Below are 461,373 nucleotides of genomic sequence, written 5' to 3'. Positions count from 1 at the left end.
GGATGGGCTGGATATCGAGGAGGTTTATTTCTCGGACCCCGAACTGGAGGATGTCTTCATCGCCCTGCTCAACCGCCGGGAAAAGGGTTTGCCGGAGGCCGAGGAAAAACCCTCCGCCCCCTCCCCCGCAGGCGGCCGGGAGGCGGCCGGCAACGCCATCGAGGCCCGTGAGCTCGTCCGGGACTTTGGTGCCTTCCGGGCGGTGGACCGGGTCAGCTTCACTGTCGCCCAAGGGGAGATCTTCGGCCTGCTCGGGGCCAACGGCGCCGGCAAGACCACCGTCATCAAGATGCTCACGGGCATCCTGCCCCCGACCGCCGGCGAGGGGCTCGTGGCCGGGGCGGACATGCGCAGGGCCGGCAGGACCATCAAGGAGCGCATCGGCTACATGTCGCAGGCCTTTTCGCTCTACCAGGACCTGACCGTCATCGAAAACATCCGGCTCTACGCAGGGATCTACGGCCTCGGACGCGGCCTGGCCAGGGAGCGCGCCGCCTGGATCCTGCACCTCGCCGGGCTCGAAGGGCGCGAGCACGACCAAGCAGGCCAGCTCCCTATGGGTCTGCGCCAGCGCCTGGCCCTCGGCTGCGCCCTGGTGCACCGGCCCCGGATCCTCTTCCTGGACGAGCCGACGAGCGGGGTCGACCCGGTCGGGCGCCGCCGCTTCTGGGACCTCCTCTTCAGGCTCTCGCGCGAGGACCGGGTCACGATCCTCGTCACCACCCATTACATGAGAGAGGCGGAGCACTGCGACCACCTGGCCCTGATGTACGCAGGCCGGATCGTCGCCGATGCCGGTCCGGCCGAGATGAAACAGTCGGTCGAGGCCGAGGCGGGCAAACTGATCGAGGTCCTGACCCCGAAGCCCCTGGCGGCCATGGACCTTCTCGAAAAGGCGGGGTTCGAAGGCGTGGCCCTTTTCGGCAACGCCGTCCACCTCCTGAGCCCCGACCCGGCCGAGGGTGAGCGGCGGATCCGAGAGGCCCTGGATGCGGGCGGAGTCGCCCTCCAACGGGTCGAGACCCGCCCCCTCAGCATGGAGGATGTCTTCGTCCACCGGGTGCTCAGCCTCGAACGGGAGGAGCGGCGGACCCCATGAAATGGAAGCGCGTCTTCATCGTCGCCCAGAAGGAGTGGCGCGAGATCCTGCGCGACCGGCTCTTCTTCACCCTTGCCTTCGTGGTGCCGGGGGTCCTCATGCTGCTCTTCGGCTACGGGATCTCGCTCGATGTCGAGAACCTTCCCTTCGTGGTGGTCGACCACGACCGCACACGCCTGAGCCGCGATTACGCCTACCGGTTCATCGAATCGCGCTATTTCGATTTCAAGGGATACCTCGACGACGAGCGCGACGTCGACCCGCTCCTGAGCGACAACGTCATCCGCGCGGCCGTCATCATCCCCGAACACTTCGAAAAGAGGCTCCTGGCCGGGCGACCGGCCGCCGTGCAAACCCTCATCGACGGGACCTTTCCCTCCCGCGCCCAGACGACCAAGAGCTATATCACGGCCATCAACAACGCCGTCACGATGGAGCTGGTCTCCCGGCATCTGGCGGAAAGCTATGGAAAGGACATGGACCGGGCGCGGGAGATGCTCGAGCCGGTGGGGCTGCAGATCCGGTATCTATATAACCAGAGCGCCAAGAGCATCTGGTCCATCGCGCCCAGCCTCCTGATGGTCATCCTCATGATCGCGCCGCCTTTCCTGACCGCCATCGGCGTCGTGCGGGAGAAGGAAAACGGGTCCATCTACAATATCTACGCCTCTACGGTCAGCCGGGGGGAGTTTCTGATCGGCAAGCTGGCCCCCTATGTGCTCATCTCGACGCTCAACATGACGCTCCTCTGGGTCCTGGCGGTCCAACTCTACGGCGCGCCTTTCAAGGGGCAGATCGGGTTCTTCCTGCCCGCCTCCGTCCTCTATCTCCTGTGCACGACCGGGATCGGGCTCCTGATCTCCGTCTTCGTGAGGACCCAGATCGCCGCCATCATCGTGACCGTCATCCTGACCCTGGTGCCCGCCGTGCTTTATTCGGGGTTTCTGATCCCCATCGCCTCCCTCTCGGGCCAGGCTAAGGTCACAGCCCATCTGATCCCGGCCATGTACTACACCAACATCGCGGTAGGAAGCTTCCTGAAGGGCATCGGGCTGGAGATTTTGTGGTGGGACCTCCTGGTGCTGGCGGTCTACGCCCTGATCGTCTTTTCGACGGGTTTCTTCCTGTTCAGCAAGAGGCCGAAGGCATGAGCGGACACGTCAGGAGCATGCAATCCCCTGCAAGACTGTGGCTTCAGCGCGTCGCATCCCTGACCGTAAAAGAGCTGCGGCAACTCTTCCGCGACCCGATTCTCATGCTCTTCATCCTCTATGCCTTCACCCTGGACATTTATCTGGCCGGGTCGGGCGTCAGTCTGGAGCTGAAGCAAGCGCGCCTCTTTCTGCAGGATCACGACCGCTCAACGGCCTCCCGCGAGCTGATCCACCGCTTCCGCCCGCCCTATTTCCGCTTCATGGGGGAAACCCCGGGCGGACGGAGCGGAATCGCGCTCCTCGACCGGGGCGAGGCGATGCTGGTGCTCGACATCCCCGAGCACTTCGAAAAGCGTCTGCTCGCTGGACAGGCGGCCGAGGTTCTCCTGATGGTGGACACCACCAACTCCGTCCTCGGCTTCCTGGCCTCCTCCTACGCCGCGGAGATCGTCGGCGGCTACGGGATGGAAGTCGGCATGCGGCGCGCCGGGCTCGGGGAGGACGCCCTCGAACAGATGCCGCTCATAGACAACCAGCAGCGGGTCTGGTTCAACCCGAATCAAAACAACACCTGGTTCATGTCCCTGACCGAACTCCTCAACATCATCACCGTGCTGGTTGTGCTGCTCCCGGCGGCCGCCCTCGTACGCGAGAAGGAGCGGGGCACGATCGAGCAGCTCCTCGTCTCGCCCCTGAGCCCCTTTCAGATCGTGCTGCCCAAGATCGCGGCGATGTCGGCGGTGATCCTTGCCGGCACCGCCCTGTGCCTTTTCTCCATCCTCGGGGCGGTGTTTCATCTCCCCTTCAGGGGGAGCCTCCTCTTTTTCTTCGCCGTAACCGCTCTCTACGTCTTCACCACCGCCGGTCTCGGGGTCCTGGCCGCCACCTTCGCCCGGAACATGGCCCAGGTCGGCATGCTGACGGTGCTGATGGTGGCCCCGATGCTCTTCCTCTCCGGCAACTGGACCCCTCCCGAAGCGATGAACCGTGTGATGATGTTCTTCATGACCCTTTCCCCCTTGCACTATTTCATCGACGCGAGCTTCGGCATCCTCCTCAAGGGCGCCGGCCTGAAGCTCCTCTGGGACGACATCCTCGGCATGGCGCTCATCGGCGCCACGGTGTTCGGCATCGGCCTGTGGCGCTTCCGGCGGCAGTTTCATTGAAGGCTTTCAAGATGACCAGCGTTTCGGGCGGGAGAACCGCCTCGGCATCACCAAGATCCAGTTCGGATGAGCGGGAAGCCAGCAGAACCTCCTTTGGAGCACCAGCCGGGAGAGGGATCCTTCGCGCCTCCTCGCCAAGGTTGCAGAGCACGAGCACGTTCCCCCGTCTCACGCTCAACCATCCCTCCTGTTCACTGAAAGAAACGCTGGGCCGCACCCCGCCGCGCAGATCCGGCTCGGAGCGGCGCAGGGCGATCAGACTGCGATACCAGGCAAGAAGCTCGTCGTGCGGCGCCTTCGATATCTCCCCCCAGTCGAGCTTCGAACGGGCGAACGTCTCAAAATCCTGGGGATCGGGGACATCTTCCGGCGCCCACCCGAAGGCCGCGAACTCCCTGCGTCGACCCTCCCGCACGGCGCGCCCCAGTTCCCTGTCCTGAAGGTCTGTAAAATACTGAAAAGGCGTCGATGCTCCCCACTCCTCCCCCTGAAAAATCAGCGGGGTGAAGGGGGAGATCAATACAAGAGCCGCACCGATCTTGAGGCGCGCGGTGTCCACAAGCCGGCTCAGTCTCTCACCCATGGCGCGGTTCCCGACCTGGTCGTGGTTCTGGATGTAAGCGAGCAGGCGGTGCCCGGGAAACGATGCGAACGGTCTGCCGTGGCGCCGCATCCGGTAGCGGGAGTAGCGCCCGTCGTAGACGAAGCCCGATGTCAAGGCCTTTGCCAGGTCCCCCAGCCTGCCGAAGTCCGCGTAGTACCCCTCCTGCTCTCCGGTCAGCAGGACATGCAGCGCGTGGTGGAAATCGTCGCTCCATTGCGCGTGGATACCGTATCCGCCCGCCTCCCGGGAGCCGACCAGGCAAGGATCGTTGAGATTGCTTTCCGCGATCAGAAAAAGGTGCCGGCCTAAGCTGTTTTCGAGGACCGCGGCCTCCCGGGAGAATTCCTCCAGGATGTGCACCGCGGAGGTGTCGAGGATCGCATGCACGGCATCGAGCCGAAGCCCGTCGACATGATAGTCCTCGAACCACATGCGGGCGTTCCCCCAAAAAAACCGCCGCACCGCATCGCTCTGCGGTCCGTCGAAATTGACCGCCTTGCCCCACGGCACGCGGTGGCGCTCCGAGAGGTAGGGGCCGAAGGCTTCGAGGTGATTGCCCTCCGGACCGAAGTGGTTGTAAACGACGTCCAGGATGACACCGATCCCGGCCAGATGGCAGGCCTCGACAAGCCGCTTCAGCCCTTCAGGACCCCCGTATGCCTCTTGCGGCGCGTAGAGTGCGACGCCGTCGTACCCCCACCCCCGGCTTCCTGAAAAACTGCTGATCGGCATCAGTTCGATGTGGCTGATGCCGAGATCCTGCAGATAAGCGAGCCTTTGCACAACACCGTCGAAGGTCCCTTCAGGTGTAAAGGTACCCACGTGGAGTTCATAAATGATGGCGGAGCCGACCGGCGGCTCCCGCCACCCCTGGTCATGCCAGACGAAGCGGCTGTGGTCGAAGAAGCGCGAAAAGCCGTCGACACTGTGCGGTTGCCAGGGAGAGCGGGGATCCGGGAGGGGCGTCCCTCCATCCAAAGAGAAGGCGTAATCCGCGCCATGCACAGCCAGGGCGGTTTCCGCCTGCCACCAACCGTCAGGAAGCGCCTGCATCTCGACCGAGCGCCCTCCGATCACAAGGGCCACCTTGCGCGCCCTCGGCGCCCACACACTCACCGCCGCCATGATCCATATCCTTCCATCATGGGCACCTGCCCCCCCGCTGGTTTTACCTTGAACCAGACATCGTTGACACCTTATGATGACGAACCGGCCGCCTGGCAGGGATGGGAGCCTTCCTTGTCTGGACAAAACCTGTTTATGGACGGGGTCCGGCCCATGGTCAGATTGTCTTACTCACGGTATAAGAGGATCTTCTATGCTTTTTGCCGTAAATCTTCTTCCCGGGCAGGCACCGTCCATCCCGATCGGCAGCGGAGGATAGGAAAGAGATGCAAAAGGGCACATTCAAGAAGGTAAAACCGTCCAACACAAGGATGTACGGGCCGAAAGGCACCATCGTCTGCGGCTACCCGGCCGGGGAGCACGCCTTTCTGCTCGATTTTGCGAAGGCGGCAGGCCTCGATGAAGGGCCCGTCATTTTTGCCCGGACCGAGGATGCCTCGGTCCGTTTGAAGGATCTGCTCTCCTTTTCAGATGGTTCGGGGATGGGCCATTCGTCGGAGATGCCGAGGGCCCTGATCCTTTCAGGGTTGACGCAAAACGAACTCCACCGGATCATGTCCGCTTACCGAAACGCGGGGCTACCCAGCCAGCTTTGGGCCACCTTGACCCCGATCTCCGAGAACTGGCCCCTATGCGATCTTCTGCAGGAACTCCAAAGGGAAAGAGAGGCCATGCTGGCAAACCAATCGAGGATACCCTCACACAAAAGTTGAATCGCCTCGAAAAAGGCGGACTCCGTTTTTCCTTTTTTGATTTAAGACCAAGAACCGCGTGGTGTCAAGGCGACCGGGGCGCCGGTTCGAATACGCGGAGGGCTGTCTTCGATCTTTGCAAAACGTTCAGTACGGTAGCAGCACGTCACTTTTTGTTATACTCTGTCATCGATCGACAGTCTTGTAGCCTGGTTTCTGTCCGGAAATGCTCTTTCTAGCCGATCTCGACATCAATCCGCACCTTTGCTTGTGCGGCGAACTATAGGTCGTCTCCGCACAACCGCTTGATTTCCCTGATATTGGCAAAACAGGGACCCGCCCCGCAGGGGTGGGACTGAGCACCCGAAGGGTGTGAAAGAAAATCCTCATTTCCGGATTGGAAACTGAGTCGCGCTGGATGAGCATTTTCGGACGGACACTCGTCTATGAAATTTACCAGACAGCGCAGGGAGGCAATCATCCATCAGATTGTCTCCGAAGACAGCATAATTTGAATTTTTTACTTGCTCACCGCTCAAATATCTGTTACATAATCAATCAAATCACTTTTATCTTCCAAACTGCCGCAGAAAAAGCCTAGCCCATTTTGTTATGGGCACGGAAAGCTACGGGTCTCGAAGAGACAGCCGGGTTGCCTGCGTATGAGGGGTAGCTCGGTTTTTTTCGCGCCTGTTTCACCTCCCCTCAGAAATGCTTGCAGACACTGCTTTGCCCGAGAAAATGAGCCGATCACCCCGCAGATGATTTGGTCTTTGTATCGGAGGGACGACTATCAGCTTCTGACACCGCTCTTTGAACGAAGAGCTACGGCTATTCAGTAAAAGCCTAACCTGCCGCGAGGCCGGGGCGGAAAGTCACGGGTCTTGAAAGACCGCCGGACTGCCTGAATGCATCATTCAGGCGGTCTTTTTTTTTGCTGGGTCACGATCGTTTGAGATTTGGTGGAAAATTCAGGGACTAACAATCAAATAGCGTCAAAAAAGGGGGTAAACGATCTTGTGATTTCTCCTCTCATAAACGCAATTTTGAGTCTCACAGCCTTTGTGATTTTTTAAGTTCGAATGTCTTAAACAAAGAAACTTTGTTTCACCCATTTAAGATCAGGAGGGATATTATGAAACAGTGGTTCAAAGTGAAGCTTGCTTCAAGGATGTTCAGGGCAATTGTCACGGCTGCTGTTCTGTCGTGCTTTTTTGGTGCCAATGCCGCGGTATGGGCCGCGAACCCGGCGCCGGTGCAACTCTTTTACGTCCCCATACCGGAGGACCAGTTGTTGACGGCTCTCCAATCCATTCAATCCACTGACGACAAGCCGGTAAATCCGGTTCAAACTTACATCTCCATCGCCGCGATTGCCGACAACACGCGGATCTATTATGACCAGTGGGAAAACGGCTACGATCTGGACATCGCCAATCCCACCAACGTTTACAGCGCCGGAAACTTAGGCGGCACCCAGATCTGGGGGGACAACGATCCATCCAACGGCATACCGCCGGGGTTTGCAGACGATATCATCGATGCGGGAGACGTCATCATCCTGAACAACGCCGTCACTACGACCAACCTCACCGCGATCGACTTCGACGGACGTGACAAGATTGCAGCGACCAAGACAATCGCCATCAGCCGCGCCGGCTGGGCATCGGAAAGTCGAACCCTGCTCGCCGGAGCCAATGAGGTCTTTGACACGAGCAATTGGGGCACGGAGTACCGGGTGCCGGTGGGAGAAGACATCCCCACCAATCAGATGTACGACATGTTCCAGTACACGGGCATGACTATTATGGCCGGCCCCGGAGGCGCGACCGTGGAACTGGATATCGACGGCAACGGAAGCCCTGAGGCCGTTTTGACCCTTGCCGAAGGGGAAAGCCATCTGGTCGACGGCGGCATCGAGGTGGGAGGCAGGGTGGCATCAGATCGCGCTGTGCAGATCGATCTGATTACGGGTGATATAAACGGCAGTTACGAAGCCCGCTTCTTTCGACTTCTCCCTGTCGCCTTATGGTCCGGCAGTTCCTACACACCGGTTTCAACGCCCTCTAGCGCCTCGATTTACAGTGGCACCGATACAACCGTCTGGCTCTACAATCCTCACAGTCTCGATATCACCGTCCAGTACCAGCGACGATCCGGAGGCAGCCTGCATACCACCGCCCTCACCGTTCCGGCAGGCGGATACCTCAAGCAGATCATTCCCAACGGCAGCGGCGCCCATTTCTACACCGCATCCGGCGACAAATTTTACGCTCTGACAACGATCGATTCCACCGATTCCTCCAACGGAGAGAGCTGGAACGACTCGGGCAACCGGGTATGGGATTGGGGGTTCACGCTCGTGCCGGAGGATTCCCTCACTCCTCAGGTCTTGATTGGCCTGGGGATCGGCCGCGACCCCACTTCAAGCGAGAACCCGAATGAAAACGCCAGTCCGATCTGGGTAACACCGGTCGGAAACGGCAACGAGGCGGTCACCATTTACATCGACTTCGATGCCGACCCCCTGACGGGGCCGAACACGGATCCAAACGGCAACCGATACGACTCATCCGTCAACCTCAAGGAACTCCAGACAGCCAAGATATACGATTCCGACGGTGATCAGACCCGGACCCTCGTTTACACCTTCGAACCAGGGGTTAAGCTGGCGGCCGCCTGGGGTGAGGATCCGCTTACGGCCAGCGTCGGTCAGCCGGGCCTGGACATGGGTACGGGGATACCGCCCTTGCCGCTTTTCGATGTCAGCAAGAGCGCTGCCCTGGAGACCGACAATGACCAGGACGGTTTCATCAGCCCGGGCGATGTCCTGAAATACACCATCCTCATCACGAATATCAGCCGGGCGCCCGTTCCGGACATCCTGCTGATCGACAATCTGCCGCAGGACACAGCGTATATCGCCGACAGCACCTTTTTCAAGAACGCCTCAAACGTCACGAGTCAGATCCCCGATGACGGAGTTGGTACCGCATTTCCCCTGGATGAAGGCGGCCGGATTCTCGACGATGTCACAGCCCTTCCCGTCGGGGGCTCCTACGAAGTCACCTTCAAGGTGATCATTGACAGCTTCGAGAATCTGAACTCCGAAACCTCGGAAATCATCAACACCGGCCTGGCCAGCGCCGTCGGCACCAAGGTCAGGTTCGAGGCGAGGACCCCCCTGTTCGGGCGCCTCGGAAACTTCGTCTGGAGCGACACGAACGGCAACGGACTGCAGGACGTCGGCGAAGCAGGCGTGAACGGCCTCACCGTCCAACTGCTCGATGCGGGGGGGACCCCGATCGCCGCGGCCGTCACCGCCGATGACGGAGGTGGAGACCCCGGCTACTATGAATTCAAGGGCCTCTTGCCGGGCAACTATGTCGTGGCATTTACCACCCTGAACGGGTGCATCTTCACCACCAAGAACTCAGATGGTTTGGGTATCGATGGGCCTTTCAACTCGGACGCCAACATTGCAGATGGCCGAACCGACCCATTTTTCCTCGCAGCCGGCCAGAACAACCCCAACATCGATGCGGGGATTATCTGCCCGGCCCCCAGCCTGACTCTTGACAAGACCACCACCACCGCCAACTATGACGGTACAGGCGACATCATCTCTTACGCATACAAGCTCAGCAACAGCGGGAACGTGCCACTCCGGCCCCCCTATGCCGTCTCCGACAACAAGGCCACCGTCACCTGTCCGCAGACCCCCGATCCCCTCAACTCGGGCGAGTTTCTTACCTGTACTGCTCAATACGCCGTCTCTCAGGTCGACCTCGACATCGGCTCCGTCACGAATACAGCCACCGCGAGTGCCACTTACGGCGACAGCTCCGTCACCTCCAACCAAGACCAGGTTACCGTGTACGCCGCGCAGAACGGTGCTCTGACAATCGTCAAAACCGCCACCCCTGCAACCTATGACGCGGTCGGCGACATCATCCAATACAGCTTCCTCGTCACCAACACCGGCAACGTCACCCTCAGCAACATCTCCGTTGCGGACGACAAGGCCACCGACGAAAACTGCACGGTCACATCCCTCGCCCCGCTTGCATCCACCACCTGTACGGCCTCCTACGCCGTCACCCAGGCGGACCTCGATGCCGGCTCCCTCACCAACACCGCCACCGCTTCGGGCTCGGAACCCAACGGCGACCCCGTCAATTCCCCGCCTGACAGCGAAACCGTCACCGCCGCGCAGAACGGTGCCCTGACGATCGTCAAAACCGCCACCCCTGCAACCTATGACGCGGTCGGCGACATCATCCAATACAGCTTCCTCGTCACCAACACCGGCAACGTCACCCTCAGCAGCATCTCCGTTGCGGACGACAAGGCCACCGACGAAAACTGCACGGTCACATCCCTCGCCCCGCTTGCATCCACCACCTGTACGGCCTCCTACGCCGTCACCCAGGCGGACCTCGATGCCGGCTCCCTCACCAACACCGCCACCGCTTCGGGCTCGGAACCCAACGGCGACCCCGTCAATTCCCCGCCTGACAGCGAAACCGTCACCGCCGCGCAGAACGGTGCCCTGACGATCGTCAAAACCGCCACCCCTGCAACCTATGACGCGGTCGGCGACATCATCCAATACAGCTTCCTCGTCACCAACACCGGCAACGTCACCCTCAGCAGCATCTCCGTTGCGGACGACAAGGCCACCGACGAAAACTGCACGGTCACATCCCTCGCCCCGCTTGCATCCACCACCTGTACGGCCTCCTACGCCGTCACCCAGGCGGACCTCGATGCCGGCTCCCTCACCAACACCGCCACCGCTTCGGGCTCGGAACCCAACGGCGACCCCGTCACTTCCCCGCCTGACAGCGAAACCGTCACCGCCGCGCAGAACGGTGCCCTGACAATCGTCAAAACCGCCACCCCTGCAACCTATGACGCGGTCGGCGACGTCATCCAATACAGCTTCCTCGTCACCAACACCGGCAACGTCACCCTCAGCAACATCTCCGTTGCGGACGACAAGGCCACCGACGAAAACTGCACGGTCACATCCCTCGCCCCGCTTGCATCCACCACCTGTACGGCCTCCTACGCCGTCACCCAGGCGGACCTCGATGCCGGCTCCCTCACCAACACCGCCACCGCTTCGGGCTCGGAACCCAACGGCGACCCCGTCACTTCCCCGCCTGACAGCGAAACCGTCACCGCCGCGCAGAACGGTGCCCTGACGATCGTCAAAACCGCCACCCCTGCAACCTATGACGCGGTCGGCGACATCATCCAATACAGCTTCCTCGTCACCAACACCGGCAACGTCACCCTCAGCAACATCTCCGTTGCGGACGACAAGGCCACCGACGAAAACTGCACGGTCACATCCCTCGCCCCGCTTGCATCCACCACCTGTACGGCCTCCTACGCCGTCACCCAGGCGGACCTCGATGCCGGCTCCCTCACCAACACCGCCACCGCTTCGGGCTCGGAACCCAACGGCGACCCCGTCACTTCCCCGCCTGACAGCGAAACCGTCACCGCCGCGCAGAATACGGCGATCGAACTGCAGAAAATGGGTGATTACATCGACAACGACCCCCTCGGCGTATACAATGCCGGCGACGAAATCTCCTATGTCTTCAGAGTGACCAACAAAGGAAATGTGACACTGACCAACATCACCATCAGCGATGCCATCCCCGAAGTGACCGTCTCCGGGGGCCCCATCGATTCCCTTGATCCGGGTCAGACCGACACCGCAACTTTTACCGGATCCTACACTCTGACGCAGAACGACATCGACGCCGGGAAATTCACAAACACCGCAACGGCCTTTGGCACCCCGCCAAGCGGCCCCAACATCAGCGACGATGACGATGACACGCAACCCATGACAACCAGCCCGGCGCTTGATCTCGTCAAGACAGCCGACCCCATGGAATATGAATCGATTGACCAAGTGATCGTCTACAGCTTCGAAGTGACCAACATCGGCAACGTCACCATCAACGGCCCCATCACCATCGACGATGACAAGGCAACCGACGAGTTCTGCCCCACCGGTGACCTGGTTCCGGGCGGTTCCATCACCTGCTCGGCGACCTACACCATCACCCAGGATGATCTCGATGCAGGTACGGTCACCAACGTGGCGACCGCCTCAGGGCTTTACAACGGGCAAACCGTCACCTCCAACGAGGACACGGTGAGCATCATCGCAGCCATAGGGGTGTGCTGCCTGCCTGATGGACAGTGCGTCATTGTCACGGAACAGGAGTGCACCCAACAGGATGGCATCTTCGACGGCACGCTTCGGTCGTGCGAAGGGGTAAACTGTTTCATTACTCAGGGACTGGGGGCATGCTGCCTGCCTGACGGCACGTGTGTCGACTGGCTCCACGAGGCCGAGTGCATTGACCGGGGCGGCGAATTCATGGGCGTTGGCGTCGAGTGCACACAGGGGCTCTGCCCCCGGCCCGCCATGCCTGTACCGACGATTTCGGCCTGGGGGCTCATGGTGCTCTCCATGTTGACAGGAGGACTAGCTGTTCTGGCCCTGCGCCGGAGATCCAAAAAGAGCTGAAACATGTTTTGTAGATACCGGTAAAACGCAAATGAGGCCCTAGAGGCCTCATTTGCGTTTTACCAGCTTCACCTGCCCGACTTTATCAACCGACAGCAAGACCGCGCCGAGCGGCATCGTACCTGGCGCAAACCCCATTCCATTCAAAAAAGATGGCGAGCGCTCCTATGCCTTTAAACAGCAGGGCACCCCGCGCCCAAAATGGGTGAATCCTGACAAAAGGGCCCCTTCCTGGAAGATACGCCGCCCATCCTGCTGGACCACCTCACCGGCGAAAAGCGGGCCGCCAACATTCCTGGACTCGTGGACATTGCCTTCGACAGGGAAATGCCGAGTATCGTCAACCAGACGGCGGAGAATGTTCATCGAGGAGCGGCTGCCGAGTTCACTCGAAGGTTTGAAGGCGGCTTCGAAAAGCGGAAAGAGCGGAATCTCGAGGTGTAAAGAGCCTCCCCCAGGCTAGTCGATGGCGGCAATGTCGTATTTGCGGAGCTTGCGGTAGAGCGTCGCCTCGCCGATCTGCAGCAGTTCCGCGGCCTTTCGGCGGTTGTTCATGCTCTTTTCGAGTGCATTCTCGATCGCCGCCCTTTCATAATCGCTGAAGGCGTCACCCATCACCAAGGGTTGAAGGCTGTTGTCATCCGCACGAGCCCCCCCCTCCGTCAAGGCCAGATCCTGGGGCCGGACCTCCGGGTACCTCCCGAGCGCTACGGCGCGCCGAACGCTATTTTCCAATTCCCGAACATTCCCACGCCATTCCTGCTGTGCGAGAAGGTCGAGGGCATCCTTCGAGATGGACTTGACCGGGGAGAGGGCCGTCTTGAAACGCTCAAGGAAGTAGTTTGCCAGCAGCGGGATATCCTCCCTCCGTTCGCGGAGCGGCGGGACATGTATGTTCACGACATTGAGGCGATAGAGGAGGTCATCCCGGAAGCGGCCGAGTGCCGCCTCCTCGCTCAGATCCCGGTTCGTCGCGGCGATGATCCTGACGTCCACTTTACAGCTGCAGCTGCTCCCTATCGGTCGGACCTGACGCTCCTGGATGGTGCGCAGGAGCTTTGTCTGCAGATTCAAGGCCAGCTCCCCGATTTCGTCGAGAAAGAGCGTACCGCCGTCGGCGGAGCGCATCAACCCGTCGGAGGCCTTGTGGGCACCGGTGAATGCCCCCTTGACATGGCCGAAGAGTTCGCTCTCGATGACGGTCTCCCCGATAGCCGCGCAATCCACAGGCACGAAAACGCCGCCCGCCCGTTGGCTGTGATGATGGATGGCCTTCGCCACAAGCTCCTTGCCTGTGCCGGTCTCGCCCTCGATAAGCACGGTGGCGTCCGTCGGACCCACGCGGACGATCAGACTTTTGAGTTTCAGGATGGGGGCGGATTGCCCGACCAGAGGGCCAAATTTGAAGAGGGAAACCGTTTCTCTCTTCAGTTTCCGTCGCTCCTCTTCGGCCGCAGCGGACTGGGCGATTCGCGCCACCCTCTGCTGCAATTCCACCGGTCGCACCGGTTTCTCGAGAAAATCGACGGCGCCGCCCTTCATAGCCTTCACCGCCTCCCTGACGCCGCCCACCCCTGTCAGGATAATGACCGCGGTCTCCGGGTGCAGGAAGCGGATCTCCTTGAGAAGCGCGAGGCCGTCCATGTCCGGTAGGTTCAGGTCGACGATCGCTGCATCGAAGCTGTGCGAGGCCAACATCCGCATGGCCTTCCGCGCGGTGTCACAGGCCGCCACTCTGTAGGGCTCGGAGATGAAAATCTCTTTCAGAAGCGCAAGCACAACCCGCTCGTCGTCGACAAGAAGGAGAGAAAATCCGGGGGGCTTTTTGCCAGTCGATTGATTCATCCTTTACTCCACTACAAACGCTTGCTCCCGTATATTCGAAAAAACCTCGCCGTCAAGCTCCGGACGATGGACAGGCTGAAGGGCAGCCCGGTAACATCGACACGGGGCAGCGGCACAGTGCAAGGCACTGGAGCAAACAGCGTTTTGGATCGTATCGAGAAGATGTTCCAGGATGAACACCCCAGCTTAATGGCATCCTGAAACCCCTGCGGTTGCACGGACTCGCAGCGGCAGGGAGGCGGAAAACATATCGATCGACGCAGGGCGTCAAGGCGGGGCGTTCAATTTATGAACCAATTTTAGTACAAAATGAGCGTTTTGTCAAGTCTGATAAAGGACCCTCTTCTTATCTCAACAGGACCTTGCAGGTGGGGCAAAAGGCGAGGGGCAGGCGATCGAGGGCCTCGAGGTCCATCGAGAAATGCATCAGGCATTGGTCGTCGAAGCAGTGGACGAGGTCGAAGAGGTGGGCAGCCTCATGCAGGGAGACCTTGAGGAGCCGGTCGAGTATCTGCGGGCCGGGGGGCTTTTTGGGGTGCAGGTCCTGGCCCAGGCGGTAGAGGGAAACGAGGGCGCAGAGACCCCCTTCGCGCGCCTCCCCGAAGACATGCGTAAAGACCGGGACAAAGAGGTCCACGTTGAGGACCGCCACGATCTTGGTGTGCCCGGGGGGTGGCTCCGCTTCGAGGGCATGGAGAATAGCCGCCGCGTTGTACTGCATGCGGTTCCGATCGAGCGCGTAGTGCGGTTCGGCCAAGGGCGCCAGAACCCCGGCCTCCAGGCCGAGGACGGTCTTCACATGCGCGGCGACCGCGTTGCATGCCATCACCGGCACCCTGCCAACCGGCAGCACTCCAATCGATCCGATCACGACATCCGTCCCAGTTCATGACGTTCAGTCAGCCGGCGCAGGCCCGAATTCATGCACGCCGTTTCAGGCCGTAGCGGTTGATCATCTTGTGCAGGGTCACGCGGTTGATCCCCAGAACGTTCGCGGCGTGGGTGATGTTCCAGTTCTCCTCCTCGAGGATCTCCTCGACGTGACGCTTTTCCATCTCGCGGAGGTCCCGGGGCCGGTCCGGGCGGGTACGGGTACCGCCGAGGAAGGCAAAATCCTGCGCGTCCAGGGTGCGGGACTTGCTGAGCACGACGGCCCGCTCGATGGCGTTTTCGAGCTCCCGGACATTGCCGGGCCAGGGGTACTGTTTCAGGCATTCGAGCGCTTCGCCCGTCACATGATCCACCTGCTTGGTGGTCTCGTGGCTGTACTTTCGCAGGAAGTGGCGGACGAGGAGCGGGATGTCGTCCTTCCGCTTGCGCAGGGGCGGGATCTCGAGGCGGATCACGTTGATGCGGTAGAAAAAATCCTCCCGGAAGCGACCCTCGGCCACCTCCTTTTCGAGGTCGCGGAGGGTCGAGGAGATCAGGCGGAAATCGACGTCGATCGGGTGTCGCTCACCGATCCGGAGGATCTTCTTCTCCTCGAGGACCCGCAGCAGGTCCACCTGCATCTTGGCGCTGATCTCGCCGATCTCGTCGAGGAAGAGGGTCCCGCCCGAGATCACCTCGAGAAAACCCTTGCGGTTCTTGTCCGCGCCGGTGAAAGCGCCCTTCTGGTGCCCGAAAAGCTCGCTCTCGAGGAGGCTTTCCGGCATCGCCCCGCAGTTGATGGCGATGAAGGGGCTGTTGGCCCGAAGACTCTTGGCGTGGATGGCCTTGGCCACCAGCTCCTTCCCGGTGCCGGTCTCCCCGGTGATGAGGACGGAGGAGTCGCTCTGGGCCACCTCGGGGATCAGGTCGAAGATGGCCTGCATCGGCTCGGACTGCCCGATGATGTTGTCGAAGCGGGTCTTTTCGTCCAGCAGCCCCTTGACATAGCGGTACTTCCCGAGGAGCTCCCGCTGGCCTGCGATCTTCTCTAGGACGAGCGTCATCTGGTCGGGGCGGAAGGGTTTCAGGAGGTAGTCGCTCGCGCCCATCTTCATGGCATCCACCGCCGAGGTGATCGAGCCGTAGGCCGTTATGATCACGACCGAGGTGTCCGGATACTCCTGCTTGACCCGCTCGAGCAGTTCGAGGCCGCTCATCTTGGGCATCTTGATGTCGACGAAGAGGACGTCGAAGGGGACCTTCTCGAGCTTTTCGAGGGCCTCGAAACCCGAGGCGGCGGTCTCGACCACGTGGCTGAACTTCTTGAACCACTGGTAGAGGGATTCCCGGACGATCTGCTCATCGTCGACCACCATGATCTTCAGCTTTTCCTGCATGTCACTCCCCCTCTTCGGGATACAGAACCGGAAAGCTCAACCTCACGCGGGTCCCCCGGCCCTTCTCGCTCTCCACCCCGATCCGCCCGCCATGCCCCTTGACGACGCCGAAGACAATGGAAAGCCCGAGCCCGGTCCCCTTCCCCTCCGGCTTGGTGGTGAAAAACGGGTCGAAGATCTTGGAGAGGGCATCCTTGCCGATGCCGCAGCCGGTGTCCTCGATCACCACCTCGGCCCACTCCCGCCCCTCGAAGGCGACGGAACTCGATCGGATGGTGATGGCGCCCCCTTCGGGGGTCGCCTCGATGGCGTTGAAGATCACGTTCAGGAAACACTGCTGGAGCTGGTTCGGGTCGCCGCGGACGATCAGCGGGTACTCGGAAAGGGAGAGCTCCAGCGTGAGATCCTGGAGCTGCATGTGGTGCTTCGTCAACGTGATGACCGACTGGAGGGTCTCGTTGAGATCGACCTCCTTGCGCTCCATCGTCGATTCCCTGGCGAAAGACAGGAGCCCGGAAACGATCCGCCCGCAGCGCTCGAGTTCGCTGCACATGAGACCCAGGTATTCCTTGAATTGCACCAGGTCCGTCTTTTCGGGGAGGGGGTTCTCCTCCAGGATGGTGCGCATCAGGTGCCCGAAGGTGAGCATCCCCTGGATGGGGTTGTTGATCTCGTGGGCGCAGCTCGCCGAAAGCTTGCCGAGGGTCAGGATGCGATCCTCCTGGACGAGCTTGCCGAGGTTCGTCTTCAGCTCCTCGAGGCGCATCTCCCAGCGCGACGGGAGTTCCTCGGTGATGTCGCGGCGGATCTCGATCACGCGGACGACCTTCCCCTCCTCGTCCTTGACCGGATAGGTCTCGAGGGCGGCGTAGGCGCGCCGGCCGTCCCCACCGGTCCGCTCGTGGATCACATGCGCCCGCTCGCCGGTCCGCATCGTCTCCAACATCGGGCAGGCCATCTCCGGCTGCCACTCCGAGCAGGGCGAGTTGAAGCCGTAAATCGTCTCGTAGCAGTGTTTCCCGACCGCCTCCTTCAGCGACCGCCCGACCGCGCGCAGGTAGGCCTGGTTGGCATCCAGGATCGTGAAATCCGGGTCGAGCAGGATGATGGCCTCGTGCGTTTGGTGGAAGAGGAGATCGGACATGCTCCGTTCGAGGAGCACTTGCCGGTCGGCGTCCTGGCAGATCTCGCCGGAGAGCAACCGCTCCTTCAGGAAGCGGAAGAGGTCGTGATCGATCACCCACAGGCCCTGCGGACGGCGCCGCACAAGGTCGAGAAAGATCTGCGGGTCGCGGGTAAGATCGACGATCCCGTCGAGGTCCGCCGCCGCGAGGATGGAGGCGTAGTCCCGGACCGTCGGGATGCCCATCTCTTCAGCCAGGCGGAGGCCCTCCGCGGAGGGATCGACGTCGCACACGGCGCGGATCTCCATCTTCAGGTTGGGGATGGACAGGTTGCGGATGGCTTCCAGGAAGGAGCGACAGGTTTGCCCTCCGCCCACGATTGCGAGGCGGAGGGCGGGTCCAGAAGGTCCCGCAGGTCGTACGGCAGGCGCTTTCATAGGCAGGCATGTCCCCGATCCAGAACGTTTCTTGTCCTCCTGACACCATAAACCATTTGAAGGCCGCCTTCAACCTCACCGTGGAAAAGACCGGGCGCGCACCCGGGGGAGGAGCCGGTTGCAAGGCAGGCCGAGCCGCCGCCGGATGCTCCGGGATACGCGCCCGAGGGGACGTTCGTTAGGAGAAGGCTCAGATCTGGTCGATCATCGCCATGATCTGGCCATCGTCGAAGCCTTTCAGGCGGATAGCGCCGCTCCGGCAGGAAGAAACGCACAGCCCGCAGCCCTTGCAGAGGGCTGGATTCACCTCCGCCGGGCCCTTTTCCGAGAAATGGGGGGCGTTGAACGGGCAAACCGTCACGCACACCCCGCACTGGCTGCACATGCCCGGCGCCACCTCGGCGACGGTACCGCTCACCGAGACCTTGCCCGCCGCCAGATACCCGGTCGCCCGGGCGGCGGCCGCCAGGGCCTGCGAGATGCTCTCGTCGAGCGTCTTCGGGTAGTGGGCCAGGCCGCAGAGGAAGACCCCCTCCGTCGAAAAGTCGACGGGCCGGAGCTTCGCGTGGGCCTCGATGAAAAAGCCGTCCCGGCTCGTCGGGATCTTGAAGAACTGCGAGAGGGTCGTGCCGTCCGGCGGCACGATCGCCGTCGCGAGGACGAGGAGGTCCGAGCGCAGCCGCACCGCGCGCTGCAGGATCGGGTCCATCACCGTGACGTCGACCCCCTCGGGCCCGGCGCTCACTCGGGGTTTGTCGTCCGGCTCGTAGCGGATGAAGATCACGCCCGCCGCACGCGCCTGGTGGTAAAGTTCCTCCCGCTCCCCGTAGGTCCGCAGGTCCCGGTAAAGAACCGTGACGCTCATCTCGGGGTTCAGCCGCTTCAGCTCGAGGGCGCTCACCATCGAGTGGGTGCAGCAGACCCGGCTGCAGTAAGGCCGCTCCGGCTCGCGCGAGCCGACGCACTGGATGAAGACCGCTGAACCGAGACCTGCCAGGGACGGGTCGTGATCGAGGAAGCGCCGGTCGAGTTCGAGGTGGGTCATGATCCGCGGATCCGTGCCGTAGGCGTATTCCTGCGGCCGGTGCTCCACGGCGCCGGTGGCGATGACCGCGACCCCGTGATGGATCTCCGTTGGGCCGGAGCCATTGCCATCGATTTTGGAGACGAAGTTCCCGACGAAACCGTCCACTCCGGTCAATTCCGCTGCGAGATGGAGATGGATGTGGGGGTGGTCCTCCACCTCCGCAATCAGGCCCTTCAGGTAGGCCTGGATGTCCTCGCCCTTCCAGGTCCTCGAGAGGCCGTTCGCCTGGCCGCCGAGGCGCGGGGAGCGCTCCAGGAGGTGGACCTCGTAGCCCTGGTCCGCCATGTTCTTCGCAGCGACCATCCCCGCCACGCCGCCGCCGATCACAAGGGCCGCCGGGTCGACGCCGAGCTCCTCCTCGCGCAGGGATTCGAGGAGGCCGGCCTTCGCCACCGCCATGCGGACGAGGTCCTTGGCCTTCTCGGTCGCAGCGCGCGGATCGTTGCTGTGAACCCAGCTGTCCTGGTTCCGGATGTTAGCCATCTCGAAGAGGTACTTGTTGAGCCCCGCGTTCTGGAGCGTCTCCTGAAAGAGCGGTTCGTGGGTCTTAGGGGTGCAGGCAGCCACCACCACGCGGTTGATCCCCTGCTTCCGGATCACCTCGGCCATCTTGACCTGGGTGTCCTGGCTGCAGGTGTAGAGGTTGTCCTCCGCGTAGACCACGTAGGGGAGCGTTTTGGCGTACTCCCGGACGGAGGGGACGTCCACCACCCCGCCGATGTTGATCCCGCACTGGCAGACGAAGACGCCGATCCGCGGGGGCTCGCCCACGACGGGGCGCTCGGCCGGGAGGATCTTTTCCTGCGTGCAGCTCCACCGGGCGGCGCAGAGCGAACTGCCGGCGGCCGCCGCGGCGGCCGAGGCCTCGGTGACGGACTGCGGGATGTCCTTCGGCCCCTGGAGAGAACCGCAGACGTAGACGCCGGGGACGGAGGTCGCCACGGGCGCGAAGCTCGTCGTAGCGGCGAAACGGTTCGGCCCGAGGTCGACGCCGAGGCGTTCGGTCAGCTGCACCGTCTCCTCGGGGACCTGGAAGCCGGTCGAAAGGACCACCAAGTCAAAGACCTCGCTTTCGAGGTTCCCGGCCTCGTCCGCGTAGCGGATAACGAGGTCGCCGTTTCCCGCCGGCTCGACGCTGTGGACGCGGGAGCGGATGAAGCGGACCCCGTGCTCGTTGCGGGCGCGGTCGAAGTACTCCTCGAACTCCTTCCCGTGCGTGCGCATGTCCATGTAGAAGATCGCCGTGTCGAGCGTCCCGTGGGCATGCTGTTTGGCGATGACCGCCTCCTTGATGGCATACATGCAGCAGACCGAAGAGCAGTAGGGCTTCCCGCCGTTATGGCTACGGGACCCCACACACTGGAGCCAGGCGATCTTGCGCGGCTCCTCGCGGTCGTAGGGGCGCATCAGGTGCCCGCTGAAAGGCCCCGAGGCGCTCAGGATACGTTCGAACTCGAGGCTCGTGACGATATTGGGCGACTCCCCGTAGCTGTAGGGCTTCAGGTTCGAGGGGTCCATGACCTCGCTGCCCGTCGCCAGGACCACGGCACCGACCGTGACCTCGGTCCGGCGCGGTTGGTCGTCATACTGGACCGCCTCGGCGAGGCAGACCTTCTGGCACATCCCGCAGCCGATGCACAGCTCCCGGTCGATGATGTAGGCGAGCGGAACCGCCTGCGCATATTGGATGTAGGTGGCAGTCCGACGGCCTAGGCCGCAATCGAACTCGTTCACGGCGGTCACGGGGCAGACGGCGCTGCACTGCCCGCAGCCCGTGCACTTCGCAGGGTCGATAAAGCGGGGGTTGTTCTTCAGCATGGCCCGGAAACGACCCGGTTCACCTTCCAGGCTCTCGACTTCCGTGTTCGTAACCAGATGGATATTTAGATGCCGGCCGACCTCGACCAGTTTCGGTGAGATAATTCACATCGCACAGTCGTTGGTCGGAAAGGTCTTGTCCAACTGGGCCATCATCCCGCCGATGCTCGGCGAGCGGTCGACCAGGTGGACGTAATATCCGGCGTTCGCGAGATCCAGAGCCGCCTGCATACCGGCGATACCGGCACCGACGACCATCACCGAACCTTCAACACCGTCTTGGTTCCCTGGAAACATGGCATTCCTCACTTGTCTTGCGGTTTATGCAGTCGCCGCGAACCGGGGGGTCGTTCCGTCGTACCCCGCCAGTTGGGCAGCGTGGGACCTTTCGAGATCGTTCAGCCTGACCGAGGCCGCGTGAATGGGAAGCCCGGTTTCGAGGGCGATGTCCCGCAGGCTCAGGGGTCCCTCCGCGAGCGCCTCCAGAATGAGCGCCTTCTGGAACTCCTCCTCGATGGTCTGCCGGAGCATCCGCTCGTAGGCAGCCTCGTCGTAGCGCTCGCCGTAGACGTTCCCGCGCTCGGTGATCTGGATCTCCATCCCGGTGAGCCAGCGGAGCCGCGGGGTCGAAAGCGCCCGCAGCGCCGCATCGAGCGTGCCGGCGGCCGCCTCTGTGTCGAGTGGGCCGAGGCTCTGGATGGTTTCGGTGTAATCCCGTACATACTGCGCAAAGAGTTGGCCCTCGGCCGCGCTCACCCAGCGGAGGCGGACCCGCTCCGCGCCGAGACCCGCCGTCTCGAGGAGGGTCTCGACCATCTTCATCTCGCGTGCCGCGTAGACATTACCAGACTGGTAATGGCATTCCCCGATGTGTCACCCGGACACGAAGACGCCGTCGAAGCCGCTTCTGAGGCCCTTGATGACGTGGAGGGGGTCCACCCTGCCGGAGCACATCACGCGGACGGTCCGGAGGGACGACGGGTATTGGATCCGCGAGACCCCGGCAAGATCGGCCCCCGCATAGGCGCACCAGTTGCAGAGAAACGCGAGGATTTTTGGTTCAAAGGTCTGTGGCATAATAGCTTCTCCTCCCGACAAATCAGGCATCTGTTCTGAGAAAGGTCTTGACCAGCCGCTCCCAGCCGAGTTCGGGGAAGTGGCCGAAAAGGTCCTTCACCGGCTCGCCGCCCGTCGCGGCCAGACGTTCGTATTCCGGGCCCATGAGTTCGAGCAGTTTTTTCACTTCTTCGTCGAGCCAGCGCCGGCTCTCCTCCCCCTTCCGAACCCGCGTCGGATCCACATAGGAGGTCAGCGGTTCGAGGATCAGCAGCCAGCCCTTGTCGTAGGGGTCGTCCACAACGAGTTCGGGGTGTTCGAGCGCCTCGCGGTTCACCATGAAGACCTTGCCGGTCGCCGGGCCCAGGAAGGCCGCGCCCTTTCCGTCGCGCCGGACCCGCCACGCACTGCGGTCCTGGCGGAGGGTCGCCCCCTCTGGAGGCAGTTCGATCCGGTCGGCCGGGCCGAGGACCTTGCCCGCGAAGTCGTCGACCCCGACGCGCAGGCGTCCGCCCTTCTCGACGCGCATCCAGGTGTGCCCCACGTGGTAGTAATAGTCATCCGCGACCTTGTAGCCCGAAACGGCGACAACCTGGCGGGCGGCCTTCAGGCGGCGCTTGACCGCGAGGGCGCTGTCGCCCCCCGCTTCGACAGCCGCCAAAATCTGGCGGTCGCGGAAATGGACCATGTCGATCGCCTTCTGGGGGCAGCTGGCTGCGCAGACCCCGCACCCCTTGCAGAGGGCCGAGAGGTTCTGCGCCCGGTAGCCCTTGCCGGGGACCTTCTCGAGCTGGATGGCGCCGAAGGGGCAGGCGGAGGCGCAGTAGCCACAGCCGATGCACTTGTCACGGTTGACCGCGGAGACGAGCGGCTCGACCTCGACCTCCCTTTTGACCAGGAGGGTCGCCGCCCGCGAGGCGGCGGCGCGGGCCTGGGCGATGCTCTCTTCGATCGGCTTCGGGTAGTGGGCAACGCCGCAGGCGAAGAGGCCGTCGGAGGAAAACTCGACGGGCCGGAGCTTCGCATGGGCCTCGAGGAAGAACCCGTCGTCGTTCAGAGGAACCTTGTAGAGCTGCGAGAGGCGGTCCTGCCCGGATGGGATGATGGCTGTGAAGAGGTTCAGGTAGTCGACGGTGAGCGACAGGGGCACACCGAGGACGTGGTCCCGGACGCGGATGTGGAGCTTGTCCCCGTCCACCGTGACCTCGGGCTTTTCGCCGCGGTCATAGCGGATGAAGATGACGCCCGCCTCGCGGGCCTTCCGATAGAGGGCCTCACGCTGGCCGTAGGTCCGCATGTCGCGGTAGAGGATATAGACGTCCAGGTCGGGGCGCCGCTCTTTGAGTTCGAGCGCCTGCTGGACGGAGGCCGTACAGCAGACCTTGGAGCAGTAGGGCCGGTCACCCTCGCGCGACCCAACGCACTGGATGAAAGCCACCGCTTCGGCTTCGGCCAGGGCGGCGGGTTCCGCGTCGAAGCGCGCCATCAGGTCGTGCCAGCAGGTGACCCGGTCGCTCTGCCCGTAGGCGTATTCGTCGGGGCGGAGATAATCCCCGCCGGTCGCGAAGACGGCCGCCCCGTGGGAGATCTCGCGGGGGGCCCCAGCGGCGGTGGCGACCGTGGTGGCGAAGTTTCCGACAAAACCCGAGGCGGACTGGATCTCCGTTTCGAGGAGGACCTCGATCCGCGGATGGGATGCGACGCGTTCGATCAGTCGCGCGGTATAAGCGGGGATGTCCTCCCCCTTCCAGGTCCGGCCGAGGCGGAGGCCGTAGCCGCCGAGGCGGGGGGACTTTTCGACGAGATAGACCGTGAACCCCTGGTCGGCCAGGTCGAGGGCGGCGTTCAAGCCCGCCACCCCGCCGCCGACGACGAGCGCCGACTGCTGCATGGCGAGGCGGATCCGCTCGATCGGCTCGAGGAGCGCCACCTTCGAGACCGCCATCCGGACGAGGTCCTTGGCCTTGTCCGTCGCCGCCTCGTGCTCCTTCTGATGCACCCAGGCATCCTGGTCGCGGATGTTGGCGAACTCGAACAGGTACGGATTCAATCCGGCCTCCCGGATGGTCTCCCGGAAGAGCGGTTCGTGCGTCCGCGGGGTGCAGGCGGCCACCACCACGCGGTTCAGGCGGTGCTCGGCGATCGTGTCGCGGATGATCTTCTGGGTGTCTTCGCTGCAGGTGAAGAGGTTGTCGCCCGCGTAGGCGACGTGGGGCAGGCCGGCAGCGTAGTCGCGGACGGCGGGGACGTCCACGACGCTCCCGATGTTGATCCCGCAATGGCACACGAAGACGCCGATCCGCGGGGGGTCGTCGGCGACGGGTGTTTCGGGCGGATAGGTCTTCTCGTGGATGAGGGTGTTCCGCGCGCCCGCCAGGAGGGAAGCGGCCGCAGAGGACGCGGCCGAAGCGCTGATCACAGACTGCGGGATATCGGCCGGTCCGCCGAGTGCACCGCAGACGAAGACCCCGGGCCGGCTCGTCTCCATCGGGCCGAGGCAGCCGGTCTGGACGAAACCGTCCGCATCGAGGGCCACGCCGAGACACTCGGCCATAGCCCGGGCCTCGGCGCCGATCTCGAGACCGACCGAGAGGACGACCAGGTCGAAGCGCTCGCTCAGGCGGGTGCCGCTCTCATCGACATAGGTCAGGAGGAGGTCGTCCGAGCCAGGGCCGGCCGTCTCCACGGTATGGATCCGCGACCGGATGAAGCGGACGCCGGCCTCGTTCCGCGCCCGTTCGTAATAGCGGTCGAAATCTTTGCCGTGGGTGCGCATATCCATGAAGAAGATCGCCGCGTCGAGCGCGCCGCCGGCGTGCTCCTTGGCGATGACGGCCTCCTTCACGGCGTACATACAGCAGACGCCGGAGCAGTAGGGGTGCGCCTTGTGGGTCGTGTCGCGGGAGCCGACGCACTGAAGCCATGCGATCTTCTCGGGGGTCTTCCCGTCGGAGGGACGTGTGAGGTGCCCGCGGAAGGGCCCGGTAGCGCTCAGGATGCGCTCGAAGGCCATACTGGTCACGACATTCGGGAAGCGGCCGTAGCCGTATTCCTTATAGAGGATCGGGTCCAGGGCCTGCGAGCCGGCCGATAGGAGCACCGCGCCGACCTCGACCCGGTGGGTCTTCGGCGTCTGCTCGAAATCGATCGCCCCGGCGGGGCAGAATTTCTCGCAGGCGCGGCAGGTCCCCTTCTCGAAATAGATGCAGTGGTCCTTGTCGATCGCGTACTTGAGGGGGACCGCCTGGGGGTATTGGACATAAATCGCCTTGCGTTTGGCGAGGCCCTCGTTGTAAGGGTCGTTCACCTTGCGGGGGCATTTCTCGGCGCAGACGCCGCAGGCGATGCACTTTTCGGTGTCGACGTAGCGGGGGGATTCGTGGAGGACCGCAGTGAAGTGCCCAGGGTCCCCTTCGAGCGCCTCGACTTCCGTCAGGGTATGCAGCGCGATGTTCAGATGCCGGCCGACCTCGACCAGTTTGGGTGAGAGAATTCACATCGCGCAGTCGTTGGTCGGGAAGGTCTTGTCGAGGGCACTCATCAGCCCCCCGATCGCAGGCCCCTTCTCGATCAGGTGAACGAAGTATCCGGAGTCTGCCAGGTCGAGAGAGGCCTGGATACCGGCGATTCCCCCGCCCACCACCATCACGGATCCTATAGAAACGGGATTCTCAGTCATTGAAGACTCCTTCATTTTCTCGGATTCAAGGCTTTCTGCAACAGTTCCCGGCCGGTCCGCCGGGACTCTTATTCTTTTAAAGACTCATTTTGAGACTCATTATTTTCCTGTTTTCTTTTTCCAACGCTTTCTGCAGCACCCCCCCGGTGGGGGGATTGCTGCCCCCCGACGGAATCGTTTTCCCGGCGCTCAGACGCCGGTCGGGCGGCGTATGGAGGTCGTTCGGGCGGCGTCAGCGGTAAGCAGCCTAAGCCGAATACGAGAATGGCTCTGCACGCCGCCTTGTCCCGCCGGATCGCGGCGCGCACACGCCGAGCAGGATGAAACACCAGCGGCTGGTGCATCACCCGGCGTGCGCGCCCGGATCGGCGGTCCGCAGGAAGGTTCGCACCAAAGGATCCCAGCCGAGTTCGGGAAAGTGGCCGAAGATATCGGGAACCACCTCTCCGCCCGTGGCCGAGAGTTTTTCATAGCCCGGGCCCATCATCGCCACCAGTTCGCGGGCGTCGTGCTCCATCCAGAGGGCAGCCTCCGCGCCGGAATAGAGGCTCTGCGTCTCCTGCTTCAGGTGATAAGGCTCCATCTGGAAAAGCCAGCCGTCGCCGTAAGGATCCTCGGAGACGGTCGCGGGCACTTCGACCACCTTCGGATTCACAGCCAGGATCCGGCCCGTCAACGGGCAGAGGACCGGGGCTCGGTGATCGCCGCGGGTCAGCACCCAGCCGGCGCGGGTCCGCTCGAGATCCGAGCCCGGCGCCGGCAACTCCACCCCGTCGATCGGCCCGAGGAGCTTGCCGACGAAACCATCCACGCCGACACGCACGCAGCCGCCGTGGATGACGTGCACCCAAGTGTGGCCAAAGTGGTAGTAGTAGCCGTCGGCGACCGGGTATCCGGTGACGTTCCGGCAGGCAGGACGCTCGATCGGGCGCGGCTCGCAGGCCTTTTCACCAGCAATCGCGCGGTGCGTCGGGCAGGCGTGGCAGGCGTAGTTGGAGGCGCACAGCGGCGGGGCGTCCTTATGCCCGATCAAGGCATAGATGCAAGGCCGGATGACCGGCTCGATGGCGGCCAGGACAGCATCCTGCGCCTTCGGGGGCCCTTCCAGCATAGCCGCGCGCATACTCCGGTCGAACTCGCAATGGTAGCAGTCGTAGTCGTTGTCGCACAGGTGCATGCCAATGATCCCGGCCTTCATCCAAACACACTCATGGTTGGGAAACGGGAAGACAAGCGGCGGCCTCTCCGCCCTGCCCGTTCCCGGCCTCTGTTCGGTGCGTCGGGCAGCGATGGATTGCCGGAGCGGCTCGTAGCCGAACGCGAGTTCGACCGGGCAGCTGTCGCAGTCGTAGTCCCGCGGACAGGCCTCCGGTGCGCCGCTCTTCTGATTGAGGAAATACACGCAGGGTTTCCGATGCCCGAGATACCGGGTGCGCATGGCGGCTGCCCAGCCGAGCGGCCGGGTTTGGCCCCTGCGCGGGTTCTGGGCGTCCATGGCGGCGCGCATGGCCCTGTCGAACGGGCAGTTGAAGCAGTCGTAGCCGCGGTCGCAGCTGCGGAAGTTGACGACCCCTGCCTTCATCCAGACACACTGGTCAGCCAGCACCTTGAACCCTGGAAGATCTCCGCCTTCTCTGTGGTTTGACATATTCTCGTTCATCGATCAGCCTCCTTCGGGAAGGTTTTCTTCAGGGCAGGAGCGCCTCTGACCGCCGGCAGTCCAACGCGTTCACGCTCCACTCCTGTCTTCGAGCCCTGTGTTCATACCCCTGGCTCTCTTGCCTTTTAGGACATGCAAGGAAAAGGCCAGATACAGCAAATCTAAAGCAAAATATTGATATCGTTTATATTTTTATTCGAATTAATCCGCGGCGAGCGCCGCGGTCGCACTGAAAATGTAGCATATAACTACACTCAGTCGCACTTTTCAGGGGAAAAACGGACCAGACGCTAGTAGGGCAAGTCATGTAGAGTTGTGATTATTTTAGCTACAACCGGTGTAGCCATTTTTTGGTATGGGCGTTAAATCGAAGCAGGAAGGCGATCAGACTCGGAAAATCTCAGGGATCGGGGAGGAAGGCGCGTCCATCGAAGCGAAAAGAGGAAACCTTTCGCTCAAAAAGCATAGCATCTCCTCTCAGTGAAGCCTTTCGTCGTGAGAGTGGAATTGCCGCGGATTCCCGGCAAGGGTTCAACGCGCCAGGCGGGAATCCGCGGGGAAAGGGGTTATGGATCAGGGTTGCGATTCTTCCTTTCCCAGTTCTTCCATGCGCCTGGTAATGGCATCCAGTTCGGCCTTGACCATGCGCGCCTGCTCCTTCAGCATGACCACCTCATCCTGGCTGCTCATCGGGTAAGGGGCGCCGTACGGAGGGGCATAGCGGCCGTAGGCTGGCGGAGCGTACCCGCCGCCGTAAACTCCAGCAGTCCGGCCGTAGCCGCGGCCGTAGCCACGCCCCCAGCCGGCACCCGCCCCCGCGCGATAGCCCCCGCCCCGGCCGAAGCCGTAACCGGCGCCATAGCCCGGACCATAGCCGTAACCCGCCGCAGCAGAATTACAGTAACCACGTCCACCGCCCGTCATGGGGCCTTCGCCCCTCGGGCCTGTTCCATCGAATCCCGGCATAATCAATGCCTCCTTTCTTGAAGATCAATCGTGATGCACCGTAGAGAAGATCTCTGGATGTTCGGGCGGAGGGTCTCACCCTGCGGCGCTCACCACCCCAGCCGGCGGAAGCCACGGCGTCTGCCAAAGCCACGACCGAACCCGAAGGCACCGCCGAACCATCCTCCGCGGGCCGCGGGCACAAGGGCCGGAAACGCCCCGTAGCCGTATCCGCCCGCGCCATACCCGGGTGGAAAACCACCATAAGGTCTGTTGACCCGAGCTGCGGGGTTGCAGTATCCGCGACCCCATCCCGTCATCGGCCCCATTCCTGCGGGACCCGTTCCATCAAAAGCCGGCATACCGTCCACCTCCTTTCATGTCATGCTGCGTCCGCCATCAGGAAAAAGGCCTTGAATCGCAGGGCGGAACAACGCTTCCTGAGCCGTTCGGGCGCCAACATCGCGCAGCGCCAACCCAGGGCCGCCCTCCTATCCTTATACTGAGCCACGGAGCACGTTTCCCCGTGCGGACATTTTATGAGCTTACGCTCATAACATATATCCTCTATCTCTTTTGTCAATGATTTTTTTGGTCAGAGGCTCATAATTGGAAAGCAGTCGGCCATGCGAGCGGCGCTCCGCCGCTCGCATGGCCGATCGGGTGCAGACGGAGCGAATGGGAGGGGCGGGCTGTAAACACCGCCTATAAGCGGGGATGTTGAAGGCTTTCAGGAGGTGCGGTGTCGCAGCCGTCCGTCGGGCGGTGCGGCTGCGACGCCCTTTTATCGAGAAATGATGGGCCTGCCCGCAAGAACCGGTTCACAGGCCTCCCTGAATCGACCTAGGCGATCTTCTTGCCGGCGTCCGGTCCGGGGGACACCGAAAAGATCTCGGTGATCTTCATCACCACCGCCCCCTTGGACTTGAGGGGAAGGCCCAGCTTCTTTCCCTCCTCCTCGGTCCAGGCCTGGGTGTCCTTGAAGATCGGGCCGTCGGTCAGGATGGTGGCGGAGCCTTTGAACTGGTAGCCGGCGAAGCCCTCCCAAATAGAGATGGCGCAGAGCGGGTTCTCCTTGATATTGTTGAATGTTTTCGTCATGAAGACAGCCGAGGCGAGGATCGTCTCGTCATCCAGAAGCTTCATGAAGTTGATCGGCACCACGTTGGGGACCCCTTTCCTGTCCGCGGTCGCCAACTGCTTGAGCCCTACGCGGTTGAACATCTCCTGCATTTCCTTCGTCATTTTTGCCATGATTGTCGCTCCTTTCTCTTCCATTTCTTGCGGTTTGAGGTTCCGTTTCCCCGAGGAAACGGCCATTGTTTCCACCCTGTGGAAATCTCCATGGGGGGAGTGCTCTGCGGGAGGCTGCAGGCAGCCCGCCCCGCCCTCTGTCGAACGGCATAACGCCTTACTCAGGCCGTGCCGCGCTTCTTGACCAGCGTGCGCTTGTCGGTCACCTGATCCGACTCATCGACAATCTCGCTTCCGAGGATCTCTTCGAGGACGTCCTCGAGGCTCACGACCCCGGAAACCCCGCCGTATTCGTCCAGCACGACGAACAGATGCTGACGCAGCTGAAGGAACTCCGTCAAGACCTTGTTCAGCGGCGCCGTTTCGATGACGAAATGCACCGGGTGCATCAGGTCCTCGAGGCGCGCGTCCTTCCGGTCGGCGGCGAAGGCCATGAAAAGCTCCTTGGTGAGGACAACCCCTACGATGTCTTCGGAACCCTGATCGTAGACCGGAAACCGGCTGTGCTCCCAGCGCTTCTCCTGCCGGCAGATTTCTTCCACCGTCAAATGTGCGCACAGCGAAAACACGACCGTGCGGGGCGTCATGACGTTTTTCACCTGTTTGTCGTGCAGGGTCAGGATCCGCTCGATGGTCGCCTCCTGGTACCCTTTGATCGCGCCGCCCTGCCGACTCAGCCGAGCCAGGATCCGGATCTCGTCGGCGGTTACGATATCGGCGGCCTTCCCTCTGGAAACCCAGCGGGTCAGAAGCCCGCTCATCCAGATAAACGGCGCCATGACAATCACCATCGATCGGATGATGTACCCGCAAACGGCGCCGATCGACCTTCCATAAACCACGCCGATCGTCTTTGGCAGGATCTCCGAAAGGGCCAGGACGAGGATGGTGAAGACCGCCGAAAACCACCCGAGGTGATCCTGCCCGAAGACGGCGGCTACCGCGGAACCCGCGAAGGCCGCCCCTGCCGTGTGCGCGATGGTGTTGACCGAAAGGATGGCCGCAATGGGCGCGTCCGGTTCGGCCCGAAGGCCCCGGAACACCCGCCAGTGCCGGCTGCCGGCCTGGACCTTGGCCTCGATAAAGCGTCGGGGGACCGAAAGGAGGACCGCTTCGAAGACCGAGCAACCGCCTGAGACGACCAATACGAAAAAAATGATCCATACAAGTTCAAACATCCGATCTCGTCTCTCCTTTCATCTCACCGCGCCGCCAACCGCCGACCCTTGCGCCCTGAAGGCGGCGAAGAGGCGTTCGGGGGTCATGGGCAGCGTGTCGATCTTGAGCCCGGTCGCATGGAGGATCGCGTTCCGGACCGCCGGCGCAACCGAGACGATCGGCGGTTCCCCGAGGGCCTTGTTCCCGTAGGGCGCCGTCGGCTCGTCCGTTTGAACGAAGACCGCGCCGACAGGCGGGGCGTCGACGGCGGTCGGGATCTTGTAATCCTCGAGGTTCGGGTTCAGGGTACGGCCGGTCTTTCGGTCGAAAAGGAGCTGTTCGTACAGGGCGTAGCCAAGGCCCATCTGGACGCCGCCCTGCACCTGCCCTTCGGCCATCAGCGGGTTGACGATCCGTCCCGAGTCGTGGACGTTGTATAGTTCCAGGATGCCCACCTTGCCGGTTTCCGTGTCCACCTCGACCTCGACGAATGTGCAGCCGAACGCGAGCGCATTGGTCTTCACGTTGCAGCTCACATCGGCGGCAATGGGCGAGGCCGTGGCCAGGTTGTAGTAGCTGTCCAGGGCAACCTCCGAGACCGGCACCAGCCGGGCGCCGCTCCGACGCCGCTCGACCACCCATCCATCGACGATGTCCAGTTCGGAGGCGGCAGCGCCCGTCAGGGCCTGCGCGCGGTCGAGGATCGCGGCCTTCACGGCCTCCGCCGCCCTTTTTACGGCCATCCCCGAGACGTAGGTCTGACGCGATGCGTAGGCGCCCGGATCGTAGGGCGTCCTCTCGGTATCCTGCTCCCAGGGGATGTGCACCGTCTCGATGGGGATGCCGAGGACGTCCGCGGCGATCTGGGAAAGCGCCGTGTCGCTCCCCTGCCCGATCTCGGCAGCTCCGATCTGGAGGTCGACGGAGCCGTCCTGCTTCAGGACGATCCGCGCGCCGCCAAGCTCCAGTCCGGCGGGGTAGATCCCCGTACCGTAGCAGAAGCAGGCCATCCCGACCCCGCGCCGCCTCGGACCGGTGCTCCGGCCGGCGCGGCGCTTCGCATCCCATGCGATCAGCCCCTTCCCTTTGCGGATGCACTCGAGAAGGCCGCGCGTGTGCATCGTGACTTCGGTGGGCGGATCGACGAAGCCCTCCGTGTAAAGATTCCTTTCGCGAAGGGCCACCGGATCCATGCCCAGTGCGAGCGCGATGTCATCCATGTGGGATTCGACCGCAAAAATGACCTGCGGGGCACCGTAGCCGCGCATCGCCCCGGCGGCCGGTGTGTTGGTGTAAAGCGTTGCGGCCTCGAAGCGCACCGCCTCGGCGGCATACATCTGGCGAAAGAGGGTGCCGCTTTTGGAGACGATGGCATGCCCATGGGAGGCATAGCCCCCGTTCATGGATCCTGCCTCGAGGACGCGGGCGGTCAGGGTCCCGTCGGCCTTCCCCCCGGTCTCGAGCGTAAGCTCCATGGCATGGCGCACGCGGGTGCCGACGAAGGTCTCCTCGCGCGGGAGCACGAGTTTGACGGGTCGGCCGCCGACAACCGTCGACAGGAAGGCCGCCAGGGGCTCCACAACCGCGTCCTGTTTGCCACCGAAACCACCGCCGACAAAGGGCCTTACCACCCGAACCCCGCCCCAGGGAATGCCCAGCGCCTGACCGACGATCCGGCGACAGATATGCGGGATCTGCGTCGAGGAGTAAACCACGATGCAGCCCTGCGGGTCGACGGCGGCCACCGCGCCGTGATTCTCCAGCGCGCAGGGGTGGACGACCTGGGTCACGAACCTGCCCTTGACGACCCAATCGGCCCCCTTCAGGGCTGCGTCGACATCGCCGATTCCGTAACCGCTCTCCTGGAGAAGATTCCCGGTCCCTTCGTGGACCTCAGCTGCCCCCGGCTGCCGGGCCGCCGCCAGATCCAGGACCGGCGGCCACTCCTCGTATTCCACGTCGATCTCGTCGAGCGCCCGTTCGGCCGTCGCTTCATCGACCGCCACGACGGCCGCGATCTCGTCCCCGTAAAACCGGATGCGCTGCGTCAGGAGGCGCCTGTCGGCGATATCGCGCCGCGCCGGGTCCAAGCTGAAAGGATGGCCCGCCGTCGGGAAGGTGTGCCGGGGGACATCTCGGTAGGTGACAATAGCCCGGACGCCCGGAATTGCAGCCGCAAGGCCGGCATCGATCCGCCGCACCCACCCGTTGGCGATGCGGCTCCGCAACACCCGAGCATACAGCATCCCCGCCAGCAGGATATCATCCACATATCTTGCCCGGCCTGTCACCTTCGCCCGGGCGTCCACCCGCTCGACGCTCACCCCCACAAAAGCCATTCACCGCTCTCCCGTCCTGTTTACTTCGATAAGCCGCATCGCTCCAACGGAATCAATGGTACCACCCCACCGCATGAAAAAAAAGAGGACAACCCATAACCTTTTCCGAACTCTTTCACATCTTCTCCACAATTTGCACCTAAAATAAATCAATAGGGTCGGACCAAGCTACCGACTTGATATTACAAGCGATTACCCTTAAAAAGTACCGTATTTGGCGCTTAGACCGATCATTTCGGGCCAAGAAAGAGGCCTGTAAGATTTCAAGGTGCTGGAAAATGGAAATCAGTCTGAAAATCTGTTTGGTCTGAACGTTCTAAAAAACGGTAGAACCTTAAACGCTTCATTTGGCGAGCTAAATGATCAATCTAAGTTTAAAAAACGGCATTTTCTTGGTTTCTTATTACATGATATCAATATCTTATCTTGGTCCGACCCCTAAGAGCTAAGAGTAGGAGAACGATATGAAGAGGTTTATTCTGATGTTTTTGATGCTGCCCCTGAGTTCCATCTCATGCGCCGCTTCAATCGGGCACCATGGTGCTCACGTGGACATCGTGCCACCACTCCCTGTGACGGTCGTATTGTCAGGCCCGTACTTTTTCGCTGGTCTGTATTATCCATACTACTATTATTATCATGAAAACTGCTATTATTACTATCATCACAACCGATGGTACTATTCAAGATATAAACATCCAAAACGTGAGCATTGGAAGGCGCTTCCAAATCATTACTATCCACGTCAAGTCAAATATGTCCACCATGAACACAGGCATTATTATACGAAAGATTATCATGATTCACATCGGGACAAGCACGAAAGAAAACATGAAAATAGTTATAAAAAAGACCGCAGAGATCACAATAGACACTACAAGGATAAAAACAGCAGGGAGAAAGACAATTTCGAAAACCACAAACATGTGAATAGGGATAGTAAACATAGCGACAAACATAGGAATACGAATAAATATACGAATGAAAATCGGTCAAACCATAGAGGTAATCCCAATACCAACACCAGCAATCGAAAAGAACAGGGAATCTACAAATCCGACAACAAAAACCCTCAGCAGGACAGAAACCGGCACTACAATTCCGCTCGAACCGATGCCTTGATCCAGCAAAGCGGCAGAAAACGATAGAGCGACGCGAGCAATCTGAACAGCCATCAAAGGGAAGAGGAGGCAGTCCGGAGGCAGTCAGCGTAATAAAGGCTTGACAAAGCTGGCCGGTATCGTTTATTAGTGGGGTAAATGATAGTTATGGGAATCTAACAACGAGGCCGATATGATAGAAGCCCAGACCAGAGAAAACGCGGCGGACAAGCCTTTGACTTCCGTCATGGAAGATTATCTGGAGGCGATTTTCGACCTTAGCCAGGACAAGAAGGTCATCCGCGTAAAGGACATCGCCAGGCGGATGGACGTCAAAATGCCCACAGTCACAAGCATGCTGAAGACATTGAACGAGCGGGGCATGGTCCACTACGAGAAATACGAGTATATTGAGTTGACCCGGGAGGGATTCGAGGTCGGAAGCGAGATGCGGCGAAGGCATGAGCTTCTGCGGGAGTTTTTGACCGAGATTCTGCGGGTCGAACCGGCCACCGCCGATGAGGACGCCTGCAAAATGGAACATGCCCTCAGCCCCGCAACCCTCGACAGTCTGACCGATTTCATCGAGTTCATCCGCACATGCCCGCGGACGGGTGAGAGCTGGCTGAACTACTTCGAGGAATACCGTCTGCACGGCCGCAGACCGGAAAAATGCCAGGCCCGCAGCACCTCGTTTTCCTGTGAGTTCAAGCATCAGATCGACCCTGCCGAGGTCGGACGCGGCACCGACGATGCCGAATGATGACGGGGCGGGGATTCAAACCACTTCTGTGAAAGAGACTCGCTCCGAACAGAACATATAGACCGTCTAGTGAAAATCATTCGCGCGACGGCCATTTTTTTGGGCCTATTATTAGCAATCTAAAACATCACAATGGAACTCTAAGAAGATGGAGACAGATCCTAAAGACCTGGTTGTCGCGCTCAGTACAAGTGTCAAAGAACTCCAGCAGGGCCTCGATCTGCATTGCTGCCTGGTCACTTCGCTGCTGGAAGGAAAGCTGGATGAGCGGCATTTCCAATCACTCGTGGACCGGTGCCCCAAACGATCGCGGGAACGCCGACTCGAAAAAGCCCTCCGGGAGGCCATCGATGTCCTGGAGGAAAGCAGAAAGTCTTTCAAGTCGAAGGCACTGGAGGTGCTGCGAAAGCGGCTGACGGAGGCGCTGATCGATCCCGATTAGCAGCCACCGTCTGTGACAGGTTTAAGCGCATCAATCGGGCCGGCAGCCAGTTCGCACGGGATCTATTCTAAATGCCCCGAGCGACGAAACACTCACCCGGTGAATTTTCCCCAAAAAAAGTGCTTGACAAAGAGACGCAGAAAGATAAAGTAGAGTTCATATATATAGTTTTGTAGCCCTAACTTTAGAAAAGATGTCTTACGGCCTTCGGTCTAGCTTATTGGGCGCGAAGGAAGTGAAGGCGCGGCTCGAGACGCATCATGCGTATCGGACTGCGCCTTTTGTTTTTCTGGATTCAGGAGAAGGAGGAACCACCATCATGATGACGCTCGATGAGATAAGGCCGGGGGGCGAATGCCGCATCAGAAAGCTGGCGGCCGGGAACAAGTTGGGGCAAAGGCTTTTGGACATGGGGGTCTATCCCGGGCTGCGGGTCAAAGTGATCCGCAACACCCCCCTGGAAGACCCCATGGAAGTGGAACTGGGCGGGTATTTCATCAGCCTCCGTCACGAGGAGGCCCGATCCATCGAGGTGGAACAGTCGTGAGAACGCCCGGGAAACGCCTCGTTGTGCTCGCCGGACAACCGAACTGCGGCAAGTCCACCCTCTTCAATGCACTGACCGGCGCGAGCCAGCATGTCGCCAATTATCCTGGTGTCACCGTAGACAAGATGTCCGGCTGGTACAGGCACAACGGTGCCCGGGTAGAGGTAGTGGACCTGCCCGGCACCTACAGCCTGACGTCCTTTTCTCCAGAGGAGCGAATATCGCGGGATTTTATCCTCCATGAAAGGCCGGCGGTCGTGGTCAACGTCATGGATGCCACCAACCTGAAGCGATGCCTCTATCTCACCTTCCAGCTGATAGAGATGAATATTCCACTCGTCCTGAATCTTAACATGATGGATATCGCCGAAAAGCGCGGGGTTGAGATCGATGCCGCGCGCCTCGCCGGGAGGCTCGGGGTCCGCGTCGTCCCCACATCCATGAAATCCGGCCGGGGAAAAGCCGCGCTGATCGATGCGATCGCCGCCGTTTCAGAGAAGACCGAATCACAAAGAGGGGCGCGCATCGACTATGGCGAGATGGAGCCCAGCCTGCGTGAAATCCGGGAAAGTCTCGCCTCGGAAACCTCTCTAGGGAAAGAATACCCCCTCCGATGGCTGGCGATCAAGCTCATGGAAGGCGACAGCGAAGTCCAACGCCTGATCGAGAAAAATCATCCGGCGCCGACGGCCTTTCTGGAATCCGTAGCGCAGAAGCGGGCAGATTTCACCGCACGCTCCGACGAAATGCCAGAAATACATATTGCCAACCGGCGCTATCAGACGGCCGAGGACATCGCCGGAACATCCATCAAAATGCGGTCTACAACCACCCGCCCCCTATCCGACAGCATCGACCGGTTCTTGTGCCACAAACTTCTGGGGCCAGTGATCCTCGTCGGTGTTATCTGGCTTCTCTACTACCTGTCGATCGTCCAGGGATACCGCCTGACGGGCTTGACCTGGCCGCTCCTGGCAAAGCTCCGGGATCTGGCCGAGGCCGTCACGCCGGCGGCAGGCTTCATCGAGATCCCGTTGGTGCAGTCCTTTACTCTCTGGTTCGTGGATAGCATCAACGCTCTCCTGAACTACATCCCCATCTTTTTCATCCTCTTCGGCCTGATCGCCATTCTGGAGGACAGCGGATACATGCCCCGCATGGCCTTTATCATGGACCGGCTGTTCAGCCGCTTCGGTCTCCATGGCCAGTCCACTCTGCCCATGGTCCTAGGTGGCATCTACGTGGGCGGCTGCGCCGTGCCGGGCGTCATGGCCTGCAAGGGGATTCCCGACGAGCGCTCCCGTTTCGCAACCATCCTGATCATCCCGCTCCTCAACTGCCTCGCAAAGGTGCCGCTCTACGTGTTGCTGATCAACCTCTACTTCGCAGCCCACGCCGCCTGGGCCATGTTCTTCATCTCGACGATCAGCCTCCTGCTGGTGCTGCCCATCGCAAAGATACTGACGCTGACCGTCCTGAGGAACAAGGAAACGGTGCCTTTCGTGATGGAGATGCCGCCCTATCACCTGCCCACACTTCGCGCCGTTCTGGGGCGCGCGGTGGAGCGGGTCTGGCTGTTTCTTCGGAAAATCGGCACGATCGTCGCGGCCGTCGCCGTGGTCCTGTTCGTGCTCCTGCAATTTCCCGGGCTGAACGCGGAGAGAATGGAGCACTACCGAGACCAAAAGGCAGGCGCTCTGGAGGCCTTCTTCATGGAGGTTAGCGGCACACCCTACGCCAAAGGCCTGAGCGACGAAAATAGCGTCATGGATCTCCTCTTTTATTGGGAAGCTTACAAGAACGCGCGGATGAAGGCTTCCGGCAAAGCGGCGATGGAAACCCTCGACAAGGAATTCACGCTCCAAAACCCTGTGTATTTCCTGATTGTGCAGCCGGGAGGAGACAGGTTTGCTCGGCAGGTGAACCGGGCGTTCAAGAAACTTTATCAGACGCGCAAAGGGCTTTTGCAGGCCATGCGCAGAGAACGGATAGACAACAGCCTTCTAGGCCAACTGGGGAAGTGGCTGGAACCCGTCACACGCGCCGCCGGTTTCAACTGGCGTGTCAACGTCGCGCTCCTGAGTGCGCTTGCGGCCAAGGAGAGCAGCGTCGCCACCCTGGGCGCACTCTATGAGCAAGAAGAGAGCGGCGAGACCCTCGAGCGGCGAATGGCGAGAGAGGAAGGAGATCTGACCTCCCTCCACGCGCTCGCCTTGATGCTCTTCATGGTGCTCTATCCGCCCTGCCTTGCCGCCAGCATCGCCGTCAAGGTCCAAGCCGGCGGCGTCAAATGGATGTTGTTTTCCATGATCTATCCGATAGCGCTCGCGCTGGGGGTCGCCACCCTGGTTTATTCAGGAGGGAAGGCCCTCGGACTTTCGGGTTTTCAGGCCATGTTCGCGTTTTACGGGCTGGCCTTGGCTCTTACGGTCGTTATGGGTCTTTTCAAAAACCAAACCGAATTCACTTAAGGAAAGAAAGGAGGATCGTTTTTATGGCGGCACGAAAAATCATCATCATCATCATGGCAATCCTTGGACTGGGGATCTCTATGGGGAGCAGGGTATCTGCGCACACGGCGCTCTGCTCCTGCTACGACAACGGGGACGGCTCCATTACCTGCGAGGGGGGCTTTTCCGACGGCTCGACCGCCCGCGGCGTCGAGATCCGGGTGGTCGGCAAAGACGGGAAACTGCTCATCGGGGGCAAGATGGACGATTTCAGCGAGTTCACCTTCGACAAACCGACCGTCCCTTACACCATCGAATTCGATGCCGGACCGGGGCATATTGTCACCATCGATGGAGAAAAAATCTGAAGATCCTATTCGAGGAAGAATTTTCCGACCGGTCCCGCCGCCCGGGGAAGTCTTTCCATATCGAAACCGTCGAGAGTTCAAAAGGAATATGAGGAGTAAAGGGATTCTTTTCAAATCAAACGCATTCACAGGAAAGGAAAAATTCAAATGAAGAAACGGAACCTATTGATCGCTTTAACCGGCTGGATATGCATTGCGTTCGCTGCGCCTGCAGCGGCCCATTTCCAGATGATCTATACCCCTGAATCGGCCCTCGAGGAAGCGACCGCCGTTAATCTCAAGCTGGTCTTTACCCACCCCTTCGAGGCGGGACACACCATGGACATGGGCAAACCCGAGCAATTCTTTACAGTCCGCAAGGGCAAGAAACAAGACCTGCTCCATCAGCTCAAACCGATCACCTGGAAAAGCCTTACAAACAGCGGTAAGGCATACGAGGCCACGTGTGAACTGCGGGGCATGGGAGACCACGTCTTCTGTCTGATTCCATCACCTTACCTTGAAGAAAAGGAAGATTGCTACATTCAGCAGATCACCAAACTCATCGTCAACACGAGCGGGTTCCCGACAGACTGGGATGCAGATATCGGTCTTGCAGCGGAGATCGTTCCGCTCGACAAGCCCTATGCGCTGTGGACTGGGAACGTTTTCAGGGGCGTCGTCAAGGGAGACGGCAAACCCGTGCCGTATGCACAAATCGAGGTTGAGTATCTGAATCATAAACCGCAAATGGACCAAAACGCCTTTGCGCAGCAGGCTGAGGTCAAGGCGCCCCAGGATGCCTTTGTGACCATGACGATCAAGGCCGACGCCAATGGCCTGTTTACCTTCGGAATCCCGAGGGAGGGGTGGTGGGGGTTTTGCGCCCTGGGCGTCGGCCCCGCGAAAACCTTGAACAGCAAGGAGCTTTCCCAAGACGCCGTTATCTGGGTGCAGGCCAGAGATATGCAATGACGGTAGAACACCGTCCGAATGCGAATGTGATGCCGGACATCTTATCCGGCATTCCATACCAACGATAAATCCCATCACAACCAGCTTACAGGGAGGAAAGAGTTGAAAAAAGTATTGTTGACAATGGGTTTCATGCTCGTGTTGTTATGCTGCACTTTAGCGGCGATTCCGTCATCCGCGGCGGAATTGTCCAATGAGGAACTGATGCAGGAACTGGAGGCCATGAAGAAAAGGGTGCAACAACTCGAAGAACAACTTCAGCCCACCGCCGCAGCAGATGTAAAACAACAGGAGACTGGTCGGGCAGCCCCCGCTGAAAGCGAAGGTCTGCCGGAGAGAATTCGCAGAATCGAGGAACAGCTGAAAGAAAAGACGCTTCCAGGCAAATGGGCGGAAAGGGTTACCTTGAGCGGGTTGATCGAGGCCGAGGCCGGTTATGGAAAGGTGAATTACTCGGATCCGGCCGTGGCCGATGAAGATGTGAGCGACATTATCCTTTCAACCGTAGAATTGGGTATCGATGTAGATATCGCGAAGCATGTCAGCGGACACGTCCTTTTTCTCTGGGAAGAAGATGCAACGGAACCGGTGGATATGGACGAGGGCTATATCACCCTTGATGGAGAGGATGTGGTGCCCCTCTATCTCAAAGCAGGAAAAATGTACGTACCCTTTGGATACTATGAAACCCATTTCATCAGCGACCCCTTGACGCTCGAGATCGGCGAAACGAGGGAAAGTGCTGTCAGCGCTGGATTTACCAATGATCTCTTTGAATTGTCCGTAGCCGTGTTCAATGGAGATGTGGATAAGATCGGCGATGACAATCACGTCGACACGTTTGTCGGGAGCGTTGCCTACACCCTTCCCGAAGAGATCATTCCCGATTTTGGGCTGGTCGCCGGCGCTGCCTACATCAGCAACATCGCGGACAGCGATGGGCTCGAAGGCGAGACATCGGGGCAAATCGAAGATTATGTCGGCGGTCTGGGGGCTTTCGTGAGTCTCGCATTTCGGGAGAGGATCTTCCTCGAATGCGAATACTTGGGCGCTCTGGAACATTTTGAGGCGGGAGAACTGAGCTTCGACGGGGGCCTTGCCGCAAAACCGCAGGCATGGAATATCGAGTTCGCTCTGGTCCCCATCGCCGACGTGACCGTGGCCGTCAAGTACGAAGGGAGCAAAGACCTGGCGGCGTTCCAGCCCGAAAAGCAATACGGCGCGGCTATCACCTACAACCTCTTCGCCAACACGGCGCTCTCTCTCGAATACCTGCGCGGCGAGTTCGATAACGGCGACCGAAGAGATCTCCTCACCACCCAGCTCGCCATCGCATTCTAAGGGGTCGGACCAAGCTAATTGGCTGATATTACGAATTAATGCCCTAAAAAAACGCTTTATTTGAAGCTTAGAATGGCCATTTCGGCCCAAAAAAGAGACCAGTAAGTTTAAAAATTCCCAGGTGTCCCAAACGGGTCCGAACGAACCAACTTCCAGCCGGGGATGAATATTTTTTAGCGGGCTTCGGCTGCTCAGTGCCAAGGGCGGTGCTGAGCAGCCGAAGCTTTGAAAAAAATCCTCAACTCCGGATTCCCTCTGTGTCAATGTGGGTGAGACACGCCCCCCTTGAAAATTTAGTGTAGGGCGGGTAAGGTTTTAAGCCATGAAGAAGCTAACGCAAATTGCATTGAAAAGGTCCAGGGTTGAGGAAATGGGCCCTGTGGGTGACCCGGTCGCCCTAGGGGCGACCGGGTCACCCACAGGGCTTGAAGCGGTCGAGCCTCCAGACCCCGAGGTTGTCGCGAGAAAACGGCGCCGCAATTTTACTGCCAAATACAAGCTGCGTATGCTTGCAGAGGTCGACAAGTGCTCTGAACCCGGAGAAGTGGCCTCCCTGCTTCGCCGTGAAGGGCTTTACTCTTCGAATCTGACCTGTTGGCGGCGCCAGCGGGAAGAGGGGATGCTGCACGCACTTCAACCGAAGAAACGCGGCCGCAAAGAGATCGAGAAAAATCCGTTGGCACCACGCGTTGCGCAGCTCGAAAAGGAGAATCGGAAACTCAAAGAGAAGCTGCACAAAGCTGAAACCATCATCGAAGTTCAAAAAAAAATTTCAGAGATCCTGGGGATCCCTCAAGACCAGGACAAGGGCAGCGGAAGGATCTCATGATTGTGGCACAGAATCTCCATCGGACAGTGGGGATAAAATCCGCCTGCAGCGCATTGAGCGTTTCTCGTGCCACTTTTTACCGTCACACCTCGAACAACGACACTCCCATGGAAAAGATCTGCTCGCCTGCTCCGCCTTTGGCCTTGATGCCCGCAGAAAAGCAGGCCGTGATCGACGTGTTGCATTCGGAGCGTTTTCAGGACATGGCACCACATCAGATCTATACCAATCTTCTTGATGATGGGCAATACTTGTGCTCTGTAAGCACCATGTACCGATTCATCAGGGAAATACACGGTGATGTCAAAGAGCGTCGTCGTCAGGTGCAACGACCACATTACGAAAAACCTGAATTACTGGCTACAGGTCCGAATCAGGTCTACTCCTGGGATATTACTAAACTCAAAACATCGCAAAAATGGACTTATCTTTACCTGTATGTCATCATAGATATTTTCAGCCGCTATGTCGTTGGTTGGTTGGTAGCCCCCCATGAAAGTAGTGAATTGGCCAAACACCTGATCGAGGAAACCTGCATCAAACAGAACATCGAACCTGGAACACTGACGCTGCACGCTGATCGCGGCTCCAGCATGAAATCTAAGGCCGTCGCTCAACTTCTGGCTGATTTGGGCGTTACCAAGACCCACAGCCGGCCGTACGTCAGCAACGATAACCCCTATTCAGAATCCCAGTTCAAGACACTGAAATACTGCCCGCAATTTCCAGGCACATTCGGTTCTATCGAGGATGCCACGGCGTTTTGCCGGTTCTTCTTTAACTGGTACAACAAGCACCACCATCATTCCGGGATCGCCATGATGACACCGCAAAGCCTTCACTACGGCCATGCCCAGACCATTCAGAAACAACGCCAAGAAGTCCTCTTTGAGGCCTTCCAGCGTTTTCCCAAAAGGTTCAAGGGCATCGTACCACAACCTACCCCCTTACCCGATGCCGTATGGATCAACAAACCGTCGGCGAGCGATGCGGGGGTACAGTAATTTATCGCATGGCGTGTCTCATTTTCATTGACACATTCCGTTGGGAACTTCTTCATGCTGGACATTCATCTCCGAACGAAGCTCCGCAGCAATGGATCTTGCAAACATCACGTCTTAGCCTGAACATGACCATTTTCCGATGGGAACTGGCTTGCTCGGGCCTGCCTAAACACCCAAGAATCTTAAACGCGTCTTTTTTAGGCCAAAATGATCCCTCTAAGCTTAGAATTCGGCTCTTTTAACGCTCAATATCTTTTAATATCATTATATTACCTTGGTCCGACCCGCCGAAAACTGCACGTTCGGCGGTGGCCAAGGCGCCTTCGAGGTAACCCCCATGTTCGGGGGCGGTTTCCGTACCCGCGAAGTGGATGGTGCCGCCCCAGACAGCGGTTCGGCCCACCGGTGGATGATAAACAGGGTGTTCGGTCATCGGGGGCTGATCATATGGTGTAGCAGTAAAACGTTCACGGGCCCAATCACGGTAGAAAAAGGCGGCTGGCTCCAAAGCAGCCATGCCGTACAAGGAAGCAAGCTGGACTAAAATGGCCTCGATCAGGACATCCTGCCGGGTCCGCTGTACGGCCGGGATGCCGACAAACCCGGTCAGGCCGTAAGGTCCGCACCCGTCGTTGGACGCGTCGTGGATCTCGCCCAGCGGCCCGCGCTCGCTGAAGGCCTCACCCGAAAGGCCGGCCTCGCGCCAGAAAGGCTTTTCGTAAAGAGCGCAGAATTTCGCCTGACCCGCCATCCATGTGCCCACTTTCAGCATGGCCTGAGACAGCTCATGGGAAAGCTCCGGTTCGAATAGAATGGTAGCCGCAGCGAGCCGTGGCGGCAGGGCAAGAATCACCTTACCGGCCTCGAGCTGCACCCTCGGCTCCTGATCCAGATCGCCGACGCTTACCACAGCACCATTCTGCGTTTTCTCGATGCGACAGACGGGGTGATTCAGGCGGATGGCAACTTCTGGAATCCGCTCGCAGAGTTTCCGGATCAGAGCCATCATGCCCCCCACAAGGCGGAAGGAAGGCGGCTCCATGGCATAGCCTCTGACGGTCTGAACTATGCCGTTGAAGCGCTCGAAACGACCCAAGCCACGATCATACTGGGGGTAGCCCTCAAGGCCCAGGTCTTGGATGAGATACGCCATTCTGGGATGGATTTCAGGCCAATACCATGAAGGCCCCAGATCGGAGAAAAACCCCTCATGTTCAGGGCTAAGGATCCTGCCGCCAACCCGCGGACGAGCTTCAAGGATTACAAAAGACTCTTGCATCCCGGCAAGGAGGCTCGCGGCGTAAATTCCGCTCAGGCCTCCACCGACGATGATGGTGTCAACAGTTTCCGTATGCATCGGACCCACATGATTCATGTTTCAAGCAGTCCAGGGACATCGTTACCGGCACATCCAGCGCTCACGACCACAGGGAAACACAGCGCCGCCTGCCGCGTTAGAGGCGTACGCATCCGTCTCACCCTCCGGTCGACGTTCGAAACAGCCTCATCTATGGTGCCGAGGATCTGGTTAACCACGGACGCTTGTCGTTTCCGACCAACTGCGAGGTTTTCTCGACGATCCAGTCAAACGGGAGATCGGCGTATGGGGGGAACTTCTCGATGTACTCGATCCATGCCTCGCCTTTGAGATTTACGCTGGAAAGTGTGGCATGGTTTTTTCCGTCGAATTCAACCAATGGCAGGTCGTTCTTCTCTGACAGAGATTTGTCGAAGGTCGGGGCAAGGTCGATCCAGCGACCGTTTAACAAGAATTGCGTATAACCATGTCGAGGCAGCACATTGCTTTTCGTCAGTTCCAATATATGCTGAGGCATAAGGTGATTTTTGATCTTCGCGAACGCCAGCCGCGACGGAATGCCGGCAGCTCTTCCCATCGCCGCGAGAAGCACAGCCTTCTGGACGCAATAGCCCTTTTTCCACGCAAGGATGCGAGAAGCCTTGAAATCCTCCAAGAAAACAGATATCATGTAGGGGCTGTAGCGGATTTCGTCCCTCACGAAATAAAAGAGCCGAATGGCCTTTTCGGTAGCGTCTTTACAGTTGGATATCAGATCTTTCGTCGTTCGTTGAACATCCGGGTGGTCGAAATCAAGGGCGATTGTAGGCCTTAAGAGTGCCGCAAAATCATCGGCAAGCTCATTTGGTTCGCTCTTATCCATCAGCGTTTTCCCCTTTTCCTTGTGCAGTTTCTCCACTATTCGATATCTCAATCGACCAGCATCAAGCAATAAAGATTCTGTGTTTCCGCCTTTTCCCTCAAAGGTTTAATGAAAAACCCGTTGTTCCGAGCGGTTTGGTAGACGTCGATCCCGCACGCCTCCATGGCCGGTCTTGCACGATCCCGGAAACGGCAGGGCGCTCCTTTCAGCTTCTCACATGCCTCGCACAGGTGGCACGGGCCCTCGAGCAAAACAAGTGTCTGATAATAACCATCCTTGAACATTTCACCTTCCAACGTCACCAATTCATCCAGGTACCTCCGCGTCGTTTTGATCCTGCTTTGCCCCGCTTCATGCGCAGCTTCTCTGTGAAACAGGATCACTCGCCTGTACTGATCGAGGACCGTACGCATCTGGTCATGGGTCGGCGTATCCGGAGGACATGAGTACCGCATTCCGTAGCCAGGACACCCAAACTGGCATTTCATCCTCACCCAGGGGGCGGTTACGACGCTGCCGGGATGAATCACCTTTGCATCGGTCGCTCCGGCACTTATGGCTTTCCTGCAATAGGGTCTAAGATCGTCGTCATCCACGGGCTTGTCCTCCTGCGGAAAAGGAATGGGGTCTCACGTTGGACCGGACATGAGCGACTCTATCCTCTTAACCCGAAAATGGCAAGACCGGACCCGAACAGGTCGCGGCAATTAATCCTTCAGTCATGGTCCCTTTTCTGATAAAAATCCTGGAGTATCCGCTTTTCACCTTAATTTCTGTTCTATTATCCGGGCTCTTATCCGGGAAAGGATCTGCAAATGGACGGTTATGATATCGCATTTGTGGGCCACGTCTCATACGACGAGATCGTTCCCTTCGAAGGTCAAGTCCGCTTTGCCACCGGCGGCTCAGCCTTCTTCAGCGCCATCGCGGCAGCCCCGGCCGGGAAACGCATCGCCCTGATCACCAAGATGCACGAAGCCGACCGACATCTTCTCGACCCTGTGAAAAAGGCCGGAATCGACATCTTCCGCATTCCAGCACCACAGACCACGGCGATGCGGGTCGTCCACCCGACGCCGAACGTCGATGAGCGGGAGATGATCCAACCGCGCAGCGCCGGCTTCATCGCCGTCGACGAAATGCCCGCGATCGAAACGCACTGGATGCACTTTGCCGGATTGACCGATCAGGATTTCGCTTTCGACCTGCTTGAGCATGCTCGCGAGAGAGGTTGCGGTGTGTCGGTCGATATGCAGAGCTTTGTGCGCCAAGTCGATCCGGTAACGCGGAGGATTTCCTTCAAGGATGCGCCCAGGAAAATGGACATCCTGAGCCTGGTCGAAAGGCTCAAGGTCGACATGGTTGAAGCGCAACTGCTGACCGGAACGGACGATCCCGAAGAGGCCGGGGCCCGATTCGAAGAGTGGGGATGCGCCGAAACCGTTATCACCCGCTCCGAGGGTGTCCTGGTGCGCCATCGCGGCAAAAGCTACTTCGAAGGGTTTTCAAACCGTAACACGACCGGGCGCACCGGGCGCGGAGACACGGTCTTCGGCGCCTACCTTTCCCGGAGGCTGGACCACGACGTAGCCGAATCCCTCAAGTTCGCAGCAGCCCTGACATCCATCAAAATGGAGCGCCCGGGGCCCTTCATGGGCACTTTGGAAGAGGTCACAGCAAGGATCAAAGGGGTCGGACCAAGCTAAACATTTGAATAGACTTGATTAAACTATCGAATCAGACCCTTTTATTTGCTTAAACGCGCTATTTGAACCAGAAAAAACCCAATCTAAGCGATAAGGAATCGGCTCGCCAAATAGCGAGAAAGACGTTTAATCCCAGATTATTAGATCGTTTATTTAATGTATAAATTTCAGTAACGGGCCATGGGGATAAGGATCAGGCCGTGAGATCAAAGTTGCCATAAGCGGGGTAGAGCCCACGCCAGATTGGTTGGAAAATTTATCCGGCAAGTAAGTCTATGTCTCGAAAAGTGCAAATTGCTTAAACCGAGCATTTCGACTTTAAAAACCCACTTCTAAGGCCGAAAAATGCGCTTCTTAGACATGATAAGAATGCGATTTCAAACAGATAGATTGGTCCGACCCCTCTGGGAGATTGGTCCGACCCCTCTGGGCGAAGAGTGCGGCGCCTACTGCACCGGCGATCTGGGTGTCCCAAGTGGTTTGCATCCGCTCGAGGCCGATCATCGGCATCAGACGGTCCATAACGCCCCTGTTCTTGGCCATGCCGCCGGTGACCGCAAAGCCCGGCGCTATGCCCACACGTTCGAGCAGGGAATAGATCCGCTCGGCCATCGCGCGGCAGTATGCCGCCAACACCTCGTTGATCGTCCAACCTTTGCGCAACAAGCTGATGGCTTCCGATTTGGCATACACAACACAAGTATTGGAGACGGCTTTCGGTTCCTTTTCCACCTGGAACGAACGGTCCCCTACTTCGGCGATCGGCACCCCGAGGAGGTCGGCAATGACCTCCATCCCCCGCCCTGTACCGGCAGCGCATTTGTCGTTCATGAGGAAGTTCGTGACTTTTCCCTTTTCATCGCACCTGATAGCCTTTATGTCCTGACCACCGACATCCAAAACGGTCCGCACCTCGGGCCCGTAAATGAAGTTGGCGCCACGGGCGTGGCAGGCGATCTCGGTGAGGGTACGATCCACAAAAGACATGCTGACACGGCCGTACCCCGTGCCGACGGTATAATCTATCCGGCCTTCCGGCATATCCCCGACAGCCTCCAGGGCTAACCTCAACGCCTTGGCGCCGCTGTCGGGGCTGTTGGAACCCGTCCGTGTGTTGCTGTATGCCAGGATGGTCTCATCCGCCATGATCACGGCCTGCGAACTCACCGAGCCTACGTCGACGCCAACGGTAATGTACCGGGCCTTTTTCCAGTCAACGTCCGGATTCCTCCAGGTAGATTCCGTCCATCTCCAAAATTCCTGCTTCTTTTCCTCGGAAACCTCCGTTTCCTTACGGGAACCACAGCCATCGACTATGCTCCGGACTTCTTCGGACGCCGCCAAGGCGGCACTTACACCGGCTCCATGCTCGGATTGGGGCGGGATCTTCTCCCTCATGGAGCCACAGCCATCCACTCTTCCCCTTTCTTCTTCGTAGACAGCCAGAGCAACACCCACAGCGGCGCCATACTCGGGTTCGGGCGGGATCAGGATCTTGTCGATCTCCAACTCGCGCACCATAGCATCGACGAAACCCGGGTTGCGCCCCAGACCGCCGAGCAACACGATGTCCTCGTTGACACCCACCCGCCGAATCATGGAAACGACCCGGCTCGCCACGGCATCGTGGATGGCCCTGCTGATATCGGCTTTGGCGGCTTTCGCGTGGATGAGCCCGACCACCTCGGACTCTGCAAAAATCGCGCACTGCGCACTCATGGAGATCTTCTTCTCCGATTTCCTGCAAAGGGCCCCCATCTCCTCGGCCGTCACTTCCAGCGCCCGCGCCATGGCATCGATAAAGGAGCCGGCCCCTGCAGCGCACTTTTCGTTGATTGCGAAGTCTAAGACATTTCCGTTTTCATCGATCTTGGCTACCCTGCCTGCCTCGGCCCCCACATCCGCAACGGTCCTGGCACTCGGGAAAAAGTAGTTCGCCGCTTTGGCCATGGCCTTGATGTCATTGATTTTTTTCTCGGCCATTTCAACAACGTCCTTCCCCGAACCGGTCGCGCCGATTCGCTCGACGTCCCTTCCTGCGATGCCGGCAGCCTTGACGGCCGTCTCGAACGCTTCTCGAACCGCTTTGCCCTGGTCGAATCCCGTCGGCACCTGGGCCTTGGCAAGGATCTTACCATCATCCAGAATCACCGTTTTCGTATTCTTGGCGCCGCAATCGATTCCTGCAGTAATCATGAGCAAATTCTCCCCAACCGTCCTTCCTCACATTCGCGCCGCTGCCCGTAGCGCCGCGGGTACACCGTTCAAGTTAAAACTGAATTACGAGGCTGCCTGGTTTCCATCCGGAAATGAGAATTTCCTTCACCAGATTCTACCGCTCGGCCTTCACTTCGGAGGCAAGGCCACATAGGCGTCCTCCGGAATTTTGAAGACTACACGCCGCCCGAGGCCATCCTTCGTCCCCCCGGCACATCCACCCCTACCCGCTTCCTGCAGGGGATGATCCGCGGTCTCCCGGTCTGCCTGTCAGTAGACCCCGACAAGCCCCCTGCCCGATGACAGACCTTTGTAACCCGCGAGCACGTGGATCCGGATGACTGGCGCGGGCCAGAACCTGGGACCCAGAGCCTCCGACAGGCGCAGCAGTTCATCCGTGACGACCTCCAGCCCGATCTGATCCGCCCACGCCAAGGGGCCTTTGGGAAACCCAGCCCCCAGGGTCATGGCCAAGTCGATATCCCCGGACGTCGCGAGCCCCTCGTCAAGGCAGCGGATCCCTTCGGCGAGTATGGCCGAGCGCAGACGGGTCCTGACCAGGTCGAGGTCCTTGGCGTCCAGGCTGCGCGAGGCGGGCGCAAGATCGGAGGTCATTTCCGGGGGCGTCTGCGTGTGATCGTAGAAGCCCTTGCCTGACTTGGCCCCATAACGCTGCCTCGAGCGAATCTCCTCGAAGAGCGGGGGCAGCTCGAACCGCTTGCCGTAGTACATCTCGAGCGTCCGATTGGACGCGTGGATCACGTCCCAGCCCACCATGTCCCCAAGGGTCGCGGGCCCCATCGGCAGCCCGATCTCCCTTGCGCACGCATCCAGTTCCCGGATGCCCGCCACGTCCTGAAGCAGCCACATGGCCTCGTTCATGAAGGCCCCCAGGATCCGGTTGACGAGGAACCCCGGGCACTCCTTGATCCGGACGACCTTCTTGCCCGCCGAGGACAAGAAGGCGCTGATCAGCTCCACGACCTCCGGGGAGGTATCCATCCCGGGGACCAATTCGACGAGCGGCATGACATGGGGAGGGTTGAAAAAATGCGTTCCCAGGAACCGGCCCGGCACCGAGAGGGCTGCCGCTATCGCAGAAATGGGGATGGCGCTCGTATTGCTGCAGATCACCGCCTCTGGGCCGACATGCTTTTCAAGCCGTGAGAGCAGCCCCTGCTTGAGCGCAAGGTCCTCGCTCACAGCCTCGATGACCACATCCATCCCTTCGAGCCGGTCCAGCCCGCTCCCGGCCTGAAAGTTTTCACGCCATGCAGCAGCCTGCTCTTCGCTCAGCCTCCCCTTCCCGATCTCGGTTCGCCAGCTCTTCTCGAGCCTCGCCCGGCCCTTTTGTGCAAGGCTCTCGTCGGCTTCGACCAACACCACTCTGAAGCCCTTCCCCAGGAAGTGACGCACCAGGCCGCCTCCCATGATCCCACCACCGATAATGCCAATTTTCTCGATCACTTTCAGCTCCCGCTTTTCGATACGCATGATTCAGGCCGAAGCCTGTCCAAATCCTCAGGACAGAAAACAACCCTGAAGAGCCGTTGCATCGTCCTGGCGCTCTCACCGCAGCCAACCACCTCACGACCTCGTGCGACCTTATCCCCGAAAGCACTTCCCGGGCTGATCAACCCTCTGAAACAGAAGGGAATTGCGGGCGTCGCCTGCTCAGGAAGGCCGCAATGCCCTCTTCGAGGTCCGCGCCCCCTGCAAGCCTCGAAGACAGCCTGCTCTCAAGGGCAAGGCCCTCCTGCAACGAGCCGTCGAGGCCTCTGGTGACCGCGGTTACAACCGCCTCAACGGCTCCACGGGAAAGCCTCGCAATGTGCTCGGCAGTCCTCAGGGCCTCCGACATCAGTTTTTCCCTGGGCAGGACTGCCCTCAGAAGGCCCCAGCGGTGTGCGTCCTCAGCCGAAAAAAGATCCCCCGTCAAGATGGCGTTCAACGCCCTTTGGCGGCCGATGACCCGCGCGAGGCGCTGGGTGCCGCCGAACGAAGGGATGGTCCCCAGCCTGACTTCCGGCAATCCGAAAGAGGAAGACGGGGTCGCCATGAGTATGTGAAAGGTCAGGGCGAGTTCCAATCCCCCGCCGAGGCACGGTCCGTCTATCGCGCACACAAGGGCCGCGGGTGCCGTCTCGAGTTCGGTCAAGAGATCCTGGACCACCGAGGTCGTGCCACGCGTGGCGTAATCCGTCCTAAGCAGCTGGAGTTCATTGATATTCATTCCGAAGCAAAAGCGGTCCGGTTCGCCGTGGAGGAGTACGGCCCCGATCCGCGGGTTGTGCGCTTCCTGGATGATTTCCCTGATCAGATTTCTGTATATTTCAATCGATATCGACGAATCCCCATCTGCCCGAAATCCTATGACGCAAACCCCATGAAGATGTTCTTTCGTCCAGCCTGCAATGGTCATCTCGATTGTCCTTTCCCTCCGTCCGCACAGCGAAGCCCGACGCCGCCGGCCCTCAACGTCCGACTATGCCCTGAAATCGCATCTCACAAGCAGAGCATATCCCATACCGCCACCTGCACACAGGCTCGCCAGTCCGATATCCGCCTTCCGTCGGATCAACTCGTGCAGCATCGTAACGACCAGCCTGGCTCCCGTCGCCCCCACCGGATGCCCCAGGGAGATGCCGCTCCCGTTGACATTGACCTTGCTTCTGTCCAGCTTCAGCACCTTTTCGCAGGCTAGATAATAGGAGGCGAAAGCCTCGTTGATCTCGATCAGATCCAGATCCTGCGCCTCCAGGTCCGAAAGCCTCATGACCTCCTGGATGGCCGGCACAGGAGCCACACCCGTATAGCGCGGTTCTGCAGCCTTGACGGACCACGGGCCGATCTTTGCCAGCGGCGTCAAACCGTGTTTTTCGCAGCCCTCCTTTGTCGCGAGCACGATGGCGGATGCCCCGTCGTTGATGCCGCTCGCGTTGCCGGCGGTGACCGTCCCCTCCCGCGAGAAAGCCGGGGGCAAGGTCCTGAGCTTATCGAACGTCGCATCCTTTCTGGGGTGCTCATCCTCCGTCACAAGCATCTCTCCGGATTTAGCCCGCACGGCAATCGGAACGATCTCGCTTCCAAAGCGGCCCTCCGATCGGGCCGCCACCGCCCTGGCGTGCGAAAGGGCCGCGAATTCATCCTGTTCATCCCTCGAGATGCCGTATTCGCCGGCAAGAAAATCCGCTGCGACGCCCATCCCCCCCATGACGGGATCCTCCTGCATCCCCCACCACAGGAGGTCCGTCGCCTGGGCGTGGCGAAGACGCTGCCCCCATCTCATGCTCGGGATGACATACGGCGCGTTGCTCATGGATTCCACACCGCCCACCAACGCAGTCTCGGCCTCGCCGAGAACGAGGGCCGATGCCCCGCTGATCAGCGCCTGCATGGCGCTGGCGCAGGCGCAGTGCACACTGAAGGCGGGCCTATCGGCGGGAATGCCGCTCCTGATAGCCACCCCTCTGGCGATGTTCGGGTTCAGCGGAGACAGCGTGTTCCCCAAAATGACTTTGCCCACCTTTTCCCCTTGCAGGTTAGCCCTCTCGAGTGCAGCCTTGACAACCGGAACAGCCAGGTCGATCGGAGCGACGGCGCGCAACGCACCTCCGAAGTCTCCGATCGGCGAACGTACGGCCGAGATGATGAACACCTCCTTTTTCATAGTTCCCCCCTCTTGTTTGATCCGCGCGATAGAACGTATAAAACGGGTCGGACAAGGCTAACCATATGAAAGGAATAGTAAAAACACATAAATTCTACCCTTTTATCCCTTTAAATCCGCTATTTCTACCAAAAAAACTTGCTCTAAGGACTGGATAGTCCTCATTGTAGACTCCTCGATAAGGCGGAACATTCAGGACGTTTGGTTCGCGGAGGCAATATCGGCCGTTACAAAATAGGGGTGCAGATCAAACCTTGCGAACAAATTTCATGCAAACGACGGTCATGTCCAGGCAGGGATGGCCGGAATTTTTCAGCAGATGGAGACCCTTTATGGCAGGGAAAACCAAACCTCGAAAACCGCAATCCCATCACCTGCTCAAAGTCGCCTTTTATACCCCAAAAAGGGCATTCTAAAACGGAAAATCGCTTGGTTTTAGAGATATAATATCGTAATTTCAAACATATAGATTTGTCCGACGCTCATAGCTAGTCTCCATCCGGAAATGATTTCCCGGTACAACCCAGTTTCCAATCCGGAAATGAGGATTTTTTGCCAATATCAAGGAAATCAAGCGTTTGCGCGGAGGCGACCTGGTGGTCGCCGCACAAGCAAATGTGCAGATTGACGCCGAGATTGGCAAAAAAGACCATTTCCGGATGGAAACTAGCTAGTGTCCATCCGGAAATGATTTTCCTATAGAACCCAGTTTCCAATCCGGAAATGAGGATTTTTGGCCAATATCAAGGAAATCAAGCGTTTGCGCGGAGGCGACCTGTGGGTCGCCGCACAAGCAAACGTGCAGATTGACGCCGAGATTGGCAAAAAAGACCATTTCCGGATGGAAACTAGCTAGAGTGTGGGGAATTTCTCCCAGAACTCTCTTTCCCGGCTCTGCCACTCTTTCCCGAATTTCCGTTCCCAGAGCGATGCCAGTCTATCGAACCAGCGCCACCAGGTGCTCTTTCCCTTCGCCTTCGCCTCGAGGATATCTTCGAGAAAGATCGGCAGTTCCGGCATCACGTCCTTCGGCAGGTAGGATGCCGCGCCCAGCCGATAAGAATGAATGATGTGATCCGGGGCCAGGGCATGAGCTGTCAGCATCACGGGAATCACATCGTTTTTATTGGCAATATCAATAAGTTCATATCCGTTCACGCCCATGATGTCCAGAATGGCCAGATCGAAAGGTTCGCTTTCGAGCAACTGCTTCGCATCCTGGAAATTTTCCGCCGTCACGATGCGGCAATCGGAAAGCAGTTCCGTCAAGGCATCGAGCACGTCCGGCTCGTCGTCAACGATCAGGATCCTCTTGTTTGCCAGCAGGCTTCTTCCACTCATCACCGTAACCGTCCCTATCGATCGATGTTTCGAGGAAATCTCTCGATGCAGTTCACTGTCTCGGCGATGAACCGCCGACAAGGAACACCGACAGGCGGGTAAACCGCACGTCATCGCCCGCAAGGCCACCTGCTCCCTGGCCGGAAAGGCTTTTTTTTCAGCAGCGCCCCGCCATCATCCGTCCACTATGACCTTCCGCCCCGCACCCTTCCAGTATTTTTCACGCAGTGCGCGCTTGAAAATCTTCCCCGAGCCGGTCTTGGGCAGCTCGTCGAGGAATTCGACCGACCTGGGCTTCTTGTAGCCCGCCAGCCGCTCCTTGCAGAAGTCGATGATCTCCTGTTCAGCCGCCTGGTGCCCGCCCTTCAGGGCGATGACCGCCTTGATCTCTTCGCCCCACGTGGAGTTCGGGACGCCGATGACCGCCGCTTCCAGCACCGCCGGGTGGCTGTAGAGCACCTCCTCGATTTCGCGCGGGTACACGTTTTCCCCGCCCGTGATGATCATGTCCCGCTTGCGGTCCACGATATATAGAAAGGCGTCTTCATCCAGATAGCCCATGTCGCCCGTATGCACCCATCCGTCCCGGATGGTCTCCCGCGTGAGTTCCGGCTTCTCCCAATACCCCTTCATGATCCATGCGTGCCGTGCCAGGATCTGCCCCACCTCGTTGGGACCGAGATCCTTGCCCTCGTCGTCGACGATGCGGACGTCGGCATCGATAGCCGGCTGCCCGCAGGAGGCCAGACGACGGATCTCCGTCTCGCCGCCATAGGGGTCATGGTGCTCCCGGCAGAAGCAGCAGATCAAGGGGCCCGTCTCCGTCTGCCCGAACCCCTGGACGAAAACCCGGCCGAAGCGTTCGATGCCCCGCTTGAGCAGCGCCACGGGCATGGGCATCCCGGCGTAAAAGATCGTCCTGAGGCTCGAGGTGTCATACCGTTCGTGATCCGGCAGATCGAGGATCATGCCGATCTGGGTGGGCACGAGTTCGGTGGTGGTGATCTTCTCCCGCTGGATGATCTCCAGGAAATTCCGGGGGTCGAACCGCTCGACCAGGTAGTTCGTGCACCCGCGGTGAAACACCGGGAAAAGGAACGAACGGGGGCCGATGTGGAAGAGCATCATTCCCTCCAGGTGCTTTTCGACGCGCCGTATGGGAACCTCGATCGCCATGCTCCTCGAACACTCCCACTGCCCCTGGTGGGTGATCATCGCCCCATTCGGGCGCCCCGTCGTGCCGCTGGTGTAAATGATGTAAACGGTGTCATCGGGCCGGATATCCACGTCCGGCTCCGCCGTCGAACTCGCGGCGAGCACGTCTTCATAGTTGTCCATGCCTTCCGGGGCGGCATCGATGCAGAAGCAGTGCTGAACAGGGATCCGGCCGCGTATCTCATCGATGGCCTGCAGGAAGGGCGCCTGCACGATGAGCGCCCTCGCCCCCGAGTCGTTGAACTGGTATGCGAGTTCCTCGCCCTTCAGACGCCAATTGATGGGGACCGTGATGAAGCCGCCCTTCTCTGCAACGCCGAAGACCTCCATGTATTCGGGCCGGGTGTAGGAGAGGACGGCGACCCGGTCCCCCTTCCGCAGCCCCCTCTCCCGGAGCGCGTTGTAGAGGCGGTTCACCCGCTCGTTGAAGTTGTGGAAGGTGATACGGTGCGTATCGGACATGTAAGCGATCTTCTGCGGAAAGAATTTCGCGTTACGCCTGATGATCTCTCCAAGGTACATATTCTCCTCCCCCGTCACAAGGCGCCGAGCCTCGTCAGCATCAAAGAGATTTGAGGAAAAAAGGTGATGATCATGAGCCCCACGACAAAGAGCACGATGAACGGAGCCGTGCTCCTGGCTACGGACACGATGTCGCGCTTGGTGATCGTCGACGCCACGAAGAGGTTCAGACCGAGCGGCGGCGTGAGAAACCCGATCTCACAGTTGACGATCATGATGATGCCGAAATGCAGCGGGTCGATGTTGAACTTGGCGAGGACGGGGATCAGGATCGGCCCGATGATCAGCATGGCGGAGACCAGGTCGATGAAGCAGCCGAGAAAGAGCAAAAAGATGTTGCACAGGACGAGGAAGATCCAGCGCTGCTCGATGGCCTCCCCCAGAAACTCCGCGGCCTGGACCGGCACGTGCATGAAGCTCAGGTACCAGGATAGGGTCGACGCGGCCGAGATGATGAAGATCAGCGCCGAGCCGACCAGGACGGAGTTCAGGGTGACTTTTCCGAGATCCCTGAACCGGAGTGAACGCTGGATGAAGAGTTCGATGACCAGCGCGTAGATGACGGCGACCGCGGCGGCCTCCGTGGGCGTGAAGGCACCCGAGTAGATCCCGCCGAGCACCACGACGGGCAGGCTCAGCCCCCAGATCCCTTCTTTCAGGACCTGCAGCATCTCCCTGCCGCCGACCCGACCGGTCCCCTTCCAGCCGTTCCTGCGCGCAAGATAGTAGCTGTAGCAGATCAGCATGAAGCCGATCATCAGACCCGGCACCACGCCGGCGATGAACTGCTGTGTGATGGACACGTTCATGACCATCGCCCAAATGATCATGGGCACGGACGGGGGGATCAGGATACCCAGCGAACCGGCGGAGGTAATCAGCCCGGTCGAGAAATTGGTCGAGTATCCTTCCTTGATCATGGCGGGGATGAGAAGACCGCCGACGGCGATCACCGTGGCGGTGGACGACCCCGAGATCGCCGCGAAGAAAACGCAGCCCAGGACCCCCGACACCGCCAGCCCTCCGTGCGCCCAGCCGAGCAGCGCCTTACCCACATTGATCAGCCGTTTTGCGAGGACCCCCTCGCTCATGATGTTCCCTGCAAAGACAAAGAAGAGAACCGCCAACAGAAGCGTCGTGTCGATCCCGCTGAACATCACCTGCGGCAGCGCGACCAGGGGAATCTGCGCTGCGAACTTGATCAGAAGGATCGCACCGAGCCCCACGACCACCGCAATCGGCACGCCGCAAAGAAGCATCACTATCATGAAGATGATGACTATCGTGTGCAGCATGGCCTTCCCCCTGACTCTGCCGAGGTCCTTTTTCGTTTCACGATGGTGAGAGCTGCAGGTCCGCCTTCGAACAAAACTTCCGTACTTCGCGCACAACATAGGATGCCGAGCGAACGGCCATGAAAAATCCCCCGATCGGCATAGGCAGGTAAATCCAAAACTTGGGTATCCTCGTCGCCGCCGTCAGCTGGCCGCTGGCGGCGACCTTGAGGACGAGGGTCATCCCGAAATAGACGATGGCAGAAGAAAAGGCAAATACCGCCATGAACACAAACGCGTTCATGAGCGGCTTCAGACGATCCGGCAGAAATAAGTTGATCACCTCCGTCTTGATATGTGCACCGTAGCGAAGACCTATGTCGGCACCGAAAAACGCGATGAAGCAGATCTGGTAGCGCAGGACCTCCTCCCCCCAGGTGAGGGATGTCCCGAAGACATAGCGCATCACCACCTGGACGAAGGCCAGGACTGACATCTCGAGAAGCGCGAAACACAGGATGAATTCCTCTGCCCTATTGAAGGCGCTGGCTATCATTTTCATCGATCCTGCCTCCGGTCTAAACAGGTCTTCCAGGAAGAACGGTCCGGCCTGCCCTCTGCCTATGGCTGAGCCCTGGTCTCCTTGATGATTTCAAGGGCTCGATCGTAAAGTTCCGGGCCAATCGTTTTTCTCCACTTGTCATGGACCGGGACCATCTTCTCCCGGAATGCTCCCAGCTCCTCCTCGGTGAGGACATGGACCTCGCCTCCCTTTTCCTTCCATTTGTCGATGCCGTGAAACGTCCCTTCCAACGTATAGGACAGATTGAGCTTTGCGCTCTGATAGGCGCCCTCCTGTACGACCCGCTTCAGGTCGTCAGGCAGGCGGTCGAAGAGGCCCTTGTTGACGATCGTCATGATACCCGAGTTGGGCCAGCCGTTCGACACGGTGAGGTACTTCGTCGTCTCGTAGAATTTGATCATCTCGAGGGCGATGACGGGAAGATCGAGCCCATCGATCACGCGCTGCTGCGTGGCGGAGAAGACCTCGGGCCACGGCATGGTGATGGGATCGACCCCCAGGGCCTTGTAGGCGTCGATGTAGACCGGCGCCTCGGTGCACCGGAGCTTCATCCCTTTCATGTCTTCGGGAGAGTGAATGAGGTGCTTCGAGTTGGCCCAGTCCCTGAAGCCGTTGCTGGACCACGCCAGGCAGTACATGCCGTGCTTGGTGAACTCCTGCATGATCTGGAATCCGACCTCACCCGACCACACGCGCTCCAGTTCCTCGAAATTCTGATAAAAGAACGGCAACGAAAACAGCCCCATCTGTGGGACGAAATTCGCCAGGGTCTCCGAGGTGATGGAGGCCATTTCCTGGGTGCCCAACCCCACCGCCTCGGCCTGTCCGATCTCGCCGCCCAATTGGCCCAGAGGGTGGACGGAGACCTGGATGCGGCCGTTGGATTTCTTTTCCACGTAATCCTTGAAGAAAAGCGCCGCCTTGTTCTGGGGGTGCGGCGGCGGAGCGACATGGCCGAAACGGATCTTGAAGACCTCATCGGCGCCGAAAGAGAAAGGGGCTCCGACGACGAGCACGAACGCGACAACCAGGCTCAAAACGACCAGCTTCTTCATCTTCCCACCTCCTGTGGAATCAGGGAATTGAGGTTTGCGGCCCCGGGCGATCGCCACCCACCCGCGGCCCGCTCCAATCGCCGGGAAACACCGGCTACCCGATGCCGCTCCGCTCCTTCAGCGGGCGGCGGCGCCTGTTCCCCGGAAAACCTTCGCCCGCCGGAAGCATGGTTTCCTCCGACGTCGCTCTCATGTCATGGGAGCCCCTTTCCGCTTCAATTCATGCGCGATAATGAGTCGTTGCATCTCGGACGAACCCGCCGCCACTGTCAGCACCTTGGCATCGCGGAAGTATCTTTCGACCGCACGGTCCTTCATGTACCCCGCACCCCCGTGGATCTGAACCGCGTCCCCGGCAATCCTGACCGCAGCCTCGCTCGCGAAGAGTTTGGCCGACGAAGCCGAGAGACGAGCTTCCTCCCCGCGGTCCAGAAGGCCCGCGGCGTGGTAGACAAGCAGTCTTGCGGCCTGCAGATCCACCGCCATGTCCGCGATCATCCCCTGGATCATCTGAAAGGAATCGATCGTCCTGCCAAACTGTTTCCTGCGGCCTGCATACCAGAGCGCGCTTTCGAGGGAGGCCTGGGCGAGGCCGAGGGCGATCGAGGCCCAGCTCACCCGCTCCGGGTCCATCCCCGCCAGGAGCTGACGATACCCCTCCCCCTCGCCGCCTCCCAGAAGGTCCTCGCGGGGCACACGGCAGTTTTTGAAGCGAATCCTGCCCGTGGGCGACCCGCGCATCCCCATCTTGTCGAAGGGTTTGCCGGTGCCAAAGCCGGGCGCCCGCTTTTCCACAACGAAGGCGGAAATGCTCGCGGGCCCCTTCGCGGCCGAGGTCTTCGCAAAAACCAGGTAGATGTCCGCGAAGGGGACGTTGGTAATGAGCGTTTTGGCGCCGTTCAGGGTGTAGAAGGCACCGGATTCGGCGGCCTTCGTCCGTAGCGAAAGGATGTCGGAGCCCGCGGCGGCCTCGGCGAGGGCCATAGCCCCCCACTTTTGCCCCGCGGCAAGGAACGGGAGCCAGCGTCTCCTCTGGTCCTCGGTGCCCGAGAGAAAGACGTTGTGGGCGCAAAGCATCGCATGCGGAAAGAGCGCCACCGGAACGGAGGCCGACACCCGCGCGAACTCCTCGCCAATCAGCACCACGGAGAGGTAGTCCCTGAAGGTGCCCCCGTACAGGGGCGGAACGCCCGCCCCTGCAAAGCCGTTTTCGGCCAGGCGCTCGAACAGGCGCCGCGGAAACTCCTGGAGCACATCCATGCGGCGGGCGACGGGCGCGATCTCCCGCTCCGCGAACGCCCGCGCCTCCCGGCGCAGCTGCGCCTGCTCATCACTGATTAGGGGCCTCAGCTGATCATGGATGTGTTGCATCATTCCCACCGACGGGGAGGCGCGGTTCAGAGCGCCCGCCCGGTGTCGAAGGCCTTCAGGTTGACGTCGCGATGTTTCTGCGGCACGAGCTTCGAGAGAGCCCCCTTCCACTCGGCCTCCGTGAACTCCAGGTGATTCGACAACACCCCGAGCAGGACCGTGCTCACCACGAGCGGGTTCTTCAATCGGTTGGCGATGCCGAGAGCGTCCACCTCGATGGGATCGATGCCGTTCTCCCGCATGATCGCGGGCACATCGTCGGGGTAGCGGTCCATCCCCGAGGTCACGCGCGGCGGGTAGACGCGCTGGAGGTTCAGGATCAGCTTCCCGCCGGGCCTCAGGAAATGCGCGAACCTGAGCCCTTCCATCTGTTCGAAGGCAAGGACGATATCCGCCTCTCCGCGCGCAATGACCGGGGAGTGGACGCTCGTCCCGTAGCGGACGTGGCTCGGCACGGTGCCGCCGCGCTGGGACTGCCCGTGGGCCTCATTCTTCTTGACGTCGAAGCCTCTGGCCATGGCCACCTCCGAAAGGGCGTTGCTCGCCAGAATGACGCCCTGTCCCCCCACTCCTACAATCAGGATATTCCTGGTTTTATCAGGCATTTTCGCGTCCTCCTTCCGCTTGGATGGCTTCGGTCGGGCAAACTTGGGCACACAGTCCACAGCCCACACAGACGAAGGGATCGATGGCCACCTTGTTCTTGCCCTTCTCGGTCTTTCCACCGGACAGGACCAGGCCGGGGCAGTAAATGGTGAGGCATTTGCCGCAGCCCGTGCACAGATCATCCTCGACATGGTAGGCGGGGGACTTGATCTTCTGCGGGAACATCCGGCAGGCGCCTTTGGCGATGATGACCGAGACGCCCTGGTAACCGATGGCGTCTTTCACAGCCTGCGAGGTGTTCTTGAGATCGTAAGGATCCACTTCGTGAATGTCCTCTGCCCCGAGGGCCCGGATAATGGCCGGGATCCTCGCTGCGGTGTGCCGGTCCCCCTTCAGGGTCACGCCGGTGCCCGCGTGCTCCTGGCCGCCGGTCATGGCGGTCGTGCTGTTGTCGGTGAGGACGAGCGTCATATTGCTCTCGTTATAGATGGAGTTCAGGAGTGCCGGCATGCCCGCGTGCAGGAAGGTCGAATCCCCGATGTAGGCCAGGATGGCCTTGTCGGCCGGGTCCTGGAGGGCCTTGCAGAACCCGTGGGCGACGCTGATCCCCGAACCCATGGCGAAGGCGCACGAGAGCATGTTGTGGGGCGCGGCAATCCCCAGCGAATAGCAGCCGATGTCGCCGAGGATGACGACGTCCTTCTCCTTGATCTTCTTCTGAGCCTGCCGGATGGCGTAGTAGGCTGCGAGATGGGGGCAGCCCGCGCAGAGCGTCGGGAAGCGTATGATGACGCCCGGGAGGGGCTGCCGGCGCTCGGGTACCTCTTTTCCAAACGTCTGCATCACGTCCTCGAGGCGCTCGCTGAGGATCTCGACCGACAGGGCGCCGACATCGGGCCTCAGTTCGCGCCCCCGCACCGGGATCCCGAGGGCCTTGATCCGGTCCTCCAGGAAGGGCTCCAGCTCCTCGATCACATAGAGTTCTTCGACCTGCCCGGCGAACTCCCTGATGAGCGCCTCCGGGAGGGGGTAGGTGAGCCCCAGCTTCAAGAACGAGGCCTCGGGCAGCATTTCCTTCAGGTATTGGTACGGGGTGCCGCTCGTGATGAACCCGACGCGCCGGTCACCCCACTCGATCCGGTTGAGGGGCGTCTCACTGGCAAACGCCGCGAGGCGCTTCAGACGGTCGTGCGCATTGGCGTGCATGACCGAGGGGTGCACGCCGCCCTGTGGGCGGAACTTGGGCGAGGTCTTGTCGAAGGGCGGTTTGCGGCCGTCGGTCCGCTCCGCAAGCTCCACGACGCCCATCGAGTGGGAGACCCCATTGGTGGTCCGGTAGAACACCGGCGTGTCGAACCGCTCGCTGATCTCGAAGGCCGACCGCATGAAATCCTTCGCCTCCTGGCTGTCACTGGGCTCTAGCATCGGGATGTGAAAAAGATCCGCGTAGATCCGGGTGTCCTGCTCGGTGGGCGAACTGACCGCCCCGACGTCGTCGGAGCAAATGAGCACCAGGGGGCCGTTGACCCCCATGAAGGCGATGGGATAGAAGGGGTCGGAGGCCACGTTCAGGCCGGCGTGTTTCATGACCACGATGGTCTTCGCGCCCCCCAGGGAACTGCCGATGGCCACATCCATGGCGACCTTCTCGTTGACAGACCACTCGCAATAGATGTCCTTGTATTGCCGGATGGTCTGAAGGATCTCCGTGCTAGGCGTCCCCGGGTAGCCGACCGCAACCTGCAGGCCGGCTTCGTAAGCGCCTCGGGCAATGGCCTCGTTGCCCAGCATGATTTCTTTCATAGCGGTTCCTCCAACATTTTCAGTTTGTTTCGGTTAGACAGCGCCTGCACCGGATCTGACTTTCAGCAGCGGCCGTTCTCCCGGCAGGGGGACCGAACGATCATCAGCGTCAAAGGCCGAGTTCCTTGACAGCCCTCCCGCGCAGTTTGAAACGTTGCACCTTCCCCGAGGTCGTCATGGGAAAGTCATCGGTGAACAAGACGTGCTTCGGTATCTTGAACTTCGCAAGGCGGCCTTCACAGAACGCGATCAACTCGCCCGCGCTCACCTCCTCACCGGGCTTCAGTTCGACGAAGGCCGCCCCGGCCTCGCCCAGGTCGGGGTCAGGGACCCCCAGCACGCACACCTGCTTCACCTTCGGGTGCGTGAAGAGCACCTCCTCCACCTCTTCCGGGGCGACGTTGAGCCCCCCCGGCATGTAGATGTCCTTGAGCCTCCCGGTGATGCGGATGTTTCCGGAAGGATCGATCGAGGCCAGATCCCCGGTGTGGAACCAGCCGTCCCGGTCGATGAGCTCGGCGCTCTTCTCCGGCTCCTTGTAGTAGCCTTTCATCACCAGGGGGCCCCGGGTGCACAGTTCGCCCTCCATTCCGGTCCGGAGTGGCTCGCCGGTCGAGGTGTCGACGACTCGCACCTCGTAATCCGGCCAGAGGGGCCGGCCCACCGTCTCCGCCAGGATTTCCGGGGGGTCGTCCGGCCGGGTCATGGAGGTCCCGACGCTGTTCTCCGTCATGCCGAAACCGTTGACGAGGGCGCTGATGCCCATTCGCTGCTTGATTTCCTGGATGAGCGAGACGGGGGCCGGGGCGGCGGCGATAAGACCGGCGCGCAGGGACGAAAGGTCGAACGTCTCGAAGTCCTGATGCCGAAGCATCCGGATGTACATAGTTGGACTTCCGGCGAAAAATGTGCATCGCTCGTCCTGGATAAGCCTCAAGCACTGCTTCGGGCTGAAATTTTCGACCAGGATGGAAGCCGCGCCGCAGAAGGCGGGTGTCAGGATGCCCTGCGAGTTGCCGAAATTGTGGCTGAAGGGAGGCGCGACCAGCAGACGATCCTGCTCCGTGAAGCCGCCGATGCCGTTGATGAAGCCAAGGTTGAAGCGGATGTACTGGGCATGGGTCGTCATCACCCCCTTCGGCTTACCGGTCGTCCCGGACGTGAAAGGCAGATGGGCGATGTCGTCGGCTGCCACCTCGAACTGAATTCTTTTGAGGCCTGCCAGGTCCGGCGCGGTTTCAGCCTCGATGAGCCCGTCCAGGTCGAAGGCGCAGAGAAGCTCCGACCTTCCCTCAACGATGATGTTCCTGAGGAAGGGAAGCCGCCCGCACTGGAGTTCCCCTGGAATCGAGCGCTCGAATTCCGGGCAGAGGGAGCCCAGCATCTTGACGTAATCGAGTTCCTGGAAGCGATCCATCATGATGAGGGTGGTCGAATCCGAATGCAGCAAAATGTGCTCGAGTTCCTGGAGTGAGTAGCGGGGGTTCACCGGAACGACGACCGCCCCGATCTTGTCGATGGCGAACTCCGCCACCGCCCACTCGGGCCGGTTGGTGAACAGCACCGAGACCTTGTCCCCCTTTTGAACCCCGAGCCGGAGAAGGGCACAGGCGAAGCGGTCGACGCGCTCCCGCAGCTCCCGGTAGCGGGTCCTGCCGCCGGGCCAGACGACGGCCTCGTTTTCGGGCCAGATCTCCGCCGCCCGGTCGATGAGTTCCCCTAGTGTTCGAATATCCGTTATCATGATCGCGCTCGCTCCGATGTCAGGTGGATTTTTCGAACCGCTTGAACCGCCCGCCTCCCGCTCGAGTGCGGGGCATCGTCGGTCGGCCCCCTTTCGCGCACGACGTGCGGGCCTTCGGGTGCCCCAGAGGGACGCGGGGGCCTTTGTCGGCGGCCTCCAGGGTGGATCTTCCCTGCCATTCGTGTGAGGAATGCTTCATCGCAGGTCCGGGACCCGGGTAAAGATCCGTTTCAACGTTGACGCACGATGTTTACGAGGGGTTCCCCGGCCATGAAGCGCTTCAAGTTGTCGCAAAAGACCTGAGCGGTCCTCGCGATGTAGCGGTCGGTGCCCGTGGCGTTGTGGGCGGTGATGAAGAGGTTGTCCAGGTCCCAGAGTTCGTCGTCCTGGTCCAGGACCGCTTCCTTGGTCGGATCGCCCCAAAAGACGTCGATGGCCGCCCCGGCGATCCAGCGCTCTTTCAACGCGGCGGTGAAGGCCGCCTTGTCCAGAATCTCACCCCGCGCCACGTTGACCAGGTAGGCCGTAGGCTTCATCCGTTTGAGCTGCGCTGCGGAGATCATCCCCTCCGTTTCAGGGGTGAGGGGCAGTGTGATCACGACGAAGTCCGATTCCGACAGCACCTGGTCGAGCTCGCCGGGCTTGACGATCCGATCGGCATACTCGAACTCCGGGACGAGGCTGTCGACACCCGTAACCCGCATACCGAACCCCAGTTTCGCCTTTTTCGCCACTTCCTTGCCGAGATGCCCCAGGCCCAGGACAGCCAGGTTGCGGTCGTGCAGTTCCCGCATCTGGCCGAGCATACGGTCCATCTTGTGCATCCCCTGATTCTCGAGGGAAGCCTTGAATTTCTTGACGAAGAAAAGCAGGTAACCCATGACCACCTCCGCCACCGGGATGGAAACGGAGCCGGCGGACGTCGTCAGGAGGACGTCCTTCGGGATCAACCCGGTGGCCAGGATGTGCTCGTAGCCCGTCATCAGGATGTGAAACCACTTGAGGTCCTCGATCCTGGGAAGGGCGTGGGGATAGGCGTTGAAGGACGCCACGACATCGACCTTTTCGATCCCGGCCGGCACCTGGCTCGCGTCCGATTCCTGAAGGACCGGGTAAGGAATGATGTTCAGGGCGGGGAACTCTTTCTGGATAAGGCCTACGTATTCCTGGACCATGAAACCCAGCCCGCCGACGAGAACGGTGAGATCGCGACGCTTGTTCATGACACGTGCCTCCCTGCGTTTCGGTGTGTTTTACGGTTATCCAATATATCGAAATAATTGGCTAATCCTTTCTCGACCAGCTCCTTCGAAAGGAACCTCGGATCCCCGTGATCGCCTTCGAGGATGAAGCCGGGCAAGCCGCTCCTTTCCTGGACGATGCGCTTGATCTCAGGGATGGCCATCGAGAACATCTTGCAGCTGCGGTCATTGTGGTAGACGGCGCCGTCGAGGTGGTAGCGCTCCTGGAGGCCGAGAATGAGTTCGACCCGGCGGTTCAGATTCCAGTCGAAATAGTGGACGTACTCGTTCGTCCAACTGCGGAACGGATCTTCGGAGTCCAGACGGAAGTCCGCCCAGGGGAGGGTATAGACGGTGGAAACGAGGCACGCATCGTACGAGAGAAAGAGGTCGGAAAGCCACTTCAACTCGTGCCACAGGGGAAGACTGTCCCAGTAGAGACGGTACTTCTCCCTCGGGACCGCTCCGACTCCCGCCTGCACGCGCTCCAACACCTCTTGCTTCAGGGCCCGGTAGAATTCGAGGGCCACCCTGGAGCCCCTCTGGGCCACGATGGGGGCCATGCTGAAAAACTGGTCGAAGACCGAAAGGGGAGCAGGCACCGCGCGAGCCGCATCCAGGATCTCCGCCCAGAGGGCCGTCGTTTCGTTGGCGGTCGCGATCACCTCCGCAAGCCGCGCTCTTTTCAGGCGGTTCCCGGATATCCCTTCGAGGAAATCGACGAGATCGTGGAGTTGCGCCTCCACATAGGCCCTTGCGTGCTCATCGGGGAACTTGCCCCCGGTGTAAGGCACATCGATCAGATAAAGCGGGACATCATAGAACTCGCTCATCCTCTCGAACCACTTCGTCAACGTCCCGCACTGCGAGTTGGTCGTAAGAAAGAAGTCGGGTCGCGGAAGGCCTCCGACCGGGCTCTTCCCCGTGAGCGCGGAGCCGAGATCACACATGGCGTAGCTGCAGATCCCGGGCGTGTACCCCAGCGCCTGAGGCCTTTCACTGATCTCGGCGGTCATCTTCCTCGCCTGGATGAAGACGGCGTGGTTTTCGGGATAGATGGGGACGATATCCATGGCATAGAACAATTCCGTGGGGGCGAACACGTTGACGAAGCCCACTTTCTTCCCCTCTGCCGACGCATTCCTGGCATCCTCGTAATACCGATCATTGAGATTCTTCAAGAGCTTGAGCGTCTGCATGGCGGTGTTAGACCCCTCCGCTTTTCCGTTCGAGAATCATTTCTCCGAAGGCCTCCAGCCGCGTCTCGAGCTGGGCGCTGGAGCCCAGCGTGTGATCCACTTCGACAAACAACGACGGAATGTCCATTTCGTCCAGGAGGGTTTTCACCATGGGGTAGTCCAGCTGGAGGACCTCGCAGTTCTTGGGGCACAGATACACGACCCCGTCGATCGCGGCGCGGACGATCCTGCGCCTCAAAGACTCCCTGAAACGTCCTTCCCGGTAGTGATAGCAGCTCATCGGATCCTTCCGGAAATGTCTGGCGACGAGGTTTTCCACCGGGTCGCCCACTTCGTCGACGTCTTCATTGTAATACCGCGTTCCGTTGTAGAGGTTGTCCTCGACCGCCATCATGCCTGCCTTATCCAGGCAGCGGTAAACTTCGGTTACATCGCAGACGCTCCCGAAGAGAAATACACGGATGGATTTCGGACCGGGTGCCGCCTCTTCGGCCGCTCCAACCGGAAGCGCCTCGAGCAACGCTTCCAACCTGTCGCTGTGCTCCACCTTGGGCATGCGGGCCGATGCCCGGACCACCGTCATGAAGTCCGTGTTGGAGAGGGCCGTGGAAGGCGACGATTGCCTCCGGTGGAGGGATCTGAGAAGCGCTCTGTTGCGATTGAAAATTTTTATGCTTTCGAGGAGCGCTTCATCTGGAACAGCCTCCCCGAGGAAATCGGCCAAGGCCCCTTTCATCCTCAAGAGTTCCTGCTCGAGGAAAGCCCTTGCACCCGCACCATCCGCAGCCTTGGGGAGCCATAGGGTGTAGTTGAAAAGGCCCGGGAAATTCGTCTCCCAGACATGCGAGAAGGCCCGCATGGCATCGCAGCTGTATGGAATGACCAAACCGTCGAGAAAATCCAGTTCCCCCTGCAGCGCCGCCTCCAGCGGACTGACGTTGAACGGGCAGGAGAAGGTCGGCAGAGAGGCATAGGCCCGGTCGACACTGCCCACGGTGCCCGGAACGGCAAAAGGCAGTACGCCGAAGGCATGCAGCAGTTCCTCGGGAACGTCGGGGAAAAGGAATCCGATGACCTTCAGGGAGGGGGGGCCGGCGGCCTTGAGTTCTTTTACCCTGCGAAAGGGATCCTCCTGAACGAACCGGAAAGGCGCTATCAGATCTTCGAATGCCATCGTTCCACATCCTCTGACCGAGCCCGGAGGCTCAATACCGTTTATAGCTGTGAAGGATGATCAGGATCCTGCTCTTTCTTTCACCGAGGCTCCTGCCCGTATGCGGGATCTGGGCGTCGAAGTAGGCGGAGTCCCCCTGGCTCAACTCGTACTTCTCCGTGCCGTAAAGAAATTCGATCCTGCCCTCGAGTACATAGAAGAACTCCTCGCCATCGTGCTGCAGAAACTCTCCAGCCTCGAAATCGGGGGTGAGGATGTAAGGCTGCATGTTCTTGCCCCGCTTCCCGGAGGCGAGCGGCTCGAAGCGGTAGCCATGCTTGAGGGTCCCTAAGGCGCCAGCCGCGTCCTTTGCGTTGTGGTCTTCCTTGCGGCCTATGACGATGCTCGGGCTGTTCTCCAGGTCTTCGCCCCCACCTGCCAGGAGATAGGAAACATCGATGTCGAGACCCTGCGCGATGCGGGTCAAGGTCGAGATGGGCGGTGCGCTGGTGGCCTTCTCGATGCGGGAAAGATACCCTTCGGTCAAACCGGTCTTGCCTGCAAGGGCCTTCAAGGTGATGTTCTTGTTGGCCCTGATGCGCTTGATCTTTTCGATGATGGTCTTCTCGTCCAAGGCACGCCCCGTTGTTTCCTAAAATACAAGTTTCATTTTTATAGACTTTACGATTAGGCAAAAACTGAAGTCAAGAAAAAATTGTATTTGCAGAATTTTTTAGATGTGATTAACTATTTTACTATATATCCCAATATATTATATTTCAGATCCTTGATTAGATTTATCACCAATTTATGATTCTAATTCATTTTGTAACCTATTAGGCAATTTACAATATTTTTGAATTGCCATTTAGAAAACATTCCAATGGGGGTCGGACCAAGCTAACCAACTGAATAAATTGGCACAATCCCTCTAATTTGAGGGATTTTTTTGCTTAGACGCTCAATTTTCAGTAGAAAATGGCTGTTCTAAGCGTGGGGAAGCTCGGAAGGGTCTTCAAAATGGCAGGGAAATTTAGAGCCTTTTGTTCGTTCCAAAAAGCGAAACAAACTGCTACACTTTAATAGAGGATGGAAATCAGACAATGCGGACGAAGCTCATGTAGCGATAATAGACTCCAGGCAAGATTTACGGAAAATCAATCCAGGTGCTGAACTAAAGCTCGAAAGGTGCAAAATCGCTTAAAGTAGCTATCTGGCCTCCAAAACCCCCTTTCTAAAGCAGGAAAATACCATTGTTAAACAAGAAAACAATGCAAATTCCATCAGATAGATTGTTCCGACCCCAATGACTATATCCAGTATTTGAATTTTTCCCAAAATTCTTTGTCGCTGCAGCGCCATTCGGGGCCGAATCTCTTGTCGTAATAATCCCCCCATTTCTCCAGCCAGCCGGACCAGAAATGTCTGCCCTCATTTTTGGCCTGAAGCACTTCCTCGAGAAAAGACGCGATTTCCGAGATCTCTTCCTTCGGTAGATAGGAGGCGGCACCCCCTTTGAAAGATTTCTTGATATTTTCTGGACTGAGCGCGTGGGCAGTCAGCATCACCGCCACCATATTTCTACTATTAGCGATCTTCAACAGTTCGTAACCGTCGACACCCATGATATCCAGGACAACGATATCGAACCGTTCGTTCTCCAATAGTTCTTTCGCCGCCTGAAACGAGTCCGCTTTCGCTACGGTGCACATTGTCAGAAGCTCTTCCAAAGCTTCCAAAACATCCAGCTCATCGTCGACAATGAGAATTCGTTTTCCTGGAAGCAACTTCTCCATTCGTTTTCCTCCAACCGTCATAGGGCACGGGAATACACGATCTTGCAGCACGAGCCAAGGGGTGCAGAATAAACGCCCCACCTCTGAAACCTAGATTTTTCTGTCACGATCGGCCCAATACTTCTGCCTGATCTCCTTCTTCAGAATCTTTCCGGCCGGGTTTTTCGGCAGATCCGCCACGATCTCCACCGACTTGGGGGCCTTGTATCCAGCCAGTCGCCCCTTGCAAAACGTAATGAGGTCCGCACCGCTGGCCTGCGCTCCGGCCTTCAAAACTACCACCGCGTGCACCTTTTCGACCCAGTACGGGTCCGGGATCCCGACCACCGCCGCCTCCAGGACATCTCCGTGCTGATGGAGAACTTCCTCCACCTCCCGCGGGAAGACGTTTTCCCCACCGGTAACGATCATATCCTTTTTCCGGTCGACGATGTAGACGTAACCGTTTTCATCGTAGCATCCCAAGTCCCCTGCGGACACCCAGCCATCCACCACCGTCTGCCGGGTGTCCTCTGGTTTGCGCCAGTATTCTACCATTGTGGCCTTACTCTTGACAACGATCTCTCCCACTTCTCCCGGCTCACAATCCTCCCTTTCGGCGTTGATAATCCGCACATGCACACCGATATGCGGAAAACCCGCGGAGGCAAGGATCTTCTGCTCTTCGACCGACTTGTGCAGCACATGATGCTGACGCTTCGAGAGGACAAGGACATTCGGGCCGTTTTCGGTTGCACCATAGAACTGCATAAAGACGGGGCCCCATTTTTCCATTCCCTTCTTCAGCAGTTCCACCGGCATCGGCGAGGCGGCATAAAACATCCTCTTGAGGTGGCCCAGGTCGTAGCTGTCCACATCGGGAAGGGCCAGAAATGCCGCGAGATGAGTCGGAACGATATGGATATCGGTTGCCTTTTCGTCCTGCAGCACCCGCATCGTAGCAGTTGGATCGAACGATATTTGGGGCATAAGAACGTTGCTGCCCGCCACAAAAAAGTAGCCCCACAGATTCTTGGTCCCGCCTACATGGAAAAGGGGCATGATCTGCACGTGCCTGTCACCGGTTTCAAGGCTCAGGGCAGTGGCAAACCGTCTTGTGTCATCCATGCTCCGGGCCTGCGTGTATAGGGCGCCGCGCGGCACTCCGGTGGTCCCGCTGGTGTAGAAAAGGAACAGAGGATCGCTCTCTTCGGCATAGACAGCGGGTTCCCGCTCTTCCCGGCCGGCCGTCCAAGCCCGGTATTCGCAAACCCCCTCCGGCGCATCGCCGAAAGCGACGATGTGTTTCACCCCAGGGAGCCGCTGCTTCAATGAAAGCGCCGTTTCGAGTAATTGCGGGCCCACAAAGAGCACCTTGCATTCGGAGTAATTGATGACGTAATCCAACTCATCTTTTTTCAGCCTTGGGTTGAAAGGCGAGATGATAAACCCGCCTTTCATAGCTGCTCCATAGACATCCAGATATTCGAGGCAATTCCAGCTGAGAACCCCCAATACATCTCCCTTTTCGATGCCTATGGACCGCAAAGCCTCAATCAGCCGGTTCACCGAGGCATTGAACTGCGAGAAGGTCACCGTGTCCTCTCCGCACTTGAATGCCTCCTCATTCGCATAAAGCAGCGCATTGCGATAAACGATGTCCGCATAGGTGCCGATGTCATACCGTGACAATTCTTTCAGTAAAAGATTTTTCGACATGATTCTCCTTTACATTGCTCGATTACATGACTCTATACAAACGCTTCTAAGAAAGACAGGAGCACCGCCTTAACCTCTTGCAGTATCACCCTCAATGCTTCATAAAGTGCGGCAATACGGTCGCTATGGTCGGAAAAAACAGGATCAGGATCATGGCTGTCATGTCGATCAAAACGAACGGAACAACGGACCGGTAAATGTCCAGCATAGTCGTCTTTTCCGGTACGACACCTTTCATTACGAAGAGGCACAGCCCGAGCGGCGGGGTTTTCATACCGATCTCCATGTTGATGAGAGTCAGCAACCCGAACCAGATGGGATCGAAGCCGAGCGTCTTGACGATCGGGGTGAATATCGGAAAAGTCACCATCATGATCGAGACCGGCTCCATGAAGGTCCCGAGAATGATCATAAGCATCTGCATCACGGCGATGATCGCCAAGTGGGGAAAAGGAAAGCTGACCACCAGTTCCACGAGCCCGCGGCTTGCACCCGTAAACGCAAGGATCTGGCTGAAGGCCGTCGAGCCGGTCAGGATCATGAGCATCATGACCGTGATCCTGAGGGTGGAATCCAGCGATCTGCGCATCACCCCCCATTTGAGTTTTCCGTAGACGGCCACAACGGCGGCGGTCGTCATGACCCCCATTGCCGCCGATTCGGTCGGCGTGGCCAGGCCCGCAAAGATCAGACCGGTGACCACAAAGATGATGACACCGAAAGGCAGGACATGGGTCGCTAGGGATTTGAACTTCTCGGACCAGGAAACAGCTTTTGGGACATAGTCGGGAGCGAGATTCGGCTGCAGCTTGCACCGCAAAACGATATAGGCCACGTACATGCACGCCAGCAAAAGCCCTGGCACAACGCCTGCGAGGAGCATCTTGCCGATCGAAACCTGCATAAGCGATCCCAGCACCACGGCCAGTGCGCTCGGGGGTATGATCATGGCCAGGGCTCCGCTCATGCATGAACCAATCGCGATGGTTTTGTGGTACCCTCTCTTCTCCATCTCGGGGAGCAGCAGGGAGCCGAGCATAGCCGACGTGCCCATGCTCGAACCGCTCAGGGTCGAGAAAAGGGTCCCGCCCCCGACACTCAGCAGGCACAGACGGCCCGGGATCCGTCCCATCCATTTATCGAGGCTGTCCAGCGCACGTATAAAGACCCCGGAATGAAACAGCAACTCCCCCATCAATACGAAAAGCGGCACTGGCAGAAGGACGAAGCTGCTGATCGATGAAAAAATCGATCGTATGAACTGCTCCAGGCCATGCCCGCCACCCCACAAAAAATAGATCCCTACGACATCCACGATCGTGAAGGCGAGAAACACAGGAAGACCGGCGGCCAGAAGGATCAGAAAAGATCCAACGATGAGCACCAGGATAACATACCATTCCGCCATCAGTTCACCTCCTTCAGCCGCCGTAGATGCTGCAAGCCTTGTCTCGCAAACTGCCCCAGAAGCAAGAGATATCCCAGGCTGATCAGACCCAGAAAATAGAATTCATACACATTCATGGTCTTGGTGATCAAAACCCTGTTGAGGTAAGAATTCCATGCGGCGGCCCCGCTGAACCAGACGACGATCCCCGAAACAAAAACACCGGTGAGTGAAGAAAACACCCCCAAGCAGCCCTGCAGCTTGAGGTTCATACGTTCGACAAGAATGTCCACGCCGACGTGTCCCCCCTTCTTCAGGAGCCAGGGCGCAGCCAGGAAGGTCATGGTAAAAAGGATGTATTCACACACCTCAACCGTCCAGATCAGTGGTTTCATGAAAAAATATCGCATGAAAATCTCCACAGATATAACCAGGACGGCACCCACGAGGAGCACCCCTCCCAGCAGCGCCATGAAGTCGATGATCGAATCAAAAACCCTTTTTTTCTGCATACGCTAGACCCCTGTGCAGGAATGGGGTTTCCACCGCAAGCAACGTCACGATCGACACCCCTGTCACCGGTTCCTTCAGCGCGAAAGCCGCTGAAATCGGGAATGGCACACACCCTTTCGCAAACAACCGCCTCTCGGCATTCGCCTTCTAACGTTCAAGGTTGCTCCGCGCGCGAAGAGGGGCGCAGACAGCGTGAATGGATCACGGGCGCCCCCCCGATGCTTTGCGCGACAAGGGCGAGTCTGCATAGGCGGCAAGGCGACACTACGCCCGCTAATCCCAAGGGAACACCTCTTTGGGAATCGCCTTTCTCGAGGTCAATTCCCTCAATTTGGGGCCATATTCGGGGGCTGCCTCGATGACATATTCCCAGGTCTTGTCATAGGCGATGGCCCGGAATTTCTGGGCTTCCTCCGGCGGCAGAATCAGCGTTTCCATGCCCGCCGCCTTCCGGACCTTCTCTTCCGTCTGTTCGATCATGGTGTTGCGCATCGTGCCGATGTACTCCATATCCTGCATCACATCCATGATCAGGTCCTGGACATCCGGAGGGATCTTCTTCCACTTGTCGAGATTGATCATCGTGGCAGGCTCCATCTGAAAGACCCCCGGCTCGATCGCATACTTGGTCACCTCCTGCAGGCCCCAACTGATAACGCCCACATTGGGCCACATGAAGCCATCCACGACGCCGCGCTCCATGCCCGTGTAGATCTCGGTCGGCGGGATGCTGACCGGCGTAGCGCCCAATGCCTTGATGAACGGAATATAGAGGGGTTGGACCCTGATTTTCAGCCCCTTGATGTCATCCACCTTTTCGATCTTCTTGTTGACGAACAGCTTGAACGGGAGAAAGCTCTGCAGGCGACCGAGGTACTTCGCGTTCGCACGCTTTTCGAAGATCTCGCACCAGAGGTCGTAGGCCCCGGTCTTGCGCTCTTCCCATTCAGCCAACTCCGTTAACCCCTTTGCCCAAGCCTCCGGCATGATCGGCTTCAGGTATCCGAACGGATAATAGAGGATCATGTCGATGGTGCCCGCCTTCAAGGCGTGGATCTGGTCGAAACTCTGTATGACCTCCGGTCCTCCCACCCAATCGATGCGCAGCTTGCCCTCGGCCCTTTTGTTGATTTTGTCCACCAGGATTGGAACAGGGTCGTTATTGAGGTGATTTTTGGGAAAACCTGTTACGGCCTTGAGTACAATCGTCTCGCTTTTCGATTCGATGGCGGTAAACCCCAGGAACAGGGTTATGCAGGCGATGATCAAAAAGACTTTCTTCATGTTGCCCTCCATTCTTTCTGTCATGTATTCATAGAAAACAGATCTTCCGATCCGATAATGAAGACAGTCTGACAACCGAATCCTATATCTTCCCGCTTCCCACCCCCTTTCGAAGCTCCGGCAGGCACCCTGTCGCAGAGCTTGTCCTGCCACCCCCACAGACGGCTCCCACCCTTCAGCGAAAGCCGCCGCTCAGCACCCTTTAACAGAAAACATCGACACGACATAACGCTAAAAGACCCTGCCTTCATCGATCCAGGAGGGAAACCACTTGTAATAGTCAAGGGGAAAGGCCTTGCCGAGGCCTTCATAGCTGGCCTTCGCCAGCGCGATGCCTTTCTTGTCGCGGACCAGCCGTACGTCGCCTTTGCCTTCCAGGTCGACGAGCACCTGGTCGAGATCCTTGTCATCCACATCGAAAAAGGCCTTGATGTCATCCCGGCTCATGTGCAGGCCGGGATTGGCCCGGTAATCCTCTCCCAGAACCTTCAGGAGGCTTTCCTCATCGATCGATCGGGCCTTTTCGGGCTCGGTCGCGGCCGGGACAGGCACACCGAGTTCTGCATGAATCACCCTTCGGCACATCTTCAGATCCTCGGCCATCTGCTTCATGGCGGCGCGCTGGATCACCATCCTGCAGGCCTCCATAGTCCCGCCCGCGATGTTCTCCACCTTCGAGACACCGTAGATGGCCGAGAGCGGGTAGAAGGGCGTCAACCCGTCCCCTCCCATGACCTGGATGGCGTCGAGGCTCGCGCCCACCGCCCCTTCGCAGTTGTAGACCTTGGCCACATTGGACTCGAGGGTGATATCCCAGCCGAGGTCCCACAGGTAGGCCGTGTAATAGGTGAGCAACCGGGAGATCTTCACCCGGCTCACCATGTCGGCTATCTTGAACTGGTTGTTGGTAAAGCTGATGGTGGGCCGGCCGAACTGGACCCGCCGTTCGGCGTAGGGGACCGTATTACGGAGGAGTTCGCCCATCCAGGCCGCGGTCTGCGCGCAGATCAGCGTGCGCTCGAAATTGAGGCCGGCCGTCATGATGGACCAGCCCTGCCCCTCCTCGCCAAGGACCTGGTCCATGGGGACGGGGACGTCTTTGAAATCGAGCGCCCCGTTCTGGATGTTTTCGAAGCCTATGATCTCGTTGATTTTTTCGACCGTAAAGCCGGGTGAACCCTTTTCGACGACAAACGCCGTCAGGTGTCGGTACCGTTTTCTGTCCTCGGGTTTGTCGCTTGTCAGCGCGTAAACCATGTAGCGTTGGGCCACGCCTGCGGAGACGATGTAGCGCTTTTTCCCATTGAGGAGATAGACATCCCCCCCGCGTCGAGCCGTCATTTCAATGGCTGCTGCGTCGGTGCCCGCGACGGGCTCCGTAATCACGATGGCCCCCATCTCCCCCTGTGCGATGCGGGGGAGGAAACGCTTTTTCTGTTCTTCCGAACCGAATTCAATGACCTGGCGGAGTCCGCCAAGCATGTTCCCGATGAAGACGCGGCCCGGTCCGGGCATGCGGCTGAATGCCTCCGCGGCGATGCAGGCCCCCGTAGCGCCAAGCCCGAGCCCGCCGTATTCCTTGGGCACGCCGGCGCCGGTGTACCCCCTTTCTCCGATCTTCTCGAAGATGTCCCACGGAAACTCCCGCTTCCACCGGGACTCTGCGTCCCGCGGCATGAGTTCCCGCACAAAGGCGTGGACCTCCGCCGCAAACGCCTTCTGCTCGTCCGTCCACCATGGATAGAAATCCATCCTTTACCTCCTATTGTTTGCGGTTCCGCAGGGCCATCACCACCTTCTCGGGGGTCAGCGGCTGCTCTTTGAACCAGATGCCCGTTGCATGATGCACCGCCGTAAAGACAGACGGCGGGGTGCTGACGATGGCCCCTTCGGAGGCCTCTTTGGCGCCGAACGGGCCGGACGGGTCATCCGTCAGGATGTCGATGACCTCGATCCGCGGGATGTCTGGGGCGAGCGGCATCTTGTAGTCGGCCAAGTTCGGGTTGAGGGTCCTTCCGTGGTCCATCCGGAACTCCTCGTAGAGCGCCTGCCCCATGCCCTGGATCGCGGCGCCCTGGTTCTGCGCCTCCACGTTGACGGGGTTCAACGGCCTGCCGCAGTCGTGCGCGATCACCATGTCCGTGCAGCGGATGAAGCCGGTCTCGAGGTCCACATCCAGTTCGGTCAACTGGGACGTAAAGCTGTAGGATGTGCCGCAGTTGCCGATCCCTTTTTCGAAGTCGAGGACGTCGATGCCGTAATCGGAATACCCCTTCCCGATGATGACCGCCCCCGAGCCCGAATAGCAGGCGATCTTCGCGAGCTGATCGAACGGCATGGTCTTTTCGGGGGATCCGGCTACGCTGACCATCCGATTTTTGAAAACGATGTCCTCGGGGTTCGCCTCCCACTCCCGCGCGGCGAAGCGGGCCAATTGATCCTTGATGTCGATCGCCGCGCGGCGGGCCGCCTCGCCGGCGAGCACCGTGACCCGGCTCCCGTAACTCCCCGCATCGCAGGGTGTCACGGCCGTATCGACGCGTTTGATATCGACATCTTCCATCCCGACACCGAGTTCCTCGGCCACGATCTGGCAGAGCACCGTGTCGGAGCCCTGCCCGCAGTCCGTCGCTCCCGTGAGGTAGTCGATCGTCCCGTCCTCGCAGAGCCGCAGGACGGCCGCGCAGGATTGGTGGCCGCGCTGCCGGGCGCCGCCGAGATAGGACGTGGCGGACAGGCCCGTGCCATGGATGACCGGCCCGCTCCCCTTCCGCTGGTCTCTGGTCTTCCAGGCCTCGCTCTCGGCCAGGGTCTGGATCCCTTCCACCAAGCCGCAGGACTTGACGGTGACCTTGTTGACCGTCTCGTGGGGCGCCGTGATGGCGTTTTTGAGCCGCACGGCCACAGGGTCGATGCCGAGTTTCTCCGCCATCATCTCCATCTGGAGCTCCGCGGCGAACCGGGTGTGCGTAACGCCGTGACCGCGCATGGCGGCGCCGATCGGGTTATTGGTGTAAATGCGATAGGCATCGTGTTTAAAGTTGGGGAGTTTATAGGGAAGGGTGCTCATGGACCCGGTCAGGTACATGGTGAGCGGGCCGATGGCGGTGTGGGCCCCGCCGTCGGCGATGACCCGGCTGTGCATGGCTGTGATGGTGCCGTCCTTTTTCATCCCCGTCTTGTTGTAGACGATCATGTTGTGACGCCGCCGGCAGGTCATGAGGACCTCTTCCATGGTGTAGACGAACTTCACCGGTTTGCCGGTCCGCTTCGAAAAAAGGACCGAGCAGAAGTCGCCTGCCAGGGAATCATTCTTCGTTCCGCCAAAGCCCCCGCCGATGAAAGGCTGGATCACCCTCACCTTGCTGAGCGGGAGGTTGAAGCAGGCCGCCAGGTGCCGATAGACGAAATAAGGGCTCTGTTTGGCCGCCCAGATGGTGATGCCCGATGAGTCGTACACCGCCACGGCGGCGGGCGGCTCCAGGTAACCGGTGATGACCCGGCCGGTTTCGAAACGGTCCTCCTGGACGAGATCGGCTTCACGGAAACCCTTTTCGACGTCGCCGAAGTCCATGTGAAAATCCCAGCTGACATTGTTTTTCACATGGTCATAAAGCTGCGGAGCCCCGTCCTCCATAGCCTTTTCCGGATCGAACACACCGGGAAGGGGTTCGTACTCCACCTGGATCAACTGGGCCGCTTCCTCCGCCGTGTCTTCATCCACGGCCGCGACCGCCGCCACCGCCTCCCCGAGATAGCGCACGCGTTCGGCTGCGAGCGGCTCCTCCTCACGGGTTTTAGGCATCCAACCCCATTTCCATCCCTTGAAATCCTTCCCCGTCAAAACGTCCTTGACGCCCGGGAGCCGCTCGGCACGGCTCGTGTCGATGTTCAGGATTTTCGCGTGGGCGTGCGGACTTCTGACGATCTTGCACCAGAGCATACCGGGCATCTCATAGTCCGCGGCGTATCTGGCCTCCCCCGTGACCTTGGCGAGGGCGTCCACCCTGGGGATCCGTTTTCCGATCACAGAAAATTCTTGCATGATTTATCTCCCCCCTTTCATGAGCTCGGCGGCCGCCTGGATGGATTCGATGACCTTGGTATACCCCGTGCACCGGCAAAAATTCCCGGCGATACCTTCTCTGATCTCCCCTGGAGAAGGTGAAGCATTACGATCCAGAAGGGATTTCGCGGACATGATCATCCCGGAGGTGCAAAACCCGCACTGCATTCCGGAGTGCTCCACGAAAGACTCCTGCAGCGGATGCAGTTTGTCGCCTTCCTTCAGGCCTTCGATGGTCGTAATTTCCTGACCATCCGCCTCCACCGCCGGCACGAGGCAGCTGTTGACGGCCCGGCCGCCCATGATGACCGTGCAGGCGCCGCATTCACCCAGACCGCAGCCCTCTTTGGCGCCGGTCAACTTGAGCTCTTCACGAATGAGCTCGAGGAGGGTGCGGTGGGGCGCAACCCTCAACGTTTGTGATTCGCCGTTGATGACGAATTGGATTTCTTTCAGTTCCATCGTTCGCTCTCCCTTTGTCGGTTTGGGTTCCATCCGGAAACGGTTTGGCGGATCACTCAGGGTCCAGAACTGGCGCTCTGGATGCATGAATGCCGGAGTCTGACAGCCGCCTTTAGACAAGCGCCCGGTTCTATCGGTCGCGCCCAAAAGATGGTTTACGACCCCATTGGAAACGCATGGTGTCCGATTGATCGATTTCTGTGTGTGGCGAAGACAACAATCTCCTGCCTCAGTCCTGATTTGATAACACCTGTTTCAGCGCCCGCCGGACCAGGACCTCCACCATCAAGCGGCGGTACTCGGCGGATGCCCGGTGGTCGTCGATCGGTTTCGATTCATCGGCGGCGAGCTTGGCCGCCTCGGCGATCACCTCATCGCCCACCGGCTGACCCTCGAGGAACGTTTCACACTGGCCAGCCCGGATCGGTGTCGAGGCGACTGCGCCCAGGCCCACTCGGACTTTCGAGAACATGCCGGAGCGGGTTCCCGCCAGGGCCGCTACGCCCACAACCGCTAAGTCCATGCGGCTGCGGGGTGAGAGCTTGATGTAGACACCCCGTCCTTCAGCCGGGGGAACCTGTATCTCCTTGACGAGTTCATCCGGATTGAGGACTGTCTTTCCCGGGCCGGTAAAAAATCGGTTCAGCTCGACGACCCGTTCACCCCGCGGGCTGACGCACAGAAGCCGCGCCTCCAGACAAAGCAGCGCTGGAGCAGAGTCCGCGGAGGGAACAGCATTGCAGAGGTTGCCTACGATGGTCCCACGGTTGCGGATCTGGTGGGACGCGATGCTGAATGCAGCCTGATGCAGCATAGAAAAACGTTTTTTCACTGCTTCGGAATCCGCAACAGCATTGATGGAGGCAAGGGCTCCGATCCGCAAACCCCCGTCCTTTTCAGCACTGACATAATCGAGACCGCTCACACCCTTTAGATCAATCAGGATTTTAGGGGTCGGATCGGTTCTCCGTTTGATTTTCGGTATCACGTCCGTCCCGCCTGCATAGACCCGGGACGTTCCGCCAGGATTTTCCTGCATGAAACCCAGTGCTTCTTCGAATCCCTCGGGTTTGAGGTAGTCGAATTGCGGCAGTCGTCTGTAAAAAAGTGTCATAATCCTGCTCCTCCCTTATCGACTTGAAATTCCCAAAGTCTTTTCCTGAAATTTGAAAAGGCAATCCTCGAATACTCCCAGACCCCGGTTCAGCCTCCGCCGAGCGGGGTCAAACAGATATCGAGCCAATCACCCTCCTCGAGAACCGTTCCCAGTCCCTTCGGATAGAAAAGAATGTTCTTGCCACGGAGTGTCAACTCTATGTCGGGTCTGAGTCTTACCCCTTCGGTATCGATCAGAATAAACCGACTCTCTCTTTCGACCCGGCGCAGAAGCTCAGCGACGGTATCCGCCCCACCATCGAACTCCACGTCACCGAACCCCGCCCCGCGGCGAAGAAAGTTGGTTGTAAGTCTTATCTTCTTGGACATGTCGATCCTTCTTCCATGCCTGCATCTCTCTTTATGCCTAAGAATTTTTAGTTTTGATCGTGATACGACCGGCCGCACGGTCGGTCCACCGACCATATAAAAACGGCGTTTGATGCCACCGGAAGCAGTCTCCGACCAAGCGCTGCACACGTTATCAAATCGCCAGACCGATCGAGGAGGGTAAGTCTTCGATCATTCCTTCAGGTTGTTAGGCCGCGGAGAAAGATTTCGACGTATGTATCAGCCAACTCCGGTGCTGCTTCCTGTCGGGAATAGTCGAACCAGTAAAAGATCCAGCTGCACATTCCAAGGGCGCCGAATGTCGCGAAGGTCATGTTCAAATCTTTGGCTTTTCCTGCTGCCTTCATTTCCAGCAGGGCATTCCGGATCAAATCGAAGCCCCTTCTCCAGATCCGGTTGATCCTGGCCCGATGCGTCTTCGCAAGATTCTGAGTCTCATGAACGAGAAGTCGCACGGAAGGATCCGGGGTCATGGCATGCAGGATGTACTGACGCATGAAGAACGCCACCCGTTCCGCCGGGTCCGGGAATTTTTCCGCCTCTTCGAGCAGAGGAATGAACATCCTTTCCATCTGACGTTCGTGAATCTGGAAAAGAAGCTCCTCTTTGCTGCTGAAATAATGGTAAAGACCGGCCTTGCTCAATCCCAGGGCCTTGGCGACGCGTGACAAGGGGGTCTGTTCATAGCCATCCGTCAGGAACAATTCCAGTGCCTTGTCGCATATTTCGTCCCGTTTATCCAATTTAATACCCCATCCCCATTGCTGATATTTCGTTACGTCCCCAACACGGCCTTTTGATATGATTTTTAAAAATGAACCAAGATATCCGACCGGCCGCACGGTTGATACTACTCGTCTCATATCCCGTCTGTCAAGAAAAAAGTTTCGAGGGGTCGGACCAAGCTAACGATTTAAATTAACTTGTAAAACACGGATTTTTGGACCATTTTATTTTCTTAAACGCACTATTTGCACCAGAAAAAATCTATTCTAGCGTCCATCCGGAAAAGACCATCCGGCGCGGCAAAGTTTCCAATCCGGAAATGAGGATTTTTCTTCACCGCTTCGCCGCTCAGTCCCACCGCTACGCGGCGGGTCCCGGTTTGGCCAATATCAAGGAAATCAAGGGTTTGTGCGGAGGCGACCTGCAGGTTGCCGCACAAGCAAACGGGCAGATTGGCACCGAGATTGGTCAAAAAGACCATTTCCGGATGGAAACTATTCCAAGCAATCAGGAGTCGAGAAGGAACACTCTCGAGAAAGTAGGATAGCCTGCCGCCGTTCGTTCATCCAACTCACATTTCGCTTGTTGCTGCTGCAAATTTTGTTGATTTTTAAAAATGGCTGAATACGAGCGGATACCGCAGTAAAATGCAGAAAAGGGGCGGATAATCGGCTCATTCGGCTTTGGTTAGGCTGGACGTAGGTTATTGTGTTTGGCATAGTACGGTCCCCAAGAAGACTTCGGAGGACATGATGCCAGACGTTATCTTGAAATCCGTCCAAACACAGGGCGTCGGCTTTGCACCCATACTGCGATGCTATTTCAACAGGTGTCGTATTCGGCAGATCATTGACGAACATGTTTTTCTTGACCCCAGACGGAAGGTCCTCTCGCATGGCGAGGCTTGCATCGCCATGATCTCGGGCATTCTTTTTCAGGTCCTTCAGCTTTATCGGCTTTGCAGCTTCGCCACCGATACCACTGTGCTGGATGTGATCTTGCCACATGTCGCTCCCCATGAGTATTTCGATGATCGCCTGGCCGACACCCTGGATGCCCTTTATGATTACGGCATCGGCAATCTGGAAATGCTCCTCACCAGACAAATGATCTCCGAATTTAACATCAAGAACGACATCTGCCACAACGACACCACATCGGCGTCAGTTTATGGGGAGTACAACACAAAAACCTCTGAAGGCGTCCATATCACCTTTGGCCACAGCAAGAAGCATCGTGAGGACCTCAAACAACTCATTTGGTCTTTGTCCGTCAGTTCCGACTCCGCATTTCCGCTGTTTCAGCAGGCCTACAACGGCAATACGGCCGATGTGACCACCTATGTCGAACAGTGGACCCGCCTCGTGGATCTGTTGGACCGCTGCAATTTCCTTTATGTCGGCGATTCGAAACTCGTCACCAAAGAAAACATGGCTCACATCCATGACCATGAAGGATATTTCATCGCGCCCGCGCCCATGTACGAATCCTACAAAAACGCCTTTCTATCTGCCCTGGACAGCCACACCCAGGAACAGCTCGTCCCCTACAAAGACCAAATAAACCGTGGCTTCGAAACCCCCTTTTCCTTTTCCCATAACCATAAAGAGTATGTCCTGCACATGATCATCCTCTATGATCAGGGGTTGGCTTCCCGAAAACGACACGCCCTTCACAACCGGGTCCAAAAAACCCGGAAAGCTTTTGCTGCGTTAACGCCCAAGCTCAATGCCTATCACCTCAAGACCAAGGAATCCATTGAGCATGCCTGCAACGCCATTTTGAACATATATCAAGCCGCTGAGTTCTTCAGCTATACCATCTCCAACAACCCTGCCGTCTCTTACAAAAACAAGACATCGGGCCGTCCTGCAAAAGGACAAGAACACCAGAAGGTCAAAATCGTCGTTGATCATTTCAGCGTAGATCTTCACTTTCATGAGGCAGCCTTTGAAGAGGCCCTGTATCGGTGCGGCTATTACCCCTTGGTCACCAACAAGTCGCAAGAAGACTTGCCCATTGAAACTGCCATGATGGCCCATAAAGACCAATACAAATCAGAGCATATCAACCGCAGGGCCAAAAGCGGCTTCAAGCTGGAACCCGTTTACATCCATACCCCCAAACGGATCGAAGCCTATCTCCTCCTTTTTAAAATTGCCTTGCAACTCATTATCCTTATTGAAAGAACAGCCAGAAACAACGTCCAAGCCCGCGACAAAGGGTTGGACAATTTTATGCCCAACAGAAAAGACGTTCGCAACCCAAGAGCTGAATACATGCTCAAGGTATTTGAATTTGTGGTGTGCGGGCTAATGACCCTCCCCGATGGGAAATCTTGCGGGTTTGTTTCGCAATTAACACCCCTGCAAATGGACATCCTGAAAATTCTAGAGGTCCCCGACCGCTTTTTTTCCTATGAGTATCTTTTTGACACGGGTTAGACAAACCATGAACCGATTTTCCCAGAAACCGGGCGGCTAAAGTCACAAAACAAAAAAAAATATAAAAATCTCATTTTTCAAAGAGCGAAATGTAAGTTCTAACACAGAAAATTTCGATTTTTTCGCAGAATAACCATTCAATTTCAATCATATAGCTTGGTCCGACCCCAATAAGGCCTGGAGGGCGGCCTGTGCCTTCCTTTCGCCGTGTACCAGTTTGACGGCCCGTGGTTCGACGGCTCTTGCCCACTCGAGCAATTCCTGCTGATCTGCATGGCCAGAGTAGCCGCCGAGTTGATGAACGGAAGCCAGGATGGGGACGGGCGTTTCGCCCAGCAAAACCTCACGGTTGCCTCCGTGGCGGGATTCGAGGATGTCCCTTCCCAGGGTTCCGGCGGCCTGATAGCCGACGTAGAGGATATCGGTGGTCGGATCGGGCAGATGTTTCTTCAGATGATCGATGATTCGGCCGCCCGTGCACATGCCACTGCCAGCAATGATGATAGCCGGACCCTCGAGTTCGATCAGCCTTCGGTGGTCTTCATGGCTCTCTACGCCGTAGAGGCGCTCGAAGTTGAGCGGATGCTCACCCCGCTCCAGAAGGCCCTTGGCCTCATCGTTCCAATACTCCGAAAGCGCGGCATGGATCCGGGTTATCTTGAGGCCAAGCGGCGAATCGATGAACACTGGAACCCGGCTGCCGTCTATGGAAAAGGGACCTGCAGAATCCGAGAAAAGGCGGTCCATTTCATAGATCAGTTCCTGGGTGCGGCCAAGGGCGAAGGCCGGGATCAATACTTTGCCGCTGTCGGACAAGGCTCTCTGAAGAATGGCCTTTAACTGCTCCAGGCGGCGGGTTCGATCCTCGTGGCGGCGGTCGCCGTAAGTCGATTCCAGAACCAGAAGATCGCAGGGCGCGGGGATATCCGGGTCAGGCAGGATCGGTGTGCCGCTCGATCCGAGGTCCCCTGAAAAAACGACGCTTTCGCCATCCGGGAGATCAAAGCGGATCCAGCACGAGCCGAGGATGTGGCCAGCGCGCCCCAACGTGAAGCGAATGCCTTTGCGCAGATCGAACGTCTCCTGGTATTCAAACCCCCAGGAAAGGTCATCCAAGTCTTCGAGCAGCCGTTCTTTCTGCGGGCGCGAAAGCTTCGTGAAGCCCAATGCGTCCTCCAGCATCGGCTCCAGCAGCGCCTTCGTGGCGTGGGTGCAAAGGATCTCTCCCCGGAACCCGCGGTGGATCAGTTCGATGACCCGCCCGATGTGATCGATATGTGCGTGCGTGAGAAATAAGAAAGGAATATCCGCCGGGTGCACAGGCCACTGATCGATGGGCACAACCGTATCGGAACCCTGGGTCAGACCACAGTCGACAAGAATGTTGATCCCCCTGACCTGGAGCAGGTGGCAAGACCCCGTGACCGTTTTCTCGCCGCCGAGATGAGTGATTTCTATCTTTTTCATGTTGTTATTCTCTCACATATATGAAAAAAGAACAGCGAAAAAAAGGACATAAAGGAAGGGGCAGACTCCGAAATCTGTCCCCTTCCTTATCACCGGACAATCATGTAGAATGCACTGCAACGGTTGGCAAGAACATCTCAGACGGCACCCTCGCCCGCCCCTTCGGAAGACGGGTGGCTCAGCGGGACGATTTCATCCACCAGTTGATAGTCTGGAACTTGGTTGAGAGGGAAATCCTTGAAAATCGCCCTTTCCAAGCAACCGCACCATCCGCTTCGATCCACCCGGCAATCCCCTCCATCCTCTTGGAGCCCAAGAGAAACACCGATCGCAGCCCTCTTCGTGCTCCTCTGGAGCACCGGTTTTATTGGCGCCAAGTTCGGCTTACCCTATGCCGAACCATACACCTTCCTCCTCATAAGGTTCTGGCTGGTAGCCGCCATTCTCTTGGTGCTCTCTGTCGCCACCCGGGCCCCCTGGCCTCGGACCGCCCGCGAAGTAATTCATCTCCTGGTGACCGGGCTTCTCATTCACGCAGTTTTTCTGAGCGGCGTCTTCTCATGCATTTACAACGGTGTCCCTGCTGGCATCACCGCTCTCATCGTGGGCATGCAGCCCGTGCTGACCGCAATCGCCGTCGGTCCCTTGCTGGGTGAAAAAGTGAGCATACGTCAATGGACGGGCCTTGCACTCGGCATACTGGGCGTAGCCCTGGTCATGCAGGACAAAGTGCTGCTCACCCCAAACCTCAGCCAAGGTTTCGTCTGGAGCGGCGCAGCGCTGCTGGGAATCACGGCTGGGACCCTCTATCAGAAAAAATTCTGCAGCATGACCGATCTTCGAACCGGCACTGTGATCCAATATACGGGAGCAGGCATCGCCCTTGCGGTGGCTGCCCCCCTATTTGAATCGATGGAAGTCGCTTGGACCGGGGAGTTTATTTTTGCGCTGCTATGGCTCAGTCTGGTTCTCTCGGTCGGCGCGATATTTCTTCTGTATACACTCATCCGGAGAGGAAAGGCCTCTTCCGTGGCAGGCCTTTTCTACCTGGTCCCACCATGCACTGCCCTGATCGCCTTTTTTGTGTTCGGAGAAACGCTTAACCCGATTTCGCTCTGCGGTATGGCTATTGCCGTCGTAGGCGTAGCGCTGGTCATCCTAGAGCCCGGGAGGGGTCGGACCAAGTTAAGTAGTTGAATCAATTGACACAATATCTTTAATCAAACGGTTTTATTTGCTTAAAAGCACCATTTCCATCAGAAAAGGCCTGTTCTAAGCCGTGGAGAATCACCACCGGCAACTCCCGAAACAGCTAGGTTGTGTCCGCCCGGAAATGATTTCCCGGTACAACTCAGTTTCCAATCCGGAAACGAGGATTTTTTTGCCAATATCAAGGAATTCAAGCGTTTGCTTGTGCGGCGACTTGGTGGTCGCCGCACGAGCAAACGTGCAGATTGACGCCGAGTTTGCCCAAAAGGACCATTTCCGGATTAGGGGCTGGGTTGATCTGAAGCCATACGTTTATTCAAGGCATCAAAATCCGGGATTCCGCCATGGCGATCAAGATTGGACAATACGGACAAAGCTCATAGCATGGCGATAAAGTCCAAGCGAAATCTGCGGGAGAACTTATTCTGCAAGCAAAACCGGAGATCGGAAAGCGCAAGTTGCTTAAAGGGGTCATTTGGCCATTAAAAACCCGCTTCTAAAGCAGAAAAATGCAGTTTTTAAACGTGATAAAAAAGCAATTTCATATAGATAGTTTGGTCCGACCCCATTAAGCGGGTCCGACCCCATTAAGCGTACTGGGTGGCGAGTATGTCGGCGACGGAATCGTCGAAGAGTTCGCGCTTCTGGATGCGGTCGAAGGTGGCCATGAGGTCCGGGGCGCGGACACGGTGCTTGCGCTCTCCCTGATAGTCCTCGACGATCCGGCCGCGGTGCATCATGACGATGCGGTCGGGAAGATCGACGGCCTGCTGCATGGAGTGCGTCACCATGAGGGCGGTCAGGTTCTGTTCGTCGATGATTTGCTTGGTCAACTCCGCCACCTTCGCGGCGCTCTTCGGGTCCAGGGCCGCCGTATGCTCATCCAGGAGCAGGAGCTTCGGGCGCGTCCAGGTGGCCATGAGCAGGGTCAGGGCCTGACGCTGCCCGCCCGAAAGGGTCCCGATCGGGTTGTCCAGTCGGTCTTCGAGCCCCATCTTCAGGGTACGGACCCGGTCGGCCACCGCATCGCGGAAGGTGCGGGTGACAGCCCGGCGCAACGGACGGTGCACTCCGCGCTTTAGGGCGATGGCGATATTTTCCGCGATGGTCATGTCCGCCGCCGTCCCGGCGAAGGGGTTCTGGAAAACGCGGCCAATGAAGGCGGCCCGCCGGTATTCCGGCCAGCGGGTCATATTATGGCCGTCCAGCAGGACCTGACCAGCGTCGAGATCGAAGGTGCCGGCGACGGCGTTGAGGAGGGTGCTCTTCCCGGAGCCGTTCGTACCTATGATGGCGGCAAAGCTCCCGGCCTCGAGATGGAGGCTCACATCCTGGAGTGCCTTGACCTCATTGGGGGTATTGGGAAAGAAGGTCTTCGATACCCCCTTGATCTCAAGCATGACGAAGCCCTCCTGAAATCTTCCTGCCGAGAGACCTGAACCATCCCGGGGCCACCAGCGCGGCGAAAACGAAAAAGGCCGTGACCAGCTTGAGGTCGTTCGGGTTGAGGCCCCAGCGAAGCGCGATCGCGATGAGGAGTCTGAACAGGATCGTGCCGAGGATCACGCCGGTGATGGTCAGCCCGATCCCGGCCCGCCCCACGAGCGCTTCACCAATGATGATGCTCGCCAGCCCCCAGACCATCATCCCGATACCCATCTGAACATCGGCAAAGCCTTGGTACTGGGCCAGCAGCGAACCGGAGAGCGCCACCAGACCGTTGGCCATCGCCAGGCTCACCACCACCATCGTCTGGTTGTTGACCCCCTGCGCCCGGACCATCTGCGGATTGCCGCCCGCGGCGCGCAGGGCGGTGCCGTAATGGGTGAGGAGAAAGCGGTACAGCACCATTCCGATCAACAGACAAATGACCGCACTGCTCCCAAAGACGGCCAGATCGCCCGCAGGCACGTGCCATCCGGCAAGATTCACCCGCAATGCGCCGGCGCCAAGGCCTCCCAGGATACGTTCGGCCCCGGTAGACACCGTCTCCACATCCAGGAGGGGGATGTTGCTACGCCCCATGACGCGCAGGTTGATGGAATAGAGGGCCGTCATCACGAGGATGCCGGAGAGGATCTCCTGGATCTTGAACCGGGCGTGCAGGAGCCCCGTAACCGCCCCTGCCGCAGATCCGGCGACGAGGGATGCCAGCGCCGCCAGCCATGGAGACCAGCCCTGAACGATGAGGACGGCCGAGATGGAGGCCCCCAGGGTGATGGAGCCGTCCACCGTGATGTCGGTGAACCGGATCATCCGGAAACTGATGAGCATTCCAAGCGAGAGCAGCGCGAGGATGAGCCCCATCGTAAAGGCGCCGATCACTAGGCTCATGACAACACCTCCGGGTTTTCGAGGGGTCCGAACCAGCAGGCCCCGCGGATGAGGGCGCTTTCCCCCAGGCCGACCGCCGGGCGGACGTCATCGATGAGATGCATCACCGCCAGAGGAGGCGGGCCGCTGAAGCATTTCCGGATAGTCGGCTCGAGGGCGATCCGGCCGTTCTGCAACGGCTGATAGGGGAAAACCGCGGCATGGACGTGGACAGCGGCATCCGGGTTCGAAGGCAAAGGCGCAAGCAGACCCCCGCCGTGAGCGGCATCTCCCTTGCAAACGACACCGGCCAGAAGGGCCAGTTGGTGCGCGTGGGAGCGCTCGCCGGAGAAGGTCAGCCACTCGCGGATTTCGGGAAAGTCGATCTCGCGCTCCGCATCGAGCTCTCCGGGGGATCGGATGAGGGCCGCGCCCACCAGGCCCTCGATCTCCCCTAGGGCGACGAACCCCGACGCCTTCCCGCCTGTGCGGTCCAGAATATGCCCTATCAGGGCCGAGACCGTCCAGAAAGGCGCTTTGACACCAGGGGCAAAACGGATGAGACGCCCCATCGCGCCGCTGAAACCGAGGCACTGGATGCATTGCATCTCGGGGACGTAGTCCCCTTCCGAGATGAGATAATCCGGGTGCCCTTGCTCATCCGGAGGCTGGTAGACAACGTTTCCGGCGACCGCCAAGAACTCCCCGAGCTGGCTTCGGGCCGACTCGAAATCTGCGGCCGAACTGCCGATCCCCAGCGCGCAGACGTCCTCCGAGAAGAGGAACCTTTTGCAGCCCGCCGGCTCCACCCTCCGCCAGGGGCGCCAGCCTGCCGCCTGGAAGAGCGTCAGGGAGGCACCCTCCTCCAGCGTGAAATCCTGGAGGCCGGCATCCTCCGCCGCTTCGATAGCGACCGCCGTTTCCGAAGCCGGCATGTCCTCCGGGGGACCGTCCGCGAGCAGAACCTGAAACCCGGCCGTTCGCAGGACCTGCTCGACGAAAGCGGCGGGGTGGACGATCCGGAAGCTGCCGTGGACCGTGTTCAACGCCTTGTAGATCTGGAGCAGGGACCGAATGCCGGCCGAGCTCAGGAACGCGAGTCCCGAGGCGTCGACAATCATGTGGTGGCAGCCGTTCCGGATATGCCCGAGGAGGGTGTCGGTAAAATAGTCCGCCCAGGATGCGTCGAGCTTTCCTTCGGCCGTGACAAGCAGGTATTTGCCCCGTGTTTCATGCCGCAGATTCATTGGACCTCCCCCTGATCAATCGGCCGGAGAGTAAAGAGTGGCCTTGCGCATCGTTTCATCGCTGAGCTTGAGCCCGAACCGGCGGACCAGGTCGGGGTTGACGACCAACTCCTCCGAACGGGCATTGCTAAAGGGGATGCCTTTCGGGTCTTCGCCGCGCAGGATGCGTACGGCGATTTCGGCCGCTTCCAGCCCGGCGTCGTAATAATCCCGGGCAAGGGCAAGCACCCCCCCCTTCTTCATCTGGTCGGTGTCGAACACATAGACGGGTAGATTCCTTTCAGAGGCCTTGCGGGCGATCAGCGCGAAACCGGGCCGGGTCAGGTTGTCCGGGATCTGCACCAGGGCCTGGACATCCTTGCCGCACAGATCGATGGCACACTGCGCCACTTCGGTGCTGCTCGTCACAGGGACGGCAACCAGTTCGATGCCCTCCTTCCGAAGGGCCTCCGCAAAACGATCCTTGTAAAGCACGCTGTTGATCTCCGCAGGCGTGAAAAGCGTTCCAGCGCGTCGGATCCCAGGCAGACTCTCCCTGACGATCCGGGCCATCCCCTCGAAGGGAGAACGGGTGGTGATTCCGGTCACATTCGGGAGATGATCCGTCTCGATCTTCCCCGCCCCGGCGGCGACGCCGTCACCCACCCCCGTGAAAACGATCATCGTCTCATCCCCTGCCTGACGCAGCGCAGCCTGAAGGGTCGGCGTCGACACCACCATGAGGAGGTCGACACGGTCCGCTTTGACGGCGGTCATGATGCTCGAAAGGGTCGACATATCCCCCTGGGCGTTGAACTCGCGCAGCGTATAGTCCCGGTTTTCGACGAGGCCGGCCTTCTTGAGCCCGTCGAGGAGCCCATTGCGGCAGTGCTCCGATGAGTACGTTTCACAGTAAAGGACGAGGCGGAGATTGAAGGGCGTCCTGGCCCTGGCCTTGGCCCTCGATGCCGCTTCCTCCGCCGGTTCGACGCGCGTGTGGGCCGCGGTGGGCATGACGGGCAGACGGGAGGGAGGCACACCGGCCAGGACCTTCGCAGCCAGCCGCCCGGACTGCCGGCCCCACTCGAAATAACTGTCCCCGACACCGCCGCTCGCCCCCTCCGCGATCAGCGCCATGTCGGTGACGTAGATCGGGACACCGGCCGCCTGGGCCACTTTCAGGATCGCCTTGAACCCCGTGGTGACGAGGTTGTCCGCTGAAAGGACAATCGCCCGGGCGCCGCGGTCGATGACAGCCTGAGTGGCCATCGGGAGTTCGGAGACCGTGGACGCCGTAGCCTCGAGGATGGGCACATGCTGCTCTTCGCAGGCCTTCCTGAGCCGCTTCACGGAGATCAGGGCATTCATCTGGGAGGGGTCGTAGATGATTGCCACAGCACCAAGGCCCGGATCGTGCTTTCTCGCCATCTCGAGCACCTGATCCAGCGGGGGATCGTCGTGGACGCCGCATACGTTCTCGGGACGGCCGTCCTTGAAGAGGCCGAGCTCATTCGGGTCGCTCGCCGCGGTGAAAACGAGGGGGCATTCGAAACGCTTCTGAACGGCGGCGATGAGGACAGGGGAAGAAACGGTGACGATCAGCTCGGGTTTTTCCATCCGCACCCTGTCCAGGATCTGGGGCAGCTGGGACATATCGCCCTGCGCGCAGTAGGGCCTCATCCGGAAATCGATGCCGTCGCGCAGACCCATCTCGGACAAAGCGGCCTTCACGCCTTGGATGGCCTGGTCCAGGGCGGGGTTCTCCACGAGATTGACCAGCGCGACCGTCGCCGGGGCCTCTCCGCTCGAGCGGACATGGAAAAACCGGTCGGCCCGCTCGAGGAGTTCGACCGGGACGGTGAGGCCGGCCTCCCGCGCCGCCGCCAGATCGAGGGCCAGTTCGTTCTTTTCGCACGCAGCGAAGGGGATGCCGGCGGGGGACTCCCCCAGGAGGACCCGCGCGGTCAGGGCGGCGATCTCCCCGCCGTAATCGGAGGGGCCGGGCGCGCAGGACAGGACGGCCCCCGTCCCCATGAGGGAAACGTCCTCGGCGATGACGGGGATGCCCTTCGCGCGGCAGGCCTTCGTGATGGCCGGCATGGCGTTGACGATCGTGTTGTCGCCCATGGCGAATACGAGATCGACATTTTTCGCCAGGAGCCCGCGCATCCCCTCGGGGACTTCGCTGGCGCTGTTGACCGCGACGGTCACGAGTTCGATCCGGCTGCCGTCCAGGATAAGCTTCAGGTTCCCGACCTCCTTGACCGAATTGGGCTCCGAGGGGTTGTAGAGCGCACCGATGCGCCCGGCCTCGGGAAACAGCCTGCGCGCCCACACGAACAGTTCTTCGGCGGGCATCAACTGAACGATCCCGGTCACGTTGGGCAGATGGTCATCGAAGCTTTTTCCAGCGCCGCCCTCCAGCGGTGCGGAAACGATGCCGAAAACGATGTTCGTGTCCCTGGTCTGGGCGATGGCGCTGCTGAGACAGGCCGTGGTCATGACGACAAGCACATCGGGCCGCTGCCGAAGGAGGTCGGCCATCGTCTGATTCAGGAGGGACATGTCGCCGTTGGCGTGCTGGGCCGCAAAGGTCAGGTTTTCTCCTTCCACGAAGCCCAGGTTCCGCATGCCGTCCTTGAAGCCGTTGATGGCCATGTCGAAAATGGGGGCGGGAACGAAGGTGCTCAGACCGACGCGGTACGACTTGCCGGGCTCCGGACCGGCCGGTTTTTCTTCGGCGCCTCCGCCCCGCTCTTCCAGAAGCGCTTGAACAGACGGCGCGAGGGACCACCGCCCGCCCAGTCTTGCCAGGACTTCCCGATTGAGGCGAAGCATATCCGGGACGACATTCTCGATGCGGAAGGTCGATGGGCTTTTCCCTTCGAAGATGTCCGCCGCGATGTCGCCCGTGTACCGGCCCACGGTGAAGTAGTCGGCGCCGAGCCCGAACAGCGCCCCCTTTTCGGCATCCGTCGGATCGTTGGTGAAGACGGGAATGCCCGCCTGATCGGCGAGGCTGATGATGAGCCGGATGGATGCGTTGGCCACGGTATCCCCGCCGACCCAAACGGCGTCCGGCTTCTTGGCCATCAACGACCGGGCGGCCTCGGAGACCTCGGAGGTGTTGGCTGCAATTGCTTCGATGAGATCGATCCCAAGGTCTTGGCAAATGTCACGGGCCTGAACGAGGCAGGCCTCGGAACACTGCTCGCCCGGGTTCCAGACCACGCCGAGGCGTTCGAGGCCCGGGTTCATGTCATGGGCGATCTGAATGGCCCGCCGGACGGGCTGGAACGTCCCGACCCCGGCCATGTAAGGCGGGTGCTGCTGCGGCTCCGGACCCCCGATGCCGACGCCGGCGCCGTAAGGGTCCGTCACGGCGCCGAACACATGGGTCTTCTTCCGCGCGAGGTTGGCTTTGGAGAAGGTCTGCAGAGCGACAGTGCTCGAGGTGACAACGAGTTCGTAGGGTCCGTTGGCGATATCCCGGGCGATGGCGTTGGCCGTGCTGAAATCCCCCTGCGGATTGAAGAGACGGATATTCCGGTTGCCAGGCGCGCAGAAGCCCCTCTCCTCCAGGCGGGAAAGGACCCCGGCGACGTGCTCGTCCAGGAGCGGCGTCGAAGCGATCTGCATGATGGCAAGCGCAGGGTACTTCAGCGCCCGGCGGCTCCCATCCTGTCCGCGCTGCTCACGGTCCGAAACAAGGAGGATGAAAGAAGCCGCCGCAATGAGGACAACGACGAGCCATAGCTGCTTGATCGCGTTTTTCATGCTTATCCCGTACGTTCGCTGGGTAGCGCCAGCCATCCGGCATGGGCGGGCTGCCATTCTGCTCTTGTCTTATTCTGCAATCACCTATAACTGTCAAGGGGGATGATGCGGTTTTGGGGCTCGTTGCTGCAGCAAGGGCCACGATTCCCGCCTTCCGAAGGGTCAATCATCCGGCTCACGCAAAGGATCGTCCGAGATGAACCACTCCCAGACACCCTCCTTCCACTGTTCGATCTCATCCCGGCAGGACGAGGCCGGGGCCTCCCATCCGCAGGACCTGCAGACCACCCTGGCCGCGGCTCAGCGGCCGACGATCTCCGCAGCGGCCCCGCAGCGGCGGCACGTCAGTTTGGGCTCTTCTTCCATGTATTCGACACTCCCTTGATCAGGTCTTCGATCAGAACCATGAATCGGTCCGTTCACTGACCTGGTTTATCATGCATTCTTTATGATTAATTTCTCATTGTTTACCGCCTTGCCCGGCGCGCTCGAGGGCCTCAGGGCCTCTCCCCGCGCCGCTTGAATATGTCCGCCAGCGGCATCGAAAAGGCGACCTCGGGCTGAAAGCGCAGATAGGCGGGAACGGGGTACCGGATCCCTTTTTCATGCGTCTTTTCAAGCCCCTCCACCAACTCCGCCAGCCGGGCGGCATGGATTGCCATCACCATTTCGTGGTCCTGGCAGGCGGCCCAAACACGGTCGCCGTTTCCCGGCACCACGACCTTCGCATCCTGGTCGAGCCAGGCACCGATGACTCCTTCCGTGCACGACGCCGCCCTGCCCGAAAAGGACCCCTGGATGGGTTCGCCGGTCAGAAACGTGCACCCATGGATGAGGCGCATCATCTGCGCAGGGTTGACGTAGACGAGAACGACGTCGGGCGGCATCACAGTCTTCTCGAGCGGAGAATACAGGACGAGGGGATCGTGATCCGTCTCGAGCAGGCGAAACCCCTGGAACATTCGGACGGCGGCCTCATCGTCCGCCGCATAGTTCATGCGGGTGAAAAAATCGATGGGCCCGGCCGGATCGCTGACTCTCTCCCACCCATACGTGTGCGCGGCGATCGCGCAGCCGACGTCTTCGCGTGCAAACGCGACCGTCCATCCATAGAGCCTTGCCATGGCGGCCCCCTGGCACGGGGCCATCTTCACTCCGAGATCGCGTAGCGGCCTGCGGGCCTTCTGAGGAATCTGACCCTCTTTTGCCAAGAAGCTCACCGCTATGGGCATGGTGGACGGATTGATCCGCTCCCTGAGCTTCCGCCCCATCTCTATCCACTCTTTCATCGCTTCCCCGCTCCTTTCATTCGTAGAGAGTCCTGAACACAAGCCGCCGCCCCACGTCCTTCCCGGACATCCGCGGCCGCACCTTTTTCTCCGGACCGGCCTGCGCCCGAGCCATCATCGCCGGATCGGACTTCCGGCAAATCCTGCATCGGCGACTCCGTGTTGAAAAACGGTCGTTCATTCCCCATTTCATTTCTTTTCGGAAACGTTGCCGCGCCGGATGCTTTTCCAGAGCGATAATATAGTGTTTCCATCCGGAAATGAGGATTGGAAACCGGGTTCTACCGGGAAATCATTTCCGAATGGATACTATATAATATATTCTCTTGAAGGAGAACTCGACGATCAAACAGATGCAAACGCCATGCGAATCCAAATGGAACAGGGGAGTTTTTATGGAATCGAAAATCGCCAAGGCCATCGGCCTCAAGTACAACCCGGTCGCCGTGCTTTTGGCCGACCAGAAACCCGAAAAGGCTTTGCAGTTCAAGAAGGGAAAATGGGGGTGCGTGATGTTCATGTTCGCCAACGCCGCCAGAGACAAAACAGCCGCGTTCGACAAGGAAACATACGGCTGCTGGGGCGGGGGCGTGGGGCTCGGGTTCGGGAACGCGTACCTGCAATTTCCCGGTGGGGTCGAGTGCTTCACCTATTTCCTGTCTTCCGGTAATATCCATTCGGACAAGGGCAAGCAGGTCGCCCGTGCGCTGGAAGCCTCTGCGGGGAAGGCATTCACGGAGGACTTCCTCGAGGGCGAAGGGTATGTGAAGACCCCTGAGTTGGTGGAGCAATTCTTGGATGATCTGCCCATGCGGAAGATCGGTTCGAAATATCTGCTCTTCAAACCTCTCCCGGAAACCGATCCCACGGTCGAAACGGCCGAGACCGTGGTCTTCGTCGCCAACCCGGATCAGATCTCGGCCTTGGTGATCCTGGCCAACTACGCGAGGGAAGGCATCGAAAACGTCGCCATCCCCTGGGCCGCCGGGTGCCAGACCATCGGCATCCTGCCGTTCAAGGAGGCCGAGTCCGCCAGCCCCCGGGCCGTCATAGGACTAACCGACATATCGGCCAGAAAATATGTCCGCAAGCTTCTGGGTGCGGAGTACCTCTCGTTCGCGATGCCGTGGAAAATGTTCCTCGAGATGGAGGACAACGTGGAAGGCAGCTTCCTGGAACGGGCGACCTGGCGGTCCCTTCAGCAGCCCGAAAGCTGAGCCCCGCCGCTTCGAACAGGCGGGAGCGAACGCTTTTGCCCGAGCACCCGCGGCCATCCGGACGCTTGCCTCCGGCCTCGGAATGCTTTATATCTTTCTGATTCCAACTCAAGGACGGGACGATGATCACTTTTCTGGACTACGGCGCAGGAAACGTGCGCAGTGTGATAAACGCCATCGAGAAACTGGGGGAAAGCGTCCGGATCGTTCGGAGCGGCGAAGACCTGCTCGCTGCAGAGCGCCTGATATTTCCGGGCGTTGGGCATTTTGCCAACATGATCCGGACGCTGGAGGAAAAGGGCCTCATCGAACCCTTGCGGGCCTACCTCCGCGCCGGACGGCCTTTCCTCGGCATATGCCTCGGGCTGCAGGCCTTGTTCGAGGGGAGCGAAGAGGCACCCGGGGTGCCGGGGCTCGGCATCATCGCCGGGAGGGTTCGGCGCTTTCATGTCGACCTGGCGGTCCCCCACATCGGCTGGAACGGGTTCAGGGCCCTGCAGCCTTCGGCGATTCTAAGCGGCCTGCGCGGCGACGAAAAATTCTATTTCGTCCACTCATACCACGTCGTGCCCCGGGACGAATCGGTGGTTCTGACCCGCACCGATTACGGGATCCCTTTTGTCAGCAGCATCCAGCAGGGGAACATCATCGCTACCCAGTTTCACCCTGAAAAGAGCGGAGAGGACGGCCTCTGGATCCTGAGAAACTTCCTCGAATCCGCGCGCCCTGCGCTCCCCGAGCTTTCCACGCGATCGGCGAGTACGCAACTCGCCAAACGGATCATCGCCTGCCTGGATGTACGCAGCGACGACCGCGGAGACCTCGTGGTCACCAAGGGGGACCGATACGACGTCCGCGAAAAGGGCACGGTGCGGAACCTCGGAAAGCCCGTCGAACTGGCGCGGCGCTATTACGAGGATGGCGCCGACGAGATCACCTTCCTCAACATCACGGGTTTCCGGGATTTCCCGCTCGAAGACATGCCGATGCTGGAGGTGCTCAGACAGACATCCCTGAACGTCTTCGTACCGCTCACCATCGGGGGAGGGATTCGGGACTACACCGATGAGAACGGCCGCCGCTACTCATCCCTCGAAGTGGCCTCCGAGTATTTTCGCTCGGGCGCCGACAAGGTTTCCATCGGCAGCGACGCGGTTCTGATCGTCGAGGCCTATTTGAAAGCAAGGCGCAAAACGGGCCGGAGCGCCATCGAAGAGATCGCCCGCGTCTATGGCAGCCAGGCCGTCGTCATCTCGATCGACCCTCGGCGCGTCTATGTCCGGTCGCCCGAAGACGTGCAACACCACGTCATCGAAACCGCAACCCCCGGTCCGGGCGGCGAGCGCTACTGCTGGTACCAGTGCACTATCAAAGGCGGCCGCGAAGGCCGGGATGTCGATGCGGTGACCCTCGCGCGCGCGGCCGAAGAGTTAGGCGCGGGGGAGATCCTCCTGAACTGCATCGACCGGGACGGCACCCACCTCGGGTTCGACATCGAACTCATCAACGCCGTCAAGGGCGCCGTAACCATCCCCGTGATCGCCTCGAGCGGCGCCGGCAGCGCCGAGCACTTCCTGGAGGTCTTCACCCGCACAAAGGTCGAATCGGCCTTGGCCGCCGGCATCTTCCACCGTGAGGACGTCCCCATTGCCGCCGTCAAGCGCCACCTCCAAGGCAAAGTCGAAATCCGTGGGGTCGGACCAAGGTAAGTCACTATTTTTGTTGATATAACACACTTTAACTGGCCATTTTTTTAGCTTAAACGCGCCATTTTCGCCCCAAAAATGCGGTTTAAGCTGTGAGGCGACCGAGATATATAATATTCTGCCAAAAATCGCGACAGACAGTCCTTCATCGAAACGGTGAAACAGCGCTCACAAGGAGCAGGAGCCAAAAATTTGGGGTTCATGTTCCTTTCATGGTTTGCGAGGTAGTATCCATCCGGGAATGATTTCCCTATAGAACCCAGTTTCCAATCCGGAAATGAGGATTATTCGCCAATAGCAAGGAAATCAATTGCTTGCGCGGAGGCGACCTGTAGGTCGCCACACAAGCAAACGTGCAGATTGACGCCGAGATTGGCCAAAAAGACCATTTCCGGATGGAAACGAGGTATGGAATCGAAAGGGTTTACTCACTGTCGCTTTTGGTTTATAGAAATACTTGATCTTGATGATAAGATCGCAATCGGCATTTGACGATCTGATCAGGTAAACCGCCGCGGCTCATTTACTTGCATCCGCGATGCACTACCGGATACGTGGTCAGGCTTTCCTGCGGCGGTCCGCCTTCGTAACACTCTCATCCCTGAACTGCGCTGAAGTGTTGGGGAACAGTTCCGAATCAGCGCATCAAACTGCATAAGCCCCCCGATTTGGATGCCATTTTGGTGCACACCAAAGTATCCCATGTCATCTTTCCTTTGGCCTGGCTGGGCTTTGGGCTTTTTAACCCCCCCGAATTGTTGGTTTCCATTTCACCAAATACCGGAGAATCTTGCGTGAGTTGCAGTCCGTTTCATAACAGCGTCGATCCGGAAACGAGTATCCGACACGACAAAGTTCTCAGTCAGGAAATCAGGATTTTTCTTCACACGCTGCGCGTACTCAGTCCCAGCGCTGCGCGGCGGATCCCGGTTTGGCCAATATCCAGGAAATTAAGCGCTTGCAAGGTGACGATTGTAGGTCTCCGCATAAGCAGACGTGCAAATAAACACAGAGATTGGCTAAGAAAACCATTTACCGAGAACAAAAATCAATTACAGCTGATTAGCGAACATGCGGACAGACAAACAGGGAAACGTTTATCGAAAGAACCTGAGATATGGAAACATCGAGAAATCCAGAGCACTGAGCTATCAACGATCTGCTCTCGCATAAATCGTTTCTATGAAAAGAGTATGCTGAATAATATCCGCGGCAAGCAGGCACTATGTGCATTTGACTCCGCACAACCCTAAAAATGGAGTTGAGAATTGCCCAGGGCAAATCGCCACTACATTCCAGGTCATGCATGGCATCTCACTCATAGGTGCCATAAGAAAAAATATCTGCTTAAGTTTGCCAGGGATCGACAGGGATGGATCCATTGGCTTTTCGAAGCCAAAAAGCGCTATGGATTGGTCATCCTGAATTACACGGCAACGTCCAACCACGTTCACCTACTTATCTATGACCAGACCGGCGGCAGCACCATTCCAAAAAGTATTCAGTTGGTCGCAGGACGTACGGCTCAGGAGTATAACCAAAGGAAGAACACAAATGGCGCCTTTTGGGAAGACCGCTACCATGCAACTGCAGTACAGACAGATAGTCATTTACTCCAATGTATGATTTATATCGATTTGAATATGGTCAGGGCAGGTGTCGTTAAACATCCCCGTGAATGGATTCACGGAGGCTACAGAGAAATCCAGGACAATCCAAAGCGGTATAGATTGATCGACCGCGAAGTATTAATGCGTTTGCTAGGCATTATAAATAGCGATCAATTAACCCTGTCACACCGAAGATGGGTTGAGAAAGCGCTTCAGACCACATACAATGTTCGGGAAGAAAGATGGACAGAGAGCGTCGCTGTCGGAAATCTTTCCTTCATTGAAGACATAAAGGGAAAACTGGGTGAGAGGGGGATCGGCAGGAGAATCGTGGATAGGGGAGAAAGCTGTGAACTCAGAGAATGCCAGTTTTCTTATAATAAGCATTCTGACCCCGAAAGCCCGCTTTTAAGGTTTGAAAACACGATATTTTGGGATGATAGGTATATAATTTCACCTAGATAGTGTCCATCCGGAAATGATTTCCCTATAGAACCCAGTTTCCAATCCGGAAATGAGGATTTTTGGCCAATATCAAGGAAATCAAGCGTTTGCGCGGAGGCGACCTGTAGGTCGCCGCACAAGCAAACGTGCAGATTGACACCGAGATTGGCCAAAAAGACCATTTCCGGATGGAATCTAGATTGCTTTTTGCATCCGGCGGATTCCAGTCAACTCAGGGTCATTACCAGCCAAATGAAAAAAAATTCAATGCGAAAAAAACGATTTTTGAACATCAACAACTAATCATTTTCAATATACAAATTATGATAAACCTAATTTTACAATTTCTTCTAAAGTTTTTTCCGCCACTTTCTTATTCTTAATAAAATATCGCTGCAATCGATCAATAAGCTGTCTCTGCTTTTCCTTATCGCCTACATAATATTCGTGTGATAATATTTTCTTTACCCAATCTAAATTAGCTGCAACTTCATCGGGAATACGTTCACCATCGTGGCGAACAGCGTCATTTGGACATACGTTGTGGCAAATACCGCATCGGATGCACTTATCATCATCTATAGACGCTACATTCTCAATTATTGAAATTGCTCCAGCAACGCATGCATCCACGCAAATCTGACAGCCATCACACAATTCTTTACTTACCCAAGGCATTTGATACTTTCTCCGCTCCCTTCATCTTTCAGCCACAGCCAGGACACAGCAAAACGACCTGCTGAACTCCTCGACGCAAAATCTTTTTTAGAACGATCTCAATTCTTGTATTTGATCACAGGGGGTGCATTTTTCCCTGACGTCCTAAGCTAAATTTTGCTAGGGTGCCTTCCCAGGAGGGAACAGCACCTTGGCAGAGACCCTGTATCAAATTCGCGGCCGTCAGATCAGAGAGGAAGACCTCTCGTTTATCCGCGATACCATCTCCCGGCATTGGGAACGCGGTCGAACCGCCATTTCCCGAGTGCTGTGTGAGCACTGGGACTGGCGGCAGCCGAACGGGCAACTCAAAGGGATGGCCTGCCGTGCGCTGCTGCTCAAGCTCGAAGAAAAGCAGGTTGTTAATCTCCCCCCGCCTTTGTCCACAACGAATCATCGGAAGCCCCGTAAGGCTGTTCGACGCAGCTATAACTACGACACCTCGGAGATTCACGGAACGGTCTCCGAGTTTGGCTCTTTGAAAATCGACATGGTCCGGCGCACCCCGGATGAAGGCCTGTGGGATCACCTGGTCGATAATTACCATTACCTGGGGCGTCCCCGAATCGTCGGTGCATACTTGAAGTACCTGGCCTACCTGGATGGACACCTGGTGGCTTGCCTCGGTTGGGGCTCAGCGGCCTGGAAGGTGGAGTGCCGCGACCGGTTCATCGGTTGGCAGCCCCGTACCAGGGAAGCGAACCTCTACAAGGTCGTCAATAACGTCCGGTTCCTGATTCCGGGCTGGGTTTCGGTGGAACACTTGGCCTCGAAGCTTCTGAGCGCCAACATCCGGATGCTTCCCGGGGACTGGCAGGCGTTTTACCGCCATCCCGTTGCCTTGCTCGAAACCTTCGTGGACACCACCCGGTTCCAGGGCACCTGCTACCGGGCGGCCAACTGGGTCTATGCAGGACTGACCAAGGGGCGTGGACGCTACGACCGCTATAACCGCTGCATGGAACCGGTCAAGGCGGTCTACCTCTACCCGCTTGGCAAGCGTTTCCGCGAGGCGCTCCATGGCTGAAACGCCTCTTTTTCCCGAAGGGATCGCCTTGACCGAAGAGGGGCTGCAGGATGTCCCGCGCTCCGTGCTCATCTATATCAATCTCGCCCTTGTGGAGGAAAACCGCGAACTCCGAAAACGGATCGAACACCTCGAAGCGCGTCTGAACAAGGATTCCTCCAACTCGGATCGGCCGCCGTCCTCGGATCCGCCCTTCAAAAAGAAAAAATCCGGGAAGAAAAAGAAAGACACCGATCGACGGAAACTGAGCCATCCGGGGCACCGGCAGGAGATGCTCCCGCCGAAGGAAACCCGAGTCATCCTTCCGGAAATCTGCACCTGCGGCAACCGCGAGTTCCCCGAAACCGAACCGTATTATACGCACCAAGTCATCGAACTGCCGCCGATCGAACTCGAGGTCATCCACTTCGAGCTACACCGAGGCAGGTGCCCGGTCTGCGGCAAGATGCAAAAGGCCACCGTCCCCAAAGAACACCGGACAGGCTACGGTCCCAGGCTTTCGGCCATGATCGCCGAGATGGCGGGCACCGGAGGCAGACAGTCGCTCAACGATTCAAACCTTCTGCGCTTCGGTGCTTGGGTTCCATATCAGCCTGAGCGCCATCCAGAAGATCATCGATCGGGCCTCGGCCGCGATCCAACCCCACTATGAAACGATCGGCCAGGCAGCCAGGCAGGCGCCGGTCAACCACATCGACGAGACCAGCCACCGCCTCAACGGCTTCCTGCAATGGCTGTGGGTCATGGCGGGGCCAGCAGTGGCTTTCTTCATGATCCATTCCAACCGTTCGAAGGAAGCCTTCGAAGCCCTGATCAAGGACTGGACCGGCATCCTGGTCTCGGACGGATACGGCGTGTACCGCAAATGGGTCGGACTGCGGCAGACCTGCCTTGCTCATCTGATCCGCAAGGCCAAGGAACTCTCCGAAAGGAAAGACCCGGACATAAAATGTTTCGGTCTGTGGGCAACCCATGAACTCCAACGACTATGCCATATGGCCAACGCTCCCCCCTCCGTCGGAGAGTGGCAGGCCTTTTATGCTCGTTTGATCCGCTTGATCACCCTTCATGAGAAGCGCAAGGATGATGCCGGCAGATTTGCACGCCGTCTTCGCAGGGAGATCGAAAGCCTTTGGACGTTCCTCTCGGAGCAGGGGGTGGATCCCACGAACAATCATGCCGAGCGGATGCTTCGATTCGCCGTGCTGTGGCGCAAATCCAGCCAGGGTACGTCCAGTGAAAAAGGCAACCGCTGGGTGGAGCGTATCCTCTCACTCAGGCAGACCTGCCGGCTTCGGGAAAAGACAACCTTCCCCGTCCTTGTCGATGCCTTGCGCGCCTACTTCCGGGGTCAGGAACCCGACCTCGCCTGGATAGCTCAACCCACCGCCTGATCCAGATCCTGTGATCGCTTACCAATTCTTTAAATATGCCCATCGCACACAGCAAACCCTGCGATGGAAGACCGCGGACCAGCAGATCTCAGATCGAACGGGTCAATTCTTCCAGCAAGGCAGCTGCACAAATACGCGAAGATCGCTTTCCGTACAGTGGAACCTGATTGATACGAGGAACAAAACGCCCCATGATGAACAAATGATGAACAAATCACAGAGAACTCAAATCACGCAGCATCACTTTGCTTAGAGGAGTCTTTCAGGCACCCAAATGACCATCCTAAGACTGAAAAACACCACGTCTAAAGATAATAGCAGTTTAATTTCAAGCACTTAACTTGGTCCGACCCCCAACTATTTGCTGAACTCTTCGACCATTTCCTGGACGGCCTTGAACACGGCTTCCCCGTCAACGCCTTTTGCGTTCGCGTTCTTGATGTAGGTATCGAACACCGGTTTTACGGCCTCTTTGAACTTCGCAGATTCCTCATCGGACAGTTCGATAAACTCATGACCGAGCTTCTCCACAAACTCGCGCCCCGATTCGTCGCTGTCCTCCCAGGCGTTGGCCGTAATGTCGACGTATTTCTTGCTCACATCCGTAATGATCTGCTGCAGGTCGGGCGGGAGGCTGTTCCATTTCTTGAGATTCATGGCCACGAAAAAGCCCTGGGTATAGGCGCTGCTGTAAGTGAGCGTCGTATATTTGAGGACCTCGCCCTGTTTGAAGCCTTCGAGGGCCTCCATGGGCACCAGCGTCCCGTCCACAATGTTTTTCCTGAGGGCGTCATAGGTCTCGCCCTGGGACATAGCCACCGGAGCCGCCCCATAAGCCCTGACGATCAACTGGCTCGTCCCTGTCGAACGGATCTTCAGGCCCTGTACATCCTCGAGCTTGCGGACGGGTTTGTTTACGGTGTGAAGCAGCCCGGGCCCATGAGCGAACAGATAGCAAATATGGACATCGTTCATTTCCTTCGGCTGAAATTTATTGTACAGCTCGTTGATCACCTTTGTGGCGATAAAGGCGTTGCGGTAGCCAAGCGGGTTGTCCACCGCCTCCATGACAGGAAAGCGCCCCGGAGAGTAAGCCAAGACGGAGGTCCCGAAATCCGAAATACCCTTCACCACCCCGTCGTAGATCTGCGGGGCAGGCGTGAGTGACCCCCCTGTGAAAATCTTTATCTTTATCCTACCGCCGGAAAGCTCTTCGATCTCTTTCGCCCAGGCTTCGGGCACCTTGGTCTGGATGTGGGTTGGGGGGAAAAACGTGCTGTAGGTGAAATTATAAGTTTCCGCCTGTGCCTGCTGAACGACCATCCCCATGGACGCAGCGACTGCGCCGCATACCAAACATGCCACTGCCAACCAGAATCCTTTCCTCATGCCGACTCTCCTTTCGATTTTGAAGTTCATTCTTGCTGACGTCTGTTTTTTCCACGAAAAAAATGCCTTAAAGGCCATTGAATTCAAAACGGCCCTATTCGGTTTAAAAAATCAATAGGCCAGTAAGCTTGGCAAGAACAGAGCGATTTGAGGGAAAAAAATCATAATGACGATATAAGTGATCAAGGTCAGGACGAACGGAAACGTGCCCTTGAATATGACCTCCAACGGCACCCCCCTGGCAATCCCGCTCACGACATAAACATTGATGCCCACAGGCGGTGTAATGACACCCAACTCCGTTACGAGCACAATCACCACGCCGAACCAGATCGGATCGTAGCCGAGGGCGACCGCAACCGGATAAAAGATGGGGATGGTCAAAAGAATCATTCCTAGGGCATCCATAAAACATCCGCCGATCAGGAAAAAAAACATAACGACTATCATAATCGCCCATGGAGGCAGCGGAAGTTCCACAACCCAGCCCGACAGCGTACTCGGGATCGTCGTCACCGCCAGAAAGTGGCCGAATACAGTAGCCCCCGCAACGATCATGAAGATCATGCAAGTGGTGCGGGTCGAAGAGTAAAGGGCATCCCGAAAACCCTCCAGCGAGAGTTGTTTTCTGATAAGGGGAATGACAAGTCCGCCGAAGGCCCCTACCGCGCCCGCTTCCGTCGGCGTGAATATACCCAGGAAGAGCCCGCTCATGACCAGCACAAACAAGATGATGACCTCGACCAGGCCGGTCAAGGACTTGATCCTTGTTTTCAGACTCTGCTTTTCGACCAGCGGTGCGATCTCCGGCCTCAGCGAAACCCAGATATAGATGGTCAGGATAAAGAGGATGGAAAGCAGTATCCCGGGAAGGATCCCCGCCATGAAGAGTTTTCCGATCGATTGTTCAGTCTGGATCCCGTAGACAATGAAGATTACACTGGGTGGAATCAGAATTCCGAGGCTCCCGCCGGAGGCCACGACCCCCGTAGCCAGTTCATCACGGTATTTCAGACGTTTCATCTCCGGAAGAGCGACGGATGCCATGGTCGCCGCCGTCGCGTTCGTAGAGCCGCAGATGGCGGAAAAGCCTGCGCAGGCTCCTATGGTCGCCATAGCCAGGCCGCCCTTGTAATGACCGACCCATCTATAAGCGGCATCGTAGAGTTTGCGGCTGATGCCGGAGCAGAAAAGGATTTGCCCCATGAATACGAACAGCGGCACAACCGTCAAATCATATGAACTATATACCGTATAAAAATCTTTCACAGTGATGTTCAGGGCCGCGGTGGGACTTACCAGGTACCCGAAACCCAGCAACCCCACAAGGGCCATACAGAAAGCGACCGGGAGGCGTGAAAACAGGAGAATGACGAGTAGTAAGACGCCAAGGAGCCCGACATGCACTGGATTCATCTTTTCGCCTTTTTCCAGAGGTCTATAAGGTTATGCAGAATGGCAAGACACAGGCCGAAAAAGCAAAGTCCAATCAAGTAAATAAGAGGATAAAACGGTATGTGCAGGATTGGCGTGATCTCCCCCGCCGCCTTCATATCAAGACCCAACTCGACAGACTGCCACACCAGCAAAAGAAAAAAGAGAATACCTAGAAGGTGTGTCACGGTTTCGATGACGAGCTGTTTGCCCACCGAGAGACTCTTGACCAGGATATCCACCGCCACATGTCCCTGCTCCAGCATCGTATAGGGCATTGCAAACGCAGCCACAACAGCCCCCAAAATGCTCACGATTTCATAAGTCCCAGAGATTGGACGGCTGAAGAGGTATCTCATAGAGATGTCGAGGCAGGTCAGCAGCATGATGACCACGAGAGCCAAAGAAGCGATTAAATTGAATAGGCTACTAAACCCTGAAGCTTTCCTGACAACATTGAATCTATTTTTTTCCATAAAGCCTGCTCGCCGCTACTTACCATAAACAAAAAAACTCACCAACCCGAAAACCAGCCATTCGATTCGATGGACCTTCCAATCCTGATACGCGATTTCCGACCGCAAAAGCCCCATTTGGGAAATCTCTATTTTCGCCCGCAAAATAATCGGCAGGTCCCTTCGCTGTAAACAGCACCAATTCGGATCTCGGCGAAACCTGCCTATCCGATTGGAATATATGGGACAAGTGTTTCAAGCTTCATAATGAACACCAAGCAATGCGCAACGCAGATCTTCGCATCCGGAAAAACCTACACGGCGGCGACAACCGACGAAGGTTTCAAAGGAACTCATATTGAGAAAAATAGTAATACGCTTTATTGGGACAAAGGACACCAGTAAAGATATCCTGTGCTTTTCAAGATGGAAATGAGAAGGACCTGAAGGTTAGAAAACAGTAGAACCTTAACGTGTATAGTTCGTCTGATGTATAAGAAGGCAGACGTAACCGCAGACTTCCGACCGTGCCGTAAACCTTATAGCTATTCGCATATCGGGAGGATTCTCGTCCGGACACCAGAGATGCCCTCCCTCTTGCAGAAGAAATAGGAGGCTGGTTTGAAACCAGGGACTCTTTTATAAAAGGATATAATCGGAAAGCAGCTAAAATTACATCTTCCGCTAGCTTTCTAGAATACGCTGCCTTCTATTGTCAAGCTTTTTGTGGGGTCGGACCAAGGTAACTATCTCGATAAATGGAAATAAAATCGTAAACCGGACCATTTCCTTACCTTAAAAGCGTCATTTCCACCAGAAAAAACCTGCTCTAAGAAATCGAATATTGCCGCTGGAAAACGACTCGAAAAGATAGAAAAACCTAAGATCCCGCAAAATCGGCATTCATTCAAGCCATCAAAATCTGCTTTAGCGCAATGGAAATCCAGCAAGCTTGCTCGGGAATCCACGAAACAAGCCACGCTGTCGGCAGATGCTCATTTGCATAAACTGGTGTCCATCCGAAAAAGAACATCCGGCGCGGCAAAGTTTCCAATCCGGAAATGAGGATTTTTCTTCACACCCTTCGGGTGCTCAGTCCCACCGCTTCGTGGCGGGTCCCGGTTTGGCCAATATCAAGGAAATCAAGCGGTTGTGCGGAGGCGACCTGTGGGTCGCCGCACAAACAAACGTGCAGATTGACGCCGAGATTGGCCAAAAAGACCATTTCCGGATGGAAACTGGCCGTTTGGGGTGTTTAGAATAGTGTTTTGGGCATATAAATGCCCATCCTAAGGCTGAAAAAAGCGATATTTAATGAATATAGTTGTTTAATTGCAAATACTTAGTTTGGTCCGACCCCTACTATTTAGATTTGACGACCAGGATGGCGGTTCCCTCGAGGGCCCGCAGAAGTTTGACGCTGACATCGCCCATGACGAACTCCTCGGCCTTGGTCATACGCTTGCGTCCGATGACGACCATGTCATACTTCGCTTTCCGGAACTGATCGATGATCCCGTCGGAAATCGTCGGATAGGGTTCGCTGACCATCTCGATCCGGATATGATCCGGGGTGAACCCGCTTTCGATCAAGCGATCCCGGGCCTTCTCGAGCACGTCCTGGTAGCGCGCCGACATCTCTTCGGTGAACTTCTTTCCCATCAATTCTTCACTGGCCGAGGGCTTGCGGAAAAGATGCATCAGAACGACATTCCAGTCTTCCGGACAGAAAGGGAGATTCGCCAGGTAGTCGACAACCGCCCGGGAACTCACAGAATCACTGAGAGGAACAAGTACAGTCGTTGTCAAAGGATACCTCCTCTCACTCGAATACCGAATAAAGACAGCGGTTGAGATCTTCTATAATCTCTTCGGTAAATTCGTAATAGACATTGGCAGATTTTGAAAAATGCATCAGAATATCATTCAGCGGCTTGGGGATCTCCGGGTAGAGTTTTTTGAGATTCACCAGCCGTCTTTTGTGGATGATCGAAAAATCGCCTGGTTCGAGACGCTCGGCCACGTCTCCATATGAAGACTTTTGCTGCATGATCAGATGCATGTCGTGAAGACCCTTCCCAATCGCGTTCATCAGGATACTTCCCAAGCCGAAAAGATCCAGTGCGAAAGGATTCTCCGTCGCTTCGAAATCGTAATCGAAATCGATCCAGACGTATCTCCCGGTTTCCTTCTCTACGATGATATGGTCATTGCGGATATCTCCATGCCTGAACCCGTTGATATGCAGGAACCGGATGGCCTCGAACGCCTTGACGACATGCTTGAGGATCGTCGGGAGATATCTTTCCATGTACTCCCGATACGGCATGGTGAATTCATCCAGATAAAGCAGAAAATTGGTCCCGTTGACGATATCCAGGATCCGCAGCACGTTTCCCTTCTCGTCCAGGCTCGAAATCCCGTGCATAAAATAGGGGTGATCTCTAACGAGATCGAGGATCTGGGCCTCCTTGGCGGGGTTCCTGAAGCAGTTGACTTTCACTTCCCCATAGGAAGCCACAAAGGTCTCCAGAAAGGAAAGCTTGATGATCTTCTTCTCCCCCGTCTCGGCATCTACCACGCGCTTGACCCAGAATTTAGGGTCATCCATCCCGAAGCGGCGTTCCCTCTCATGGCCAGTCACAAGATATTGCTTTCCGCCCACTTCGATGATGTCGCCGTGGTCGATCACAAAAATCGGGGTGGTATCCCTGAAGACCTTTCCCGCCATGGCTAGAGCCCTTCCAAGGCCCTTAAAGGCAGGCTTTCCAGGGCCATTTTCACCCTTTCGAGGAAGTTCCTCAGCCCATTGTTTTCGATGACCACACCCAACTGCTCAGCCAGAACGCACAGGGTCTCGATATCGGCCTCGTGATACTCCCACGGTTCAGCGTGATAAACGCGGATAACTCCGATAACAGCCCCGTGATACTTGATCGGCACGGAGAGCATGCTGACGATGCCCTCCTTGGCGGCGGCCTCGGGATACTGAACCCTGAGGTCCTTCTGCATATCCCGGATCAGGACCGGCTCCCCGGTGCATGTCACACAGGATTCCTTGTTCAGCACGAGGGGCCCCTTGTTCAGGTACTCGTCGCTGATCCCGTAAGTGCTGACGTGAACCAGCTGATTCTCCCGGTCGTCCACCAGGAAGATGCTGCAGCCTCGCGCTCCGAAGGTCCGGCTGGTCCCTTCGCTCAGATGGTTCATCAGCAGCGCCAGATCTTCATAAATCGAGATGGCATGGCTGATGGCCTTGAACTCCCTCAGATAAAACTTCCTCTCTGGTTTTCGGTCCATGGCTTTCTCCCTCCAAACGGCATTTCTACGGTCAAAGCTCCCCTCCCAAACGGGGGAAGGTCTGGGGCGTGCTACAGGGCGCGCCGCTGCTCATCATAACCGATCGACACCTTGTAATGCAAACAAACCCGCAACGGACAGGCCTTCTCCCGCCGCTCAACGGCCTGCCTCACCCGTGCCGCAGAAATAGTACGTCGTCCCCACCAGCCCCCCGAAGGCATTGAGTCCCCTGTTCCGCAAGGCCAGGCCGGCATTCGAAACATGATGAAACATAACTTCGCCGTCCAGGGCCCAATTCCGGCTCAGCATAAAATGCAGCCCCGCACTGGCCTGTGGGGTGAACTCGACCGCCTGCCCGATATCGAACTGGTTCCCGTCATGGTAAGCGTCGTTCAGCACCACCCCCACACCAGCCTGGAAATAGGGAACGTAGCGCGCATCGGGCTGAACGAAGTTATAGCGCAGGAGCCCGGTAAAGCCGCCCATGGCGCTGCCTGCCCCCTTGTAGATGTGTGAGTAGGTGAGTTCGACGATCCCCTCCAGATTCCCCCGCAGGAGCCACCTCTCAGGCCCGGGTTCGGTCAGCATCTTCGATAAGCGCAGATTGGTCTGCCAATAATCCATCACCGACGACCGCTTCGCCAGCATGGTCGGTGAGAAAAGAAGACCGGATGCAAGCTGCAGCGCGACCTGCCCCTTTCTAAAAGGCGGATCGAACGCCACATCGCCGGCACACAGTTCCATAGCGCAGGCATGCCCCGCTCCAGCCATCAGGGGCAGCAAGAGAACGATCGCCATCCAAGCCTTCTTCCGATTGTTCCACACTCGCATCTCCTGAAACCTTTCCCTCCTTACTGTATTTTTCCCACTGTTTCAGATACATTCCCATTCAACATCCCATGCGGCCGCCTACGCGGATCTGATTTTCAATGCCTCCCCAACCATTTCTTTTGACTTTATCCAAGGCGTTGCGCTAGTTTCCCCTTGGGAAAGGGCTTCTCGCACCGTCTCCGGAGCCGGTCCATCTGCGGGTGCCGGGGGCATCCTTATCGTGCGGCATCCCCCTAAGCGGCCGCTTTTACCCCAATGAAACATGAAACGGGATCTGTCCCAAAGCAGTTGAAAGATGTGCCCGCGCGGCCTGCAAAAGGATTGCTCCTCACCTGATGCAGGGCGCGTGCGCGCTGCGATGCCTTTCCCGGATGATCCCGCGCAGGGTCACCCAGAGCAACAGGAGATTTCATACTCCGTGTGCCAACGCACGATGCTGCGTTATTTCCCGGCCGGACAACGCTGTGAGCAACCTTCTCCGGCGCAGGCGCCGAGCAATGGAGGGCGGTTATGCCGATGGCCATCCGCAAAGCACTGATCGTCTATTTCTCACCCGCCGGCACCACACGCCGCATGGCCCGCGCGATCGAATGCGCCCTCCGGGCCGCTGGGACGCCGGCCGTCATGATCGACCTCGGACGGGACGACGACATTCCCTTCGTCATGTCCCAGATGGGCGCGGCCAAGGACAACATCTGCATCTATGTCGGCTCACCCGTGTACGCCTCTTACGCAGCACCGCCCGTGACGGCTTTCCTTTCCGGGCTGCCCCTGTCGCGCAGCGGATTTTCCGTCCCCTTCGTCACCTGGGGCGGCGTCAACAGCGGACGCGCCCTCTACGACATGGCCCGTGCGCTTCAGGAAAAAGGTTATCCCGTGCTTGGGGCAGGTAAGTTCCTGGCGGAACACTCCCTCATGTGGACACTCGACGAACCCTTGGGGAAAGGCCGCCCTGACCGGGAGGACGCCCTCCTTGCCGAAAAGCTGGTCACCTCCGTCGACGCGAAAATGAGGACGTCCGAACCAGCAACGATCACCGCAGGCTCTCTCGCCCCTGATCCGCAGACACCCCCGGAACCTGATCCCGAAGGATTTACGCGTGCGAAGGCCCATTTCCCTGCGAAGATCCTCGATCAGGAACGTTGCACCCTCTGCAGCCTCTGTGCGGACCAGTGCCCCGTCCAGGCGATCCGCCTCACACCTTACCCGGAAATAGGCACGGAGTGCATCTTCTGCTTCAACTGCGTGAGATGCTGTCCCGAAGGCGCCATCCGGGCGGACCTTGCCCCTCTGCACACGCGGATCCGCAAACTGAGGGAGGGGTTCGGGGAACCGGCTGAAAGCAACATCAACCTCTAGCGGCCGGCTCCTGATCCGCCCCATAAAGCTTCCTCCGTACCCGGACGTAAAGGCACCCGGATCGGCCGCCCCCCAGCCTCAGAGATGCTTCTCCTCCCCCTTACAGTCAAATCGCTGATAAACAGGAACTGCTCCCGTGCGTCGATCGGATAGGCCCTGATCCGATGGCGCGTTCCCCATAAATTCTCCGAAGTCACCACGATGATCGGATGATCCAGATTCGCATACGGGCTTGTGAGGGCTACGTCATGGAGCCTCTGGCGCATCAACGACCCGTCGTGATCGCTGTCCAGATAAAAATCCGCCGTACATTGCAGGTCCCGCTTCCCGTCATTGTGGTTGCGGATAGCGCTTTGCCACATCCTGGTGTGCGGGATATGGACGACCGTATCATCGGGGGTCAGGAGCCGCACCGACCTGGCGCTCACCGATTTCACCTCCCCGTAATCACCATCGATCTCGACCCAATCACCTACACGATACGGCCGTTCGTAAACAACCAGCAAGCCGCCGATAATGCCGCTCATGTAATCCTTGAAGGCGAAACCGATGGCAAGGCCTGTCGCCGCGAGGATGGCAACCAGGTTTTGGAACGAGGGTTCAATGATCAAGGGAACGATCAGAACCACCGCAAGCGCGAATATCATCAAACGGACAATCGTGACCACCGGCAGCACCTGCAACCGGAACCTGGCCGGGAGCCGTTCTGCAATCCATGGGAATAGACGGTCGGCGATCTTGATCGCGGCCCATGCCGCAACGGCGATCAGGACAATCGGCAGGAGCTTGACATGACTCAATTCACGAAAGACATCGGCGATCTCTGGATTGGGGGACATTCTGTTCTCCTAAAACGCTCCGGCGAGGTATCCCTCGCCTCTCAAGGCATCATCCACCGCAGGATATCCAAGCGCACCCACCTGCCATGAACCGTCCGGACCGGCTTCCACCACCCCGCAGCCGACCAGTGTCGCAAGCCCTGCCATGATATCCGTGCCGGAGAGCGGCAGGATCCTCTGCAGCATCCGCCCGTCGAGCCTGCCGTGCAGCAAGAGGGCGTGGAGAATCAGGTGGAGCGGAACCTGACGTCCGGCAGGCAAGGAAGGCAACGTGACGCGGGACCATGGCTTGACCCAGATAGTGGCGCCCCTGTCGACAGCGGCCGCCTTTTGCGCCTTTTCCTCCACCTCGGCTTCGTAAGCAAACCGCAGGCTGAACCGCCAAATCGCCAGCGCAACACCAGGCAATCCGCGGCTGTACGAGGCAACATGCCGCAGAAAATCCGTCACTTCCACAGGCGCCCCCCGCTGTTCAGCCCCTTGTTCGGAATCCCCGCGCGCACTCTCTGGGCCGTTCTCGGGAGGGGGCCTCAATACATATCTCCCGCTGTCAGCCTGCCTGAAGGAAAAACCTCTTTGGAAAGCACCCGCCGCAGCCTCCCCGAACCACCTCTGCAACCGCTCCCCATCGAACGCGTCGAGTGTGTAGACCGGCTTCAGGACCCGGTCGATACCCAACGAACGGCTCAAAAAGGCCCATGCCCAGCTGTCGCAACCCACAATGCAAGGCCGCCCCGTCGCCACAAGGATTTCGAAAAGGCGACGAAGAAAACCGAAACCCATATAGTGGCGTATATAGAAGGACTCGAGCTCGGGGATGGCCAGAGGCACATCAGCGGTGCGGAGCAGGCTTTCGAGGAATGCCTCCCCACCGGCCAAGATCTCCTCACCCTTCAATGGCGGCGGCACCGCCCATCCCTCTTCCTCCGCCATGGCACGAATCGCCGAGGCGATACCGTCGCCAGACGTCCGCAGTACCGCAAAGCCGTTCACCGCCGCGGCCCCGCCATTGGACACCGTCCCGTGAATGCGCTTCAGGGCGGCCGCAACCTCAGTGCGATCGCCCCCCGGCATGACATCCTTCATGAGACCATCCGGGAGAGTGCAGAGATCTTTTTCAGCCACCGCCTCCTCGGCGCCATTGGAAGACCCCCGCAGTCGGTCCCAAAGCCCGAGCAGACCTTTGCGCACCGCCTCGGCGGCCGGCCTTGCCGGCCGTCTGAACTCTTCGAGGCGAACGAGCGTCCAGAGGCCATTCCGATCCGCCTCAGCGCGTGTGGATGGATCCATCCTCTCCGCCATATCCCTGCCCCCATTTTCATCGTTTACTCGGGCAAAGGCTTTTCCGGCCGCCTGCCTACAAACCTTTACACCGTCAGTAGGGCCCGGTCGCAGAAAGAAGCTGGCCCCTCAACTCAACGGACCGGGCAAGACCTTTCTCCCTAGGTCTGCTAATGGGCCTTTACAGCGCGGGCGCCACCCCTCTACACCGGCAATCGTTAAGATCCGGTCGAAAAGGAAGTCGGAAATGATTTCCCGGTAGAACTCAGTTTCCAATCCGGAAATGCAGATTGACGCCGAGATTGGCCAAAAAGACCATTTCCGGATGGAAACTACTTTATACTTGGTAGCAAGATGGCGGGACAGAATCAACCTGTTTTTGTCCCGTGGGCGAAGGGAACCAATGTCTGAAAAACGGTTTACAACACCAGAGTCCTTATCCCCTGCTTCGAATGCATCATTGCCGAGGACAGACTCATGATCCGCGATTGCGCACCCCTAATCGGCGATGGTCGCGGACTGCAAAAGAGGTTCACAACGGGAAGGGCGATATAGTATGTTGTCCAATATTGGATCTGAAAAAAGGAGGCAGTTCACAACCAGCCTTTTCTTTGCGGTAGCCGCTGTTTGCGAGCCCCGGGCGTTCTTTGCGCGGAATGCTCCTGCAGAATGTCTGCAGGGGCCGTTTCCGGGGCGCCGGTTGTGGTTGATCTGTGCCCGGAAACCTGCGATCGGCAAGACTAAAGGAGGGACGGCGCTATGAGTCGAGTGGCAGTGATCATCACCGACCTGTTCGAGGATTCCGAATACACGGAACCCGTCAAGGCATTTCAGGAAGCGGGCCATGCGGTCGTTTGCGTGGGGTTGAAGGAGGGGCAGACGGTAAAAGGAAAAAAGGCAGGGACCCCCGCCACGGTCGATAAGGCGGTCACGGATGTCTCGGTGTCGGACTTCGACGCCCTGCTGATACCGGGCGGCTACTCCCCGGATAAGCTGCGCGTGGATGAGCACGCGGTGGGTTTCGTGCGGGATTTCGTCCAAAGCGGAAAACCGGTCTTCTCCATCTGCCACGCCCCCCAGATCCTCATCACAGCCGATGTCATCCGCGGCCGGAAGTTGACCGGGTGGAAATCCATCATCCAGGACATCAAGAACGCTGGCGCCGAGTTCATCGATCAGGAGGTCGTGATCGATGGGAATCTGATCAGCAGCCGCCAGCCCGGGGACCTGCCACCATTCATCAAGGCGTGCCTCGCCGCGCTCTCAAGCTGAAGGGTTCGGCTCCACCCGAACCATCCAAGAGTGTCGCACGGTCAACCGAACCTTTCGGCCGGCAGGGCGCAAGCTCAGGCAGCCAGCGGCAGCGGCACGGAAAGCCATTTCCGGAAGGCGGCCGCGTCCGGCAGGAAAAATAGGCCGAAAATGCCGCTGCCGGAAAGCTTCCTATGGTTGGAGACGTCAAAGGCCGTCTTGGTGCAAGAGGGACTGCAGAAGGATCCTGGCTGGCTTCCATCCGGGAAGGATCTTTTTGGCCAATCTCGGCATCGATTTGGATGTTTGTCTGTGCGGCAGCCTACAGGTCACCTACGCGCAAGCGCTTGATTCCCTTGATATTGACAGACCGGGATCCGCCGTGAAGCGGCGGGACTGAGCACGCGAAGCGTGTGAAAAGAAATCCTCATTTCCGGATTGCAAACCGGGTTGTGATGGATAACGCATTTCCGGATGGAGACGAGATAGCTGTGAACTCAGAGCATGCCGGTTTCCTTATAATGTTTATTTTGGCGGTGAAAAGCTGGTTCTAAGCTTGAAAAACAGCATCTTTTAGAGGCATAACGACACAATTTCAAACAGATAGCTTGGTCCGACCCCGACACACGATGGATTCGGCGGCGAGGATGCCGCTTGCAGAGGCCTGAAGGAGCCCCCGGGTGATTCCGGCGCCGTCTCCGACGGCAAAGAGGTTCTCCACGCCGGTTTCCAGTTCGGGGGAAAGCGCGATCCGGTTGGAATAGAATTTGACCTCGACCCCGTAAAGCAGGGTGTGTCGTGAATAAACGCCGGGGGCCAGACGATCCAGGGCCTGGAGCATCTCGATAATGCTCAGCATATGGCGGTAGGGGAAGACGAAGCTCAGGTCCCCGGGAGTCGCCTTCGCAAGCGTCGGACGCGTCAGGCACCGCTCCAACCGCGAGGCCGTCGTGCGCCTCCCCGCGGAAAAGTCCCCCAGCCGCTGGACGATGGGTCCGCCGCCCAGCAGATTGGCAAGCCTCGCGATGTATAGCCCGTAGGCGATCGGATCGTTGAACGGCTCCGTAAAACGGCTGCTCACGAGTATTGCAAAGTTGGTGTTCCCGCTTTTTTTTTCGGCGTGGCTATGGCCGTTGACCGTGGTGATCCCCTCATAGCGCTCGGTCACAACCTCCCCATAGGGGTTCATGCAGAAGGTCCGCACCTTCTCGTCAAAGGTCCGGGAATAGTAGATCAGCTTCGCCTCATAGGCGATGTCCGTCACCTCCTTCAGGACCGCCGCAGGGAGTTCCACCCTAACCCCGATATCGACGGGCGCCGAACTCGTCCTGATCCCCAGCCTGTCTATCTGCCCCTTCATCCATCCGGCGCCGGAGCGCCCCGGAGCGGCGATCACGAACCGCCCCTCGATAAAGCGGCCGTCGGCCAGTTTCACCCCCGTTACACGCCCACCCTCACAAACCAGATCCGCGACGCGGGTACCGGTCCAGGTCTCTACACGCCCTTCCAGATCGCGCCGGAAGGCGTCTAGGATCCGGACGCAGTTCTCGGTTCCCATGTGGCGGATCCGGGTCGGGATCAGATCGAGATCCGCCAGGCGCGCGCGTTCCTGAAGCGCCTCCATCTGAGGGGTCCACTCCCCGAAGATGCGCTGAGGCGCCCCGTGAGCGGCATAAAGTCCGTCGGCAGCCTCGAGTAGCCGGCGCAGTTCTCCTTCCTCGACAAAATCGCCGAGGACCCCGCCGACATCCGTCGAGAGGGTCAGTTTTCCGTCGCTGTAAGCGCCCGCACCGCCCCAGCCGCAGATGCGGTCCCGCGCGTCGTCCCGCCGGCGCTCGGAAAGGTCCTTACCCTGTTCAAGCAGCAAGACCTTTTCGACGCCCGACCGGGCCAGCGTCAGCGCCGCAAAAATCCCCGCCGGCCCCCCTCCTGCGATGATCACGTCGTATTTCATGGGCTCAAAAGACCTTTCCGGCGGCCTTCCGCCGTGCACTCCGTCCAGGAAGGGGCCGTCTCCGAGGAGCCGGCGCGGAAAAAAGCGCTACCACCCGATGGCGAGGTTGCGCCGCTGGTTCTCCGCCATGACCCGTCGAAAGCGTTCGGCAATCCGGAGCACTTCTTCCAACGAATCCTGCTCGGGAGCAGAGACCGACGGGGACCAACACCCTTCTACCCATTCCATGAAGACAATCGTCGCGTCCAGGACCTTGTCCATCGCATCCCGCCGGTCGATCAGCCCATCGACGTTGAAATCCGCTCGATCCGAAAGCCGCTGCCACTCGCGCGTATACCACTCCGCGAAGAGCTGCACTTCCCGGTCCGCACGCTCCTGAAGATCCAGGACATCGACGATGCCGTCCTCGTTGAAGTCTGCGCCGCATTCAGCACCGTAAACGGATACCGTCAAATCGTCCATGCACAGAAGCGGTGGGACCTCCCCGGGGCCCTTGCCGCAGATCTGAAACCGCGTCGACGGGTACGCAGCAGGATCGATCTCTGAAACCGTCATGAACTTCAAGACACCGTCCCGATAAAAAAGGACGCCGCCGTCAGGCCTCAGGGTGATCTGAAAGAGGTGCCATGCGTCGTCGGGACAAGTCTCCCAGAAGACGCCATGTACCGTAGCGTAAAGAATGCCTTGGGACGGCGGGGAGGTCAGGGTCACCGAAGCCAGAAAGGATGGAAGAGATTCGCTCCCGCCGGCCTCCTCCAGTCGATCGGCACCGGTGAACCCCGCGGCCAGCTGGACCCCGTCGGGTAGATCCTGCGAAGCCTTGAGCCGAAAGGCCGCCGACAAACCGCCTGCCGTCTCGAAAGTCATCGATGTGAGCACCCCCTCGAGGCCCTCGCCGCCCACCCCAACCGCCAGGGCGCCGTCGCTTTCGTAACCCGGGAGGCAAAGCCCCACGCCTTCCATACTCGTTCGGAGCCATTTCCCAGATTCGATGCCGGCCTCCCAACCCTCCGAGAGGAGCGGTTCAGCCGCGGCCGCACCGTGAAACCAAACCGCCGCAACCAGGGCAACGATCGTGCCGATCCATCTTTTCATCATCCTCACCTCGTCTGTTGTATGATCTTATTCTAAGCATCGCGATAGACCCACGTCAACTGCAACGGAGTTGCAAAGCGGGCGATCGTCCTTTAAACTTGTGTCCTGAGGAAACAAGATAGATCCATCGAATGACCGCCCGCACAAAAGGCCGACAAACCTCGGTACACCTATCCCGGAAGGAAAGAAAAATGCCCGAAAACACGCTTGACGTCATGAGGGCCGACGTCCGCCGCATCTTCGAGGCCGCCGTCGAGGCCGTTGACCCCTATGCCGCCGTCCGAAGCCACTGCACCCTCGACCAGGGGCGGCTCAGCGTGCGATCCGCCGCGGGAACCCCCTTCACCCTGGACCTCGGGCGTTTCCGACGGATCTTCCTCGTCGGCGGCGGCAAGGCGACCGCCCCCATGGCCAAGGCGATGGAGGATCTCTTCGGCGACCGCATCACCCGGGGAACCATCGTGGTCAAATACGGCTTCGCGGAGGCCCTGCGCGCCACCCGCATCATCGAGGCGGATCACCCCGTCCCCGATCGGAACGGCGTCGAAGGGGCGAGGGCCATTCTGGATCTGCTGCATGAGGCCGGGGAAGACGATCTCGTCGTTTCCCTGATTTCGGGGGGAGGCTCGGCGCTCCTCCCGCAGCCCGCCGAAGGGATCCGGATCGAGGAGAAACAGCGAATCACGCGCGGTCTGCTCGCCTGCGGCGCAAGCATCGACGAGATCAACGCCGTCCGGAAGCACATTTCGGTGCTGAAGGGCGGGCAGATGGCCCGCGCCGCCTATCCGGCCGCCACCCTGAACCTGATGCTCTCGGACGTCGTGGGCGACCGGATCGACGTCATCGCATCCGGCCCCTTTACCCCGGATCCGTCAACCTTCGGCGAGGTGGCTGCGATCCTTGAAAAATACGCCTTGGAAGACATCCCCGATTCCATTCGCCGTCACCTCCAGGCCGGGGCGGAGGGACGTATCTCTGAAACGCCCAAGCCAGGCGACCCGGTTTTCGAAAGGGTCCGTCACGTCATCGTGGGAAGCAATATTCTGGCGCTCGAGGCGGCTGAAAAGGAGGCGAAGGCGCTCGGTTACGGAACGCTGATCCTGTCATCCATGGTGGAGGGGGAAACGCGCGATATCGCGCGGATGCATGCGGCCATCGCCAAGGAATGTCTCAGGTCGGGGCATCCGGCCCGCCCGCCGCTCTGCGTCGTCTCCGGCGGGGAAACCACCGTCACGATCCGGGGCAATGGACTCGGAGGCAGAAACCAAGAGTTCAGTCTGGCGGCGGCGCTCGACCTCGAGGGCGAGCCCCCGCGCGTGGTCATCCTGAGCGGCGGGACGGACGGGAACGACGGTCCGACGGATGCCGCCGGGGCCGTCGTCGACCCCCTGACCGTTTCGCGGGGCCGCACGGCCGGCCTCGACGCGGTCCGGGCGCTGAGGGAAAACGACGCCTACCCGTACTTCCAGAAGACGGGGGACCTGCTCATGACGGGTCCGACACGCACCAACGTGATGGATGTGCGCCTCATCCTCGTCCGGTAAGCGCGGCCGATACGGCCGGGCCGTATCAGGAGTGCTTCTGCTGCCAGCGTTTTACAAGGTAGGGCTTCGTCATCTCGAAGGTCAGGCAGTCTTCTTCGATGGCCTCTTCGGCCTGTTTGATGTTCATGCTGCGGGTCTTTTTCACGAACGAAAGCGTCCGCCCGTAGTAGAGCGGAATCAGCGATTCCATCATCTCGTCGCGGTCTTGGACCGCGTCCCGGTAGGCCACGGCCGTATCGAAAAGGATGCGCGCCCAGAGATCCGTCGGCACATCGAAGACATTCTCCTTCATCTCCTTGATCTCCAGGAGCTTTTTGTACACATCAGGGGTCAGGAGCGTTTTCCACAAACCGTCGAAATCGTCGAAACCCTTCCGGAACTGCCGAAAGAGATTCGCGCTGTCGACCGACACCTTGGGCGGCATCTCCGTTTCACCGAGGCCGAAGCCGTAGATGGCGGTCGGCCGGCTGTATTTCACCTTGAGCCAAAGATTCTCGAAGTGTCCCATCAGCGAAAAGACGGTCCCGACGACCTGGCGGAACATCGGTCCGAGGTGCGCCCCCGGGTCCTTGGTGCGGTGGATCTTGGGCCGGCCCATGAAGGACTGGCAGATCTGAACCTTTTGCATGATGGCTACCGTGGTCATCCAGATATCGATCCCGAAGTGCGCCACGGCCTCGTCCCAAATGCTGCAGTCCGCATAGGCCTTGGCCAGTTCGCCGCTGAACCCGAAATCACCCCCGATCGGCTGGCGCACCCGCCGTCCATAGAGAGAGCGGGTCAGGGGATAGGCGATGCCGTTCGTGATAGTCCCGTCGTACTTGTGCCGGATGTAGAGCGGCGCCACATAAGAGAATCCGTTGTAAAGCGGCTCGCCGAGGTGCCTGATCCACTCCGGGGTGATGCTCTTCAGATCGGCGTCCACCACCACCACGGCCTTCGCCTCGAGCGCCACCACCTTTTCGAACAGATTCCTGAAGTTGTTGCCCTTGCCCATGACCCCCGGCGGCGTCGACAGGTAGATCTTGGGCGTTTCGGTCGGCGTACCCAGGAAGACCGACCTGGTCTCGTCAGGCGAATCGTTGTCGCAGTTGATGATGACCGCACTCTTGTCGCCGAAATATTTCTTGAGGCCCTGGTCCGCCTGTGTGATCGGATACGCTATGGAGTCCGCCTCTTTGTAGGACGGGATGCAGACCACCATCTCGGCCTTTTCGATGCTCTGCGGATTGACCTCCCTTTCAAAGCCTTCCGTCATGTGTTTCTCCCTCCTTCGTCTCTCCCAAAATCGCCGAGACCGTCTCGTTCCAGCCCTCAGGACCCTTCCGGCCGCTGATGGTCAGATTGGGAATATGTTTCTTCAAATAGCTGTAATCCCGCGCCGATCGGATCAGGACGGGATAATCGACCTTTTCGAGCATGGAAAAATCGTTCGGGCTGTCTCCCAAGGCAATGGACAGGACAGGACCGCTGCGCCGCCGGTAGTGGGCCATCAGCATCCTCACCGCTCTTCCCTTGTCGTTCGAGCCCTGGAGATGATAAAACCGCCCGCCCGACAGGATCTGCAGTCCGCGGGCACGGGCAGCCTCGTCGAGCACCCGGCTTCCGGCTCCGTCTGCGGTCGGAAACACGAACGGCTCATCATACTCGCGCCGGGCGGCGAGGCGCGCGCCATCGAGACCCAGGCCCGTCAACTCCGCAATCTCCGCGGCGCTCATATCGGAAAAACCCCTGAGGGGCAATCCGGTTTCTTTGCGAATCTCCTCGAGCGCCTGCACCAGCCGGGAGTATGGCTCGCCCAGGCGCCAGACCCAAAGGCCGTCCTCGGCCAGGGCATCCTCAGGCGGAGGATCACCGCCGTCGAAAAAGACCGCGCCGCCGTTCTCCACGACGAACGGATCCGATAGGCCCAGCGCCTGGCGCAGCGGCTGCATCTCAGCCCGGGTCTTGCTCGAGACGAGAACGACCGGCACCCCCTGATGCCGGCAAAGCCGAAGGGCGGGCCGGGCCGCTTCCCACGCGTAGGTGTCGTGATCCAGGAGGGTTCCGTCCAGATCAGTAAAAACGATATAATGGCCTTTCATTCCACCCGAAGGATCCATGGTGCATCCACCGCAGCGCCTCAGTCTGCAAACCGCTGTTTTTCCTGCTCCACCACCTCGATGATCTGATAGAAGATGTCGGGCAGTTTGTTGTGGACCCGCTCCCACGAGACCGTCTGCGGCATGTCGAAACCGCCCTTTTCCGTCCGCCGCTCCACGGCGAGGACGGCATCCGCCAGACCCTGCTGCAGGAACGGGGCAAATTCGTCATGGGTGTGCAGAAAACGCAGAAAACGTTCGGTCATCCGGTAGGGAGCCGTCAGCATCTCGCCCGCACGGACGATGCTATGCCGAAAGACGTCCTTGATGAGTTCCTCTTCCGCATCGCGGTCGTACTTCAGATTGCTGAACCCGGCATCGTCCGAATACTTCTTGACATGCTCTTCGGCTACGGCCTGGTAGGTCACGGCCAAGTCCCGGAAGAAGGTATCCGAGATCTCCAGACCCTCTTCGATGACCAGCGCGTTCATGAGGGTCGCCACGATATCGATGGCCATCCGGTTCAGCCCCTTTCCGGGATCGGTGTTCGAACTCTCCTGGTGCTTGTGATCGAAAGGCCGGTCGCTGAACATGACCTGGGCCGCCGAAGAGGCCTTGCGATACACCTCGATCAGCGTGAAGATCTCGACCCCCCAGTTGGTGGCAAAGCGCATCCGTTTGAGCAGATCGGCGTGAAAGGCCACCTCGCCTGAAAGCTGGTACTTGAAAGCCAGAAGGAAATCGATCAGCCGGAGCATCTTTTCTTCCCGGCTTTCCGTGAACTTGCGTTTGAGCGCCAGGAGCAACGGGTCGAGGAGCAGCCGCTTGACCCGACCGTAGATCTGCTTGTTCATCAATCTGGCATAGTAGGCCTTCGAAAAATCGTAGTTGAGGGCAACCACCGGGTAGAGCAGACGGTCGAGCTGAATCCGCCGGAAGGTCCGGATGTCGGCATCGATCAGCCCGATAGAGTGCGCTCCCAGGGCCAGAGCGATCCCGAAGCTCAGGAACATGTTCTTGCCCTTTCCGGGTTCGCTGATATCGAAGCCGGCCTCGTTCAGACGCGCGTATATCCTGATGAAACCTGGGCCGTCGTTCCACTGGATCAGGGCGTTGCGGATGCCTGCCTCCTGGATGAGCCGGCGCAGCTGAAAGGCCTCCTCCTCGTCGGCGCGGTCGAGTCCAAAGATGATGGTCGAGAGGTAGACCACACTTCGAAGCTGGTTCAAGATATTTCTGAATACCGGCAAGTTGTCGGGGTCCGTAAATTCGGAGGCGAGACAAGGGATGATGAGGACGGTCTTCTTCCAGCGCGAGTGAAGCCGCAGTTGAGTCTTCAGGTGGTTCCGGTCTATCTGCAGGATGTGGAAGGTGGTAATCTGCCCGCTGTGTTGGGAGAAATCGCTCATCGCTCTCTCCTTGCACCCCCGACTCCGCCTGGAGGACGTGAAGGGCGAAGACGGACCCCGAGAAAAAGAGCCATCCAGCCGATGCGCGGCTTTGCGGCAAAGCAGGCCGTCCGCCCGCAGGCACCAGGGGCCGTATTCGATAAGAATGATCTGTCCTATCCCGGTTTCTCGATGGAACCTAGCGAATTTACCCTTCGATGTCAATGCCGTTGAGGATGATACCCGACCCGACGCGGCGCCACTCGAGCCATCTCCCGTCCGCCCTGCCGCATTCGGCCGCCGTGGAGCCGCCCAGGCCGGATGAACGGTTTTGGGGATTCCGGGTACACACCGGCTTGCAGAGCGCCACAAAAAGCTGTACGTTTATATGGATGTGCAGAAGCGATCTTCCATCGACCATGAGCTTTCAAAAGAGGAAACCATGATTCCAAGCTATGAAAAATGCCTGGAAGCCTGGGACCGGTACAGTATGCTCGACAACATCCGGGCCCATAGCCTCCTGGTCGCCAGAATCGCCCTCCTGCTGGCGAAAAACCTGCGGGCCCGGGGGTTTCCGGTATCGGTCGCCAAGACCACCGCGGGCGCCCTCATGCACGATATCGCCAAGACCCGCTCCATCCAGTCGGGCGAGGACCATTCCGAACTGGGGCGGCGGATCTGCCTCACCCACCATTTCGACGAGATCGCCGACATTGTGGCCGAACACGTCAGGTTGCGGAGTTTCGATCTGAACGGTGTGTATTCCGAAAAGGAACTGGTCTACTATGCCGACAAGCGGGTCAACCACGACCGGGTTGTCAGCCTCGAGGAAAGGCTCGAATACATCATCTCCCGCTACGGCGCAGACGATCCGGACAGATGCTCCGCCATCCGTTCAAATTTCGGCCGCTGCCGATCGATCGAGTGGAAGATATTCAGTAAACTCGACTTCGGCCCGGAGGCCCTCGAGCACCAGGTGCTGAAGGGCCCCGGGGAACCGGTCTTCACTGAACCCTAGAGGTCCGTCCATGTCCATCCGACTGATAGCGAAAGACCTGTACCGTTTGAAAAACGAGGTTGAACAGCTGGAAAAGGAATTGGAGCACGCCCCGAGCGACCGGCAGGATGCCCTTGCAGACACCCTGCGCAGGACGCGCGCAGACCTCGACCGGCTGCAGCGTATGCTGGACGGCGCGAAGAACCCTCCAGACTATCGGCAGCCCCGATGAACAGCGCAGATCGCCCGGCATACCGGATACCGATCGAAGGACGTTGGCATCAACCCGCAACTTGCCGGAACGCTCCATGAAGATCGACCGCATACCGCCTCGAACACCCCGCCCTCGTCTGAAGGACATCCTCGGTCACTTCCTTCTTCCGGCGCTCCTTTTCATCGCTTGTGCAGCTGCCTCGCCTCCCTCCTGGGGGGCCACGGCCGCCATCGAGACGATCCCTTCCCGGGAGGCCTACCCGGCAGGCGGCGCCTATCCGCTTCACCTCACCGTCACCGTGGACGAATCGTGGTTCCTTCACGGGTCTGAAGAGGCAGAGGGGATGCTCGCCACCCGGCTGGCCTTTTCCGGGTCAGACGCCGTCCGGATCTCCGGCGTGCGGTTTCCGCCGCCCAAAAAGGTTCGCTTCCCCTATCTCGACGAGCCGATCGAGGTCTACGACGGCACCTTCACCGTGGCAGCGACCATCGAGGTCCCGGGCGAGGCAAAACCCGGCCGGCACCGGATCGATGGCGTCTTTTCCTACCAGGCCTGTTCGGCCGCGACCTGCCGCCCGCCCGAGGAGATCCGTTTCCCCTGCGAGATCGAAGTCCTCCCGCCCGAGGCCGGCCGCGGCGAGCCGATGCGGGTCGGGTTGGCCCCCTCTGCGCGCGACGCGGGCGCCGGGGTCCGAGAGGACCGGTGGAGCGGCTTCTGGTGGACCATCCTCGGCATCTTTCTGGGCGGCCTCGCCCTCAACCTGACGCCCTGCATCTACCCCCTGATCCCCATCACGGTCTCCTACTTCGGAGGGAAAGGCGGCACCCTGGGCGGGCACCCGCTCCTGCACGGCGCCTTCTATATCATCGGGCTCGCCGTCACCAACGCCGCCCTCGGAGCCGCAGCCAGCCTCTCAGGGGGGCTCCTCGGCGCGATCCTCCAGAACGCCTATGTCCTCAGTGGAATCGCACTGGTGCTGGTCCTGCTCGCGCTGAGCTTCTTCGGCCTCTGGGACCTGCGCCTGCCCCAGCAGCTCACCCGCCTGGCCGCGAAAAACTACAGCGGCTATTTCGGCACGCTCTTCATGGGGCTGACGCTCGGCATCGTGGCCGCGCCTTGCCTCGGGCCTTTCATCCTCGGGCTTCTGACGGTCGTGGGGCAGAAGGGGGACCCCCTCCTCGGGGTCCTCTATTTCATCGCCCTCAGCATCGGAATGGGCCTGCCGCTGACGGTCCTCGGGATCTTTTCGGGCGGACTGAACCGGCTGCCCCTGTCAGGGGACTGGATGGTCTGGGTGCGCAAACTGCTCGGCTGGGTTTTGATCGGCATGGCCGCCTATATGGTCCTCCCGCTGATACCGGCCGGCCAAGGCAGGACCGTGATCGGCGCGGCTCTCCTGCTCGCGGCGGCGCTTCACCTGGGCTGGATCGACCGCAGCGGCAAAGGGGCCCGGGCCTTCGGCATTACCAAAAAGGCCGTCGGCCTCATCGGCATCGGTGCCGCCCTGTTCTATCTCTACAGCGGTTTTCAGATCCGCGCCGGCGTCCCATGGGCCCCATACGAACCGGCCCTTCTCGAAGAGGCTGCGTCCGCCGGCAAACCGGCCATCCTCGACTTCTACGCCGACTGGTGTACGCCCTGCCGTCAGATGGACACTGCGGTCTTCAAGGACCCGGAGATCGTCCGGCTCGCGGAGCGGTTCATCCCGTTGAAAATCGACCTGACCAGACGGCATCCCCGGCAGGACGAACTGCAGCGGACCTACGGTCTGAAAGGGGTCCCCACCATCATCTTCATCGATCGGAATGGAAAGGAATTGGAGGGGCTGCGGATCGAATCCTACATGGACAAGGCCGCGGTGCTGGAGCGGATGAAACGGGCCCTGGGACCAACCTCCTGAGGGTCGGGCCGACCCTTCGGGCCGGGACCTCCGTGCAGAAAGACGAAAGCCCGGGCGGCCCCGCCTTCAGAGCCCTTCGATGAACTCCTCCACCTCCCGATTGAACGCCCCGGGCGCCTCGACCATCAGCATGTGCCCCGCCTCGGGGATGACCCGGACCGAGACCTGTTTCAAGAGCCTTCCCAGTTCCTCGGAAAGCTTCAGAGGGGTCAGGCGATCCGCCTCGCCGCACAGGACGAGCGCGGGGCATGCAAGGCGGCCCAAGCTCTCCCGGCAGTCGAACCGGTCGCAGGCCGCGAAGTCGCCCAACACGACGGGCATCCCCGAATTCTTCATCATTCGCACCCCTTCGCGGAGCAGTGCGTCGAGGGCTCCCGGCGCGTAGGCATAGGTCACGATGGCCTCGACCGTCTCCTCGAAACGGGCCTCCAAACCCTTCAAAAAATCCGGGGCAACGCGCAGCCGGGCCCCGGTGCCGGCCAGGATCAGGCCGTTTATCTTCATGACTCCCCGCAGGGCCGCCTCGAGCGCGATGGCCCCTCCCATGGAATGCCCCATCAGAACGACTCCGGCATCGAAGACGGGGCCGACCACCGTCTCGAGCCATGCGGCATACGCCCCGATATCGTTATGCGAGGGCCCCGCGGTGCCGCCGTGCCCCGGAAGATCCACCGCAACCGCGTTCAGGGTCCGCCCGAGCGGGCCGGTCTGATTGAGCCAGTGCGCCCCTCGCCCGCCGGCGCCGTGCACCATGAGAAGCGTCGGCCGCTCCGCAAAGAACCGGTCCGACCCCGCCTCGAAACCCACACCCATCCGCGCGAGGGCGGCGTAAGGTGAACGGGCCTCATCCATTGCTGCTCCTTTTTCCTCCATCTTCAGCTCCTTTCAGGCGGGCCTTTCCCGCGGGAGACGCTCCATCAGAACGGTCTTGCGGACCTTCCCGAGTGATGTGCGGGGGAAATCCTCGAAAAACGCAACCCTCTTCGGGATCTTGTAGCGGGCCAGTCGGCCGTCGAGGTACGCGAAAACCTCCTCCTCCGTCAGGCTTTCACCCCGGCGCACGACAATGCAGGCATGGCCCGCTTCGCCCCACTCGCCGTCGGGAACCCCGAGCACGGCGGCATCCTCGATCCCGGGATGCGCCTTCAATTCCCGTTCGATCTCGGCGGGATAGACATTCTCGCCGCCGGAGATGAACATGTCCTTGGCACGATCGACCAGATAGAAATAGCCGTCTGCGTCCTGGTAAGCCAGATCGCCCGTGTGAAGCCACCCGTTGCGGATGGTCGACTCGGTCTGGACCGGATCCTGCCAGTACTCCTTCATCATGACGGAGCCCCGCACGACGATCTCCCCGATCTCACCGGGGCCGACCTCCCTCCCTTCGCGATCGAACAGCGCCACCTCTGCGTGGAAGACCGGACGGCCGACCGTGCCCGGCTTCCGGAGGGAATCCTCCTCGGAGGCCCACAAAAGGATCGACGTCTCGGTCTGCCCCATGATCTGACGCGCGCAGAATCCCGCCTCCTTGCAGGCCGTCAGGAGTTCCGGGGTCACCTTTTCGCCGCCGACGGCACAAACCCGCAGAGAGGACAACCGGTGCTCCGTCCTGGGGCCGACCTTCAGGAGGGCGCGATACACCGTCGGGACCCCGAGAAATTTCGTCACGCGGTGGAAGGCGATATCCACATAGGTCTTAAGGGGATCGAAACGCGGATGGATCACCATGCTCGCCCCCTTGTAGAGGATCGGCGAGGCCTGGATGAAGAGCCCCCCAGAATGGAACATGGGCAGGATGACGAGCATGACGTCGTCGAAATGGAGTTTGAAGAAGATGTCCGCGTTGAGGCAATTGAAAAAGGTCTTGCGGTAGGAGAGCACAGCACCTTTCGGCCGGCCCGTCGTACCGGATGTGTACATGATCACCTGCGGCTCCTCCGGGTCGGCCGGGGCGAGCGACCGGGTCAGGAAAGGGCGACAGCCTTTGAACTCGCCCCGCTCCTTCAGATAATCGAGACAGCCGGCTGGCGGCGCCTCCCTCGACACGCAGGCGAGCAGCATCGGGGGGCGTGCCCGGGCAAGGTCCTCGATGCCGATTCTCGCCGCTGACCGTTTGCCGAAGACAAACAGGCGGGGCCTGGCATTGGCGAGCAGGTAGCGCAGCTCATGGACCGTCAGCCTGAAATTGAGCGGAACGAAGATGGCCCCCAGGCGGGCACATGCCAGATAGAGTTCCAGGAACTCGAGACCGTTGTGCAGCATCACCGCAACGCGGTCGCCCTTCTCGATCCCCACCGATTGCAACCAGCACCCGCACTGGCTCACCCTTTCATGAAGATCTGCATAGCTGACCGACGCCCCCTCAAAGAAGACGGCCGTCTTCCGGGGATGCAGTTCGCTCCACCGCTGCACCCACCAGGCGATATTCATCGATTCGATCATAAGGAGTGTCCATCCGGAAATGCGATTTCCCAACACGGCCAGGTTTCCCATGCAAAAAGGGCCTTTTTGGCCAATACCCGTGTCAATCTGCCTGTTTATCTATGCGGCGACCCACCGGTCGCCTTCGTACAAACGCCTGTTTTCGTCGATATCGGCAATAAATCCTCACTTCCGGATTGAAAATCAGAGAGTTCCTTTGGATCACCCAAGAAACTCGCGGTCCGGTGGCACACGTCTGAAAGGAAGAGGACAACCGAAGTCACAGCCACTCTGCGCGCGCCGGGTCCCCCCCAAAAAAACCGCAGCGCATCGAGATCGTCGACAGGAGACGAGTCGGCATGGAGCGGCAGGCTCGAGGCAGGGGGCTTCAGACTGCCCGCTCCAAGGCAGAACAAAGCGGATATGAGAAAGCCCAATCCCTTGGCGCAGGTTCATGCCCGATCGGGTAAGGATCAATCTGGACTGGAAACCAATCCGGCACCGCAGGGTGCCGCCGCAGAAAAGCTCCGTCAGACGGCCGCCCACCGGACGAGGGCACTCCCCCAGGTCAGTCCGCCGCCGAAGACCGGCAGACACACCAGGTCTCCATTCTTGACGCTGCCGTCGCGCACCGCCTCGTCGAAGGCAATGGCGCACGAGGCCGAAGAGATGTTCCCGTATTTATGGAGCGTTACATAAAATCGTTCCATCGGAACATCCAGGAATTTGGCGATGGACTGAAACATCCGCAGGTTGGCCTGGTGGGGAATGAACCAGGCGACGTCCTCTACCTTCAAACCATTGAAGTCGAGCGCCTCCCGGATCGAGTCGATGAAGTGGCGCACCGCCACCCGGAAGCTCGCGTTCGCCTCGATCATATTGAGCGTGTGGAGGCCCTTGTCGACGCTTTCATGGGAAATGGGCGTCGTCTTGGAACCGCCGCCCGGCATAAGGAGATCCCGGCCATTGACCCCGTCCGTGTGGATGTGCGTCGAGAGGATCTCGGGCCCGGAATCGCCGGTTGTCAGCACGGCCGCGCCCGCACCGTCGCCCCAGAGGATGCAGGTCGAGCGGTCCTTCCAGTTGAGCGTGCGGCTCATGACCTCGGCCCCGACGACCAGGATGGTCCGGTAGGTCCCGTTCTTGAGGTATTGTTCGGCCACATTCAGACTGAAGATGAAGCCCGAGCACGCAGCCGTCACATCGAAGGAGGCCGCCTGAGGGGCGTCCAGGTGGGCCTGCAGCCAGTTGGCCGCCGAGGGGCAGCAGGTGTCCGGGGTGATCGTCCCCACGATGATGAGGTCCAGGTCCCGGGCGGTCAGCCCCGCCATCTCGAGTGCGCGGATAGAGGCCTGATAGGCCAGATCGGATGTTGCGACATCGGGATCGGCGATCCTGCGTTCACTGACTCCGGTCCGTTTGACGATCCACTCATCGGTCGTGTCGAGGCCCATGGCCTGGAGGTCGAAATTCGTCAACACCTTGGGCGGGACGTAGGACCCGGTCCCGAGAATCCGTATGTTTCCCATGCGTTGTCAGTTCTCCCCCTTGATCCCGAGGGCCTTTTCCTTGTTCGCGACCAGCAGCCTCGTCCGTATCACGGTGTCCGGTATGAGGCTCATGGAGTCGATCCCGCACTCCACCAGGAACTCAGCGAATTCCGGGAAATCACTCGGCGCCTGGCCGCAGATCCCAATCTTGCGCTTCTTCTCCTTAGCCACCTTGATGACCTGGGCGATCAGGCGCTTGACGGCCTCGTTGCGCTCGTCGTACAGGTGCGAGACCAGAGAGGAATCGCGGTCGAGCCCCAGGGTGAGCTGGGTCAGATCGTTGGATCCGATCGAGAAACCGTCGAAGATCTCGGCGAACTGGTCCGCGCAGATCACGTTGCTAGGGATCTCGCACATGACGTAGATCTCGAGGCCGTCCTCCCCCTGTACCATCCCGAACCGCTTCATGAGATCGACCACCCGCCGGCCCTCTTCGGGTGTGCGGCAGAAGGGCACCATGACCTTGATGTTCTTGAGCCCGACCTCGCTGCGGGCCTTGTGCAGGGCCAGGCACTCGAGCTCGAACGCGCGCATGAAGTTCTTGTCGTAGTAACGCGAGGCCCCGCGCCAGCCGATCATGGGGTTGCTTTCCTGCGGCTCGTAAAGGTAGCCGCCCAGAAGATTTTCATACTCGTTCGTCTTGAAATCGGAAAGTCGCACAATGACATCGTTCGGGTAGAAACCGGCGGCGATGCGGCTGACGCCTTCAGCCAGTTTATCGATGAAAAACAGACGTTTGTCATCATAAACCGAGGTGATCTGGTCGATCTTGTAGACCACCCCCGCGATCTTCTGGTCCGACTGCGCCTTCTCTTTGAGTTCCGCATAATCCAGCAGGGCAAGCGGATGGATCCCGATATGCGAGTTGATGATGAACTCCTCCCGCGCCAATCCGACCCCGTCGTTTGGGATCATTCCCTGGGAAAAGGCCTTTTCAGGGATGCCGACGTTCATCATCAGCTTGGTCCGGGTTTTGGGCACGTCTTCGAGATCGATCTTTTCCACCTCGTACTTCAGGAGTCCCTTGAAGACGTCCCCTGTCTCTCCTTCGCAGCACGAGACCGTCACCTCGGTGCCGGGTTTGATCACCTCATCCCCTTTCCCGGTCCCGATCACGCAGGGGATGCCGAGCTCCCGCGAAACGATGGCGGCGTGGCACGTCCGCCCCCCCTTGTTGGTCACGATGGCAGCGGCGATCTTCATGATCGGCTCCCAGTCCGGGTCGGTCATGCTCGTCACCAGGACCTGGCCCTTCTTGAACTTGCCCATATCCGTGGTCGAGTGGATGACGTTGGCCTCCCCCTGGCCGATCTTGGTCCCCACTGCCGTTCCGCTCACCAGCAGCTCGCCTTCCTCCAGCAGAAGGTAATTTTCATAGGTCTTCAGGTCCTTCCGGCTGTGGATGGTCTCGGGGCGCGCCTGCACGATGAACAACTTTCCCGTTCCCACGTTGACACCGTCGCCGTCCTTCGCCCACTCGATATCCATCGGCTTGAAGTAGCCCGATTCCTTCGAATAATGCTCTTCGATGATGCAGGCCCAATGCGCCAACTGCAGAATCTCGTCGTCCTCGAGGACGTAGCGGTGCCGTTCGGGCAGGGTGATCGGGACGTTCTTGACCGTGGCATCGTCCTCCATGGAGTAGACCATCTTGATGTCGCGGTCGCCCACCTTACGGCTGACGATGGCGCGCTTCCCTTCTTTGAGCGTCGGTTTGAAAACGTAGTATTCATCGGGGTTGACGACGCCCTGCACCACGTTTTCACCGAGCCCGTAGGCCGCCGTGATGAACACCGCATCCTTGAACCCGGTCTCGGTGTCGATTGAAAAGATGACGCCGGAGTAGGCGGAATCGCTGCGGACCATCTTCTGGACCGCTATCGACAGGGAAACATCGAACTGGCCGAAGCCCTTGTCATGACGGTAGCTGATCGCCCGGTTGGTGAAAAGGCTGGCGAAGCACTTGCGGCAGGCATCCAGAACGCTCATCTTGCCCCGGATATTGAGGTAGGTATCCTGCTGGCCGGCGAAAGAGGCGTCCGGCAGATCCTCCGCCGTGGCCGAGGACCGGATGGCCACATCGACCGCATCCTGCCCCTTCAGAGAGAACTCCTCCGCCAGCTTGTCGTAATTGGTGTAGATCGCCTGCGTGAGGTCGGGGGGAAACTCCGCGTGCACGATGGTCTCCCGGACCTCCCGGCCCTTACGCATGAGGCCTTCGATGTTGGCCGTATCCAGATTCTTGAGGATCTTCTTGATCTCGTCCTCGATGCCGGCATACTTGAGAAAATAACGATAGGCATAGGCCGTTATGGCAAAACCGTTCGGAACCTGGATCCCGCGACTGTGCAGTTTCTGGTACATCTCCCCAAGGGATGCATTCTTGCCCCCGACCAGGGGGACATCCCGTATGCCGATCTCGTTGAACCAGAGGATGAATTTTTTCTCGTTATCTTTTGGCATCGCCTCTCTCCTCTTCCCGAGCAATCTGGTTTCTCATCCGGAAACGGCCTTTTCCTTCGCCGGCTTCGCCCTTCAGCCCCAACCCTTCGGGGCGGACCGCGCCCTGGCCGACCTCGGCGCCGATCTGCACGTTTACCTGAGAGACGACCTGCAGGTCGCCTCCGCACACCCCATCCAGCCTTTTCCACCCCCCGTCCCGATCGGAGCCCTTCCTGAAAACAGAAAAAAAGAGACCTGCACGACCGAACGGAAGATCACCGCTGTCGAACCGGGCGTAAGACCGGTTCCAAAAATCGGTTCCTATGTTCATGAAAGGCGGGCAGTAAGCACAAACAGGCATCCGCTCCAGCCGATGCCCGTCCAGCAACGACATCCGGGCACAGTCCCGCCCTCCGCACCGCCGAACGGCGGTGACCCAGCCCGTGCGACCACGATTTAGACCTACCATCAATGGAATATGTTGTCAATTCACAAAATTTGGTTTACAACCCGCCTGTAGACCGTTTTTCCCCCGCTTCGCGGCGCATGACGGCGCCCGATCGGTGGAGATCGCTGCAGACCCGTAGCCCTTTAAGTTATTGTTCGTCAGGGATTTTTTCGATGCCTTCCGCACAAGACAGATCCATCTACCTGGACCACAACGCCACCACGCCCATCGCACCCGAGGTGCGCGAGGCGATGCTCCCCTTCCTCGGGGAGGCCTTCGGCAACCCATCGAGCGGTTATCCCCTCGGCCGGCAGGCCAAGGAGGCCCTGGAGGAGGCGCGGGCCGATGTCGCCCGCCTTCTCGGCTGCAAGCCGCAGGAGATCGTTTTCACCTCCGGCGGGAGCGAGGCGAACAACATGGCCCTCAAAGGGCGCGTGGACTTTCGCCGCCCGGCTGCCTTTCATCTGGTGACGACGGCCGTCGAGCACCCGGCGATACTCAACCCGGCGCTTTACCTCGGCGAACTCGGCGCCCGGGTCACGGTATTGCCGGTCGATGGACGCGGACGGGTCGACCCGGAGGCGGTCCGGCGCGCCCTCGGGCGGGAAACCGGCCTAATCAGCGTCATGCTCGCCAACAACGAGACCGGTACGCTCCAACCGATCCCCGAGATCGCGGCGATCGCGGCGGAACAGGGCACCCCGGTCCACACCGACGCCGCCCAGGCGGTGGGAAAGATCCCCGTCGACGTGAACGTCCTGGGCGTCGCGTTCCTGAGCCTCGCGGGGCACAAGCTCTATGCCCCCAAAGGCGTGGGGGTCCTTTACATCCGCGAAGGCTGCGAGCTGACGCCTCTCATCCACGGAGCGGCGCAGGAATCCGGGCGGCGCGCCGGCACGGAAAACGTCCTCCTCGCCGTGGGTCTGGGCGCGGCCTGCCGGCTGGCGGCCGGGACCCTCACGGCCGAGCGCCGGCGGATCGAACACCTCAGGGACACCCTGCAGGAACTGCTCTTTGCAGGCATCGACGGGCTCATCCTGAACGGGGATCCCCGCGAGCGTCTTCCGAACACACTCAACGTGTCGGTGCCCGGTCTGCAGGGTGGACGGATCCTCGAAGCCCTTCCCGGCATCATGGCCAGCACCGGCGCCGCCTGCCACGACCGCAGCGTGGCGCTTTCCCATGTCCTTTCCGCGATGGGCATCGAACCGGCAACGGGCATGGGCGCCCTGCGCCTGTCCCTCGGCCGGTCCAACACCCTGGATCAGATCACCGAGGCAGCCGGGCTCATCATCGACCAGGTCAAAAGGATGGATCATGAACGACTTTGAAACGGACAAACCTGCCCTGCTGATCATCGATATGGTCAAGGACAATTTCATCGAGGGGAGGCATCTGCCCATCACGCCTTTGGCGAAGGCCATCATCCCGTCCATCAACGCCCTGAGCGCCGCCTTCCGGGAGGCCGGGTGGCCGGTGGTCTTCGCGACCGATGCCTTCCATGCGGAGGACTTCATCTTCAAGGGGCGTATGAGCCCCCACTCCCTGGCGGGCACCGAAGGCGCCGAGGTCGTGGACGAACTGGACCGCCGTCCGGAGGATTACTGGCTGCCGAAGCCCCGTTTTTCGGCCTTTTTCAAGACGGGGCTGGAAGACTGGCTGAGGAAGCGGGGCGTCACCCTATGCGCCGTAGGAGGCATCGCCACCAACTTCTGCGTCCTCACGACCGTCATGGACGCCCTGTGCCACGACTTCAAGGCCGTCCTGCTCGAAGACTGCGCGGCGGCGGCCGCCGCGGAGACGCACCGGCAGGCCCTCGGCCTCTACCGCCGCAACCCCCTTCAACCGCTCTTCCAGGTCATGCGCGCCGCCGTGTTTCTGGAAGCACTCAGACGGTCGTGAGCCCGGCATGAACCAGCAGCCTCCTTCCCCACCACCCGAGAGCGATCCGATGGCGGCCTTCTTCGAGGGCCTGGAGGACCTGGCCGTCCAGCAGGCACGGCGGCTGATCAACCTGTCCCTTTACAGCAAGGCGCTCCTGTCCATGCTGCCCGTAGCCCTGATCGCCACGGACAAGGACGGCCTCGTCAGGATGAGCAACAAGGCCGCCCAGGACATCCTCGGATTCCGGGAAGAGGAGATCACCGGACGGCCGGCGGCGGAGATCTTCGGGCCCCGGAGCGAGATCGCGCGAAGGCTCCGCCAGGCGCTCGAAGACGCCAAGCCAGCCCACTTGGCCTCGCGAAGCCTCAAGCTCCGCTCGGGGAAAACCCTGGTGGGGAACCTCTACCTGCAGCCTTTCAGGGACGACGAAAACACCCTGCGCGGCCTGCTGGTGACCGTCGAAGACCTGTCCTACGTGCACTTCCTTCACGATGCCTTCAAACGCTACGTCCCGCCCTCGGTCTCGGAGATGATCGCCCGGAACCCGCAGGAGTTGAAGCTCGGGGGGGAGGAAAAGCACCTCTCGGTCCTGTTCGCCGACATAGAAGATTTCACCCGCTACAGCGAATCACACACCCCGAACGAGATGGTGACCCTGCTGAGCGAGTATTTCACGCTCATGACCGACCAGGTCTTCGCCTTTGAAGGGACGCTCAAGGAGTATGTCGGGGATGAACTGATGGCGATCTTCGGGGCGCCGGTCGAGCAGGCCGACCACCCGCTGCGGGCCTGCCGCACCGCCATCGCCATGCAGAAGGCCCTGAGCGACCTGCGGCGCCGCTGGCGGGCCATCGGCCGGCCGGCCATCCGGGCGCGCATCGGCGTCAATACGGGGCCGATGCTGGTCGGCAACCTCGGATCGCCGTACCGTTTCTCCTACGGCGTCTTGGGCGATCAGGTCAACCTGGCCTCGCGGCTCGAGGGGCTTTGCGCCGTCTACGGAACGCCCATCCTGATCGGAGAGCGGACCGCACTGGAGGTCGCCGACGTCTTCCTCTTACGCGAAATCGATTGGGTCCGGGTCAAGGGCCGTGTGCAGTCGGTGCGGATCTACGAGCTTCTCGGCGAAAAAGACGGGCCCCGGCCCGGCCCCGCGCGTGAGGCCGCCCTGGCGTTTTACGCCGAAGCCCTCGAGGCCTACCGGAACCGCAGCTGGGACCACTCCCTCCACTGTTTCGAGCAGGCCGCCGCAGCCGACCCCGAAGACGGCCCGTCCCGCGTCATGGCCGGACGCTGCAGGCAGTTCCTCGGCGCGCCCCCGCCCGAGGATTGGGAGGGGGTCTTCGAGCACACCCGGAAATGAGAGGCCGTTTCGGCCGCCTTCGCGCCCCTTCCGCACCTCAGGACACCGCCTTGAACTTCTCCTTGACGGCGCCGCAGACCGGGCAGTTGACCGGCGGTGCATCCTCGGCGATGTAGCCGCAGACCTGGCAGACGAAATAAGGGGTCTCCCGCTCGGCCAGCATATCGTTCATCGCCCGCTTGTAGAGTTCGGCGTGCTCGCTTTCGACGTCGCGGGACTGTGAAAACGCCTTTTCGACCGCGGCGACCCCCTCGTTCATCGCATCCTGGATCAACTGGGGATATTCGTCCACATTCGCGCGGATCTCGTTTTCGAACGCGGCCTGGAGGTTCTCCTCGGTGGACCCGATCTTCCCGCGCATCAGGCACAGGTACCGCTGTGCGTGGACCCCTTCCGCCTCGCTGACCGCCCTGAAAAGGCGCGCGATCTGTGCATACCCTTCGACCTCCGCCTTCTGCGCGAAGGCGAGATTGCGGGCCGAGGCCTTCGATTCGGCCGCAAAGGCATAACCCAGGTTCTTTTCGGTCTTTTCACCCATGTGTTCTCTCCTCACATATTGATGTAGCGATGGGCGTAGCGCCGCACGGGGTGCCCGTCGAGCACGTGAAAGCGCCGCATCTTCCGCAGGGTCTCGGCGGAGAAGATCCCGATCGGCAGGTAGAGAATCGTCTTCCCCAGCCGCGCGGCCAGGCTCCGGCAGCGGCCGGAGGGCGGGTCGGCCGCCACGTAGACCACATGCCGCTCCAAGCTGTAGTCGAGGGCGGCCATCAGCAGCCGCTCCGGCTTGTTGCGCGCCTGATGGAAAAAGGGGTCCTTCCAGATGTCGAGGACCCGCATGGGCGGGTAGGTCAGCATGAAACCCCCGTGCTGGCAGAGCGAGATCCCCGGGCCCTTCATCACCTCCCCGGCCGGCGTGCTGTAGAAGGCCATATCCGACTCTTGATCGTGTTCTCCCAGCCAGGTCACGCACCAGGGGTAGGCCTCACTCCCATCCCCGCCCGAAAGATCCGGGTCGAAGATCACCACCACAGACCCCACCCGACCCCTCAAGGGCCGTTCCTCCCGCACGTAAATCCTGCCTGTAGTCCATCTGCGGACGGTCTCCCGCACATCCAGGCCGTCCCGCATCGAGCCTGTAAACGGTTCGATGCGGACATTGTCTTCCGTCTTCACCTCGAGGGCCTTCTTCTTGAGATACTGACCGTATCCCTCGATGACCAGATCCTCCGGCGGATAGGAGCAAATGGCCTCACCCCTGAAGGTCCGCCGCCACTCTCCGGGGGACGCCTCCCGCGGCCTGCGCCTGACGGGGACCGGCACGAGCCTTCGGCGCATCTGTTTGAGGCGGCGATGGAAGCGGATCCGCCTCTGATCCAGAAAGAGGTCTTCGCCCGACAGGCGCAGAACCGGGAGATCCGGCTGCTCGGACTGCCATGGATAGTCGCTGCCGACCTCCCAGAGTTCATAGGCGAAATTATCGTCGACCGCCCCACGCGCCGCCACCAGCAGCTGGTACAAATTCGGCACGAGCCTCCCGGTCAGAAGCGCGTAATTGCGGGCGAATCGGTTCAACACCCGCAGCTGCTGCGCCGAAAGCCGCTCCCGCGCATGCTGCCAGTGCCGCTCGCCGGCCAGGCGGATCATGCGGCTCTGAACCTCCAGCCGATCGATCTCCTCCGCTTGGTCCCCGGATCGCGTCTTTTCATACTCCGCAGCGAGAAAAGGGATCTCGGAGAGGATCTCCCGACTGGAATCCCGATGCAGATGCGCCAGCGTCACCCCGTTCCGATGGGTCCTTCCGATAACACAGGCCTGGGGCTCCTCGAGCTCGCGCCTGATCCCCGGCAGATGCGCAAGCCCCCCCACGAAAAGCACCCGTCTGCCTCCTGCATTCAACCTTTGCAGATGGTAGGCCATGGTCTTTTCCCGCAGGAGGTCCTCCTGGGAAGCGGCAGCGGCCGCCTCGCACCGCAGCCAGGCCTCGCAGTATGCCGGGTGCCCGATCCTTCTCAGGGCATAAGAATCCGGGAAGGGCGTGAAATCATAGGGGTAGTCGGCCGTGTCCCGATCGATGAAGCGGACGGGCAACCCCTCCGCGAGCGCCAGACGGAGCGCCTCCACCTGTCCGTCGGTCGGCTCGAGGACGAGATAGGTCAACATCCCGTCCTCCTCCTCGTAGCTCACGACGGAAAGAAGCGGCAGGCGTACCACGCCGCGCAGGAGGGGTTCCATCAAGGTCTCGGGGTATTCCACGGCGACCACCTCGGGCCGGAACTCCCGAAACTGCCGGCGCACCTCCTGCGCGAATTCGAGTGCGTTGTGCAGGATGGGGACGAAGCGGATATTCTCCCAATCGAGGCTAGAGGTCCTCTCGCGCACCATGCAGCAACTCCATGAACAGCCGGGCCGCGTTGACGTCCAGGATCATGGCGGCGGCCTCCTGCAGAAAGACCGGCAGGCGCTCGGAGCGCGCCCCGCCCCCGCCCCCTTCACCCGCAGCCAGACGTTTGAGGGCGTAGCGGGCGATGTTGATCCCGTCCCGGACGGAGTAACGTTCGTCCGCCTCGTGGGCCGCCTGCAGAAAGGTCAGCACATATTCGATCACCTCGTCGTCGGAGAAGGGCAGATTGCTCTTCAGGATCCGGCGCTCCTCGTCACGGTCGGGGAAATCGATGTAGATCTGCGGCTGCAGCCGCGAGTGGATGTACTCGGGCAGCTCGAAGGTCGAGGCATCCTCGTTCATGGTGGTGCAGAACCGGAAGTCCGGGTGCGCCTTGATCTTGATCCCGGCCACGATGGATTCCACATACCGGCGGGCATCCAACAGGGGAGCCAGGGAGGCCCAGCTCTTTTCGCTCATGCGGTTGCCTTCGTCGATGATCGCGACCCCCCCCTTTATCACGGCGCTCACCACACTGCTCGCCATGTAACGAATCCGGCCCTGCTCGGCGATGACGGGGGTGACGACAAGATCCTCCGGACGCGTGTCCATCGTCGCCTGAAAGAGATAGACCGGGCGTTGCAGGATCCTGCCGGCGTGGTAGGCCAGGGTGGTCTTCCCGACGCCGGGTTTGCCGATCAGTCTGGGGTTCAGCGGCAGATCCTCGTCCCCCAGGACAAGCCAGGCCGCCAGCACCTGGGTGACCAGCTCCGGCTGGCCCACCCAGCGCAGCGGCACATCGTCGGGGGCGGCAAGGTGGATCTCCACCCCGTCCAGCGTTATCGTTTCAGCCATTCCATTCCTCCAGAGAGCGGATGTTCGAATATGGAAAAGATTCTAATGACGGGGCATCCAAAATGCAAACCCCTAATTTCCCCGAGGCACACGGGTGCAGCGGCAAAGGGTTTCTTTACACATTGTAAAAAGACCCAACAGGCCCGCGCTGCCCGAGCACCACCGGGAGGCGCCCATGCCCGAGAAAAACCGGGTATACCTGGACGCCCCGGCCTCATGATCGTTTGGCATATATGTTGCTTTGTGCTAAACTGGGTTTCATTCGGAAATCGAGGGCGGAAGGCCGGAAGGCCCCGACTCATGAAGCGCCTTTTCGGCGCAGGATGCGTCCCGGTTTCTTCAGCGGCTGCACCGCTCAGCCCCGCCCCTTCGGGATGGGTGCTGGATTGAACAAGATCGGGTAGATCGATGGCTTGCGCGGAGAAAACCCCGTAGGTCGCCGCCCGAGCAAACAGGCAGATCGACGCCGATATGGGCTGAAAAGACCATTCCCGGATGAAAACCAAAACGCATCGGAGCAGGAGGGACAGGCATGCTTGTCAAGGATTGGATGAGCCGCAACGTGATCACGATCGATGTCAACGACAACATGCAGGAGGCCACCAAGCGGATGAAGCAGCATGACATCGGTATGCTGCCGGTCATAAAACGCGGGAAGATCGTGGGCATCGTAACGGACAGGGACCTCAAACGGGCCTCCGCCTCCGATGCCACCACGCTCGAGGTGCACGAACTGCTCTATCTGATATCTCGGATCAAGGTAGCCGATATCATGACAAAAGACCCCATTCTGGTCCCCTTTGACCACACGGTCGAGGAAACCGCCGAGGTCCTTCTTCAGCACCGGATCTCCGGCGCCCCCGTGGTCGATCGAGAAGGCGATCTCGTGGGGGCCATCACGAAAGGGGACATCTTCCGTTGCCTCATCTCCCTGACGGGCGTCGGGCACCGGGGGATCCAGTTCGGCTTCCAGGTGGAGGACAAGCCCGGTTCCATCAAGACCGTGGCGGACATCATCCGCAAATACGGAGGCCGAATGGTCAGCATTCTGACCACTTACGAACGGGCGCCCAAAGGCTTCCGTCAAGTATTCATCCGGATGTACGGCGTGGACCGCTCCAGGCTGTCTGAACTGAAGGAAGAGCTTCGGCTGAAAGCCACTCTGCTCTACATGGTGGACCATCGGGAAAACATCCGGGAAATCTACGGAGAACCTGCCTGAAAGCGGAATCGTATACAGCAGGCAGACCCTCTGTTCTCATGACACAGGAGGCGGACAATGGCTGACCCCCCCAAGAAACCCCTGTTGCTGGCAATCGACGGTTCGGAGCATGCCTTTCAGACCGTCAAGTACATCAGCGAAATCCCTTCCATGCGCAGCATGCCGGTCGTGCTCTTCAGCGTGTTCAACAGGATACCCGACCAGTACTGGGACCTGGAGCGTCAGCCGCACGTCGGCCGCCGCATCGCGGAGGTGCATGCCTGGGCCGTCGAGGAGGAAAAAAGGCTGCGGTCCGCTATGGAAAAGGCTCGCAAGCATCTCCTGAAGGCCGGTTTTTCACCGCAGTCGGTACGCGTCGTGATCCAGGCGCGGGAATCCGGGGTTGCGAGAGACATCCTCAAACAGGCCGCGAAGGGATGCCACGCCGTGCTCGTCGGCCGGAAAGGCATGACCCACCTGAGGCGCATCGTCCTCGGAAGCGTCTCCACCAAGCTCCTCGAAGGCATGCATTTCACGCCGTTGATCCTGGTCGGCAAGGGGGCTCGTCCGGGGAAGGTCCTGATCGCGGTGGACGGGTCCGAAGGATCGCTCCGCGCTGTGGACTTTGCCGCTGCGACGCTCGACGGCCACCCCATGGAAATCACCCTGACCCATGTCGTCAGGGCCTCGACCCGGGAATCGATCGGGGAGGCCGAGATCAGGATCGGCCAGTTTTTCGAAGAGGCCAGAGAGCACCTTATGGCAGCGGGGATACGCCCCACCCAGATCAGCACCCAGATCGTCACGAACGTCCCTTCGCGGTCGGCCGCCATTTTGGAAGAGGCCCGAAAAGGAGGGTACGGCACCATCATCGCCGGACGAAGGGGTCTCAGCAAGGTGCAGGAGTTTTTCATGGGTCGGGTCACGAACAAGCTGATCCAGATGGGGGAGGGGCTGGCTATATGGGTCATCAACTAGTTTCCATCCGGAAATGGTCTTTTTTGCCACTCTCGGCGTCAATCGGCACGTTTGCTTGTGCGGCGACCTACAGGTCGCCTCCGCACAAACGCTTGATTGCCTTGATATTGGCAAAAAATCCTCATTTCCGGATTGGAAACTAGGTTTTACCGGGAAATCATTTCCGTCCGGATGGACACTCAACTAGGCCGGAAATGGTCTTTTTCGGCAATCCCGACGTCAATCGGCACGTTTGCTTGATTGCCTTGATATTGGCCAAACCGGGACCCGCCGCGTAGCGGTGGGACTGAGCGGCGAAGCGGTGAAGGAAAATCCTCATTTCCGGATTGGAAACCGGGGCGTGCCGGTGAACGATCGCTTTCTGGATCGAAACCCAGGTTCGAGCCGAGAAGGGCCAACCGGGAACCCCTCAGGGGTCAGACTGAACTGGCGAAGCCGATGAAGACCGATACTCATGTCCGTGCAGGAAACCTCTGGTGATATACGTTTCGGCCCCGGAGGGGATAGCGGCTCCTTTCCGATCCGAAGCCGGCCCCTGTCAGGACGTTGTCCAGCATCTCTACACTTTTCCGGAGGCCGGTAGTGAGTATTTACAACCTTGGAAAGATCTTCATGCCGTCGACGGTGGCGCTTGTCGGGGCCACGGAGAAAACCGGGTCCATCGGTGAAGCGCTCCTGCGAAACCTGCTGCAGACGCCCTTCGAGGGCACCGTCTTCCCCATCAACCCGAGGTATCGGGAACTGATGGGGATCCGATGTCATGCAACCGTCGGGGAAATCGGTCAACCCGTCGATCTGGCGGTCATCGCCGTACCCATCGGGAAAGTGGTCGAAGTCATCGATGACTGCGCCGCGGCCGGGGTCGGCGGTGCAGTCGTGATCTCCGCCGGCGGGAAAGAGACCGGGGAGCGGGGACGCTCGATCGAAAAGGCCATCCGGGAACGCGCCGACGCAGCCGGGATCCGGGTCATCGGCCCCAACTGCATGGGCATCGTATCCGCGTCCGTGAAACTCAACGCCACCTTCGCCCGCCGTGCGCCGCTCAGCGGCCGGCTCGCCTTCATCTCCCAGAGCGGGGCCATGTGCGCGGCCATTCTGGACCTTTCCGAACGCGAGAGGATCGGTTTTCGCTACTTCGTCAGCATCGGCTCCATGCTGGATGTAGATTTCGGGGATCTTGTCGACTACCTCGGACATGACCCGGATGTCAGCGCCATCGTGCTCTACGTCGAGAGCCTCACCTGTCTGCGCAAGTTCATGAGCGCAGCGCGGGCCGTCTCGCGCGTCAAGCCCATCGTGGTGCTCAAGGCCGGCCGCTCGGCGGCCGGCGCCGCGGCGGCATCCTCCCACACGGGAGCGATGGCGGGCGAGGATGCGGTGTATGACGCCGCCTTCAAGCGGGCCGGCATGCTGCGGGTCGAGACCATGGATGAACTCTTCGATTGCGCTGAACTCTTCGCCAAGCAGCACAACCCGCGCGGCAACAGACTGTGCATCCTCACGAACGGGGGCGGCCCGGGGGTCATGGCGGCCGATGCCCTGGCCTCCCACGGCCTCGAACCGGCCCCCCTCGAACCCGAAACGCTGAACGCCCTCGACGGGATGCTGCCGCCTTTCTGGAGCAGGCGCAACCCCATCGACATCCTGGGGGACGCCGTCCCCGAGCGATGGAAGGCGGCCGCCGAGATCTGTCTCTCGGCCAAAGAGATGGACGCGCTCATGACCGTCTATGTACCCCAGGGATTGAACCCTACGGCCGAAGTCGCCTCCGCCCTCGTGTCGGCCTTCCGGAACAAGGACCCGGACATGCCGCTCTTTTCGGTGTGGATGGGGGGTGAGGGGGCCGACCCGGGCCGAGAGGCGATGAATCGGTCCGCATTTCCCACCTATGACTCGCCCGAGCGCGCGATCACAGCCTTCATGTATGCGGTGTCCTACGCCCGCAACCTCGAAATGCTCCAGGAGATCCCGCCCAAATTCGATCGCTCGCTCCACTTCGATCGGCCCGCGGTCGAGTCGATGGTCGAAGCGGCCATCGAGGGTGGAGGCGGGATGCTCGACGAACCGCAGTCCAAAAAGATCCTGAACGCCTACGGGATCCCTGTCAACCCCACGGAAACCGCCCATAACGCCGACGAAGCGGCGGCCTCGAGCGCCCGCCTCGGCTTCCCGGTGGTGATGAAGATCCTGTCGCCTGATATTGTCCACAAGTCCGACGCGGGCGGTGTCGAACTGAATCTGAGGACGCCTCGGGAGGCCCGGGAGGCCTTCGAGCGGATCGTCGCGGCGGCCCGTGCCTACAAGGCGGATGCGCGCATCGACGGCGTCACCCTGCAGCCGATGCTCTCCGGTCCCATGCACGAGTTGATCCTGGGAAGCAAGATGGACCCCGATTTCGGGCCGGTGATCCTCTTCGGCGCCGGCGGCGTCCTCACGGAGTTCTGGAAAGACCGCGCATTGGCCCTGCCTCCGCTGAACCGGCTGCTCGCAAAGCGCCTGATGGAAGAGACGCGGATCTATCACATCCTCGAGGGCTATCGGAATATGCCCCGTGCGGATATCGGCCTGCTGGAAGAGATCCTGGTGCGTCTGGCCCAACTCGTCACCGACTTTCCGGAGATATCCGAACTGGACATCAACCCTTTCATGATCGGCGCCCACCGCGGTCTGGCGGTCGATGCACGCATCCGGATCGCCCCCGCCGCCGCAACGTCCCCCGGGCATCTGGTGATCAGCCCCTACCCGAACGAGTATGAGGCCAACATCAGCGCCAAAGACGGCAGGCGTTTCCTCGTCCGCCCCATCAAACCGGAGGACGCGCCGCTCCTGGTAGAACTCTTCTCGGCGCTCTCTCCCCGCAGCATCTACTTCCGATTTTTCAGCCCTCTGAAATCCCTGCCGACGAAGATGCTGGCCAGGCTGACCCAGATCGACTACGACCGAGACATGGCCCTGGTGGTCATCGATACCGAAGCGGAGCATGAGCGGATCCTTGCGGTGGCCCGCCTCATGAGCACCCCGCGGACAGAGGAGGCCGAATTTGCGGTGGCCGTGGGGGATCCCTGGCAGGGGCAGGGGATGGGCGCCGCGCTGATGGAGCGGCTGATCGGCATTGCAAAGGAAAAGGGGATGAAAAGGATCACCGGACAGGTGCTGTCAGAAAACACCCAGATGCTGGCCTTGGGGCGCCGGCTCGGTTTTGAAATCAAGAAGGCCGTCGAAAACGGATTGTATGCCCTCAGCTTGAATTTGAAATGATCCATGCACCGACGGTCTGATGCAGCTGGAAGATAGGCCGGACAACCCTCCACCTGTCCCGAAATCATAGGCCGGTTCCTTCCGGCCCACCCTGGAAGCTCGTCTTCCGGACGGGCGGTGCCGGCCCAGGCTCACCATTCCTGCGGTCGAGAGAAACACCTTTTTTCTGCGAAGGGGTATCACCCTGCAGGATCGAGCTTGCAGAACCAATCGGGTTGAATGCAGACGCGGCTGGAAAACCGGAAATCTCCCGGGAAAACGCGGCGGATCCGCCATTCGAGGCCAAGGGACCGTATCCGGAGGCAGAAGCGGTGAAAAGGATATTCACGATTCTCGTTGCTGACCGCAACCCGCATATCAGGGACTTCTTGAAGCGTGAATTGATCAACGACGGGTTCAAGGTGCATCTGGCCAAGTCAGCTGCGGAGGTGTTGGACTGCGCATTCGGACCCGAACGGCTCGATCTTCTGATTCTGGATCCGGACCTGCCTGACCTGAAAGAAAAGCAGCTCTACGAAAAGCTCGACAGCCGCATCCCCGTCCTGCCGGTTGTCATTCACGGGTTTCTTCCCCTCGACGATCAATGGTCCGAAGTCCTCGACACCCTGGGCTTTGTCGAAAAAATGGGGAATAGCATTGAACCGCTGAAAACTCTCATCTATAATCTGCTCCCGAACGCCAGCCAGCCACCGGAAACCCCTTCCACCGAAGAAAAACGGTCGGGACTATAGGAAGACGACATCACGATGGAGCGAAAAAACGAAGGCCGGAGCGGCTATTACCGGTCCCTATCCCGAAATATGCTGCTGGGCGTACTGATCGTCTCCCTGACGCCGATGTTCCTGGTCAGCGGCTTCATCCTCTACCGTTTCCATCAATCCTACCAGGAAAAGGTCAATGCCCATCTGACCACCCTGGTCCGGAAACACAAGCAGAACATCGACGCGTTTCTCACCGAAAAACTCGCGGAAATCAGGTTCCTGGCCCAAAATTTCACGCTGGAGGAATTCGAGGATCAGTCCTTTCTGGAAGATCAACTGGCGGCCCTTCAGAACACCTTCGGTCCGATGTTCGTAGACCTCGGCGTCATCGACGCCCAGGGCGTCCAGCGGGCCTATGCTGGTCCTTTCAGATTGACGAAGGCGCTTTACTCCACGGCGGACTGGTTCGAAGGGGTCATGCGGGAAGAATTCTTCATCAGCGACGTGTTTCTGGGCCTGCGTCTCCTCCCCCATTTCATCGTCGCCGTCAAGGAAAATGACAACGGGCGGCCCTGGATCCTCAGGGCCACCATCGATTTTGTCGCCTTCAACAACCTGGTCGAAAAGATCCGGATCGGAGAAACGGGATTCGCCTTCATCCTGAACCGCGAAGGGGAGTATCAGACCAAACCCTTCCTGGACGTGAGTCTGGAAAAAGGCCCCTACCTCGAACTCCTCGCACGACAGCAGTCGCTCGACCAGGAGGTCCAGATCGTCAAGACCCGGGACGAGGCCGGGGAGCAGGCGATCTACGTCTCCGTCTTTCTCAAGAACGGTGACTGGTGGCTCGTTTACCGCCAGAAGACTGCGGATGCCTTCGCCGATTTCAACAATGCCTTCAAAGGCAGTTTGGTTTTCATCCTCCTCAGTGGGCTTCTGATCGTCACCACCGCCGTCGTCGTCTCGAGGCGGATGGTCAGCAGGATCTACCGCTCCGACCAGGAAAAGCGGATGATGAACGAGCAGGTCGTGGAAACCGGCAAACTGGCATCGGTGGGGGAGCTCGCGGCAGGGATCGCGCACGAGATCAACAACCCCGTGGCGATCATGGTGGAGGAAGCGGGCTGGATCGGGGATCTGCTCGAGGAAGAGGAATTCAAGGACGGTGAAAACCTGCAGGAGTTCAAAAGGGCCCTGGAGCAGATCCGCACGCAGGGAAGACGGTGCAAGGAAATCACCCACAAACTCCTGAGTTTTGCCCGCAAGACAGACCCCAGGATCCAGGAAGTGCCGATCAACGAACTGCTCGAAGAGTTGGTCGCCCTCTCGAAGCAGCGCGCCAAGTTCAGCAACATTGAAATACAGACCGCCTTCCAGGAGAATCTCCCGCTTCTCAGGGTATCCCAGTCAGAGCTGCAGCAGGTATTTCTGAACCTGATCAACAATGCAATCGACGCCATGGAAAAGCGCGGAGGTCTCCTCAAGATCGCCACCGAGCAGTTCGATCACACCATCGAGGTGGAGATCACCGACACCGGGCCCGGCATCCCCCAGGCCAATCTCGGCCGGATCTTCAATCCCTTTTTCACCACCAAACCTGTCGGGAAGGGAACAGGACTCGGACTCGCCATCTGTTACGGGATCATCAAGAAGCTTGGAGGAGAGATCGAGGTGCGCAGCGAACTGGACGTCGGCACCACCTTCAAGGTCCTCCTGCCCTTCGCACCCGGGAAGACCGCCGAAATGGATATCGCCCCGGAAGGAAAACCGCCCGGTGACGGATCGCTATGACCTTCGGACAGACCCAGAAAGGAGAACACCATGAGTTTGGCCCATATCATGCTTGTCGATGATGAAGTGCCCTTCGTGGAAACCATGACGAAGAGGCTTACAAAACGCGATCTGGAGGTCGATTCGGCCTTCAGCGGGGATGAGGCGCTCAAGCTTCTCGAAAAAAAGCCGCAGACGGAGGTCCTCATCCTGGACGTCAAGATGCCGGGAATGGACGGCATCGATACCCTGCGGGAGATCAAACGCCGGCACCCCCTGGTCGAGGTCATCATGCTGACCGGCCACGCGACGGTGGAAACGGCCATCGAGGGCATGAAGCTCGGCGCCTATGACTACCTCATGAAGCCGTGCGACATGGATCTGCTGCTCAAGAAGGTCCAGGAGGCCACAGCCAAGAAGCGCGGGCATGAAGAAAAGATCGTCGAAGCCAGGATGAAGGAGATCACTGCGCGGCGGATCTAGGTTCCGGACCGGAAATGGTTTTACCGACCTCGGCGCCATTCCCGGCCCCTCGCTGCGGGTTCGGCCTGCAACGGACCGATCCCGCGCAATCCTCGGATCGGCGCGGGATCGGCAAGAGCTTCAGCTTCCGTGTCGGGAACTTTCCCCCGCAAGGGTCCTTTCCGGTTCGACGAGTTCAGGTCCGGAGCCAAAGACGCCTTTTCTTCTTCGCCCTGAAAACCCCTTACCGACCGCGGAGAAGAAGGCCCACCCTCGGCTTCGAAAACCGGAACCCGCCGCCCTGATTCAGGATAGGCGATCGCCGATTTATCTTGAAAACCCACTCGTTTCAGATCTGTATTCTGAAACAGGCTTTTCCCAGGAGAGATTTATGGCGACGAACGAACATGCGGAGGACGGTCGGATCCGCCTACTGCTCGTAGATGACGAGGCAGGTTACGTTAACGTGCTGGCCAATCGCCTCGGCAAACGAAAGATCGCGGTCACCAAGGCCTTGAGCGGTTCGGAGGCCATCCAGGCCCTGCGCGGCCAGGATTTCGACGTGGCGGTGCTGGACCTGAAGATGGAAGACATGGATGGACTCGATGTCCTGAGGATCTTCAAGAAAATGGATCCAGACCTCGCCGTCATCATGCTGACGGGTCATGGTTCGGCGGAGGCCGCCAGGGAAGGGATCGACCTGGGGGCCTTCGACTACCTCACGAAACCCTGCGAACTGGACGAACTCCTTGAAAAAATCAGAGAGGCCTACGCGGCCCGATCGAATCCGCTCCGACCGAACCCTGTAGAAAAAGGTTGAAAATCAGCCTCGAGGCCGACGACTCGGCCACGTGAGGGGCCGGCCGCCGCACACGGCCTCTGTACAGACAACGGCTCCCCGCCGCCGATCTCCCCCCCACCCTTCCTTCCCCCTGAAACCATCCAGCACATTTCTGCTGCTCGGGACCTGTCCTGCGGCCAAGCCTCGGCCCCTTTCTGGACATCGACCGGATCCTTTCCGCTTTTACACCTTGTAAAAAATGCCGACAAAGATCCGGTCGTCCCATCGGAACGCCCTACCGCCCTCTGCCTCGACCTTTCAATCCTTTCAGCCTTTTGGACCCTTCCCGACAGACGCACTCTTTTGGCATAAAGATTGCCAGACCACGAATGGGGGCCGAACTGCAGACGATTTTCGGAGCCCTGTGAACACCGAAACCGGCAGCGGGCTTCCCGGCACCTGGCGCATCCGCGTCAGACCGTCCGCGTAGGGCGGATCCCTTTCGATGGGGTCAGGAAAGAAAAACGGCGGACACAAAAGCTTTTCCCCCCCCTGCCCCACCCCCGGGACCCCCAATCGGGAAGGCGATCAGCCAGGGGAAGCGACGCTGAACGTGGGCGGGTGCCTTCGGACCCTGCAATTCAACCTGGACCGAAGACGCAGGCTGGACGAACCTCAAGAGAGATACCGCTGTCAAACCATAAGGAGGATCCTATGTCACATGTCAAAGCGAGTGTGGACCCAAACCCCGATCAGAGCTTCTGGGCCAGCCGCCCGGGATACAAACCGATCCTGCTTCTGTTTGCGCTGATCGTTTTCCTCGGTCTGTTCTTCCTGCCTCCGCCCCGAAGCATGGTCGACCTCATGGGAATCGAAAATCCCCCGGGCTACAAACTGCCGGCCGACTGCCTGAGCATCACGGAAGCCATCAACAAGAAGCTCAGCCCGGCCGCCTTCACCGCGGCCAAAAAGGCTGTGGTAAAGGCCCCTGCCGCCGGTGAACCCGGGAAGGCCGGGGATGAAGAAGCCCACAAGGAAAAAGGGCTGATGACACCAGAGCAGACCGCGCAAATATTGAAGGTCATGCTGCTGATCTTTTTCGTCTGTGTCTTTCTCTGGGCTACGGAGGCCCTGTCGCTGGGGGCCACCGACCTTCTCGTAGCCGTTCTGCTCTACCTGTTTGCCATCCTTCCCATCAACGAAATCTCAAAGGCCTACATGTCCGATGCGGTCTTCTTCATCTTCGGCATCCTCGTCGTCGCGGTCGGCGTCGCCAAGACCGGGCTCGACAAGCGCATCGGGCTGATCATCCTGAGCCGCATCAAGAGCGCCAAGGCCTTCGCCTTCATCTTTATGCCCACGATCGCAGTCTGCGCCAGTTTCCTGTCGGAGCACGCCCTGGTCGCCCTTCTGATCCCCGTTCTGATGGGCGTCTACAAGGTGACCTGCAGAATGTACGGCGTGGAAAAGGATCGCGCCCTGGCCGTGTTTCTTCTCCTGGGGATCTGCTTCGCCGCCAACCACGGAGGGCCCGGGTCTCCCGCGGCAGGCGGCCGAAACGCCATCATGGCCGGGTACCTGATGGACTTCGGGAAGGGCATCAGCTTCCTCGAGTGGATGAAATACGGCATGCCCTTCGTACCCGTCTGCGGCGTGATGATCGGCGCATACATGTACATCGTTTGCAAGGGGCGCTTCAAGGTCAAGGACATCAACCCGGCTGAGGTCGTCAAGGCCGAGGCCGCCCGCATGCCCAAGTTCGGCGGTCAAGAGGCCATCATGGCGGTGATCCTCGTCTGTCTGGTCGCCGCGTGGATCATCCTGGGGGAACACGCCGGACTCGGCGGCCCCACGATGTACGCCGTCATCGCCCTCTTCCTTGCGCGCATCATCACCTGGGACGACATCCAGGAGGGCGTCGCGCTCGACGTGGTGGGTCTGTACGCGGCCGCCACCGCCATGGGGGCCGGCCTCAAGTTCACCGGCGCCGGCCTCTGGCTGGCGAACACCTTCGTGGACTTCCTGCCGAAGGTCCTGGCCCAGGGGGACATGCTCGCCATCGGGGTCAGCGTCCTGACCGGCACGATGACGAACTTCATGTCCGACGGTGCTACCGTGGCGGCCCTTGGCCCCATCGTGCTGCCCATGAGCGCCCTGGCGGGCGTGCATGTCTGGAAGCTCGGACTGGCCTGCGCGTTTTCGTCTTCCTTCGCCAACTTCCTCGTGGTGGGAACCCCGAACAATGCCATCGCCTTCGGCATGGGCAAGGACCCCGAAACCGGGGAGCGCCTTCTCAGCGTCTTCGATTTCGTCAAGTACGGCCTCCCGGTCACGATCATCGCCTGGCTGGTGCTCTGGTTCTGGTCGATCCTGGGGTATTGGAAATTCCTGGACTGGCCTGTCCTGCAGTAGTCAACCAAGCGGCGGCCGCGAGGGGACCTCGCGGACCGCCCGCCCCTTCAGGGAAGCCACGATGAAAAGCAGATTGTACGTCAGTCTCCAGAAAAAGATCATCGCCGTAACGCTGTTCGTCTCGTTCGCGCCCCTGGTCCTCCTGGGAGCGACCATCTACCACCAGTTCGCACGGCTGTACCGCGACAAGATCGCCGAACAGATACGCTACCGCGCCACCGCACAGGCCGAGGCCGTCGACCTCTTTCTGAAGGAGCGGACGGCGATCCTCGCCGCCATGGCCGACACCCATCACTTCCAGGAGATGATCGATCAAAAGGTCCTGGTCAATATCTTCCAGGTCATGAACCAGCGTGCCGGTGCCTTCGTCGACCTGGGGGTCATCGACAACGCCGGAACCCACCGCACCTATATCGGCCCTTACAACCTGGAAGGGTTGAACTATTACCAACAGCCCTGGTTCGGCGAGGTCATGCGCAAGGGGATCTACATCAGCGACGTCTATCTGGGGTACCGCCAACTGCCCCACTTCATCATCGCCGTGCGCCGCCAGGAAGAGCAGAACAGCTGGATCCTCAGGGCCACGATCGACCCGGACGTTTTCGGGGGCATCGTCCGGGCCGCCCAGGTCGGCAAAACCGGGGATGCCTTTATCCTGAACCGGGACGGCCTCTATCAGACGCAGCCCCGTCTCGAAGGCAAGACCCTGGGCCAATCAGGGATCGAGCAGGCCAAATTCGGCGGGGGCACCACCTTTTTCGAGGAGATGGATGCGGAAGGGAAAAAAACCCTTTATGCGGGCCGATGGCTCAAAAAGGATCAATGGCTCCTCGTCATCACCCAGGAGGTCGCCGAAGAGATGGGGGGGCTTTTCGCCACCCGTAATGTCGAGATCCTCATCATCCTGTGCGGCATCCTCGCCATCGTCGTCACGACCATCTTCACCACCCACATGAGCATCAAACGGCTGAAAGATGCGGACAAACGGATGAACGAGTTGAACGCGCAGCTGGTGCAATCGGACAAACTGGCCGCGCTCGGCAAGATGGCCGCCGGGGTGGCCCATGAAATCAACAATCCTCTGGCCGTCATCCTGCAGAAGACCGGATGGATGGAAGACCTGCTGGAGGAGGAATCCTTCAAGGACAGCCCCAATGCAGAAGAATTCCGGAATTCCATCCGCAAGATCGAGGAGCACGTAGAGCGGGCCCGCAAGGTCGTCCACAATATGCTCGGTTATGCCCGGCGGATGGAGCCACGGCTGGAGGACGTGGACGTCAACGAGACCCTGCGCCAGACGATCGCCCTGCTGGACAACTACGCCCGGATCAACAATATAGCGATCGCGACGGATTTTTCGCCGAATCTGCCGATCATCGCGAGCGATCAATCTCAGCTGCAGCAGGTCTTTCTGAACCTCATCTCGAACGCGATCGACGCCATCGGCAAGGAGGGGCACATCGAGGTCAAGAGTCGCCAACTCGGCTCCGAAATCCATGTCAAGGTGATCGACAACGGACCGGGGATGCCGGCGGAGATCCAGAAACGGGTCTTCGACCCCTTCTTCACCACGAAGGACACCGGAAAAGGGACGGGGCTCGGGCTCTGGGTCAGCTACGGAATCGTCGAAAAACTCGGAGGAACCATCAAGCTCCAAAGCACGGTCGGAAAAGGCAGTATGTTCACAGTGCGGCTGCCGGTGGTCCTGCCGGGAAAAAAATAGCCGGAAATGATTTCCCGGCAGAACTCCGTTTCCAATCCGGAAATGAGGATTTTTCTTCACCGCTTCGCCGCTCAGTCCCACCGCTTCGCGGCGGGTCCCGGTTTGGCCAATATCAAGGAAATCAAGCGGTTGCGCGGAGGCGACCTGGTGGTCGCCGCACAAGCAAACGTGCAGATTGACGCCGAGATTGGCCCGGAAATGATTTCCCGGTACAACCCAGTTTCCGATCCGGAAATGAGGATTTTTGGCCAATATCAAGGCAATCAAGCGTTTGTGCGGAGGCGACCTGGTGGTCGCCGCACAAGCAAACGTGCAGATTGACGCCGAGATTGGCCAAAAAGACCATTTCCGGATGGAAACTAGTTAAACACCGAGCCGCGATAGTGCCGATGCGGCAGGGCGGTGGCATATTTTGCTTTTGTTTTTGCGGCCTCAGGCCCTACACTGGTTTCCATCCGGAAATGACGATCCAGCACGATCCAGTTTCCAATCCGGAAATGATCGTCCAGCAGGACCGGGTTTGCAGTCCGGAAATGATGGTCCAACGCAGGCAAGGTCCGATCCAGGGGTGTGTCGACGCCCTCCCGCGGCCGGGAACCTCTGCCCGGGCCGCGCACGGACACAGGTTGCAGGGGTCGCCCGGGTTTCATCGATCACATGTTCTTTGCAACGGTATTGCTCTAGCCTAAGGAGGTCATTATGGACAGTTTCAGAGTGCTGGTAGTGGACGACGAAACCGATTTTCTGGAAACCCTGGTCAACCGTCTGAACAAGCGCCAGATCGATACGACCGGTGTCCAGAGCGGCGAGGAAGCGCTCGAGGCCATGAAAAAAAAGCTCTTCGACGTGGTGATCCTCGACATCAAGATGCCGGGCGGCATGGACGGGATCCAGGCCCTGCGGGAAATGAGAAAGATCCAGCCCCTGGCCGAGGTCATCCTTCTCACCGGACACGGTTCGGTCGAAACGAGCATCGAGGGGATGAAACTCGGGGCCTTCGATTACCTGCTGAAGCCGGTCAAACTGGAAGAGCTGATGGTCAAGATGGCGCAGGCCTTCGAGAAGAAAGACGCCCACGAGCAGAAGATCCGATCGGCCAGGATCAAGGAATTGATCCGTTTTCCCGGAAGGGTCCTTGAACAGGAAAAAGAAAAATAGCACCGCCCCAGGATTGACACCTCTCCTTCCAACCCCCGACAAAAGCCGCGGCCGGCAACCCTCGCCCTTGCCGATCCGCGGTTTTTGTACCGCCTTGCCTCTTCAGCAAGAGCCGGGACGCATCCGTTCCTCCCGGCCCCAGGCGTGAAGCCCCCGGAGACGATCGAGGGAATCGCCCCTCCCCGGCCGGACAGCCTTGTGCCCCCGCACAGCCAAACCTGCAGAAAAACGGCTTCGTCGCCTCGAAAGACCCTTCATGGCCGGCAATGGGATTCTCGAAAAGGCGGAAATGAGACCGCCCTTCATCCGGCTGACAAGGCCTCGAGAGCGGCAACCCGGGTGCATCCCTATTTTCGGACTGAAACCTGCCTGTGCTTGATGAGGGTTTCCGGACGGACCCATCCCAGCTTCTCTGAAATCTCCCGCGAGGCGTCTTTCAGGTCGCCGACCAGCGCCTTTCGATCTTTCCCCAGGATGGCCTCAACGGACCCGATCAGCGCGACGGCTGCGACGGCCCGCCCCGTATGGTCCAGGATGGGAACCGCCAGGGCCCCGGCCCCCGAATCGACCTCCGAATCGCTCCAGCTGTACCCCTCCTTTCGGATGGCGGCCAGTTCGCGCTCCAGTTCTTCCACATCCGTAATGGTGTTCCGGTTCATCTTCGGAAGGCCTCTGGAGCGTATCAGATCGTCCAGGAAGGTCCGGTCCCTGTTGGCCAGAAGCGCCTTCCCGGGAGCCCCGGCGTGCAGTGGAAGCCTGGCGCCCCGCTTCATCGTCAGCTTGACCGGCCGCGTGCTTTCGATCGTGTCCACACAAAGCAGATCGAACCCTTCGGTCAGCGTCAGGACAACCGTTTCCTGCGTGCGCCGGGCGATAGAAGCCAGATAGGGCCGGGCGATCTCCAGCAGGGAGACGTTTTCCGCCGCCAGGATACCCAGTTTGAAGATCCTGAACCCGAGGCGGAATCTGCCGCTGTCGTCTTTGCTGAGGATGTCGTTGCGGAGGAAAACCTTCAGATAATTGTACGTCGTGCTCAACGGGATGCCGAGGCTGATCGAGATCTCCTGGGCGGAGAGTTCAAGGGTCTGCGCATCGAAGAGGCAGAGAATCCGAATCGCCTTCTCGAGTGATCCGAACACCTTGTCCGTTTCCCCAGTCATGTGCAGACCTCAATACCGCTTCTTCAGCATCCGATGGAGGATTTTGCCCGTGGTGGTCCTCGGCATCTCTTCCTCCCGGATGAAGTCGACGCTTTTGGGCCGCTTGTATCCTGCGATCCGGCCCCGGGTGAAATCCATGAGTTCCTGCGCCAGGGCCGGGCCCGGCTGATGGCCCTCCTGCAGCACGACGACCGCCTTGATGGCCTCGCCCCACTTCTCGTCGGGCACGCCGATCACGGCGACCTCCCTCACCGCGGGATGCCCCTTGAGGGCGATCTCCACCTCGGAGGGGTAGACGTTTTCGCCCCCCGTGATGATCATGTTCGCCTTGCGGTCGACCAGGGTGTAGTAGCCGTCCTCGTCCCGCCTGGCCATGTCCCCGGCGGAGAACCAGTCGCCCTCGAAGGCCTCCTTGGTCTTTTCCGGCTCCTTCAGGTATTCCTTGAAGACGCAGGGCACCCGGTAAAACAGCTCGCCGACCTCCCCGTCCGGGATCTCGTTCCTCTCCTCATCGAGCAGCCTGATACGGTCGCTTCCGAAGATCTCCCGGCCGATCGAGCCGAGTTTCCGGAACTGGTCCTCGGGCCGGAGGAGGGTCCCCAACCCGCCTTCCGTGCTCCCGTAAGCCTCCCAGAGTTCCGCGTTCCGAAAATAATCCATGATGGCGAGCTTCAGGTCTTTCGTAGCCGGCGCGGAAGAAATGAGCAACTGTCGGATCGACGAGACATCCTTCGCCTTGCGCGTCTCCTCCGGCAGACTCAGAATCATCTGGTAATGGGTAGGCACCAGCGAGGTATAGGTGATCCGGTATCGGGCGATCGTCGTCAGGAGGTCTTCCGGATCGAAGCTCGCCCTGTTGTAGATGAATACGGGTGCGGTCACGAGGGTATAGGGAAAGGAGTACTGGATCGAATTGACATGGCACATGGGCATGACGAGCATCACCTTGTCGGTCGGCCGCACCCCCATGTTGATGTCGCTCAGGAGATAGTGGGCGATGTGACTCTCATGGGTGCGCACCACGCCCTTCGGCCGCCCGGTCGTCCCGGAGGTGTACATGACGTTCCAGACATCGTCCCCATAGACGCGCTGGGCGGGCTCCTCCGGCGATGCGCCGGCAAGGAGCGCCTCGTAGCCAATATACCCTTCAGGCACAGGGCCCTCACCGAGATAGATAAAGGCCCCTTCCGGCACCTGCAGCCGGTCCCGGATGCCGTCGATCAGCTCGACGAAAGGCGCTTCGACCACCAGCCCCCCGCACTCCGCATGGTTGACGATGGTTTCGATCTCGGGCGCAGCCAGGCGGAACATGAGCGGCACCACCACCTGCCCGCCCTTGGCGCACCCGGCGTAGATGTCCATCCATTCCCCGCGGTTGTAGGCGATGACGCCGAAGGTATCCCCGTACCCGACGCCCAGATCCTTCAAACCGTTCGAAAAGCGGCAGGCCCGGGCATTCCATGCCGAAAACGTGAACTCCCTGGATTTGTCCTGCCATCCCAGTCTGTCGGGACAGTTGATCGCGTTCATCTTGAGGATATCGCCTACATGGATCCATCTGCTTCGGCTCATGTGTAGAGCCCCCTTTCCTGGATGCCCGAAAAGGATTCTTCTGAATGGACGGGCCGCCGCACCGCGGATAACGGACAAGCAGGCGGCATCCGCCGCCCTTCCGGCTGCCTGACGCCCCGGCGGTTCAACGCCGCAGGTATCGGTCCTCCATGGCCTTGACAAGGTTCGCCATCGTCGCGTAGCACGGCGTAGGAACGCCGGTCTCCCTCCCGTACTCGACGACCTTCCCACCCAGGAAATCGATCTCGGTCCGGGTCTTGTTGGCGATGTCGACGCACATGGAATCCTTGTGCACCCCCACCTTTTCGAGATACCCCAAGGCCTGGGTCAGATAGTCCTCCCCGAGGTCGTAGCCCTTGGCCTTGGCGACGGCCAGGACCTCTTTGAAGCAGGCGTCGGCGATCTCGCGCGTGGGGGGAAAATCGAGGGCCTCTTGGATGGTGCGGTCCGTCACGGCGCAGATGGAGGCCATGGTGCACTTCATGATCATTTTCTTCCAGACGAAGCGCTTGATGTCGTCGACGCACTCCGTATCGAGTCCGCCGGCGGAAAGGCGCTCCGCCAAGCGCAGACCGAAGCCTCGGTTTTCGGGGACGAGGGCCCCCAGGTGGTTGGGGCGGTTGAAAAAGGCCGTTTCGACCGCAGTAGGACCCTTCAGGGCGACCCCGAAATTGAGAGACATCCGGAAGGCCGCCTCGGGGCCGAAGACCTCCGCGATGAGGTCCTCGGTCCCGAGGCCGTTGTGCGTGCTGACGATCTTGGTCCCCTCCTGGAACACACTCTTCAACTCCTCCAGAACCTGCGGGAGATGAAAGGTCTTGGTCGCCACGAAGATGCAGTTCGGGCGGTGCTCCCTGCACATTTCGATCCGATTGAAAAAGCGGCGGACGGGAACCTGGTAATCGAGCTGCCCCGTGATGCGGATGCCGCCCTTGCGAAGTTCCTCCTCCAATCCCGGCCTCGGATCCACGAGGATCGTATCCGGATCCCGGCTGAGCAGGGCCGCCGCCAGAACGGCACCCGTAGCCCCAATACCCACAACGGCGATTCTAAGGTCATCCATACGTATTACCCCCTTTCGTCAACCTATCTTGAACGCTTCCTTTGCACCGGAGTACTTCTCCCTGAGAACCGTTTTGAGGAGTTTGCCGGTCGGGTTCCGCGGTACCTGGTCGAAGGCCACCTTTCGCGGCACCTTATAGGTGGCCAGCCTCGACTTGCAGAAGGTGACGATATCCTCCTCGTTCAGCGCACTGCCCTCTTTCAACTGGACGACCGCCATGACGATCTCGACGAACCGCTTGTCCGGATACCCGATCACCGCCGCATCGACGATGTCCGGATGCTGGTGCAGGACCTCTTCGATCTCTACGGGGTAGATGTTTTCCCCACCGCTGGTGATCATGTCTTTTTTACGGTCGACGATATAGTAATACCCCTCGTCGTCCATCCGGGCAAGGTCCCCCGTATAGAAATAGCCGTCCCGGATGCTCTCTCGCGTCAGATCCGCATTCCGGTAATATTCCTTCATGAGGCGCGGCGTCCTGATCGCGATTTCCCCCACCCGACCCGGAGCTACATCCCTCCCTTCGCCGTCGACGATGCGGCCCTCGACCCCGAAGTTCGGCCTCCCGATGGATCCCGGCTTGCGCAAAATATCGGCGTAATAAATGCACCAGGTCGCTCCTCCCCCTGCCTCCGTCGCCCCGTAGGTGTGAATGACGTTGCACGGAAGAAGATCCATCAGCCGGCTGAAGATGTGGGGCGGCACGGGCTGCGCGCCCGTCGTCACATACTTCCACGAGGAGAGGTTATACCGGCGCACATCGATCTTCCCGCTCTCGATCCGATCGATCAGGTCGACGCACATGGGGACCACCGCCAGGACGGCATTCGCCTTTTCTTCTTCGATGGCCTCGAGCATCCATTCGGGGTCCCGGTATTCGCGTATCAGGGTGCCGGTGGCGCCCACCGCAAAATAGGAAAACCACATGAAAAGGCTGCCCGAGTGATAGAGCGGCAGCACGATCAGGTAGTTGTCATCCACCGTCAGGGGGAGGCTCAAGCCGTTCCCGACGGCGGTCGCCTGCATGCTTCCATGGGTATGGACCACCGGTTTGGCGTTTCCGGTCGTGCCGGAGGTGAACATGACCGCGAGGTGATCTTCATCCTGCATGGCGACGATACACTCTTCCGTATCCCCGGAATTCTCGATGTCGGAGAACGGGGTCATACCGTCCGGGCATGTCTGTCCCCCGGCGATGAAGCTTCGGACGGTCTTGAGCCGCTCTCGCACATGGATGACCCGGTCGAGGAATTCAGGGCCGAACAGAAAGGCCGACGGCTCGGCGATGTCGCCTGCATAGACGATATCCGATTCGATGAATCGAAAGTTCAACGGGACGACAACGGCCCCGATCTTGATGATGCCGAAGTAGGTCGTCAGCCATTCCATCGAATTGTTGAACAGGTGCAGAACCCGGTCTCCTTTCCGGATCCCCAAATTCTTCTCGAGGAAATTTCCGACCTTGTTGACCTCGGCGTTGAAATCTTCCCAGGTCAGGACCCGCCGCCTGCTCCTGACAGGTTGCCTTTCAATGAGAGCGACCTTTCTTTTGTACTTGACGGCGTTCATGCGCAGGTAATCGGCAAGATTCATCTTCACCTCCATCGCTCCCTTCGGAAAAGATCCAAGGGCACCGACGTTTTCGGGATACCGAGCGGGTCATTGTCTCACCGGGTAGCACCTCCCCGGATGCGGTGTTTCCATCTGGCAGTGAATACGCAGCACGAACAGGTCTTCCACCCGGAAAGGATGCCGCTTCTTCACCGGCTGCCCCGCTCTGCGTCACCCCTTCGGGGCGGTCCCGGTCACTGCCTTTCCCCGACAAAAAGGGGCATCTGACTTACCTGCTCCAAGGCTGTATTTCTTACATTGCTATAACCTATTCTTATAATGTAGGAGCATAAGGCGGCTCTCAGATGAAGTCAAGAAAAAATGCCCGATGGCGACAAGCCCCCTGAAAAAACGAAAAACGCTTCCGGTTTTCGCCTTCCGACAGCTTTGCCGGCGGACGTAAAGAGGTCAAAAGATCCACCCGTTTGCGGCAGAGCGCCGACCCCATCGAGTCTCTTCTCCCCTCGGTCGGCTGAGACCTGAAGCCCTTTACAGACTGTAAAAATGTCCGACAGCCGGGCGCCTCCGAACGTCTCACTCCTCTGCCACAGCAGAATCGATCTATCCATATTTCAACATGTTAATGCCCATTTGCCGACTTCCTCCCTTTGGCATGGACATTGCCTTCAAGAACTGACGGAGAGCAACCTTGTATTCAGGGAGAAATCATGTCTCGTCAGCCCAAACCCCCAAACGGCGCCAACCATCACTACGCCACTCTCAGAAGGATTCTCCTCGCCAGCACGATCGTCGGGCCTCTGATACCCTTTGTCCTTGTCCTGGCAATCGGCTACACCTATTTCAAGAACGCTACAGAGACGAGCACCGTCCTGCACATGAAGCGCATCGCGCTCGACCACGGACAGATGATCGACTCCTTCCTTCGGGAACGGAAGGCGGACCTGACCTCTATCGCGGACATCCACTCGTTCGAATCGCTGCGCCGTCCCGAATTCCTTCAGACCACCCTCATGCTGCTGCAAAAGACCTCCAATGCCTTTCTGGATCTGGGCGTCTTCGATCAGGATGGGCTGCACGTCGCCTATGTCGGCCCCTATCAACTCACTGGAAGAAACTACAGCGATGCCGACTGGTTCAAGGCCGTCCTGAAAAACGGCTTTTATATCAGCGACGTCTTTCTCGGCTACCGGCGCATCCCCCACTTCATCATCGCCTTGACCCGCAAAGAAGGCGACCGCAGCTGGGTCCTGAGGGCCACGATCGACACCGATCTCTTCAACCAGCTGGTCAAGAAGGTGAAGATCGGACAGACCGGTGAGGCGTATCTTTTGAACTCGCAAGGGTACTTTCAAACAGAGCGGAGAGGTGAAAGTCGGCTCATGGAAAAGGACCCTGAAACCCTGATCTATCCTTCCCCCGAAAGCGGGGTCAGAACCTTTGTCGAAAAGGACACCGGCGGCATTCCCTACCTTTTCGCCACCACCTGGCTGACGGAGAAGAAGTGGCTTCTCGTCGTTCGCCAGGAAAAGCGGGATGCCTTCGCAGCCCTGCGCCGAGCGAGCCTTCTCATCCTTCTGACGAGCCTTCTCGGCGGCGCTGTCATCATCCTCTCAGCCTTCATCCTGACGAACCGAATCATTCGCCGGATGGAGGAGATGGATTCGGAAAGGGAGCAGTTGGGTGAACAGCTCGTCCGCGCTGCCCGCCTGGCCGAACTTGGAGAGATGGCTGCCGGCTTCGCCCATGAAATCAACAACCCCCTCCAGATCATCAAGGCCGAGAAGTCGCTGATCGACAGCATTCTATCCGACATGAAGGAAAATGGCGCGGTGATGCCATCCGAAGACCTGACGGAAATCGAGGATTCGATGCGGCAGATCAATACCCAGATAGACCGCTGCGCCCAAATCACCCAGGCCATCCTGAAATTCGGCCGCAAGAGCGAGCCTGTCATACAGGATATCGATTTACTGAGGTTCATCCCGGAAATCATGGGGATGGTCTCCAAAAAAGCAGCGGTGCACGGGATCAGCGTTCAGGAGAAGATCAGCTCTGACACTCAGCCGATCCACGCCGATCCGGCCCAACTGCAACAGGTCCTCCTGAACCTTCTGAACAATGCCATGGATGCCGTCCTCGCCCGGCACGGGACCGAAGGAGGAGAGCTGCTCATCGGCACGGAGCCCGCCGTTGACGGACAGGTCAAACTCTTCGTCAAAGACAACGGGTGCGGCATCAGCCCTGAAAACCTGAAAAAGATCTTCAGCCCCTTCTTCACCACCAAGCCGGTCGGGAAGGGCACCGGCCTGGGGCTTTCGGTCTGCTACGGGATCGTGGACCGCATGGGGGGGACGATGGAGGTCAACAGCGCGGAAGGCGTGGGGACCGTCTTTACCCTCCGTCTGCCCGCAGCCTCCTGGAATCCGGCCGAAGTCCCGGGTGCAGAAGGGGTTGTGAACGTGCGGGGGGCCGCCAGATGAAGCAGATGACATCATCCTCTGCTCTCCTCTGAGTGTCGTGGCATGCCGGGACGGCCGCCACGAGTGTTTTACCCGCGCCTGAAGCAGCCAATACGGGCCGGATGGGCCTGCAACCTTGAACAGCTTTCAACGACAGGGGGAAGCGGAATGGAGAGCATGAAGATGATGCTGGTGGATGACGAGGAACGCTTCCTTGCCACCACCCAGAAATTGCTGGCAAGAAAGGGCTATGACGTGATCACCGCCGGGAGCGGCGCCGAGGCCCTCGAAAAGCTCAGGACGGAGAACGTCCATGTCGTCGTTCTCGATGTCAAGATGCCCGGTTTGGACGGAATCGCCACGCTGAAGCAGATCAAGAACCAGTTTCCGATGGTGGAGGTCATCATGCTGACCGGTCATGCCACCGTCGACAGTGCGGTCGAGGGCCTCAAATCCGGCGCGACCGACTACCTCATGAAACCAACCGACATCGACGATCTGATCGCCAAGGCGGAAGACGCCTTTCACAACCGGCAGAAACTCGAAGGAAAGATCCGCGTTGCGCAGGCCCGAAGCACCATGAAATCCGCCCGTCAGATCCTGGAAGGTTCGGAGTGATGCCGGCCCACAAAAGACACCGGCAGGGGAGTCGACCGATGAAGACAGAGGAGCGCGAAGCAAAAACCGCCGGGAGACTCAGGTGGACCCGGGAGACCGAACGCCGTTTCTTTTTCTATGCCACCATCGGCATGTTCATGCTCTACGGAGCGACGAAACTGTTCGGTTGACCGTGAGTTCTTATCCGAAAGGGGTTGTCCGATCCGGCGTTTTGCGATCCGGAAAAGGTGCCCCTTTTGATTGAGCCAGTGGGAAGCTGGCGGGCAGGGCGGGCCTCGGATCGAAGGAAAATATTCTGTTGCCCGGATTGGAACCCCTGGACCCCGGGGTTCCCCTCTCGGCGGGAAAAACGGGCCGTGCCGTGCGCGCGCTCCGCCGGCCGAAGCGATCCGACCCTCACGTTTAGACCTTCACGCAATGCAGATCAGGAGGGACACATGACAGACAAACGAGAAAAGCCCTCAGGGTATGACAAGTACATCAACTGGAAGCTGTTCATCCTCCCGGTGGGGATCTTGCTGCTTCTGCTCGCGATGCCCACACCGAAAAGCATGCTGGATGTCGGGGTGGAATACGCCTTCGGCCCGAAGTACGTCCAGGAATTCTTCGCCGAGGAGCTGTTCGGGGAGCAGACCGAGAACCTCCAGCAATGGCAGGTCCAGATGGTCCGGATGATGGAGGCCAGCCTCCAGAAATCCGCCTACGGACACGCCGCCTTTCTCAAGAGGAACGAAAAGTGGTGCAAGGAAAACGACATAATCTGCACCAAATCCCACTTGGAACAAATTATGTCGTTTGCCGAGCAGCTCACGCCGGAATCCTTCCGTAGCCTCATGGACCGGGCCTACCTGCTGCGCGCCGAAGATCTGACCCTCGATCGCCTCACGGAAAAGGAGCAGACCCAGGCCCTCAAGGCCGGCTTTCAGGTGAAGGCGGCCGTGGCCATCGTCGCCTTCGTAGTCCTCTGCTTTGTCACGGAGGCGATGCCGCTTCCCATGGTGGCCTTTTCCATCGGGATCATCGCCATGATAACCGGGATCGTCAACCGGAAGACCGTCGCTTCACTTTACTGGTCGGATGCGACCTGGTTCATCATGGGGAGTCTCATGTTCGCCACCGCCTTCGTAAAGACAGGCGTCGACAAACGGATCGCCATGATGATGTTCGGCAGGCTCAAAAACCCCGACATCAAATGGGTGACGCTCATCATCGTCCTGATCATCGCTCCTCTGACCATGTTCATGTCGGACCATGCCCTGGCGGCGATGTTCCTGCCGATCGGCATCCTCATCTACACCACCTCCGCCTCAGCGGCCGGCAAAGAGGACCCCGAACTCGCCAAGATGCTGATGATCACCATCGCCATGGCCTGCAACCTGGGCGGATCGCTGGCCCCCTCCGGTGCGGCGCGCAACATCATCATGATGAGCTATGCCGAAGACATGTTCGGCCTGTCCATGGGCTTCGGCCAGTGGTGCGTCTATTGTATCCCGTTTCTTGTTTTCCTCATCCCCATCACCTGGTTCGTCATCAACTGGCGCTTCAAACCGGCCATCTCGAATCTGGGAGAAGCCTTTGCAGTGGTGAAGGAACAGACGTCCAAGGTGGGTGGCGGCAAATGGACGCGGGATCAGAAGCTGGCCCTGATCATCTTTCTCGCCATGCTCTTCTGCTGGATCACCGAAAAGAATCTCCTGCAGCAGTGGACCGGCATCCGCTTCGGCATCGGTGTGCTGGCGGTCATGGGGGCGATCGCCTACATCCTTTCCGGGGTCGTCAACTGGCGTGACTACCAGACCAAGGTCGACTGGGGTGTTGTGTGGCTCTATGCCGGTGCTATCATCTTCGGCAAGGTGCTGGTAGACACCGGCGGCGCCTTCTGGATCGCCAGGAGTCTGCTGGCGCTGGCCGAACCCCTGGGTGTCAGCCAGGGGCTCGGACTCCTTTTGACCGGCAACCTCATCACGGCCCTGCTCACGCAGATCATGGCCGACGGCCCGGCCTGCGCGGCGGTCGGCCCGGTAACCCTGGCCATGGCCGGCATCGCCCATCCGGGAACCGCCATGATCCCCTTCATGGCCATGGGCACCGCCATCGCATCGTCCTTCGCATATTGTCTGGTGATCGGCACACCGCCCAACGCCATCGTGTACGCCAGCGGCTACCTGACCGCAAAAGACTATCTGCGGGTCGGCCTTATCCTCTGGGTCACGAACATGCTCGGGTTGGCGCTCATGGCCTCCACCTACTGGAACTGGATGGGATGGCCGGGGCTGAAAACCTTCTAGGCGTTTGCCGGTCTTGCACCCAAACGCCCCATGGAGAAATCTATTTCGTTGGACTCGATTCTCCCATCGAAAAGCGTATTTCGAACGGCTGCCGGGGTCGGGAAGATGATCCCGGCAGCCGGCCGGAGCCCAAGTGCCGGCCCACTGCCGATCCACAAAACGAGGCGAGGCAAGCGATGAATATGACGCAAACCCTGTCAAGCACAGAGCGGGACCGCCCATTCTTCGTTCCCGGACGGAGTTTTTTGAAAATGGTCATCGGGCTTCTGATCAATCCGGGCCGCTTCTACGAAGAGCGCAAAGAGGAGAAGGGATATTGCAGGGCGCTCCTATTTCTGCTGACGGTATCGATCCTCTTCACGGCGGCCGGCACGCTGCTGATGCCTCAGAAAAAGGGTTTTTTTGCGGTGGTCTTCTTCCTGAACGCCTTTCTGATGCCGTTCCTGACTGCCGGCATCCTCTACCTGGTAACCCGTCTTATCTGCCGGCGCCTGTATTCGTTCGAGGCCCTTTTCCGTATCATCGCCTACGCAAATGTCACCCTCCTGATCTCCTGGCTCCCGGGCATCGCCTGGGTGGGGGGAATCTGGAAGTTTTATCTGATCGGCGTCGGCCTGAGCCGAACCGGCGGCATCAAGACACGGGTTGTATTCGCTTGCCTGGCAACAGCCGCGATTCTGCTCCTCTTGCTGATTCAGCTGCTGAAGCCGATCATCTCGGCCTGATCCGGAACAGGGCGGGAGCGGGCACCCTCTGCCGGAACGCTCCGGCGCTGCAGGGCCCAGAAATCCGCCGGATCTCCATATTCCGGGAGATTGAAGCCGTAATGCACCTTCGATGAGGATCCGACGCTCAAAAAGGAGGCAGGACATATGAACGATTCGATCAAAGTTCTCATGGTGGACGATGAAGAACAATTCCGGGCCACGACCCGAAAACTCCTGACCCGCAAAGGATTCGACACCCTCCTGGCCGGATCGGGCGAGGAAGCCCTCGAGCAGCTCGAAAAGCAGCCGGACGTCGTCATCCTGGACATCAAGATGCCCGGGATGGATGGGCATGAGACGCTCAGAGAGATCCGCAAGCGCACCCCCGATACCCCGGTCATCATGCTGACAGGGCACGGCGATCTCCCCTCCGCCAAGGAGGCCCAGAGATCCGGAGCCTTCGATTACCTCTCGAAGCCCTGCGACATCGACCTCCTGGCAGCGAAGATCTCCGATGCCTTCAAGACCCGGCAGAAAGGGGCGCGCCCGTCCGAACGGAAGATCCGGGAGGCCATGATCCCCTTCGAGGAGTATGCATCCATCTCTTCCGATCAGACCATTCAGGAGGCGATCCGCGCGCTGAAGGACACGTTCGCATCGAGGATGAGCACCAGCCGCCTCATGGAAACGGGCCACCGTTCGCTCTTGGTCCTCGGTGCCAACGGCGAGGTCCAGGGGGTGATGACGATCAAGGATCTCCTCGAGGCCATCATGCCCGCCTACCTGAGCGCCCCCAAACCATCCATGGCGGACAGCATCCAGTACTCACCCATGTTCTGGTCCGGCATGTTCACCCTCGAGGTGCGGAAACTGGCCTCGAAAAGGGTCGGCGAGGTGATGTCTCCAAGGCCTTCCACGATCGACGCGGATTCCAATCTCATGGAGGCCGCTTTCCTGATGGTCACCCAGAACGAGCGGCGTCTTCTGGTCTTGCAGGGCACGCGGCCGGTCGGCGTAATCCGGGAGCAGGACCTTTTCTTCGAGATGGCTCGGATCCGGCAAGCCTGAGAAAATCGCGGCTGTGCAGGGGCCTCGAGCGCTTCAACGTCTCTCCGGCGCTCCAGTCCTTAAAAAGACGCCGTCCGCTTGGCCGCCGCGCGCCTGCAGGCCCCATCCCATACGATGCGGGATGCATCGAGATCCTCGATCGAGAACACCTCGAGGGTGAGCACCCCTTCGAACCGATCCGTAAGACGGGCAGCGATGGGATCGAGGGCCTCGGCAGGCACTCCGGCCAAGCTCGTGTGGTCCTGTCCGGGCTGGAAACCGCGGTCCGCCGGCGGCGGAAAATCGCGGAGCCCGTGGAGATGGATCACGCGCGTCCTATCGAGCCAGACGTTCAGGTGATCCAGGGGGTCTATCCGCTGAAGCCACAGGTGCCCGATATCCACGCACCGGCTGACCGGCAAGGCATCGAGCACCGGGCCGAGGACCCCGGGGTCCCACCGCTCGATATTTTCGATCGCCAGACGCTCCGGCTCCTCGAGCCAACCGGCGACGATCCCGGCCGCGCGCTCCGCCCTTCTCCGCCATCGATCGATCTCTCCGGGCGACGGACCGTCGAGCAGGGCATCCCCGTTCAGGTGCGCAACGTATGCCCATGGATCGAGATCCCGCGTCAATTCGATCACCTGCCGAGCCCGTTCGATCGAACCGTCGGGGCAGGTTCCGTCCTCCGCCACGCAGAGGTCCTGGGGCAGATGCACGGTGTAGGTATGGCCGCAACGCTCCGCCAACCCCGCCAGACGGCGGACGGCGGCCCGGTCGGGCAGGTTGTTCCCGTAGCCCTTGACATCGAAAAGGACGAGTTCGATATCCTCCACCCCGCCGGCAAGCCGCGCGACATTCCCTGCAAGATCCTCTGACGGATAGATCCAGGAGGTGGTTCCTATCCTCATAGCCGCAAACCCTCCTTACAACCCGAATCGGCCGAAAAAGGCCCACCGGATCATAAACCGTTTACCAAACGGCCTCCTTTTGTGCTAGATGGTATCCATCCGGAAATGATTCCCCGGTAGAACTCAATTTCCAATCCGGAAATGAGGATTTTTCTTCAGCGCTCCGCGGCGGGTCCCGGTTTGGTCAATATCAAGGAAATCAAGCGTTTGCGCGGAGGCGACCTGGTGGTCGCCGCACAAGCAAACGTGCAGATTGACGCCGAGATTGGCCAAAAAGACCATTTCCGGATGGAAACTAGTTAGTGTCCATCCGGAAATGATTTTCCTATAGAACCCGGTTTCCAATCCGGAAATGAGGATTTTTGGCCAATATCAAGGAAATCAAGCGTTTGCGCGGAGGCGACCTGGTGGTCGCCGCACAAGCAAACGTGCAGATTGACGCCGAGATTGGCCAAAAAGACCATTTCCGGATGGAAACTAGATGGATAAATCATTTCCGAATGCACACAAGGCAGTTTCGAAGGATACCTCATGCAGGAGCACAGCTCGGGAGGAAAAACCATGGCATCCGACACAACAAATCTCGCATCCTTTTTTCATCCCCGCAACGTCGCCGTCATCGGCGCCTCGGCCGACCCGGCCAATCTCGGGCGAAACATCATCAAAAATCTGCTCAATTTCGGATACCAGGGGGAGATCCTGCCGGTCAACATCCAAAAAGGGGTCCTTTTCGGCCAGCGCATCTATGGCTCCGTGGAAGACATCGACCACCCCATCGACCTGGCGGTGATCCTCACCCCGGCAAAGACCATCCCGGGGATCATGGAGGCCTGCGGGCGCAAAGGGATCCGCCGGATCGCCATCGAATCGGGCGGATTTTCCGAGATGGGAACGGAAGGGGAGCCCCTCGAAAAGGCCTGCTTGTCCGTCGCCCACCGCTATGGCATCCGTTTCATCGGCCCGAACGGGATCGGCGTCACCAACCTCGAAAACGGACTGGTGCTCCCCTTCTGGCCGCTGCGCGAGGACCTGAAGCTCGGGAAGGTCTCCATCCTCGCCCAGAGCGGCGGCGTCGGGTTGAGCTACCTCGGCTTTCTGGCTGAGGAAAACATCGGGCTGAACAAGTTCGTCTCGATGGGAAACAAGCTGAACGTCGACGAAAACGATCTGCTCGAGGTCCTGATCGAGGACGAGGGGACGGAGATCATCCTGCTCTACCTGGAAGGGTTCAAGGACGGACGCCGATTCCTGGAAATCGCCTCACGCTCCCCCAAGCCCATCCTCGTCCACAAATCCAACCGGTTTCAGGAAAGCGCCCGCATCGCCCACTCGCACACCGCCGCCCTCTTCGCGAACGACCGCCTGGTGGATCAAACCCTGGAGCAGGTCGGTTGTGTCCGCGTCAACACCATGGTGGACGCCCTCGATTACGTAAAGAGCCTCACTCTTCCACCCCTCAGGGGGAACCGCCTGGCGGTCGTGTCGCGCTCAGGCGGGCACGCCGTCATCGCCGCCGATGCCTGTGCCCATTACGGCTTCGCTCTGCCCCCGTTTCCGCGCGATTTCCTCGCCAGGATCGAAACGAGCTTTCGCGCGAAGGTCATCCGCCTCCAGAACCCGCTCGATCTGGGGGACCTGTTCGACCTGGCGGTCTATGAAAACATCGTCGAAGAGATGCTCAAGCGGGGCGACGTGGATGGGGTGCTCCTCGTACATGGCTACCGGCGTGGGCTGGACCACGAAGACAGCCGGAAGTTGCTACTCCGCGTGGAGGAGTTGATCGACACATACCGAAAACCCGTTGCGGTCGCCATCTTCACCGAGGCGGTGGAAGTCGACTTTCTAAGACGGCATACCGGTGTTCCCATCTTCACCGCCCCGGAAAACGCCATGCGCGCCTTTTACCTCTCGCACCAGTGGGGTGTCCGCAAAAAGGCCGTGCAGACGTTCAGCCCCCTTGCAGAGATCCGTTCCAAGACACCGCCGGCAAGCCTTCCCCGGATGTCTGGGCGTACCCATCTTCTCTTGAGCGAGGCCACGGCCTTTATCGAGGACTACGGCTTCCCGGTTCCGAAACACCGGCTGGCACGCTCAGCCGATGAAGCGGCGTCGGCCTGGCGGGCCATCGGCGGGCCGGTCGCCCTGAAGGTCAACCGCCCCCATATCTCGCATAAAACCGATGCAGGCGCGGTGATCCTGGGCATCGATTCGAGCGATGCCGCAGGGGAGGCCTTCGAACAGCTCGCCCGCAAACTTGCGCCCGAAACCCTGGAGGTCCAGATCCAGGCCATGGCGGCAGGCGGGCGCGAGGTGATCCTCGGCGGCAAACAGGATGAGGTCTTCGGGCCGGTGGTCCTCTTCGGTCTGGGGGGCATCTTCGTGGAAGCGCTCGAGGACGTGGCTTGGCGGGCGGCGCCCCTCGAACGGGAAGATGCCCGGTCCATGATCCACCAGATCCGCGGCCGGAAAATCCTCGAGGGCATCCGTGGCGAGGAGCCTTACGATATCGAGGCGCTGGAAGACCTGCTGGTTCGGCTTTCGCGGATGCTCGTAGACCACCCCGATATCCTCGAGATCGACATCAACCCGGTGCGCGTCCAACGCAAGGGGCATGGGGCGGCGGCGCTCGACGCGCGCATACTGGTTCGAGGAGATGACAGCGCCGGAGCGGAGTGAGGCCGACCCGACCGCTACGGCTCGAAGCGCTCCAAAACGATCGACGCGTTCTGCCCGCCGAAACCGAAGCTGTTGTTCAAACTCCTCGTGACGGAGGCTTTGACCGCCACCCGAGGGGTGTAGTTCAGATCGCATTCCGGATCCGGATGATCCAGGTTGATGGTCGGGTGGATCCAACCCCGCTCGATCGTCAGCGCAGTCGCGATGGCTTCGACCCCTCCGGCGGCGCCGATCATGTGGCCCGTGATCGACTTGGTGGAATTGATGGAGATTCGGTAGGCATGTTTTCCGAGGGCCTCTTTGATCGCGCGGGTCTCCGCGGGGTCGTTCAGCAGCGTGGAGGTCCCGTGGGCGTTGATGTAATCGATCTCCTCCGGCCTGCGGCCGGCCCTCCTCAAGGCGTCCTCCATCGCCTTGGCCTGCATGCGGGCGCTCGGCTCGGGCGCCGCGATGTGGTAGGCATCCGAGGTCGCACCATACCCTGTCATTTCGCAGTAGATGCGGGCGCCGCGTGCCAGGGCATGGGCCCGCTCCTCCAGGATGACGATCCCGGCCCCCTCCCCCATGACAAAACCGTCACGATTCTTGTCAAACGGCCGGGAGGCCTTTTCGGGTTCGTCGTTCCGCCGGCTCATGGCGTTCATGGCGGAAAATCCCCCGAAAACGAACGGCGTAATGCAGGCATCCGCCCCGCCCGTCACCATCACGGTCTCTTCCCCGAGAACGATCTGTTTGTAGGAGGCGATCATGGCATGATTCGAAGACGCGCAGGCCGTCGAGACCGTCGACGCGATGCCCTGGATCCCGTATTTCATCGTGACGGTCACCGGGACGGAACAGATCTGCACATGGGGGAGGGCGAAAGGGGAGACCCGCTTGGGTCCATGGTGCTTCAGGAAACTCTTGTGCCACCGCTCACACAGGTCCATATTCTGGGCCCCGACACCCAGGATGGCGCCGACGCGGTGCGACGCGACACCCTCCAGCGTAAAGTCGAACTCACCCTTTTCCCCTTCGCGGGGCAGCAAGGTGAAACCGGCATCCTCGAGCGCGAGACGCGCCCCGGCCAGGGCGAATTCAGAGGTACGCCCCAGATAGCGGAAACTCTTGGTGCGGGGGATAAAATCGCCGAGATCGAAAGGCAGGACAGGGCATGCGATCCGCGAGTTATACTGATCCATCTCGCAGTCTTCGAAGGCGACTTGCCGCGCCCCTGACTTTCCCGAGACCAAGGCCTCCCAGAAGGCCTCCTTGCCGATGCCGACCGGCGTTATCGGCCCAAGCCCCGTAACAACCACTCGCTTGAAAGCCATATACTTACCTTGAAAAGGGGCGATGCAATCAGGTGCCATGCCGCGCAGGCCCGCTTCGCCAGGCGGCGGAACGGGCTCCAAGCCGCAGCGATTTTCCTCAGGCCTGTCTCCGCGCCAGATTGACGATGAGATCCACGGCTGAATCCATCGACATGCGGCCCGTATTGATCGTCAGATCATAGGAAAGCGGATCGTTGTGGCGTTCCGGCTCGGCGTAGAAATTGAGGAAGCGGCTGCGGATATCATCCGCTCTACGGATAGCCTTCTCGGCATCCTCTTCTTTGATGCCGTACTGGGTGACCAGAAAACGGATGCGCGAGGGGAGATCCCCCACCAGAAGCACATGTGTGGTCCCCTTGTGCTTCTCCAGGATGAATTGGCCACCGCGCCCAACCAGCACCACGTTCCCCTTCTCATAGAAATCGAGGATCGTCGCCTTGACCGCGTCGACATAGCTCTTCTCGTCGACATAGCCGTAGTTTTCGGCGCAAAGCCTCTCGACGTAGCTGGTCGAAACAATCTTATCCAGAAATTTCATCAACTTGTCGGTACCACGCTTTTCGAACGACTTGATCTGGTCATGCGATACCTGCGCCTTGATGGCGATCTCCTTGATCATATCCTCGTGAACATAACGATATTCCAGTTCGTTGGCGACCCTCTCCGCCAAGGTTCTTCCGCCTGCACCGAACTGCCGCGAAATCGTGACAACCGCCATACCCTCTTCCTCCTTGTTGGTTTCCGAAGTGGAAACTGAACACCGACAGAAGACCGTTTCCGAACAGACGCCGGCCGAGCGGACACCCGGAATGCCCGGCAGGCCGGATCTCAAGCCATGACCAACCTATCACATCCAAACACTTTTTGTTAGATCAAAAAAAAGCCGGCCCCGAGCGCAACAGCCTTTTGGAAGAGCGCAGGCGGAGCCTTGCCGAGGCCGGGACACCGGCATCAGGCCGCTTCATCGGCCATGAAAATGTTGCCCGGCGCCAGGATCCCCTTCGGGTCGAAGCTGCGCTTGAGCGCCTTCATGGCGGCGATCACCCCGGGCGGATACTGGAGCGCGAGGTGCTCCCGCTTCATCTTCCCGACCCCGTGCTCCCCCGTGATGGTCCCGCCCAAGGCGACCGCCTTGCGCGCCATCAGCCAGTCCACCTCTTCGGCCGCCCGCTTTTCCGCCGGATCGCGGGCGATGAAATTGAAGTGCGGATGCCCCTCTCCAATATGGGCGAACCGTACGACCGGCATCGACCCGAGACGCCCCCGAATCTCCTCGAAATAGGCGAACAGCTCCGGCAAACGGCGATACGGGACAGCCCAATCCGTCGAGATCTTACAGCCCCCTGTCCGGATCGCCTGGATGCTGAGCGCATTCATGCTCTCCGGTACAAAATGCCGCAGCTTCATGACGTGTTCCTTTTGGGCATCCGTCCAGGCGACCCTGGTCTCCTCCACAAGCGGCGTATGCCGCTCGACCAGGCGCGACCAGGCATCGAGCCGGGGCTCGTAGCCCTCGTCCGCCGCGTATTCCTGCTCAAAGTAGACCAGGGTTTGGGCGGATGACGGGATATTGAGGCCTTCCGCCCTGCCACGGATGATCTGCAAACAGCCTTCGTCCAGAAACTCCAGGCTCCGCGGATCGCAGGCCGGATCCTCCCGGGCATCGATCACGAAATCCAGTGCGCGGGTCATGTCGGGGAAGAAGACCAGGACCAGCATGAAGGCCCGGGGCAGTTCGGTCAGGGCAACCTCGATCCGCGTTACAACCCCGAGAGTGCCCTCGGACCCGACAAAGAGGTGCGCCGGATTGTAAAAGGCGCCGTAACCGGCGCAGATCTTCCCGCCCTCGGCGCTACGCGCCGTGAGCAGATGCCCCGACCCATCCACAACCTGCAGCGCCCTGACCCATTCGATCGTAGCCCCATACTTGAGGGAACGGGAACCCGAGGCGTTGGTGGCCACATTTCCGCCCAGCGTGCACTCGGCCGCACTGGTCGGGTCCGGGGGGTAGAAGAGGCCCTCTGCGGCAGCCGCGCTCTTGAACTCGGCCAGGACGACACCGGGTTCGACCAGTGCGCGCCGCCGGCGCCGATCGATATCCAGGATCCGATTGAACCGCTCGAGCGAAAGGGCAACGCCCCCGGGCGCCATCGAGGCTCCGGTCAGCGACGACCGAAGCCCCTGGCAGGTAACGGACATCCCCTTGTCCGAGTACATCCGCAGGAATTCCTGGATGTCGGCGGTGTTCTCCGGTCTGAACACCGCCTCGAAGCCGCCCTGCAACCCCAGGGCGTCGTGGCAGTAACCCTGGACGATATCGGGGTCGGTTACCCACCTGCCCGAATGCGCGAAAAGCTCCAATGGAGAAGACCCGCCGCTCAGAAGAGATAAGGCGCCCACTGCCGGGCGGTATCGGCGATATACCCGGCAGGGACCTTTTTCATGATCTGGTTGTGGCCTGGCAGCAGCACATCGACCTCCAGTTGCGCCAGCCGCATCAGCGACTCCCTGAGCTGCGGCCCGCTCGCGCCGTGAAGATCGAAGCGGCCGATGGCGTAGTCGGCATAAACCACGTCGCCGGGGATCAGGATCCTGCCCGACCGGTTATAGAGGGCAATGGAGCCGGCCGAGTGCCCCGGGATATGCAGAATCTCCCACGCCATCCCCCCGAGTTGGACGCTCTCCCCGTCTTCGAGCTTGCGGTCCACCTTGAAGGTAAGGGCCTCCGGCGTCAGACCGTACTGCATCTCACACAGGTTGCGAAACATGTCCATCCCATAGACGGTCCGGGGATCGCCCTGCTCCAACGGTTCGGCCTCCGCCCGGTGAATCCAGAGTTCGACATCGCCCAGGGCATCGAGCAATTCACGCAGACAACCGATATGATCGAGATGCGTATGGGTCAGGATGATCCGCTTCACCCTGGCCGGATCCAGTCCCAGCCGGCGGATCGCATCCAGTTTGTAGGCCCCTTTTCCAAATAGACCCGCATCCACCAGCGACAGGTCAGAGGCCTCCGGCCCGCCGATCACATACATATGGGCATCCGGGATCATCTCGTCACGCCCCGGGATGAAATAAACTCCTTCACACACTGCTTTCATGGTCTTCTCCTCATCATGAATTTCAACTCACCATACCCTATTGCCCTGCGCGATTCAAGCAAGAGTACCGGCCGGGCAGGGCTCCGGCCTCGATCCTGCAGAACGGATCAGTCTCCGATCGCCCGGACCATCAGATGGGCGTTCTGCCCCTCGGGATAAAACCCCTTCTTCAACGCGAGCGGGATAAACTCGAAGGACTCGAACAGCCTCAATGCCGGCACGTTTTCTTCGGCGGTGTGCAGCACCACGCTCTGTGCGCCCAGCGCTCGGGCCTCTGCCAGGGCTTTGGACAAGAGCATCCGGCCGGTTCCCCCGCCCTGGAACCGTGGCACCACGGCGATCGCGAGGATCTCCGCGACAGGATGAAGCCGCCCGTTTGCGTCGAGCGGACCGATCATGACAAAACCGGCCCGGGTGCCGCCCACGAAGGCAACAAGCGTGATGCCGAGGCGATGCTCGAACCATTGGGCAAGGATCTCCCCGTATGGGCCATAAGGGGAGAACACGCAGCGGCTCAAGGCCTCGATAAACGAGGCGTCCGCCTCCGATGCCGGACGGACGACGGGCTCAGCGGTCCGCCGCCCCGTTCGCGGACCCCGGCCCGCCAGGGCCGTAAAAACCCCTCTCCCGGCCCCGGTCAGCCCCTTGAGCAGACGACTGCGGCGCAACCGCTCGAAGCGTTTCATGTCACCGTATTTTCCGAAGCGCCCCCGTCGGCTCACCGTTCGCCGCACCCTTTCCCCCCGCCCCGGTTTCGTCAGGCGGCTTGACTTAGAGTCTTTCACGAATTAGTTTCCATCCGGAAATGGTCTTTTTGGCCAATCTCGGCGTCAGTCTGCACGTTTGCTTGTGCGGCGACCACCAGGTCGCCTCCGCGCAAGCGCTTGATTTCCTTGATATTGGCCAAACCGGGACCCGCCGCGTAGCGGTGGGACTGAGCGGCGAAGCGGTGAAGAAAAATCCTCATTTCCGGATTGGAAACCGGGTTGTACCGGGAAATCATTTCCGGATGGAGACGAATTAGTTTTCAATCCTGAAATGAGGATTGTAGGCTTGCGCGCGAAGGATAAGCATTATAGAATCGAACCATCCAATACATGCCCCCGGGAGGCGGGCCGGCCGATCAGGACCGCAGGGCGGGTCTCCCGCCGCCGCCCCGAGAGCAGCAGGTAATACGCCATTGCAGACCGAAATCGTCCATCTCACCGAACTGGGCCGCAGGCTGGGTCACCGGTTCAAACGGAAAGAACTCCTCTTCCAGGCCCTTTGCCACGCGTCCTATATCAACGAACAGGGCACTCTGGATCTGGCAGACAACGAGCGGCTCGAGTTCCTGGGCGACGCCGTCCTCGACCTCGCGGTCAGCGATCTGCTGATGCAGCGTTTTCAGGAGGCGACGGAGGGGGATCTCTCCAAATACCGGGCGATGATCGTCGACGAATCAGGGCTGTGTGAGATCGCCCAACGGCTGGGACTCGGCGACTACATCCTCCTCGGCAAAGGGGAGGCCCAAAGCGACGGCCGCACCAAACCTTCCATCCTCGCCAACACCGTCGAGGCCATTGTGGGCGCCCTCTATCTCGACGCCGGCTTCGTGAAAGCCAGAAAGATCATCGACACCCTGTTCGCACCCCTGATCGAAAAGGTTCAGAATCGGGACCGGATCCACGACTACAAAAGCCTTCTGCAGGAATACACCCAGAAGGTCTTCCGGTCGCTTCCCCAGTACCGTCTGATCGAAGAGATCGGCCCCCCGCACGACAAGACCTTCAAAATCGCCCTATGGCTGAGCGGCACCATGTTAGCCGAGGGGACCGGCAAAAGCAAGAAAGAGGCGGAGCAGGCTGCCGCAAGGGAGGCCTTCCGATGTCTCGAATCGGTCTGAAACCTTTCATCGTCCCCGTCTTTCTGCCGCATCAGGGCTGCCCCCATCGCTGCATCTTCTGCGACCAGCATCGCATCACCGACCGTGACGAACGTCCCCTGCGGGGGGCCGAGGTCGGCCGGATCCTGGAGCAGGCGCTCGGCGCCCGGCCATCCGGCGGTGCGGAGGTCGCCTTTTACGGCGGGACCTTTACGCGGCTCCCCGTCGAAAGGATGGAGGAGCTTCTGCTGGCGGTGCAACCTTACCGGGAAAAAGGCGCCGTCGCCCGCATCCGCGTTTCGACCCGCCCCGACGCCCTGGATCCCCCGCGTCTGGAAACCCTTCGCCGCTTCGGCGTCACGACCGTCGAACTCGGCGCGCAATCCATGGACGCGGAGGTCCTCCGCCTCGCCGGCAGGGAACACAGCCCCGAGGCCACCCGCGAGGGGGTCGCCGCCTTGCGCGGCATGGGGTTCAAAGTCGGGATCCAGTTGATGCCGGGGCTCCCCGGGGACACCATCGACACCTTCCGGGCAACCATCCAGACCACCGTCGAACTCCGCCCCGACATGGTCCGGCTCTACCCTGCGATCGTCATCGACGGGACCGTTATGGCGGAATGGTACCGGCAAGGCCGCTACCGCCCACTGACCGTGGAAGAGGCCGTCCACCAGTGCGCCGAGGCCTGCCGAAGCCTCGAAGGATGCGGCATCCCCGTCATTCGGCTCGGTCTGATGCCTTCCCCGGCGCTCTGCAAGTCGGGCCGCATCCTGGCCGGCCCCTGGCACCCGGCCTTCGGCTCCCTGGTGCGCGCCGCCATCTATCGCGGGGACCTGCAGCCCCAGCTGCGCCGGATCCCTTCGGGCCGCACCATCAGGCTCATGGCCCCGCAAAGGGACATCCCGCTCCTTCGCGGGCACCGGAATCAGGGACTTGCCTGGGTCGAAGCGACGACCGGCAGCCGGGTCGCGGCGGTCCTCCCGGACGACAGCCTTTTGCCGGGGCATATCCGGGCGGTCGAGACATGAGTTTCCTCTCGGGATTCATCGCCATCGCAGGTCCGCCGAACGTCGGGAAGTCCACCCTTCTCAACCGCATCCTCGGCCGGAAGATCTCTATCGTATCGCCCAAGCCCCAGACCACCCGCAACCGCATCACGGCGGTCCTGAACGGCGACGATTTCCAGGTCGTTTTCATCGACACTCCGGGTATCCACAAAACCAGGACCGCTTTGCACCGCAGCATGGTGGAATCGGCGATGGCAGCCCTTCAGGAAGTCGACCTGGTGCTGCTCCTGATCGATGCCAACCGGCCGAACGACCCCGAGATCGCGCCGATCCTCCGCCAACTGCAGGCCTCCCGCAAGCCCGCCCTCCTCGTTATCAACAAGATGGACCTGGGGCCTCCCGAGCGCGCCCTGCCCATCATCGAACAGCTCCGCTCGGCCTACCCTTTCGAGGCCTTTGTGCCGATTTCGGCCCTGCGGGGAGACGGGGTGGAAACCCTCCTGAAGGAGATCGAGACCCGCCTGGAGCCGGGGCCGCAGTTCTTTCCCCCGGACATCTCGACCGATCAGACCGAGTCCTTTTTCACGGCCGAGATCATCCGCGAAAAAATCTACCTGCGCACCCGCGGAGACATCCCCTATGCGTGCGCGGTGACGGTCGACCGGATCGAGGAAAGGCCAACCGGGGACCTTCTCGAGATCGATGCCCGAATCCACGTCGAAACCGAAAACCAGAAGGGCATCCTCATCGGCAAGCACGGAAAAATGATTCAGACCATCGGGCGCGCAGCGAGGCTGGAGTTGGAGAAGCGATTCGGGATCCGGGTCTTCCTCTCCCTCAATGTGCGGGTAGAGAAAAACTGGAACAAGGACACCCGGGCCCTCCGACGCTTGGGGTATTGAAGAATTTTTGGAAAAAATGGGCAGGGTTCTTTCTTTTCTATCCTGTCTTTTCTCTGCTGCGCTTCCTACTTTTTTGTAAGGATGCCCGCGGTCTCGAGGAGCCTGACCACACTCACGGCCGCCTCCTCCGGGGTCTGCCGTTCCGAACGCACCACCAGCTCCGGGGCCTCGGGGGGTTCATAAGGAGATGAAATCCCGGTAAAATTCTGTATTTTCCCCTCGCGAGCCTTTGCGTAAATCCCTTTCGGATCGCGTGCGGCGCAAACCTTCAGCGGGCAGTCGACGAAGATCTCGAAAAACCGCCCCGGATCGACCAGTGCCCGCACCCGTTCACGATCGGACTGGAACGGAGAGATGAAGGCCGTCACGGCGATGATCCCCGCATCCACGAAGAGCCTCACCATCTCGCCGATGCGGCGGATGTTTTCGCTCCGGTCCTCTTCGGAAAATCCCAGATCTGCGCACAGGCCATGGCGGACATTGTCCCCGTCAAAGACATAGGTAGAGCAGCCCATATGATGCAGGACCTGTTCGAGGCGATGCGCGATGGTCGATTTCCCCGAGGCGGAAAGGCCCGTGAACCAGACCACCGCACCCTGATGCCCGTGCAGACGCTCCCGGTCTTTCCGGCTCACCAGTCCTTTGAACCAGGTCACGTTGTTTCTCTCTGCAATCGTGCTCTCTGTCATCCCCTCTGCGCACCTCCATGGATCGAGATCGGAACGGCCTATTGATAATGCAATTCACCCGTCTCCGCAAGGCGAAAAAGGAAGCGGGCTCAGCGTTGTCCCGTCTCTGCACCGTTTTTTTATCTTGACACCGAACCCCATATCCCGCATACTTACATTAAAAAGTTATCTTTATCAATGAGTTAGGCCAACATTTTCAGCTTTTTGAAGCACCCCTCCCGGATCCCCCCTTGCCGATTACGGCAGCGATTGGATCCCGGGCGGCTCCACCGAAGAACACCCCTGCTGCCAAGGGTTTCCCGATATCGAAAAGACCATCCGCCCCGGAAGGCTGCCGGGCCTGCTTTCCAACTTTTTGAAATGCGCATTCGGAACCACCATCCGGTTGAATGAAGTTTTAGTCCCAGGCGCGGTAAACTCGGCACAAAGACCATTGGATCATCCCCCATAGAGGACCCCCCATGGCCATCGAGGAGAAGAAGGTCGTCTGCCCTTTTTGCCGCAAGCCGTTCCGGGCCGCCCCCAGGATCAGCCTGCTGGGTTTTCAGAAATATCTCTGCCCGAGCTGTGCCCGAGCCATCCTTCATCCCCTCTTTCAGCGTCGCTATTATTGGATCGCATTGGCTGCTCTCGCGGCGGTCGCCCTCTTCTCTCTGGCCGGCTACAGCGCCCGGCCCTGGGGCGACAAGCTGCTCACCCTGGCAGTCATCAGCACGATCTACGTGATGGAGCGGGTCTCCTATCTCCTATTTCCATTTGCCGCATGGGCCCTCCTGCGCCTGCTGGGCCTGATCTACCCCTGGGCCCTTTCAGCCGCACGAACGATACTCTGGTACACCGGAATGGCTGCGCTCGCAGGCATCTTCATCGCCATCCTGGGCGGTGTGGCCAGCCTCGTATGGCGCGGCATCATCCTGGAGCCGTTTCTGGCATCGGTCTTCCTTTCCATGTGTTTCCTGGCTGTCCTGATGCGGGATCGAACGATCCGGGCGCACCTCCCGAAAAGGTGAGTCCGGAAAGAATTCTTCGAAGCACGATGCCGAGCACATCCCCCCATTCCGGGCCCGGGCGGAAAAGGGGACGCTTCGAACCTTCTTCTCCAGGCCCGCGGCCCGGGCAGGGGTTTCGAACAAGAAGGATCCCCGGCCGTACCATCCGGGCCGAGCGAGGGGAGGAGCGCAGCACCGGTCTATATCATCCACAAGAGGATCGATGCGCATGACACAAGGGGAGCCCGATGAACGATTCCAGATCGGCCGGCAAGATCTATGATTTTCTCAAAACCGTTCCGCCGTTCCATCTCATGCCCGACCCGGAGATTCGAGACCTCTCCCGCACCCTCACCCTGGAGCACTTTCATCGCGACCAGGTCATTCTCAGCCCAAGCGCCTCCCCTACCCGATTCCTCTATCTGATCCGCTCCGGCGAGGTTCAGCTCATCCCCCCCGGAGGCCCGAAGGGAAGCGAAGGGACGGTGGTCGACATGCGGGGAGAGGGGGAATTTTTCGGCTTTTTCAGCCTCCTCGGCAACCGGCCGAGCCCTTTCACAATCGTCGCCGAAAAGGATACCCTCTGTTTTCTCCTCGACAAGAACTCCTTCCTTCGGCTCCTCGACACCTATCCCGACGTCCTCCTCTACTTCACCATGGGCCCCAGCAAGGGGTTCAAAACCGCTGTCCCGGGCCGCTCGGCGGAGGAAACCGGCCCCTCGCCCTCCGGGCCGGAGCCGGATGTCCTTTTCTTTACCGCCCGCGTGCGCGACATCATGCATCCCCATGTGGCAACCTGCCCCGAAACCGAATCCGTCGTGGCGGCAGCCCGCCTCATGACGACGCGCGGCGTCGGCTCCCTGATCGTCGTCGACCCGGGGCAAAAACCCATCGGAATCCTGACGGATGGAGACCTTCGGCGCAAGGTGATCGCTTCCGGTCAGCTGAAGGATGTCCCCGTCCAAGGGATCATGAGCCACCCCCTCTCGGCGGTTGCGCCCGATGCCTTTCTCTTCGACGCCATCCTCGTCATGATCCACAAACGGATCAAATACCTGCCCGTCCTTCGAGGCCAGGACCTGGCGGGGATCCTCTCCGAACGGGACCTGATGATCTCCCAGGGCAACAACCCCGTGGCGATCATCCGCCGGATCGAGCAGGCGCCCGACCTCGAGGAGTTGATCCTCATCCGCAAAGAAATCACACATACCCTGCAGGTGATGCTCGAACGCGGGGGACAGGCGCGGGAGATCTGCCAGCTCATCACCCAGCTGAACGACCACCTTACGGTCCGGATCATCGAGTTGTCTCTGGCGGACCTGGCCCGGCAGGGACAGCGGCCACCGCCTATGCCCTTCGTCTGGGTCTCGCTCGGAAGCGAAGGCCGCCAGGAGCAGACCCTCTCGACCGACCAGGACAACGCCCTGATCTTCGGAGATTCCGACGCCGAAACGGAATCCCGCGCAAAGGAATATTTTCTAACTTTGGCCGAGCAGGTGGTCTCCGGCCTCGAGCGCTGTGGTTTCCCGCGCTGCAACGGCGACATGATGGCCTCGAACCCGCAGTGGTGCCAACCGCTGCGGGTGTGGAAGGACTATTACCGGAAGTGGATCTTCCAGCGGGACCTTTCGGCGCAGGACATCCTGATCTCTTCCATCTTCTTCGATTTCCGGACCATCTACGGGCCGGAGCACCTCCTGAACGAACTGATCGCCTCTGTCCGGGCGGCCATCCCTGAAAGCAAGGTCTTCCTGCCCCACATGGCCCTGCGCTCCCTGGAGTTGCGGACACCCCTCAGTTTTTTCAACCGCTTCGTGGTGGAGCGATCCGGCCAGTACAAGAACCGGTTGAACATCAAACGGCACGGCCTGATGCCGCTGATCGACGCCGTCCGCATCCTGGCCCTGGAACAGGGGATATTCCGGACCAACACGCTCGACCGTATCGCGGACCTTCAGGAAAAGGAGATCTTCGCCCCAGGGGACGGGAACAACCTGCGGGAGGCCTTCAACCTGATGATGCTCCTGCGGCTCCAGCACAACCTGGACCAGCTGAAAAAGGGCGAAGAACTCGACAATTACATCGAGCCTTCGGAGCTCGGCACGATCCAGCGCTCCAACCTGAAGATGGCCTTCAAGGCCATCGACCGTCTCCAGAGCCAGATCGAGATCCGGTACGGTCTCACGACCCTGAGAAAACGGTGAAAGTCCTCTCCGACAACCGGGACACCCAGGACGCACGGCATGGAAACCCCCTATTGGGCCGATGACTACCGCAGCAAGCTCACCTCCCCCGAAGAAGCCCTTCGTGCCATCCGGCATGGCCAGCGGGTCTTTATCGGATCGTCCTGCGGCGAGCCGCAGTGTCTGGTCCGCGAGCTGGCCCAAAAGGCCCACCTGTTCGGGGACATCGAGATCGTGCGCCTCCTCAGCATGGAGAGTTCGCCGCTGACCCGGATCGCTGCCCGAAGCGGCGGGGACTGCTTCAACCTGCGCTCTTTCTATCTCGGATCGGGAAAGACCCGGACCCTTCAACGCAACCGGCGCTTCATCACGCCCATCAATCTTTCGGCCGTGCCGCGCCTTCTCCGGAGCCGGCAGATCCCGATCCACGCAGCCCTGATCCAGGTCTCGCCCCCGGACGACTTCGGCTGGATGAGCCTCGGCATCTCCGTCGACATCACCCTTGCGGCGGCCGAGGCGGCCTCCCTGGTCATCGCCCAGGTCAACCCCCGGATGCCCCGCGTCCTGGGCCACAGCTTCATCCATGTGAACCAGGTCGACCGTATCGTCGAATGCGAGGAGGAACTCCTGACCATCGCCGACCCCCCCGGCCTCGAGGCCGCCCGGCAGATCGCCGGACACGCGGTCAAGCTCATCGAAAACGGCTCCACCATCCACATCGGCCTCGGCGCAGCCCCCCAAGCAACCCTGGCAGCCCTCTCCGACCGGAAGGATCTGGGTGTCCACACCCGTTTCCTGACCGACGGCATCATGAAACTGGTCGGTCTGGGCGTGATCACGAACCGCCGCAAGGGCTTCAATGACGGCAAACTGGTGGCGAGCGCGGCCATCGGCTCCAAAGACCTCTACGCCTTTATCAACGACAACCCGTGCATCGAGTTCCGGCCGTCCGACTACGTGAACCGGCCATCGATCATCGCACGCCACAACCGGATGGTAGCCCTCAACGTGGCCACCGCCATGGACCTCACAGGCCAGGTCGCAGTGGACGCCATGCCTTACAACAACCTTTCCGGCGTAACCGACATCATGGACTTCATCCGGGGGGCGGCGGAGGCCCCCGACGGGAAATCCATCCTGATGCTCCCCTCGACGACCCTGGACGGCAAACAGAGCCGCATCCTCCCCACCCTGGAGGATACGGCCGTCGTCGTGCCGCGGGGCGACGTCCAGTTCGTGGTGACGGAATACGGGGTCGTCAATCTTTTCGGCAAGAGCCTCCAGGAGCGGGCCGTGGCCATCATCAGCATCGCGCACCCGGATTTCCGCGAGGATCTCTTTTACCAGGCTCGGCAAAAGGGGCTGCTCGCGCCCGAGCAGACCCTGAGCGCCTCCATCTTCGGCGTCTACCCCGTCAAACTGGAAGAGGTCCTCGAAATCGCAGCAGAACGCGTCCTGATCCGGCCCACGAAACCCTCCGACGAGCGGCTCATCCAGGAGCATTTCTACAACATGGACAAAGAGGATCTCGTGTTCCGCTTCATGCACGAAAAGCCCCTCTTCCCGCGGCGGGACGTCGCCGAGATGTACCATGTCGACTATATCAAAAACCTGACCCTCGCGGCGGTGACAGGCGAACTCGGATTCGAGACCATCATCGCCATCGGCGGCTCCTTCTTCCATCCGGCCCGCAACGAGGCGGAGATCGCCTTTTCCGTCCTCAAGGACTGGCAGGGAAAAGGGATCGGGACGATCCTCATCCGCAAGCTGGCCGACGCCGCCCGCGAAAGCGGCATCGGCGGTCTGAGCGCGTACACGATGCCCCAGAACCAGAAGATGATCAAGCTGTTCCATTCACTGCCTTACAAGGTCCACACCTTTTTCGACGAGGGGACGCTGTGCCTGAGCTGCCGGTTCGACGAGCCGGCGGAGGCATGAGACCCGGGGTCCGCGGGCCCTGATGGAGAGCCGGCGGAGGGGAACGTGCAGATGCAGAACAAAGAGTTGTGGCCATTTGTCTTCTTCCTGGGCATCCTCTTTTTCAACTGGCCGCTGGTAGCCCTGGTCAGGGTGCCCCTGCCCTACTACCTCTATACGCTCTGGGCGCTCTTCATCCTGATCGTGGGTCTTCTCATCAACCGGACGAACGGCAAGGGGAAAGGCTGAAATGTTCAAGGGCTGGTTCGTCTCCATGATCGTCATGGGCAATCTGACGGTCCTTTTCCTCATCGCCTACTACGCGGAGCGGCGAGAGCGCAAGGGGAAAAGCCTGGTTGCAAACCCATACGTCTATTCCCTTTCCCTGGCGGTTTACTGCACCTCCTGGACCTTTTACGGCAGTGTGGGCGAGGCGGCCACCTCAGGGCTGTCCTTTCTGCCGGTCTACCTCGGTCCCACCCTGATATCGTGCCTCTGGGGGGTTTTCCTGATCAAGATCATCGTGATCGCGAAACGACATCGCATCACGACGATCTCGGATTTTCTGAGTTCCCGGTACGGAAACTCGCTCTTCCTCTCCGTCCTGGTGACCCTGGTATCGCTGGTCGGCATCACGCCCTACCTCGGGCTCCAGATGAAGGCCATCCTGAACGCCTTCACGATCCTCGCCGGGGAATCACGGGGCATCACGGCCACCGGGTGGGTGATCACCCTCGTCCTCGGCGTCTTCGCGGTCATCTTCGGGGCCCGCCGTCTGGATTCCTCCGAGCGCCACGGCGGCCTCGTCTTTGCCATCGCCTTCGAATCCCTGGTCAAGCTGGTCGCCTTTCTGAGCGTGGGCGTCTTCGTCACGTACGGCCTCTTCGATGGTTTCGGGGACATCTTCACCCGCATCCAGGCATCGGACCAGGGCCACCTGATGATGCTCGGCGAAGGGTCCACCGTCAGCTTTCTGGAGTGGGCCTCCCTCCTCTTTCTCTCCATGATGGCCGTCCTCTTCCTGCCCCGCCAGTTCCAGGTGGCAGTGGTGGAAAACGCCGATCCTTCCCACGTCTTCAAGGCCATGTGGCTTTTCCCCCTCTACCTCCTGCTCATGAATCTCTTCGTCCTGCCGATCGCCTATGGCGGGATCCTCCTCGGAAAACACCAGGCGGAGGCCGACACCTTCGTCCTGACCATCCCCCTGACGCAGGGCAGCCCCGCGCTGGCCCTCCTGGTCCTGATCGGAGGCTTTTCCGCCGCCAGCGGGATGATTATCGTGGAATCCCTGGCACTGAGCACCATGGTCATGAACAGCCTCGTCATGCCGGCCATCTTCCGCTTCAGGCAGATCAGGGGGTTTCCTGCGCTGATCCTGAACATCAAGCGCTTCATCATTATCGGATGCGTCTTCCTCGGATATTTTTTCGCGATCTTCATCGGCCGCTTTTACACCCTGGTGCAGATCGGCCTCAAGTCCTTCGAGGCCGTCACGATCTTCGCCCCGGCCTTCATCCTGGGCCTATACTGGAAGAAGGGGAACAAAAAGGGGGCGATCGGCGGCATCCTGGCAGGGTTCATCGTGTGGTTCTACACGCTCCTGACACCGGCCCTCATCCGGGCGCACGTGCTCCCAGCCGAATGGAACGCCGAGGCCCTGCTGCAGAATGCATTTCTGAGCCCGCGGGCCCTCTTCGGGCTCGAAGGGCTGGACAAATGGAGCCATTCCCTCTTCTGGGGCCTCCTCTTCAATGTCGTCACCTATGTCGGGGTATCCCTCGCAACCTCCAAGCGCGAGGAAGAAGAGCGCCAGGCCCTGCTCTTCGTGGAACCCTACGATCCGGCGCTGGTCTCCCCAAAAAGCGTTTACAGTATCGAACAGATCGAGGCGACCCTGGAGCAGTACATCGGCCGGCAGGAGGCCTCCGATGTCATCGCCCGCTTCATGGCCCGGCATGGGATCGACCTCAAATCGATCAACCGGAACGACCTGATCCGTCTGCGGGACGAGGCCAAACGGATCCTCTCCGGCGCGCTCGGTTCCTCCATGGCTGCGATCCTTTTCGAAGACAAATCGACGCTCACCGAAAAGGAGCGGGACGAACTCTCGAGCTCCATCAGGATGATGACCGACACCCTGCGCCTGTCACGGCACGAACTGTCCGAGGCCAACCGAAACCTGGCCTACCTCAAGGCCTTCAGCGAAAATATCATCGAGAGCGCCCCCTTCGGGATCGTGGCGGTGGATGCGCACCTGCATGTCACCTATTGGAACCGGGAGATGGAAACCCTCGCGGGCATCTCCAAGGCCGCCGCCATCAACCAGCCGGTCCAGCCCTTGATCCCCTGGATCCCGGATGAGGCCTGGACCCTGGGCAGGCAGCAGGAAAGGACGGTCGAAACCCCCTCCCTGCAGCATATCAAGATCAACATCAGCCCGTTCAAGGACCCTTCCGGCGGGCTCGTCGCCATCCTGGAGAACATCACGCAAAAGAAGATCATGGAGAAGCAACTGCTCCAAACCTCCAAACTCGCAAGCCTCGGAAAGCTGACGGCCGGCATCTCCCACGAGATCGGCAACCCGCTCGCCTCGATCAGTTCCCTTGTGCAAGAACTCCAATCCCTGGAACTGCGCAGCGATCAGGACGTGGCTTTCACGCGGGAGTCACTGAACAACATCAACGGGCACCTGGCGCGCATCTCCAAGATCGTACGGAGCCTCGGTGATTTCGCGAGGATTTCCTCTTCGGAAAAGGTGCCGACGGACATCTCGGGACTGGTGGAGCAGACCGTCAACCTGCTGAAATACGACAAGCGGTCGCGGAAGGTCGCTTTCATCACCCGGATGGACAGGATCCCCCCCCTTCGGGTCAACCCGGACCAGATCCAGCAGGTCTTCCTGAACCTCATGCTCAATGCGGTCGACGCCATGCCGGAGGGCGGCAGACTCGAGATCTCGATCGAGGACAAGGGCCGATGGATCGACATCCGCTTCGAGGATACCGGAAGCGGGATCGACGAAGCTCAGATCGACCGCATCTTCGACCCCTTCTTTTCCACCAAGCCCATGGGCAAGGGCACGGGTCTCGGGCTGAGCATCTGCTACGGAATCATCAAGGAGCACAACGGGAGCATCAGCGTCAAAAGCAGCAAAGGGAGCGGAACCACCTTTGAAATCAGGCTGCCAAAAGAGGAGGCATCGCATGGCTGAAAAAATACTCATCGTCGAAGACGAAGATACCCTCAGGGAATCCCTCACCCGGGTCTTTGAGCGGGAAGGCTACGAAGTCGTCCCCGTGAGCAGCGCCGAGCCGGCTATGGAGCTTTTCGAGGAAAGCTCCTTCGACCTGATCCTCACGGATATCATCCTGCCGGGGATGACAGGGATCGAGTTGGTCAAACGCGTGAAGGAGGCCGCGCCTGAGCAGCCCTGCATCGTCATGACCGCATACGCCTCTCTGGAGACGGCGGTCGAGACCCTCCGGGCGGGGGCCTATGACTATATCGTCAAACCGATCATCCACGAAGAGATCAAGCAGACCGTCCGCAATGCCCTCAAGCTGAGGGCCCTCCAGGAGGAAAACGCCCGGCTCAGGGAAGAAGTCGCCGGCTATTACGACACGCAGCATCTGATCGGCGTCCACCCCGCCATCGTGGCCGTCCTGGAGCGGATCCGGAAGGTGGCCGAGGCCAGAAGCCCCGTGCTGATCATTGGCGAGGTGGGCACCGGCAAGAAGCTGGTCGCCCGGATGATCCATGAGGCCGGATCACGGATAGGCCTGCCGTTCATGGAGGTGCACTGCGAAGCCCTGTCTTCCTCCGAACAGGAAGAAACCTTGTTCGGGGGCCGGGGAAACCCGGGCCCCGGCGGGGAAGCCCACGCCCGTGGCGTCTTCGAGAAGGCCCGCGGCGGGACCGTCTATCTGAACCGCGTCGAGGCCCTTGACCCGCACGTCCAGCAGCGTCTTCTGAGTACTCTGTCGGACGGACGGATCCGCCGCTCTGCCGGTGAAGCCATCACCGCGCCCCTCGAGGCGCTCATCGTCTCCGGCACGGAAAGGGATCTCGGACCGGCTGTCGCAAACGGCCGGTTCCTCGACCCCCTTTACCAGCGGCTGCGGATCGCTGAACTGAACCTGCCGCCGCTGCGCGAACGGGGGGGGGACATCGAGGGTCTGACCGACTTTTTTCTCGCCCGGTACAACCGCGCCTTCGGAAAGGCCGTCAAGGGCCTCGCCCCCGAGGCCTGGATGCGTTTGAAGCCCTATGACTGGCCCGGCAATGTGCTGGAGCTGCGAAACCTTCTCGAGCGAGCTGTGCTTCTCACAAGGAGCGACTGGCTCCAGACGGCGGATTTTCCGCCCCTCTCCTGACCATGCTGACAGAAGACGTCATCCAGTTTCTTTCGGGGATCCCTCCCTTCCAGTTCCTGGACCGCGGGGAAATGGAGCGGGTGGCCAGGGACGTCTCCCTGGAATTCTATCCGGTCAACACGCTCATCCTGAAACAGAACGGACCTCCGAGCGACGCCTTGCGGGTCATCAAGAAGGGGGGGGTCAAGGTCATCATCGAGGGGGACGAAGGGGAAGAGATCGTCACGGAGTACAAGGGCGAAGGGGACAATTTCGGGTTCCTGTCCATGATCGGAAAGGACCGCCAACGCACGACGGTCAAGGCCATCGAGGACACCCTGTGCTACCTCCTGACCAGGGAGCGGGTCCAGCGCCTCCTCGAATCGAGCCCGGCCTTCGCCGAGTATTTTCTGTCGTATCTCTCCCGCTACGTCGATCGGACCTCGCAGGAGATGCGCCGCAGGAGCCAGCTGCAAAGCGCGGGAGACCGGCTTCTCTTCACCACACCGGTGGGGGATATCGCCATGGGCCTGATCACGGTGCCCGGTTCGACCTCGATCCAAGAGGCCGCCCGGACCATGGCCAGGCACAGGATCAGCTCCCTCGTCATCCTGAACGAGCACAACCTGGCCACCGGCATCGTAACGGACCGCGATCTGCGCGAGAAGGTGGTCGCCACCGGGAGAAGCGTCCTCGAGCCCATCCGGAACATCGGCCACCTCGCCCTGATTCGTGCCGACGGCAAGGGATCGTGCTTCGAGGCCCTCATGAAGATGATCCAGTACAACATCCACCACCTCCTGGTGGTGGAGGAAGGGGAGATCAAGGGGATCATCACCAATCACGACCTCATGCTGCTCCAAGGAACCTCCCCCGTCTCTTTCGCCAAGGACATCCTTCTGCAGGACAGCGTGGAGGGCCTGGTCCCCCTCGTTCGCAAGATCTTCAACGTCATCGGCCTGCTCCTCAAAGAGGGCAGCCATTACGCCCAGCTGTCGACCATCATCTCCGAGATCTATGACCGGCTCTTCCGGAAGGTTCTCGAACTGACCGAAAAGGAAATGGGGCCGCCGCCGCTTCCCTACTGCTGGGTGGTCCTCGGGAGTGAAGGCCGCCGGGAGCAGATCTTCAAGACGGATCAGGACAACGCCCTCATCTATTCCGACCCGGGCACCCCCGGAGAGGAGATCGATGCAGCGGGCTATTTCTCCACCTTCAGCAACCGGGTCAAGGAGAACCTCCTAGCCCTCGACGTTCCCGCCTGTCCGCAGGGCTTCATGGCGGCGAACCCCCGCTGGTGCCAGCCGATCCGGACCTGGAAAGCCATTTTCACCCAATGGATCACGGAGCCTTCGGAGGAAGACCTGGCAAAAGCCCTGATCTTCTTCGACGCCCGCCCGCTCTCCGGAAAGTTCATGCTGTTTCAGGGGATCAGAAGCCACATCACACCCTGGATCATGGAAGAAGGCCGCGCCTTTCTGGAGGCGCTCGCCCGGCTCGCCACCCGAACACCCCCGCCGGCCGGCTTCGTCGGGAACGAGATCTTCGAAAAGAACGGGGAACAGAAGACGGAGATCGATCTGAAGCAGCGCGGGATCCTCCCGATCGTCGACCTGGTGCGGCTGTTTTCCCTCTCCCACGGCCTGCCGGAAACCGCCACCCTCGCCAGGATCAAGGCCCTCCGAGCCAAGGATCCGGCCTTTGCACCGATCGAAGGCGAACTCCTCCATACCTTCGAATACATGATGCTGACCCTCATCCACCACCAGTACGAACCAATCCGCATGGGGATGCCCCCCGACACCCTGCTGCAGCCGTCGGCCTTGAGCACCCTCGAGAAGAAAACCCTCCGGGAGGGCTTCCGCCTGATCGAGTCCTTGCAGCAGCATGCGCGCACGCGATTTGGTCTGGAGCCTGGCTGATGCCTGAACGGATTCTCATCGTCGAAGACGAGACGGCCCTGTGCGAATCGCTTCAGCGCGTCTTCGCACGCGAGGGCTATGACGTCATAACCGCATCCAATGCCGAAGCGGGTCTGCTCCTCTATGAAGCGGGGGGACACGATCTGATCCTGTGCGACATCCTCCTGCCGGGCATGAACGGCATCGAATTCCTCGAGGCGGTCAGGAAGCGCTTCCCCGAACAGATCGTGATCGTGATGACGGCCTACGCCTCGATCGAGACAGCGGTCGGCGCGCTCCGGGCGGGCGCCTACGACTACATCCTCAAACCGGTGATCCACGACGAGATCAAGCGCCTGGTCCGGGTGGCCCTCAATCAGCGGTCCCTTCTAACGGAGAACCAGCTGCTCCGCAAACAGATCGAGGAGCGGCACGATTTCCGGAATATCCTCGGCGATAGCAGGGCGATCCAGGGCCTCATCGAACAGGTCAAACGGGTTGCGGATTCAAAAAGCAACATCCTGGTGCTGGGGGAGACCGGGACCGGCAAAGAGCTCTTTACCCGCGCCATCCATCACAACAGCCCGCGCAGGGGCAAACCCTTCATTCCCATCAACTGCAGCGCCATTCCTGATCATCTGCTGGAATCGGAGCTCTTCGGATATGTCAAAGGGGCCTTCACCGGTGCGACCCAGACCAAACGCGGGCTCTTCGAAGAGGCCGATGAGGGAACCGTCTTCCTGGACGAAATCGCCGACCTGAGCCCGCACCTCCAGGCGAAGCTCCTGCGCGTGATCGACGACCATGAGATCCGGCCCCTCGGCTCCACCCAGAGCCGCAAGGTGGACCTCCGTTTCATCGCCGCCACCAATCGGGATGTCATCCAGGCCGTAAAGGAGGGAAATCTGCGCGAGGATCTGTTCTATCGGCTGAACGTCGTCACGCTGCACCTGCCGCCGCTCAGGGAGCGTAAAGAGGATATCCCCGTCCTGACGGCGCAGTTCATGGGCAGGTTCGCCCAGGAGCTCGGGAAGCGGGTCCGTGACCTGGACCAGGCCGCCGCGCGCCTCCTGATGGAATATCCCTGGCCCGGGAATGTGCGGGAACTCCAGAACATCATCGAACGGGCCGTCCTGATCACCGACGGCCCGTTGATCCGCCCCGAACACCTTCCGGAAGGGATGAAAACCGGCGGGACATTCACCGACCAGTCGCTGCTGGAAGGGCTTTCCATCGAGGCTTACACGAAGGCCTTCATCCGGCGGTACCAGGGCACCCTGAACGAACAGCAACTGGCCGATCGCCTCGGCATCACCCGCAAGGCCCTCTGGGAAAAACGCAAGCGGTGGAACCTCCTCCGCTAGTCCTTCTTCGGACCATCGCCCCAGAGGGGGTCTCCGAAGCGCTCGATAAGCCAATCCTCGGGCGAGAGATTTTTTTTGATCTCGTCTTCTTCGAAGGAGTATCGGTAATCGCTGCAGTAATCGACGATCGTCCGGTAGGCGGCAATGATCCGGCGCGTCATCTCCTGGCACTTCTCCGCGTCATCCCCGGACCGGTCGGGGTGCCACTTTTCAAGGAGCATCCGGTAGTGGGATTTGATCTGTTTCAGGGTCGCCCTCTCCGGCAACTCCAGAACCTCCCTTGAATCGGTGATTTCACGATACCGTTTCATCGACCGCACCCGCCTGCAAACAGCCTTTCGAATGGATACCCCGCCTTCTATACTTTTGTCTTCGGCTTGTCAATCAACCACCGGCCAAGGTCAGGCCATTTCTTCGCCGGTTACTTTTTTTCCTCAAACGCCGGCGCGTTTGCTACGAAAAGTAACGCCCTCTCAGAAACGGCTGGCCGGCCTTCGTTGCTCCCCCCGTTCATTGCCTCCCATTTCTCCAGCAAGCCACGGCTCGCGGGACCTTCTTCGTTCTCCGGCTTGCGCAGCCCACCGGCCCTTCATTCATCCCCGATCTTCCTGTCACTGCCTGCCCGTCAGAGTGGCCCGTTACTTTATGTAACGCGGTCGCCCTGTTCCGCGCGTCGAAGGCGGCACTTACGCCGGCCTGAAACCGCCCTCTTTCTGATCATTTATCAACCATAACAGCCTGTTGCAAACCAGGGCCACGCCTCCTGGCCGGGCGGCACAAGTATTGCTCAGGAAATCGGTCATGGACAGGGAAGACCTCATCGGCTTTTTTGCGCGCTCTCCGCTTTTCCAGGACCTGGAGGCAGAGGTTTTGCGGGGCCTGGCCGATTGCGTGCAGATGGAAGCCTATCCCCGAAGCAGCGTCATCCATGCATCGGGGGGACCGGCCATCGATCGGCTGCGAATCATCAAAGAGGGTGCGGTCAAGATCACCGTCCCCTTCGGCCGCAACGACGATGCCTTGGTCGACTACCGGGGCACAGGTGAAATCATCGGATTCCTCTCGCTCCTGACCGGCGGAAGGCCGCGCGGCGAGGCGGTTGCGCTCGAGGACACGACCTGTTACGTCCTCGACCGGACGACCGTCTTGAACCTTCTGAAGAGCCAGCCGGCCTTCGCCCGAGAATTTTTCTCGGATTTCTACAACCGCTATGTCCATAAACCCCACCGGGAAATCGGGAAAAAAAGGCTCCTCTATGGAGGCGGCGAAAGGCTCCTTTTCAACACGCCGGTCGGGGAACTGGTCAAACGGGACCTGATGACCGCATCGGAGGATATCTCCATCCGCGAAGCCGCCCAGATCATGTCGACCCACCGGATCGGCTCCCTCGTCCTGCTGAACGCCCTGGGCCTCCCGGCCGGAATCGTCACCAACAAGGATTTCCGCGACCGCGTCGTGTCGCGGAACCGGGACGTCGCGCAGCCCGTCAAGCGCATCCAGAGCGTTTCCCTCGTCAAGGCCGAAGCGGCCGAGCATTGCATCGAGGCCCTTTTCAAGATGCTCCATTACAACATCCGTCACCTGCTGGTGGTCGAAGGCGGCCGGCTCAAAGGCATCGTGACCGCCCAGGATCTGCTGCGGCTCCAGGGGGCCTCTCCGATCGCCCTCGTGCAGGAACTCGAAAACCAGCCTTCCATCGACGGCCTGTTGGACCCCGCAGGCAGAATCCAATCCATGGTGAGCGTGTTTCTCCGGGAAGGGGTCAAGACCAACCACATCCTCAGGATCATGAACGAGCTGTATGACCGGCTCATCCGACAGGCGGTCCATCTGGCGGAACAGCGGCTCGGACGCCCTCCCCTCCCTTACTGCTTTCTGTCCCTCGGCTGCGCGGGGCGAAAGGAGCAGGTCTTCATGCTCCCCCAGCACAATGCCCTGATCTTCGCCGATCCCCCCTCGGCAGATGCGGCGCAATCCGCAGCCCGTTACTTCGATATGCTTTCCACCTCCATCGTCGGCACCCTGGAACGACTCGGCTTTCCCGCCGCCGGAGAGGGCGACCCCGCCCCTGAAGCCTGCCGCTGCCTCTCTTCGGCCGCCTGGAAAAGCACCTTTTCCGAATGGATCAAACGGGCCGATCGCCGTTCCATCGAGGCCTCTCTCCCGGTCTTCGACTTCCGAGCGCGGTTCGGCACTGAAGCCCTTGCCGAAGACCTGAGGAACGCGGTTTTCGAAAGGATCGCCCGAAGCGGGACCTTTCTGAACATCATGGCCCTCACCATCGTCAAGACGTCGCCTCCCATCAGCGCCTTCAAGAGGTTCATCCTCGAAAAGGAAGGCGGACACAAAGGATGCTTCGATCTCAAGCAAAGGGGACTGAGACCGCTTGTCGATATCGTCCGCCTGTACGCCCTGAAGGAAGGGATCCGGGAGACCTCCACCTGCGAACGGCTGAACGTCCTGCGGGAGAGGTCCCCTCATCTGCGGGAGCATTGCCAGGAATTGGAGTACGCCTTCGAGATCATGAGCGGTCTCCGGCTCCGCATCCAGCGCGAGCAGCTCTCCACGGGCGGAGGCACCGCGTCCTTTTTTCTCGATCCGAATCACCTCAACCGGCTCGAAAAGCAGGCCCTGCGGGCCATTTTCATGTTCATCGCCAAGCTCCAGTTTCTCGTGCAGGAAAAGCACCAACCGATAAAGATCTGAACAGCGGAAAGGGTCTGCTTTGATCAACCTTTTCAGGAAAAAGGCCCGCAGGGGATCCGAAACCGGCAGAGGGGACAGGATGGATCTTCCGGCCCGGGAGGCCTCCTACGTGATCCTCGATACGGAGCTGACAGGCCTCGACCGGAAGCGGGATTCCGTCCTTTCGATCGGTGCCCTCAAGATGATCGAAGGGCGCATCGAGATGGGGCGGACTTTCTATCGACTGGTCAAACCCGGCAGCGAGATGAAGCGGGAGTCCATCGTGATCCATGAGATCACCCCGTCCGAGGTGCTGGAAAAACCGGTCATCGACGACATCATCACCGAGTTTCTGGCGTTTTGCGGAGACGCCGTGCTGGTGGGGCACTACATCACCATCGACCTCGGGTTCATCAACCGTGAACTCAAACGCGTTCTCGGGAAATCGATCAGCAACCCGGCGCTCGACACACTGACCCTGGTGGACTGGATCCGCTGGAACACCCCCGGCCAGGGGAACGAGGCCTTCAACCCGAAGAACTATCAGCTCTATGAGGTCGCCAAGGATCTGGGCATCCCGGTGCACGGAGCGCACAACGCCCTGATGGACGCCTTCATGACCGCCCAGGTCTTTCAGCGGTTGCTGCCGCGGCTGGCACGCCAAGGCATCCGGACACTCGGTGAACTCTTGAGGATCGGGAACCCCTCACGGAAGCTCAACCAGCCGGGCATGGTGATCTGAGCGCCCCGAAACGGCCGGCGGAAGGAACCTGCGCCTGCTCCGGCAGGCGACAACCTGAGGTTTTGTAAAGGAGGTGATCGAAGGAGAGGAGGAGCGGAAGGACGCCCACGGACACGGACCCCACCGGGCCCGAAAGCGTCCGAATAACCCACAGGGAAAAGAGGAGGAGCTATGGAAACGAAGCAGAATTTTGCGGCCTACTGGCGGATGAATCTGACCTACGTCGTCATCCTGCTGTCCATCTGGTTTCTGGTTTCCTATGTCTGCGGGATCCTGCTCGCCGATGTGTTGAGCCACATCTATATCGGCGGGTTCAGGTTGGGATTCTGGTTTGCCAATCAGGGATCCGAGGTCATTTTCGTCATTCTGATCTTTGTATACGTCAACCTGATGAACAAACTCGACAAGCGGTTCGACGTCGAAGAGAAATAGCCGTGTAACCCCATCGGCTCCTGCCAACCCCGAAGATGAAAGGATAAAGCTATGGGTATCTTAGCGTGGACCTGGATCATTGTCGGGTTGTCCTTTTCCTTGTACATCAGCATCGCAATATGGGCCAAAGCGAAGACCACGGGGGACTTCTATGTGGCCGAGCGCCGCGTTCCGCCGGTCCTGAACGGCATGGCGACCGGAGCGGACTGGATGTCCGCGGCCTCGTTCATCTCCATGGCGGGTCTGATTTCCTTCATGGGGCGCGACGGCGCCATGTACCTGATGGGCTGGACGGGCGGCTACGTGCTTCTCGCCATGCTCCTCGCCCCCTACCTGCGCAAGTACGGGAAGTTCACCGTTCCCATGTTCGTGGGCGAGCGCTACTACTCGAATGCCGCCCGTGTGGTGGCCGTCCTCTGCGCGATCTTCGTCTCCTTCACCTACGTGGCGGGCCAGATGCGCGGCGTCGGCATCGTCTTCTCGCGCTTCCTGGAGGTCAGCATCAACACGGGGGTCGTCATCGGCATGGCGATTGTCTTCTTCTACGCCGTCCTCGGCGGCATGAAGGGCATCACCTACACGCAGGTCGCCCAGTACTGCGTCCTGATCGTCGCCTACATGCTGCCGGCGATTTTCATCTCCATCATGCTGACCGGCAATCCGATTCCACAGCTCGGGTACGGGAGTTCGCTCAGTGAAGGGGGGCAGCAGCTGTTGGGAACCACCGGAGGCTACCTCCTCGACAAGCTCGATCTGCTGCAGCAGGACCTCGGGTTCAAGGCCTACACCGGCGCGGGGGCCAAGAGCATGATCGACGTCTTTATGATCACCTTCGCCCTGATGGTGGGTACAGCCGGGCTGCCCCACATCATCATCCGCTTCTTCACCACCCCGACCATCCGGGGGGCACGCGCCTCGGCCGGTTGGGCCCTCTTCTTCATCGCCCTCCTGTACACCACAGCCCCGGCCGTCGCCTCCTTCGCCCGCTTCAACCTGCTCCTGAGCGTCAACAATAAGGCCTACGAGCAGGCCCCCCAGTGGATCAAGAACTGGTCCAAGACCGGGCTGATCGCCTGGAAGGACAAGAACGGCGACGGCAAGATCCAGTTCGCCCCCGGGGATGCCTTCGCGGGAAAGGTCGCCTTCGCCAAGACACCGGACGGCCAGATCGAGATCGGCCCTTACGGCGAGCAGGTGGTCTCGACCCCGCAGACCCCCACCGAAAAAAGCCGCAACGAACTCTATGTGGACCAGGACATCATGGTGCTCGCCAATCCGGAGATCGCCAAACTCCCGAACTGGGTGGTGGCTCTGGTGGCTGCCGGCGGGCTTGCGGCAGCCCTCTCGACCGCCGCCGGGCTCCTTCTGGTCATCGCCGCGGCCCTCTCGCATGACCTGATCAAGAGCATCCTCATCCCGTCCACCACGGAAAAAATGGAACTCATCTACGCGCGCATCGGCGCGGGCCTGGCGGTCCTGATCGCGGGTTACTTCGGCATCCACCCACCCGGGTTCGTGGCGCAGGTGGTCGCCTTCGCCTTCGGGCTGGCGGCTTCGTCCTTCTTCCCCCTCATCATCATGGGGATCTTCTGGAAGCGGGCCACCAAGGAAGGCGCCATCGCCGGCATGATCTGCGGAATCCTCTTTACCGCGGGCTACATCATCTATTTCAAATTCATCAACCCAGGCATCAACAACGCCGCCCACTGGCTCTGGGGCATCTCGCCGGAAGGGATCGGAACCATCGGCATGCTCATCAACTTCATCGTCATGTTCCTGGTCTCCAAGATCACGAAGGAGCCCCCGCAGGAGGTGCAGCAGATGGTGGAGAGCCTGCGCTACCCGAGAACCATCTGAGTTTCCGGCCGGAAATGGTCTTTTCAGCCGATCTCGGCGTCAATCTGCACGCTCGCTTGTGCGGCGACCATGAAGGTCGCCTCCGCGCGATCGCTTGATTTCCTTGATCTCGGCTGAAAATCCTCATTTCCGGCTCGAAAACTCCCTTGGGATATCAACCTTTGTTGTCCATAAACGTAAGCGCGGATAAGTTCGCAATCGGAGGGCTTCGAGGCGACCTCACCGCTCGCAGGCAAGATCATTGCATGTGCCTCATCAAGAGAAAATCCGGGCGCAGGTCCAGATCTCGATCGAACCTGTTGGTACAGATTTTGAGGCACATGGGAATTCTCCCTATTTCATCCTTTTCGATGCACCCGGACCAGACTTCGGCATTGGAAGACCGCGGGAGTCTGTCCGGGCCTTCGACACCCCTTTATGAACAGGAGGCTATCCCGATGGTCGATGAAAGCATCAAGGTCTTGATGTCCGAAGAGCGGACCTTCCCGCCGCCGGAGACATTCAGCAAAACAGCCCATATCCGGAGCATGGCCGAATACGAGGCGCTCTACAAACGTTCGACGGAGGACCCTGAGGGATTCTGGGGCGAAATGGCTGAAACCCATCTGAGCTGGTACCAGAAATGGGACAAAGTCTGGGACTGGGATTTTCACAAACCCTCTATCAAATTCTTCGTGAACGGCAAGCTGAACGCCTCCTATAACTGCCTCGACCGCCACCTCGACGGCCCCACCCGCAACAAGGCGGCGATCATCTGGGAGGCGGACGACGGCTCCTACCGGACCTACACCTACCAGCAGCTCGCCTACGAGGTGAACCGCTTCGCCAACGTGCTCAAAAAGCACGGGATCAAGAAGGGCGACCGAGTCACCATTTATCTCCCGATGATCCCGGAGCTGGTCATCGCCATGCTGGGGTGCGCGCGGATCGGCGCCATCCACAGCATCGTCTTCGGCGGCTTCAGCCCGCAGTCTCTCCAGGACCGGATCCAGGACTGCCAGTCGAGCATGGTGGTCACCGCCGACAACGGGGTGCGCGGCGGCAGGCTCGTCCCTCTCAAGGCCAATGCCGACGAGGCCCTTAAGGTCTGTCCTTTTGTCACCCGGATGATCGTCGTCAACCGGGCGGGCGAAGCGGCCATGGACCCCGAGCGGGATGTCTGGTGGCACGACGAGATGGCCTCCCCGGAGGTGGCCAACTTCTGCGAACCGCAGGTGATGGACGCGGAGGACCCGCTTTTCATCCTTTACACCTCCGGATCGACCGGAAAGCCGAAGGGTGTCCTCCACACGACAGGCGGCTATCTGCTCTACACTACCCTGACCTTCAAGTGGATCTTCGATTACCACGACGAGCACATCCACTTCTGTACGGCTGACATCGGCTGGGTGACCGGGCACAGCTACATCGTCTACGGGCCCCTCGCAGCCGGCGCCACCAGCCTCATGTTCGAAGGCATCCCCACCTACCCGAACGCCGGGCGGTTCTGGGAGATCGTGGACAAACACAAGGCCAATATCATCTACACCGCCCCCACCGCCATCCGGGCCCTCATGCGTGAAGGAACCTCCTGGGTGACCCGCCACGATCTCTCGTCCCTGCGTCTGCTGGGAACCGTGGGGGAACCGATCAACCCCGAGGCCTGGATGTGGTATTATGAGCATGTGGGAAAGAGCAGGCTGCCCATCGTCGACACCTGGTGGCAGACGGAGACGGGAGGCATTCTGATCACGCCGCTCCCCGGGGCCATGACCCTCAAACCCGGCTCGGCTTGCCGGCCGTTCCCCGGCGTCTTTCCGAAGGTCGTGAAAGAGGACGGAACCCCGGCCGGAAAAAATGAAGGCGGCTACCTGATCATCGAAAAACCCTGGCCCGGGATGCTCCGGGGAACCTACGGCGACCCGGAGAACAAGCGGATCAAGGAGGTCTATTTTTCGCGTCTGCCCGGTGTTTACCTGACCGGGGACGGCGCGCGGGTGGATGAGGACGGGGATTACTGGCTCATGGGGCGGATCGACGACGTCATCAACATCTCCGGACACCGCCTCGGAACCGCAGAGGTGGAATCAGCCCTCGTCAGCCATGAAGCCGTGGCCGAATCCGCCGTGGTGGGCTTCCCCCACGACGTCAAGGGCGAGGGGATCTATGTCTTCGTGACCCTGAAGGAGGGCTTCCAGCCGAGCGACGAACTGAAGAAGACCCTGATCCAGCATGTCCGCAAGGTGATCGGCCCCATCGCATCCCCGGACAAACTGCAGTTCGCCCCTGGGCTCCCCAAGACGCGCAGCGGCAAGATCATGCGCCGCATCCTGCGCAAAATCGCCCAAGGGCAACTGGATGAACTCGGGGACACGTCCACCCTGGCCGACCCGTCGGTCGTCGACAACCTGGTCAAGGAGCGCCTCTAACGGCCTGCCTCTGATGACCCTGCCGCGCACCTGAAGCGGCGGGCGGTGGAGGGCATCGCCTCCATGCCCGCCGCGCTTGAACGTCCACCCCTTTGGATCGCTTGGGAGGCCTTATGGGTGACAGATTCCTTCTCGGAAAAGAACAGGTCCTGCTGATCCTGATCGACCTCCAGGAGAAACTCGCCGCCGCCATGAAGGAGAAGGTGAAGGAGGCGGTGGTCGGCAACTGCCTCCACCTGTTGGAGGCCGCCCGAGTGTTGAACATCCCGGTGATTTTAACCGAACAACACCCCAAAGGCCTGGGACCCACCTTGCAGGAGATCCAGGCCGCTCTGCCGGCCTACGAACCGTTCGAAAAAGCGGCCTTCGACTGCTGTCGGGAGATCGGGTTCATCGAAAAGGTGGCGGCGGCGGGCAAACCCGCCATGCTCCTGGCAGGGATGGAGACGCATATCTGCATCCTCCAGACCGCCCTTGGCCTGATCCGTGCAGGGTACGTCGTCCAGGTCGTGCGGGATGCGGTCTGCAGCCGCACCAAAAATAACTTCAGGATAGGGATCGAGGAGATGCGGGATGCCGGGGCCGTCATCACCGCCACCGAAACCGTTTGCTTCAAACTCCTCGTCAAGGCAGGCACCGAATCTTTCAAGATCATCTCGAAGCGGCTGAAATAGCGCCGATTGAAAAAACCTTTTAGTGATCGTCCGGAAACAATGCTCCAGCACGCGCAAGTCCCCCGTCCGGAAATGAGGATTTTTTGGCCCATACCAGGAAAATCAGACGGCTGTGTAGAAGCGACCTGCAGGCCGGTGCACAAGCCCATGTGCAGATTGACGCTGAGATAGGCCAGACCGGAACCCGCCCCGGAGGGCTGGGACTGAGCAGCCGAAGGCTGTGAAGAAACCGGGACCCGCCGCGCAGCGGTGGGACTGAGCAGCCGAAGGCTGTGAAGAAAATGACCATCTCCGGATGGAAACTGCGTTTTTTGCCCCCCAGACAGGCTGCATGCGGAACAAAACAACTTCAAGCGGAGGGATTATGAACTATCGAGAAGCGTACACGGAATCGATCGAAAAACCTGCGTCCTTCTGGGGAAAGGCCGCCGAAGCGGTCGTCTGGGATCGAAAATGGGACACAGTCCTGGACGACTCGAGGCTGCCGTTCTGTCAATGGTTCAAGGGAGGGCGTCTCAACACCTGCTTCAACGCCGTCGACCGGCACGTGCAGGAGGGGAGGGGAAGACAGCCGGCCTTGATCTACGACAGCCCGGTGACAGACACGGTCGCGGTCGTGACATACCAGGAACTCCTCGACCGCGTCACCCGAATCGCCGGGTTTCTGAAAGGCCTCGGGGTCGAAAAGGGGGATACGATCATCGTCTACATGCCTATGATCCCCGAGGCGGTCCTCTCCATGCTGGCCTGCGCCCGGCTGGGCGCCATCCACTCCGTCGTCTTCGGCGGGTTCGCCGCCCGGGAGCTGGCCGTACGTATCGACGACGCGCGGCCCAAGGTCATCCTCTCCGCCTCCTGCGGCATCGAAGTGAAGCGGGTGATCCCCTATAAACCCCTTCTGGACGAGGCGATCCGAATCGCGGTCCACAAGCCCGAACACTGCGTCATCTTCCAGCGCCCCATGGTCGAGGCATCCCTCGCCCCCGGCCGCGACCACGACTGGGCGGCCCTCGAGGCGCATGCCCAGCCCGCCGGTTGCGTCTCCGTCGAGGCGACCGACCCGCTTTACATCCTCTACACCTCGGGGACCACCGGACGTCCAAAAGGGGTCGTCCGAGACAGCGCCGGGCATGCCGTCGCCCTCACGTGGAGCATGAAACACATCTACAATATCGGGCCAGGCGACGTCTATTGGGCGGCATCCGACGTCGGCTGGGTCGTCGGCCACTCGTATATCGTTTACGCGCCCCTTTTCATGGGGGCCACCACCATCGTCTACGAGGGAAAGCCGGTCGGAACGCCGGACCCCGGCGCCTTCTGGCGCGTGATCTCCCAGCACCGGGTCAAGACGCTTTTCACCGCCCCCACCGCCATCCGCGCCATCAAACGCGAGGACGCCCAGGGGGCCTTCCTCAAACCCTACGACCTCAGCCGGTTCGAGGCCCTTTTCCTCGCCGGAGAGCGGACCGACCCCGACACCTATCATTGGGCCAGCCGCCTGCTCGACAGGCCGGTCATCGACCACTGGTGGCAAACCGAGACCGGCTGGGCGATCGCGGGCAACTTCCTGGGGCTCGAGACCTTTCCCATCAAGCCCGGATCGGCCACCAAACCGATGCCCGGCTACAATCTGAAGATCCTGGACCCTGCGACGGCAAAGGAACTCGGCCCCAATGAAAACGGGATGATCGCGGTGAAGCTGCCCCTTCCCCCGAGCAACCTGCCGACCCTCTGGAAGGATGACGAACGGTTCCTGAACTCCTACATGAAGCCTTACCCCGGGTATTATCTCACCGGCGACGGGGGTTATGTCGACGAGGACGGGTACGTCTTCGTCATGGGACGGGTGGACGACGTGCTGAACGTGGCCGGACACCGGCTTTCCACCGGCGGAATGGAAGAGGTCCTCTCGAAGCACCCGGACGTGGCGGAGTGCGCCGTGGTGGGCGCGGCCGACGACCTGAAGGGGCAGGTCCCCGTCGGCATGATCGTCCTGAAGAGCGGGGTCACCCGACCGCACGAGGAGATCGTCGCCGAGGTCGTCCGGATGGTCCGTGAGGAGATCGGCGCGGTGGCTTCCTTCAAGAAGGCGGTGGTGGTCAAACGTCTTCCGAAGACCCGCTCCGGCAAGATCCTGCGGGGGACGATGCGCAAGATTGCCGACGGGGAAACGGTCGCGGTCCCCTCGACCATCGACGACCCCGTCATCCTGGAGGAAATCCGGGACTCCTTCGTGACCATCGGCTACGGGCCGCACCTCAAGAAAGAGGGGTAACCACAGCCCGGAGATTGGGTGTTTTTCGACCCGGCGGCCGAAGGGGACGCCGCGTCGATAACCGTTCCAGAGATCAGAACGACGTCGGACAAGGGCGACGTCCGAGGCGGAATGCCGCCGAACCTCGAGCGAGGAGGCCGCGCGCCGCGCTGCCGAAGCGTCCGGCTAAAACACTGGAGGTGGCAGAGGCTGGAGGGCTTGGTCGGAACGAACCATTTCAAACCGGGGCTTCACCCCGTCAGGCCATGAAAAAAACGGGTTTCCTCTATGACAAGCGCTTCCTGCTCCACCGCACGGGCCCCTTCCACCCGGAGGCCCCGGAGCGCCTGGAGGTGATCCACAGGGCGGCGGTGGGAAACGGGCTGCTCGGGCGGCTCGTGCCGATCGGCGCCATTCCGGCCGATCCGCACCGGGTGGAGGCCGTCCACAGCATCGCCCACATCCGCCGCTTCGAGGAAATCTGCCTGATGGGACGTTCCGATATGGACCACCCCGACAACCAGATCTGCGAGGAGACCTTCGCCACCGCCATCCTCGCCGTCGGCGGAGTGCTCGAGGCGGTCCGGCTTGTTATGGAGGGGGAGATCGAAAACGCCTTCTGCGCGGTCCGCCCTCCAGGCCATCATGCGGATACGGACCGTGCGATGGGCTTCTGTTTCCTGAACAATATCGCCGTCGCCGCCCGGTATCTGCAGACCGAGTGGGGCCTCCAGCGGATCGGCATCGTCGATTTCGACGTCCACCATGGAAACGGAACACAGCACATCTTCGAAAAGGACCCAGGCGTCTTCTTCTATTCCATCCACGAACACCCGACCTTCGCCTATCCTGGCACCGGCCGGGAGTTCGAGAGGGGGACCGGGCCGGGCCTCGGGTTCACCCTGAACTCGCCGATCCTGCCCGGAGAAGGGGATGCGGAATACCGGCGTGCCTTCGAAAGGGATCTCATCCCGGCCTTCGACCGCTACCGGCCGGAGTTCGTCCTCGTCTCCGCGGGCTTCGACGCCCATGCGGAGGACGACATGTCGAACATCCAGCTGTCGACCAGCGGCTTTTCGTGGATGATGGAGAGGATCACGGACTTGGCCGAGCGGCACGCCAACGGCCGGCTGGTCTCGGTTCTCGAGGGCGGGTACTGTCTGGAACGCCTGCCGGAGCTGATCCGGAACCACCTCGAGATCCTTCTTGGGGTTCACCGATCCACCCGTTGAGACGCATCCGGAAACTGGATGGTTATACCGTATAAATGTTTAAATCTATTTGATAAATATCTTTATGAGCCAAAATGTGGACGCTGCTGGACCCTTACACAGCGCCCCGCCCTCTGAGCAAAAGGGAGAGCTTATGTTCATCGAACGGTCCATGACCCGCAGGGTCGTCACCATCGGCCCGGAAGCCGGCCTGCTGGAGGCCCGGGAAACGATGAAGACGCAGGGGATCCCCTCGCTTCCCGTGGTCGGGGAGGGCGGGGTACTGGTCGGCATCGTGACGGACCGCGACCTTCGGAGCGCCCTGCCCTCCGGGTTGCTGTCGCCGGAGGAAGTCCAAGGACAACAGGAGCGGCTTGCAGCGGTGCGGGTGAAGGATCTCATGACCAAAGACCCCGTCACCGTCGCCCCCGTTCACACGCTCCAGGATGCGCTGATCCTCATTCTGAGGGCCCACGTAGGCACCCTCCCGGTGGTGGACGAAAAACGCAGGGTCGTCGGGATCATCTCCCTCAGAGACATGCTGCAGGCCTTCGAGGAGGTCTTGGGACTCAGCGAGCCCGGGACGCTTCTCTGCGTCCTGGCCGACGACCGCCCCGGTCAGATGAAACGGATCGTAGACGCCGTCACCGAAGAAGGCATACGCCTCGGCAGCGTCCTGGTGGCGCGGGATTGGGAGCGAGGCCAACGCGCCTTCTTTCCCTATATCTTCACCAACAACACCATCCGCATCAAGAGGCGGCTCGAGGCCCTCGGCTTTGCACTCCTGAACCCGCTCGACTGGTATCTCGCGCCGTTCCGCGCCAAACCGTGACGCAGCCCTCAGCACCCGCACCGCTTCAGATAGGCCATGATCCCCTCGGCCGCCCTTCGCCCGTCCGCGATCGCCCGCACCACCAGGGACTGCCCCTGGCGCATGTCCCCAGCCACGAAGAGCCCGTCGACCGAGGTCATGTGATGCGCATCGGCACACACATTCCCCCGTGCGTCTCGTGCAACGCCCAGTTCTTCCAGCATACGGTTCTCCCGGGGTCCGAGGAACCCCATGGCCAGGAAGACGAGGTCCGCCTCGACCTCGAAGTCCGTGCCGGGGACCTCCCGGGGGACGGGCGGTCGACCCTCATCCACGCTCTCCCAGACAACCTCGGCGCACTGCAGACCGGTCAGCACCCCGTCCCGCCCCGTAAAGGCCCGGGTCGTCACCGACCAGCGTCGCCCGCAGCCTTCCTTGTGGGCATGGCTTTCGCGCAAGATATTGGGCCACATCGGCCAGGGCGTGGATGCCGGGCGTTCACGCGGGGGCTTGGGCAGTATCTCGAACTGAAGCACCTCCCGGGCCCCCTGACGGATCGCGGTCCCTACGCAGTCCGAGCCCGTGTCCCCGCCGCCGATCACCACCACGCGCTTGCCCTCGGCCCGGATGCCGCCCGCAGAGGGCGGAAGTTCGCCCGAGACGCGCCGGTTCTGCTCCGTCAAATAATCCATGGCAAAATGGATCCCCTGCAGACCACGACCGGGGACCTTCAGGTCCCTCGGGGCGCGGGCCCCGCAGGCGAGGCAGACCGCACGGTGGCGGTCCCGCAGATAATGGTAGGAGAGATCCTCGCCGACCCGGACACCGGGCTCGAAGACGACCCCCTCTTTTTCCATCAGGGCGATGCGGCGGTCCACAACCCATTTTTCAAGCTTGAAGTCCGGGATGCCGTAGCGCAGGAGCCCCCCCGGGCGCCGGGCGCTGTCGAAGACCGTGACCGCGTAGCCGCTCTGATTGAGCGTGTCGGCGACTGCCAGGCCCGCCGGGCCGGCGCCGATCACCGCCACCCGCTCCCGGTGGCGGACCGGCGGGCGCAGCGGATGAATCCAGTCGGCCTCGAAGCCCTTTTCGATCACCGTGAGTTCGATCTGCCGGATGGTGACCGGGTCCCAACCGATCCCCGCCACACAGGCGGCCTCGCAGGGCGCCGGGCACACGCGGCCCGTAAACTCCGGGAAATTGTTCGTCGCGAGGAGAAGTTCGAGCGCCTCATGGTACATTCCCCGGTAGACCCAATCGTTCCACTCCGGGATGATATTCCCGAGCGGGCACCCGAAGGCATGGCAGAAGGGGGTGCCGCAGTCCATGCAGCGCGCGGCCTGGCGCTGCACCTCCGCGTGCGAGAGCTGCTGCTCGACCGCCCGGTGATCCCTCAACCGCTCCGCCACCGGGCGGTAGCCCGGCTCCCGGCGCGGATACTCCAGAAAACCCGTCACCTTACCCATGCTGCACCTCCTCGCGCTCCGTCGCCTCGTCCTCCTTGGTCATCTTCCCGAGCACCCGACGGTACTCCATCGGAAAGACCTTGACGAAGAACGGCAGGCTCGCATCCCAGTCGCCCAAAATGGCCGCGGCCTTGGCGCTCCCGGTGGCCCGGGCGTGGTTTTCGATCATCGTTTTGAGTTCCCGGACATCCTCCGGTTCAGCGACCAGTTCGAGGTCCACCATGTCGAGGTTGCAGCGGTGGTCGAGGCGCCGCTCGGGGTCATAGACATAGGCGATCCCGCCGCTCATGCCCGCCCCGAAGTTGATGCCGGTCTCCCCCAGGATCACCACGCGGCCGCCGGTCATATATTCGCAGCCGTGGTCCCCCACCCCCTCGACCACCGCCAGGGCGCCGCTGTTGCGGATAGCGAACCGCTCCCCGGCCCGGCCGTGGATGAAGACCTCGCCGCCGGTGGCCCCGTAGAGGATGACGTTCCCGGCGACGATGTTGCGCGAGGGGTCGAAACCCGCACCCGGGTGAGGTTTGACGATGATCCGGCCCCCTGACAAACCCTTGCCCAGGTAGTCGTTCGCCTCCCCCTCGAGGATCAGGGTGAGACCCCGCGCCCCGAACGCCCCGAAGCTCTGTCCCGCGGCGCCCCTGAAGCGGCAGACGATGGTGTCCTCCGGCAGACCGGCGTTGCCGCAGCGCCGGGCGATCTCCCCGGAGAGCATCGCGCCGACGGTCCGGTTGACATTCCGGATGGGGAGGCTCACCTCCACCTTCTGCCCCTGCTCCAGGGCGGGTGCGCACTCCGCGATCAGCCTGCGGTCGAGGACGTCCTCGATGGGGTGCTTCTGGGCCTCGACGCACCGGTAGACGGTCGCACCGTCATCGGGCGGGCGGTAGAAGATCCGCGAAAAGTCGAGCCCGCGCGCCTTCCAGAACCCCATGGCCCGGTTCATGTCGAGGAGATCGGACCGTCCGATCATCTCTTCCATGGTGCGGAACCCGAGCCGGGCCATGTATTCCCGGACCTCTTCGGCCAGGAACGCGAAGTAGCGGATCAGGTGCTCCGGCCGGCCTCCGAAGCGGCGCCGCAGGACCGGGTCCTGGGTGGCGATCCCCACCGGGCAGGTGTTGTTGTGGCACTTGCGCATCATCACGCAGCCCATCACCACCAGGGCGATGGTCGCAAACCCATACTCCTCCGCCCCCAGGAGGGCGGCGACCACCACATCCCGGCCCGTTTTCATCTGGCCGTCCGTCTGGACGCGGATCCTCCCGCGCAGGCCGTTCAAAACCAGGGTCTGCTGGGTATCCGCAAGCCCGAGCTCCCAGGGAGCGCCCGCGTGCCGGATGGAGGAAAGGGGGGAGGCCCCCGTCCCGCCGTCGTACCCGCTGATGAGGACCATGTCGGCGTGGGCCTTGGCCACCCCGGCCGCAACGGTCCCGACCCCGATCTCGCTGACGAGCTTGACGGAGATCCGCGCCCGCGGGTTCACGTTTTTCAGGTCGAAGATGAGTTGGGAGAGGTCCTCGATCGAATAGATGTCGTGATGGGGCGGCGGCGAGATCAGGGTCACGCCGGGCGTCGAATAGCGCACCCGCGCGATCTCCGCGTTCACCTTGTGCCCGGGCAGCTGTCCGCCTTCGCCCGGCTTGGCGCCCTGGGCCACCTTGATCTGGATCTCCCTGGCGTTCACGAGGTACTCGGCGGTGACCCCGAAGCGCCCGCTCGCCACCTGTTTGACCGCGCTCGAGCGGCTGTCGCCGTTCGGCAGCGGCTGGTAACGCGCCGGGTCCTCCCCCCCCTCGCCGCTGTTGCTCATGGCCCCGATCCGGTTCATGGCGACGGCGATCGCCTCGTGCGCCTCGCGGCTGATCGACCCGAACGACATCGCCCCGGTGACGAACCGCTTGACGATCGCCTCGACCGGCTCCACCTCCGCGATGGGCACCGGCTCCCGCGTCTCCCCGAAGCGGAACATCCCCCGCAGCGTGCAGACCTGTTCGTTCTGTTCATTGATGAGGGCGGCGTATTCCCGATAAAGGCCCGGGTCGTTTTCCCGGACGGCCCGCTGCAGAGCGGCGATGGCCCCGGGCGCAAGAAGATGCCGCTCACCGTCGAGCCTCAGTTTGTAGAATCCGCCGGACGGGAGAATCGGGACGACCCTGTCTGCGGCGCAGGCCGCGCGGTGCCGGGCGTTCGCCTCCTCGGCGATCTCGTCGAGGCCGATGCCGCCGACGCGCGAGGCCGTGCCGGTGAAGTACCGGTCCGCCACAGCAGCATCGACCCCTACGGCCTCGAAGACCTGGGCGCTCCGGTAGCTGCGCAGGACCGCGATCCCCATCTTGGACATGATCTTGAGCAGCCCTTTGCAGAGCGCCTTGATGTAATTCTCGAGGGCCACCGATACTCCAACGGGCGACTCCAACTGCCCGCTCAGGGAGAGGTCCGCCACGGTCTCAAAGGCGAGATAGGGATTGACCGCCGTAGCCCCATAGCCCAGGAGCAGCGCCATGTGCATGACCTCACGCGCCTCGCCCGTTTCGAGGATCAGCCCGGCGCCGGTCCGGAGCCCCTTTTCGACCAGACAGCGGTTGATCGCCGAGGTCGCGAGAAGCGCCGGGATGGGGGCCTCGTCGCTGCAAAGGCCCCTGTCGCTCAGGATCAGCAGGGACGATCCGCGCCGGATCGCCTCCGCGCACCGGTCGCAGAGGGCATCCAACGCCATTTCGAGGACCTTGCCCGTGCCACCGGCAGGGAAACCGATCGGGATCGTGGCGGCCTGGAACCGGTCCACCTTGAGGTCCCGGATGCGCTGGAGGTCCTCGTTCGCCAGGATCGGGTGCTGGAGCTTGATCAGGTGGGCGTTCTGCGGGACCTCCTGCAGGATGTTCCCCGGGTTGCCGATGAAGGTCATGAGCGACATGACCAGCTCCTCCCGGACCGGATCGATGGCCGGGTTGGTCACCTGGGCGAAGAGCTGCTTGAAGTAATTGTAGAGGAGTTGGGGTTTTTCCGAAAAGACCGCCAGCGGCGAATCGGCCCCCATGGAACCCACCGGCTCCTGGCCCTTGGCGGCCATGAAGGCCATGACGGTGTGGATATCCTCCCGGGTGTAGCCGAAGCGCTTCTGGCGGTAGAAAAGGGTTTCCCGGTCCGGTTTCATCGGTAAGACCGTCCCGTAGAATCCACGAACCGCGATCCGGTTTTCCTCGACCCACCGCCGGTAGGGCTGGGCGCGCGCCGCCAGGGTCTTGATCTCGCCGTTCATGAGGACCCGCTTCTTCGCGAAATCCGCCAGGATCATCTGCCCGGGCCTGAGGGCCCCTTTCTCGGCGATCTCCCGCGGATCGAGGTCGAGGACCCCCGTCTCGGAGGCGAAGACCATGAACCCGTCCCGGGTGATGGTGTAGCGCGCAGGCCTCAAGCCATTGCGGTCGAGCATGGCCCCCACCTGCGCGCCGTCGCTGAAGGCCACGGCCGCCGGGCCGTCCCAGGGCTCCATGAGGCCGGCGTGGTACTCGAAAAATCCCTTCTGGTCCGGCCCCAGCGGGTATTTCGTCCCCCAGGCCTCGGGGATCAGCATCAACATGGCATGCGGCAGGGAACGCCCGCACTTGTAGAGGAACTCCAGGGCGTTGTCCAGACAGGCCGAGTCGCTGCCGCGCGGGTCGATCACGGGCAGGAGCCGCTTGATGTCATTCCCGAAAAGAGGAGAGCGCAGGGACGATTCGCGCGAGCGCCAGAGGTTCCGATTGCCCCTCAGGGTGTTGATCTCGCCGTTATGTGCCAGGTGGCGGAAGGGCTGCGCCAACTCCCAGGAGGGGAACGTGTTCGTGCTGTAGCGTTGATGGATCACCGCGAGGGCGCTCACCAGGTCTTCCTCCAGGAGATCCGGATAGAAAAGCGGCAGCTGCGGGCCTGTCAAAAGGCCCTTGTAAACGATCGTCCGGCAGGAAAAGCTCGGCACATAGAAGACCGCCTCGTCTCCGGGCCACTCCAAAGCCGCCCGCTCCGCCTCCCTCCGGACGAGATACAGGCGCCGGTCCAGGACCGCCGGGTCAGCCGCGGCGTCTCCCGCGGCGAAGCACTGCATGATGCAGGGCTGCTGCGCCCTCGCCTGTCCGGCGATGGCGCCGCTGTCGACAGGGACCGCGCGCCAGCCCAGACAGCGCAGGCCCTCATGCACGACCTTGCGCTCCACCATCTGCATCAGCCGCCCCCTGATGTCCGCCGCCTGGGGCAGAAAAAACATCCCGACCCCGTAGCTCCCGGCCTGCGGCAGCTCGATGCCGAGGTCGCCGCACCGCTGCCGGAAAAAACCGTCCGGCAGCTGGAACAGGATCCCTGCACCGTCCCCCGTGGTCAAATCTCCGCCGATGGCGCCCCGATGCTCGAGGTTCTTCAGGACACGGATCCCCTTCTCGACGATCCCGTGGTCGGGGCGGCCGTCGATGTTCACAACAAAACCCACGCCGCAGCTGTCATGCTCGCAGGCGGGGTCGTACAACCCCTGCGGTGGCGGAAAACCACCGAATATTCGTCCGTTCGTCACGTCTTTATTATCCTCTCATCTCTTGCTGGTTCATGCGGTCTGCTTCAGGACCGGCGCCATTCCGGATGGTTACAAGCCTTCCAGATGCAGCCGCCATGAAGGGCGTCCGGTCTTCCACGCCCGTCTTTCACACCGAAAAACGCCGGTTCAACCCGCCGGCGCGAGGAAAGTGAAACGATCCGACCGGATTGGATGGTCTTATCCTGTCTCCACCCGGACACGACTCAGTATCCATCCGGAAATGATTTCCCGGTATAACCCGTTTCCAATCCGGAAATGAGGATTTTTGGCCAATGTCAAGGAAATCGAGCGTTTGCGCGGAGGCGACCTGTGGGTCGCCGCACAAGCAAACGAGCAGATTGACGCCGAGATTGGCCAAAAAGACCATTTCCGGTAGAACCCAGTTTCCAATCCGGAAATGAGGATTTTTGGCCAATATCAAGGAAATCAAGCGTTTGCGCGGAGGCGACCTGTGGGTCGCCGCACAAGCAAACGAGCAGATTGACGCCGAGATTGGCCAAAAAGACCATTTCCGGTAGAACCCAGTTTCCAATCCGGAAATGAGGATTTTTGGCCAATATCAAGGAAATCAAGCGTTTGCGCGGAGGCGACCTGTGGGTCGCCGCACAAGCAAACGAGCAGATTGACGCCGAGATTGGCCAAAAAGACCATTTCCGGTAGAACCCAGTTTCCAATCCGGAAATGAGGATTTTTGGCCAATATCAAGGAAATCAAGCGTTTGCGCGGAGGCGACCTGTGGGTCGCCGCACAAGCAAACGAGCAGATTGACGCCGAGATTGGCCAAAAAGACCATTTCCGGATGGAAACGACTTAGTTTCGAGACTCCTCCACCCGTTCTGCGGGATTCCATTTCAGATTCATTTCTGGATCAATTGTTAGCAACAATAATGCCATCAGAGCGCCAAAATTTATCTCTCTTTATTACAAACACTTAAAAGGCATCCACATGAACTTCTTGCAAAAAGGAAAACATTTTTGTATGAGCTTTACGATAATGAATACAAAAATGTTTTATAATTCGTATCCATCCGGAAGTAATTTCCCGGTGCAACGCAGTTTCCAATCCGCCGGCCAGCCGGCGGCGCCTCGAGCGCCGTCCTCAAAAACGCGGGTGTCTGAACGAAAGGCTTGATCGGTTGATTCGGGTATAATATACTATGAAATTTCGATCCGTCCAGAGACGATTGGTCAGGAATCCACAAAAATTATCCGGTGCTTTCGATGCAATGGAAAAACAGAACCTACTGCGGTGACGTCGGCCAGGAGCAGGCCGGCGGCGCCGTCGTCCTTATGGGTTGGGTGGACGCCGTCCGCGACCACGGGAATCTTCTCTTCATCCATCTGAGAGACATCCGCGGGATCGTGCAGGTCGTGTTCAACCCGCAGACCGGAGCGGATCTCTATCTCGAGGCCACCCGCCTCAAAGAGGAATACGTCGTCGAGATTGAAGGGGTGGTCCATCTCCGGGAGCCCGGCACCGAGAACCCGAACCTCGCGACCGGCCGGGTGGAAGTGTTCGCCACGCGGCTCGAGCTCTTTGCCCGGTCCAAAAATCTGCCCTTTCAGATCTCCGAAAAGGCCATGGTCTTCGGGGAGGAGCTGAAATCCTCCCCTGAGAGCGTAGACGAAGAGCTGCGGCTGCAGTACCGCTACCTCGACCTGCGCCGCCCGTCGGTCCAGGCCCGCTTCATTCAGCGCTACCGGATCGTCCGGTGCATCCGGGAGTTTCTGGACGAGCGCGGCTTCGTCGAGATCGAGACCCCGTTTCTGACCCGCAGCACTCCGGAAGGCGCCCGGGACTTTCTGGTCCCGAGCCGCACCCACCAGGGAAAGTTCTATGCCCTGCCCCAGTCTCCGCAACTCTTCAAGCAGCTCCTGATGGTCGGCGGGCTGGACCGTTATTTTCAGATCGCGCGCTGCTTCCGGGACGAAGACCTCCGGCCCAACCGCCAGCCCGAATTCACCCAGCTCGACCTCGAGGCCTCGTTCATCGACGAGGAGTTCATCTACGAGATGCTCGAGGAGTTGACCTGCCGGATCTTCGCCGTCGGGGGGATCGAGGTCCCGAGGCCCTTCCCCCGCATGACTTACGCGGAGGCGATGTCGCGGTACGGGAGCGACCGGCCGGATCTCCGCTTCGACATGGCCTTCGAGGACCTGACCGATCTCTTCGAAGGAACGGGCTACGCCATCTTCCGGCGCATCCGGGACGAAGGGGGCCTCATCAAGGGCTTCTGCGTGAAAGGCGCCGCGGATCTCCTGAGCAAGAACATCCTTCAGAACGAATACGCCCTGAAGCTCGTCCCCGCCTTCGGGGGCAAAGGGATGACCTGGATGAAGGTCGCCGGCGGTCGCCTCGAATCCAACATCGTCCAGTTTTTCAGTCCCGAGGAGCAGGCCGGGCTGGTCGCGCGCTTCCAGGCCGGTGACGGCGACGTGTTGATGCTCATCGCCGACACGGACCGCGACCTGGCCCACAAGGTCCTCGCCGCCCTGAGGCTCCACGTCGCCCAGCGGCTCGACCTCATCCCTCAGAACCGCTTCCGCCCCCTCTGGGTAACGGACTTCCCGCTCTTCGAGCTGAAGGAGGGGCGGCTCAGCTCCCAGCACCACCCGTTCACCATGCCCGACCGGACCGGTTTCGATCCCCGCGATGTGCAGGCCTGCCTGCGGCTCAACTCGCGGGCCTACGATCTCGTCATGAACGGCGAAGAGCTGGGGGGCGGCAGCATCCGCATCCACGACATGGCAGTGCAGCGGAAGATCTTCGAAGCCCTCGAACTGAGTCCCGAAGAGGCCGAAGGCAAATTCGGCTTCTTCCTGAACGCCCTCGAGTTCGGCGCACCGCCCCACGCAGGGCTCGCACTCGGCCTCGACCGGGTAATCGCCATGATCCTGATGGAGCCCAACATCCGGGAGATCATCGCCTTCCCGAAGAACCGCAGCGCCTTCTGCCCCCTCACCCGCGCCCCGGCGGGCGTCGACCCCCTGCAACTGGAGGAGCTCGGCATCGGCATTGCGGCCGCCGGCGGCGCCGGCAAGGATTCCGCCGCAAGGCCATCGAAGAGGGCTGTCCGCAGCGAACGGATCAGCGCGGCGAAGGTCAGGCACGTAGCCCGGCTCGCACGGCTCAGGGTCGACGACGCGGAGGTCCGGGCCTTTCAGAAGGACCTGAATGCGGTCCTCGAGCACTTCGAGACCCTTCAGGCGCTCGACACCCGCGACGTTGCGCCGATGAGCCACGTCCTCGATCTCAGGAACGTCTGGAGGGAGGACACCCCGCGCGAAGGCAAGGAGATCGAGCCGCTCCTCGAAAATGCGCCTATGCGCGAAGCGGACTATTTCAAGGTCCCGAAGATCCTGGAAGGGTAGCCGATGGAACTATGCGATCGCAGCGCGGCCGAACTGGCCCGAATGCTGAGGGCGGGCGAAACGACCTCGGTCGAGATCACCCGCTCCGTGCTTCAGAGAATCGACGAGCGTGAAGCGGAGCTGAACGCCTATATCACCGTCGAGCGCGAAGGCGCTCTCCGGCAGGCGCAGAAGGCGGACGAGCGCCTGCGGAGCGGCGGACGAACTCCCCCTTTGAACGGCATCCCGGTGGCGATCAAGGACATCCTCTGCACGCGCGGCATCCGCACCACCTGCGCCTCGAAGATCCTCCATAACTTCAAGGCCACCTATGACGCCACCGCCGTCCGCAGGGTCATGGACGAGGGCGCCGTTCTCATCGGCAAGACCAACCTGGACGAGTTCGGGATGGGCTCCTCGACTGAAAACAGCTTCTTCGGGGCGACCCGCAATCCGGTCGACCCGCGCTTCGTGGCCGGCGGGTCGAGCGGCGGGTCAGCCGCCGCAGTGGCCGCCGGAGAGGCCGTCCTCGCCCTCGGGACCGACACGGGGGGCTCCATCCGCCTGCCCTCGGCCTTCTGCGGCTGCGTCGGGATCAAGCCCACCTACGGCCGCGTCTCCCGCTTCGGCGTCATCGCCTATGCCTCCTCCCTCGATCAGGTGGGGGCGCTCGGGCGCTCGGTCGAAGACACGGCCCTCCTCCTGAACGCGATCGGCGGACACGACCCGCAGGACACCACCAGCGCCGCGCTCCCCGCGCCCGATTTCACGGCGGGGCTTGGACGAGGCGTAGACGGACTTCGGATCGGCCTGCCGCGCGAATATTTCGTCGAGGGGCTCGATCCGCGCATCCGGGAAAGCGTCCTAGGGGCCGCCGCCCTGCTAGAGAAAAACGGGGCCCGCATCGTGGATGTCTCCCTCCCCCACGCCCGCTACGCCATCAGCGCCTATTATCTCATCGCAACGGCGGAGGCGAGCAGCAACCTCGCCCGCTACGACGGTGTCAAGTACGGCTTCCGCTCGGAAGAGGAAACGGACCTTCTCGGGATGTACGCGGCCACCCGCAGCCAGGGGTTCGGGAGCGAGGTCAAGCGGCGGATCATGCTCGGCACCTACGTCCTTTCAGCCGGCTACTACGACGCCTATTACCGCAAGGCCCAGGAGGCGCGCACCCTCATCAAACAGGACTTCGATACCGCCTTCCGGGAGGTCGACTGCATGCTCGCACCGGTCTCGCCGTGTCTGCCTTTCAAACTGGGTGAAAAGCTGGACGACCCTCTCCAGATGTACCTGGTGGACATCTACACGGTGTCGCTCAATCTCTCGGGCCTGCCCGGGATGAGCATCCCCTGCGGGCGGGTGGAAGGCCTCCCCGTCGGGCTGCAGATCATCGGCAAGGCCTTCGACGAAGCGAGCATCCTCCGCGTCGGACACGCCTGCGAAACGCTCTTGGGACGGATCTGATCATGGAATTCGAGACCATCATCTGTTTTGAAACGCACGTCGAACTGAAGACGGAGACGAAGCTCTTCTGCGACTGCCCGGTCCGGTACGACGCGGCCCCGAACCACTGCAGCTGCCCGGTCTGCACAGGCCAGCCGGGGGCGCTCCCGGTCCTGAACCGGCGGGCAGTGGAATACGCGATCCGCGCCGGCGTCGCCCTGGGCTGCGAGATCAACCGGTGTTCACGGTTCGCCCGCAAGAACTACTTCTACCCGGATCTGCCCAAAGGCTATCAGATCTCCCAATACGAAAAGCCCTTCTGTGAAAACGGGGTCCTCGAGATCGTCGGGGACGACGGCGAACCCTATGCCGTGGGGATCAAACGCATCCACCTGGAAGAGGACGCCGGGAAGCTGGTCCATTCGTCGGATTCCTTCGAAGCGGCGGATTTCAGCCTGGTGGATTACAACCGATCGAGCATCCCGCTCCTCGAGATCGTCGCAGACCATGAGCGCAACCCCCTCCGCTCGATCCCGGAGGCCCGCCAGTACCTCGAAAAGCTGCGCCAGGTCCTGCGCTATATCGGCATCAGCGACTGCAGCATGGAAAAGGGGCAGCTGCGCTGCGACGTGAACGTCTCCCTGCGGAAAAAGGGGCAGCCGGACTTCGGCAACCGCACGGAGGTCAAGAACATGTCCTCCTTTCGCTTCATCGCCGACGCGCTCCAGTACGAGATCCGGCGGCAGGCGGAGATCCTGCGCTCGGGCGGCGCCGTCGACCAGGAGACCCGGCTCTTCGACGAGCAGAAGGGGATCACCCTCCCCATGCGCAGCAAGGAGGACGCGCCGGACTACCGCTACTTCCCGGATCCGGATCTCGTCGAAGTGGAGATCGAAGACGTGTTCCTCGAGGCCGTCCGACGAGCCATGCCGGAGCTCCCCGACCGGAAGATCGAACGGGTGATCGCGCAGTACGGGATCCCCCGCAAGGACGCGCTGATCCTGACCCGCGAGCGGGCCGTCTGCGACTACTTCGAGCGTTCCGCGGCCCGCTGCATGGACTGCAGGCGCCTCGGGGCCTGGCTGATCAAGGAACTCTTCAAACTCCTGAACGACGCCTCCCTCTCCATCGAGGCCTGTCCGGTGCCGGACGCGTCTTTTGCCGAACTCATCGACCTGATCGCGGAGGGTACGATCACGGACGCCATAGGCCGCACGGTCCTCGAGGAGATGTTCGCGACCTCCCGAAGCGCCGGGGACATCATCGCCGCCCGCAACCTCAAACCGATTCAGGACGAAGAAACCCTCTCGGATTATCTGAACGAGGTTCTGAGGGAAAACCCGGACATCGTGGACCAGGTCCTGCGCGGCAACCGCAAACCCATGGACTTCCTCATCGGGCAGGTCATGCGCAAGACACGGGGAAAGGCGGACGCCCGGAAGGTCAAGCGCCTCCTGGAAGAGAAATTCGCGCCCTGAGGGCCTTCGGCGCCGCTCCGGAGCGCCATCCCGCCCGACCCGACCGACGGTCTCCATCAAAAAGGCCTCACCGGTCCTATCGACCGGTGAGGCCTTTTTGGGGTGAGGACTCACGCCTCAGGGGAAAAAGAGAAGGCCCAGGCGTGGGGCTACAGCTTGGCGAGATAGCGGTCCAGTTCGAAGGCGCTGACATGCGTCCGGTACATATCCCATTCGATCTTCTTGTTTTCGATAAACTTATTGAAGACATGCTCCCCGAGGACCTTCTTGACGAGCGGGCTTTTCTCCGCCTCGAGCGTAGCGGCGTAAAGGTTTCCCGGTAGATCGGTGATCCCGTGGGCCTTGCGCTCGGCCGGGTTCATCTCGAAGATGTCCTCTTCGATCGGATCGGGCAGCTCATATTTGTTCTCGATCCCCTCGAGCCCCGCGCCCAGCATCACAGCAAAGGCCAGGTAAGGATTGCACGATGGATCCGGAGACCGGAACTCGATCCGGGTGGCCGCCTCTTTGCCCGGTTTGTACATGGGGACCCGGATCATGGCCGAGCGGTTCCGCCGCGCCCAGGCGACGTAGACCGGCGCCTCGTAGCCCGGAACCAGTCGTTTGTAGGAGTTGACCCACTGGTTGGTGACGACCGTGATTTCCGGGGCATGACGCATAATCCCGGCGATGTAATGTTTAGCCACGTCCGAGAGGTTGTACCGGTCGCTCGGATCATAAAAGGCATTCCGCTCCCCTTTGAAAAGCGACTGGTGCACGTGCATGCCGCTCCCGTTCTGGCCGAAGATAGGCTTGGGCATGAAGGTCGCGTAGACCCCGTTTTTGTGCGCGATCTCCTTGACGACCAGACGATAGGTCATGGTCTTGTCGGCCATGCGCAGGCCCTCGTCATATCTCAGATCGATTTCGTGCTGGCTCGGAGCCACCTCGTGATGGCTGTATTCCACCTGGATGCCCATATCCTGCAGGGCGAAAATCGTCTCGCGCCGGAGATTGCTTCCCATATCGATCGGACGGGAATCGAAATACCCTCCTCTGTCGAGGCACTCCGTACCGCAGTTGTCCTGAAAGTAAAAATACTCGAGCTCTGGACCCACATAAAAGGTGTAGCCTTTTTCGGCGACCTTCTTGAGGAGGCGTTTCAGGACGAAGCGCGGATCGCCTTCATAAGGGGTTCCATCCGGATTCATCACATCACAGAACATTCGGGCCACCGGGCGATCGCCGCTCCGCCAGGGCACCAGTTGGAACGTGGTCACATCCGGCTTCGCGATCATGTCGCTTTCCTGGATGCGGGCGAAACCCTCGATCGACGAACCGTCGAAGCCCATTCCTTCGCTCAGGCCTTCTTCCAATTCGGAGGGAGTGACGGCGAAACTCTTCAAAACCCCCAGGACATCCGTGAACCAGAACTGAATAAAGCTGATATTCTTCTCTTTCACGATCCTTTTGACATCTTCTTCCGTCTGACAAATCATTTGTTTTCCTCCTCTTGATTGATGATGCCGATTCAAATGGTTTATAATGGTCATTCAAACAATTAAACGTCGTCAGGTGTCCTATAGATGTAGCAAACACAATGCCAAAAAGAACAAACTGAAAAAAATATCGCTATTTCAATAAGATATACATACAAATCTCAGATCTGGCCATCTTTATTATCTGCATTATTGTAGAGAGAACCCCAAGTATACAACAATTTTGTAGATTTATGAGAGAAGGTTCAAAGGGGGAGATATTTCCAGAAAGGGACAGAACCGCAACAATTCCGTCGCAAAGGTTCTCCGGTCTCGATAGAGGATGGTCTCGAGCCCTCGGCCGCGAGCCCGCTCGATGTTTCCCGGGTTGTCATCCACAAAGAGGATTTCGGATGGGGGCGTGCAGAGGCGCTGCACAACCTGCTCGAATAAGGCCGGATCCCGTTTGCTTCGGCCCTCGACAAAGCTGTTGAAGACGGCCTCGAAGTGCTCGAAGAAGTGATCGCGGCCGTCGAGCCACATCAGCCAGTCGGTCTGGTCGCTCAGGATCGCCAACCGTACGCCGGCCTCTTTCAATCCCTTGACCTGCGCCATCATCCAGGGCCGCAGGACGAAACGATCCAGGATCTCCTGACGTAGATGGGCGTCGGACCCCTGGATACCCGTCTCCCGGCGAAGGTGCTCCCAGTAGGTTTGCTCCGAGGCCTGCCCCGTCACATATCCGCTCGCATGCACCCACTCGGAGGCCGTCTGAAAGAAGGCCTCGGGATCCAATCCATTCTTCCGCGCGATCGCCATCAGCCCTTCCCGGAAACCTTCTTCGGCCAGAACGCCGCCGTAATCGAAGAGAACGACATCCACCCGGCATCTTTTCTGCACGTTAAAAAACCTCGACTTTCCGCAGCCACAAGGGGCGTATCCAAATTGTTGCCACCATTTTTTCGGAGGATAGCCGATCGACCGGAGAAATGAAAGCATCAAAACCGCCTTGACGGGGCTCGACCGGGCAAGCTAGTATCCATCTGGATAAGAGCATCCGGCAAAACCCGGTTTCCAATCCGGGAAAAGGGCTTTTCGGCCGACCCCTGCTTCGAACGCCGCTTATCTTCAGTGAGGACACCTTGTGCCGGGACATCACACAACCCGAAACATCGAGCCGCTATCGTTGGAATCCCTGATCTCCGCCATCCGCGACGTCCGCCATCCGGGCCTCACCGAAGGAAGCGCCGCCATTCCGGGCCTGGCGGAGGACCTTGCCCGTCAACTGGCGGTGATCACCTACAAATCCGGATCCCCGGTTGCCTGGGTCATGTTTCTAGGGGGAACCGGCACCGGCAAGTCGACCCTCTTCAACCTCTTCTGCGGAGCGCTGTTGAGTGTGACCGGCGTTGAACGACCCAAGACCTTCGGCCCGATCGCCTATGCCCATGCCTACACGAACCTCGGGAAGGACTTCCCCTTTCCGGACATAAACCCCGACGAGCCCTCCCCCGAGGAAGGCCTGCGCCAGCCCATGGCGGGCGCCCCGGGACATCTGTCGATCATCGGCCACCGCCGCGAAACCCTCTCCCATCTCGTGGTCGTGGACACCCCCGACGTCGACAGTGTGGAGGAAAGCAACCGCCTCATCACCCGGGATCTCTACCTCCTGGCCGATGCGGTCATTTTCGTCGCCAGTCCGGAGAAGTATGCCGACGAGGTGCCGCTCGATGCCCTGTTCGAGGCCTTCCAGGACGGGAAGGTGGCCGCCTACCTTCTGAACAAGGTCCGCAGCGGCCTTGGTGTGGAAGATATCCTGAAGGTCCTCGAGAGCCGGGGAATCACATGCGATCGGCGGCTGATCCAGGTCCTGCCGGCGGCACCCGGCGGCACGGCCGCCGAACTCGGCGGCCTGGAGGATGTGAGCCGCGCCCTAACGGCGCTGCATGCGACGCTCGACCCGGCCTCATCCGGCGAACGCCTGCGCCGGCAGCAAGGCCGCCGCGTGGAGCGCAGCCGCCGGGCGGCCCAGTGGCTGCTCGGCCTGCTCCAGGCAGAGGACGCCGCCGCCAAGGAATGGCAGGGTGCACTCCAGCAGTGCGCCCTGGAAACAGCGGACCTCCTCATGGAAGGGGAGCAAAAGCGTTTCAAGGCGCAGAGCGATGAGTACATCCGCATCGAGATCCGCAAACTCTTCAACCGCTATGACCCGCTGGCAAAGCCCCGACGGCTGATCCAGGAAACGGTCCTCTTTCCCCTGCGCCTTCTAGGCCTCCGGAAGGACGGGGGCGAGGCACGCCACAAGCAGGCCCTAGCGAAGCTGCGCAAATACTCCGACAGCTCCCCGCTTGCCGCCGCCCTGGCCCAGATGAACCGCCGCGTGCTGGAAGAGTTTGCCCCGCCTGGTGCCGGGGCCCCCCTCGCCGCCGCCCTGCGCCGCCCGGACCTGCCCCTGACCGAAGCCGAGATCGAAGCCCGCATCCTGCAAGGTCAGGAAACCCTGCTTGCCTGGATAGACGAGCGGTTCCGGTATCTGGCCGAACATCTTTCGACCCGCAAGAAGTGGGGCATCTACAGTGCCTCGATCGTCTGGGGGGCGCTCCTCCTGGCGGTCGAGATCGTCATCGGCGGGGGCTTCACCATGGTGGATGCGGTCCTCGACTCCGCCCTCGCGCCCTTTCTGACCAAAGGAACGACAGAACTCTTCGCCTACCAGGAGATACAAAAGATCGCCCGTGAACTGGCAAACCGGTATCGGAGCGAACTCCTCGCCGTCATCGACGAGCAGCGGATGCGCTACGAGCAATGCCTCGCCGCACTCCTGACGCCTCCCGAAACGGTCCAGCTCCTCGGAAAATGGCTGAAACAACGACCCCGCGCCGACGCGAAGGGCCGTCCAGACCGATCGTGAGCGCCTGACATGCGAGACCCCGGCTTGAATGTGCGCAAGGAACTCGATCGCATCCAGCGACTCCTTGAAAAAGAGACCCTCTTCTCCATTGCGCCCGGCGAGCGCCAGTCGTTGAAGGCCCGTTCCAAGGCCCTCCAGGCGAAGTTGGACCGGATCGAAGGGCATTTTCTGACCGTCGGCCTCATCGGCGGCACAGGCGTCGGCAAATCCTCCCTCCTCAACGCCCTCGCCGGGTCCGACATCGCAACGAGCAGCCACCGCAGGCCGCACACCGACCGGGTGCTGATCTACCGCCACATCCACGCGGACCCGCTGCCCCTGGCCGAGCTCCGCCAGCTGCCCTGGAAGGAGATCACCCACGAGGCCGACGCCATGAAGGCGCTTCTGCTCTGCGACCTGCCGGATTTCGACAGCCTGGCCGGTGAAAACCGCCGCTATGTCATCGATTTTCTCGAATACCTCGACCTCCTGGTATGGGTCGCCTCACCCGAAAAATACGCTGACGGCCGGTTTTACGCCTTTCTGGAAGAGATGCCCAAGGCCCGCGAATATTTCACCTTCGTCCTGAACAAGGTGGACCAGCTTCTCGAACCCGGCGAGGGCGGAGCCACGGACCGTCTTGCATCGGTCCTGAACGGCTTTAAAGAGCAGATTCTCCAACACGGGGTCAAGGACCCGCTCCTCTTCGCGGTCTCGGCGGAGGACGCCCGGAGCGGCGGCGAACCGGCCGTCTGGAACCAGTTCGATTTCTTCCGCCGCCACCTGATCGATCAGCAGCGCGTCAAGACCATCACCGCCATCAAGGCCGCCAATCTGGGCGCTGAGGTCCAGCAGCTGCTGACGCCCTTTGAAACCGAACGGCTGATTCTCGAGGAGACCGCCAGGGTGATCTTGGACGCCCTTGAATGGGTGGAGGCAAAACGCTCCGATTGGACCGCGACGGGGCGCGAGGCCCTCGCCGCGTGGCTGATCAGCGAAGAAACCCCGCTGGCTGAAGAACCGCCAGAGGAGCTTTCGGGCCTCGTCGGCCCCAGTTACGGGATCGGCCTCCTCCTGCAGACGCTGCGGCGCGGGGGCGACCGACCCTCCAGCGGCCAAGCCCGGCACAGCGTCCTCCTTCCGCCTGAAGGGACGGCGGCCATCCTGAGGAGGCCTTTTCAATGGCTCGAGGAAAAACTCCATAGCCGCTTTCTGCGTGAAAATCTCCCGCAAACCCTTTGGGAAGATGTCCGCTCCACGCTCGATCTCGAAGGCGCATTCGAACAGTTGGGAGCAGACCTCGCCTCCACCGGTGAAAGGGCTGCGTCACAGACCCTGCAGCCGTCTTTCCGAATCTTCCGGGCCGGGCAGATCCTGACCTTCGCAACCCTCACTTTGTGCCTATTCATCGCCCTGACGGGGGCCGGCGCCTGGCGGACGTTCCTTCAGGACCCGGGCCTCGGCGGCGCGCTCGGGCTCATCGCGGCGGCGATCGAAGCCGTCTTCAGCCCCAAAGGACTCGCAGCCCTCCTGAGCTACACGCTGATCAACCTTTTCCTTTCCATCCGATTCTATCGCCGTTACAATAAAAAACGGCGGGACGAACGGCTCAAGCAGCGCATCCGGCTGGCGGAAACCCTCGGGGCCGTTTGGGCCGAGCGCCTGGAACAGCTCGCCGGCCGGTTGAAACTCCTGGAAAACGAAACCCGCGAACACATCGACGCACTCGAAAGCGTGCTGTCCGATACCCGCGGAAAGAAAGGCCCCTGAACAAAGGAGGAAAGACATGCATCCAATCCCGGTCAAGTTCGGTGAATGGTTCGAAAAAGGCTTCAACCTCTACAAGGAAAACATCGTACCGCTCATCCTGGCCTCCCTGATCGGCCTGGTACTGGGTACGGCGACGCTGGGCATCCTGGCTGGGCCGATGCTGGCTGGGCTCTTTCTGATGGCACTCGCCTTTCACGATCGGCGTGAGCCGCGCCCGGAAGTGGGGGAGATCTTTCGGGGCTTCAATTTTTTCCTGAACGCGCTCCTTTTCGTCGGACTGTGGGGCATCGCCATGCTGATCCTTGCCGTCATCGTCGGACTGATCCCGTGCATCGGTCAGCTTGCCGCCCTTTTCGGCATCTATGCGATGCAGACCTTTCTCATGTTCGGGCTGCTCCTCATCGTCGACCGGGGAATGGAGTTCTGGCCCGCCTCTGTGGAAAGCTATCAGGCGGTCAAGACCAATTTCTGGCAGTTCCTCGGGCTCATGATCGTAACCGGCATCATCGGCAGCCTCGGTGCGATCGCCTGCGGCCTTGGCCTGGCGGTCACCGCACCTATCCAGATCTGCGTCCTGACCGTGGCCTATCGGGATATCTTCAAGGAAGGTGAAGCGGAAACCGCCGAGGTGATCGAGATCGTCGAGACGGGTCCGGCGCCCGAACAGGAACCCCCTCGCGAAGGAATGGTTTGAGGCCATCGGGCAGCGGTCTGTCGGCCCATTTCGGCCTCAGGCCCTTACGCCCGGGAACCGGATAGGAGGTTGGGATTGCGAACATCGAACCTGGAAGGGCCGCTCCTCGCCTGGGAGTGGATGTTCAGCCGCTTGGACCGTTTCATTGTGGTCCACCGGCCGGCATCCTACTGGGATGTCCTCGGCAAGCACCTGCCCCTCGCCCTCCTTGGAGGGGTTCCTCTTGTCCTGGCTCGATTCGTGCCGATTACGGAGCTGCCCGGCGTGCCCTGCCTGTTTCTGAAATGGACGGGATTCCCCTGCCCCTTCTGCGGCTATACCCGTTCCTTCTGGGCCATGGCACAGGGAGATTGGGTCTTCGCCCTCAGCAACGCACCACTCGCCTGTCTGCTGTATGGAGCGGCAATCCTTCTTTTACTCTGCAACGGGGGGGCGCTTCTTTCCAGACGCATCCTCAGACGGGGGCCTCTTCTGCGGATCCCCGGACGGTTCACCGGTCGTCTTATCCTGATCGGCGCCCTGCTGGTTCTCTCCCAATGGGCCTATCGGCTTGCCGGATCCCTGACCTGAAGCGGATCGCCCTTCCGCCTCCACCCCGCTCCGAACCAGACGCTCCCGCTCCCATGCCGAAGGGCCCGTCGATGCCCGGCTCCGGAGCGCACACAGGCGCTTCAGGCACACGGGGCAATCCGTGTCGACGCAGGGATCCATGTGGACCAGGATGCTCGCCCGCCCTGAAAAATGCTCCTGAAGCAGCTCCTCCAGGTCCTTCGCCTCGCGGTGCGCCTCTTCGAGAGACAGATCCCTCGGCAGGATCAGATGAAGGTCGATATGGATCAGGCTCCCGGAACGCCAGGCGCGCAATTGATGCACGTCGATCCACAGCTCCTTGCGATGGCCGTCGAGGACGGCCGAAATCCTGTCCAGAAGCCTCGGCTCGGAGGCGTCCATCAGGGCCGCGAAGGATTGCCGCACCAGGCCGCCTCCGGAGATCAGGATGTTCAATCCCACCAGACAGGCGACCGCGCCATCGAGCCAGAGGAGGCCCGTGTATCGGACCAGCAGCAGCCCGGGAAGCACGGCGGCCGAGGTGTAGACATCGGTCAGGATGTGTTTCCCGTCGGCGATGAGGGTCAGCGAACCGGTTTTTCTCCCGTGTTTGAGGAGCAGAGCACCGAGGAGCAGATTGACGACCGCCGCCCCGGCCAGGAGCAGGAGCCCACTTTCGAGGCACGGCAGCTCCCGGGGTTCGAGGATATGCGATACACCGGTCACAAAGATCCCCACCGCGGCGATGACGATCAGGGCCCCCTCGAAACCCGCCGAAAAATACTCGATCTTGCCGTGGCCGTAAGGGTGGGAGGCGTCCGGCGGCTTCTGGGCGAGGATGACACTGCCGAGGGCGAAGGCGCTCGCCACCACGTTGATGATGGATTCGAGTGCGTCCGACAGGATGGCCGACGACCCGGTCAGGTGGTAGGCATAGAATTTGACGGCCATGAGGAGCGCGCCCACGGTGAGGGCGAGGCTGATCACCGTGAGCCGCGTACGCTCCTCCCGGCTCGTCGTGGCTGATGAACTGTTCGGCATGGTTCGAAACCCCCGGCCTTACGGGGCTGTTTTCCGCAGCTCTTTTTCGATCGCGCCCATCAGGGTCTCGGGAGTCGGAGCACGAAGATGTTTACCGTTGACGAAGACCGCGGGAATTCCTCTCACCCCGGCCGCCCGGCCCTCCGCCATGTCCCTCTGAAGAACCCCTTGGAACGTAGGATTTTTCCGGTCGCTCTGAAAACGCTCCATGTCCAGGCCCATCTCTTCCGCGGTCCGGGTGATCACCTCTTCGCTCATCGTGTTGTGCGACGCCATCAACCCCTTGTGAAAGGGTTCGAACTTCCCTTGAGCGTGGGCCGCCAAAGCGGCGAGCCCAGCTGAAACCGCGAACCGGTGGCTCGAAAGCGGCAGATTCTTGTGTACGATCCTGACATCCTTCGGGTATTTCTCCTGCACCTGCTGGAGGAGCGGCTCCAGTCGCGCACAATAGGGGCACTGGTAATCGCTGAAGACCGCCACCGTCACCGACCCATCCGCGGCCCCGAGGATCGGCAGACCGGAAGGATCGAACGTATAGACCTTCTCGAGCGCCACCCGCAGCAGCCGTCCTGAGGTCCGGCTCGTAAGGATCAGCATCGCTTCTGCGTCCGAATACGCAATCCGGTCAAACCCGCTCTCCACTGGGATCCGCGCGACGGCGGCCCATGTTTTCATGTCGAGAACACGGACCTCACCGGGGATCAGAAAGAAGATCCACGCCCCATCCTGCGACACCGCAAGATCGAGCGGCTCCAGTTCAAGCTTCCGATCGTCCCGAACCTCCCACTCGAGGCCGGCAGCCCCAGCCGGAAAAAACGGGGCTGACAGCACCAACATCGACAGCCCTGCCAGAATGAAACGATGCATCGATTGCCTCCTCATCACAATCCAAACCGGTCTCATCTTCATTGGAGCACGATCGGACGTGTCCATTCCCAACGCTCATCCCCTCCCGGATTTCCTCTTGCGGGACACGGCTTCGAGAACACTCCGCAGTTTCCTTCCGGACATAGCCTTTTCAAGCGCCTGCTTCGATCCACGCGGCCAGTGCAGGACGCTCGACCGTCTCCCATTCAGGGGAAATCCGCAGCAGGACAAAGCGCTCGAAAAGCGCATCCAGCGCCTTGGCACACCGCTCCAGCAGGAGGATCTTTTCGAAAAACAGCCCGTCCGGATCGTCGTTGCGGTCCATCACGACCTTCGGCCCCTTGTAGCCCTTGATGTTGAACCAGCAGGAGTCCAGAAGGAACGTCCACCGCTCGTCGCCCGCTGCCAGTTTGATCATGGCCTGGACCACCTGCTTCTGCCGGGTCAAGGCGTACCGCGCCTCTCGGAGGGCGGGCCTCTCGCCTGAACACGTTACGGTTTCGACCCCCTCGTTCCCTTCGGACTGGAGCACCACCTTGCCCTCGATGGCGAATTCCACCGCGCCCAACTCCCCTCCATCGATCACGCCCCCCTCGGCTTCACTCCGAAACCACAGCCACAGCAGAAACTCCCGGCCCAGGAACTCCGTTTTTTTCGCCTGCTCCAAGACATTCATACGGCTACCTCCCCCCGGCGAATAGACAAGGCGTCAAGGCGTCGAGCGCCCCCTGCGAACGTTTCTCCCGTTCGAGGATCCTCGCAGCGAGGGCATAGGGGTAAACGGCCTGGAGGGTCAAACCGAAGGTCTGGTAGAAAAGGGCTGCAAAATCGTCGCACAGGGCCGCGTTGACGGCGCCGAAAAAAACCATGCCGTCCGTGAGCCGCCAGACCATGTCGTAGACGTTGGTCCGGGGGATCAACCGGTGCAGCAGGCTCCGCCGCACTGTTTCCTTGACTTCGATCCGGCGTTCGCGGGGCAGGAAGGCGATCTCCTCCGCGGCCTTGACCTTCTCTTCCGCCTCCCGGCAAAACTGCTTCAGGGCGCTGGCCGGCACCCGGCGGACATCCACCCGGAGAGAAAGCGCAAGATAGGGTTCCTTCAGATATTCGAGACCGCCCATGGCGCTGTCGAACAGGTCCATGATGTTGACCCATCCCATCGATTTTTCCTGATCCGAATCCTCGGCAAACGGCCGAAAGGCGTACCGGCCGATCCTTTCAGGCAGCGATTCCATGACCTCCCTGGGAAGCGTCCCCTCGACCCAATAACGGGTAAAGCTGGCCGAGCCCTGTATGAACCCCATACAATCTCCTTTCGATGATCCAGTCAATGGTTCCCGCAGCACCGTCGAGCTGCTTCGACGGGCCCGCGGTCATTCATCTTCAGCCTTTCCGATGACCTGCCTGACCCTGTCCATGAGCGGCCCCTCGTCCCGCCACAGAAAGCAGCTGTTGCGCAGTTGTTTCAGGGCGGGGACCTCTTCTAAGGACGTCGGCAGCGGCCTTCGTTCCCGCGACCGATCCGTCCAATATCCGTGGAGCGCCGCAGGCCCCATGGCGATCATGAGGTGGGTCAGATGGCTGCATCCCCTGACACCCCCCATCAACCGGAGGACCTCCCGGCTGTAGCCCCCGGAAATCGCGACCCCTTTCAACCGTCTGACCGAATCGATCATCTGCCTGCAGAGTTCATTCGGCACCCCGGGCATCTCCGCTTCGATGTCCATAATCGTCAAAGGCCAACCTTCAACGATCATCCGTACGATCATCCAGTGGATCACCCCCTCGGGCGCCTGGACGCCGTCAAAATAGTATCCCGGTTGGAACCGGTCATCCCGCAGCGATCCCTCGACGAGCGTGCGGCCTTCCCCAAGCGGGTAACTCACGAACTCGAGCCGCCGCTGATGAACGGCCTTCCCCCGAATGAGGTCTTTTAACGTCCCCATATGACCCTCTATCTTCGCCATACGCATACCGATGCGGTTGACGAGCTGTGGCGCAGTCTGCGCGGCGGTGCCTTTCAGGCAAAAAAAGCCGGCGGCATGAACCCTGCTGTGGATAAAGCCTAAGAAAGGCCCTGCCGCCGATCCGAAGCCCCCCACGTTAACAGGCTTTCCATACCGAGTCAACGGCTCAGCGCCGACTACCGCCGGGGCCCTTCCGCAGCCGTGAGAGAACGACCGCCTTTCGCGCAGGGCCGAACAGATGGGCCGCGAAAATCCGCGATCGATGCGCCTCCGAATCTACCGGCTTGCCATCCACCGACCGGTGCCCTTATGATAGGTGACCGCCCTACCGACTCACGACGCATCCAGAGGTCCCCACAGCTTGAGCCTAGTCCTTCACAGATGGTCAGAGCCCGGTGGTTACCGGGAGGTCCTGAAGATCGCGATTCCCATGATCCTGAGCACGGGTGCATGGTCGATCCAGCATTTCGTGGACCGGATGTTTCTGTCCTGGTATTCCCCCGAGGCCATCGCCGCAGCCATGCCGGCCGGCATGCTCAATTTCACCATCATGAGCATCTTTATCGGGACGGTGAGCTATGTGAGCACCTTCGTCGCGCAGTACCATGGCGCGGGCCGGCACCGGCAGATCGGCCCGGTCCTGTGGCAGGGAATGTACATCTCGCTTTTCGGCGGGGTCTGCCTGCTTTGCCTGATCCCCCTTGCGGGGCCCATCTTCGCCCTCGTGGGGCATGATGCACCCGTACAGAAGAACGAGGTCGATTACTTCGCCACCCTCTCCATCGGCGGTTTCCCGGCCATAGCATCCCACGCGATCTCCGGATTTTTTTCCGGTGTCGCACGCCCCTGGCCGATCATGTGGGTGACAATGGCCTCGACGGCCTTGAACCTGATTCTGGACTACCTCCTCATCTTCGGCAAGGCCGGCCTGCCCGAAATGGGGATGCGCGGGGCCGCTGTCGCCACCGTTCTGGCGGCCGTGTTCTCTCTGGCCGTCTTGCTCCTCCTGGCATGGCGCCCGGCGAACGACATCCGCTACCATACCCTGAGGGGCTGGCGCCCCGACACGGCGCTGATGCGACGGCTGCTGGGGTTCGGTCTTCCTTCCGGGATGCAGTTCTTCCTCGATATGTCCGCTTTCACCGGCTTTATCCTGCTCGTGGGGAGGCTCGGCACCCTGCCCTTGGCCGCCACAAATATTGCATTCAATATCAACACCCTCGCCTTCATGCCCATGATCGGCTGTGGGATCACGGTATCCGTGCTCGTCGGACAATACCTCGGCAAGAACATCCCCGAACTGGCCGAAAAGGCCACCTGGTCCGCGTTTCACATTACCTTCACCTATATGGCGTCCGTGGCGATCGCCTATGTCCTGATCCCGGAGGTTTTCGTCGCCCCCTTTGCACCGAAGGACGATCCGCAGGCATTCGAAGCCATCTTTCACCTGGCCGTGATCCTGCTCCGGTTCGTTGCCCTCTATTCCATCTTCGACACGCTGAACATCGTCTTCGCTTCCGCCATCAAGGGGGCGGGAGACACCCGTTTCGTCATGCTGATCATCGCCGCTTTTTCGGGTCTCCTCCTTCTGGGGCCCGCCTACGTCATGATCGTCGTTCTGGGGCAGGGCATCATGGCGGCATGGATTCTGGCCTCACTGTACGTGACATCCCTGGGCATCGTCTTTCTGCTGCGCTTTTTACAGGGCAAATGGAAAGCGATGCGGGTCATCGAACCGGATAGAATCATGCCGGTCCCCGAGGTGCTCCCCATCCGGGAACGATAGCTGGTTTCCATCCGGAAATGGTCTTTTTTGCCAATCTCGGCGTCAATCTGCGCATTTGCTTGTGCGGCGACCACCAGGTCGCCTCCGCACAAACGCTGGATTTTTTTGATATCGGCAAACCGGAACCCGCCGCGAAGCGGTGGGACTGAGCACGCGAAGCGTGTGGAGAAAAAATCCTCCTTTCCGGATTGGAAACTCGGTTGTACCGGGAAATCATTTCCGGATGGAAACTAGCTGAGAACGTACGGGATTCCAAGACACTCACCAGGGTCCCGGACAAGGCGACAATCTCCAGGAACCCGGCCAGGGCGTGCCGTGCATTTCCGGATTGACACCCAATGGTTTTTATCCGAAAACGGTTCAACGAATGGAGGCCCCTCGATGGACAACGACAAACAGCAGATTCCAAGCGCCGGGCAACTCGCGTCGATGGCCGAAGCCCTGATCCACAGCCGCAGCACCATGACGCTCGCTACGGCCGGAAACAGGGGCGCGTGGGTGGCTCCTGTCTATTACGCCTGTCGGAGCGGCTCCTTTTACTTCTTCTCGAGCCCGGACTCCCGGCATATCCAGGAATCCGCTCCGGACCGGGAGGCCGCGGCGGCCATTTTTGCGGAGTCGGATTCCTGGCGCGGGATCCGCGGGCTTCAGATGTCCGGGCGAATCGTCCACATCCGCGCAGGCATCGAAGCCCTCAAGGGGCTGCAGACCTATATGAGCAGGTTCGCGTTTACGAAAGAGTTTTTCACACCCGGCAAACAGCTCGACCTGGATGCGTTCTCGGAGCGCTTCCGCGTCCGGTTCTACGCGTTCAAACCGGACCTGATCTTTTATCTCGACAACAGCATCGCTTTCGGGTTCAGGGAAAAGATCACCCTCTGAAGCCACGCCCGTCGAGAAAAAATCATCGCATCCAGGCCCACTTCCTGAGAGGAAAGAAAACGGTTTCGTCCCACCCTTGTCCTGCCAACCGGCCTGCCCTCAAACGCAAGATCCCCGCCCCCTGTTTCCAGGCGGGCGGGGACCTCAGCGGTTCGGTTCTGCTCCAGACGCCCCGTCAGGCGTCCCTTTGCAGGCGGTTGTCGGTCGACAATCAGCCTACGGTTCGGGTCATCGCACGATCGGCGCGGCCTCGGGCGGCACCTCCGTAGCGCCGGTCGCATTCGGGAAATCCTTGGCCACATAAGCCTTCTCGTTTTTCTCGATCAGGTGATGCGCCTCTTCCATAAAGTTGTTGAACCGTATCTTGCACTCGTAAAATCCATGCCACCAGGCGTAATCCGGGGCCATCATGGCCGCGCCGAAACGGGCCCTGCGGCCTTCGTGGTGCCACAGCTCGTAGAAATCCACCTCCAGCCGCTCATCGAAGTAGCGTGCCTTGTCCAGTAACTGCTTCTCGTAGAGGTCGTCGAACACCTTTTTGGCGGGCTCGTAGTAGACCGTGTTGTACTCCTCGACCACCCGGTCGAACTTTGAGAAATGACCCTCGACCCAACTCCTGGCGTGGCACTGCTTGCAAACGTCCTTCATCTTGTCCCGTTCGACCTGGTGATTGGTCGCGGCCGGAAACGCCTTGAAATCCTGGGGCCGAACGGTCAGCGGCGCCTGGGTCTCCCATGCCAGCCGCTCGGTCACGTCGTGCGAGGTGAGCACCGTCCCGGAGCCCGACATGTGGCAGCCGGCGCAGGTGGGCGCCCGGTAGTCCACCCCGGCCGACCAGGTGCCGGCGGCGGCATTCCAGTTGTAGGTGTCGCCGAAGGCGGTGTAGATATCCCCGTGCTTGGATTCCATGAAGATCTCGATCTGCGGATGGTCCGGTCCGAGGTGGCATTGCCCGCAGGCCTCTGGTTTACGCGCCTCCATGACCGAGAAACGGTGGCGGGTGTGGCAGCTCGTGCAGCTCCCGCGGCTCCCGTCCAGGTTGATCCGCCCGACCCCGACATTGGGCCATGTTTCGGGGTCGAGATCCCCGTCCTTCACCTTGAGCACCGTCCCGTGACAGGTGTAACACCCGCTCAGCCGCTCGAAATCGCTGTTCATGCCCTTCTGAAGCCAGGCGTCGATCTTCCAGATGATCTCGATGGTATTGGCGTGCTTGCTGATGCTGTACTGCCTCGTCTCGTCGGGGTGGCACCGTGAACAGTCTTTGGGCGTCACGGCCGCGGCGACCGGAACCTTGTATTCAGGCGTCCCGTAAGGGACATCGGACCGCTGGTACTGTTTGCCATGCTCCCGGCTGACGTCCGGGTCGAAGGACTCCGCCTGGTGGCAGTCCAGGCAGGTGATGTTGGCCGCCGCATGCCGGCTCGCCGCCCAGTCCGCAAAGATACCGGGATGCTCCCGCTTGTGGCATTCGATGCAGGCAACCGCCTCCTTCGGCATGCTCCGCTCGATCCTGAACGCCTTGGCCTTCGGGACGTTGACAGCCTCATCCTGGGTGATCCCCGTCCGCGGCGCCATCACCAGGAACATCGCCGCCGCACCGAAGAGCGTCGCAACCCATCGAAATCGCTTCATCATGAAACCCTCCCTTCCGCCTGCGTTGATGAGGTCATCGCTCCAGGCCCCCCGCCCCGGAAGCGGACCTTTGCACCGCTCCCCGACAGGGTTCAGAAACGATCACAGACCTCTGTACCCCTCTTCAAACTGCTTGTACGCATAGACCGGGCTGGGGTTGTGCACCAGGTCGCGGTGGCAATCCACACACCGCTTTTCATATCCCGGCCGCGCATGGAGAACCGAGCGATGGGCCAGCATGGCGCCGCGTTTTTCCGGAATGTACAAGATATTGCGGTGGCATTTGAGGCACTGGATATTCTTGAAGGACGCGTAGGCCTTTTCCCGATTCAAGGCGTGGTCGTATTCATCCTGGGTGAAGTGAACAATGATATCCTTGATGCCATGGGCCGTCTTGGCGTAGAAGAAGTCAAAGGTCTGGTGAGGGGCCGGCAGGTGGCAGTCCATGCAGTCGGCCACAAAACCCTGGCCGTTGTTGACATGGGTGGATGTTTTCCAGGTGTTGTAAGCGAAGCGGATTTCGTGGCACATGGCGCAGAACTGCGGAGTCGAGGTGCGCACCATGGTGAAATAGGAGATACTGAACAGCGGAAAGGCGACGAGGATGCCTACAGCGACATAGATGGCCGGTTTCAGGATCCTCTTCCAGAAAGGTGCCGTCATCTCATCCCCCTTCTCACACGCTGGGCAGGCCGGAAGCCGGTCATCTCATGGAAAGCGGGTCGACTGGCGATGATATCTCACTATCAGATATCCTTCCCGGGCTGTCAAACGATATTTTGCGAAAGGAGGGGACAATCCAAACAGATCGGGACGCTCCAATCCTGAAGCCTCCTCAAGGATTCACTTGCGGACCGGCGCCGCATCCCTTCGACTCGACGCCTCCCGGGATGAGCATGCGCCGGCAACCTTTTACTAACCCATCACGGCGCTGCGAAAGGCGTCGAATCCAATGCGATCGACCATCTTGCCGATACGTTCGCCTTTATTGGCGTTTGCCCGATAATAGGTCAGGACCTTGTCGATGCGCTTCAGGGCGTCTTCCGTGCTGAGACCTTCTTCGAGGACATCGGCAAGGCGCGGTTTACCGGTCCCGCAGCCGCCGACCATCAACGTCCAGCCGCTCTTCTTCCCGACGAGGCTCACGTCCTTGATGCAGTTTTCCGCGCATTGGTTATTGCAGCCGCTCACGCCCATCTTCGTTTTGCTTGGAAATTCCATACCATGGTAGATCTCGTCGAGCTTCATGCCGACGGCGAGGCTGTCCTGCTGGGCCAGCTTGCAGAAAGTGGTCCCAGGGCAGACCTTGACGCTCCGCACGCAGAGTCCCACCGCGGCACCCGGCGCCATTCCGAGTTCCGCCCAGACCTTGTCGATGTCCTCCTCCTTGATCCCCACCATGGCGATCCGGGCTGCACTGGTCACCTTGAGGGCGGCGCAGTTGAATTTTTCGGCTGCATCCGCCAGCTTCCGAAGGGTCTCGGGCGTCACTACACCGCAGGGCATATGGGGCGCAATCGCATATGTTTCTTTGTCTCTTTGGAGAATCGCTCCCTTTTCACCGTCTTTCAGCATGTTATCCCTCCTTGTCGATGGCATCGAAAAAAATCGAATAAAGGATGCCCGGTCCGGCCGCATCATGGCGCCTCGATCGAACATCCCGACACGCAATTCCTTTTTAGGCAGTTGGGTGCGCAGCAGGCCATCTTTCAGAAAGCCCAGCCCCAATATTCCGCCTTCCGCGCACTCCAGGATAAGGTAACCCTGTCCCGCCGGCAAATCCACGGGAATCCACTCCCCTGCCACCAGTCTCGCCAACGCTTCGCGCTCCACCACCACCCGCGCGCGGGTGGCCAGATGGCCGAAGAGTTGGATCAACCGGGTCGTCGGTTTCACAAACGCACCAACCTGCTGGAAGGCCTTCAATCCAGCCTGCTCGATCTTCAAACGCACCGCCCCAGCAATCACTGCCGAGCGCTGCAGCAAAAACCAGCTCCTTCGGCTCCCCAATAAGAGGAATCCGTCAAACGCCGCCTCCGGAATGCCGAATCGTTCATCCAGGAACCCGAGCAGCCTTCGGCGCACGTCAGGGCCTGCCAATGCGGGCCATGAAGAATCCCACGGAATCGACCCGATGGGGATAGAATCGGGCGGCCCTGACCAATTGTCGATCGTAGCGTTCATCTTCCCATTCTTGTATGCCGGGTTCCAGAGGGATATTCAAATCGATCGGAAGCAGACGGGCTTCGCGGTTCTCCAGAAGATACTGGACCACCGCTTCGTTTTCAAGGGGATTATAGGTGCACGTTGCATAAAGCATGTGCCCCCCGTCCGACAGCAGGTCAAAGGCCCGCACAATGATCTTTCGCTGGAGGTCCGTCATCCAGATCTTGCCGGCCGAACTGCGTGCCCTCGAGTGCTCTCTCCTTCTTCTGAACCGTCCCTCGCCGGAGCAGGGCACGTCCGCAAGAATACGGTCGAAGCGCTGACGCAGGGGGAATTCCTGGGCCTGATACCCCGTCACCACCGCATTCGCCACCCCAAGGCGGGCCAGGGTATGGCCCAACGGGACCTGGCGGGTAGCATAGAGTTCATTGGCGACGATCAGGCCCCTGTTATCCATCAACTGCGCCAGGTGGGCGGTCTTCCCTCCCGGGGCGGCGCACAGATCGAGCACGCGATGCCCCGCCGCCGGCCGCAGCACCAGCGCAGCCAGGCAGGAGGTCAATGCCTGGGGATGGATATGCCCCATGTAATAGGCCAGGAGGTTGCCCGGGGCGTCGAGGCCCTGCGCCTCGTAAAGTCCGGATGCCTCATCGAATGAGGGCCGCAACCTCACCCCTTCCCGCTCGAGGGCGGCACGCACCGCACCCGGGGAGGCCTTCAACTGATTCACCCGCAGGTGCACGGGAAGCGGATCGAACAGGCTTTCTTCGAAGGCGGCATAATCGGGAACGATATCCTGGTAGCGCTCAAACACCCTGGGCATGAAGAAGCGTCCTTCACTTTCTATTTGGGACCGTTTGTTAGCATTCTAGCGCCCAAGATTCTAAACTTGAATCCTAAAACACCCTTCTTGCCCAAAAATCTCGCCCTGCCGATTTCAAGGCAAAGCGTGTCTCGTGTTCAAAATTCTCTGAACCCGGGGTCGACGCCAACGCCGCCCGGCAGCCAGAGCAAACCCGGGGTCGACTGACTTGTCGTTGCACCGGACACCGGGTTCTGTTATGGTGTCCGGTACATCTGACAGGGCGCACATTGCCGAGCGTATGCCAGGGTGTCTTCCGGATCCCGCTTTCACCCGGGAATCCACCCTCAAACACCGAGGGCGAGAATGCAGCCGAATGGGAACGAGCGTTCCGGACAAAACAGCCCCGATCGGATGAACATTCCATTCCGCAATCCATGATTGCCCCACAAGGAGGACTGGCCGTATGGTCGTGTTGAAAACGTCTCTAGGAGACATCCAGATCGAACTCTTTTCCGAGCAGGCGCCCATCAGCGTGCAGAACTTTCTCACCTACGTCAAGACGGGTTTTTACAACGGCACCATCTTTCACCGCGTCATACCCGGATTCATGATCCAGGGCGGGGGCATGAACCCCAAGATGCAGCAGAAGCCCACGCGGCCGCCCATCAAGAATGAGGCGGACAACGGCCTGAAGAACACCCGCGGGACCCTCGCCATGGCCAGGACGCAGATCAAAGACAGCGCCACCGCGCAGTTCTTCATCAACGTGGCCGACAACGACTTCCTGGATCACGGGGAGAGGGATTTCGGCTATGCGGTTTTCGCCAAGATCATCGAGGGGATGGACGTGGTGGACAAGATCGCGGCGGTGCCTACCGGATCGAGCGGGATGCATCAGGACGTCCCGCTGAAGCCTGTCGTGATCGAATCGGCAAAGGAAACCCCTGCCCCCAAGGCATAGAACGCCACAGACGGGGGAGGCAGTCGCATCCACCAGGGATCGACCGCAGAGGACTGCCTCTCGCGCCCGGAAGGAACAGGCCGCCCCGGGGCCCGGACACGCCGCAATGCAGGCCGGCGCCTGTACTGCGGCTATTTTTTCAGGATCACGGGCTTCAATTCATAGCGGCCAGATCGGACCTGTTCCCAGAAGTCCTTCTGGTCTTTCTGCCAAAGGGGGCCGAACGAGGCGTTGAAGACCCCCTCCAAACGCTCGAAGACCCGGCGCCACATCGGCTCGTAGCCCAGGCTCAAGACATCCTCGAGGAAATGGTTGATTTCAGCCAGGTTTTCTTTAGGGATATAGGCTCGGGCCCCCAGTTCGATGGATCGTTTCAGACTTTCGGCGTTCAAGGCGTGCGCGGTGAGCATCACCACCGGGAAATGCAGCTGCACCGCCGCATTCAGAAGGTCGAAGCCCCGGACGCCCATGATGTCGAGGATCACGACGTCGTAGGTCCACGAACGGATCAGATCGTAGCCGCTCTGAAAATCCCTGGCCGTATCCAGCACGAGCCCCTGATAGTCCTCCAACTCCTCTTCGAGGGCCTCGAGCACGTCGGGTTCATCATCTACAGCGAGAATCCGTCTGTTGTCGAGAATACGCTTTCTTCGATTCACTGTCCTACCCATGCGAAGGGCGCCCCGTCATCCAACGTCTGCCCTGCGCTTTCCTTCGCTCCGCACCTCCCGCCGCAAGAGTTTTCCCACCTTGGACTTGGGCAGCATGTCCCGGAACTCGATATACTGGGGGACTTTGTAATCCACCATTTTTTCCCGGCAGAACTTGATCAGATCGTAGCCGGTGATGCCTTTGACGTCTTCCTTGAGGACCACAAAGGCCTTGATCCGCTCGCCCACCTTCTTGTCCGGCACCCCCACGACGCAGGCCCCGATCACGGCAGGATGTTCCTGGAGCACCGCCTCGATCTCCGAGGCCGAGACCCGGTACCCTTTGTGCTTGATGGTATCCACCGTGCGGTCCACGAAATAGAGGTTGCCATCCGCGTCCATCTTCATGATGTCGCCCGTTCGATACCACAGGCGCCCCTCCCGCTCGATGAAGGACTCCGCCGTCTCTTCCGGCTTGTTCAGGTAAGCTTTCACCATGTGCTCCGAATGGACGAGGAGTTCGCCCGGCTCCCCCGTCGGCACCCCTTCGAGCGTGGCGGGATCGACCAGGCGTACGCTTTTGCTTGGAACGACCCGCCCGACGCTTCCCGGCGGATTTTCCACGTCGGTCGGACACATCGTGATCCCGCCGCAGGTCTCGGTGGACCCGTACCCTTGATAGATCGGTTTGCCGAACCGCTCCCGCCAGCGCTTCCCCACCTCCAGAGGAAGCACATCGCCCGCGCTGTACCAGTAACCCACCGAACCGAGATCGTACTGATCGAGGCGGTTGTGCTCCAGGATCATGCGATACAGGGCCGGAACGCCGATCATGGTCCGGGCCTTGAAGCGCTGGATCGCATCGAACGTGGCATCCAGATTGACCTTCGGCTGAAGCATCAGGCATCCGCCGACCAGCAAGGTCGCCAGACTGCAGGTCTGCCCCAGGATGTGGAAGAGGGGCGCATTGCCCAGGATCACATTTTCCTCCGGATGGAAAAGCGGCTCGCTGACGGTGATCTGCTCGAGCGCCGAAGTGAGGAAAAGATCGTGCGACATCGGCACACCCTTAGGGTGTTTGGTCGTGCCCCCCGTATAAAGGATCTCGGCTGTATCTGAACCCGAGCGCGGCGGGGTTGCCGCGCCGGCGCCTTTCGCCGGACTGCCGGTGAGCATGCGCCTGAAGGCATACACGTGGGGCCCCTGCGCCGTCTTTCCCTTCGGAACGACGTCGAACAGGTAGCCGAACGAGCGCTTCCACCATGGAAGCAGATCCGCCATCTTCGCGACGATGACGCGCTCGATGCCCGTCTCGGGCATGATGCGGGTGACATAGCCGAAGTTGGTGTCGGCGCAGATGACGGTCCCGGTCCCGCTGTCGTTGGCGATATAGCGAAGATCGTAGGGGGTGTAGATCGGCGTGATCGGCACAGCCACCGCACCGGCGCGTTGAATACCGAGCCAGGCCACCACCCATTGGATGGAATTGGGCAGATAGATCATGACGCGGTCCCCCGGCGTCAGACCGAGGCCCAGCAGGCCGGCGGCGAACCGCTCGGCCATCTCCCGCACCCTGGCGTAGCTGTAACGCGTCCCCAGGTAAATCACGGCGGTGTTCCGCCCCCGCCTCTCGGCTGCAGAGGCAAACGCCGTGAAGATATTCCGCCCGGCCTTCTCTCCCATATGATCAAACCCCGAAATAGGCGGCCTTGACTTCCGGATTGTCCATCAACTCCGCGCCGGTCCCTGCCATGCTGAGCATGCCGTTTTCAATCACATAGCCCCTGTCGATCAACGGCAGAATCGGTCGCGCGAACTGTTCGCTCAAAACGATGGTGATCCCCGATTCCCGGTTCAGGCTAACAATGCCGTCCATCAGGATGCGCTGCATCATCGGGCTCAATCCGAGGAGCGGCTCATCGAGAAGCAGCAGGACAGGGCGCACCACCAAGGCCATACCTACCGCCAGCATCTGCTGCTCCCCGCCGCTCAGAAAGCCGGCCTTGCGGGTCTTCAGGTGCACCAGAGCGGGAAAGAGCTTGAAGACGTAGTCCATCGTCTCCTGTATCTCGGACTTTTTCCGCAGATAGCCGGCGATCCTCATGTTTTCGACAATCGTGCTCTCGGGGAAAACCGGGTGCCGCTCGCGGGAGAGGACGATGCCCTTTTTAACCCGCTCGCTCGGTGGCATTTCGGTGATGTCCTCCCCGTTGAAGGAAATATGGCCGTAGACGGTGATCCGTTCCCCGCCCCGGCGCTTCTCCTTGATCCGCATATCGATGATCAGGCCGGAGAGCGTGTTCATCAGGGTAGTCTTGCCGGCGCTGTTCGAACCGATCACGCCCACAACCTCACCCTTTTCGACATCCATGCCGAAATCGTTCAATGCCAATGCATTCTCGAAAAACACCATCAGATTGCGGACTGTCAGCATCATCCACCCTCGTCAGTCCTCGGAACCCAGATAGGCCCGCTTGACCTCGTCGTTTTCCATCACCGCCGCCGGAGGCCCATCGGCGATCTTCATCCCGAAGTTGAGCACCATGACCCGGTCACTGATCTTGAAAAGTTCTTTCAGACGATGCTCGATCATGATGATCGTGCGACCCTCGCCGCGGAGCTTCTCGATGATCGGCACGATGCTCCCGACCTCGGCGAGGCTCAGCCCGGAGAAAAGCTCGTCGAGGATGATCAGATCGGGCTGGAGCGCGATCGCCTTGGCCAGTTCGAGCCGCTTCAGATAGCCCTGCGGCAGGACGCTGGCGACCTTATAGGCGACGTGCGAATCCCGCTCGAAGCCCACCTCCTCCAGAAGATCGAGCGCCACCGCCTCGCGTGCGCCGAACTTCCCGCCAGCCAATGCTTTGACCCTCGGCGAGTACAGCGGGATGATCATGTTCTTGAAAGCCGGTAGACGATAAAAAGGCCGCACCATCTGAAAGGTCCTCGCCAGCCCGAGCCGCACAATGCGGTGAGGCCGCCAGTGGGTGATATCCAGCCCCTTGTACAGGACCTTGCCCGCGCCGGCGCGCACAAAGCCGCTGATGCAGTTGACCAGTGTGGTCTTCCCGGAACCGTTCGGGCCGATCACCCCCAGGAGTTCCCCTTCCATCAGATCGAAACTCACCGCATTGAGGGCCAGAACGCCCCCGAACGTCTTGGTCAGGCCTCTGACCTGCAAAATGGGTGTCGCGCTCATTGGTCCACCTCCACCCATCGCTCGAACTGCTGGTACTTGCGCTGAATAAAGGGAAACAGCCCCTCAGGGAGCGCCACGATGAAAACGACCAGGAACACCCCGTACAGGATGATTCGAAGTCCTCCAAAACCGCGCAGGATCTCCGAGAGCGGCACCAGGATGCACGCCCCCAGCGTCGCCCCCGCAAGGCTTCCGGGTCCGCCCACCACAGCGGCTGCGATCGGCAGGATGGAGTAGTCGAGGGCGAAGACGGGCATCCCGACAAACATGTAGACGTGGGTCGTGAAGGCTCCTGCGAAAGCCCCGATGCACCCCGCTATGAAGAGGGCCTGGATCTTGAACCAGGTGACGTCGATGCCGGCATTCATGACCGACCGGTCGTTGTCGTTGATCCCTTTCAGGACCAGTCCGAAATCGGAATCCATCAGCCGGCGGAACCCGAAAAGGGCCGCCAATAGAACCAGAACAACACCATAAACCTCCACCCACACGCTCGGCAATGGGGTCAATCCGCTCAATCCCTCGGTTCCGCCGAAGACCTTCGTGGCCTCGATGACCCTCACCAGCATGAGCGGGATGATCAGCGTCACCATGGCGAAATAGATGCCCCGCAGACGCAGGACGGGCAGCAGAAGGAGCGTGCAGATCAACCCGCCGAGGAGGGTGCCCGCAGGGATCGTGATGAACGGAGACAAGTCGAAGGCGTGGTTCAACACCCCGGAGGCGTAGGCCCCCATCCCGAAAAAGAGCGCCTGCCCGAGGGAAACCATCCCGCTCTGGGCCAGGATATCCCAACTGATAGCCAACAATGCAAAAACCGCCACCGAAATGAGGACCTTCTGCCAGTAAACGCCAAGGACCAGGGGCAAAACAATAAAACCGAGGATGGGTAACAGTCGGGGGAATGCCAGGTAGAGCATCTCCCGCCAGGAGGAAAGTGCAAAGACATCTCCCGAACGCGCTTTGATCCCCCGATCGATTCTTTCCCTGCGCAATTTCAAGATAGGCTGTCCTTTCTCCGGTTACGCAGGAGCGGCTCCTGCAGCTTGACACGAGGCGGAGAGACACCCAGGATCCTATGGTCGAGGTTTCCGCCGAGGGGTATGCACAGAACGTGACAGGGCGAAGGGAAAGCCGCGGCAACTGCTCGATCTCCGGTTGTCTCCATCCGGAAATGATTTCCCGGTACAACCCGGTTTCCAATCCGGAAATGATTTCCCTATAGAACCCAGTTTCCAATCCGGAAATGAGGATTTTTGGCCAATATCAAGGAAATCAAGCGTTTGCGCGGAGGCGACCTGTGGGTCGCCGCACAAGCAAACGTGCAGATTGACGCCGAGATTGGCAAAAAAGACCATTTCCGGATGGAAACTAGGTTGCAACGCGTACCTCTGATCCTGGTCGGTGGTTCCCATCCCTTCAGGGTAGGCCTCGAACTCACAGAGGGTTGGATGGGCGTCATTCAAACAAAAAGCGCGGTCTTTTTCAATAAAAACCTGATCGGCGACACCAGGGAAATAAAAAAACTGCAGAAGCACCTCGTGCTGTGCATTGACGCACAAAATGCTAGGCAATGGCGCAGAAACCCAGCCGCCTTTGCCATTGATCTGCAAATCCCTTGAATGACGAGCCCTTACCGCGATCAAACCACGGGTGGCTCGTTCTCCGTACAGGATAACCGGCCTGATAACACGCCGAGGCACCGGTTTCACGCCTCCGAAACAAGAAACCGTGCCTGCACACCAAGGCGCACCGGCGGGGGTCTATACCGCCTAGGTTATACAATAGACTGATATCATAGGAATTTTATGTCAAGTCCATGTGTGGCACAGACCTTGCTTCGCTATAAAGGCGACGCCAACTCAACGCACACCCTGAAGGAACATGGCGTCTACCTTCCTCTTAGTTCCTTCCTCCGGCCCGCAACATGGGTCTTCCTCCTCCGCTCCGGCCGCACCCTAACAGGGTGCGGCCGGAGTCCTTCCTTTATGTTGCGCTCACCCATCACGCAAAAGCATCCTCCTGCTGGTCAGAACGGCCGTTCACCCGGCGCACCGCCCAGCCTGGAAACGCCTTCTATTCGACCAGCCTCAAGGGACCCAAATCCGTATGTAGCGGCAGTCTGGAAAATGCAGGTATACACAATGCCAACTCCCGGTCCCGATCTGAAGTGGAATACTGACCATTTCGTTGACATTCACGCTATATGGCGGTTTTACTTCTACCCCGCCGTCCACGCGTGCTTCTCTGAAATCAAAATGACCGTTACGGACAGGGATCCTGATGACGACTTCCTTCTGGATATCCCTTTCATCAGGCGTATCCCTGACAGGTTGTGCATATCCATTCGCGGTCAGCCCCAGAAAAAGGCAAAACACCGTCATTCCGAACAGTCTTTTCATCATCCACCTCCTCACAGCTGAAAGGTCCATCCCGCCGATTGGCTCCACCATCCCCGGACCACACCTCAGCAGGCCATTCTTTCATCGCACATGACCGTTCACCCCCTTCCCAACGCCCATTCTCACAAGTATCCATCCAGAGATGATTCTGCGGCACGACCAAGTTTCCAATCAAGAGATGAGGGTTTTTCTTCACCGCTGCGCCCCCGCGTCCACAGGTGCCCTATCCCCTTCAGAACGTAAGCGTCATCCGGACAAACCAGAGCCGCTCGGGGTAGATCGTGGGGTTGGTCGCGTCGGGGTCGTAATATCTGAACGATTCGTCAAAACAGTTCTTCACGCCCATGCTCACGATGCCCCTTCTCTTCGGAAACCGGTAGTGAAGAGCAACATCCATGACCCAGAATGTTTCGCGTTCCTCATGAGCAGGCGCGAATTTCGGATCGCCGAATGTGCCGGTCTGATCGACATGCGTGAGGATAAGCTCGGAGCCGAAACCGGAAGGGTGAAAGAAGTGAATTCCGAAAGGGAGCTGACGCATCTCCAGTGCGGTGAAATATCCCCCTCCGGGGTATTCGGGATCGGTCGTGCGCTTGTCGTAGCGCAGCTCCGCCGTCGCCGAAAACCTCTTGTGCGGGGCCCAGTAAAGATAACCCCGGAGGACTTCTTCCTCCCAATCCGCATCCCCGACAGAAGGCGGCTGGCAGAGCGTCCGGAAATCCTGGTAGGCATAGGCAATCTTTCGTTTCGAGGCCTCGATGCCGGAGAAGAGCCGCTTTGCCAGACGCTGGTCGATCGCCAGGCCGAAGCGCCAGGAATCTGCACCGTTCGCATCATCGAAGAACTGATTGAACCCTGCGATCTGCGTCGGCTCCACCGTCTGATTCGCTATCAGGGTTCTTTTGAGCGTCCTGAAGGCCGCCGCCCGCAGGGTCGTATCCGTAAAAGGCCGGTAAATCACACCCAATTTCGGGTTGAGCTGCGTCTTGCTATCCAGTTCGCCCTTATAGTGATCCGCGCTCGCCCCAAAGGTCCACGCGATATTGTGAGGGTAGCGCAGGGTAGCGTAGGAGTAGATATTATCATGATGAAGGTCGGCCTCCTCCACTCTGGTGCAGCCCCAGGGAGGAAACGAGGGCGATTCGAAGCCGGTGGCCATCGCCAGCCGGCTCTTGCCAGTGAAGCGGCCTAGGCCGCTCACGAGGCTGAAAGTCGATTTCCTGTAGAGATGCTGCACCTCGCCGATGACCCCCCGGTTGTCACCCGACGACTGGCTGAAAAAATCCAGGCCGGGCATAACCGGCTCCCTGAACCCCAGATCCCAATCCAGATTCTGAAAGATCAGGGACGCGATCAGATCCGAACCCGGTTTCAGCGTGCGACGCAGGCCGAACCGCAGAAAAAGCCCGTCCTCGCCCTGTCGCAGATTTTCGAGATAAGTCTCCGGGTCGAACCCGAGCGTAAGGTCGCCGGAATGCGTATTCCTGATACGCCATTCCATCTGAACGTTCGTGTCGGGTGACAGGCTGGTCTGAAGAAAAACGTTCGTCACGTTTTCGATGAAATCGTTGTTGGGTCGAAACCCGCTGGTTTGGTAATGGTATTGGCCCACGCTGTAGGAGAGCCCGTCAGAAATACCTGACTGGATAAGCTCACTGCCCCAGCCTTCATTCCCGGCTGCGACCCCGCTTGCCTGAAGGGCAAGGCGGTTCCGGGCGAACAGTGGGTTGAACTCGTTATAGCCGCCGTCCGACGGACCGGCCCCTTCCAGCACGTAGAGATCGCTTTCAGCCAGCCGCGGCGAAACGGGGGTTACGTTCAGAGGCTGGAGCAGTTGCGACTGAAGCCATTCGCTCACCCGTGCGATTTCATGGCTGGGAAGTCCAACATAGGAGTCGGCCAGAAACCGGTGGGCGGAATAATCGGCAGGGTCGGCGTGGACCGACCGCCACCCTTCCACCAGCCCCAGTTGTTCAAAACCGAGGTCCCCATAGATGCGGGCAAGTCCTGCACTGCGCGCCGCCAGATCCTGATCGAGCAGCAGTCTCGACCGATAGACCGCTCGATGGTCATTTAGATCGATGGATCGCTGCAGATCATCCATCGCCTCCACGGGCCGGTTGAGGCTCTGTTTACGAATCGCATCGTAAAACCAGGGGGTCGGATCGAGCGGATCCAGCATTTTTGCCGCGCGTAGCTGCTCGGCCGCCAGCCTGTCCCGTTTTTCGTCGTAATAGGCCTTTGCAAGATAGCTCCTGAAAAGCGCATTACCTGGATCCAATCCGACCGCAATCTCGATTTCCTGCCTTCCGCCGTCGAGGTCACCTCCCCGTATCTTCGCCAGGCCCAGGCCCATTCTCGGAAGCGGATCGGCCGGATCGAGCTTCATGGCCTGCTCGAAGGCCTCCGTCGCCTTCGCCAAGGCCGTCTCATTCAAATAGACGAACCCGAGGATCGCCTGATGCCGCGCCGGATCCGGACACAGAGCGATCGACCTTTCCGCTGCGTCCAGAGCACCTCCGTGATCGCCGGTCATGAGCCTCAACTCTGCAAGACGCGCCCAGACCAAGCCGCTCGACGGGGTTGTCTGTGCGGCCTTTTCCGCGCTCTTCAATGCCCCCTCGATGTCGAATCGAGCCTGCTCCACATAGGATGCAGCCAACAACACCGTGGCCGACTGCGGATCGGCTTCGAGCGCCCTCTCGACCCAACGAACGGCGGCATCGTGATCGTTCTGTACGACGGCTATCAGCGCCCGCAAGGCCAGGGCCGGCGCGAACCCGGGATTCCGGCCGAGCGCGTCCGTCAGGTCCTGGAGTGCTTCGTCCACGCGCCCGACCTCCAGAGCGAGCGAGGCGCGCCAAGCCAGAAGATCCGGCCGGTAACCCTCGGGTGGAACCCGATAAAGGCCGGAGAGTAAGCTTCCCGCGTCGTCTCCCCGCGCCGTGTCATGGATAGGCGGCATCCAGACCGAGAGCGACCCGGGACTTTGTCCAGGCCTTTTCAGCCCGAATTCGTCAAGGATCGGGGGATAATAAAGGGACCATTGCACCGCATCGCGGGGATGCACCAGGACCCGTCTGATGGGCGCCTTCCCAGCGGGCGCCGCCGCCGATTGGTTGCTCCCGAGATCGAGCCCTCCCACCGGATTGGTCAATCGGACTTTGCCGGCGTAAACCGTCACCAGGGCCTCATGGGCTGTGACCTGAACCAGAAACTCCGTTCCTTCGACCCCGCCATTTACAAAAGGGGTGAAGAACGTCAAGCTGCGGGGGATTCGGCTGAAGAAATACACCACCCCGCTGATCAGATCGATGATCGACGCCTCCTCCTTTTCAAGGGCCATCAGCGTAAGGGTGGTCTGCTGATCGAGGCGCAAGACCGTCTCGTTCGGTAGCAGCAAGGCCGCCCGGCTGTGCCGGTCGACCCTGATCATGTCGCCCGGGCAGCAAAGATCGTTCATGACGACCGGAGACCATGCGGCATCACCTTGCATGAGGATCTCGACGCGGCCCTGTACCGACACGACCCTGCCCGACACCCCGGCACAGCGCTCCCGTGACTCCCCGCCTGCCCAGGTTGCCTGCCCCAGGATCAGGGAAAGCCACAAAACCGTTGTCATGAAGGGGCGGCATCTCGAACATCGCATCGGGTCCCTCCTTATCCAGCCGGTAATGCCTATCAGGGACTGACCTGTTCTTTTCCGGAAAGACAGGATCCAATCATTTCCGGATGGGGACTATTTGCGATCCAGAGAGATACTCCCTTCCCAATCTACAGCCGGCGGCGAAGCCATGTATCCCCGCACGATTTCCATATAGAATCGACTGGGACCATCTTCACCACCAATGCTCCTGCACTCCCCGAACAGCCTCAAAGCCTTTTCCCAGGACTGCCTTCGAAAGGCCTCCAATCCGCGCGAAAAAACGGCGCACAGACTGAGGAGCCTGTCATCGGCATCCTCCTTCCGGCCGAGCAGTTCGTAGATCCGGACTGCATGGGACTTTCCGGCCAGGACAAAACAGCCCACCTCTCGCGCCAGGACCCCTTCGACCTGGCCTACCACCTCTTCGGAGGCGAGCGTACGCGTCAGAAGGAATTTATTCAGCCCCTCTATCCGGGACGCCGTATTGACAATATCACCAACCGGACGGTAGGCATAGTGACCTCTGGCACCGACATTGCCGAGATAAATATAGCCGCCGTGAAGGCCGATCCGGGTCGGCATGGCCATCCCCCCTGGGGAGCCGCCGAACGACGCCACCGCTTCGCTGATTTCGAGCGCCGCCATGCAGGCCTTTTCACAGAGGTCGGCCTCCGGCCGAGCAGTGGTCCAGATAGCGAGCATCCCGTCTCCGATCACCTCCGCCACAAACCCGCCATAACGCCTCACGGGCTCGAAAAGGGCATCGAAATAACGGTTCATGAGCCGGTTGAGCGACTGAGGATCCATGGACTCCGAAAGGCAGGTGTAGCTTTCGGCGTCCGTAAACAGGCATATCCCATAAACGACCCGGCCGGATATCTCGTCCATGGACAAGTCCTTCAGCAAGCCGTCCACGACACCGTTCGGCAGATAGTATCCGAACGCCTCCCGTATCTTCCGCCTCTCTTTGTGCACCGCCCCATATTTCCAGAGAATACTGGCGAAAAAAGCGACCGGCAGCTGGAAGCCGAGAGGAAGGATCAGCGGCCACCAAGCCGCTGCCTGATCGAAGCGGTGCAACGCAAAAAGAAAGTAGGCGCCGCCGAAAAACAGCGCAGCAACTGCAGCGGAAAACGCAGGCAACAGAAAACAGAGCAACCCCAGTGCCGCCCCGGTGCAGCCGATCACGGCCAGGCGCAGCATCGCCGGCAAGGGCTCGACGCAATGGTCCTGCAGCAGGTTTGCGAAGGCCGTGGCTGCGATTTCGACCCCGCTCACATCTGCGCCGCTCGCCAGCGAGAAGACCGTATCGAAACCATCCTTTCGTTGAGGGCGAAGACTCTCGCTCATGCCGACGAAAAAGGCCATTCGCCCCCCCGCCGGGATGAAATTCCCAAGGTCGGCGCCCGGCTGGATCATCTTGTGAAAGGAGAGGGTTTGAAAGGCCCCCGCCGGGCCGAAATGATTGAGGTAGCAGTTCGGGCCCCTCCCGTACATCCGGATGAGCGACCTCAGCCTCTGCAGGCGGCCAGGGTCCAGAGCTGCGGCCGAGTATCGATGCGATTCCTCCTCCAACGAATCCAGCAACTTACGGGATAGAGCCGGCCTCTGCAAAAAGAGCCTCTTGATCTCCCCGATCCGGTCGGCAAAGCCCTCAGCGTCCTGCGGCCAAGCAGGAGCGGCGCTCCATTTCGCCGCCTCGTCCGGACAGAAATGGCCCAGAAGTTCCAGGAATTCCGCGTTGACATCCAGAGCGAACACCTGGAAAGCCACTGTCGGCAACGTCGGCACATCACCAGCAGACTCCTTCAGGGTCCAGAACTGGTTCAAGCGGAGAGGTAGTCTCGGCAGCGGAAACGGTGCGAGGGCCGCTGCCGAATGGACCAGGGATTCGCTTGGAGATACCAGCGTTTCGAGGTTCGCGAAGCCGATCTCCTTTCCTTCCGCATTTCTGATCGTTACGGACTGCTGACGGATGGACTGGCACAGCACCACATTGCGACCCTTATCCATGGCTGCGGCAAACCCCCTGTCCTCGTCCGGCCGGCACTCCTCGAAAAGGATGTCGAACACGATCACAGCTGCCCCCAGGGCATTGAGCTTTTCCACCAGCAGGGCATGAAGCGGGCGCGGCCACAGGTAAGGTTTATCCGGGAGGCCCATGGCGTGCGCCGAGGCCCGGTCAAGGGCAACGACACAGACTTGGGGAGGAGGACGCTTATGCCCTCTGAGTCTGAAAAGCAGGCCCAGCCCGATATCTTCCTCCACCTGAAGCGACCAGGGAAAGACAAGGATGCCGGCTGCACCGACTAACAGGGCCGCGAGGAGTGCCTTCTTGATGGCCAAGGGCTGCCCCCTGTCCTGATGGGTGGTATTGAACCGGTTGTGAGTTGGCTCTGTTTAGTGAATTCTGTTCAGGAAACCAGGTGGATGAAGGACCTTCCAAGAAAACATTTGGTTGCCGGTTGGTGTGTTTCGACCCGCTTTCCCGCACGGCAGTCCGGGGTCATAGATAGTTTCCATCCGGAAATGGTCTTTTTGGCCAATCTCGGCGTCGATCTGCACGTTTGCTTGTGCGGCGACCTACAGGTCGCCTCCGCACAAACGCTTGATTTCCTTGATATTGGCCAAAAATCCTCATTTCCGGATTGGAAACTGGGTTCTACCGCGAAATCATTTCCGGATTGGAAACCGGGTTGTACCGGGAAATCATTTCCGGATGGAAACTAGCTAAATAGGGAAGAAAAATCGCTGCGTGATTCCAAAAATCGGATAAAAACAAGTGCCTATATGATTAGCTTAAAAGTATTCCGCCTCATAAACGGCCTCGAAGCGTCTTTCTTCTTCAAGGCCGAAGCCAACCGGATTGGAGACCTGCTCGTACTGGACAATCATTTCCGGATGGACACCAACTGCCGGGAATGCCCGGGTTAACCCCGCCGGTCGATCGTCAACCCAAGGGCGCCATGTAGAGGTGAATATCGTCCACCCAAACCGTTCCCGCGCCTTCGATGACCACGTTCAAACGGATATTGTCGGGATTCTGGCCTGCCTGAAGCAAAAAAGGGGTTTCAACCGTGACCCAGCCGTTCGTTCCGCTCAGCGACGATTGAAGACTCCTCGAAAAATACTCGCCGCCATCCGGGAAATGACACCACATCTCGAGGTATGTCCGCCCCTCGAGGTCTTCTGTGCTGAGCTTCGCCTGATATACGACGCGGGCCTCCTCCACATCCATATCCCCGATTTCATAAAGCCGGACCAATCGCGGACCCTGGGCGTCGATGCGGATCGACCCGTTACCGTCACTGCTCTTGGCGGTGTCCAGACTGATGTCGTCCCGGCTGATCATACCTTCCAGTCGATCGACCGGAAATTGCTTGAGTTCCGCCGCCCTATCCGAAGAACCCGAACAGCCATACAACCATGTCAAAAAGACCGCCGCCGCAAGCACACAGAGAATTCTGCCCGAAGCCATCCCGCTCCCCCCTGTCCCAACGCCTGTTTCACTGCAAGACCCTGGCGCTGCCGTCGGGCCTCCGCAGAACCGTCACCCGGTCGCCCTTCGCAAACGGCACATCGGCGGCCTGGACGATCGAGACCACCTCACCATTGTCCAGCTTCACCGTAATCTCCAGACCGTTCTGCCGAGTAGCGCCTTCCTCGGCGGCCCCACCGGCCAAGGCCCCGGCAACCGTTCCGGCGGCCCTGGCAAGGGTCTGTCCGGTTCCGCCCCCGATGGTGCTTCCAATCCCGTAGCCCAGGATGCCCCCGGCGATGGCCCCGATGCCGGAATGCGTGCCCTCGATCTGTACGCCCCTGACCATGACCACGGTGCCCTCATGGGCTACCTGGACCTGCTTCGCTTCATCCCGGGAGTATACGTTGCTGGATAGGCTCGGGGCGCACCCCGCCGTCACCAGGGCCATCATGATACCCATGCAGGCAGTCGCCGCTAAACGGATCATTTTCATCTCATACCCTCCTCAGGAAGTTCCAGCCAGGCGGTGAAAGCAGGATCGACCGGATTGCACAACGGCCTCTCCGATCGGCCTAAGGGCCTGTCCAACCCGCATCGTCCTTGATCGAGGCCGTTTGGGCCGCGTTCATCTGCACATCGTCAGCCATTGAATGTTTGGATGAATGATGATTCTAGGGCGTGAGAAGGGGTTTCCAACCCAACAAAGAGGATTCTCCGGGCAGATCCGAACGGATGGCCGGTAAGGGTTATACCCCATCGCCCCCTCTTTCGGGATGGAACCCCTGTCGCCGAAACACAGCCGCTGTCCCAGAGAAGCATCAGGGCGGCCAGTTTGGATCTAAAGATACCAAAAACCGGGCCGCCCTGCAATCAACAATTCGTCTCAGAAACGCCGCCGTTATTAGAATGCCTGAATCCGGTGGGTGTTCCAGGATACGGGGTCATGACAAACCTCGGAGATTGGAGGCCGTGCTGAATCCATTTCGTCCGTGTCGAAAACGGGCAACAGCGATCCACTGACCGCCACAACCTTCGAGCGACTCGGACAACCGTTGACATAAACAGTGACCATCGCAAAACCCTCCGGGAACCCTTCGACGATTGCCGAGTGGAATGCCCGATCGGTAAAAGGATTTTCGGGGTCAGGGAACAACCACTTCGCATAGCCGCTGGCCATATTCCGCAGTTGGACCAGCGGGTAGTTGGTCGGCGACCCTCGGAAATCCCCTCCCGACGCCTCCGTCAGGCCGGTGCCCCTGAAGCCTGTTCCCGTTACAAACAAGGGCTCCCCCAGTTGAAGCGGTGATTCGACGGTCTCGATGCAAGGCTGGATGGCCATCTTTCGGTGGGATTCGAAATCCAGCGTCTCCGACGTCCCCAGAAGACTGCCTTTACGAAGAGATCCCCCGCAAAGCATCACATCTCCATTGAGGAGAAGGGCCGCCGCTAAACCGCTCCGGCGATCGATCGACTCGCCCACCCGAGCCCAGGCCCCTGTACCGGGTAAAAACATCTCCACCATCGCCACCGGCCCTCTGGCGCTCTCCCCACCCAGGACCACAGCCCTGCCGTCACGCAATATCAGGGAGACATGCCCGCTACGCGCAACGGAAAGTTCACCCACTCCTGACCAGACACCCGTAGTCGGATCGAACCGTTCGGCCGCCGCTACGAAGCCGCCTGCATCGCAGCCCCCGGTAACCAGCACACTCCCGTCCGGCAGGAGGACCGCGCTGTGGTCGGTACGCGGAAAGATCAACTGCCCTGTCTCAAACCAGGAGCAGGTCGCCGGGTCATAGAGTTCGGCGGTCCCGGTCGGGCCAAAGGGGCCAGTGCCGCCCGCAGCCAGCACCCTGCCATCTCGAAGGAGCGTCACCGTATGCCGGCAGCGCGGATGACTCATCTCCCCTGACGGCATCCATTTCATCATATACGGATCGAATGTCTCTGTTTCGCGGAGCATGCCCCCTTTGCCCAGGCCGCCGGTGACGAGGATGCCACCTTCAGAAAGCGCCGTACCCGCAAAATCCATCCTCGCCATCGACATGTCCCCAACCGGATGCCAGGATTTCGTCAAGGGATCGAACAGCTCCGATCCTTCCGTTGGACCTTTCACAGCGCGCCCACCGCAAACAAGAACGGCCCCGCCCGGGAGCAGAAAGGCGCTGTGGGACGTTCGACCAAGGCCCATCGGAGCCACTGTATGCCAATGTCCGATCAAAGGGTTGAAGATTTCGACGCTTCTCAGCGGTTGCCCCAGGTGGTCTTCGCCCCCCGCTGCGAGCACTTGCCCCTGTGGGAGGAGCGTTGCCGTGTGATACGCCCTCGCCCTCTGCAGACTCATGGCCCTTCGCGCCTCGACCCGTTTCTCCGGTGCATAGATCTCGGCCGATGCCAGGACATCCGCTCCCCGCACACCCCCCACCGCCAGAACGGTCCCGTCGGGAAGCAACGTCGCCGTATGAAGCTTGCGATTCACATTCATAGGACCGGCTTTATGCCATCGAAGCGTCAACGGATCGAAGCACTCCGAATCCGGATATCCTTCTCTGCTGCACCCCCCCGCCGCCAGAACGGTCCCGTCCGGAAGGAGGGTCAACGAAAATTGCAGGCGCGGATGCACCGTGGGGGCGTTGCTGCCGATCCATCGATCGGCTCGGGGCATGTAGAACTGAGGCTGAAGCAGATACCCGGCGCCGCCGCTCCCACCCACCAACATAACCAACCCGCCGAAATCGGGGAGTTGGACGGCGCACCCCTCCACAAGGGGAACGTCCTCCAGGGGTGCAGAAGGGGTCCATGTCTCCGAAATCGGATCGAAAAGGTCGCCGCTCTCAGTCGAATGTTCCCGTTCGGTTGTCGCGCCCCCGAAGATGAACACCCGGCCGTCCTGCAGGAGCGTCGCCGTATGCGATCCCCGCTGAATCGTCAGATCGGCCGCTCGACTCCATGTACCCGTCGTGGGATCGAAGATCTCCGCCTTCGCTACAGGATACATGGAATCGATTCTGCCGCCGGCTATGAGAACCCGGCCGTCCCTCAGGAGCGTCGCCGTATGCTCCATCCTGGGCTGCTCGAGAGAACCGGCATCGCTCCAGGTTCCCGTGATCGGGTCGTAAACCTCGGCCGATTTGAGCGTTGCCCCGTAATCCGCGGCCTTCCATCCGCCTACGACCAGGACCCGGCCATCAGGCAGCAAGGTCGCCGTGTGGTGAGACCGCTGCGTCTTCATAGCCCCGGTCCGCTCCCATGTGCCGGTTGAAGGGTCATAAATCTCCACGCTCTTGACAACCCCGCCGTACTCCTCGTAGTCCAGCATCCCTCCAGCCACCATGACCGTCCCGTCGGGCAGAAGGGTCGCCGTGTGGGCGAAACGACTCTCATGCATGGAACCTACGGACTTCCACGCCCCGGCTGCGTAGATCAGACCGGGTGAAAATACAAGGAAAGCGAACACCGCAGCGCCCGTCAGAACACGGCATAACCCTCTGGACAGGTATAAGCCAATTGCTGATTTCATGCAGATCCTCCCTGTTGCAATGCTCGATAATCGTTACAAGAGCCTATTTGTAAAACGGCCGGCTTCAACCCTTTGGCACAAGCCGGAGCACAGACCTCCAGGCGGTCTGCCTCCTTTGGCGGCGAGTTCCTGCCAAGTACTTTCGGCGCAGAAAAGCAAGCGGCATGCCATAGTGTGGGAGTTGTCTTTATTACCCGGAAAGCGCCGAGGAAAGCATCTTCCCCAACTTAGAGAATATGGGAAAGACGACGATCTCTGCCCTTTTTTCTGAGCATTCCCGCCCTGCACGGTAGGCACCGATCCCAAACTTCCGATGCTCTTGAGCCGTTTCACCCTCTCACTTCCTGCCGCCCGCCGTGTGTCTGACTGCCGGCGCGGGATGGGGTCGACAGCCCTTGCTTTACAGGACTGACCCGATCGGATAGAATCGTCCTGCAATCGCACCATCGCGGCGCAGGGCATACCCGGAGCCTTTTCGAATTCAGGGGGGGGTACGACGGATTGCAGTGGCCGCCTGGAGCGGTCCCATCGCCGACCCCATGGGAAGACCGAGACTTCGCCGGCTGTTGCCTGCAGGCCGTGCCGGCATGATCACACGAGGAAAAGAGACAACGGACGTAGTGACGATGAGTTATGCCGGAGAAATGCGCAAGCTGGTCGGATCCCGGAGAATGTTTGTCCCCGGCGTGCGGGCGATCATTGTGAACGGAACCGGAGATATCCTGTTTCAACGCCGTAAAGACAACGGCCTGTGGGGGGTCCCCGGCGGCTCGGTAGAACTGGACGAAACCCCCCTCGCTGCGCTCCGGCGTGAAGTGGAGGAAGAGACCGCTCTGGAGGTAGTCAGCGCCGAGCCCATGGCTCTTTATTGCGGTCCACAACAGAAGTTCGCCTATCCGAACCGGGACGAGGTCCAGTGCTTCGCCCTGGCCTTCATCGTACGAGAGTGGCGCGGCACCCCGCGTGCCGATGGAATCGAAGGCTCCAGCCTGCGTTTCTTCCCGGTCCAGGATCCGCCCCGAGATATCGTGCCGGTCCATCGGTCGACCATCGAGGATTATCTGCGGTATGAGGGGCGCTTTCTCCTCTCCCAATGAAGAGGGCGGCCGGATCCTCGGTACACCCACAGGCAGCATCACTCCGCGGAGGGTGGGGGCGATTCGGAAAACGACGGTCTGCTGGATATAAGCTTGACAGATACTTGAAAAAGCAGGTAAAAAGTTAAAGCAGCGCCTGGCATGGGCCTTTTCATCGAAACAAAACGCCGCGCTCCGGCTCCAATGGTGCGGCCATGAGCGGGTCATAGCCTTTCCCGGGTAAGCCCTGGAAAACGCGCCCCTCAGAAAATGATCTTACGGGCAGGCAGAACCGCCCTTTCCCGGAAGCCTCGCTCCCTCGGAAACCGCAATTCCCGATGGCAATGAATGCCCTCGGAGACCTGAAGAGAGATGGGCGACTTGCAAGCCTCTTTCATCATGCTGCTGGCAATCATCGTTGCCCCCGGTACCTGGATGTTCGCCTCCTGCGACATAAAAATACCCATCTCCAAGGAAACCGTCCAGGGACTCGCCCATTCCTGGACTCCTGCGCCGGGAAAGGGGGATTGGACACCCTGTCCTCTGTGCCCCTTCAACCGTTGGGAGGCGGATGGTGCTTCCATCGCTTCGCTGCACCACCCCGGCCGCGCCGACAGGGTTTAAGCCGGCACAGCGACACCGTCCCGCTCCATTTCATCGACCTGGAGGTTTTATGAAAACAGGGATCACCCCATACCGATTGTCAGTGACACTTCTCACTCTTCTGTGCGTCGTACTCTTCCCCATGACAGCCCTGACCGCCACCCTGTCCTGCAAGGATCCCCTTCCCTCCTGGAACCCGGGGCCCGTCAAGGAGAAGATCCTGGCCTTCGTTCGAGACGTCGGTCGGCCTGAAAGCCCCGATTACGTCCCGGTGGAACAACGGATTGCCGTTTTTGACAACGACGGCACCCTCTGGGCAGAAAAACCCGTCCCCTTCCAATCCGCTTTCAGCTTCGAGCGCATTCACGCCCTCGCCGAAATCGACACCGAACTCGCCGAACAGCAACCTTACAAGTCCGTGATCGATGGCGACCCAACCGCCCTGCAGGCATTGCATCCAGCCGAACTCGAGCAAACCCTCATGATCAGTTACGCCGGCACCACGATCGAATCCTTCGACGAGGCTGTTCGCACCTGGTTGGAAAAGGCGCGGCACCCGCGCTACCAGCGTCCCTATACGGACCTTGTCTATCAGCCGATGCTGGAACTGCTTGACTTCCTGCGCGCCAATGACTTCAGGATCTTTATCGTTTCGGGAAGCGGCACCGATTTCATGAGATCTTTTTCAGAGGCCCTGTATGGCATTCCCGTCGAACGCGTCATCGGCAGCAGTCTGGTCTACGAACTCGAAAAAACGGCGGGTGGACAACGGATCATCAAAACAGACAAGCTCAATTCGTACAATGTCGGTGAAGAAAAGGTGCTCAACATAGCACTGCACATAGGAAGGAGGCCCATCATAGCGTTCGGAAACTCCAACGGAGATACGGCCATGCTCGAATACACGGATAAAGGCAAAGGAGCCGGGCTTTGTCTGCTGCTCCACCATGACGACGAAACCCGGGAATACCGCTACACCCAAGGTGCGGAAGAAGCCCTTCAGTCAGCCCGGGAACACGGCTGGCAGATCGTCAGGATAGCTAAGGATTTCAAGTATATTTTTCCTTTCGAGTTATCCCGGAATCGCTAGTGTCCACTCGGACCGGGTGGACGCCCTCTGAACGAAGGCGGTTTTGCCGAGCGGCTAGCCGCTGCGTCTGACGGGTTGATATGGATCGTACAGGATCCCGGTTGGTCGGCTTGACACCTCTAACGGGGAAAGGAGAAGGAGCCATGCATCTAAAAGACAGAAAAATCGGTTGGTTAATCGCAGTCCTGGTCTATGTGCTGGTGGCAGGGTTCAGTGCTCCGGCGGCGGCGGAAACCGTTGAAGAAACCGGTTTGGTGGACAAATCCGTTGTCACGCTCAGGTCCTTCATGGCTGACACACAGATGGAATGGATGCAAACGCATCTCAAGGAGGCCAAAGCGGTCCTGATCATCCCGAGCCTGGTCAAACTGGGGTTTGTGCTCGGCGGGTCCGGCGGGAGCGGCGTCCTCCTCGTCCGCAACGAAAAATCCAACAGTTGGAGCCAGCCGGCCTTTTACATGATCGGCAGCGTCACCTTCGGCCTCCAGATCGGCGGTGAAGCGGCGGAGGTCATCATGCTGATCCAGAACCAGAAGGCGCTCGACCGGTTTTACGCCACAGAATTCAAGCTGGGCGGAGATGTTTCGATCGCGGCGGGGCCTGTCGGCGCCGGCGCCAAATCCAACATCACGGCGGATGTCGTTTCGTTCGCCAAATCCAAAGGGCTTTACGCCGGTCTGAACCTCGAGGGATCGGTCATCAAGGTCAACGACAGCTCCAATCGTGCCTATTACGGCCAAGAGGTACGCCCCATCGATATCCTGGTGCGCCATGCCGTCTCCAATCCCGGATCGGCCGAACTGCGCCAGGAGTTGGCCAGGGTTGCGCGGTAAGCGGCTTCCATTTGCCTACGCCCCTTCAGGCCGCCTTCGTCGTCGAGCTGCACCTCCGCTTATGCTGCAATCGACGGATCGCCTTGCCGCGAAGGCCTGATCCTGTTGATTCCGAGGAGGCCGAAACCCGCCCGCGCAGAGCAACCTCAACCGGAGCGACAACCGTTCGGCATTCCAACCGCGTTGACGCTGTCAGAAGACAACACCAGCAGGCACCCTTTATCGGATCGGAACTCAGCCATCCTTCCGATCCGAAGTCGAGGCAGTCCCATGGATCAAGCCTTTAGCGAATTCCACAAATTCGGCGACCTGCTGATGGTTCACGGAAAGGATATCGTCACCGCCCTGGCGATCCTGGTCCTCGGCCTCATCGCAACCCAATGGTTGATCAGACACGCTCGTCAGGGACTTCGGAAAGCGATCGGCAAACCGCAACTGGTCGACATCCTGATGCTCAGCCTCAATGTCTTTTTGATCATGCTGGTAGCAGCCTTTACCCTCCTCTATATCGGCGTACCCGCGCTCATTATCCGAAGGATCCTCGTGGTGGTGCTTCTGGGAGGAATCGGCCTCATCGTGCTCTTCAGGCCATATCTGCCAACGCTTCCTTACAAGGTGGGCAACACGGTCGAGATGGGCGGACTTCTGGGAAAAGTGGAAGCCACGACCTTTCTCCACACACGGCTGAGGACCTTCGACGGCAGGACGCTCTTTATCCCCAACCGGATGGTTTTCAACGATATCGTTTCGAACTACCATTTTACCCCGACGAGGCAGATCCGACTCTATGTAACCATCGGCTACCGGGAGGATCTCCTGAAGGCCAAGGCCCTTCTGATACGCGTCCTGAAAGAGGACCCCCGTGTTCAGGAAAAGCCCGCCCCCACGGTCTATGTCATTTCCCTGGCCGAAAACGGGGTATACTTGTCAGCCCGCGGCTGGGTGGAAAACCAGAAGTTCTTCAAGGCCCGCTGTGAACTGTACGAGCGGGTCAAGCTCCTGTTCGATCAGGAAGGAATCGGCTTTGCACACCCGCAGCGGGATGTGCACCTCTACGGGCGTTCAGTCCGCTGCATGGAACAGGACGGGCTGTGCCCGGAAAAACTGGACAACGAGCGTATGTGATGGAGCCAGCGACTGCTGTGGGAGAAATAGGGTACACGCTTCAGGAATTGATCGATATCGATCAGCTCGACCGGCTGATGGAGCTTTTCAACAGAGCCACCGACCTGGCCATCGCTGTCATCGATGTGAAAGGAAAGGTTCTGGTGGCAAAGGGTTGGCAAAAGATCTGTACGGATTTTCACCGGGTGAATCCACAGACCAATGAACGATGCGTGGAAAGCGATCTCTATATCAATCGCTGCATCAGCCAGGAAGCGTATGTCGAATATCAATGCAAAAACGGTCTGGTCGACATGGCGGCCCCCATCGTCATTGCAGGAAGCCATCTGGCAACCATTTATTACGGCCAGTTCTTTGTCGAAGGGGAGGAGCCATCCCGGGATTTCTTCGAAGCACAGGCAGAAACGTTCGAATTCGATGTCGATCGATACCTGGAGGCACTGGACCTCGTTCCGGTGATCAGCCGCGAAAAGGCGCACCGGGTCATGGATTATTACGTCGCGCTGGTCCATTTCATCGCCGAAACAGGCCTTGCCCGGTACAGGCAGATGGAGGCCGAAAAGGCCCTGCGTAAGAGCGAAGCGAGATTTCGCATCTTTGCCGACTTTACATGGGACTGGGAAAGCTGGACAGGGCCCGATGGGCGATGCGTCTATGTAACGCCGTCTGTAAAGCGGATCACCGGTTACAATGCCGAAGATTTCACTCACGATCCGAAACTGATGACAAGCATCGTGCACCCCGAAGACCGGCCCGTGCTCGCGGAACACTTCCGGAAAGAACTCGTGGAGCATAAGGCCGGAAACATCGATTTCAGGATCATTACCTGTGGGGGGGAAGAACGCTGGATCAACCACTATTGTCAACCGGTCTACGACCAGGACGGCACCTGGTTGGGTGTGCGCGCCAGCAACCGCGATATCAGTGAGCGCAAGCATGTGGAAAGGGAACTGAGAAGAAGCGAAACCCGGTACAGGGCCATCGTTGAAGACCAGACCGAACTGATCTGCCGTTTCAGCCTCGACGGGGCCCTGACCTACGTCAACGAGGCCTACTGCCGATACTTCGAGAAGGAGCATGGGGAGTTGATCGGCAAAACCTTTCAGCCCATGATCCCTGAGGACGAGCGTGACCTGGTCTCCGCGACGCTGCGCTCTCTGACGCCGCAAAACCCTCTGATCACCCATGAATACCGCGTCGTTACACCCCGTGGGGATATCCGCTGGCAAAGGTGGACGAACCGCCTGATCCTCGATCAGCAGGGCCACCCCTATGAACTGCAGGCCGTGGGGCGGGATATCACCGACCGGAAACTGGCAGAGGCAGCGCTGAAGGAACATAGTGAAAAAACCAAGCTGTTCGCTTACTCCGTCTCACACGACCTGAAAAGCCCCGCCATAGCCATCCACGGCCTCACGAAGCTGCTTCGCGACAAATACGGGAAGGTCCTCGATGAAAAAGGCGTCGAATACTGCGACAAGGTCTTGCAGGCGTCGGAGCATCTCGTCTCTTTGGTCCAGAAGATCAATATGTATATCTCGGCAAAGGAAATCCCTTTACATATCGAAAACTGCCGACTGAAAGATGTGGTGCGTTTTGTACGCGATAATTTCGAGATTCAATTCAATCTGCGCAACATTCGATTCGTCGAGCCGCCCGACCTGCCTTCCATTCGTGCAGACCGCACCGCTTTGCTCAGGATCATCAGCAATATCGTGGACAACGCCTTGAAATACGGTGGGTCCAAACTGAACACGATTACCCTGTCAACCTGTGAAAATGACGACCTTCACATCATCGCCGTGGAGGACGACGGCGTAGGCATGTCCGGTAGCACATCCGATGCCCTCTTCGAGATCTTCACACGTACAAAGACGTCCAACGGAATCGAAGGCACCGGCCTTGGATTGGCCATCATCAAGGAACTTGCCGAAAAGCACGGCGGCACAGCCTGGATGGAGGTCAATGCAAAAGGCGGCGTCACTGTCTCAGTCTCCATCTCGAAACACCTGGCATAATACAAGAGATCCCGATCCGTGCGGATCGTGCTGGACATTGACCGATCTCCCCATAAATGTCCGGTCCGCTTTTCCCGGGCCGTCGACCTGCCGGGTGCGGCGTCCAGCGGGCTGTTTCAGGAGGCACCCGAGTTTTTTGTCCTCTCCAGGATGGGCCATCACCCGCACATGCCCCGTTATGAGGCAGCAGGCATAGCCCCTGCAGCCATATTCAACTTTACAACGGTCGAGGTTTTCCAGATAATGCCGAAAACCCCGAGCCGAGATGGCTACGGGTTACCCGTCCTGCTCCGCTTATCGGCTCGATGGGGAAATCCCTTTGTAACGATTCGCGAAATTCCTGCATAGGCGCTGGCCTCAGCCAGAGACCAGCGCCTATGCAAGCTATTTAGTTTCCAATCCGGAAATGGTCTTTTTGGCCAATCTCGGCGTCAATCTGCACGTTTGCTTGTGCGGCGACCACCAGGTCGCCTCCGCGCAAACGCTTGATTTCCTTGATATTGGCCAAAAATCCTCATTTCCGGATTGGAAACTGGGTTGTACCGGGAAATCATTTCCGGATGGAAGCTATTTACTTGACTCATTTTCTTTCAGAGAAATCGATCGCTTTTCAGACGGGAGGAAGCACCGATGACCATCAGAATCATGCCCTGCCTCGACATGCAGAATGGACGCGTCGTCAAGGGCGTTCAATTCGTCGACATCCGGGACGCCGGGGACCCCGTTGCGTGCTGCGTAGCATACTGCAATGCCGGGGCGGACGAACTGGCCCTTCTGGACATCACGGCAACGATCGAAGGCCGGGCGACCATGCTGGACGTCGTCGAAAAGGTGGCGCGCGCCGCTACGATCCCCTTTACCGTCGGCGGGGGCATCAGCGACGTGGCTTCCGCTGAGGCCGTAATCCGCGCCGGGGCTGACAAGATTTCGACCAGCAGCGCGGCCTTTCGCAAACCCGAGGTCATTCGGGACATGGTCAAGGCGTTCGGGACCGAGCGGGTAACCGTAGCCATCGACGCAGCGGCCAGCGACCGTTTGCCCTCCGGATACGAGGTTTATATCGACGGGGGCCGCACTCCAACCGGAGCCGATGCCGTGGAGTGGGCCGAACAGGTCGCGGACTACGGCGTGAATACGATCCTACCCACCAGCAAGAGCACCGACGGCATGAAAACGGGCTTCGATCTGCCCCTGATCCGGAAAATCAAGGAGGCCACCAAAGTGGACGTCGTCGCCTCGGGGGGAGCCGGCACGCTCGAGCATTTCTACGACGCAGTGCAGGCGGGTGCGGACATCCTGCTGGCCGCTTCTGTTTTTCACTTTAATATCATTGGAATACAGGAACTCAAAGCCTACCTGCGGGAGCGGGGTGTGGATGTAAGGACATAGGAGTAAAATCTTTCACCTGTGCCAAGCCGCGCGCATAGGCTTCGTGCCAGCCTTCTTTCACAGGCATCGTCCGATAAAGGTCCTGCCGTTCCGCCTCTAACAGTCGTCTGGGACGGCCCATGAAATCAGCCGCGCAATAGATCCGTCGATTCGCTGCCTTGGACAGGTCTTGAAGCCAGTCCAGTCCTTCCGTTGATCGCAGCAGGTGGTGATCCAGGATAAGGGTTCGAACCCTTTTCGCCAGGCGCTTGGCGTTCTGCCAGGCGCGGGCGCGGTCCCCGGGAAGCAGTCCCTGCTGATAGAGCGGCGGACCGGCCGCCAGGACAATATCCGGCGACCACTCGAGAATGGCGTCCACAGTGGCATCGTCGAGGAGTTGGATATCGGAGCCATGCACAAAGGTGCAGCCGCCCAAGGCCACCCGGGTCATCATGACGTGTCCGAAAGCCAGACCGTCGAGGCCGTGCGGCATCGCCCGTGAAAAACGCAGCGGACCATCCTCCACTTCCTCTGCGATTTGCCAACCTTTCGATAAAAGGCCCATCAGGTCATGGGCACGGGATTGGCTCTTTTCGGACTGGCCTTCGGGCGACTTGGCCCACGCACGCAGTGCCTTGAAGCGGGGCGGCAAATGGGCGAAAGAAAGCTGGTAGGGGTTGGCCTCAGCCAGGGGGATATGATCCCCGTGATAGTGGCTGAAAACCACATCGGTGGCCTCCTCCAAAGCCGCAACGATTCTTCCGCGGGCGAAGGCACCCGCAGCGATCTGCACCGGATGGGGCAAGAGGCGGTGGCGCCAGGCACCCAAGGCGACCCCGGGGTCGATCACAATCACCCGACCTCGCAACGCGATCCGGCAACAGAGGCCCCGCATTCCCAGAGACTCCGCCGTGAGGATCTGGAGCCTCATCCCAGCCGCCGCCTAGTCCATATAACCGCCAGGATCATCCAAACCCTCCGCCCTGCCGCTGAAAATCGCTGCGGATCGGCGGCAACACGCTGATCTCACGCGGCCGGTGGGGGAATTGCAGCACATTCAAACGCTGCTCACATGCCGATTCCATCGATTTTGGCCCCGCACTCCGGACACTTGCCGCCCTGCAGCCGATTTTCAATGAGGCTCATGCCGTAACGCTCGATGAGCGGCGTTTTACAGGCGTAGCAGATGGTGTTTTCCCTTCCCTCGCCTGGGATATTGCCTTCATACACATAGCGTAAACCCTCCTCCAAACCGATATCGTGGGCTCGACGCAGAGTATCGACAGGAGTACGCGTATGGTCCATTAACTTATAAGTCGGGAAAAACTGAGTGACATGCCATGGGATATCTACACCGACGCTTTTGATAAAACGAGCGATGTCATGCAGTTCCTGACTCCCGTCATTCAGATCCGGAATAATCAGCGTTGTCACCTCCACCCAAACTCCCATTTCTTTCATCAATTCGATTGTTCTTAAAACAGGCTCGAGGCGGGCCCCACAGATATCCTTATAGAATTTTTCGCTAAAGGCTTTTATATCAATATTAATGGCATCCAGATAAGGCCCAATCAGACGGGCTGCTTCAGGGCTCATGAAGCCATTGCTTACAAAGACATTCTTTATGCCGTCCCTTCGCGCCAGCATCGCGGTGTCCAGTGCAAATTCAAAAAAGATGGTAGGTTCCGTATAGGTGTAGGCAATGGTTTCACATTGCGCCGCTTTTGCGGAAGCTACGATGTCTTCGGGTGTACGATCCTGGCCGACGATTTCACCGCCATGATCGTGCGGATATTGGGAAATGTCATAATTCTGGCAAAATTTGCAGCGAAAGTTGCATCCCACGGTTGCGATGGAAAATGCCTTCGAGCCAGGCATGAAGTGGAAAAGGGGCTTTTTTTCGATTGGATCGACGTTCTCCGCAATGATTTTGCCATAGACAAGGCTGTAGAGATCTCCGCCACGGTTCTCCCGCACGCCGCAAATCCCTCTTTTACCTTCATGAATTTTGCACCCATGATTGCATAAAGTGCAACGCACCCGATTTTCAGCTACAGGCTCATAGAGCAGGGCTTTCTTCATGATGTGAATCCAATCCTTTAATTTTGAATATCCTGATCGAAACATCCACTTATCATGCTCATAACACCATCAATAACAGACATAATACAACAGATCAATGCTTTCTTGTACAAATTCACGCTCGCAAAAAGCATACCCAGTTTCCATCCGGAAATGGTCTTTTTTGCCAATCTCAGCGTCAATCTGCACGTTTGCTTGTGCGGCGACCACCAGGTCGCCTCCGCGCAAACGCTTGATTTCCTTGATATTGGCCAAAAATCCTCATTTCCGGATTGGAAACTGGGTTCTATAGGAAAATCATTTCCGGATGGACACTAGCTTGTAGGGTTATGGGTCGATCAAACCTCCGCTACGTTCACCATCAGGCCATGGATATTGCACAGTATGCGGTAGCATAAACTATCTTGAAGTCTTCGATTCAATTGATTTGGAAACGAATGTTAGGGTTTGAATAAACAAAAGGCCATGCCGCTGGGGCCAGGTTGATGGCTCGACTTCTATCTTTGTTGACGTCATAAGCCCGAGCGATATAATAGGAAGTTCAGGGGTGTTACGGTGAAGCCTTTCATGGCCAATCTCGGCGCCAATTTGCGCGTTTGCTTGTGCGACGACCTGCAGTTCGACGTACAAGCAAACGCTTGATTTCCTGAATATTAGTCAAACCGGAACCCCTCGAACAAGAATGAAACTGCGCAGCCGAAGCTGCGAAGGAACATCCTCATTTCCGGATGGAGACCGAGCATAATATAGGATATGGCTTTACGGGCTTGATGGAGCAATAGATATGCCACCACCAAAAACAAGCGGGAAAGGCGGGAAGAATTGCAGCAGAAACACTGTCCCTTCAATCTTTTCCTTCTGGATTGCCCGATCCGTGTAACGTTACCGTGGCTGGCAAGGACTTTTTTATGAATACGTTATAAGGTGAAACTATCAACGTTCGAAGCCTGTCAACGTCCGAAAGAACTTTTTTAACAATCTGAAAATAAACAACTTACCCGCTTAAATCGATCAATCGTCGATTGAACGCCGGAGCGAATATAAATTGCAGTCGACCAGGAAATTTCTTTCCGGACCTATAACAGGCAACCTTATCCTCGATTCGATATTCGATTTTGCGTATTCAAATCCGCTCCGCGCCTAGCTGTGGAGCGGATTCGAATACGCAAGACGATAGGTTTAGACAAGCATCCGGAGATGCCAGCAAAAAGTAACGTTACTATGGCCAACCGAAGCGTTACCTGCGAATATGTACCCCTGCCGATTTCTGATAATAGACCCGTCAAAATCTGTCTGTTTCCAATCCGGAAATGAGGATTTTTGGCCAATCTCGGCGTCAATCTGCACGTTTGCTTGTGCGGCGACCCACAGGTCGCCTCCGCGCAAACGCTTGATTTCCTTGATATTGGCCAAAAATCCTCATTTCCGGATTGGAAACTGGGTTCTATAAGGAAATCATTTCCGGATGGATACTGTCTTGTTTCTCGGCAAAAGTCGTCTTTTTGGCCACTCTTGACGTCAATCTGTATGTTTGCCCGTATGGCGACCTAGCGATCAAACCGCGCAAGCGATTGATTTCATTGATATATATCAGACAGAGTCCCGCCTCGGAGCGGTGAAGAATAAACCTCCTTTCAGGATCGAAAGCTTGATTGTGCGCATAACCATTTCCGGATGGAAACGACCTGTATTCTGAGCCTCATCCCCGGAAGGCATGCCTCATTGGCCAAAAACATTCCGTCCTCCAGGCGGGACTTCTGCTGCTTTCGCAAACGATTATCGCGGTGAAAACCTATAATCACAACTATTTGAAACCTTGCAGCGAGGGGCAGGGCAATCGTACACATTTTCCTGGCCTATTTTCGGATACGCCAAAAACATGCAAAGGCATGACAATTGCTTCTTTTATCAGAGGGGAGTATTCTTGTTGGAACTGATGCAGGTCAAGGAGGGGACGTCATGACGAATGAACTGGGAAAATGGGTATGCGCGCATTGTGGCTATACGGCTGATGGACGATTTGAAGGGGATATCTGTCCAAAGTGCGGATTGACCTATTGGAAGTGTTCTCACTGCGGATTCACGTTAACGGCCCCGGCACCTCCCGATGTTTGCCCGGAATGCGGTGAAAAATGTAGTTTTATAAACATCACATGTTACACACCGGATTGCGGAGGACCCGGAAATATCGATCAGCGCCTGTAGATCTGAGAGGTTCCGATAAACAGCCCTTTTCGATGAAGGTCCATTGTCTTCTATTTTGTAGAAATAATGCCCTTTTGGATCGGCGTTTCCAAGTTTTCGAAAAGGTTCCTGTCAAAGATCATACATCGAAATGAGGACTTCAAATGGACCGAAAAAACGATATCTTGGTTCCTATGGATGTTCCCGAGATTTTGAAATCCACCTATATTGAAAATTACAATAGGATTACAAAATCAACCGGCCGATTGATGCTTTTTGCAGGCGATCAAAAAGTGGAACATTTGAATGACGATTTTTACGGATCCGAAATTCACATCGATGACGCTGATCCGGAGCATCTTTTTAGAATTGCAAGCTTAAGCAAAATAGGGGTTTTCGCCACGCAGCTCGGCTTGATCGCCCGATACGGAATGAGTTATCCAAATATTCCTTATCTGGTAAAACTGAATTCCAAGAGCAATCTTGTAAAAACATCTCAAGCGGATCCATTCAGTCATCTGTGGTTGGATGTTCAAAGGGTTATCGACTTTCGCAACCATACTAAATTGAATATTTTGGCAGTAGGTTATACGCTTTATCTAGGAAGCGAGTTCGAGGCGGAAATGCTGCATCAGGCGGCTCAAATCATCTATGATGCGCACCAGCATGGATTGATAACAGTGTTGTGGGTCTATCCCCGCGGAAAAGCCGTAGCGGATGAAAAAGATCCCCATCTGATTGCTGGTGCCACGGGAGTGGCAGCCTGTCTTGGCAGTGATTTTGTCAAAGTGAACTATCCTAAACAGATGAACAAGGATTCAAAGGAATTATTCAAAGAGGCCGTTTTGGCTGCAGGCCGCACAAAGGTCGTTTGTGCCGGGGGTTCAAGCACGGATGTAAAATCATTTCTTCAACGCCTCCATGACCAGATCTTCGTCAGCGGCGCTTCAGGCAATGCAACGGGCAGAAATATCCACCAGAAATCCCTTCAAGATGCCATCAGAATGTGCAACGCCATTTATGCCATAACCGTTACCGGTGACAATGTCGAAGCGGCGATGGAGATTTATCGTTCAGGCGGTTAATCTTCCATTGCTCGTTCGAAACATATGCTCAGTTGTCAGCCGGTAACAGTCTTTCTGGCCGGTCCTGGTATCGGTCATCACCTTTGTTCGCGCTGCAGCGCCAGGCTGCCACCTGGTTTCCATCCGGAAATGGTCTTTTTTGCCAATCTCGGCGTCAATCTGCACGTTTGCTTGTGCGGCGACCTACAGGTCGCCTCGGTGCAACCGCTTGATTTCATTGATATTGGCCAAACCGGGACCCGCCGCGTAGCGGTGGGACTGAGCGGCGAAGCGGTGAAGAAAAATCCTCATTTCCTGATTGGAAACTGAGTTGTACCGGAAAATCATTTCCGGATGGACACCACCTAACACCTGATTTCCTTGATATTGGCAAAAACTCCTCATTTCCGGATGGATACTATCTTGGGGACAAACCCGAACATGATCAAGCGTCTGTCGCAAGCGGGGATTTGCCAGGGATCGATGTGACCGTTATCCGGGCAGGTGAAAAGCTCGATCGCGTCACGGTTGGCCATTATCCTTGAAATTTCGGGCTGGTTCTGCCAGGATGCCCTCGGTGTTCGAATAGAGTGCCAAGGCGGTTTGAAAGGATGCCCTCATATTTTTGGAAAGGAGACTCATTCCGTTCATGATGCGACGATTTTCATCTCTCACAATCCTCTTTTGTCTGGCTGCGATTTTTTTCTCGGGTTGCAGCACCGTTCCATCCAACGGCATTACACAGGTAGCCACGATCGATGCCTTGTTGACCGGCGTCTATGAAGGGCACATGTCTCTTCAAGAACTCCGTTCGTATGGGAATTTCGGCCTCGGGACCTTCGAGGGGCTGGACGGCGAAATGGTCTTTATCGACGGCACGTTCTACAAGGTCCGAGCGGACGGCAAGGTATACACGCCAGCCCTTTCCGAGCGAACGCCTTTCGCCTGCGTAACGGCCTTCGACCCCGACCACAGGGAGACGATCACGGAGCAGACGGACCTCGCGGCACTGGAAAAAAGGATCGATGCCCTGGTCCCCGAGCCGAATCGGTTTTGCGCATTCAAGGTCCGCGGGACATTTGACCACGTCAAGGCGCGGAGCGTCCCTGCACAGCAAAAGCCTTACCCGCCGCTGGTCGAGGTAACCCGAAACCAGCCCGTCTTCAATCTTTCGAACGTTCAGGGTACCTTGATCGGATTTCGGTCACCTCCCTTCGTGAAGGGTGTAAATGTCCCTGGTTACCATGTGCATTTTCTGGTCGAAGATCATTCAGGAGGGGGCCATGTCCTTGATTTTGTGATGCGCGAAGGGACTCTGGAGGCCGACACCGTGCATGACTGGCTCAACATTTATCTGCCGACAGAAAACCCCTCCTTTGCACGCGCCGACCTGACGGTGGACCGCACGGGGGAAACACAGGCAGTCGAAAAGTAGGACACGCAAAGGAGCGGACGCCGACATCATTTTTTGGGAAGACCGATTTGCGCCGGAAGAGTGGTGACCGGGACGGTCACCGTAAAGGTGGTTCCCTTGCCTTCGGCGCTTTTCACCTCGATGCGTCCGCCGTGCTTGGCGATAATGCCTTGGGAAACGCTCAGGCCGAGGCCTGTGCCTTTGCCCTTGGCCTTGGTGGTAAAAAAGGGATCGAAGATCAACCCGAGGATGTGCTCCGGGATGCCGCTGCCGTGGTCTTTCACCTTCACAGCGAGGTAATTCGGGTCTTGCGCAACGCCGACGGAGACGTCCACCTTCCCCCCTTTCTGGGATGCGTCGATCGCGTTCAGGATCAGATTCAGAAAAACCTGCCGGAGCTGCTGACTGTCACCGTGAACGAGCGGAAGGTTTTCCGGGGTCTGGAGCGAGATCTTGATACCGCTCAATTTCACCCGGTTGCTCGCGAGATGGACGGTATCGGCCAGGAGCTGCCGCAGATCCAACGGCTCCAGCTGCGATCCGCTTTCGCGGGCGAAATCGAGCAGGTTGGCGATGATGTTTTTCGACCGGTCGGCCTCCTTCACGACGTCCTGCAGCATGTCCTTCCGCTCCTCCTCGCTCAGTGAGTCATAGTCCTCGAGAAGCATGTGCGCGGTCAGGGTGATGTTGTTGAGGGGGTTGTTGAGTTCATGGGCCACGCCGGCCGTGAGCGTCCCGACCGCTCGCATCTTGTGGGATTGGATGAGGACGGCCTCACGACTTTCCAACTCCTGGATCATCTGGTTGATGGCGATGGCCAGATCGGTGAATTCGTCCCTAAACCGTCGGACCGGCATGATGGGGGTGAAATTTCCGGATGCAATCCGCCGGGCATAATCCGAAAACCGGTTGATGTTCCCCAGAATCCGGCTCCCCAGAAGGTAGGCGTTCAGGACGATAAAGATCAACAGAAAGATCAGCGAGTAGATGTGGATATTGCGGGAGCGCTGGATGGCCTGTTCCAGCGCAGCCTTCTCACGCTTGATGAGTTCGTCCGCAGAGGACACCATACGCTGACCGTGCTTCCGCAACTCACGCTCGATTTCCTTTTTGCGCTCAAACTCATCCTGATCGATCAACTGGTGCTGCTCCAGATCCGCCAAGCTCTCGAGCAGATCCTCGTAGCGCTCGATATCCCGCCCGATCCGTTCGTGGCCGGCCGCCCCCAGGATGCGCCCCAATTCCTCCGCGTTCAGGGTCAGAATGTCATGGGCATGATAGACATTCTCCAAGGCATCGCTCAGGTTCGTCCCGTAGAGGAAATAGTTCTTTTCGAAGCGCCGCGCCTGCTGGATTTCGATCGCATAGTCGTTGACGATCTCCAGGAACCGGAGCTTTTCCTCCATCTGGTACATGGCGACGACCAGGGCGGTGGCAATCCCCATGGCAAAGAAAAAAACGAGCAGGAAGCAGACATAGATCTGAAACCGCAGGCTGATCCGTCTGCGCGACAGCAAAGCCTGCCGCGCCGTCTCGGCAGCTTCGATCCGGCCGTACCTGCCTTCGAGGGTGGCTCCAGAGCGGGGCTGCTCTTGTTTGCCCCCCGCTCCACCACCCAACCCCGTCGTGATGCCTTCGCGCATGTTCTCCATGGTCAGACCGCTTCCCCTGATTCAACCTTCAGAGGGGTTCCCAGCGCCTCGGCGGCCTTGGCGATGACCTTGCGGAGGTCATTCGGTTGAAACGGCTTGGCGATGAAGTCGAAGGCGCCCTTGTCCATGGCCTCACGCGCCAGAGACATCATCGCATACCCGGTGATCATGATCACCTTGGTGCGCGGCGATTTGGCGGCCACGCGCTCCAGGACCTGGATCCCGTCGATCTCGTCCATCCGGATGTCGGTCACTACGATGTCGAATTCCTGTTCATCGATGCGGGCCAATGCCAAACGCGGGTCCTCGAAGACCTCCACATCGCAGCCGATCTTGGCCAGGGCCGGTTTGAGCCTTTTGCCCACAATGGGCTCGTCGTCCAAGAGCAGTACATGCAATTGCGCATCCATTTTCGGCTCCTTTCCGTGATGCTAGCCCGGTTCCGGGACTGTTCACAACCTGTTTCCGCTCTTCATTCTCAGCGGAAACTCTCCGCCGCCTGGCGAAAGATGTCGTTGACAATGTGGACCTCTACGTACTCGACCCCGGCGATCTTGCCGGCCATCTCCTTGATCGCTTCAGATTTCCGGCGCTTTTCGCGCTTCATGGCGCGCACCTCGACGACCAGCGTCCCGCCGTCGGCGCTGACCTTGAGTTCGGGAAAACGCTCGAAAAGCGCCGTCCGGACACGCGCGGCCAGCTCCAGATCCGCCAGACACTTCTGCGACCAGCTCATGGGCCGGAATTTGCGGTAGGAAACCGTATCGCAGATGGTCTGCACCGCCTCGTCCAGGTCGATGTTGCTCAAACCGATCACCAGATCATACAGCCCGGGATCCGTTTCATCCATCCCGAAGGCGTTCCGGGACCAGCGGCGCCGAAGCTGCTTCCGCTGCTCGAGCCGCTTCATGGCCTTTTCGGGCGGAATCCGCTCGTTTGCGGACAGCGCGGCCGCCTCCTTCTCCGCATCCCCAAGGACACGCACCTTGAGGGCATGGGAAACCCCGACCACATACAGATGAGCCGCCAGGCCGTGGCAGACCGCGTTGTCGTCGAGGAGTCTTTCGAGGGCAGACTGTTGAATGACCGCCAGAGACTGCCGCCAGCGCCGTGTACGCATCCCGAAAAGGGAGGGATTCTCTGCGAGCGCCCGTTTCAATTCAGCTTCCGGGATATGGTTCCGGGCAGCCACCTCCCCAAGGATCTCCCGGTCGAGCAATCTGTAATCCAACCTTGCAGCCACCTTTTCGGCAACCGCGCGACCGCTTTCATAAAGATCCGCAGAAATGATGATCACGGACATAAGCTTTACCCTTTCTGCCAGAGGTTCACGGTATAAGTTCAGACCCTTTGCTCCGCCCTGCCTTCAACCTCCTCGATCGATATCGCCGAGGGGGATCGGAGCCACCGGAACGGATCCCCGGCGGACCGTCACGACGCCCCGTAAAAGAGGTAGATCGCCGCAACCATCACGACCAGGAAGACCACGCTGACCAACAGGCCCGCCTTCATGAAATCGACGCTCCGGTAATGCCCCGGGCCCATGTAGAGCGCATTCACCTGGTGAGTGGGCAGAATGAACGAGTTGCTGGTGGCCAGCCCGACCACCAGGGCGGCCATACGCGGATCGGCGTTTGCAGCGATAGCCATATTGACGACGAGGGGCACCAGCAGCACGGTGGCGCCGACGTTCGAGATCACGAGCGTAAAGACCGTCGACAGCAATCCAATCACCGCGAGCAGCACGATCGGCTGGACCGTACCGATCGCCCCCAACACCGTGTGCGCAATCCAGGCGGCGGTGCCTGTTTTTTCGGTGGCGATCCCCAGTGGAATCAAGCCGGCCAGGAGGAAGATCGTCCGCCAATCCACCGCCTGGTACGCCTCATCGATGCTCAGCACCCGTGTGAGGATCATACCGAGCGCGCCGGTCATGAGGCAAACCGACAACTGGATCTTGAAAACCAGGATCATGACCAGCGCCAGCAGAAGCCAGAATCCCGCGAAGAACGCCTTTTCGGGTCTGAGGAGTTCCACATCGATCGGCGTGGTGAAAAGCAGGCTGCGCTCCGCCTGCAACTCCTGGAGGCGTTTCCAGGTCCCCTGGATCAAAATCGCGTCGCCCACCTGGAGCGGCATATCGCTGATCTCGGCCCGATAGCTTTCGCCATGCCGGAAGATGGCGAGCGGCACCACCTGGAAATGGTCCCGCAGGTTGATCTGCCGAAGCGTCCTGCCGATCCAGGGCGAACGGGGTCCAACCACCGCCTCGACCGTACCGGCGAGATGCTCCGCCGCCTCCTCCTTGAAGAACTCGAGCGATTCCTTGTGCGCCATCCCCAGCTGTTCGGCCATCCGCTCGACGTCTTCCTCCCGACCGACAACCAGGATATCCGAGCCGGAGCGGATCATCGCGTCCGCGGACGGCGACAGGACCTTGAAATCCGGCTGCTCGGTCAAAGCCACCACGTTGACCAGATAGCGCCGGCGCAGATCCCTGACCGTGATGGGATCCCGGTAATGAGTGAAATCATCGGGTGTCAGCAGTTCGTGGAGTTCTCCAAGCTGCTCGCGGTAGCTTTCGACGCTCGACCCCACTGGAGCCGCCGTGTCGACGTCCGCCTCTCCCTGAGGGAGGATAAAACGGCCGAAGAGGATGAAGCAGGCGATGCCGCTCGCCACGAGCAGCACTCCGACCGGTGTGACGTCGAAAAGCCCGAAGGGTTTGAGATTGAAAGGCGTCAGGAGATCGTTCAAGAGGATCAGAGGACTCGAACCTACCAGGGTGATCGTCCCCCCCAGGATCGCCGAAAAGCCGATGGGCATAAGGAGCTTGCTGATCGGGACCTTCAGGGACCGGCTTACCCGTTGGACCGCCGGCAGAAAAAGCGCCGCCGCCCCGATATTCTGCATGAAACTCGAGATGCCCGCGATGGTGACCGAGATGAAGATGACGATCCGCGACGGGCTTTTCCCGGCCAACCGCACGATGGGGGATACCAGTTGATTGATCATGCCGGTCTTGTCGAGGCCCGCCCCGATGATGATCACCGCTATGATGGAGACCACCGCATTGCTGCTCAAACCTGTAAAAGCCTCTTTGGGGGTGACGAGGTGAAGCAGCGGCAGGACGACCATCATCAGGATCGCCACCACATCCACACGCACCCACTCCACAATGAAGAGGAAGACCGCCACCGCAATCATCAGCATGACAAGGATCATATCGAGCGTCAAAGGTTCCATTCCGCGTCTTCCCTCCTAGGATTCAATCAGCGTCCAGTTCGTTTACGTCTTACCGGCCGGCTGGGCTCCTGCGGACTTATCGGCCACCGCCAGAAGCGGACACTCCAGGTTCCCGGCCACCCGGATGATCCAATGCGCCCGCCGCCCGGGCCCGCTCTCGGGCAGCGCTGCGCTGCTGCCCCACAGGATCGTTTGAAACGGAGGCCTTTCGGCCAGAAACTTCAGAAGTTCCTGGGCCGCATCGCCGACCCTCAAAGCGACACCGGCCGAGATCCCGTCCTTCAGAAACTCCGATGCGAAGGCGCCCAGGATCGACCCCATCTCCTCCTCGATGCGCCGGATGCGGTGCCGGTTGGAGCCCAGCAGGGAGCCTCCAGCAAAGGCCATCTCCGCTATCATGAGAAAGGTGACCTCCGCATCCATGCGTAGGGCAAGCTCTCGGGCATAGACAACCGCAGCCTGATGGACCTTCCGGTTTTCGAATATGACCAGAATCCGATGGAGCATGCCCCTGCATTCCCCTTTCTCTCTAGACTCTCCCTTCGCTCGATCGAAAGGGAAGCAAGCAGCGTACCACATAGAGAAGCTATAATTTAAGATATCGATTTAGCTGATAAAACATTAAAAAAAAGGGGCGATGGAAGGGAAAGAAACGTTGCGGATTGCAACATCCTATCCAAAAACAGGATCTAGAGGCAATCGCAGAAGGAAAGGAAAGATATGTTGCAGAACCGAGCATGTCTGTTGCAGAAGCGATCCATCCATCGGTCCTCAACCGAAAACCCCTGCCATTCTTCCGCACCGAGCGGGGTTCACTGCAGCGGGATGTTCAGTCGATGCCGTATTTCTTCATCTTGCGCCAGAGAGAAGCCCGATCGATCCCGAGGATGAGAGCGGCCTTGCTGCGAACCCCGCCCGTCAGTTGGAGGATATGCCGAATGTAGCCCTCCTCCAGTTCTTCGAGGTTCATGAGCGAGCCTCCGGGGCGCTCATACGGGTGCAGTTCGAGTTCGGCCAGGTCCGGCGGCAAATCCCGGGCGAGGATGCGATCCCCGCGGCAAAGGGCCACCGCCCGCTCGATGATGTTCTCAAGTTCCCTCACATTTCCGGGGTAGTGATAATTTTCCAACAGATCCATGGCTTCTCGGGAGATAGCCTTGACGGTCTTTCCCATACGCCGCCTGGATCGGTCCAGCATGTGATAAGCCAGCAGCGGGATATCCTGGCGGCGTTCACGGAGGCTCGGCAACACCAGATTGACCACATTGAGGCGAAAGTAGAGATCCTGCCGGAAAGAGCCTTCGGCTGCCTCGGTCTTCAGATCCTTCGCCGTCGCGGCCAGGACCCGGACGTCGAGCGGGATCGGCCTTGTGCCGCCCACGCGCAGCACCTCCCGCTCCTGGATGACACGCAGGAGCTTTACCTGCATATCGAGGGGCATGTCCCCGACCTCGTCCAGAAAGAGCACCCCGCCGTTGGCCGCCTCGAGAAGGCCGGGTCTGAGCGTGGTTGCGCCGGTATAGGCATCCTTCTCATGGCCGAACAGTTCGTTCGCGATCAATTCAGGGCTGAAGGCTGCACAGTTGAAAGCCACAAACGGCCCCTGCGCACGGGGGCTCAGGGCGTGGATAGCCCGGGCAGCCAACTCCTTCCCCGTGCCCGATTCGCCGGTGATGAGGACATTGCAATCGGTCGGCGCAATCTGGCGGATCACCTCCGCAACCTGCATCATTCTGGGGCTTTCGCCGATCATGACGGCATTGGAGCCGCCCCCCGCCTGCATGGGCGTGCCGCCTGCCGCCCCCCGTTCCCTCAAGGCCTTTTGCTCGAGCGCTTCACGGACGACGGCCCGCAACTGGTCCGGCGTAAACGGCTTCGCCAGATAATAATACGCCCCGCGCTTCGTCGCCTCGACTGCGCCGTCCAGCGAAGCATATCCGGTCATGAGGATCACTTCGATGCCGAGGGCGGCCCGCTGGACCTCTTCGAGAAGGCTCAGACCATCCATATGCGGCATCCTGAGATCCGTGATCAGAAGGTCGAAAGAGGCCTTCTTGAACTCTTCACAGGCCCGCACCGGATTACTGAACGTGCTGACCTCGTAGCCGCTTTTCTCCAAGAGGCGTCTCAGGTTCTTCAGTGTCACGGGATCATCGTCTACGACTAGAATGCGCATGGAAGAGAACTGAAAAAGCAAAAAACAGGTTTATTTTTCCGATCTAGTCTCCATCCGGAAATGATTTCCCGGTACAACCCGGTTTCCAATCCGGAAATGAGGATTTTTTGCCAATATCAAGGAAATCAAGCGTTTGCGCGGAGGCGACCTGTGGGTCGCCGCACAAGCAAACGTGCAGATTGACGCCGAGATTGGCAAAAAAGACCATTTCCGGATGGAAACGATCTATATTTCGAGCGGCGCGCCCGGAGCTATTCTCCAGGATATGCCGACACGGGTCAACCGCAAAAAAGGCCGCTCATGGGGTTCTTTTTTTGGCCTTTCGTAATGAACCGTTCATTTTCTGTCAGGAACATGTTATGTTTCTGTGTATGAATCCGTTGCGTCTGGAAAAAATCCTGCGAGATGCTCTGGAAGAGGACTTGGGGTGGGGCGATATCACGACGGAGGCCGTCGTCCCTCCCGACGCGGAGGCGCGCGCTGTGATCGTCAGCCGTGAAGACGGCATCATCGCCGGTCTCGACGTTGCCAAGGCCGTCTTCCGGATTCTGGACCCCTCGACGCTTGTGGAACCGCTGGTGCCGGAAGGCAGCCCCATCTCCAGGGCCGCCCCGCTCTGCAACATTCAGGGACGCGCCCACGTCATCCTTTCCGGAGAGCGGGTTGCCCTCAACCTGACGCAGCGGATGTCCGGCATCGCCACCGCCGCGCGCAAAATGGCCGCGATTGCCGAACCTTACAACGTCAAAGTGACGGATACCCGAAAGACGACCCCTGGTCTGCGGATGCTCGAAAAATACGCCGTCCGAATCGGAGGCGGGTACAACCATCGCATGGCCCTGGATGATGCGGTCCTCATCAAAGACAACCATCTCGTTGCTGCCGGCGGGGTTCTGGAGGCAGTCCGAAGGGCGCGGAGGCGTGTCGGCCCTCTTGTCAAGATAGAGGTCGAAACGGAGTCCCTCGCACAGGTCGAAGATGCCCTGCGTGCCGGTGCGGACGTCATCATGCTGGACAACATGGAGCCGGACCTCATGCGGGAAGCGGTCAGGCTGATCGGCGGACGCGCCCTGGTGGAGGCCTCGGGTCGAATCAGGCTCGACAATATTCACCAGATCGTCACAACGGGCATCGATTTTCTGTCCATGGGGTGGCTCACCCATTCCGCTCCTCCCCTGGACCTGAGCCTTGAGTTTTGCCAGGGGCGCGAACCGCGGGGAGAGGCTCCCTAGCCCGATCAACGCATGCCGTCAGAGAGGTTTTCTGCTGCCCAAGGCCTTCCGCAGCCGCTCCTGCAGCAAACCAGAACCGCCTCCTCCAGATCCCTTTCCGACGGGTGAGGTAATCTCTCCCCCGGTTTGGTGAACCTGCAGGCAGCGATGGAAAACCCGACTGCAGAGCACCGGCTTGACGGCAACCTCGCCGGAAAAAGATCCCTATACACTAAACGAGCCGCCCGAAGCGCGAGAAATCATCATGCAAGAACACCATCCCGAAACACCCGGAAAAATCTCCGACGCCCCTATGAACGGCAGGGAGATCGAAGCGCGGATCGCAGAGGCCAAGGAGGCGCTCGGAAGCCGGGTCCTCATCCTCTGCCACCATTACCAGCCGGACATCATCGCCCGATTCGCCGATCACATGGGGGACTCGCTCCATCTCTCACGGCTTGCCGCCTCGCGCAAGGAAGCCCGCTATATCGTCTTCTGCGGCGTCTATTTCATGGCCGAAACGGCTGACATCCTTTCCGCTCCGGAACAGGAGGTCTACATGCCCGACCCGGGCGCCGGATGCCCGATGGCCGATATGGCCAGGCTCGACCAGGTCGAACGGTGCTGGCGCGAGCTGACCGAACGTGTGGGGGAGACGATCCTTCCCATCACCTATGTCAATTCATCCGCGGAGATCAAGCAGTTCTGCGGCCGCCACAAAGGGGTCGTATGCACCTCCGGCAACGCCGCCAAGGTCATGGACTGGGCCTTTGAACAAGCGCCCCGCGTGCTCTTTCTCCCCGACCAGAACCTTGGCCGCAACACCGCCCTTGCCAAAGGCATCCCCAAGGAGGAAATCGCCCTCTGGGACCGGCGGAAGGCGGAACTCCAGGGCGATCCGGACCGAGCGAGGGTCATCCTCTGGGATGGGTTCTGTCCCGTGCATGTACGTTTCACACCAGAGCAGGTCATAGGGTTACGGACCCAACATCCCGGCATCCGCATCATCGTGCACCCCGAGTGCACCGAAACGGTGGTCCGGCTCGCGGACGGCAGCGGCTCCACGGAATATCTCATCCGCGAGGTGCGGGAAGCGGAGAGCGGTTCGGTGTTTGCGGTCGGAACGGAGCTGCGGCTGGTCAAGCGGCTCGCCTCGACCCTGCCGGATCGCACGGTTTACCCTCTGGACGAGGAGCATTCCATCTGCATCGACATGAGCCGGAGCACACCCGAGCGCCTCCTGGTAGTCCTCGAGGGGCTGCTCCAGGGTCAGGCGCCGGGAAGAATCCAGGTCTCGGCCGAAACCGCGGAATGGAGCCGGGTGGCATTGGAGCGCATGCTGGCGATCTCATGAAGCAGAGGCCGTGCCGGCCCGTTGCGCCTTTCGGATTCCGGACAAACCCCGTGGTTTCAATGAGGGAACCTCCCCGGCCATGGGGTCATCACAGACCACTGATCCACTCATCTTTTCATCTCTGGAGTAACCCGTCATGACATCGGTCGAAGCCATGCTGCACACTGATTTTCTGGTCATCGGATCAGGGCTTGCCGGCCTCAGGGCAGCCATCGAATTGAGCGAACGGGGCAAATCCTGCATCCTGATCAGCAAGTCACGACTCCCCCATTCCAACACCTACTACGCCCAGGGGGGGATAGCCGCCGTCGATCCGGAGCGGGTCGCGAAGGGCGATGACAGCTATGAATCCCATATGGAGGACACCCTTCGGGCCGGGGACGGTCTTTGCATCCCCTCGATCGTCCAACGCTTCGTCCAAAAGGCCTTCCCGGAAGGCGTAAAATTTCTGATCGACCACGGCGTGCCCTTCTCGAAAGCGGATACCGGCGACCGCTATGTCCTCCATCAGGAAGGAGGCCATGGACGGCCCAGGGTCTATTGCAAGGACGATTATACCGGGCAGGCCATCGAAGAGCATCTGGTCGAAATCGTCAGGAAACAGCCGCTCATCACGGTTCTTGAATACCATGCAGCGGTCAGCCTCATCACCCGGAACCGGATCTCCGATGTAAAGGTGGTCAAAGACCGGTGCCTTGGCGCCTGGGTCCTGGACAGGAAGACGCGGCGGGTCAAGACCATCGAGGCGGACGTGACCTTTCTCGCAACGGGCGGCGCCGGCAGGGCGTTTCTCTATACCAGCAACCCTGAAAACGCCACCGGCGATGGGATTGCCATGGCCTTCCGGGCAGGGGCCCGCGTCGCCAACATGGAGTTCTTCCAGTTCCATCCCACGGTGCTCTATGAAGTGAATCCCGAAAACCCCGCCGAGAGGCGTTTCCTCCTGACCGAGGCCCTGCGGGGGGAAGCCATGGGCGGGATACTCACCCTCGACAGGGATTCGACCGAGGACTTCGTTCTGGCGTATGACCCACGCGGGTCCCATGCGACCCGGGACATCGTCGCCAGGGCCATCGACACCGAGATGAAAAAAAACCATCGGCCCCACGTCTGGCTCAATGTCACAGCCCAACTAACCGGCAAATCGGAGGAATACATCCGGCAATCCTTCCCGAAAATCTACGCCCATTGTTTGAAAAAGGGGGTCGACCTGACTGTCGAGCCCATCCCGGTCGTGCCCGCGGCCCATTATACCTGCGGCGGGGTGATCGTGGGCGCGGACGGCCAGACGGATATCGACGGCCTCTATGCCATCGGCGAGGTCGCCTGCACCGGCCTCATGGGAGCCAATCGCCTTGCCAGCAACTCTTTGACGGAGTGCGCGCTCTACGGAAAAATCGCCGTCGATGCCGCCCTCGACAGAGCGCCCTCTCTGCGGGATCCGGACCTGATGCCGCCGCCGTGGCAGGGCAGCACGGTCCACCCTGAAATCAACCCCGCGATGCTCAACCGCTTCTGGGATACGACCCGGGCAACCATGCTGGATTACTGCGCCATCGATCGGAACGAAAACCGCCTGCGCGTCGCCATGGACATCCTGAACGGCCTCGTACAGATCACCAATGACATCTATTGGCATTTTTACCCCACGCTCGAGATCATCGAACTTAGGAACCTGTCACTGGTCGCCCGGCTGATCGTCGAATCGGCCCTCCACCGAAAAGAAAGCCGGGGCGGCCATTTCCGCTCCGACTACCCCGAAAGGAATGACCACCTCTTCGAAGGCGCCACCATCATTCATCAAACCACCGGGATTCGCCTCCTCAAATGCCGGCATGCCTGACGGCTGAAACGAAAACAGGGGACCCAACGAGGGCGAAAACCGGTCTGTTTTTGTGTGCAAAAACAGACCGGTTTTCGCCCTTCTGTTTTCACTCCTTTTCCACAGACAATATCAGAAAAACTATTTTCACTTGAAATATTCAGTGTTATTAGCTATAGTTGTTCAATCAACCCGCGGATCCCCGCCCCCCGGCAGGGAAAATCCACGCTGTGGGTCAACACGCAAAGGAGGTTCCATTTTGGCCAGCATTGCAGGCATTGTTTCACAACACGGCCGGATAGAGACCGATTCCGCCAAGGATATGGCTCACATCATCGAGAACATGCATCATCGAGGCCCCGAAAACATGATCGTCCGCTCCCTGACGGACGCAAGGGGAGCGTTGGGAGCGAATGAAATCAATCTGTCGCCCGAAAGAACCTACTGCACCTCCCTCGAGGAAACCCCTTATGTCCTTTTTGACGGAAAATTGTTCAATGCGCGGGAGAACGGGAAGACGGACATCCAGCTCTTCATGGAGCTTTACGAGAAACACGGGCTGAATTGTTTCAGCTACATGGATGGCAGCTTCGTCTGCGCCATCGTCGAAAAAGACGACGAGGTCATTCTGGCCCGGGACGCTGTAGGCGCCAGGCCCCTTTTCTATGGCTGGGACAACGATGTCTTTTATTTCAGCAGCGAGATGAAAGGCCTCAAAGACCATGTCCAGTTCAATGTCCACGAACTCGAACCGGGCTGTACCTACAGCTCGAAAAAAGGCATCAAACCTTTTCACCCTTTCGCTCCCGAAATCCCGGACCACGGGGGAGACATGCAAAGGGCGGCGCAGATCCTCAGGCAACTCCTGATCGACGCCGTCAAGAGGCGCATGGATGACGTCAAGGCCATCGCTCTCAGCGGCGGGCTGGACAGCTCCATCATAGCGGCGATCGCAAAAGAGCTGGATCCTTCCATCACGCTGGTGACGGGAACCGTCGAGAGCGCGCCGGGACCCGACCTCGAAAACGCCAAACTCATGGCCGATTTTCTTGGCATGTCGCACCATATCTATGAAATCACGGACGAAGATATCGAAGGGTTCATCCCCAAGGCCGTCTGGTACCTGGAGAGCTTCGACGAAGACTGCATCTCGGGGATTCTCTCGAACTATTTCGTCTCCAAAATGGTGAAGGAATACAGCAATGCAGTCCTTGTCGGAGAAGGCGCCGATGAACTCTTCGGCGGGTACCGGATGGTCCTCAAGAACCCCCGCGTCAAAAGCGCGGAGCAGCGGGAACGCCTGGCTCAAAAGCTGCTGGACATCGCTTACAACACGGCCCTCAGGCGTCTTGACCGGAGTTGGATGGCCAATTCGGTCATCTACAAAACCCCATTCCTCGATACCCGTGTCGTAGCCTTCGCCAAGACGATCCCCATGGCGTGGAAGATCTACGGCGAAAAACAAGTGGAGAAATACGTCCTCCGGGAAGCCTTCAGAGACATGCTGCCTGAGCGTATCGCCAACCGCGAAAAACTGCGCTTTGCCATGGGCACAGGCATGGACGACGTCATGGATGAGATCGTCTCGCGAAAGATCGACCCGGATGAGCTGAAAAAGCGGCCCAAAGCCGCTTACGGACTCCCCTTCGCGTCCTTCAAGGAGCTGTACTATTACGATGAATTTCTGAAACTCTTTCCGCCCTCCTACGAAAAGCAGACGGTCCGCTGGGATCCTTTCAAATAGAAGCCCGTCCATGCAGCACCGAAAAGAAGAGCAATCTTGAGTCTGCCCTCCTTTTGCCGGTGCTGCACGCGCGAAAAAGCAAACAGAGAGAAAAAGGGGACGGATCTATCTTTTGCTGGCAAGAGATAGATCCGTCCCCTTTTTCCTGTCACCTTGGTTGAAACGCTGAGAGGGTTGTTGTCAATCAATCCAGCTGATCAAAAGTGATCAGATCGTATTCAAAAAGATATTCATCAGGTGTCCACATCCTATCACCCAAATTTCCACCCTTTTGAAAATAGGTTTTGATTGGAGGAGATTGGAGATTGATGGAGTTCTATGGGCTCCCTCCTTTTTCAATCGTTGGCAATTGTGCATCCGGCCTCCTCTTTTCCTCCCTGTTTCAATGTTTCTTTGAACAGGTAGCTTTCGCAATTGCAGCTGATGATGGCGCTTTGTGGGTAACCCTGCCCAACAGGCCGGCTGTCTTGGAACATCCCGGCAACCGGGATGCTCCGTCTATTCGGGCTTGGCCGTTGTTTATGCTTATGGACAGGGCACACAGTGAATCGTGATGCACTCATCCAAAATGACATTTTTGCAAGACCACAATCTTCCAAAAATGTTTTTGTTTCCGCCACTGATGACGATGTTTCCGAAGGGTGCAAAGACAGACCCGTACCCATCCGAAGCTTCCCGCATCTGGAAGATCCCATGCGTCTCAAGATACACATCTGCGCCAGCCCCGCCGGTCGGATAGACCCCCATGTTCGTCCCGAAATACATGTCACGTCACCTACCACATAGATGTTGATCGGGCCCCAGTCAAATCGAGATAGAGCTTCAGAGAATTCAGAATTTTGATTCATGTAAAGTAGTAGTCGCCTGAGGAAAGATAGAGTTTGTTCAGGGTTCCAAGCTCAAGCGCACCGTAACTTCCAGGAGGCAGTGTCGTTGTCTTACCGTTCGATTTGATCACCGGGAGTCCCCCTGCCGCAAAATTCGTCTCAGGAGGACAAGGAAATCAAGCGCTTGCGCGGAGGCGACCTGTAGGTCGCCGCACAAGCAAACGTGCAGATTGACGCCGAGATTGGCCAAAAAGACCATTTCCGGATGGAAACTAGATAGTCTCCATCCGGAAATGATTTCCCGGTACAACCCAGTTTCCAATCCGGAAATGAGGATTTTTTGCCAATATCAAGGAAATCAAGCGTTTGCGCGGAGGCGACCTGGTGGTCGCCGCACAAGCAAATGTGCAGATTGACGCCGAGATTGGCAAAAAAGACCATTTCCGGATGGAAACTAAATATAATGGGTAGAAAACGAAGATTATTTGTTCTTTATAATTTAAGTAAATCTTCTTTTATAGCAATTTTTGTCAGGTTAGCTACAGATTTGACGGCGAGTTTCTGCATGATATTATATTTATGCGTTTCGACCGTTTTTTGGCTGATGCAGAGCTTCTCGGCGATTTCTTTCGGACGCAATCCATCGGCCAGAAGCATGAATACCTCTCTTTCACGTTGACTTAATCTCGTAATCTCCGGATTTTGATTGTTGCTACCACCATTCAAGATTTCGAAATCTGTCAACCTTTTCTGAAGGATGGTCATCACTTCGGCGCTATAGAAGGTTCCATTGACTGCTGCAGCTTTGAGAGCCAGAAGGATATCCGAGAGGGGACCGCTTTTCAAAAGATAACCGGAAATCCCTGCTCTCACGAGAGCAGTTACGTAGATCCGCTCGACATGCATGGAGAAAATGATTATTTTAACATCCTGATCAAATTCTTTGATGACACGAGTGACGTCGATCCCGTTCATTTCGGGCATGGAGATATCCATGATGATGAAATCAGGTTTGAGCGTCTTGACCATTGAAATGGCTTCAGAACCATCCTTCGCTATCCCAACAATTTCGAAGTCTTCAGATGATTCCAGAATTTTCCTAAGCCCTTCCAAGACCACCTCATGATCATCTACTAAGACAACTTTGCCGCTTTTCATCGCTCATGCCATCTTTGAAGTGGTTTCGCCAAGTGTGGAGTTCACCATCCCATCAATATGGTTTTCTGTTGTCAAAGTAAGCGGGGATGTTTGCGGAGAGAATTGTTCCCTTTCCGGGCTTGGAATCTATTTTAAGTTTACCGCCCAATTGCTTTATCCTTTCATGCATAATGACAATGCCCAACGCAGATCCTGCTGAGTTATCCTTGGGAAGGATTTTTAATGGATCAAACCCGATGCCGTTGTCCTCAACATACAAGTGGGCAAAAGTGTCTTTTTTCTTGATGGTAACCCAGATGTCTGTGGCCTTGGCATGTTTTAAAATGTTATTAAGCGACTCTTGAACGATTCTGTATATAACAATAGCTGTCTTGCCATCGATTTGGTTAATTTCATTTTGAGCAAATAATTTGCAGCGCATGTTTGTTTTCAATACGATTTCATCAAGTAGACCTTGAATGGATGAAATCAAACCTAGAGTTTTTACGTGGTCAGCGCGCAAATAATGCGATATATCTCTTGTTGCTGAAATAAGCTCATCAATTTGAGAGCAAATATTATTACATTGCAATTTTATTGCATTATCAATGCTATTTAAATCATTTAGCATGTTTTGAAAATTAATTTTGAGTACAGCCAAAAGCTGTCCGAATTGATCATGTAGTGCATTGCTTATATCTTGGCGATCTCGTTCAAGAAGTGTCACAAAATTGTCAACCGATTTAGGATGCAATTCCTTCCCTGCTGAAGGGACATCCGAGTGATTTTTTCTGCGCTGCCGGCATTTGCTGCGTAAACGGGATCTTTTTATATGGGAAATATACGACTTAGCCATTTGGGTATAGCGTTTTTCAGTATCGCGATCAATGCGCGGCAACGCGGGAAGTCTGAATGACACACAAGCGGTTAGGAAGGGATCTTTTTCCTTTTGAAAAACGAATCCTTCAATGTGAAGCGGAATCGATTCCGCATTGTTTGATTTAAAGGGAGCTATAAAGGCAAATGGTTTCCCAGTTTTCATAAGTTCCGCTAAACATTTGCAGAGTTGGGCCGTTGCGTCTGCATCCAGAAATTTTTCAAGGGGTTGTCCGAGTAAACTGAGAGCTTGTTTCTTGAAATGCAGGCATGCATTTGTATTGCACAATGAAGCGCGGTGATCTTTAGCCAGCGCCACGAAACCACTTGAGCAAAAGAAATAGAAGGTATAGAGATCCTCGAACTTCATGCAGATGGATGGGATACAGAGAGTGTTTCCGACCCAGTGAAACATTTCTCTCAGGGCCCTTGGCTGGGGCTTTTGGGCATGGAAGCAACCGCGTGACATACATGCTTTTTTCAAATCTGACATAAAATTCCTCACTGCAGCCTGGAACTCCGGTCAGGTGTTCTTTAGATCCACCTTGATTTTCAGCAGGAAATGGTCTTTTTAACCAATCGCAGCGTCAATCTGGGCGTTTGTTCGAGGGGTCACCACCAGGTCGCCTCCGCGCAAGCGCTTGATTTCCTCGCTATTGGCCAAAATCCCCATTTCCGGATTTGAAACTTTGTCGTAACTGACGCTTTTTTCCGGATGGACACACCATAATCCTTATCAGGTTGTCCGTCGGAGGATGTCTGACGTCTGAAATGTCGGCTTGCCTTGCTTTTGCGATAGTTGAACAAGGCAAATCTTCATGCTTCATGTATGAAAGTGTATATGTAGAGGGAAACTGTATTTTTGCTGGGCAACCGTTTTTGAAGGAGCATTCACTCTGAGGAGAAGGAGCGGGAGGCGACGGGCTTGCGACAGGGGAAGTGCCCCTGATGCCCGTATAGAGAGAACACGCGCAAAAAGCTCCTGGATGTACAGTTAACCAAATACAGGTCGCTCTTATCCATCCTGATATCGGAATCCTCCCCGAAACGCCAATCTTTTTGTCGAAAAAGCATGCATCAGTCTGGTGTGACAGTGGTTTAGGGAGAGGGACCCTCTAAAATTTACAGGGAAGAGTGAGGCCTGGAATGTTTTGAACTTACAGTCCGTCCTTTTGATGTTCGGAGGTTTGTGCGCTTAGTGTTGGAATGCCAGCCAGAGAGAGATTCACCTTGGGCATCGTAGAACCCTAGCCGCTTTGAGAGGGAATGTCAAAAAAATAATGAAAAACATGCCTATGATCATGGAAAGAGCGTCATCCCTTAATCTCTCGTCTCGCGACGGGTCATCTGTCAACATGTGCATCGAGTGAACCTGGATGCCATGGACCCATCCGATCATGCTTATCCAGCGCGACTCAGTTTCCAGTCCGGAAATGAGGATTTTTGGCCAATAGCGAGGAAATCGAGCGCTTGCGCGGAGGCGACCTGGTGGTCGCCGCACAAGCGAACCTACAGATTGACGCCGAGATTGGCCAAAAATCCTCATTTCCGGACTGGAAACTATTTCGGGATGGAAACTAGAATGTGGGCAGGTCTTGGTAGAGAAAGTGGATTGGAAATCTGGCCTGAGTTTCGAGCGGTTCGAGGGGAAACTCGGCTAACGCCGCTGCTGCAGCTTCGGTGTACTTGCGGACGCTGGCACTGTTCGAAAGCCCCAACCAAAAGGCCATGAGCCTTGGTGAGATGCCCGTTTTGAGGAGATGGATGGCTGTTGTTCGCCTCAAAATCTCAGGAGTAACTCGTCTATGTGCAAGACAAGGGAGCCGCGGGATCGCTGCAGCTACTGCCTTCCGCAAACGGTCCTCAACGCCGGATCGAGTCAGCGACTGCCCTTTGCGGTTCGGAAAAAGTGCGGCCTCGGTTTCTAGGCGTGCCATGCCTAACCATCCGAGAATGTGATGCCGGGTCATCGACCACAAAGGGACCCTCCGCTCCTTCAGTCCTCCGCTGTGCAGCCGTATGCTCCCTGAGCCGTTCAAGTAGATGTCCGATCGGTGCAGCGATACGATTTCTGACACACGGGCACCGCAGTTATACAGGGTTGCGAGCATGGCGCGGTCTCTCATGCCTGACCATGTGGATAAATCCGGTGCATGAATAATGGCCAATACCTCTTCGGGTGAAAGATATTGCATATTTGGCTTATTCAGGCGTTTGATTGGGATGATCTTTAATTCATTCAGTATGGTATGTGCTTTAGGGTCGTGTATGGCCGCAAATGCCATAAAAGAGCGTATGGCAGCCAACCGGATATTGATCGTCTTGGGAACATTGTGGCGTTCGGTTTCGAGATACTTCAAAAATTCTCTGACAATGCGTGCGCTCATATCACCCGCAGTCAAATCGGAAGCGTCTTTGGAATAATGTTTGCGCATGAATTCTAAGAATATTCTCAGCGTATCGCGATAAGCAAGAAGCGTTTTAGGACGTAGATCGGATTGAGCAGCAGAATCTGAATCCAGATAATCCTGCAAAATCTTATTGAAAATTGAAACCTCCTTTGACTTTTTCATAAGGTCACTCCACTGGTTGGTGTCCATCCGGAAGAGAGCGTCCGACACGACAAAGTTTCCAATCCGGAAATGAGGATTTTTGGCCAATGTCCAGGAAATCAAACGCTTGCATTGAAACGAGCTGCAGGTCGCCCCAAAAGCAAAGGTACAGCTTGACGGCGAGATCGGCCAAAAGGAGCCTTGCCGGACTCAAAGAGATTATTCGGTAGGCCAGCCGGGACGCACACCGTAGGGATGCGACTGTGCAGCGAAGGGATGGTCAATGAAAAATCTGTTTCTGTTAGGCGATGCAAACGTGGTCAGCGAGTGAATGGAAACGACGATTGAAATTACCACCCAAGTTAACTTTAATGGTTCCGCAACTCAGCATAATCTTTCACTCATCATAATCAAGTGCCTGAGTGCAGACGAAACATTTCGGACAAATAAAAAAATTGTGTAAGATAAATATTATTAATTGACAAATGCCTCCATATATGAAATAAAATTTACACTATGTAGCTATTACAAAATGATCTATTATCACTTAAATAAATTACATCATCAGCATAATTATTGTAATTACTATTATGTACATATAGGAAATCATTAATATTGGATGTATTGGTTATGACAGTTTTTTGCATATGTAATTTTTGTAAATCGGATCAGCTCAGCGGAAAGTTTATGCCTATTTGGAAATGGTTTACGAATTTCATTGCGTTATAAATCCACGAGTCCTTCTGGATTGGTCCCTTTATGGAGGTAATGCGAGATGGCTCTTCATATAGAAACGAAAAACGGCAATGAGTGTATCCGCAGATCACTTATAGCGGTTTGTGTGTTTGCGTGTCTATGCGCTTGCTTGCCAACTCCTTTAACGGCGTCTGAGGAAAGCCGATCAGTTACTATCGCGCGGGTCTTGGCATCTGCGGATGATGCTGTCGAATTTGTCGACAGTGGCTATGTCGCCACCAACAAGAGATATACCTACGCTGGAAAAAATTATTTTTTAGCCTATCGATTTGACGGGATCCAAGTGCCGCGGAATGCGATCATCGAGTCTGCACAGCTATTTCAGTATGCCTCCGGTTACGAAACGCGTTCGATCATTCTTCGGTACACAGGGGATGCGGCTGACGATTCGATGTGGTTTGACACCACACCCTATGGCCTCAGCAGTCGAAAACGTACAAGCGCTGAGGTGATCGATACCCCTGAAGCCTGGAACCACTACGACTTCAGTGCCAGCGCTGATCTGGCGGCCATTGTCCAGGAAATCATCAGCAGACCCGGGTGGGTGCAGGGAGGCGCCCTTTCTATATTCGTTGAGGACTACGGCAGTGAATCTATCCGGAAGGTCGACCAGATCGATAACAGCCCGGCCCATGCAGCGCGGCTCGTGATTCAGTATCTATATGATTTGCATGACCCTTCCAATGACACAGTGCCGCCGAACGTCACAGTCCTTTCGCCCCCAGCTGACATGAAAATATCTGAAGCGCAGATTGATATTCAAGGCAAGGCCTCAGACAATATTCTTGTGACCAGGGTCGAATGCGAGACACACTCAGGATACAAAGCAACCGCAACTGGTACAAGCGAATGGTCCATCCAGAAGGTTCCATTGGTCGATGGCCCAAATACGATTACCCTGCGGGCTTATGACGCGGCCGGTAACTACGGAGTGGCATCCAGGCATATCACGTATATTCCGCCGGATGGGCTCTTGCGGGAAGTCTTTCTCTCGGTGGATGCCGGCGAGAACGATGCGTTCGAAAAGACATACAACGGCGTAGTTGTGCCCAGCAACAGTGTGATTCTGGTTGGGAAAGATCAAGTCGCCGCTTTCCGCTTCCTCAATCTCCCCGTTCCTGCAAATGCGGTGATCGAAAAGGCTCGGCTGCTGATGGTGTGTGCTTCCGGCGAAAAGAACGCTGTGAGCCTCAGATATGTCGCTGAGCGCTCTGCCTATTCCGAACCTTTCAGGGTGCGGCAGGCGGACCTCAGCTCAAGGCTATTTACCGGCGAGGAGGTGTTGGACGACAATCCAGCCTGGGAATCAGGCGAGTACAACGAAAGCCCGGACTTGCGGCAGTTGCTCCAGAGGGTTATCGAACTGCCGGGCTGGAAAGAGGGCAATGCCGTGACGTTCTTTATCTGCGACAACGGCAGTTCTTCCTACCGGAGTCTTCGATCCTTCGAAGGGGACCCTGCCCGACCGTCTGGTCTCTATGTCCAATACCGCCTTCCGGGTGAAAATTCGGTAATGGCCTCTGCAGAGCCGCAAGTTGTGATTCCGGGAGAAGCCGTCCATTTCAACGCGATTTCTTTCTATTCGGATCCGGTCGTATCCCTAACCTGGGATTTTGGAGACGGAATCTCCTCGTACGAAGTCGAACCGGTGCACCGTTATCAAACGGAAGGCACTTATACTGCAAGTGTAGTGGTTCTGTTTGCGGACGGTGGGCTTTCCTCGGACACCGTGGATGTTGTTGTGATGCAGGAACCGGCCTACGAGGGTTTTGCCGAAGGATTTGGCGCTGCGACGACCGGGGGGTGGGGGTACCCGGTGCATACAGTGAACAGTGCTTCTGAACTGGATGCCATCCTTAGTGACGTATGTTCGGCGGGGGGTAATGCATCCATCAAGCTTTTGGGCGATTGGAGCTACTCTTCTGATATTCATTTGATTGAGCTGCAGAACGTCACTCTCGACGGGTTGGGATCCGGAGTGATTTTTTCTAACATGACGTTGTATGCTATAGGCTCTGACAACCTTATTCTCAAAGGATTGCGTATCAGAAAATCCAAATTCGGTTACGATTGTATCCAGGTGAATTCATGCCGCAACGTGATCATAGATCATTGTTCCATGGCTGATGCTGGGGACGGGAGTCTAGACATTTCAGGTTTTAGCTACGGCGCGAGTAAGGATATAACCGTTTCGTGGTGTGTTCTTGCGAACACTTGGAAGCAGAGCCTCATCAAATACAATGGGACAACCAATGTCACGCTTCATCACAATCTATTCTACAACAGCGGTGCGCGGATTCCTTCTTTGAATGAAGGGGTCTTTGATCTTCGCAACAATATCATGTATCAGTGGGGGAGCTATGGGACGATATTGGCTGGAGGTGCACGAGCCAATATCGTCAACAATGTTTATCGGCTTGCTCCAAGCAGTAGGAGGGGACATACCGCGATCTGGTATCTTGATGACCAGTCTGCGGCCTGGATTGACGGCAATGTGTTGCCTTCAACGGAGACCGACGTCTCCCGGTTGCCTGTGTCCTTGGATGTTCCCCCTGTCGCCACTCAAGCAGCGGATGTGGCGTTTTCAGCCGTGCTGGATCAAGCGGGAGTTCTGCCGCGTGACCCATATGATGAAGAGATTGTGACCAATATCAGAAGCGGCATTTTTCCGCCTCTTCCCCATTTTTTCGACTGAGGATTTTTGAGGGGCCCGCCATTGTTCGGAAGGCACAGCACTTATGTGGCTATTATGATGGTGTCTGGATTCGTGGCGACCGGAGCGGGGCCGTCCCTCTTGGCATGATCGAGTGTGTCTAGACGGGGATTGGTTTTAATTTGTTTCCATCCGGAAATGGTCTTTTTGGCCAATCTCGACGTCAATCTGCACGTTTGCTTGTGCGGCGACCCACAGGTCGCCTCCGCGCAAACGCTTGATTTTCTTGATATTGACCAAAAATCCTCATTTCCGGATTGGAAACTGGGTAGTGCCGGGAAATCATTTCCGGATGGACACTAATTTAGAATTTTCGGGGTTGGCTTTTGTGGCGCATGCCTCGATAAGGGTTATGATGCCGGTCCGTTGATCCGCTGAAAGACGGCCGAAATGGATCCCCATACGGCGTATTTCCAGCAGCCACGATGCAAATACCTCCTCCGGGTGGCGCTGATCGTAAATGATTTCGCAAGGAGCCTGTCGAACGATGAAGTGACCTCCAATCATAAAAATGTCGACAAGATCAAAGATGATATCTATTGGTTGGCGCTCATCTAATACGACATATTGGACGGTCATGCCATCGGTACTTATATCTTTTATAAGTCCGAGTATCTTGCTGGTATGAGTGAAGGCATAGGTATCTTTTTTGAGTAAGAACAATTGAGATGTATTTTCATGAACAAATCGCATATCGTCTTTTTCTCTCATCTCCTCCCCCGCTGCCTTTTCTATAATACCATATATGTATAGAGCATTATTTAGTGAATTGCATCGAAAGATTATATTTTGATTTTCATTGAGCATATCAATAAAAAAGATTTTTTGTTTTGCCTAATTAATTGGCTCTTCATGTCTATATATGGAATTGGTGAAAGATGTGCACAATTATAGATTTATAAGTATTATTCATCTGTATAACCGAAATTGTATGGATATAATAAGATTTATAATACCGAATTCTGTGTTGACGAACTGTTTTGTCTATTCTATATTCCGGACTCTCGCCGGAAGATCTGTGCAATATCACATTGGTTGGTTCCGCCCGGCCACGACCCCGGGAATGTTTGCAACGTCAAGACAGGAGGGGAACACGATGTGAGAAATCGATGATTCGGCCGTTCGAAAAAGGCAAACCATTCCGATAAGGATGGGACGCAAAGCCACCGGCCGCAGAACAACGCTTTTGGGCGATTTTGGGTTCGCGTCGGGCACGCGCGGGTGCCTCTTTAGAGGATTCGCCGCTGGTAGCCCGAAGGTTGTTATGTTTCCCTCGTTCGCAGAGAGAAGCGGTTCCGGCAGCGGGGTTGCTCGGACGAAATGCTTTGGTAGGACATCCTCATGATGTATCCCATCATTTCGTCTGTATCCAGGGAATAAACCATCAGGAGGTGTATAGGTATGTCTTACCGCAACAGATCCGAACGTATTTTTTTTGCAATCTTTTTATTTATCACCATTTTCTTCTCGACCGGACTGGTGCTTGCCGGGGAGCTTCCTTCTGCTGGAGGAGACGATGAATTTATCATCTCCCTCCAGCCCAGCCCCCAACTGAAGGATTTCGATCTTCGAGGGATCGCGGAAAGGGCCGGCGGCCGCCTCAAAGCGAGCATGCCCAACCGGCCCCATCTGGTTCTTGTCCAGAAGCGATCTGGTGTTTTGCAGGAAAGATTTGTACAGGCACTGACCCGTTCTTCGAATAGGATTCGCGTGGAACCAAACGCGAAGATCTCCATCCCGGACCAGGCACCGGATGCTGTCCTGGATGTGGATGCAATCGGCGGCGCGGCGGCAACGGCCTCGATTCCAAACGATCCCTGCCTCACCTGGGGATACGGCAATATCGAAGCGGACTTGGTGCCTTACTGGAGTGGGGATGGTGCGGTGGTCGCGGTCATCGATACCGGTGTCGATTATCGGCATCCTGAACTCATCGGAAGGGTGATCCCCGGTTACGATTTTCACAACGGCGATCAGGATCCCATGGATGACCATGGCCACGGTACCCACGTCAGCGGGATCATCGCGGCAGCGGCTGACAATGGCGAAGGAAGCGCCGGTGTGATGGATAGCATCAGGATCCTTGCGCATAAGGCGCTCGGAAGCGATGGGTCCGGATCGACCTGGAATGTGATTCAAGCTATTTACGATGCAGCTGACCGACCTGAAGTGCGTGTGATCAATCTGAGCCTGGGCACGTACCTGGGGACCGTGATTTTCCACGATGCAATCGATTATGCTGTTGCCAAGGGGAAGTTGCTGGTGGCGGCGGCAGGAAACAGCGACAGTACTGCAGCCAATTTTCCTGCCTTTTGGTCGCTCTATTCCGATGGGGTGATGGCGGTGGCTGCCAACGATGAGCGGGACTGTAAGGCCAGCTTTTCCAATTATGGCGAGTTTGTGACGATCTCTGCCCCTGGGGTGAGCATCTTTTCGACCTTGCCGGGTGGGATGTATGGATCCTGGAGCGGGACATCCATGGCGACACCGTTCGTCGCAGCGGCTGCTGCCCGTCTCTTTGCGCAGAATCCCAATCTCCGGTACAACGAAGCGGCCGAGATCCTCGAGGGGTTTTCCGACCGATTGAGTTTTGACGGTTCTTGTTGGCCGACCCTCTATCCCGATTTTGGAAATCTGAACCTTTTCGAAGCGCTCGCCGTGTGTCCCGGCAACCCCTTGGATCAGACTCCGCCTTTAGTCGAGATTCTCGCTCCCACGTCCGAGCCTGAATGGGAAAGTGCGGAAAACGGTGTGTCGGTGTCCGGGAGGGCATCGGATGACTCTGGAATCGCTTATGTCACTTGGGAAAATGATCGCGGCGGTTCAGGGGCAGCCGACGGTGGGACGAATTGGTCCACCCAGGACGTTCCCCTGCAGGAAGGCGAAAACCGCATCACGGTAACCGCCTGGGACACTTCGAACAACCAGGGGGAGGCGGTCATCCGGATCACCTATGAGCCCGATCCTTCCGCCTCAAGGACTGTCGAAGTTCAGGTGACGGACCGATATCTGGATTCCCTGGAAAAGACATACAACGGCATGACCTTACCGACTTACGGAAGGCAATATGTTGGGGCTGGCTACATCGATGCTTTTCATTTCGGGCAGGTCCCGATCCCTGCGGGCGCTGCTGTTCTATCGGCCGAATTGCGGCTTCACTGCTGGGGATACGGTGACCGCCATGTCGATCTTCTCTACCAGGGAGAGGCCGCGGATGATGCAGCGGCCTTTTCAACGGCTTCCAGAGATTTGAGTGGGCGGCCGAAGACGCTCGCCGCCGTGTCCGATCGGCCGTCTGCATGGATGAACGGGGCATTCAACGAGAGTCCGGATCTGCAGAGCATCGTCCAGGAAATTGTGCGGCGTCCGGGCTGGCGCGAAGGCTCCGGGATGAACTTCTTCATCTCCGACAGGGGCAGTGACGCTTACAGGCGAGTGACTGCGTTCGAACAGGATCCGGCGTTGGCCGCCGTTCTGAGCGTAACCTATCGTCTGGAGGCCCCGTCCGAAGATTGTCTGCCTCCCGAAATTTACATCACGGATCCGGTTGTAATGGGGACATTGGTAACCCATCAGCCACAGATCGATGTTTCGGGGACCGCCTCGGACAATGTAGGGGTCACGCGGGTGCACTGGTCGACGGATAAGGGCGTCGCAGGCGCTGCAGAGGGGACGGCGCAGTGGTTCATCAGCGGCATTCCTCTGCAAGAAGGTTCGAATACCATTGTCGTGTCTGCGGATGATGCCGCAGGAAACGAAACCCCCAAGCTGATCGAGGTGGTTTGGGAGCCGGTGCCTGAAGGAGAACCCCAGACGATTCATTTGGTGATTGAAACAGGTTCTGACGATGCAGGAGAGAAAACCTATAACGGCGTTGTCTCGACGAGCGGGAAGACCATGTACATGGGACAGGGGTGGATCACTGGTTTCCGGTTTGGCTCAGTTCCCGTACCCTTTGGAGCAGTCATCCACAGCGCGGTCTTACAGATCCCCTGCCGTCTCTATGGGAGCAATCCCATCAGTCTCAGGTATACCGGCGAGATCAGCGCATCCGCCGGACCGTTCACGAGCGCCCCATACGGGTTGAGCGCTCGGACGAAGACCGCGGCGGAGGTAAGGGATCAGCCGGACGCCTGGAAGGAGAATACGTACAATGTTAGCCCGGACCTTTCTTCGATTGTTCAGGAAATCGTGAACACGTCGGGCTGGCGGAGTGGCAATACGCTGGCGATTATTGCGGAGGATGCCGGGAGTGCACGTTATCGAATGATCCCCTGCTTCGAACTCGATTCATTTCGTACGGTGGTTCTCACTGTAACGTTTATTCCTTGAGCAGCAGGAGGGTCTTTCCCCGTACTGCCCTGCTGGAGGCAGTACGGGGAGGTGATCAGCGGCTCGGGTGCTACTGTCCGTCACATTTCCGGCAGCCTTTCAATCAGTCTGCCGGCGTTTTGTGCATGACCTATGGCAGGACCAGTTTCTTGTCGGTGAAGATGCAGTAACCGCCGACATTGCCGGTCTTCAGGTCGATCGGGTAAATGATTCCCAGCAAGAACTCGGCTCCGGTTGTGTATCCGGCGGCGTTGAGGGCTCCCACTACATCGTTCTGCGTGTCGAAGCGGTCGAGGCTGATGAAATCCAGGGATGAGTGCAGTTGGTCTGAGCCGGTATTTCCACTGGTTACGCCTCCTGCGATCAGTGCGGCGTCCGGGGTGAAAATCGCGAGTCTCTCAACCGTTTCTTCACTGAAATTGACCCCCTTGACCTGCAGAGTCCCATCCGAGTTCAAAATGAAATCCGTAATGCACGCACATTCGATCCCCGGGCGGATATAGCAGATCTCGGTCGACTGGTTGAGGGAGATGCGCAGCGTGGAAACCTCAAGAAATGAAAGACCGAACCACTGCGTGGTGTGCGGCGGCTGGCTCTTCCCGCGCAGGCCGATGGTGCCGTTCGGAACGTAGACGAAACAGAGGCAGAAATGGCCGTCACCGGCATAGTAGAAGGCCACAGGCTCTCCATAGACGCCCTTCGGGTTTTTGTTGTCTCCGCCGTAAGTCCCGTCCGAGCCTTCTACATAGAGGACCACGTCAGTTGCCATGGTTGGGTTCACATTGCCATATTCCGAGAAGGTAACGAATTCCTTCACCCTCACTTCCGTGTTGTTTTCAAAAAAGACGTTGTATTCCCCTGATGGGTAGAAAATGATGCGTCTGAAGGTGTAAACACCGGATTGCAGATAGACTTTGCCTTTGAAACCGACCAGCAGGTCGCGATAAGCCCCCGGAGGGACGACCTGACTTCCGGCCGACGGAATTACAACGTCCACGATACCTGGAATGATGGTCCCCGGAAACGCGGGAAAAGCCGGAAGGTCCTTGATGCCGGTATCGTTCAACGAGTTGTTACCCATGTCGCTTTCGAGAAGGTCGGGACCGATCCTGCCGGCAGTTGCCACATCCGCATAGGATCCTGTGGCTGCATCGTAAATAATGTGACTGACAGCCGCGAAATTTCCCAAGCGGATATTGGGTGCAATGACGGCTACATCGGCCAAGGTTGGCGCACCGACCGGGATACGGCATCGAGCCTTGCCGCCGATCTCGGCGTAATTGCGGCTGCCGAGATCGGTCCTGCGGCCTGCGCCTGTGTAAGCGTTTACGTCGGCAGCACCCTTGATGATCAGTTGATCGTCCACCAGGATCACGAAATCATCGAGTTTATACTCCGCTGCCTCCCCGTTGGAGGGTATGAAACCGAAGAGGACAGTAACCGCCAGGACGGCAAACAACCCCCTGAAGACAATTTGCCGTACCACCTTCAGTATATCTGCCGATCTTACTTGCATGAGACACATAATTCTCCTCCCTGATATCGCATCGATAATGGATTTAGGTTAAAACGTTCTATGAAAACGCGGCCTTAGCGAAGAAAAAGAATCACCTCCTTTCTCCGTGAAGGGATTTTGGCAATCACCCCTGAAAAGGCGGTCAGAGGTACCCGTTTGCTCAGCATCTGGGCCGGAGGCCGCAGACCATATTAGTAGACATAGCTAGTTTCCATCCGGAAATGGTCTTTTTGGCCAATCTCGGCGTCAATCTGCACGTTTGCTTGTGCGGCGACCTACAGGTCGCCTCCGCGCAAACGCTTGATTTCCTTTATATTGGCAAAAATTCCTCATTTCCGGATTGGAAACCGGGTGTACCTGAAAATCATTTACGGATGGACACGAGCTATAGGTGAGGTATGTTTGGCAAAGTGGAGAAGTTTGCATTATAATTATTTGATGTGGATTGTACGTGAAACGTTGATTTTCGGGCAGGATGGTCATTTATACATCAAATAACCGTATTGATATAAACATCGATTGGCAATTGTCGCAATTTATTTTGGATATAAAACAGCAAATGTAAAAATTGTGATTCAAATAGAATTTGTTATCAAGTTTCCATCATAAAATACTGGTTCGAAACATAGTCGTGCAAGTCAGTCATTTTCGGACACTATCTAGTTTCCATCCGGAAATGGTCTTTTTGGCCAATCTCGGCGTCAATCTGCACGTTTGCTTGTGCGGCGACCACCAGGTCGCCTCCGCACAAACGCTTGATTTCCTTGATATTGGCCAAAAATCCTCATTTCCGGATTGGAAACTGGGTTGTACGGCAAATCATTTCCGGATAGACACTATCTAGTTTCCATCCGGAAATGGTCTTTTTGGCCAATCTCGGCGTCAATCTGCACGTTTGCTTGTGCGGCGACCTACAGGTCGCCTCCGCGCAAACGCTTGATTTCCTTTATATTGGCAAAAATTCCTCATTTCCGGATTGGAAACGGCTTGTACCGGGAAATCATTTCCGGATAGACACTATCTAGACCAAGCTTTGGATTCAAAAAAAATCCGATGCCAAAGCTCCAAAGTAACCATGGAGTTTATTAAGGTACTTGAGCACGAATAATATGACGATTTGCCCGAGAAATATCTTTCAAGCAGGATTTTTAGCCTATTTTTGTCAAAATAATTACGATCCAGAGTTTTCTGATCAAAAAGTATTTCACAAATATATCCTTTGATTTGAGATAAATACCATTCATCCTTGGGTATGGAAAAACCTTTTTTCTGTCTATATAATGCCTCATGTGGCATTAATTCAGCGAATGCCTTTTTCATTAAATATTTGGATTCTTGACCATTGAGACGATATTTGGTTGGTATTGTTTGAATGAATAATAGTAAGTCTTTATCCAGGTATGGAGAAGAAGGTTTAATCTTATTGACTGCGCAAGTTCTCTCGACCTTTGGTATGAGGTCATCATGTAAATAAAAGTAAATATCATAAAATAAATATTGTTCGAGTTCTGGACGATCACGGACTTTTTGCATTTTTGCGATAATATTTCTGTATGGACTAAATCCTTTATTAACTTCCATAAAATCGTATGAATATAAATATCGCTTCAACAACAAACTTATCATGTTGTTTTTATAAAATTTTTCTTCAAAAGGGATCGATGTAAAATACAATTTTCTTTTGATTTTATCTAAGTAGTTATCGGCGGAAATTGATATCGGTATATTTTCGAAAATATGCTTTAATCCAGCTTTTCTTATTAATTTTTTGAAGCAATTATCGCTGTCTATAGCAAGTTGAAAATTTTTGTGTTGATCACTTCCTAGCATCAGTTGATCCGGGCCATCGCCTGTTAATACAGTATTGCTATAATCTGAAGCAGCCTTTGCTGCAAAATATGATGGAAAAATCGATGAATCTTTGAATGGAGAATCAAGATCGTACGTCATTTTTTCAAAAAGAGGGAGGATGTCTCCGGGTCGAATGACTTTTGAAGTCCAATCGATGCAGTGTTTTTTAGCGATAATTTCAGCGTATGGAATTTCATTGAAAGAAGGTTCTTCGAAACCGATAGTGATTGCCTTGAATGGTATGTCAAATTTCTCGCTTAAAAGGGAACAAATTCCACTTGAGTCGATGCCACCACTCAAATATGCAGAAATATGCGTGTGATTCTTGATTCTCTTTTGAATTGCTTTTTGTAGTAATTCCATAAATGTGTGTATATAATATTCTTCAGGATGATATCCTTCTATATTATAGTTGAATGACCAATAATTGTGTTTCTTTATTTTATTGAATTCTATTTGGATTGTTGAACCCGGTTCAACTTGCATGATATTTTTAAACATTGTTTCCGGATGTGGTACATATCCGAAAGTGAAAAAATCATTGACTCCTGCAAAATTTATTTCTGGTAGAAACAATTTCGATGCAAGTATAAATTTTATCTCTGATGCGAATATAAAGTAATCGTTATTAATATAATAAAAAATCGGTTTTGTTCCGAGCATATCTGTTGACAATAGGAGTAGGTGGTTATCTATATCACAAATAAGGTTTCTGAATTCTCCGTCCAAGTGTAATGCATATTGTATATTAAATTTTTTATACAAATCTTGTATAAAATTTGAATGCGTATAATTTATTGGTGAGTTATTATTAGTTGCTTTATAATTTCTCAAATAGTCTGTGTTAAATATGTTACCTTCTATGATTGAAAAGATCGGTTGTTTTTCGTTTATCTGATTTTCGGTTGGTATGCCCGTCGATTGCAAATTGTTTTGAGGAAAACAAATCGCAAATTCTTTTTTCAAATAATATGACGGTTTAGGGGGTGATTTTTGTATTAATGACTGTAACATTGAATCGAGAATGATATTTTTTTGTGAAAAAGATAATTGCGAATGTATATCTATAAATCCACAAAAGTAGCTCATATAATGCCTATATGTAAAATATACATGTAATTATAATATATAATTACATGTATTTTAGCAAAATGTTTTTTAGGAAATTGCTCAATCGTAATATTTTGAATACTGATTGAGTTTTGGGGTGTAAATGGCCATGTATGCACAATTCATGTGAGCATATTATAGTTTGTTGTCATCCGCGAAAGCTATATTCAGCACGAGGCGGTTTACAATTTGGAAATTAGGATATTTTCTTTATACCAAGGAATGAATTCTTTGCGCTGATGCAATTTATTGCTCGCTCCACAAATAGACGTATTGATTGACGCCGAGATTGGCCAAAAAGACCATTTCCGGATGGAAACTAGTTAGGTTGCGGTAAGGGAACTTAATCTGTAATGAGAGATGTGAGGATCAGTTGGTGAAGAAGCTTCTGTGAGTGCATAAAGGCGTTGGTCGATAGTACTAAAGGCTTTTGCATCCTCCTCCAGCTTCCTGGCCATGGCATCGATGATGCAGCAGCGTAGCGCTACGTCGTGATAGTCCACCCTTTCTTGCAGGTTGAGGGTCTTTTGTATGGTTTTGACCATCCGGGGCGGCAAAAATGGGCGGATCTTCCGAGTTATTGGGTATTTTTGTGTGATCGGTTTGGAACCATTGCTTCGCATATTCCGGATGGTTGCTTCCAGAAGGATTGGTGGAAAGATGTGGCGACAATGGGCTGAGTTGAGGGTATCTCCCATGAATTGCGATACGTCTCTGCGCTTCAGGTATGTCCGTCCGAGATCTATGGCTGGATACCTGGCGAATGGCACCGCCGGTGAAAGTGCGCTTACAGCGGCGCGGAAGAGCTTTTTTTCCGTCCGGAGGCGATCCGGCAGGCGTCTGACAAAATGGATTATTCGGCGAGATATGAATGGCGTCATGATTTCGACATAGGCCTGCTTTAATTCGTTCAGCGGAGAAAGCCAAACCGGGAAGAGGTAGTCTGTGTACAAACGGTCCCGCCACATTTCCATGCTTTCAACAGGCCTGCGGGTCAAGTGCTGTGGCCAGGTCTGTGGGTATTGTGCGGCTATGTCCATTCTCCTGAAATCCTCATAGTCGGCAAGCATGGTTGCCAAGCAGAATTTCCTGAAATCCAGCTCGGAATATAGGGTGCGGCTGCCAAAGCACTCGTCACCTCTGATGATGCCCTTGGCCCCGCTGGAAGTCAACTGCCGCCATAATTCAAAACCATCCAGGTATGGTTCGAGCTGGTCGATTCTGCCCTCACCCGCTGCAAGAAACCGCTCGAAAACGGTACTGAAGCCATCGGTCGATACCTCGGTGACGAAGTACGTGTGGTTGACGTTCAATACCTTGCAAAGCCTTTTGGCTACCCAGGCATCGGTCCATCGATTTTTATCCGCGTCGGCTTTTCCCCAGGTGACACAGCGAATATCTCTATAGTTTAGGTGCAACTGAAGCAGAAGCATGCGACTGTCATATCCACCTGACAACGGGAGGATCCATTGCTGCGGGTCCATCGTGATGTTTTCGAGAACGCTTTTGATTATTGGCTGAAGTTGTTCGAGGAACACTGCATGCGGACGATTTTCGGGTCGAAAGCAGGTTTCTCCCATTGTCAGTTTGGTCTGCCAGGAAGATCTGTCAAGATAAAGCCGGCTATTTAGGGGAAGTGCATTGATGCGTCGATCCCATGAAATTCCGGGACCGATCGTCCCCGAGGATAGCATCCAAGCCCTTGCCCTTTCGTCAGGTTCGAAGGAACCGAGAAAATGAACGATGGCCCTCTGCGAGGTCGAGGCAACAAAAAAGGATGGGGTCTTTGCGTACCAGATAGCACGTGAGCCCATGAGGTCCGTTGCAAGTTCGACAGCTGCCGGTGAGGTGCGGAACAGGGCCATCGAGCCATCAGGGATGCTTTCTCCTGGGTTGCCCCAATCCTGTTCCGGTTCGAACATGTATCCCAGCGCAACACTGGTATTCTGGATCGGGATCAAATGGTTCGGGTTCAAAATGGCGATATGCACCCCACCCTCACTGAGGATTTTCGGTGATGAGGGTGTAAAATTATCTGGCATCAATCGCTTTGCGAGGATAGCTGTTTCATCCGGAAATGATTTTCTTTCCACCCCGTGGCGTTGGCATAACAATATGAGCTTAGCCATCGTCATGTCCTTTCTTGCTGCAAAAATGTACCTGCGTGGATAAATCTATCGGTTAAAGGCGAGTTCGAGCTTTGATGTTGTATAGTTGACTTGAGCTAGTGGGGATGTGCCTCTGTAAATGCGATCGGCGCCTATTTGAACCGTTATCGTAAAATTGCTGATGCTTTTGCAGAGAGCGATGTATTCTTGGTTTGACATGGAGTATTTCAATTCCGGGAAAAAATTCCATTTATCAAGAAATACGTAAAAATATACCGAAGTCGAGGTTGCATCCATAAATATCAGCTCTCGAATGCCTGGGCCACCCGAAACGTAGCGATATTTCGTGGTTCCCACAACAGTTCCTGCAGGGATTGTCTGAGAGAATCGAGGGAGGTCGGCATCGCCGAACTCGATCGAAACCGTGACATCTTCGTTGAAAGGCATGCGGAATGTTCCGTCAGGACCTTTTTCCAGATACGACACATCGCTTCCCCGATCATAGTTGTCATATCCCTGGAAATAGAATGTGAATTTCGCTTTTCTGTTGTCCATCTCAGAGTAGTCACCCGGAGGAGGTTCAGGTGGAGGGGACGGAGGGGTGTAGGTGACCCGCAACGTTGCGGTGCTTTCGTTTCCGGCAGCATCCACCGCTTTGATCATGACGAGATTTTCCCCTTCTTCCAGGAGAATATCATTGGCATGCCAGGCCCAGTTCATCCAGTCCGACGTGGACCCCGCGGCGATATCACCTTGGCTTGAGGCCGTGGACCAGTCGATCATAACGATGCCACACGGTTCGAAGGCATAGCCGGAGACGTCGATGGTTGATGTGGATGTCGTGAAGTGACCTTCCGAAGTCGGTGCGGTAATGGCCAGCCTGGGAGCCTCAACATCATCGAGGCATAAGTCCGCCGCCTTTGCGGTCGGCGGACTTGAAAGAAGCATTCCGAGAAAACCAAACATCGCAAAGGCACCGATAAATAAAGTTACGACAAAATTCCTTTTCATTTCGCCCTCCAAGAAAAATGTTTGATTTGATTCTACCTAAAATAAAATCATTAAACGTTTGTAATAAAGGAAGTGGACCCCTTAAATGGGACCACAGATTAAGGTATAATCTGAGGTCAAGAAAGGGGGACAACGATGGCGAAGCGACGGAGATTCACCAAGCAATTCAAGGCCAAGGTGGCGCTGGAGGCAATCAAGGGACAACGGCCGGTTCACGAGCTGGCGAAAGAATTTGATGTCCATCCGAACCAGATTGGGCAATGGAAAAAGCAGCTGTTGGAAGGTGCCTCGCAGCTTTTTGATCGCGGTCAGGACGCAGATACAGCCGCCCAGGCGGCTGAATTGGATCGGGCGTATCGGCAGGTCGGACGCCTTCAGGTCGAAGTGGATTTTTTGAAAAAAAAAGTCGGTCATCTGGACTGACGATTGCGGCGAAGCGGTCTATGGTTGAACAGGATCATCCGGACTTGAGCATCCGCCGGCAGTGCGGTCTGCTGAAACTGCACCGATCCAGCTACTATCGCGGCCCAAGGGGTGAGAGCGAGAAGAATCTCGAGCTGATGCGGTTGATTGACGAAGAATATCTTCGGCACCCGTTTTTCGGAAGCCGTAAAATGCGCGATTATCTCGTACAGCTTGGGCATGGGGTCAACAGGAAGCGGGTTCGACGTCTGATGCAGCTGATGGGGCTTGAATCCATCGCTCCCCGAAAAAAGCGGACAACCGTGCCTGACAAAGGTCATAAGATTTATCCCTATTTGCTGCGCGATCTCCCAATCGTACGGCCGGACCAGGTATGGGCAAGTGACATTACGTACGTTCCGATGCGGGGCGGATTTGTGTATCTGACGGTTGTCATGGACTGGTACAGCCGCTACGTTCTATCCTGGGAAGTGTCGGTCACCATGGATGAGAGCTTCTGCGTGAGCAGCCTCGAGCGGGCCCTGAGACGGTATTCGAAGCCGGAGATTTTCAACACGGACCAGGGATCGCAATATACCGGAGCCGCTTTTACGGGGGTGCTCACGGACCACGGAATCAAAATCAGCATGGATGGCAAAGGCCGTGCGACAGATAATATCATGGTCGAACGTCTATGGCGCTCGCTAAAGTACGAGGATATTTACATCAGGGAATACGAGACGATAGCGGACCTGATCGACGGCCTTAGGGCCTACTTCGAGTTCTACAACAACCGCCGGCCGCACCAGGGGCTGAACGGCCGGATCCCGGCAGAGGTCTACTATCAAACACCGCTGCTTAGGATGGCAGCCTGATGGGCTCGGGTACAGTAAGCCGCAGCCGGCTTGGCCACGCCTCGCCTGAGCTCCGCAAGGCTCCGCGAGGCGAGGCCAAGCCCCGACTAACGAACAGTCGGAGTGAAATTGGAGTTCTTACACCTTAAATCTCTCGAAAACTGGTCCCGTACTTGGGGTCCACCTCAAAATGTAAACAAATAATTTAGTCACATAATATGAAATCTCGAATTTCAATTGCTTCTATATATAAATTTTAGTGATTTGAATCTAGTTTCTATCATAAATTTAATTTGATCCAGCTCATCTTTTTCGAAAAAATCCATGAAATAGATGGATAATGGATAAATAATCATGAGCAGAAAATTAATTATAATTCTAAAAACAATTCCCGTATCAGGCAATTGATACCAGATGAAAAGGACAAGTATAAAAGCCAATATATTTTTTATCATTCTTATATATTGATAGTTTATCGGGTATATGGCTTGACTTATTATCCAGGCGAGGACGGCACGTACTGTATAGGCGATCATCGTGGCCCAGGCAGCTCCCATGATTCCGTGATTTGGTATTAGAATAAGACATAATAAAATGTTAATAGCCGCTGTTATTAATAGCAAAGGAATAAGATACACTGTTTTTTTCTTCAGATAAAAACTTCTACTCGGGATAAAAAAAAGAAATTGCATTATTGATGATATAGCTATGATATGAACGATGGGTAATGCGCTCATGTACTTACTTGATGCAAATATTAAAAGAAGCTCTTTCCCCATCATGATAGTAGCTAATGCCAACAAGAGAATCAGGGCAAAATTGTAGGTTGTAACATAAGCGAATATCTTTTTTGCCTCTTGCTCATCTTCATCCGTCGCTGTTTGATAATAGAAAGGCAGGATTGCCCAATGGATGCCGCTGATGACAAGTTCGAAAAGGATGCTTCCTATCGCGTAGCCAACGGCGTATATCCCTACCATCGCCAGGGCGACATAGCTCTGGAGGATCAGTTGATTGGCCATTTTGAGCGCCCAGTTCCCGAGTCTTACGGGACTGTCCGGCAGGCCGAAGATCAGGGACTTCTTTGCCACTGTCCAGGAAAACCGAAAGGTAAGATAGGGGTAGAGATAGTAAAGGTAGACGACATAGAGGATGGCCGATGCGATACATGCCCCGAGGATGGGGCCGAGGGCCTCCATTCGGTAAACAATGACAAAAAGAAGCGAAATTCCGACAATCAGAGTCATCTGTGCCAGATTGAGCACGACGAAGCGTTTGGCTTTTCCCTCCGCCCTGAAAATGGTCCTTGGCAGAATGCCGATGGCTGCCAGAAGGACCGTGATCAGTGTCAGGATTCCATAGGGGCGAAAGGGAATATCTTCGATGAAGTATTCCCAGAGGGGGGCACCCAGAAAAAGAAACGGGATAGATATGCAAAGACCGAAGCCTGTTGTCAGGAAAAACAGCGTCGAAAAGAGCAGTTCGCGCTCTTTTTGCGTCCTGCAATCATAGTAGAACCGCATGGAAGAGGCTGGGGTTCCGACTTCATAGACAACGGTAAGAAGCTCGCGGATGGTCCTGACAATGGAGAGCACCCCGTATTCTCGGGTCGACATGCATCGCGTAAAGACGGGCATGGTAATGATCGAGAAGGAGCGCATGAGGATGTTGCCGACGGTGTAAACGGAGGATTCACTGAACAGTCTCTTCAATTTTCCGTGCATGATACCCCGCCTGGATCAGGAGGAAAGGTTTGCATGCAGAGGCATTCGCCCCCCTTTCTTTAGGGTGCGGTTACATCGCGGCCATGCAGATCATCTGCTTCCGGTTTGCCTGCCCGGTTTCGCCGGTCGCGTGCAGGCTGTGTTTTAAACCGTAATAATCCATGTACCATTGGATAAACCTGGGCACGCCCTCTTTGACGGTCGTAGGCGGCAAATAGTCGAAATCACGCTGAAGGTCCCTGATGTCTGCGAAGGTGGCAGGCACGTCACCTGCCTGCAGCGGCAGATACTCCTTCACGGCCTCCAGACCGAGCGTCTTTTCGATCACGCTGATGAAATCTGTGAGGGGGACCGGTTGACCGTTGCCGATATTGTAGACTCTGAAGGGGGCGTAGCTGGTGCCCGGATCCGGCTTCTCGCCTGACCAGGCCGGATCGCTTTTCGGGGGGTGTTCCATCACTCTGACAACCCCCTCGATGATATCATCGATATAGGTGAAATCCCGCTGCATCCTTCCATAGTTGAAGACCCGGATGGGCTGTCCGGCAAGGATCGCCTTGGTAAAAAGGAACAGGGCCATGTCGGGTCGGCCCCATGGGCCATAGACCGTAAAAAATCGCAACCCGGTGCACGGAAGCCCATAGAGATGGCCATAACTGTGGGCCATTAATTCATTGGACTTCTTTGTGGCGGCATAGAGTGATACAGGATGATCCACATTTTGGTGGATGGAGAACGGCATTGCGGTGTTTGCACCATATACCGAGCTCGAAGAAGCAAAGACCAGATGATCTACGCCTCGATGCCGACATGCTTCGAGGATGTTCAGAAAACCGACAATATTGCTTTCGATATAGGCACCGGGATTTGAGAGGGAGTATCGTACGCCAGCCTGAGCCGCCAGATGAACGACGGCATCGAACCGGTTGCGGGTGAATACCGTCTGCAAGAGAATAGAGTCTTTTAAATCGATCCGGTGAAACACAAAATGGGAGAAACGTTTGGTCAGCTGTTCCAGTCGATCATATTTTATTTGAACATCGTAATATTCGTTCATATTGTCTATCCCAACGACCTCATCACCGCGCTCCAAAAGCCGCTTGGCGAGATGAAATCCGATAAATCCGGCTACCCCTGTTACGAGGACACACCTCGAATACTTTGATCCCATTTTGAATCCTTTCATAGATTTCTGTTTGTGCATTGGATGTGGTCGTAATTGCATATAGAAGACATGCCAGAGATGATTTTTATTCAAAGCTTTCGACCGCTAATTCCCAATCTTTAAGAGCCGGTCCTGGTTTTGCCCACGTCAAAAAGGTCAAGCGTTTGGGTGGGGTCGACTTGTGTCTGGCCCGTGCAAACAATCGTGCAGATGAACGGCGAGATTGTCTGGGAAGATTATTTCCGCATGTATCTAGACGAATGATGGTTCGAGATTGCCGTAATAGTTTGTAGGAACGGTAACGGATTCTGAGGTTACACATTTTTTATGTCTGATTCCGTTTTGTTGGCGGATGATCATATTGGCTATTATATCGGAAGATTCGACGAATAGATCATCGACATTGATGCTGTCGATGATATCGTTATTCCATATGACTGTGCTTTCCTGCACGATATTTTTTATTTGATGGAATTTATCCCCCAACGCACTTATCTTTTTCTCCAGTGCAACGTCTCTGTTGAACTTGACGTTTATCAGCAGCAAATATTCAATCGCGCGCGGGACGCTTTGGGTCTGGGACATGATTGGAATCACGACAAATTTCCGATTGTCTCGACGGCCTTTGCCGACGAGAACGTGTCCGTTTTGTACGACGATCTTCTTGGTTCCCAGGAGACGGTTGTCCTGTTCGACGCGGGATGGGATATCTTTCAGCGCGCCGTCTTTGCTGATTACGGTGATTGTCGTCGCTTCGACGGGTTCACCCAGAAGGTTCAAGTGATCGATGCGGTAGAGAATCGATCCTTTGATCAAGGAAATCACCGACTGCAGATTTCTCAAGAGAATCACATTGCGGTTTGAAAGTTGTGTAATATCGAATCCCTGGGCGACCAGCCGATCGAAGATCAATCCTTTCGCCCTGTTATGGTCGCTTATTCGGCTGGTGCCGACGGTAACGGTTTTGGCTTGATGCTTGATGGCATCGACTGGCCGTGCCAGGCCGTCGATACACGTATCCAGGCAGGAAAAGAGTTTGTTCAGGATGTGGGTTGCCGTCCCTTTTACGCCGAAATCCATTTCGAAGTCAGAAGCGGGGAGCCTTCCCGAGAGGTATTTCAGCAGGAGTATCAGGTCAGAGGCCGATCGGAGACCGATGACCGTGGGGATTCGTTTACCCGCCTTCAAGCCGCGGAACTGATGGTAGAATTTAATAATTTCCTCCCTGAAGCTGTCCTCTAGCAGGATTTCATAGACGTCCAGTCCCTTGCGGGAATAGTCTTCGATGCGATTGCGCAGACTTTCCCTGAACTCGAAGAGCAGGTTGCTGATATCGTTGATCGTGAGGGCTGCGTAATACCCCCACAGATGACCGACAAGCGTGTTGACGATCGGTGCCAGGTGTTGTTTGACGGCCGGCACGTGAAAGACATCCTCGGCATAGGGGTCGAAGCGATCCTCGCCCTCATTGGCGATGACGACCGGCAAGGCGTTGTGGGCCTTGAAAATGGCTGTGTCCTTGACGATGTCACCGATGACCTTGCCGTTGGTTCCGGCCGTGCAGACAAAGATGAGGGGCTCGGAAGACAGATCGATGTGTTTCTTGTCTTCGACATAATCCGATGAGATCGTCTTGTAACAGAGTTCGCTCAATTTGATCCGGATTTCATCCGCCGAAGCCTTGTTGGGTCCGCTTCCGACGGCGGCCCAGTACGTCCTGCTCGCTGCGAGGCGGCGCGCCGAAGCCTCGATTTTGGGCGCCATCTTCAGGGTGGTCCGCATATGGGCGGGGATCTCGATCAACCGCTTGATCTCTTCCGAGATGAAGGAGCGATCCCGGCAATGGCTGATTTCAGCCAGCGCGAGCCCAAACAATGCGCCGGCGATGATCTGGCTGTAGAAGGCCTTGGTGGATGCAACGGACATCTCGATGTCGCGGCCGCTGCTCGTGTACAGGACGCCGTCAACCTTGAAACAGATCTCCGAGTCTCTGCGGTTGACGATCGTAAGCGTGCAGGCGCCTTTGCTTCTCGCCATATCGACGGCAAGAATCGTGTCCGTGGTGGTTCCAGATTGAGTAACCGCTACGACACAGGTATCGGACATACCGTATTCCCCGGTTATTTCCTCCATCCTGAATCCGCTGAGTTCGGAAGACTTGAACGCCCCGATCTGGATGCCAAGAGGGAGGAGATAGTGGTCCACGATCTCCGCGGAGGCCTTGGCCGCCACACCGGCTGTGCCCTGTCCGATGAAGAAGATGCGGCGAATCCGTTTTTCGCGCAGGGCATTGCTCAAAGAGGCCGGAATCATTTCCTTGACGGGTTCGATCCCATACATTTCCCCTGACTCTTCAAGCATCCGCCAGCGGTTGGTGAGGGTTCTTTCGACGGATAGGGGTGACTCGAAGATCTCTTTCAGAAAGTAGTGGGGAAAGTGTTGGCGGTCGATATCCCTGGATCGGATCTGCGTTGTACCGAGGTGTTTTTCAGTAACGGTCGACGGGGTTCCGTCGTAATGAAAGAAATCCATGAGCGAGGGCCACTCCTTGTCCGGTTCCTGACGAATGACGCAGATTTGTCCTTCTTTTTGCCCCTGCATCCGATAATACCGAGCGGTTTCCTCGACGAACCCGTATACCTCGGAGGCAGGCATAATACATTCCTCTCCTATGCCAACGAACAGCGATTGTCCGCCACCCTTTTGGGCCAAAAAGAGCTTTCCCGGCGCGAGATTGGTGTGCATCGCTATAGCATGGGACCCTTCGAAGTCGCTTACGGTTCTGCGAAATGCCTCTGCCACATCGTGGCCGTCCCGGATGTATTTGTGGACCAGCAGGGGGATAATCTTCGTATCCGTTGCCATCTCTTTGTGGATGTGACCGTGATACGGTTTCAAAAGCTCTTGGTAGTTATCGATATCACCGTTTAGGCAGGCGTGTATGATCCCATTTTGATGGCTTTTGCAGGCTATGGTACGGCTGTCGACCGGATGGCAGTTGGGCTCCGTGATCGCACCAACGGATGCCCATCTGGTATGTGATAAGATGGAGCAATGCCGGTACTCTAAGACAAGCTGTTGCAAAATCCGATCGTTACGGATCGATTCCCTCAGCAACTTCACATTGTCTCCCAGCCTACCTACTTCAGCCGCAACCTTGTAGGTAAAAGCCAGCCCGATCATATCTTCTGAAAGGGAACCGACGCTGATATCCCGGTTTCCAAGAACGTCGCAGGTAGTTCGTCTTTCGAATTCCCTGCCGTAATCCATCGCTTCTATCAGCTGTTTGGATTTGAGGTAATCATTGTTGCTCAGATAAATCAGAAAGGATATTCCGGCTGAGTCGCGCCCGCGGACTTCAAGGCGATCAATGCTGTTTAAGACGGTATTCACATTTTTATAGAATCGAATGGTTCCTGATGAGGGATTTTCTACAGTGTTTAGCAAGTATTTTACGTTGGCTACATTCTGAAGCAGTTCCTTTTCGAGGCACCAGGTAATATCCCTGAGCCATTCGATACGGCGCACCATCATGTCCAGATCATCGGCATCGAGGCGACCCATAAGGTCCGAACAACGCTGGCCTTCCGTGCATATGACCCTGGAAAGACGGCAAACCCATTGAGCGAGGACTTTTTGTTTTCCGCTTTCCCGAAAGATCTGATTGAATGTGATGCTGAGGCTCAGTGCCCGCAGTTGTTGATACAGCTCGGAAAGGACCTCGTCTCCCCCCAGGTATCCCGCTGAAAGTCTGGTGCCCATTTTCCCTGAATAGGAGAGGCTTTTACGTTCAATGTCTGTGAACCCTTTCAGGATCGGATCAAGATCCAGTAGGGCACTTTTTTTGGGCTTTATGGCGATCAGGCCCGCGATGCCGCAGCACAAGAAGTTATCCCGCAAGGGAAAAAAGACGATGGATCCTTCCGGTATACCGATTGGACTCCGTCCGATGAAAACCCGAATCGAGAGGAATGCTATAAATCTCCCTAAAATTCTTTTCATCAGGAGGCTTAGGTAAAGTAGTGTTGTCGATCGAGAATTCATGATGTTCCCTCCGAGGAAAATGGCTTTACCACCCTTGCCTAATACCTATAATTCGGATTTCACCATCATCCCAGATGTTACCGTTGACTCCGGACATATCGATCACATCGGCATTTATTTCGATATTTCGGTTCATATGCACATCGCCTTCCCTTACACCGAAATTCACCCAGCATTCACCATCGACGGATGCAGCGGAGATGGTGACATCGCGGTTCAGATGGATGTCGCCGCTTTCAAGAGCTTTAAAATTGATGTGTGAGTTGCCGACGATTTGGCAGTTTTTCCGGATATTTATTTCTCCCCGGGAGGTGATCAATTCGATATGGCGTCCCAATATTGAAGCCCCTTCTTTCAGGATAATCTCTGATCCGGCGCGCGTTGTTTCCAGGTAGACGTCACCGTCCCAATCTTCCGTGCTATTTCCCCCAAGCAAAATCTTTCCATTGTAACTGATGAATATGTAATTGCGTGAGACAACCTGGAAATCGTTTCCTCTCAATCCGGGGTAGGCTGAACTGACTATGGGGGAAAGCAGATCGCTGATAACCTTGCCGCCGTTTGTCAGGACGAATGCACCTCCTTTGAAGAGGGTTTCACAACGCGTCGCTGAACCTCCCATGATTTCCAGGGGATGTTCCACCACCAGTGTTCCTGAGTATTCGGTCTTGCCGACCGGGCACTCAAAATAGCCATCACCGTCACGATCGTAGAGGACGATATCCGGAACGTTATCTCCATCTGTATCGTATTCGACCTGTTCCAACTGGTATGAGACATGAAGACGGGCGCTGTAATCCGATGCCCTTTCGCTCGTAAAGATTCCCCGGTAGGCCGAGCTGCAGGAACCGTCGGCAAATAGTGTCAGGGCATGACCGCCTCGCCATCCAGGCCGATTGATGATCTCCTGAATAATCGGCTGCAGAGAAGCAGTCCTGTTCCATCCCCATAGGGTCCAAGGCCCCGGGGTATCGAGGACGGCGGCGGAGGTCTTCGGCCGGTTGGCGATATCACCCATAACGGTTGTGAAAGGTCCCGAATCGTCGGAGGCTTCACCGAGGTAACGAAGCGTCAGCGAAGCGCTTTCCTTCTGATTGCAGAAGAGTTCCAGAGCGGCGCCCAAGATCTTGACCCCGCGGGGCAGGGGCATATTCTCGAAACGCCACCCGACCAAGTATCCTTTCCCAACGTAAGCGTAGCTGCTCGAGATATTTGCGGTTAGATTGTACAGCTTTGCATATCCGTCACTCTCCTTCGATTGTAAAACGACTGTTTCGTCCACGATGCCTCCCGTCGCGGATTGTGGGATCATTGCAAAGCCCAGGAATACAACGGCTGACATGATTTTATAGAAACGCGGCATCTCTTATCCTCCGTTCATGTATAACAAAAGATGGTTGATGCGAACTCCGTTTGAGCAACGGAGGAACGGTTTTCATCAATCGCTCAGGAAACGGCGCCACGGGACTGAAAGCATGTGCGCCAGAAGATGCAGTGCAGGTGCCGGATCGTCCCGTGCTGAAATGGCAAGTGTTTTTTTGCCGCGATAAGATGACAGCCATTCACGGATGGTCATTCTTCCGGCGAGCAGATAGTCGAGGGATGAGCGGAGGTCTCTTTCCTCGTGAATCCATTTGACTGAACAGCGCGACTCGCTCAGTTCAGGCAGAGGGAGCCCCACGAGGTGACAATAGGCCAGGTAGGTCAAGTTTTGCCCGCATGCAGTGCTGATGCCGTGCGGAAACCATGTCCTCGCGGTCACTTCGATGACCTTGTAGGCCTGGTCCCTGATATCCAGGCGGAACTCTACCGAACCATACCCGGTGAATTCCATGGCCTGAAGAATCTCGATGGATTTCGATGCAATCCAAGGGTTCCAAAGACTCTCCGCCATGCTGGATGTCCCATAGTCCGGTGGATATTGGCGGAGTTTACGCCCGGTGAAAATTCCCATCGGGCGGGAAGCTTTGTCTAGATAGGCCAGAGAGAAGAAGAGGCGATCGTCTCCGCCCGGGATGCGCTCCTGTATGATGAGATCTTTATGCAGGGGCATCAATTGGTTTTGTACCTTCAAAAGGTCTTCCCGGCTTTTTGCGGTGAAAAGTTTCTGATCGGGAAAGAGTTGACGCCATCCGAGATTGGGTTGAAAGGGCTTTACGATACAGGGAAACCGGACTTGGTCCGCAATTCCCCGCCATTCTTCATCGGACTGCGCGAAGAAGGTCTGTGGTATCGCAAAGCCTTTCAGTTCCGCAAAGCGGTAAAACAGTTGTTTGTCGAGTGTGAGCCGGACGATCTTCTTTTCCGGGAAAGAAAAATGGTAATAGGGCTCGAGTCTTTGCCGTTTTTCGCTTAACAGTTCGAGGCTGAAGTCTCCGGAAGGAAACAGCACGCCGCGTTGCGGCAGCCGTTTACCGAGGTTTACGAGCAAATCCACCAGACCCTCACCGGATTTGAAATCCGCGCACAGGAGCCTGCGGCAGTAGCGTGTCCGGGCGGTATACTGCTTGAGGTTGCGATCGATTCCGATGACCGGGACGCCTTGCCTTCCCAGGGACCTGACAGTGGCAAGGCCGTTTTGACCCAGGCCCAATACGACGGCTACCGGAAGGGCGTCGGAGTGCATGTCATTTTCCTCGCAGAATGTTTGAAGCTTCATTGTCGTGAAGATACAACATGTTTCACTGGGAAATGAACTCTCTGAACCAAGATCCAGTGTGTTCTGGCAAAGCTGAAGAGGTGCACGCAGTGAGAAATTGCGTTCTCTGCGGGACTCACACCTGCTGTTATCGGAGTCGGCTTTGATCAGGGGCCGTATGTCGACACGGAATCGAGCTTCAGATGAAGAGATGGGATCCAGGGTTGGGGGTCATTCGCGGCCTCTACCGTATATGACTGGTGGATACTGACTCGTTTCCCGGCCGACCCAGAAGTTAAAACTCGCCAAATTGCTGTAGGTCCGGTAAATGCCCTTGCGTCTAAGGGCCCATGGATCGTCTCCACGATGGACGTGTCCCGGAACGGATGTCGCTGCTGAGAGGTACCCGGCCTCTTCCAGCAGTGCTTTGAGCGTCTTGTTGAAATTCAAGTAGTCCCCGGGATTTGGATAACTGAAATGCTCGACCGGCGCATCCAGTGCCCTTTCCAGCATATCCTTTGACTGTCTGATTTCCTTGTCTGCCTCGTCGAGGGAAATGAACGGGAGCGACGGGTGACTCAACGTGTGAGAGCCGATCTCCATCCCCTGTGCACGCATCTCGTGAACATCTTTCCATGTCAGCATGAGGCCGTCGAGTTCTTTCATGTCAGAAATCTTCAGCGCAGCCTTCCTGGAAATCTCAGACAATACCGATTCCCTTCCCGAACAATTCATACGCACCATCATCTTTTTTAGATTGTTGTATGCTGATTCTTTATTTGCAGCGTCATCAACCAGCAAAGATACTGAGAGGGATGAGAGATTCAATAGTGTCTTGTTCGTTTTGTAAATGAGAAATCGTAGTTCGGATGGCCATGGAGGTCGCTTATCAATGCAATCGACCGTTAGATAGAAAATCGCTTGGATATTGTATTTTTTTAATATGGGCAATGCATAGATATAATTATCACGATAACCGTCGTCAAAACTCACGACGAATATGCATCGATGGCCTATTGCGTTATCTTTATATTTTTTTATAAAATTGGTTAGATTTTGCGGTTGATAATATTTCTTCATGAATAACATCTGTTTATCAAAATCACGCGCGCTAACGGATAAACTTGGGGAAATATATGCCATGGATGATTTTTTTTCTGCTACGACCGAATGATATTGTAGGATCACCCCGCTGATATTTCTGTCGTTTCCATTGAGCGTAGGACTCAAACAGGATTTTAAAAAGAAAGCCTGTTTTACCAACGATTTTGGGAAGGCAAGAAAGATTTCCACGGTGGAATCCTCGTTTCCGAATTGAAAATCTGTTTGGACTTGATCGATATTTATGGACGGCATTCTTTCAGGCGGGGCGGAGCCGGGCGGAACTGATGGTGAAAAGATGTCGAAGGCCTGAAAGAAACCCCATGCCCCAGGCCACATGGATGGAGAAGAAGACCACCGGCAGGATGAGTGCTGACCGGATGCCGCGTTTTGTAGCCGTACAAACGGATACGAAGAGGTTGGCCAGTGCATAGCTCCCCCCGACCAACAGCAGAGGAAGCAAATGCAAGGAGGCCAAGGCGATGGCGATCAAAAGGCTTAGGACGAAGAGCGGCGGAATGATCTGCCGGTAGACCAACGATCCGGGATGTTCAGCCAGCATCTTCACTTTCCAGTTTCCATAGCTGAAATATTGCTGTAAAAGTCCTTTTAGACAACTACGCGGGAAATAATAACATTTGAGACTTGGAGACAGGAGAATGCCTTTTCCTCTCTGGCGTAGTCTGTAGTTCAGTTCGTAATCTTCGTTGATGAGGTACGACTCGTTGTATCCGCCGACCTCGAGAAGCGTTTCCTTCTTCCAGCAGCCGAATGCCACCGTGTCTACCCACCGTTGCGAATCGGCATATCGGTAATAGGCGTTACCCACACCGAACGGTGAGCTGACACCTATCGCGATGGCTTTGCCTACCAGTCCCCGTCCAACAGGCTGAATGATTCCACCGACATTCCCGGCTTGTGTTTTCAACAGGAGCGTTACGGAATTCATCACATAGTTGATGTCATAGAGGGTGTGGGCATCGGCTCGTATGATAACGTCTCCTCTTGCTTCACGGATCCCGATATTCAAGGCACAAGGAATGATACGCCTTGAGTTTTCGAGAACCCGGATGTTTGGATGACGATCCGAAAACGCCTTGACGATTGCACGTGTCTGGTCACGGCTTAAACCATCGATCACTAAAATTTCTACAAGTTCCTGCGGATAGTTTTGCTCAACGAGTGATTCGAGGCAATCGGAAATGGATTCCTCCTCGTTGTACGCGGGAATAATGATGCTGACCATTGGCATTCCAGGATCATTCGATTCATATCCACGTATTTCACAAGAAGCTTCGGGACTCCGCGATGGTGTATAAAACGGTTCCATGAGAAAATCCTCTAATGAGTTTCCATCCGGAAATGGTCATTTTTGCCAATCTCAGCGTCAATCTGCACGTTTGCTTGTGCGGCGACCTACAGGTCGCCTCCGCACAAGCGCTTTATTTTCTTGATATTGGCAAAAAATCCTCATTTCCGGATGGAAACAAGTTAGCGGTTCAAATAATAAGCTGGTCAGCGTGTTTTCCTATAATTTGACATTTGTCCACGAGTCGAATCGCCTTTGCGAGTCGCGCGTGTAGAACGGCTCTTCCAAATGGGTGAATCCTGTCGAGTTTTCCTGTATCAATATAGACTCTTTGGGTATCGATCGAGAATTCTTCGATAGTATTGAGCAGACGTGCAGCAGAATCACCATCAAAATCGCCCTTCAGGCGAATATGAAGTGTTTCACAGTTCTTTCTAAGATCGATTTTAAAATTGCTAGCCATGGCATCCTCATTGGAGTTCTTATAGGGGTTTTCAAGGAATGCTCATTTACGACCGTGAGGGAGCGGCCGTACCCAATGGACTCATCACCCTCAGTTTGCCGCCGCTGCCGGTCGAGTCCGCCGGGATTTCGTCCTGTCGGAATATTTCGACGAGGGCCCGGATGTTTTTGCTGCGATCGAAGGTTTCGTGTGCACGCATGTAGCCTTTTTCACCGAGCTTTTTTCGGAGCGATGGATTCTCGATCAATGATTTCAAGGCAGCACTGAGGGCTTCCGGGTCGCGCGGATGGACGAGGAGCCCGTTTTCTCCATCCTGAATCAGTTCCGGGATCCCGGCAACGTGCGTGGAGACAACGGGTATTTTCATGCCCATCGCTTCTACAAGGACGTTCGGGATGCCGTCCTTCTGAATCCCCTCGCCTCCGCTCATCTTGATTTCCATGATCTTCAAACGGCCCAGATCCACATTCTTGTGGAAAAACCGGACATGCTGTACGACGCAAGGCAGAACGAAGATGTCGGCCAGGGCGTAGTAGTTGTCGATCAGTTTTTCCTGCGTCATCGATCCGGGCAGGAACACCATTCCATGCAGGCCCAGATCCTGAATCATCTTTTCGAGAACCGGCCGCTGCGGCCCATCGCCGACGATGTGGCAAGCGAATTGTATGCCGCTTTTTTGAAGCAGGTTCAATGCCTGGAGCAGGAAAGGAAAGCCTTTTCTCTCGTGGAGATCTGCTACGCTCAGCAGAAAGGGCGGTTCTGCGGGGTGGTCCCGACGAAGCTCAGGGCGAAACTTCCGGAGGTTGGAACCATGGTAGTTCACGATTATTTTCTTCATCTCGGACTCGTGCAGGAATGTGGACAAAAACTTCAGTGCGTCGCGCGTGCAGGTCAGAACGAAATCGGCCTCTTGTACTTTTTCTTTCACCATAGTCTTGATCATACTTGTGTCGCACGCATGGGATGTGAAGCTGTATCGCAGGCCCGTAAGTTTGGAGACGGCCAACGCCACCGTCGTCGGATAGCCCGACCAGTGTGCGTGAAGATGATTTAACGAGGTTTCCTGCAGCATGGAAGCGAGATGTGCCGCCTGCGGGTACAGTGCCATCGTCTTGATGAAATGCACTGGATTCGACAGAGTATGACGTATGAGAAAGCCGAGGACACCGAAGTATTTTTTGGGTCTTTTGAAGATCCAATGGATATTCGAGGCTAAACAGGCGGCAGAATAAAGTGGATCGACATAAACCGTCCTTTGCATTAGTTCTTCGGATTCTTTGTGAAGCTTGATGTCGAAGGGTCGTCGCAGTGAGTATATTTTACTGTTTGGAAATTCATCCATCAGAATTTTTATTTCACCCGCGACAAATGTTTCCGTAAGAGTTGGGAATGTTGACATGATAAAAGCAATTCTTCTCATAGTATCCTCCGATTATATCATTGTGAAATACGGTAATTGGATACCAATTTGATTTTTTTGAACGCTTGCTTCAAAATAATAAATCTATCTGCAGATGTTACCAGACGTTCTTAAAAGATTTTTGAAAGGCAAACTGTGCGAAGCCCATCCAGTCGCACCCACCGCTCAGCTTGGCTTTGAAAAGAGGGATATCATCCTCTCTACTGATACCGATCCGCTTTAAACTTAGAAGGTCATCGGATACCCGATTCCTTCCGGTTCGTGAGGTACAGGCAAGTTTGTATCCGCATTCTTCGAGGTGTTTTCTCGTGTTTTTGTTTACATCACCATACGCATAGCTGCCTCCTGGGTAGGAAAAAAAAATGACCGGTGGTTCGAGACGTTCCTCGAGGATCCTTCTTGATTCGCAGAGTTCATAAACGATCTCGTCATCCGGCAGACGGCCAAGGTGTGGGTGTGTCATGGAATGAGATCCAAAAGTGATAAGCCCTGATTCTTTCATTTCATATATTTCATTCCATGAGAGTAATCTGAAGTGTTGTTTGAGTTCTGGTTTTTTTGTAATCTGAGTACGATCCCATTCGTAAAAATAATCCGCTCCCGTGTAGTGCACCGTCAGAAAAACGGTCGCCGGCAGCCTGTACTTACATAATACCGGGTATGCATTTTCATAAAAGTTGGCATAACCGTCATCGAACGTGATGATAACCGTATTTTTGGGCAGGCTGTTTTTGAACTGGTGACTGTCATAGAAAGACTGGAGCGACACGATCTGAAATCCGTTTTCAAGCAAAAATTCAATCTGTTTGGAAAAAAGTTCAGGGGAAACATTCCATAATGCATCGATTCCATCGGAGATATGGGTGATCTTGTGGTATACAAGAATCGGTGTCTTTTTATTGGATTGGAATCGTGATTTAAATGTTGCTGCCCAATAGAGGGGTGTTGCGGAAACCTTTATCAATTTCATGAAAAGCGATTTTATAAATATTCTCGACCCCATGGTATATACCATTCAGTGCTTTCATGAAGAAAATTGATTTATTGCATATAATATTTTCCAAGTTATTTTGGTCGCTAGAATGCTGCATATTTATTTCGATAATTATATTGAAGATTAATGCATCTTACAACCGCCGATATTTTTCATTTTCTGAGACAAATTTCCAATGACGTTTAATTTTATATTACGGATTAGTTCGATTTTTTTGGCTTCACGTCTGATATTCGCCACCATTCTGATACTTTTGAACGGAATCTGTGAAAGAGCGTTTCTATTTCGTACAAGTATTCTGACATTCCAACGGTGATTGCTGGTCCACTTGTATTTGTATGGTTCTTCACCGCGTGTAAAATCAAATTCGTGGAAGCGTTTTGTGTTAAAGACGGATTCCAGCAATCGTGCGAGGATCTGCTCTCCCGGGAAAAATCGTTCATATTCTGGGTTATAGGCTGTGATCAACCAGGTGAACTGTGTCCCGTGCATGGCTGATAGGCTGAAAGCGACGACTGCATCATGCGTCTCCAATGTCAGTAGGTGCAGCTGTCCTTCTCGGCAAAGGTCGATGCTCATGTCCTGATAAAAGTCCCGCTCTTTTACACCTGCAAAACTCAGGCTGATATTCTTGCCATGCCAGCGCTTTTGATAGACCTCGATCAGACTGGGAAATACATCCCTAACGGCTTCCGGGTTATCATATTGCCTGAAAATGGCTTCCCCTCCCTCCGCGAGTCGGCGGAGACGTCTCGAGAGATCCTTTCGCGTGGATTTGGATCTCGTGTTTGCGTAGTAGACCGCCCAGTCATCCCCGTTGACCTCGAGGAAGGGGCAAAGAATGGATGGTTCAACCTGAAAAGTGTAGTCCTGCTCGGCCAGAACGCTGCGCAAAATCGGCAGATTCTTGGAGTCTTCCGGGACATCCATCAGATCCATGACATCCCAGTGCAGATGTTCCTTGATAAAGAGGAAGAGCCTCTGTGTGCATTCGTATCGCAAGTCAGGCTCAAAACAGAAATCCAGATGGTCCGCGTGTCGGGAACCTATAAACCGCAAGATCCTGAACGGCAATCCGAGGACATGGCTGATCGAAGTAAAGAGGGGGACGATCCCTACCAACCGGCTGTCGTTCAGAAAGAGGATCGTTTGCATTTGCTTCCCGTCGCCGAAATGCCGCCACCAGTTTCCGATCCACTCCGGGGAGAGAAAGAGGGGGCTGCTTCCTCCGGAGTGCTCCAGGAGGGTCTTCCAGTCGGGATAGTAGGGCTTCAGATCACCCGCGTCGCTGATCAGTTCGATATGCATACAGTCTCCTTCAGGCAAGCCCATCGGGTCGATGCAGAAAGTCCTTTGCCCTGCGCGATTCCTACCGGGTAGAGCCTTTTCGGGTTATCGGAGCTTCTGGCGCGTTGGCGGATGCCAAGCCGGATTTCCGGATGATTATCAAGCTGCTCGCGTTCCCTGAAGGACGATGGCATAGTTTTCGAAGCGACGGATCGATGGGGCTTTGAGCTTCGCCTGCCTGATCCATTGCTTGAGTTCGTCGGTTGAGTAGTAGTGCACATGGGGGTAAAAAAGTCTGTCCATCCAGTCGGTGCAGCAGGTGCTGAAACTGCATGAGGCATACAGACGGACATGGGTGGGGATGAGCTTTGTCAATCCATCCGGCAGGGTCAAAGATCTGGATAGTTCGCGGTAGGGCAGAATCATCAGTCCGTAGTCGACAGTGCCCAGTATGAACGCTAAGGAACGTACGACGGGGTTGGGAAGCCGGGTCGTGACTTTCCGCATATGACGCAGCGCCCCATGGGCTTTCTTTCTTTCATTGCTGTAAAGATAGGCGAGTATCATTCCATCTTCTGCCAGAAACGGCACCATGGATTGGAAGGCTTGAGGTGGATCGTTCGTATGGGGCAAGGCCCAAAGGCTGTAGATCAGGTCCAGGGAATTCCGTCTGAAGGGAAGATGGAACATGTCACCCTGTATGGCGTGAATCGCTGGATCGGCAAAAGTGTTTCCGAAGGCGGCGTCGACGGCATTGCTGAGGTCCATGGCAAAAACGGTCCGAGCCCCGCGCCTGGATGCCTCCATGGCATGCCGCCCTGCGCCGCACCCTGCATCCAGAACCGTTTTTCCGGCAAAGCGGGTCTTGGGCAGATACCCTACTCCTTTTTCAAAATTGTCTTCACGGTAGTCCTTGAATTTGTTCCACTCGTAGCTGAAACGGTCGATTGTTTTGCCTTTGGTTTGCACTTCGATCGCTTTTTTTTTAAAAGAGCCTTTTTCGTGTTCACTCAGGGGTGGAAGCTGCTCTTCATGGCGTTGGAAAAAATCTGGATAATACTCGAGGAAAAGGTGTCTCAGTTCCAACCCCAACATTCGTGGCACCCCCTTGATCACGGGGTACCAGGATCCGCATGTGCAGGAAAGCATCCCCTCCAAGATTTCCGTGCTCTTGCAGGAATCGCACTGGAGCCGTCCGCTTGCCTTCGGGACATCGCCAAAGAATCCGCACCAATGCTGGCAGGGCGGATCAGGGTTATGATCAGACGCTTCTGGATCAAGGCTTTCGGTTAAAAAGGACTTAATTTTCAGGTTTGATCCGCAGTTTGGGCAGACCAGCCTGTCAAGGATATAAACCTTCATTGCACTCTCCATTCCGGTTGTTTTATTTTCATTGCAACATCGAGCAATAGAGTCCTTCAAACTTGGCGACCATCCGTTCCACCGTGAATTTTTCCAAGATGCGTTTGTTTGCGTCGTTTCCCATCACGGAGCGTAGATCTGGATCCCCGAGAAGCGTCACCGTTTTATCTGCAAACACCTGGATTTGCGACGGCGCTACTAGAAATCCATTGCGCCCATCCGTTACGAGTTCGGATAGCCCCCCCCTGTCGGTGGCGACACACGGAATTCCGTTCAACATCGCCTCCATGATCACATTCGGAAATCCTTCCCCCGTGCCGTTCCCGTTCGAAGTGGTCAGGACAAACACATCGAACAGCTGCAGCAGGTCCTGAACATCCGGCCGTTGGCCTGTAAATACGACGTGTTGGGTGATTCCAAGGTCCGAAGCCCGTTTCTTCAACGCCTTTTCAAGGGGACCTCCGCCAACCACCAGAAACATGGTATCCGGGCGATCCTTCAGGACACGTTCGGCGATTTCGAGGAAAAGGGTTTGATTCTTGATGGGAACGAATCGTCCGACTGTGCCCACTATGGGGCAATGAGCGGGAAGGTTCAGGTTCTCCTTCAGCCGTGAAATGGAAGCAGCCTCTGCTTTTATGGGCATTTCGATCCCGTTGTGGATCACGACTGATTTTGCAAGATGGGGATAGCGTCCGCTCAAATCCGCGTCGAGTGTTTCTGAGTTACAGACAACCCGCTTAGCCAGGCCATAGGCAAGCAAGCGCTTGAATTCCTGAAACGGCTGCAGGGTTGTCCGGACCGGATCGAAGCTGCGATAACTGCTGAGGACCTTGCCCTTTCGGCTGAGCAGGGAACTTAGGACGGCGTAGAGATTGCCCGGCATCTGGAACCCATGAACGATATGCGGGCGAGTTTGGTTCAGGATTCGGGTCAACATCATCAAGCGCCGGATTTCGTAGCTCTTTCGTCTCGTTAACTCGATCACATCGATGCTGAGACGACGGATCTCCCTGACCCAGTACCCGCCCCTCGAGAGGGTTACGACCAGCGGCGAAAAACGGGTTCTGTCAAGGTGTTTCAGCAGCAGATACAGTTGCTTTTCCGTGCCTCCGATGTCGAGGCTTCCGATGATAAACAGGATCCTCAGCGGGCCTTTGGCCCAGGCCGTGATGGCCTTGTCTTCTGGTATGCTCGGTATGTTCCGTGAGAAGGGATTCATAGAGCCTTTCCATTCTGTCTACCATGCAACGAGTGCTGAATTCGCCTTCGATCCGGCGTCTTCCTGCCCGCCCCATTGCCTCGGCGGCAGGTGGGTCGTTCAGGAGCCTCATAACGGCATATGACAGAGCCTGCGGATCTTCTGTAGGAACCAGAAAGCCCGTTCGGCCTTCGACCACGGTTTCACAGTTTCCCCCTACAGCCGTTGCGACGACGGGAAGACCCATGGCCATGGCCTCCAACAAGGCGTTCGACATGCCTTCGATTACCGAGGCGCATACGTAAACATCGAACCCGGCGGTATACCGCGCCGCTTCCTCCCTCCACCCGAGGAAGCGCATGCGCGGGCCCAAACCCAACCCGTCAGCCATTTCTTGTATGTGAGGTCTCAAAGGGCCATCCCCGATAGCGACGAAATAGGCCTTTGACGATTTCTGCGCCACCGAAGCCGCCATCTTGATGAAACTGGGGTAATCCTTTTTCCAAAAAAACCTCGCCACGGTCCCGACGATCTGACCATCTTCCGGAATTCCCCAGGAGCCCCGCAGTGTCATTTTTTCCAAAGCCTGAGAGCCTGTGACGCCTGCGCTCGTGCCGTTGGGGATAACGATCATCTTGCCTTTAGGGCAGTCTTCCGTTTTCCGGACAAAGCCCATGACGGCCATTGAATTGGCAGTCACCTTGGACGCAAGCCGGTTGGTGATTCGGCAGGCGATCTTCTTGAACCCGTGATAGGCGTCCATACTCCGTTTGCTGGCGATGAGAATCGGGACGCCCGCAAGACGACCTGCGAGTGAGCCGATCAGGTTCCCCTCGAAAAGATATCCATGGACGATATGGATATCGGCAGCGCGGAGCAGCCGGACCATCTGTGCGACCTTGACAAGATTTCGAGGATTCCGCAGACTTCCCTTCATACCCATTCTGACGAGCGTGACATCCGTTTTCAGGTACTCTTCGTAAAGGGATTTTCCGTATCCGTCTCCTAGGCAAAAGAGCCATGGCGTGAAGCGTTTCCGATCGATATTGCGCAGAACCTCGATCAGATGCTTTTCAGCGCCCCCCATATTGAGTTCGTGTAGGACATAAGCTAGCTGGATCATCGGATAGATCGTCCTGTCAAGAGGAGATGCAGAAAATGTCGGGTGGATCAAAGTGCTTGGAGGTGCATCTTTTTCATTGTCGCCGTTAATCCCACCAAGAGAAACAGTATCAACTCGAGCCACGCTTCGGTGAAGAAAGAGAAGACCATAAAGAGGATCAAGGTTGTTCGCACGGTTTTGATCATCCATGGGGGCGGAAGACCCGTGACACAGCCCCGGTGCTCCATCCAACACAAGTCTTTCCAGGTGATCCAAAAAAGAAGCAGAAAAAGGAGGAGGGCTACGATTCCTCCACTGGTCGAGGCCCAGAGAAAAGCATTGTGCGTTGCAACGGTTTTATGGTCATAATCGATTCTTCGGATCCATCTGAAATTTCCTGGTCCGACGCCAATCAGGGGATTTTCGTTAATAAAAATTTTCCATGCGACCACGAGTGTTCGATATCTCTCGAGCAGGGAACGGGAGGCCTCTTTTTGGGATGGGTCGACGTCGAAGGCGGTGATCCGTTGAAGGTTTTTTTCGGGAATGAAATGGGTTGCACCCAAGGCGATTGCACCCAGCAGGCACACGGTCACGCCAATCTTAGGGAAGCTGAAGCCGGATTCGAAGGTGAGAACGATAAACAAAACAAGAAGATTGATTATCGCATTGCGTGAAGCCGTCAAAAAGACAACAGACAGGAGTAGTAGGCCGATAGAGAGAAAACAAACCCGAGCGAGAAAGGATTGGCTTTCCTGGCGAAGATACCAGCTCATGATCAGGCCCATGAGACAGTAAAATGCTAAATAGTTGGAATTTTTTGCCATATTGACGCCGTAGGTGGCCACGGCCCGATAGTCGGCAGCCGACTGCAACAAATTGGTGAAGGAAGAAGCGGCTGAAAAGGTAATTACGGCAAGGAGGATGCAGAAGATATAACTCAGCTGTTTCTTGTTGGTGATAAAGAAGACCATGAATAGGACAAAGGCGGTCTGTGAAAAAAACTCCCAAAGTTCTTTGTTGGTGCGGTCTATCGGTGCTAACGATTCAGGATGTGCCGGGGCAAGATAGGTGGATACCAGGAAAATCAATCCGATTGCAGCAAGGACAGGAATCTGTCGAATTCGCAGCAGCCATGGCAATTCGCCTTTGATCAGCCTGACTGCCAGCAGAATGCACAATATTGCTCCCAGAACGTTATTCGGCGATATTCTGCCTGCATCGGGGATGTATGATGAATAGGAAAACAGAAATGTGCTTAAAAGAGCCAGTATGGCAAGACTGGGGTGCAAGGTAACGATCACAAGCAGGCCAAGAGCGACAATAACCAGGAGTGCAATTTTTTCAGCATCTAGAAATCCCACCCCAAGACTGATCCCCATGAGCAGCAATAGCACACTAATTATTGGAACTGAAATTGAATTCACGTTCACATTTCACCTCTTGGTATCCACTGATATTTGAACGCATTTTACTAGATCTGGCCGATTGTAATGCGATTGCCCAGGAAAACGCTCCAATAAATTAATAATTCTCATAATCAGTAATATCATGATGGTTGATTGGATGATTCATTTGTATGCCTTAAAGATAGCAATATTAGCAAAGAATAGCGCCTAGTACCCTGGCTTGTATCTGTTCCAATGTGTTGCGCGCTTTTTTTGCCAAATCGGCAGAAACACCCATGTGGAGAACGAGAATGACTCCCTCAACACTCTTGGCTAAAGGCAAACAGCTGTCCGAAATAGCCGGCGGACCATCGAGAATGATCATATCGTAATAAGATTGAAAGGTCTTGATAGCCGTATCGATACGAAACGAGTTGATAAGTTCACGCTCTCCGTTTTCCATCAACCCCAGTTTCATACCAAACAACCGGGGGTTATTTGAAGGCATGACATAGTGATCCACTGACCGATATTCTCGCAGAAAATCGCAAAAACCGGCACGGCGAAAGCCTACCTCATGTTTGTAGAGACAGGGTGAATCCATGTTTGCATCGACAACCAGGATTTTTAGGGGCTCGTTGAGTACAATCGTTGATGCAAGGCTCATGGAAAGCATAAGGTTATTATCTTCACATAGCCCGCAGATCATAATCGAGCGAATTTTCTTCAGCCCCAAAAGGGTAAGGTTCTTGTAAAGACATTCAAATTCTTGCTTTGCCTTCTCCTGTGAATGAATATCGAGCGGTGGTATCTGTAGAAAACTTTCCTGCTGATTATCTATGGATTTTGAAGTTGTCATATCAATTTCTTTATTCATTACATCCCCTTTGTTTTTGTTCAGAAGTTCATATATTTGGCTCATTATATTCCTCCTCTAACATTGAAAACAAGGGGATTTGCATGATTTGTTTACCAATTGTTTTAGCAGTATCTATCGATTTAAATCTGTCTGATTCAATTTGATAGATTTTACGTTCAGATGTTATATTAACGTCTCTTATCATAAAATTTATGTGCATATTTTCTTTGAGATGTCTTACCCATCCATTTATTCTGCTGCGTGACCATGATGATATAATAATGAGGAAATATCGCCCTTCATTGTCTCTGATCAGGGTTGGCCCTGATATCGTGTTCGGAAAATTGATGTAGGTATCTTGAACGATCAGATCGAGGTTTTCGAGATTTGGGTTGGCTGCCTTGATGATGGCCAGCACATGGCTGTTCACGTATCCATAGAGATCCCTGGCCAAGGATGTAATGGTGTCACCAGGATAGACGCGCCTCTTATAAAAACTTTCCAAGGGCACGTCGTCTAACTTGTTTTCAGGGGTGGAGGCGTGATCAGGTGCGTCTTGGGGTGTTTTGAGCGCCCTCAGATAGGCCGCCATCATGGGCTGTCTTTGCCCTGAACTCGAAGAGGGAATCTCTGGTGGCTGTGCCCTTTCGATTCGGGGCGTCGATGTCATGGTCGTAACATTACGCACTGTTCTTGTCAGGATCCCTTCCGTGGACTCTAAGGAAGATGGCTCCGGGGACGATGGCATTGCTTGGGATGCTTCATCAGGAGGCATTTCATAGATGGACAGAGTTTCACCGTCGGATTCTCTTCCCTCTTGTGCAGGGGGCTGATTCCGAACGGGTTCGCCAGCGTTTTGCACATGGATCCGGTCTGAAGTGACATTTATCGGCTGGTTCTCTCTTTCGGGTTTTTGGCTGTCCATGGCGATTGTTGATTGTTCGGGAAGGACCCATGCTTGGTGGATTCCCGCATTCATACCCTGAAATCGGTCTATCAAGGTGCCCGCGGGGGTGAACATCAATATCAGGATCAAGACCGCCAAGCCCAGCGCCCATCGCCATGCACGGTTCGGAGCGGGCTTTTGCAGAGGGAGAGGTGTCGGTTTTGAATGGATTTTTTCGGCGATCGGGTCCGGTGTGACCGTGTTCTTCTCTCCCTCCTTTTCTTGATGCAACCTGATCTTGTTCTCATCGGCCAAGAGCATGAGGTCATTGGCTGCTTCCCGGACGATCGCCACGTCAATTTGGGGACTGTTCAAGGCGCAACCCGTTAGGAGCGCATTTTCACAGATAGAATTTATGATGCGGGGGATGCCCTGGCTGTAGCAAGCGATCAGTTTCAATGCCTCATCGGTGAATATTGTCAGACCCCGGTGGCCCCCAGCCACCCGGATTCGGTGAGCGATGTAGAGTGGAATTTCCTCTGACGACAGCGGTTTCAGATAAAATGCTAGGGCAACCCGCTGCTTGAATTGTCTGAGTTGAGGAAGGTTGAGCTTCTCTTTGAGTTCAGGCTGTCCTGACAGGACAATCTGGAGGAGTTTTTCTTTCGGTGTTTCAAGATTCGATAACATCCTGATGAACTCTAAAGACTTCACTCCGAGTCCCTGGGCTTCGTCAAGCAGCAGTGCGACGATGTGCCCGTTGTCATTGGCGGAGACCAGAAAATCTGTGAGATAAGCAAGCCGTTCGGAGATGATCCTGGCTCCTCCTCCTATCCCGAAATCACCCGTCATGGCGTCGAGAATCCCATGGAACCCAAGCCCGGGGAAGGAGATCTTCGTTACCAGAACCCGCTTCTCGAGGATGCTGGTCAAGTGGTTGATCACCATGGTTTTTCCGGTTCCAACTTCACCGATCAGACAGATGATCCCCTTTTTTTCAAGGATCCCGTATTTAAGCACGGCCAGAAGTTCCTTATACGTGGTGTTGCTGTAAAGGAAATCCGGATCAGGGCTGATGCTGAAAGGCTTCTTGCTGAATCCGTAAAATTCGCTGTACATAACGATCAGGTCCGTTGCTTTTCGTGGTATCCGTTTGTGATTGAACCTAGTACAGGTATGCCCAGAATCTCCTGAATCTGATCCGGACGGCTCAAACGCGGCCTGAAAAGTTCCAGGAGAAGTGCGAAGACGACCGCAATCACCGCGCCCAGTCCAGTGCCGGTAACCACTGAGGAAAGTGCTGCAAGGCGCTTCCCCTGCTTCAATTGCGCTGATTGAATCACGTTGAGCGAGGTGATTTCCAGTCTGTTCATTGCTTCGACAAAACGGGCATCATCGAGCTTGCCAAGATAGAAACTGTGCATCTTCTTTGCGGTTGCCACCTTATGCTCGGCGCTGATGAATCGGTATTCCACTCTGTCAAGATGCGCCAGGCGGCTTTCGTCGGCCTGAATTAAACGGATCAGTTCATTTCGCGACTTCTGCAACCCATCGAGTTCCGTTGACAGATTCATCTCCAGAGTGCGAAGATTTTCGCGGAGAGGGTTTATGGTAAATGTGCGTCTTCCTTCTACAACAGGATCATACTTATGAATTTGAGAGTGAAGAAAATCAATTTGTTTATTAAGATCTTTGACCTCACGTGAGTCATCGACATATTTTGTAAGCAGCCCGGCTTTCTCCAATTCTAGTAATGCAATCTCATTCTTTATTGACAAAACTTCAGGGTTAGCGATCATTTCTATATTATTATTTATTTGATGTGGTAATTTAGCAAGATTATGAGTTATTAATGCGATTTGCGCCTCAAGTGCAGCTATTTGTATATCGGTATTGCTTAATTGACTTTTAGAGCTTTTAATATTTTGCACAAGGTCATGTTTAACCGTTGCAATGTCGGAATAGACATTTTCGTTTTCCTTCAATAAATATAATTTCCGAATGCTATCATCCAACTCCTGCTTAATCTGATTAACTCGATCGGTGTAAAAACCAAATACATTTTCGCCTTCAATATTTTTGCTGTAATATTCTTTGTATAGCTGGACTAGGGTGTTAAGAACATTCTTGGCGAATTCGGGATCACTATCAGTATAAGAGATTTCGATAATTGTGGATTCAGGCATCAGATAAGCTTCCAGGTTACGCTGAACCCTTTTGATGATTTCATCTTCTTCACTGGGGAATTTCGCTATTGCAAGCGTTTTGACAAGTTTCTCGACGAGCATATTCCCCTTCAAAATTTCAACCTGTGAGTTCATCCTTTCAATAGCAATCGTACTGCGAGAAGCACGTTCATTGAGTTGGCTGGACAACTCCAGGCTCAACCTGTGATTGTTTTCAAACATAATTTTTGCAATAGCAGTCTGCGGTTCGGGCTTGCTTAAAGATATAATTGTGAGTGGAACGGAAATTATTAAAAAAACAATCATAATCAGTGATCCATGCGATTTTATCGCATAGAAAAGATTGCCAAATTGATAGTTCCAATCTTTAGTATTTACAGCATCCATAGTATGAACCTCCGAATGTTTTATACATAGTGGCGCAGTATGGTATTTTGTTGGAAAATAAATTTTTGATTTAATGATTAAATGAGAATATTAAAATATATTATGCTGATGAATAGTATGGAAAATATTGATTGTGATTACGCAAACTAAATGTCAAATGTTTCAAAATAAAATAATTATTTCGCAGAGGTATGTTATGTAAACACGCAGATGTTATCTCGTGTCTATCCGGAAATGATTTCCCGGTACAATCCAGTTTCCAATCCGGAAATGAGGATTTTTGGCCAATATCAAGGAAATCAAGCGTTTGCGCGGAGGCGACCTACAGGTCGCCGCACAAGCAAACATGCAGATTGACGCCGAGATTGGCAAAAAAGACCATTTCCGGATGGAAACTATCTCATATTGTACACGTCGTAATTCATACTGAATGGAAGCATGCGACGAATATATTGATCTACAGCTTGATTTGCTTTGGCGACGCCTGTTTTGGGTACGAAAATCACATGATTGGGTTTGAGAGCCACGGATGCAATCTGTTGAAGATCCAGATCTCTGAGAAAGGCGGCATGTTCTCCGAGTTCAATCAGATAGATCTTCTCCCATTGTGCTGCATCGGTAAAACCGCCTCTTTCAAACACTGCCTGCAGAGCGGTGAGGTTTTCCCGAAAGGGGACAAAGCCGGCGGTTCTTACCTCACCACCGACGTAGACCTTCTGTGCTGAAGATGTGACCGTAACAAAAACCTCAGGATCTCTGAGCCGACTCGAAGATGCGGATCGGATCGCCTCCTCCAACTCGACGGTGGTCAACCCTGCAGCCTTGATTTCGCCGGCTGCGCCAACGACAATTAGCCCATCGGGCTGAACGATCAGCTCTTCATTGTGCTTCTCGGTGTAAGGAAATTTGATTTGAAGGACATCGCCGCTCTGGATGCGATAGGCCTCTACAACGGAGGTATCCCGGGGGATTTCGGTTGGAATCTGGCTAAAGTCCTGTCTGGATGCACATCCTACGTTCATGAGTCCAGACAGAGCACATCCGACGATGAACATGGCGATCACGTCCCATTTTGATGCGATTTTTTCGAGGTTTGCCATGGAATATTTCATCTTGTACCCCCCCCGTTACCTAGTCTCCAAACCGGAAATGGTCTTTTCGCCAATCCCGCCCTCAATCAGCACGGTTGCTTGTCAAGCGGCCTGCGAGCCGCCTCAGGGCAAACGCCTGATTTCACAAACATTGGCTAAATCTCTTCGTTTCCGGATTGCAAGCTGGGTCGTGCTGGATAACCATTTCCGGATCGACACTACGTGGTACAATATCGTCCAAAGCCTGTCATTTCAGATTCCCACATAACCGGAATTCGAGGCAGTGGTGTTGTATCTCTATCGTTCATGGAGTGAGCCGAATTCAGCGGGCACCCTTCCCAAAAAGGATCACTTTGATCGTTTTCAGTAGAATAAAGACATCGAGCCAAATCGAAAGGTTCTTCATGTAGTAGAGATCATAACGTAACTTTTCGATTGCATCTTCCACTGACGCTCCATAAGGGTAATTTACTTGCGCCCAGCCAGTTAATCCTGGTTTCGCAAAATGTCTTTCGGAATAATAGGGGATTGATTCTTTCAATTCCTTTACAAATCCAGGCTGTTCGGGACGTGGTCCGACGAGACTCAGATCGCCTTTCAAAATATTGTACAATTGTGGCATTTCGTCTAAACGCGATTTTCTGAGGAATTTTCCGACACGTGTGATTCGTGGATCATTTTCTGTAGCCCATTGGTGAATGGCGCTTTTTCCGTCATCGTTTACCATCGTCCTGAATTTATATAGTATAAATGGTTTTTCATCCTTTCCGATGCGAACCTGCTTAAAGAGAATAGGACCGGTTGAATCAAATTTTATTAATGCAGATAAAACTAAAAAAATGGGTAATGCGGTTATAATCCCTAGTGCTGCCAGAATATTATCCATAATATTTTTGATAAAATATGTGATCCAACTGTTATGGAAGCCATCGCTGTATATCATCCAGCTCGGGTTGATGTATTCAACCAGAAGCTTCCCACTGGCCTCTTCATAAAATGATGGGCCATCCATTATTTTTGTGCCGTTCAACTTAGCTGAAAGAAGCTCTTTTGACGGAATGAATCCTCTACGCTCGGATAGCGAAATGACGATGATGTCAGGTTTTACCTTCGTTACGATCTTATCCAGTGATTGAAAATCGCCCAGATCATTGAGCCCTTTGATCCGGTTGTTTTCGTTGGGTACCGCTACGTAGCCGAGCAGGCTGTACCGGCCTTTCTCTTTTGCGGCGGTGGCACCTATCATCGCTGCTTGCTCACCGGAGCCCACTAGGAGAACTGTTTTTGTAGAATGAAAAAGATTTTCCGCTACGTTGCTATGAAAAAAATGCCACAGGTATTGAAAAATCATAAATGTAATAATTGATAGCCATAGAAGATGTCTATCAAATTTCAGCGATGAAATGTGTATTATTGAAATAAGAAAGACAAATGCGAGTATATTGCTGGTAACGATGCGCGCAAGACAAGTAAATTTTTCAAATTGTTTTCCGCGCACATATAATGCTGACATGCTTGAAAAACAAATGATTGTTATTATAAACATTATGGAGTGATCAAAACTAAAAATATTGTATTCATTAACTATATCAATCAGATTATAAGCTGAAGGTGACACCAAATAGATTGATAAAAAACATAAAATAATATCGCCTGTCATCAACAGAAATGATCCTCTGGTGGAAATATATTGTTTTAGGAATAGCATGACAGCACCTTATTGATAATCATTCTGAAAATGGCAATAATTGATAACAAATGTGATTGAGGTGATTGCTGAGAAAGATACACTCCTGGCCTCTCAGCTACAGACGCAGCCTCTATTTTTAATACTATGATCTCATTTAATGGAAGAGTTGATTGGATCGTAAAATCTGTAATGCAATCAATTTAGATTGCAGGATCTGCAGGACCTATATGGGAAACCCTTAGCCAAAAATATTTTACTGCAAGATTTCGAGGGAATCAGAACGGATTTCGACTCCCACCGATCTGCCAAGGATTTCAATATTCACATAAAAGGTGCATCGATTGGCTGATGGCGGCCTTTCGATGATCCCTTCTGTTCCTTCGAGGGGGCCGTCTTTGATCCGTACGCGCATGCCGGCCTTCAGATTCTGATCGACTTTGATGTCGGGGCCGTCCACAGCGATTTTCATCAAATTGACAATCTGCTCTTGGGGGATAGCCTCCGGTCCATCAGAGCTGGATCCCAGGATTCTGACGACGTTCTTAGCCAGGATGACTTTCGAAAATTCTCTTTGGCGCGGATGGGTATGGATAAAGATATATGAAGGAAATAATGGAAAAGTGACCCATTTCTTCCGGTCTCTCCACTGTCTCAATCTTTTGATAGTCGGCAGATACACATGAACACCGGATCCAGTCAGTTCCTTTTCAAGGCTGAACTCCGCTCTTGACCTGGTATAAACTGCATACCAGCAGAGATCAAAGCTATGCATTTTAGACATCATACGCATTCCTCATACATGCGGTGCAGTAGGCTGTAATCGAGATGAGAAATGTTGCCCGCCAGATCTCTGGAATATGCTGATAATTAGTTTCCATCCGGAAATGGTCTTTTTTGCCAATCTCGGCGTCAATCTGCACATTTGCTTGTGCGGCGACCTACAGGTCGCCTCCGCGCAAACGCTTGATTTCCTGGATGTTGGCCAAAAACCCTCATTCCCGGATTGGAAACTGGGTTCTATAGGGAAATCATTTCCGGATGGATACTAATTACCTTGCTCATTAAGCAAATTTTGTGCCCTTTGCTCAGCACAACTGATTCTAAAGCGTAAGGAATCCGAGGTTTCCGGTCTGGCCGAGAAAATTGTCGCATAATATTCAGTAGATTAGGCTGGCGTCGTTTCGAGTGCAGATGTTTTGAATCGCATATTCACTTGTTTCGCGGGATACTTGACGGCCTGATCTTTTAAAGAGTTCTCTTCAATCTGTTTCCTTCCGCCACATTCTTACCCCTAAACCGTCCTTCTGCTGTTTCCAATCGAAACAATGATTCTGCAAGTTTTTAGGATTTCTTGGAAATTTTTCGGTGTTTCATTTCGAACCACTTTGCCCGACGACGTCTGATCGGCAAAAAGGATCATCCCGCTCTGATGGAGTTAGAAAAAATTCCCGGCTCGACTTCTTACCGGAAGTTCTATGCCAAGCGAACACCTTTCAATAAGTGAAAAACGGATTTTCTTGGCCGGGTCGCCTTGCTCAGGCGGACCCTCCCGGGCGGGAAGTCTGATCTTGCTGCGAACCCTGGAACCAATCGGCTGGGCAGCCCAGGTCCGGAGCCCGCTGCCCTGCTAAACGTGTCGGTCAGCGCCTCTCCCGGCGAACCCTCCTCTTGGAGAGAGGGAGCCAAGCCCCTCCTTGAACTTCCGTTTTTTGAACTGTTTATGAAAACTATTCTTCGGCGATGCGCTGCATGTGAGCGTTTTCACAGTTGGATCTGCAAAAGTGTCCCGATCATCGTCAGATTACGGCTGTTGTTTGGATGAACAGGGAAAGATATGAAGATAATCATGCAAATATCGTCCATGCAATCGATGACAGCTATTTTCAAATGGCGGATTGACCTTTTAACCCTAAGACAAATATCGATTAATTATTAGTGAATTCCCGATTGCGTTTTGTATCAGTATCGAATTAAATATTACTTATACTAAAATATGTATAAGAGAGGTTATGCTCAGGATGATCTGAATTGTGATTGAAAGTTTGTGGAATGATTCACGTTTATTTTTACAGACAACGTGAATGTACAATTATGATCGATGTTTAACGATAGAGAGGAGGGTGATAATTATGAGTAGTAGAAATGTGATTGGAAAATATTTTCTTTCCTTATGGTCTTTTTCATGTTGATGATAACAACGAGCAGTTCAGCATAGCCAAGCTATGGAACGGCCAACGTCGATTGAAATTATGCGTAGTCGAATCTAGCAGATGATGTTTTTGCGGACATGTATCGCGTTTTTAAGCCCGGGTTCACTGTTCTATCGAAATTGTATTTAGTTTCCATTCGGAAATGGTCTTTTTTGCCAATCTCGGCGCCAATCTGCGCATTTGCTTGTGCGGCGACCTACAGGTCGCCTCCGCGCCGCCGCTTGTTTTCTTAACTTTGCCCCAAAAAACTCATTTCCGGATTGAAAACTGGGTCGTGCTGGACAAAACATTTCCGGATGAATACTAAATATAGGCTAGACAATCATTTCAAAAGTTATCAAGATATATTTATAACTTGATTCTCTTTAATCCGCTTATAAAGCGATTTTCTCGAAATACCAAGAGACCGAGCCGTCTGCGATATATTTCCATCAAACGTACGCAGTGCCTTCTGAATCGCTTCCGTCTCCAAACGCCACAGCGGTTTGATCTCCGATAGCACTGCGGCATTGCCAGAAATATCTTTCACTTCCGGTGGGAGATGCTCGAGATCGAATAATTCTCCCTGCGCCATTGCGACTCCGCGCTCCACCACATTCCGCAGTTGCCGCACATTTCCGGGCCACGCATAACCCAGAAACCTTTTCAAAGTAGCATCCGTAAAGCAAAGCTTTTTTCTTTCCCGCTTGCAGAAATCCTGGAGAAACATTTCCGCCAACTGCACCAAGTCATCCCGCCGCTTCCAAAGCGGCGGCAAATTGATATTTACGACATTTATTCTATAAAAAAGATCCGTCCTGAATTCTCCGCTCGCTACCTTCCCTTTTAAGTCAGTGTTCGTAGCACAAATCAAACGGAAATCCGCACGTCGTGATTTATTACTGCCAAGCCGTTCGATCTCTTTATCCTCGAGCACTCGAAGAAGCTTGGCCTGCAAGCCCACAGCGAAATCCCCTATCTCGTCCAGAAAAAGCACCCCACCCGATGCCTTTTCGAATCTTCCCGTCCTGGCGGCAATCGCTCCCGTAAACGCCCCCTTTTCATAGCCAAAAAGCTCGGCCTCCAAGAGATCCTTTGGAATTGCTGCGCAATTCACAGGTACGAATTCATTGGCGCACCTTTTGCTATAAGCGTGGAGCTGTCTAGCGACGAGTTCCTTTCCAGTTCCTGTCTCTCCCGTAATCAGTACATTGCATTCGGAATCCGCAATTGTCTCAATGATTCTCATAACTTTTCGTATTTCTAAACTCCTTCCGATGAATCTGAAATCTTTCTCCTCGGTTCCTTTGAGCTGAGATTCTATGACAAGTTTATTCAGGTGTCTGACCTCCACCGCCTTAGCAACTATCTTTCTCAATTTAAGATAATCCGGTGGTTTCAAAAAATAGTAGAATGCACCCTCTGTTATCGCATGAACCGCAGAATCGACTGTTCCATAACTTGATATAATAATCACAGGTATATCAGGATGTTTTGTTTTAATGTATGTGAAAATTTCAGATCCATTTGGTGCTTGTATCCGTACATCGGCGATAAGCACATCAACGTCATTATTTTCAATAAAATCAATAGCACTCTCGCCATCACAAGCTTGACTCACTTTATGATTTTCCTTACTGAGGATAGCAGCAAGGACTTCTATCGAAGCAGAATCGGTATCTACTAACAAAATATTGCCACACTTATTGGTGTTCATCATGGTGATCCTCCGATCAGATCGTCGGCACCACATTGCCGTCCTACAATATCTTCACTGACAGTTTACCTTCCAGAAACTGCTTTTCGACCTATGCCGGTATCGCTTTTGCTTTTAATTTGTGCTGAAATGGGAGATTATTACAGAAAAATACGCAAGCATCGATTACGCCAAAATCGGAGCCCGCTCCTAAGCGATGGGATGAAACGGTCAAGGCCATTCAGGAAGATTATTTCGCATTTAAATTTAGTTTGATATTGTTTATGATTATCGAAACAATTGTCACATAAAAACTCATCGGAAAATGCTTATCAAGCGGGGAAACCCATTACCCGAAATCATTTTTTTCCCTCATGCAGGGGAAATCAAGCGTTCAAACAAAAAATACGAAGGCCGCTGCAAAATCAAGCTCAAAGATGGACGTCGGGACCGATCAAGCCTGCGCCTACGTCAGGAGGGGTAGAACCCATCAGGCCCCACCTGTGAACAAAAAGGCTATTTCCGGAGGAAGTAAATGACAGTTATTTATGAAGTGTATAGAGGATAGCCTAAGGCCTTTCCTGCGTCCATCAGGAAAACCCCGTTTTTTTATCAGGTATTTTTTAAAAATTTAGGGAATGCCCATCCGGAAATGCTTGATCCAGCACGACCCGGTTTCCAATCCGAAAATGAGGATTTTTTGTCAATATGAAGGAAATCAAACGCTTGCGCGGAGGCGACCTGGTGGTCGCCGCACAAGCAAACGTGCAGATTGACGCCGAGATTGATCAAAAAGACCATTTCCGGATGGAAACTACCTTATTCAAGAGGCCATAGTCATGAGCGGTTTTTCTGCAGCGGTTTCCAACACCACCAAGCTCCGCCTGCTGGCGGTTACGCTCGCCATGGAGCTATACACGGTCGGCGCCTCCACCATCGGGATGCTCACCTCCAATTCCCTTGTCTTCGTCGCGAACTTCGTCATCGCTTTGACCGCCGCCCTCGCCTCGGGTCTATCCCTCTACACCGTAAAGCGCATGGCGCACCATACCGACCTCCGCAACACATACGGATTCGGGCGCTTGGAAACCATCTCCAGCATGGTGGTCGGCATCGCCATGCTGCTTGCAGCCCTATTCATCGGCTACGAAACCTTGATGAAGATCCGTCACCCGGCCGAGCAGGAAGGCGGCCTGACCGCAATGCTGCTGACCACTGTTTCCTGTGCCGTTTCCGTCTGGCTCTGGGTCCGCAACCTGCGTCTGAGCCGGACCGAGCACTCGCCCATCTTCAGCGCCATGTGGCGCATGGCCCGCATGGGTGCCCTCGAGGACATGCTCATCATCCTGGCCGTGGGACTCGCCCTCGTCTTTCACGGCGCGCCCTGGACACGCTTCCTGGATGTCGGCGCCACCTCCATCCTGCTTTTCAGCTTCCTCAAATCCACGCGGGATGTCTTTTCGGGCTCGGTCGGCGACCTGCTCGACCGGAGCCTCGACGAGCGCGACCTACTCATCATCCTGCGCGAACTGGCCGCCAACTTCGACGCTTATGAACAAATCCATGGCTTTCGCACCCGTCGCTCCGGCAGCCACGTTTTCATCGAACTGTTCCTGGAATTCGACCGTCAACGAAAGATGAAAGAGGTGTACACCCTTATAGATCGCCTGGAAGCCGGCCTCAGACAGACCCTGCCGAACGCCCAGGTGATGGTGGTGCCGAGCCGTCTACCCGTCTCGGCCTGAGGAGGTCACTTCTCTTACGAGCATTCAGCAGCCGGCCGGCATCGGGAAGAAGACCCGGTTGCATGCGGGACACTCCGCCCCGATGAACTCGGCTTTCCAGCCTTCTTCAGCCGGAGGGGTGAAGACCGCCTCGCACAAAAGGACTGGGTGCGTCATCGAACAGTCTTTTCCGCACGGCGGACCTTCATACGGAAACACCTTCCCGACAGAAATCCGCCGTGCCGGCGAGCCGTCAGGGCTTCAGGATGACCTTGATGCAGGCATCCTTGCGGTTTTCAAAAAGGTCATAAGCCTCGACGGCATCCTCGAGCGCGAATGTGTGGGTCACCAAGGGCGCAAGATCCACCCGGCCCGCCGCGAGCAATCCCATCAGCTGCGGCATGTGGGCGAGGCTCCCGAGGCCCATGTTCAGGCGTACGCCGTAGTAAGCGAGTTCGTTCAAGGGAAACTCCACCGGTGTCGGGAAAAGCCCGACTACAGACACCGTCCCGCCCCGACGGACCGATCGCAGGGCCTGCTGGAAGGTCGCTGGGTTCCCGATGGCCTCGACCGCCACATCCACCCCTTCACCGCCCGTCGCCGCCCGCAGCCGTTCGACGACATTCTCTTCACGGGCATCGATAATAGTGGCGCCGTAGTGCCGTGCGATCTCCAGCCGGTTGTCGAACATGTCCACGGCAAAGACCTCACGGGGCCCCATCTGCCAGGCCGAGACAAGAGCCGCCAACCCGATCGGCCCGCAGCCGAACACAGCCACCGAATCCCCTGTGCCGATCCGGCCTTCCAACGCGGCGTGATACCCGGTGCTGAAGACATCCCCCACAAAAACAGCCTGTTCGTCCGGGACATGATCGGGGATAGGTGTCAAGCACATGTCCGCATAGGGCACCCGCACACTGCTGGTCTGGGCACCGGCCAAACCTTTGCCGAAGAACTCCCCGCCCCCCCATACACCCCCGTTCGGGCAGTACTGGATCTGTCCCCGCCTGCAGGCCGGACAGGTGCCGCACCAGACCGCCGCCGGGACCGACACCCGGTCGCCCGGCTTGAAGCGGCTCACGTCCGCGCCGGTCTCCATCACCACGCCTACGAACTCATGCCCCATAACCGTCCCGGGGGCAATCCCCGGCAGTTGCCCGTGTTTGATATGGATGTCGGAGCCGCAGATGGCCGCGGCGGTCACCTTCACCAGGACATCGTCGTTTTTCTGCAGCCGGGGCTCCGGCACCTCGGCCATCCCAACCCGATGATCTTCCATCAACACCACTGCCTGCATCATGATCCGCCTCCCTGAAGTTTGCGTTTGAGCCGAGATTACGCCCGGCCTTTCAACGTTTCGGGACCTACTCTTCCTTTTCGCCGTTCCACACCTCGCCGCTCAGATCCTGATCCCCTGCAGTCTCCGAACCTGAGAACCGATTCACTCCCACCGCCCAGAGCCCAAAGCGCCATAAAGGATAAACGCCAGGATCTCCTCCACGGCCTCTTCGTGGGAAAGCTCCCCTTCCGTCCGGAACCACTTGAGATGCCAGTTGATCACCCCCAGGATGTTGAAAGCCAGGATCTTGATGCTGCGGGTGTGGACCAGACCGGCACTTTGAAGATCGTTGAGGACCTCAACATACATCTCCAGAATTTCCCGTTGGATTTTCCGGTTGATCTGGTGTCCTTCCTGCGAAAGACGTTCTTCGTCCAGAAAAAAAATCCTCGATTCCTTCTGAAATTCCCTGGAAAGCTTGAGATGCGCCTGAACGAGGGTCTTCAGCCTCTGCAAGGGCGCCTGATCGTTTTCGAAGGCCTCCCGCAGCCTCTCGAGCAGGGTATTGGACGTGTGCTCCAGGATAGCCAGCAGAAGACCTTCCTTGTTGCCGAAATAATGGTAAATATTCGAGATGCTCATCCCCATCATGTTCGCGATATCCCGGATGGATGTTCCCGCAAACCCCCTGCTCGCAAACAGGTCAACGGCCACTTGTATGAGTTTTTCCCTGCTCCCCTGGTGTTCAGACATCTCGGGTCCCTCCTTCGCTCATTTCCATCCTGAAACGGTCTTCTTTCCCGATCCAAGCCTCAATTTGCACAGTCCCTTGTGCAGCGACCTGGAGGCCGCCTCCGCGCAAACGCATGATTTCCTGGATATTCGCCAGACCGGGACCCGCCCCGGAGGGGTGGGACTGAGCACCTGAAGGGTGTGAAGAAAAATCCTTATGTCCGGATTGGAAACCTGGTCGTCGCTCAATCATTTCCGGATGGACACTCGCTGGAGGTTCAAGGCACGGGGCACCTCATCGGATGCATTTTGTCAGAGACCAAACCCCTATAAAACTGAAAGGAACCTGAACATGTATCGAGTGTTCGATACCATATCGAACACTCGATACATTGTCAAACAAAAAAACGGACCGACTCATACGCCACGCCCACAAACTATAGGCCGGTCCAGCGGGGCCTGGCATTACTATCGGTTTTTTAAGTTTGACAAATCGTATCTTCCGAAATAACATCCCGCCCATCCGGCTCCGATCGGGTAGAATCGTTTTTTCCAAAACGAACTTCCAGAGCTTCGGGGCCGCTTTCGGGGGCAAAGGCGCTGGGCGCCCCGCGGGCTTCAAACCCGTCGGCCTCGTCTGCAAAACGGGGAGGAGGTTCGATTCCCCTTGCCCCCTACACAATAATCGCGCACCGGCGGAGCGGGGCCGGAACAGTCCGGATCACTGCAGCATGCTATCACCTGGAGGAACACCCGGCGTTCTCAGCAAAGCAAGAAGATTGCTGGAGATAGACTCATGGAAAAACATCTGACGGCTGGCGTTGCCGGCCATGTGGACCATGGAAAGACCACTCTGGTCCGTTGTCTGACCGGCATAGACACCGACCGTATGCGTGAGGAGAAGGAAAGGCGGCTGTCTATCGACGCAGGCATCGCCCCGCTTCGAGACACGAACGGTCTGCACCTGGCCCTCGTTGATGTGCCGGGTCACACCGATTTCCTCAAGAACACCATTCGCGGTCTCAGCGCCGTGGATTTCGGTATTCTCGTTGTGGCGGCCGACGATGGCGTGATGCCTCAGACGATCGAGCATATCGACATATTGTCTCTCATGGGGGCAGGAAGCGGCCTGGTCGTCCTAAGCAAGACAGATCTGGTCGATCGTGAAACAGCCGAACTGGCGGCGCTGGAGATTGCGGATGCCGTCACCGGCACATTTTTGGAAAATCGTCCAATCATCCCCTTTTCAGCAATGACCCGCAAAGGGCTCGATGACATCATGGATGCGATCGACGCCACAGCCAGAAATCTGTCGCCCAAGACTTCGAACTCCCCTGTTCGTCTCTGGATCGATCAGGTGCGCTCTTTGAGCGGGTTCGGAACCGTGGTGAGCGGCACCCTTTCGTCGGGCATCCTTCGAGTGGATAGCCCTCTCTTCCTCCCTGCCCCCCATATCCTGACCAGAGTGCGATCGCTGCAAGTCCACCACCGCCCCGTGGACATCGCCTATGCCGGCCAGCGCGTCGGCATCGCGCTCGCCAAGGTTCCGAATAAATCCGCGCGCAGGGGGATGGCCCTCGTCGATCCAGGGCATTTCGGGGCAACCTATTTGATCGATACGCACGTCCTGATCCGTTCCCATGCCGTCCAACCTCTCCGGGACCGCCAACGTGTCAAACTCTATGCGGGCACGGCAGCGGTAAACGCCCTGGTTCTTTTGATGGCTAAGGAACAGCTCGGGCCAGGGGAATCGGGTCTCGCCCAGTTCCGACTTCTGAGACCGCTGCCTGTCGCTCCAGGCGACCGATTTATCATCTGCCCGCTGAATCTGACCACCGTTCTCGGGGGAGGAGAAATTCTCGAGATCCCAAACGAAAAATTTCGTGTGTGCAAGGCCGAACGCTTCCTTCCCCGTCTTCAGGCGCTTCGTAACAAGGATGCCGACGCCTTCCTGGACGCCCTGTTTGCAGAAAACCACCTGAGGCTTTTGAACCCTTCGGACTTTTTGTGCAAAACCTCTTTGACAAAACAGGCGCTCAGGGATACATTCTCCCGCAGGGCTGCTGCCGGCCTTCTCACAGCCGTAGGAAGCGCGGGTTTTGTCCATAAAGAGCGGTTTGAAACCTTCAAGAGAAACCTCGTCCAAACCGCTGAGACTCTTTTGCGACAAGATCCCCTCAAACGAGTTCTGAGCACGGAAGAACTCCGTAACGCCTGCACCATCCCTATCGACGACGCCCCTTTCCAGCGAGCGCTGGATGAGCTTTGCATTGGGGGTGCCTTCGTGAAAGTCAACGGTTGCTATGCTATTCCCCACTTGAAGGTCGAATTGCCCCAAAAGCGGGAAAAGTTGGCCGGTCTGCTGCTGGATTTTGCAGACCAATGCCGGTTGGTGCCCTTCAGCGCCGACACCTTCTGGAAGGCGCACGGCCGGAGCCTTAACAAGAACGAAATCCAGCGCCTCCTGGATTATCTCCATGCAGCCGGACGACTGATTCGACTTGGAAATCGACGCTTCCTCTCACCGGAAGCGCTCAGGGAAATCAAACGCAAAATAAGCCGTCGGATCCGGGAAAAGGGTTTTCTTGATCTGTCCGACAGCAAGGAAATCCTGGGCTACGGTAGAACGGTTGGTATTCCGGTGCTGGAATACCTGGATGATGTGGGCTTTACCACCCGGAAAGGGAACACACGCATACTGAACGGGGATCTCGCCTGCCAGGAGAATCGCCAGGCAGCCCCGGGAATTGGAGGATGACATGATGGAGGCTTTCAGCCCGAAAAAACTACCTACCGACGTTCAGGACCATTTATCCAAATTCGATCTCAACACCTGCTTGACCTGCGGCACCTGCACCAATGGCTGCCCCATCACCGGCACACCTGGAATGGAGGGTTGGGATACCCGCAAGGTCTTGCGCATGCTGATCTTCGGCATGCTGGACGAGGTGGTGAATTCCAAGTTTCCCTGGCTCTGCACCGGCTGCGGCCGTTGTGCCTACGCCTGCCCGATGGGCATCGACATCCCCTGGATCATGTTGCATATGAAGCATCTGCGGCCCCGTGACGAGGTCCCGGGGATTCTCCACAAGGGCGTCGCGAATGCCCTGACTACCGGCAACAACATGGCCATTCCCCAGACAGACTATTTCTTCCTGCTCTCGGACCTCGGCAACGAACTTGCCGAGGAGGAATTGCCCGGCTTCTACGTCCCCGTCGACAAGGACGATGCCGATATCCTCTTCTTCCCCAACTCCAAAGAGGTCTTTGCGGACAACGATGACATGAAATGGTGGTGGAAAATCTTCTATGCCGCCAAAGAAAACTGGACAGTCCCGTCGGAAAACTGGGAGTCGGTTGACTGGGGGCTTTTTACCGGCAACTATGATGCCATTAAGGAGCTTGCGCGCCGGAAGATCGACTTCGTGAAAACGCATCGGATCAAGCGCATGATCATGCCCGACTGCGGCGGCGGATCTTACGGCTGCCGGGAAGGCATGAAGATGTGCGTCCACGAAAACCCCGACAACGAGATCAATTACATCTACCTCTACGACTATCTGAAAGAGCTTATCGAGACCGGCCGCATCAAAATCGATAAGAGCGTGAACGCTGGCAAAATCTTCACCTGGCACGACTCCTGCAAACATGGCCGTGAACTCGAACGGCACTTCGGCAAGGGATACTATGATGAACCGCGCTGGATCATCCAGCAGTGCGTCGATGACTTCGTGGAGATGGAACCGAACCGCGCCAACAACTTCTGCTGCGGCGCCGGCGGAGGCATGTGGCCCGGCCCCTACGAGGAAGAAGCAGCCTGGCACGGCCGCATGAAGTACAACCAGATCAAGGACAGCGGCGCTCACGTAGTCGTGGTAGCGTGCTCCAACTGCCATGACCAGATCATGAAGCGCATCCCCAAATTCTACCCGGATTATAAATACGAAGTGAAATACATCTGGGAACTGATCGCCGACTCCCTCGTGTTGGAACCCTGGAGCGATGAAGAAGTCGGCCGCGGCGAGGCCGAGGGTGCGGCCCAATGGGAACGGCTGGGTGTCGATCTAGACCAGGAATGGTAAACCGCCTATTGCACAAGCCCATCGACGGGCCGTTTCAATACCCTCACTCCTGACGGGATCTGGTTTTGGGGCCGCGCGTCAGAGCGGGATGGCTGCCGCCTTAACGGCTCCAAGGCGGCACGGACCGCTTCCATGCGTGGACCTCCAAAACCAGTTCACCCGAAGGAGTTTCCATTCTCGGAGCCCTGCCGATGCAAAAACGCCTCGGGGTAATCGTCCTCGCCGCCGGATATTCCTCCAGGATGGGCGCCTTCAAACCGCTCCTCTCTTTTGGGAAAATGACGGTGGTGGACTATATCGTTCATCGTCTCGAGCGCATCGGGTTGGCCGACATCCGTGTCGTAACGGGATTCCGTGCAGAAGAACTCGCAGGGCATCTGCGCGGATCAGGAGCCGTACCGGTCCACAACCCTCGCTTCGAAGAGGGGATGTTCTCCTCCATCCAGGCCGGGATCCAAAGCCTCCCCTCGGATCTCAATGGTTTTTTTATTCTCCCGGTGGATACACCGCTCTTCCGGCCCGGCACCTTTCACTTCCTGACGGAGGCCCTCGATGTCTTGAACTACAAGGGGATCTTCATTCCGCGTTTCTCCGGCAGACGAGGCCACCCTCCCCTGCTGGACCGGGGCTGGGCCGAAGCCGTCCTGCAATGGCGAGGCCCATATGGGCTGCGAGGTTTTTTCCAGGCCCATGTTGAGCACTGTGTGGAAGTGGACGTCCCCGACCGGCTCATGCTCCTCGACATGGATACACCCGAAAAGTACCGATCCCTTCTGGAGGTGCTGCCCCTTCAAGACATCCCGGACCGGGAGGAATGTCTCGTCCTGCTTCAAAGCCGGCACACCCCGCCGGAAGAGCTCCGGCACAGTCAGGAGACCTCGAGGCTGGCTTCTTTCCTGGCGCGTATTCTCACGGCATGTAAGCACCCTCTGGACCTCCAACTCCTGGAGGCGGCCGCGCTGCTGCACCACCTCAAACCTATACCATCGAAGCCTTCGGAAGACCTGCCCGCGTTTCTGCGCTATATCGGCTTCGGGCGTGTGGCCGAAACCTTGGTTGCCTCTATACACTTCGACCAGGTATCCACAGGGGCGGTGGAGGAGGCCGATATCCTGCTCCTGGCCGACTTTCATCTGCACCGTGAACCTGTTCCGGACGGTACAGTCCCTTTGGGTGGGAGGTCATTGTCCTCCTTTGGAGAACGCGAGGGATCCGAAGCGGGTAGACGGCGAGTCGAAAGAGTACCGTCCGTGGAAAAGCGTTTTGAAGAAATCTCCGGAAAAGCGATTTCGCTTGCCCTTGAAGAATATCGAGAACACCGCGACGCGCGCCAATCCCAAGGCATAGCGGCGGGCTGAAGGCCTCGTTCACGAACCGGCCCTTCGGTGGCGCCGCCCTTCCCTGGGAGGAACCCTCTGAAAGGCCCGAAAGATAAAGATATTCAAGCGGCCGGCCTCCCAACACCGAGCATGTTTTGCAGCATCAGCGCATTTTCTGCAGCATACCCCGCCTCATCATTGTCGAAATAGCAGTAACTGTCGGCACCTCGCTCCGCCCAGCCCGCCAGGGCTCCAGCCCACTCCGAAAGCGCCTGTGGGCCATACCGCCCCTGATAGGCCGCGCCGGGCCCGTGGAGGCGCACGTAGGCAAACGAGCCGGGCATCTCCACCGGGGAAAGCCAGCCGGCGATTTCATGAATACAGAGTGCTGCTCCGCTCTCCTGAAGGGACTCGTACACCTCGCGGTTGTGCCAGCTTGGGTCCCGGAACTCGAAAGCAAATCGATACCCCGCAGGGAGGGAGTGCAAAAACCGGTAAAAACGCTCACGATTGTACCCCCAGCGGCCGGGAAGCTGGAAGAGAACGGGGCCGAGCTTCTCCCCCAGGAAATCGATTCTCTCCAGAAAGAGGGAAAGGCTCTCTTCCGTATCCTTCAGTTTTTTCATGTGGGTGATATAGCGGCTTGCCTTGACGCTGAAGGTAAAATCTTGTGGAACCGTATCTTTCCAGGCCTCTAAAGCCTTTATTTCCGGAAGTTTATAAAACGAGTGGTTGATCTCGACGCTCTGGAACCGGTCGGCATAATATGACAGGAATCGATCTTTTTTGAGGCCGGCCGGATAAAACGGTCCAACCCAGTGCGGATAGTACCACCCCGATGTTCCTATAAAGACATGTCTACGTGTTTTCATGGCATCCTTTGCATCGCCCAGGGCACTCAACCGCCCCTCCGCCTCTCTGTCCGCATTCATCCGAAACTCAGCCTCTTTTTCTGTTCGAACCGGATGGCCGCTGTACGGGGCAACACGGCCCCATGGGGGTTCACGGATATCGTTTCTGCATCTTCACAGGACGGAAACAAGCCCCGGAACCCATCTGTCAAAGTACATCCCCTTCGGTAGCATGGCTGAACCTGAATGGATTTTCAATGCGGTATCGAGGATTTCCCTGAAATATGCATCGAGTGCTCATCCCATGTCCATCCGGGCAGAAAACTCGTTAGTTTCCATCCGGAAATGGTCTTTTTGGCCAATCTCGGCGTCAATCGGCACGTTTGCTTGTGCGGCGACCACCAGGTCGCCTCCGCGCAAACGCTTGATTTCCTTGATATTGGCCAAACCGGGACCCGCCGCGGAGCGGTGGGACTGAGCGGCGAAGCGGTGAAGAAAAATCCTCATTTCCGGATTGGAAACTGGGTTCTATAGGGAAATCATTTCCGGATGGATACTCGTTATTGACATTCTCATGATAGTCTTTTATAATATGAAACAAATTCAAGGAAAAATCAGATTTCGGGGTGGCTGAAAAGGCCTGAGATTATACCCGTTGAACCTGATCTGGGTTATGCCAGCGTAGGGAAAAGAAGCAAGGCTGCATTCATTCGGATGGACCAGGAGGCCGCTTCCCGCGCTGTGGGTTGCGGCTTTTTTTGATTCGTCATTTTTGGGGAGTTTCAACATGCTCGACACGTTGAGGGAACAGGCAGTTCGCAATCTGACATCCGTCCGGAACCAGAAGCCCCTGGTCCACAGCATCACCAATTTCGTGGTGATGAACTTCACCGCCAACACCCTTCTAGCCATGGGCGCCAGTCCGGTCATGGCCCACGCCGAGGAGGAAGTGGAGGAAATGGTCTCTTTGGCTGGGGCGCTGGTTCTGAACATCGGGACCCTCAGCGGCCCGTGGATCGCATCGATGCTCAAGGCCGGCAGAAAAGCCGCCGAACTGCGCAAACCCATCATTCTGGATCCGGTTGGCGCCGGCGCCACCGAACTCCGAACACGGACCGCCCTGGACCTCATGCAGGCGGCAAAGCCCTCCGTCATCAGGGGGAACGCATCAGAGATCCTCGCCTTGGCCCGGACCGGCTCGAAGACCAAAGGGGTAGACTCGCTGCACACCGTCGAAGATCTCGGAGACAGGGTCGAGGAGATGGCCTTGGACCAGCGTGCGGTCTTCGCCGTCACCGGCCCTAGGGACCTCGTCACGGACGGCGCGAGGACCGTGATGGTGGGGAACGGGCACCCCCTGATGTCGACCATCACGGGGACCGGCTGCGCCGCAACGGTCACCATCGGGGCCTTCCTCGCGGTCGACCCCGATCCCTGGAGCGCTGCGGCGACCGCGCTCGCCTTCTTTGGGTTGGCAGGCGAAATCGGGGCATCGACCTCCCATGGCCCGGGAAGTTTCATGACCGCCCTCATCGACGCCCTGTACAACCTGAGCCCGGAGGCGTTGGCAGCCGGCTGCCGGTTCATGCAACCGTAAAAGCGGCCCCCGGTGCAAATCGACACCTTGCGTGCCCTCCATCTGGGAGACCGTGATGAAAGGATTTTCCCCTTACCGTGAAAACCACGGCTCCATCTGAATATCGCCTTTGGACACAGGCATGGCCAACAGCTCCAAAACCTTGGGACAAAAGGCTCATGGGCACAAAGGCTTCCGCTTCTTTCGCAGAACGATCTCCGCCGGAAAGGGAACCATCGTCGTAAATTTAGAGAAGTCAATCATCAAGCCCCCCGGCTTTCGGGCAAAGAGATGCCCCCATGCAGATGAAACAAATCGATTATTCCCTGTATCTCGTCACAGACCGCAGCCTCTCCCGCGGACGTCCGACACGCGCCATCGTGGAAGCCGCCGTGAGAGGCGGTGTGACCTGTGTCCAATTGCGGGAAAAGTCCTGCTCCACCCGGACCTTCATTGAGGAGGCGCTCGCTGTGCGGAACCTTCTCCACGAATACGGCGTCCCCCTCATCATCAACGACCGCGTGGATGTCGCGCTGGCCGTCGAGGCCGACGGGGTCCACCTCGGCCAAACGGACATGCCGCTTCCGAGGGCGAGGGCGATCCTTGGCGACAGGGCCGTCATCGGGATTTCCGCAGAATGCCTGGAAGACGCGCTGCGTGCGGAGGCGGAGGGCGCGGATTATGTCGGGGTAAGCCCCATCTTCGCGACCCCGACCAAGACGGACACCGCCCCCGCCCTTGGACTCTCCGGTCTGGCGGCAATCCGCGCCGCCGTCCGGCTGCCGCTTGTCGGCATCGGGGGGCTTCATTACGAAAACGCCGCGGAGGTCATCCGCCACGGCGGCAGCGGCCTGGCGGTGGTTTCGGCCATCGTATCCGCAGAAGACCCCGAGGCGGCTGCAAGGCGGCTGCGGGCCGCCATTGAAAGGGCAAAGGCGCAATGGGCCTGAAGGAGATCGGCGAATTCGGATTCATTCGCAGGGTGAGCCAGGGGTGCCTCGTCCGCCCGGACGGCGTGGTCAAAGGCATCGGTGATGACGCGGCGGCCTTCCGGGCCGCGGAGAACCAGATCACCCTGCTCACCACCGACCTGCTCGTCGAAAGGGTCCACTTCATCCGGGACCGGATCAGCGGCTTCGACCTCGGTTACAAATCCCTGGCCGTGAATCTGAGCGATATAGCGGCGATGGGGGGGACCGCCCGGGAGGCCTTTGTGAGTATCGCCATCCCCGAAGGAGTTCCGCTCGACTACCTCGATCAGCTCTATGGCGGCATGAAATCCCTGGCCCAGGCATTTTCCGTGAATATCCTCGGAGGTGACACCACGGGTTCACGCCGGGATCTGGTCATCAATGTCGCCGTAACCGGCGAGGTGCCGGAAAAGGAGATCCTCTTTCGCCACACCGCCAGAGAGGGAGACATCATTTTCGCAACCGGCCCCCTCGGGGACAGCCGGGCCGGGCTGCACCTCGTCCTGCACGAAGCAGGCCCCGAATCCCCCGGCTTCCGGGACCTGGTCGATGCCCATCTGAGGCCGCGACCCCATCTCCCCGAAGGACGGTTCCTCGCCGGCGCGGGGGGCGTGCACGCCGCCATCGACATCAGCGACGGACTCAGCTCGGATCTCGGCCATATCGCAGAGGCCAGCGGGCTCGGGGTGGTGATTTCGGCGGCAAAGATCCCCCTATCGAGGCACCTCCCGGGCTTCTGCGAGCGCTTCGGCTTCGACCCCGTTGACTTTGCCCTCTCGGGCGGTGAAGATTACGTCCTCGTCTGCACGGTAGACCCCTCCAGGGCCCGGACCCTCGCGGAGCAGTACCGTGCACTCTTCGGACGCCCTCTCTACCCGATCGGTCGGATGACAGACTCGCGGCGGCTGGAGCTCGAGACCCGCGACGGCACAATCATCGCCTTTACGCCATCAGGCTGGAACCACTTTCAGACAGGCGACCTTCATGACAACCATTCCGTCAAAAGCTGACCCCACCCCGCGCACCTACCGCAAGGCGCTGACCATCGCCGGCTCCGACAGCGGCGGAGGCGCGGGCATCCAGGCCGACCTCAAGACCTTCGCGGCCCTCGGCTGCTACGGCATGTCGGCCATTACCGCCCTCACGGCCCAGAACACCCTGGGGGTGACGGACATTCACCCGGTCCCCGCCGCATTTGTGGAAGCCCAGTTGGAGGCGGTCTTCAGCGATATGGGCACCGATGCAGTCAAGATCGGCATGCTTTATTCCGCCGAACTGATCGCCGCCGTGGCCGCCCGGCTTCAGAAACACCGTGTGCGGCGGATCGTGCTCGATACCGTCATGGTCTCCCAGAGCGGGCACCGGCTCCTTCGCGGCGACGCGGTGGAAGCCTTCAAGGAACTGCTCATCCCGCTGGCGGACGTCATCACCCCCAATCTGCCGGAGGCAGCCGTTTTGCTGGGAATCGAGCAGGAAGAACTGAAGGATTTGCGCGCCGCCGCCCGATCGCTTTCCGCCTTCGGCAGCGCCGCCGTCCTGCTGAAAGCCGGACATCTCGAACACGACCCGCAAAGCAGCGATATCTTATATCTGCCGCAGGAGGAGCGCTTCATCGAACTGAAGGCCCCGCGCATCCTCACACAGAACAACCACGGGACGGGCTGCACGCTTTCCGCCGCAGTGGCCGCCTATCTGGCCCACGGACTCGATATCCCGGAGGCGGTCCGTAAGGCCAAGGACTACATCCATGCCGCCATCTGCGCCGGCGTCCCCTACCGGCTCGGGAAGGGCCACGGACCAGTGCACCACCTGTTTCCCTTCTGGCAGTAAGCCCCACCCGACCTCGTTTCCTGATCCCCGACCGCCTCCCTGTGTCGGCCGGGCACGGGCACGGCCGCTGCAAACCGGGAAGCCGCCGAACCTCCGGTGTCCCGGTCCCGCAATCTTCGCGTTTTTACTTGACAAGGCAATCCCGTCGATTCACATAATGAAGGCCAGGTCGTCTCCATCCGGAAATGATTTCCCGGTACAGGCCAGTTTCCAATCCGGAAATGAGGGTTTTTTCTTCACACGCTCCGCGTGCTCAGTCCCACCGCTTCGCGGCGGGTCCCGGTTTGCCAATATCCAGGAAATCAAGCGGTAGCGCGGAGGCGACCTGGTGGTCGCCGCACAAGCAAACGTGCAGATCGAGGCCGAGATTGGCAAAAAAGACCATTTCCGGATGGAAAGGTCACGATCGTGCCCCCGGTTGCCACGGTTTCCTTCGACGTCACAAGGGTCAGCAACCGCCGCATCCCCGAGAAAGATCTGTCGGGTGCGACCGGAAACGAACCGGAGCGGACCCGCCGTACCTTACTGCCCAAGGACATTGTAAAGGGGGTTTCCGGATGATGCTCCAAACCCGGTTTTCGACGATTTTCAGCCTATTCTGGACTGTTCTGATCAGCCTCTCGCTCGTCTCTACCGTTTCAGCCGAAGACAGCATCCACATCAAGTTCAGCACCTGGCATCCGCCGGCAAGCCGCGAGGTCAAGACGGTTTGGGCTCCTATGCTCGAAGAACTCCATAAACGCAGCAAGGGGAGGATCACCTATACCCTCTATGCGGGCGGCGCCCTCGGCACCGGCCCCGAGCATTATGACATCGTTGCCCAGGGCCTCTCGGATATGGGCTATTTCACAGCCACATGGACACCCGGGCGCTTCCCCCTGACCGATGTCCTCTCGCTCGCGGCGTGGGTCGATGGGAAAGAGGTCGGGGTCGAGATCGGCAACGCCACCTACAAAAGGGTTCTCCGGGAGGAGTTCACCGACGTGAAAGTCCTGGAACTGAATGGTTGTATCCAGGCCTTTTTGTGGACCAAGAAACCGGTCCGTACCCTCGAGGACTGCAAAGGGCTCCGACTGCGCACCCCGGGTGGCCATCAGACCCGGTATATCCACGCCATCGGCGCCGAACCGGTTTTCATGCCCCTGGGTGACGTTTATCTGGCGGTCGAAACCGGCACAATCGACGGCGTCGTGACCTGCCCACCGCTCATGCTGGCCTTCAAACTCCCGGAGGTCATCAAGCACGGAGTCATCGTCACGTTCGGCTGCGTTTCGGAAGGGGTCGTCATGAACCGCAAGAGCTGGGAGAAGACACCCGACGACCTGAAGCCGATCATCGAAGAGGTCGTGGGGAACCCCTTCAAGACAACCGGAGGATTGAACCGGGACGTCTACCGGACCATGATGAAAGAAATCGAGAAGAAGGGGGTGTCTCTTTATCGGCTTCCGCAGGAGGAAGAAGAGCGCTGGTTCGAGGTCTTTCGGGACGAAACCCGCAAATGGGTGGCCGAACTGGAGGCCAAGGGCCTCCCCGCACGTGAGGCCGTTGACGTTTTCGCTGAAGAAGCCCATCGACACGGCGTCGAGTGCGTGGCCTTTCCGAGCGAATGGAAGAAATAGACCCGGAAAGACCGACCGGTCGACACCATCATGTATCGCTCATGACCTGGACGGCCATCAAAGAAAGGATCCAGCGCATCGATCGCGGGTTGTGCCACGCGGGGATGTTTCTCCTCCTGCCCATGATGTTCCTGACGGCGGGAGACGTCCTGGGCAGGACCTTCTGGCGCGCCCCCATCAGCGGCACGGTTGAACTCTCGAGCTATCTGCTGGCGGTCTTCATTCTTCTCGGCCTCGCCTATACCCATCAAGTCCGGGGGCATGTCCGCGTCTCGGTCCTCACTTCGCGGCTGCCCGAACGCGGGCGTCTTTTCCTGAATGCCGTCACGACCTCCCTGAGTCTGATGATCATCGGGATCGTCTTCTGGCAGGGCTGCCTCCTGGCATTCGGCACCAGCGCAGTTTCCGACATGCTCCGGATCCCGCAATGGCCCTTCAGGCTGCTGGTTGCTCTGGGCGCCTTTTTCCTGTGGCTGGAGCTACTGATCGAACTCGTCGACACCATCGGAGAACTCATAAGAAGGTGATTCTAGACCCGGTAACGACAGGGCTGATCGGCATGGCCGGGGTTTTCCTCCTGCTCTTTCTCGGCATGCCCATCGCCTTCGCCCTGATGCTGGCCGGATTTGCCGGCATCGCCCACCTGACCAGCATCGGTGCAGCCTTGCCCGTCGCATCACGTACGATCTATGAAGTGGCCGCCTACTATCCCTATACGGTCATCCCCCTTTTCATCCTGATGGGGGGATTCGCCGGAAGTTCCGGCATGACCCGGGAACTCTACAGGACTTTCGATCACTGGCTGCGGAGGTTTCCGGGCGGCCTCGGGATCGCGACCATCGGCGCATGCGCCGGATTTTCAGCCGTCTCAGGCTCTTCCGTCGCAACGGCAGCAGCCATGGGCACCGTGGCCCTGCCCGAGATGCAGCGATTCGGCTACGACCCGGGTTTTGCCGGCGGCGCGATCGCCGCCGGCGGCACCCTGGGCTTCCTCATTCCACCAAGCATCGGCTTCGTGGTGTATGGCATGTTAACGGAACAATCCATCGGAAAACTGCTCATCGCAGGCATCGTCCCGGGACTTCTCCTGTCCCTTGCCTTCATCGGCATCATCGTCATTCTGGTGAAGCTCAAACCGGGTCTGGCGCCGACTAACCCACAGCCGGTCTCCTGGAAGCGGAAATTTCGTTCTCTGCTCAGCGTATGGGAGCCTTTGAGCATATTTTTCATCGTCATGGGCGGCATCTACCTGGGCTTTTTCACCCCTACCGAAGCCGGAGCCGTCGGCGCGACGCTCCTGCTGCTCGAAGCCCTCCTGAAGAGGCATTTGAACCGGCGTAATCTCCTGGAAGGGCTGACCGAGGCCTTGCGCACCTCCGTCATGGTGCTCTTTCTCGTTGCCGGCGCCAACGTCTTCAGCTATTTTCTGGCCCTTTCCACCATCCCGATGGAGGTCGCGGCCTGGGCATCGGACCTGTCCGTATCGCGCTTCGCCGTTCTGGCTATCGTCGTCCTGATCTACCTTTTTCTGGGCTGCTTTCTGGACGCCATCTCCATGATGGTACTGACGATGCCGGTGATGTTCCCCATCGTGCTGACACTGGGATTCGACCCCATCTGGTTCGGCGTCATCGCCGTCCTCATGATGGAAGCCGGGTTGATTACACCGCCCATGGGGCTGAATATCTTCACGGTTGCAGGCGTAGCCAAGGACATCCGCATCGAACAGATCTTCATGGGCGTCGCCCCTTTTCTCCTGGCGATCTTTGCGGTGCTTTTTGTCATCACCGTCTTTCCCGCACTGGTTTTATGTCTGCCGAATATGATGTTGAGATAGTTTCCGTCCGGAAAGGGGCTCTCGAACTCATCACGACAGGGATGATCCAACCTGGATCCTTCTCTTTTCATAGGCCTGAGAGCCCTGATCACCCCTGTAAGGGAATAACGAGGCATGCGCGTCGAAAAGGCCATCCATGCCCTCGATGAGGGACGTATTCTGGCGCGTCATGGGTCCACGCGGTTGATCATCTCCGCACGCATCGGCCGCCTGCCCCAGAGGAGCCTTTGTATCCAGGCCGCACGCGAGGCCTTTGTCTACCTCGAGCGCATCGCGCTTGTGGAAGAGCAGCTGAAACGCCGCCTGCCGGAGATCATCGGTCATTTTCCGGATCCACTTGCAGAATCGATGCTCCGGAGTGTGCGTGAAGTGGGAGATTCCGATCTGACACCCCTGGCCGCCGTGAGGGGAACTCTGGCGGATGCCGTGGCCGATTTTCTCTTCGCGCGCGGGATGACGGTCGTTCTGGTTGAAAACGGCGATGACGCAGCCGTCCGGATCGGTGAACCGGCCTCTGTCATGGTCGGCATCAAGCCCGATGTCGGTTCGGACATTATCGGGCATATGCTCGAACTGGATGACCACCTGCCAAGCTGGGGCGTTGCGACGAGCGGGATGGGCGGCTGCAGCCTGACACGCGGCATCGCCGCCTCCGCGACAGTCGTGGCTGGAACGGCATCGACGGCCGATGCAGCCGCTACGGCCATCGCCAACGCCACCTACGTATCGAACATCCAAACCGTCCAGAGACCGGCCGAGGACGTAGAACCGGGGACGGATATCCGGGAACGGATGGTCACCTGCAGCGTCGGGACCCTCAGCAAAAAGACCGTCTCACTGGCCCTCGCCCAGGCCTCATGCTTGAGCCGGCGCCTGATCGAACGACAGGTCATCCTGGGCGCCCTCGTAACGGTCCAGGGCCAAACGGCTGCAACCACCTTTATGGAAAAACGCCTCGTCCCGGCCTGGCCGTTCGCATGAGGTGCCTTTTCGGGATCTGTGGCGGCCTTTCAGGCCTTCGGCAACAGCCCTTTCGATTCAGCTTGACCCTCCTGCGGTTTTCTCACTAAGCTTCCCCCCGGACGTCGGCTCGTTCCGGAAGGTCCAACAGGCGATCCATCATGTCCGAAAAGCCACGCCTACGCTCGCCCGGCCCGATCGGGGAAACCTCTCGCAGGGCGACAGGTGGTGTCGATACCATAAAAACCTTCGAGAGAAACCCATGCAGACAGGCAAACTTCGAAATGCACCCTTTATCGCCTGGCTGGAGGAGATCGACGTCCGGGACATCGGCCTGGTAGGAGGCAAAAACGCCTCTCTCGGCGAAATGCTCCAGAACCTGAAGGAGGCCGGACTCGCCGTTCCACCGGGTTTTGCGACGACGGCGGAGGCATATAGGGCCTTTGTGGAATTCAACGATCTCCAGGACAGGATCCGTGAGCAGATCGAGAATCTCGACCAAGGCCGAGTTCCGCTCGAGGAGGCAGGAGAAAACATCCGCGGGCTCTTCCTTCGGGGTGTGTTCCCGGAGGCGCTGTCTTCCGCGATCCTCGACGCCTACCACAGCCTGGGCCGTCTCTGCCGGACCGAAGACCCGGATGTAGCCGTCCGAAGCAGCGCCAATGCCGAAGATCTCCCGGAGGCAAGCTTTGCCGGGATGCTGGAGAGCTTCCTGAATATCCATGGAGGGGACACCCTGCTCCATACCGTCAGGCGCTGCTTCGCCTCCCTGTTCACCGACCGGGCGATCCACTACCGGGAGAGGATGGGCTTCGATCATCTCCGTGTGTTTCTGAGCGCCGGAATACAGAAGATGGTCCGCGCAGACAAGGCGTGTGCGGGCGTCATCTTCACCATGCACAAGCAGTCCTGCTTTCCCGATCTCATCGTCATCACCGGGGCCTGGGGGCTGGGTGAAAACGTCGTTCAGGGAGCGGTGGCACCCGACGAATTCCAGGTCTTCAAACCGCTGCTGACGGCACCCGGCTGCGCGCCCATCCTCGGCAGGAGCCTCGGCGGCAAAGATAAGCGGTCGGTCTATGCGGAAGGAGCGGATTCAGGGACCCGGGACATCCCAACATCCGAAACGGAACAGAACACGTTCATCCTGGAGGACCACGAGGTTCTTCACCTTGCGCGGTGGGCGGCAGCCGTCGAAAGGCGTTTCGAGCGCCCCATGGATCTCGAATGGGCGAAGGACGGGGAAACGCAGGACCTATGGATCGTCCAGGCTCGGCCCCTCACCGGCCTAACCCAATGCGCAAGGGAAGAAATCACCGTCTGCCGCCTGCTGCAGCCAGGCCGTTTGCTCGCACGGGGGATCAGCATCGGTGAAGGGATCGCCAGCGGCAGGGCCACCTTTATCGACAACTACAGAAATATCCAAAAGGCCACCGATCATTCCATCCTGGTATCTGAAACCGCCAATACCGGATGGGTCTCGATGCTGAGGCAGAAGGACATCAAAGGCCTGGTCACCGATTTTGGCGGACCGGAATCACACGGGGCCATCCTGTGCCGGGAGCTCGATATCCCCGGCATCGTCGGCACAGGCAACGGCACAGAGGTGCTTCGTCCGGATCAGGAAATCACGATGGCCTCGATCGAGGGCGATCACGGCTATATTTACGACGGCCGGCTCGCCTGGCAGGAAAAAACGGTGTCCGTCTCCGATATCCCTTCTACGCAGGCGAAAGTATTGCTCAACATGCCAAGCCCCGCAGCGGCCTTTCAGTGGTGGAAGCTACCCGCCGACGGCATCGGGATGATTCGCCTCGACTATATTCTGAAGCACATGAGCCGGATTCACCCGATGGCCCTGATTCACTTCCGGGAATTGAACGACCGTATCCTTATCCGGAAGATTGCGCAGCTCACGCGCGGTTACGACGACAAGATCTCCTTTTTTCTGGACACCCTCAGCAGTGCCATCGCCGCGATCGCCGCTTCCCGCTATCCCGATCCGGTCATCCTGCGCACCAGCAACATGGCAGTCGACGAGTACCGTGACCTGATCGGCGCGGGATATTTCGAGCCGGACCCACAGAAGGTCCCCCGCTCCTATCGTGGGGTCGAGCGCTATCTCGACGATCGGTACCGCGAGGCCTTCGCCCTTGAATGCGAGGGCTTCCGGCGCGCCCGCGTGGAGAAGGGGCTGCGGAACCTTCACCTGATGCTGCCGTATTGCGGAAGCCTGGAAAACGCCCGGCGTATCCTCGATGCGATAAGGAGGGGGGGGCTTGAAAGAGGAGTCGAGGGGCTTGAAATTCACCTCGCCTGCGACCTGCCCGCCAATCTACAACGCGTCGCCGAATTCGCCGAATGCTTCGATGCCTTCAGCCTCTCCGTGAATAAATTGCGGCAGCTGCATCATGCCTCGAGGGCGTCTTCCGAACCTAAGGCGGACCCGGAGGCCGAGCCCAACGAATCATCGCTGCGATATGCCATGGAGGCCTTCCTGACGGGCGCGAGGGCAAACGGGCGCCCCGTCACCCTTCGCAGCCGGACGTTTCTCGGTTCCTCCCGGCTCGTGAGGCTGTTCCTGGAGGCCGGACTCGATGCCTTTTCGGTCAATCCGGAGGGGTTTCCAGAACTCAAATCCCAGATCGCCTTAGTGGAAGACTGTGAGCGGAGCCATGATTGAAAAAGACTGCATGTTCTGCCGCATCATCCGCGGAGAACAACCTGCCGATTTCGTCCACCGGGGAGAACGCATCGTCGCCTTCAAGGACATCAGACCGAGCGCGCCCGTGCATATCCTCCTCGTCCCCCGCAAACACATCCGCAGCGTCAACGAACTGACGCCGGAGGATGCGCCGCTCGCCGCAGAGATGATCCTCCTTGCCCACGCCCTGGCAGAGAAAACCGGCATCGCCTCGAGCGGATACAAGCTCCTCTTCAACGTCGAGAGGGGCGGCGGTCAGTTTGTATTCCACCTCCACCTGCACCTTTTCGGGGGATGGCGGCCTCAATAAGAATTGGATAAACCGATCTTGGATATAAATACGATCGAATAATCCCGTTTGACAACGGGCATCCGCTTTCTTAATCTTCTCACTGGGTGCGCAGATTTTGCACCCGAAGCCCTTCTTCGACCGTGCAATCGAGGGCTGTGGATTTTTCGCTCCGGTAAGGTCGCCTTCAAGCCGAGAAACCGGATGATTCCGAAATCGCCCCAAAAGGACCATTTCCTGATGGAAACGGATAAGGAAAGCGATCGCGATGGGAAACAAGACCCGCCGGCTGACAGAAACCGTCTCCGGATCCGGTTGAGCCTCAAAACTGCCTCCAGGGGACCTGGAGCGGGCTCTTTGCGGGATAGCGTTCCCGACGGATGAAAACGTCCTGGTAGGGCTCGAAAGGGCCGACGACGCCGGGGTCTACAAGGTCTCCGAGGAACTGGCTCTCATCCAGACGGTGGATTTTTTTACACCGATCGTCGATGACCCCTTCTGGTTCGGTCAGATCGCGGCCGCGAATGCCTTGAGCGATGTCTATGCCATGGGTGGCGTACCGAAAACGGCCATGAACCTGGTAGGGTTCCCTATCAAGGATATGGACCTGTCCGTCTTCCGGAGCATGATCGAGGGAGGCCTCGTCAAGCTGCGCGAGGCGGGGGTCGTGCTGTTAGGCGGGCACAGTGTCGAGGACAAAGAGCTCAAGTACGGCCTCTCCGTCACGGGCTTCATCCACCCCGACCGGATACTCACCAAGAAGAACGTGCGCCCGGGGGACCAGCTGATTCTGACGAAGTCCCTGGGAACCGGGGTCATCAACACGGCCATCAAAGGCAATATGGCGCCGCCGGAACTGATCGAGCGCGTGACCCGTCTGATGGCGGCGCTCAACCGCAGGGCGGCGGAGGTCATGTCACGCTTCGCGGTCCATGCCTGCACCGATATCACCGGCTTCGGATTTCTCGGCCACCTCTGCGAGATGGTAGAAGGCTCGGGGTTCGGCGCGGTCGTGCACGCCTCCCGCATTCCCATTATACCGGAGGCGCTCGACTACGGCGGCATGGGCCTTTTCCCGGCCGGCGCCTATCGTAACAAGGAATTCAGGATCTGCATGGTGGATGCACCTTCCGATCTGGATCCTGTAGTGTTGGACCTGCTTTTCGACCCGCAGACATCCGGCGGGCTTCTGATGTCGGTCCCAGCCGACCCGGCGCAGGACTTGGTGTCCGCGCTCCTGCAGGAAGGAGTGGATTGCGCGGCGCTCGTGGGCGAGATCGTTTCGGAACCCTGCGGCCGCATTGTCGTGGACACATCCTGAACGATCGGATCTTCGATGCATTCCCAGCCTGTTCCGCACGCGCCGTCCATCGGCAGGTAACATCCTTCGACCGAAGTCCGGAGGGTCCAAAGGCCGTTCGGACCGTTCCTCAGGCATATCCACTGCACCGGAGCGTCCCCGGCGCTTCGGGGTGAAAGGCTTCAACAACACGAAACCAGCCCCAGGAGTGTTGCAATGACCCACGAAATCGATTGCCGCGGACTGGCCTGCCCGGCCCCCGTCCTGCAGACCAAGGAATGGCTCGAAAAAAACCCGTCCCGCGAGATCGCCGTCCTTGTCGATAACGAAGCCTCCCAGCAGAACGTCTCCCGATTCCTGCGCACCCAGGGCTTCACGGTTTCCACACTGTCGGAAGCGCAGCATATCCGGGTCAAAGGTGAAAGGCCCGGAGGTGCGGAGGCCGCCCCCACCCCGGACGCAATCAGCCGCGAAGAGACGCGGAAGATCATGGTCATGGTCACCCACGACAAGATGGGGCATGGCGACGACGAACTGGGAGCCAAGCTGATGGTGAGTTTTCTGAAGACCCTCAAAGAAATGGGCAAAGAACTCTGGCGCCTCGTCTTTGTCAACAACGGCGTCAAGATGACCATCAGGGGGTCGGACGTTCTTCCGGTGCTCAAGGAACTCGAGGCCGGCGGGATCTATATCCTCGTCTGCGGAACATGTCTGACCCATTTCGATCTGCTGCAGGAAAAGGAGGTGGGCGAAACCACCAACATGCTCGATATCGTCACTGCGATGCAGTTGGCCGATTCGGTCATCAATATTTAAAAGGCAAATCCCTCTTCCTGCTCCGGGATGCGAACCGTGTCCATCCGGATGGGATTACCCAGCGGGCCCCGATCTCCAATCCGGAGACAAAGGAGGGATACCTTTTCGTTCAAAGATTTCCGTCCTGAAACAAGAGGGCTTTTGCCTTCTTCGCAAGGGCGCCGCCTTCCTCCTTCCACAGCTGCACTTCCTCGCGGCAGGGCTCCGCTCAGCAGATGCACGCCCAGTGGAAAACACCCTAATTTTCGATCGGAAAAGGCCCTGACTGCCACTCGAGGGCCTTGGATGCATTGGACATCAGATTTCCCTCATCATGGATTTTCCGGCAGCAAGGCGGCCAGCAATTTCCGCCCTCCCGTTCCCGGTCGTTTGCGGGTCGGCGCCGCACGGGTCTCTACCCTTCTCATGACTCCTGCAGGAGTTCGGTCATGACCGCGTCGTGCAGGATGGGTCGGAAGGCCCTTATCGCGATGTTTTCACGGCTGGGATGCACCCGGTTGGTCAGAAGGATGACCACGATGCGCCGCTCGAGATCCACCCAGACAGAGGTGCCGGTGAACCCGAGATGGCCGATGCTGTGATGGGAAAAGAGCCGCCCCGCGCTCGATCGGCCCTCCGACGGCGTATCCCACCCGAGGGTCCGGGTGCCGTCTCCAAGGTTCTGTCGATGCAGAAATCTCCTGACCGTCTCCGGCCGGAAAATGCCCCCTCTCAGACCATCCAGGTGCTGCAGCAGGGTATCGATCAGGGCGTACACGCCTCGGGCCGTCCCGAAAAGACCGGCATGACCGGAGCACCCCCCCATAAAGCCAGCGTTTTCGTCATGCACCTCCCCCCGGAGCACCCGCCCGCGCCAGGGGCAGCGTTCGGTGGCCGCTATCGAGTTCAAGCGGTGTTCCGGTATGGCCCCACCCCAGAAGAACACCTCCGACAGACCCAGCGGCCCGTAAATACACTCCAGGACGTAGCGGTCCAGAGGCAAGCCCCCGACGCGTTCTACGATCCATTCGAGGAGGATGAAGCCAAGGTCGCTGTAAAGCGTCACGCGGCCTGGACGATGCACGAGAGGCATATCGAGAACGGCCCGGCGCACCGCCTCCTTGCGGTCTTTGACCGGGCTGCCGGCCAGTGCCAGATAAAACGGATGCCAATCCTTCAAACCGGAAGCATGCGTCAGGAGCAGCCGGGAAGTCAATCCCGCCTTGTCCCGAGGCAGCCGCAGCTCGGGAAAGATCGAGTCCAGAGGCCGATCCAGATCGAGCCCTGCGTGGTCGACCAGGTGCATGACAGCCATGGCGGCTGCCAGCGGCTTGGTCAAAGAAGCCAGATCGAAAAGGGTATCCGCTTGAACCGGCAGATCCCCCGGATCCGAAGAAAGCCTTCCGCAGGCTTCGAAGAGCAGAACCCTCCCCTCCCTCGCCGCAAGCAATACGGCGCCCGGAAAAACACCTTCTGCAAGGCCCTGGCGCAACCACTGCCTGCCGAGCGGCATCCGATTTTCATCGTCGTCGGGCCGACCCATCCGCCTCGTTTCCCCCTCGATCAAAATCCTTGGAAAGGCTGTGGACATGTGCAATACTTTTATATTTAGTTTCCATCCCGAAATGATTTCGCGGTAGAACCCAGTTTCCAATCCGGAAATGAGGATTTTTGGCCAATATCAAGGAAATCAAGCGTTTGTGCGGAGGCGACCTGTAGGTCGCCGCACAAGCAAACGTGCAGATCGACGCCGAGATTGGCCAAAAAGACCATTTCCGGATGGAAACTATTTAGCGGCTGCGATACCGGAAGCGGTCATCCCTTCAACCCGGACGGATCGACCCCGCCTCGATCGGCCTCAGCGGCCGCGAGCGCACCATCATCCAGCTGACCGTTCCAGAATCCCCATCAGGAGCCCGAAACAGTCTACCATGAATGAAGAGAATATTTACCGTATACACGAATCCGAAAGAGAAATCATCCTTGTGGGCACTGCGCATGTCTCCGAAGAAAGTGTCCGTCTGGTCGAGACCGTCATCCGCGAAGAAAAACCCGATACCGTCTGCATAGAACTTTGCCAGGCCCGATATGAGACCTTGACCCAGCAGAAGACCTGGCAGGACACCGACCTTTTCAAGATCATCAAGGAAAAAAAGGCCTTCCTGCTCCTGGCGAACCTTATCCTGAGCGCCTTTCAAAAGAGGATCGGCCGGAAGCTCGGCATCCAACCCGGGGAGGAGATGCGCAGGGCCATTGTGTGTGCCGGGGAGGCAGGCGCGCGGATCCACCTGGCCGACCGGGATATCCGCACCACCCTCGCGAGGGTCTGGCGTCTGATGGGGTTCTGGAGCAAGATGAAGCTCCTGTCTCAGATGCTGGTCTCTTTCGGCGAAGTCGATGATATCAAAGAAGAGGACATCGAACGGATGAAACGGGAGGATGTCCTCGAGACCCTCCTCTCCGAAATGGGAACACACCTTCCGGAGATGCGCCGCATCCTGATCGACGAAAGGGACCTTTACCTCACCCATCGCATCCGCCAGGCCCCCGGCAGCAAGGTTGTCGCGGTCGTGGGCGCCGGACACGTACCAGGCATCAAACGGGCATGGAAACAGACCATCGACCTCGATGAACTCGAGGTCGTTCCCCCACGCAGCCCGCTTCTGGGGATTCTGAAATGGGGCATCCCGGCATTGGTCCTGCTTCTGATCGTGCTCGGTTTTTTTTATTCCGGAAAATCAGGCGGCACCGATATGATCAAGACATGGGTACTGGCCAATGCGGGGCTGTCCGGACTGGGCGCCGCCCTCGCCCTCGCCCATCCCCTGACCATACTGTCGGCGGTCATCGCAGCGCCCTTCACCTCCCTCAACCCGCTGATCGCCGCCGGGTGGGTGGCCGGTCTGGTGCAGATCTTCCTGAACAAGCCGAAGGTAAGCGACTTCGAGCGGTTGCCTGAAGATATCGTAACGATCAAGGGCTTCTGGTCCAACAAGATCACCCGCGTCCTGTTGATCGTCGTCCTGACGAACGTGGGCAGTTCGGTCGGCACGTTTGTGGCCATCCCGCTCATGGCCCGCTTCATGACCTGACGCCCTGCGATCCCGCGGCGAAATTCGTCCCGGGGACTTCGCTGCGCGTGCTGCTGAAGGTCCGGGGCCTGTGGACCTTCTTTCGTGGTTTAAAAGGGCCGGGCAACGCATCTTTTCAAACTCGAAACCACGTCTGCCGGCAAGCCGACGGTCCCATCCCTATATAAAGGGATTTCAGAAATATAACCACAAGATACAGCTTGAATGTCGATTCCGTATCTGCTATATGCTTCTTTACGACCATCTGGAATGGGTCTTCTGGGCCAATCTCTGCGTCAATGCACACGTTGGCCTAAGTGCGGCGACCTGGGGGCATCCTCCGTACAAGCAATTGATTTTATTGACATTAACCAGACCGGACCCCCGGAAGAATCGGGGATGAGCGGCGCTGTCGATGAAGAAACCGGCCCGCCCGGAGGGGTGGATCCGAGCAGCCGAAGACTGTGAGGGGAAAACCCCATTGACCGGCGAAACGGAGAGCGATTTTTCATGATCGAGGAGGAAATTTTATGCATTTTTACTGGAAAATGATCGAAGAATTGAAACTGATCGGCGAAACGTGGATCATGAAAGATCCGGGGTTGTCCCGATGCTACCAGATTTGGATCGAGCGTAATCAGTCCGCTATCTGGTCCGGCACGACCGGCCAAACAGACCTCAAAAGGCCTTTGTTCAACTACCGGGGAACACCCCATTCTTTGAATTGATCAACTCCCGTAGGTTCACAGACGAATTCCGGGGTTGACGTTTCAGCCGTTTTCAGCTAAGATCTTGTTTTTATGACTGAAACAAGCTTCTTCCCCGAACGGGGTGTTCCGGCGGCAGTGGTACTCGATCTGCCCTTCGAGGGTACAAAGACCGACCAGGCCTCTTTCGGCACCGCTCTCGCGCCAAGACCGGCCGGATGCCGAAGAGCACACCGGGGTCTTCGCTGAGCCTGCGCCCGGAAAAGAGGGCGCCGTTTTCGAGCCGGCGTGGCGATGCCGACCGAAGGCGGGCTTCACATGAACCTGCTCTGTTTCCCGATGTGCATACCAAATAAGGAGGATAGGCCTATGAAAGCCGGATTTTGGCTGTCTTTGCCGGGTGTGTTGCTCCTGTCGATCCTGCTCGCAGCACCGCCGGCCGTCCTGGCCGAGGGCCAGGCGCCGTGCGTCGACAAGGAACAGTGCGAGCGGATGATGCGATTCGGCCAGGAGGCATACGCACGCGGCAAGTATCTGGATGCCAAAGAATTTTTCCGTAAAGCGGTGCAGGCCGACCCGGCCTCCGTGAAGGCCTGGCGCTATTATGACCAGGCAGTGATTTTCGGCCTGGCTGAAAAGGTCGAACAGGACGCCGAACTGACGTTCCCGTCAGCCTCCCGACGCACCGAAGGCCCCCCGGAGGACGGCGGGGGAGCCTCACCGCCGCCTCCGCCCCCCAAGCCGGTGATGCCTGCGCCGCCGAAACCGGGGGAATTTCGGATCCTGCACGATGAAGGCTGCTAGCGCCAGGGAGAAGAGGCCATGAGCGAGGAGAGAGGAAACTCGGTTCTTGTCGGCATCCTGAGGCGTGGTTACCATGCCGTTTTCTTCGAAAACTGGTCTATCTGGCTTGGAGGGGTGCTCATCGGGATCATGAGCGTCATCACCTTTGCCTGGGCAAGACCCTGGGGGGTCGCAGGCGGGCTCCGCAACTGGGGCGACTGGTTTTTCAGCGCCATAGGCATCTATCCTTTCCCCACGGCTTCCCCCATTACCTCCACCAACTCCATTCTGACCATCGGACTTCTGTGGGGTGCCTTCGCCTCGGCGCTCCTCTCGAAACAGTTCGCCCTGCGGATGGCCCCCCCGCTCGAACTGGCGAAAGGCGTGGTCGGAGGCATTCTCATGGGCATAGGGGCCGCCATGGCCGGAGGGTGCAATGTCGGCGGGTTTTACACCGCCCTGAGTGCCTTGTCGTTGAGCGGCGTCGCGATGATGATCGGCCTTTTCATCGGCGCTTACCTGGGCATCCGTTACCTTTACTGGGAATTGGAACACCTGCCTTCGGGCTCGGGCGGAGCGGCGCCCCCTGACAAGGGGGGGAAGAGCGGCCTTCATCTGCGCGATCTCTCACCCTATCTGGGGGTCCTGGTGATCATCGGAGCGGTCGTGGCATCGATCGCCTACAGCAGGGAGGCCTTCACCCGTGAGGGCGGGCTGCTTCTGTGCGGACTCGTCTTCGGAATCATCATTCAACGCTGCCGCTTCTGCTTTGTGCGCGGGTTCAGAGACCCCTTCATGACGGGTGAAGGTGAGGTGGCGCGTGCCATCGCCCTGAGCCTCATGATCAGCGTAATCGGCTTCGCGGCCCTCAAGTGGACCGGCCTGCGAGAGGAATCCATTTACGTTCCTCAGGCCTTCTGGTTCGGGGGGCTTGTGGGCGGCATCATCTTCGGCGTCGGCATGGTCATGGCGGGGGGCTGCGGCAGCGGTTCGGTCTGGCGCGCCGGTGAAGGCCAGATCAAGCTCATGATCGCCGTCTTCTTCTTTGCGCTTTCGACCTCGCTTTTCAAGCTCTGGATGATGACATCGGAGGGCTTGAACAAACTCATGGGTCACCGCGTTTTCCTGCCGGATTTCCTGACATACCGGTGGACCGTCATTTTATTGCTGGTGCTTCTTTTCGTGTATTACGTGATCGCGACCTGGAACGAGGAGACGGACACCTTCACCGTCGAACTGTGATATTTAGTTTCCATCCGGAAATGGTCTTTTTTGCCAATCTCGGCGTCAATCTGCACGTTTGCTTGTGCGGCGACCCACAGGTCGCCTCCGCGCAAACGCTTGATTTCCTTGATATTGGCAAAAAATCCTCATTTCCGGATTGGAAACCGGGTTGTACCGGGAAATCATTTCCGGATGGAGACTATTTAATTTTTTCCTTAAGGAGGAATTCATCATGGAAGAGAACATAACCCCCGACCAGACCCTGGATTGCCGCGGCCTGAGCTGCCCCATGCCAATCCTCAAGACCAAGAAGCTGATCGGCACGATGAAACCCGGACAGATCCTCGAGATCCTCGGCACCGATCCCGGCACCCGGAACGACCTGCCTGCCTTCTCGAAGCGCTCCGGCCACGAGTACCTGGGTGAAAAACCGGATGAAGGCTTCAGCCGCTTTTACATCAAGGTGAAGTAGGCTTCGCGGCCCGTTTTTCCCGTTTTGCCTGACTACGCTCAACGCTTAACCTGTTATCCATCTGAAATAATTGACTAAAGACGACAAAATTTCCAAGCCGGAGATGAGGGTTTTTCGCCAATATCCACGAAATCGAGTGTTTGTGCTGAGACGTCCTGTAGGCCGTCGCACAAGCAAACGTGCAGATTGACGGCGAGATGGGCAAGAAAGACCCTTTCCGGCTGTAATCCAACTGGATCGAAGGAGTCACCCATGGCCAAACATCTGGGGGTCTTCGTCACCTCCGACAAGCATCTGGACAAACTGATCGACCTGTGCCTCGCCGCCCGCCGAAAAGACGTGGAGGTCTCGATCTTTTTCTCCCATCTGGGCACCCTGCTCACACAGGACCCCAGATTCAGTGAACTCGAGGGGCTGGCCAAGATGGCCCTTTGTAACGTCGGATTCGAGAGCCACAACCTGAAACCCCCGGTTCCGGGCATCGATGAAAAGGATTACGCCACCCAGGCAAGGCACGGGGAGCTGATCGAAGACTCTGACCGCTACATCGTCTTCTAGGAGGAGGATTCGGACAACCATGGAAAACATCAAGCACGTGGCCTTCCTGATCCGCAACAGGCAGGACCTCTGGGAGGGCTCCCGTTCAACACTCGGGCTGGCCGTCGAGAATTTCTATTCGTATATGTTCGTCATCGATGTAGAAATCGAGATGACCGAGGCCTACAAGGAGAACCTGGAATGGCTCGAGGACATGGAGTGCCAATATTTCTCGAACAACCAGGTCAACGTCGACCAACACGGGTTCAAGTACATGAGCCTCGAGGACATCGGCCGTAAGCTCAGGGAAATGGACCTCATCGTGCCTTTTGGGAGCTTGTCATGAAGATTCTGCACCTTCTCAAAACCCCGCCGGACGATACGACGCGTCTCCTGAAGGAGCTTGTCTCGGAAGGCCAGGATATTACCGAGATCAGCCTCTATGAAGAGCAGCCCGATTATGAAAAGCTGATCGACTCGATCTTCGCTCACGACAAGGTGATCTCCTGGTGGTGAGGAGAACCGTGTCGCCCCGCGCCAGGGCGCACTGAACAGAAAGGCCGCAGGGCGACGCCCTGCGGCCTTTCTGTCGATTTTGTCCCTCCCCGCGCTGAAACACCGGGGAATTCGCTGCAGACCGTCTGGGAAAAGCAGCCGTCTGAAGAAGCTAATACATCTCTTCCTCGAGGTCGATGCCGTCCCGCTCGAACTGCTCATCCCTGAGCGCCCTGGCCTTCTCGATCTCTTCTTCGCTCCACGGCTCCACGATCAGCGAATCGGCCACCAGCTCCCAGAGGTACTTGGTCTCGATCCCCAGATCGTATTCCTTCGTCAAAGACTTCATGATCTGATCCCGGCAGTTGTGGCAAGGCGCAATCACCAGCTCCGCCCCTGTGTCCCGGATCTGCTGCGCCTTGACGCGGCCATAATAAATCCGCTCGTTCTCATAGGGCATCGCCCAGGCGCCGCCTCCGGCGCCACAGCAGAAATTGTTCATCCGGTTCGGGTGCATCTCGACGAAATTCTCGCAGCACTGCTGCGTAATCCAGCGGGGCTCCTCGAAATACCCGTGGCCGAACGCTTTCTGGCTCTTCCGGCCGTAGTTGCAGGGGTCATGAATCGTCGTCAGTTCATGGTGAATCGACTTGTCCAGTTTGATCCGCCCTGTCTCGATGTATTCCTTCAGGAGATCGTGGACGGAAACCACTTTGTACTTCTCGAAAACTTCAGGGTACCACGTTTGCAGACCAAGCCTGGTCGCATAGTAGGCGTGGCCTCATTCCGGCAGCAGAAGCGTCTTGCACTCCAATCGCTCCATGTGGTTGACGATGCGCCCGACCAGGGTCTTCATGGATTCGTCGTCACCCGAGAAAAGGCCCCAGTTGACCCCTTCCCATTCCGTCGACGCGGTAGTCCAGTCTTCCCTGGCGGCGTAGAAAATCCGCCACCAGAATTTCATATCATCCGGCTCGCCGAAAGGCTCCTTCGAATTGATGGTCACGAAGACATTGGCGCCCTTCTTGTCCACAGGGACATAGAAGCCCGGGAACCCTTCATCCTCATCCATCTCACGCCCCAGGTCCGCCAGCAGAAAGAGAAAATCGTCTTTCGGGATGCCGAGGTTGTTTCCCCTTTCCAGATCCATCACGACACCCTTGTGGATCGGGCCGGGGACCTTGTCCCTCGCGCGCAGGGTCCGGGCGCGGCGCATCATCTTGAGGATCTCCACCCCTTGCGGACAGGCGTATTCGCAGCGGCCGCAGAGCGTGCATACCCAGGGGAACCGCGAGTCGATCAGTTCCTGGTCCAACCCGAGGGCGGCCATACGCACGGCTTTCCTGGGGTCCATACCGTCGACGCCGGTCACCGGGCATCCGCCGGCACAGGTCCCACAGGTAAAGCAAACATCCGCCCACTCGGGAGCGACCCTGAGTTTGCTCTCCTTACGGTTAACAGCAATCGGCTCCATTCATCAACCTCCTGTTATCGTTTATAAAAAAATACCTCCCGGCGGCTTTTTAGATCGCCGGGAGATTTTTACTTCGGATAACCGCTGTATATTTGTAAACATTCTCATCCGGAAAGTCAATTCTTAATGCCATCGCGGCAGGAGCATCCGGTTCATCGCTGCACCCCTCGACAAACACGGTCCGGGACTCAAAAAATACCCCGGATGATCCCTTTGGCCTGTTCGTACTGGGCATCACTCAAAACCAGCGACCCGTCGTTTTTCCGGAAAGGCGGCTCGGGGATGCTGTAGACCCGCTCCTCCTGCAGAGCCTGGACCGCCATCCGCTCTGGCATGGCAGGCACAATGCCGATCGCCTTCTGTACGTCGTCCGGGAACTTGCCGGGATCGGCGGTTTCATAAATCACCGCGGGCCGGTCATGCCGACCCTCCAGGAAGGTGTCCAATGTCCTCCAGCCCACGGCGCCGTGGGGTTCGATGACGACGCCGAACCGTTCATAGACCTCTTTGATGGCGCCATAATGGTCCGCATTGCTGACCGCTATGGAATAAAAGTCCCGCCGCATCGCCTCCAGGTCCGGCATGCGGTCCATAACGCCTTCCTCGATGATCTTGCCCGCTTCATCCCGCCGGTCATAGACATGTCCACCGTAAAAATCGACCAACCGCGCGAAGTTGCTTGGATTGGATACGATCATGGCCGACGAGGGGGACTTGACCGACGGCCTCACCTTATATCGGCCGGTCGCCAGAAACTCCGGGAATTCCCTGTTCTCGTTCACACCACAGAGAATCCTGCCGATCGGCAGGCCCATCTCCCTGGCCAGAACCGTCCCCATCATGTCCCCGAAATTGCCCGACGGGACACTGGCGATCAAGGGCACGCCGCCCGCGGGGATGCGGGAGTAGGCAAAAAATGGGTAGACCGCCTGCGGCAGAAGCCGCCCCAGGCTGATGGAGTTGGCGGAGGTGAACCGCTCCGAATCCCCGAAGCAATCCAGCGCAAAGCGCCGATCCCCCAGAAGCCGCTTGGCCAAGGCTTGACAAACGTCGAAATCCCCGTTCACCTCAAAGGCGTGGACGTTTCCCCTAAGGGTGGTCATCTGACGGCGCTGCCTCTCCGTAATGGAGCCGCGCGGGAAAAAAACGATATTGTCGACGCTCTCCAGCCCATGCAGCGCATCCGCCACAGCACCCCCCGTATCCCCGCTCGTGGCGACCGCGACGACACGCCTCTGCCCGGTCTCTTTGAGGAAGTGGTCGAGCATCCTGCCAAAAAAGCGGGCCGCATAATCCTTGAAAGAGTAGGTCGGCCCGTGGGTCAGCCACATGATGTAGGTCTGACCGCTCAGCGGCTGGATCTCCGTCGGGATCACCTCTTCCCGATAGGCGTCGTCCAGGATGGCGCGAAGAGCCCGATCCCCGATATCACCCTCCAGGAAGGGATAAAGCACCTCGAAGGCAATCTCCGCGTAGGACATAATGGACATGCCCTGGATAAACGCCCGCGGGAGCTTCGGGACATCCTCCCGCGCGAGCATATACAGCCCATAGTTCGAGGCCAGCCCCCGCATCAGGGCCGTTTTGAAATCCGCCCGTTCACTCCGGTCGTTCGTACTGTAATAGTCTATTCTCGTCATAGGATCCAAACTCCACCTGAGCCGCTCTGCCCATCAAAAGCATTCAGAATATTGACAATTTTTCATTTTAGGCCTTTTGACCCGACTTGTCAAACGACAAAGAGGCCGCCAAAACGCAGGGGAGCACTGCATGCGCCTGTCGGGCAAGGAAGGGACTTTCCCAAAAATCAGGCCAGATAAGGGTGCCGAAGAGCACGCACCCTTATCTTCAATTTAAAAAGAGGATGTTTCGCTTTTTACCATCGCCCCGAAATCCTGATTTTCGGGTAGAAAATGTTTAGACGGAAATGAGGATTTCTCTTCACCGGGCAGGCCGCGGAGTCCCACCCCTTCGGGGAGGGTCCCAGCTTGTTTCCATCCGGAAATGGTCTTTTTTGCCAATCTCGGCGTCGATCTGCACGTTTGCTTGTGCGGCGACCCACAGGTCGCCTCCGCGCAAACGCTTGATTTCCTTGATATTGGCAAAAAATCCTCATTTCCGGATTGGAAACCGGGTTGCACCGGGAAATCATTTCCGGATGGACACCAGCTTGGCCGATATCGATGAAATCCGCTGCTTCTTCGGAGGCACCCGGGTAGTTTCCATCCGGAAATGGTTTTTTTGGCCAATCTCGGCGTCGATCTGCCCGTTTGCTTGTGTGGCGACCTATAGGTCGCCACACAAGCAAACGCTTGATTTCCTTGACATTGGCCAAACCGGGGCCCGCCGCGAAGCGGTGGGACTGAGCACCCCAAGGGTGTGAAGAAACCGGGACCCGCCGCGGAGCGGTGGGACTGAGCGGCAAAGCGGTGAAGAAAAATCCTCATTTCCGGATTGGAAACTGGGTTGTACCAAAAAACCATTTCCGGATGGAAACTGGAAAATAGCTACAATGTAAATTTACCGGTTGCTATTCCAATTAGATTGTTCTATAGATATGGTCTTTTGAATCTTGTTCAAAAAGCGGCCAATTTTCGGGCAGCCGTTGCGTTAACAGACATGGAGGCACAGGAACCGGCGGATCGTTGAGGTCGGCGCGTGGCCATGCGGATTTGCCCCAACTGGAAGAAAAAGGAGGGAGATGTTTATGGAATTCGGATTGAGCGAAGAACTACAGATGCTGCGCGATATGGCGCGCGACTTTGCGGCGGAGAAGATCGCGCCGTTTGCCGACGAGTGGGATGAAAAGCATTACTTCCCCTACCAAGAAGCCGTCAGACCCATGGGGGAACTTGGTTTTTTTGGAACCGTCATCCCCGAAGAATACGGTGGCAATGAAATGGGCTGGCTCGCCGCCATGATCCTGACCGAGGAAATCGCCCGGGCCTCGAGTTCCCTGAGGGTCCAGATCAACATGCAGACTCTCGGGTGCGCCTTCACGATCTTTCGTTACGGCACGGAAGAACTGAAGAAGAAATATATCCCGAAGCTTGTCAGCGCCGAACATATGGGCGGCTTCGGCATCACCGAACCGAACGCCGGCTCGGATGTCATGGCCATGAAATCGACGGCCGCCGACAAAGGCGACCACTGGCTGATCAACGGCTCCAAGACATGGATCTCCAACACCTCGGCGGCCGATGTCCTGATTTTCTATGCCTACACCGATAAAGAGGCCCGCGGCCGCGGGCTCTCCGCCTTCGTGATCGAGCCCAAGAACTTCAACGGGATCCACACCACGAACCTCGACAAGATGGGTTCGCGCTCCTCACCGACCGGGGAAATCTATCTGGAAGACACCAAGGTCCCGAAGGAAAACATCCTCGGTAAACCGGGGGACGGCGCCAAGATCGTCTTCGGATCGCTGAACCAGACCCGCCTCTCGGCCGCCGCAGGCGGCATCGGCGTGGCGCAGGCCTGCCTGGACGCCGCCACAGCCTACTGCGCAGAGCGGGAGCAGTTCGGCCAGCCCATCGGCCAGTTCCAGATGAACCAGGACCTGATCGCACAGATCACCTGCGAGATCGAAGCGGCGAGGCTGGTGGTCTACAAGGCCGCCTGGCAGAAGGATGAGGGCAACCTCAACAACACCTTCGAGGTCGCTCAGGCCAAGTACCTGGCCGGTGAGGTCGCCGTCAAGGCATCACAGGTAGCCATGAAGATCCTCGGCGCCTACGGCTATTCGACGGAATACCCCGTAGCCCGGTTCTACCGCGACGCCCCGACCTACCAGATCGTCGAAGGGTCCACCAACATCTGTAAGTGGATTGTGGCCCTGGATCAACTCGGCATCCGGAAGGCAAACCGGTAGCTCGGAAACGGAGGAAAAACATGCGACCTTATTTCGAAAAGTTGGAACCCTTCGGCAAGGACCTTACCGAAGGCCAGAAGAAATCCGGTGAACAGAACGTCAAAGAGATCCGCGAAGTCGAAAAGACCGTGGCCGAGGCCATCGAGGCCGTGAAGAACGCTGGCATCCCCGCCGAAAAGATCAAGAAGCGCGGGCAGATGACCGTCTGGGAACGGATCGAATACCTGATCGACCCCGGGACCTGGTGTCCGCTGCACACCTTGTACGACCCGCTGTTCAACGAAGAGGGCACCACCGGCGTCATCGACGGGCTCGCCAAGATCAACGGCAAGTGGGCCGTCGTCATCGGCTTCGACAACAAGGTCATGGCCGGGGCATGGATCGCCGGACAGGCCGACAACCAGCTCCGGGTCACCGACATGGCCAAACGGCTTCATGTGCCTTTGGTGTGGCTGGTCAACTGCAGCGGCGTGAAACTTCCCGAGCAGGAAGAGGTCTACGCCAACCGCCGCGGCAACGGCACAACCTTTTTCCGCCACGCGGAACTCGAAAAGGTGGGCGTACCCATCCTGGCCGGGATCTACGGGACCAACCCGGCGGGCGGGGGCTACCAGGGCATCAGCCCGACGATGCTGATCGCCCACAAGGACGCCAACATCGCCGTGGGCGGAGGCGGCATCGTCAGCGGCATGAGTCCAAAGGGCTACTTCGACATGGAAGGGGCCGAGCAGTTGATCGAGGCCACCCGTCATTTCAAGGAAGTGCCCCCGGGCAGCGTGCCCATCCATCACAACGAAACAGGCTTTTTCAAGGAAGTGTACGATACCGAACAGGGAGTCCTGGACGCCCTCAAAAAGTACATGGACATGATGCCGGCCTACGATCCGGCCTTCTTCCGGGTCGCCGAACCGAAGGAACCCCGCTTTCCCGGAGAGGACCTCGATTACTTGGTCGCCTTCAACCAGAAGCGCAGCTACAACTTCGACGAAGTCCTCTCCCGCATCTTCGACAACAGCGAGCACATGGAGTTCCGCCCGGGATACGGTCCGGAGGTCTACACGGGCCTCGCCAAGATCGACGGGTTTCTTGTGGGCTTCATCGGCAACCGCCAGGGTTTCCTCGGCGCCAAGTATCCGGAATACGCGGATTACATGGGCATCGGCGGCAAGCTCTACCGTCAGGGTCTTATCAAGATGAACGAGTTCGTGACCCTGTGCGGGCGTGACCGCGTCCCGATCGTCTGGTTTCAGGACACCTCCGGAATCGACGTCGGCGATATTGCAGAAAAGGCCGAGCTGCTGGCCCTCGGGCAGTCGCTCATCTACTCGATCGAGCAGACGGATGTCCCCATGATCTGCGTCGTTCTGCGGAAAGGCACGGCAGCGGCCCACTACATCATGGGCGGCCCCACAGCCAACAACCACAACGCCTTCACCCTGGGCACCCCCATGACCGAAATCTACGTCATGCACGGAGAGACGGCCGCAGCCGCATCGTTTGCGCGGCGTCTCGTCAAGGAGAAGGACGCCGGCCGGCCCCTCGAACCGGTCATCGACAAGATGAACGAACTGGTAAAGGAATATTACGAAAAATCCCGCCCGGTCTATTGCGCCAAGCGCGGCTTCGTCGACGAGATCGTCTCTCTGCCGCTGCTGCGCAAATATATCGCGGCCTTCGCCGGGTGCTCCTACCAGAACCCGACCTCCATCTGCCCCCAGAACCACATGATGATCCCGAGGATCATCAAGGGTTGATGATCATCCGCGCCTTTGCGGGCTGAAGAAACCACGGCTTTTGCGGCTGCCTCAGGGTAACCGCAAGAGCCGCTTTTTTGAATGTGGTTGCGGAGAGGCCTCGCGCGAAAAAGCATGGCCAAGCTTTGCCTGACAGAACCGGCGCGGCGCGGCGCTACGCTACGCCGAGCCGAAACACCTCAAAAAGAGACGGGGGGTCGGCACCGGTCCGGCTCAGAGGCTGGCGCCGTATTCCACCCGCGCCATCTCGGCCAGTTTGTATTTCTGCACTTTCCCGCTGCGTGTCATCGGAAATCGATCCACGATTTTGAAAAAATGAGGCAGGTGATCCTCCTCCAGGTAATCCCTGGCATGGGCGGCCAAGGTCACTGTCGAGAGGCTCGCCCCTTCCTTGAGACGCACCCAGGCGGCCACCTCCTCCCCTTCTTCCGGGTGCAGAAAACCGAAGACCTGTGCTTCGAGCACCTCCGGGCGCTTGTAGAGCACCTCCTCCACCTCGACCGGGTGGATCTCGACGCCGTTCCGGAAAATGGTGTCTTTGACCCGGCCGGAGATGGTCACATAGCCGTTCAGATCCATCCGGGCAATGTCGCCCGTGTGGAGCCAACCATCCCGGTCGACGGCGGCAGCCGTAGCGGCAGGCATCCTGTAATACTCCTTCATGAGAAACCCGCGGGTGCATAGTTCCCCACGCTCCCCCGGCGGCGCCTCCTCACCGCTCACAGGATCCACGATCTTGACCTCGCTGCAGGGCAAAGGACGGCCAATGGTACCCACACGAAGATCGAGAGGATCGTCCGGGTCTGTCATGGTAATCCATGAAGAGGCCTCGGTAATGCCATAGGCCACCGTGATGCGCGCGGCGCCGATCTCCTCCACCAACCGCTGCATAAGTTCCATAGGGCACGGCGCCCCCCCGACAATCCCTTTCAGGACGGTCCCCCAGAGCTTCGTCTGATTTTCCGGGTGTTCCACCAGCCCCATAAACATGCTGGGCGATCCATAGACCGCCGTGCACTGTTCCTCTTTCAAGGCCCTCAGGATCGGAGGGACGTCGAAGCTCGTACAGGGCATCACGAGGCAGGCGCCTCTTAACAGCCCGGCAAGCGCCACACAGGTGTTCCCGAACATATGAAAGAGCGGAAAGAAGAGGCACAGCCGGTCATCAGCGGTTATCCCCTGACGGGCCGTACTGTGAAACGACTTGTTGATCAACCCGAGGTGGTCCAGAACAACCCCTTTCGGCGCCCCGGTGGTCCCCGAGGTATACATGACGGCCACCGGATCGCTCGGCTGCTGGTGAAACGCTATATCCAGAAGGGTATCAGCCGGGACATCCTCGCCGGCTGCAAGGACTTCCGTCCACGATTCCGTCTCGGGAAACGACTCATCGGCGATCAGGACGATGGATTCCAGAGAAGGCACTCTGTCCCGCATCTCCATGATGGTGTCGATATAATCCCCCAAATCGGCTTCTTTGCAGACAATGAGGGCGCGCGCCTCGGACTGGCTCAGCATGTACTGCACGTCGACAGGCTCGGCATCGGGATCGATCGGCACCATGAGCGCTCCCATCCGCGCCAGCGCCAGCATGGCCACGATCCACTCCGCCCCATTGGGGGCCCAGAGGGCGACCCGGTCTCCCGGCTGCAACCCCAAACGGATCAGCCCCTTTGCCGCACGATCCACTTCCCAATCCAGCAGCCCGTAGTTGTAGCGGATGCCGGAAGGCACATGGACCAGGGCCTCCCTCGAGGAATATACGGCGGCGATTTCTCTGAAAAGACTTCCAATCGTCTTCTCCACCTTTTCCATAGCGGCTCTCCTTTACCCAGAAAGAATCCCGGTTGAATAATCATCCCGTCGAGAGCGCCTTCCGGTCTGGTATTCGCCCCCAGACTGCGTTGATACAATACAATATATTGAAATCACGAGGCGTCGCCCGATCCTACCTGATGAACTTTAACTCGTTTCATAACCCGTCCGCAACCCATTTCCAACGTTTGCCTTTGCCATGCCCACCTTTCCCACGTAACGCCTTTTGCTCCACTTCGGACCGAGCCCTTCCGCCCGGGCATTTTTTCCGCACCTCAATCAGGACAAAGGCACCCCAAGCCTGGGCATAATGCAAATGAAAACACTGGACGCCTGCTGCGGCGCCGTAAACACGATACATCGTTACGATAGCCGTTACGGAACGTTCTCATCTACACGGTAACGTTCCGTCGGTCCACCACGATCCATTCATCCAGCATTCCACTTGAGCGCCCTGGCGCCAAACGAGCGGCCCGGCCTATCACGGCTCATTCCCCAACCGGCCGATTGTTCAAATACGATAACGGCATGGATCTTGCTCCTGGAGAGAAGAATTATAGCATCGATACCCAAAACGTAAAAGAAGCAACGGGATTCGAAAGATGGACGGTGCAACTTTGCTGTAGGCTGGGTAGCGGTGAACTGGATATGGTTATAGATATACTGCAAGCAGTATGGATCAACCATTGACAATTATTTTATTATTACATTCTTCACTATTTTAAGGAGTATTTGAAAATTGGAAAAAACAGATGTTTTGATAATTGGCGGAAGTGCAGCCGGCATTGTGGCAGCGACAACAGCAAAATCATTTCACCCTGAAAAAAAGGTAACACTTGTAAGAAAAGAAAAAAACGTATTAGTTCCATGTGGTATGCCATACATCTTCGGAACTCTTGAGTCAAGTGATCAGGATCAGATACCTGACTCAATCCTACTCAATGCGGATATTGGACTGAAGATATCTGAAGTAGATTCGATCGATGCTCAAAACATGATCTGTAAGGTATCAGAAAATGGAAACATCGGTTTCGAAAAACTCGTTCTGGCAACGGGATCTACTCCTGTGAGGCCAAAATGGCTAAAAGGAGCGGAATTGGAAAATGTTTCCACGATCCCAAAGGATAAGGTCTATCTGGATCACTTCAAAGCCGGGCTGAACGAAGTTGAAGATGTGGTGATTGTCGGCGGCGGATTCATCGGCATCGAAATGGCGGATGAACTCAACAAATCTGGCAAGAAGGTCACGCTTGTAGAGATGATGCCCCATGTCCTGAGTCTGGCGTTTGACGAAGAGCTTGCCATTGAACTCGAAGAAGTACTCCGAGGCAGGGGTATTCGTTTGGAAACAGGGATCGGCGTCCGCGAAATCAACGGCGAAGAGAATAAAGCAACTGGAGTGACCCTTGAAAACGGCGACAGGCTACCGGCTGACGCAGTGATTCTGTCCGTCGGATACCGCCCCAATTCCGCACTTGCAGAAAAGGCCGGGCTTGCCGTAAACAAAATGGGATTCATCCAGGTCAATGAATACATGCGGACAGAGCACCCCGACATCTTTGCCGTCGGCGACTGCGCCGCAAAAAGCAGTTTTATCACGCGAACCCCCAAGCCAACAATGCTCGCTTCCACCTCCTGTGCCGAAGCGCGGATTGCGGCCATGAATTTGTACAAACTCTCGACAGTCCGACTGTTTGGGGGCACCATCTCCATCTTCTGTACAGCCATCGGTGACCTGGCATTCGGCGCGGCGGGCGTCACCGAAAATCTGGCCAGCGAACGGGGATTCGATATCCTGACCGCCACATTTCAAGGTACGGATCAGCACCCGGGGACCTTGCCAGGCACGCAGAAGCAAATCGTGAAGCTGATCGCGGCAAAGGAATCCGGGATCATTCTCGGCGGAGAGGTGATTGGTGGAAAATCCACCGGTGAACTGACCAATCTGATCGGGTTTATCATTCAAAGCAAGATGAGCGTCGACGCCCTCTTGACCGCGCAAATCGGCACACATCCGCTTCTGACGGGGCCGCCGATAGCCTATCCGCTGATTAAGGCGGCTGAGTTGGTAGCCAGACAGCAACGTTCCTTGTAAACCGGAATGCCCGCGAACGATCCGCCCAGGAGAGTCGTTCCGAAGTGCGTGCCCACCTGCGGTTTGTCTTTCCCCAGAATGGACGCGCCTGACTCATCATCCCGGCCGGTAAACCATCAGCCAGCCTGATCCTTTCAACCAGGCGGCGGGACGTAACGCCTTTCATAGGGAATATGCACCCCCCATTCGGAGAACAGGCAGCCTTTCAGCCCTATCTGCAACGCATAAGGACCTGCAAAGGACCCATCACCGGAGCCTGTTGTCCCGTCCGTAATCCACCAGAAAAGGATTGACATCCGGTTGCGACAACGCTAGAAGTGCTTGAGTGCGGGCAGGAAGTCCGCGGGCGCTGATTCAGGAAGTCTGAAGATCGAGCAGGTCACGAAGGCCTAAAACGTTTTCCTATGGCTTACGTGGCCTTTTTTGTGCGGCATACCGACCGGAACGCTTCCGGCCGCACCGCCTTCGTCGAGGATTCACACATGCACATCTCGGAAGGGGTTCTTTCGGCCCCGGTCCTCATTTCGGGCATAGTCCTGGCCGCGGCCGGCACCGGCATCGGTTTCAAGAAGATGGACTACAACAGCATTCCTCAGACCGGCATGCTCGCCGCGGCCTTTTTCGTCGGCTCGTTGATTCATGTCCCCGTGGGGCCGTCGAGCGTCCATCTGGTCCTGAACGGGATCGTCGGGCTGCTACTCGGCTGGGCGGCCTTCCCTGCCATCCTGGTGGCCCTGATCTTGCAGGCCCTGTTTTTTCAATTCGGCGGCATCACGACCCTGGGCGTCAATACCGTCATCATGGCCTTTCCGGCGGTGATCTGCTACCTCCTCTTTGCGCCTCTCATCCACCGCAAACCGGCCGTGAGCCTCACAGCGTCTTTTGCATGCGGATTTCTCGCCGTCTTCCTGAGCGCCGTTCTCGTGGGTCTGGCCCTGATCTCCACGCGGGAGGACTTCTTCAAGGTCTCTTCCCTCATCGTGGCTGCCAACCTGCCTGTGATGGTGATCGAAGGGATCCTGACCCTCTTCTGCGTGATCTTTCTGAAGAAGGTACAGCCAGCTATGCTGCCCAAGGACCCGTCCCTCCAGCCCAAGGCGTCTGCGAACCATCCCGCCGGGTCCTCGCAACGGTGATCCAGGAGCCGTTTGCCATAGGCGATTCGCCGCTTCACCGGACAGACCCGAGGCTCAAGATCGTCCTCGCAACGGCCTATTCTTTTCTCGTGGCGGTACTCCAAAGCTTCCCGGCACTCCTGACCGCCCTCGCCCTTTCGATCGGTCTGACCGCCCTCGCCCGGCTCGACAGCCGGACGCTCCTGCGGCGGATAGGGCTTGCCAACGGGTTGATCCTGTTCCTCTGGGCCCTTCTGCCCTTCACTTTTCCCGGCACACCGCTCACAACGATCGGCCCGTTCGATCTGACCCTCGAAGGGGTGCGTTTTTGCGCCCAGATCACCCTGAAATCCAACGCCATCATCCTGGCCCTGATCGCCCTCGTCGCCACCAGCCCGATCGCCACCCTGGGTTATGCCTTGCATCGCCTCCATGTTCCTGCCAAAATGGTCCTGCTGCTGCTCCTCACCTATCGCTATCTCTTCGTGCTGGAGCAGGAATACGAGCGTCTGGCGCGTGCGATGCGCATGCGCGGATTCCGCCCGCAGACCAACCTGCATACCTACCGGACCTATGCCTACCTGGTAGGAATGCTCTTCGTGAGGGCCAGCGCCCGCGCGGAACGGGTGCATCAGGCGATGCTCTGCCGGGGGTTCAGCGGACGCTTCAGGACGCTCAAGACCTTCACCCTCGCCAGACGGGAATGGATCTGGCCGTTTGCGGCGGGATGCGCGATGAGCGGATTGATTTTACTGGAGTGGGCAACGCGATGGAACTGATCCGGCTCGATGACATCAGCTTCGCCTATCCGGGGCGCGTAACGGTCCTGGATCACGCTGACCTGACCCTTCGAGAGGGGGAGCGGATCGGCCTCATGGGTCCCAACGGCGCGGGAAAGACGACCCTTTTCCACCTGATCATGGGTCTGTTGAAGCCCGATTCGGGCAGGATCGAAATCTTCGGGCAGGAAGTCCGCGAAGAAAAGGACTTCGAGTCCGTGCGGCGGCAGATCGGCTTCCTGTTCCAGGATGCGGACGATCAACTGTTCCACCCCACGGTCCTGGAAGATGTCGCCTTCGGGCCGCTGAACCTGGGGAAAAGCCGTGATGAGGCACAGGCGATCGCCCTGAAAACCCTCGAGAATCTCGGGCTCGAACACTTCGAAGACCGGATCACGCACCGCCTCTCCGGAGGCGAAAAAAAGCTCGTGGCCCTTGCCACCGTAATGGCCATGGAGCCCAAGGTTCTTCTTTTGGATGAACCGACCGCCGGCCTGGACGAACGGACCAAGGAAAGACTCACGCAACTGCTGAAAGGATTGGACCTCACCTACATCATCATCTCACACGAACTCGATTTTCTGATGGAAACGACCACTGCCGTCTACGCGATGATCGACGGCCGCATCCAGTGGGATGAAGAGGTCAAGTTGCATCCCCACATCCATGGACATCGACACGGGGCTTATCCCCATGCGCATGAGTAGCGCCCCCCCTGACGGCGTCATTCCCTCCGTCTCCCCTCTCAGAACTCGAAAGAAGGGCGACGGAGGAGCGTCCTGCAGCGCCGGGGCGATCCACCACCGCTGGGACGTCAACATCCCCGAGGCCCGGGCGATCCAGGAGTCCCTCGCGCACCTCGTAATCATGCAAGATTGCCTCGGTGAGGTGCGCTTCGTAGCGGGAATGGATGTGGGCATCGACATCAGGCGCTCCACCGCACGGGCATCCGCCGTGGTGTTGACCTTTCCGGCTCTGCAGCTTTACGATTGGGCCGTTGCGGAACGGCCCGTCACCTTCCCATACATCCCCGGGCTGCTGAGCTTCCGCGAGATCCCCGTGATGCTCGAGGCCCTCGAAAAACTCAAACAGGCCCCGGACCTGGTGATCTGCGACGGCCAGGGACTGGCCCATCCGCGCCGGCTCGGAATCGCCTGCCACTTCGGCATCCTGACTGGGATCCCAACCATCGGGGCCGCCAAGAGCCGGCTGATCGGGACGCACCGCCCCTTGGGTCCCCGAAAAGGGCAGTACGCCTTTCTCAAAGACGGCCCGAACTGCATCGGCCTCGTCCTGCGCACCCGCACGGGGGTGAAACCCATCTTTGTCTCCATAGGCCACCGCGTGGGCTTGATGACCGCCTGTCGATTCGTGCTGGCCTGTACCACGCGTTACAGGCTGCCCGAGACCACCCGCTTTGCTCACCGACTCGCATCGTCAGGAGCGCTCCATGGCTTTCGATAGAACCCCCGAGACCCTGGACGCGGCGGTTGCTGCGTCCATCGATCAGACCGATGCCCTGTACGATCGGTATGCGGAGACCCTGACCCACGAAAAGACGCTCACCGACCTGCTCGACGCTTACAGCGAGGCGATCTGCCGAACGCAGGAACGGATGCGCACCCTCGGCGTCGTGGCCGCCTGCGCCCGCTGCGACACTCAGCCAACCGGCAGCTGCTGTTTCAAAGGCGTCGAGGGATGGTATGAACCGGTGATCCTGCTGATCAACAAGCTCATGGGCGTCACCGTCCCGCGCCGGCCCCAAGCACCCGGACAATGCCTCTTTCTGGGCGAGCGAGGCTGCCGGCTCAAGGCCCGTCATTCTTTCTGCGTGAATTTTCTTTGCCCGACCCTGCGGGAGGAGTTGGGCCCATCCGGGACGGCAGACCTCCTCGCCGTCGCCGGGCGCGAACTGCTCTTGGGGCTCGAGGCCGAGACCTTCCTGCGGCGATGGCTCCGCATGCGCAGTGAAAAAGGATGACTCCGGCAGGTGCATAGGAATCCCCGAATGGGATGGGGCAAACTGCGCGAAGGCAGGAAAAGCTCTGCAGGGATCATGCGCCGCCTCACCGTTGGATGAGGCCGGGGCACACCTGAAGAAAGAGCGTCCGGATGGGGAGGCCGACCTTCAAAAGGCTGGATTTACTGCTGAAATTTCGGGTTTTGTGGAAAAGGTGTCACCTTCACATGGTTTTCTTCAATACCACGGCCCCCAATAAGGATACCGCCACCAGGGGGGGTAGCCCCACCAGCCGCCCGGAGGATACGGATAGAGTGGATCCTCTGTTACGACCGGCCAAAGATGGATCTCCTGCGCCCGCAGAAGGGGATAACTGTAAGTGATCTCCCCTAGCGGCCGCTCCCTCCGGCCGATGACGGGGCCTGCCACCGTCACGTCGCGGCCTTCGGCGTAGATGGCCGGGTCAAGATAGCCGTCATGCAGCGCGAGAAACCGGCCATAGGTCGTATCCCCCCCGGATGGGCGTTTTTCGAAATCGAGCGGCTTCTGCACGATCTCGAGCAGGGTGCCCGTTGCCTGATTCTTTGTTGAAACGATCATCCCCCCCAACAGGACTATCTTCCCCTCATACCGCTCGGGTTCAGCACGCAGATCCTCGAACCGTACGGTCTGATCGGCCTGCCGAAGCAAATCCCGTGAAATGACCGAGGCACAGCCCCACCCTCCCAGCGCGATGCAGACCACCGTCACTGCCGTCAGAAACCCTCTACCCTTTTGCATCGTGGACTCCTCGAAGGACCCGGAATTCCAATGAAGAAAAAAATCCCATTCCAGACGAAAACTCATTATGATGGTAATATCCTGGCTTCGGGTGTGTCAACAGGCGAAAACCCTCAGGAAAAGAAGCGCCGGAATTGCCCCTGTCGGCCACAGGGAAAGGCGATCCTCGAGGCCGTGGCCGGCCTGCTCAGAGGTCGCTCCGTCGCGCTCCCCTTTCACTCTAAAGAGGAAGGCTCCGTGCCGACATGAAAGAATTCGAGCATCCTATCGACACCGATCTCCACATCTCCGCTCAAAAAGCCCTTTCTCCCGGTTTCCACAAGGCTCGAACCCACCGTTCCGAAACGGGGAAAAACCCTGCGCTGAACGGGATCCAATCTTCTTTGAAGCGGGTGTCGATCTTCATGAAGGGGGTCAGTCTGCTGACGCTCCTTGTGCTTGTGCAAACGGCGGCGGCATCGCCGCCGGCTGAACCCGCAGGACAAGCACTTCCTTTCCAGGCCGGTGAAAAACTGGTCTTCCAGGCCCGGTGGGAATTCATACCGGCCGGGGAGGCAGTCCTGGAAGTCCTGCCCTCTGAAGCCATCGGGGAAACCCCCGCGCTGCATTTTGCCGCCACCGCCTGGAGTTACCCCGTTATCGATCTCTTTTACAAGGTACGAAACCGTATCGACGCCTACACCGGCCCAGGCGTCTCGCGCACCCTCTTGTACACCGAGAGATCCGAAGGCCGACGCCCCAAGGATGTCACAGTCACCTTCGACTGGGGACGCCAAACAGCCCAATACACCAACAGGGACGAGAAGCGGGATCCACTGCCCATCCAGCCGGACTCCCTCGACCCGCTTTCGATCTTCTACGCCTTTCGCCTCGAGGACCTCCGAGTGGGCGCGGTTCTGTCGGGGCCGGTGACCGACGGGAAAAAATGCATTAAAGGGACGGCTACGGTCATCCGCCGTGAAAGGCTTCAGTGCGCCATGGGCGAGATCGACACCTTTCTGGTCGAACCCTCGCTCGAACATGTGGGCGGGGTCTTTGAAAAGGCCAAGGACGCCAAGATCCAAATCTGGGTCTCGGCGGACCGATACAAAATCCCGGTGCGTCTGAAAAGCAAGGTGATCATCGGAAGCTTCATTGCGGAACTCATCGACGTCTCCGGCACCGACTGGCCCTACCGGCCCAAGGCCCAGGACTGAGAACGCTCCGGGATCGATCGAAGCGCCCCCCGAAATCTGCGCTCGCCCGGGCGCGTTGAACGGAAAGGATCAGACCGTCCGGGGCCTCTCCCGAGCGGACCCGGACATTGAAGACCTCTATCTCGAGGGGCAAGACCCCGTACCGCAGCCCCCCCATTTCCACATGGGCCCCGCTGATGCTGGAAAGAACGCTTTCCAGGAGCCGCTTGACGGCATCAGGACTGCGATAGAGAAAGACCGCCCCCGCCAGCGAGACCGCCACGAGCACAATCACGGTCCATACGGCGATCCAGCAAATTTTTCTTCCAGTGCGCATGGGCTTGCCTCGGAATCACCCTCGTTCCGGCCCATCCTCATAAAGGCGCCAAGATGTCTCCCGATTTGCGACCCGCGATTACCGCCTGTTTCCGGCACCCGTCCCGAAACGACACCGGGGCACCCGGTTTTCTCCCCAGCCAACCTCCATCCGGAAATGATTTCCCGGTGCAATCCGGTTTCCAATCCGGAAATAAAAATATTTTTTTCGCACGCTTCGGGTGCTCGGTCCCACCGCTTCGCGGCGGGTCCCGGTTTACCTATATCAGGGGAACCAAGCGTTTGGGCGGAGGCGACCTGCAGGTCGCCGCACAAGCAAACGTGCAGATTGACGCTGAGATCGGCAAAAAGGACCATTGCCGGATGGAAACCAACTAGTGTCCATCCGGAAAAGAGCATCCAGCTCGGCAAAGTTTCCAATCCGGAAATGAGGATTTTTGGCCAATATCAAGGAAATCAAGCGTTTGAGCGGAGGCGACCTGCTGGTCGCCACACAAGCAAACGTGCAGATTGACGCTGAGATGGGGAAAAAAGACCATTTCCGGATGGGAACCAGCTAAACACCCCGACGTTCCCCACCCCAGAGGATCTTGTGCAGCTGCAGATGGAGCCGCGCCTCCGGCCGGTCATCAAGCATCCACTCGGCCAATCGAGCAGGCTCCAGCACACCGAAGACCGGTGAGAAGTGAACAGTCCGGCAAGGGCTCGACTCCAGGATACGCGGCAGCATGCCGAGGGCATAATCATAGTCCCTACGGTCCACCATCACGAACTTGACCTCATCCCTGGCCCTCAACCGATGAAGATTTCCGAAATCCATCCGCGATGCCTCACCGCTGGAAGGACATTTGATATCCATAACCCGGACACACGCCTCCGGAAGGACGTCGATATCGAGGCTGCCGTTGGTTTCGACGAGAACTTGGCGCCCCCGATCCAGGAGCGCTGCCGCCAGGGCCGGAGTGCCCGGCTGAAGAAGCGGCTCCCCTCCGGTGATCTCGACCAACCGGACCCCATAGCTCAGCAAGACCCCCAGTATCCCGTCTGCCGTCATCGGCCGGCCTTCTTCATAGGCATAGCGCGTGTCGCAATACGAACACCGAAGGTTGCACCCGCTTAACCTCACGAAGGCACACGGCAACCCGGCCCAGGTAGACTCGCCTTGGATGCTGTAAAATATCTCGTTGACCAGCAACTCGCTCACCATCCGCCTATCTGCCGCGGCCGCGTCCCGCATGCCGCCCCCCGCCTCCCCCGCGGCGGCATCCCCGTCCAGGCGACATGCCCCTTGCGGAGCCTCCGGCGGCTCTTCCACTTGCCGGCCTACTGCCTGCCCCGGACTCACCGCCGCTCTCGAGCCAGCTCCGGATAGCCTGCGAGAGACGTGAGCACGCGGACAAAATCAGACCGGTGCCCGTTTCCACCAACTGCTCCAACTGGGTCCCCGTCTCTGTCTGGTTGGGCCCCCTCTCAGGTTCGCTCCGTGTCTCCGCCTGGGGACGATCCTCCCTCCGGCCGGCTCGCTGAGTGCTTTTCCAGGAATCTGACAGGGTCTCATAGGCCACGTTGATCTCTTTGATCCTCGCGGCGGCCTTCTCGATCAGTCTTTCATTGCCGGCAAAACGGTCCGGATGCCAGACAGCGGCAAGATCCCTGTAGGCCTTCCGAATCTCGTCCTGATCCGCGCCCGGACCAACCTCCAGGACTTCATAGCAGTGCTTCAGGTCCATCGATCGCCCCTATCCTTTCTCCTGTCGATCCACCCGGGCCGCCGGAAGCGCGATGCGTCGTTTCTCAGGCTGCTTCTGTTGTCGGTAGAGAATCACCGTATGCCCGATGGCACCCACGTGCACGCAATCCACCTGCTGCACGATCTCGAGGGTCATCGCGTGCTTCAGGTCCTTTTCCTTGAGATCGATAAATTTCACCTTGATCAATTCCTGGGCCTCCAGGGCCTGGTCGATCGATTGGGCGACGCCATCCGTAAGGCCCTTCTGCCCGATCAGAACGACCGGCTTCAGGCGGTGCGCCAATCCACGCAGGTACTTGCGCTGCGAACTGTCGAGTCGATGCATCGAATTCCTGAACTCCCATCCATAATACTGGACGGCTTCGAGCGTCCCAAAACCCTCCCGCCAAGGGCGGCACCGCACGGAGGAAACCGGTGAAGAAACCGAGACCCATTGCGCAGGGACGGGGCTAAGCGGCGAAGCCTGTCGAAAAAATACCGTCTTTGAGTCAAATCTAACCTATCACAGTTGCCAGTCCAAAAACAGGATAATCCCACACGCCTTTCTCGCGCCTCAACCACAAAAGACGTGGCAAAACACCCCTCGCATTTCAACTCCCCGTGCGATAAACCGGACCGTGCCAGGGTTGTCCGCACAGGAACATCCCCTCAGATCAGAAACCGAAATGGTTTCCATCCGAGAATGGTCATTTTTGCCAATCTCGGCGTCAATCTGCACGTTTGCTTGTGCGGCGACCACCAGGTCGCCTCCGCACAAACGCTTGATTTCCTGGACATTGGCAAACCGGGACCCGCAGCGAGGCGGTGGGACTGCAAAACGAAGCCGCTGAAGAAAAAATCATTCCCTGATGGGATCATCATTTTCTGCATCACCACTCCACATTCTACGCTTGTCAAAACGAGCGGTTCGCCATAGATTGGGCCCTGATCGGCAGACGGCGCCCAGCTTGAATCCTGGAAGGGAGTCCTGCCGATGGTAAAGATCATCCATCCCACAACATTCAATATGAACCTCTTGAGCCGCTGGAGGTCGGGATCAGGAAACCGGAGATCCATGATGATCCCGAGCGGCCTTTTCCGATAGCTGCCGCCATCGAGCGGCTACCGGACCGGGCGGTCTGTTTGCCGCCCGCCTGAAAGGGAGGAATCATGGACTTTGATCTCACCAGAGAACAGAAAGATATCGCCCGAGCCGCGAAGGAATTCGCCGAGGGGGAATTCCCCGAGCTTGCGCGGGAATGCGACCGGGAAGAGCGGCATCCCATGGAGTTGGTCCGCAAAGCAGCGGAGCTCGGTTTTATCGGCGTCAATCTGCCTGAGGCCTATGGGGGCAGCGGATACGGTTATCTCGAAAAATGCCTGGTCTGCGAAGCCTTCTGGCGCGTCGATCCAGGGCTGGGTTCCGTCCTCGTTTCAGCCACCTTCGGGGCCGACATGATCCTGCTTTTCGGAACCGAAGTTCAGAAGAAGGCCTGGCTCGAGCCGCTGACCTGCGGCGAGGCGGTGATGGGCTCGGCCATCACCGAACCCGACGCCGGAAGCGACGTCGTCTCCACCCGGACCGAGGCGCGGGCCGAGGAGGACGCATACATCGTCAACGGCTCCAAGATGTTCATCACAAACGGCACGGTCGGGAGCTATTTCGTCGTCCTATGCTTGACCGATCCCGACAACCCTTCGAGGCACCGCCGGCACAGCGTCATCCTCGTCGAAAGAGAGCGACCGGGCTTCGAAGCCAACAAACTCCGCCACAAACTGGGCATACGCGCCTCGGACACCGCCGAACTGGTGTTCAAGAACGTCCGCGTCCCCAGGGATCATCTGATCGGTGAACAAGGTCAGGGTTTCTATCAATTCATGAACTTTTTCAATCTCACCCGCATCCATGTCGGCGCCGAAGGGGTAGGCATCGCCCAAGGAGCTCTGGACCGCGCCATCCGGCACCTCAAAACCCGCCATCAATTCGGTCATCCCCTTGCGGTCTTCCAGGCGAACCAGTTCAAGGTCGCCGAAATGGCCACACGCATCCACGCCGCCCGCAACATGGTTTTCGAGGCCGCCTTCAGGGCGGACCAGGGGCAGCCAGACCACACCCTCACCGCCATGGCCAAGTGGTACGCCGGCGAAACCTGCACGTACGCAGCCCAGGAGGCCCTCCAGATCCACGGCGGATACGGGTATTTCGCGGAATACGACATCGAACGCTTCTATCGCGATGCCAAAATCATCGAGATCTACGAAGGGACCAAGGAGATCGAGAAGATCATCATCGCCCGTTCCATGCTCTGAGACGCCCGTTCCCGGAGTCCCCGGCGCCTTTTCGGTTTTCGCCGGCGCGAGGATGTGCTGACCCCTTTTGGAGCCCAAGGAGAAATCCCCACCTGGCCCCATCCGATTTTTCGCTTGATCATAACGAAATTGATTGACAGGCCAAATGGACTAACATATCATCGCTTGTTTTTATCGATATGACCAGCGCTACCGGCCTGCCGTCCAACGGCTCCGGGAGAACCATCAAGAGGCCCCTTCCCATCGATGGGGCCCTTGAGCGGTAGAGGAGGCAGACACACTGCCCCCCTCACCCTCCGCTCCCACAGCCGCAAGGCACAGCGCCAGGTTCTATAACAAGGCCGGATATCGTCATATCTGAAAGGAGGGACTAAACCATGATTCAGCACAATCTTGCCCACGCAACCAAGGAGCCCTGGGGTCTATTGACGAGCCTGGACATCTATGACTGCAACCCCGATACCATAAGGGACGCCGAAGCGATCAAACGCTTTGTGGTGGAATTGTGTGATCTGATCGAAATGCGGCGATTTGGAGAGTGCCAGGTCGTACACTTCGGCGAGGATGAACGTGTCGCCGGATACTCCATGCTGCAACTCATTGAAACGTCACTGATTTCGGGCCATTTTGCCAATCTGACGAATGCCGTCTACCTGGACATCTTCAGCTGCAAAACGTATGACCCCGATAAAGTGACGGAATTTTCGAAACGCTTCTTCGGCGGAAAGTCCATCAACGCGCACATCACCGAGCGCATGTAGACAGCCACCCCAGCAGACCTTTATCGAAGGGGAACGCCCCCGAAGGCGCTCCCCTTCGCCTTTTATGACCCTGGCCTCATGTATGTCGATTTCCTTTTCTGACGTTGGCCCAAACCGGAAATGCGGTTTTTTTCTTCACACGCTTCGCGGCGGGTCCCGGTTTGCCAATATAGGAACTTATGCGTTTGCGCGGAGGCGACCTGGTGGTCGCCATACACGTAAACGTGCAGATTGACGCCGAGATTGGCAAAAAAGACCCTTTCCGGATAGAAACGAAATAGGGATCTGCGTCCTTCTGTCCCCTCTTGCTTTATCCCTGAAGGACAAAAGACCGATTTCCACGCCGGCTTCGATTCGGTGGAGAAACGACCGCGCAAATACTGTTTGACTTCAGGGCACAGAAACAATAAGGTTTCCGAAGCCTATTTTTCATATGCAAACCACGTACACTGCCAAATTACCGGGTCGCTCATTCCAGCATCGATGTCCATTTTTCTGCTTACGGACAAGATCCCGTCACGGGGTTGTCGCAACCCTGATCGGTTTCTGACCGTTTTCTACGGCGCGAGCCCCGCATTGAACCTGTCACAGCCTGCGGTGGTTGAAACCGCTAAATCGAATGTACACGCGGGAGAACGGATTTTCGGGCACCGGACAACGAATGTGGTATCCGGGACCTCAACTCACCCCCCAAGTCAGGAAAGGAGGCATTATGCAGACAAGGAAAATCGTATTGCCGGAATCGGAGTTGCCAAGGCAATGGTACAACGTGATGCCCGACATGCCCACCCCGATGGAACCCCCTCTACACCCGGGCACCGGTCAGCCCGTGGGGCCGGAGGACCTCCTGCCGATCTTTCCCATGCCGTTGATCGAACAGGAAGTCAGTCAGGATTCATACATCGATATCCCCGACGAAGTCCTGGAAAAATACCTTATCTGGCGTCCCACCCCGCTTTATCGGGCCTACACCCTCGAAAAATTCCTCCAAACGCCGGCAAGAATCTATTACAAGAATGAAGGCGTAAGCCCGGCCGGGAGCCACAAACCGAACACCGCCATCGCGCAGGTCTACTACAACAAGATCTCCGGGACAAAGCGCATCACGACCGAAACCGGGGCGGGGCAATGGGGAAGCGCCCTCTGCTTCTGCTGCTCACTCTTCGGCATCGAGGCCAAGGTCTATATGGTCAAGGTGAGCTTTCATCAGAAGCCCTATCGGCGGATCATGATGGAGACCTGGGGGGGCCAGTGCGTCGCGAGCCCGAGCACCGAAACGCAGGCCGGCCGCAGCATCCTCGCACAGAACCCGGAGTCGCCCGGGAGCCTCGGGATCGCCATCAGCGAAGCGGTGGAAGCCGCCGTCCTGGACAAGGACACCAAATACTCCCTGGGGAGCGTCCTGAACCACGTCATGATGCACCAGACGATCAACGGCCTGGAGTGCCAAAAGCAACTGGCCATGGTCGGCGATTACCCGGATGTGATCATCGGCTGCGCCGGGGGCGGAAGCAATTTCGCGGGGATCTGCCTCCCCTTCGTGAGGGACAAGATCAACGGCAAGGACATCGACATCATCGGCGTCGAACCAACCTCCTGCCCGACCATGACCCGCGGACCCTTCGCCTACGACTTCGGCGACACCGTCCAGATGACCCCGCTTCTTCCCATGCACACCCTCGGTCACAATTTCATCCCTGAGGGCATCCACGCAGGCGGCCTCCGCTACCACGGGATGGCGCCCATCATCAGCCAGCTCCTCATGAGCAACCTGATCCGGGCGGAGGCGGTGCCTCAGCTCGAGACCTTCAAGGCCGGAATCACCTTCGCCCGGACGGAAGGCTTCATCAGCGCACCCGAGACCAATCACGCCATAGCGATGGCCATCCGCGAGGCCCTCAAGGCCAAGGAAGAAGGCAAGGAAAAGGTCATCCTCTTCAACTGGAGCGGCCACGGGCTGGTGGACATGGCGGCCTACGAGGCCTATCTGTCCGGAAAGCTCGAAGATCACGCCCTGGCCGATGAGGAAATCCAGCGGGCGCTCAGGGATATCGCCTCCCTTCCCAAGCCGAAGCAGTATCGGGCTTAACGCATTGCATCCCCGCCCGGAGCCCCGTACAGGGCTTCGGGCTGGTTGGAATCCTATGGATAATCCGATCCTCCCCCCCGGTGACGATTTCGAGATCCGGTGCCCCCGTTTGGGCCATCAAATCAGCTTCGCATACTGCCGCCGAGAAAATCAAGGGCTGCCCTGCGCGAGGACCCTGATCTGCTGGCATACCTACTTTCCCGTCGAGGCCTTCCTGCGCGCGGAGCTTACGCAGGAGCAGTGGAATGACACCTTTGAGGCACCAGCCCGGCCGAAGCTGCTCTCCCTGGTCGAATTGATCGAAAAGGCCAAAGAAAGGAACCTGCAAAAGTGACGACGCGCTCTGAATTTCTGTTGGGAAACGGGGCCATTGCACTGGGTCTGCTGGAGGCGGGCTGCCAAGCCCTGACTTCCTACCCGGGCACCCCGAGTTCCGAAATCCTGCCCGAAATGATGCGGCTGATGCAATCCGAAGGGATCCACGCCTACACGGAGTGGTCCACAAACGAGAAGGTCGCGCTCGACACGGCCTTCGCCGCCGCCGTGGCCGGGAAGAGGGCGGCCTGCTGCATGAAGCAGGTCGGGCTCAACGTCGCCGCGGACTCGTTGATGAGTTCGGCCTACCTGGGTGTCACGGGCGCCTTGGTCATCATCTCCTGCGACGATCCGGGGCCGCACTCCTCGCAGACGGAGCAGGACACCCGCTTCATGGCGCGCCTGGCCAAGGTGCCGGTCTTCGATCCTTCCTCACCCGAGGAGGCCCGCCGGATGGTGAAAGCCGCGATGGACCTCTCGGCGGAATTCCGGCTTCCGGTCATCCTGCGACCCGCCATCCGGGTCTGCCATGCGCGGCAAAACATCGCATGGGACCCCATCGCATCCCCCTCCGGAAAGGCCGCCTTCGAGAAGAATCCCCTCCGCTGGGCCGCCACACCGAAATTCAGGCTCAAACTGCACGGCGAACTGAACCAAAAACTTCAAGTGATCCAGGGGCGCTTCGAGGCGCTCGCCCCGTTCAACGCCGGCGCCGCTCCTCCGGCTCCGGTCCCATTGGGCATCGTATCCGGGGGGGTTCCGAGCGCCGCCATTTCCGACCTCCTGGCAGAAGAGGGCCGCACCGATATCCCGATCCTCAAGCTCGGAGCGCCCTTTCCCTTTCCCTACGGCCTGGCCGATGCCTTCATGGAGCGGTGCAGCCGGGTTCTGGTTCTCGAGGAGACCGACACCTTCATCGAGTACCTCCTGGGTGACCGAAAAAAGGTCCTGGGCCGTCTCTCCGGACATGTCCCGGCCGAAGGCGAACTCGTTCCCGAGCGGATCGCCGCCGTCCTGGACCGGGTCCTGGCCGAGACCGGTCTTCCGCCGCTTTCCACCGGCCCCGACCTCGGGGTGCGGGCCCTGGTCGAGGGGCTCGGCCTCCCGATGCGCCGCCCCACGCTCTGCCCCGGATGCCCCCATCGGGCATCCTTCTTCGCCATTCGCAAGGCGCAGCCGAAGGCCATCTATACCTCGGACATCGGCTGTTACACCCTCGGGCTCAACCTCGGCGCCGTCGACACGTGCCTCGATATGGGCGCCGGCATCACCATGGCCGCAGGCTTCTATCACGCCTTCGCCGCCGACGGTCAGGCCCAGCCCGTCGTCGCCACCATCGGCGATTCGACCTTCTACCACTCCGGCACCGCCGGGTTGATCAACGCCGTCTACAACGACGCCCGCTTCATCCTGGTGGTCCTCGACAACGAAATCACCGCCATGACCGGGATGCAGCCCACCCCGGGGCTGGGCCTGCGCGCCGATGGAAGCCGGGGGAAGACCGTTTCGATCGAGAAGGTGGTGGAAGGCTGCGGGATCGAATTCATCCGGGTGGTGGACCCTTACGATCTGAGCGCAATGACCCGCACCGTCAAGGATGCAGCCCGCTACACCCTGGACCCCGACGGTGGGATCGCCGTGATCGTCGCGCGTCATCCCTGCGTCATCGCCTACCGGAAGGAGGCCATTCCTGAACCCAAGACGGTGACCGTTACAGATGACTGCGTAGAGTGCCGCCTCTGTCTCGAACGCTTCGAATGCCCGGCCCTTTACCACGATGACGCGGCGGGGAAAACGGCGGTCAACCAGGCGCTCTGCACGGGCTGCGGGGTCTGCATCCAGGTCTGCCCCAAGGGCGCCATCAAGGAGGTATAGCGTGGTGGAAACAGCAGCGCAGCCGGTCAACATCGTCCTCAGCGGCCTCGGCGGTCAGGGGATCCTCTTTATGACCAAACTGCTCGCGCAGGCGGCCCTGGGAAAAGGCTTCGAGGTGATGGGCGCCGAAACTCACGGCATGGCCCAACGGGGCGGCTCCGTCGTTTCGCACCTGAGGCTCGGTCCGGTCAGAAGCAGCCTCGTCCCTGAGGGAAAGGCCCACTTCCTCCTGGCCCTGGATGAAAGCGAAGGGTATCGCACCCTGCCCTTCCTGCGGCCCGAGGGCCGTTTCTATCTCGACGCCCCAAACGGAGACGTACGGCCCGAGGTCCAGGCCTATCTCGACCGGCTCGGAGCCGTCTGCAGGGCCTTCCCCGCCCAACGGACCGCCATGGATCTCGGCGCCCCCCTCTCCACAAACCTGGCGCTTCTCGGCTTCTTTTCCGCGTTCGAGAGCGCGCCCATCGGCCATGCCGATCTGCGGGCCACCATCGAGGCAGCCAGTCCGGAGCGGTTGAGGGGAACAAATCTCAAAGTCTTCGATGCGGGATATCTGAAAGGACTCGAGGCATATGCATGATGCGGCCGACCCGGCACACCCCGGGGCCGTAGCCGGAATTGTCCTGGCAGCCGGGGCTTCGCGACGGATGGGCACGCCCAAGCAGCTGCTGGACATCGAAGGAAGGCCGCTCCTCGCCCGGGTCCTGACGGAGGTGCTCGCCTCGGAACTCGAGCGCGTAATCCTGGTTCTGGGATATGAAGCCAACCGTGTGCGTGCGGGTCTAGACACCCTTCTTGCACACCCGAAGCTCGAGGTGGTCGAAAATCCGAGATTCCATGAAGGGATGAGCACTTCACTCATACTGGGGCTCGAAGCGGCTGAAAAACACTTCGACCACATCATGATCCTGCTCGCCGACATGCCTCACACCGACCGCCGCGTCATCAACCGTCTGATTTGCACGGTCCCGCCGTCTGGACGCCCTCTCGGCGCAGCGGCTATCGGGGGCAAGCGCACCCACCCCGTCATGGTCAGCCGGCCCCTGTTCGCCGAACTCCATGCGGTGAGCGGGGACAGGGGCGCCAAGGCCCTCTTTATGAAGCACCCGGAAAAAATCCAGACGGTGGAGGTCGACGGACCATACGATGACCGGGACCTCGACACGCCTGAAGACTACGCACGCCTGACCGGTCGGAGCCTAAAACCGCCAACTGAGGCCTAACCCCACCGCACCGCGGCCCCCCGTAAAAAGCCTCAGATCGAGGCGTTCGTCGAGCCCTTCACGGAAATCGTCCCGGACCTTGCGGTTGTATTTGTGTGCCGCATTGACGGCGCTGTAAATATTTCCGGAGTACCACCCGACTTCGAAAAAGGTCAGGATCCCCCCGAGCACATCCTGGTCGCTGTCGAAGGCCTCCACGGCAGCCCAGATAAAAAGCCCGTTCAGGAGTAACGCCACGAGTCCGTCCTTAGGACGGCCGACGTACGCGTGCCCCGCCCCCGGCAGAACCGCCGCCAGCACCCCGGCCGTGGCAGGCTCCTTCCATGCGAGCTCGGCGCCCTCGAGGCTCTCCCCTGCGAGCAGCCCGGCCTTCGCATAAAGGGGGCTCTCCGCACCCACCCGATCGAATGCGGCTGAGGCCTTCTCCCACTCGTCCTGGCGCAGATCGACCCAGCCCAGCCGGTAAAGGGCGGCGTTTTTGATCTCGAGCCCCGGATAGCGCCGGACGACCTCCTCGAAGACGGCCGCGGCCTCCTCCATCCGGCCCTCTTCGTAGTAGGACTCTCCAGTCATGAAGATAGCCCTGGCAGCAAGGGAAGGCTCGGCAGCCTCGTTCAGCAGGCGCCCAAACACAGCCCGCGCATCATCACGGCGGCCTTCGCGCAATCGGCAAAAGCCGATGAAATACAAGGCCTCCCCCGCGCGCGGATCTTCCGGGAAAAAATACCGGAAGCGCTCGAACTCCGCCGCCGCACTTGCATAATCTCCCCGGTCCAGATACTGATGGGCGAAGCCGAATTGGCTGTCGCTCCGGATCACCACCTCGGACGAGGAGGCGCTCCCCGAGGCTGCGCACCATGCCAGAAAGCAGATGAGGCCCAAGAGACCCCGGCGGATCCACCTTACCGTCATTTCGACCTGTACCACCAGAAATCGTTGTTGCGAAGCGGGTCGTTGATCAAGGTGCGGCTTCCGACCCTCACGGTGCCGGAGAGGGCTTCTTCCTCCGAGCCTTCATGAATCAGGCGGTCCACCGTCATCAGCCAGCCCATCACGAATCCGTGTTTTTCGAAGGCCTGCACACTGTACTCCGAACAGGAGGGATAACTCGGACACCGGTCGCCGTCCACCGCCGAAACGTGATCCCGAAAGAACCGGACCAGCCACGCGCCGGCATTGATATCGCCGCCCGGTTTTTCCGACACCGTTCCCCCGGCGGCCCTCTCCCGCAAAATCCCTTCAGCCCCGGCGAAGGCCACGGACGAACAAGGGAAAAGGAGGGCAAGCCCGAGGCAAACGCCCATTGACAGGTATGGACGGCCTTTCATGTCTTCCTCCATATCGCAGCCCAACAACCGCCTTTAAGTGCGTGAAAAAGCGACTTCATTGGACCTTTCCAGCCGCAAGACCAAACGCCTTTTCTCCCTGATCCTGGCAAGGAATCCGATTATCCGGTTTGGAAACTCCCTGCGACCTGCAACCCGTTCCGGACGGAGACAACCTACCCGTTCAGGGCGCTCCGGTGGGCCTCGGTCAACCTCTCCCGCAGATAGTCCAGCAGGGCCTCATCGGCTTCGGTCATGTCAAAGCAGTAACCATCCTCGCCAAGAAGGCCGCCGGGGATCAGGTCACCCTGCTCATCCGGATCCGTGATCATCTCGCCGTAGAAACAGACCGACAACCACCGATTGGCAGGGTCGTCGTCCACCACGTCCACCATGGCGAAGAGCGGCTTGTCGTAGCCTGTTTCGGCAACCGGGACGGCCCTCAACGAATAGCTGACGCCCGGCCTCGCCTTGAAGACCAGTTCGGTCGACTCCTTGACGTCGAGATGCTGCTTGAGTTTCAAAAAAGCCACCTTCATCGGATCTTCCACCCAGTCATCCACCCACTTTTGAAAGGCCTCTCGCTCCTGCGCATCCTTGAACATCACGATCCCCTTCCCGTAGCTGAAGAAGCCATTTCCATCCATCTTTCCCGGCCGTCTTCAGCATACGCTCCTTTGAAAAAATCGGCTTCGATATCTATCCTCGATCAGAAACAGATCCGTTCGCTTTTCGCGTAAAATATCGATCTGTTCGCCACTCTACATAAAGCAGTTTCTCTCACTCTTTCGCACCCGTTTTGAGAACCAGCGCTTCCCTCGCAAAAATGAAAGAAAAAATCTCTCCTCCTTTTTGGAAAATAAATCCGTCCCCTCTTCGCTTCTCTAATGCTTAGAAAATGCCTTGGCGAAGGGGTTGTTGAATTGCCCGCTCCGTGCGGCATCGCGCGAAGCCTTTGGCCCTTTGACGGAATGACCGCCCGGCCCCGGACGAGCCTCGCGGCCCGCATCACCGCCTTCTGCACGCATACTGAGCGCAATGCGCTGACGCGTCGTGTCCACATCGAGGACCCTTACCAGGACCTTCTGCTGCACCTTGACGATCTCACCCGGATCCTTTACGAAGCGGTCGGCCATCTCACTGATATGGACCAGCCCGTCCTGATGCACCCCGATATCGACGAAGGCACCGAATGCGGTGATATTCGTCACGATCCCGGGCAGACGCATCCCGGGGCGGAGATCCGCGATCGTCTGGATGCCTTCATCGAACTGGACCGCCTCGAAGCGCTCCCTCGGATCACGCCCGGGCTTGGCCAGTTCCTCGACGATGTCCCGGAGGGTCGGCAAACCGACCGTCTCATTGACATAGCGCTCAGGGCGGATCCGCCCCCGGACGTCCTCCTTCCGGATCAGGTCGACCACCGCGCAGCCGAGATCCGCCGCCATGGCCTCCACGATTCCGTAGCTCTCCGGGTGCACAGCGCTTGCGTCGAGCGGATTCAAGCCGTCCCGAACCCGCAGAAACCCAGCCGACTGCTCGAAGGCCTTGCTCCCCAGACGCGGGACATTCATCAGCTCCTGCCGCGATCGGAAAGGGCCGTTCCGGTCGCGGAAGGCCACAACATTGGCCGCCAGCTGCGGGCCAAGCCCGGAAACATACATCAGCAGCTGCCGGCTGGACGTGTTTACATCCACACCCACCGCATTGACGCAGCTCATGACGACGTCGTCCAACCCCGCCTTGAGGCCGCGCTGATCCACATCGTGCTGGTACTGCCCGACACCGATCGACTTCGGGTCGATCTTCACCAGTTCGGCCAGGGGATCCATCAGCCGCCTGCCTATGGAGGCCGCCCCGCGGACCGTCAGGTCGAGGTCCGGGAACTCCTCCCGTGCGACCTCGGAAGCGGAATAGACCGAAGCGCCGCTCTCGTTCACCATCACGACCTGAACGGATCCGGGCAGGTTCAAATCCCTCAGAAACGTCTCCGTTTCCCTCCCTCCGGTCCCGTTCCCCACCGCAATCGCCTGGATGGCAAAACGATCGCAGAGCGCCCGGACCCGCTCCCCGGCTTCCGCGCGGGCCCTCTCCGACAGAAGAGGATAGATGGTCTCGTTGTGCTCGAGCCGTCCCTGGGCATTCAGACAGACCACCTTGCAGCCCGTCCGGAATCCCGGATCTAGGCCCATCACACGCTTTTCCCCGAGCGGGGGTGCCAGCAGGAGCTGCCTCAGATTCTCGGCGAAGATCCGGATCGCCTCCTCATCCGCCCGCTTCTTGGTCTGCAGGCGGATCTCCGTTTCGAGGCCATGGGAAAGCAGTCGTCTGTACCCATCCTGCACAGCCTGCAGGACCTGCTCGGACATGGACGAAGCGCCTTTGACAAAGACCGCCTCCAGAATCTCCAGCGCAGCCTCCTCCGGCGGGGCAATCCGCAGACTGAGGACCCCCTCCTTTTCCCCACGGCGCATCGCAAGAATGCGGTGGGAAGGCGCGGAGGAGACCGGCTCTTCCCAATCGAAATAATCGCGGTACTTCGCCGCCTCCTCCTCCTTGCCGGTCACGACCCTGCACTGAAAGGCCCCCTTCTGCTCGAAGAGCGACCGCAGGCGCGCCCGCGCTTCCTGATGCTCGTTGACCCACTCGGCGATAATGTCGCGCGCGCCCTGCAACGCCTCCGCCACACTTTCTACACCTTTGCCCGGATCGATGAAAGCCTCGGCCGCCGCTTCGGAATCCCCCCCGCCCTGCTCGAATATCACGGCCGCCAAGGGTTCCAGGCCCTTCTCTTTGGCCATGGTCCCGCGTGTCCGGCGTTTGGGACGGTAAGGTAAATAAATGTCTTCCAGCACAGTGAGGGATTCGGCCTGCATAATACGCAGGGTGAGATCGGGGGTCAGTTTTCCCTGTTCGGTAATCGTGTTCAGAATCGACTCACGGCGCTTGTCCAGCTCTTCCATCTGCTGTAGACGATCACGAATCCGGGCCACCGCCACCTCATCCAGGGAACCCGTCCGTTCCTTGCGATAGCGGGCAATAAAAGGGATGGTCGCGTCCTCGGCAAGAAGCGCAGCGGTTCCTTCGACCTGCCACGGCTCCACGCCCATTTCTTCGGTCAATATCGCGAGGTGCTTCTCATGCATAACCGCCAAAAACCTCCACGGCTGGATCTAATAGAAAGTCAGGTGCGCTCTGGCACCGGAATTGGCCAAAAATCCTCATTTCCGGATTGGAAACTGGGTTGTACCGGGAAATCATTTCCGGATGGAAACTAAATAACATCGTCGGCTATACCAAAGTCAACGGAAAAATCCCCCCAACTCGGTCATCCGGCGGTTTAGCGCCATAGAGAAAACGTGCCGGCCCAACCGGTTGAAAATCGATGATTCACTCTGCCGACCGCGCTTGCCCGGTCTACCGGTCGACAACCGCAGGCGCCAAAACCGCATCGGGCCGAGGCTTTAATCGCGGACCCCCGCGGGTACGTTTCGCGCGTGCGTTGAGAAAGTTCCTATGGGGGATTGTATTTTCAGGAATAGTTACTAATTTTAAAAACAATATGCTTTCGCCGAAAACAAAGATGCCAGGCTGACAACCTGCACCGGATGGGCGGGGAGGAACAAACCATGCTGGGACTCGAAGACATCAGAAAACGGAATGACCTCATTGGAGTCATCGATTGGGACATGACACCGGAGGAGGCGGTCACCCTCTATCTGGAGTGGGGAAACAACTGGACACACGGAAAGAACCTCATCCGTTCGAAAAACGATGTCTCCCGGTATTTCGTCGTCAATACGTGGGAGGAGCCGGCAAGGATCTACCTGATCGAAAGAAACTCGGAGGCGGCCGTGGAGTTGGCCAGGATAGACATGCCCGAGGCGCTTCGGAAAGGTTTCCTCTCCCGCATAGCCCGGCGGAAAGGGGTCTACGCCATCGATGACGAGGTTCGCGCCTGGCTGGAAGAGAAGCTTTACGGACATCAACCGAAAAGCTACGCCAACTGATTGTGAATGATGGACCAACTGAAAAAGGGGATGCCGATGAGAGTCGAGATCGATCCCGACCTGTGTATGGGAGACCGGAACTGCAACAAGGTCTGCCCGCATGTCTTCGCTTACGATGAGGACAAGATGCTTTCCATCGTGAAGGTGGAGGTCGTACCCGCTCAATTCGAGGAGGCCGTGAAGCGCGCGGCGCGGGAATGTGCGCCCGGCGCGATCGTCGTCATCGAATGAATCGATCAGGCGCCCCCCGAACGTAGGGAGGCGCCTGATGCAGCATTGTCAGTCTTTGATCGGCACCGTCACGACGGAGACAGGGGAATTCTTGAGTACTTTGTCCGCCACGCTGCCGAAGAAAAAGCGCCCCTTGCGGCCGCGCGTCGCCATGACCACCATATCGACTTTTTCCTTGCCGATCATCTTCAGGATCTCGTCTGCGGGATCACCCAAGGCGATGTGTTTGACATAAAGCCGACACCCTTTCAAATAGGTGTCGCAGATCTCATCCAACCTCTTTTCAGCTGTTTTCCGTTCCCAGTCATGAATCTTCTCGATATGTGAACGATCGAACTCCCCATACCAAGGCTCGTGCAGTCCCAGCTCCGGAATCACATAGAGCACATGCACCTCGGTCTGGTATTTTTCCGACAGCGACGTCACATAAGGGAGTGCCTTGGCGGCATTTTCGGAGAAGTCTGTGGGCCAGAGGATCTTCTTGACTTCCATACTCGACCTCCTTGAAAAAGAATTTTCCCCTATTTCCGGATTGAAAACCGGGTCGTGTTGAATCATCAAATCCGGATGGACTTTAGCCTCATTTCCATTGGGAAATCACCATCCCGTGCGAGCGGGTATCCAATCTGGAGGTACCGCTTTTTCTTCACCGGCTGCACCTGACCGATCCCGAGCTTCACGCAGGCACCCCGGGTTGCCCAAGTCCAAACCATCCTGCAGATCGAAAGCCGAGATCGGCTGAAAAACCCATCCCTACGGTTAAGCCGAGTTGACGAAGACTGTATATTGTCATCCAATCCCAGTGATTGTAAAGAATTTAATCGCCTTACGGGATCTGAGAGGCCGCCCTTGCGGGACGCGACCCGTGACGGTCGCCCGTCTTTTCTATTTGCGGAAAGAAGGGTCTGCCTAGTAGTATATCGAGAAAAAGCGAACGGCCCAGCGTATCTCCCGGTGTTCTCCAAAGCATCGGACATCTCCCGTTCTTGCAGAACCGAAACATTACACCAGAAGCAGGATCGAACCGGAAGAACATGACGAAAACACCCACCCTTGTTTTGACCGATGCAGAGTTCACGGAAACCGTCTTGGAGTCCAAGGGGATTTGTCTCGTGGATTTCTGGTCACCGCGCTGCGGGCCCTGTCATTCCATGGCCCCTGCCCTCGAAGCGTTTGCCGCCGCCAACGTAGCGAAATTGCGGGTCTACAAGCTCGACGTCGATGACAATCCGAAGACCAGTGAAAAATACGAGATCAAGAGCACCCCGACGCTCATCTTTTTCAAGCACGGTGAACCGGTCGACGTCACCAGGGGGACCTTGTCGGAATCTTCCCTGCAATCCAAACTGGAAAGCCTGCTGCCATAGGCGCCGTCTACCCGCCATTGCTTCGCACTGCCCCATGCGGCCCATTCCGGCAGACCTCGATGGGGCGGGACGATTCCCTGTCAAGGCATCACGCCGGCTTGCTCTTCGTGTAGAGCGGCGAGATTTCACGCAAGGTCTTTACAGCGCCGCTCAACGCTTTCAAGAAGCGAACGACGTCTTCCTCCGTATTCTCGAGTCCGAAGGTGATGACCATCGTCCCTTGGGCATCCGCGAATTCCCGCCCGATGGAGAGCAGCACGTGGGAGGCCTGAAGGGCCCCCGCGGCGCACGCCGAACGGGTCGAGACCGCGACGCCCTCCTCATCGAGCATCAGCACCACGCTCTCCCCTTCGATATACTTCAGAGAGATGGACAGGAGGTTCGGCAGACAGAACTCCGGATGACCGTTGAGAATGTACTCATCGACATGGTTCGGCAGTTCCCTGAGGAGAAAATCCTTCAGCCGCCCCGTGTGCTCCATGCGCTTGGGCATGTCCCGAAGGGCCAGTTCAGCGGCCACCCCCATCCCGACGATACCGATGAGGTTTTCCGTCCCCGCACGCTTGCTGTTCTCCTGAACACCGCCGTCCAGCAGCGGCCAGATGGTCGTGCCGCGGCGGATATACAGCCCCCCGACACCGGCCGGACCGTAGAAGGTGTTGGAGGCGAAGCTCAGCAGATCCACCCCCAGGTCCTGGACGTCCACGGGGATCACCCCGACAGAGTCGACCGCATCGCTATGAAACGTGATCTTGCGCTCCCTGGTGATGGCGGCGATTTCCCGTATCGGTTGAAGGGTGCCAATCTCATTGTTGCTGTGCATGATGCTTACGAGGATGGTATCGTCTCTAAGGGCCTTGGCCACATCATCCGGGTTGACCCGGCCCTCGGCATCGACAGAGACGGATGTAACCTGGTAATCCATCATCTTGAGGCGGCGAAGACTTCGGAGAACAGCGTTATGTTCGATGTTGGAGGTCACGATGTGTTTGCCTTTGTCGGCCTTGGCGAACGCCACCCCCTTGATGGCGTGATTGATGGATTCCGTCCCGCTGGAGGTGAAAACCACCTCCTTTTCCGAAGGGCAGTTCATCAGCCTTGCGACACGCCCGCGCGCCTTATCGAGCGCTTCGGCGGCGCTATCCCCCAGGCGGTGCTGGCTCGAAGGGTTTCCGAAGGTCTCCCGCATCGTGCCGATCATGGCCTCCTGCACCTCGGGCAGGAGCTGATTGGCCGAGAGGTGATCCAGGTTGATGATCTTCATGGGGTACCCTCCCTTTCCTTCAGGATTCAATGCTGGACAGACAGATCCGTCTGACAGGCTTTACAGAAGGTCACCCCCTCGGGGACCTCGGCATCACAATAAGGGCAGTAGCAGTGGTCGCCATGGGTGTGGACGTGTTTCTCGCTCCGCTTCGGCTCAGCCGGTTCCTTCCCTGCCTTCCTGTCTTCATAATCCTTGATGGCCTGGTGAAGCGCATCCGCCCCGAGGTTGGAGCAATGAAGCTTGTTTTTCGGCAGGCCTTCGAGCGCAGCGGCCACATCTTTGTTCGAGATCTTCTTGGCCTCTTCGATGCTTTTTCCCTTGGTCATCTCCGTCAGCATACTGGATACAGCGATAGCCGCGCCGCACCCGAAGGTCTGGAACTTGATATCCTCTATCCGATCGTCCTTGATTTTCAGATAGATGCTCATCATGTCGCCGCAAAGGGGATTGCCCACTTCTCCAAAGCCGTCCGGGTTTTCGATTACGCCCACGTTCCGAGGACTTTTGAAATGATCCATCACCGTTTTTGAATACATGGCCAAATCCTCCAAAAAAGGTTTATTTTAAAATACTAATCACCACAAGGAATAAGTAAAGAAGATCCTCTCAATCATGGCAGCGAAGAACTTGAAGAAACGTTCTCTTTTCGGATTGGAAACCGGGTCCCCGCTCGAAAAACTTTTCCGGATGGAAACACACTGGTTTCCATCCGGAAATGCTTTATCCAGCATGACCCGGTTTCCAATCCGGAAATGAGGACTTTTGGCCAATATCAAGGAAATCAAGCGTTTGTGCGGAGGCGACCTGCAGGTCGCCGCACAAGCAAACGTGCAGATTGACGCCGAGATTGGTCAAAAAGACCATTTCCGGATGGAAACACACTATGATTTGACGTTGTAATCCACGGACCATCTGTTATAGTTTTTCCGGTGTGGATCGGCGGAGCTTTGCCTGTGCCCGATCCCGGTCGATATCGAAACCTTCCGAAGGCACTTTGAAATGGCGTCTCCATCCACGGTTCTGCTGTTCGTCCCATGTCTGGTGGACGGGATCTCCCCGGAAACGGGGCTGTCTGTCCTCCATGTCCTCGAGCGGTTGGGATTGAGGGTGATCTGCCCCGAACGTCAGACCTGCTGCGGCCAGCCAGCCTTCAACGCGGGATACCGTCAGGAGGCCCGGGGCTTGGCCAAACGCTTCCTCGAGATCTTCGAAGGGGACCTGCCCATCGTCAGTCCGTCCGGCTCCTGCGTTCACATGGTGCGCCATCACTACCTGGAGTTCTTTGGAGAAGACCGCCGCTGGGCATTGCGCGCACGAAAGGCGGCGGACCGCACGTATGAGTTCACCGAGTTTCTGGTGGACATCCTGCACGTCGAGGATGTCGGCGCCGCCTTTAACGGCAGGATCACCTACCACGACTCGTGCCAACTGGCGCGCGGGCTCGGGATCCGCGAACAGCCGCGCCGCCTGCTGCGCCATGTCCGAGGCGCGGACTTTGTCGAAATGCAGGATTCCGACCGCTGCTGCGGGTTCGGCGGCGCCTTTTCCTTCAAGTACCCCGAGATTTCGACCGCCCTCGTTCAGGAAAAGGTCGATCATATCCTGGCAAGCGGCGCCGACGCGGTGGTCGGCTGCGACAGCGGCTGTCTCATGAACATCCAGGGGCGGCTGAGCCGTATGGGCTCGCGCGTCAAGGCAATCCACATCGCCCGCATCCTGGACTCTTCCGAGGAGCACACCTGTGCGCCATCCAACCCCAGAAGACTATAAGCACGCCGCGCACCGCGGCCTGTCTAACCCCGTGCTGCAGGCGGCCATGGCCGACATCCAGAACCGGCTCGGACCGGCGACGGCCCTGGCCTATCAGGCCCTGCCCGAAGGCCCCGGCCTGAGGGACACTGCCCACGACATCCGTATGGCGGCGATCGAAAACCTGGACGTTCTGCTTGCCGCATTTGCGCGTCGGGTTAGAGAACATGGCGGTCAGGTCCTCTACGCCCCGGACGGGGATGCGGCAGTCGCACACGTCCTCGAGATCGCGCAGCGCCACACCGTCCGGAGGATCGTCAAGGGCAAGTCCATGCTAAGCGAGGAGATCGGCCTCAACCCCGCACTTGCTGAAGCCGGCCTCGAGGTCATGGAAACCGATCTGGGCGAGTACATCGTTCAACTGGCCGGCGATAGGCCCTCCCATATCCTGGGTCCGGCCATGCACATGACCCGTCGGGAGATCGGGGCCCTTTTCGCCAAACACCTCGACATCCCCTATTCCGAGGACCCACCGACGCTGACCCTAGCTGCACGCCGCGCCCTGCGCGACAAATTCTTCAACGCCGACATGGGCATCTCCGGGTGCAACCTCGCCTGCGCCGAAACCGGACACATCACCATCCTGTCGAACGAGGGGAACGTTCGCATGGCCACCACCCTCCCGAAGGTCCACGTAGCCCTCATGGGGATGGAGCGCATCGCGGCGCGCCTCGAAGATCACGACATCCTCCTCCGCCTGCTTTCGACCGGAGCCACATCCCAGAAGATGGCCACCTACGTGAGCTATGTGGGCGGCCCCAGATCCCCCGATTTCGAGGACGGCCCCGAACACTTCTATGTCGTGATCGTCGACAACGGCCGGAGCCGGATCCTCGCCGACCCGGTCTTCCGGGAGATCCTCTGCTGCATCCGGTGCAGCGCCTGCCTGAACGTATGCCCCGTCTACCGGAAGATCGGCGGACATGCCTACGGGTCGATCTACTCCGGCCCCATCGGCGCGGTCATCACCCCGCTGCTCTGGGGGATCGAGCGGGGCAAACACCTCTGTCAGGGCGAGACCCTCTGCAGCGCATGCGAAGACGCCTGCCCGGTCCACATCCGCATCCCGAAGCTTCTCCTCGAACTCCGCGCGCGCCTGGCGGAAGGCGACCCCGGATGGGAAACCCGTCCAGGCCCCGTGGCAGAGAGGCTGGTCTACAAGGCATGGGCCCGTCTGGCCGGTAATCATCACCTCTATGGTGCTTTTATCCGCGCCGCCGCCTTGATGCAGCGTTTTCTCCCGCGGCGAAACGGTATGATCGGCAGGCTTCCGGCCCCCTTCGGCGGCTGGACCCTTTCCCGCGACATGCCGCCGCTGGCCCAAAAACGGTTTCTTGCTCATCACCCGCTGCGCAGACCTCAGGATGATCGAGAACCTCGCTGAAAGATATCGATGGCCCCTATGAAGGATCAGGAATGATCATGAACGACCCGGAGAGCGCCTTTCTCGGCCGAGTGCGCAAGGCCCTGGGCAAACACACCCCGATGGGACCCATGACTCCGGAGCCGGAAGACACTGCGCCGGAAAAGGCCCGCATCACCCTGGACCGGATCGCCAACCGGGAAAAGAAGGATCAGCGGGAGCTTCTCGAAAGGCTCGTGGAGGAAGGCCGGTCCATCAACCTGCAGGTGCATCCAGTCAGAGGGTTTGGGGAAGCAGCCGAGACCATACGCGAGATCGCCGTCGAAAACAGACCTCGCCCTACCTCCGGCCGGGGGATCCTCTGTTGGCGCCACCCCTTGATCGACCGGCTCGACCTGATGAAAGCGTTCGCTGACCAAGATATCCCGTTCTTTCCCGCCGACCTCCGGGACCCGGCCCTTGCCGATCTACCCGAAGACGAACGACGCGACCGCATCCGAGGAGTGCTCGATCAGGCCTTCATGGGCATTACCTCCGCCGACTTCTGTGTCGCTTACAGCGCCACGCTCGTCCTTCGAAGCCGCGCCGGGCAACCCCGGGCCGTCTCCCTCGCACCCGACGTGCATGTAGCGATCATCGAACTGGGCCAGATCCTGGCCGATTTCGACGAACTCTACACCATCCTCGAATGGCACCCCGAAATCCGGCGCGAGGGCTTGGGACCGAACCTCACCTTTATCACAGGCCCCAGCAAGACCGCCGACATCGAACTCCACATCGTCTATGGCGTCCACGGCCCGCGGAAGGTCCACCTCCTGGTGCTGACCGAAACCGACCCGCCACGAAACCTGACGGAAACCTCAGAGCCACCGGTACGAGATGCAACCTAGTTTCCATCCGGAAATGGTCTTTTTGGCCAATCTCGGCGTCAATCTGCACGTTTGCTTGTGCGGCGACCTACAGGTCGCCTCCGCGCAAACGCTTGATTTCCTTGATATTGGCCAAACCGGGACCCGCCGCGTAGCGGCGGGACTGAGCGGCGAAGCGGTGAAGAAAAATCCTCATTTCCGGATCGGAAACTGAGTTCTACGGCGAAATCATTTCCGGATGGATGCAACCCAAACACCCCAAAGAGAGAAAACCTCTGGATCCTGACCTGATCGAACGTCTGAACCGCCTGTGGACGCCCATCTACCCCAGCATGGCGGACTGGATAGCACCCTGGTGCCGCAACACCTCCGGGCAACTGCTCGAGTTGGGGCCCTTCTCAGGCGGGATCAGCGCGGCCCTGAAAAATCATCACCCGGAGATGAAACCGGTCTGTCTCCTCAGGGAAGGCTATCTGCTCCCGCTCATTCGACAAGGTTTTCCGAGCAGCGGCGCATGGGTGATCGGAGACCTGGCGCGCCTTCCATTTCAGGCGGTCTTCGATCTGGTCATTTTCCGTGGGGCCTTCTTTTTCCTGACCCCTGCGATCCTGACCTCACTATTCGGGGTGCTCCGCCCTGGAGGTCATGCACTGATAGGAGGCGGTTTCGGCCCCTTGACCCCAAGGGAAAAAATCGATCCGATCGCAAAGGAGTCGAAGGATCTCAATGATCGGTTGGGCAAAAAGTGGATCTCCAGGAACGAACTGCAAGGCATGCTCGACAACGCCGCGATTCCGGCCGATGCCGCCGCGATCCTGGAATCGGGCGGGCTGTGGCTTCTGCTTCATCGCGGTTTGTTGAAAGCCACACCTGAATGAAGGACCTTCACATGACGATGGGAATTGATCCATTCGGCCCGCAGGACCAGGAATGCGATCAGAAGACATACAATACCCCGTCACGCTCGATCGAGAGGAAAAACCACTGAGATCAAAAATAAAAACAACTTTTATAAAATAACTCTTGCTTCTCTTAAAAAAACGCTTATAATGTTAAACAAGATCAAGATTTCGAAGTTCTTTTCAGGAAAAAATCCATTTTTCATGAGTGGCGCCTGAAGTTAGGAACTGCGAGAAATTTTCGCGAAAGGAGGTTGTCACCATGGCGAATGGAACGGTTAAGTGGTTCAACGACAGTAAAGGCTTTGGCTTTATCGAGCAGGAAAACGGTCCTGATGTTTTCGTGCACCATTCAGGGATTGCAGGTAGCGGATTCAAGTCCCTGCGGGAAGGTGCGCGCGTATCGTTTGACATCGAAGAAGGCAAAAAAGGCCCGGCTGCTGTCAATGTAGTCGAGCGCTGATTTATTCTGCACCACGAAAGACGCTTTCCTTATACAAGGAAAGCGTCTTTTTTTGATCTTTGAAACGCCAGGGAATCCTTCAAAACTTGTCCTGGATCTTCATCGACCCGGCCCCTGAGGGGTAATCGAACGTATGAAAAAAGAAGGAAAACTGGAGATTCATTCCCATGACCTGAAGATTCTCAAACCCGTGCATCGGGCCATCCGGAGAATCAAACGTGACCATTCTCCCAGCGTGCACGGGTTTCGCATTTGGAAATCGAGTTGGATGCTGGTCGACTTCATCGCGCACCAGCATTTCCAGAACGGCCTGAATGTACTGGATGTCGGGTGCGGATGGGGATTGGCCGGGATCTATTGCGCCAAAAATATCGCCGCCAAGGTCACGTGTATGGATATCGACGCGGAGGTGTTCCCGTTTTTGCAGCTTCAAGCGCAGGCAAACGATGTCGACATCAGGACCATCCACCGCGGGATAGCGGATCTCACCCAATCCGATCTGCAAGACTTCGACATCGTCATGGGGGCGGATATCTGCTTCTGGGATGAGTTGGTGTCCCCATGGTACAAGCTGATACACTCCGCCAACCGGTCCGAAAGGACCACCGTCATCCTCGCCGACCCGGGAAGAACACCCTTCGACAGGCTCGAACGCCGCTGCATGGCGGATTACAACCAGGAAGCGGTCTCCTGGGAAATCTCCGATCCCTTCTCCTACAAAGGCCGTATCCTGAAAATCGACTGATATCCATGCCGGAAAAACGCTCTCATTCCGACAAGAGGCGCCGAACGGCAGCGGGGCGCCAGACCGCATTCTTGAGCTGGTTTTCGTCCGGAAATGGTCTTTTTGACCAACCTCGGCGTCAATCTGCACGTTTGTTTGTGCGGCGACCTACAGGTCGCCTCCGCGCAAACGTTCGATTTCCTTGATATTGGCAAACCGAGACCCGCCGCGAAACGGTGGGACCGAGCACGCGAAGCGTGTGAAGAAAAACGCCTCATTTCCGGATTGGAAACTGGTTTGTACCGGGAAATCATTTCCGGATGGATACGAGTTATCTTCCGGTGAAATTCGGCGCCCGCTTTTCAAGAAAATGGGCAACTCCTTCCTTGGCATCCTCCGACCGGAAGCTCAACAGCATCTCGGCATCCGCCTCCTGCCAGGCCTCAGCCAGGGTCTGAAACTGGGCACGGTAAACCTGTCTTTTCATGATGCCCAGCGACCGGGGGGAGACCTCCGTCGCAAGAATGGAGGCGTACTCCATTACGCGCGACATGAACTCGTTCTGGGGAAACACCCTGTTCACCAGGCCCATGCTCAAAGCCTCCCCGGCATCGATCATCCTCGAAGAGAAGAGCAGATCCAGGGCGTTCGCCAGGCCTGCAATTCCGGGCAGGATCCAGCTGATGCCGTGCTCGGCGATCAGGCCGCGGCGGGAGAAGGCAGTCGAAAACTTCGCGTTGTCCGATGCGAAGCGGATATCGCAGAAAAGGCCGACGACAAGGCCCAAACCCACAGCCGGTCCGTTGACGGCCGCGATGACCGGCTTTTCCACGCCGAGAAAATAAGAAAACCGCTTGCGGAAATCCTCCCGCTTGCCGGAGGCGTTTTCGGGGTCCAACTCTTCATCCGTTTTGGTTCGCATAAGAATAGACACTTGTTTCTCTGCCGTATCCCGATTGTCTTTTTTCAACACGTCGTGCAAAGTATCTTTCACATGTTCCAATTCATCCAGATCGGCACCGGAACAAAAGGCATTGCCGGCGCCCGTCAGCACGATCACCCTGATATCCCTGTCGCCTTCTGCCATGAGCATGGCATCCCTGAGTTCGTTGGCCATCACCCACGTCCACGCATTGCGCTTTTCAGGGCGGTTCAACGTGATGGTCAAGATATTTTTTTCAACGTTACAGATTATTTGTCGATATGGCATATCCTATCGCTCCGCTTTAACTGAGATAATCCGGACGGATACTGGATAAGCTGCATGGTTCGACCACCTCGTCCGGTCTGTTTTCACCTTTCGGCAGGAAACGCGTTTCGGTTGCCAACTCTGTCCGGCCTGAAAACAAATGCGCTGTTATTCGTACCGGTACCAGCCCCTGCCGCATTTTCTCCCGACATGGCCGGCGTACACGCGCTGTTTGAGGGCGTCTCCAAAGCGGAACCGGTCGCCGTGGGCCTCCTTCAACAGATTCCCGATGTCGAGCGCCATGCCGAGATCGGCCATGTCCATCAGGGCGAAAGGTCCCAGAGGATGCCCCAGCCCCAACCTGCAGGCGGCGTCGATATCCTCACAGGCGGCGACCCCCTCGTCGAGCAGTCTGACAGCTTCCCCGAACATGGCGAACAGCATCCGGTTCACGACAAAGCCCGCCGTGTCCTTGATCCGAACCGGTGTCTTGCCGATCCGGCGGCAGGCCTCCAGCACGAAATCGATGGTGGCGCCGGCCGTCTCCAACCCCGGGATCACTTCTACCAGCTTCATGGTGAAAGCGGGAGCAAATTGCGATCTCGGCAGCCATCTGCCCGGCGCCCAATACTCCGACCTTTTCAAATTGACGCATTCTCTCCGCCTTTCGGTGAGGTCATGCCGGCAAGTTCGGCAATGATTCGCTGTGACTCTTCGATCATATCCCCTATGAACTCCGCAACGGTCGGTATCCCATCTATGACCGTCGAGGCCAGCGAATGCTTGATGCCATGCCCCATCTGGTAGACCTTGCGGCGGTAATCCGCATCCAGGACACCCTGTTGAACGATGGCCTTCTTCAGAGCATCGGAGGCTTGAAACTCCTGCGTCGCCATCATGGCCGTCCCGAGGTAGACGCCCGCAGCGCCCATGGCAAGCGCGGCGACAAAACCGCGGGCGTCGCCGATGCCACCGGCCGCGATCAGGGGCGTATCGATCAGCTTTCGGGTGGCCGTGATATTGATCAAGGTGGAGTTCTGGAGCGGGCTCTTGAAGCCGGTCCCCTCGAGACCGACCAGCACAACGGCGTCCGCCCCCTTCCGGGCGGTCGAAACAGCGTGCTCGATGGCGGCACACTTGTGGATCCAGATGCACCCCTCGGCCTGGCACCGCCGGCCGATCGCCGACCCGTCGTAGGCCGAGGTGAACACGATGCGCACCCCCTCCTCGAGGGCGATCCTAACATACTCCTCATGGTAGTCCTCCAGGATGCCGCGATCCTTGAAGAGGGAAAAATTGACCCCGAACGGCTTGTCCGTCCGGGATTTGGCATCCCGGAGATCCTGCTGGAATTCGTCCGGGTCCCTGTAGGAAATCGAGGTCATGATCCCCAGGCCGCCGGCCTCCGAAACCGGAACCGCGATCCGGGAGGTGCCCATCCCCTTCGGCCCGAAAGCCCCCTGGATGATGGGATAGCGGATGCCGAGCATCCGGGTCAGGGCCGTGTCAAATTCCATTCTCTACACACCTCAGAAGCGCCCTTTTCACCAGGGCTTTGGCGATCTCGATCTTGTAGGCGTTCCGGCTCAGAGGCACAGCACCCTCCAGGCCTTCGATGGTTTCGATACGGCGGCCGTGGCATTCGACCGTGAGGGTCGTACAGAAGAGCACGGGTTTTCCATCCATCAATACCGTGCAGGCCCTGCACGCCCCCTGGTCGCACCCGATCTTGGTCCCCGTCAGCCGCGCAGCGTCTGCGCCGGTTTGACGCCACTGTGCGCCTCCCCGGCCGGCAGATCATAGGATCGACCGTTAACGATCAGGTTGACGACCCGCTTTTCGTGCACTCTGTCTCCTTCGCTCATACTCACAGATACCTCACCTCCCGGTCGGCGTGGCGCGGACGGCAGCTTGCGCAACCCCTCGAGGGTCGTTTCCGGCCGCGGGTGTTCGTCGGTATCCACCACGATACCGGGCTTGCGCCTCTTCCCCGGAATGACCACCGAAACGCGTCCTTGAACCGCCCGGTTTCCAGTGCCTTTTTGGCCCTCATCCGGCTGGAGTAAGCGAATTCGTCCTGATCCTCCCGGGAAATGCTGCACCTTTCGGCGCCGTTCTCGTCCGTCATGCCCATAATGAGCCCGATGTGGTGATCCGTCAAGCCGTCCCAGATGCCCTCGGAAGGTTCCTGCTGCCGGAGCCGGAGCCTCCACCGGGCCTCCTTGATGCTGTAGGAGATGTTGTTCATGCTCTCGCCGCCGCCCGCGATCACAGCCTCGGCCTCCCCGAGGCATGTCGCCATGGGGAATGGCAAAACACTGCCCGGAATGGAAAGCCCGTCCAGAAACGGCTCAAACGGTTCCGGATCCTGAAATCGAGCATTCGAGGTATCCTGGATACCGGTCCGGCGGCCCAGAGCGACACACGAGGGTCACCTGTCCTCCACCTCCAGGCTGAACTTGTAACCCACGCCGTAGACCGTGCGGATCACCTCCCGATGCGGGATCCCTTCAGCGATCTTCCGGCGCAGATTCTTGATGTGGGTGTCGATGGTGCGGTCATACCCGTCGAAGGCATAGCCCTGGACGCGGTCGATCAGTTCGCTGCGGGAAAAAACGCGCCCGGGCTGGCCCATCAGGATCTTCAGGAGCCCGAACTCGCTGGGGGTGAGATTCAAGGGGTGACCGGCAGCGCTCGCCTCGCGCCTGGATTCGTCGAGCAGAATGGGGCCCGCTTCGAGCGGGGTGGAGAAGTCCGGTTCGGCGCAGGCCCTGCGAAGCACCGCCTTGACCCGCGCCACCACCTCACGGGGGCTGAAAGGCTTGCAGACATAATCGTCGGCCCCGAGCTCCAGACCGACAATACGGTCGATCTCCTCCACCCTGGCGGTGATCATCACGATCGGAACGCTGGAAAACCGTCTGATCTCACGGCAGACCTCCGTCCCCTCCATCCCTGGAAGCATGATGTCCAGCAGAATCAACACCGGCGGGTCTTTTTTGATGTGCGGGAGCACCTGATCGCCCCGATACAGGCAGGAGGCCGTAAACCCTGCGGCCGCGAGATAATCCACCAGGAGCTGGGCGATTTTCCGCTCGTCTTCGACGATCAGAATATGGTTCCGAGCCATTCCCTCTACCTCTTTTCGATGGTACCCGCCAACCGCTGCGGGCCGCGCGGAAAGATGATGCGGACAAGGAGACCCCCGGCCGGACCGTTTTCGGCGCGGATGGCACCGCAATGCGCGAGGACAATCTGCCGGCAGATCGCCAAGCCCAGACCGCTCCCTCCCAGGTCGCGGCTTCTGGACCGATCGACCCGGTAGAGCCGGTCGAAAAGCCTCTCGAGGGCCTCTTCAGGGACGCCGGGCGGCGTGTCCTCGAAGCGGAGCACCAGGTTGCCTTCCTCCTCCCTCCCCGTAATCGTCAATTCCCCGGGCGCATCCGTGTACCGGAGGGTATTTTCGAACAGGTTCGCGTACAACTGGGCCAATCGATGGCTGTCTCCCTCTATGATGAATCCCCTGCAGTCCTGCACATCCAGGCGGAGGGCGATCCCCTCGCGCTCGAACCGCGGAAGAAAGCTCTCCGCCGTCTTTTCGAGGATGTCAACCGCCCGCACGGGCTCGTTTCGCTGCATCAAGGCCTGGGAATCGGCCAGTGAAAGCAGGTGCAGATCGTCCACCATCTTGCTGAGCCGCACGATCTCGGCATGTAGAGAGCCCAAGGTCTCGACACTCGGCTCACGGATTCCATCCTGGAGCGCCTCGATCTCGCCGCGGAGGACTGCCAGGGGCGTGCGCAGTTCGTGGGAGATATCCGTCACCCACTGCCGGCGCATCTCTTCGTACTTCCGCAGCGTTTCCGCCATCCGGTTGAAGTCTTCCGCCAACTGCCCCAACTCGTCCCTGGTATCGACCGCAATCCGCGCACTGAAATCGAATTCCGCAAGGGAGCGGGTCCCGCTGGCCAGCCGGCGGATCGGCCTCAGGATGTGCTTGGAAAAAAGCAGGGAGGCCATCCCGACCAGAAGAAACACGCCGAGGCCCACCAGCAGAAAGGCCCTTGCCTGGGCCTTCCGGAACTCGGCCTCCAGTGGATTGTGCGGGCGCTCACGCCGAGGCAGCCCCACCCACCCCACAGGGACCCCTTCAACGCGAATCTCCCGCATCGTGTAGGTCGCGGGATCCCGGTCCGCAATCCTTCCGGCGACTGGTCTCCGCCCGACGTCGAAGAGCACGAGGCCCTTCAGCAACCAGCGAAACGGCGACGGTAAACGCTGAGCCGGACCCTCGGGCGACAGCGCATCCACCCGCTTGACCGCACCCGGCTCCTGCGAGACCGGGGCCGGGGCAACCTCCTGTTCGCCCCCGACACGCGCCGCCGGTGCAGCATCGCCTGGAGGGTTGAAACGCCTCAACGCAGCCCGCCAGCGATCCGGCTCCGACGTGAAGGCCGTCCAGCTTCCCTCCAAGCGATAGATGTCGGCCAATTCGCCCACCAGGTCGTCCAGGCTTTCGAGGGCCGCCTGATTCAAGTAATCGCCGAATCGGTGGGACAGATAGACCTGGAGCGCGGCGATCATGGCCACCGCCATCAAAGCCGTCACCAGAAAGGCCAAAAATGTCTTGTAAACCAGCCGCATTCGAATCCCTCAGCGCAAATGAGCGGACATCACAGATTCGGGAGGGAAAGGTTCAAAAGCACCACCCTCCCAACCTTGAGATTTAGGCCCTATCCGCCAGAATATCAAGTCATTTCAGCCTCTCCCCGAACTCCCCATTCCTTCTCCATGATTTCTCCCTATTTCGGCAGGCCGCGATCTCTGCACGATCGACATCCAGGCTCCATATTCTCTCCACAATCAAAGGGTATCCTCCCTTCAAGCTATAAGAGACCCGAGGCTTTCGGGATACCGAAGTACAAGCGTGGCTTCCTTTAGAGACAAAGGACGTCCACACCCGACCCCAACCCAAATCACCGGCTGTGATCATCGATCGGACACGATCCCGGCCGCAGCCAGCCAAGGAGGCTACCATGAAACACAGGATCCAGACCATCGCAGTCATTTCGTTTCTCGCCCTTTTGACCGCGCTTCCCATCAGCGCACCGGCCTTTATGGGACCCCATATGGATGGGGAGGAAAGAGGGCTTCACACGCGGCACCACAAGGAAGACGGCCCCGGGCTCTTCATGCGGTTCGTGCATGAGAACATGGCCGTGGAAGCGATTGCCGAACTGAGCAACCAACCACCTGCAACCATCCGGCAGAAACTCGAGGGCAAGCGACTTCGCGTCTTGCTGGCCGAATACAGCATCGAACCGGAAGCCTTCCGGAACACCATGGAGGCCAAGCACACGACGCTGCTCAAAAAGCTCAACGAACTCGGATACCTGACTTCAGACCAACTGGCTCTGATCGAGGAGCGGAAAAATCGCCTCACCGAACGCCGCGCCCTCATGCAAAAACTGGTCGAAGCCGGGGTGGCGAATGGCACCATCACTCAGGAAGAGGCAGCGACCCTCGTGCCTCGAATGAAGTAGTTTCCACCCGCAGGGGGTGTTTTCCTTTACGGGCTGTGCCTGTGAAGAAAAGCACCCTCATCCCCGGTTTGCGAATCTGCCCTCGATGGATGGTCTTTTGCGGATGGGAACGAGCCCAAGGACAAACTCGAAGGGCGCACCGCAATGCGGACGCGTATCAGGCGAGAAAGACCCAGACCATGAAAAATTCCACCGAATCGAGCGGCCACAGCCGCGTTCGCCCAGTCTGGCTCCTGGTCCCGGCGCTCGTGATCCTGTTTGCCGGGTGCGCCGCTGTGGGACCGGACTATGTCCCCCCTGAAGTCGTTTCACCTGCGGTCTGGCACACGGGGCTCAACGATGGGTTGAACCCGAAGGCGCTCGACCTCCCAACTCTCGCCGAATGGTGGATGACACTGAAAGATCCGATCCTGAACGGTCTCATCGAACAGGCCATCGACCATAACCTCGATATCAAGGAGGCCCGCGCACGGATACGCGAGGCACGCGCCCAGTTCAGGGCCTCCGGTGCAGCCCTCCTGCCCGCCATCGACTCGGCAGGCAGCGCAACCCGCAGCCGCGGCAGTGAAAACCGTGGCAGCGGCCACACAACGGAACTCTATTCGATCGGTTTCGATGCTTCGTGGGAATTGGATCTTTTCGGCGGCACCCGGCGCGCCGTGCAAGCCGCTGCAGCAGAACTGGAGGCCCAGGAGGAGAATCTTCGAGACGTCCTGGTCACCCTGCTGGCCGAGATCGCCCTCAACTACCTGGACCTGCGCACCTACCAGGCAAGACTTTGCGTCACGGAGGAAAACCTCGCCTCGCAGGAGGAAACGGCAGACCTCGCCCAACTGCGCCGACTGGCCGGACTGACCGACGAACTGGCCGTCGAACAATCCCGCTACAACCTCGAAAGCACCCGCTCGCAGGTCCCCGTGCTACGCACCGGCATCGAGGCAGCCAAAAACCGTCTGGCTGTCCTGACAGGGATTCCACCCGGACAACTTCACGAGCAGCTCGAAGCCGTGCGGCCGGTCCCTGCGCCACCCCCCGAAATTGTAGTGGGCGTCCCGGCAGAAACCCTTCGGCAGCGGCCTGACGTAAGGAAAGCCGAACGCTCACTGGCCGCCCAGACCGCGCGGATCGGCGTTGCCACGGCGGATCTCTACCCCCGGCTCAAACTCTTCGGATCGATCGGTCTCGAGTCCCTCTCCGCCGGAAACCTGTTCGACGCTGCCGGCCTTGCCCACAGCATCGGCCCCAGCCTCAGCTGGCCGCTCTTCGATGCCGGAGCGATACGGAGCAACATAGAAATACAGTCGGCCCTTCAGGAACAGGCACTCTGCCAGTATGAATCCGCCGTCCTGGGTGCACTGGAGGAGGTGGAAAACGCCCTCCAGGGCTATCAGGATGAACTGGAGCGGCAGGGAACCCTCACGCTTGCCGCCGAAGCGGCCCGCAAGGCGGTCGAACTTTCCCGCATCAAGTATCAGGCAGGACTGACGGATTTTGTGAGCGTGCTCGAGGCCGAGCGTTCCCGCCTGGGTTTCGAAGACCAAATGGCCGAAAGCGCCGGGAACGTCACGGCTAACCTGGTGAGGATCTACAAGGCACTGGGCGGAGGGTGGAACACCCTCGCCCCTGATAAAAAACGGAGCGACGATCCTTTATGAAAGACCGCATGGTAGATATTCATTCCGCTCATGATTCCCTCACGGACGGCAAGCTTCCAGGCCTGGAACAGGGCCGGAAGGCTCATAGATTTTTCAGATGGTGGATGATTTGGGGGCTCCTGGCCGTGCTGTCGGCGTTGGTCGTTCTCAAGGTGACAGCTACCGGAAACTCGAACGGCGTGCAGTACAAAACGCAACCGGCCCGGTCAGGCGATATCACGGTCAGCGTCTCCGCCACAGGGAACCTGGAGCCGACCAACCAGGTGGAAATCGGCAGTGAGCTTTCGGGAACCGTCAAGTCCGTAGAAGTGGACTACAATGACCACGTGCAGGCGGGACAGGCCCTGGCTTATCTCGACACCGCCCGGCTCGAGGCTCAGGTGCTGCAGTCGAAGGCCTCCCTCGACTCGGCCCGTGCGGCCCTGCTGGAAGCCGAGGCCACGGTGAGAGAATCACGGAGCAACCTTGCACGCCTGAATAATGTTCACAGTCTGAGCAGCGGGCGGGCGGTTTCCCAGCAGGATCTGGATACCGCCGAGGCGGCGCTTGAACGCGCCAAGGCCCTGGAGGCGGTGTGCCGCGCGGCGATCTCCCAGGCCCGGGCCAACCTCGAGATCAACGAGACCGACCTGTCGAAAGCGGTCATCCGCTCACCGATCGACGGCATGGTCCTCAGCCGTTCCGTGGAACCCGGTCAGACTGTGGCGGCCTCCCTCCAGGCCCCGGTCCTGTTCATCCTGGCAGAAGATCTGGCCCGCATGGAACTGCATGTCGACGTGGACGAGGCGGACGTCGGGCAGGTGTACACCGGACAAGCGGCCGAGTTCACCGTGGATGCCTATCCGGATCGCCGCTTTCCGGCATCCGTCCGGCAGGTCCGTTTTGCCTCCCAGACCGTGGACGGGGTCGTCACCTACGAAACGGTGCTGAGCGTGGACAACCACGACCTCGTGCTGCGCCCGGGGATGACCGCTACAGCCGATATCGTCGTAGGCCAGGGGAAAAACACCGTACTGATCCCGAATGCCGCGTTGCGCTTCCGGCCGCCTGCACCGGATGAGACGGAAAACGCTGCAGACTCCGGCGGAATCCTCCAGAAGATCCTGCCGCATCCTCCGAAACGATCCGCAAAAAAGGCCAAGGAACAGCCCGACAACAAAAAGGATCAAAAGGTCTGGACCATCGAGAATGGGGTGTTGACCGCTGTCCCGGTGACCGTCGGATTGACCGACGGCCTCATGTCCGAACGGATCGCAGGCGGCGTCGAGCCGGGGATGGAATTGGTCGTCGAGCAACTGGAAGGAAAGCGATGAGAGAAAACGCCGCGGCGCCTGAAACCGCTCCCGAACCTATCATCCGCCTGACGAACGTCACAAAGATCTACGGCTCGGGCAGCGCGGCTATGCAAGCCCTCAAGGGCATCGACCTCACCATCCACCCGGGCGAATTCGTCGCCGTCATGGGGCCAAGCGGGTCCGGAAAATCCACCTGCATGAATATTCTGGGATGTCTGGACACGCCCAGCAGTGGAACCTTCGCCTTCAACGGCGTCGACGTTGGACGGCTGACCCGGGATCAGAGGGCGCTTCTGCGACGCCATTACCTGGGGTTCGTCTTCCAGGGCTTCAATCTCTTGAGCCGCACCTCGGCCCTGGAAAATGTCGAACTCCCGCTGATCTACCGGCGCGTCCCTGCCGCCCGGCGCCATGAACAGGCGGTTCGCGCCCTGGCCGCCGTCGGATTGAACGGCTGGGAGGCCCATACGCCGGCCGAACTCTCCGGGGGCCAGCAGCAGCGGGTGGCCATCGCCCGGGCCATCGTCACAGACCCCAGGGTGCTGCTGGCCGATGAACCCACGGGGAACCTGGATTCAGCCTTGAGCTGCGAGATCATGGCGCTTCTGCAATCCTTCAACCGAAATCAAGGCCTCACCATCGTCATGGTGACGCACGAGGCCGACATGGCCGAGTACGCCAGACGGCGGATCTTTTTCCGCGACGGCCGCATCGCCTCCGTCGAAACAGAAAGGAATCAACCCTGATGCTGTGGGAAACGATGCTTCTGGCAGAGCGCGCCATCCGCCGCAACCTGCTCCGGTCGGCCCTCACCATGATCGGGATCATCGTGGGTGTCGGGGCCGTCATCACGATGGTCACCCTCGGCGGAGGGGCCACCGCCCAGGTCACTGAACAGATATCGAGCCTCGGCAGCAACCTCCTCCAGGTCCGTCCGGGGCAGGGCTTCCGCGGTCCGGGCGGCGTCCGGTCGGAGGCCCCGCTCTTCGAGGTGGCGGATGCGGATGCGATACGGCGGGAGATCTCAGGCCTGGCGGCCGTGGCACCGGTAGCCAATGCGGCCACCCAGGCCATCTACGGCAACCGCAACTGGTCCACCGCCATAACGGGCAGCACAGATGAGTTCCTCGCTGTGCGCGACTGGGCGATCGCCTCGGGACGGTCCTTCACCGACAGGGAAGTGCGGGCGGGCAAAGCCGTCGTCATCCTTGGGACGACCGTCAAAAACCAGTTGTTCGGGGCCGAAGACCCGCTCGGCGCTACCATCCGTCTTCAGAAACTGGCCTGCCAGGTTATCGGGGTCCTCGAATCCAAGGGGCAATCCTCTTTCGGCACCGACCAGGACGACTTCGTACTGATGCCCTTGAAAACCCTGCACCGCCGCATCGTCGGCAACACGGATGTAAGCGCCATCTACGTCTCCGCCGAGGATGGCGTTTCGACCGAGCGCAAAATCGCCGATATCCAAAACCTGCTCCGGGAAAGACGCCGCCTGGCGCCCGGAGACGATGACAATTTTCATGTCAGCAACATGCAGGAGATCCTCAATACGCTCACCGGAACCACAAGGGTCCTGACAGGGCTTCTAGGCGCCGTGGCGGCGGTAAGCCTTCTGGTGGGGGGGATCGGCATCATGAACATCATGCTGGTGTCGGTGACGGAGCGCACCCGGGAGATCGGCATCCGCCTGGCGATTGGCGCCCTGGAGCGCGAGGTCCTGCTGCAGTTCCTCGTGGAGGCGATGGTCCTTTCCTCCTTCGGCGGGCTACTCGGCATCGGATTGGGGTTGGGTGCCGCGGCCCTCGGAGCGCAGATTCTCGATGTCCCCTTTGTGCCGAGCTACGGCATCCTCGTTATCGCGGTCGTCTTTTCGGGCGCCATCGGGATCATCTTCGGGTACTTCCCAGCCCGCAAGGCCGCCCGCCTGGACCCGATCGAGGCCCTGCGATACGAGTAAAAGGCTGCAAGGTAAACCGTTTCCATCCGGGACCCGCCCGCTCCGATGGGGCGTGGCGAAACAGGCACAGCCCGTGCGCAAAAATCCTCATTTCCGGATTGGAGGCTGGCTCGTGCTGAACAATCATTTCAGAATGGACACGAGGTATAAACCATTTCAGGAGGGCGGCCGGGACGCTGCGGGACTTTCGGAGAAATCTTCGCTCAAGCCTCGTCCGGGCCTGGAAGCCACCGGGCAAAGAGGCGGTAAACCCCCATCCCGACCGCGATCGTGCCGAGGCCGAACAGTGCCGCCAACGGCCGGCTCTTGAGGGAAAAGAATATGATCCAGGCATTCCCCAGGATGAAGAGCAAGGGGGTCACGGGATAGCCGAAGGTCCTGTAAAGGCCTTCGGCTGCGTCGGCACGCCGCCGGATCCGCATCAAACCGATGACGGTCAGCATGGCGCATAGCGACAGGGTGAAGCCGATATAAATAAGCAGGGACTCGAAAGAGGCCGAAAGCAGCATCGCAACCGCCAGAAACGCCTGCAGGAAGATGGAGGCGGTCGGAGTCCTGCGCGCCGGGTTCAATCTCCCGAACAGGCCGAAAAAAACCCCGTCCCGGGCCATCGCGTAGTAGATCCGCGGACCGGTCAGGATCATCGCGCTCAGAACCGAAAGAATGCCCAACGCGACCGCCCCGCTGAAGACCCGGCTGATGCCGGACCCGAAGAGGGCCACCGCCGAATGGGCGCCCACCTCGAGCACACCCCGCATCTGCGCCGGCGGCAAGGCATACAGATAGACCGCGTTCAGCATCAGGTAAAGGCCGATGACTACACACGTTCCGAGGATCAAAGCGATGGGAATGTTGCGCCGTGGATCGACGATCTCCGCCCCGATATAGGCCGCCGCGTTCCAGCCGCTATAGGCGAACGAAACGAAGATCAGGGCCACCGCGAACCCCCCGGCCGATAGGGTCTCGCCCGCATCGGCCCCATAGTGCGCGACCGATCCGGTGCCACACAAAAGGCCGCCCAGGATAAACGCTGCGATCAAAACGATCTTGAAGAGGGTCAGTCCGTTCTGGACATTCTTGCCGATCTTCAGACTTCGGCAGTGGATCAGGGAAAAAAGAACCACGACCCCGATCGCCGCCGCGGTCTGGAGTGAAATCGCGGCCAGGCGGACACCCCCGACCTCCAGGATCAGCGGCTCACCGGCGGGGATGGAAAAGGCCTGGAAGGCATAGGCGGCAAAGGCAATGGCCGCCGCCGCGATCGGCGCCGAAAAACCGACGATGAGCGAGATCCAGCCGGACAGGAACCCCACCCCTATACCGAAGCTCTCCTTAAGGAAAATATATTCGCCGCCGGCGCGCGGAAACCGCGCCCCGAGTTCCCCGTAGGACAGCGCACCGCACAGGGCGAAAAGCCCTCCAAAGAGCCAGCAGAGCATCAGGGCCCTGGCTGAGCCGACTTCGGCCAGGATGAAACCGGAAGTCGTAAATATTCCGGTCCCCACCATATTGGCAATCACAAGGATGGTAGCCGAAAAAAGGCCTACCTCCCTGCGCAACTCACTTACGCCGCCTCTGCTCTTCACTGTCCGATCCAACGTCTGGAGGGTATTTACGACAAACGGACCTGGAACATCAGACCGCTCTTTTTCTGCACCGTCGGAACCCGGGGGGCATTCAGGGAATACTTACGGAATGGATTAGCACACGAACGAGGTTTTGTATATCGATTGCCGCAGTAAGCCGCCTCTGTATCCCCTTCCGGACGGCAATTATCTGCGTCCCGCTGAAGCCTTCGGCCTTTCTCCCCAGGATTTTGGACGCTTCCCGGCCCCCCCCCCGAACCTGCCGGCCGAAGGGATAGGTCTCTGCTCCCGCTGTGCACAGGCCGCATCGTTTTCCGATGCAGGACGTCCATAATCAAAGTCCTTCAGGGTGCGCCGCTCGATCTGGGTTCCAATGACGCGGTCAATGGAATTCACCATACTCCTGTCCTCGCTTGTAACGAGGGTTAAAGCGGCACCGGTGCAACCGGCGCGCCCTGTGCGCCCGATCCGGTGGATATAGGCCTCGGGCGTAGAGGGAACATCATAGTTGATGACGTGCGAGACCTTGGAGATGTCGATCCCCCTGGCAACGACATCGGTGGCCACCAGGATCTGAAACTTCCCGCTACGGAACCCGTCCAGAGCCGCCTGACGCCGCCCCTGTGAAAGGTTTCCCTGCAAAGAGGTCGACCGGTGCCCGGCTTTGGCAAGCTGTTCGCCCAGGCGTTTCGCGCGGTGCTTGGTGCGGGTGAAGACCAGCACGGGCCCTTTGCCTGTCTGAACCAGCAGCTTCATCAAAAGCTCCGTCTTTAGATGCTGGGCAACCGGGTAAAGAGCGTGACTCACCGTTTTGGCAGGCGCGTCGGACCCGATCTGACAGGTAATCGGGTCGTGCAGAACTTCACCGGCCAGATGTCTGATTTCGGCCGGCATCGTGGCGGAAAAAAGGAGGGTCTGTCGTCTGGAGGGCAGGTAACCGAGGATCCGCCGGATGTCAGGGAGAAAACCCATATCGAACATGTAGTCCGCTTCATCGAGCACCAGCACCTCGACATGCGCAAGGTCCAAAGTACCTTGTCGGAGGTGGTCCAGAAGCCGTCCGGGACAGGCGATAACCACCTCGACCCCACGCTTGAAGGCCGAGGCCTGCGGGTTGAAGCTGACGCCCCCGTAAACTGCGGTACTTCGAATACGGGTTCCGCGCCCGAGGGCTTCGAATTCTCCATGGATCTGTTCGGCCAGCTCGCGCGTGGGAGCCACGACCAGCGCGCGGACCCGGCCGCGCTTTGCCTGCATGAGACGGTGCAAAATAGGCAGAGCGAAGGCAGCGGTCTTGCCGGTGCCGGTCTGTGCCAGACCCATGACATCGCGCCCATTCATGATGTGGGGAATGCTCTGTATCTGGATTGGGGTGGGGGTGGTATAACCTGCGGCTGCCACAGCGGCCGTCAGATTGCGATTCAACTCAAATGTTTCAAAACTCATCAAATTCTTCTCTCTCTAAAAAATTATCGGGGCAGAGGAAGGCGCAAGCCCCCCATCCAGTGCACCCTGACGGGCGCACAAAAAAAGCCCCGGAACGATTCCGGGGCTCACGTCATGATCATGTCTACCTGGGAAAAAACCGTTGAATTATTGCAACCTAGCACTTATCCCTTTTCACTGTCAAGGATTATTTCCATCACTAACGGGTGTCCACCCGGAAATGACGATCCAGCACGAACCAATTTCCAATCCCGAAATGGTCTTCTTCTTCAACCTCGCCTGCCACACCTCCAGTTTTTTCCCTTGACGCGCAATCGGCAGTCGGCTATAGCGCTCTTCTGGGTGCGTAAATCCTCACCCCCGCATTTCTCCTTGTTTCTTTTCTGTAAAGAGGTCTCCAGCAGTTCGTCGTCCGGTTCGTGAGGCGCCCTTGCGAATCGGCAAATCACGTATGATTGGCCAGGCAACTTCAAAGAGGAGGAAAAAATGGCTATCAAGTCCGAACAGGAGTACCGGGACCGTGTATCCAAACTGAGGCCGAAACTCTTTATCGGGGGGAAAAGGGTCGAAGACCTGACAAAGCACCCCGTTACCCGCAGCGTCATCGACGCGACCGCTCGCGTCTATGAACTGACCTTGGACCCACGATACACTGATACCATGCAGAGCGTTTCACACCTGACCGGTGAGCCCATCAGCCGGGCTCTCCACATCCACCAGAGCAGGGACGATCTTCACAAGCGTCTGGACATGGCGCGACTGAGCAGTCAGAAATTGGGCACCTGCAATTACCGCTGCCCCGGCAACGAGATGCTCCCCTCCCTCGCAGCGACCACATGGGAGATCGACCACGACAAAGGCACGGAATATCATCGAAGATTCAACGCGTTCCTGAAGTATGCCCAGGAGAACGACCTGGTGGTGAGCGGTTCGGTCACCGATCCAAAAGGCGACCGCAGCAAACGGCCTCTCGAACAGGACCCCGACTACTACGTCCACGTCGTGGAGAAAAGGCCGGACGGAATCGTGGTGAGCGGTGCCAAACAGCACGCCACCGGCGCCTACGCGGCGGACGAGACACTGGTGCTGCCCGGAATCTCCTGCAGAAAGGGGGAGGAAGACTACGCCCTGGCGTTCGTGATTCCGAACGGCGCTGAGGGCGTGACCTACATCGGCCAGTACAACCCCTTCAGCATGGAGAGGGAATGCGAATCCGACCTGCGGGTAATCGGAAACCCCGTCTACGGACAGCGGGAGACGTGCCTGATCGTGTTCGACCGGGTGTTTGTCCCCTGGGAGCGGGTCTTTATGTGCGGCGAGGTGGAGTATACCCAGAGCTTCATCACCCGGTTCGCCAAGACCCACCGGATGAACTGCGGGGGGGCCTGTAAAGTGGGCTTCATGGATCTGATCATCGGCGCGACCCAACTGATGGCAGAGTACAACGGTCTCCCCAACGTCTCGCACATCGCCCAGAAGATCACCCGAATGCTCCAGTTGAACGACACATCCCTCGCCTGTGCCACGGCCGCCGCCTTCATGGGGAAAGAGGAACCGGCCGGGTCGGGCGTCTTCATGCCCGATGAAACCATGAGCAACATCGCCAAATTGAACACCAACGACGGTTTCTGGGAGGTCATGGCCCTGGCCGGGGACATCGCCGGCGGCGTCTCCGTGACCATGCCGAGCGAAAAAGAGCTCGACAACCCGGAAACGCGGGACTATGTCATGAAATATCTCGGCGCGGCGGCGCCAGCCCACAAACGGATGCGGATCATCAAGTTTTTGCAGAACTGGGTCGCCGGTCTCCATGGGGTAGGGACCTATCAAGGTTCCGGCCCGAGCCAGAACCAAATGATGGTCCTCTACCGGATAGCGGATCTCGAAGGCAAAAAAAGGATGGCCGAGGAACTGGCAAACGTCCACGCCTAGCGTCGGCGGCAGCCCGCAAGCGGCATCGCAGCGGCCGCTGCCGGGCTGCCACAGACTTGCTCCCGACGTCGATAGAGAGCGCGGATCGCGGCATGCGCCTTCGCCATCGAAAGCAGGCCGGTCCCGACGTGGATCCTTATACGTCGGGAGACAACCTGCCCAAAGACACCGATCCGAATCGATCCGGAAACACCGGCGTTCGCTCCTTATACGCCCGACCACAGAGAGGCCTGCAGGTTCACCGACTGCATCCTCTGTCTTTCACCGCCTTTATGGCGATAAAAGCGCCCTTTCCATAGCCGTCCTGCACGGTCCCGGACAGGTCTCCCGGGATCAGGGTCTGTTTTATCTCCAATATTTCAAAGCCCGTCTCCCGCAGTCTTGCCAGGACCTCCCCGGTTGAGAAAAAAGTGGCGTCCCGATAGAATCTGCTTCCTTCCCTGCCGGCCGCGTACTTTCTGCCGAGACCGCTTTCCTTATCCACGAAACCCAATATGATGGAGCCATCCGGCTTCAAAACCCGGGAAATCTCCCTCAATGATGCGACGACGTCGTCTACAAAGCAGATCGTAGTAACCATCAGGACGAAATCGAAGACGCCCGCGCAAAACGGAAGCGCCTCAGCGACGGCCCGGCAGACCTCGAGGCCGAGCATCCGGGCCTTTTCGGCCATCTTCCCGGAGGGATCGACACCGATCTTTATACCGAAAGGGACGGCAAACTTTCCGGATCCAATGCCCACTTCCATACCGTTTTCGCCGGAAGCGGGGACGAGACCGCGGATGGCCTTCAACTCCAGTTCATAAAATAGAGGATGCCTGTCGAACCACGCGTCATAGGCATCGGTGTGGGCGTCGAAAGATTCTGTTTTTGCCATGACAACTCCCGTGAAACCTCCCGTCTCGAAGCGATAGGTGCGCATAAATCGCCCCCCGATCTCGGTAAAACCGGCGGAAGGATTCTTTAAACAATATCTATCGAAGACCCTTGCATCCACATCCATCCAAAAAGCGACGCACGTCCATTCGTGCACATCGCAGCAAATTCAAGGCATCAAGAATGGATACACCCCAGGAGACCTAAGCAATACCCAGGCTCAAAAGGGCCTTACATTTTGGCATATCTTTTGCTGATCGCAGATTGTACGGTTTGACACCCATTTTCAAGCCTCGCAGGGTAGGAACGTCAAAAAGCCATTTAGTTTCCATCCGGAAATGGTCTTTTTGGCCAATCTCGGCGTCAATCTGCACGTTTGCTTGTGCGACGACCTACAGGTCGCCTCCGCGCAAACGCTTGATTTCCTTGATATTGGCCAAACCGGGACCCGCCGCGAAGCGGTGGGACTGAGCGGCGAAGCGGTGAAGAAACCGGGACCCGCCGCGTAGCGGTGGGACTGAGCACCCGAAGGGTGTGAAGAAAAATCCTCATTTCCGGATTGGAAACTGGGTTGTACCGGGAAATCATTTCCGGATGGATACCATATTAGTACCTATCCGGAAATAATTTCGCGGTAGAAATCAGTTTCCGTTCCGGTTTTCAACCCCTCACAGCAGCATACGGGCGGCAGTCTTCACCATTGGACCCACCCGTTCGCTGTTCTTGGATTTTACCGGGGCCGATCCCCTGAACCTGAGAAAGGAAAGCGGCTATGGAGCGTTTCAATGCATTGTTCAAGAGTTTCGGGAAGACCATCGGACTCCCTGACCTCGACCTGGACGAGGATGGGTACTGCTGCCTGGAGTTCGACGGCCATATCGTCAACATCGAATTCAATCCGCGCTCGGAAGAATTCTTTCTCTACGCCCACATCGCCGATCTTCCCGGGACCGGCCGCAAGGCCCTCTACGAAATGCTCCTCGAAGCCAATCTATTCTTCCGTGGAACCAAAGGGGCTACTCTCGGGATCGACAGGGCATCAGAGCGAATCGTTCTGGCCGTCAAGGCGCCTGTCACAGCCATGGATGAACGCGCATTAGAGAGGATCATGGAAGATTTCGTCAACGTCACCACCTGGTGGAAACAGAGATTGGCAACCTTCCAGGAAACGGAAAAACAAGACGAAGCACAGCCAGACAGGTTCAGCTCCGATTTTCTGGAACGAAGGGCCTGAGCGGCTGCTGCACAGCGGGTCTCCAGCTTTCCCCGTTCAGGGGCATTCAATCCGAGGGTGTTTGAGGATGCAAAGCCGTTCTCAAGACCGCTGCTCACTCCTGAAGACGCCCCTTATTGTCTCGAAGAAAGTCCTCCATAGCCGCTCTCACTTTCTGGAAACGATCTTCGAGCACCGGCAGACGGGATCGGGCGGCATCCAAGTCCCTGCTGCGCGCCGCTTTTTCGATCTCCAGAGCCTCCTGCCGCATGGCCTCCCCACCCGCACTCGCTGCAGCCCCTTTGACCGCGTGGGCCCGGCATTCAGCACCGGGGCCGTCCTCCTTTTCAAGGAGCCTTTTGAGATCCTGAATCTGTTGCGGAATATCCGTCAGGAATGTCTCTGCAATCTCCACCATCAGGTCCCGATCCCCCATCAACCGATCGAACAACCCTTGGCTGTCCCAGGCCAGGCCTTCGTCGGGCCATGTCCTTCCCCTTTTTTTCGCCTCTCCGGCGGTGGGGGCCTTCTGTCCTGCACCTCCCTCATCCGCCAGCCACTTTTGAAGCATTTCGGCCAGGGCAAGGGGGGCCACCGGCTTAGCGAGATAGTCATTCATTCCTGCTGCAAGGCACCTTTCCCTGTCCCCCCCCATGGCATGCGCCGTCATGGCAATGATGGGGATTGTGGTCGGACAAGCCAGCGTCTTGGAGCGGCGGATCGCCCTAGCGGCCTCCAGACCATCCATCACCGGCATCTGGACATCCATCAGCACCAGGTCATAAGAAGCGCTCTCGAGGGCGTCGATCGCCTCGGCACCATTGGCGACGGCGTCGGCTCGAAGCCCCAACTTCCTGAGGATACCCAACGCCACCTGCTGATTGATAATATTGTCTTCGGCCAGCAGGACATTCGCCGAACGATCCGCAAACAACATGAGTGCTTCGCGCGCCGTGTGCCGCGTTGTGATGGGCTGATGCTTTACGCTCTTCCCCAACCGCTCCATCAGAGATAGAGACAAGGCAACCTGGAGTTCTTCATTGCGTACGGGCTTCGTCAGATAAGCGGCAAACCCGGCCTTCGCAAAACGCCGGGCATCTCCCCGGTTCCCCAAAGAGGTAAGCATCACCAGGCGGGTATCCGTCAGACGTTCATCCGCCAGAATCATCCTGCCCAGCGTTTCACCGTCCACGTCCGGCATCTGCATGTCGATAACGGCCAAACGGAACGGATCTTCTTCATCTTTGGCCTGCAGAAGGGCTTTTAGGGCCGTCGGACCGTTCTTTGCTTCCTTCGGGCGCATACCCCAGGAACTCAGGCGCCCCATCAGGATCTCACGCCCTGTGGCATTGTCATCCACCACCAGGACCTTTACTCCCCGCAGGTCCGAATAAACCGGGGCATCCTGCTGTCTTTGATCAGGCTGCTTACGGAGGCACATAGTAAACCAGAATTCCGATCCCTCGCCCTCCCGACTGGCGACGCCGATCTTTCCCCCCATCATCCCGACCAACTGCTTCGATATAGCCAGCCCCAAACCGCTGCCGCCGTATCGGCGTGTGGTCGACGCGTCCACCTGGCTGAATTTCTCGAAGATCATGTCCAGCTTGTCTGCCGGGATCCCGATGCCTGTATCGCGCACCATAAGGCGCAGCACCGCCTCCTCGCCGGTTTCGGAATCCACCGTAACGCGGATCGAAACCTCACCCGACGAAGTGAACTTGACGGCGTTGCCGGCCAGATTATTGATAACCTGCCGAAGGCGCCCCGGATCCCCCCGCAACAGCTTGGGGACCTCCTCCTCACAGCTGCAGAGCAACTCGATGCCCTTTTCGTGGGCCCGCACAGCGAGGTTCGAGATAAGATCGTCCAACAGACTGACAAGATTGAAGTCGACCTCCTCCAGATCGAGCTTGTTGGCTTCGATCTTGGAGAAATCAAGGATGTCATTGATCAGGCACAAAAGCGACTCCCCGCTTTCACGCACCACTTCGGCGTAACGCTGCTGCTCCGCCGTCAATTCGGTATCCAGCAGCAAACCGGTCATGCCTATGATCCCGTTCAGAGGGGTGCGAATCTCATGGCTCATATTGGCCAAGAATTCGCCCTTGGCATGATTTGCGTTTTCCGCTTGAACGGCCATTTCACTGGCGCGTGCAGTCGCTTCCTCGAGCTGGCGGTTGGCCTTGAGAAGCCTCCTTTCGTATTGCATTCTTTCGTCGATATCGGTATCCGAACCCCTAAAGCCAAGGACTTCACCCTGCAAACCCAACAGGGTCATCCCACTCCTCATCACCCAAAGGTAGCGCCCATCCTTGGTGACCAGCCGATTTTCAATGTTGGTCAGGGATTCCCGATGACGCATCACCTCCAGCCCAAATGCTTTGACCTTTTCCCGGTCGGTGGGCGAGCAGATATCATAAAAATATTTCTTACCGACCAGTTCTTCGGGTTTGTAGCCCAGGACCGTTTCCACGAGAGGGCTCAAATAGGTGTACAACCCTTCGGCATCGACCTCCCATGCGACGGTCCGGCTCTGCTCGGCAAGTTTGTTGAAACGCTCTTCGCTCTCCCGCAAGGCCTGCTCCACACATTTTCGCTCGGTGATATCCCGGGAAACACCCACAAATGACTTGAAAGCCCCTTTCTCATCCGTTACGAGGCTTCCTGCGGCACTGTGCCAATGCCAGGAACCGTCGGCGTGTTTGACCCGGTACTCCGGATGCGGCGAGGCGGCCTTTCCTTCGATAACCTGGGAAAGATAGGCCACGCAGACAGAGACATCTTCAGGGTGAACGATCGTGTCGAACAATTTTCCGACGACCTTTGCAGGATCATAACCGGTTATTTTGAGCCACGACGGCGAAGCGTATGTAAAAATTCCATCCGGGGTCAAGCTCCATATCAGGTCGGATGAATGATCTACAAGCAATCGGTATTTCTCCTCACTTTCCCGCAGCGCCTCTTCGGCCAGTTTAACATCGACCGACTTCCAGACCGCATCCATCAGAAGCTTGAGCTGCAGCACGTCAGAATCGTCATAATCCGCCGCCTTATTGGCCACGCCCACCACCGCGATGATTTGATCGCCCTTGAATATCGGTACAGTCAGAAATTTTTCGATATGGACATGCCCCTGCGGATAGCCCTTCTTGAGTGGGTTATCCGCCTGGAAATCATTCGCCACAATCGGCTGCCGCTGCCGGATGGCTTCACCCCAGATACCCGTTTTATCCAGATCGTAGCGCCTCTTTGGATTGACAACCCTGCACTCCTCCATGACGCCTTTCGACCAGGTATTCAAGATAAACTGTCTGCGGTCTTCATCGTAGAAATAGATATATCCGATTTTGCTCTCTGTAAGCTGAATGACTTCATGCAGGGCATGGTCGAGAAACTCCTGGACTGTATCTGCCCGATCCCCCAGGATTCTTACAAGACTCCTGAGCCGGCTTTCACTCGTCCGGCGCTGCTCATCCGCAATCCTCCGTTCGGTAATATCGATTGAGTATTCGACCATCCGCACCAGACGGCCTTGTCCATCGAGGATAGGGTGTGCATGCACCTCGACCTGGTGGGCATTCCCGTGCGCATCATAATGCACATGCCGAATCACGACAGGATGCAAGGTCCGCCGGACCTCTTCGACAGGGCACGGGTGGTCTTTCCTCGTACACGGACTCTCGCGATGATGAGAAACGGTATAGCACTTCTTCCCGATGACAGCCGATCCGCCATAAGCCTGATTCGCCATCTCGATATCACAGCTCTCTGGATCGATGACTGCAAAAGGGTGGGACAGTGCGTCGATGGCCGTCCTCAGAAAACATTCCTCTTCACGGATGCGCCTCTGACGGTCATACTCCTCGGTCATATCTCTAACCATCCAAACAACCCAAGTGCTACCGCCCATTTCCCCCTGGATAGGCGCACAACTGCCGGCAAGGTGATGCTCGCGGCCTTCCCTTGAGACAAGAAGGCTATGGTCCCTCAAACGCCAGGCGGCCGTTTGGCTCAATGTCTGCTCAACAGGATTTTCAACCGGGGTGCGGGTCCTGGCATCGACAATGCGGAAAACCTCCCGGAAGGGTCGTCCTATTGCCTCGCTTGCCGTCCAGCCCGTAAGCGCCTCGGCTACGCCGTCAAGACTGGCTACTCTTCCTTCCGTGTCGCAGACAATCACTCCGTACCCCATGGAGGGAAGCACAGAGGACAGAAATTCCCCGCTTTTCTTCACGATCATCTGCTGCATTGGCATCCCTCCATCCCCGCTTCATCCAAATCTCTGGGTATGAGAGCCATCTCGTTGCAGGCACCCCACGCGCCGCTCACAAATGGGCATGAAGGACCGTTTCCTCTCCAACCCCCGGGAACAACCCGATCGGAACTGAAGGGCCCAACCCCCAAGTCATTCAGATCTTTTCAGAAGAATTCATCGTAGACAGCTCCACGCGTGGGTTGGCTCTCCTGATGCCCTTTTTTTGGACACCCCATCCCCTTTTCACTCACAGCTCCGGTGGCTGCAAACCGTAAAAAGCCCATACCTGCCGTTCATTGACCGCCACTCTTCAGCGCCCTTTTGATGCAGTCATCCAATTCCTTCAAGGTGAACGGCTTCTGGATGAAGTGCACTCCGTCGTCAAGAACGCCATGCTGAGCAATGACATCAGCCGTATAACCCGACATAAACAGACGCCTGATTCCCGGGCGGATCCTCGAGAGGTTTTCGGCCAGATCCCTTCCGTTCATTCCGGGCATGACCACATCGGTTATGAGCAGATCCATCCCCTTTGCATGCGTTTCGGCCAAACGAATAGCAACGTCGGGTGAATTGGCAGCCAGCACGTCATATCCAAGATTCTTGAGCATCGTCTTGGTCAAGTCCAGGATCGCCGCCTCATCCTCGACCAGGAGAACGGTCTCCCGGCCGCCTTCCGCGATTTCCAGCGGGTGGTCCTGCCGGGCGTCCGGGCACGCCCCTTTGTATCGCGGCAGGTAGATCGTGAAGGTCGACCCCTTGCCCAACTCACTGGAAACATCGATAAAACCATCGTTCTGCCTGACAATGCCGTAGACGGTCGCAAGACCGAGCCCGGTCCCCTTGCTCAGTTCCTTGGTGGTAAAAAAGGGTTCGAAAAGATTGTCGAGGGTCGCGGAACCCATCCCACACCCGTCATCGCTCAAAATCAAGCGTACATACTCACCAGGGGAAAAATCTGGATGGCAAGCGTAATAGGCTTCGTCGATCTGCGCCGAATTCGTCTCGATGACGATCTTGCCATCCCCCGCGATGGCATCTCGAGCATTGACACACAGGTTGGCCAGTATCTGGTCGACCTGGGAAGGATCGACCCTCACAGGCCATACCTGACTACCCGGAACCCAAACAAGATGGATGTTCTCTCCGATCAACCGCCGCAGCATCTGGAGCATCCCCTCGACAGTCTCGTTCAGATCGAGCACCCTGGGGGCAATGGTCTGGCGCCGCGCGAACGTCAAAAGCTGCCGGGTCAGTTCGGCCGAGCGCTTGGCCGCCTTTTCGATTTCAATCAAGTTGTTGTAATGAGGCACGGCATAGTCCATCCGAGCAAGGGTCAACTCCGCATGCCCGATGATCACCCCCAACATGTTATTGAAATCATGGGCAATCCCACCAGCCAGGCGCCCTATCGCCTCCATCTTCTGCGCCTGCTGGAACTGGGCCTGCAGCTTTTCCCGCTCCAACTCGGCCTGTCTGCGCTCAGAGATGTCGCGCGACACCCCGAGAATCCCTTCGACCTCCCCCTTTTCTCCACGGATCCATTTCATCGTGTTTTCCAGCCAAGCCAGGGTGCCGTCTTTTCGAAAATATTGGACCTCTGCGGTCACTGAGCGGTTTGGATCGCCCGGGGAGAGGGCGGCCTTCCGGAACTCCTCTTCAAAGAGCCTGGAGACCGTCTGCAAAGATTCGGGGGGCATTACGGTTTCAATGGGTTGGTTCCTTCTTTCACTCGGCGTAAACCCCAGGATCCTTTCGATGGAGGGACTCGTGTAAGTGGTTCGGAAATTCAGATCGATCGTCCACACGATGTCGGCCATATTCTCGGTGAGAAACCTAAACCGGGATTCACTCTCCTGGAGTGCCTCCTCCGCCCGTTTGCGTGCGGTTATATCGCTTCCGACAGACAGAACTTCCTTCAACCGGCCGTTTTCATCCAGGACGGGCCTGTTGGCCCAGGCGATCCAGGCCCGCTCACCGCTCCGGCGCATGTTCTCGCTTTCGCTGTTGGCGTACTCTTCGGGATCTCTCGCCAGCCTGTCCATCATCGCCGCCAGATCCCTCCCCATGCTGTCCGTCGGGGGCACGATCGTTCCCACCAGATGCCTTCCCAGGATTTCTTTCTCTGAATACCCGAAGAACCGCTGGGCGAACTCATTGAAAAAAGTCACCCGACACCCGGCATCCATCCTGATGATGATGCTGTTGGCGTTTTCCACCAATTCGCGATATTTCCTCTCACTCTCCTGAAGCCCGACGACGTTCCGGGTAAGTCGGCGTCTCAAAAGAACTGTAATCACGACCAGACTCGAAAGAAGCAACCCGGTGAAAACCGCGGCCCATGCGATCAGGCGCAGTGCTTCCGGGGACAGCCCTGAATGGGCCTCGAGCGCAAACCAGCTCTGCCGCACGGCGTCGAGTGCGCCTGTAGGAATCCGAACCAGCGCCGTCCGGATATCGGAAGTGGTAATAACCGCCGGCACGCTGGCGTAAGGGATGGGAAAAAGGGCATAGCGTTCCCTTTCTGCCGTCCGGACGATGGTCGGCGCCATCGCGCCCCCCCCGCTCTCCAAGGCTGCCAGATGCCGGTTCGAGTCCCTGCACGGATACTTGACAAAGCTGACGCCGAGGCAATCCTCGATCAGGGCGATGACCTCCGAACCCATTCCGGTGAAGATGCCGGGCTCAGAAATGTATTCGATCGGCGGGAATTCCGTATTGAAGAAAGGGATCAATTTTCCAGGGTTTTCGACAAGCCACCTGCACTCTTCGGCAGTAAACTCGACCGCGGACATCGCGTGAAGGGGGCAAAGAGTGTCCAAACCGAAAAAAAGAAAGCACGACAGAAAAAGGTAGAGGCGGCACCCGGTCCTTATCCTCAGCCATACGCTCCGGAAACGATTCATGGAATCTATTGACAGGCCAAAAAAAGGACTCCTATCTTTGAAAAAAGCCGCCACCCCGCCTGGAACCATTCTTCCATATCCTCCCACTCAATCGAAATCCTCGAGGCGGTCCCTTCCGCAGAGAACAGCATTCCTCAAGCGCCGCTTTGCGATCGGCTTCTTCGCCACATGCCTGAACGACCACCTTCCCTGTCAAGCCCTTGAGCGAAGAGGCGGCGTAAGCGGAGATGGGATCCTCAGGGTTTCCGCTTACGCCTTGGTTTGGAAGGATACCTGCACCCACCCGCCGCGGGCGGAATATCCACGGCGGCCGAGGATCGTCCTGGCGCCCCTGTCGAATAAGACAAATCATCACCCTTGCGAGTTACACAAAGCCCTTTTCTTTGTGCTTTCGGGCGATCGTATCGGCCATGCGCTCCAGGGCCTCGATATGGCTCTGCGAAACAAGGCCTTTGGCCAGAATGGGCTCCAGGACCTCCACCTTCAGATTGGGGATCATCCCCGCCAGGGTTTCGACGGTCTTCCCCCCCCAACCGTAAGAGCCGATAATCGAAAGAAACTGCACCCTCGGTCTGAGGGCGTTCGCCAGGAAGGTAGCATACGCCGCAAGCGGGTGCGGACCGGCCAGGACGGTCGGCGTACCCACCACGACGGTGGCGGCATCGACCAAAGCCATGGCGAGTTTTCCGATATCGGTGACGGGCAGGTTGAACAGCTCCACCCGCACCCCTTTTCCGATCAGGGCCGAAGCCAGATAATCGACCATCTGCCTCGTGCTGCCGTGCATCGAAACAAACGGGAGAACGACCAGGTTGCGCGGCGGACCGCTCACCCATTCACGGTAAGCGTTCATAATCCATTCTGGGCGATCGTGGATCTGCCCGTGGCTGGGGGCGATCATCTGGATGTCATAAGGGGCGAGCTTTTCGAGGTTCTTTTCGATCACATTCCTGAAAGGCATCATGATCTCGGCGAAATACCGCTTGGCCGCCTCGTACACACGCCCCTCGTCGTTGACATACAGATCGGCGGTCGCAATGTGGGATCCGAAGAAATCGCAACTGAACAGGATCCGGTCCTCTTCCAGGTAAGTCACCATCGTCTCGGGCCAGTGGACCCACGGTGTGTGCAGAAACCGGAGCGTCTTGTCCCCCAGGGACAAGGTCGCACCGTCTGCCATCGTCACGAAGGCGCTTTCGGGGATCTTCAGAAGATCGATCAGCATGGGTTTGGCCTTGGGAGACACAACGACCTTCGCTTCCGGAAACTTCCGGAGCACCAGAGGGATGCTTCCGGAGTGATCCTGCTCCGCGTGATGCGAAACGATGAAGTCCAGTTTCGGGATACCCTCGAGGAGCGCCGCCCAGGCATCGGCCATGGGGGGGTCGACCGTGTCCAGCAAGGCGGTCTTTTCACTGCCTTCGACCAGATAGGCGTTGTAGGTCGTGCCGTCCGGGAGCGGAATGAGCGAGTCGAACAAACGCCTGTCCCAGTCGATGGCACCCATCCAATAGATATTCTCCTTCAACTCTCTTTTGAGCATTGCTGAACCTCCTGATTCTTTCGTGGGTTACGGTTGCAGAAATGAGCAGGTTCATGCCCGCCATCCATAGCCACGGAGCAGGGATAGAAGGGTCTGAACGACCCCTCTTTTTGCCACCCCTATGAAGGCCTGTTGCTTGAATGCGACCATGAGAATCCTCGGCGCCTTCATGGCCTCCATGACGTCGGCATCGGAGATGTCGACGGAGGCGTACGCATCGCTGGCCATCTGGCTCACAAGGATTCCCCCCTCTGAAAAAAGTTCGAAATGCCCCGAATCCCCCCAATCAGCGCCTAGCCGGAAATGATCTCCCGGTACAACCTCGCCTCCAATCGCTCCCTTTTCAGCGGATGACGGACCTATCCGTCGCGCTCATCCGCGTGATCACCATCCTGTCGCGGTCGAGCATCTCTTTGGCCAGCGGGGCGATTTCCGTCTTCCAGTAATCGCTCTGATACACCTCTTGATAGAGGCGTTCGGCCTCTTCTTCGCTATCGAATCGGCGGATCCAGATATAGAGATCCGGCTCGTCCACAGCCACAAAACTACCGACGAAGACCACGCCCTTCGACATCTGAAACGGGATGATCTTCTCTTCCATCAACTGAACCCAGCGATCCCGCTTGCCATCCTTGATGCGGTACTGACGCAGTTCGAAAAACATATCCGCCTCCTCCTCTCGGCGCTTCAATCGATTCTCACAACCCGGAAAGGGCCTTTTCGAAAACCCTCGACGCGCTGTCCCGGACGGATTCCGGCGGCCGGAGGGAGCAGGGCTCCCGATGGAGCACCTGGGTGTAGGTCTGGTCGCTGTTCCCGATCTCCCGCAGGAGAAGCCGCGGCGTAACCCGGGCGTTCACCCGGAAGTGATCGTTTTCCCTGCCTGAAAACACCGACACGTTGAAGCTGTAAAGGCCCTCCCGATCGAAATACCGCAGAGCGGCCGTCAGCCCCTCCAGGAAGGCGTCCCGCTCCCCATCCTTCCATTCCAGCAGCGTCCGGCACTCCTTGAAGATACACCACAGATCGGGGAGCGCGCCCTGGGGGGCGAAGTTCAGGGTCCAGAAGGTCGGCCCGATCTCCGTCAGAAAGCGCTCGCCGCAGGCCCTTTCGGCATCCATGAAGTCATCCCAGAATAAACAGCCGTGCTTCTGGAGATAGGCCCGGCTTTCCGCCGTCTGTGCCCCCAGTTGCGTGGTGGGGATCGCCCCGCAGTTCACCTGGAGGTGCGGGTGGACGATGCTCGATCCGGAGGGCGGCATGTAGTTCCAGTTGATCGAGAAGAACCGGACATCCGCGTCATGCCGAGCAACGCTTCGAACAAAGCTCCGCGCGGCCGTGAATCCGTCCCTGATGATCGCCGGGGTGAAGCCCCCCGGTCCGATATAATGGTCCTTCCCCAAGACGCACACTGCAGCGTAGCGGTCCAGGGGCAGAAGGTTCGGGAACAGCCACGCCTCCCCTTCACGGACCCTTCCGCCGGGGAGGAGTTCATCCGGATAAAGGGGCGTCGACGTCGCGACCGATTCCGGGCAGAAGGGGCAGGGCATCTCGAGGGACCTCCTGACCAGTTCCTCTAAATCCGGCCTCTGAATGGGCCGGTAAGGCAGGTCGAAGATCCGCGTCGAGTGGCCGGTCAGAGGATCCCAGCGAATCTCGAAAGGGATTTCATCCATCGAAAATCCCTTGAAGGGATTTTTCAGCCGCATACAATCCTTGATCTTTTTGAAAGCGATCGGCATAACCTCGCCTTTGTGCCTCCTCTCGAATATATCCTCAAGGCCTTACCGAAGGGCAGCGGTTCAGCGGGCCGGGCATGGGAGGCGCAGCCCTTCGGGATCAATCGGAAAAACGCTCAAGCCCTTGCCCCCCGGTAAGTGCCTGCTACGCATCATAAGGGCACCATACCCCCGATCGGCGAATCGAATCAAGAGCGACGACAAGGGACAAAAAAGGGACAGACCCATTTCTCGCTCACGAAAAATAAATCTGTCCCCTCTTTTTGAAAAAATCTGTCTTTCTTATACCCCCTTTCCCCTTCTATCGGGGGACATTCACTTGCAGTGGCGGGCCGCCAGATGCTCCACGGAGAGCCCGGTCATCCCGGAAATGTGCTCCAGTTGTTTTTTCGGTGCGATATACCGCCCGGTGTCTTCGCACCGGATCATCTCGAAGTCCGTGTTCCAGATCCTTCGAATGCCGTTCTTGTCCTCCATGCGAATCACATCCACCGGACAGACATACGCGCACGAACCGCATGCGATGCAGTCCGGCGGCGCTTCACCAAAGGGCGTCGTGACGGTGCGATGTGTCCCCCTGCCTGCAAACCCGATGGCGGACACGCCGACAACCTCGCGGCAGGTCCTGACGCACTGGCCGCAAAGGATGCATCCCTTCATCTCGGTCGGGAAGCGCGAGGAAGCCACCCCCAGCCGGGATGCCATGGCAAGCAGCACCGGGTGTTTAGGGTTGCGCGCCAGGAGGAGTTCCATCACCAGCCTGCGCACGTTCTGCACACGCGGGGTATCCGTTTCGACCACCAGCCCTTCCGATACCTCATAGATACAGGAGGCGACAAGGCGGTTGCGCTTCCCGTCGATGATCTCGACCATGCACAGACGGCAGGCCCCGTAAGGCGTCAGCGCCTCGTTGTAACACAGGGTGGGGATATCGATATTGACGCCGCGCGCCGCTTCCAGAATGGTTGTATGTTCGGCGGCCTGTATCTTCCGCCCGTCGATCGTCACGGTGATCATTTCCGTCATGATTGCGCTCCCAGCAAGAAGGATTCATTTCCGTGCAGGAGGGCACCCTGAAGAGGCCCTCCTGTTTGCGGGGGAAAAAGGGCCGCCACGGAAAAATGGTTCAGGGGTGGACACTCCCTCAAAGATCTTTCGAAATTTCAAATGATCCTGATCGCGTCGAACTTGCACGCCTCGTAGCAGGCCCCACACCGGATGCATTTCGCCGGGTCGATCCGGTGCACTTCCTTTTTTTCGCCCTGGATCGCACCGCTCGGGCAGACCCTCGCACAGACATGGCAGCCGGTGCATGCCTCGCCATCAACGGTATAGGAAATGAGGGCCTTGCACACCCCGGCCGGACAGCGCTTATCGCGGATGTGCGCCTCGTATTCCTCGCGGAAGTAGCGCAGGGTCGTGAGTACGGGATTGGGCGCGGACTGCCCCAGGGCGCACAGGGCCCCGTCCTTGATGGCCGCCCCCATCCAGGTAAGGGTCTCGAGATCTTCCATTTCTCCTTCGCCCTCGGTGATCCGATCGAGGATGCGCCGCATCTGCAGGATCCCCTCCCGGCAGGGCGTACACTTGCCGCAGGATTCGTCCTCCAGAAACTTCAGGAAATATTTCGCTACATCCACCATGCAGGTCCGCTCATCCATAACGATCATCCCGCCCGAACCCATCATGGAGCCGATCTCGGTCAAGGCATCGAAATCGACCGGCATGTCCAGGAACTGCTCGGGGATGCATCCGCCGGAAGGCCCGCCTGTCTGGACGGCCTTGAAGCGGCGGCCGCCCGGAATCCCCCCGCCTATGTCATAGACGATCTCCCTCAGGGTCGTGCCCATGGGCACCTCGACGAGGCCCGTGTTGTTGATCTTCCCCACCAGGGAAAAGATCTTGGTGCCCTTGCTGCCGGCCGTGCCGATGCCCCGGTACCATGAAACGCCGTTCCGGATGACCAGGGGGATGTTGGCCCAGGTCTCCACGTTGTTCAGACACGTCGGACGGTCAAAAAGGCCTTTATCGGTCGCATGCACGTATTTGGCCCTGGGCTCCCCCACCCGCCCTTCGATGGAAGCGAAGAGGGCCGAAGACTCGCCGCACACGAACGCCCCGCCCCCGCGGGTGATCAGCACATCGAAGTCAAACCCGCTGCCCATGATATTCGTACCCAAGAGGCCGCACTCGCGGGCTGTTTCCACGGCACGGGATATGTTCCGAACGGCCAGCGGATATTCATTGCGCACGTAGATGTAGCCGAGGTTCGCACCCACCGCATAAGCGCCTATGATCATCCCCTCCAGAATCGAATGGGGGTTTCCTTCGAGGAGGCTCCTGTCCATATAGGCGCCCGGGTCCCCCTCGTCCGCATTGCAAATGACATATTTGGGCGAACCCGTCGCCTTGCGGGTGGCGGCCCACTTCCGGCCGACCGGAAACCCCCCGCCCCCGCGCCCGCGCACACCGGCCTCGCCGACCTCCCGGATGACTTCTTCGGGTTTCATCGCCGAAAGGACCTTTTCGAGCGCTTCATAGCCCCCGATGCCGATATAGTCCTCGATCCGCTCGGGATCGATCGTGCCGTTGCCGGCAAATACGACGCGAAGCTGCTTCTTGTAAAACGGCACGTCGTCGACGCAAACGATTCGTTCACCGGTCAGCGGGTCCTCATAAAGCAACCGATCGATGATTTCACCGCCCAGGATCGTCTTTTCGATGATTTCGCGGGCATCTCCCAAGCCGATGCGCTGGTAGTAGATCCGCCGCGGGTCGATGACGGCCATCGGTCCCCGCTCGCAAAACCCGTGGCACCCCGACGTGCGCAGGTCGACCCGCTCTTCGAGGCCGTGCCGCCGGATCTCCTCCCTGAAATGATCCACCAAATCCCTGGTGCCATAGGCCAGACAGCCGCTCCCGGCACAGATAGTGATGCAGGACCGCTCAGGATCCCGGGCAGACCGAATCTTCTCTCGGAGGACATCCAATGCTCCCAGTGAATCAATCCTGTTCATCCGTTTCAACCCCTTTTTCAAGCTTTCTTAATATCTTATCGGCCTTGGCCATGGTGATGTGCCCATGATATTCGCCGTTCACCGTCAAGATCGGGCCCAGGGCACAGGCCCCCAGGCAATTGACGGTCTCGAACGTGTAGGCCAGGTCCGCCGTGGTCTCCCCCGCGTGGATCCCCAGCCTGCGCTCCAGATGCTCCCGCACCAGGGGGGCGCCCCGGACATGGCAGGCGGTGCCGGTGCACAGGCTCATTTGCGTCCGACCTCTCGGCTGCAGACTGAAGGCCCGGTAGAAGGTGGCCACCTCGTATACCCGGCTCAGGGGAACCCCCAGCTCGGCGCCCACCTGTTCGAGGGCGGCTCGCGGGAGGTAGTTCAGCGCCTGCTGCACGTCCTGCAGGATGGGCACCAGAAAACAGCGGTCCGTATGGTATCTTGTGCAGATTTCTTTTATCTTCGATTCCATCACGATTGCCCTCAACGCCTGGTTTTCTCTTTGAGTTTCGTATATTCCTTCGTGACGGTATCCTGGATCAGGGCCGTCAATTCAGGGGTGAGGTGTCGGAACCGCCCCTGCGGCTTCAAATATTCCTCCACGGGCCTCAGAGGCTCGGCGTCATAGGTCATCCGGTACCTCCCGTCCGCCACCTCATAGAGGGGAAACACGCCCGTTTCCACGGCCAACCGACCGACATGAATCGATTGATCGGTCGGAATCCGCCACCCCGTCGGGCAGATGGAGAGGATGTGCACATACGCCGGCCCGGGGGTCCTCGCGGCCTTCTGGACCTTTTCCATGAGATCGAACGGGTAGCTCGGGCATGCCGTCGCCGCATAAGGGATCCCGTGCGCCACCGCGATTTCCACCATGTTCTTTTTCCGGGTGACCTGTCCGGCCTTGATCCTCCCGGCAGGCGACGTCGTGGTGGCCGCGCCGAAAGGCGTCGAGGAAGAACGCTGAATGCCCGTGTTCATGTAGGCCTCGTTGTCGTAGCAGACGTAGACGAAGTCATGGCCGCGCTCAAAGGCGCCTGACAAGGCCTGCAACCCGATGTCGGCCGTGCCGCCGTCCCCGCCCATCCCCAGGAAAACGGGGTGTTTATCCGCAATCCTGCCCTTTCTGGCAAGCACCCGATACGCAGACTCGACGCCCGACAGGACGGCGGCCGTATTCTCGAAGGCCACGTGGATCCAGGGGACCTCCCAGTTCGTAAATGGAAACGGAGACGAGATGATCTCCATGCATCCCGTCGCACTCGCTACAACCACATTACGCCCCAGGGCCTTGGCCACCAGCCGCACGGCCAGGGCCTCGGCGCACCCCTGGCAAGCGCGGTGCCCGGGGGTGAAATACTCCTTTTGAGTAACGAGCCGTGAGGCATAAACATTCAAGGCTTCCATCATTCCCTCGCTCCGAAGACGATGTAGTCCTCCGGTTTCAAATGGTCCCCTGCCATGGCTGTCTCGTACATGGCGATATAGTCTTCCGGAGTGACATCCCGGCCGGCCAACCCACTGATCATGTTCAAAACCGCCGGTTTTGGCTCCACCCCGTAAAGGGCGTTTCTGATTTCCGCCGCCACCGGGCCCCCCGGGCCCCCGAACGAAACCGCCCGGTCGATGACAATGATCCGGCGCACGCCTTCGAGGGCGTCACGAAGGGCATCGAATGGAAAAGGCCTCCACAGCCGCAATTTGACCAGACCGACTGCGTGTCCCTGCCCGCGAAGCCGGTCCACAGCCATAGAGACGGTCTCCCCGATGCTCCCCATCGTGATGAAGACCGTTTCCGCACCTTCAGCCGCATAGGTTTCCACCGGCCTGTAGTGCCTTCCGGTCAATTCCCCCATCTCCTCCCAGGCCTTGATCATCTCCGGCATGGCAGCGATCAGGGCGTCGTTCTGGACCTTCTTGGCCTCCGTATAGATCCCCGGCATGGCAAAGGCGCCCATCGTCATCGGACGGTCGGGGTCCAGACGGTTGACGGGCTCGAACAGGGGCAGGTAGCGCTCGACCGTCTCCTTGTCCCAGTAAGTAATGGGCTCGATGACGTGAGTCAGGATGAATCCGTCCATATTGATCATGACCGGCAGGGAGACGCTGCGCGCTTCGGCCACCCGGAAGGCGAACAGGACATGGTCGAACACCTCCTGCCCGTTTTCCACGAAGAGTTGCACCCAGCCGCAGTCACGAACCGACATCACGTCCGTGTGGTCGTTCCAGATGCTGAGCGGGCCCGAAAGAGACCGGTTGGCCAGGATCATGACGACCGGCAGGCGCATGGAGGGGACGATGAAAAGGATCTCGTTCATCAGGGCGAGCCCCTGGGAACTCGTGCACGTGAACGTCCGGGCACCCGCCGCCGAAGACCCGCAGCAAACGCTCATCGCCGAGTGTTCCGACTCGACCGGGATGAACTCGGCCATCAGCTCTCCGTCGGCCACCAGTTCCGAGAGATGCTCCACAATATGGGTCTGCGGCGTGATCGGATAAGCCGCCACGACATCCACGTCGGCCATCGCCACGGCATCCGCCGCCGCAATGGATACCTCGATACCAACTCGCTTGCCCATCATTCCTCCTCCGGGACCATCCGGATGCACCCGGTAAAACATTCTGCGGCGCAAATCCCGCATCCCTTGCAATAATAGAGATCGGCCTCGAACGTACCGTCCGCCCGCCTGCGGATCGCCATGTCCGGACAGAACAGGTAGCAGACACCGCAGCCGATGCACCTCGCCGGGTCCACCACCGGCCGGAAGGAACGCCAGTCCCCCGTCCTGTAGATGCGCGCGTTGCCAGGCTGACGCACCACACAGCCCACTTCCAGATCCCCGCAGCGAAGATCCATCTCCGATTTAACCACGGCGAGCCTCCTTCCGAGAAAAGGCCGACGGCAGCACCTGCGTTTCCTCATAGGCGCGCATCAAGGCCTTGAAATTTTTTTCCGACACCCGCCCGAAACGCGCCCTGAGCGGTTCGATCAATTCCGCGGGCGGAAAAATTTCATCGGCCTTCAACAAAGCGCCCAGCATGGTGGTATTGGTGATGGGGAGCCCCAGTTCCTCCAACGCGATCCGCGTCGCATCGACCGTGGCCATCGCGTGCAGGATGCCCAGTTCGGCCCGGATTTCCATGCCCGTGTAACGGGTGTTGCTGATGAGCACCCCATCCTCTTTGAGCCCGGCGGTGACATCGACCAGACGCAGGATCGACGGGTCCAACACCAGAACCAGATCGGGGTGGTTCACATTGGTGCGCAACCGGATCGGTCTGTCGTCGATTCGGCAGAAAGCCACCACCGGCGCCCCCCTTCGTTCGGGGCCAAAGCTTGGAAAAGCCTGTGCAAACTGCCCAAGATTGATTGCAGTCCGAGCCAGCAACTCCGCCGAGGTAACCGCACCCTGCCCACCTCGGCCGTGAAAACGGATCTCGATCATCGATTCTCTCCTTTGTTTGATCCTGGCAGGAAGACAAAGCGCCCCTCCCAGAAGAAAACCAGCGATACTCAATAGCATATTGGCCTGCTGCCGGTTTGGGCCCACGCAGCCGGCGGCACCCGCCGAAAAACGCAATCGAAGCGGGGAAAAGAGGGGCAAAGCCTTCTCCAAGAAAGCGACCTGCCCTCCATTCAGCGTGTGTCCATCCGGCGATGGCCCTGTTGGTCATTCTCGCCGTCAAACCGCCCTTTTTATTGTGCAGTGCCTCCAGCAGCCTCTGCAAACGCGCTCGATCCTCATAGACTGGCCAAACCGGCTCCCACTCCAAAGCTGTGGGGCTGAGCCGGGCAGGCGCAGCCTGTAATAAATTCCTCATGTCTGGATTGAAAACCTGGTTGTGCTGAATCATCATTCTCGGATAGACACCAGATGTAGGAGTGGACAGCCTCGGCGCGCTTCAAACAGTGGAAAAAAACAAAGCCTCGCGATAGTATCAAGCCTACATGTCTTAGCAATTTATATGCCAATGTGTCCCGGGCCCGGATTCGTCCCTAAAATCCCTTGGATTGCGCCTGCGCAGTCTATGGAAGAATCGTGGTTTCCGAATGGGAAAGGTGCGCATGCTGAAAGATCATCGCTGCTTCGTGCAGACCCCAAATAGAGCTATTCGAGTGTCAACCCTCACTATTTCCAATGCGGCAGAAGCGACTTCGAGCCTTTTCTAAAAGTAAGCGATCGATCATGAAAGAATATTGACAGCGGAAATTTATTAGACGATATAAGAATCGTTTTTGGAGTATACCCGTTTGTATGTATAGTCAATACAAAAAGATGGGATAATTCATTTTTGTGCCCCATTTTTTGTGCTTCATTTTTGTTTTTTTGGTCTTTTTCTGCTAGCGTAAACAAATATGGGAGCGATACCATCATGGAGATCATCATGGATACTTCAACCGCCATCCTGAAAAGAGAGAGCATACGGGCCTATCTTAAAAAACCGGTGCCCCGGGACGCCCTGGAAAGGATCGTTGAATCCGGGCGATGGGCGCCGAATGCCGGAGCGTTTCACGTCTCGGTCGTCCGCAATGCCAAGCTGCTGAAAAAAATCAATGATCGGGCCTGCGAGGTCATGGTGCACTCCGGCAATGCCTTTCTGCAGCAGCGTGCATCCCTCCCCGGATATCAGCCTCTTTACGGCGCGCCGGTACTGATCCTGCTCTCCGGGCCTGCGGACGCCCCTTTCGGATCCTTCAATACGGCGCTCGCCGCAGAAAACATGCTCCTCGAAGCCACCGGCCTCGGTCTGGGCTCCTGCTTTCTGATCTCCCCCACTCTGGCGCTGAACGGGGAAGGCAACCGCGAGCTTGCTGAGGAGGCCGGCATCCCGGACTCGTATATCCTGCATTGTGCGCTCATCGTCGGCTACGCGGCCGCCGAAAACAGGTTCGGCCTCGGAGAACGCACCCGAAAAGGCTCCGTAGTCTTTATCGATTGAGGCTGTCGTCGGCTTCGAGCCTTGGGTCGAGTGCTCCCCCACCGGTCCGGATGAGGGAACCGAAGGGAGAGGAAACTGCGTTGGAATCGGGCTTTGACGGAGGTAATCCCTGATGATAGCCGATGCGGTGTGCGAAACGTTCAAACAGGCTGGTATTACGATCAACGGCCCCGATCCGTGGGACATCCAGGTCGGGGTCGAGCGCTGGTACGCCCGGGTTTGGCGCGAACAGAGCCTCGGCCTGGGGGAATCTTACATGGACGGCTGGTGGAAATGCCGCCGGCTGGACGAGATGTTTTACCGTCTTCTGCGCGCCGGCACGGAGGAAAAGGTCAAAAAAAGCCTGCGCTCCCTGATGCTTTCCCTGCCGGCGGCCTTTTTCAACCTGCAATCCAGGGCACGCTCCCGCATGATCGCTGAACACCACTACGACCTCGGCAACGACCTGTTTTTCTCTTTTCTGGATCCGTACAACCAGTACAGCTGCGGCTGGTTCGAAGACACCCGGGATCTTGCCGAGGCCCAGCGAAAAAAGCTGGAACTGATCTGCCGCAAACTGAACCTGACCGCCGAAGACCATCTGCTCGACATCGGCTGCGGATGGGGCGGCCTCGCGAAATTCGCCGCGGAGCACACAGGCTGTACCGTCACTGCCGTCAACATATCGCGGGAGCAGCTCCGTTATGCCAGGGCTTTCTGTAAAGGGCTCCCCGCGCATTTTGTGGACCGCGATTACCGCCTCATCTCGGGACAGTTCGACAAAATCGTCTCCGTCGGCATGTTCGAGCACGTGGGCCGCAAAAACTACCGCACCTTCATGAAAACAGTCCACCGCTCACTAAAGGATGACGGCATCTTCCTGCTGCACACGATCGGCGGAAACAGGTCGCGCATCGGCTGCGATCCCTGGATCACCCGCTATATCTTTCCAAACGGCATGCTGCCGAGCATCGCGCAGATCAGCCGGGCCGTGGAAGGCCTTTTCGTGGTCGAGGACTGGCACAATCTCGGCCCCCACTACGACAAGACCCTGATGGCGTGGCATGACCGTTTCCAACACGCCTGGGCTGGACTGCAGACGCATTACGACGACCGTTTCAAGCGCATGTGGGACTACTACCTGCTCTCGTGCGCCGGGGCCTTCCGAGCCCGCAGCATTCAACTCTGGCAGGTCGTCATGACCAAATCCGACGTCGGCACGGCCCAGCCCAACTGCCGGTTCTAAAACGGTCGTGTTATCGTTGGCAACCATCCGTAAAGAATGATCCAGCTCGACCCAGGCTCCAATTCTGAAGTGAGGATTCTTTATCCCTGTCAAAAAAGCAATGCTTCGCGCGGAGGCGACCTGCAGGGCGCCGCACAGGCAACCGTGCTGATTGATGCTGAAATCGGCCAGAAAGAGCGTTTCCGGATGGACAGAGATGGACGACCCTCCGATTCAATGCGGACGACTGTTTTTTTTGGCTCCGAAATAGGGCGGTGTTCCTGGACGGCATCCCCTCCAGGTTCATGTTGATCAAGGTCCTTCTTGACGGCGATGGCGCACAGCGTATCCATCCTTTGACAGCCAGGGCCGTCCGGACCTTATCCAGTTCCAACCGTTGACGATGAAAGGCGGGGGGACCATTGGGCCAGGCGCGTAAAGAAAAACTCAGAAACATCTATTTCCTGGGTTTTTCTCTGGTCATCGGCATCCTGGCCGCCTCAGGCGCCATTCTCTTTCGCACCCTCATCGAACTTTTCCAGAATCTTTTCTGGGCCTCCGGAACCTCCTTTCTGGACAAACTCGTCCAGTCGCCCTGGTGGCTGAAACTGCTGATCCCCACTGCAGTCGGATTGTTCGTCGGTCCCCTCATTACCTTTCTGGCCCCCGAAATCAAGGGCACGGGCGTGCCTGAGGTAATCTTTTCGGTCGCCGCCAGAGAAAGCACCATCCGGCACAGGGTCACCCTGTTGAAGTCTCTCATTACGAGCCTGCTCATAGGCGGCGGCGCCTCGGTGGGCAGAGAAGGCCCCATCGCACAGATAGGCGCCTCGGTCGGTTCATCGATGGCACAGCTTTTCAAACTCGGGCCGGAATTGAGGCGGGCCTACCTGGCTGCAGGGGCGGCTGCCGGCATAGCTGCGACATTCAACGCCCCGATGGCCGGGACCCTTTTCGCCGTGGAGATCATTCTCCTCGATATCGAAATCGTCTATTTGAGTCACATCGTCATATCGGCCGTAACGGGCTCGGTCCTTTCCCGTCTCTTCTGGGGGGAGTTTCCGGCCTTCAATGTGCCGGTCTTCCACACGTCTCATCCTTGGGAACTGCCTATCTACCTGCTTCTGGGGTGCCTGGCGGGGTTCGCGGCCATCGCTTTCGTCCAGATGATCTATTTTCTGGATGGCGCCTTTCAGCGGATCAGGATTCCGGAGTGGACCAAACCGGCCCTCGGGGGGATGCTCCTGGGATGCCTCGCCATCAAACTGCCGCAGGTCATGGGCGTCGGCTACGACACCGTCAATGAAACCCTGGCCGGAACGCTGGGGCTGAAGATAGCCTTCATCCTTCTCGCCGCAAAGATGGCAGCCACCTCCCTTTGCATCGGTTCAGGCATGAGCGGGGGGATCTTTGCCCCCTCTCTCGTTTTAGGGGCGACATTGGGCACAACCGTGAGCCTCGGGCTCGTTCGGGTCTTTCCGGAACTCGGATTGAGTTCGAGCAACTATGCCCTTGCCGGCATGGGGGCCCTCGTCGCCGGCAGCACGCTGGCGCCTATTACGGCCATCATGACTATTTTCGAGATCACTTACAATTATCGGGTCATGCTCCCCCTGATGGTCGCCTGCATCAGCAGTACACTGATTGTAAAATACTTTCTCGGATACTCCGCATACGAGATGAAACTCCTCAAGCGGGGCGTCAACATCGTTCGTGGTCATGATGTGGGGATCCTGCGGAGCCTGCGGGTGAGGGAATTCATGGACCGGGAATTCGAAAGTCTGAGGGACGCCACACCGATCATGGCGATTATCGAAAGATTCATGAAATCGTCTTACCCGCATTTTATCGTATTGAACGAAAAGGGTGCGCTCGTTGGGATGCTGAGCCCGCGGGATTTGAAGTCGACGCTGGACAAACTGGAGGAGCTCAAAGACATCGTCGTGGCGGCCGACCTCATGACCACTCGCGTCGTATCCCTCCATGCAGAGGACAACCTCGAAAGAGCCCTTTATCTTTTCGAAGGCCATAAGGTTTCACTGCTCCCGGTCACCGATCCGGGAGCCCCGGCCAACGTCATGGGGGTACTCAAGAAAGACAAGCTGTTGCAGGCCTACCGCGAACGGGTGCTGAAGGATCGGATCCTGTCGATCCCTGCACGCTGATCCGGTTCCAAGACCTGCCGGGCCCGAAGAAAAGAGAAATCGTATCCGGATCGATCTCCCGGGTTCTTCATTGTCCGCCGAAATGCTGCTATGATGCTGGGAGGACTGCGACTGGAACATAGGAAAAGGAGAAACACCCGCAAACGGAGGGGCACATGCATCGCCTGTATAGTCTCGGCAAAGCGGTTATCGCAGTGCTTACGTGCGCACTTCTATTAGCAACCTTTCTGGAAAGCCAAGGAGTTCAAGCCATGGAATTGAAAAGCATCGCCTTTGACGAAGGCAAACCGATCCCAAGCAAATATACCTGTGACGGACCCGACCTTTCGCCCCCTCTGACATGGAGTGGGATCCCGGCGGGTACGAAAAGCCTGGCGCTCATTTGCGACGACCCCGATGCGCCTGTCGGCACGTGGGTCCACTGGGTCTATTACGATATCCCGGCCGGCATCGGCGGCCTGCCGGAAGGCGTTCAACCGGACGGCGCTCCTGCCCCCGGAGGCACCCAGGGAAAGAACGACTTCAGGAGGATCGGATATGGCGGCCCCTGCCCTCCGGGCGGCACCCACCGGTATTTTTTCAAACTCTACGCCCTCGACACCATCCTCGGGCCTGCGGGGGCTGCGACCAAGAAGGACCTTTTGTCCGCCATGGAAGGGCACATCCTGAGCCAGGCCCAGCTCATGGGCACCTATAAACGCCGCTGACCCGTTTCCATGCAGGATAGGCCTTTTTGGCCAATCTCGGCGTCAATCTGCACATTTGGTTGCCCAGCAGCCACCAGTCTGCCCCCGCGCAAACGCTTGCTTTCCTTGACATCGGCCGAACCGGGCCCCGCCCCGCGCAGGTGTGGGACTGAGCACCCAAAGCGTGCGAGAAAGCCAGCCCCCCTCGCGGCGGTCGTCACGAGGCGGTCTCCTTCTTCACCGCCTCGATTTCCGCCTCTGAATACCCCAATTCCTCCAGGATGGCATCTGTATGCTCGCCGATGCCCGGACCCATGCTGCGGGTACCGGCGCTGCAGGCGCTGAAGTGGATCGGATACCCCGGAATCTTCACCTTCCCGATCCCCCCAACCTCCGCCTCGACCAGGTAACGATTCGCCAAGGCTTGGATATCACCGAGGACCTCGTAGATATTCTGAACAGGGGAAAACATCATTTCGCGCGCCTGAAATATTTCGATCCACTCGTCACGGGTCTTCGTCATGAAAACCTCGTCGAAAATCCCCACCAGTTCGGCGCAGCGTTCCTGCCGGCCGTCCGGGGTGCTGTACCGAGGATCATCGAGCAGCCTCGTAAGGCCGGTCGCTTCGCAGAAGATGGCCCACCAGTTTTTTTCGGGGTGGTGCACACCCATGATCCAGTCCCCGCCCTTGCAGCGGAAGCAGTTCCGGAGCGGGGAATTCTTGGTTCGATCCCATGGCAGACCGGGGTCGACGCCGAGCACGCCCGCCACCGTGAGATTGGAGTGAAGCAGCCAGAGGGCCGTGCTGAAAAGGGAGACATGGACCTCCTGCCCGATGCCCCGACGTTCCCTGACGAACAGAGCGGTCAGAATGGCGTGGCTGGCGGCGATGGCGGTAGCCTGATCGAGGACGGCCAGGTGCATGAGGGTGGGTTCCTTGCTGCCCGAAGCGTACATCATGCCCGAACGCGCCTGTCCGGCCGGGTCATAGGCGCCGAGGTTCTTGAGAGGCCCCTCGGGTCCATACCCGGTGACGTTGGCGTGGATCAACCGTGGGTTCACCCGTGAGAGGGTCCGGTAGTCGAGACCCAGTTTCAGCTTGGTGTCGTGGCGCAGGTTCGTCAGAAACACATCCGTCTTCTCGATCAGCTTCAGAAAAGCCGCCCGCCCGTTTTCCTTGCGAAGATCGAGGCAGATCCCCCGTTTATTGCGGTTGGAAACATGGAACATCAGGCTTTCGTCATTCGGGAGAATAAACTGGACGTTCCCGTCGATCCCTTTCCACCCCCGCTCCGGATCCCCCTCGCCTGTCTCGATCTTGATGACATCCGCTCCGAGATCCCCCAAGATGGCACCGCAACCGGGCCCGGCATGGTAAATGGCATACTCCAGAACCCGGATCCCCTCGAGGGGCATCGACTTTCTGCTCTTCTCTTCCATCATCGGCTCAACCCCACTTTTTTCATTCTTATTCCGTAACCCCATCTCTATCCAGAAGGAGGCATTCCTGCCCGCCTCGCGCCGACACGGCGGTTACACAAACGGCAAAGCCCCCTGAAATCCGCAACAAATACACCTGTCCCAACTGCGACATACCCTCATGGGGATCAGGGACGATTACCCGAAAAACCTCCTAGTTTCCAATCCGGAAATGGTCTTTTTGGCCAATCTCGGCGTCAATCTGTACGTTTGCTTGTGCGGCGACCCACAGGTCGCCTCCGCACAAACGCTTGATTTCCTTGATATTGGCCAAAAAGACCATTTCCGGATTGGAAACCTTGCCGCGCCGGATGTTCTTTTTCGGATGGAAACCACCTACATGAAAAGGGAAGGGAACGCTTGGGATCCGGGGATCTTCCTGAGTTCTTCCTCAGCGATCGACACAGCGGTTTTCGTTACGAGCCACTTGTTTTTCATTTCGAGAAGATATTCAAAGGCATCCTCGGCCGAAGCGCCGTGAATCGTCAGGATATCCGAAAAATTATAACCGGTCAGACGAAAAAGCTTGTCGGCGTCACTGACAACGATGCGGTTGATATTCGATATATCGGAGGGGGGAAAAGCCGATACGTCCTCATGATACCCTACAATATCCACAATTTCATCGATACAAGCGGTTTCATAGCCGACCGACTCGAGGACTTTTCTGGCTAGAACCGCTCCTTCCTTCATATGCAGCATCTTGATGTTCTTGGAATACGTAGCCCCAGTATCCTGCCCTTTATGGATACCAAAATAGGTCGTCTTTCTATAGAGATCTTCTTCTTCGATAACAGAATAACCAATATCATGAAGTATGATTGACGGGACTACGATGTCTTCATTCCCACCTTCATGGAACAGAAGCCGCATAGCAAAATCACACGATACTCTTGTATGCAACAGATCTACATCACGTCCATTCTTAAGATATGTCTTTCCTGTATCCCAAATGGCCCTATATTTAAAAGCTATATCCATGATGTCGTGTCCTCATTGGAAGGATACTACATTGTTTTCTCAATTCAGAATTCACAAACTATCCTAAAAGATTACAACAATCCATACATATTCTTCAAAAATTGAAATGTATCACTGCAATAACACAGACAATGACGCGAAAAATTCAATGTTCAATTAACCATATATTTTAACATAATATTTAAAGGAAACTCAACCAGAAACCATGAGAACTGTCAAGCAAACCATGAGCAATGTGCTGTCATTTCATCGTCCAAGGCATTCGACGTGCCTGCAGAAACGGCTGGAAGACCTGCAATACAGGGAAAAATTCCTGTCATAATATCCTGAGGCGCTCTTTCATAGAAACCCACACCGACCGCTCCCTCGATCCATTTCGTGGAATCGGCGATGATTTTTCCTTACTCTACAGGGTTTGTCGTGGTATAATTTAGATAAAATAGACTTACCGGGGCCGAATCGCAGCCTTTTGTATGCCACGCAAGAAGTTGTCCCTGTCATGACAAACACAGTCCTATGCGGGCGTTTTCAAATCTGCCGGCGCCCCATGGCGGCGGAGCCGGCGGATCGGGCTGGAGAGGCGGTTTATCGCCACTTTTTATAACCCTACAGACGAACAAGGAGGATTGGACATGCTGAATCAAAGAAATGCGTTTCCAGCAGCAGCGGTATTCATCCTGGCTCTCCTCTTGATAATCCCCGGGGTACTCGATGCTGAGGAGCCGTTGAGGAGCAGCTATTCCCCCGTGGTGGTCAACGAGCCTTTCACGGATGTGGTCGAGAGGATGAAAAGCGCCAAACCCGAAGTGATGAAAAGACAAATGGAGCTGCTCAATGAGCGATATGACCTGAGCGACCGTCCTGCGGCAGGGGCGATGATGTCAGGCGGGAAGAAGGCCGTTCAGGAAGGCGTCCGCGTGAAGCTCCCCGAGGACGTGACCTGGGAAGCCCTCGCCGGGATGAAACCCGAGCAAATCAAAGAGAAAGGTCTTTGGCCGGCAGGATTCCTTCCCTTGCCCCATCCGAATCATCCTGAAGGAGGTATGGTTTTCCCCCAGTTCCACATCGATGAAATCAATAAACAAGAAAAACGGGATCTCACTCGCTTCGATCTGGACTTCGATCTGCCGGATCACCTCCTCCCCGAGTATCCCCCGCCGATCTATCTGACGACGCGATCCGATTTGGGCGATGTGTCACAGGGGAAAGTCGTCACGATCATGAATTACTATGAGCTTTTCAACGGCATTCTCAATCCCAAGCAGTTGGAAGGATTGCGCCTGCTCGTGACCCCCTTTCCACAACAGCAGTTCAACCAAACCGAGGACCGGCGCTCTGAACTGGCCAGCAGAGGGGTCACCTGCTTCGACTGCCACGTCAACGGCCACTCGAATGGCAGTACCCATCTCGTCGGCGACATCCGTCCGCAGGAATTGCGCCACCGGCTTGACACGCCACCCTTGCGCGGCGTGAACGTCCAGCGCCTGTTCGGCTCTCAGCGCGCCCTCAAGACGGTTGAGGATTTCACCGAATTCGAGCAGAGAGCCGCCTATTTCGACGGTGATCCCGTGATAGGGACCAAGAAAGGACTCAATATCCTGGAGCGCGGCAGCCAGGTCCATTTCATGGCCGAATTCCAGGCACTGCTGGATTTTCCTCCAGCTCCCAAGCTGAATCTCTATGGAAAACTCGATCCTGAAAAGGCCACGGAATCCGAACTGAGGGGCGAGAAGGTCTTTTTCGAAAAAGGTCAGTGTTCCGTGTGTCACCCTGCACCCTATTATACGGACAACAGCATGCACAACCTGAAGGCCGAGCGTTTTTTCAAACCTGTCATGGTCAATGGACGTCTGGCCTCGGCCGACGGCCCGATCAAGACGTTTCCGCTGCGCGGAATCAAGGAGTCACCTCCCTATCTGCATGACGGACGGTTGTTGACCTTGGAGGACACGGTTGAATTTTTCAACCTGATCCAAGGCTTGAAACTGACAGAACAGGAGAAGAAAGACCTGGTCGCCTTCATGCGGGCACTGTAGCCATCTCTGCCTATACGTTAGAGCGGAAGGTCGGCTGTCACAACTTGGGGCGCGTCACGGTTGATCTTTTTCGGCCTCCTTGGGCTGGAGATCGACCGACAGCCCTATGTTGGGCCGCCGGCCTTCCTTTATCGATATCCATCTCCGGGCGAGGCCATAGCCCGTGCGTTTCAATGAAGGTCTCCACCTCGAGCCAAGACCTTGGCCCTATCTTTGGTCTATGGAAGCACCATAAGGATTTCAACATGGGAACCGAAAATATTCGCTATCGGCCGCTGCTGGATCGCGTCACGGACGCGCGCACGGCGGCCCGGCACATCCAGCACGGCACGAACCTTTTCATCTCCGGGTTCACGGCCGGATATCCCAAGCTAATCCCCCGTGAACTGGCCCGGCGCGCCCAGGAGGGCGAGCGCTTCAAGATCAACCTGTTCGCCGGGGCCTCGACCGGCGAACAGGTCGACGGCATCCTGGCACGCACCGATCTGGTGCACTGGCGGCGCCCCTATATGAGCGATCGCGCCATGCGCGAAAAAATCAACCGGGGAGAGATCCTTTACAAAGACGATCACCTTTCCAGCCTCTCGGCCCAGGTAAGGGCAGGAGATTGGGGCAACGCAGACGTGGCCGTCGTGGAAGCGGTCGCCATTACGGAAAAGGGGCACCTCATCCCGTCCATGTCGGTGGGCAATACCCCGACCTATGTACGCGAGGCCGACAAGATCATCATCGAATTGTCGAATTCAGCTCCGCCGGAACTCGAAGGCATTCATGACATCTTCATCCCGGAAGACCCGCCCTACCGGATGCCCATCCCCATCTACCGCGCGGCGGACCGCATCGGCAAACCCTTCATCGAGATGGACACCAGCCGGGTGGTGGCCATCCTCCTGAGCGACCAGGAAGACACCTGCGCCATCTTCCATGATCCCGACGAGGTGGCGCTGCTGATCGGAGAGCAGATTCTCGATTTCGTGCAGCACGAGATCGAACGCGGACGTCTGCGTCCCGGGCTGCCTTGGCAATCCGGTGTCGGCGACGTGGCGAATGCGGTGCTTGGCGGTTTTCTGGAGAATGATTTTTTCCACAACCTCGAACTATACTCCGAGGTTCTGCAGGACAGCGTCCTGGACCTGATCGACCTTGGCAAAGTGCGCGCTGGGTCCGGTTCGGCCCTGACCCTTTCCCACAAGGCGCGCCGGCGTTTTTTCAACGAATTGTACCGCTACAAGGAGAAGATCGTCCTCCGGCCCGTCGAGATCTCCAATTCCCCGGAGGTCATCAACCGGCTGGGCGTCCTTTCGATCAACACCGCTCTGGAAATCGACATTTACGGTCATGTGAATTCGACCCACGTGATGGGCTCCCAGATGATGAACGGAATCGGGGGCTCGGGGGACTTCATGCGCAACGCGGGTCTGTCCTTCATGGTCACCCCTTCGACCGCCAGAAACAGCAGTATCTCGGCCATTGTCCCCATGGTGTCGCATGTCGACCACTCCGAGCATTCCGTTGACATCATCGTCACCGAGCAAGGCCTGGTGGACACGCGATCCCTGACCCCGCGTCAGGTCGCCGAGGCCATCATCGCCAAATGCGCCCACCCGGAATACCGGCCCCAGCTGAGGGAGTATTACGAGCGGGCCCTGAAAAAGCATGGGGGGCATGAACCGCATGATCTGGAAGAGGTCTTCTTCATGCACAGGAGGTTTCAAACCACCGGGGATATGCGCGTACCCCCCGGGACGGTATGACCGATCATCTAGAACCCGACGGTCATCCTGCTCCGGGTGAGCGTTTTAACCGCTGCAACGGATCGGACCTTGAGAAGACCTCCTTCGCGGGAACCCGCCGATAGGAAAGGTCAGGAGTCTTCTGGGGCCGTACAACGCGCCTTATGATGCCGGAAAGAAGGGATCGCCGCCTTTGAGTCAGTCCTCAAGACGTCGATAGGGTTCGATGCCCGCATGCTTCAGCATCAGGATGCCGTCTTTCAACCAGCGTCGGCATTCTTGGCTGTCCATGTAGAAAAAATGTCGAATATTCCGATCCACAAACGCGTCGATAGACATCCCGGTTCCTATATCCGTATAGACCTGAGCGATTTTTCCGCGTTGGTCGTCGACATACCATTCAACGGACAGCCTGGCATTTTCAAGATACACCGATCCGTAAACGATCAGCAGCAACAAGCCGGCTGCCACCGCGGCCTTCCTTGGAAGCTCCGTCGACAGGATCACCCAGGATGCAAGAGGCAGGATCACCGCGAGATACCCGTAATGCAATTCGAGGCCCGGGGACCAGTAGGCGGCGCGGCCGATGGCGATGCTTAGAAGCAGTGCAAGCGCCGCCGTCATGACGCCCGCAAGGATCAAAGGGCCTTGGGCCGCCCTCTCCGGCACGTTCCGGTCGACCCATAACCGTTTCATGATGAGGGCCATCGCCGAGATATAAAGCATTCCGTTCAGGAGGTAATAGAGCCGAGGCGCAACAGGAGGAAGACGCCAGCCCCGTGGGCTGATCGACAGTAACCAGTTTTTGAGAACGGCCCGCGCCGTTTCTACGAAGCCGATATCCGCCGCCACGCCTGCGGCATCCGACGGCCGCCAGCTCAAGAAGATCCAAACCACCGCCGCAAGCGCCGTGAGCAGCAGGGCGGATGCTAGCCGTGCGTTGACCCTGCCGGAGAGGGATTTCACAGCCTGCAGATAGATGAGCATCGGCAGCGCGATCAACCCGGAAAGGACAGCGCCGTTCATCCCGCAAAATGCCAACGCCACCAGGCACCCGGCGGCGGCGATCCAACCCGGGCCCTTGCCGTTCGCCGCCCCTCCCAGCATGAATGCCAGGACGCACAGGGTCAGCAGGACCGATGACATGAATTGCAGCTGGAACCCCCAGACGAAAGGCCCGAAGCCCGGGTTCATCAGTACGATCGGGAAAAGCAGATCCCCCGTGACCGCATACCCGCGGCAGGACCGGACAGCACGCAAGAGGAGTCTGGTGACCAGGTACGCGAACACCGCATTGGCAAACACCAAGGCCCTGAAATCGAACGCGCCCGCCCTCAGCAACAGGACGTGAAAGAGCTTCTGCAACGGAATACGGTGATCGACATGCTGCGACCAGAGCCAATTCCATGACAACGGCTCGACCCCGATGGCATAGGGGACGAGGCCCCAATCATCCGAGTAGGGAAAGGGATTCCCGGCAAGAACCTGAACGAAAACGAGAAACAGAAAACACAGCGCGGCGGTTGCCTTTGCGAACCGATATGCCCATCGACCGGTGGTTTCCATCCGGAACCGCTCGTCTGCCACGGGCAAAGACCCAGTAAGAGGTGGACTCTCTCCTGGCAACAAGGCTTCGAGCCCTCCTTTTACCGGCGCCTCTGACCTGCCCTGTCTCATCCATCGTCCTTTACGAGGGTTCGATGAGTCCGTCGATCATTTCGTGTTACGGGGTTTGGAAAAAGATGTCGGTTGGCTGAAGTTTATGTGCCTCTTTTTCCTGTAGGTGTATTTTCCATTTTTTACCCCTGAAACCTGTCCTTCCAACATATTGTGCTGCCAGTGGGGAAGCGATTCTTCTCAGACGTTTGAGTTCTCTGCTCTTTATCCGGAAATCATCATACCTCAATCCACCTTTTTTTCAAAGTCCCCACCGACTGACAGTTTGAGGTAAGACGGATAAGCCAGGTTCGACAAAATTGTCGAGACTGCCGGTTTTTGTCGACCTCATGATCCGGTCTAATCATTCAACATACTGAAATACTTATCGTATTTTTTTGGCATGCCGCTTGCTTCGATGATCAGTCAAATGCAGGCAAAGACACCTGTGCCACGGGCAAGGGAGAAGAGGGAGATGGTGTTCTCCCCGATCTTTGAGACACACAGAGACTATCTGAAACCAGCGGAAAGGAAAGGAAGCATCATGGATAAGAGAAACACGAAGGTGGTTTTGGCAGGGTTGGGCGTGGGAGCGCTGATGCTGATGGGTCCGGGTCCAAGCTGGGCAGGCATCCCAATGAACCCTTTGGAATCTGAAGGGATGCACGCCCGGACATCGCTCAGCGACTCCGCCCCTATCGTCCTGGCCGGCGGCGGCCGTGGAAACAGACACGGCAGCGGTGAAGGCGTAAACGCAACATGGCGAAGAGGTGACGGCTCGGGCAGCGGACACGGATATGGCGTGCAGGATGGGAGCGGATCGGCCCCAAGGCCTCAGGACGGGACAGGCTACGGCGCCAAGAATGGATCCGGATCGGGCACCTGTGACGGCACCGGCCCCAAGGGCAAAGGACGCGGAGGTCAATCCTAGCGGAGACCAAAGCAGTCAATTTATCGAAACGGAACACAAATCGAAAGGAGAGCAGGATGATGAAAAGGTTGATGGCAGGCAGTGTGGTGGTATTGGTGGTGCTTTTGATGAGCGTCGGGACGAGTATCGCTGCAAACAGCTTTGACAAGGGCAGCCAGGGCGTCTGCGATGGCACAGGGATATCCATCGTTTGTTCGGGTACGCCCGTTGAGTTCACTGGTGTGGTGTCGGACATCAACTACGCCGGAAGCGGCCTGGAAGTCACTATTGACGATACAACTGTGGTCACGGTGTACGGCATCGGCCCCTATCATTACTGGGCCCTGATGGGTGCGGACCGCCCGGAGATCGGAGACACGGTCACCGTTTCGGGGATGGAAGTGGATCTCAACGGCGTCTTGAAGATCGTGGCCATGTCGATTAGTGTGAATGGTAAGACCATAGAACTTCGCGAACCGTGTGTGGACGGCACGGGGGGACAGCCCCTGTGGAAAAGTCTCCGGCGGCATCAGAGACCATAGCCGGTTTGGACCGACTCTTCAGAACTCTTTCCCTACATCACCCGCTTTGACAGGAGAGGCCCCCGCGGCAGGGCCTTTCCTTTTTCCACAACAGGGTGTATAGGGAAGGCGTAAGCCGCAGGGGGCAAACACGAAGACGGATACGGCCAATTCAAGCCTCGATACAGGCAACCGGCATTGAAATCGATCGAACAGAAGCCAACCATCGCCGCACAGGGGGCATAACCGGTGAGAAGACCTGCCTGGCCGAGATCCCAGTCCCCTCCGGGTCCGAGTCTCGTGATAGCGGTCTGTCTCTGTCTCTTTGTGATGCCTGCCAGCGCCGGCGCGGTGGACCTGACATCCGAACTCGCATCCGGGTACGATTCCAATCCCGCCCTGATCGATCCCTCGGAAGGCTCCGGTTTTTCCCTCTACGCCTTCAGGGCCGGACAACCGTTATCCCTGACCGAGGCTCTGGCCCTCGATCTGTCGGTGGAGGGAAGATACCAGGACTACTGGAGCGTGGGAGACAACTATCGACTGCAGGCCGATGGGTCTTTTACGGTTGCTTTGGCCGACGGCCGATTCCTGCCTGCCCTTGTGGGAGAAGCAGCCGCCTACCGTGATGCCCTCATCGAGGCCGACGAACGGGACGAAGCCATGGCGGGTATTCGGGCCGACTGGATCCTCTCCAAGAGGGTAACCCTGGGTTTGGAGCAGACCTGCCGGTGGTTGAGATATCGCAATTGGGCCATGCCGTTTTCCGGCAAAGGACAGGGTGGAATGGACGGCAGGAACGCCAAAAACAGCGATCATTTTTCCGAAACTCCCCATTCGGAAAGGGGCCGTAGTCCCTTCCGGCCGGAAGTGGAGCCTCCAATGAGACGAAGGAGCCCTCTTCAAACGCTCTACCCGCCGCGGGACAACCGCCTGCTTTCGACCACCCTCGATCTCGATGCCTTTCTGCTCCCCTCCTTGACCGGCCGGGTCTTTGTGGAGTACGGGGACCTCGATGCGTCGCTGGACATGGAATCCTACCGCGAGATCGTGGGAGGCATAGCCCTTTCATGGTTTCCGGCACCCGAGTGGCTGGTGGAGATGGATGCGGCATGGCAACGAACGGATTACCACGATGTGCCTGAAACCCTCACCCACGTGAGAGAAACCAACCATGTCCGATCGGCGGGGATCCAGATCAGCCGATTCTGGCGCGGCTTCGAGTTCTTTGGACACGCGGGTTGTAAATCGGGCGACGCGCCCCTCGACTACGCATCCTATACCCAGATGGTGATCCAATGCGGACTATCCTTCTCCTTTTGACGGGCATTCTGATCATGGGAGGGGTACTCGACGCCTCGGGCGAGGATCTCTTTCTGGGCCGTATCGTTTCCGTGGATCACGATACGGGGACACTGTCCATCTTCCTTATCGAAGAGCAATCGAATGGAGGCAATGGAAAGGATCGTGCAAGCGCGCCGCTGGAGGTAACGATCCCCCCGAACCAGCTCCCGAAACATCTCTCTCCCGGAGACACGGTCAGGATTTGGGGAGACTTCACGGGCGGGGGAACAACCCTGAGCGCAGCGAGGCTTTACGCCCCGGGCCACGGAGGCGGCGCGAACGACGCGACGGGGGTGCGCCGCCGCATCGGCAAAAGCAGAAGCCATCACGGCGGAAGGGGGGAAGGCAGAGGTCATGGCGGACGGTAGAAAACCCCTCCCCCTTTGGGCAGCCAACCTGTTCGTATTTTCCCTCCTTTTCTGCGTCGTGACGGTCTACTTTCTCTGGCAGGTCCACCAGGCCAAAAAAGAGTTCCTCAACCACGTCGAGGAACACGCCGCCATGGTGGCGGAGGTGGTCCAACTGAGCGCCCGGGGGAGCGTCCTCGCCCAGCGGGCGGCGGAGGAAATTCTCGAGTCCTTTCTGGGCAACACCGCTCGGTTCGTCGATTATCTGGACAGGATCGAGCCCTTTACCCCCGAAGAACTGACCGCCTTCTCCCAGGAGACCGGCCTCACGGGGATCCGCATCGACCGTGGAAACGGTGAGCAGGTGGAAGGCCCGGCGCAATGGCTTCCAGCGCATGATCCGGCCCGGCCTTCCAACCCCGGCCTCGGGCACCTGTCTGACCTGCACCTCTATCTGTTTTCA

The 461,373-nt window shown here is 58.1% G+C and carries 416 protein-coding genes, 6 pseudogenes and 4 riboswitches (2 of these 426 running past the window's edge); of the genes and pseudogenes, 197 read left to right on the top strand and 225 right to left on the bottom strand.

Features of this window, described 5'->3' with window-relative positions:
- The 3 genes in view from ACZ500_RS03960 to ACZ500_RS03950 are tightly spaced (each overlapping or abutting the next) and all read left to right on the top strand, a layout consistent with a single transcriptional unit that may run on beyond the window.
- Nucleotides 1-1,099, top strand: the 3' portion of a protein-coding gene (locus ACZ500_RS03960; protein ID WP_464231236.1) for an ATP-binding cassette domain-containing protein. Its footprint begins 860 nt before the window's first position; only the last 1,099 of its 1,959 coding nucleotides appear in the window; the start codon falls outside the window, past its left edge; it ends in the stop codon at nucleotides 1,097-1,099.
- Nucleotides 1,096-2,250: an ABC transporter permease gene (locus ACZ500_RS03955; RefSeq protein ID WP_464231235.1), complete on the top strand. Its 1,155-nt coding sequence runs from the start codon at nucleotides 1,096-1,098 to the stop codon at nucleotides 2,248-2,250. The genes ACZ500_RS03960 and ACZ500_RS03955 overlap by 4 nt, the downstream gene beginning before the upstream one ends.
- On the top strand, nucleotides 2,247-3,419 hold the full coding sequence (locus tag ACZ500_RS03950) for an ABC transporter permease (protein ID WP_464231234.1): 1,173 nt from the start codon (nucleotides 2,247-2,249) through the stop codon (nucleotides 3,417-3,419). Before ACZ500_RS03955 ends, ACZ500_RS03950 begins: the two co-directional genes overlap by 4 nt.
- Here the strand turns inward: ACZ500_RS03950 and treZ are convergent.
- Nucleotides 3,361-5,148, bottom strand: a complete 1,788-nt coding sequence (treZ, locus tag ACZ500_RS03945) for a malto-oligosyltrehalose trehalohydrolase (protein ID WP_464231233.1) — start codon at nucleotides 5,146-5,148, stop codon at nucleotides 3,361-3,363. The genes ACZ500_RS03950 and treZ overlap by 59 nt on opposite strands.
- 266 nt (nucleotides 5,149-5,414) lie before the next feature.
- On the opposite strand from treZ, the gene ACZ500_RS03940 reads away from it, so the two are divergent.
- Both ACZ500_RS03940 and ACZ500_RS03935 read left to right on the top strand, forming a co-directional pair.
- The gene (locus ACZ500_RS03940) at nucleotides 5,415-5,861 is read left to right on the top strand and encodes a DUF3783 domain-containing protein (protein ID WP_464231232.1); all 447 of its coding nucleotides are present in this window, start codon (nucleotides 5,415-5,417) and stop codon (nucleotides 5,859-5,861) included.
- 564 nt (nucleotides 5,862-6,425) lie between these two features.
- Nucleotides 6,426-6,500, top strand: a riboswitch (cyclic di-GMP riboswitch).
- A gap of 174 nt (nucleotides 6,501-6,674) precedes the next feature.
- A riboswitch (cyclic di-GMP riboswitch) is annotated at nucleotides 6,675-6,748 on the top strand.
- A gap of 227 nt (nucleotides 6,749-6,975) precedes the next feature.
- A complete protein-coding gene (locus ACZ500_RS03935; RefSeq protein ID WP_464231231.1) occupies nucleotides 6,976-12,399 on the top strand; it encodes an IPTL-CTERM sorting domain-containing protein in 5,424 nt (1,807 codons plus the stop codon).
- Nucleotides 12,400-12,858: 459 nt separating this feature from the next.
- Here the strand turns inward: ACZ500_RS03935 and ACZ500_RS03930 are convergent, their stop codons facing one another.
- The 15 genes and pseudogenes from ACZ500_RS03930 to ACZ500_RS03860 form a co-directional block, all read right to left on the bottom strand.
- Nucleotides 12,859-14,244 carry a sigma-54-dependent transcriptional regulator gene (locus ACZ500_RS03930; protein ID WP_464231230.1) on the bottom strand — a complete coding sequence of 462 codons (1,386 nt, stop codon included), beginning with the start codon at nucleotides 14,242-14,244 and terminating at the stop codon, nucleotides 12,859-12,861.
- Between the two features lie 346 nt (nucleotides 14,245-14,590).
- Entirely contained in the window at nucleotides 14,591-15,115 is a 525-nt protein-coding gene (locus tag ACZ500_RS03925; protein WP_464231229.1) for a hypothetical protein, read from the bottom strand.
- Between the two features lie 49 nt (nucleotides 15,116-15,164).
- On the bottom strand, nucleotides 15,165-16,511 hold the full coding sequence (locus ACZ500_RS03920; RefSeq protein ID WP_464231228.1) for a sigma-54-dependent transcriptional regulator: 1,347 nt from the start codon (nucleotides 16,509-16,511) through the stop codon (nucleotides 15,165-15,167).
- Between the two features lies 1 nt (nucleotide 16,512).
- The gene (locus tag ACZ500_RS03915) at nucleotides 16,513-18,012 is read right to left on the bottom strand and encodes a two-component system sensor histidine kinase NtrB (RefSeq protein WP_464231227.1); all 1,500 of its coding nucleotides are present in this window, start codon (nucleotides 18,010-18,012) and stop codon (nucleotides 16,513-16,515) included.
- A 250-nt stretch (nucleotides 18,013-18,262) separates the two neighbouring features.
- Nucleotides 18,263-21,274, bottom strand: coding sequence for an FAD-dependent oxidoreductase (locus ACZ500_RS03910; RefSeq protein WP_464231226.1), 3,012 nt, complete (start codon nucleotides 21,272-21,274; stop codon nucleotides 18,263-18,265).
- 384 nt (nucleotides 21,275-21,658) lie between these two features.
- Nucleotides 21,659-22,054, bottom strand: a pseudogene (locus ACZ500_RS03905) (hydrogenase iron-sulfur subunit); the annotation flags it as partial.
- A 22-nt stretch (nucleotides 22,055-22,076) separates the two neighbouring features.
- Nucleotides 22,077-22,526, bottom strand: a pseudogene (locus tag ACZ500_RS03900) (glycine cleavage system protein H); the annotation flags it as partial.
- 138 nt (nucleotides 22,527-22,664) lie between these two features.
- A pseudogene (locus ACZ500_RS03895) lies at nucleotides 22,665-25,712 on the bottom strand (FAD-dependent oxidoreductase); the annotation flags it as partial.
- 343 nt (nucleotides 25,713-26,055) lie between these two features.
- Nucleotides 26,056-27,372, bottom strand: a complete 1,317-nt coding sequence (locus tag ACZ500_RS03890) for a glycine cleavage system protein H (protein ID WP_464231225.1) — start codon at nucleotides 27,370-27,372, stop codon at nucleotides 26,056-26,058.
- A gap of 573 nt (nucleotides 27,373-27,945) precedes the next feature.
- The gene (locus ACZ500_RS03885) at nucleotides 27,946-28,338 is read right to left on the bottom strand and encodes a DUF5320 domain-containing protein (RefSeq protein ID WP_464231224.1); all 393 of its coding nucleotides are present in this window, start codon (nucleotides 28,336-28,338) and stop codon (nucleotides 27,946-27,948) included.
- An 89-nt stretch (nucleotides 28,339-28,427) separates the two neighbouring features.
- Complete coding sequence (locus tag ACZ500_RS03880) at nucleotides 28,428-28,679, bottom strand: DUF5320 domain-containing protein (protein ID WP_464231223.1); 252 nt, start codon at nucleotides 28,677-28,679, stop codon at nucleotides 28,428-28,430.
- Between the two features lie 481 nt (nucleotides 28,680-29,160).
- Nucleotides 29,161-29,571, bottom strand: a complete 411-nt coding sequence (locus ACZ500_RS03875) for a pyridoxamine 5'-phosphate oxidase family protein (protein ID WP_464231222.1) — start codon at nucleotides 29,569-29,571, stop codon at nucleotides 29,161-29,163.
- Between the two features lie 161 nt (nucleotides 29,572-29,732).
- Nucleotides 29,733-30,749: a CNNM domain-containing protein gene (locus ACZ500_RS03870; protein ID WP_464231221.1), complete on the bottom strand. Its 1,017-nt coding sequence runs from the start codon at nucleotides 30,747-30,749 to the stop codon at nucleotides 29,733-29,735.
- An 18-nt stretch (nucleotides 30,750-30,767) separates the two neighbouring features.
- The gene (gene xdhA / locus ACZ500_RS03865) at nucleotides 30,768-33,068 is read right to left on the bottom strand and encodes a xanthine dehydrogenase subunit XdhA (protein WP_464231220.1); all 2,301 of its coding nucleotides are present in this window, start codon (nucleotides 33,066-33,068) and stop codon (nucleotides 30,768-30,770) included.
- A gap of 992 nt (nucleotides 33,069-34,060) precedes the next feature.
- Complete coding sequence (locus ACZ500_RS03860; protein ID WP_464231219.1) at nucleotides 34,061-34,243, bottom strand: hypothetical protein; 183 nt, start codon at nucleotides 34,241-34,243, stop codon at nucleotides 34,061-34,063.
- 118 nt (nucleotides 34,244-34,361) lie between these two features.
- Here ACZ500_RS03860 and ACZ500_RS03855 point away from each other — a divergent pair, with 118 nt between their 5' ends.
- From ACZ500_RS03855 to ACZ500_RS03820, 8 genes are all read left to right on the top strand, one after another.
- Nucleotides 34,362-34,931, top strand: coding sequence for a metal-dependent transcriptional regulator (locus tag ACZ500_RS03855; RefSeq protein WP_464231218.1), 570 nt, complete (start codon nucleotides 34,362-34,364; stop codon nucleotides 34,929-34,931).
- A 148-nt stretch (nucleotides 34,932-35,079) separates the two neighbouring features.
- Entirely contained in the window at nucleotides 35,080-35,373 is a 294-nt protein-coding gene (locus ACZ500_RS03850; RefSeq protein ID WP_464231217.1) for a hypothetical protein, read from the top strand.
- 322 nt (nucleotides 35,374-35,695) lie between these two features.
- Nucleotides 35,696-35,920 carry a FeoA family protein gene (locus ACZ500_RS03845; protein WP_464232990.1) on the top strand — a complete coding sequence of 75 codons (225 nt, stop codon included), beginning with the start codon at nucleotides 35,696-35,698 and terminating at the stop codon, nucleotides 35,918-35,920.
- On the top strand, nucleotides 35,917-38,391 hold the full coding sequence (gene feoB, locus ACZ500_RS03840) for a ferrous iron transport protein B (protein ID WP_464231216.1): 2,475 nt from the start codon (nucleotides 35,917-35,919) through the stop codon (nucleotides 38,389-38,391). Before ACZ500_RS03845 ends, feoB begins: the two co-directional genes overlap by 4 nt.
- Nucleotides 38,392-38,414: 23 nt before the next feature.
- Entirely contained in the window at nucleotides 38,415-38,738 is a 324-nt protein-coding gene (locus tag ACZ500_RS03835) for a hypothetical protein (RefSeq protein WP_464231215.1), read from the top strand.
- A gap of 147 nt (nucleotides 38,739-38,885) precedes the next feature.
- Entirely contained in the window at nucleotides 38,886-39,692 is an 807-nt protein-coding gene (locus ACZ500_RS03830; protein WP_464231214.1) for a DUF4198 domain-containing protein, read from the top strand.
- Between the two features lie 186 nt (nucleotides 39,693-39,878).
- Nucleotides 39,879-41,033, top strand: a complete 1,155-nt coding sequence (locus tag ACZ500_RS03825) for an LbtU family siderophore porin (protein WP_464231213.1) — start codon at nucleotides 39,879-39,881, stop codon at nucleotides 41,031-41,033.
- A 379-nt stretch (nucleotides 41,034-41,412) separates the two neighbouring features.
- A protein-coding gene (locus ACZ500_RS03820) for an IS3 family transposase (RefSeq protein ID WP_464232989.1) occupies nucleotides 41,413-42,866 on the top strand; the annotation gives its coding sequence in 2 pieces (ribosomal slippage) (nucleotides 41,413-41,803 and nucleotides 41,803-42,866; 1,455 coding nt in all).
- A 238-nt stretch (nucleotides 42,867-43,104) separates the two neighbouring features.
- Here the strand turns inward: ACZ500_RS03820 and ACZ500_RS03815 are convergent.
- From ACZ500_RS03815 to ACZ500_RS03805, 3 genes are all read right to left on the bottom strand, one after another.
- Nucleotides 43,105-44,223, bottom strand: a complete 1,119-nt coding sequence (locus tag ACZ500_RS03815; RefSeq protein WP_464231212.1) for a flavin monoamine oxidase family protein — start codon at nucleotides 44,221-44,223, stop codon at nucleotides 43,105-43,107.
- 151 nt (nucleotides 44,224-44,374) lie between these two features.
- Nucleotides 44,375-45,046 (bottom strand): transglutaminase-like domain-containing protein, encoded by a 672-nt coding sequence (locus ACZ500_RS03810; protein WP_464231211.1) that lies wholly within the window; start codon nucleotides 45,044-45,046, stop codon nucleotides 44,375-44,377.
- Nucleotides 45,047-45,093: 47 nt separating this feature from the next.
- Complete coding sequence (locus tag ACZ500_RS03805) at nucleotides 45,094-45,642, bottom strand: DUF2284 domain-containing protein (RefSeq protein WP_464231210.1); 549 nt, start codon at nucleotides 45,640-45,642, stop codon at nucleotides 45,094-45,096.
- A 219-nt stretch (nucleotides 45,643-45,861) separates the two neighbouring features.
- Between ACZ500_RS03805 and ACZ500_RS03800 the strand changes: the two genes are divergently transcribed.
- Entirely contained in the window at nucleotides 45,862-46,752 is an 891-nt protein-coding gene (locus ACZ500_RS03800) for a carbohydrate kinase family protein (RefSeq protein WP_464231209.1), read from the top strand.
- Nucleotides 46,753-47,106: 354 nt separating this feature from the next.
- On the opposite strand, the gene bzdQ is transcribed toward ACZ500_RS03800, so the two are convergent.
- The 31 genes from bzdQ to ACZ500_RS03645 form a co-directional block, all read right to left on the bottom strand.
- Nucleotides 47,107-48,948 carry a benzoyl-CoA reductase, bzd-type, subunit Q gene (gene bzdQ / locus ACZ500_RS03795; protein ID WP_464231208.1) on the bottom strand — a complete coding sequence of 614 codons (1,842 nt, stop codon included), beginning with the start codon at nucleotides 48,946-48,948 and terminating at the stop codon, nucleotides 47,107-47,109.
- Between the two features lie 291 nt (nucleotides 48,949-49,239).
- Nucleotides 49,240-50,463 carry a 3-hydroxyacyl-CoA dehydrogenase gene (locus tag ACZ500_RS03790; protein ID WP_464231207.1) on the bottom strand — a complete coding sequence of 408 codons (1,224 nt, stop codon included), beginning with the start codon at nucleotides 50,461-50,463 and terminating at the stop codon, nucleotides 49,240-49,242.
- Between the two features lie 139 nt (nucleotides 50,464-50,602).
- Complete coding sequence (locus ACZ500_RS03785; protein ID WP_464231206.1) at nucleotides 50,603-51,391, bottom strand: enoyl-CoA hydratase/isomerase family protein; 789 nt, start codon at nucleotides 51,389-51,391, stop codon at nucleotides 50,603-50,605.
- Nucleotides 51,392-51,454: 63 nt separating this feature from the next.
- On the bottom strand, nucleotides 51,455-52,639 hold the full coding sequence (locus ACZ500_RS03780; RefSeq protein WP_464231205.1) for a thiolase family protein: 1,185 nt from the start codon (nucleotides 52,637-52,639) through the stop codon (nucleotides 51,455-51,457).
- Between the two features lie 488 nt (nucleotides 52,640-53,127).
- A complete protein-coding gene (locus ACZ500_RS03775; protein WP_464231204.1) occupies nucleotides 53,128-53,292 on the bottom strand; it encodes a hypothetical protein in 165 nt (54 codons plus the stop codon).
- A 17-nt stretch (nucleotides 53,293-53,309) separates the two neighbouring features.
- Nucleotides 53,310-53,474, bottom strand: a complete 165-nt coding sequence (locus ACZ500_RS03770) for a hypothetical protein (protein WP_464231203.1) — start codon at nucleotides 53,472-53,474, stop codon at nucleotides 53,310-53,312.
- Nucleotides 53,475-53,491: 17 nt separating this feature from the next.
- The gene (locus tag ACZ500_RS03765) at nucleotides 53,492-53,980 is read right to left on the bottom strand and encodes a response regulator (protein WP_464231202.1); all 489 of its coding nucleotides are present in this window, start codon (nucleotides 53,978-53,980) and stop codon (nucleotides 53,492-53,494) included.
- 174 nt (nucleotides 53,981-54,154) lie between these two features.
- The gene (locus ACZ500_RS03760) at nucleotides 54,155-55,717 is read right to left on the bottom strand and encodes a long-chain-fatty-acid--CoA ligase (RefSeq protein ID WP_464231201.1); all 1,563 of its coding nucleotides are present in this window, start codon (nucleotides 55,715-55,717) and stop codon (nucleotides 54,155-54,157) included.
- A gap of 14 nt (nucleotides 55,718-55,731) precedes the next feature.
- A complete protein-coding gene (locus ACZ500_RS03755; protein ID WP_464231200.1) occupies nucleotides 55,732-57,012 on the bottom strand; it encodes a TRAP transporter large permease in 1,281 nt (426 codons plus the stop codon).
- Between the two features lie 37 nt (nucleotides 57,013-57,049).
- Nucleotides 57,050-57,553 (bottom strand): TRAP transporter small permease, encoded by a 504-nt coding sequence (locus ACZ500_RS03750; RefSeq protein WP_464231199.1) that lies wholly within the window; start codon nucleotides 57,551-57,553, stop codon nucleotides 57,050-57,052.
- 59 nt (nucleotides 57,554-57,612) lie between these two features.
- Entirely contained in the window at nucleotides 57,613-58,629 is a 1,017-nt protein-coding gene (locus tag ACZ500_RS03745) for a TRAP transporter substrate-binding protein (protein ID WP_464231198.1), read from the bottom strand.
- Nucleotides 58,630-58,818: 189 nt separating this feature from the next.
- On the bottom strand, nucleotides 58,819-60,003 hold the full coding sequence (locus ACZ500_RS03740) for an acyl-CoA dehydrogenase family protein (RefSeq protein ID WP_464231197.1): 1,185 nt from the start codon (nucleotides 60,001-60,003) through the stop codon (nucleotides 58,819-58,821).
- Between the two features lie 23 nt (nucleotides 60,004-60,026).
- Nucleotides 60,027-60,605 carry an indolepyruvate oxidoreductase subunit beta gene (locus ACZ500_RS03735; protein ID WP_464231196.1) on the bottom strand — a complete coding sequence of 193 codons (579 nt, stop codon included), beginning with the start codon at nucleotides 60,603-60,605 and terminating at the stop codon, nucleotides 60,027-60,029.
- Nucleotides 60,598-62,409 (bottom strand): thiamine pyrophosphate-dependent enzyme, encoded by a 1,812-nt coding sequence (locus tag ACZ500_RS03730; protein WP_464231195.1) that lies wholly within the window; start codon nucleotides 62,407-62,409, stop codon nucleotides 60,598-60,600. Before ACZ500_RS03730 ends, ACZ500_RS03735 begins: the two co-directional genes overlap by 8 nt.
- 109 nt (nucleotides 62,410-62,518) lie before the next feature.
- The gene (locus tag ACZ500_RS03725; protein ID WP_464231194.1) at nucleotides 62,519-64,153 is read right to left on the bottom strand and encodes an AMP-binding protein; all 1,635 of its coding nucleotides are present in this window, start codon (nucleotides 64,151-64,153) and stop codon (nucleotides 62,519-62,521) included.
- Nucleotides 64,154-64,383: 230 nt separating this feature from the next.
- On the bottom strand, nucleotides 64,384-65,376 hold the full coding sequence (locus tag ACZ500_RS03720) for a D-2-hydroxyacid dehydrogenase (RefSeq protein WP_464231193.1): 993 nt from the start codon (nucleotides 65,374-65,376) through the stop codon (nucleotides 64,384-64,386).
- A complete protein-coding gene (locus tag ACZ500_RS03715; protein WP_464231192.1) occupies nucleotides 65,373-66,593 on the bottom strand; it encodes a 2-hydroxyacyl-CoA dehydratase subunit D in 1,221 nt (406 codons plus the stop codon). The genes ACZ500_RS03720 and ACZ500_RS03715 overlap by 4 nt, the downstream gene beginning before the upstream one ends.
- A gap of 7 nt (nucleotides 66,594-66,600) precedes the next feature.
- Nucleotides 66,601-67,767, bottom strand: a complete 1,167-nt coding sequence (locus ACZ500_RS03710) for a 2-hydroxyacyl-CoA dehydratase subunit D (protein ID WP_464231191.1) — start codon at nucleotides 67,765-67,767, stop codon at nucleotides 66,601-66,603.
- Between the two features lie 31 nt (nucleotides 67,768-67,798).
- Nucleotides 67,799-68,380, bottom strand: a complete 582-nt coding sequence (locus ACZ500_RS03705; RefSeq protein WP_464231190.1) for a helix-turn-helix domain-containing protein — start codon at nucleotides 68,378-68,380, stop codon at nucleotides 67,799-67,801.
- A 676-nt stretch (nucleotides 68,381-69,056) separates the two neighbouring features.
- Nucleotides 69,057-69,542: a response regulator gene (locus ACZ500_RS03700; protein ID WP_464231189.1), complete on the bottom strand. Its 486-nt coding sequence runs from the start codon at nucleotides 69,540-69,542 to the stop codon at nucleotides 69,057-69,059.
- A gap of 90 nt (nucleotides 69,543-69,632) precedes the next feature.
- On the bottom strand, nucleotides 69,633-71,240 hold the full coding sequence (locus ACZ500_RS03695; RefSeq protein ID WP_464231188.1) for a class I adenylate-forming enzyme family protein: 1,608 nt from the start codon (nucleotides 71,238-71,240) through the stop codon (nucleotides 69,633-69,635).
- A gap of 91 nt (nucleotides 71,241-71,331) precedes the next feature.
- Entirely contained in the window at nucleotides 71,332-72,648 is a 1,317-nt protein-coding gene (locus tag ACZ500_RS03690) for a TRAP transporter large permease (RefSeq protein ID WP_464231187.1), read from the bottom strand.
- Complete coding sequence (locus ACZ500_RS03685) at nucleotides 72,648-73,139, bottom strand: TRAP transporter small permease (RefSeq protein ID WP_464231186.1); 492 nt, start codon at nucleotides 73,137-73,139, stop codon at nucleotides 72,648-72,650. The genes ACZ500_RS03690 and ACZ500_RS03685 overlap by 1 nt, the downstream gene beginning before the upstream one ends.
- A 274-nt stretch (nucleotides 73,140-73,413) precedes the next feature.
- The gene (dctP, locus tag ACZ500_RS03680) at nucleotides 73,414-74,424 is read right to left on the bottom strand and encodes a TRAP transporter substrate-binding protein DctP (protein WP_464231185.1); all 1,011 of its coding nucleotides are present in this window, start codon (nucleotides 74,422-74,424) and stop codon (nucleotides 73,414-73,416) included.
- 231 nt (nucleotides 74,425-74,655) lie between these two features.
- Nucleotides 74,656-76,176 carry an acyl-CoA dehydrogenase family protein gene (locus ACZ500_RS03675; protein WP_464231184.1) on the bottom strand — a complete coding sequence of 507 codons (1,521 nt, stop codon included), beginning with the start codon at nucleotides 76,174-76,176 and terminating at the stop codon, nucleotides 74,656-74,658.
- A 10-nt stretch (nucleotides 76,177-76,186) separates the two neighbouring features.
- On the bottom strand, nucleotides 76,187-78,469 hold the full coding sequence (locus tag ACZ500_RS03670; protein WP_464231183.1) for a xanthine dehydrogenase family protein molybdopterin-binding subunit: 2,283 nt from the start codon (nucleotides 78,467-78,469) through the stop codon (nucleotides 76,187-76,189).
- A gap of 3 nt (nucleotides 78,470-78,472) precedes the next feature.
- Nucleotides 78,473-78,952: a (2Fe-2S)-binding protein gene (locus ACZ500_RS03665; RefSeq protein WP_464231182.1), complete on the bottom strand. Its 480-nt coding sequence runs from the start codon at nucleotides 78,950-78,952 to the stop codon at nucleotides 78,473-78,475.
- A 229-nt stretch (nucleotides 78,953-79,181) separates the two neighbouring features.
- Complete coding sequence (locus ACZ500_RS03660; RefSeq protein ID WP_464231181.1) at nucleotides 79,182-80,066, bottom strand: FAD binding domain-containing protein; 885 nt, start codon at nucleotides 80,064-80,066, stop codon at nucleotides 79,182-79,184.
- A gap of 89 nt (nucleotides 80,067-80,155) precedes the next feature.
- Nucleotides 80,156-80,437, bottom strand: a complete 282-nt coding sequence (locus ACZ500_RS03655) for a ubiquitin family protein (protein WP_464231180.1) — start codon at nucleotides 80,435-80,437, stop codon at nucleotides 80,156-80,158.
- A gap of 200 nt (nucleotides 80,438-80,637) precedes the next feature.
- Nucleotides 80,638-81,201 carry a TetR/AcrR family transcriptional regulator gene (locus tag ACZ500_RS03650; RefSeq protein WP_464231179.1) on the bottom strand — a complete coding sequence of 188 codons (564 nt, stop codon included), beginning with the start codon at nucleotides 81,199-81,201 and terminating at the stop codon, nucleotides 80,638-80,640.
- Between the two features lie 224 nt (nucleotides 81,202-81,425).
- Nucleotides 81,426-81,665 carry a hypothetical protein gene (locus ACZ500_RS03645; RefSeq protein ID WP_464231178.1) on the bottom strand — a complete coding sequence of 80 codons (240 nt, stop codon included), beginning with the start codon at nucleotides 81,663-81,665 and terminating at the stop codon, nucleotides 81,426-81,428.
- A gap of 268 nt (nucleotides 81,666-81,933) precedes the next feature.
- On the opposite strand from ACZ500_RS03645, the gene ACZ500_RS03640 reads away from it, so the two are divergent.
- Nucleotides 81,934-83,628 (top strand): IS1634 family transposase, encoded by a 1,695-nt coding sequence (locus ACZ500_RS03640; RefSeq protein WP_464231177.1) that lies wholly within the window; start codon nucleotides 81,934-81,936, stop codon nucleotides 83,626-83,628.
- Between the two features lie 147 nt (nucleotides 83,629-83,775).
- Here ACZ500_RS03640 and ACZ500_RS03635 read toward each other — a convergent pair whose 3' ends face one another.
- Together ACZ500_RS03635 and ACZ500_RS03630 are read right to left on the bottom strand one after the other, a co-directional pair.
- Entirely contained in the window at nucleotides 83,776-85,095 is a 1,320-nt protein-coding gene (locus ACZ500_RS03635) for an MBL fold metallo-hydrolase RNA specificity domain-containing protein (RefSeq protein WP_464231176.1), read from the bottom strand.
- A 137-nt stretch (nucleotides 85,096-85,232) separates the two neighbouring features.
- Nucleotides 85,233-85,472, bottom strand: coding sequence for a hypothetical protein (locus tag ACZ500_RS03630; protein ID WP_464233145.1), 240 nt, complete (start codon nucleotides 85,470-85,472; stop codon nucleotides 85,233-85,235).
- Between ACZ500_RS03630 and ACZ500_RS03625 the strand changes: the two genes are divergently transcribed.
- Nucleotides 85,438-86,292 carry a DMT family transporter gene (locus ACZ500_RS03625; protein WP_464232988.1) on the top strand — a complete coding sequence of 285 codons (855 nt, stop codon included), beginning with the start codon at nucleotides 85,438-85,440 and terminating at the stop codon, nucleotides 86,290-86,292. The two genes, ACZ500_RS03630 and ACZ500_RS03625, sit on opposite strands and share 35 nt — an antisense overlap.
- A 599-nt stretch (nucleotides 86,293-86,891) precedes the next feature.
- Here ACZ500_RS03625 and ACZ500_RS03620 read toward each other — a convergent pair.
- Genes ACZ500_RS03620 through ACZ500_RS03605 form a run of 4 tightly spaced genes read right to left on the bottom strand, consistent with a single transcriptional unit; the run spans nucleotide 86,892 to nucleotide 93,620 of the window.
- On the bottom strand, nucleotides 86,892-87,704 hold the full coding sequence (locus ACZ500_RS03620; RefSeq protein WP_464231175.1) for an ABC transporter ATP-binding protein: 813 nt from the start codon (nucleotides 87,702-87,704) through the stop codon (nucleotides 86,892-86,894).
- Complete coding sequence (locus ACZ500_RS03615) at nucleotides 87,697-88,638, bottom strand: ABC transporter permease (protein ID WP_464231174.1); 942 nt, start codon at nucleotides 88,636-88,638, stop codon at nucleotides 87,697-87,699. The genes ACZ500_RS03620 and ACZ500_RS03615 overlap by 8 nt, the downstream gene beginning before the upstream one ends.
- Entirely contained in the window at nucleotides 88,635-89,864 is a 1,230-nt protein-coding gene (locus ACZ500_RS03610) for an STAS domain-containing protein (protein ID WP_464231173.1), read from the bottom strand. Before ACZ500_RS03610 ends, ACZ500_RS03615 begins: the two co-directional genes overlap by 4 nt.
- A gap of 15 nt (nucleotides 89,865-89,879) precedes the next feature.
- On the bottom strand, nucleotides 89,880-93,620 hold the full coding sequence (locus ACZ500_RS03605; RefSeq protein WP_464231172.1) for an ABC transporter substrate-binding protein: 3,741 nt from the start codon (nucleotides 93,618-93,620) through the stop codon (nucleotides 89,880-89,882).
- 196 nt (nucleotides 93,621-93,816) lie between these two features.
- Between ACZ500_RS03605 and ACZ500_RS03600 the strand changes: the two genes are divergently transcribed.
- Nucleotides 93,817-94,005: a hypothetical protein gene (locus ACZ500_RS03600; RefSeq protein ID WP_464231171.1), complete on the top strand. Its 189-nt coding sequence runs from the start codon at nucleotides 93,817-93,819 to the stop codon at nucleotides 94,003-94,005.
- Nucleotides 94,006-94,117: 112 nt separating this feature from the next.
- Here ACZ500_RS03600 and ACZ500_RS03595 read toward each other — a convergent pair whose 3' ends face one another.
- On the bottom strand, nucleotides 94,118-94,909 hold the full coding sequence (locus ACZ500_RS03595; RefSeq protein ID WP_464231170.1) for a DUF169 domain-containing protein: 792 nt from the start codon (nucleotides 94,907-94,909) through the stop codon (nucleotides 94,118-94,120).
- 395 nt (nucleotides 94,910-95,304) lie between these two features.
- Here ACZ500_RS03595 and ACZ500_RS03590 point away from each other — a divergent pair, with 395 nt between their 5' ends.
- From ACZ500_RS03590 to ACZ500_RS03580, 3 genes are all read left to right on the top strand, one after another.
- On the top strand, nucleotides 95,305-96,126 hold the full coding sequence (locus ACZ500_RS03590) for a DUF169 domain-containing protein (RefSeq protein WP_464231169.1): 822 nt from the start codon (nucleotides 95,305-95,307) through the stop codon (nucleotides 96,124-96,126).
- Between the two features lie 122 nt (nucleotides 96,127-96,248).
- On the top strand, nucleotides 96,249-97,835 hold the full coding sequence (gene hisF / locus ACZ500_RS03585) for an imidazole glycerol phosphate synthase subunit HisF (RefSeq protein WP_464231168.1): 1,587 nt from the start codon (nucleotides 96,249-96,251) through the stop codon (nucleotides 97,833-97,835).
- 1,265 nt (nucleotides 97,836-99,100) lie between these two features.
- Complete coding sequence (locus ACZ500_RS03580) at nucleotides 99,101-99,907, top strand: transposase (protein WP_464231167.1); 807 nt, start codon at nucleotides 99,101-99,103, stop codon at nucleotides 99,905-99,907.
- Here ACZ500_RS03580 and ACZ500_RS03575 read toward each other — a convergent pair.
- Both ACZ500_RS03575 and ACZ500_RS03570 read right to left on the bottom strand, forming a co-directional pair.
- Nucleotides 99,817-100,068, bottom strand: a complete 252-nt coding sequence (locus tag ACZ500_RS03575) for a hypothetical protein (protein WP_464231166.1) — start codon at nucleotides 100,066-100,068, stop codon at nucleotides 99,817-99,819. The two genes, ACZ500_RS03580 and ACZ500_RS03575, sit on opposite strands and share 91 nt — an antisense overlap.
- Nucleotides 100,069-100,207: 139 nt before the next feature.
- Nucleotides 100,208-100,564: a DUF362 domain-containing protein gene (locus ACZ500_RS03570; RefSeq protein ID WP_464231165.1), complete on the bottom strand. Its 357-nt coding sequence runs from the start codon at nucleotides 100,562-100,564 to the stop codon at nucleotides 100,208-100,210.
- Between the two features lie 190 nt (nucleotides 100,565-100,754).
- Here ACZ500_RS03570 and ACZ500_RS03565 point away from each other — a divergent pair, with 190 nt between their 5' ends.
- From ACZ500_RS03565 to tnpC, 3 genes are read left to right on the top strand one after another with little or no spacing between them, the layout of a single operon-like run.
- Complete coding sequence (locus tag ACZ500_RS03565) at nucleotides 100,755-101,630, top strand: Druantia anti-phage system protein DruA (protein ID WP_464231164.1); 876 nt, start codon at nucleotides 100,755-100,757, stop codon at nucleotides 101,628-101,630.
- The gene (locus tag ACZ500_RS03560; protein WP_464231163.1) at nucleotides 101,623-102,282 is read left to right on the top strand and encodes a DUF6444 domain-containing protein; all 660 of its coding nucleotides are present in this window, start codon (nucleotides 101,623-101,625) and stop codon (nucleotides 102,280-102,282) included. The genes ACZ500_RS03565 and ACZ500_RS03560 overlap by 8 nt, the downstream gene beginning before the upstream one ends.
- On the top strand, nucleotides 102,203-103,024 hold the full coding sequence (gene tnpC / locus ACZ500_RS03555) for an IS66 family transposase (RefSeq protein WP_464231162.1): 822 nt from the start codon (nucleotides 102,203-102,205) through the stop codon (nucleotides 103,022-103,024). Before ACZ500_RS03560 ends, tnpC begins: the two co-directional genes overlap by 80 nt.
- 357 nt (nucleotides 103,025-103,381) lie before the next feature.
- Here the strand turns inward: tnpC and ACZ500_RS03550 are convergent, their stop codons facing one another.
- From ACZ500_RS03550 to ACZ500_RS03515, 8 genes are all read right to left on the bottom strand, one after another.
- A complete protein-coding gene (locus ACZ500_RS03550) occupies nucleotides 103,382-104,413 on the bottom strand; it encodes a TRAP transporter substrate-binding protein (RefSeq protein ID WP_464231161.1) in 1,032 nt (343 codons plus the stop codon).
- Between the two features lie 111 nt (nucleotides 104,414-104,524).
- Nucleotides 104,525-105,829 carry a TRAP transporter large permease gene (locus tag ACZ500_RS03545; protein WP_464231160.1) on the bottom strand — a complete coding sequence of 435 codons (1,305 nt, stop codon included), beginning with the start codon at nucleotides 105,827-105,829 and terminating at the stop codon, nucleotides 104,525-104,527.
- The gene (locus tag ACZ500_RS03540; RefSeq protein ID WP_464231159.1) at nucleotides 105,826-106,323 is read right to left on the bottom strand and encodes a TRAP transporter small permease; all 498 of its coding nucleotides are present in this window, start codon (nucleotides 106,321-106,323) and stop codon (nucleotides 105,826-105,828) included. Before ACZ500_RS03540 ends, ACZ500_RS03545 begins: the two co-directional genes overlap by 4 nt.
- 1,054 nt (nucleotides 106,324-107,377) lie before the next feature.
- Nucleotides 107,378-107,527 (bottom strand): hypothetical protein, encoded by a 150-nt coding sequence (locus tag ACZ500_RS03535; RefSeq protein WP_464231158.1) that lies wholly within the window; start codon nucleotides 107,525-107,527, stop codon nucleotides 107,378-107,380.
- Between the two features lie 137 nt (nucleotides 107,528-107,664).
- Complete coding sequence (locus ACZ500_RS03530) at nucleotides 107,665-108,111, bottom strand: universal stress protein (protein WP_464231157.1); 447 nt, start codon at nucleotides 108,109-108,111, stop codon at nucleotides 107,665-107,667.
- A 13-nt stretch (nucleotides 108,112-108,124) separates the two neighbouring features.
- Nucleotides 108,125-109,033 (bottom strand): serine/threonine-protein kinase, encoded by a 909-nt coding sequence (locus ACZ500_RS03525; protein WP_464231156.1) that lies wholly within the window; start codon nucleotides 109,031-109,033, stop codon nucleotides 108,125-108,127.
- A 2-nt stretch (nucleotides 109,034-109,035) separates the two neighbouring features.
- On the bottom strand, nucleotides 109,036-109,602 hold the full coding sequence (locus ACZ500_RS03520; protein WP_464231155.1) for a GAF domain-containing protein: 567 nt from the start codon (nucleotides 109,600-109,602) through the stop codon (nucleotides 109,036-109,038).
- Between the two features lie 156 nt (nucleotides 109,603-109,758).
- Nucleotides 109,759-110,400 (bottom strand): acyloxyacyl hydrolase, encoded by a 642-nt coding sequence (locus ACZ500_RS03515; protein ID WP_464231154.1) that lies wholly within the window; start codon nucleotides 110,398-110,400, stop codon nucleotides 109,759-109,761.
- Between the two features lie 543 nt (nucleotides 110,401-110,943).
- Here ACZ500_RS03515 and ACZ500_RS03510 point away from each other — a divergent pair.
- Nucleotides 110,944-111,792, top strand: coding sequence for a 4Fe-4S binding protein (locus tag ACZ500_RS03510; RefSeq protein ID WP_464231153.1), 849 nt, complete (start codon nucleotides 110,944-110,946; stop codon nucleotides 111,790-111,792).
- Here the strand turns inward: ACZ500_RS03510 and ACZ500_RS03505 are convergent.
- Together ACZ500_RS03505 and ACZ500_RS03500 are read right to left on the bottom strand one after the other, a co-directional pair.
- A complete protein-coding gene (locus tag ACZ500_RS03505; protein WP_464231152.1) occupies nucleotides 111,789-112,631 on the bottom strand; it encodes a mechanosensitive ion channel family protein in 843 nt (280 codons plus the stop codon). The two genes, ACZ500_RS03510 and ACZ500_RS03505, sit on opposite strands and share 4 nt — an antisense overlap.
- 9 nt (nucleotides 112,632-112,640) lie before the next feature.
- The gene (locus ACZ500_RS03500) at nucleotides 112,641-113,933 is read right to left on the bottom strand and encodes a hypothetical protein (protein ID WP_464231151.1); all 1,293 of its coding nucleotides are present in this window, start codon (nucleotides 113,931-113,933) and stop codon (nucleotides 112,641-112,643) included.
- Between the two features lie 738 nt (nucleotides 113,934-114,671).
- Here ACZ500_RS03500 and ACZ500_RS03495 point away from each other — a divergent pair.
- Entirely contained in the window at nucleotides 114,672-115,184 is a 513-nt protein-coding gene (locus ACZ500_RS03495) for a type 1 glutamine amidotransferase domain-containing protein (RefSeq protein WP_464231150.1), read from the top strand.
- Nucleotides 115,185-115,440: 256 nt separating this feature from the next.
- On the top strand, nucleotides 115,441-115,563 hold the full coding sequence (locus tag ACZ500_RS03490) for a hypothetical protein (protein ID WP_464231149.1): 123 nt from the start codon (nucleotides 115,441-115,443) through the stop codon (nucleotides 115,561-115,563).
- 195 nt (nucleotides 115,564-115,758) lie between these two features.
- On the opposite strand, the gene ACZ500_RS03485 is transcribed toward ACZ500_RS03490, so the two are convergent.
- Nucleotides 115,759-117,117, bottom strand: coding sequence for an NAD(P)/FAD-dependent oxidoreductase (locus ACZ500_RS03485; RefSeq protein ID WP_464231148.1), 1,359 nt, complete (start codon nucleotides 117,115-117,117; stop codon nucleotides 115,759-115,761).
- Nucleotides 117,118-117,204: 87 nt separating this feature from the next.
- The gene (locus ACZ500_RS03480) at nucleotides 117,205-118,215 is read right to left on the bottom strand and encodes a hypothetical protein (RefSeq protein ID WP_464231147.1); all 1,011 of its coding nucleotides are present in this window, start codon (nucleotides 118,213-118,215) and stop codon (nucleotides 117,205-117,207) included.
- Nucleotides 118,216-118,403: 188 nt separating this feature from the next.
- Here ACZ500_RS03480 and ACZ500_RS03475 point away from each other — a divergent pair, with 188 nt between their 5' ends.
- A complete protein-coding gene (locus ACZ500_RS03475; RefSeq protein ID WP_464231146.1) occupies nucleotides 118,404-119,756 on the top strand; it encodes a glycerate kinase type-2 family protein in 1,353 nt (450 codons plus the stop codon).
- A gap of 25 nt (nucleotides 119,757-119,781) precedes the next feature.
- Here the strand turns inward: ACZ500_RS03475 and ACZ500_RS03470 are convergent, their stop codons facing one another.
- The 4 genes from ACZ500_RS03470 to ACZ500_RS03455 all read right to left on the bottom strand — a co-directional run bounded on the left by ACZ500_RS03470 (nucleotide 119,782) and on the right by ACZ500_RS03455 (nucleotide 123,646).
- The gene (locus tag ACZ500_RS03470) at nucleotides 119,782-121,014 is read right to left on the bottom strand and encodes a glycosyltransferase family protein (protein ID WP_464231145.1); all 1,233 of its coding nucleotides are present in this window, start codon (nucleotides 121,012-121,014) and stop codon (nucleotides 119,782-119,784) included.
- Nucleotides 120,998-121,840 carry an HAD-IIB family hydrolase gene (locus ACZ500_RS03465; RefSeq protein ID WP_464231144.1) on the bottom strand — a complete coding sequence of 281 codons (843 nt, stop codon included), beginning with the start codon at nucleotides 121,838-121,840 and terminating at the stop codon, nucleotides 120,998-121,000. The genes ACZ500_RS03470 and ACZ500_RS03465 overlap by 17 nt, the downstream gene beginning before the upstream one ends.
- A gap of 38 nt (nucleotides 121,841-121,878) precedes the next feature.
- Nucleotides 121,879-123,246: a glycosyltransferase family protein gene (locus tag ACZ500_RS03460; protein WP_464231143.1), complete on the bottom strand. Its 1,368-nt coding sequence runs from the start codon at nucleotides 123,244-123,246 to the stop codon at nucleotides 121,879-121,881.
- A gap of 187 nt (nucleotides 123,247-123,433) precedes the next feature.
- A complete protein-coding gene (locus ACZ500_RS03455) occupies nucleotides 123,434-123,646 on the bottom strand; it encodes a hypothetical protein (protein WP_464231142.1) in 213 nt (70 codons plus the stop codon).
- A 21-nt stretch (nucleotides 123,647-123,667) separates the two neighbouring features.
- Here ACZ500_RS03455 and ACZ500_RS03450 point away from each other — a divergent pair, with 21 nt between their 5' ends.
- The 3 genes from ACZ500_RS03450 to ACZ500_RS03440 all read left to right on the top strand — a co-directional run bounded on the left by ACZ500_RS03450 (nucleotide 123,668) and on the right by ACZ500_RS03440 (nucleotide 126,336).
- Nucleotides 123,668-124,243, top strand: coding sequence for an HD domain-containing protein (locus ACZ500_RS03450; RefSeq protein WP_464231141.1), 576 nt, complete (start codon nucleotides 123,668-123,670; stop codon nucleotides 124,241-124,243).
- A gap of 10 nt (nucleotides 124,244-124,253) precedes the next feature.
- Nucleotides 124,254-124,454, top strand: coding sequence for a hypothetical protein (locus ACZ500_RS03445; RefSeq protein WP_464231140.1), 201 nt, complete (start codon nucleotides 124,254-124,256; stop codon nucleotides 124,452-124,454).
- A 76-nt stretch (nucleotides 124,455-124,530) separates the two neighbouring features.
- Nucleotides 124,531-126,336 (top strand): protein-disulfide reductase DsbD family protein, encoded by a 1,806-nt coding sequence (locus ACZ500_RS03440; RefSeq protein ID WP_464231139.1) that lies wholly within the window; start codon nucleotides 124,531-124,533, stop codon nucleotides 126,334-126,336.
- Nucleotides 126,337-126,402: 66 nt separating this feature from the next.
- Here ACZ500_RS03440 and ACZ500_RS03435 read toward each other — a convergent pair whose 3' ends face one another.
- The 4 genes from ACZ500_RS03435 to ppsA (ACZ500_RS03420) all read right to left on the bottom strand — a co-directional run bounded on the left by ACZ500_RS03435 (nucleotide 126,403) and on the right by ppsA (ACZ500_RS03420) (nucleotide 132,770).
- The gene (locus ACZ500_RS03435; protein ID WP_464231138.1) at nucleotides 126,403-127,209 is read right to left on the bottom strand and encodes an alpha/beta fold hydrolase; all 807 of its coding nucleotides are present in this window, start codon (nucleotides 127,207-127,209) and stop codon (nucleotides 126,403-126,405) included.
- Nucleotides 127,210-127,221: 12 nt separating this feature from the next.
- Nucleotides 127,222-128,778, bottom strand: a complete 1,557-nt coding sequence (locus ACZ500_RS03430; RefSeq protein ID WP_464231137.1) for a class I adenylate-forming enzyme family protein — start codon at nucleotides 128,776-128,778, stop codon at nucleotides 127,222-127,224.
- A gap of 509 nt (nucleotides 128,779-129,287) precedes the next feature.
- Nucleotides 129,288-130,286, bottom strand: coding sequence for a beta-ketoacyl-ACP synthase III (locus ACZ500_RS03425; protein WP_464231136.1), 999 nt, complete (start codon nucleotides 130,284-130,286; stop codon nucleotides 129,288-129,290).
- 6 nt (nucleotides 130,287-130,292) lie between these two features.
- A complete protein-coding gene (ppsA, locus tag ACZ500_RS03420) occupies nucleotides 130,293-132,770 on the bottom strand; it encodes a phosphoenolpyruvate synthase (RefSeq protein WP_464231135.1) in 2,478 nt (825 codons plus the stop codon).
- Between ppsA (ACZ500_RS03420) and ACZ500_RS03415 the strand changes: the two genes are divergently transcribed.
- The 4 genes from ACZ500_RS03415 (at nucleotide 132,742) to ACZ500_RS03400 (ending at nucleotide 136,444) form a co-directional block, all read left to right on the top strand.
- On the top strand, nucleotides 132,742-133,209 hold the full coding sequence (locus ACZ500_RS03415; protein ID WP_464231134.1) for a hypothetical protein: 468 nt from the start codon (nucleotides 132,742-132,744) through the stop codon (nucleotides 133,207-133,209). The genes ppsA (ACZ500_RS03420) and ACZ500_RS03415 overlap by 29 nt on opposite strands.
- A 161-nt stretch (nucleotides 133,210-133,370) precedes the next feature.
- Nucleotides 133,371-134,528, top strand: a complete 1,158-nt coding sequence (locus ACZ500_RS03410; RefSeq protein WP_464231133.1) for a cysteine desulfurase family protein — start codon at nucleotides 133,371-133,373, stop codon at nucleotides 134,526-134,528.
- On the top strand, nucleotides 134,515-135,099 hold the full coding sequence (locus ACZ500_RS03405) for a cysteine hydrolase family protein (protein WP_464231132.1): 585 nt from the start codon (nucleotides 134,515-134,517) through the stop codon (nucleotides 135,097-135,099). The genes ACZ500_RS03410 and ACZ500_RS03405 overlap by 14 nt, the downstream gene beginning before the upstream one ends.
- Before the next feature lie 7 nt (nucleotides 135,100-135,106).
- Entirely contained in the window at nucleotides 135,107-136,444 is a 1,338-nt protein-coding gene (locus tag ACZ500_RS03400) for an adenylate/guanylate cyclase domain-containing protein (protein ID WP_464231131.1), read from the top strand.
- 37 nt (nucleotides 136,445-136,481) lie between these two features.
- Here ACZ500_RS03400 and ACZ500_RS03395 read toward each other — a convergent pair whose 3' ends face one another.
- The 4 genes from ACZ500_RS03395 to ACZ500_RS03380 form a co-directional block, all read right to left on the bottom strand.
- Nucleotides 136,482-136,982 carry a rubrerythrin family protein gene (locus ACZ500_RS03395; protein WP_464231130.1) on the bottom strand — a complete coding sequence of 167 codons (501 nt, stop codon included), beginning with the start codon at nucleotides 136,980-136,982 and terminating at the stop codon, nucleotides 136,482-136,484.
- An 11-nt stretch (nucleotides 136,983-136,993) separates the two neighbouring features.
- Nucleotides 136,994-138,826, bottom strand: coding sequence for a hypothetical protein (locus tag ACZ500_RS03390; RefSeq protein WP_464231129.1), 1,833 nt, complete (start codon nucleotides 138,824-138,826; stop codon nucleotides 136,994-136,996).
- Complete coding sequence (locus tag ACZ500_RS03385) at nucleotides 138,804-139,679, bottom strand: AAA family ATPase (RefSeq protein WP_464231128.1); 876 nt, start codon at nucleotides 139,677-139,679, stop codon at nucleotides 138,804-138,806. The genes ACZ500_RS03390 and ACZ500_RS03385 overlap by 23 nt, the downstream gene beginning before the upstream one ends.
- Nucleotides 139,680-140,018: 339 nt before the next feature.
- Entirely contained in the window at nucleotides 140,019-140,168 is a 150-nt protein-coding gene (locus ACZ500_RS03380) for a hypothetical protein (protein WP_464231127.1), read from the bottom strand.
- 43 nt (nucleotides 140,169-140,211) lie between these two features.
- Between ACZ500_RS03380 and ACZ500_RS03375 the strand changes: the two genes are divergently transcribed.
- From ACZ500_RS03375 to ACZ500_RS03325, 11 genes are all read left to right on the top strand, one after another.
- The gene (locus ACZ500_RS03375; protein ID WP_464231126.1) at nucleotides 140,212-140,901 is read left to right on the top strand and encodes a CBS and ACT domain-containing protein; all 690 of its coding nucleotides are present in this window, start codon (nucleotides 140,212-140,214) and stop codon (nucleotides 140,899-140,901) included.
- A 57-nt stretch (nucleotides 140,902-140,958) separates the two neighbouring features.
- Nucleotides 140,959-141,858: a universal stress protein gene (locus ACZ500_RS03370; RefSeq protein ID WP_464231125.1), complete on the top strand. Its 900-nt coding sequence runs from the start codon at nucleotides 140,959-140,961 to the stop codon at nucleotides 141,856-141,858.
- Nucleotides 141,859-141,871: 13 nt separating this feature from the next.
- Nucleotides 141,872-142,045 (top strand): hypothetical protein, encoded by a 174-nt coding sequence (locus ACZ500_RS03365; RefSeq protein WP_464231124.1) that lies wholly within the window; start codon nucleotides 141,872-141,874, stop codon nucleotides 142,043-142,045.
- 45 nt (nucleotides 142,046-142,090) lie between these two features.
- Nucleotides 142,091-142,300, top strand: coding sequence for a hypothetical protein (locus tag ACZ500_RS03360; RefSeq protein WP_464231123.1), 210 nt, complete (start codon nucleotides 142,091-142,093; stop codon nucleotides 142,298-142,300).
- A 140-nt stretch (nucleotides 142,301-142,440) separates the two neighbouring features.
- Nucleotides 142,441-145,116, top strand: a complete 2,676-nt coding sequence (locus tag ACZ500_RS03355) for a bifunctional acetate--CoA ligase family protein/GNAT family N-acetyltransferase (RefSeq protein ID WP_464231122.1) — start codon at nucleotides 142,441-142,443, stop codon at nucleotides 145,114-145,116.
- 311 nt (nucleotides 145,117-145,427) lie between these two features.
- Nucleotides 145,428-145,847, top strand: a complete 420-nt coding sequence (locus ACZ500_RS03350) for a response regulator (protein ID WP_464231121.1) — start codon at nucleotides 145,428-145,430, stop codon at nucleotides 145,845-145,847.
- Nucleotides 145,848-145,862: 15 nt separating this feature from the next.
- Nucleotides 145,863-147,608, top strand: coding sequence for a sensor histidine kinase (locus ACZ500_RS03345; RefSeq protein WP_464231120.1), 1,746 nt, complete (start codon nucleotides 145,863-145,865; stop codon nucleotides 147,606-147,608).
- A gap of 30 nt (nucleotides 147,609-147,638) precedes the next feature.
- Nucleotides 147,639-148,070: a response regulator gene (locus ACZ500_RS03340; protein WP_464231119.1), complete on the top strand. Its 432-nt coding sequence runs from the start codon at nucleotides 147,639-147,641 to the stop codon at nucleotides 148,068-148,070.
- 370 nt (nucleotides 148,071-148,440) lie between these two features.
- On the top strand, nucleotides 148,441-148,869 hold the full coding sequence (locus ACZ500_RS03335) for a response regulator (protein WP_464231118.1): 429 nt from the start codon (nucleotides 148,441-148,443) through the stop codon (nucleotides 148,867-148,869).
- Nucleotides 148,870-149,544: 675 nt separating this feature from the next.
- Nucleotides 149,545-151,242: an SLC13 family permease gene (locus ACZ500_RS03330; RefSeq protein ID WP_464231117.1), complete on the top strand. Its 1,698-nt coding sequence runs from the start codon at nucleotides 149,545-149,547 to the stop codon at nucleotides 151,240-151,242.
- A 61-nt stretch (nucleotides 151,243-151,303) separates the two neighbouring features.
- Nucleotides 151,304-152,965 carry a sensor histidine kinase gene (locus ACZ500_RS03325; RefSeq protein WP_464231116.1) on the top strand — a complete coding sequence of 554 codons (1,662 nt, stop codon included), beginning with the start codon at nucleotides 151,304-151,306 and terminating at the stop codon, nucleotides 152,963-152,965.
- 121 nt (nucleotides 152,966-153,086) lie between these two features.
- On the opposite strand, the gene ACZ500_RS03320 is transcribed toward ACZ500_RS03325, so the two are convergent.
- Nucleotides 153,087-153,311 (bottom strand): hypothetical protein, encoded by a 225-nt coding sequence (locus ACZ500_RS03320; RefSeq protein ID WP_464231115.1) that lies wholly within the window; start codon nucleotides 153,309-153,311, stop codon nucleotides 153,087-153,089.
- Nucleotides 153,312-153,324: 13 nt separating this feature from the next.
- Complete coding sequence (locus tag ACZ500_RS03315; protein ID WP_464231114.1) at nucleotides 153,325-153,519, bottom strand: hypothetical protein; 195 nt, start codon at nucleotides 153,517-153,519, stop codon at nucleotides 153,325-153,327.
- A gap of 145 nt (nucleotides 153,520-153,664) precedes the next feature.
- On the opposite strand from ACZ500_RS03315, the gene ACZ500_RS03310 reads away from it, so the two are divergent.
- On the top strand, nucleotides 153,665-154,123 hold the full coding sequence (locus tag ACZ500_RS03310; protein WP_464231113.1) for a response regulator: 459 nt from the start codon (nucleotides 153,665-153,667) through the stop codon (nucleotides 154,121-154,123).
- Nucleotides 154,124-154,470: 347 nt separating this feature from the next.
- Here the strand turns inward: ACZ500_RS03310 and ACZ500_RS03305 are convergent, their stop codons facing one another.
- From ACZ500_RS03305 to ACZ500_RS03290, 4 genes are all read right to left on the bottom strand, one after another.
- The gene (locus ACZ500_RS03305) at nucleotides 154,471-155,283 is read right to left on the bottom strand and encodes an IclR family transcriptional regulator (RefSeq protein WP_464231112.1); all 813 of its coding nucleotides are present in this window, start codon (nucleotides 155,281-155,283) and stop codon (nucleotides 154,471-154,473) included.
- A gap of 9 nt (nucleotides 155,284-155,292) precedes the next feature.
- Nucleotides 155,293-156,855 (bottom strand): AMP-binding protein, encoded by a 1,563-nt coding sequence (locus ACZ500_RS03300; RefSeq protein ID WP_464231111.1) that lies wholly within the window; start codon nucleotides 156,853-156,855, stop codon nucleotides 155,293-155,295.
- Between the two features lie 124 nt (nucleotides 156,856-156,979).
- On the bottom strand, nucleotides 156,980-157,918 hold the full coding sequence (locus ACZ500_RS03295) for a ketopantoate reductase family protein (protein WP_464231110.1): 939 nt from the start codon (nucleotides 157,916-157,918) through the stop codon (nucleotides 156,980-156,982).
- 18 nt (nucleotides 157,919-157,936) lie between these two features.
- Nucleotides 157,937-159,514, bottom strand: a complete 1,578-nt coding sequence (locus tag ACZ500_RS03290) for a class I adenylate-forming enzyme family protein (RefSeq protein ID WP_464231109.1) — start codon at nucleotides 159,512-159,514, stop codon at nucleotides 157,937-157,939.
- A 686-nt stretch (nucleotides 159,515-160,200) separates the two neighbouring features.
- Here ACZ500_RS03290 and ACZ500_RS03285 point away from each other — a divergent pair.
- From ACZ500_RS03285 to ACZ500_RS03260, 6 genes are all read left to right on the top strand, one after another.
- Entirely contained in the window at nucleotides 160,201-161,973 is a 1,773-nt protein-coding gene (locus ACZ500_RS03285) for a sensor histidine kinase (protein ID WP_464231108.1), read from the top strand.
- A gap of 147 nt (nucleotides 161,974-162,120) precedes the next feature.
- Nucleotides 162,121-162,570, top strand: coding sequence for a response regulator (locus ACZ500_RS03280; protein WP_464231107.1), 450 nt, complete (start codon nucleotides 162,121-162,123; stop codon nucleotides 162,568-162,570).
- A 38-nt stretch (nucleotides 162,571-162,608) separates the two neighbouring features.
- Nucleotides 162,609-162,740, top strand: coding sequence for a hypothetical protein (locus tag ACZ500_RS03275; protein WP_464231106.1), 132 nt, complete (start codon nucleotides 162,609-162,611; stop codon nucleotides 162,738-162,740).
- A 267-nt stretch (nucleotides 162,741-163,007) separates the two neighbouring features.
- Nucleotides 163,008-164,858, top strand: a complete 1,851-nt coding sequence (locus ACZ500_RS03270; protein WP_464231105.1) for an SLC13 family permease — start codon at nucleotides 163,008-163,010, stop codon at nucleotides 164,856-164,858.
- Nucleotides 164,859-165,109: 251 nt separating this feature from the next.
- Complete coding sequence (locus ACZ500_RS03265; protein ID WP_464231104.1) at nucleotides 165,110-165,583, top strand: YIP1 family protein; 474 nt, start codon at nucleotides 165,110-165,112, stop codon at nucleotides 165,581-165,583.
- A 147-nt stretch (nucleotides 165,584-165,730) separates the two neighbouring features.
- Nucleotides 165,731-166,633, top strand: coding sequence for a response regulator (locus tag ACZ500_RS03260; RefSeq protein WP_464231103.1), 903 nt, complete (start codon nucleotides 165,731-165,733; stop codon nucleotides 166,631-166,633).
- Between the two features lie 59 nt (nucleotides 166,634-166,692).
- Here the strand turns inward: ACZ500_RS03260 and cbiR are convergent, their stop codons facing one another.
- From cbiR to ACZ500_RS03245, 3 genes are all read right to left on the bottom strand, one after another.
- Nucleotides 166,693-167,523: a cobamide remodeling phosphodiesterase CbiR gene (cbiR, locus tag ACZ500_RS03255; RefSeq protein ID WP_464231102.1), complete on the bottom strand. Its 831-nt coding sequence runs from the start codon at nucleotides 167,521-167,523 to the stop codon at nucleotides 166,693-166,695.
- 123 nt (nucleotides 167,524-167,646) lie between these two features.
- On the bottom strand, nucleotides 167,647-167,805 hold the full coding sequence (locus tag ACZ500_RS03250; protein ID WP_464231101.1) for a hypothetical protein: 159 nt from the start codon (nucleotides 167,803-167,805) through the stop codon (nucleotides 167,647-167,649).
- Nucleotides 167,806-167,822: 17 nt separating this feature from the next.
- Nucleotides 167,823-167,987 (bottom strand): hypothetical protein, encoded by a 165-nt coding sequence (locus ACZ500_RS03245; protein WP_464231100.1) that lies wholly within the window; start codon nucleotides 167,985-167,987, stop codon nucleotides 167,823-167,825.
- A gap of 97 nt (nucleotides 167,988-168,084) precedes the next feature.
- Between ACZ500_RS03245 and ACZ500_RS03240 the strand changes: the two genes are divergently transcribed.
- Nucleotides 168,085-170,199: an acetate--CoA ligase family protein gene (locus tag ACZ500_RS03240; protein WP_464231099.1), complete on the top strand. Its 2,115-nt coding sequence runs from the start codon at nucleotides 168,085-168,087 to the stop codon at nucleotides 170,197-170,199.
- A 14-nt stretch (nucleotides 170,200-170,213) separates the two neighbouring features.
- Here the strand turns inward: ACZ500_RS03240 and ACZ500_RS03235 are convergent, their stop codons facing one another.
- From ACZ500_RS03235 to ACZ500_RS03215, 5 genes are all read right to left on the bottom strand, one after another.
- The gene (locus ACZ500_RS03235) at nucleotides 170,214-171,512 is read right to left on the bottom strand and encodes a beta-ketoacyl-[acyl-carrier-protein] synthase family protein (RefSeq protein ID WP_464231098.1); all 1,299 of its coding nucleotides are present in this window, start codon (nucleotides 171,510-171,512) and stop codon (nucleotides 170,214-170,216) included.
- Nucleotides 171,513-171,609: 97 nt separating this feature from the next.
- A complete protein-coding gene (locus tag ACZ500_RS03230; protein ID WP_464231097.1) occupies nucleotides 171,610-172,230 on the bottom strand; it encodes a cytidylate kinase-like family protein in 621 nt (206 codons plus the stop codon).
- 233 nt (nucleotides 172,231-172,463) lie between these two features.
- Nucleotides 172,464-173,912: an FAD-binding oxidoreductase gene (locus ACZ500_RS03225; RefSeq protein WP_464231096.1), complete on the bottom strand. Its 1,449-nt coding sequence runs from the start codon at nucleotides 173,910-173,912 to the stop codon at nucleotides 172,464-172,466.
- Nucleotides 173,891-174,616: an MBL fold metallo-hydrolase gene (locus tag ACZ500_RS03220; protein WP_464231095.1), complete on the bottom strand. Its 726-nt coding sequence runs from the start codon at nucleotides 174,614-174,616 to the stop codon at nucleotides 173,891-173,893. Before ACZ500_RS03220 ends, ACZ500_RS03225 begins: the two co-directional genes overlap by 22 nt.
- A 107-nt stretch (nucleotides 174,617-174,723) precedes the next feature.
- Nucleotides 174,724-175,401, bottom strand: coding sequence for a GNAT family N-acetyltransferase (locus tag ACZ500_RS03215; protein WP_464231094.1), 678 nt, complete (start codon nucleotides 175,399-175,401; stop codon nucleotides 174,724-174,726).
- A gap of 20 nt (nucleotides 175,402-175,421) precedes the next feature.
- On the opposite strand from ACZ500_RS03215, the gene ACZ500_RS03210 reads away from it, so the two are divergent.
- The 4 genes from ACZ500_RS03210 (at nucleotide 175,422) to era (ending at nucleotide 178,389) form a co-directional block, all read left to right on the top strand.
- Nucleotides 175,422-175,640 (top strand): hypothetical protein, encoded by a 219-nt coding sequence (locus ACZ500_RS03210; RefSeq protein WP_464231093.1) that lies wholly within the window; start codon nucleotides 175,422-175,424, stop codon nucleotides 175,638-175,640.
- A gap of 156 nt (nucleotides 175,641-175,796) precedes the next feature.
- Nucleotides 175,797-176,501 (top strand): ribonuclease III, encoded by a 705-nt coding sequence (rnc, locus tag ACZ500_RS03205; protein WP_464231092.1) that lies wholly within the window; start codon nucleotides 175,797-175,799, stop codon nucleotides 176,499-176,501.
- Entirely contained in the window at nucleotides 176,483-177,508 is a 1,026-nt protein-coding gene (locus tag ACZ500_RS03200) for an elongator complex protein 3 (RefSeq protein WP_464231091.1), read from the top strand. The genes rnc and ACZ500_RS03200 overlap by 19 nt, the downstream gene beginning before the upstream one ends.
- On the top strand, nucleotides 177,505-178,389 hold the full coding sequence (era, locus tag ACZ500_RS03195) for a GTPase Era (protein ID WP_464231090.1): 885 nt from the start codon (nucleotides 177,505-177,507) through the stop codon (nucleotides 178,387-178,389). Before ACZ500_RS03200 ends, era begins: the two co-directional genes overlap by 4 nt.
- 65 nt (nucleotides 178,390-178,454) lie before the next feature.
- Here the strand turns inward: era and cysC are convergent, their stop codons facing one another.
- Nucleotides 178,455-179,078, bottom strand: coding sequence for an adenylyl-sulfate kinase (gene cysC, locus ACZ500_RS03190; RefSeq protein WP_464231089.1), 624 nt, complete (start codon nucleotides 179,076-179,078; stop codon nucleotides 178,455-178,457).
- 461 nt (nucleotides 179,079-179,539) lie between these two features.
- Here cysC and ACZ500_RS03185 point away from each other — a divergent pair, with 461 nt between their 5' ends.
- The 8 genes from ACZ500_RS03185 (at nucleotide 179,540) to ACZ500_RS03150 (ending at nucleotide 191,784) form a co-directional block, all read left to right on the top strand.
- Nucleotides 179,540-180,088 carry a hypothetical protein gene (locus tag ACZ500_RS03185; RefSeq protein ID WP_464231088.1) on the top strand — a complete coding sequence of 183 codons (549 nt, stop codon included), beginning with the start codon at nucleotides 179,540-179,542 and terminating at the stop codon, nucleotides 180,086-180,088.
- Between the two features lie 227 nt (nucleotides 180,089-180,315).
- Nucleotides 180,316-182,271 (top strand): DUF294 nucleotidyltransferase-like domain-containing protein, encoded by a 1,956-nt coding sequence (locus ACZ500_RS03180; RefSeq protein WP_464231087.1) that lies wholly within the window; start codon nucleotides 180,316-180,318, stop codon nucleotides 182,269-182,271.
- 39 nt (nucleotides 182,272-182,310) lie between these two features.
- Entirely contained in the window at nucleotides 182,311-184,188 is a 1,878-nt protein-coding gene (locus ACZ500_RS03175) for a GNAT family N-acetyltransferase (protein WP_464231086.1), read from the top strand.
- A gap of 51 nt (nucleotides 184,189-184,239) precedes the next feature.
- A complete protein-coding gene (locus tag ACZ500_RS03170; protein WP_464231085.1) occupies nucleotides 184,240-184,416 on the top strand; it encodes a hypothetical protein in 177 nt (58 codons plus the stop codon).
- A gap of 1 nt (nucleotide 184,417) precedes the next feature.
- The gene (locus ACZ500_RS03165; protein WP_464231084.1) at nucleotides 184,418-187,378 is read left to right on the top strand and encodes an ATP-binding protein; all 2,961 of its coding nucleotides are present in this window, start codon (nucleotides 184,418-184,420) and stop codon (nucleotides 187,376-187,378) included.
- A complete protein-coding gene (locus tag ACZ500_RS03160; RefSeq protein WP_464231083.1) occupies nucleotides 187,371-188,540 on the top strand; it encodes a sigma-54-dependent transcriptional regulator in 1,170 nt (389 codons plus the stop codon). The genes ACZ500_RS03165 and ACZ500_RS03160 overlap by 8 nt, the downstream gene beginning before the upstream one ends.
- Nucleotides 188,541-188,542: 2 nt before the next feature.
- Entirely contained in the window at nucleotides 188,543-190,441 is a 1,899-nt protein-coding gene (locus tag ACZ500_RS03155; RefSeq protein ID WP_464231082.1) for a DUF294 nucleotidyltransferase-like domain-containing protein, read from the top strand.
- Nucleotides 190,441-191,784, top strand: a complete 1,344-nt coding sequence (locus tag ACZ500_RS03150; RefSeq protein ID WP_464231081.1) for a sigma-54-dependent transcriptional regulator — start codon at nucleotides 190,441-190,443, stop codon at nucleotides 191,782-191,784. The genes ACZ500_RS03155 and ACZ500_RS03150 overlap by 1 nt, the downstream gene beginning before the upstream one ends.
- On the opposite strand, the gene ACZ500_RS03145 is transcribed toward ACZ500_RS03150, so the two are convergent.
- Nucleotides 191,781-192,095, bottom strand: a complete 315-nt coding sequence (locus tag ACZ500_RS03145; protein ID WP_464231080.1) for a J domain-containing protein — start codon at nucleotides 192,093-192,095, stop codon at nucleotides 191,781-191,783. The two genes, ACZ500_RS03150 and ACZ500_RS03145, sit on opposite strands and share 4 nt — an antisense overlap.
- Before the next feature lie 490 nt (nucleotides 192,096-192,585).
- Here ACZ500_RS03145 and ACZ500_RS03140 point away from each other — a divergent pair, with 490 nt between their 5' ends.
- The 6 genes from ACZ500_RS03140 to ACZ500_RS03115 all read left to right on the top strand — a co-directional run bounded on the left by ACZ500_RS03140 (nucleotide 192,586) and on the right by ACZ500_RS03115 (nucleotide 200,582).
- A complete protein-coding gene (locus ACZ500_RS03140; RefSeq protein WP_464231079.1) occupies nucleotides 192,586-194,490 on the top strand; it encodes a putative nucleotidyltransferase substrate binding domain-containing protein in 1,905 nt (634 codons plus the stop codon).
- 79 nt (nucleotides 194,491-194,569) lie between these two features.
- Nucleotides 194,570-195,211: a 3'-5' exonuclease gene (locus ACZ500_RS03135; protein ID WP_464231078.1), complete on the top strand. Its 642-nt coding sequence runs from the start codon at nucleotides 194,570-194,572 to the stop codon at nucleotides 195,209-195,211.
- 171 nt (nucleotides 195,212-195,382) lie between these two features.
- Nucleotides 195,383-195,643, top strand: coding sequence for a DUF4212 domain-containing protein (locus ACZ500_RS03130; protein WP_464231077.1), 261 nt, complete (start codon nucleotides 195,383-195,385; stop codon nucleotides 195,641-195,643).
- 51 nt (nucleotides 195,644-195,694) lie between these two features.
- Nucleotides 195,695-197,500 (top strand): sodium:solute symporter family protein, encoded by a 1,806-nt coding sequence (locus ACZ500_RS03125; protein ID WP_464231076.1) that lies wholly within the window; start codon nucleotides 195,695-195,697, stop codon nucleotides 197,498-197,500.
- Between the two features lie 437 nt (nucleotides 197,501-197,937).
- The gene (acs, locus tag ACZ500_RS03120) at nucleotides 197,938-199,908 is read left to right on the top strand and encodes an acetate--CoA ligase (RefSeq protein ID WP_464231075.1); all 1,971 of its coding nucleotides are present in this window, start codon (nucleotides 197,938-197,940) and stop codon (nucleotides 199,906-199,908) included.
- A gap of 113 nt (nucleotides 199,909-200,021) precedes the next feature.
- Nucleotides 200,022-200,582, top strand: a complete 561-nt coding sequence (locus tag ACZ500_RS03115; RefSeq protein WP_464231074.1) for an isochorismatase family protein — start codon at nucleotides 200,022-200,024, stop codon at nucleotides 200,580-200,582.
- A 19-nt stretch (nucleotides 200,583-200,601) separates the two neighbouring features.
- On the opposite strand, the gene ACZ500_RS03110 is transcribed toward ACZ500_RS03115, so the two are convergent.
- Complete coding sequence (locus ACZ500_RS03110) at nucleotides 200,602-200,871, bottom strand: hypothetical protein (RefSeq protein ID WP_464231073.1); 270 nt, start codon at nucleotides 200,869-200,871, stop codon at nucleotides 200,602-200,604.
- A gap of 42 nt (nucleotides 200,872-200,913) precedes the next feature.
- Between ACZ500_RS03110 and ACZ500_RS03105 the strand changes: the two genes are divergently transcribed.
- From ACZ500_RS03105 to ACZ500_RS03095, 3 genes are all read left to right on the top strand, one after another.
- The gene (locus ACZ500_RS03105; RefSeq protein WP_464232987.1) at nucleotides 200,914-202,857 is read left to right on the top strand and encodes a propionyl-CoA synthetase; all 1,944 of its coding nucleotides are present in this window, start codon (nucleotides 200,914-200,916) and stop codon (nucleotides 202,855-202,857) included.
- A 245-nt stretch (nucleotides 202,858-203,102) separates the two neighbouring features.
- The gene (locus ACZ500_RS03100; protein WP_464231072.1) at nucleotides 203,103-204,068 is read left to right on the top strand and encodes a histone deacetylase family protein; all 966 of its coding nucleotides are present in this window, start codon (nucleotides 203,103-203,105) and stop codon (nucleotides 204,066-204,068) included.
- A 133-nt stretch (nucleotides 204,069-204,201) separates the two neighbouring features.
- On the top strand, nucleotides 204,202-204,879 hold the full coding sequence (locus ACZ500_RS03095; protein ID WP_464231071.1) for a CBS domain-containing protein: 678 nt from the start codon (nucleotides 204,202-204,204) through the stop codon (nucleotides 204,877-204,879).
- 8 nt (nucleotides 204,880-204,887) lie between these two features.
- Here ACZ500_RS03095 and ACZ500_RS03090 read toward each other — a convergent pair whose 3' ends face one another.
- From ACZ500_RS03090 to ACZ500_RS03070, 5 genes are all read right to left on the bottom strand, one after another.
- On the bottom strand, nucleotides 204,888-206,324 hold the full coding sequence (locus ACZ500_RS03090) for a glutamate synthase subunit beta (RefSeq protein ID WP_464231070.1): 1,437 nt from the start codon (nucleotides 206,322-206,324) through the stop codon (nucleotides 204,888-204,890).
- Nucleotides 206,317-210,870 (bottom strand): glutamate synthase large subunit, encoded by a 4,554-nt coding sequence (gene gltB, locus ACZ500_RS03085; RefSeq protein ID WP_464231069.1) that lies wholly within the window; start codon nucleotides 210,868-210,870, stop codon nucleotides 206,317-206,319. The genes ACZ500_RS03090 and gltB overlap by 8 nt, the downstream gene beginning before the upstream one ends.
- Nucleotides 210,871-210,997: 127 nt before the next feature.
- A complete protein-coding gene (locus ACZ500_RS03080; RefSeq protein WP_464231068.1) occupies nucleotides 210,998-211,258 on the bottom strand; it encodes a hypothetical protein in 261 nt (86 codons plus the stop codon).
- A complete protein-coding gene (locus tag ACZ500_RS03075; RefSeq protein WP_464231067.1) occupies nucleotides 211,167-211,400 on the bottom strand; it encodes a hypothetical protein in 234 nt (77 codons plus the stop codon). The genes ACZ500_RS03080 and ACZ500_RS03075 overlap by 92 nt, the downstream gene beginning before the upstream one ends.
- 59 nt (nucleotides 211,401-211,459) lie before the next feature.
- The gene (locus ACZ500_RS03070; RefSeq protein WP_464231066.1) at nucleotides 211,460-211,684 is read right to left on the bottom strand and encodes a hypothetical protein; all 225 of its coding nucleotides are present in this window, start codon (nucleotides 211,682-211,684) and stop codon (nucleotides 211,460-211,462) included.
- A 428-nt stretch (nucleotides 211,685-212,112) separates the two neighbouring features.
- On the opposite strand from ACZ500_RS03070, the gene aspS reads away from it, so the two are divergent.
- Genes aspS through gatB form a run of 3 tightly spaced genes read left to right on the top strand, consistent with a single transcriptional unit; the run spans nucleotide 212,113 to nucleotide 217,163 of the window.
- Complete coding sequence (gene aspS / locus ACZ500_RS03065; protein WP_464231065.1) at nucleotides 212,113-214,263, top strand: aspartate--tRNA ligase; 2,151 nt, start codon at nucleotides 212,113-212,115, stop codon at nucleotides 214,261-214,263.
- A gap of 3 nt (nucleotides 214,264-214,266) precedes the next feature.
- Nucleotides 214,267-215,706, top strand: a complete 1,440-nt coding sequence (gene gatA, locus ACZ500_RS03060) for an Asp-tRNA(Asn)/Glu-tRNA(Gln) amidotransferase subunit GatA (protein ID WP_464231064.1) — start codon at nucleotides 214,267-214,269, stop codon at nucleotides 215,704-215,706.
- Between the two features lie 2 nt (nucleotides 215,707-215,708).
- Nucleotides 215,709-217,163 (top strand): Asp-tRNA(Asn)/Glu-tRNA(Gln) amidotransferase subunit GatB, encoded by a 1,455-nt coding sequence (gene gatB / locus ACZ500_RS03055; protein WP_464231063.1) that lies wholly within the window; start codon nucleotides 215,709-215,711, stop codon nucleotides 217,161-217,163.
- Nucleotides 217,164-217,312: 149 nt separating this feature from the next.
- Here gatB and ACZ500_RS03050 read toward each other — a convergent pair whose 3' ends face one another.
- Complete coding sequence (locus tag ACZ500_RS03050) at nucleotides 217,313-218,641, bottom strand: glutamine synthetase family protein (RefSeq protein WP_464231062.1); 1,329 nt, start codon at nucleotides 218,639-218,641, stop codon at nucleotides 217,313-217,315.
- A 231-nt stretch (nucleotides 218,642-218,872) separates the two neighbouring features.
- A complete protein-coding gene (locus tag ACZ500_RS03045) occupies nucleotides 218,873-219,520 on the bottom strand; it encodes an HAD family hydrolase (RefSeq protein WP_464231061.1) in 648 nt (215 codons plus the stop codon).
- A 244-nt stretch (nucleotides 219,521-219,764) separates the two neighbouring features.
- Between ACZ500_RS03045 and ACZ500_RS03040 the strand changes: the two genes are divergently transcribed.
- The 4 genes and pseudogenes from ACZ500_RS03040 to ACZ500_RS03025 all read left to right on the top strand — a co-directional run.
- Nucleotides 219,765-221,531 (top strand): hypothetical protein, encoded by a 1,767-nt coding sequence (locus ACZ500_RS03040; protein ID WP_464231060.1) that lies wholly within the window; start codon nucleotides 219,765-219,767, stop codon nucleotides 221,529-221,531.
- A gap of 30 nt (nucleotides 221,532-221,561) precedes the next feature.
- A complete protein-coding gene (locus tag ACZ500_RS03035) occupies nucleotides 221,562-223,280 on the top strand; it encodes a GTPase (protein WP_464232986.1) in 1,719 nt (572 codons plus the stop codon).
- Nucleotides 223,281-223,296: 16 nt separating this feature from the next.
- A complete protein-coding gene (locus ACZ500_RS03030; protein WP_464231059.1) occupies nucleotides 223,297-223,974 on the top strand; it encodes a hypothetical protein in 678 nt (225 codons plus the stop codon).
- A gap of 120 nt (nucleotides 223,975-224,094) precedes the next feature.
- A pseudogene (locus ACZ500_RS03025) lies at nucleotides 224,095-224,328 on the top strand (DUF2752 domain-containing protein); the annotation flags it as partial.
- Between the two features lie 60 nt (nucleotides 224,329-224,388).
- Here the strand turns inward: ACZ500_RS03025 and ACZ500_RS03020 are convergent.
- The 5 genes from ACZ500_RS03020 to ACZ500_RS03000 all read right to left on the bottom strand — a co-directional run bounded on the left by ACZ500_RS03020 (nucleotide 224,389) and on the right by ACZ500_RS03000 (nucleotide 228,398).
- Nucleotides 224,389-225,564, bottom strand: a complete 1,176-nt coding sequence (locus ACZ500_RS03020; protein WP_464231058.1) for a cation diffusion facilitator family transporter — start codon at nucleotides 225,562-225,564, stop codon at nucleotides 224,389-224,391.
- Between the two features lie 18 nt (nucleotides 225,565-225,582).
- Nucleotides 225,583-226,431: a thioredoxin domain-containing protein gene (locus ACZ500_RS03015; RefSeq protein WP_464231057.1), complete on the bottom strand. Its 849-nt coding sequence runs from the start codon at nucleotides 226,429-226,431 to the stop codon at nucleotides 225,583-225,585.
- 151 nt (nucleotides 226,432-226,582) lie between these two features.
- The gene (locus ACZ500_RS03010; protein WP_464231056.1) at nucleotides 226,583-227,107 is read right to left on the bottom strand and encodes a hypothetical protein; all 525 of its coding nucleotides are present in this window, start codon (nucleotides 227,105-227,107) and stop codon (nucleotides 226,583-226,585) included.
- A 4-nt stretch (nucleotides 227,108-227,111) separates the two neighbouring features.
- The gene (gene rdgC / locus ACZ500_RS03005; RefSeq protein ID WP_464231055.1) at nucleotides 227,112-227,735 is read right to left on the bottom strand and encodes a recombination-associated protein RdgC; all 624 of its coding nucleotides are present in this window, start codon (nucleotides 227,733-227,735) and stop codon (nucleotides 227,112-227,114) included.
- 69 nt (nucleotides 227,736-227,804) lie between these two features.
- On the bottom strand, nucleotides 227,805-228,398 hold the full coding sequence (locus ACZ500_RS03000) for a DUF2889 domain-containing protein (RefSeq protein WP_464231054.1): 594 nt from the start codon (nucleotides 228,396-228,398) through the stop codon (nucleotides 227,805-227,807).
- On the opposite strand from ACZ500_RS03000, the gene ACZ500_RS02995 reads away from it, so the two are divergent.
- The 4 genes from ACZ500_RS02995 to ACZ500_RS02980 all read left to right on the top strand — a co-directional run bounded on the left by ACZ500_RS02995 (nucleotide 228,378) and on the right by ACZ500_RS02980 (nucleotide 231,066).
- The gene (locus ACZ500_RS02995; protein ID WP_464231053.1) at nucleotides 228,378-228,500 is read left to right on the top strand and encodes a hypothetical protein; all 123 of its coding nucleotides are present in this window, start codon (nucleotides 228,378-228,380) and stop codon (nucleotides 228,498-228,500) included. The two genes, ACZ500_RS03000 and ACZ500_RS02995, sit on opposite strands and share 21 nt — an antisense overlap.
- Nucleotides 228,501-228,759: 259 nt before the next feature.
- Nucleotides 228,760-230,184, top strand: coding sequence for an MATE family efflux transporter (locus ACZ500_RS02990; RefSeq protein WP_464231052.1), 1,425 nt, complete (start codon nucleotides 228,760-228,762; stop codon nucleotides 230,182-230,184).
- Between the two features lie 17 nt (nucleotides 230,185-230,201).
- Nucleotides 230,202-230,333 carry a hypothetical protein gene (locus ACZ500_RS02985; protein ID WP_464231051.1) on the top strand — a complete coding sequence of 44 codons (132 nt, stop codon included), beginning with the start codon at nucleotides 230,202-230,204 and terminating at the stop codon, nucleotides 230,331-230,333.
- Nucleotides 230,334-230,565: 232 nt separating this feature from the next.
- Nucleotides 230,566-231,066, top strand: coding sequence for a hypothetical protein (locus ACZ500_RS02980; protein ID WP_464231050.1), 501 nt, complete (start codon nucleotides 230,566-230,568; stop codon nucleotides 231,064-231,066).
- A 228-nt stretch (nucleotides 231,067-231,294) separates the two neighbouring features.
- Here the strand turns inward: ACZ500_RS02980 and ACZ500_RS02975 are convergent, their stop codons facing one another.
- From ACZ500_RS02975 to ACZ500_RS02960, 4 genes are all read right to left on the bottom strand, one after another.
- Nucleotides 231,295-232,644, bottom strand: a complete 1,350-nt coding sequence (locus tag ACZ500_RS02975; RefSeq protein ID WP_464232985.1) for a multiheme c-type cytochrome — start codon at nucleotides 232,642-232,644, stop codon at nucleotides 231,295-231,297.
- 159 nt (nucleotides 232,645-232,803) lie between these two features.
- Nucleotides 232,804-233,364, bottom strand: a complete 561-nt coding sequence (locus ACZ500_RS02970; protein ID WP_464231049.1) for a cytochrome c3 family protein — start codon at nucleotides 233,362-233,364, stop codon at nucleotides 232,804-232,806.
- A 252-nt stretch (nucleotides 233,365-233,616) separates the two neighbouring features.
- Nucleotides 233,617-234,786 carry a hypothetical protein gene (locus tag ACZ500_RS02965; RefSeq protein WP_464231048.1) on the bottom strand — a complete coding sequence of 390 codons (1,170 nt, stop codon included), beginning with the start codon at nucleotides 234,784-234,786 and terminating at the stop codon, nucleotides 233,617-233,619.
- Between the two features lies 1 nt (nucleotide 234,787).
- Entirely contained in the window at nucleotides 234,788-235,690 is a 903-nt protein-coding gene (locus ACZ500_RS02960; protein ID WP_464231047.1) for an NOL1/NOP2/SUN domain family protein, read from the bottom strand.
- Nucleotides 235,691-236,138: 448 nt separating this feature from the next.
- On the opposite strand from ACZ500_RS02960, the pseudogene ACZ500_RS02955 reads away from it, so the two are divergent.
- Nucleotides 236,139-236,633 (top strand): annotated as a pseudogene (locus tag ACZ500_RS02955) (peptidylprolyl isomerase); the annotation flags it as partial.
- A gap of 131 nt (nucleotides 236,634-236,764) precedes the next feature.
- Here the strand turns inward: ACZ500_RS02955 and ACZ500_RS02950 are convergent.
- The 6 genes from ACZ500_RS02950 to ACZ500_RS02925 form a co-directional block, all read right to left on the bottom strand.
- Nucleotides 236,765-237,304, bottom strand: a complete 540-nt coding sequence (locus ACZ500_RS02950) for a response regulator (protein WP_464231046.1) — start codon at nucleotides 237,302-237,304, stop codon at nucleotides 236,765-236,767.
- A gap of 15 nt (nucleotides 237,305-237,319) precedes the next feature.
- Nucleotides 237,320-238,966, bottom strand: coding sequence for a class I adenylate-forming enzyme family protein (locus tag ACZ500_RS02945; RefSeq protein ID WP_464231045.1), 1,647 nt, complete (start codon nucleotides 238,964-238,966; stop codon nucleotides 237,320-237,322).
- A 4-nt stretch (nucleotides 238,967-238,970) separates the two neighbouring features.
- Nucleotides 238,971-239,720, bottom strand: coding sequence for an ABC transporter ATP-binding protein (locus ACZ500_RS02940; RefSeq protein ID WP_464231044.1), 750 nt, complete (start codon nucleotides 239,718-239,720; stop codon nucleotides 238,971-238,973).
- 9 nt (nucleotides 239,721-239,729) lie between these two features.
- Nucleotides 239,730-240,482, bottom strand: a complete 753-nt coding sequence (locus ACZ500_RS02935) for an ABC transporter ATP-binding protein (protein ID WP_464231043.1) — start codon at nucleotides 240,480-240,482, stop codon at nucleotides 239,730-239,732.
- Nucleotides 240,479-241,483: a branched-chain amino acid ABC transporter permease gene (locus tag ACZ500_RS02930; protein WP_464231042.1), complete on the bottom strand. Its 1,005-nt coding sequence runs from the start codon at nucleotides 241,481-241,483 to the stop codon at nucleotides 240,479-240,481. The genes ACZ500_RS02935 and ACZ500_RS02930 overlap by 4 nt, the downstream gene beginning before the upstream one ends.
- A gap of 75 nt (nucleotides 241,484-241,558) precedes the next feature.
- Nucleotides 241,559-241,840 (bottom strand): hypothetical protein, encoded by a 282-nt coding sequence (locus ACZ500_RS02925; RefSeq protein ID WP_464231041.1) that lies wholly within the window; start codon nucleotides 241,838-241,840, stop codon nucleotides 241,559-241,561.
- Between the two features lie 6 nt (nucleotides 241,841-241,846).
- Between ACZ500_RS02925 and ACZ500_RS02920 the strand changes: the two genes are divergently transcribed.
- Entirely contained in the window at nucleotides 241,847-242,104 is a 258-nt protein-coding gene (locus tag ACZ500_RS02920; RefSeq protein WP_464231040.1) for a hypothetical protein, read from the top strand.
- Between the two features lie 468 nt (nucleotides 242,105-242,572).
- Here the strand turns inward: ACZ500_RS02920 and ACZ500_RS02915 are convergent, their stop codons facing one another.
- The 3 genes from ACZ500_RS02915 to ACZ500_RS02905 all read right to left on the bottom strand — a co-directional run bounded on the left by ACZ500_RS02915 (nucleotide 242,573) and on the right by ACZ500_RS02905 (nucleotide 248,876).
- On the bottom strand, nucleotides 242,573-242,884 hold the full coding sequence (locus ACZ500_RS02915; RefSeq protein ID WP_464231039.1) for a hypothetical protein: 312 nt from the start codon (nucleotides 242,882-242,884) through the stop codon (nucleotides 242,573-242,575).
- 232 nt (nucleotides 242,885-243,116) lie between these two features.
- Nucleotides 243,117-246,533, bottom strand: coding sequence for a tetratricopeptide repeat protein (locus ACZ500_RS02910; RefSeq protein ID WP_464231038.1), 3,417 nt, complete (start codon nucleotides 246,531-246,533; stop codon nucleotides 243,117-243,119).
- A 90-nt stretch (nucleotides 246,534-246,623) separates the two neighbouring features.
- Nucleotides 246,624-248,876, bottom strand: a complete 2,253-nt coding sequence (locus tag ACZ500_RS02905; RefSeq protein WP_464231037.1) for a CHASE2 domain-containing protein — start codon at nucleotides 248,874-248,876, stop codon at nucleotides 246,624-246,626.
- A gap of 183 nt (nucleotides 248,877-249,059) precedes the next feature.
- Here ACZ500_RS02905 and ACZ500_RS02900 point away from each other — a divergent pair, with 183 nt between their 5' ends.
- Nucleotides 249,060-249,260: a hypothetical protein gene (locus tag ACZ500_RS02900; protein ID WP_464231036.1), complete on the top strand. Its 201-nt coding sequence runs from the start codon at nucleotides 249,060-249,062 to the stop codon at nucleotides 249,258-249,260.
- Nucleotides 249,261-249,480: 220 nt separating this feature from the next.
- On the opposite strand, the gene ACZ500_RS02895 is transcribed toward ACZ500_RS02900, so the two are convergent.
- The 3 genes from ACZ500_RS02895 to ACZ500_RS02885 all read right to left on the bottom strand — a co-directional run bounded on the left by ACZ500_RS02895 (nucleotide 249,481) and on the right by ACZ500_RS02885 (nucleotide 253,531).
- Nucleotides 249,481-250,008 (bottom strand): hypothetical protein, encoded by a 528-nt coding sequence (locus ACZ500_RS02895; RefSeq protein ID WP_464231035.1) that lies wholly within the window; start codon nucleotides 250,006-250,008, stop codon nucleotides 249,481-249,483.
- A gap of 28 nt (nucleotides 250,009-250,036) precedes the next feature.
- Nucleotides 250,037-250,504 carry an outer membrane lipoprotein gene (locus ACZ500_RS02890; RefSeq protein WP_464231034.1) on the bottom strand — a complete coding sequence of 156 codons (468 nt, stop codon included), beginning with the start codon at nucleotides 250,502-250,504 and terminating at the stop codon, nucleotides 250,037-250,039.
- A 408-nt stretch (nucleotides 250,505-250,912) separates the two neighbouring features.
- The gene (locus ACZ500_RS02885) at nucleotides 250,913-253,531 is read right to left on the bottom strand and encodes a Kelch repeat-containing protein (RefSeq protein WP_464231033.1); all 2,619 of its coding nucleotides are present in this window, start codon (nucleotides 253,529-253,531) and stop codon (nucleotides 250,913-250,915) included.
- Nucleotides 253,532-254,118: 587 nt separating this feature from the next.
- Between ACZ500_RS02885 and ACZ500_RS02880 the strand changes: the two genes are divergently transcribed.
- The 8 genes from ACZ500_RS02880 (at nucleotide 254,119) to hisF (ACZ500_RS02845) (ending at nucleotide 261,665) form a co-directional block, all read left to right on the top strand.
- Nucleotides 254,119-254,628 carry an NUDIX hydrolase gene (locus tag ACZ500_RS02880; RefSeq protein ID WP_464231032.1) on the top strand — a complete coding sequence of 170 codons (510 nt, stop codon included), beginning with the start codon at nucleotides 254,119-254,121 and terminating at the stop codon, nucleotides 254,626-254,628.
- 351 nt (nucleotides 254,629-254,979) lie between these two features.
- On the top strand, nucleotides 254,980-255,231 hold the full coding sequence (locus ACZ500_RS02875) for a hypothetical protein (RefSeq protein WP_464231031.1): 252 nt from the start codon (nucleotides 254,980-254,982) through the stop codon (nucleotides 255,229-255,231).
- A gap of 49 nt (nucleotides 255,232-255,280) precedes the next feature.
- Nucleotides 255,281-256,300 carry an HAD family hydrolase gene (locus ACZ500_RS02870; protein ID WP_464231030.1) on the top strand — a complete coding sequence of 340 codons (1,020 nt, stop codon included), beginning with the start codon at nucleotides 255,281-255,283 and terminating at the stop codon, nucleotides 256,298-256,300.
- Between the two features lie 143 nt (nucleotides 256,301-256,443).
- Nucleotides 256,444-257,133 (top strand): lipid-binding SYLF domain-containing protein, encoded by a 690-nt coding sequence (locus ACZ500_RS02865; RefSeq protein ID WP_464231029.1) that lies wholly within the window; start codon nucleotides 256,444-256,446, stop codon nucleotides 257,131-257,133.
- 270 nt (nucleotides 257,134-257,403) lie between these two features.
- Nucleotides 257,404-258,258, top strand: coding sequence for a mechanosensitive ion channel family protein (locus ACZ500_RS02860; RefSeq protein ID WP_464231028.1), 855 nt, complete (start codon nucleotides 257,404-257,406; stop codon nucleotides 258,256-258,258).
- Nucleotides 258,258-260,276, top strand: coding sequence for a PocR ligand-binding domain-containing protein (locus tag ACZ500_RS02855; RefSeq protein WP_464231027.1), 2,019 nt, complete (start codon nucleotides 258,258-258,260; stop codon nucleotides 260,274-260,276). Before ACZ500_RS02860 ends, ACZ500_RS02855 begins: the two co-directional genes overlap by 1 nt.
- Before the next feature lie 406 nt (nucleotides 260,277-260,682).
- On the top strand, nucleotides 260,683-260,910 hold the full coding sequence (locus tag ACZ500_RS02850) for a hypothetical protein (RefSeq protein WP_464231026.1): 228 nt from the start codon (nucleotides 260,683-260,685) through the stop codon (nucleotides 260,908-260,910).
- Nucleotides 260,907-261,665, top strand: coding sequence for an imidazole glycerol phosphate synthase subunit HisF (gene hisF / locus ACZ500_RS02845; RefSeq protein WP_464231025.1), 759 nt, complete (start codon nucleotides 260,907-260,909; stop codon nucleotides 261,663-261,665). The genes ACZ500_RS02850 and hisF (ACZ500_RS02845) overlap by 4 nt, the downstream gene beginning before the upstream one ends.
- On the opposite strand, the gene ACZ500_RS02840 is transcribed toward hisF (ACZ500_RS02845), so the two are convergent.
- Together ACZ500_RS02840 and amrS are read right to left on the bottom strand one after the other, a co-directional pair.
- Entirely contained in the window at nucleotides 261,622-262,575 is a 954-nt protein-coding gene (locus ACZ500_RS02840; protein ID WP_464231024.1) for an MBL fold metallo-hydrolase, read from the bottom strand. The genes hisF (ACZ500_RS02845) and ACZ500_RS02840 overlap by 44 nt on opposite strands.
- Nucleotides 262,576-262,712: 137 nt before the next feature.
- Nucleotides 262,713-263,726 carry an AmmeMemoRadiSam system radical SAM enzyme gene (gene amrS, locus ACZ500_RS02835; RefSeq protein WP_464231023.1) on the bottom strand — a complete coding sequence of 338 codons (1,014 nt, stop codon included), beginning with the start codon at nucleotides 263,724-263,726 and terminating at the stop codon, nucleotides 262,713-262,715.
- Nucleotides 263,727-263,879: 153 nt separating this feature from the next.
- On the opposite strand from amrS, the gene ACZ500_RS02830 reads away from it, so the two are divergent.
- The 6 genes from ACZ500_RS02830 (at nucleotide 263,880) to budA (ending at nucleotide 268,409) form a co-directional block, all read left to right on the top strand.
- Entirely contained in the window at nucleotides 263,880-264,044 is a 165-nt protein-coding gene (locus ACZ500_RS02830) for a hypothetical protein (RefSeq protein ID WP_464231022.1), read from the top strand.
- Between the two features lie 1,002 nt (nucleotides 264,045-265,046).
- On the top strand, nucleotides 265,047-265,277 hold the full coding sequence (locus ACZ500_RS02825; protein WP_464231021.1) for a hypothetical protein: 231 nt from the start codon (nucleotides 265,047-265,049) through the stop codon (nucleotides 265,275-265,277).
- 498 nt (nucleotides 265,278-265,775) lie between these two features.
- Nucleotides 265,776-265,931: a rubredoxin-like domain-containing protein gene (locus ACZ500_RS02820; RefSeq protein WP_464232984.1), complete on the top strand. Its 156-nt coding sequence runs from the start codon at nucleotides 265,776-265,778 to the stop codon at nucleotides 265,929-265,931.
- A gap of 143 nt (nucleotides 265,932-266,074) precedes the next feature.
- Complete coding sequence (locus ACZ500_RS02815; RefSeq protein WP_464231020.1) at nucleotides 266,075-266,995, top strand: aldolase; 921 nt, start codon at nucleotides 266,075-266,077, stop codon at nucleotides 266,993-266,995.
- A 129-nt stretch (nucleotides 266,996-267,124) separates the two neighbouring features.
- The gene (locus tag ACZ500_RS02810; protein WP_464231019.1) at nucleotides 267,125-267,304 is read left to right on the top strand and encodes a hypothetical protein; all 180 of its coding nucleotides are present in this window, start codon (nucleotides 267,125-267,127) and stop codon (nucleotides 267,302-267,304) included.
- A 319-nt stretch (nucleotides 267,305-267,623) separates the two neighbouring features.
- A complete protein-coding gene (budA, locus tag ACZ500_RS02805) occupies nucleotides 267,624-268,409 on the top strand; it encodes an acetolactate decarboxylase (RefSeq protein ID WP_464231018.1) in 786 nt (261 codons plus the stop codon).
- A 26-nt stretch (nucleotides 268,410-268,435) separates the two neighbouring features.
- Here the strand turns inward: budA and ACZ500_RS02800 are convergent, their stop codons facing one another.
- The 7 genes from ACZ500_RS02800 to ACZ500_RS02770 all read right to left on the bottom strand — a co-directional run bounded on the left by ACZ500_RS02800 (nucleotide 268,436) and on the right by ACZ500_RS02770 (nucleotide 275,670).
- A complete protein-coding gene (locus ACZ500_RS02800) occupies nucleotides 268,436-270,040 on the bottom strand; it encodes a sensor histidine kinase (RefSeq protein WP_464231017.1) in 1,605 nt (534 codons plus the stop codon).
- A gap of 2 nt (nucleotides 270,041-270,042) precedes the next feature.
- A complete protein-coding gene (locus tag ACZ500_RS02795; RefSeq protein ID WP_464231016.1) occupies nucleotides 270,043-270,450 on the bottom strand; it encodes a response regulator in 408 nt (135 codons plus the stop codon).
- A gap of 68 nt (nucleotides 270,451-270,518) precedes the next feature.
- A complete protein-coding gene (locus ACZ500_RS02790) occupies nucleotides 270,519-271,343 on the bottom strand; it encodes a cytidylate kinase-like family protein (RefSeq protein ID WP_464231015.1) in 825 nt (274 codons plus the stop codon).
- Nucleotides 271,344-271,471: 128 nt separating this feature from the next.
- A complete protein-coding gene (locus ACZ500_RS02785; RefSeq protein WP_464231014.1) occupies nucleotides 271,472-273,286 on the bottom strand; it encodes an SLC13 family permease in 1,815 nt (604 codons plus the stop codon).
- Between the two features lie 42 nt (nucleotides 273,287-273,328).
- Nucleotides 273,329-273,793, bottom strand: a complete 465-nt coding sequence (locus tag ACZ500_RS02780; protein WP_464231013.1) for a universal stress protein — start codon at nucleotides 273,791-273,793, stop codon at nucleotides 273,329-273,331.
- A 322-nt stretch (nucleotides 273,794-274,115) separates the two neighbouring features.
- Nucleotides 274,116-275,432, bottom strand: coding sequence for a sigma-54-dependent transcriptional regulator (locus ACZ500_RS02775; RefSeq protein ID WP_464231012.1), 1,317 nt, complete (start codon nucleotides 275,430-275,432; stop codon nucleotides 274,116-274,118).
- A 73-nt stretch (nucleotides 275,433-275,505) separates the two neighbouring features.
- Entirely contained in the window at nucleotides 275,506-275,670 is a 165-nt protein-coding gene (locus tag ACZ500_RS02770; RefSeq protein ID WP_464231011.1) for a hypothetical protein, read from the bottom strand.
- A 163-nt stretch (nucleotides 275,671-275,833) separates the two neighbouring features.
- On the opposite strand from ACZ500_RS02770, the gene nadC reads away from it, so the two are divergent.
- The 4 genes from nadC (at nucleotide 275,834) to ACZ500_RS02750 (ending at nucleotide 281,593) form a co-directional block, all read left to right on the top strand.
- On the top strand, nucleotides 275,834-276,694 hold the full coding sequence (nadC, locus tag ACZ500_RS02765; protein ID WP_464231010.1) for a carboxylating nicotinate-nucleotide diphosphorylase: 861 nt from the start codon (nucleotides 275,834-275,836) through the stop codon (nucleotides 276,692-276,694).
- 244 nt (nucleotides 276,695-276,938) lie between these two features.
- Nucleotides 276,939-278,027: a quinolinate synthase NadA gene (gene nadA / locus ACZ500_RS02760; RefSeq protein ID WP_464231009.1), complete on the top strand. Its 1,089-nt coding sequence runs from the start codon at nucleotides 276,939-276,941 to the stop codon at nucleotides 278,025-278,027.
- A 136-nt stretch (nucleotides 278,028-278,163) separates the two neighbouring features.
- Nucleotides 278,164-279,870: an L-aspartate oxidase gene (gene nadB, locus ACZ500_RS02755; RefSeq protein ID WP_464231008.1), complete on the top strand. Its 1,707-nt coding sequence runs from the start codon at nucleotides 278,164-278,166 to the stop codon at nucleotides 279,868-279,870.
- Nucleotides 279,871-280,108: 238 nt separating this feature from the next.
- Entirely contained in the window at nucleotides 280,109-281,593 is a 1,485-nt protein-coding gene (locus tag ACZ500_RS02750) for an asparagine synthetase B family protein (protein ID WP_464231007.1), read from the top strand.
- 335 nt (nucleotides 281,594-281,928) lie between these two features.
- Here the strand turns inward: ACZ500_RS02750 and ACZ500_RS02745 are convergent, their stop codons facing one another.
- From ACZ500_RS02745 to ACZ500_RS02730, 4 genes are all read right to left on the bottom strand, one after another.
- On the bottom strand, nucleotides 281,929-282,258 hold the full coding sequence (locus ACZ500_RS02745) for a hypothetical protein (RefSeq protein WP_464231006.1): 330 nt from the start codon (nucleotides 282,256-282,258) through the stop codon (nucleotides 281,929-281,931).
- 321 nt (nucleotides 282,259-282,579) lie between these two features.
- The gene (locus ACZ500_RS02740) at nucleotides 282,580-282,861 is read right to left on the bottom strand and encodes a hypothetical protein (RefSeq protein ID WP_464231005.1); all 282 of its coding nucleotides are present in this window, start codon (nucleotides 282,859-282,861) and stop codon (nucleotides 282,580-282,582) included.
- 51 nt (nucleotides 282,862-282,912) lie between these two features.
- Nucleotides 282,913-283,578 carry a response regulator gene (locus tag ACZ500_RS02735; RefSeq protein ID WP_464231004.1) on the bottom strand — a complete coding sequence of 222 codons (666 nt, stop codon included), beginning with the start codon at nucleotides 283,576-283,578 and terminating at the stop codon, nucleotides 282,913-282,915.
- Between the two features lie 52 nt (nucleotides 283,579-283,630).
- A complete protein-coding gene (locus ACZ500_RS02730) occupies nucleotides 283,631-284,803 on the bottom strand; it encodes a sensor histidine kinase (RefSeq protein ID WP_464231003.1) in 1,173 nt (390 codons plus the stop codon).
- Between the two features lie 192 nt (nucleotides 284,804-284,995).
- Between ACZ500_RS02730 and ACZ500_RS02725 the strand changes: the two genes are divergently transcribed.
- Both ACZ500_RS02725 and ACZ500_RS02720 read left to right on the top strand, forming a co-directional pair.
- Nucleotides 284,996-285,118 carry a hypothetical protein gene (locus tag ACZ500_RS02725; protein WP_464231002.1) on the top strand — a complete coding sequence of 41 codons (123 nt, stop codon included), beginning with the start codon at nucleotides 284,996-284,998 and terminating at the stop codon, nucleotides 285,116-285,118.
- 758 nt (nucleotides 285,119-285,876) lie between these two features.
- Nucleotides 285,877-286,014 (top strand): hypothetical protein, encoded by a 138-nt coding sequence (locus ACZ500_RS02720; protein WP_464231001.1) that lies wholly within the window; start codon nucleotides 285,877-285,879, stop codon nucleotides 286,012-286,014.
- On the opposite strand, the gene ACZ500_RS02715 is transcribed toward ACZ500_RS02720, so the two are convergent.
- Both ACZ500_RS02715 and ACZ500_RS02710 read right to left on the bottom strand, forming a co-directional pair.
- Nucleotides 286,011-287,006, bottom strand: coding sequence for a tyrosine-type recombinase/integrase (locus ACZ500_RS02715; protein ID WP_464231000.1), 996 nt, complete (start codon nucleotides 287,004-287,006; stop codon nucleotides 286,011-286,013). The two genes, ACZ500_RS02720 and ACZ500_RS02715, sit on opposite strands and share 4 nt — an antisense overlap.
- Nucleotides 287,007-287,010: 4 nt before the next feature.
- Nucleotides 287,011-287,178: a hypothetical protein gene (locus tag ACZ500_RS02710; protein WP_464230999.1), complete on the bottom strand. Its 168-nt coding sequence runs from the start codon at nucleotides 287,176-287,178 to the stop codon at nucleotides 287,011-287,013.
- A 729-nt stretch (nucleotides 287,179-287,907) separates the two neighbouring features.
- Here ACZ500_RS02710 and ACZ500_RS02705 point away from each other — a divergent pair.
- Nucleotides 287,908-290,436 (top strand): PKD domain-containing protein, encoded by a 2,529-nt coding sequence (locus ACZ500_RS02705; RefSeq protein ID WP_464230998.1) that lies wholly within the window; start codon nucleotides 287,908-287,910, stop codon nucleotides 290,434-290,436.
- 156 nt (nucleotides 290,437-290,592) lie between these two features.
- Nucleotides 290,593-290,757 carry a hypothetical protein gene (locus ACZ500_RS02700; protein ID WP_464230997.1) on the top strand — a complete coding sequence of 55 codons (165 nt, stop codon included), beginning with the start codon at nucleotides 290,593-290,595 and terminating at the stop codon, nucleotides 290,755-290,757.
- Here the strand turns inward: ACZ500_RS02700 and ACZ500_RS02695 are convergent.
- The gene (locus ACZ500_RS02695) at nucleotides 290,737-291,165 is read right to left on the bottom strand and encodes a hypothetical protein (protein ID WP_464230996.1); all 429 of its coding nucleotides are present in this window, start codon (nucleotides 291,163-291,165) and stop codon (nucleotides 290,737-290,739) included. The genes ACZ500_RS02700 and ACZ500_RS02695 overlap by 21 nt on opposite strands.
- A gap of 409 nt (nucleotides 291,166-291,574) precedes the next feature.
- A riboswitch (cyclic di-GMP riboswitch) is annotated at nucleotides 291,575-291,632 on the top strand.
- Between the two features lie 223 nt (nucleotides 291,633-291,855).
- Here ACZ500_RS02695 and ACZ500_RS02690 point away from each other — a divergent pair.
- Nucleotides 291,856-294,786 (top strand): S8 family serine peptidase, encoded by a 2,931-nt coding sequence (locus tag ACZ500_RS02690; RefSeq protein WP_464230995.1) that lies wholly within the window; start codon nucleotides 291,856-291,858, stop codon nucleotides 294,784-294,786.
- Nucleotides 294,787-294,916: 130 nt separating this feature from the next.
- Here the strand turns inward: ACZ500_RS02690 and ACZ500_RS02685 are convergent, their stop codons facing one another.
- Nucleotides 294,917-296,302: a hypothetical protein gene (locus ACZ500_RS02685; RefSeq protein ID WP_464230994.1), complete on the bottom strand. Its 1,386-nt coding sequence runs from the start codon at nucleotides 296,300-296,302 to the stop codon at nucleotides 294,917-294,919.
- Nucleotides 296,303-296,523: 221 nt separating this feature from the next.
- Here ACZ500_RS02685 and ACZ500_RS02680 point away from each other — a divergent pair, with 221 nt between their 5' ends.
- The 3 genes from ACZ500_RS02680 to ACZ500_RS02670 all read left to right on the top strand — a co-directional run bounded on the left by ACZ500_RS02680 (nucleotide 296,524) and on the right by ACZ500_RS02670 (nucleotide 297,327).
- On the top strand, nucleotides 296,524-296,697 hold the full coding sequence (locus ACZ500_RS02680) for a hypothetical protein (protein ID WP_464230993.1): 174 nt from the start codon (nucleotides 296,524-296,526) through the stop codon (nucleotides 296,695-296,697).
- Between the two features lie 281 nt (nucleotides 296,698-296,978).
- Nucleotides 296,979-297,146, top strand: coding sequence for a hypothetical protein (locus tag ACZ500_RS02675; RefSeq protein WP_464230992.1), 168 nt, complete (start codon nucleotides 296,979-296,981; stop codon nucleotides 297,144-297,146).
- Nucleotides 297,147-297,159: 13 nt separating this feature from the next.
- A complete protein-coding gene (locus tag ACZ500_RS02670) occupies nucleotides 297,160-297,327 on the top strand; it encodes a hypothetical protein (RefSeq protein WP_464230991.1) in 168 nt (55 codons plus the stop codon).
- Here the strand turns inward: ACZ500_RS02670 and ACZ500_RS02665 are convergent.
- From ACZ500_RS02665 to ACZ500_RS02655, 3 genes are all read right to left on the bottom strand, one after another.
- Nucleotides 297,320-299,119, bottom strand: a complete 1,800-nt coding sequence (locus ACZ500_RS02665; RefSeq protein WP_464230990.1) for an asparagine synthetase B family protein — start codon at nucleotides 299,117-299,119, stop codon at nucleotides 297,320-297,322. The two genes, ACZ500_RS02670 and ACZ500_RS02665, sit on opposite strands and share 8 nt — an antisense overlap.
- A gap of 467 nt (nucleotides 299,120-299,586) precedes the next feature.
- Nucleotides 299,587-301,392 (bottom strand): asparagine synthetase B family protein, encoded by a 1,806-nt coding sequence (locus tag ACZ500_RS02660; RefSeq protein ID WP_464230989.1) that lies wholly within the window; start codon nucleotides 301,390-301,392, stop codon nucleotides 299,587-299,589.
- 45 nt (nucleotides 301,393-301,437) lie between these two features.
- On the bottom strand, nucleotides 301,438-302,382 hold the full coding sequence (locus ACZ500_RS02655) for a hypothetical protein (protein WP_464230988.1): 945 nt from the start codon (nucleotides 302,380-302,382) through the stop codon (nucleotides 301,438-301,440).
- Nucleotides 302,383-302,517: 135 nt separating this feature from the next.
- Here ACZ500_RS02655 and ACZ500_RS02650 point away from each other — a divergent pair.
- Nucleotides 302,518-303,659, top strand: a protein-coding gene (locus ACZ500_RS02650; RefSeq protein WP_464230987.1) for an IS3 family transposase whose coding sequence is annotated in 2 segments (ribosomal slippage) — nucleotides 302,518-302,790 and nucleotides 302,793-303,659 — 1,140 coding nt in all. Because the reading frame shifts where the segments join, the coding sequence is not laid out codon by codon here.
- A 212-nt stretch (nucleotides 303,660-303,871) separates the two neighbouring features.
- Here ACZ500_RS02650 and ACZ500_RS02645 read toward each other — a convergent pair.
- From ACZ500_RS02645 to ACZ500_RS02615, 7 genes are all read right to left on the bottom strand, one after another.
- A complete protein-coding gene (locus ACZ500_RS02645; protein WP_464230986.1) occupies nucleotides 303,872-305,362 on the bottom strand; it encodes a lipopolysaccharide biosynthesis protein in 1,491 nt (496 codons plus the stop codon).
- Nucleotides 305,363-305,432: 70 nt separating this feature from the next.
- A complete protein-coding gene (locus ACZ500_RS02640; protein ID WP_464230985.1) occupies nucleotides 305,433-306,533 on the bottom strand; it encodes an NAD-dependent epimerase in 1,101 nt (366 codons plus the stop codon).
- A 246-nt stretch (nucleotides 306,534-306,779) separates the two neighbouring features.
- Nucleotides 306,780-310,427: an SIS domain-containing protein gene (locus ACZ500_RS02635; protein WP_464230984.1), complete on the bottom strand. Its 3,648-nt coding sequence runs from the start codon at nucleotides 310,425-310,427 to the stop codon at nucleotides 306,780-306,782.
- 169 nt (nucleotides 310,428-310,596) lie between these two features.
- Nucleotides 310,597-311,694, bottom strand: a complete 1,098-nt coding sequence (locus ACZ500_RS02630) for a hypothetical protein (protein ID WP_464230983.1) — start codon at nucleotides 311,692-311,694, stop codon at nucleotides 310,597-310,599.
- A gap of 315 nt (nucleotides 311,695-312,009) precedes the next feature.
- On the bottom strand, nucleotides 312,010-313,197 hold the full coding sequence (locus ACZ500_RS02625) for a carboxylate--amine ligase (RefSeq protein ID WP_464230982.1): 1,188 nt from the start codon (nucleotides 313,195-313,197) through the stop codon (nucleotides 312,010-312,012).
- A gap of 243 nt (nucleotides 313,198-313,440) precedes the next feature.
- Entirely contained in the window at nucleotides 313,441-314,502 is a 1,062-nt protein-coding gene (locus ACZ500_RS02620) for a polysaccharide deacetylase family protein (RefSeq protein ID WP_464230981.1), read from the bottom strand.
- 67 nt (nucleotides 314,503-314,569) lie between these two features.
- A complete protein-coding gene (locus tag ACZ500_RS02615) occupies nucleotides 314,570-315,640 on the bottom strand; it encodes a glycosyltransferase family 2 protein (RefSeq protein WP_464230980.1) in 1,071 nt (356 codons plus the stop codon).
- Nucleotides 315,641-315,672: 32 nt separating this feature from the next.
- Here ACZ500_RS02615 and ACZ500_RS02610 point away from each other — a divergent pair, with 32 nt between their 5' ends.
- On the top strand, nucleotides 315,673-315,849 hold the full coding sequence (locus ACZ500_RS02610) for a hypothetical protein (RefSeq protein ID WP_464230979.1): 177 nt from the start codon (nucleotides 315,673-315,675) through the stop codon (nucleotides 315,847-315,849).
- Here ACZ500_RS02610 and ACZ500_RS02605 read toward each other — a convergent pair.
- The 4 genes from ACZ500_RS02605 to ACZ500_RS02590 form a co-directional block, all read right to left on the bottom strand.
- Nucleotides 315,810-316,082, bottom strand: coding sequence for a hypothetical protein (locus ACZ500_RS02605; RefSeq protein ID WP_464230978.1), 273 nt, complete (start codon nucleotides 316,080-316,082; stop codon nucleotides 315,810-315,812). The two genes, ACZ500_RS02610 and ACZ500_RS02605, sit on opposite strands and share 40 nt — an antisense overlap.
- A gap of 46 nt (nucleotides 316,083-316,128) precedes the next feature.
- On the bottom strand, nucleotides 316,129-317,025 hold the full coding sequence (locus ACZ500_RS02600) for a glycosyltransferase family 4 protein (protein ID WP_464230977.1): 897 nt from the start codon (nucleotides 317,023-317,025) through the stop codon (nucleotides 316,129-316,131).
- 574 nt (nucleotides 317,026-317,599) lie between these two features.
- Entirely contained in the window at nucleotides 317,600-318,517 is a 918-nt protein-coding gene (locus tag ACZ500_RS02595) for a polysaccharide deacetylase family protein (RefSeq protein WP_464230976.1), read from the bottom strand.
- 102 nt (nucleotides 318,518-318,619) lie between these two features.
- A complete protein-coding gene (locus ACZ500_RS02590) occupies nucleotides 318,620-319,435 on the bottom strand; it encodes a GNAT family N-acetyltransferase (protein WP_464230975.1) in 816 nt (271 codons plus the stop codon).
- Nucleotides 319,436-319,579: 144 nt separating this feature from the next.
- Between ACZ500_RS02590 and ACZ500_RS02585 the strand changes: the two genes are divergently transcribed.
- On the top strand, nucleotides 319,580-319,876 hold the full coding sequence (locus tag ACZ500_RS02585) for a hypothetical protein (protein WP_464230974.1): 297 nt from the start codon (nucleotides 319,580-319,582) through the stop codon (nucleotides 319,874-319,876).
- 66 nt (nucleotides 319,877-319,942) lie between these two features.
- Here ACZ500_RS02585 and ACZ500_RS02580 read toward each other — a convergent pair whose 3' ends face one another.
- The 8 genes from ACZ500_RS02580 to ACZ500_RS02545 form a co-directional block, all read right to left on the bottom strand.
- Nucleotides 319,943-320,878: a class I SAM-dependent methyltransferase gene (locus tag ACZ500_RS02580; RefSeq protein ID WP_464230973.1), complete on the bottom strand. Its 936-nt coding sequence runs from the start codon at nucleotides 320,876-320,878 to the stop codon at nucleotides 319,943-319,945.
- 295 nt (nucleotides 320,879-321,173) lie between these two features.
- On the bottom strand, nucleotides 321,174-322,229 hold the full coding sequence (locus ACZ500_RS02575; RefSeq protein ID WP_464232982.1) for a glycosyltransferase: 1,056 nt from the start codon (nucleotides 322,227-322,229) through the stop codon (nucleotides 321,174-321,176).
- Nucleotides 322,216-323,469, bottom strand: coding sequence for a glycosyltransferase (locus tag ACZ500_RS02570; protein WP_464230972.1), 1,254 nt, complete (start codon nucleotides 323,467-323,469; stop codon nucleotides 322,216-322,218). The genes ACZ500_RS02575 and ACZ500_RS02570 overlap by 14 nt, the downstream gene beginning before the upstream one ends.
- Nucleotides 323,470-323,516: 47 nt before the next feature.
- Nucleotides 323,517-324,881, bottom strand: coding sequence for an O-antigen ligase family protein (locus tag ACZ500_RS02565; RefSeq protein ID WP_464230971.1), 1,365 nt, complete (start codon nucleotides 324,879-324,881; stop codon nucleotides 323,517-323,519).
- A 166-nt stretch (nucleotides 324,882-325,047) separates the two neighbouring features.
- A complete protein-coding gene (locus ACZ500_RS02560; RefSeq protein WP_464230970.1) occupies nucleotides 325,048-325,758 on the bottom strand; it encodes a P-loop NTPase family protein in 711 nt (236 codons plus the stop codon).
- A complete protein-coding gene (locus ACZ500_RS02555; protein ID WP_464230969.1) occupies nucleotides 325,742-327,700 on the bottom strand; it encodes an ExeA family protein in 1,959 nt (652 codons plus the stop codon). The genes ACZ500_RS02560 and ACZ500_RS02555 overlap by 17 nt, the downstream gene beginning before the upstream one ends.
- A 5-nt stretch (nucleotides 327,701-327,705) precedes the next feature.
- Nucleotides 327,706-329,154, bottom strand: a complete 1,449-nt coding sequence (locus tag ACZ500_RS02550) for a GumC family protein (protein WP_464230968.1) — start codon at nucleotides 329,152-329,154, stop codon at nucleotides 327,706-327,708.
- Between the two features lie 395 nt (nucleotides 329,155-329,549).
- Nucleotides 329,550-330,266 carry a polysaccharide biosynthesis/export family protein gene (locus tag ACZ500_RS02545; RefSeq protein ID WP_464230967.1) on the bottom strand — a complete coding sequence of 239 codons (717 nt, stop codon included), beginning with the start codon at nucleotides 330,264-330,266 and terminating at the stop codon, nucleotides 329,550-329,552.
- A 37-nt stretch (nucleotides 330,267-330,303) separates the two neighbouring features.
- Between ACZ500_RS02545 and ACZ500_RS02540 the strand changes: the two genes are divergently transcribed.
- A complete protein-coding gene (locus ACZ500_RS02540) occupies nucleotides 330,304-330,513 on the top strand; it encodes a hypothetical protein (protein WP_464230966.1) in 210 nt (69 codons plus the stop codon).
- A gap of 54 nt (nucleotides 330,514-330,567) precedes the next feature.
- Here ACZ500_RS02540 and ACZ500_RS02535 read toward each other — a convergent pair whose 3' ends face one another.
- Both ACZ500_RS02535 and ACZ500_RS02530 read right to left on the bottom strand, forming a co-directional pair.
- On the bottom strand, nucleotides 330,568-331,905 hold the full coding sequence (locus ACZ500_RS02535; protein WP_464230965.1) for a TIGR03013 family XrtA/PEP-CTERM system glycosyltransferase: 1,338 nt from the start codon (nucleotides 331,903-331,905) through the stop codon (nucleotides 330,568-330,570).
- A 283-nt stretch (nucleotides 331,906-332,188) separates the two neighbouring features.
- Nucleotides 332,189-332,707: a UpxY family transcription antiterminator gene (locus tag ACZ500_RS02530; RefSeq protein WP_464230964.1), complete on the bottom strand. Its 519-nt coding sequence runs from the start codon at nucleotides 332,705-332,707 to the stop codon at nucleotides 332,189-332,191.
- Nucleotides 332,708-332,819: 112 nt separating this feature from the next.
- Here ACZ500_RS02530 and ACZ500_RS02525 point away from each other — a divergent pair, with 112 nt between their 5' ends.
- On the top strand, nucleotides 332,820-332,984 hold the full coding sequence (locus tag ACZ500_RS02525) for a hypothetical protein (RefSeq protein ID WP_464230963.1): 165 nt from the start codon (nucleotides 332,820-332,822) through the stop codon (nucleotides 332,982-332,984).
- A 1,303-nt stretch (nucleotides 332,985-334,287) separates the two neighbouring features.
- Nucleotides 334,288-334,452 carry a hypothetical protein gene (locus tag ACZ500_RS02520; protein ID WP_464230962.1) on the top strand — a complete coding sequence of 55 codons (165 nt, stop codon included), beginning with the start codon at nucleotides 334,288-334,290 and terminating at the stop codon, nucleotides 334,450-334,452.
- Between the two features lie 30 nt (nucleotides 334,453-334,482).
- Here ACZ500_RS02520 and ACZ500_RS02515 read toward each other — a convergent pair whose 3' ends face one another.
- Nucleotides 334,483-335,844, bottom strand: a complete 1,362-nt coding sequence (locus tag ACZ500_RS02515; protein WP_464230961.1) for a sigma-54-dependent transcriptional regulator — start codon at nucleotides 335,842-335,844, stop codon at nucleotides 334,483-334,485.
- 301 nt (nucleotides 335,845-336,145) lie between these two features.
- On the opposite strand from ACZ500_RS02515, the gene ACZ500_RS02510 reads away from it, so the two are divergent.
- Entirely contained in the window at nucleotides 336,146-336,304 is a 159-nt protein-coding gene (locus tag ACZ500_RS02510) for a hypothetical protein (protein WP_464230960.1), read from the top strand.
- A gap of 128 nt (nucleotides 336,305-336,432) precedes the next feature.
- On the opposite strand, the gene ACZ500_RS02505 is transcribed toward ACZ500_RS02510, so the two are convergent.
- Complete coding sequence (locus tag ACZ500_RS02505; RefSeq protein WP_464230959.1) at nucleotides 336,433-336,621, bottom strand: hypothetical protein; 189 nt, start codon at nucleotides 336,619-336,621, stop codon at nucleotides 336,433-336,435.
- 38 nt (nucleotides 336,622-336,659) lie between these two features.
- On the opposite strand from ACZ500_RS02505, the gene ACZ500_RS02500 reads away from it, so the two are divergent.
- Nucleotides 336,660-337,565: a cation diffusion facilitator family transporter gene (locus tag ACZ500_RS02500; protein ID WP_464230958.1), complete on the top strand. Its 906-nt coding sequence runs from the start codon at nucleotides 336,660-336,662 to the stop codon at nucleotides 337,563-337,565.
- Nucleotides 337,566-337,589: 24 nt separating this feature from the next.
- Here the strand turns inward: ACZ500_RS02500 and ACZ500_RS02495 are convergent, their stop codons facing one another.
- The 3 genes from ACZ500_RS02495 to ACZ500_RS02485 all read right to left on the bottom strand — a co-directional run bounded on the left by ACZ500_RS02495 (nucleotide 337,590) and on the right by ACZ500_RS02485 (nucleotide 339,576).
- Nucleotides 337,590-337,721: a hypothetical protein gene (locus ACZ500_RS02495; protein WP_464230957.1), complete on the bottom strand. Its 132-nt coding sequence runs from the start codon at nucleotides 337,719-337,721 to the stop codon at nucleotides 337,590-337,592.
- 76 nt (nucleotides 337,722-337,797) lie between these two features.
- Nucleotides 337,798-338,844 (bottom strand): zinc-dependent alcohol dehydrogenase, encoded by a 1,047-nt coding sequence (locus tag ACZ500_RS02490; protein WP_464230956.1) that lies wholly within the window; start codon nucleotides 338,842-338,844, stop codon nucleotides 337,798-337,800.
- A 141-nt stretch (nucleotides 338,845-338,985) separates the two neighbouring features.
- The gene (locus ACZ500_RS02485; protein WP_464230955.1) at nucleotides 338,986-339,576 is read right to left on the bottom strand and encodes a TetR/AcrR family transcriptional regulator; all 591 of its coding nucleotides are present in this window, start codon (nucleotides 339,574-339,576) and stop codon (nucleotides 338,986-338,988) included.
- 775 nt (nucleotides 339,577-340,351) lie between these two features.
- Between ACZ500_RS02485 and selB the strand changes: the two genes are divergently transcribed.
- The 3 genes from selB to ACZ500_RS02470 all read left to right on the top strand — a co-directional run bounded on the left by selB (nucleotide 340,352) and on the right by ACZ500_RS02470 (nucleotide 344,995).
- Nucleotides 340,352-342,313, top strand: coding sequence for a selenocysteine-specific translation elongation factor (gene selB / locus ACZ500_RS02480; RefSeq protein WP_464230954.1), 1,962 nt, complete (start codon nucleotides 340,352-340,354; stop codon nucleotides 342,311-342,313).
- 1 nt (nucleotide 342,314) lies between these two features.
- On the top strand, nucleotides 342,315-343,637 hold the full coding sequence (locus ACZ500_RS02475) for a (Fe-S)-binding protein (RefSeq protein WP_464230953.1): 1,323 nt from the start codon (nucleotides 342,315-342,317) through the stop codon (nucleotides 343,635-343,637).
- Between the two features lie 191 nt (nucleotides 343,638-343,828).
- Entirely contained in the window at nucleotides 343,829-344,995 is a 1,167-nt protein-coding gene (locus tag ACZ500_RS02470; protein ID WP_464230952.1) for a nucleotidyltransferase family protein, read from the top strand.
- 83 nt (nucleotides 344,996-345,078) lie between these two features.
- On the opposite strand, the gene ACZ500_RS02465 is transcribed toward ACZ500_RS02470, so the two are convergent.
- Nucleotides 345,079-345,888, bottom strand: a complete 810-nt coding sequence (locus tag ACZ500_RS02465) for a DUF72 domain-containing protein (RefSeq protein ID WP_464230951.1) — start codon at nucleotides 345,886-345,888, stop codon at nucleotides 345,079-345,081.
- Between the two features lie 264 nt (nucleotides 345,889-346,152).
- Here ACZ500_RS02465 and ACZ500_RS02460 point away from each other — a divergent pair, with 264 nt between their 5' ends.
- The 5 genes from ACZ500_RS02460 (at nucleotide 346,153) to thiD (ending at nucleotide 350,184) form a co-directional block, all read left to right on the top strand.
- Nucleotides 346,153-346,341, top strand: a complete 189-nt coding sequence (locus tag ACZ500_RS02460; RefSeq protein WP_464230950.1) for a hypothetical protein — start codon at nucleotides 346,153-346,155, stop codon at nucleotides 346,339-346,341.
- 78 nt (nucleotides 346,342-346,419) lie between these two features.
- Nucleotides 346,420-346,512, top strand: a riboswitch (TPP riboswitch).
- A gap of 82 nt (nucleotides 346,513-346,594) precedes the next feature.
- A complete protein-coding gene (gene thiM, locus ACZ500_RS02455) occupies nucleotides 346,595-347,404 on the top strand; it encodes a hydroxyethylthiazole kinase (RefSeq protein ID WP_464230949.1) in 810 nt (269 codons plus the stop codon).
- A 278-nt stretch (nucleotides 347,405-347,682) separates the two neighbouring features.
- Nucleotides 347,683-348,333, top strand: coding sequence for a thiamine phosphate synthase (gene thiE, locus ACZ500_RS02450; protein ID WP_464230948.1), 651 nt, complete (start codon nucleotides 347,683-347,685; stop codon nucleotides 348,331-348,333).
- Nucleotides 348,324-349,364 carry a thiamine-phosphate kinase gene (gene thiL, locus ACZ500_RS02445; RefSeq protein WP_464230947.1) on the top strand — a complete coding sequence of 347 codons (1,041 nt, stop codon included), beginning with the start codon at nucleotides 348,324-348,326 and terminating at the stop codon, nucleotides 349,362-349,364. Before thiE ends, thiL begins: the two co-directional genes overlap by 10 nt.
- Complete coding sequence (gene thiD, locus ACZ500_RS02440; RefSeq protein WP_464230946.1) at nucleotides 349,339-350,184, top strand: bifunctional hydroxymethylpyrimidine kinase/phosphomethylpyrimidine kinase; 846 nt, start codon at nucleotides 349,339-349,341, stop codon at nucleotides 350,182-350,184. Before thiL ends, thiD begins: the two co-directional genes overlap by 26 nt.
- 253 nt (nucleotides 350,185-350,437) lie before the next feature.
- Here thiD and ACZ500_RS02435 read toward each other — a convergent pair whose 3' ends face one another.
- On the bottom strand, nucleotides 350,438-350,569 hold the full coding sequence (locus ACZ500_RS02435) for a hypothetical protein (RefSeq protein WP_464230945.1): 132 nt from the start codon (nucleotides 350,567-350,569) through the stop codon (nucleotides 350,438-350,440).
- A 172-nt stretch (nucleotides 350,570-350,741) separates the two neighbouring features.
- Here ACZ500_RS02435 and ACZ500_RS02430 point away from each other — a divergent pair, with 172 nt between their 5' ends.
- The 8 genes from ACZ500_RS02430 (at nucleotide 350,742) to yedF (ending at nucleotide 359,709) form a co-directional block, all read left to right on the top strand.
- On the top strand, nucleotides 350,742-351,803 hold the full coding sequence (locus ACZ500_RS02430; protein ID WP_464230944.1) for a TRAP transporter substrate-binding protein: 1,062 nt from the start codon (nucleotides 350,742-350,744) through the stop codon (nucleotides 351,801-351,803).
- Nucleotides 351,791-352,330 (top strand): TRAP transporter small permease subunit, encoded by a 540-nt coding sequence (locus ACZ500_RS02425; RefSeq protein WP_464230943.1) that lies wholly within the window; start codon nucleotides 351,791-351,793, stop codon nucleotides 352,328-352,330. The genes ACZ500_RS02430 and ACZ500_RS02425 overlap by 13 nt, the downstream gene beginning before the upstream one ends.
- Complete coding sequence (locus ACZ500_RS02420; RefSeq protein ID WP_464230942.1) at nucleotides 352,327-353,640, top strand: TRAP transporter large permease; 1,314 nt, start codon at nucleotides 352,327-352,329, stop codon at nucleotides 353,638-353,640. Before ACZ500_RS02425 ends, ACZ500_RS02420 begins: the two co-directional genes overlap by 4 nt.
- A gap of 114 nt (nucleotides 353,641-353,754) precedes the next feature.
- Nucleotides 353,755-354,621, top strand: a complete 867-nt coding sequence (locus ACZ500_RS02415) for a hypothetical protein (protein WP_464230941.1) — start codon at nucleotides 353,755-353,757, stop codon at nucleotides 354,619-354,621.
- Nucleotides 354,622-354,862: 241 nt separating this feature from the next.
- Nucleotides 354,863-357,283, top strand: coding sequence for a phosphoenolpyruvate synthase (gene ppsA, locus ACZ500_RS02410; protein ID WP_464230940.1), 2,421 nt, complete (start codon nucleotides 354,863-354,865; stop codon nucleotides 357,281-357,283).
- On the top strand, nucleotides 357,276-357,614 hold the full coding sequence (locus ACZ500_RS02405; RefSeq protein ID WP_464230939.1) for a histidine triad nucleotide-binding protein: 339 nt from the start codon (nucleotides 357,276-357,278) through the stop codon (nucleotides 357,612-357,614). Before ppsA (ACZ500_RS02410) ends, ACZ500_RS02405 begins: the two co-directional genes overlap by 8 nt.
- Nucleotides 357,615-357,861: 247 nt before the next feature.
- On the top strand, nucleotides 357,862-358,914 hold the full coding sequence (selD, locus tag ACZ500_RS02400) for a selenide, water dikinase SelD (protein WP_464230938.1): 1,053 nt from the start codon (nucleotides 357,862-357,864) through the stop codon (nucleotides 358,912-358,914).
- A gap of 195 nt (nucleotides 358,915-359,109) precedes the next feature.
- Nucleotides 359,110-359,709 (top strand): sulfurtransferase-like selenium metabolism protein YedF, encoded by a 600-nt coding sequence (yedF, locus tag ACZ500_RS02395; protein ID WP_464230937.1) that lies wholly within the window; start codon nucleotides 359,110-359,112, stop codon nucleotides 359,707-359,709.
- Nucleotides 359,710-360,112: 403 nt separating this feature from the next.
- Here the strand turns inward: yedF and ACZ500_RS02390 are convergent, their stop codons facing one another.
- Nucleotides 360,113-361,231: a serine hydrolase domain-containing protein gene (locus tag ACZ500_RS02390; protein WP_464230936.1), complete on the bottom strand. Its 1,119-nt coding sequence runs from the start codon at nucleotides 361,229-361,231 to the stop codon at nucleotides 360,113-360,115.
- A 65-nt stretch (nucleotides 361,232-361,296) separates the two neighbouring features.
- A complete protein-coding gene (locus ACZ500_RS02385) occupies nucleotides 361,297-361,461 on the bottom strand; it encodes a hypothetical protein (protein ID WP_464230935.1) in 165 nt (54 codons plus the stop codon).
- Nucleotides 361,462-361,619: 158 nt separating this feature from the next.
- Here ACZ500_RS02385 and ACZ500_RS02380 point away from each other — a divergent pair, with 158 nt between their 5' ends.
- The 6 genes from ACZ500_RS02380 (at nucleotide 361,620) to ACZ500_RS02355 (ending at nucleotide 365,945) form a co-directional block, all read left to right on the top strand.
- Nucleotides 361,620-362,780 carry a TraB/GumN family protein gene (locus ACZ500_RS02380; RefSeq protein WP_464230934.1) on the top strand — a complete coding sequence of 387 codons (1,161 nt, stop codon included), beginning with the start codon at nucleotides 361,620-361,622 and terminating at the stop codon, nucleotides 362,778-362,780.
- A 509-nt stretch (nucleotides 362,781-363,289) separates the two neighbouring features.
- Entirely contained in the window at nucleotides 363,290-363,487 is a 198-nt protein-coding gene (locus ACZ500_RS02375; protein WP_464230933.1) for a hypothetical protein, read from the top strand.
- 348 nt (nucleotides 363,488-363,835) lie between these two features.
- Complete coding sequence (locus tag ACZ500_RS02370) at nucleotides 363,836-364,270, top strand: hypothetical protein (protein WP_464230932.1); 435 nt, start codon at nucleotides 363,836-363,838, stop codon at nucleotides 364,268-364,270.
- A gap of 18 nt (nucleotides 364,271-364,288) precedes the next feature.
- Nucleotides 364,289-365,491, top strand: coding sequence for a YeeE/YedE thiosulfate transporter family protein (locus tag ACZ500_RS02365; protein WP_464230931.1), 1,203 nt, complete (start codon nucleotides 364,289-364,291; stop codon nucleotides 365,489-365,491).
- 20 nt (nucleotides 365,492-365,511) lie between these two features.
- Nucleotides 365,512-365,721 carry a hypothetical protein gene (locus tag ACZ500_RS02360; RefSeq protein ID WP_464230930.1) on the top strand — a complete coding sequence of 70 codons (210 nt, stop codon included), beginning with the start codon at nucleotides 365,512-365,514 and terminating at the stop codon, nucleotides 365,719-365,721.
- Complete coding sequence (locus ACZ500_RS02355) at nucleotides 365,706-365,945, top strand: sulfurtransferase TusA family protein (RefSeq protein WP_464230929.1); 240 nt, start codon at nucleotides 365,706-365,708, stop codon at nucleotides 365,943-365,945. Before ACZ500_RS02360 ends, ACZ500_RS02355 begins: the two co-directional genes overlap by 16 nt.
- 74 nt (nucleotides 365,946-366,019) lie before the next feature.
- Here ACZ500_RS02355 and ACZ500_RS02350 read toward each other — a convergent pair whose 3' ends face one another.
- On the bottom strand, nucleotides 366,020-366,199 hold the full coding sequence (locus ACZ500_RS02350) for a hypothetical protein (RefSeq protein ID WP_464230928.1): 180 nt from the start codon (nucleotides 366,197-366,199) through the stop codon (nucleotides 366,020-366,022).
- Here ACZ500_RS02350 and ACZ500_RS02345 point away from each other — a divergent pair.
- From ACZ500_RS02345 to ACZ500_RS02335, 3 genes are read left to right on the top strand one after another with little or no spacing between them, the layout of a single operon-like run.
- Complete coding sequence (locus ACZ500_RS02345) at nucleotides 366,198-366,503, top strand: hypothetical protein (protein WP_464230927.1); 306 nt, start codon at nucleotides 366,198-366,200, stop codon at nucleotides 366,501-366,503. The genes ACZ500_RS02350 and ACZ500_RS02345 overlap by 2 nt on opposite strands.
- Before the next feature lie 19 nt (nucleotides 366,504-366,522).
- Nucleotides 366,523-366,828, top strand: a complete 306-nt coding sequence (locus tag ACZ500_RS02340; RefSeq protein ID WP_464230926.1) for a hypothetical protein — start codon at nucleotides 366,523-366,525, stop codon at nucleotides 366,826-366,828.
- Entirely contained in the window at nucleotides 366,825-366,998 is a 174-nt protein-coding gene (locus ACZ500_RS02335) for a hypothetical protein (protein ID WP_464230925.1), read from the top strand. Before ACZ500_RS02340 ends, ACZ500_RS02335 begins: the two co-directional genes overlap by 4 nt.
- 151 nt (nucleotides 366,999-367,149) lie before the next feature.
- On the opposite strand, the gene ACZ500_RS02330 is transcribed toward ACZ500_RS02335, so the two are convergent.
- Nucleotides 367,150-368,451: a (Fe-S)-binding protein gene (locus tag ACZ500_RS02330; RefSeq protein ID WP_464230924.1), complete on the bottom strand. Its 1,302-nt coding sequence runs from the start codon at nucleotides 368,449-368,451 to the stop codon at nucleotides 367,150-367,152.
- A 188-nt stretch (nucleotides 368,452-368,639) separates the two neighbouring features.
- On the bottom strand, nucleotides 368,640-370,091 hold the full coding sequence (gene thrC / locus ACZ500_RS02325) for a threonine synthase (RefSeq protein WP_464230923.1): 1,452 nt from the start codon (nucleotides 370,089-370,091) through the stop codon (nucleotides 368,640-368,642).
- 364 nt (nucleotides 370,092-370,455) lie between these two features.
- Here thrC and ACZ500_RS02320 point away from each other — a divergent pair, with 364 nt between their 5' ends.
- The 4 genes from ACZ500_RS02320 to ACZ500_RS02305 all read left to right on the top strand — a co-directional run bounded on the left by ACZ500_RS02320 (nucleotide 370,456) and on the right by ACZ500_RS02305 (nucleotide 374,076).
- Nucleotides 370,456-370,638 carry a hypothetical protein gene (locus tag ACZ500_RS02320; protein ID WP_464230922.1) on the top strand — a complete coding sequence of 61 codons (183 nt, stop codon included), beginning with the start codon at nucleotides 370,456-370,458 and terminating at the stop codon, nucleotides 370,636-370,638.
- The gene (locus ACZ500_RS02315) at nucleotides 370,610-370,834 is read left to right on the top strand and encodes a hypothetical protein (protein WP_464230921.1); all 225 of its coding nucleotides are present in this window, start codon (nucleotides 370,610-370,612) and stop codon (nucleotides 370,832-370,834) included. Before ACZ500_RS02320 ends, ACZ500_RS02315 begins: the two co-directional genes overlap by 29 nt.
- Nucleotides 370,835-371,158: 324 nt before the next feature.
- Nucleotides 371,159-372,322 carry a glutaryl-CoA dehydrogenase Acd gene (gene acd, locus ACZ500_RS02310; protein ID WP_464230920.1) on the top strand — a complete coding sequence of 388 codons (1,164 nt, stop codon included), beginning with the start codon at nucleotides 371,159-371,161 and terminating at the stop codon, nucleotides 372,320-372,322.
- A gap of 20 nt (nucleotides 372,323-372,342) precedes the next feature.
- The gene (locus ACZ500_RS02305) at nucleotides 372,343-374,076 is read left to right on the top strand and encodes an acyl-CoA carboxylase subunit beta (protein ID WP_464230919.1); all 1,734 of its coding nucleotides are present in this window, start codon (nucleotides 372,343-372,345) and stop codon (nucleotides 374,074-374,076) included.
- A 213-nt stretch (nucleotides 374,077-374,289) separates the two neighbouring features.
- On the opposite strand, the gene ACZ500_RS02300 is transcribed toward ACZ500_RS02305, so the two are convergent.
- Nucleotides 374,290-375,891, bottom strand: a complete 1,602-nt coding sequence (locus ACZ500_RS02300; protein WP_464230918.1) for an AMP-binding protein — start codon at nucleotides 375,889-375,891, stop codon at nucleotides 374,290-374,292.
- Nucleotides 375,892-376,630: 739 nt separating this feature from the next.
- Here ACZ500_RS02300 and ACZ500_RS02295 point away from each other — a divergent pair.
- The 6 genes from ACZ500_RS02295 to ACZ500_RS02270 all read left to right on the top strand — a co-directional run bounded on the left by ACZ500_RS02295 (nucleotide 376,631) and on the right by ACZ500_RS02270 (nucleotide 381,861).
- Nucleotides 376,631-377,986 (top strand): FAD-dependent oxidoreductase, encoded by a 1,356-nt coding sequence (locus ACZ500_RS02295; protein WP_464230917.1) that lies wholly within the window; start codon nucleotides 376,631-376,633, stop codon nucleotides 377,984-377,986.
- Between the two features lie 482 nt (nucleotides 377,987-378,468).
- Nucleotides 378,469-379,122 (top strand): cobalt transporter CbiM, encoded by a 654-nt coding sequence (cbiM, locus tag ACZ500_RS02290; protein ID WP_464232981.1) that lies wholly within the window; start codon nucleotides 378,469-378,471, stop codon nucleotides 379,120-379,122.
- The gene (gene cbiQ / locus ACZ500_RS02285; RefSeq protein WP_464230916.1) at nucleotides 379,119-379,880 is read left to right on the top strand and encodes a cobalt ECF transporter T component CbiQ; all 762 of its coding nucleotides are present in this window, start codon (nucleotides 379,119-379,121) and stop codon (nucleotides 379,878-379,880) included. Before cbiM ends, cbiQ begins: the two co-directional genes overlap by 4 nt.
- Nucleotides 379,805-380,587 (top strand): energy-coupling factor ABC transporter ATP-binding protein, encoded by a 783-nt coding sequence (locus ACZ500_RS02280; RefSeq protein WP_464230915.1) that lies wholly within the window; start codon nucleotides 379,805-379,807, stop codon nucleotides 380,585-380,587. The genes cbiQ and ACZ500_RS02280 overlap by 76 nt, the downstream gene beginning before the upstream one ends.
- Complete coding sequence (gene nfi, locus ACZ500_RS02275; RefSeq protein ID WP_464230914.1) at nucleotides 380,547-381,344, top strand: deoxyribonuclease V; 798 nt, start codon at nucleotides 380,547-380,549, stop codon at nucleotides 381,342-381,344. Before ACZ500_RS02280 ends, nfi begins: the two co-directional genes overlap by 41 nt.
- Nucleotides 381,331-381,861 carry a hypothetical protein gene (locus tag ACZ500_RS02270; protein WP_464230913.1) on the top strand — a complete coding sequence of 177 codons (531 nt, stop codon included), beginning with the start codon at nucleotides 381,331-381,333 and terminating at the stop codon, nucleotides 381,859-381,861. Before nfi ends, ACZ500_RS02270 begins: the two co-directional genes overlap by 14 nt.
- Nucleotides 381,862-382,077: 216 nt before the next feature.
- Here the strand turns inward: ACZ500_RS02270 and ACZ500_RS02265 are convergent, their stop codons facing one another.
- A complete protein-coding gene (locus tag ACZ500_RS02265) occupies nucleotides 382,078-382,620 on the bottom strand; it encodes a Slp family lipoprotein (protein WP_464230912.1) in 543 nt (180 codons plus the stop codon).
- Nucleotides 382,621-382,865: 245 nt separating this feature from the next.
- Between ACZ500_RS02265 and ACZ500_RS02260 the strand changes: the two genes are divergently transcribed.
- On the top strand, nucleotides 382,866-383,816 hold the full coding sequence (locus ACZ500_RS02260; protein WP_464230911.1) for a DUF3108 domain-containing protein: 951 nt from the start codon (nucleotides 382,866-382,868) through the stop codon (nucleotides 383,814-383,816).
- Here the strand turns inward: ACZ500_RS02260 and ACZ500_RS02255 are convergent.
- From ACZ500_RS02255 to yhbY, 6 genes are read right to left on the bottom strand one after another with little or no spacing between them, the layout of a single operon-like run.
- A complete protein-coding gene (locus ACZ500_RS02255; protein WP_464230910.1) occupies nucleotides 383,764-384,090 on the bottom strand; it encodes a hypothetical protein in 327 nt (108 codons plus the stop codon). The genes ACZ500_RS02260 and ACZ500_RS02255 overlap by 53 nt on opposite strands.
- Nucleotides 384,087-384,488 carry a hypothetical protein gene (locus ACZ500_RS02250; protein WP_464230909.1) on the bottom strand — a complete coding sequence of 134 codons (402 nt, stop codon included), beginning with the start codon at nucleotides 384,486-384,488 and terminating at the stop codon, nucleotides 384,087-384,089. The genes ACZ500_RS02255 and ACZ500_RS02250 overlap by 4 nt, the downstream gene beginning before the upstream one ends.
- 17 nt (nucleotides 384,489-384,505) lie before the next feature.
- On the bottom strand, nucleotides 384,506-384,670 hold the full coding sequence (locus tag ACZ500_RS02245; RefSeq protein ID WP_464230908.1) for a hypothetical protein: 165 nt from the start codon (nucleotides 384,668-384,670) through the stop codon (nucleotides 384,506-384,508).
- A 17-nt stretch (nucleotides 384,671-384,687) separates the two neighbouring features.
- Nucleotides 384,688-385,368 carry a radical SAM protein gene (locus ACZ500_RS02240; protein WP_464230907.1) on the bottom strand — a complete coding sequence of 227 codons (681 nt, stop codon included), beginning with the start codon at nucleotides 385,366-385,368 and terminating at the stop codon, nucleotides 384,688-384,690.
- Nucleotides 385,343-385,861 carry a J domain-containing protein gene (locus tag ACZ500_RS02235; RefSeq protein ID WP_464230906.1) on the bottom strand — a complete coding sequence of 173 codons (519 nt, stop codon included), beginning with the start codon at nucleotides 385,859-385,861 and terminating at the stop codon, nucleotides 385,343-385,345. The genes ACZ500_RS02240 and ACZ500_RS02235 overlap by 26 nt, the downstream gene beginning before the upstream one ends.
- Before the next feature lie 9 nt (nucleotides 385,862-385,870).
- A complete protein-coding gene (gene yhbY, locus ACZ500_RS02230) occupies nucleotides 385,871-386,206 on the bottom strand; it encodes a ribosome assembly RNA-binding protein YhbY (RefSeq protein WP_464230905.1) in 336 nt (111 codons plus the stop codon).
- 357 nt (nucleotides 386,207-386,563) lie between these two features.
- Between yhbY and ACZ500_RS02225 the strand changes: the two genes are divergently transcribed.
- The 8 genes and pseudogenes from ACZ500_RS02225 (at nucleotide 386,564) to ACZ500_RS02190 (ending at nucleotide 394,433) form a co-directional block, all read left to right on the top strand.
- Nucleotides 386,564-386,797, top strand: a complete 234-nt coding sequence (locus tag ACZ500_RS02225) for a hypothetical protein (protein ID WP_464230904.1) — start codon at nucleotides 386,564-386,566, stop codon at nucleotides 386,795-386,797.
- Nucleotides 386,798-387,030: 233 nt separating this feature from the next.
- Nucleotides 387,031-388,170, top strand: a complete 1,140-nt coding sequence (locus tag ACZ500_RS02220) for an acyl-CoA dehydrogenase family protein (RefSeq protein WP_464230903.1) — start codon at nucleotides 387,031-387,033, stop codon at nucleotides 388,168-388,170.
- Nucleotides 388,171-388,586: 416 nt separating this feature from the next.
- Nucleotides 388,587-388,931: pseudogene (gene speD / locus ACZ500_RS02215) on the top strand (S-adenosylmethionine decarboxylase); the annotation flags it as partial.
- Nucleotides 388,932-389,643: 712 nt separating this feature from the next.
- Entirely contained in the window at nucleotides 389,644-391,020 is a 1,377-nt protein-coding gene (locus ACZ500_RS02210; RefSeq protein ID WP_464230902.1) for a TrpB-like pyridoxal phosphate-dependent enzyme, read from the top strand.
- 55 nt (nucleotides 391,021-391,075) lie between these two features.
- The gene (locus ACZ500_RS02205) at nucleotides 391,076-391,354 is read left to right on the top strand and encodes a hypothetical protein (RefSeq protein ID WP_464230901.1); all 279 of its coding nucleotides are present in this window, start codon (nucleotides 391,076-391,078) and stop codon (nucleotides 391,352-391,354) included.
- Nucleotides 391,351-393,210, top strand: a complete 1,860-nt coding sequence (locus tag ACZ500_RS02200; protein ID WP_464230900.1) for a thiamine pyrophosphate-dependent enzyme — start codon at nucleotides 391,351-391,353, stop codon at nucleotides 393,208-393,210. Before ACZ500_RS02205 ends, ACZ500_RS02200 begins: the two co-directional genes overlap by 4 nt.
- Nucleotide 393,211: 1 nt before the next feature.
- Nucleotides 393,212-393,790 (top strand): indolepyruvate oxidoreductase subunit beta, encoded by a 579-nt coding sequence (locus ACZ500_RS02195; protein ID WP_464230899.1) that lies wholly within the window; start codon nucleotides 393,212-393,214, stop codon nucleotides 393,788-393,790.
- Nucleotides 393,783-394,433, top strand: a complete 651-nt coding sequence (locus ACZ500_RS02190) for a nucleotidyltransferase family protein (RefSeq protein WP_464230898.1) — start codon at nucleotides 393,783-393,785, stop codon at nucleotides 394,431-394,433. The genes ACZ500_RS02195 and ACZ500_RS02190 overlap by 8 nt, the downstream gene beginning before the upstream one ends.
- Here the strand turns inward: ACZ500_RS02190 and ACZ500_RS02185 are convergent.
- The 4 genes from ACZ500_RS02185 to ACZ500_RS02170 all read right to left on the bottom strand — a co-directional run bounded on the left by ACZ500_RS02185 (nucleotide 394,410) and on the right by ACZ500_RS02170 (nucleotide 398,904).
- Complete coding sequence (locus tag ACZ500_RS02185) at nucleotides 394,410-395,345, bottom strand: tetratricopeptide repeat protein (RefSeq protein WP_464230897.1); 936 nt, start codon at nucleotides 395,343-395,345, stop codon at nucleotides 394,410-394,412. The two genes, ACZ500_RS02190 and ACZ500_RS02185, sit on opposite strands and share 24 nt — an antisense overlap.
- A complete protein-coding gene (yidD, locus tag ACZ500_RS02180) occupies nucleotides 395,342-395,761 on the bottom strand; it encodes a membrane protein insertion efficiency factor YidD (RefSeq protein ID WP_464230896.1) in 420 nt (139 codons plus the stop codon). Before yidD ends, ACZ500_RS02185 begins: the two co-directional genes overlap by 4 nt.
- Before the next feature lie 173 nt (nucleotides 395,762-395,934).
- Complete coding sequence (locus tag ACZ500_RS02175; protein WP_464230895.1) at nucleotides 395,935-396,405, bottom strand: hypothetical protein; 471 nt, start codon at nucleotides 396,403-396,405, stop codon at nucleotides 395,935-395,937.
- 237 nt (nucleotides 396,406-396,642) lie between these two features.
- On the bottom strand, nucleotides 396,643-398,904 hold the full coding sequence (locus tag ACZ500_RS02170) for a Tex family protein (RefSeq protein ID WP_464230894.1): 2,262 nt from the start codon (nucleotides 398,902-398,904) through the stop codon (nucleotides 396,643-396,645).
- Between ACZ500_RS02170 and ACZ500_RS02165 the strand changes: the two genes are divergently transcribed.
- The 3 genes from ACZ500_RS02165 (at nucleotide 398,899) to ACZ500_RS02155 (ending at nucleotide 399,999) form a co-directional block, all read left to right on the top strand.
- Nucleotides 398,899-399,036 carry a hypothetical protein gene (locus tag ACZ500_RS02165; RefSeq protein WP_464230893.1) on the top strand — a complete coding sequence of 46 codons (138 nt, stop codon included), beginning with the start codon at nucleotides 398,899-398,901 and terminating at the stop codon, nucleotides 399,034-399,036. The two genes, ACZ500_RS02170 and ACZ500_RS02165, sit on opposite strands and share 6 nt — an antisense overlap.
- Before the next feature lie 351 nt (nucleotides 399,037-399,387).
- A complete protein-coding gene (locus ACZ500_RS02160) occupies nucleotides 399,388-399,768 on the top strand; it encodes a DVU0772 family protein (protein ID WP_464230892.1) in 381 nt (126 codons plus the stop codon).
- Nucleotides 399,769-399,804: 36 nt separating this feature from the next.
- Nucleotides 399,805-399,999 (top strand): ferredoxin, encoded by a 195-nt coding sequence (locus ACZ500_RS02155; protein WP_464230891.1) that lies wholly within the window; start codon nucleotides 399,805-399,807, stop codon nucleotides 399,997-399,999.
- Nucleotides 400,000-400,047: 48 nt separating this feature from the next.
- On the opposite strand, the gene ACZ500_RS02150 is transcribed toward ACZ500_RS02155, so the two are convergent.
- Nucleotides 400,048-400,491, bottom strand: a complete 444-nt coding sequence (locus tag ACZ500_RS02150; RefSeq protein ID WP_464230890.1) for a universal stress protein — start codon at nucleotides 400,489-400,491, stop codon at nucleotides 400,048-400,050.
- Nucleotides 400,492-401,033: 542 nt separating this feature from the next.
- Here ACZ500_RS02150 and trxA point away from each other — a divergent pair.
- Nucleotides 401,034-401,366 (top strand): thioredoxin, encoded by a 333-nt coding sequence (trxA, locus tag ACZ500_RS02145; protein WP_464230889.1) that lies wholly within the window; start codon nucleotides 401,034-401,036, stop codon nucleotides 401,364-401,366.
- An 88-nt stretch (nucleotides 401,367-401,454) separates the two neighbouring features.
- Here trxA and ACZ500_RS02140 read toward each other — a convergent pair whose 3' ends face one another.
- The 3 genes from ACZ500_RS02140 to ACZ500_RS02130 all read right to left on the bottom strand — a co-directional run bounded on the left by ACZ500_RS02140 (nucleotide 401,455) and on the right by ACZ500_RS02130 (nucleotide 403,497).
- Nucleotides 401,455-402,630 carry a cysteine desulfurase family protein gene (locus tag ACZ500_RS02140; protein WP_464230888.1) on the bottom strand — a complete coding sequence of 392 codons (1,176 nt, stop codon included), beginning with the start codon at nucleotides 402,628-402,630 and terminating at the stop codon, nucleotides 401,455-401,457.
- Nucleotides 402,631-402,656: 26 nt separating this feature from the next.
- On the bottom strand, nucleotides 402,657-403,169 hold the full coding sequence (nifU, locus tag ACZ500_RS02135; RefSeq protein ID WP_464230887.1) for a Fe-S cluster assembly scaffold protein NifU: 513 nt from the start codon (nucleotides 403,167-403,169) through the stop codon (nucleotides 402,657-402,659).
- A 184-nt stretch (nucleotides 403,170-403,353) separates the two neighbouring features.
- The gene (locus ACZ500_RS02130) at nucleotides 403,354-403,497 is read right to left on the bottom strand and encodes a hypothetical protein (protein ID WP_464230886.1); all 144 of its coding nucleotides are present in this window, start codon (nucleotides 403,495-403,497) and stop codon (nucleotides 403,354-403,356) included.
- A 135-nt stretch (nucleotides 403,498-403,632) separates the two neighbouring features.
- Between ACZ500_RS02130 and ACZ500_RS02125 the strand changes: the two genes are divergently transcribed.
- The 8 genes from ACZ500_RS02125 to ACZ500_RS02090 all read left to right on the top strand — a co-directional run bounded on the left by ACZ500_RS02125 (nucleotide 403,633) and on the right by ACZ500_RS02090 (nucleotide 409,105).
- Nucleotides 403,633-404,403 carry a (Fe-S)-binding protein gene (locus ACZ500_RS02125; protein WP_464230885.1) on the top strand — a complete coding sequence of 257 codons (771 nt, stop codon included), beginning with the start codon at nucleotides 403,633-403,635 and terminating at the stop codon, nucleotides 404,401-404,403.
- Complete coding sequence (locus tag ACZ500_RS02120) at nucleotides 404,375-405,826, top strand: lactate utilization protein B (RefSeq protein WP_464230884.1); 1,452 nt, start codon at nucleotides 404,375-404,377, stop codon at nucleotides 405,824-405,826. Before ACZ500_RS02125 ends, ACZ500_RS02120 begins: the two co-directional genes overlap by 29 nt.
- A gap of 38 nt (nucleotides 405,827-405,864) precedes the next feature.
- The gene (locus ACZ500_RS02115; protein ID WP_464230883.1) at nucleotides 405,865-406,695 is read left to right on the top strand and encodes a LutC/YkgG family protein; all 831 of its coding nucleotides are present in this window, start codon (nucleotides 405,865-405,867) and stop codon (nucleotides 406,693-406,695) included.
- 13 nt (nucleotides 406,696-406,708) lie between these two features.
- Nucleotides 406,709-406,888 carry a hypothetical protein gene (locus tag ACZ500_RS02110; protein ID WP_464230882.1) on the top strand — a complete coding sequence of 60 codons (180 nt, stop codon included), beginning with the start codon at nucleotides 406,709-406,711 and terminating at the stop codon, nucleotides 406,886-406,888.
- A gap of 28 nt (nucleotides 406,889-406,916) precedes the next feature.
- Nucleotides 406,917-407,552, top strand: a complete 636-nt coding sequence (locus ACZ500_RS02105; protein WP_464230881.1) for a methyltransferase domain-containing protein — start codon at nucleotides 406,917-406,919, stop codon at nucleotides 407,550-407,552.
- A 283-nt stretch (nucleotides 407,553-407,835) separates the two neighbouring features.
- Entirely contained in the window at nucleotides 407,836-408,036 is a 201-nt protein-coding gene (locus ACZ500_RS02100) for a cold-shock protein (protein WP_464230880.1), read from the top strand.
- Nucleotides 408,037-408,169: 133 nt separating this feature from the next.
- Nucleotides 408,170-408,781, top strand: coding sequence for a class I SAM-dependent methyltransferase (locus ACZ500_RS02095; RefSeq protein WP_464230879.1), 612 nt, complete (start codon nucleotides 408,170-408,172; stop codon nucleotides 408,779-408,781).
- Between the two features lie 93 nt (nucleotides 408,782-408,874).
- Entirely contained in the window at nucleotides 408,875-409,105 is a 231-nt protein-coding gene (locus tag ACZ500_RS02090; protein WP_464230878.1) for a hypothetical protein, read from the top strand.
- Here the strand turns inward: ACZ500_RS02090 and ACZ500_RS02085 are convergent.
- The 8 genes from ACZ500_RS02085 to ACZ500_RS02050 form a co-directional block, all read right to left on the bottom strand.
- Nucleotides 409,092-409,928 carry an enoyl-CoA hydratase gene (locus ACZ500_RS02085; RefSeq protein WP_464230877.1) on the bottom strand — a complete coding sequence of 279 codons (837 nt, stop codon included), beginning with the start codon at nucleotides 409,926-409,928 and terminating at the stop codon, nucleotides 409,092-409,094. The genes ACZ500_RS02090 and ACZ500_RS02085 overlap by 14 nt on opposite strands.
- Nucleotides 409,929-410,117: 189 nt before the next feature.
- Nucleotides 410,118-410,525 (bottom strand): 3-hydroxyacyl-CoA dehydrogenase family protein, encoded by a 408-nt coding sequence (locus ACZ500_RS02080; RefSeq protein ID WP_464230876.1) that lies wholly within the window; start codon nucleotides 410,523-410,525, stop codon nucleotides 410,118-410,120.
- A gap of 65 nt (nucleotides 410,526-410,590) precedes the next feature.
- Nucleotides 410,591-411,466, bottom strand: a complete 876-nt coding sequence (locus ACZ500_RS02075) for an NAD(P)H-dependent flavin oxidoreductase (RefSeq protein WP_464230875.1) — start codon at nucleotides 411,464-411,466, stop codon at nucleotides 410,591-410,593.
- On the bottom strand, nucleotides 411,456-411,635 hold the full coding sequence (locus ACZ500_RS02070) for a hypothetical protein (RefSeq protein WP_464230874.1): 180 nt from the start codon (nucleotides 411,633-411,635) through the stop codon (nucleotides 411,456-411,458). Before ACZ500_RS02070 ends, ACZ500_RS02075 begins: the two co-directional genes overlap by 11 nt.
- A 53-nt stretch (nucleotides 411,636-411,688) precedes the next feature.
- A complete protein-coding gene (locus ACZ500_RS02065) occupies nucleotides 411,689-411,820 on the bottom strand; it encodes a hypothetical protein (protein ID WP_464230873.1) in 132 nt (43 codons plus the stop codon).
- On the bottom strand, nucleotides 411,817-412,251 hold the full coding sequence (locus ACZ500_RS02060; RefSeq protein ID WP_464230872.1) for a thiolase family protein: 435 nt from the start codon (nucleotides 412,249-412,251) through the stop codon (nucleotides 411,817-411,819). Before ACZ500_RS02060 ends, ACZ500_RS02065 begins: the two co-directional genes overlap by 4 nt.
- Before the next feature lie 129 nt (nucleotides 412,252-412,380).
- On the bottom strand, nucleotides 412,381-413,079 hold the full coding sequence (locus ACZ500_RS02055) for a response regulator (RefSeq protein WP_464230871.1): 699 nt from the start codon (nucleotides 413,077-413,079) through the stop codon (nucleotides 412,381-412,383).
- Nucleotides 413,080-413,084: 5 nt separating this feature from the next.
- Nucleotides 413,085-414,593: an ATP-binding protein gene (locus ACZ500_RS02050; protein ID WP_464230870.1), complete on the bottom strand. Its 1,509-nt coding sequence runs from the start codon at nucleotides 414,591-414,593 to the stop codon at nucleotides 413,085-413,087.
- 392 nt (nucleotides 414,594-414,985) lie between these two features.
- Between ACZ500_RS02050 and ACZ500_RS02045 the strand changes: the two genes are divergently transcribed.
- The 5 genes from ACZ500_RS02045 (at nucleotide 414,986) to ACZ500_RS02025 (ending at nucleotide 420,399) form a co-directional block, all read left to right on the top strand.
- Nucleotides 414,986-415,492 (top strand): hypothetical protein, encoded by a 507-nt coding sequence (locus ACZ500_RS02045; protein WP_464230869.1) that lies wholly within the window; start codon nucleotides 414,986-414,988, stop codon nucleotides 415,490-415,492.
- A gap of 179 nt (nucleotides 415,493-415,671) precedes the next feature.
- Nucleotides 415,672-417,147 carry an efflux transporter outer membrane subunit gene (locus ACZ500_RS02040; RefSeq protein WP_464230868.1) on the top strand — a complete coding sequence of 492 codons (1,476 nt, stop codon included), beginning with the start codon at nucleotides 415,672-415,674 and terminating at the stop codon, nucleotides 417,145-417,147.
- Between the two features lie 104 nt (nucleotides 417,148-417,251).
- Nucleotides 417,252-418,460: an efflux RND transporter periplasmic adaptor subunit gene (locus ACZ500_RS02035; protein ID WP_464230867.1), complete on the top strand. Its 1,209-nt coding sequence runs from the start codon at nucleotides 417,252-417,254 to the stop codon at nucleotides 418,458-418,460.
- Nucleotides 418,457-419,188, top strand: coding sequence for an ABC transporter ATP-binding protein (locus ACZ500_RS02030; protein WP_464230866.1), 732 nt, complete (start codon nucleotides 418,457-418,459; stop codon nucleotides 419,186-419,188). Before ACZ500_RS02035 ends, ACZ500_RS02030 begins: the two co-directional genes overlap by 4 nt.
- Nucleotides 419,188-420,399, top strand: coding sequence for an ABC transporter permease (locus tag ACZ500_RS02025; RefSeq protein WP_464230865.1), 1,212 nt, complete (start codon nucleotides 419,188-419,190; stop codon nucleotides 420,397-420,399). The genes ACZ500_RS02030 and ACZ500_RS02025 overlap by 1 nt, the downstream gene beginning before the upstream one ends.
- Nucleotides 420,400-420,602: 203 nt before the next feature.
- Here the strand turns inward: ACZ500_RS02025 and ACZ500_RS02020 are convergent, their stop codons facing one another.
- Complete coding sequence (locus tag ACZ500_RS02020) at nucleotides 420,603-421,985, bottom strand: APC family permease (RefSeq protein ID WP_464230864.1); 1,383 nt, start codon at nucleotides 421,983-421,985, stop codon at nucleotides 420,603-420,605.
- A gap of 186 nt (nucleotides 421,986-422,171) precedes the next feature.
- Nucleotides 422,172-423,431, bottom strand: coding sequence for a DEAD/DEAH box helicase (locus tag ACZ500_RS02015; protein WP_464230863.1), 1,260 nt, complete (start codon nucleotides 423,429-423,431; stop codon nucleotides 422,172-422,174).
- A gap of 486 nt (nucleotides 423,432-423,917) precedes the next feature.
- Between ACZ500_RS02015 and ACZ500_RS02010 the strand changes: the two genes are divergently transcribed.
- A complete protein-coding gene (locus ACZ500_RS02010) occupies nucleotides 423,918-425,363 on the top strand; it encodes a 4-hydroxyphenylacetate 3-hydroxylase N-terminal domain-containing protein (protein ID WP_464230861.1) in 1,446 nt (481 codons plus the stop codon).
- Between the two features lie 238 nt (nucleotides 425,364-425,601).
- On the opposite strand, the gene ACZ500_RS02005 is transcribed toward ACZ500_RS02010, so the two are convergent.
- Nucleotides 425,602-426,240 carry a class I SAM-dependent methyltransferase gene (locus tag ACZ500_RS02005; protein WP_464230860.1) on the bottom strand — a complete coding sequence of 213 codons (639 nt, stop codon included), beginning with the start codon at nucleotides 426,238-426,240 and terminating at the stop codon, nucleotides 425,602-425,604.
- Between the two features lie 337 nt (nucleotides 426,241-426,577).
- Here ACZ500_RS02005 and ACZ500_RS02000 point away from each other — a divergent pair, with 337 nt between their 5' ends.
- Nucleotides 426,578-426,748: a hypothetical protein gene (locus tag ACZ500_RS02000; protein WP_464230859.1), complete on the top strand. Its 171-nt coding sequence runs from the start codon at nucleotides 426,578-426,580 to the stop codon at nucleotides 426,746-426,748.
- Between the two features lie 263 nt (nucleotides 426,749-427,011).
- Nucleotides 427,012-427,473, top strand: a complete 462-nt coding sequence (locus ACZ500_RS01995) for a type III secretion system chaperone (protein WP_464230858.1) — start codon at nucleotides 427,012-427,014, stop codon at nucleotides 427,471-427,473.
- Between the two features lie 94 nt (nucleotides 427,474-427,567).
- Here the strand turns inward: ACZ500_RS01995 and ACZ500_RS01990 are convergent, their stop codons facing one another.
- The 13 genes from ACZ500_RS01990 to ACZ500_RS01930 all read right to left on the bottom strand — a co-directional run bounded on the left by ACZ500_RS01990 (nucleotide 427,568) and on the right by ACZ500_RS01930 (nucleotide 444,352).
- Nucleotides 427,568-431,704, bottom strand: a complete 4,137-nt coding sequence (locus tag ACZ500_RS01990) for a PAS domain S-box protein (protein ID WP_464230857.1) — start codon at nucleotides 431,702-431,704, stop codon at nucleotides 427,568-427,570.
- 299 nt (nucleotides 431,705-432,003) lie between these two features.
- Complete coding sequence (locus ACZ500_RS01985; RefSeq protein WP_464230856.1) at nucleotides 432,004-434,505, bottom strand: PAS domain S-box protein; 2,502 nt, start codon at nucleotides 434,503-434,505, stop codon at nucleotides 432,004-432,006.
- 475 nt (nucleotides 434,506-434,980) lie between these two features.
- Nucleotides 434,981-436,159: an FprA family A-type flavoprotein gene (locus ACZ500_RS01980; protein WP_464230855.1), complete on the bottom strand. Its 1,179-nt coding sequence runs from the start codon at nucleotides 436,157-436,159 to the stop codon at nucleotides 434,981-434,983.
- A gap of 51 nt (nucleotides 436,160-436,210) precedes the next feature.
- The gene (locus ACZ500_RS01975) at nucleotides 436,211-436,396 is read right to left on the bottom strand and encodes a hypothetical protein (protein WP_464230854.1); all 186 of its coding nucleotides are present in this window, start codon (nucleotides 436,394-436,396) and stop codon (nucleotides 436,211-436,213) included.
- A 106-nt stretch (nucleotides 436,397-436,502) separates the two neighbouring features.
- Entirely contained in the window at nucleotides 436,503-436,823 is a 321-nt protein-coding gene (locus ACZ500_RS01970) for an NIPSNAP family protein (RefSeq protein WP_464230853.1), read from the bottom strand.
- 34 nt (nucleotides 436,824-436,857) lie between these two features.
- The gene (locus ACZ500_RS01965; protein WP_464230852.1) at nucleotides 436,858-437,901 is read right to left on the bottom strand and encodes a hypothetical protein; all 1,044 of its coding nucleotides are present in this window, start codon (nucleotides 437,899-437,901) and stop codon (nucleotides 436,858-436,860) included.
- A 312-nt stretch (nucleotides 437,902-438,213) separates the two neighbouring features.
- Complete coding sequence (locus tag ACZ500_RS01960) at nucleotides 438,214-438,924, bottom strand: 2Fe-2S iron-sulfur cluster-binding protein (protein WP_464230851.1); 711 nt, start codon at nucleotides 438,922-438,924, stop codon at nucleotides 438,214-438,216.
- 137 nt (nucleotides 438,925-439,061) lie between these two features.
- Entirely contained in the window at nucleotides 439,062-440,915 is a 1,854-nt protein-coding gene (locus ACZ500_RS01955) for an NADH-ubiquinone oxidoreductase-F iron-sulfur binding region domain-containing protein (protein WP_464230850.1), read from the bottom strand.
- A complete protein-coding gene (locus tag ACZ500_RS01950; RefSeq protein ID WP_464230849.1) occupies nucleotides 440,902-441,378 on the bottom strand; it encodes a complex I 24 kDa subunit family protein in 477 nt (158 codons plus the stop codon). The genes ACZ500_RS01955 and ACZ500_RS01950 overlap by 14 nt, the downstream gene beginning before the upstream one ends.
- 11 nt (nucleotides 441,379-441,389) lie before the next feature.
- Entirely contained in the window at nucleotides 441,390-442,313 is a 924-nt protein-coding gene (gene porB / locus ACZ500_RS01945; protein WP_464232980.1) for a pyruvate synthase subunit PorB, read from the bottom strand.
- Nucleotides 442,313-443,485 carry a transketolase C-terminal domain-containing protein gene (locus tag ACZ500_RS01940; RefSeq protein ID WP_464230848.1) on the bottom strand — a complete coding sequence of 391 codons (1,173 nt, stop codon included), beginning with the start codon at nucleotides 443,483-443,485 and terminating at the stop codon, nucleotides 442,313-442,315. Before ACZ500_RS01940 ends, porB begins: the two co-directional genes overlap by 1 nt.
- Complete coding sequence (locus tag ACZ500_RS01935; RefSeq protein WP_464230847.1) at nucleotides 443,485-443,778, bottom strand: 4Fe-4S binding protein; 294 nt, start codon at nucleotides 443,776-443,778, stop codon at nucleotides 443,485-443,487. The genes ACZ500_RS01940 and ACZ500_RS01935 overlap by 1 nt, the downstream gene beginning before the upstream one ends.
- Nucleotides 443,771-444,352 (bottom strand): 2-oxoacid:acceptor oxidoreductase family protein, encoded by a 582-nt coding sequence (locus tag ACZ500_RS01930; protein ID WP_464230846.1) that lies wholly within the window; start codon nucleotides 444,350-444,352, stop codon nucleotides 443,771-443,773. The genes ACZ500_RS01935 and ACZ500_RS01930 overlap by 8 nt, the downstream gene beginning before the upstream one ends.
- A gap of 928 nt (nucleotides 444,353-445,280) precedes the next feature.
- Between ACZ500_RS01930 and ACZ500_RS01925 the strand changes: the two genes are divergently transcribed.
- From ACZ500_RS01925 to ACZ500_RS01910, 4 genes are all read left to right on the top strand, one after another.
- Nucleotides 445,281-445,847: a nitroreductase family protein gene (locus tag ACZ500_RS01925; protein ID WP_464230845.1), complete on the top strand. Its 567-nt coding sequence runs from the start codon at nucleotides 445,281-445,283 to the stop codon at nucleotides 445,845-445,847.
- Nucleotides 445,848-445,959: 112 nt separating this feature from the next.
- Entirely contained in the window at nucleotides 445,960-447,072 is a 1,113-nt protein-coding gene (gene cfa / locus ACZ500_RS01920) for a cyclopropane fatty acyl phospholipid synthase (protein WP_464230844.1), read from the top strand.
- A 401-nt stretch (nucleotides 447,073-447,473) separates the two neighbouring features.
- The gene (locus ACZ500_RS01915; RefSeq protein WP_464230843.1) at nucleotides 447,474-449,216 is read left to right on the top strand and encodes a chloride channel protein; all 1,743 of its coding nucleotides are present in this window, start codon (nucleotides 447,474-447,476) and stop codon (nucleotides 449,214-449,216) included.
- Nucleotides 449,217-449,467: 251 nt separating this feature from the next.
- Nucleotides 449,468-449,923, top strand: a complete 456-nt coding sequence (locus ACZ500_RS01910; protein ID WP_464230842.1) for a YbhB/YbcL family Raf kinase inhibitor-like protein — start codon at nucleotides 449,468-449,470, stop codon at nucleotides 449,921-449,923.
- A gap of 196 nt (nucleotides 449,924-450,119) precedes the next feature.
- On the opposite strand, the gene ACZ500_RS01905 is transcribed toward ACZ500_RS01910, so the two are convergent.
- From ACZ500_RS01905 to ACZ500_RS01895, 3 genes are all read right to left on the bottom strand, one after another.
- Entirely contained in the window at nucleotides 450,120-451,343 is a 1,224-nt protein-coding gene (locus ACZ500_RS01905; protein WP_464230841.1) for a CaiB/BaiF CoA transferase family protein, read from the bottom strand.
- A 193-nt stretch (nucleotides 451,344-451,536) separates the two neighbouring features.
- Nucleotides 451,537-451,665: a hypothetical protein gene (locus tag ACZ500_RS01900; protein ID WP_464230840.1), complete on the bottom strand. Its 129-nt coding sequence runs from the start codon at nucleotides 451,663-451,665 to the stop codon at nucleotides 451,537-451,539.
- Nucleotides 451,666-451,718: 53 nt separating this feature from the next.
- Complete coding sequence (locus tag ACZ500_RS01895) at nucleotides 451,719-452,363, bottom strand: HD domain-containing protein (protein WP_464230839.1); 645 nt, start codon at nucleotides 452,361-452,363, stop codon at nucleotides 451,719-451,721.
- A gap of 632 nt (nucleotides 452,364-452,995) precedes the next feature.
- Between ACZ500_RS01895 and ACZ500_RS01890 the strand changes: the two genes are divergently transcribed.
- Together ACZ500_RS01890 and ACZ500_RS01885 are read left to right on the top strand one after the other, a co-directional pair.
- A complete protein-coding gene (locus tag ACZ500_RS01890) occupies nucleotides 452,996-454,399 on the top strand; it encodes a cytochrome B6 (protein WP_464230838.1) in 1,404 nt (467 codons plus the stop codon).
- Nucleotides 454,400-454,644: 245 nt separating this feature from the next.
- A complete protein-coding gene (locus tag ACZ500_RS01885) occupies nucleotides 454,645-456,153 on the top strand; it encodes an acetyl-CoA hydrolase/transferase C-terminal domain-containing protein (RefSeq protein ID WP_464230837.1) in 1,509 nt (502 codons plus the stop codon).
- A gap of 177 nt (nucleotides 456,154-456,330) precedes the next feature.
- Here ACZ500_RS01885 and ACZ500_RS01880 read toward each other — a convergent pair whose 3' ends face one another.
- Nucleotides 456,331-457,698, bottom strand: coding sequence for a hypothetical protein (locus ACZ500_RS01880; protein WP_464230836.1), 1,368 nt, complete (start codon nucleotides 457,696-457,698; stop codon nucleotides 456,331-456,333).
- Nucleotides 457,699-458,332: 634 nt separating this feature from the next.
- Here ACZ500_RS01880 and ACZ500_RS01875 point away from each other — a divergent pair.
- The 5 genes from ACZ500_RS01875 to ACZ500_RS01855 all read left to right on the top strand — a co-directional run.
- On the top strand, nucleotides 458,333-458,719 hold the full coding sequence (locus tag ACZ500_RS01875; protein ID WP_464230835.1) for a hypothetical protein: 387 nt from the start codon (nucleotides 458,333-458,335) through the stop codon (nucleotides 458,717-458,719).
- Between the two features lie 56 nt (nucleotides 458,720-458,775).
- Entirely contained in the window at nucleotides 458,776-459,240 is a 465-nt protein-coding gene (locus ACZ500_RS01870; RefSeq protein WP_464230834.1) for a hypothetical protein, read from the top strand.
- A gap of 228 nt (nucleotides 459,241-459,468) precedes the next feature.
- Complete coding sequence (locus ACZ500_RS01865; protein ID WP_464230833.1) at nucleotides 459,469-460,542, top strand: hypothetical protein; 1,074 nt, start codon at nucleotides 459,469-459,471, stop codon at nucleotides 460,540-460,542.
- Nucleotides 460,518-460,931: a hypothetical protein gene (locus ACZ500_RS01860; RefSeq protein WP_464230832.1), complete on the top strand. Its 414-nt coding sequence runs from the start codon at nucleotides 460,518-460,520 to the stop codon at nucleotides 460,929-460,931. Before ACZ500_RS01865 ends, ACZ500_RS01860 begins: the two co-directional genes overlap by 25 nt.
- Nucleotides 460,918-461,373, top strand: the beginning of a protein-coding gene (locus tag ACZ500_RS01855; protein ID WP_464230831.1) for a sensor histidine kinase. The gene runs 1,107 nt beyond the window's last position; only the first 456 of its 1,563 coding nucleotides appear in the window; the start codon lies at nucleotides 460,918-460,920; its stop codon lies beyond the right edge, outside the window. Before ACZ500_RS01860 ends, ACZ500_RS01855 begins: the two co-directional genes overlap by 14 nt.

It is taken from the genome of Desulfatiglans parachlorophenolica, assembly GCF_055394735.1.
The sequence above is the reverse complement of the archived record's forward strand: the minus strand, read 5'-3'. Positions and strand labels throughout refer to the sequence as shown.

Coding starts and splice junctions, on each gene's coding strand:
- ACZ500_RS03800 (WP_464231209.1), top strand. CDS start 45,862: ATGGACGGTTATGATATCGCATTTGTGGGCCACGTCTCATACGACGAG.
- ACZ500_RS03740 (WP_464231197.1), bottom strand. CDS start 60,003: ATGATGCAACACATCCATGATCAGCTGAGGCCCCTAATCAGTGATGAG.
- ACZ500_RS02005 (WP_464230860.1), bottom strand. CDS start 426,240: ATGGCAAAAACAGAATCTTTCGACGCCCACACCGATGCCTATGACGCG.
- ACZ500_RS02780 (WP_464231013.1), bottom strand. CDS start 273,793: ATGCTCCATCGGATTCTGGTCATATTCGAAAACCGGAAGGTCCATCAG.
- ACZ500_RS02075 (WP_464230875.1), bottom strand. CDS start 411,466: ATGGAATTTGACACGGCCCTGACCCGGATGCTCGGCATCCGCTATCCC.
- ACZ500_RS02870 (WP_464231030.1), top strand. CDS start 255,281: ATGAAAACAGGGATCACCCCATACCGATTGTCAGTGACACTTCTCACT.
- ACZ500_RS01995 (WP_464230858.1), top strand. CDS start 427,012: ATGGAGCGTTTCAATGCATTGTTCAAGAGTTTCGGGAAGACCATCGGA.
- ACZ500_RS02465 (WP_464230951.1), bottom strand. CDS start 345,888: ATGAATGCGGACAGAGAGGCGGAGGGGCGGTTGAGTGCCCTGGGCGAT.
- ACZ500_RS02700 (WP_464230997.1), top strand. CDS start 290,593: ATGGTCTTTTTGGCCAATCTCGACGTCAATCTGCACGTTTGCTTGTGC.
- ACZ500_RS02610 (WP_464230979.1), top strand. CDS start 315,673: ATGGTCATTTTTGCCAATCTCAGCGTCAATCTGCACGTTTGCTTGTGC.
- ACZ500_RS03250 (WP_464231101.1), bottom strand. CDS start 167,805: ATGGTCTTTTTGGCCAATCTCGGCGTCAATCTGCACGTTTGCTTGTGC.
- ACZ500_RS02170 (WP_464230894.1), bottom strand. CDS start 398,904: ATGCATGAGAAGCACCTCGCGATATTGACCGAAGAAATGGGCGTGGAG.
- yhbY (WP_464230905.1), bottom strand. CDS start 386,206: ATGCATCGACTCGACAGTTCGCAGCGCAAGTACCTGCGTGGATTGGCG.
- ACZ500_RS01890 (WP_464230838.1), top strand. CDS start 452,996: ATGCTGAATCAAAGAAATGCGTTTCCAGCAGCAGCGGTATTCATCCTG.
- ACZ500_RS02430 (WP_464230944.1), top strand. CDS start 350,742: ATGATGCTCCAAACCCGGTTTTCGACGATTTTCAGCCTATTCTGGACT.
- ACZ500_RS03335 (WP_464231118.1), top strand. CDS start 148,441: ATGGCGACGAACGAACATGCGGAGGACGGTCGGATCCGCCTACTGCTC.
- ACZ500_RS03245 (WP_464231100.1), bottom strand. CDS start 167,987: ATGGTCTTTTTGGCCAATCTCGGCGTCAATCTGCACGTTTGCTTGTGC.
- ACZ500_RS01860 (WP_464230832.1), top strand. CDS start 460,518: ATGCGGACTATCCTTCTCCTTTTGACGGGCATTCTGATCATGGGAGGG.
- ACZ500_RS03220 (WP_464231095.1), bottom strand. CDS start 174,616: ATGAAAGCAGTGTGTGAAGGAGTTTATTTCATCCCGGGGCGTGACGAG.
- ACZ500_RS03765 (WP_464231202.1), bottom strand. CDS start 53,980: ATGAGTGGAAGAAGCCTGCTGGCAAACAAGAGGATCCTGATCGTTGAC.
- ACZ500_RS03480 (WP_464231147.1), bottom strand. CDS start 118,215: ATGATGAAAAGATGGATCGGCACGATCGTTGCCCTGGTTGCGGCGGTT.
- ACZ500_RS03265 (WP_464231104.1), top strand. CDS start 165,110: ATGGTCATCGGGCTTCTGATCAATCCGGGCCGCTTCTACGAAGAGCGC.
- ACZ500_RS03770 (WP_464231203.1), bottom strand. CDS start 53,474: ATGGTCTTTTTTGCCAATCTCGGCGTCAATCTGCACGTTTGCTTGTGC.
- ACZ500_RS02585 (WP_464230974.1), top strand. CDS start 319,580: ATGGCTGATCGAAGTAAAGAGGGGGACGATCCCTACCAACCGGCTGTC.
- ACZ500_RS02520 (WP_464230962.1), top strand. CDS start 334,288: ATGGTCTTTTTTGCCAATCTCGGCGCCAATCTGCGCATTTGCTTGTGC.
- ACZ500_RS02675 (WP_464230992.1), top strand. CDS start 296,979: ATGGTCTTTTTGGCCAATCTCGGCGTCAATCTGCACGTTTGCTTGTGC.
- ACZ500_RS02235 (WP_464230906.1), bottom strand. CDS start 385,861: ATGGACCTGAAGCACTGCTATGAAGTCCTGGAGGTTGGTCCGGGCGCG.
- ACZ500_RS02600 (WP_464230977.1), bottom strand. CDS start 317,025: ATGATCAAGACTATGGTGAAAGAAAAAGTACAAGAGGCCGATTTCGTT.
- ACZ500_RS02470 (WP_464230952.1), top strand. CDS start 343,829: ATGCAAAAACGCCTCGGGGTAATCGTCCTCGCCGCCGGATATTCCTCC.
- ACZ500_RS02605 (WP_464230978.1), bottom strand. CDS start 316,082: ATGGCTAGCAATTTTAAAATCGATCTTAGAAAGAACTGTGAAACACTT.
- ACZ500_RS02960 (WP_464231047.1), bottom strand. CDS start 235,690: ATGCCCAGGGTGTTTGAGCGCTACCAGGATATCGTTCCCGATTATGCC.
- ACZ500_RS02100 (WP_464230880.1), top strand. CDS start 407,836: ATGGCGAATGGAACGGTTAAGTGGTTCAACGACAGTAAAGGCTTTGGC.
- ACZ500_RS01955 (WP_464230850.1), bottom strand. CDS start 440,915: ATGAACAGGATTGATTCACTGGGAGCATTGGATGTCCTCCGAGAGAAG.
- ACZ500_RS02080 (WP_464230876.1), bottom strand. CDS start 410,525: ATGAAGCTGGTAGAAGTGATCCCGGGGTTGGAGACGGCCGGCGCCACC.
- ACZ500_RS03485 (WP_464231148.1), bottom strand. CDS start 117,117: ATGAAATACGACGTGATCATCGCAGGAGGGGGGCCGGCGGGGATTTTT.
- ACZ500_RS02735 (WP_464231004.1), bottom strand. CDS start 283,578: ATGAAAAGCGGCAAAGTTGTCTTAGTAGATGATCATGAGGTGGTCTTG.
- era (WP_464231090.1), top strand. CDS start 177,505: ATGAGTTTCCTCTCGGGATTCATCGCCATCGCAGGTCCGCCGAACGTC.
- ACZ500_RS03475 (WP_464231146.1), top strand. CDS start 118,404: ATGCCCGAAAACACGCTTGACGTCATGAGGGCCGACGTCCGCCGCATC.
- ACZ500_RS03500 (WP_464231151.1), bottom strand. CDS start 113,933: ATGGCGGAGAGGATGGATCCATCCACACGCGCTGAGGCGGATCGGAAT.
- ACZ500_RS02685 (WP_464230994.1), bottom strand. CDS start 296,302: ATGCAAGTAAGATCGGCAGATATACTGAAGGTGGTACGGCAAATTGTC.
- ACZ500_RS02785 (WP_464231014.1), bottom strand. CDS start 273,286: ATGGAACCTTTGACGCTCGATATGATCCTTGTCATGCTGATGATTGCG.
- ACZ500_RS02595 (WP_464230976.1), bottom strand. CDS start 318,517: ATGGTATATACCATGGGGTCGAGAATATTTATAAAATCGCTTTTCATG.
- ACZ500_RS02270 (WP_464230913.1), top strand. CDS start 381,331: ATGGCTTTCGATAGAACCCCCGAGACCCTGGACGCGGCGGTTGCTGCG.
- ACZ500_RS02560 (WP_464230970.1), bottom strand. CDS start 325,758: ATGAGCCAAATATATGAACTTCTGAACAAAAACAAAGGGGATGTAATG.
- ACZ500_RS02390 (WP_464230936.1), bottom strand. CDS start 361,231: ATGGGTCGGCCCGACGACGATGAAAATCGGATGCCGCTCGGCAGGCAG.
- ACZ500_RS01905 (WP_464230841.1), bottom strand. CDS start 451,343: ATGGAAGAGAAGAGCAGAAAGTCGATGCCCCTCGAGGGGATCCGGGTT.
- ACZ500_RS01990 (WP_464230857.1), bottom strand. CDS start 431,704: ATGCAGCAGATGATCGTGAAGAAAAGCGGGGAATTTCTGTCCTCTGTG.
- ACZ500_RS02040 (WP_464230868.1), top strand. CDS start 415,672: ATGAAAAATTCCACCGAATCGAGCGGCCACAGCCGCGTTCGCCCAGTC.
- ACZ500_RS03280 (WP_464231107.1), top strand. CDS start 162,121: ATGGAGAGCATGAAGATGATGCTGGTGGATGACGAGGAACGCTTCCTT.
- nadC (WP_464231010.1), top strand. CDS start 275,834: ATGAATCCGTTGCGTCTGGAAAAAATCCTGCGAGATGCTCTGGAAGAG.
- ACZ500_RS03790 (WP_464231207.1), bottom strand. CDS start 50,463: ATGCGTATCGAAAAGCGGGAGCTGAAAGTGATCGAGAAAATTGGCATT.
- ACZ500_RS03600 (WP_464231171.1), top strand. CDS start 93,817: ATGAACCACTCCCAGACACCCTCCTTCCACTGTTCGATCTCATCCCGG.
- ACZ500_RS03505 (WP_464231152.1), bottom strand. CDS start 112,631: ATGTCCCCCAATCCAGAGATCGCCGATGTCTTTCGTGAATTGAGTCAT.
- ACZ500_RS02260 (WP_464230911.1), top strand. CDS start 382,866: ATGAAAGAATTCGAGCATCCTATCGACACCGATCTCCACATCTCCGCT.
- ACZ500_RS02495 (WP_464230957.1), bottom strand. CDS start 337,721: ATGACGCACCCAGTCCTTTTGTGCGAGGCGGTCTTCACCCCTCCGGCT.
- ACZ500_RS02980 (WP_464231050.1), top strand. CDS start 230,566: ATGGACAACGACAAACAGCAGATTCCAAGCGCCGGGCAACTCGCGTCG.
- ACZ500_RS02360 (WP_464230930.1), top strand. CDS start 365,512: ATGGTCTTTTTTGCCAATCTCGGCGTCAATCTGCACGTTTGCTTGTGC.
- ACZ500_RS03870 (WP_464231221.1), bottom strand. CDS start 30,749: ATGTTTGAACTTGTATGGATCATTTTTTTCGTATTGGTCGTCTCAGGC.
- ACZ500_RS02105 (WP_464230881.1), top strand. CDS start 406,917: ATGCAACCCAAACACCCCAAAGAGAGAAAACCTCTGGATCCTGACCTG.
- ACZ500_RS02405 (WP_464230939.1), top strand. CDS start 357,276: ATGATTGAAAAAGACTGCATGTTCTGCCGCATCATCCGCGGAGAACAA.
- ACZ500_RS02150 (WP_464230890.1), bottom strand. CDS start 400,491: ATGGAAGTCAAGAAGATCCTCTGGCCCACAGACTTCTCCGAAAATGCC.
- porB (WP_464232980.1), bottom strand. CDS start 442,313: ATGGAAGCCTTGAATGTTTATGCCTCACGGCTCGTTACTCAAAAGGAG.
- ACZ500_RS03435 (WP_464231138.1), bottom strand. CDS start 127,209: ATGGAGGAAAAAGGAGCAGCAATGGATGAGGCCCGTTCACCTTACGCC.
- ACZ500_RS02925 (WP_464231041.1), bottom strand. CDS start 241,840: ATGGTCTTTTTTGCCAATCTCGGCGTCAATCTGCACGTTTGCTTGTGC.
- cbiM (WP_464232981.1), top strand. CDS start 378,469: ATGCACATCTCGGAAGGGGTTCTTTCGGCCCCGGTCCTCATTTCGGGC.
- ACZ500_RS02375 (WP_464230933.1), top strand. CDS start 363,290: ATGCATTTTTACTGGAAAATGATCGAAGAATTGAAACTGATCGGCGAA.
- treZ (WP_464231233.1), bottom strand. CDS start 5,148: ATGGCGGCGGTGAGTGTGTGGGCGCCGAGGGCGCGCAAGGTGGCCCTT.
- ACZ500_RS03525 (WP_464231156.1), bottom strand. CDS start 109,033: ATGGCGGGAAAGGTCTTCAGGGATACCACCCCGATTTTTGTGATCGAC.
- ACZ500_RS03210 (WP_464231093.1), top strand. CDS start 175,422: ATGGTCTTTTTGGCCAATCTCGGCGTCAGTCTGCACGTTTGCTTGTGC.
- ACZ500_RS03875 (WP_464231222.1), bottom strand. CDS start 29,571: ATGGCAAAAATGACGAAGGAAATGCAGGAGATGTTCAACCGCGTAGGG.
- ACZ500_RS03155 (WP_464231082.1), top strand. CDS start 188,543: ATGCTGACAGAAGACGTCATCCAGTTTCTTTCGGGGATCCCTCCCTTC.
- ACZ500_RS01970 (WP_464230853.1), bottom strand. CDS start 436,823: ATGTTTTTCGAACTGCGTCAGTACCGCATCAAGGATGGCAAGCGGGAT.
- ACZ500_RS03290 (WP_464231109.1), bottom strand. CDS start 159,514: ATGAATCTTGCCGATTACCTGCGCATGAACGCCGTCAAGTACAAAAGA.
- ACZ500_RS03080 (WP_464231068.1), bottom strand. CDS start 211,258: ATGGTCTTTTTGGCCAATCTCGGCGTCAATCTGCTCGTTTGCTTGTGC.
- ACZ500_RS03890 (WP_464231225.1), bottom strand. CDS start 27,372: ATGAACGAGAATATGTCAAACCACAGAGAAGGCGGAGATCTTCCAGGG.
- ACZ500_RS03665 (WP_464231182.1), bottom strand. CDS start 78,952: ATGGAACTGAAAGAAATCCAATTCGTCATCAACGGCGAATCACAAACG.
- ACZ500_RS02245 (WP_464230908.1), bottom strand. CDS start 384,670: ATGGTCTTTTTTCCCCATCTCAGCGTCAATCTGCACGTTTGCTTGTGT.
- ACZ500_RS03745 (WP_464231198.1), bottom strand. CDS start 58,629: ATGAAGAAGCTGGTCGTTTTGAGCCTGGTTGTCGCGTTCGTGCTCGTC.
- ACZ500_RS02435 (WP_464230945.1), bottom strand. CDS start 350,569: ATGGTCTTTTTTGCCAATCTCGGCCTCGATCTGCACGTTTGCTTGTGC.
- ACZ500_RS03460 (WP_464231143.1), bottom strand. CDS start 123,246: ATGAGCGATTTCTCCCAACACAGCGGGCAGATTACCACCTTCCACATC.
- ACZ500_RS02460 (WP_464230950.1), top strand. CDS start 346,153: ATGGTCTTTTTGGCCAATCTCGGCGTCAATCGGCACGTTTGCTTGTGC.
- ACZ500_RS03300 (WP_464231111.1), bottom strand. CDS start 156,855: ATGAGCCGAAGCAGATGGATCCATGTAGGCGATATCCTCAAGATGAAC.
- rdgC (WP_464231055.1), bottom strand. CDS start 227,735: ATGGGGTTCATACAGGGCTCGGCCAGCTTTACCCGTTATTGGGTCGAG.
- ACZ500_RS03070 (WP_464231066.1), bottom strand. CDS start 211,684: ATGGTCTTTTTGGCCAATCTCGGCGTCAATCTGCTCGTTTGCTTGTGC.
- ACZ500_RS02770 (WP_464231011.1), bottom strand. CDS start 275,670: ATGGTCTTTTTTGCCAATCTCGGCGTCAATCTGCACGTTTGCTTGTGC.
- ACZ500_RS02690 (WP_464230995.1), top strand. CDS start 291,856: ATGTCTTACCGCAACAGATCCGAACGTATTTTTTTTGCAATCTTTTTA.
- ACZ500_RS03000 (WP_464231054.1), bottom strand. CDS start 228,398: ATGGCGAAGATAGAGGGTCATATGGGGACGTTAAAAGACCTCATTCGG.
- ACZ500_RS03110 (WP_464231073.1), bottom strand. CDS start 200,871: ATGGTCATTTTCTTCACAGCCTTCGGCTGCTCAGTCCCACCGCTGCGC.
- ACZ500_RS03550 (WP_464231161.1), bottom strand. CDS start 104,413: ATGAGGAAAGGATTCTGGTTGGCAGTGGCATGTTTGGTATGCGGCGCA.
- ACZ500_RS02155 (WP_464230891.1), top strand. CDS start 399,805: ATGAGAGTCGAGATCGATCCCGACCTGTGTATGGGAGACCGGAACTGC.
- ACZ500_RS03330 (WP_464231117.1), top strand. CDS start 149,545: ATGTCACATGTCAAAGCGAGTGTGGACCCAAACCCCGATCAGAGCTTC.
- nifU (WP_464230887.1), bottom strand. CDS start 403,169: ATGTATTCAAAAACGGTGATGGATCATTTCAAAAGTCCTCGGAACGTG.
- nadB (WP_464231008.1), top strand. CDS start 278,164: ATGACATCGGTCGAAGCCATGCTGCACACTGATTTTCTGGTCATCGGA.
- ACZ500_RS02115 (WP_464230883.1), top strand. CDS start 405,865: ATGAACGACCCGGAGAGCGCCTTTCTCGGCCGAGTGCGCAAGGCCCTG.
- ACZ500_RS02025 (WP_464230865.1), top strand. CDS start 419,188: ATGCTGTGGGAAACGATGCTTCTGGCAGAGCGCGCCATCCGCCGCAAC.
- ACZ500_RS03955 (WP_464231235.1), top strand. CDS start 1,096: ATGAAATGGAAGCGCGTCTTCATCGTCGCCCAGAAGGAGTGGCGCGAG.
- ACZ500_RS01940 (WP_464230848.1), bottom strand. CDS start 443,485: ATGGGCAAGCGAGTTGGTATCGAGGTATCCATTGCGGCGGCGGATGCC.
- acs (WP_464231075.1), top strand. CDS start 197,938: ATGGTCGATGAAAGCATCAAGGTCTTGATGTCCGAAGAGCGGACCTTC.
- ACZ500_RS02370 (WP_464230932.1), top strand. CDS start 363,836: ATGAAAGCCGGATTTTGGCTGTCTTTGCCGGGTGTGTTGCTCCTGTCG.
- ACZ500_RS03590 (WP_464231169.1), top strand. CDS start 95,305: ATGGAATCGAAAATCGCCAAGGCCATCGGCCTCAAGTACAACCCGGTC.
- ACZ500_RS03635 (WP_464231176.1), bottom strand. CDS start 85,095: ATGAAAAAGATAGAAATCACTCATCTCGGCGGCGAGAAAACGGTCACG.
- ACZ500_RS03730 (WP_464231195.1), bottom strand. CDS start 62,409: ATGAAAGAAATCATGCTGGGCAACGAGGCCATTGCCCGAGGCGCTTAC.
- ACZ500_RS02880 (WP_464231032.1), top strand. CDS start 254,119: ATGATCACACGAGGAAAAGAGACAACGGACGTAGTGACGATGAGTTAT.
- ACZ500_RS02540 (WP_464230966.1), top strand. CDS start 330,304: ATGGTCTTTTCGCCAATCCCGCCCTCAATCAGCACGGTTGCTTGTCAA.
- ACZ500_RS03010 (WP_464231056.1), bottom strand. CDS start 227,107: ATGAATGTCTTGGAGCAGGCGAAAAAAACGGAGTTCCTGGGCCGGGAG.
- ACZ500_RS02745 (WP_464231006.1), bottom strand. CDS start 282,258: ATGGGTACGGGTCTGTCTTTGCACCCTTCGGAAACATCGTCATCAGTG.
- ACZ500_RS03030 (WP_464231059.1), top strand. CDS start 223,297: ATGCATCCAATCCCGGTCAAGTTCGGTGAATGGTTCGAAAAAGGCTTC.
- ACZ500_RS03785 (WP_464231206.1), bottom strand. CDS start 51,391: ATGACCATTGCAGGCTGGACGAAAGAACATCTTCATGGGGTTTGCGTC.
- ACZ500_RS03235 (WP_464231098.1), bottom strand. CDS start 171,512: ATGGCTTTCAAGCGAGTGGTTGTTACGGGGCTTGGGCCGATAACGCCG.
- ACZ500_RS02045 (WP_464230869.1), top strand. CDS start 414,986: ATGAAACACAGGATCCAGACCATCGCAGTCATTTCGTTTCTCGCCCTT.
- trxA (WP_464230889.1), top strand. CDS start 401,034: ATGACGAAAACACCCACCCTTGTTTTGACCGATGCAGAGTTCACGGAA.
- ACZ500_RS02890 (WP_464231034.1), bottom strand. CDS start 250,504: ATGAAAATGATCCGTTTAGCGGCGACTGCCTGCATGGGTATCATGATG.
- ACZ500_RS03640 (WP_464231177.1), top strand. CDS start 81,934: ATGATGCCAGACGTTATCTTGAAATCCGTCCAAACACAGGGCGTCGGC.
- ACZ500_RS02995 (WP_464231053.1), top strand. CDS start 228,378: ATGACCCTCTATCTTCGCCATACGCATACCGATGCGGTTGACGAGCTG.
- ACZ500_RS01870 (WP_464230834.1), top strand. CDS start 458,776: ATGATGAAAAGGTTGATGGCAGGCAGTGTGGTGGTATTGGTGGTGCTT.
- ACZ500_RS03710 (WP_464231191.1), bottom strand. CDS start 67,767: ATGGCATTCGAAGATCTGATAGCGCCTTTCCGGTTCGTTCAGGAGGAT.
- ACZ500_RS03430 (WP_464231137.1), bottom strand. CDS start 128,778: ATGATCGAATCGATGAATATCGCCTGGTGGGTGCAGCGGTGGAGCGAA.
- ACZ500_RS03645 (WP_464231178.1), bottom strand. CDS start 81,665: ATGGTCTTTTTGACCAATCTCGGTGCCAATCTGCCCGTTTGCTTGTGC.
- ACZ500_RS03780 (WP_464231205.1), bottom strand. CDS start 52,639: ATGAAAAAGGAGGTGTTCATCATCTCGGCCGTACGTTCGCCGATCGGA.
- acd (WP_464230920.1), top strand. CDS start 371,159: ATGGAATTCGGATTGAGCGAAGAACTACAGATGCTGCGCGATATGGCG.
- ppsA (WP_464230940.1), top strand. CDS start 354,863: ATGCAGACAGGCAAACTTCGAAATGCACCCTTTATCGCCTGGCTGGAG.
- ACZ500_RS03735 (WP_464231196.1), bottom strand. CDS start 60,605: ATGCCTGATAAAACCAGGAATATCCTGATTGTAGGAGTGGGGGGACAG.
- ACZ500_RS02385 (WP_464230935.1), bottom strand. CDS start 361,461: ATGGTCTTTTTGGCCAATCTCGGCGTCGATCTGCACGTTTGCTTGTGC.
- ACZ500_RS02900 (WP_464231036.1), top strand. CDS start 249,060: ATGGTCTTTTTGGCCAATCTCGGCGTCGATCTGCACGTTTGCTTGTGC.
- ACZ500_RS03575 (WP_464231166.1), bottom strand. CDS start 100,068: ATGGTCTTTTTGGCCAATCTCGGTGTCAATCTGCACGTTTGCTTGTGC.
- ACZ500_RS03520 (WP_464231155.1), bottom strand. CDS start 109,602: ATGGACCGAAAACCAGAGAGGAAGTTTTATCTGAGGGAGTTCAAGGCC.
- thiL (WP_464230947.1), top strand. CDS start 348,324: ATGGGCCTGAAGGAGATCGGCGAATTCGGATTCATTCGCAGGGTGAGC.
- ACZ500_RS03285 (WP_464231108.1), top strand. CDS start 160,201: ATGTCTCGTCAGCCCAAACCCCCAAACGGCGCCAACCATCACTACGCC.
- ACZ500_RS02570 (WP_464230972.1), bottom strand. CDS start 323,469: ATGATCCAGCTAGCTTATGTCCTACACGAACTCAATATGGGGGGCGCT.
- ACZ500_RS02530 (WP_464230964.1), bottom strand. CDS start 332,707: ATGCATAGCTTTGATCTCTGCTGGTATGCAGTTTATACCAGGTCAAGA.
- ACZ500_RS02315 (WP_464230921.1), top strand. CDS start 370,610: ATGGACACCAGCTTGGCCGATATCGATGAAATCCGCTGCTTCTTCGGA.
- ACZ500_RS02740 (WP_464231005.1), bottom strand. CDS start 282,861: ATGGTCTTTTTTGCCAATCTCGGCGTCAATCTGCACATTTGCTTGTGC.
- ACZ500_RS02580 (WP_464230973.1), bottom strand. CDS start 320,878: ATGTTGGGGTTGGAACTGAGACACCTTTTCCTCGAGTATTATCCAGAT.
- selB (WP_464230954.1), top strand. CDS start 340,352: ATGGAAAAACATCTGACGGCTGGCGTTGCCGGCCATGTGGACCATGGA.
- ACZ500_RS03240 (WP_464231099.1), top strand. CDS start 168,085: ATGGCATCCGACACAACAAATCTCGCATCCTTTTTTCATCCCCGCAAC.
- ACZ500_RS03170 (WP_464231085.1), top strand. CDS start 184,240: ATGCAGAACAAAGAGTTGTGGCCATTTGTCTTCTTCCTGGGCATCCTC.
- ACZ500_RS02130 (WP_464230886.1), bottom strand. CDS start 403,497: ATGGTCTTTTTGACCAATCTCGGCGTCAATCTGCACGTTTGCTTGTGC.
- ACZ500_RS03175 (WP_464231086.1), top strand. CDS start 182,311: ATGGAAACCCCCTATTGGGCCGATGACTACCGCAGCAAGCTCACCTCC.
- ACZ500_RS02225 (WP_464230904.1), top strand. CDS start 386,564: ATGGTCATTTTTGCCAATCTCGGCGTCAATCTGCACGTTTGCTTGTGC.
- ACZ500_RS03935 (WP_464231231.1), top strand. CDS start 6,976: ATGAAACAGTGGTTCAAAGTGAAGCTTGCTTCAAGGATGTTCAGGGCA.
- ACZ500_RS02140 (WP_464230888.1), bottom strand. CDS start 402,630: ATGAAGATCATCAACCTGGATCACCTCTCGGCCAATCAGCTCCTGCCC.
- ACZ500_RS02095 (WP_464230879.1), top strand. CDS start 408,170: ATGAAAAAAGAAGGAAAACTGGAGATTCATTCCCATGACCTGAAGATT.
- nfi (WP_464230914.1), top strand. CDS start 380,547: ATGGACATCGACACGGGGCTTATCCCCATGCGCATGAGTAGCGCCCCC.
- ACZ500_RS03270 (WP_464231105.1), top strand. CDS start 163,008: ATGACAGACAAACGAGAAAAGCCCTCAGGGTATGACAAGTACATCAAC.
- ACZ500_RS02815 (WP_464231020.1), top strand. CDS start 266,075: ATGGACCGAAAAAACGATATCTTGGTTCCTATGGATGTTCCCGAGATT.
- ACZ500_RS02210 (WP_464230902.1), top strand. CDS start 389,644: ATGCAGACAAGGAAAATCGTATTGCCGGAATCGGAGTTGCCAAGGCAA.
- ACZ500_RS03095 (WP_464231071.1), top strand. CDS start 204,202: ATGTTCATCGAACGGTCCATGACCCGCAGGGTCGTCACCATCGGCCCG.
- ACZ500_RS02475 (WP_464230953.1), top strand. CDS start 342,315: ATGATGGAGGCTTTCAGCCCGAAAAAACTACCTACCGACGTTCAGGAC.
- ACZ500_RS02535 (WP_464230965.1), bottom strand. CDS start 331,905: ATGACAGGCGATATTATTTTATGTTTTTTATCAATCTATTTGGTGTCA.
- ACZ500_RS03830 (WP_464231214.1), top strand. CDS start 38,886: ATGAAGAAACGGAACCTATTGATCGCTTTAACCGGCTGGATATGCATT.
- ACZ500_RS02340 (WP_464230926.1), top strand. CDS start 366,523: ATGGAAAACATCAAGCACGTGGCCTTCCTGATCCGCAACAGGCAGGAC.
- ACZ500_RS02550 (WP_464230968.1), bottom strand. CDS start 329,154: ATGGATGCTGTAAATACTAAAGATTGGAACTATCAATTTGGCAATCTT.
- ACZ500_RS02050 (WP_464230870.1), bottom strand. CDS start 414,593: ATGCGGCTGGTTTACAAGACATTTTTGGCCTTTCTGGTGACGGCTTTG.
- ACZ500_RS03560 (WP_464231163.1), top strand. CDS start 101,623: ATGGCTGAAACGCCTCTTTTTCCCGAAGGGATCGCCTTGACCGAAGAG.
- thiD (WP_464230946.1), top strand. CDS start 349,339: ATGACAACCATTCCGTCAAAAGCTGACCCCACCCCGCGCACCTACCGC.
- ACZ500_RS03340 (WP_464231119.1), top strand. CDS start 147,639: ATGAGTTTGGCCCATATCATGCTTGTCGATGATGAAGTGCCCTTCGTG.
- ACZ500_RS03395 (WP_464231130.1), bottom strand. CDS start 136,982: ATGGGTGAAAAGACCGAAAAGAACCTGGGTTATGCCTTTGCGGCCGAA.
- ACZ500_RS03380 (WP_464231127.1), bottom strand. CDS start 140,168: ATGGTCTTTTCAGCCCATATCGGCGTCGATCTGCCTGTTTGCTCGGGC.
- ACZ500_RS02730 (WP_464231003.1), bottom strand. CDS start 284,803: ATGAAGTTCGAGGATCTCTATACCTTCTATTTCTTTTGCTCAAGTGGT.
- xdhA (WP_464231220.1), bottom strand. CDS start 33,068: ATGGCTTTTGTGGGGGTGAGCGTCGAGCGGGTGGACGCCCGGGCGAAG.
- yidD (WP_464230896.1), bottom strand. CDS start 395,761: ATGAAAGGCCGTCCATACCTGTCAATGGGCGTTTGCCTCGGGCTTGCC.
- ACZ500_RS03715 (WP_464231192.1), bottom strand. CDS start 66,593: ATGCAGACGCTCAAGCTCTTGAAGAATCTCAATGATCGGTATTACGAG.
- ACZ500_RS02425 (WP_464230943.1), top strand. CDS start 351,791: ATGGAAGAAATAGACCCGGAAAGACCGACCGGTCGACACCATCATGTA.
- ACZ500_RS02950 (WP_464231046.1), bottom strand. CDS start 237,304: ATGGGTAGGACAGTGAATCGAAGAAAGCGTATTCTCGACAACAGACGG.
- ACZ500_RS03700 (WP_464231189.1), bottom strand. CDS start 69,542: ATGGAGAAGTTGCTTCCAGGAAAACGAATTCTCATTGTCGACGATGAG.
- ACZ500_RS02125 (WP_464230885.1), top strand. CDS start 403,633: ATGGCGTCTCCATCCACGGTTCTGCTGTTCGTCCCATGTCTGGTGGAC.
- ACZ500_RS02790 (WP_464231015.1), bottom strand. CDS start 271,343: ATGTCCGTGATCATCATTTCTGCGGATCTTTATGAAAGCGGTCGCGCG.
- ACZ500_RS02280 (WP_464230915.1), top strand. CDS start 379,805: ATGGATCTGGCCGTTTGCGGCGGGATGCGCGATGAGCGGATTGATTTT.
- ACZ500_RS03275 (WP_464231106.1), top strand. CDS start 162,609: ATGAAGACAGAGGAGCGCGAAGCAAAAACCGCCGGGAGACTCAGGTGG.
- ACZ500_RS02725 (WP_464231002.1), top strand. CDS start 284,996: ATGGTCTTTTTAACCAATCGCAGCGTCAATCTGGGCGTTTGTTCGAGG.
- ACZ500_RS03390 (WP_464231129.1), bottom strand. CDS start 138,826: ATGGTGCGCGAGAGGACCTCTAGCCTCGATTGGGAGAATATCCGCTTC.
- ACZ500_RS03020 (WP_464231058.1), bottom strand. CDS start 225,564: ATGCCGAACAGTTCATCAGCCACGACGAGCCGGGAGGAGCGTACGCGG.
- ACZ500_RS03570 (WP_464231165.1), bottom strand. CDS start 100,564: ATGCCTTGGGTAAGTAAAGAATTGTGTGATGGCTGTCAGATTTGCGTG.
- ACZ500_RS03920 (WP_464231228.1), bottom strand. CDS start 16,511: ATGCAGGAAAAGCTGAAGATCATGGTGGTCGACGATGAGCAGATCGTC.
- ACZ500_RS02090 (WP_464230878.1), top strand. CDS start 408,875: ATGGTCTTTTTGACCAACCTCGGCGTCAATCTGCACGTTTGTTTGTGC.
- ACZ500_RS02300 (WP_464230918.1), bottom strand. CDS start 375,891: ATGGAAAAGGTGGAGAAGACGATTGGAAGTCTTTTCAGAGAAATCGCC.
- cbiR (WP_464231102.1), bottom strand. CDS start 167,523: ATGAGGATAGGAACCACCTCCTGGATCTATCCGTCAGAGGATCTTGCA.
- ACZ500_RS02010 (WP_464230861.1), top strand. CDS start 423,918: ATGGCTATCAAGTCCGAACAGGAGTACCGGGACCGTGTATCCAAACTG.
- ACZ500_RS03345 (WP_464231120.1), top strand. CDS start 145,863: ATGGAGCGAAAAAACGAAGGCCGGAGCGGCTATTACCGGTCCCTATCC.
- ACZ500_RS02265 (WP_464230912.1), bottom strand. CDS start 382,620: ATGCAAAAGGGTAGAGGGTTTCTGACGGCAGTGACGGTGGTCTGCATC.
- ACZ500_RS02615 (WP_464230980.1), bottom strand. CDS start 315,640: ATGGAACCGTTTTATACACCATCGCGGAGTCCCGAAGCTTCTTGTGAA.
- ACZ500_RS02640 (WP_464230985.1), bottom strand. CDS start 306,533: ATGGGATCAAAGTATTCGAGGTGTGTCCTCGTAACAGGGGTAGCCGGA.
- ACZ500_RS02205 (WP_464230901.1), top strand. CDS start 391,076: ATGGATAATCCGATCCTCCCCCCCGGTGACGATTTCGAGATCCGGTGC.
- ACZ500_RS02875 (WP_464231031.1), top strand. CDS start 254,980: ATGGGCGACTTGCAAGCCTCTTTCATCATGCTGCTGGCAATCATCGTT.
- ACZ500_RS01985 (WP_464230856.1), bottom strand. CDS start 434,505: ATGTCCGCGGTCGAGTTTACTGCCGAAGAGTGCAGGTGGCTTGTCGAA.
- ACZ500_RS03755 (WP_464231200.1), bottom strand. CDS start 57,012: ATGCTGCACACGATAGTCATCATCTTCATGATAGTGATGCTTCTTTGC.
- ACZ500_RS03605 (WP_464231172.1), bottom strand. CDS start 93,620: ATGAAAAACGCGATCAAGCAGCTATGGCTCGTCGTTGTCCTCATTGCG.
- hisF (WP_464231168.1), top strand. CDS start 96,249: ATGATCACTTTTCTGGACTACGGCGCAGGAAACGTGCGCAGTGTGATA.
- ACZ500_RS03885 (WP_464231224.1), bottom strand. CDS start 28,338: ATGCCGGGATTCGATGGAACAGGCCCGAGGGGCGAAGGCCCCATGACG.
- ACZ500_RS03185 (WP_464231088.1), top strand. CDS start 179,540: ATGGCCATCGAGGAGAAGAAGGTCGTCTGCCCTTTTTGCCGCAAGCCG.
- ACZ500_RS03160 (WP_464231083.1), top strand. CDS start 187,371: ATGGCTGAAAAAATACTCATCGTCGAAGACGAAGATACCCTCAGGGAA.
- ACZ500_RS03365 (WP_464231124.1), top strand. CDS start 141,872: ATGGTCTTTTTTGCCACTCTCGGCGTCAATCGGCACGTTTGCTTGTGC.
- ACZ500_RS02545 (WP_464230967.1), bottom strand. CDS start 330,266: ATGAAATATTCCATGGCAAACCTCGAAAAAATCGCATCAAAATGGGAC.
- ACZ500_RS02515 (WP_464230961.1), bottom strand. CDS start 335,844: ATGATGAACACCAATAAGTGTGGCAATATTTTGTTAGTAGATACCGAT.
- ACZ500_RS03090 (WP_464231070.1), bottom strand. CDS start 206,324: ATGGGTAAGGTGACGGGTTTTCTGGAGTATCCGCGCCGGGAGCCGGGC.
- ACZ500_RS03425 (WP_464231136.1), bottom strand. CDS start 130,286: ATGGGAAACATACGGATTCTCGGGACCGGGTCCTACGTCCCGCCCAAG.
- ACZ500_RS02485 (WP_464230955.1), bottom strand. CDS start 339,576: ATGTCTGAACACCAGGGGAGCAGGGAAAAACTCATACAAGTGGCCGTT.
- ACZ500_RS03620 (WP_464231175.1), bottom strand. CDS start 87,704: ATGCTTGAGATCAAGGGGGTATCGAAGACCTTCTTTCCCAATACCCCC.
- ACZ500_RS01895 (WP_464230839.1), bottom strand. CDS start 452,363: ATGGATATAGCTTTTAAATATAGGGCCATTTGGGATACAGGAAAGACA.
- ACZ500_RS03760 (WP_464231201.1), bottom strand. CDS start 55,717: ATGTACCTTGGAGAGATCATCAGGCGTAACGCGAAATTCTTTCCGCAG.
- ACZ500_RS02510 (WP_464230960.1), top strand. CDS start 336,146: ATGCTTATCAAGCGGGGAAACCCATTACCCGAAATCATTTTTTTCCCT.
- thiM (WP_464230949.1), top strand. CDS start 346,595: ATGCTCGACACGTTGAGGGAACAGGCAGTTCGCAATCTGACATCCGTC.
- ACZ500_RS02915 (WP_464231039.1), bottom strand. CDS start 242,884: ATGAAAAGACTGTTCGGAATGACGGTGTTTTGCCTTTTTCTGGGGCTG.
- ACZ500_RS03115 (WP_464231074.1), top strand. CDS start 200,022: ATGGGTGACAGATTCCTTCTCGGAAAAGAACAGGTCCTGCTGATCCTG.
- ACZ500_RS02070 (WP_464230874.1), bottom strand. CDS start 411,635: ATGGATGGAAAACCCGTGCTCTTCTGTACGACCCTCACGGTCGAATGC.
- ACZ500_RS03470 (WP_464231145.1), bottom strand. CDS start 121,014: ATGACGGAAGGCTTTGAAAGGGAGGTCAATCCGCAGAGCATCGAAAAG.
- amrS (WP_464231023.1), bottom strand. CDS start 263,726: ATGAAGAAAGCCCTGCTCTATGAGCCTGTAGCTGAAAATCGGGTGCGT.
- ACZ500_RS03015 (WP_464231057.1), bottom strand. CDS start 226,431: ATGCATCGTTTCATTCTGGCAGGGCTGTCGATGTTGGTGCTGTCAGCC.
- ACZ500_RS03495 (WP_464231150.1), top strand. CDS start 114,672: ATGAGTCGAGTGGCAGTGATCATCACCGACCTGTTCGAGGATTCCGAA.
- ACZ500_RS03385 (WP_464231128.1), bottom strand. CDS start 139,679: ATGGCTGAAACGATAACGCTGGACGGGGTGGAGATCCACCTTGCCGCC.
- ACZ500_RS03415 (WP_464231134.1), top strand. CDS start 132,742: ATGAATTTTTTCTCGTTATCTTTTGGCATCGCCTCTCTCCTCTTCCCG.
- ACZ500_RS03595 (WP_464231170.1), bottom strand. CDS start 94,909: ATGAAAGAGTGGATAGAGATGGGGCGGAAGCTCAGGGAGCGGATCAAT.
- ACZ500_RS02190 (WP_464230898.1), top strand. CDS start 393,783: ATGCATGATGCGGCCGACCCGGCACACCCCGGGGCCGTAGCCGGAATT.
- ACZ500_RS02000 (WP_464230859.1), top strand. CDS start 426,578: ATGGTCTTTTTGGCCAATCTCGGCGTCAATCTGCACGTTTGCTTGTGC.
- ACZ500_RS02660 (WP_464230989.1), bottom strand. CDS start 301,392: ATGGCTAAGCTCATATTGTTATGCCAACGCCACGGGGTGGAAAGAAAA.
- hisF (WP_464231025.1), top strand. CDS start 260,907: ATGACCATCAGAATCATGCCCTGCCTCGACATGCAGAATGGACGCGTC.
- ACZ500_RS03180 (WP_464231087.1), top strand. CDS start 180,316: ATGAACGATTCCAGATCGGCCGGCAAGATCTATGATTTTCTCAAAACC.
- ACZ500_RS03660 (WP_464231181.1), bottom strand. CDS start 80,066: ATGACACTTTTTTACAGACGACTGCCGCAATTCGACTACCTCAAACCC.
- ACZ500_RS03295 (WP_464231110.1), bottom strand. CDS start 157,918: ATGGATGACCTTAGAATCGCCGTTGTGGGTATTGGGGCTACGGGTGCC.
- cysC (WP_464231089.1), bottom strand. CDS start 179,078: ATGACAGAGAGCACGATTGCAGAGAGAAACAACGTGACCTGGTTCAAA.
- ACZ500_RS02030 (WP_464230866.1), top strand. CDS start 418,457: ATGAGAGAAAACGCCGCGGCGCCTGAAACCGCTCCCGAACCTATCATC.
- ACZ500_RS03860 (WP_464231219.1), bottom strand. CDS start 34,243: ATGGCTGTTCAGATTGCTCGCGTCGCTCTATCGTTTTCTGCCGCTTTG.
- ACZ500_RS02795 (WP_464231016.1), bottom strand. CDS start 270,450: ATGGATGCGCAATTGCATGTACTGCTCTTGGACGACGAGCCCATTGTG.
- bzdQ (WP_464231208.1), bottom strand. CDS start 48,948: ATGATTACTGCAGGAATCGATTGCGGCGCCAAGAATACGAAAACGGTG.
- ACZ500_RS03510 (WP_464231153.1), top strand. CDS start 110,944: ATGCCGATGGCCATCCGCAAAGCACTGATCGTCTATTTCTCACCCGCC.
- ACZ500_RS02220 (WP_464230903.1), top strand. CDS start 387,031: ATGGACTTTGATCTCACCAGAGAACAGAAAGATATCGCCCGAGCCGCG.
- yedF (WP_464230937.1), top strand. CDS start 359,110: ATGACCCACGAAATCGATTGCCGCGGACTGGCCTGCCCGGCCCCCGTC.
- ACZ500_RS03405 (WP_464231132.1), top strand. CDS start 134,515: ATGAACGACTTTGAAACGGACAAACCTGCCCTGCTGATCATCGATATG.
- ACZ500_RS03655 (WP_464231180.1), bottom strand. CDS start 80,437: ATGTCCAAGAAGATAAGACTTACAACCAACTTTCTTCGCCGCGGGGCG.
- ACZ500_RS01925 (WP_464230845.1), top strand. CDS start 445,281: ATGGAGATCATCATGGATACTTCAACCGCCATCCTGAAAAGAGAGAGC.
- ACZ500_RS02110 (WP_464230882.1), top strand. CDS start 406,709: ATGGTCTTTTTGGCCAATCTCGGCGTCAATCTGCACGTTTGCTTGTGC.
- ACZ500_RS02175 (WP_464230895.1), bottom strand. CDS start 396,405: ATGGATGGAAATGGCTTCTTCAGCTACGGGAAGGGGATCGTGATGTTC.
- ACZ500_RS03125 (WP_464231076.1), top strand. CDS start 195,695: ATGGGTATCTTAGCGTGGACCTGGATCATTGTCGGGTTGTCCTTTTCC.
- ACZ500_RS02490 (WP_464230956.1), bottom strand. CDS start 338,844: ATGATGCAGGCAGTGGTGTTGATGGAAGATCATCGGGTTGGGATGGCC.
- ACZ500_RS02715 (WP_464231000.1), bottom strand. CDS start 287,006: ATGAAAAAGTCAAAGGAGGTTTCAATTTTCAATAAGATTTTGCAGGAT.
- ACZ500_RS02165 (WP_464230893.1), top strand. CDS start 398,899: ATGCATAACCGCCAAAAACCTCCACGGCTGGATCTAATAGAAAGTCAG.
- ACZ500_RS02355 (WP_464230929.1), top strand. CDS start 365,706: ATGGAAGAGAACATAACCCCCGACCAGACCCTGGATTGCCGCGGCCTG.
- ACZ500_RS02505 (WP_464230959.1), bottom strand. CDS start 336,621: ATGGTCTTTTTGATCAATCTCGGCGTCAATCTGCACGTTTGCTTGTGC.
- ACZ500_RS02645 (WP_464230986.1), bottom strand. CDS start 305,362: ATGCACGGAAAATTGAAGAGACTGTTCAGTGAATCCTCCGTTTACACC.
- ACZ500_RS01900 (WP_464230840.1), bottom strand. CDS start 451,665: ATGGTCTTTTTGGCCAATATCAAGGAAATCAAGCGTTTGTGCGGAGGC.
- ACZ500_RS02855 (WP_464231027.1), top strand. CDS start 258,258: ATGGAGCCAGCGACTGCTGTGGGAGAAATAGGGTACACGCTTCAGGAA.
- ACZ500_RS02670 (WP_464230991.1), top strand. CDS start 297,160: ATGGTCTTTTTGGCCAATCTCGGCGTCAATCTGCACGTTTGCTTGTGC.
- ppsA (WP_464231135.1), bottom strand. CDS start 132,770: ATGCCAAAAGATAACGAGAAAAAATTCATCCTCTGGTTCAACGAGATC.
- ACZ500_RS02240 (WP_464230907.1), bottom strand. CDS start 385,368: ATGCGGGACGCGGCCGCGGCAGATAGGCGGATGGTGAGCGAGTTGCTG.
- ACZ500_RS03670 (WP_464231183.1), bottom strand. CDS start 78,469: ATGCAAGAATTTTCTGTGATCGGAAAACGGATCCCCAGGGTGGACGCC.
- ACZ500_RS02655 (WP_464230988.1), bottom strand. CDS start 302,382: ATGAAAAGGAATTTTGTCGTAACTTTATTTATCGGTGCCTTTGCGATG.
- dctP (WP_464231185.1), bottom strand. CDS start 74,424: ATGAAGAAAGTCTTTTTGATCATCGCCTGCATAACCCTGTTCCTGGGG.
- ACZ500_RS03855 (WP_464231218.1), top strand. CDS start 34,362: ATGATAGAAGCCCAGACCAGAGAAAACGCGGCGGACAAGCCTTTGACT.
- ACZ500_RS02055 (WP_464230871.1), bottom strand. CDS start 413,079: ATGGCTCGGAACCATATTCTGATCGTCGAAGACGAGCGGAAAATCGCC.
- ACZ500_RS02695 (WP_464230996.1), bottom strand. CDS start 291,165: ATGAGAGAAAAAGACGATATGCGATTTGTTCATGAAAATACATCTCAA.
- ACZ500_RS03845 (WP_464232990.1), top strand. CDS start 35,696: ATGACGCTCGATGAGATAAGGCCGGGGGGCGAATGCCGCATCAGAAAG.
- ACZ500_RS02305 (WP_464230919.1), top strand. CDS start 372,343: ATGCGACCTTATTTCGAAAAGTTGGAACCCTTCGGCAAGGACCTTACC.
- ACZ500_RS03515 (WP_464231154.1), bottom strand. CDS start 110,400: ATGGCGATCGTTCTCTTGCTGCCCCTGATGGCTGGAGCGGGGCATGCC.
- ACZ500_RS03540 (WP_464231159.1), bottom strand. CDS start 106,323: ATGGAAAAAAATAGATTCAATGTTGTCAGGAAAGCTTCAGGGTTTAGT.
- ACZ500_RS02250 (WP_464230909.1), bottom strand. CDS start 384,488: ATGGTCCTTTTTGCCGATCTCAGCGTCAATCTGCACGTTTGCTTGTGC.
- ACZ500_RS01885 (WP_464230837.1), top strand. CDS start 454,645: ATGGGAACCGAAAATATTCGCTATCGGCCGCTGCTGGATCGCGTCACG.
- ACZ500_RS03950 (WP_464231234.1), top strand. CDS start 2,247: ATGAGCGGACACGTCAGGAGCATGCAATCCCCTGCAAGACTGTGGCTT.
- ACZ500_RS02680 (WP_464230993.1), top strand. CDS start 296,524: ATGGTCTTTTTGGCCAATCTCGGCGTCAATCTGCACGTTTGCTTGTGC.
- ACZ500_RS02940 (WP_464231044.1), bottom strand. CDS start 239,720: ATGATGCTGACAGTCCGCAATCTGATGGTGTTTTTCGAGAATGCATTG.
- ACZ500_RS03615 (WP_464231174.1), bottom strand. CDS start 88,638: ATGAGCCTAGTGATCGGCGCCTTTACGATGGGGCTCATCCTCGCGCTG.
- ACZ500_RS03835 (WP_464231215.1), top strand. CDS start 38,415: ATGGCGGCACGAAAAATCATCATCATCATCATGGCAATCCTTGGACTG.
- thrC (WP_464230923.1), bottom strand. CDS start 370,091: ATGACGAGAATAGACTATTACAGTACGAACGACCGGAGTGAACGGGCG.
- ACZ500_RS02380 (WP_464230934.1), top strand. CDS start 361,620: ATGAATGAAGAGAATATTTACCGTATACACGAATCCGAAAGAGAAATC.
- ACZ500_RS02885 (WP_464231033.1), bottom strand. CDS start 253,531: ATGAAATCAGCAATTGGCTTATACCTGTCCAGAGGGTTATGCCGTGTT.
- ACZ500_RS01950 (WP_464230849.1), bottom strand. CDS start 441,378: ATGGAATCGAAGATAAAAGAAATCTGCACAAGATACCATACGGACCGC.
- ACZ500_RS03370 (WP_464231125.1), top strand. CDS start 140,959: ATGGCTGACCCCCCCAAGAAACCCCTGTTGCTGGCAATCGACGGTTCG.
- ACZ500_RS03145 (WP_464231080.1), bottom strand. CDS start 192,095: ATGAAACGGTATCGTGAAATCACCGATTCAAGGGAGGTTCTGGAGTTG.
- ACZ500_RS01880 (WP_464230836.1), bottom strand. CDS start 457,698: ATGGAAACCACCGGTCGATGGGCATATCGGTTCGCAAAGGCAACCGCC.
- ACZ500_RS02975 (WP_464232985.1), bottom strand. CDS start 232,644: ATGGCGCCGCGGACGGGGATCACCCAGGATGAGGCTGTCAACGTCCCG.
- ACZ500_RS03810 (WP_464231211.1), bottom strand. CDS start 45,046: ATGGATAAGAGCGAACCAAATGAGCTTGCCGATGATTTTGCGGCACTC.
- ACZ500_RS03775 (WP_464231204.1), bottom strand. CDS start 53,292: ATGGTCTTTTTTGCCAATCTCGGCGTCAATCTGCACATTTGCTTGTGC.
- ACZ500_RS02350 (WP_464230928.1), bottom strand. CDS start 366,199: ATGGGTGACTCCTTCGATCCAGTTGGATTACAGCCGGAAAGGGTCTTT.
- ACZ500_RS03725 (WP_464231194.1), bottom strand. CDS start 64,153: ATGATAACGGATATTCGAACACTAGGGGAACTCATCGACCGGGCGGCG.
- ACZ500_RS02840 (WP_464231024.1), bottom strand. CDS start 262,575: ATGAGGCTCCAGATCCTCACGGCGGAGTCTCTGGGAATGCGGGGCCTC.
- ACZ500_RS01930 (WP_464230846.1), bottom strand. CDS start 444,352: ATGATCGAGATCCGTTTTCACGGCCGAGGTGGGCAGGGTGCGGTTACC.
- ACZ500_RS01965 (WP_464230852.1), bottom strand. CDS start 437,901: ATGCCGATCGCTTTCAAAAAGATCAAGGATTGTATGCGGCTGAAAAAT.
- ACZ500_RS03535 (WP_464231158.1), bottom strand. CDS start 107,527: ATGGTCTTTTTGGCCAATCTCGGCGTCAATCTGCACGTTTGTTTGTGC.
- ACZ500_RS03695 (WP_464231188.1), bottom strand. CDS start 71,240: ATGTCGAAAAATCTTTTACTGAAAGAATTGTCACGGTATGACATCGGC.
- ACZ500_RS03165 (WP_464231084.1), top strand. CDS start 184,418: ATGTTCAAGGGCTGGTTCGTCTCCATGATCGTCATGGGCAATCTGACG.
- ACZ500_RS03320 (WP_464231115.1), bottom strand. CDS start 153,311: ATGGTCTTTTTGGCCAATCTCGGCGTCAATCTGCACGTTTGCTTGTGC.
- nadA (WP_464231009.1), top strand. CDS start 276,939: ATGCAAGAACACCATCCCGAAACACCCGGAAAAATCTCCGACGCCCCT.
- cfa (WP_464230844.1), top strand. CDS start 445,960: ATGATAGCCGATGCGGTGTGCGAAACGTTCAAACAGGCTGGTATTACG.
- ACZ500_RS02850 (WP_464231026.1), top strand. CDS start 260,683: ATGGTCTTTTTGGCCAATCTCGGCGTCAATCTGCACGTTTGCTTGTGC.
- ACZ500_RS02415 (WP_464230941.1), top strand. CDS start 353,755: ATGCGCGTCGAAAAGGCCATCCATGCCCTCGATGAGGGACGTATTCTG.
- ACZ500_RS02920 (WP_464231040.1), top strand. CDS start 241,847: ATGGAAACTAGGTTGCAACGCGTACCTCTGATCCTGGTCGGTGGTTCC.
- ACZ500_RS03450 (WP_464231141.1), top strand. CDS start 123,668: ATGATTCCAAGCTATGAAAAATGCCTGGAAGCCTGGGACCGGTACAGT.
- ACZ500_RS03750 (WP_464231199.1), bottom strand. CDS start 57,553: ATGAAAATGATAGCCAGCGCCTTCAATAGGGCAGAGGAATTCATCCTG.
- ACZ500_RS02810 (WP_464231019.1), top strand. CDS start 267,125: ATGGTCTTTTTTGCCAATCTCGGCGTCAATCTGCACGTTTGCTTGTGC.
- ACZ500_RS03150 (WP_464231081.1), top strand. CDS start 190,441: ATGCCTGAACGGATTCTCATCGTCGAAGACGAGACGGCCCTGTGCGAA.
- ACZ500_RS03440 (WP_464231139.1), top strand. CDS start 124,531: ATGAAGATCGACCGCATACCGCCTCGAACACCCCGCCCTCGTCTGAAG.
- budA (WP_464231018.1), top strand. CDS start 267,624: ATGATGCGACGATTTTCATCTCTCACAATCCTCTTTTGTCTGGCTGCG.
- ACZ500_RS03410 (WP_464231133.1), top strand. CDS start 133,371: ATGCCTTCCGCACAAGACAGATCCATCTACCTGGACCACAACGCCACC.
- ACZ500_RS02345 (WP_464230927.1), top strand. CDS start 366,198: ATGGCCAAACATCTGGGGGTCTTCGTCACCTCCGACAAGCATCTGGAC.
- ACZ500_RS03260 (WP_464231103.1), top strand. CDS start 165,731: ATGAACGATTCGATCAAAGTTCTCATGGTGGACGATGAAGAACAATTC.
- ACZ500_RS02160 (WP_464230892.1), top strand. CDS start 399,388: ATGCTGGGACTCGAAGACATCAGAAAACGGAATGACCTCATTGGAGTC.
- ACZ500_RS02185 (WP_464230897.1), bottom strand. CDS start 395,345: ATGACGGTAAGGTGGATCCGCCGGGGTCTCTTGGGCCTCATCTGCTTT.
- ACZ500_RS01960 (WP_464230851.1), bottom strand. CDS start 438,924: ATGACGGAAATGATCACCGTGACGATCGACGGGCGGAAGATACAGGCC.
- thiE (WP_464230948.1), top strand. CDS start 347,683: ATGCAGATGAAACAAATCGATTATTCCCTGTATCTCGTCACAGACCGC.
- ACZ500_RS03940 (WP_464231232.1), top strand. CDS start 5,415: ATGCAAAAGGGCACATTCAAGAAGGTAAAACCGTCCAACACAAGGATG.
- ACZ500_RS02335 (WP_464230925.1), top strand. CDS start 366,825: ATGAAGATTCTGCACCTTCTCAAAACCCCGCCGGACGATACGACGCGT.
- ACZ500_RS02910 (WP_464231038.1), bottom strand. CDS start 246,533: ATGCGATGTTCGAGATGCCGCCCCTTCATGACAACGGTTTTGTGGCTT.
- ACZ500_RS03685 (WP_464231186.1), bottom strand. CDS start 73,139: ATGCAGAAAAAAAGGGTTTTTGATTCGATCATCGACTTCATGGCGCTG.
- ACZ500_RS03445 (WP_464231140.1), top strand. CDS start 124,254: ATGTCCATCCGACTGATAGCGAAAGACCTGTACCGTTTGAAAAACGAG.
- gatB (WP_464231063.1), top strand. CDS start 215,709: ATGGAATTCGAGACCATCATCTGTTTTGAAACGCACGTCGAACTGAAG.
- ACZ500_RS03690 (WP_464231187.1), bottom strand. CDS start 72,648: ATGGCGGAATGGTATGTTATCCTGGTGCTCATCGTTGGATCTTTTCTG.
- ACZ500_RS03130 (WP_464231077.1), top strand. CDS start 195,383: ATGGAAACGAAGCAGAATTTTGCGGCCTACTGGCGGATGAATCTGACC.
- ACZ500_RS03310 (WP_464231113.1), top strand. CDS start 153,665: ATGGACAGTTTCAGAGTGCTGGTAGTGGACGACGAAACCGATTTTCTG.
- ACZ500_RS03850 (WP_464231217.1), top strand. CDS start 35,080: ATGGAGACAGATCCTAAAGACCTGGTTGTCGCGCTCAGTACAAGTGTC.
- ACZ500_RS02970 (WP_464231049.1), bottom strand. CDS start 233,364: ATGACGGCACCTTTCTGGAAGAGGATCCTGAAACCGGCCATCTATGTC.
- gatA (WP_464231064.1), top strand. CDS start 214,267: ATGGAACTATGCGATCGCAGCGCGGCCGAACTGGCCCGAATGCTGAGG.
- ACZ500_RS02555 (WP_464230969.1), bottom strand. CDS start 327,700: ATGTACAGCGAATTTTACGGATTCAGCAAGAAGCCTTTCAGCATCAGC.
- ACZ500_RS02800 (WP_464231017.1), bottom strand. CDS start 270,040: ATGGAGAACATGCGCGAAGGCATCACGACGGGGTTGGGTGGTGGAGCG.
- ACZ500_RS02060 (WP_464230872.1), bottom strand. CDS start 412,251: ATGGCGACATGCCTCGGGGAGGCCGAGGCTGTGATCGCGGGCGGCGGC.
- ACZ500_RS02865 (WP_464231029.1), top strand. CDS start 256,444: ATGCATCTAAAAGACAGAAAAATCGGTTGGTTAATCGCAGTCCTGGTC.
- ACZ500_RS03075 (WP_464231067.1), bottom strand. CDS start 211,400: ATGGTCTTTTTGGCCAATCTCGGCGTCAATCTGCTCGTTTGCTTGTGC.
- ACZ500_RS03105 (WP_464232987.1), top strand. CDS start 200,914: ATGCGGAACAAAACAACTTCAAGCGGAGGGATTATGAACTATCGAGAA.
- ACZ500_RS02830 (WP_464231022.1), top strand. CDS start 263,880: ATGGTCTTTTTTGCCAATCTCAGCGTCAATCTGCACGTTTGCTTGTGC.
- ACZ500_RS03455 (WP_464231142.1), bottom strand. CDS start 123,646: ATGGTCGATGGAAGATCGCTTCTGCACATCCATATAAACGTACAGCTT.
- ACZ500_RS03720 (WP_464231193.1), bottom strand. CDS start 65,376: ATGAACAAGCGTCGCGATCTCACCGTTCTCGTCGGCGGGCTGGGTTTC.
- ACZ500_RS03675 (WP_464231184.1), bottom strand. CDS start 76,176: ATGGATTTCTATCCATGGTGGACGGACGAGCAGAAGGCGTTTGCGGCG.
- ACZ500_RS03230 (WP_464231097.1), bottom strand. CDS start 172,230: ATGGCGGTTGTCACGATTTCGCGGCAGTTCGGTGCAGGCGGAAGAACC.
- ACZ500_RS02015 (WP_464230863.1), bottom strand. CDS start 423,431: ATGAGTTTTGAAACATTTGAGTTGAATCGCAATCTGACGGCCGCTGTG.
- ACZ500_RS03930 (WP_464231230.1), bottom strand. CDS start 14,244: ATGAATCAATCGACTGGCAAAAAGCCCCCCGGATTTTCTCTCCTTCTT.
- ACZ500_RS02985 (WP_464231051.1), top strand. CDS start 230,202: ATGGTCTTTTTTGCCAATCTCGGCGTCAATCTGCGCATTTGCTTGTGC.
- ACZ500_RS01875 (WP_464230835.1), top strand. CDS start 458,333: ATGGATAAGAGAAACACGAAGGTGGTTTTGGCAGGGTTGGGCGTGGGA.
- ACZ500_RS03815 (WP_464231212.1), bottom strand. CDS start 44,223: ATGCATACGGAAACTGTTGACACCATCATCGTCGGTGGAGGCCTGAGC.
- ACZ500_RS03375 (WP_464231126.1), top strand. CDS start 140,212: ATGCTTGTCAAGGATTGGATGAGCCGCAACGTGATCACGATCGATGTC.
- ACZ500_RS03610 (WP_464231173.1), bottom strand. CDS start 89,864: ATGAATCTGCGGCATGAAACACGGGGCAAATACCTGCTTGTCACGGCC.
- ACZ500_RS03200 (WP_464231091.1), top strand. CDS start 176,483: ATGTCTCGAATCGGTCTGAAACCTTTCATCGTCCCCGTCTTTCTGCCG.
- ACZ500_RS02035 (WP_464230867.1), top strand. CDS start 417,252: ATGATTTGGGGGCTCCTGGCCGTGCTGTCGGCGTTGGTCGTTCTCAAG.
- ACZ500_RS02590 (WP_464230975.1), bottom strand. CDS start 319,435: ATGGATCTGATGGATGTCCCGGAAGACTCCAAGAATCTGCCGATTTTG.
- ACZ500_RS03305 (WP_464231112.1), bottom strand. CDS start 155,283: ATGACTGGGGAAACGGACAAGGTGTTCGGATCACTCGAGAAGGCGATT.
- ACZ500_RS01910 (WP_464230842.1), top strand. CDS start 449,468: ATGGAATTGAAAAGCATCGCCTTTGACGAAGGCAAACCGATCCCAAGC.
- aspS (WP_464231065.1), top strand. CDS start 212,113: ATGCAATGGAAAAACAGAACCTACTGCGGTGACGTCGGCCAGGAGCAG.
- ACZ500_RS02935 (WP_464231043.1), bottom strand. CDS start 240,482: ATGAGCGCGACACCCATTTTGCAGGTCAGAGGCCTGACCAAGACGTTC.
- ACZ500_RS02895 (WP_464231035.1), bottom strand. CDS start 250,008: ATGGCTTCGGGCAGAATTCTCTGTGTGCTTGCGGCGGCGGTCTTTTTG.
- ACZ500_RS01980 (WP_464230855.1), bottom strand. CDS start 436,159: ATGCTCAAAAGAGAGTTGAAGGAGAATATCTATTGGATGGGTGCCATC.
- ACZ500_RS02320 (WP_464230922.1), top strand. CDS start 370,456: ATGGTCTTTTTTGCCAATCTCGGCGTCGATCTGCACGTTTGCTTGTGC.
- ACZ500_RS03400 (WP_464231131.1), top strand. CDS start 135,107: ATGAACCAGCAGCCTCCTTCCCCACCACCCGAGAGCGATCCGATGGCG.
- ACZ500_RS02525 (WP_464230963.1), top strand. CDS start 332,820: ATGGTCTTTTTTGCCAATCTCGGCGTCAATCTGCACATTTGCTTGTGC.
- ACZ500_RS03465 (WP_464231144.1), bottom strand. CDS start 121,840: ATGAAAGGCCATTATATCGTTTTTACTGATCTGGACGGAACCCTCCTG.
- ACZ500_RS03135 (WP_464231078.1), top strand. CDS start 194,570: ATGGATCTTCCGGCCCGGGAGGCCTCCTACGTGATCCTCGATACGGAG.
- ACZ500_RS02365 (WP_464230931.1), top strand. CDS start 364,289: ATGAGCGAGGAGAGAGGAAACTCGGTTCTTGTCGGCATCCTGAGGCGT.
- ACZ500_RS03545 (WP_464231160.1), bottom strand. CDS start 105,829: ATGAATCCAGTGCATGTCGGGCTCCTTGGCGTCTTACTACTCGTCATT.
- ACZ500_RS03140 (WP_464231079.1), top strand. CDS start 192,586: ATGGACAGGGAAGACCTCATCGGCTTTTTTGCGCGCTCTCCGCTTTTC.
- ACZ500_RS02945 (WP_464231045.1), bottom strand. CDS start 238,966: ATGGGAGAGAAGGCCGGGCGGAATATCTTCACGGCGTTTGCCTCTGCA.
- ACZ500_RS03880 (WP_464231223.1), bottom strand. CDS start 28,679: ATGCCGGCTTTTGATGGAACGGGTCCCGCAGGAATGGGGCCGATGACG.
- ACZ500_RS03100 (WP_464231072.1), top strand. CDS start 203,103: ATGAAAAAAACGGGTTTCCTCTATGACAAGCGCTTCCTGCTCCACCGC.
- ACZ500_RS02860 (WP_464231028.1), top strand. CDS start 257,404: ATGGATCAAGCCTTTAGCGAATTCCACAAATTCGGCGACCTGCTGATG.
- ACZ500_RS03050 (WP_464231062.1), bottom strand. CDS start 218,641: ATGATTTGTCAGACGGAAGAAGATGTCAAAAGGATCGTGAAAGAGAAG.
- ACZ500_RS02500 (WP_464230958.1), top strand. CDS start 336,660: ATGAGCGGTTTTTCTGCAGCGGTTTCCAACACCACCAAGCTCCGCCTG.
- ACZ500_RS02625 (WP_464230982.1), bottom strand. CDS start 313,197: ATGCACTCCGACGCCCTTCCGGTAGCCGTCGTATTGGGCCTGGGTCAA.
- ACZ500_RS03325 (WP_464231116.1), top strand. CDS start 151,304: ATGAAAAGCAGATTGTACGTCAGTCTCCAGAAAAAGATCATCGCCGTA.